Raw genomic sequence first — 461,373 nt, 5'->3', positions numbered from 1 at the left:
TGCGTGTCAGTTGTAACCCTTCCCTCGCAATACTGACCTGTACGGGCATGCCATCTAAAATAAACTGCTCCTTTGGCATGGGCATCGTTAGCGTCACCACAAAAGCACCACTGCTCGGATCCGGCTCTGCCGTGTATTCATCAATCGTGGCTGGGTAAGACTGCCCTTGCTGAGTTAAGACTTTCGGTTGTAGCCGATCTTGCACTTCTTCTGCACTCGCGCCCGTATTTTGGGTGAATAACACATCCGGCACTTGCACACGAATATCAGCACGCGAGGCGTCATGAATGTTCATGATCCCTTGTCCTGGCGCTATGGTTTCAAATGGCTCAACATTGAGCTTAGATATCACCCCGTCAGCTGGCGCTCTGAGCGCAACATAAGATAAACGAAGCTTAGCCAGTGCCAATTCCGCTTGCGCTATTTCGCGCTGCGCTTTTAACTCATCAAATTGCGACTGGGCAAGCATGCCTTTCTCTACCAAGGGGGCTGAGCGCCGATACTGCGCATCGGCCACGTCAAAACGTGCACTGGCATTCTCTACCGCTAAGCGGTAATCCGTAGGCTCCAAACGTGCCAATACCTGTCCCTGCGTCACGCGATCGCCCGCTTTGACATTAATGGCTTGGATCTCACCTGGCACGCGAAAAGCAAGTGTCGCTTTATCAGCCGCTGCTGCCACCGCGGGAAAAGAGATTCGTTCATTCAGTTGCTGTTGGCTCACCGTAAATGTGGTTACCACAGGCAAAGGCGCCGGTTGAGCATCGGTTGCGGGCTCGCATCCAAACAGCGCATTAACTGCGAGCAGACCGAACATGGCTTTTATCGCTCTCATAGTCCTCTCTCCTTCACCCATGCTTTCACACGGTCACCTTCTTTAAGCGCACTGACGCCAGTTGCGACAATGACATCGCCATTTTCAAGGCCTGAAACAACCTTTCCTTCACGCAAGGTTACTGGGGTCAACTTAACGGTTCCTTGTCGACTGACACGCCACACGGCTTTCTCACCATTTGCGTCGAGCAAAGCAGAGTCCGGTATTTGCGTTTGTGACTCGGTAGGAATGGTGGCATGCACTTTTGCTGCCATGCCTGGCAATACATTGATGGCATCAGGCCGATTTAAACTCACCGTGACATGGTAAGAGGCGGTTTTGGGATCCGCCTCTGTGTCGATTTCTTTAAACTGTGCAGGAAACTGTCGCGATGGATGGGTATCAAATGACACCTTCGGCACGAGTGTGTCAACATGCTGAGCAAAATAGTGAAAGTAGCGCTCTGGTAATTGGAAACTGACATTAATAATATCTTTAGATTGAATGTGTAACACTGGCGCTTGCGCTTGAGCGAATTCATTACGCTCTTTCATTCGGAGTGAGACAGTTCCCGCATACGGCGCTTTTAGTTGCGTATAATTCACATTAGTCTGCGCTTGCTCTAGGCCAGCCGCCGCTTCACTGAGTGCCGAGCGGGCTTCATCAAACCTTTGTTCGGAAATCACTTTATCGTTATGCAGGCGTTCGGCACGATTAAATTGTACCTGAGCAAGCTGATATTGCGCACGCGCCTTATCTAATTGCAGCTGATACTGCTGGCTGTCTAACGCCGCCAGCACTTGCCCTTTCGCGACATCCATACCTGCTTTGATCGGCATTGACTCAATCACCCCTGACACTCGGAATGAGAGCAAAGCTTTATCATCCGCTTCAACTTGAGCTGGAAATTGGCGGGCAAGCCCATCTTCATTGGTGACTACGGTCAGTAACTTGGCGGGTCGAGGCGGTGTTTCAGACGGTGCTGACACTTGGGGTTCACCACAGCCAGCGAGGGCGAGAGCGAGGCAACCGCTCAATACAAAACGCTTTATCATCAGCTTTTCCTTACAATAAAACCCAGGATCCGACAGCGTTTGTCAGGCCCTAGGTCTTTGATGGGTCATTGTTTTTATCTTATTCCGCGCTAACCGCTATGCTAACCAGTGCCGAATAATGTATCAAGATGTTTCAGATAGATGCTCTGCCTGTTGAATCACGCGTGTTGTCTGATCCTCTATCGGCTGGAGGTAGGGGTGTAGCGCCTCCAACTCATCATGCGGTGATTTCTCCAACTCAAGACATGTTTGTGATAGCTCTTTGGCTCCAATCATTGCCGCTGCCCCCTTCATTTTGTGGGCAAGCTTTTTGATCTTGCCGATATCTTGCTCTGCAAACGCGGCCTTCAACGCCTCTAAATCATTAGTTTGGTTTTTTACGTACTTATCAAGCAGCATTTTTACCAAGTCCATGCTATCACCGATCTGGTCTTTGACATGCTGGATATCAATTGGGGGTGAGGTATCGCTCATTGTGCTCCCTCCGGATGACTGCTCTGGTTCTGGTTCTGGTTCTGGTTCTGGTTCTGGTTCTGGTTCTGGTTCTGGTTCTGGTTCTGGTTCTGGTTCTGGTAAGGAGTTTGTATCTATGGATGCATCTGTAAAGTGCTCACTGGCCAAATCATCCAACCTTGTTTCCTCTTCGTCAGTATTCTTATCACCATAACTGACCGCATCTGGATTCGCATATAGGAGCAACAATTCAATGAGTTGATCTTTACTGAATGGCTTAGCGAGATGCCCGTTCATTCCCGCCTCCACACAACGCTCTGCATCGCCTGAGAGCGCGTTAGCTGTCACAGCCAAAATGGGCGTGGTTTTGTCGAATTTTCGGATCTCTCGTGTCGCCTCAAAACCATCCATTTCTGGCATCTGACAATCCATTAAAATGATGTCGAATGGCGAAGACTTGTGAAGTTCTAACGCTTCTTTACCATTGACGGCAAGCGCGCGCTGACAGCCCAGTTTGGACAAAATAATGTCAATCAATTCTTGGTTAACCAAGTGATCTTCGGCCACTAGAACGTTGAGATTGAATTGAATATCATCATACTGCCCAGCCACGGGTCCAGGCTCTGTCAATGCATTCTCATCCTCGTTCAATACACGATACAATTCAACGTGATAAATCGGACAGGTCAGCGTCGCCATGCCAGTGTCATGATGGCCATCATGGCTGATAGCAATCGATTTATGTGCTTGACCGATCAAACGCTGACAGCTTTGCATTTTGTCCTGATCGATCATCAACACTGATTGGCTCGAGTTATCAAAAGCTATCTCACTGCCATCCGAATAGTTGATTAAATCCAACTTTAGACGCTCTAAATAGGTCGATAGTATTTCTATCAAAATGGCGTCTTCAGACACGAGGTAAACCTTGCTATCTGTCATGCTCTCGTCAGGCTCGTAGCTTGACATCAATGTCGAGTCAGTATTCGCCACCGTCACGGGTACTTCTGCAGTGAAAGTCGTGCCTTGGTTTTCTCGACTGCGGATAGAGATATCACCATCCATTAGGCGTAAAAGCTTACGACAGACAGGCAAGCCCAGTCCTGTGCCTTGATAAGAACGTGAATACGAATTATCGACTTGCGTAAAGTTCTCAAAAATAGCTTCGTGGCGGTCTTCCGGGATCCCAATCCCTGTATCTTCTACTTCCATGACCAATGTGACCGAACCATCGCCTGCTTGCCGTTGGAATAAGCGCACAGCAATGTGCCCCTGCTTTGTAAACTTAACGGCGTTGCCGACCAAGTTTATGATCACCTGCTTATAGCGCATGGCATCTAATTCAATGTCACAGGGCATATCAGGATCGATATAACAATGTAAGCGCAACTGTTTTTCCGCTGCTTTTGCGGTAAAAATACTTAAGGATTCGTGAACAAGTTCCGCCAGATCTAATGACTGTTTGGTGAGCGTCATCTTGCCGGCTTCAATCTTGGTTAAGTCGAGTACATCGTTAATGATATTCAACAGTGCAGTCGAAGAGTGCTGTAAGGTATCAACAAAATAGCGTTGCTGCTGATTGAGCGAGGTCTCCATCAAAAGATTAGACATGCCAACAATGCCATTCATCGGTGTACGAATCTCATGGCTCATCATCGCCAGGAAATTGGTCTTCGATTCATTTGCTCGCTCGGCTTGTTCTTTAGCCCGTGCCATTTCCCGTGAAATCATATCATTAAGCGCCTTCTGCTGCACAAAGTGCACCATAGCGCTCAAACTTGATAGTATCGGCTCAATCCACCCCTGAAGCTCTTCATTATAAGTGGTCGACTCGTCAAACAAGCACACCACCCCTACCATCTGGCTAGACATATATAGAGGCGTACCGTAGACGTTAATAATCATTTTCTGATTATTCCCCGCCACACTCGCCATTTGCAGACTACGTTTGCTTTGCTTGGTCTCGATAATTTCCTCAATGAGTCCTCGCACAAACTCTTCACCAATAAACTCATTTTTCACCAATCGCGTTTGTGCCAGCACTTTATAAGGCAAGTTGTTCTTTATTGCTTCTTCGTCGTTATGGCCTACCTCAACAATAATGCCATGATTGCTTTCGCCTATCCTTAGCAGTATCTGTAAGACATCCTGAAAGCTCTTACCAAAGTCTTCCCTGATAAGAAACTTATCTTGTAAGCTTTTCATTGCAGAAAAAAGCTCGGCCCCTTTAGATACTTTCTGTTTATCCAGGTGTTGTTCTGTGATATCGCGAATAATCGCTACGTTCAGCGCTCTAGGATCTTCATCTTTGATGGGGGTTGATTTGACCTGCACAATACGGACACCTTGATCCGTATCTATCTCGTACGACCGCTGTAACTGCCCACCGAGGCCATAAAGCGCTTGTGAAAAATAGCCGCGCGAATTAGGGCTTACGCGAGAGATAATCGTCGATAGGCTGATCGCTTCATCGGGCACAGATTCTAATTCGAATAGTTTCTTAGCCGAATCATTAATGGTAATAATACTGTGTTTATCACCGAGCACTAATAACGCGTCAGTATAACTATGAATTACCGTATTTAAATACGCACGGCTTTGTTCCGCTCGATTAATTTGCTTGGCGTATTTCCAAATAAAAAAACCAACCAACAAGTTCAGTAGAATGATTTGCGTCGCAGTGCGAAGTATTTCTGTGTTAAGCTCTTTATCGATATATCGACTGTCTTGATAAATGATCAGTCGACCCACATCCACAGATTGCTCTCCCTGATCATAGACCAAGGGAACGTTGATTTCTTTTAGCTCATCACTTGACCGCATGCCTTTAGAGTCAGTCACATAACGAAATTGCTCATTGGTATCCGTCAGCTCAAGGCGGTGGACATAACGAGAGCCCATTTCACTGTCTAAGTCATTTTGAACATTATTAAAATCATAATTCCACATCAAAGTAGGAAGTCGTTGCTTTAGGCGTTGAGTGATAGAATTAATGTCTTGGTTCATATCAGACTCAAGCCGACCTTTAGCAACATGATAATTGTAATAACCAAACACACCCAACAGTAAGGTTGCTAATACAATTAAAATGACAGCGAGCCGCATACCTACTTTATTCATCATGATCACACCTGCATTGTCGCCGCCAGGGTTTGGGTTTGGTATCGGGCTTTATCAAACGCTTTTAAAACCGCACGCTCTCTTAGCGACATTTTTTCACACAGTGACCCAACCCAATCCCAATTCGCATGCTCAATATGTTTACATAGTTCCAAGAGGTCACCATAAGGGCCTGCACGTGATAGTAATGCTTGTTTTGCCTGTTGGTTTAGGGCAAGTTGCTCTACGACATCCTCCATTGGAACACCTAACATCGCGTCCAGGAGTGAAAAAGCGCCCACCAAGAAAGCTTCATCAGGGTCCAAGTCGTTCATCAATGGGCCTGCTTGCTGCATAAAAATGGCCCGAAGAATGGCCGCATTCTGCAAGTGTGAGCATTCTTGATGATTCATGTTAGACATAATCAGCAGAGAAATCAGTCGCCGCAATGACTCTAACCCCAAGTACACCACCGCTTGTTTGGGATTAGTGATCGCTTTCTTTTTTGACTTCGCTAAGATATTGGCACTTGTGACGACTTTGTAGAGCAACGAGACATCGCGAGAGATAACCTCTGTGATTTCATCTATATCATGAGGGCTGCGATTAATCACGATACACGCATCCAGTAAACTGATTACTGAGGGTGCCACATCGCTATGACTTTTAATTTGAGGTTGTTCGAAAAAGTATCCTTGAAACAAGCTAAACCCAAGCTGTTTAGCCAAAACAAACTCTTCGTTGCTCTCCACTTTACTTGCCATAAAACGCGTCTGGGCATAGTCCGAAATCGCTGCGGTCCACTCGTTCAAGCTTTCTGTTGCCATACTGACCCGCACCACATCGAATAAGTCCAGATGCCTTTGCCAGCGGCTCGAGAAGACATCACTCTCTCCTAAAATGGTAAAGCCTGCTTTCCGGTAAGACTCCAGTTGCTTCACTAGCATTGGCGTCGCATTGCACTTTGCAGTGACACAGATCACCAAAGATTTTACTGGAATAGAAAAGGGGATCTCATCAAGCAGTGCCGCCTCCGAAAAGCTCACCACGTATCGCAAGCTATCATCGAGTTCTTTCCCTGATAGAAAATTGGCGCTGAGAATGCGCGATGTCGCCGTATCTTCATCAATTGAAGGAAACTTGTTTTCTTGACCTTCCCTAAACAGAAGCTCATTGCCCCATTGGTTCTGCGCTTCGTCAAAGATGGGCTGGCACGAAAAAAAAATTTCACTCACAACTCACTCTCCTTAAAACAATCCCTTACTACAAACGTAGACCAAAGGTATGACTTATGGCGCCTTTTTTTTGATATAACTGAGTGTGTTAAGTCCAACTACTTGGGACGTGCTCGTCTTTTGCTTGGGCAAAATCACGATTTTTGCTAGGCTCTGCGCTAAGCATATCACGAGGTATATTTATGGATGTTTTGAATCAACTTGCCGATGACGCGCCCGAGCATGAGCCGGACACCTTGCCATCACTCGACGAACAAAAAGCGATTGTGGCAAAACTCAAAGCCCTTGAGGAGAAAGGTGAGCTCACTGACGAAATCCTAGCGCAGTATTTTGCCGTTAAGCAAAAAGACACAAGCGACGAAGAAGAGTAAGAACAATACGAAGACGTGACCGCGTAACTTTTTTAAATCTATCTTATTCTACGAAGAAGATGCCGAGAGATGATAATGAAAGGCATTAGCGGCGCAGGGTTGATACTTGCGTGGCTGGGATAGACAGAAGATTATCGACACAGATCCGCCCCGAGCTCAAACTCGGGGCGTTTTTCTGGTTTACTCAGGAGCAATGCCGTCGGTTTTCGCCGCACAAATAAAATCATTTTTGTGCAGGCCTTTAATCTTATGCGACCACCACGTCACGGTCACTTTACCCCACTCCAGTAAGATAGCGGGATGGTGTCCTTCTTGCTCAGCCAGCTCAGCCACTTGGTTGGCAAATGCCCACGCCAACTTAAAGTTGCGGAAGGTGAACTCACGTTCGAGCTGATCAATCCCATCTCGTGTTACTTTGCGCCACTGCGGAATGTCTTTAAGCAGCGCTGGCATTTCCTCAGCACTGACCAAAGGGGCATCAATATCGCAGGCTTCACATTTCAACTCAGTTAGTTCAGACATGTTGCGTTTCCTTTTGCTGTTCTGTCTTTTTCGGTTTGGGCGGGAATAAAGGCGCATGAAGGCCCAGTTCCATCGCTTGATGCACATCAGCAATCAAATCACGTTGACTGATGGCAAATAAATCGTCAATCGACTCAATGGTAAAGTAAATGGGTTGCATGATGTCAATCCGGTATGGCGTGCGCATGACATCTATCACTTCTAAAGGCTTACGCACCGCTTTGTCGCTATTAAAGGCGTACTCAGTCTCCGCCGGCGAAGACAAGATCCCGCCGCCATAAATACTGCGATTGCCTTGCGAGTCACTGAGCAAACCAAACTCGACCGTAAACCAATATAAGCGTGCAAGATAAACGCGCTCTTTGGGCGTGGCTTGCTTACCGAGCTGGCCGTACATATGGGTAAACTCCGCAAACGCTGGGTGAGTCAGCATCGCACAGTGACCAAAAATCTCGTGAAAGTAATCCGGCTCTTGCAAGTAATCGAAATCGTCTTTGGTGCGCAAAAAGGTCGCCGCAGGGAATTTCTTATCCGCCAGCAAGGCGAAAAAATGGTCGAAATCAATCAATGCAGGCACAGGGGCCACTTGCCAGCCCGTTTCTCGCATTAACACGGCATTCACATCTGGGATCTGTGGTACCGTGTCATGCGGCAAATCCAGCATTCGCAACCCGTCGAGATATTCCTGACACGCTTTATCTTTGATACATGCAAGCTGCCGTGTAACTAGCTGGCGCCATACATCGTTTTCTTGTGCCGACCAGGCTACACGACCCAGCTCATCAACTGGTTTGGATTCGTATTTACTCTGTTTCACGTTCACCGCCTTGTGTCGTTGTCTGGCGTAAAAATCGCGCGTAAACAGCGGCCCTTAGCCTTACGCAATGTCTCCGTTACTCACAGGTTACGTCGACTTTGCAGAGAAAATCATCTCCTCACCACGGTTTTAATTTTACCTTTGCGTAACATTTATTTTACATCGCGCATCCAAAAGGCTGTCGCTACGGGCAATGCATCAACCTTGAGGGATCCGCGCGCTTGCGTGGTCCGTAGTGGTTGAAAAGGCCTAACTGCAGGGACGAGTGATGAATTTACAACTGAGCGAACTGATAAATTACGACAACATTGACAAGATTCAGATCCGTGGCATTGATGGCATGTTATATCAAGCCATTGCGTTTTTGCGTCACGGCGATACGGTAGAGCAAAAGCTGATTTATCAAGGCGATAAACCCTATTTATCTCGCAGCTTGCTGGCGGTGAAAGATGATTTTGAATGGGTTAACGCCGCGCAGTACGTGCTAGTCACTGACACGGCATACGATGAAATGATAGGGCTTAGCACGGAAAAGCCTTTGTCGACTCTAGAGCAGCCATTGCATTGGAAATAACCCAACAATGCCCCCAACCTACGGGGCAATTTCTTCCCCGTCCCACGCAAACAATCGACCCGTATGACGACTGTCGAGGCCATCCAACACCGACAACAAATAGCCAGCCGATTGGGCTGGGCTGAATAACTTACCGGGCTTAACATTGGCTTGGAATGGCGCGGATAAATGGCTATCGACCGTCCCCGGATGCAGACCGACCACGGTTAATGACTTGTCTTGACGGCCAAGCTCAATGCTCATGCATTTGATCAGCATGTTCACCGCCGCTTTACTTGCACGATAGGCGTACCAACCGCCCGCACGGTTATCACTGATACTGCCCACGCGCGCCGACAAAATGGCAAGCTTCGCCTCGGCGTTGCGTTTCAATTTGGGCGCGAGGTGCTTGCTCAATAGCAGCGGCGCGACGGCGTTGACGTCAAAGAGCTGATGCATGGCCTCACTACTGCACGCCGCGAGCCGCTTTTCTGGGCTGACCGCATCGTCATGCAACATTCCCGAGGCAATGATCACCGCATCTAAGCTGTTGTCGTCGATGTGCTCGGCCGCTGCTTGGATTGATGCTTCATCGCAAATGTTTACCGCCACAGGCACCACCTTTTCACTTATTTCGGCAAGTGGCTCGGGGTGACGCCCTAGGGCGAAGACGTGCTGAATGGATGGCTTGTCGAGCAACGCGCGGCAAAAGGCTTCACCAATCGCGCCACCTGCGCCGACAACCGCCACACGCTGCATGGAATCACTGTTCATTCTCTTGGCTCCTCAAACAAAAAGAGATGCAAACTGCATCTCTTTAGTTAGGGGTGAGGCGATCCTGTCGATCACCGTGTGTTAAAACTATAGCTTACGTAGCACAACCATTAGATAGAGCCCACCAATCAAGGAAGCAATGATCCCTGCTGGCATTTCTTGCGGATACAACCATTGTCGTCCGAGCCAATCGGCAAACAGCATCAATCCCATGCCAATCAATCCGGCGGTGATCATATGCGCCCGAGCATTTTTCGCTCCCCAACTGCGCGCAATGTGTGGCGCCATCAAGCCGACAAAGCTGAGCGGCCCCACCACCAAGGTGGCACTGACGGTCATGACCGCGACGAGGGCCAGCAACAGCATGCGGGCACGCCCTACCTTAACCCCCAGTGATTGAGCAGTTTCGCCACCGAGCGGCAAAATATCGAGCCAACGCTGACACATTAACCCCAGTGCCACCAGCACCGCGGCGACCAGGGCCAATGTGGTCACCGTACTGTCAGTCACATAGTAGGTTGAGCCTGAAATCCACGCGAGCACTTGATACGCGCGAGGGTCGCCACCCGCCATCAAAAAGCTTTGTACCGCTTGCATCAGAGCGGCTATGGCCACTCCTGTGAGCAACACCTTTTCTGGTTGGAAGCCGGTTTTGCGATTAAGCAGCACAATCAACGCCAAGGTCGCCCCCGCACCGATTAGACCGCCGATATATAAGCTCAGCATAGATGCGCCCATGCCCGCAAAAATGGTGACAATCAGTCCCAGCGCCGTACCAGCACTGATCCCCATCACTTCAGGGCTCGCCATCGGGTTAGCACTCAAACGCTGAAGCACGGCACCCGCAACAGCAAGCACACCACCCGCCAATGCCGCGGCCAGCAACCTTGGCAAGCGCCATTCCAACAAGGACCAATCGCCGCTGAGCGCCAGCCACTGCCAGCCCTCACTTTGACGCGATACGGTGGCAAAAATCACCACACCTAACACCAGTAACATCAATGTTCGGCCTAACGGCCAATCCTGACGCGGCGTGGGCGTCCCGGCATGCATCTGTTGGCGTTGACGGTTGCCCAGCGATACCCGTGGCAACAGCCACAATAATAGCGGCGCACCTAACGCTGCCGTGGCGGCGCCCGTGGGCACCATCATTGCCCGGCGGCCCGGTAACAGCTGGACAGCCAAATCGGTGGCTGCCAACATCAAGGCGCCTAAAATCATCGCTAGGCTCAATCGGGTGATGAGCTTGCGAGCGCCACATAAGCGCGCAATCGCGGGCGCGGCAAGACCGACGAAGCCAATCACGCCAATCAAGCTGACCACCCACGCGGTCAGCAGCACCGATAGCCCCAGTGCAATCACACGGATTTTCGCCAGTGATACGCCTAAGCTTTTTGCCCCTTCATCTGAAAGGCTCAGGACGGTGAGCGGTTTTAATAGAGCAAGGATCAATACGACCGCCAATCCAACACGTGGCAATAAGGCTTGCACACTGTGCCAGTCGGTTTGCACCATCGAGCCCGCGCCCCACACCATCATGCCATGTAGCGCTTCTTGATTCATCAGCAGCAGCACAGTACTGAGCGCGCCGCAGTAAAGGTTTAAAATCAAACCCGCGATCACCACTACGGTGGGCGATAGGCCGCGTCGCCACGCTAGCGCAAATACCACCAACATGGTCAGCACCCCGCCAGACATCGCCACCATCACGCTCGACCAAGTCAGTAGCCAAGGGGCATAAAGCGTAGCTAGCATCAGCGCCAAGCTAGCGCCATTCGCCACCCCCAGCGTCGAAGGCGAGGCCAAGGGGTTGCGCAACACCTGTTGCATTAAAGTACCGGCCAGCCCCAAACACGCCCCGGCCAGTAATGCAGTGACCAAGCGCGGCCACCAGGTTAAATGCATCACTACCCCAATCGACGCGCTGTCATCCAGCGACCACAGCGACTGCCAGAGCATAGATGCATTCACATTCCACTGCCCCAACTGAGTGGTGGCCAGACTCAACAACGCCGCCAATAACGCCAAAGGCACCCATAACAGACTCAGTTTCATGACTGCCCTCCTTGTTCGGTCAATGCCGCGGTCACAAGGCGGGCAAAACGTAACGCCGACGGAATCGCGCCAAAGCTCCATACAGGGTCAATCATCAAGGGCGTATGCCCCGTACGTTTAACCAAATATTGCCAAAACATATTAGTCTGAAGGGCTTGCTCGACGCCCGCGGGGAGCGGGCGAACAATCACTAATTGCGCATCAAGGTCAAGCAGCTCGCGGGTGGAGACCATGCTAAATCCCCAACTGTTGGTGGTGTTTTGCCACGCGTTGTTGAGCCCCAACTCACTGATGGCAGCGTGATACAAACTGTTCGTCCCAAACACCCGCACATGGTTGGCGTCGAGAAACTGGATCATCAGCAGCGGTGGTTGTTCGCCGGGAATGGTATCGCGCAGGCTCGCTAATTGCTGTTTCGCATTGGCAATCAAGGTTTCACCAGCCTCCGGACGGTTGGCCTCACGCGCAATTTGCCGCGTCACAGTTTTTAACGACGTCCAGCTTAAGCCACTTTCATACAGAGGAATCGAGCTGACCGGCGCAATGGTGCTTAGCTTGGGCTTCATCGCCTTAAAAATGGGTGAAATTAGAATTTTATCGGGGTGAAGCTCGGCCAAACGCTCCATGTTCGGCTGGGTGCGAAGCCCAATATCGACGGTTTTTTCTGGAATGGGCGGGGCTTTCACCCACGAATTGTAATCCGCCTTTTGCGCGACCGCGACTGGAGTAATGCCTAGCGCCAACAAGGTTTCAGTTTGGGTCCAATCCAGCGAGAGAATACGAGGTGACGCGCTGACGCTCGCTGACATCATGGCCGCAGTCAGCCAGACCACAAGCGTCAGAAAAGAGGACTTGATCATACCGGCGATAACTCCCCCGGCATAGCAACCGCATAACCGGCGGCATGATCGGCAATCGGCATCTCAATGCCATAAATCGATTTAAGGGCCGACTCTTGAAACACATCGCTGACCGCGCCTTGAGTCAGGACTTGTCCGCTGTGCAGCGCGACAATTTCATCACAAAAACGTGCCGCCATATTAATGTCGTGCACCACGATAATGATGGACTTATCCAACTCTCGACTGAGTTTGCGCACCAAGGTCATCACTTCGACTTGGTGGGCTACATCCAGTGCAGATAGCGGCTCATCGAGCAGTAAGTAACGCGTTTGCTGTGCCAGCAGCATCGCAATCCACAACCGTTGGCGCTCGCCCCCCGATAAGGTATCGACCAAGCGCTCGGCATAATCTTGAGTGCCAGTCAGCGCCATTGCCTCGTTGATCGCTTGGTGATCGGCTTTGGTCAACCGCCCCAGCAAACCATGCCAAGGATAGCGACCAAAACTGACCAACTCATACCCGGTCAAGTTGTCTGTTGCCGGTAAATGCTGTGGCAAATACGCCACCTCGCGCGCAAAGGCTTTTTCTGACCATTTCGACAGGGGCTTTTGGTCTAATGCGATCTGCCCGCTGCTGATTGCCTGTTGCTGCGCTAACAACTTTATCAGCGTCGACTTACCCGAGCCATTATGCCCGACCAACGCACAGATTTTTCCGGGCGTAAACGACAAGCTCACCTTATCGAGTAACACTTTTCCGTTGACGGCAAACGCAACGTCCTTTGCCTCTAACATATCTCGATCCTACTTCTGCAAACACAAGCGCGTAGCACTTGCCCGTTATCTCTGAGAGCGCTAATTTTCCGATGCTTAAAAGGCAAATGCAAACCATTTTGATTTCGCTTTGTATGCTTAGCGCTTGTTAATGAGAGAAATTAGACCTCAACCAAGTCACTATTAGGGATCCAAGCGTCATTCAGCCTCGTACCGCCAAGGGTGAATAAAAGTTTGTTGTTACGACTGACGAGAGCCCTATGTCCGCGCCCATCAGCCTTGTATGGCTAAAACGCGATTTACGCCTGCGGGATCATGCCCCTTTACAAGCTGCCATTGCCGCGGGGCGTCCCTTGGTGATTTTGTACCTGTTTGAGCCACTGCTGCTTAACGATCCGCACCATAGTGAGCGCCATTGGCGATTTGTCTGGCAATCGCTGTGCGATCTCAATCAACAGCTCGCACCACTGGGCGGTCACGTCACCATTTGCCAAGGAGAGGCGCTCGCCGTTTTCGACGCTATCCACCGGCAACAGGCCATTGGTGCGGTGTACAGCCATCAAGAAATTGGCGTCGACGCGACGTTTTCTCGTGATAAAGCGGTGGCGAAATGGCTGGAGAGCCATCAGATCCCGTGGCATGAATCCCCCACTGGCGCAGTGATCCGCGGCGCTAAAAATCGGGTTGATTGGGACGCTGAATGGCAAAAAGTGATGCGCGCTCCCCTTGCCGATCCTGATTGGCAACAAGCGCGCTGGCTAAACGCATCACTCACGCTACCTTCGCTCGGTCACCATAACTGGGACTCTCCCGCGCCACGCTTTCAGTCCGGCGGGCCGAGTTGGGCGTATAAAACCTTGCAGTCTTTTTTCCGCGAGCGTGGGCAAACCTATCAGCGCCACATCTCTAAACCGCTCGCCAGCCGCAAAAGCTGTACGCGACTGTCGCCCTATTTTGCATGGGGTAACATCAGCTTGCGCGAGATGTATCAAATCACCCTCCTCCATTGGCAGAAAAAGGGCTGGCGGCGAGCGCTGGTAGCTATGGTGTCGCGTTTGCATTGGCACTGTCACTTTATGCAGAAATTTGAAAGCGAGCACCACATGGAGCATCGGCCCGTCAATCGAGGCTACTTACATTTTGAGTACGCAAACGGTCCGCAGAGTGATGCGCACCTGCGCGCATGGCAACAAGGTAATACCGGTTATCCGCTCGTCGATGCTTGTATGCGTTGCCTACACGTCACTGGCTATATCAACTTTCGTATGCGGGCGATGCTGGTCAGCTTTTTAACCCACCATTTATTGATTGATTGGCGCCGCGGTGTGCATCACCTCGCGCAGTTATTTCTCGATTTTGAGCCCGGTATTCATTACCCCCAATTTCAAATGCAAGCTGGCGTGACAGGCGCCAATACCTTACGTATTTATAACCCAGTGAAACAATCGCAGGAGCAAGATCCGGAAGGGGCATTTATTCGTGAATGGTTACCCGAGCTTTCTCCCTTGCCCGACAGTTTGATCCACACCCCATGGCAAATGACCGATATGGAAGCGATGATGTACGGTGTGGAGCTTGGCGAAGACTACCCAAAACCCATTGTCGATATCGAACAAACCGGCAAACGTGCGCGAGATATTTTATGGTCGTTTCGTCAACAAGACGCCGTTCGTATCGAGAAAGCACGGATCCTCGCCACCCATGTGCGTCCAAACAGCCCTGAGCGAACAAACAGCCCTGAACAACGAAAAAGCCCGGGGCACGCGGACAAGCGCGCTCAAAAATCACGTTCACCTGCTGCTCAATCTATCGGAGACAACCAAGATGGCGCATAAAAAGCCACATCTTCCCAGCAAGGTATGTTTGACGTGCGAACGCCCGTTTACGTGGCGTAAAAAGTGGGCGCGCTGTTGGGACGAGGTTAGGTATTGCTCTGACCGTTGCCGTCGCGAAGGTCGTCGCCATGCGCGAGCGGCGAAGATCTAAACGCTTCTAGCAGCGAGCTAAGTTGCGGATGCACCCACTGACGTTTAATCGATACCGCATAAAACGGCTCATACACACTCGGCAGTAAAGCATAGCGGGTAAGCATGCCGCTATCTAGCTCATCGCGAACCACCACTTCGGGCATTACCGCCAACGCGTCATTGTCGCGGGTTAACAGGCGTAGCATCGCCATATCATTGGCTTCTGCCATGATGTAAGGCTTGAGTTGATACTGCGCAGAGATGGCATCAAACCCCGAGCGAATCGGGTTATCGCCATAAGGTAACACCCACGCTTGGTGCTGGTAGCTGGCGTCTAAGGTCGGCGACAAGGCTTTACCCGGCCAACCAATCACGGCTACCGGCTGGCGTGCCAATTGCTGATACTGCCAAATCTGTTTATTGGTGCCCCGCACCGCAATATTGGTTAGCGCCAAATCTAACTGGTGATCAGACAGCGCATGGAGTAAGCCGGTTTGATCCATCGACTGCAACACATAGCGGCACTCTCGTTGATTCACCAATGGCTGAATAAACTGCTCGATAAAATTCCGCGACATGGTGGATAAGGTGCCAATGCGAATCGTGGCACTGGACAGGGCCCCGCCGCTGGATAGCAACTGCTCAAGCTCTTCCCCTTGGCGGAATATCTCTTCGGCATAGTTCATCGCTTGATAGCCACTTTCGGTCAACGTCAACGTACGACCTTGGCGCTCAAACAATTGCACCTGCATCGCCTGTTCAAGCTGCTTGATTTGCGACGACAGCGCCGACTGCGAAATATGCAGCTGACGGGCGGTCTGAGTCAGGTTGCCGTGGCGCGCCACCTGCCAGAAATAATACAAATGATGGTAGTTAAGTCGGCTCATCGTTCTCTAAAACAGAATGAAAAATGATTTATTATGTATTTTACTTAACTGTAGTAAGTTTTCACAATGTATCTCATAACTATTGCTGTGAGGTAAGTCATGTTATCCCTATTTCTCGTCACCCCGCTCAAACTGGTGCTGCTCGCACTGGTTGCTCTTCTTGGCGGTGTTATCTGGCGATACAGTGCCACTGCGTTTGCAGGTGAAGCCGACAAACACCGTTTTCTTTCCTCTTTACTGCTCACCTTGTCGGCAGTCTTGTTGGTTTTAGTCAGCAATCACCTGTTGCTGTTTTGGCTCGCCTGGGTGGCGGTTAGCCTCTCATTGGGTCGCTTAATTCTTTTCTATCCGCATCGGCCTCGCGCCCAACTCGCGGCACACAAAAAAATGCTGCTCGCCCGCTTTAGCGAATTGCTACTCGGTGGCGCATTTTTACTGTTGTTTTTCCACTACCAAACCGCGCAAATTGACCAATTGATGTTTCAAGTCAGCCAGCAACCTCATACGCTGACTGTAAGCATCGCCGCCTTTATGTTGGTGGGCGTGGCGATTATCAAGTGCGCTCAACTACCCTTGCACGGCTGGCTCATTCAAGTGGTGGAAGCGCCAACACCTGTCTCTGCCTTGTTGCATGCTGGCATTGTGAACCTTGGCGGGATCTTATTGATGCTGTTCGCGCCAGTACTCGCGGCGAGCCCCAGTGCCAGCTTGGCACTGCTGGTTATCGCGGGCGTCAGTACACTGGTTGCTGGGCTGGTGAGCCTGACACGCGTGAGCATCAAGGTAAAACTGGCGTGGTCGACCGTCGCCCAAATGGGGCTGATGTTAGTCGAAATCGCCCTAGGTCTTTACGAGTTGGCACTGCTGCACCTACTGGCGCACTCTTTCTACAAGGCATTCTCTTTCCTCAACAGCGGCAATGGCGTGAATCATTGGCTCGCAACCCAACTGGCTGATGCCTCAGTCCCGCGTCGTAGCCATTGGCTTGCCGCGATGGCCACCGCAGCCGGTTTGATTGTCGCCGTGCATCTGAGTGTCGGTATTTTAAATAGCTTGGCCGCCGGCTGGTTGCTCTGGATGGCGATGACCATGCTGCTATTACCAGCCCTTACGCGCCCAGGCGCTGCCCGCCCGACACGCGTGCTGCTCAGTAGCGTGTTTGCACTTGGCCTGCTCGGACTCTACGCCGCCATTAAACATAGCTTGATTGTGTTTGTCGCGGGCGGTAATGCCACCTACTTATTTGCCGATGCCTTTGCGCTGGTGCTGTTTATCGCGCTGTTTGCTCTGTCACTGGCGGTCCAGTACTGGCCTCACAAAGCGTGGGTGAATCGCCTATTTATTTGGCTGAACGCCGGCGCTTACCTTGATGAATGGGCGACGCGCCTAACACTCAAATGGTGGCCAAGTGCTTCTTTAATCCAACTACAAACGACCCAATGGCAACCGCATAAGGAGACGCGTTAATGATTGCGAAAACGCCCAATGTATCTGCATACCCTGAGTCCCTCGATGTGAGCGATTTTCGCGATGCCACACAGCAAGCGGTCGCCGCGATTGCGCCAAGCTGGCCGTTGGATCAAATGATTGCGGTGAACCCATGGTGGCCGCAACGCTTTACCCCCATTGAGCAAGTTTTTGCCGAACAAGCGGTGTTAAGCGGCCATTGTCCGTTAATGTCGTCGGCGTACTATCTGTCACATTGGCAATCGCCGATTAGTGAGGCACACCTTGCCGAGGCCATTTCAACCTCTGGCAGCGCATTGACGGTAAGTGATTGTCTGCGTGCGCTGCGCAGCCATAACAGTGATCTCCCGCGTTGGAAGCCATTGGCTGAGTTGTGTGACCGCACTCGAGAAGCGCAAGAAGGCTTATCGTGGCAGCAAGAAATCCAGCAGCAAGTGAGCCAGTTTCTCGCGCTCTATCACCAATACCCACAGCGTTTTGATGCTCAAGGCCAAGGCGGTGAGCACCTTTATCGATGCTGGTTGGATGTGGTGAGCCAAGATAAAGGCATTAAAACCCTCACTGGCGTGGATTTACTCGCCGATTTCGCCGCACTGCCCACCCAAATCGATGCCCTGATCGCTGAGGCTGCCACCTTTTGGCAACCGACTCTTCACGACCAAGACGGTAACTTGGCCTATTGCCACGCGCTTATGCACGGTTTATCGGGTTGGGCAAGCTGGCAAGCCTGGTTAGATTGGCAACAACAGCTCAGTGACAGTGAACAGCAAGATCATGGCATGGGCCTATTCGCGATTTTACTCGCGTGGGATACAGTGCTGGCACGCTGGCTTGCTAAACATCGTGACGCAGCGTGGGCAAGCATTCGTCAGTCCATGCACCATCAAGCGGTGAATGTACGCCATTGGTATCACCAAGCACAACAACAGCTCGCGCCCCTGTGGATTTGGCAACAAGCGCTGGAAATCAGTCAGCAGCGCCCTTGGGCACACGCCCTATCCGCGCAGGCCAGTGTCGACACGCTCGATACCTCCCCCACGCTTCAGGCTGTATTTTGTATCGATGTGCGCTCTGAGCCAATGCGTCGCGCATTAGAAGCGCAATCCGAACGAATTCAAACCCTTGGCTTTGCTGGCTTTTTTGGCTTGCCGATTGCCTATCAGCCCACTGATAGCCATATTCATCGGCCACAACTGCCCGGCTTACTGGCGCCAGCGGTCACCGCCTCACAAACTCATGCTACCCCCGAACGCTGGTTGCGAATGACCAAGCTCGGCTGGCAACGCAGTCTTGATGCGCCCGCCGCCAATTTAGGCATGGTCGAAGCCGGTGGCATGTTAAAGCTAGTGAGCTTGCTAAAACGCGCATTGCGCATTTCTGGCACCGAGAACCCGCTAAATCGACTCAGCCATACTGACAGTGATTGGGCGCTCACCCGTGACAATACACCGTTAACCGCAGCAGAAAAGGCCGAGCTAGGCACTGGTATCTTGCGCGCAATGGGCATTGCTGACCAACTGGCCGATGCCGTCTTGTTGGTGGGTCATGGCAGTGAAACCTGTAACAACCCTCATGCTGCAGGGCTTGACTGTGGTGCCTGCGGCGGACAAACCGGCGAGGTAAATGTCCGCGTACTTGCACAGCTTCTTAACGATGTCGACGTACGTGATGCCATGGCAAAGCAAGGCGTAACGATTCCCGTCAGTACCCGTTTTTATGCCGCCATGCACAACACCACCACCGACGCACTGGATGTCTTTCACGCCCCCGAGCATACCGAGTGGCAAACTTGGCTAGCCGACGCAAGCGAGCAAGCACGTGCTACCCGCGCCAGTCAGTTTGATCAGGCGCCTATCCAGCCATCCAAACTCAAACGCTTCTTTGGAACACGGGCCAAAGACTGGGCGCAAATGCGTCCTGAGTGGGGACTGTGCGACAACGCGGCGTTAATCGTGGGCCCGCGCACCCTGTCTCGACAGATTAATTTGCAAGGTCGCAGCTTTTTACACGACTACGACATGCACAAAGACCGTGACTTTAGCCAGCTTGAAACCATACTCACCGCGCCCATGGTGGTGACCAATTGGATCAATCTGCAGTACTTTGCTTCTGTCACCGCACCAGAAAAGTTCGGCAGCGGAAACAAGCTGCTACACAACATCGTGGGTGGCCACATTGGCGTATTTGAAGGGAATGGCGGCGACTTACGAATTGGCTTATCGCATCAATCCGTGCACGATGGCCGTCGATATCGCCACCAGCCAGTGCGATTAAGCGTATTTATCGCTGCCCCTCGGGAGGCAATTGATAGTATACTTGCACGCCATGACGATATAGCCGCGCTGGCGAATCACGGCTGGCTGTACTTGATGCAAATTGATGCGCAAGGTGCAGTATGGCAACGCGATCGCTCGGGTCAGTGGTATCACCTGAACGTAGCAAAATAAAACGGAGCATGTCGTTGAAAACGCAACTTCTCTCAGCGCAGTGTTCAACGGATCTAACACAAGCCGCCGAGCTGCTGAAAGCCGGCGAACAAGTCGCGGTGCCCACAGAAACCGTGTACGGCTTGGCAGCGGATGCCAGCAATCCAGACGCCGTCGCGGGCATTTTTACCGCTAAAGGGCGACCCGCCAATCATCCTTTGATTGTTCATCTCGGTGACGTCGCATCGATCACCGAGTGGGCAATGCAGATCCCGGATGAAGCGTATAAGCTGGCGAATGCCTTCTGGCCAGGGCCGATGACACTGCTGTTGCCACGTGCCGAGCATATCTCACCAGTGGTCACGGGTGGATTGGATACCATTGGGCTTCGCGTACCCGCGCAACCTGTGTTGTTAGACTTGCTCGCCACCCATCAGCTTGCTGTTGCCGCCCCGTCTGCGAACCCGTATAAAAAGCTCAGCCCCACCACGGCGGAGCAAGTGATGCATGGTTTAGGCGGCAAGATCGCTGCGGTGATTGATGGCGGCCCTTGCCAACATGGGCTGGAGTCGACCATTGTCGATCTTACTAAGCGTCCATTCCGCGTACTTCGCGCCGGTCCAATCACCGCCAGCGAGCTGAGCGCCGTGCTGGGTGAAACAGTCGAAGCCCCTGAGCAGCACGACACCGTGGTGCCCGGCAATGTGGGAAGCCATTACCAACCCAACACCCGGTTACAGATGGTGGCGGCAGACTTGTCTGATCTCCCTGCGCCCCATCCGGAAAAACGAGCGGCCTTGCTTCACTTTGGCGATGCCCCAGCACGGGATGATCTGGTCTGTATTGCCATGCCAGATGACGCTGCACGCTACGGGCAAGCGTTATATCACCAACTTGCCCAAGCCGACCAACTCGGCGTCGATGAGATCTGGCTCGCCCAGCCTCCTCATGGTGAAGCGTGGCTTGCCGTGCATGATCGCCTGCGCCGCGCCGTTAGCTAGTTTTTGACGCACGCATTCGCATAAAGCTTGCCGTTGCACTGGCACACACAGTGCCCGCAACGGTAAGCGTTGCCTCCAACTGACTCATTCCATGTTTCGCTTTTATACACCATGCTCGTACCTCCGCCTCAACGGCAACGGGCACTGGATGGTGATAGCGAATATTAAGTGACGCTGTCACACTTTGCGGGGCAAACAAGAAGGTACAATGGGTGAAAGCTGCATCTAAAAGCGTGGCAACCACCCCACCGTGTAGCTGATCTTGATACCCCTGCCAAGTGCTTTCTAACCATACTTTTGCGCTCACTGCAGTTTCATCGTCTTGGTAAAATCTAAGATTAAACAGCCCATTGTCACTACAAGCCACACACTGATGATGCGACCGTGGCGGCATCACGCGTAATTCAGTCATGGCAACCGCAACCCTGTCCACTGGCCTGACCGCCTTTACCTTGCCGCTTGCCACATCCGCGATGCTCAGAACCTAACCCACTGCGTTTAGAACCACACCCGCACATTCGATCAGTGCAACAAGCCCTTTTCCGTGGTTGGGATTGCTGCTTCATTCGCTGCAACGCCGGCCGTCCTTGACTGGCATCCGTAAGCGGTTGCCAGTACGCAGGCGACAACCACTGGGTGGGATTTAGGCGACCATTAGTTAACTGATAAACATGTAAGCCAGCATCAAGTAATCCCGCTAACGCATGCTCGCCAATATGACGAGTCACCACACGTGTTACTTGGTTAGCTTTCAGCATCGCTATCAAGGCGTTTTTGGCACCGCAACCTTCTGTTACACGTGGGTTGGCGAACTGAACGAGTGCTTGGCCATCGTCGTCAAACAGCGCAAAGTGCTCGGCCTTCATAAAGTGTCCCGCAGGGCGGTCTTGGTTCATCGCAATAGCAATTGTCATCTTCCGTTCTCTCTTTATATAAATAGCATATGCCAAAAAATACGCTTTATTTGTGGCATATGCAAACTATTCTGTGAAAGAAAAATGAGGAAAGTTGCGTCAAGGCATCGAGAGTATTCGCGTCAAGCTGCAACGTCGCGCGACAGAATGCTTTTTCGAACACGCGCGCATCCTTGCTAAGCCGCATGATGAATGACAATAACTAAATGGAAGTATTGGTTTAAAAATACCTATTTTCACGGCAATCATTGACGTGAAATTACAGTTTAGTAAACCATAAAAGCACCTTGGTGAGTCACACGCAGCACAGATCTTGTTTTTGTAGATGGCTAACCTAACACGACTCTTCTGACTCAAACACCAAGGCTTTGCCTTCTACGAGGCAGGCGATGGTTTTGGCGCGGGCGCGTTTGACTAGGTTGGCTAACGTTTGACGAGATACGCCCATGACTTCCGCCGCTTGCAGTTGCTGCATACCCTGATGATCAACAAGGCGCATGGCTTCGAACTCATCCAAACCAATGGTCACTGTCTCTAGCTCACTGAGTGGAATGGCGTTGGGTTTAAAACAGTTGGTATGGGGTTTCCCGCAGATACGGCGGGGCATTTTAGGACGCGGCATAGGATCTCCTTTTTCGCTTATGCTAAGTGAGTTTATTGCTTATGCCAACAAAAAGGGATGCCGAGGCATCCCTTTTCTATTTATTGCGACAGGCAGTGACTTAGTCTGTCACGTTACACGTCGTACGTGGTCGAGGCGGTGTTACCGCCGGTGCCTGTCCAGTTGGTGTGGAAGAACTCACCGCGCGGCTGATCAAGACGCTCATAGGTGTGCGCGCCAAAGTAGTCACGCTGTGCTTGCAGCAAATTCGCGGGCAAGCGTGCCGTGGTGTAGCCATCCAAGAAGGTCAGCGCCGATGTGGTACATGGCATTGGGATACCGGTTTCCATCGATTTTGCCGCCACTTTACGCCATGCTGCCAAGCAGTTATCCAAGATCCCTTTAAAGTACGCATCTGAGCCCAAGAAGGCCAAGTTAGGATCCTTATCAAACGCATCACGGATATTACCCAAGAAGGCTGAGCGGATAATACAGCCACCGCGCCACATCAGTGCAACGTTACCGTAGTTTAGATCCCAGCCATTCTCATTAGACGCTTCACGCATCAGCATAAAGCCTTGCGCGTAAGAGATAATTTTTGACGCCAGCAGCGCTTGACGCAGCGCATCAACCCACTCGGCTTTATCGCCTTCAACCGGCTGGATGTGTTTTTCAAACAGCTTCTCTGCCGCGACCCGCTGATCTTTAAGTGCCGACAGGCAACGTGAGAACACGGACTCAGAAATGAGAGTGAGCGGAATGCCAAGATCTAGTGCGTTAATGCCGGTCCATTTACCGGTGCCTTTTTGACCTGCAGTATCGAGAATTTTCTCAACCAGTGGCTCACCGTCTTGGTCTTTATACCCCAAGATGTCTGAAGTGATCTCGACCAGATAGCTATCTAGCTCGGTTTTGTTCCAATCGGTAAACACCTGCTGCATCTCGTCATGGCTCATGCCAAGGCCGTCTTTCATGAACTGATACGCTTCGGTGATCAGCTGCATGTCGCCATACTCGATACCGTTGTGCACCATTTTCACAAAGTGGCCCGCGCCGTCACGGCCGACCCAGTCACAACATGGCTCGCCGCTATCTGTTTTTGCTGCGATACCTTGGAAGATAGGTTTAACAGCTGGCCATGCTTCTTCTGAGCCGCCTGGCATAATTGACGGACCAAAACGTGCACCCTCTTCACCGCCAGACACACCAGCACCAATAAAGTGAATGCCTTTTTCACGCAGTGCTGCCACGCGACGGTTGGTATCTGGGTAGTTGGTGTTACCGCCATCGATAATGATGTCACCTTCGTCCAGCAATGGCGTCAGTTTGTTGATAAAGGTATCGACCACATCACCAGCGCGAACCATCAGCATCACTTTGCGGGGTTTTTCGAGCTTCTCAACCAGCTCTTCTAACGAGTAAGCGCCAACAATGTTGGTGCCCTTCGCTGGGCCTTCCCGAAATTCATCGACTTTGGCCGCGGTACGGTTATGCGCCACCACTTTAAAGCCGTTGTCGTTCATGTTAAGGATCAGGTTTTGGCCCATGACCGCCAAACCAATTACGCCGATATCACCTTTCATCGTGCTCTCCATTAATTCTGTTCTGGTAATTTTTTTGCTGCCGCGGCATCGAGTACCCATTCCGTGGTGCCTTTGGCACTACGGATATTGGCGGCAGGATATGGCAGTTGGGTAGGCTCGTGTGTGGCGATCTCATGCACGATCGCTTGCTTACCTTCACCCAACACCAGATAACTGATTTTCTTCGCCGCGCGCAGCACACGGGCGGTTTTTGATACACGCTTTTGCCCCGACTCTGGATGCGAAGCCACCAGCGCGAGCGCGGTATTGTCATACTGAGGATCGTGCGGGAACAGTGAGGCCGTATGGCCATCGCCACCGACGCCCAGCAAAATCCAATCAAACACAGGCGTGCCGTTTTCGCTTGGGATCAAGGCTTGCATTTCCGCACTAAAGCGCGCCGCTTCCACGTCCGGATCCTCCTCACCCCGAATGCGGTGAATGTTTTCTTCCGGAATGCGAATGTGGCTAAACAGCAGCTTATTGGCTTCGCCGAAGTTACTCTCGGCATCATCCGGTGCCACACAGCGTTCATCGCCCCACCAAAAATGCAGGTTTTGCCACTGAATCGCATTGGCATAATCATCACTGGCTAAACGCTTAAACAGCATTTTGGGCGTGCTGCCGCCAGAAAGCGAAATGTGTACAGCACGATCTTGCGCGCTGAGCGCTTGCATCGCGTCGGCTAAATGATTGACCACCGCGTCGGCATCATCAAAAATTTGGGCATTTATCATAATTCGCAGTATTCCGTGTCAGTCAGGTTTTTGCAGGGAAAGCGCCAAGCATGGCCATCACGCTCCAGCAACTGATCCGCTTCTTTCGGTCCCCATGTTCCGCAGGCATAGCCAAACAAGGCTTTGTCATTTTCTTTGTACTGCAGAATAGGCTCAACAAACTGCCAGCAAGCTTCGACCGCATCACTGCGAGCAAACAAGGTCGCATCGCCTTTGAGGGCATCTAGCAACAAACGTTCATAGGCGGTCAGCATCTGGGTTTCTTCCAGCGACGTATAATGGAAATCCATATTGACCGCTTTCGCGTTAAAGCCGGCACCTGGCTCTTTAAGACCAAAGCTCATTTGGATGCCTTCGTCGGGCTGAATGCGGATCACCAAACGGTTCTCAGGGGCATTTTTACCAAATACAGGATGCGGAGTTTGTTTAAAGTGGATCACCACTTCGGTCACGCGTGTTGGCAAGCGTTTACCGGTGCGCACATAAAACGGCACCCCATTCCAACGCCAGTTGTTGATAAACATCTTCAGGCCAACATAGGTCTCAGTACGCGAGTCTTCCGCCACACCTGGCTCATCACGATAACTAGGCAGTGGCTTACCACCCACGTGAGATTCGGTGTACTGACCTAGCACTAGGTTATTGTGTAAGTCGTCTTCAGAGAGCGGCTCGAGTGACTGCAACGCTTTGAATACTTCATCACGCATGGCGTCAGCATTGATTTGCGCCGGAGGCTCCATCGCCACGAGCGATAACACTTGCAACAAGTGATTTTGGAACATGTCGCGCACCGCACCAGACTGATCGTAGTAACCACCGCGGCCTTCTACCCCAAGGTTTTCAGCCCCCGTAATTTCTACATAGTCAATGAAGTTACGGTTCCAAAGCGGTTCAAACATCGCATTAGAAAAACGGAAAACCAGTAGGTTTTGCACCGTTTCTTTACCTAAGTAATGATCAATGCGATAGATCTGATGCTCGGCAAAATAAGCATGAATGTCTTTGTCTAACTGACGCGCGGAGGCAAGATCATAGCCAAACGGCTTTTCAACCACCAAGCGTTTCCAACCGTTGCTCTCATCATTGAGGCCATGCGCTGCCAGGCAGGCAGGAATAAAGTTATACAGCTTCGGTGGAGTCGCGAGGTAGAAAAGCGTATTGCGCTGAGTAAAGCCATATTGGTCAGAAAGCGCATCCAAGCGGCTTGTCAACGCACCATATTCGTTGGTGTCAGAGATATTAAATGATTGATAGTGAACATGCGCCATAAAGGCGTCGAGCGTGGCAGGATCGGTCTCTTCAAGCTCTTGCATGGAGTGACGTAGTTTATCGCGAAATGACTCGTCACTGTAGAAGGTGCGGCTTGCGCCTAGAATCGCGAAAGACGCAGGCAGCTGTTTGTTCGCATATAAGTGGTACAGGGCTGGGATCAGCTTACGGAAGGTCAGATCGCCAGATGCACCAAAAATAACAATACTGCTGTTTTCTGGAATTACCATCATCTTTCCTTTGATAATAAAGGTACTGCATGTGATTTGCGCCACAAATTAGCAGCGCTAAGGCCAAATTGGTAATTGGCGCTACCTATTGATTTCATCGATGTCACCACTGGAACACCCTGAATCGGCTAGCTAATCCCTACATTCGCAGCCAGCACGACACAGACAGTGTGCGACAAAGGCGACTTAGTCTAGCACTTTCTTAACCAATAAGCTTTACCCTAACTGGTATGACATGGCGAAGTGTCCATCTGATGAGCCGCCTCACACAGCTGCTGGATCAGCGCGTCGACTTTTTCATTCCGCTCATTGCGCAAGGTATATAAACCGACGTTACCTCTCTTACTCGGGTGAGCACCCAACACTTTTACCCCCTGACTCGCCAGATACATCTGGGCTCGACTGGTATAGGGCATCACCGCCTGAGTGTCGTGTAGTAAGTCAATACCGGGACTGAGGGCATCAACATCAAACACCACTTGGTTGACGTGCGTCGTTGGGCTGATGGGGTTCGCCAGCAAATGCGCATGCCGGGCATGATCAGGCGTTACACGCATCAAAGGCCAATCACTTAGGCGCTGAGAGTCGATGCTGGCGGATGTGTCTGTGAGTAGCGGATGGTTATCAGCCACATAATAGCTTTCCGTATCCTGAAACAACGGCATAAAGCGCACTTGCTGGCTCGCAACCAAATCGTCAATTTCATGACCGATAAACACATCCACATCGCCACTGAGTAGCGATGCCATCAGTGCCAAACGGTTGCCAAATTCGATGTGGACGGCACACTGACGATCCGCTTGATACTCAAGCACTGCCGGTTTGACAAACAAGGGCCACCACGCCTCCCCAGTGCCAAGCTTTATTTGTCCTGCTTCACGCGCTTGCAAAGCATGAATCTGGGCATGAAGCCTTTGCCGCTCGGCGTGCAGTGCCGTGGCATGCTGATAATAAAGCTCTCCTGCTGCAGTCATACTGACGCCGCGAGGGTGGCGAACCAACAGCGGACACGCGAAACGTTGCTCAAGCTTTTGGATCTGTGCCGTCAATGAAGGTTGGCTGATCCCTAACTGCAACGCAGCCGCTTTAATACCCCCTGCCTCAACCACCGCAATAAAGTAGCCGGCGACTTTTTCTACATCCATACCGCCCCCACTCACAGTTTAATGGCTTACTTTATAGCCTAATCAAGATACGTGATTCAATCATAACGCATATTTTTCATCTATTATCATCTTACCTATAGCCAATCGGTTATATCAACAAGCGTCACGCCTATTTTTCTTAGCACTGCTCGCGCGCTAGGCTGTTTGCCACATCTCAAGCTGAGGCTTTGAGGATTTTTATTGTCGATAAGAGGTAATCGGTATGCAGAACGCTTGGTGGCATGATGCCGTTGTTTATCAAATCTACCCACGCAGTTTTTACGACACCAATGGTGATGGCATTGGTGATCTTAACGGAATTCTCGAGAAACTCGATTACTTACATTGGCTCGGCGTCAATGTGTTATGGCTATCGCCGGTGTACCAATCGCCGATGGATGACAATGGCTATGACATTTCCGATTACTGCGCGATCGCGCCTGAATTTGGCACCATGGAAGACATGACGCGCTTAATTGATAAAGCCGGCGCGCTTGGCATCAAAATCGTGATGGATTTGGTGGTCAACCATACCTCCGACGAACACCCTTGGTTCCAAGCCGCGCTCAAGGACAAAAACAGTCCTTATCGCGACTTTTACATTTGGCGCGATGCCAAACCCGATGGCAGTGCACCCGATGATCAAGGCTCAATTTTTGGTGGCAGCGCATGGCAATGGGAGCCAAGCACCGAGCAGTATTACTTTCACTTGTTCTCCAAGCGTCAGCCCGATCTGAACTGGGAAAATCCCGCCGTCCATGACGCCGTGTATAAAATGATGAACTGGTGGATTGACAAAGGCATTGGCGGATTCCGCCTTGATGTGATTGATTTAATTGGTAAAGAAATCGATAAAGGCATCACTGGCAACGGGCCGCGCCTTCACCCACTGCTACAGGCCATGAATCGGGCCACATTTGGCGGCAAAGACTTGCTTACCGTCGGCGAAACATGGGGCGCAACGCCCGAGATTGCCAAGCTTTACAGCGCACCGGAACGCAATGAACTCTCCATGGTGTTCCAATTTGAACACATTACCGCTACCTGGAAAGACGGCGATAAATGGCAGCCCGTGCCGCTGGATATCGCCGCCCTCAAACAGGTACTGTTCAAATGGCAACAAGCGCTGGCCGATAGCGGTTGGAACTCACTATTTTGGAACAACCATGATTTGCCTCGCGCCGTATCCAAGTTTGGTCACGACGGCCAATATCGGACCCGATCGGCAAAAATGCTCGCCACGACCTTGCACTTGATGAAAGGTACGCCGTATATCTACCAAGGGGAAGAGATTGCGATGACCAATGTCGCCTTCCCGTCTATCGACGATTATCAAGACATCGAAACCCGCAATTTTTACGACTTGCGTGTTGCAGAAGGCGTGGATTCAGACACCATGATGGAGGCGGTATACCAAAACAGTCGCGATAACGCCCGCACCCCGATGCAATGGGAGAACGCGCCGCAGGCAGGCTTTACCCAAGGGACGCCATGGTTACCGGTTAATCCTAACTACACCACCATCAATGTGGCACGGGCGACTGAAAATAGCGGCTCAGTGCTTTATCACTACCGTGAACTGATTAAGCTGCGCAAGCAATATCCAGTGATCGTACACGGCCAGTTTGCGCCTGTGGCGGAAGACCATTCGGATGTCATCGCTTACGAGCGTTTCGACGACACCCACCGTGTTTTGGTGGTCAGCAACTTTAGCGAGCAAAAACAAGCCATCACCCTCCCCGATCACTGGCGCGATAAGCCCCTAACTTGCCTCAGCTACAACATGGATCCGGTTAAACAGTTAAGCACCACCTATAAACTGGCCCCTTACGAGTCGTTTACGGTGATACAATAAAAGAGCGCCCAGTCTACCAATCACATCAAGACGCTACGATCGCGCCTGCCGACAGCTGCAGGCGCGCGTCTATTCAGCCTTGTCGACAACCGAAGTAGCGGCTCCTATAGTTAAATTTGTGAACAAAGGAGCAGTGTGATTAGTGTCCAACCGAAAGAGCAGTCTGATTTTTTGTGTGGTTTTTTGCTTGCTTCTCGGTGCAGTCGCAACAATGGGCTTAATGCGCTCGTTACAACAAGAAGAAGATAAAGCCCGTGGGCGCGTCGAAGGCGTGAGTTTTTTGATCGCCGAATGGATCGATGGCTCATTTCAAATCACCGACTATTTATTAAGAGATATACTAGGGCATGTTGAGCCTGAGGATCTCGTCTATCCGCCCAAAGATTTGCAAGCACATCAGCAACTAACAGAGCTTGTTGTCTCCAAAATGAACACTGTCCCTAATGTCATTCTCGCCGGCCTTTTTGATCAAAACTGTATCATTACCCATGCGAATAGTGACGAACTAGGGTGGGATGGAAGTCACCGAGACTATTGCCGAGCACTGCGCGATTTCCCTGATCGAGATACCTTTGTCTCCAACGCGTTTAAAAGTACGACCGGCCCACTTAACATCACACAGACGCGTGAGCTTTTGCCCGAGCAGCCAGGCTTCAAAGGGTTTGCCGCGGTGGGCGTTGATCTCACCTTTTTCTCTAAATGGGTCGAGCATATTTCCATAGATCCCCTGGATGTGGTCGCTATCACTGACAAAAACCTTCGATTATTGGCAAGAAAGCCCGCTAAGCCGGAAACCTTGGGTAAACTCATTGATGATCCTATCGTTGAGGCTTTTATCACATCCGGGCAAACCGACAAGAGCTTTCGCGCCACCTCGCCAATAGATGGCGTGCCACGTTTATTCAGTATTCGTAAAGTCGAGGGGCTCCCCTTTTATGCCGTAGTCGGGGAAGCAGACCAGCATTGGCAGGCGGATTGGCGTCATCAGGTGAGAGTCGCTGTGGGAGCGCTGATTGTGTTGTGGTTACTCGCCTTATTTACACTTCGCACCTATTGGGATCAATTAAACTACCTTTCCGAGCTCAAAATTGCTCGTGACAAGCTTGAAACGCTGAGTATTACCGATGCCCTCACTGGCTTAGCGAACCGCCGCCGCTTTGATAACGTGCTCGACGGCGAATATCAAAGGCTCAAGCGGATAAACGCCTCTATGTCGCTGATCATGATCGATTTAGATTACTTTAAGCACTTCAATGACACCTATGGTCACTTGGCAGGCGATAGATGCCTAAAGGCAGTTGGCGAGGTGATTCAACAAAGCCTCAAGCGTCCACAAGATTTGGCCGCGAGATATGGTGGCGAGGAATTTAGTTGTATTTTACCGGAAACCCAGCATGCAGACGCCGTATCGATTGCGATGACGATTAAAGCGTCGATTGCAGCACTCGGTATTCCCCACGGCAGATCCAACGCCGCTCGTCATGTTACCGCTAGTTTGGGGGTTGCGACCATTGAGTGTACGCCAGACATCTCGCCTGACTATCTTGTCCACTTGGCGGATCAACGCCTATATTGGGCGAAGAACAATGGACGTGATCAGGTGGGATTTGAGCAACGCCCAGCACACAACACAAAAAACGACTAACCCCCTCTTACGCGCCATAAGCTACTTATACCTATGGCATTAATACCTATACCCAAGCCAATCCATATGCCCTGCAGGCCATGATTTATCTTTCATCGGTTTAACGTACAATTCATCAACATACTCAACCCCAACGCCATAATTCGTATGTTCATGGATGCGTAGCCAAGAGGCATGTGACTCGACGAGCTGAAAGCCATTGGCCACATAAAAATCGTGCAGCTCAGAAATAAGAATAATGAAATCAACATCTTTATCTCGCGCATAGTCAGTCAGTTGCGCCAGCATACCCGACCCTATCCCTTTTCTTTGCCAAGCGCTGTCGATGCAAAAATCACTCACGCCTAACACTTTGTATACCTCACCACCGACATTCACTGCCCTGTAATCCAGCCCCATATAACCAATCAGTTGATTATCGTGGTACTGCAAAGCCCGCATGTGGAGAAGCTGCTTATGGTAAGAACGGGAAACTTGATGGTCAGGAAATGCCTTGTTTCTAAGCGCTTGAATAGCCTCATGCTGCGCGTTCGATACTTCGATTTCTGGGTAGATTTTCATGTTTCACCATTATTAATAATGCATAATATCTGTCGTTGACGAGCAAAGTGCACGAGAGGCATTAACCCCGTAAAGCATCATTTTTTATACCTTCGCAGTAAGCGACTATTTCTTTTTTATCCTCTTCGGAAAAATAACCTAAGGGGATTTTCTTTGTCTTTTGCTTCTCGCTCTCTTTAACGGTCAAGATCACAACATTGGACTCTACTTGCACATCCGATATATCTTTGTTAAAAATTGTATCTCTAGAGCGAAGAGCTAATAGCTTTATTTCCATACGATCTTGATAAAACCTTAAATGATCGATGCTATTATTGGCAACTGACATTAAGATAAATGACAAGCCGCCCAAAGCTGCGACAAAGACATTTAAGGCTATACCTGCAGCAATCATCAGTCCACCTATCACTACCTGCGCGATAAAATTCTTACGCGAGAACTGAACCACTTTAATCGGACTCTCAGTAATTTCATTAGTCATTATATTTCCTATAATAAAGCAAAGTATTTAGTCTAAAAGGTTATCAGAAGTAAAAAAAGTCTAATCAAAGTGTTTGATCTGGTTGTATATTTTGGTATGGCTCGTGGAAGATAACCTTTACTATCTACAAGTGTCTTTTCGATCATTATCTAGAAGAAGTGTTTTTTCTGTAAACCAGTTTTTGGTGAAACTATCGACAGGGAACAACTCTTTATTGTCATCAGATACTTTAAAAGTGAACACACCATTTGACTTCAGAACAACGAATCTTTCATCGTTCTTAGTCGTCATTTCATAGTTTCGAGGTGACATACCTGCATATGCTTTACCATCTTTGCAGAAGACCACCTCTTCCATAAGAGAGTCTTTTTCTTGATTGATATAAACACCCTCTAACCATTCTTGCGCATATGAAGCGTTAGCAAACAGGCTCACCACCAACAAAAAACACCCTTTTTCACACAGACTTTTTTTGTTCATTCTATTTAGATCCTAAAGACGTATTATAAAAATTAAACGACATTGGGCTGAAGCGTTCATTTATAAGCATAAATCACTGAATTTATGCGCATAGAAATATACCTCCAAGTAAAAATACTGTCAACGTGAGAACCTGAGCCAACACCAATAAAAGACAGCTTAAAATATAAAGAAATGAAAGATGCGCTAGTTAGTGAAATACCCTGAAGGCCTTGATACTAGTGAGGCTTAGAATCAAAATTATCACGCACCTGCTTTCGCTAGAGAAATAAAAAGGCTAATACCACAGCCTATTCATTGCTAGAAAAACCATCAAAGCGGAACACACTCCTCACAATAAATGTCAAAATCATCATTAGCTGCAAACGAGAGTGTTGCACTTCGCGGTTGAATCCCCGACTGACTGTTATGAATTGCATTTTTCGCTTTAGAGCGAAGAGTTGCCAAGAAAAGGGGCACTTCAGCGCTGTAGGATAATGTAGGAAAGCAACATCGCTGAGGCAAATATTTGCTCTTTTATCGCTGATGAGTTTGTGTATAATCAAACGCGAATAGATATCATTTCATCAGTAACACTTGTTTGAGACCGCGAGCGCGGTGAGCATATCTTGATGATAATTATAACAATATAGATTATTTATCCATTAGTCTGTAATGGCGCTTTGAAGCACAAGAGTGGTGTCATCTCATGATGACAAACAAGGAACAAATAATGGCTATTGACCCTTCAGTGATCCGCGCCCATTCGTGGCAGGCACTGCCTAAACCGGCTGCACTTGCAACCGACATCCCCTGCCCAGACACACTAAGCGAACACATTGATCACTCTCGACGTACAATAAGAGAGGTTTTACATGGTCGCGATGATCGTTTGTTGGTCGTTATCGGCCCTTGCTCAATTCATGATCCAGCGGCAGCGCTAGAGTACGCCAAGCTACTGGCTCGTTATGTCGAGCGCTACCAGGATCAATTGGTTGTAGTGATGCGAACCTACTTTGAAAAGCCACGGACCTCTGTTGGTTGGAAAGGATTGCTGTTTGATCCCGATTTGGATGGCAGCGATAAAATCGGCAAGGGGCTTCGGCAAGCTAGAGCGTTGCTGGTTGATATCAATGCGCTGGGGCTACCAACTGCGACGGAGTTTCTCGATACCACCAGCTTTACTTATCTCGCTGATTTAATGAGCTGGGGCGCCATTGGCGCGAGAACGACGGAATCTCAACCCCATCGTCAGCAAAGCTCTGGACTCCCTTGTCCAATCGGTTTTAAAAATGGCACTGACGGAAATATTAGTGTGGCGATGGATGCCATTATTGCCAGCAACCACTCCCATCGTTACACCGCGACAGGTCAAGATGGACAGCTTTATGCGGTGAACAGCACCGGTAACCCCGACTGTCATTTAATCTTACGAGGTGGTAAAACTCCCAATTACAGCGAAACAGATATCAGTAATGCCTTGCTACAACTGCAAGACAAAGGAATAAATACAGGCTTAATGATCGACTGTAGTCACGGCAACAGTCTGAAGCAATTCCAACGCCAGCTGCTTGTCGCCGAAGAGCTATGTCGTCAGATTAGCAACGGAAATCATGGCATTAACGCCATTATGGCGGAAAGTTTCCTGGTTGAAGGTCGGCAAGAGATATCGAAAGAGATGACCTTTGGGCAATCAATCACAGATGCTTGTCTCGGCTGGAAAGATACTGAGACCATGCTAGACATGCTCGCCACTGCCGTTAATGTTCGCCGTCAAAGACACTCGGATCCTTTAGTCGCCAACGCACGCTAGAGGCGTAGCCGTACGACCGCAAACGCGCGTTTGATTGACCACTGCCAGCTTCAACAGCTGGCTTTCATTGTTCGCCAATCTACTCGTGAAAACATAAATTAATCAATGCTATACGCGGCTTGACGCCGTGGGACGATGACCGGGGCATCATCGAAAGGCGCATTGAGGATATCCACCTGGGTATTGTAGAGCTTGTTGATCATCGGCTCAGTGATCACATCCGTCACTGGCCCTGTCGCCACAATACCTTGACCACCTATGGCGATCAGTTCATCACAGTAACGCGCCGCCGCCGCAAGGTCATGGATAACTAGCACCACGGTTTTACCCATCGCCACCATTTGGTGAATGCTCTCCATCACTTCGATTTGATGGCCAATATCTAATGCGCTGGTCGGCTCATCAAGCAGAATAACCTCTGTGTCTTGCGCCAAAATCATTGCTAGCCAAGCCCGTTGACGTTGCCCCCCCGATAAACTTGTCATGGGTTGCTTGAGCAAACCATTCAATTTCATTTTACCGATGGCGTTGCTGACTTGAACCGCGTCTTCATCACTCCATTGATTGAACCAACCTTGGTGAGGATGTCGCCCGTACTGCACGAGCTGTTCAACCGTGATCCCAGCCGGACTGATCGGCTGCTGGGGTAGAAATGCCAGCGCTTTGGCCAGCGCTTTCATCGAATAATCCGACAAGGGTTGTCCGTTCAGAGTAATTACGCCTTGCTGCGGCACGAGGTGCTTAGCCATCATCTTGAGCAAGGTAGATTTGCCACCCCCATTCGGGCCAACAATTCCTACCAACTTGCCTTTACTCAAGTTGAATGAAACATCTTTGAGGATCGTTTTTTTCTCATAAGAAAACCCGACACCTGTCATCGATAATGCTGTCATTAATCTGCCTGCCCTTTATCTCGCAGTAAAAACACAAATAGCATGATGCCACCTAGAATACGGGTCATGATCCCTGTCGCGACTTCGTGGGGATCGGCTAAGACCCTGACCAATGTATCGCTCACCAAAAGTAGCAGCGCGCCGAGTATTGCTGCTGTCCAAAGTGGGACGACACGCCCCTTAAGTAGGTAAGTCGCAATAATAGGCGCAGCCATGGCGATAAACACCACGGGACCACCAATTGCGGTTCCCAACGCAGCAGTCACAATCGCTAACAGTAGAATGGCTATCTGCACACGGCTGATGTTTACCCCCAGGCTCTGGGCGGTAGGAAGACCCAGCCGCAGCACATCCAACTGGCGGGAAAAGTAAATCACGGCCGGGGTCAATAATAGTAATAGGCACGCCACCGGCACGCTAACACTGTACCCCTGACCCACAAAGTTTCCCATGGTCCAAAAATATACACTGCTGACATGCACAATGGACTCCGTCGACATCAGAAACTCACCCACAGCCCGCATGAGCTCAGAAACACCAATACCAATCACCACAAACAGGTATCCTTGCTCTCCAGGGTGTCGGCACAATGTATACAACATGAATGCAGCAAACATTGCCCCCAAGGGAGCCGCCCACCATGGCCAAGCTCCCAATGTGATATAAAGGGTAAAAAACGTGATGGCTAATGTCGCCCCCTCATTGACACCGACCATATCAGGGGTTGCAAGCCGGTTGCGCACTAAGGTTTGGATCATACACCCCGACAAACCCATCGCCGCGCCAGCAACTAACACCGCAACCACACGCGGCAGGCGAATGTTAAACACCATGATTTCTGCCATGCGACTCGACTCGCCGAATAAGGATTTAAACGCCAGCCAGGGCGTCAGCTTGGCCGAGCCAATACTTACAGCCAGCAAACTCATCACTACAAGGATCAGCATCATTAGTATGCTTATGCACAACGCTCGGCGTTCGATAAGCATTGTGTAATGACCAAACTGCCATAGCCATTTTCCGTTTGGTATGTGGCGCGGCGTTTGATTGCTTGATGAATCGTCCGCTATTTGCCGAGCCTGAGTAACCATTTTTTCCATACTACTTGCTCCTACTTAACGGCCAGCAATGCGCGAAACCCGCCACGTCGAACCACACCAATCAACACCGGCGCGCCTATCATTGCCAACAACACGCCACTTGGCATTTCATAAGGCTGAATGATCCAACGCGCCAAGATATCGGCAATCAAGATAAAACAAATACCGAATAGCGCCGAGAAGATAACCTGGAGAGACAAGCGAACGGGCTCGACCATGCGGGCACAATAAGCGGCTAGAAAACCAACAAAGCTGATCGGCCCAGCCACAGAAATAGCGCAAGCGGTAAACAGAGTAGACGCCAGTAACACCCCCACTCGCACCCAATAGGTATTAATGCCAAGCGATTGTGCCTGCTGCTCGCCAAGCTGCATCATGGTGAGCTGACGCGCCAGTAAGAATGTCAACGCGATGGCAGCGAGCATAAAGGGAGAGATCAGCATCATCGCCGTCATGTCCGCAGCCGCCAGCGAGCCGAGGTTCCAAAACCGAAACTGATCTAAGACCACTTGGTTTGACAGTAAAAGGTAATTGGATACCCCACCAAAGGTGGCATTCATCGCGACCCCGACCAAAATCAGCTTGAGTGGACTGGACTTCCCCACTACTTGGCTAACGAGTAAGACCAACACATTGCCCGCCAACGCGCCTAATCCAGACCAGACGAGATACCCCAGTGCAGATTCGACGCCAAAATAAGTCAAGCCGGTGACCAGCCCTAGCACTGCGCCGGCATTCACACCCAGCAAGCCTGGCTCTGCCAGTGGGTTACGGGTCGCGCTTTGGAGTAGTGACGCCGCCAATGATAGGCTAACACCGACCAACAGTGCGCACAGTGTGCGTGGCAAGCGTAGGGTGTCCATCACCATTGTCATATGTTCTGACGGATGCATTGAAGAGGATGGGATGATTGCAGACAAATAGTACGCAAAAGCGTCTGCTGCGCCATACTCCCCTGCTCCAACCGACATTGATATCATCGAAAAAAGACAAACACTGAGAACACCGCCCCCTAACCAGGCGAGGTGAGATTTCGACACGCTTGCAACTCCTTGTATCACAACGATGTCGGGCATGATATCAACACCCGTTTTCTGATAACAGAATTAAATAAAAATAGTTATCAGTCGCCTTATTAGGTAAGATTCACCAGAATTTATTCATTTCATTGGACATATAATAAGGAGCATTATTTTGCTGAGAAGCCTTTTTACGGCCCTCGCTCTGTTCTGCATGGTGAACCAAGCCAGTGCCGCCGAAACCCGTACAGTCGAGAATGCGTATGGAGAGCGTGTTGCGATCCCTGCACAGCCTAAACGCATCATTACGCTAAGCGAAATCGACTTAGATACCACCCTCGCGTTAGGCCTCACCCCAATTGGTACGGTCAATGGCCGCGGCCAGTCGTCTTTACCTCGATATTTAAAACCTGTCATTGACGATGAAATCCAGGTCGTCGGTGGGCTGTCTCGGCCAAACTTAGAAAGCATTCTAGAACTGGCGCCAGATTTAATCTTAACCGCGCCCAATCGACCTGAAGTGATTGCGCTGCTAAGCGAAATTGCACCAACAGTGGTCACATTTGACTACGGTGAAAATTGGAAAACGGTATTTAAGCGCACCGCGACTATTCTAAACCGTCAAACCGAAGCCGAAGCCTTTATGACGCGCTACCACGCCCATGTGAAAAAAACAAAACAGGCGATTGGCGACAAACTGGGGCAAACCATCAGTGTCGTGCGCTGGAATCCGAAAGGGCCGGCGTACATGTTCCGGGATTCTTTTGCCAGTCAGGTGATCGCCGATGTTGGCATGAAGCGCCCGAGCGACCAGCAGGATCCAGGCCATACCCATTCCATGTCACTGAGCTTGGAAGCACTTGATGTACTAGATGGTGATTGGATGGTAATCGGTACACTCAGCGCGTCTGGTGACGCGGTTGACGCGATGAAACAAGCAGAAAGCACCCCAGCATTCCGCCAACTTAGCGCCATTGAAGCAGGTCGCTTTGCACCGGTTGATGGTTCGTTGTGGACTTCAGTCGGTGGTCCACTCGCTGCACTTAAAGTCATGGATGATATTGCTGAACTGGTCAATAAGCCCAACGCTGAGCCACTGAGCGAATAAACGTCGTGTTACCGTTTGAAAAACCGCCTTTCGGCGGTTTTTTCCGTCGTGAGCCGAGTTAGCTCGCCGTTAATTGTTTGCGGTCAACCTTTCCACTTGCCGTTTTCGGCAAGCTCGCCAGCCAGACAAAACGAGTGGGGATCATATAACCGGGTAAATGAGGGGACAGTGCTTTTCGCAATTGCAGACGCGTCATCTCCGGCGTGTAGGCGGTGCCGCATTCTCCTTGCTCTATATAACCAACGAGAATACGATTCTCACCTTCTCCCTCTAGTTTCACCGCTGCATCAAGCACCGTATCTAACTCGCGGAGACGCGCTTCGATTTCTCCTAATTCAATCCGGTAGCCACGCAGTTTAATCTGACTATCCTGACGGCCAATATATTGATAACAGTCATCCGCCAACCGCCGAACGATATCGCCGGTACGGTAATAACGCCGACCATCATTGCGCGTAATAAACTGACGCGCCGTCAGGTCATCCCTTTGCCAGTAACCATCGCTGAGTGCATTACCTGAGATACATAGCTCCCCTTCATGCCCTAAATCGACAGGCTGCCCCTCGTCATCCAGCACACAATGGGCATATCCCACTAGGCTAGATCCAATGGTGATCTGGTGCGCGGTTTTTACTTCTGACATCATTGACCACACGGTGGCTTCTGTCGGACCGTAGCAGTTCCAAAGTATCCTCGAACGCGCCATTAGCTGTTCCGCCAATCCAGCATCTAATGCTTCCCCTCCTATCAATGCTCTTAGGCCAGTCTTTCCGCTCCAACCAGTATTGATCATCATTCGCCAAAACGTCGGTGTTGCTTGAAGCGTATTTAACGATGGATGACGTGTTAACATCGCCGCGACAAGATGGGGATCTTTGTGCTCCTCACTATTCGCGAGGCATAGGCGACCACCAACCAACAAAGGCGCAAAAATCTCCAATATCGAGATATCAAACGCAATGGTCGTGATCAGTAGCCAGTGGCACTTGTCATCAAGGTTGAGTCGCGTCACAGCGGCAGACAAAAAAGTCGCCATTGCCTGGTGGCTGATCACCACTCCTTTCGGCTTACCGGTTGAACCAGAGGTAAACATAATATAGGCGGTGGTTTGCGGACTCAGTAAAGGTAAATACAATGGCGTCAGGCCACTTTCGTTTGCTACACACTCCTCAACAAGACTCAAGGTGATAACAGGACAGTCAAACGCAATTGGCGCTGCCCCATCGCTGTTTGCCTCTATCACCGCGCTTAACTTCGCCTCATCGGCGATCTCTCTTAATCGCCCAGCAGGAAACAGCGGGTCGAGCGGTACAAAGGCCACACCTGAAAACACACACGCCAATAAGGTCGCTATCAGGGTTGGCGAGCGCATTAAATGTATGCCAACGCGATCACCAGGCTGCAATCCAGCCTGGTTTAACCGCTGCTGCACCTGACTGACCGCCACCAATAGTTGATCATAGCGGATCGATTGGTCGCCAAAGTCAATGGCAATGAGGCCTGAGGTAGCCGCCTCCATGAGGGCGGCCTCTAACATCGGTGCTAAACAGGTTGCCTCTTCACTGAATTGATTATTCACCTGCATCGGTCGCCTCCATCACAGGTTGCTCACTCTTTGGCGGTTGTGCGCGACCCACACTGAGTGCTCGGCAAATTGCATCTGGTGTCGCATGCTGATACAAAAACGCTAACGTTATCGGCTGTGCGACACCCATCGCTGATACATCGTGCATGTTCAGCGCATAATTGAGCCGTTGCACCAACCCAATCGCCGCCAGTGAGCTTATCCCTAACACGCATAAAGGCTGATACCAATGCGGGCTCTCAGGGGTGACACAAAGGTGAGTACTTTGTTGCCACTCCTCGCTGACCAAACGCGCCACTTCCGATGAATACTGACTGCCTTGTGCACAATCAGACTTCACACCTTCTTTTGGCTGCTGATCGCGCTTTGTCTGAGACGCTATATCGACCGATACCTCAGGCAAAGCTTCTGCGGGGTCAAGTTCCAAGGTGTATTGCGGATCGGCGGTAAACACTTCTAATAGTGACGCCCGCCATTGGTCCAACACATCACGAGCACGGGATGGCTCGACCTGCGCGCCATCAAACTCGAAACGCAGCGACAGCTGACCTCCTACTTCATTGACGACCAAACTGAGCGGTACCTCGACTTTTTCAAACGCAACGCCAAACTCAGGATACAGGTTAGCTCCGGGAACCATGTGCGCTTGGTGATCATCCACCTCTGCTCGTGGGTAATTCTCATAAACAAAGACACTGTCAAACAAACGACGACGTCCAGCGTGTAACTCGATCAGCGACTGTGTCGCATGCTGATTCAGTGCCATCGCTTCATCTTGTAGCGCACGCAATTGATCAGCCAATGTTAGGTGACTCTGCCAATCGACGATCAAGGGTAACGTGTTGATATATAATCCAACACTGTTAGCGATTCCCGTCACAGGCGCATCGCGACCCGGTACAACATTGCCAACAATCGTCGTTGTCTTGTCGCTTGGCAGCACGCACTCACGTGCGACGAGACGGTGCCACGCAAATTGCGCCACGGTACTGTGGGTTACCCCGACCTCACGAGCAAAATGCTGCAATGCCGCCTGCTCTTGCTCATTGAGTGCTGTTCTAACCACTTCTGGTTGTCGCTGCATGGGTAAAGAGGCAAAGTCCGGACCGAATAGCGGGGTTAAATCGTCGGCTTTGGCCGTCGTCAATGCTTTATTCGCCCAGAACGCCGCCGCATCAGGACGAGCACTCGCAGCGTACTCTGCACGCGCTATATAGGCCTCATCTGCCGGCAACAATGCCGATGGCAGGCCATTATTGGGCTCACTCAGTGCCTCGTAGGCCTGATGCAACGCTGAAAACAAACGCGGACCGCTCCAACCATCAATGACAGCATGGTGGCAACTGAAGATAACTTGAATATCATCATCGGCAAGCCGGAAGCAACGCACACGCATTAAAGCATCGCCATCAAGCGCGATACCACGTTGACGGTCTTGCTGGCAATAGGCCGCAATCTGAGTGGCAGGATCTTCCTCATCAGCCAGTTCGACCCATTCGAATGGCATAGCTATCTGACGCTGAACCACTTGTACCAACTGATTATCAGCGCCGTAAGGGCCACTCATCACGGTCCGTAGGGCTGGAAACGCCGAGACAACGGCCTGCCAAGCCTGCTGATACCGCACCCTATCCACCGGTTGACGATACCGAATCGGCGTCTGCAACAGGTATGCCTCATCGTCTGGGCAACGACGCTGGTGAACAAACATGCTTTGCTGTAGTGATGATGCGGGCAGCAACGCTTCAATATCAAAGCGCTCGCTCAGTCTATCTAGCTCGCCTTGAGCAAGGCTCACTAGCGGGTAATCCGAGGGGGTAAACCTACGCCCATATATTGTCGCGTGCTGCTCACAATCATGGACGATCTTGACCAGGTTGGCTTTAAATGCTGCCATGAATTGCTCGCTAAGCGTCTGATCTAAAACGCCAACCTGCCGTAGTGTTAACTGGCCATCATCGATCCCCCCATGCAAACTGAGCAGTTCTTCGCCAGGATTAAGCGGTGAGGCGGTCTGTCCAGGCACAATAGGTAAAGGACGCCATTGCTCAGCCGGTTGATCGTGCTTTTGTGTCTGACGGCCCAAGTAGTTCAAGACAATCGGTGAGAAAGTTAGCTGCTCACCTTGAGTGTGGAAGCAACGTAAGGCGTTGAACCCCACCCCATTATCAGGCACCTCACGCAGTGCTTCTTTAACGTGCTTGATGGTTTCTGCCAAGGTTGGTCTCACCGCAACTCGGCATGGATAGGTGCTAGTGAACCACCCCACGGTGCGACTGACATCCAATTGCGCGTCAATCTCTTCCCGGCCATGCCCCTCTAACATCACGGTGGCTTGCTCTCCCCAGCCCAGTTCATTAAGCGTGATACTCAAAGCCGATAACAGCAAGTCACGCACCTCGGTATTAAAGGCAGTATTTGCAGGACCAACCAAACGCGCTGTGTTGGCTTGATCGAGTTGTAACATCGCCTGGCTAGGAACGACACGACCATCTGGGTCTTGGTTAAGAACCGCTGGCAAGGTGCTGCCTTCACCGTTTCTGATGTTATCCAGCTGACGATACCAAAAATCAAACTGTGCCGAGTGACGGTTCGCATAGTCTCGAAGCGCCTCTCCCCATTGTCGATAGCTGGAGGTTTTATTCGCCAACGGCAACCCTTGTGATAAGCGCCTCAGATCATCAGCGATGATCCGCCAAGAGACGGCATCAATGACCCAGTGATGGAATGCCAAAAACAGACCAGTTTGCGGCTCCTGCTCTCCTTGGGCAGGTAAGTGACGGATCCGAGCCCAAGCCATGATGGGGCCGTTAACCAGATCAAACTGCGACTGCAATGTGGTGAGCGCATCATAAAGTGACTCTTGAGTCATGGTGGACGCATCCAGCTCTTTCAGCTCGGGCACAGTGACAGAGGCTTGGTAGCGCTGGCGACGCGTCTTTCCCTCTTCAGTCACCCGTAGGCGCAGTGCGTCATGATGTGCCAATAGCATTGACATCATCTCGTTGAGACGACCCGTATCGATGTTGGGAATAGCCAAAATTACCGCTTGGTTCCAATGCGCTGGCCGAGTAAAAGGCTGAGCATCAAACCAATGCTGAATAGGGTGCAAATCAAACTCGCCAGATAGTTGCCCCTGTTCGGCATCAACGGCCTGCTCGGTCACAGCGCGTGCGGTAAGAGTACGGCACAGTTTACGGACTGTTTTCGCTTCAAAAACATCTTTTACGGTGCAAGGAAAGCCTGCATCACGAAGACGAGTATTGAGCTGTATACTCAAAATTGAATCGCCTCCCAAACGGAAGAAATCATCTTCCACACCCAGATCCGTATTCAGCACATCTCGCCACACAGTAAGTACGTCGGCTTCCATCTCTGTTTCTGGCTGCGCATATGCTTGTGTTATCCGTTGGCGTGCTGGCAATCGACTGACGTCCAACTTACCGTTCACCGTCAGCGGCAGTTCATCCAGCATAATAAGCTCTGCTGGTACCATATATTCAGGCAAGATTCGGGTCGCCTCAGACAGAATTTGAGCAACATCCACACCCGTTTGATCAACCGAATGCTCGGGGCATGACACATGTTGTGGTGTCGCGTAAGCAACCAATTGGCACTGCGCACCCTCTCCGGCAAGAATGACCCTGACCTGATTAAGTTGCGGTGCGACTTTGGCCAGTTGACTCTCAATTTCAGCCAACTCTATTCGATAACCACGCAGTTTGATCTGTTGATCTAACCGACCCAGATATTCGACGTCGCCGTTGTTAAGCCATCGCGCCTTATCACCCGTTCGGTAGCAACGTACACGCTGTCCCGCGACGGTTAGGGTTACAAAGGCACTTGCGGTTAAATCGGGTTGGTTCAGATAACCCCGGGCCAACCCCAGACCAGCAAGACAAAGCTCTCCTGCCACCCCCACGGGGCAAAGCTGTCCTCGCTCGTCTATGATCAGCGCTTGTGTATTATCGATAGGTTGACCGATGGTCACTGGCTCACCAGGCTCAAGCTCTTTGACCAATGCCGTTACAGTGAACTCTGTCGGGCCATACATATTGAGCAGGCGGAGGTTGCCCTGCCAACTACTCACCAACGTGGCCGGACAAGCTTCACCGCCAAACGCGACGGTATGAAGTGTACGCAGTGGCCGAGGAACCATGGCGGCAAACAGTGCCGTTGCGCTGATCATATGTGTTGCACGACATGAGTCCGCCTGGTCAAGCAAGGTGTCATCTGGCGTACCAAACACCAGATGGGCCCCCGCAAACAGGGGGAGAATGGCAGTCATGTTTCCAGCATCAAACGCCAAAGACATTGGGTTGAGCATCACACTATCGTGATTCAGCGCTAATCGCGCGGTATGGTCGGTTAGCAGGTTCGTAAACGCGCCATGCTCGACTTCTACCCCTTTCGGCAGGCCTGTTGAACCCGAGGTGTAAATCACATAGGCCAAGTCCTTTTCCGTGACCGCGCGTGAGGGCGACGTCGGTGCTGCCAGTGAGAGTTTCTCTGTAGTGGATGGTTCGGAGAGATCAATGACTTCACAACCAGTCAGTGCCGGATGAGATTGCGAAAAATCCGCATCTGGCGCAATCATCAACGACAGCTGCGCATCATCAACTAAGTGCTGTAGTCGCGCGGTTGGATACGCTGGGTCGAGCGGCACATAGCTCATACCCGCTTTCCAAACAGCGAGTACCGACACCGCATACTGGGTTGTTCGACTGGCGACAACACCTATTTTAGTCTCAGCATCCGACGCTTGGCGGTGGGCGGATTGTGCCAATAAGTAGTGGGCTAAACGATTTGCTGCCTCTTCCAACGCTTGATAACTTAAGTGACCGTCCACCCCAGTGACCGCGAGTCGAGTCGGGCACGTTGACGCATGGCGACTGATTTGCTCATGCGTCAACGTGGGCATCTCTATGTGGGCTGGTAAGCGAGCCAAGGCGCTTGCCATTTGGGCTTGGTGCGCCTGTTCCACAAGCGGGAAGGCCATTACTGTTGTTTCGGGAGCAGCGAGAATACCGTCTAACAGCTGCAGAAACATATCTGCGAAGCGGGTAATCGTCTGATGTTCGAATATCCCTTTGCTGTATAGCCACTCGAGACGGACACCATCTACCAACTCGGTCACTTTTAGTGACAGGTCAGTTTTAGCCGGTAATACTGGCGACGGCTCTTCCACCGCATCGCACCCTGGGATCAAATCGTTAAAGTCGACCTTTGCCTGATAAACCAGCATAATCTGGAAAATAGGGTTGTGTGCCGTGGTTCGATCAGCCCCAATGGCCTCACTCAGTGATTCAAAGCGAAACAGCTGATGGTCAAACGCTGACAAATCCTGCTCACGGCAATATTGCAAGTAATCGATAAAGGTTGCATCTTCATCGAGCTGTGTCCTCAACACAATGGTATTGACAAAGAATCCCACGACATCTTCGATATCCGCGCGTTCTCGGTACGCCAAAGGTGTTCCAATGACGACATCCTTTTCTCCACCTAGGCGCGCCATTAATAGCGAGAAAACCGCATGTAGGCCGATAAAATACGAACAACTATTTTGTTGGCATAGCCGCTGAAATTGCTGCCACTTAGCTAAAGAAATGGTCGAAAATACCAGTGCGCCATCATTGTTGTGATTTGCAGGCCGCGGTTTATCCAGTGGCAAGGCATGAACCTCAGGAATACCTTTCAATCGCTCTACCCAAAACGGGCGAAATTCTTGGTGATAATCGCGAAAGGCTGAAGAGTTGAGCCAGTGCGCGTAATCGATGTAGTTGACAGCAGTCGGTTTCAACGGTGCTAACTGGTTATTCTGGTATGCCAAAAAAGCCTGCTTAAAATCGGCAAACATGTTTTTTACTGACCAGCCATCTGAAATGATGTGATGTTGGGTGAGCATCAACAAATGCTCTTCCTCATCCAGTCGAATCAATTCGACCCGAGTCAAAGCGCCTTTCTCTAGATCAAACGACTGGTATATGTCTTCCTCGATCCTTATCAGTAAGGCTTCTTCACGCGACTTTTTGTCTAGGTGGGACAAATCATGATGCGTCACAGTAAGCGCGGTCTGGTTATCTATATGTTGTTCGCCTTTTCCATGGCGATTACGCACAAATCGAGTTCGCAAGCTGGCATGTTTATCCACCAAAGCAGCAAACGCGTATTCTAGTGCATTAACATCAAGTTTACCGGTGAGGCGAAAATGCACTGGCATATTATATAAGTGCGAGTTGTCCTCATATTGCTCGATAAACCACAAACCACTCTGTGAAAATGAAAGCGGTCCTGTTTTATCGTCTTGCACCGGAATAGGCTGCTCATACGCTTGACGGGCGCGTAAGCACCGAATAATCGCTTCTTTATGAGTACGGATCTGCTGGCCGATTTCTGGCGTCATCGCTTGTTTGCTGCACTGAGAAACCAGCTGACCTTTTTCATTCAGTGCTAACCGAATACCTTTGCGCTCAAGATCCGCCAAAAATGAAATCATATCTGTCATGGTTTTTCCTATATCACTACGGGTCGTCTTCACGCGTTGAGAATTGCGCCGCCATCCACCACTATGTCTTGCATTGTCACGTGGCTGGCTAAATCTGATGCTAGGAACACGACGACGTTCGCGACTTCCTCAGGTTGGGCTATCTTTCCTAGCGGGATACCCAGTTTGAATTGCGAAGGAAATCCCGCAATAGTACGCTGCTCGGCATCTTTGCTGTGCCACAGAGAGCGCTGCATCTGCGTATCGGTTGATCCCGGCGATACCAGATTGCAGCGTATCCCATAGGGGGCAAGCTCTAGCGCAACACAATTGGCTAGACTGCTCAGTGCGGCTTTAGAGGCACAGTAGGCTGTCATATGTTGACGGGGAACATGGGCGGCATTCGAGCTGACCGTCACCACGGCACCATGACGTTGCTGTTTAAAAACAGGGATCAGCTGTTGGAATAAGTAAAAAGCACCGGAAGCATTTACATTAAGGCAGGTATGCCAATCGTCTTCGGTCAGTTCCTCGGTTTTTCCCATGCGTAGGGTACCCGCCACATTGGCGAGCACATCGATCACCGGTACATCTGATAAGATGCGCTTAGCAACCGCTTTAACCTGGTCTGGATGAGCAATATCCACATGATAAGTTGCAAACGGGTACGTTGTGCCCTCGTCGCACCCAGCCCCAAAGTCTTTATCCAAGCCAATCACCTGAGCACCCAGTTGATGGAAATGTATAGCTACCGCGTACCCAATGCCACGAGCCGCCCCCGTTACCCAAACCACTTTGCTGTCAAATTGACCACTGGAGGTCACTGCTGTTTGCTGCTTCACGGCCTTCACCACACCATCTCCACTTCGTCTTCACTCTGCTGCTGCATCTCATCGAGATAGCGACAAAATTCATTCAAAACGGGGCGATCAAATACATCGGACACCTTGATACTGACACCAAATTCGGCGCCTAGACGGTTAACAATTTGAATGGTCTGCAGTGACTGCCCGCCTAATTCAAAAAAGTTATCCTGCGACTGAATCAGGCTGACCCCGAGGATCTGCTGCCAGATTGCACCGACTCGGCTTTCAGTCTCACTCGCTAACACCGATTCAACACTGTCCCCCTCATAACTGGCCAGCAAGGCATTGCGATCAATTTTGTTATTGAGGGTTTTCGGCAAGTTGGCAAAGAAACGAAAATCGGTCGGTATCATCGCCGGTGGAAGACTCGACTGCAGCGCGGTTTTAATCGCCAGTGCATCTTCATTCTGACAACCCTTCCCAGCGACAAATGCCACCAAACGACGGAGGCCATTATCAAATACCATCCCCTGTACACAGGCTTCTTCCACGCCATCAAGCGCAAGGAGGTGGGATTCAACTTCGCCCGGCTGAATGCGATAACCACTGATTTTGAACTCGTTATCAATGCGACCTAGGTAAATCAGCTGGCCATCAATGAGTGTCACTCGATCACCGGTACGGTATGCACGGCGCTCAACCCCGCCCACGAGTATGCGGATAAAAGCAGGGTGCGCTTGGCCGAGGTAGCCATCCGCAAGTGTATCGCCTAGGATCACCAGCTCGCCTGTGGTTGTCGGGCGCAACTGATCATCAAGCACCAATACGTCGATGCCGGACAAAGGCAGACCGATAGGTAATTGACCATGACGACCATCAACGTCTTGCAACTCACTACACGTTGCAACCACGGTCGTTTCTGTCGGGCCGTAGGTATTGAATAGACGGATGCGGTTGGTCAACCCTGCCTCTTCGACGGCTGTCTTCCACTGGACTAACGGCTCGGGATAAACCGCTTCACCACCGATGATCACGCCTTTCAGCGTATTCGGTAATGTCGCAGTGCTAGCTCGTAGACTCACCACCCACTCATTCCAGAACGCTGTCGGCAAATCCAGCACAGTGACCCGCTCAGCGGTGATCGCATCAGAAAAACTCGCCATTGACTCAAGCATGGCATCAGTGCGGAGCACAAGTGTGGCACCTTGTCCCAGCGTCACGAAGATTTCTTCGATGCTGGCATCAAAATGGAAAGGCGCAAACTGCAGGACGCGATCGATCGCCGCGATGTCATAACGCTTAGCTGCCGCTGCGACGAAATGATTCATCGCCGAATGACTAACCACCACGCCTTTCGGCTGTCCGGTCGAACCAGACGTGAACATGATATAAGCTGGGTCAGCAGCCTCGACAACCGGTAGTGCGACAGGTTCGCTATGCAGACGCCCCGCTAATTGAACAGTAACAGGCAAGGCCGATAAGGAGTGTTGATACTGCGCTTCGGTAATCAGCATACGGATCGCCGCCTGATCGACAATCAGGTGCTGACGCTCAATCGGCTGCTCTGGATCGAGCGGCACGTATACAGCACCACTGAACATGACTCCTAACACTGTGGTGATACAAGACAGCGATCGGCTTAGTGCCACTCCAACTCGCTCTCCTGATTGCACACCTTGTGCCCGTAAAGCGCTAGCGATCGTGTCTGCCTTATTGACCAGACTCTCATAGGTCAACACTACTCCATCCTGTTCCACGGCGATGGCATCTGGTTGCTGCGCTGCATGACGGCGAATCTGATTCAGTACAGACTCCGCAGGGGTGTGAGTTCGTGCGTCATTTTCTCCTGATATAACAGCATCTTGCCGCGCCTGCGCATGTAAGCTTGCCAGTACACAGCTCGTCGTTTGTGTCGGCGATGCAAGCCAGTGTGTCAGTAAGCTCATCAGTTCTTGTTGCAACTCAGCGAGGTCACCTTTGTCATACACTGCAGGGTTGGCATCAATGTCTACTTCTGGCACGCCTTCTGACTTACTGTGCAATTCAATAGTCAGATCTTCTACTGGCCCAGCACTTAGATTTAGCGTGCTAGCCGCTACGTTGCCATAATGCAAAGGATGATCGAACGGCATGATATTCACCAAGGCACCAAACAATCGCTGGCCGCCACCGACCCGGTTCAGGTCCCGACGAAGGTCTTCGTAGCGATAGTGCTGAAAGCGACGCATCTTCTTTTTGTGCGCCGCAACCTTTTTGGCAACGTCTAGCAAATCATCGTCAGCGACGACATCGACCACCAGCGGTACGATGTTCATTTGCATACAAGGAACCGTCAACGATTTTGAACCTAAACGGTTCATCACCATCATCCCCAGTACAACTTGTTCGTTGTCGCTGTAATGACGCAGGTGCGTACAAAGTGCAGCGAGAAATAAATCCACCCAAGTTAATTGATGATGCTCAGCGAGGCTCTGGCATTGTTGCCATAGCGTGTCATTGAACGTACAACTCTCTCGATGAAATTGAGCAGAAATCGGCGCGATATCATGGCGGTAAGAAGACGGCGCCACATTTTTAGCAAGGGTGTCGAGCCAAAACTGACGGGCTTTGTCATAAGCGCCGGAGTCTCGGCGTTGCTGGTCTTCATCCAGCACAGCCTGAAACGAACCGAAAGGCGATGGTGTGGGTGCTCTCTCCTCCATTAACTGAGAGTAAATCTCGGCGATACGTTGAAAGATAAGCGTCGTGCCGAAACCATCTAGCGCAATGTGATGAACACAGTGATACAGATAGTCTTGGTGTTCCCCATGAAGTAACGTAAAGCGGCACGGCAACTGGTGCGCCAAATCAAACGCCTGCTTCATATCTTGGGTTGCCCAACGGCGCACTGTTGCCATTTCAGTATCTTGTTCGCAGGAGGCTGTAAGGTGAACGCGTTCAAATACCACTGGTTCAGATGTAGCAACCCGATAGGGTTGTTCATTCTCACTACGGTAGTAGCAAGAGAGGCATTCACTCTCCGCCACTGCTTGTCGTGCGGCACTCGCTAATAGGTCTGCATCGACTTTTCCGTCAAAAACGATACATTCGGCTGTGTTAAACAGCGCTTTATCTTCATTAAGAGTGTGCCCAAGCCATAACCCATGTTGAGCCGTATTTAGCGGTGTCATACTTGTCCCTCCATATTCACTTGATTTCGTGCTTGCTCCAGTAACATCCACCAGTGATTGAAGGTTGGCGTCTCCGCCAGTTGGACAAAATTGATCTCAACGCCGTGCTTGCGCCATTCGGTGATCAACGCCATGATTTGCACAGAGTCTAAGCCGTAATCGATCAGGTTCTCATCCGGGTCAAACGCGTCTTCCTCTTCGTCGGCCAGTTTCGCGATGCGGGCGAGTAAACCACCGTGAGTGAGCACATCAGGCAACGCGTGCGGCTCGGCTTTCGCCACCTGACCTATCACCGAAGCCGTTGACATCACCATACCTGCTCGTCCTGCCACGTACTTGAGTGTCATTTGATGCTCTTCGAGTGAAAAGTCAGCAATGGCATCACCGATCATGAAGGGTTTAATATCGCGCATAAAAGCGTCCACTGCCGTCATCAGGCAACCAATATGACCATAAATCCCCCCAATCAATAACTGGTCACGTCCTAGTTCGTTGAGCGTATGCTCCAAAGGTGAACGCTGAAACGCCGAGTAACGCCATTTGTCGAGAACAATATCTCCCTCTTCTGGTGCTAACGCCTCAACGACTTGTTGCAGTTCTGGCGATTTGTTAAGACCTGGCCCCCACATATCATTGAGTAGCGCTCTATCTGCCAGGTTCTGCTCTTTGGGTTGAGCCGTGTAGATCACTGGAATACCGTGAGATTTGCAGAAGTATTTTAAGGCCACCAAATTATCGAGCAGCGTTTGCATCAGCGCGCTATCGCGCTCATAAAAGCTCACAAAATAAGTTTGCATATCGTGGATCAAAAACGCCGCTTTCGCTGGCTCAAACGTCCAGGACACCTTGTTGGTTGGAAAGGCCTCGACGGCAGGCATGGTATAAGTCGGTAATGCAGGAATAGTCATGATAAAACGTCCTTTTCGGGCTGAGGCTGTGACTGTTTTTTTAGTAGGTTGGCAATCCGCTGACGCAGCGCTTTTTTGTCAATTTTTCCGACAGGGGTCATAGGTAAGGCATCGACTTTTTCGATCCGATCAGGGAGTTTATAGTCAGCGATACCACGCATGCGCAGGTGTTTTCGGATCGTAAGAGGTTTTAGCTTCGGGTTAGTCGTCACGATAAATGCACAACTTTTCTCTCCCATGACGCTATCAGGCATGGCAACCAACGCAGCCTGCGTGATCTCCGGCACCGCCAGCAGCTGGTTTTCGACCTCTTCGGCCGCCACCTTTTCGCCACCACGATTAATCTGGTCTTTGTCGCGGCCCACCACCATCAAGTAACCGTCTTCGGTCATCACGACGACATCACCAGAGCGGTAAAACCCATCCTTATCAAATGCAACGCGATTATGTTCTGGGCTGTTGTAATAGCCCCGGAAGGTATATGGCCCACGAGTGAGCAAGGCACCCGGAGTTCCTCTCGGCACATCGTCGCCGTTTTCATCAACGATCCGTATTTCATCACCGTCGCTGATGGGACGCCCTTGGGTATGAAGAACATGCCACTCACTGTCTTCAAACCGCGTATAGTTCACTAGGCCTTCGGCCATACCGAACACCTGCTGTAGATGACATCCCAACTCAGGATAAATGCGACGGGCAAGGCTCTCACCAAGATGCGCGCCACCAACCTGCAGCCATTGCAGACTACTAAGCGCCGAGCGATCATCTGCCGCGGCTTGCAACCACAAGGTAACAGCAGAGGGCACCAACGCAGCCATGGTAATCTGATGAGATTGAATCAATGGAAAACAGGTCATTGGACTGGGCTCTGCCGCCAAAACCACGGTTCCCCCTGCATAAAACACACCCAGCGCGCCAGGAGAGCTTAAGGTGTAATTGTGTGGTGCAGGCAATGCACACAAATAAACCGTATCGCTGTCTAAGCGACAAATTTCTGCACTGGCGCGGACACTGTAGTAGTAGTCATTATGCGTTCGGGGGATCAGTTTTGGGGTACCGGTACTGCCGCCAGACAACTGGAAAAAGGCAACGTCAGAGGCATTCAGCTCTGGCCAAGAGACGGCTTTTTTCGCCTGACTACTGAACGCATGACAAGGCATCAAGGTACCCGCAATGGCTGCGGCGAGCGAATAGCCAAAGTCCGCATCGCCATCAACCAAGCAGAACTTGAGTGATGTCACCTGCTCACTCAAGGTTTGAGCAAACGTACTTTGCCTGAATAAGTGGTGGCCTGAAGAAACGATCGCCAGCGTCGGTCTGATTTGCTCAGCATAGACAGTGAGTTCATGCTGGTTGTGACTGAATAGCGCATTCACTGGCACCACGCCCAATTTCATGAGGGCAAAAAAGGTAATATAAAACTCAGCGACATTAGGTAGGTGCACCAACGCCGTGTCGCCAGGTTGTACACCAAGCTGCAACAGGGAGGCAGCCAGCCGCTCAGCATCGTGCTCAAGCTGACGGTACGTCCAGCTTCGTTCGCCACAAATCAACGCTAGGTGGTCAGTAGGGTTCTGTTGGTGACGCGTTAAGATGTCTGTCATCGGCACATCTGTCCAATAGCCTTTCTGGCGATAATGCTCAGCAAGCTCAGGCGGCCATGAGGTGAAGGCGATACTCATGCAGCCCCCTTCTCACCTAATCCGAACGCATTGAGCATCGTACCTAACTTGGCTTCGGTTTCCGCCCATTCCGCCTGCGGACAAGAGGCATCTACAATCCCCGCTCCTGCAAATAAGCGAACAGAGTTCTCACGTACCTTTCCACAACGGATCGTGACCGCCCACTCGCCATTCCCTTGAGAATCACACCAACCCACCATGCCGGTGAACATGCCACGTTCGTAGCCTTCCAGCTCTTTGATCGCATCGCGTGATAACGTGAAGGGGAAACCACAAACAGCCGGAGTTGGGTGTAGTAGGCACGCTAACTGCAGGACGTTATAGTTCGACGGCTTACCCTGTTCATCACCCAAACCATTAAGTTGCCCTTCGATGCGTGTCGACAAATGCCACATAGTCGGGGTAGAAATCAGCGATGGACCAGTAGGTACGTCTAGCTCGCGACAATACGGTGTCAGCTGTTGAGCGATTTCTTCAATGACCAGACGGTGTTCATATCTGTCTTTTACCGATTTCAGCAGAGCATCACTCACCTGTCGATCGGCATCCGTATTACCCTGACGCTTCGCTGAACCAGCTAATGGGTTCGATAAAATAGACGTCCCTTGCTGCCGAATCAGAAGCTCAGGACTAGCGCCGAGTAAAACCGATTGGTCTTGCTGTGGAATGGCAAAATGGAAGCCAGTAGGATTTTTTTTTATCAAACGTGAAAGCACATCATCAGCGGAGATGGCATCACTTAACTCTAGGTTCAGTACCCGAGATAACACGGCTTTTTCTAATTCAGTGCGCTGAAACTTTTTTACGGCCTCTGCAACCGCATGTTTAAACAACGATTCATCGGGTTCACTACGTTTAGCCAATATCTGTAAAGGCTCACGTGCGAGTATTCCATTGGGTTCGGGCATTGCCGCGTTGTGCTCCGTCACCTCAACAGATTCAGGAATATAGAGACAAGACGGTTCAGATACATCAAACGGAATCGACCCCATTAAAATCGGATTTTCGACGCCTTTAGATTTTTCGTCCGCGAATGCTTGTTGTATTTTTTGCTGGAACGCGCTCTGGCGTTGCTCACCATAGATAGCGGGTGTCGTAATCGTTTGGCTAATTCCCTTTCCACTGACCGTTTTGTATTCCGATGAGAAAAAAAGATCTCTGTCGGGTGAGAATACGGGGGTCGATCCTAGCCTCTCACGTTGGGTATGTTGCATGTCACAACTCCATTTACACAATAGCCTGTTTTTGTTGCATTTAATTGCAAACTGACAGGCTTAGTATTAACTCGGTAGGTTTAGTTGTTATAAGGTGACATCACATTGCTTTTGTGTACGAAAAGGAGCCAACCTGTGTTGGCTCCTTTGGCATCAGGTGGTCCTGATGAATGTTGTTATCAGAAGTCGTATGAAACGCCAGCATAGACGCTGCGTGCTTTCATGATGTAATCCAGGTCTATCGCGGTCTCATCTCGCTCTTCGTTAGTAAGGTTGGTGACCCCCAGCTTCAAGTTCAGGCCATCTACAGGTTGATAGCGAGCCCCTAGATCCAGCGTGCCATAAGCATCTAGCTTCACCACATCCGACCCATTTTTTGCGTATTGAGAGCCTGTGTATTGGTATGACGTGTAAGCATAAAGGTTGTCTCTCGCCTGCCAGTCGAGTTGAACATTAGCCACATGGGCGGGCGTATTGAGCAGATCGGTCTGCGTGCTTTTATCTTCTGCATCGCTGTAGGTATAATTCACCGATACACTGACCGTGTCGGTAATGTCGGCCCATAGCGATGTTTCTACCCCTTTGATCTCGGCCTCGTCGACGTTGAAGTAGCTCAACTCAGTTTTGACGCGATCCCACGTTTCCGCCTCAATCATGTCATCAATGTCATTTTCGAACACGGTTAACCCGGCGCCCCAGTGAGCAGTTTCATAGCTGGTTCCCAGCTCATAGCTCCGTGAGGTCTCTGCCTCTAGATCCGGGTTACCAACCACATGGCATTTACCCCGACACGCTAGCACCGAGTAAGAATCACTGTACTGATTCAGGCCGGGCGCTTTAAAGGCTTCCCCGACACCACCTTTAATTACCCAGTTGTCAGTGATCGTATAAACCGCATAAGCACGCGGGCTAAACTCACCGCCGTACACCTCGTGATCGTCATAACGCGCACTCAGAGTCAGTGCCAAGTCGCCTAGCGAAATTTCATCTTGCAGGTAAATCGCCGCCTGACTGTAGTGCACAGAATCGGTCGTCAGCGTCAGGTTATTTTCCAGTTTAGTATCACGAAATTCGCCGCCGCCCGTGAGAAGGTGATCGCCTAAATAACCAGAAAGCTGGGCATCAATAGTGTTATTGGTTTGCTCGATATCACCGACTGCACTATTCAGCTCTGAATCATCTCGCAATTCAGAATGGTCGAGGTTATAACGCACTCGAGAGTTCATCGCCTCCCAGTAACCGTAATGGGTCAATGCCAGGTTGTAACGCTCCATTTCCTGCACATTGTTTACGGCGTTACCCCAGTTGTTCCAATCCGCATCACGGTCATCTGTGTTGTAGTTAAGATCAAGCTCGATATCCTGCTGATCATTCACCAGCCATGTCAGGTTGGAGTACAAGCTCAACTCATCACGTTCCTCCAGCACATCCGTATCTGGGTTAACGGATTGGTTTGACCGCCACGCATCACGATCACTTTTTTCAATGATCAGGTTCCCCAATAAGGTGTCAGGAACTAGGGCGCCACTGACGTAGCCATTCATTTTATGAGTATTACCACCAGAGCCCTCAGTAATGCCATCAAACTGGTAACCCAAAGAGCCCTGCGTTTCTTCTGTGGGTTTGCGAAGAATCACATTCACTACGCCCCCTAACGCATCGGCACCATACAAAGATGACATAGGGCCACGGGTTACCTCGATACGCTCGACCGCTGACATCGGAATGCTGGACAGATCAAAATCGTTACCGTAAGAGCTAAGGAGTCCATCTCGAGAGTTAATCCGACGACCGTTGATTAGCAGCAGGGTATAATCTGAATCCAATCCACGGATTTTGATCTCATTCCGCCCGTATGTTGTGCCCGCGTTGATGTGAATACCCGGCAGTTTTTCAATCGCTTCAGCAACATCATTGACTACAAGGTTATCCAAGTCTTCGCGAGTAATATACGAGACAGAAGCCGGCGCTGTGAGCTCCGGATGCTCTGTCTGACTCGCCGTCACCACCATCACTTCATTAACGTCGTTATTGGCCGTGTCTGCCATTACCGTAAATGAAGAAACCATACCTACTACACATAAAGCCTGATTCAGGCGAGTCAACTTAAACACGCTATCTCCTTGTCCATCAAAAATTAACCACTCCATATAAATGGTGGTGCAAATGATAATGATTTCTATTTTACGCTCAATCCCAACCGCAGACAATTGATAATCTTTTTTATTATTATTTGCGTTTGATCATGAAAATTTGCGTAGATATTCACAATGCAAAACGACCAAGCCGGTAAGACGAGCGAAAAACGTACAGGTAAAGGGTGAAAACGGAGTGGGATGGCTCCGGGAATTAACCCGGAACTTGTTGTGAAGCTTGAGACTGTTTAAGTGATGGGATAAACCAGCAAACAAGCAGAGGAACCGCGAGCGCACTAATGATAGTCATTGTGGCAAGTTTATCGAGCCCTACTAATTGATTCGCAGACCCTGAAACAAGATAGATGGAACTGACAATCCCTGCACTACCAGCGGCCAAATTAGACACTGTTGATTGATACGTCATGAAGGCGGCACGGTATTGTGGTGGTGGTACCCTTGATGTAAACGCTGCCAGGACCGCACTACGCGCCGAACTCGATGCCATCAAAATCATAAAAATCAGATAGACCCACTTATCCGTGCTATCGCTGATAAATCCATAATAAACCACCATAGCGACAATCACGCTTAAGCCAAATAACACCGGTTGCCCTGAGCCTTTGTCCATCATTCTGCCGCTGTAACGCATCGCTAAAATGCTCATCACCCCACCCAAGAGGTAAAGGTAACTGATCTCGTTCCGCGGGAAATCAAGGTTAAACTGGAAATACGCCGACAAGTTTGGCACCAATAGAAAATGCCCAAAGAGTGTCAACCCCATCATCGCCATCGCGAGTACAAACGGCGTGGAGCCGATCATTTTAGATAGTCCTGCCGAACGCATTGTTGGACTTGTCATCGCGCTTGCCTGTGGGACCAGTGATGGCATATAGATCCTGACGGCGACCGCCAATATTACTCCCATACCACCAAAGAAAAAGAACGTCATCTGCCAACCCATCCACTGCGCCAACATCAAAGAAGCTGGCACAATGATGATCGCCGCCAGAGAAAATCCACTGGCAACGAAGGCCATCGCCCTACCTCGCTCCGCCACGTTAGTTACATCAAGGACAGATGCCATAATTAAGCCGCTAAGAGGGCCGGAGAAACAGCCTGCGGCAATAAAAATAAGTAACAACTGTTTCGGCTCTGTCGCTAATCCACACAAGGCAATCAGGACAGAACGAAGTAGGAGAAACAGTGTCAACGCGGCTCGTCGATCATAACGGTCTAATACCGGTGCGAGAAAAAAACCAATGATTGCGGAGCCAAACGTCGCACCGCCACTGATGTATCCGATGTGCTCACCTTTTAAGCCAATATCTCGGACTAAATCGGGACCCAACGGCATCACCATCATCAAGGTTCCAACAGAGAGCATGTTAATAAACAGCGCAAGCCTTAAAACTGGCTTCGCATTCAGCGTGTTACTATCCATGGACACAACCTATCTAAAAAAATCGATTGTAACCGCCCGATAACACAAACTCAATAAATGATAATTATTATCATATGAAATATTCAGAACGCGTAAAGGTAAGCACTCGTTCATCCATCCTAGAGTAATACACCTTTCCCTGCAGACCGGGCAATAAGGTGTCAGAAAGCTTTGTATTCAGCTCAAAGTACAACCATTGGTCGTCCATCCGCAAAAAGGCGACATCTAAAAAGTCAAAATAGCGTTTAACTTGAGGGTACAAGGCTTTAAAAATGCTCTCTTTGGCCGAAAAAAACAGAGTCATCAACCCACTTAAATTTTGTACATTGCTGGGTAGCGCCGCCAGCTCCTTTTCGGTAACGACCACACCCTTCATCTCCGATAGCCTATCCACATCAATCAATGACTCAATATCGATACCGACGCCTTCATGCTCATTGCTCTGAGGCGTCATCGCACATATGGCTAACGAATCATTGTGACTGATGCTTCCCGTCCATGCTGATGGCCAAACCGGTGCGCGGCTGTCACCGATAGCTATCTCAATCGGCATCACTCCCAGACTCATTTGTACTTTTTTTGCCAGATAACGACCCGCCAAAAACTCCGCTTGCCGCTTACACACTGCCCGACGAATCGCCTCGGGCATCTCAATACCAAGCTTGGCAAATAGCATTGGGGAATAATGCTGTACATCAAACTGAACCATTAATACTGACGTGTCAGGATCAGGCAAGGCCACAGGGCACAGTGACTGTATGAAAGCGAATTGCGTCATATCTTATAAACGAGAATTAATGAGAATGGCTATCATTGTCATTGATGAGGGTTCATCATACAAGTCTGCTGATTCCAGTCCATAATGGTTATTGTAGGCTGATCGGAGCGTGCCTAATTAACGCGACTATGCTTGCCACAACCGAAGGGAGAGACTATTCCTATCCGGCTCAATGGCGCTAGAAAAAACTCAGTAAAAAGCTGATCACCATAGGGACAACAATCGATACTTGTGCCCACACGAGCTTTGTCGCTTTTCCGACATTCAAGATAGTAACTGTTAATAACCAAACACCCGCCGCAGCGTAACCAAGAAGGGCCTCCAAGCGATCATAGTGCTGCAAGCGAAACAGGTACTCATCAAGATGATTACCTGCCGCTGTCGATATATTTTGTAGCTCACCACTCGCCATGCCCCGGTAGTAGTAAGAAAAGCCAATCAGCACGAGTTGGGTGACCAGTAAAATGACTGAGAGCGCTTTCACCTTTCTGATACTGAGCGATGCTATAACCATTTGTACATCACATAACTGTCAACCAACCCCAATTGCGAATGCTTGTACGCTCGAGGGATGGTACCAACAATCGAAAAGCCGAGTTTCTGCCAAAGCGTTACCGCCACCTCGTTGGTCGAGACCACACTATTAAACTGCATGGCTTGAAACCCAAACGCGATCGCCCTCTCCTGTGAATGCTCATATAAAAGGCGTGCGATGCCTCTTCCTCTCGCCTCGTTGGCCACCATATAACCACAATTACAGATATGGCGACTTGGGCCCATTCCATTAGATTTGAGGTAGTAAATACCCAAAACTACATCATTTTCTACCAATGCATAGGCTTCCAGTGTTGATTCACACCAAAGCGAAAAAGCCTCTTGCTGCGTCATGTCAGGATCCAACGCATAGGTTTCTTCTGCCTTAATAATGGCTGAGAATGTTGGCCAAAACGACGCAAAGTCAGGTCGGGTAATTTCTCTGATCATGGCTCCCCCTTAAAGGCCTATTCAGTTGGCTCAGCCGATAGCATCGACTCATGATGGTGCATTTATACCATCTTATCCAAGATATTAATAAAAAAGCTTTTTTTTATTAAACGAACAAGGATAGAGATAAAATTCATGCTTGCCGCCTCCAAGTCAGAACATTGCAGATGTGATCTAAACACACTTTTACTTCCCCCTATTCACTCCCTCTTGTAGACTACGCGCGCGTTGACTATCTACTGATAAGAAAATTGATATATGCCTGCAATTACACCGGCCTTTAAAGTGATAGACGGTTTCTCACTCTGTGCCAGCGACACAGAGCGCCTTGATATATTTTTTACCTATCTTCGTGAAGGTGAACCCGAGCTGGCAGAGCTGCGTCTTGAACAACTTGTCTTAGCCTTAGCCAACTCCCCTTCTCAAGCAGCATTATTCGCCAACAGCGTGTGCAATGAGGCAAAGAAAATAAAACTGTCACCCGCATTTGTGCAATTGGGGATCTTTTCTAAAAACGGGCTCGTCACCGAAATTTTTCGCCGCCTTTACAATAAAGTCAATCCGCCGCCAAAACGCTGCAACGATATCAATGACTTGCTCAGTTACTTTGTCGGTGGTGAAGACAAAGCGTGGGTTAAAACCATTTCCCATAAATGTTGGTTTAAGCTTTATTGTCTGTTGGTGAAAAACGCGCCTACAGAGGCTATTCGCACAACAGGCGCTTATATCAAAAGCGAGCTTTGTTATTCGCTAGAAATGCTATCTATCTGGATTGCGGCAGAAGAGCTAGACCCTGAGCTACTTCGCATAGACCGCCGTTTGAGTGAAATCGACTCACCGTTCATTGCGCTTCAACGTGAAACCAGCCACTTGGTCGCGGCTATCAAGGCCAACGACATATCTGGCCAAGACACAGCCCATTTTTGGGTAATGATTGAACAATGCCAACAACAGGTAAAACGGATCCGCGCACGCGGCATCAGCCAAATGGGTTTCTCCGCACACGCTTCGCATATGCTCGAGCGCCTTGATCAAACGTTGAACCGCATGGTGCTGCTGATTCAAATCTTAGATTTTCGCCATCCTCACCAAAAAGCGCGTTGTGTGCTTAACCTATGGCGCCAACTACTGACCTCAGTGACCGAGCGCAATAGTGTGCGAGCCATTTACCGCAAAAGCACTCGCACCTTTGCGCAAAGTGTCACCCAAAACAAAAGTAACCACGGCGAGCACTACATTGCCAAGACCAAAAAGGATTATTTTAAAATCCTGCGCGGGGCCTGTGGTGCTGGGGTGATTATTTCGCTACTAGCGTGGGTAAAAATGTATATTGAGAGCCTGCAACTCGCCCCTCTCAATAACGCCCTACTGGTGAGCCTAAACTATGGCGTCGGCTTTATGCTCGTACACATTTTGCACTTTACCATTGCCACCAAGCAGCCCGCGATGACTGCAGCAAACTTTGCTGCGCACGTAGAGAAAAACAAACAAGGACGGACACGCAGTAAAAAACTCGCGCGCCTGTTAATAAATGTAAACCGCTCTCAATGGTTTGCAGTGTGGGGAAACATTACTGCAGCCATCACTGTGAGCATCTTAGTAAGCCTGCTTTTTAGCCACTTTTATCACAGCCCATTACTGAGTAGCGAACAAGCGGCTTATCAAAAAGCAGCCATCCATCCACTTAGTGGTTTGGCTTGGCTCTATGCTGGCATCGCCGGTGTGTGGCTGTTTTTATCTGGCATCATCACCGGCATTTTAGATAACCGAGCGGATTATATTGAGCTAAAAGATCGATTAGTCGCCCATCGGTTGTTTCGGGTCATCCCCTCTAAACACCGTGAGAAAGCGGCTTTTTACATTCACGAAAACTATGGCGCACTGGGTGGTAACTTTATTTTTGGTGTCTTATTGGGCATGACGAGTTATTTGGGCTACCTGATTGAGGTCCCCCTAGATATACGCCACGTGGCGTTCTCATCTGCGCACGTGGCATACGCACATATTAGTGATTTCCAGTCATGGGGGACAGTATTATCCAGCCTATTCTTTGTGTTAATGATCGGCTTTATTAACCTTTGGGTCAGCTTTGGTCTCGCATTATTCGTTGCGCTGCGCTCGCGTAACTGTGAGTTGGATATGAAGTCGGTAAGAACCGCGGTACTGACACAAATCAAGCAGCATCCCTCTAGCCTATTTTGGCCTAAAGACCCAGCGCCTATGGCCAAACCGCAAGGTGCAGGTCAACGCCGTGCGCCATAAAACCTAACGTGTTTGTCGCTGGCCAACGGATGGCCAGTGAGCGTTAATGACTAAAGCGTCTCTTTTGGCCCACTTGGGCTGGCGCTGTTTCAACGCACCAATCCGCTTCACCTTGGCGCAATACCCGTCACAATGTGAGCAGGGTTCACATTTTTGCAGACAGGTTTATTCATTAATAATGCGGTCAATCTCTCATAAATAAATAGTCATTTATTCTGTAAAGAATTATGGTCATTAATTAATAATTAACCAGCATAACTGTCAGATAAACTAGTCACGATACGTTTTCTACCTCATTGACGTTTGAAACACACCGATAGCGTAATTTATTGTTTACACTGTTAATTGTAACGAGCTTGTAAATGAATCTATTGATAGGCCACGTTAAAGATGCGAACCGACATGTTCGTCTTCCTATTGTGCAGTTGGGAAGAAAGGAATCTTTCAACAACAATTAGGGCAATAAAATGAAACTCTCTAAATTGACATGGCTTATCGCCTCTAGCGTTGTCGCTAGCACACCGGCACTGAGTGCAGAACTGATTAACGTCACTGATGATGCAATGCTAAGTCAGGTCTTAGACCAACCTGCAGGTGTTTATGCGCCATCAGGTTCACAAGCCAACCCACTAGGGTTTAAAGAAGTGAAGCGTGTCACCTTGCCAAACGGCAAAGTCAAAGTGCGTTACCAGCAAACCTATCAAGGTGTGCCCGTTATTGACACGGCTGTCGTCGCGACAGAAAAACAAGGTCAACGTAGCGACGTCTACGGTACCATGGCACAAGGTGTCGCGAACGATATCACCTCTATCTCACCCGCGCTCAATAGCCAAGCGGCCTTAGAAACCGCTAAGGCTGCTTTCACGCAGAACCAACAAACCATTACCTCTGCCCCATTTGAAAACGAGAACACTCGCTTGGTGGTCAAGCTGGATGATGAGCAGAAGGCGCAGCTCGTCTACATCGTTGATTTCTTTATCGCTGGTGACGACCCAAGCCGTCCTTTTTATATGATTGATGCCGACACTGGTGAGATCTTGAAGCACTGGGATGGTATTAATCATGCGACTGCCGTTGGAACAGGCCCTGGTGGGAACGAAAAAACGGGCCAATATATTTATGGCACGGACTATGATGGCTTCCCTATCGACAAAACCGGCACCACGTGTACGTTAGAAAACGACAAAGTGAAAACGGTCGATCTAGAGAACGGTACCACAGGCAGCACTGCCTTCACCTACCCGTGTACAGATAGCAGTAACTACAACGACGAAAGATATGTTAACGGCGCTTACTCTGCACTGAACGATGCGCACTATTTCGGTAACGTTGTTTTTGACATGTACCAAGATTGGATGAACACCGCACCTCTGACTTTCCAGCTCACTATGCGCGTCCACTACGGCAACGACTATGAGAATGCATTCTGGAATGGTAGCTCAATGACATTCGGGGATGGCAAATCAACGTTCTACCCACTGGTCGATATCAACGTGAGTGCCCACGAGGTCAGCCACGGCTTTACTGAGCAAAACTCTGGTCTCATCTATGCAGACATGTCGGGCGGGATCAATGAGGCGTTTTCTGATATTGCCGGTGAAGCTGCAGAATACTACATGCATGATGAAGTCGATTGGGTGGTCGGTGCCGACATCTTTAAAGGCACTGGTGGTCTGCGCTATTTTGACCAACCTTCACGCGATGGCAAATCAATTGATGACGCCAGCCAGTACCGTGATGGCATGAATGTGCACTATTCAAGCGGCGTATATAACCGTGCTTTCTACCTCCTCGCTAACAAAGCAAACTGGGATGTTCGCAAAGGCTTCGAAGTATTCACCACCGCGAACCAACTGTACTGGACCGCCAGCAGCACATTTGACCAAGGTGCGTGCGGCGTAGTGAAAGCCACGCAAGACTTGGCTTACAATGCGCAAGACGTTATCGATGCATTTAATACCGTAGGCGTCGATGCAAGTTGTGGTGACAACGGTGGAAACGTGCTTCAGCCCAACCAGCCGGTTACCGGTTTAAGTGGTGGCAGCGGCAGTGAAACCTTTTTTACGTTCACAGTTGATAGCAGCCGTAACGTGAATGTGGCAATGAGCGGTGGCACGGGTGATGCCGACCTTTATGTAAAAGCGGGCAGCAAACCCACTACTAACAACTGGGACTGTCGTCCTTATGACTATGGCAACGATGAGACCTGTCGTATCAGTGCAAAAGAAGGTACCGAGTACCATGTAATGGTACGTGGCTACCGTAGCTACTCTAACGTCAGCCTTGAGCGTGATTAATCGCTCACTAACAAGCCGCTGTTTAAAGCAGCGGCTTTTTTGTCTAAATCAAAGACAAAAACGGCCAGGTTTATAGACAAAGCCAGAAATCCCCCCTGTATTTCCGGCTAGTCATCGTCTTCTCTTCTGTTGGCCCGACCAGAAAATTGTTTATTTTCATCACATTATGACAATAAAAAACGCATATTTTTCGACAAATAAACGATCACTGCACCCACCTATTTTTATCTCGTCTACGCTTAAGAGAATTATGGATAAATTGGAGGCATTATGCTCAAGCATCTGTTCGCCATCGTTTTCTCGGCCCTTCTTCTAGCAACACCAGCTCGAGCCGATGTTCTCACCATGCCATCGCTCGAATGGCCGCCTTATTCTGGCAAAAATTTGCCTGATCAGGGCGCATCCGTTGCGGTTGTGCGTGCAGCCGTACAAGCCATGGGGCACGAACTTAACGTCGAATTTTACCCGTGGTCGCGCACTGTGTATTTGGTAAAGAATGATGCGCAGTACGCTGGCTATTTCCCAGAATATCACTACGAAACAGACGAACTGATCTTCTCTGACCCCATAGGCACAGGCCCGCTCGGGTTCGTTGAAAACGTCAATAAGCCTATCGAGTGGTCAACCCTTGATGATCTTACTCAACATACCATTGGTGTGGTGCGTGGCTATGTCAACACACCAGAACTAGATGAGCGCATTGCGAATGGCACACTCAAGTCGTCTGCGGTCACCAGTGACACACAAAATTTACAAAAAGTAGGACGTGAACGTATCCCGCTAGCCGTCGTGGATGCCAATGTGCTGGACTATCTCAAAGAGAATGACCCTGCTCTCAGTGCCGTTAAAGCCAATCTACAAATGAACAAAAAACTCTTGGTTGATAAAAAACTCTACATTGCGTTTGCCGACAATGCCGAAGGGCAAAAATGGCGTGACATCGTCAACCAAGGACTAAAGAAAATCAATATTGAACAGATAATGAAAGAACACCTGGGTGAATAATGAACACTCGAGGGGAAAGTGGCCGCAGTCAGGTCGCATGACAATGTAAATGGAAGAGTAGCGCTATGTTTAAGAGTCTAAAAGCAATATTTGTCACTCAAGTGGTTATTGCTGTTTCTGTGGTATTAGGGATATCAAGTTATATTGATTATCAAAATACCAAACAGGAACTGAATAGCGCGCTTGAGACCACAGTGGAAAATGCCACCAATCGTATGAATCTCAGTTTGCCCAAAGCCATTTGGGACTTCGACCTGGAAGCGGCCAAACTCTCGATTTCTGCCGAATTAAAAGCACCCGATATCAAAGCGGTGCGAATACTGGATAATCAAGGGTCTGCCATCGTCTTTCTGCGCCTCGGGCCACCCAATGACGAAGGGCAACGCCAGCCGAAAGACATTGGCGACGGCGAAAAATCGATGTACGAGTCCATGCCCAACGAAGAAAGTGAGCTTTCATTTACCGAGTATGGTGAAACCAACAAAGTGGGGACACTTCAGGTATTCTACAATACCGACAGGCTAGAGGCGGAGTTATCCGAGACCCTCACTCGAAGCCTCATTGAGCTGCTAGTGCTCGATCTTGTGATCATCGTATTCTTAATTTTGGCCTTAACTGCCACCGTCGTTAAACCGCTCAACGATTTAACTGGGCGCGTCCGAGAACTCGCCAGTGGTGATGGCGATCTCTCTACCGTTATACCAGCACCGAAATACAAAGAATTCGCCCAGATCACCGAGCATATTAACCACTTCACCGCTTCGTTACGTGAAATCGTCAATGAAGTGACTCAAGCATCTATCAATCTCGCTGAAGTTTCGGCAGAGAGTGGGCAAATGGCGCGCACGAATGCGGAACGCTTGGAGCAACAGAAACAAAGCCTCTCTACCGTTGCTGCCGCCGCCACGCAGATGAATCAATCCATTGCCACCGTTGCGGATACGGCGAACGATGCCGCCACACGTGCAGCGGGGGCCACTGATCTGGTTAACCAAGTGTACGGCACCATTGAGAGTTCAGCCTCTGAAATCATCAATATGCGTTCAGAGATGGAGAACGTGAATGCTGAAATGCATAAACTGCTTGAGGAAGGCGAGAAAATTTCAGATGTCGTGAACGTCATCAATGATATCTCTGAACAAACCAACCTCTTGGCGCTGAACGCTGCGATTGAGGCGGCGCGTGCGGGTGAACAAGGCCGAGGCTTTGCGGTGGTGGCTGACGAAGTACGTAGTCTTTCAGTCAAAACCAGTGAGTCCACCGAGCAAATTCAATCCAACATCAAGTCGTTGAGTGAAGCGACTGAGTCGGTAGAAAAAGAGATAAAACGCATTGGTAGTATCTTAGAAAACACCGCCGGTCGTGTCTCTGAGTCACAAGAGTCTGTCAGTCAGGTACGCGAGACCATCACGGATATTTCCGAGCGTAGTGGACAAATCTCGCAAGCCACTGACGAGCAACGTCAAGCCATTGATGAAGTGAGTCAAGCAATCAATGAAGCCTCAGAAGCAACCAATTACGTGACTGAAGGTGCACAAGAAAACGCAGCACGCACCGACAAAGTGCTCACTCTAAGTGAAGACATCAAAGCACAAATGGGGAAATTTAAAACGTAATCAAAGGAATAATAACAAGGAGAGAACATGAAAAAGCTGTTTACCGTTAGCTTGGCAATACTATTACTGGTACCTAGTGCGATGGCAAGAACGCTGACAGCGGCTCAGGATCCGTGGCCACCCTTTGTGACTACAGATCCCGATCGGCCGGGGATTTCTGTCGAGCTTGTCAAAGCTGCGATGGCCACCCAAGGCTATGAAGTCGAGTTTAAAAACATGCCATGGGCTCGCGCCCTCGATGCTGTCAGCAAAGGGAATATCGACTTGCTTCCCGCCACTTGGCACACTGAAGCACGCACTGAGTTCCTACGTTACAGCAACCCTTATATGAGCAATCAGCTAACGTTTATTAAACGTGCAGATGACGTTTTTCAGTTCTCGAGTTTAAATGACTTACAGGGAAAAGTGGTTGGTATTGTGCGCGATTACGGCTACGGTGATGCGTTTTTGGAGGCGACGCATTTTGATAAACCTGCTGCCAATAACCTAGCAACCAATTTGAAAAAGCTGCTCGCCGATCGTATTGACCTGACCTTGGAAGACAAGGTCGTCGCCCAATCAGTGATGCAGGAAGAGGGGCTTGATAGCAACCAGTTTGCCTTTACTGACCAGGCGCTCTCAACCAACCCTTTACATGTCACGAGTGGCAAAGCCAACCCCGATAGCCAGATGTTTATCAATGCCTACAATAAAGGGCTTAATACGATAAAAGCAGATGGTACATTTGAAAAAATCCTGAAAAAATATGGCATAAACTGATCGCATACAGAAATATTGAGTATGCTTAAGGGGAAGAGAATGGTTCTTTTCCCCTTTTTTAGCTTGGAGCAATATGGTTTTACCTCGCCACCTTAAAACTTGGTTTATCCTTTTCACGCTCGCGTACCTAGGTGCTGCAGTAGGCGTGACGGCTCTCATTGGCGACACTATCGTCAACCGAGTCATCCAAGAAGAGCAAGAGGACATTAATCGTAAAGCCTCCTTGATACGGTCCCGGATTGAGGCGGCGATATATCACGATACCTATGTCGCTGATAGCTTAGCGACCGTGGTCACCATTGATCCGGAATTCGCCATGGCCAATTGGGACAGTGTGGCGCAAAAACTCCTAGACAAGGCAGATTATGTCCGCAATGTGGGTTTAGCGCCCGATAATATTATCAGTCATGTGTATCCTCTCGAAGGGAACCAAGCTGCCATCGGATTAGACTTTCGCTCTCGTCCAGACCAGTACCGTGCGGTATTAAAAGCGCGAAATCTTGGCGACGTTTACATCGCCGGACCCGTTAACCTCGTTCAAGGTGGTCAAGCGATCATTGCACGGTTTCCTATCTTCTCCTCCCCGACAGATACGTCGAACTACTGGGGAGGAGTCAGTGTTGTCATTGACCATATCAAGATGCTCGGTGAAGTCGGATTATACGATCTCAGTGGCGCCAATGTAGCCATCAAAAACAGTGAAACACTGGCTTACTTTTATGGCTCCCAATCGACATTTGTCAATGCCGACTTTACAGTCCCGATTTCTTTACCTAGCGGCGAATGGTCTCTCGCCGTCGAATACACACTTAAACGCTCGCCCGAAATCATGCGCCTAGGTATTATGATTTACGTGATCAGCTCGGGCATATTTATCGTTATTTATGGCCTGATATTACTTTTCTATCGCAGTTTTCTTATCGCGAAAAAACAAGCACTCGTCGACGAGTTAACCCAACTTCCTAACCGGCGGTTCGCGATCGAAAAACTTGATTCGCTCACACAAGAGAAAAAAGAGTCCTTCGCGCTGCTCAATATCGACTTAAATGATTTTAAGAAGGTTAACGACGCATACGGTCATGAAGCTGGCGATGCATTGCTTAGCCATGTAGCCTCAGCGCTAGAGCAAAGCACCCGCTCATCAGACTTGGTCGCAAGAATGGGCGGTGACGAGTTTATTGTTGTATTGCGAGATGTACACCCTAGCGATGTCAACAAAGTGCTAAAAAGCCTAAAAGAAACGGTCGAGGCCTCCGCATGTCGATGGCAGCGCTATCATATCTACCCATCGCTCAGTATTGGCTGTGCCCTCTTTAACCATCGGTCCCCTCGTGATTTAGATGAACTGATGGCCTCGGCAGATCAAGATATGTACAAAGCAAAATCAGAGAAAAACACATCCGGACTATCCATTAACGCCATCGGTTGATTGAAAGAGAGCACAAGCCATTTTTCATGCTATAGACTGGGTTTACACCCAACTATTAAAACGACTGTCTGTTGGTCTTTCTACTACAATATTTATCAACAATAAAAAAAGAGGTGACGCATCACCTCTTTTTTTATTTTTTAATAACCATTTATTTAATATAAGTATCGAGAATAGACTGTAATTCACCGGCGTTACGCATTGACTCAAACCCGGCATCCAGCGTGGCTTTTATTTCCATGGCTTCTGGATGCTCACGCGAGATCATCATGTGGAACTTATCCCCACTGTTGCCCGGAATAGGCTCAGCTTTCATACCACCGGCGAGATAATCAGTTCCTTGGGAAACTTTAAATCCAGCCAATATTTCGTAACGCGCCAAGAAGACATCACAGCGTCCTGCTTCCGTTTTTTGCACGAGCTGTTCGAAACTTTTTGCTGATTTTCTGACTTTACTGTCGTCAACACCAAAACCGGTATAATTATAGCCAAGTAAGCCACACATTCTTAGGCCGTTTAAATCGTCCACTGAGTTTATATTCAAACCATTAGGATGTTGGCTTGTCGAATAAATATAGCTAGGCTGTAACGTATAGTAATAATCAGTAAGAAGATAATTTTTATCCCGTTCTTCGCTGTACGAAGCACTGAGGGCGATATCATAGTTGCCGGCGTTCGTTTGCAGTACACAACGCTTCCAAGGAGGCATTTCTACTGAGACATCAACGCCCTCTTCACCGAAAACAGCATTCAGAACATCAACATCATACCCTTGCACTTGTCCGCCTTTTTCAAAGGTATATGGCGGCCAACCAGCACCGTCCCCACAGGCTTTGAGTGATGATGTCTCTAAAGCGAGCGCTGGCCCGGATAGTAGGGAGCCAGTGAGTGCTGTCGCGGCGATTGCGGTTGCAGAAAGTGTCGCTATTTTCATAGTGAACTCCTTTTAGGAAAACTCACCTTAAGTATTGACGATATTCTCCATAATGCGACCTGAATCACTGCATTTTTTACGGATTCAATATAACAACCTCGCCAGGCTTTAACCCGTTACGTACGCGTCCTTGCTGTGTGAGCGATACCAGCCGTGTGCTCACCTCACCCGCATCGAGCACCTTCACATAGTTAAGTTGTCCAATTTGATAATACGCATTGCTCGGTAAGTAAAGCTCAGACTCTGCTTTTTGTGACACGGTCACTTTTGCAAACATGCCCGGCAGCAAGCTATCGTTAGGATCCGAATGCGGCAGTGTCACCACGACACGATAACTGCGTGAGCTCGTATCGGCGGCGGGCGTCATCGTGCGCACCATACCTGTCAACGTTTTATCATAGGTGGACAATTCAACCGTTAACGATTGGCCAATCGCCACAAAAGGCAAAACAGACTCAGCCATATTCACCGCCGCTTCAATACTGGCAGGGTTATACAGCGATAACATCGCCGCGCCCGGTGTTGCCGTATCACCTTGGTTGATGATCTTTTCCGTGATCACGCCTGAGAAAGGCGCTCGCACCAGACTAAAACCAAATTGGGTTTCTGCCTCGTCCACCGCAGCAAGGGCGCGGCGATAATCAGACTGCGCCGTTTTTAAGCGATTTTCCGCTTCATCAAACTGAGATTGAGGCACCAGTTTTTTCGCCAACAAGGCCTCCATTCGGCGGTAATCACTGCGCGCGGTATTCAGTTGTGATTGCGCCGAGGCCAAGGCTTGTTGCACTTGGCGAACTTTGGCACTGAGGTCGGCATTATCTAAACGCAGTAATACATCGCCTTGCTCAACGCGGTCACCGACATCAACCAACACTTCCGCGACGGTGGCCGTCATCCGTGCTGCCAGCGTGGCGTTTTGTCGTGCCACTAGCTTACCCGAAAAAGTACGCGTTTGCGGCTGCTCGACCGCTTCCAGTGTGAGTGTCTTCACATCGCTTGCTACACGGTTGGGGGGCGGTTCTGACGCTACTTTCTCGGTAAAGGTGCCAGCCATCGCCAAAAATAACACCAATAACCCAGTGCCTAGCACCAGTGCGAGTAAGCCTTTTTTTGCCTTCATGCATCCTCTCCTTCTACTGATAAGCCATGGGTCGGGTGATGTTGATACGCAAGGTTGTACACCACAGGCACAACCAGCAAGGTAAACACGGTAGACGCGGCAATGCCGAAAATAATTGCCCACGCTAAGCCATTGAAAATCGGGTCGAGGGTGATAATCACATTCCCCAATAAGGTGGTGCCGGCGGTGAGCAGAATAGGCCGCATTCGCACCGCGCCCGCTTGCACTAGGGCTTCACTCAGCGCCATGCCTTGTGCAAGTGACTGTTGAATAAATTCAATCAACACCAGTGAGTTACGCACCACAATCCCTGCCAATGCAATCATGCCAATCATCGCGGTGGCGGTGAATAGCGCAGGATTTGGGTAGCCGTTGATCTCACCGCTTAAGCCATTGAGCAACCAAAAACCCGGCATGATGCCAATCACGGTCAGCGGGATCGCGAGCATAATAATGCCCGATACCGCCGGTAGCCCAGTTTGTATCAGCATCACAATAAAGACACCCAGCAGCGCCGCGCCATAGGCAATACCCAGATCGCGGAAAACATCAATGGTGATTTTCCACTCTCCTTCACCACTCCATACCACCTCGATACCGTCACGCACCTGCCAGCCATCACCCGCGCCATTATCCAAATAACTACGCGCTGATAGCGGGCGAGCACTGTCCGACTCCGGTTGACTAAAATCGGCCATCACATCGGCGACTACTTCGCCCGGCACCCGTCCAGTAGGTTCGGCATACACATACACGACGGGGCGTAAATTCTTATGATAAATAGGCTGATCAACGGGCTGGCGCGTAAAATGACCGAGCTCACTCAATGCGACCAGCGGCTGCGGCGCATCCACCAAGGCACCTTGTACCGATTGCTTAGCCACCCCAGCCCGACCGCGTACATGGAGTGCGAGTAGCGTATCAAGTTGATCACGGGCATCTGGCGCAAGTTGCAGCCTCACGGGCAAGGGATCCATTTCATCGGCGTCGGCTAAATGGGCCAGCGTGACCCCTTGGTTTGCGGCCCTGAGCGCTTGGTTAATATCGGCCACGGCAATACCCGACAAGGCGGCTTTTTCTTGGTCCACCACAAACTGCCAGCTCGATAGAGGCCCTTGAATACTGGTGCTCACTTCTGACACCAAGGCTTCACGCTTTAATCGCTCGGCCACCTGCGTCGCTTGCGCTTGCAGGGTTGAATAAGGCGTGCTTGGTGAGCCATACACTTCCGCGACAATGGTTGCCAGCACCGGCGGCCCCGGCGGCATTTCCACTAATTGCACTTCGGCATCATATTTTGCTGCGATGGCTTCTAATTCATCACGCATGCGCGTGACCAAGCCATGCGATTGCAACGTGCGCCGGTGCTTATCCACCAGCACCACACGCAGTTCACCCTGGTAAGGCGCTTGGCGAGTAAAGTAATGGCGCACCATGCCATTAAAATCCATCGGTGAGGCGATCCCGGCAAAGCCGGATACCGACACCACCTCGGCTTGCGTGTGTAGATAACGGTTCATCTCTCGCAGCACGTTGGAGGTATCAACATGATTGGCGGTTTCCGGCAAATCCAGTACTACCTGAAACTCGTTTTTATTGTCATACGGCAAGAGTTTGAGTGGCACGAAGCGCAAAGCAGGCAGCAGAGCGGCGATGACGAACAACACGCCCACTAGCCATAAAAACGCTTTGGCGCGACGATTGTTTTCCAGCAATGGCAGCAACACGCGTCGGTAGCCACGGTACAGCGGCGTGGTCTCTATGCGATAGTCATCACCTTTATTGGAAGCGCGAACAATTTTTTTGGCAAGCCAAGGGGTAACTAAAAACGCCACCAAGGTACTGATCACCACACTGACCGGCACATTGAATGCAAGGGGCGCCATATACGGCCCCATCATGCCGGTGATAAAAAACATCGGGGTAAACACAATCACAACCGCCACCGTCGACATGATCAATGCGCGTTTGATTTCCAACATCGCCAGAACAATCGTGCGTCCACGCGGCTTATTATCATGGGTCAGGTGCCGTTCAATGTTGTCGATACTGGCAATCGGATCATCAACAATCAGCCCCAGCGCCAAAATTAACGCAAACAGGGTGACGCGGTTAATCGAATAGCCAAAGGCTAAATCCAGCCCTAATGCCGCGCCATAACTGATGGGAATAGCAATTGCCACCACTAAGGCACTGCGCCAGTTTAAGGACAAGCCAACAAAGACCACCACGGTGAGCACCGCAATACCAAGGCTGGACACCAAGTTTTTCACTTTGGCATCGGCGGTTTGACCGTAATTGCGAATAACCTCAACGCTCACGCCCTCAGGAAATTGCGTGGCGACCAGATGATTGAGCGTGGCGGTGACATCCTCGGCCACGCTCACCGCGTTCGAGCCTTTTTGCTTCGCCACCGAGAGAAACACTGCTGGATGCGGCTGGCTATCATCCGTCGATTGGATCCAGGTATCTGTGGTGGGCTCTTGCGCACCGTCGGATAATTCGGCCACATCCTGCAGGTACACAGGTTTGCCATTGACCACCGCCACCACTAAATGGCGTATCTCCTCAAGGCTTTGATACCACTGGCCGGTTTTTAATACATAGCGCTCACCCTGATGCTGAATATCCCCAACATCACGCTTTTGATGGCTTAGCGAAAAGGCATTAGTGAGATCGGACACGCTGATCTGATAGCTTGCCATAGCCGCAGGGTCGAGCGTGACCAATACCTGCCGCGGCACACCACCCACTACCTTCACCGCATTGGTTTCGGGAAGGGCTTTAAGATCCAAGATAGCCTGCTCGGCAATGCGTCGAAGCGCATAATGGTCGAGCTGGTCCGGGTTTTCGCTACGCAGCGCCGCAATCACAATCGGCACATCATCAATTTCCACCGGCTTGATTGCCCATTCGCTCACAGCAGCTGGGATCGCATCTTGATTGGCGTACAGCTTGTTATAAAGCTTCACCAAGGCAGACTCGCGATCTTCACCCACGTAAAAGCGCACCGTGACCAACGCGGAGCCTGCTTGGGTGGTGGAATAAACATACTCCACCCCATCAATTTGACTGACTTTTTTCTCCAGAGGCTGCGTCACCTGCTTTGCCACTTGTGGCGCACTCAAACCAGGCGCTTGTACTACCACATCTGCCATTGGTACCACGATTTGCGGATCTTCTTCTTTGGGTGTAAGCCACAGCGCCGCCGCCCCGACCAGCAGTGCGAGCACGATGAGGATGGGCGGGAAGAAGCTATTCATTACTCGGGTGATCAGCTGACCTTGTGGCTGGGCATCTCGCATATTCGATCCTTTGGCTGATGTCAGTAACGACAAGAAAACGATAGGTAAAATGGCTGAATGTTAATTAACTTAGCGCATCGACGAGCAATGAATGTGTGCTGATCTCTCAGATTCAGACACATCAGGCACAATAGAGCCGCTGCAAGGTGGCGATAATCGCCGCGACGTGGGGGTCATTGAGCTGATAAAACACCTGCTGGGATGACTTACGTACCTTGACCAGTTGATGCCGCTTTAACACGCTAAGGTGCTGGGAAAACGCCGACTGACTGAGCGACGACCCTTGTAGTAATTGACCTACGGAGCGCTCTCCGGCCAAAAGCTGGCACAGCACAATTAATCGCTCAGGATGGGCCATCACTTTCAACATGGTCGCCACCAAAGACGCTTGCTCACGCATGGCACTGATGTCCATATCCGGTACGCTTTCTGCCTCAAACGGCACCGTTGACTCTGCCATCATCCACTCCTTTCTCGCCAATACTCATAGCTTAGCGCGGCATTTTATTTAGTCAATTCTAATTTAGATAAATTATTATTAGACTTTTCTAAATATAACTTCTAGAGTGATCCGAGTGCCGACAAATACTGAAGGCGTTCGAGCCAAAGCGGTTCGGTCTGTCGGGTAATCGTATAGAGGATGCAAAGGAGTCTTGCTATGACAATTGATAATGGCGTACGCGTAATCGCTGGCATGATGGTGCTACTTTCTGTCGTGCTTACCCTCACAGTTCACAGCCAATTTGTTTGGCTAACCGTCTTCGTTGGCGTAAACCTGATCCAAAGTGCGTTTACAGGGATTTGTCCGGCTGCCTTTTTCCTGAAAAAACTTGGACTCAGCAACGCTTAATGGAGTCATAATGACCAAAATCGTGATTATTGGCGGCGTCGCCGGTGGCGCTTCTGCCGCCGCTCGCGCCCGTCGTTTAAGTGAAGAAGCCGAAATCATCATGTTCGAGCGGGGCCCTTACGTCTCGTTCGCGAACTGTGGTTTGCCTTATCATATTGGCGGTGACATTACCGACCGCAGTAAACTCTTGCTGCAAACCCCAGACAGTTTCCGCGCCCGCTTTAATGTGGACGTGCGCATCAACAGCACGGTCACTGCGATTAACCGCGAGGCCAAAACCGTCACCGTCACCCGTGCCGATGGCAGCGACTATCAAGAAAGCTACGACAAGTTGCTATTAAGCCCAGGTGCGGCCCCCATCATGCCGCCCATCCCTGGCTTAGATAACCCGCTGACCCACTCGCTCCGCAATATTCCAGACATGGATGCGATTTTGCATACCATTGATATGAATAACCCCAGCCATGCGACTGTCGTTGGCGGGGGCTTTATTGGCCTTGAGATGATGGAAGCGCTGCATCAACGCGGGATTAAAACCACCCTATTGGAGATGGCCGATCAGGTCATGACGCCGGTTGACCGAGAAATGGCGGGATTTGTTCATCAAACCATTCGCGATCAAGGAGTGGATTTACGCCTAGGCACAGCGCTGGAATCCGCCGAGTTTATTCCTACCACGCATGTCGCCAGTGATGATGCTGGCGAGCCGAGTGAGCCGCAACACCTAGAAGGCGCTTTACGTCTGACACTTAACAATGGCGACAAACTGGATACCGAGCTTTTGATTATGGCGGTTGGCGTTAAGCCCGAAGTCACGCTGGCACAACAAGCGGGGCTTGCCATTGGTGAAAAAGGCGGCATTGTGGTCAACAGTACTCTGCAGACCCAAGATCCCGATATTTACGCGGTCGGCGATGCAGTCGAAGAAATCGACTTTGTGACCCATAAGCCAACGTTAGTGCCACTGGCGGGTCCGGCGAACCGTCAAGGACGTATGGCCGCTGACAACATGCTAGGAAGCACTGAACATTATCTTGGCACCCAAGGCACCGCCATCTGTAAAGTGTTCGATCTCGCCGTCGCCTCGGTGGGCCAAAACGAGAAACAACTCAAGCACGCTGATATCGACTATCAAAAGGTCTATGTCCACGCCGCCAGTCATGCCGGTTATTATCCCGGTGCCGAAATTGTCTCGTTTAAACTGTTATTTGCCCCGGATACCGGTGCGATTTTAGGCGCACAAGCGGTGGGTAAAGACGGCATTGATAAGCGCATTGATGTAATGGCCGTGGCACAACGTGCTGGCATGACCGTTGAGCAGCTACAACATCTAGAACTCACCTACGCACCGCCTTACGGAAGTGCCAAAGATGTGATTAACCAAGCGGCGTTTGTGGCCACCAATATTCTTAAAGGTGACGCGACGCCAATCCACTTTGATGAGGTAGACAATCTGGCCGACGATCAAGTGTTACTCGATGTGCGCAATGCGCCCGAGCGAGAAAACGGTCAGCTTATTGAAGGTGATGTGCATATTCCGGTCGACGAGCTGCGCGGACGCATCGATGAACTACCGAAAGACAAAGAAATTGTGGTGTACTGCCAAGTCGGTCTGCGCGGCAACGTCGCCTACCGCCAGCTAGTCAACAATGGCTTTAAAGCACGCAACTTGATTGGTGGCTATCGTACTTACAAATTCGCCACAGCGTAGTGCGAACACTGTGTTCAAATTCAGCTAGGTGACCCGACTTGGGTCACCTTTTTTATGCTCGCCAGTAAACGGTTACGAGAATAACCCCGACGACAAATAACGATCGCCGCGATCGCAAATAATGGCTACCACCACAGAGCCGGGTTCGGCTTTGGCGACTTGCAGGGCAGCAAACACGGCACCACCCGAGCTAACCCCCGCACAAATACCCTCTTCTCTGGCGAGGGCGCGCGCGGTCTCTTTCGCATCTTGCTCGGAAATGTCCATCACTGCATCAATGTGCTCGTCGGTATAAATGCCGGGAAGATATTCAGCTGGCCAGCGGCGAATACCAGGAATCGCGCTCCCCTCTGTCGGTTGTAAACCAATGGTTTTAATCGCGGAATTTTGCGTTTTTAAGTACTTTGAGGTTCCCACAATGGTACCTGTGGTGCCCATGCTGGCAATAAAGTGGGTGATTTGTTGCTGACTCTGTTGCCAAATTTCTGGCCCCGTACCCGTTAAGTGCGCCTGCCAGTTATCCGGGTTATTGAACTGATCCAACACTTTGCCCTTGCCCTGTGCTTGCATGGATAAAGCTAAATCGCGAGCGCCCTCCATCCCCGCCGCTTGAGAGACGAGGATCAACTCACTGCCATAGGCTCGCATGGCATCTTTGCGCTCCTGTGTGGCGTTTTCAGGCATGATTAAAATCAGTCGATAACCTTTAATCGCCGCCGCCATCGCCAGCGCGATCCCTGTGTTGCCACTGGTCGCTTCAATCAAGGTATCGCCGGGTTGGATATCACCCCGCGCTTCTGCCTGCGCGATCATATTGAGTGCGGGTCTGTCTTTCACCGAACCGGCCGGATTATTGCCCTCGAGTTTGACTAAAACAGTGCTGCCTGTGGCTGCGGCTAACCGCTGCAAGCGCACCAAAGGGGTCTGACCCACATAGTCTTCAAGCGTGGGGAAATCAGCCACGTTGTTTACCTCTTCATGTTTCATGAATTGCCTGCCTGATGGATGCTCTCAACACCGCGTAAGACACTGTCTACCGCCACATCCTACAAGCAGGCTTGACACGACACGCAGACATTTTTTCACTAACATATACAAAATGGTTATATTTAAACTGTTTTTTATTCCCTTCAATTGCTTTTATTCTGTGACCTATCCCAACTTTCTTTGCTGATAACAGCAACAAACGGCCATCAAGGATTTAACAATGAAGGTATTCAAAACTCTGGCTCTTTCGGCCTTGCTTGCCACCAGCGCGGCGCCGGTATCTGCCGCCGAGCAAACCCTCTTGAATTCATCTTACGATATCGCACGTGAGCTTTTTGCTGATTACAATCCGCTGTTTGCGGCGCACTGGCAAGAAAAAACCGGAGAGTCGGTGACCATTAAGCAGTCTCATGGCGGATCCTCGGCGCAGGCGCGCGCCATCATGCAAGGGCTACAAGCGGATGTGGTCACCTTCAACCAAGTCACGGATGTACAGGTGCTGTACGATCGCGGCAAGTTGATCGACAAAAACTGGAAAGAGAACTTCCCTAACAGTAGCTCACCGTATTACTCCACCACGGCGTTTTTGGTGCGTAAGGGCAACCCCAAAAACATTGAAAATTGGGATGATTTAGCCAAGGACGACGTTGCCTCTGTCTTCCCAAACCCAAAAACCTCCGGTAACGCCCGTTATACCTACCTTGCTGCACTCGGTTATGCACAAAAGGCGTTCGGCAAAGATAACACCGAGCAACAAGACCAATTTTTGAAACAGCTTCTCGCCAATGTGGCGGTGTTTGATACCGGCGGCCGTGGCGCAACCACCTCGTTTGTTGAACGCGGTATTGGCGATGTGCTGGTCACCTTTGAATCAGAAGTCAACAATATCCGACAGCAATATGGTAGTGACAAGTACGATATTGTGGTGCCTAAAACCTCGATTTTGGCTGAGTTCCCCGTTGCCGTGGTAGAGCGTAACGCCAAACGCAACGGCACCACTGAGTTGGCAACCGAGTATCTTTCTTACCTATACAGCGAAAAAGCACAGCGTTTATTGGCCGATTTTAACTACCGCGTCCATCACCCTGACGTGGTCAAAGACAATGCCGATCGTTTTCCTGAGGTCGAATTGCTCACCGTGGAAGCCATCTCAGGGAGTTGGGACCAAGCTATGAAAACGCATTTTGCCAGTGGTGGAAAACTCGACCAACTGCAACGCCGTTAACGCTTCCTAGGTATTGAGACGCTATGCCATCGCTATCGTATCAACGCCAATCCACACCTTTGGCAGCACGTCAGCAACGCGTGCTGCCCGGGTTTGGCATCAGTTTGGGCGTGTCTTTGCTGTTCATCAGCTTAATCCTGCTGTTACCGGCCAGCGGCCTTATCATGCAAACCAGCCAAATGAGTTGGCAAGAATACTGGTTTGCCATCACTGACCCACGCATTGTCGCCAGTTATAAAGTCACAGCCGGTGCGGCGCTGATTGCCTCATTATTAAACGGTGTGATTGGCCTACTCTTTGCGTGGGTGCTGGTGCGATACGACTTTGCAGGCAAACGCTTCGTCGATGCGCTGGTTGATTTGCCGTTTGCTCTGCCCACCGCCGTTGCCGGCGTCACGCTCGCCACCCTGTACGCCGATAACGGCTGGATAGGCAGTGTGCTTGCCAACGTCGGTATCCAAGTTGCCTACACGCCGCTTGGGATCGTGATTGCCATGATGTTTACCAGCTTGCCGTTTGTGGTACGTACCGTCCAACCCGTGTTGGAAGAGATCTCCCAAGAGGAAGAAGAAGCGGGCACTGTGCTCGGGGCGAGCGACGCTGCGGTATTTTGGCGGATTATTCTGCCGACCATCAAGCCGGCGTTGTTAGTGGGTGTGGCCTTATCATTTACCCGCAGTCTGGGTGAATTCGGTGCGGTGATTTTTATTGCTGGCAATATGCCCTACGTCAGCGAGATCACGTCGCTGATGATCTTTGTTCGCTTGCAAGAGTTTGATTTCCCAGCGGCGAGTGCCATTGCCTCGGTGATCTTGATGGCATCCCTGTCATTGTTGTTTGCCATTAATCTTTGGCAAGGCCGTTATCTAAAACGTATTCACGGGCGGTAAGGACACTTTATGAGCACAAACTCGGTGAGAATTGGTGATACCCCATGGATCAGGCGCAGTTTAATCGCGCTTATGCTGCTGCTCGTGGCGCTGGTGTTGGTTGTGCCATTGGTAAGCATCTTTTCCATTGCCTTCGCCGATGGCATCACAAGTTATTTTCAGCATTTACTCGCGCCCGATACCCGCCACGCGATTGGCCTTACATTGTTGGTGGCCGTTCTCACGGTGCCCATCAACCTCGTATTTGGCGTGATGTTGGCATGGGCCGTTACTCGCTTCCAATTTCCGGGGCGAAAACTGATCACCACCTTGATTGATATCCCGTTTGCCGTGTCGCCCGTGGTCGCAGGCTTACTCTATTTGCTGCTTTATGGCAGTAACGGCTGGCTAGGCGCGTGGCTATTTGAGCATGATCTTCAAGTAATGTTTGCCCTACCCGGCATTGTGTTGGTCACTATTTTTGTTACCTGCCCTTTTGTCGCCCGCGAGCTGATCCCGCTCATGCAACAGCAAGGGCAAGCCGAGGAAGAAGCGGCGGTGGTGTTAGGCGCATCATGGTGGCAGCTTTTTCGCCGCGTCACCTTGCCCAATATTAAGTGGGCCCTCATCTACGGGGTCATTTTGACTAATGCGCGCGCCATCGGCGAGTTTGGTGCGGTCGCTGTGGTGTCAGGCAGCATTCGCGGTCAAACCAATACCCTGCCTTTGCAGGTACAGCTGCTCTATGAGGACTACCAAACCCAAGCGGCGTTCGCCTGTGCGTCATTACTTGCTTTTATGGCTCTCGCCACCTTGGCGCTAAAAGCTTTGGTGGAATGGCGTCAGTATCGTGTGCACGCCAGCACCGCGCCGATGGATGAAAGCAGTGCATCAACGCCTGCCCACTTAACTTTACAAACGAACCAGAGTGAGCCGTAAGCCATGCGCATTCAACTGAACGATATCACCAAACACTTTGGCCAATTCCAAGCGTTATCGCCGTTATCACTCACCATTGAGCAAGGTGAAATGATGGGGCTGCTTGGCCCCTCAGGATCCGGGAAAACCACTTTATTGCGCATTATTGCCGGATTAGAAAGCAGTGACAGCGGCCAGATCCTGTTTGGAGAGCGCGATGTCACCCGCGTTCACGTGCGAGATCGCCGTGTCGGGTTTGTTTTTCAAAACTATGCCTTGTTTAAACACATGACGGTGGCAGAGAACATCGCCTTTGGCTTGCAAGTGATGCCGCGTCGCGAGCGTCCTTCACCGGCCACGATTACACAAAGGGTTAATCAACTGCTTGAGGTCGTGCAGTTAGGCCACCTGGGCCAGCGGTACCCCGAACAATTATCAGGCGGGCAAAAGCAACGTATCGCGCTGGCGCGAGCGTTAGCGACACAGCCGGAAATCCTGTTGCTTGATGAGCCATTTGGGGCATTAGATGCCCAAGTGCGCAAAGAGTTACGCCAATGGTTACGCCGACTGCACGATGAAATGGCTTTTACCAGTGTGTTTGTTACCCACGACCAAGACGAAGCACTGGAACTATCGGATCGCGTGGTGGTGATGAGTAACGGTCAAATTGAACAAGTCGACAGCCCGGTTGATCTATATGCTGCGCCGAAAAGTCGCTTTGTGTTTGATTTTTTGGGGAATGTAAATGTCTTTTCCGGTGCCTATCAACAAGGCGTCTGGAAAAATGGCAATGCCTTTATCCAACCCGCACTAAACACGCACACCCAACAATCAGGCACTTTGTATGTGCGCAGCCATGAGTTAACTCTGGCCGATAAACCCAATAGCCAACTCTCGCTGCCCATGCGTGTGGTCTCTATCAATCCAGTCGGTGCCGAGGTGCGGGTTTCACTCGCTCCACAAGGCTGGGAGAGTGAACAACTGTGGGAGGCCACCTTGACCCATCATGCGTGGCAAGCCGCAGCGTATCACAAGGGCGATACCGTGTATGCGATGCCGCACCGCGGATATTTTTTCAACGGCACTGACATGGAGCCACAACGCCTTAATTGGCCATTCTTAGCGGCCGATAGCTTGGTGTATGATATTTAGATGATTTAGCGAGTGGATGTTGGCGGTGCTCTATCAGTTATCTAGTAAGCATTTATCTTCATACAGACATCGCCACTTTCAACTCAGAGAGTGAAGAAGGGTAGCCTAGGTAATACCCTTGGACATATTCGCACTCAAAGCTTTTCAACAATGCAAGCTGAGTGTCCGTTTCCACGCCTTCAGCCACCACGTTAATGTCAAGTCGTTTGGCAATATCAATAATACCTGCAGTGATCGCTTTGGCACGACTGTCGGTTTCCATCGATTGGATGAAACTGCGGTCAATCTTGATCTCATCGACGTTGATTCGGTTAAACATCCCTAAAGAGGTATATCCCACACCAAAATCATCAATGGAGAAGGCCACGCCATGGCGTTTGAGGGTATCAACCACTCGTGCGCACTCAAGAATATCATCAAGTGCCGCGGTTTCGGTTATTTCTAGGCACAGGTAACGCGCAAATTCTGGATTCAATTGCAAGTAGTCATCAATACGCCGGATCGCACTCTCACTATTAAACTCAACCGCAGAAATATTAACCGACACACGCTGAATGACAGTTCCCAACAGACCGCTATCATGTAACTGCTTGGCAGCTTTTTCGAGCACGAGCGCCGTTAGCTCTTCGCAAAACCCCTGCTCTTCGGCAAGCGTGATAAACGTACTCGGTGGCACCACACCATAGGTTTCATGGGTCCATCTCGCCAATACTTCTAAGCCGGTTAGCTCGCCTGATGCCAAGCGATATTGCGGCTGAAAGACAACCTCAATCTCTTTGTTATTGATTGCAATCCTGAGTGCGGAAACGAGCTGCCTACGCTTTTGAGCTTGCTCAGTTAAATGAATATCATGATACGTTATCGCCCCTTTGCGCTTTTTGGCATCATTCAGGGCGCGCGTAGCCGCCGTCATCAAGGTGGCAGCATCGTCACCATCTGGCCCAAATAACGCCACCCCTATCGAACAAGTGGCTTTTTGATCGTATCGTTGCAAATGACGATGACACTCACGGTGCAACCTATCAATATAAAGGGCCATATCGCTGGCACCGTCTAACGCTACAAGGCAGGCAAAGCGGTCTGCATGGACGCGCGACGTGAGTTTATCTAATAGCGTTGATACCTCAATGGCATGAGCCATGTCAGACAGCAGGTGATTAGTACGTTCAAACCCAAGTTTATTGGTGAGTGATGTAAACCCATCAATGTCGATAATCACCAAAACATACGAGGTTTGTTGCTCCCGTGGGGCAAGCAAGGTATCCACATGACGCATAAACACTGACGGGCTGTGCAACCCTGTGACACTATCAATGTCACTCGCTCGCTCTAACGCTAGGTGATTCCTTCTTGCTAGATTCCAGAGCATAATCGATGTCACCGCTACAAAGAAATGCCCTTTAAATGCTTGTGCTAATTCATGCATCTCTAGATTCGTTGATAAGGCAGTCACCACGCGATCGGAGAATAAGATCCACAAAGTCGCAAAAAAGAAATAGATAAACGCCAGCTTCAGTGCGTAGTAGTTCGTTTTTTTCATTGTGGTTCCCGTGCGATGACGTCCATTCAACCTTCTTTCGACACCCTACTACCTCGCTCCCAGCGTGCCGTAGGGGGGAAGCAGCAACCATAAAATCCGCCTCTTTCAAACCATTATTAAAAATGAGACAGCACTTTTAAAGTGTGTAACTGCATATTAGGTCTAATGTTAGTTGTTCGCCAGAAAAAACGACAATAAACAACCTACTAATTGACAAACGCCTTCCATCTATATTAGCCATCTCATCAATGATTAGGCGTTAGACTACCTAGCATCAATCCAACACAGTCCGGTAAAGCGTCATACATTACCCCGCCGCGCCATCTGCGCGTGCTTGGCTCAGCATAGGGCCAAATCGCACCGCAAACCAGCCATAGCTGATCGTCCAAAGCAGTGCTGATGCGGCAACCAGCTCTAGGGTATACACCGGCCAAAACCACATGCCAAATACACGGACGAGGGCTGAAATGAGTAAGGCATAAAAGAGCCAAGAAACAGTGGGACCTTGATAGACATTGCGCCCAGTATGGCCGAGCGTGACTCGCACAATCATGGCCAAGACAACGCCACCGAGCGCACCTATCGCAAATAAGTGCCAGATAAGATTTGATGCCCAAGGGTTAATCACCAAGGCTTTTAATAACAAGCCAAGTGGTAAAAAGAGATAGAATACGTGCAACCAGAACAGCATAGGTACCTGGTACGCTCTCCAACCTTGCCAGCGGTAGAGCCGAACACATTGCGCAATACCCGCTGTAAGCAGCAACCCACGCGCGACCATGTTATCAGTACCGGACACCAAAGTGACGCCAATCAGTAGCACAAACAGAGCAATAATCGCTCGCTCTAGCCACACAGGTGGGCTGGACACCTGTATACCCAACTTCTTCTCCGTGAAAAACGGGATCACACGGCCACCCATTACGCTAATAAGCAGCATGAACCACAACAAGGTACTGTGCCAAACTTGATTAATAGGTAGTGAGACTTCCCCTAGCAGTACGCCGTAAGACAATGCGTTAAGCAAAGCCGCCACCGCTAAAATAGGAATAAACAGGTAATTGCGCTGACGCTTAGTCACTACCACGCGATAACCCAACGACCATGCCACGCAGGCCATAAACAGGGTATCAAGTACAAGGCTCGACCAAATTGGGGCATCCACCCAGAAGCTCAACCGCGCCAACAGCCATAATGAAAAAATGGCGAAAAGCTTCAGCCCTCGGGTACCCGGCACACCCGTCCAGTTTTGTACCGCCGTCATTAAGAACCCACCGACAATGGCCATCGAAAACCCAAACAGCATCTCGTGGGCATGCCACCAAAGGGAGGGAACGGTCAGTGAAACCATTCCAGGATGCGTGTAAAGCCCACTCCATATAATAATGACCAGACATGAGTACAGAGCACCAAAGAGGAAGAAGGGCCGAAAGCCCAGTCGGAGCAACGGTGGGATCTTATCTTCTTTTTGTTTGTCGGTGACATTCAGTAGCATGGTAAAGCACTCCATAGGAGAATTTCGATGATGTCACCCTAGCACACACGAAAACACTGCCTTTGATATTAAACAAATTCAAACCACTTTAATGTGCTACAAAAAATAGGGTTATTATATCTATTGAGTAACCGATTTCCGTCTTGTCGTGTCACTCGGTCAAGGCCGTCAATAGAAGAAGAAACCCAAACCACTGAATAAGACCACACTACTGAAATATAATTACAACATTGTCATTTAGCACAGATATTAATTAAATATTGATCACAAATAAAACACGAACTATGCTCTAAACATACCAATATGTAATTTAGTTACACATAAGGAACGTGCTATGTTATCTGCAATTAAGGAACTTTTTACCCCTCATAAAGATTATGCGGGTCGACATATTGATGCGGTTATTGACCGTTTGGCCGCACAAACAGGGACAGAAGCCCATGCTTGGTCTTATCTCCGAGAGCAAGCTGTGTATGAGAATACATTAAACGGCATGCGTATTTACCCGCATGAGCTCAGAAAGTACGCGGCCTAGAACAAACTGTTCCTAGAACACCAGCAGATTTTGCGTCGTGCTACTGTAAGGTTCGTGCTAGACTCCACGCCATTCAGTGTGTCTGAGCGGGAACGCGGACACACGCTTCTTGTTTGTTGAGTCTGTTATGCCATTTAAAAAACTGGGTTTAAGCGACCCACTTTGCCAAGCCATTGCCCAACGCGGCTTTACCACGCCAACGTCCATTCAAGCCAAAGCGATTCCGCTTATCCAGCAAGGGCATGATCTGATTGCCGCGGCACAAACGGGCACGGGGAAAACCTCGAGTTTTGTCTGGCCTATCATCGATAAATTATCTGCCGGTGAAGCTGGGCGCAAAAAACGCGCTCGCGCACTCGTCATCGCCCCCACTCGCGAGCTCGCCCTGCAAGTGGCTGAGAGCGCACGTCAAGACAGCCAGTTTACGGAGCTAAAAACCTTGGCGATGGTTGGCGGCATGGACGAGCAAGCACAAAAACAAGCCTTAGTGGACGGCGTCGACATTTTGGTCGCCACCCCGGGACGTCTACGCGATTTACTCAGCCAACGTGCCGTCTATCTAGATGAAGTAGAAGTACTGGTTCTCGACGAAGCAGATCGCATGCTGGATATGGGCTTTATTGATGCCATTCAGAATATTCTAGACCGACTGCCTGCCAGCACACAGTGCTTACTGTTTTCGGCCACGCTGTCTAATAAAGTGCGCGATCTAGCCAAAGCGACCATTGGCGATGAAGGCAAAGAAATCAGCATTGCCGCACGCGGTGCCTCGAAAGACAACATTACTCAGTGGTGTATTCCAGTCGATAAAGATAAGAAATCCGCACTGCTTAGTTATTTGATTAAGGAGAATGGCTGGACGCAAGCGTTGATTTTTATCGAAACCAAACACGGCGCCGCCAAACTCGCTACCCAGTTGGAAAAACGGGGCATTGCCGCTGAAGCGTTTCACAGTGGACGCAGCCAAGCCGTGCGGACCCAATTGCTGGAAGACTTTAAAAACGGTGACATCCAATTTTTAATTGCCACCGGTGTCGCTGCTCGTGGCATTGATATTGAGTCGCTTGAGCGCGTAGTCAATTATGATCTGCCCTTCCCAGCCGACGAGTACGTTCACCGGATTGGCCGTACCGGCCGTGCCAGTGCTCAAGGCGAAGCGATTTCATTGGTCTCAAAAGATAACACCAAAAACTTGCGCATGATTGAAGCACGTCTCGGGCATCCACTTGAACGTCGCATCATCGAAGGCTTTGAGCCTAAAAAGCCGGTGCCGCTGACTGCACCCAAGTGATAATGTACAAACAATGATCGCGACAAAAAACGGCGAGCCTGGTGCTCGCCGTTTTTGTTTGCTTTATGCCTGAGTCAGTGTTTGCCACAGCGCCTGCCATGCGTCTGGGCGGCGATAGTATTGGCTCACTGTTATGGCTTGCCATTGGCCGTTTTGCTCCACCAGCATGGATGGAAAACCGCGTAAGCCATGCGCTACCATCAATTGACGGGTTTGATTCACCGCGGGCATCACGTCATTTTCGGCGCGATTCATCGCCTGTTGCCAAGCCTCTGCCTCTATCCCCATCTCACTGGCAAGCTCTGCGAGCGTGTCAGCGTCATAGACGGAGCGACCTTGCTGATAATGGCCACGCTGGATGCGTTTCAGCATCTCTGCCCCCTGACCATCAAGCTGCTGAGCAGCGAGGATGGCTTGCGCGGTAATAAAGGAGTCCAAAATTACCGGCTGGTCGCTTGCCACGCGGTCAAGATAAGCTTGACCAAATGTCTGTCCGGTTTGATCGGCAATGGTCTGATCTGCCGCCAAAATGTGTTGACAAAAGCTGTCTTCAATCGGCGCACGCTCACGCATGCCACCTGGATGAAGCTGCAAGTTAATCTCAGGGGTGTTGCTCAGGCTTTCAATCAAGGTGGCGGCGCCAAAGCACCAGCCACACATTGGGTCAAAAATATAGTGGACGTTTACCATTCCATTTCTCCCATATGTACTTTGGCACCAATTTCCAAAGCCATCGGCAAACCCGCTTTCGGATATTTCGCTTGCATGGTTTTAATCAGCTCAGCACTGTCTTTACTGTTTGCTTTCGCCTCGGCAAAGTCTTGCAAATACTGCTGGGCAAAAGTAATGGTGTCAGCGTTCAGTGCCGTGCCCGCGGTCATGTGTCCTGGGATCACCACGTTAGGCTTCAGTGCTGCCATTTCTTCTAGTTGTGCGGCCCAACCTTCACGCGCTTGGTCAGATTGTGCGTCTGCCATCCAAAGGTGAACATTGCCATATACAGCGACGTTACCCAGGATCGCCTTGTTGGCTGGGATCCAAAGATACGGACGATGTGCCAACTCGCCTTTCGCGCCGCGAATTTCAATTTTACGACCGTCCAGTGTCAATGACGTGCGGGTATACGCAGCAGGTACCACGGGATTTTGCGGCGCATTGTCACCCATTTTTGGGCCCCAAAATGCCATTTTTCCATCCAGTTTTTCTGCAATGGTGGCGCGCACTGCCGGTGTGGTGATCACGTTTGCATCAGGGAACATACCGTGCAGCACTTCCGCACCAAAATAGTAATCTGGGTCTGCTTGGCTAATAAAGATAGTGGTCAGCGCTTTCCCAGAGTCCAGCACCTTAGCAGCAATACGTAGCGCGTCTGCTTTAGTAAAGCCCGTATCAACCACCATGGCTTCGGTTTCGCCATACACCAAGGTTGAGTTTACGTGGAAGCTGTTACCATCCGCGTTATACACGTCTAAGTTCAAGGGTTCAGCATTATTTGCTGCCATTGCGCTACCGGTTAGTAATAAAGAGGCGGCTAGGGTTTTTATCAATTTCATCGTCGTGCTCCGTTGTTTGCATTCGGTGTTGAGATGCTGTGCAGTTTACGGGCTCGACTTGTTCGGATATATAGCTAATAATTTGCATCATTGTTTCATATTTCGATCATATTGATGCGTCGTCGCCATTCATCACACGATCGATATTGTTTATAGCCAACCTCGGAGCACACTCATGGATAAACTTACTGCGGCAAGAGTCATGGTAGATGTCGCCCTAACGCAAAGTTTTACCGCCACTGCCGAGCGTCTCGAGATGTCGCGCCCGATGGTGACTCGCCATGTCGAAGCGCTGGAAGACTGGTTAGGTGTGCGCTTATTGCAACGCACCACGCGCAAGGTTTCGTTAACCTCCGCTGGCGAGCAAAGCTTGCCGCAACTGGAACAATGGGTTGAGCAAGCCAATACCCTGACACAGCAATGGCAACAAGACGCGGACTTGACTGGCAAAGTGCGGGTGGCCACCAGTATGTCGTTTGGTTTTGCGCAACTGATCCCCGCGGTAAAGCCTTTTATGGCCGCTCACCCCGGGGTCGATGTAGATATTGAAGTGCAAGATAAGGCGGTCGATTTGATTGCAGATCGGATTGATATAGCCATCCGCATTGCATCCAACCCCGACCCTTCCCTTATTGGTCGTCCGATCGCCGCGTGTGATTCCGTTTTGGTAGCGGCACCGGATTATTTGGCGGCCCATGCACCGATCCGCTCCCCGGAAGATCTCACCGCGCATAGCTGTCTCAGTTATAAGCAATTTGATCGACCGATTTGGCATTTAGACAAAGACGAGGAGCACGCCGCGGTTGAAGTGCAAGGTAAGCTCTCAGCTAACGAGGCGACCACCTTGCTCAGTGCTGCCATTCAGGGCATGGGCGTAAGCATGCAGCCGGTGTATCTGGCTCATAGTGCCATTGCGCGAGGTCAGTTGGAGGTCGTGCTCCCCGATTGGCAACCCAAGGCAATGGATATCTACGCCTTGTATCCGTCACGTCGCAACCAGCCACCAGCGGTGCGTGCGCTGCTGGATGCGCTGATTGCCCACTTCGCCGATAGTGAATGGGCACCGGTTGCTATTTAGTCAGCAGAAAAAATTGAGTAAGGAGAGCTATTTAGTGAGAGAAAAAGCGCGCAGACTTAATCAGACGATTTTGCTCGCGCAGCATGATAACGCTGGGCTTTAACCAGCCATTTATCAAGCTGATTGGCAAAGGCTTGTTTTTGCTGCGGACCAAGCGGAGCAGGCCCACCTGTGTGCACACCGCTACTGCGCATGGTTTCCATAAAATCACGGATATTAAGCCGGGCGCGGATGTTTTCTTTGGTCAGCAATTCGCCGCGGGTGTTAATCACCGTTACGCCCTTTTCAATCACTTCATCCGCCAGCGGAATGTCTTGGGTGATCACCAAATCGCCCGCCTCTGCCTCGGCAACAATTTGGTTGTCCGCCACATCAAAGCCCTTTTCTACCTGACGTGCGCTGGCATAAGGCGACGGCGGTAAACGAATAAACTGGTTGGCAATAAAGGTGGCTTGAATGTGCGTTCGGTGTGCCGCGCGCACTATCATCTCGCGCATCGCGACCGGACAAGCGTCCGCATCTACCCATATTTGCATGCTGGCTCTCTTAGCGTTAGCGTCAATGCCTGCATTAAACCCCAATTCACCGCAAATTGAAACGTTACCCCTGTGTTGTATCCGCGTTTAGTACTGGCTTTACATCGCTTAGCTGCTCAGGCGCGCAGATATTAGTCTGTGTTGGCCGCCCGCTCTCAAACTGCGCTAGCCAAGACGTTAAGCATGGCATCACGCCATCTGCAAACGCTGCCTCCCCTTGCCACCAAATTCGTGCCAGAGTTAACCAGCGGTGACGCTCACTGTGTGCATTGGCTATGTTGTCGGTGCGCAGTAGGCTGTGGTCGGCCTTTTCAAACATACGCACGTGATAAAACGGCAGCGGCGCGTTAGCAAGCAGCTGGTGATACGTAGAAGCGGTTTTATCTGAGTCGACATAAGCATCCCGCGCACCAAACAACGCTAACGTGGGCACTTCGAGATCGATTAAATCAGCAGTCACATCCGAGGCCCAATTACGTTGTACAAATTGCCAAAAGGCCTCGCTCATGGGCGCGTTGCCATTCGAGTTTACGTGGTTGAGGTACTGCTGATACGACGCGCCGGATTGGATCAAGGCATCCACTGTCGCCTCGGCAGCTTGCTCGGCCGCAATAGCGGATTCACTGTATCCGGAGGCTAATCGCCGTTGACGTCCAGAATACTCGGATTGCGCCATCCAGTTGACTGCTCCACCGACACTGATCAGAAAATCGATGTTTTCGACTTGGTGCGCCACCTTAGGGATCACCCAACCAGCTTGACTAAAGCCCATCAACCCCAGCTTGCCATCCTTTAGCCCCAAGGTTTGGCGCAAATAGCGAATCGCCGCCGCGACTTCATCGGCCCGATCTTGCATCGATTGCGCCCGCCAATCCCCGCTCGACTCTCCCACTCCCGGCTTATTCCAAGACAACGCACACCACCCATTCGCCGCTAACACTCGCCAAAGTGGGAGGTAATAACCAAACGCATCGGTCGGCACGTCACCAGAACCATGCACAAACACCACACACTGATTCGGCGCCTCAGTACCTTCAGGTAAAATTAACTCACCCGTGAGCTGATTATCGCCTACGTTAAAGTGAATGGATTGACGCGTCAGCCCCGCGTTTGGGTCATCCATGACTATCAACACAAACGCGCCTATCAGCATCAGCGCTATCAAACCTCGCTTTAGCCACTTCATCGCCTTTCTCCTTCCACCCCATTACCGCTAAAAGGTGTATAAATAGCCGGTATTGAGCGACCACAAATCGTCTCTATCAACAATCGGGCTGTCTGATACTTCATCGTCATAGTGGCGATAACTCACCCCCAACAACAGGTGATGCGCGCGACCAAGCCTGTAATAGAGGTTGAGGTCGGATTGGAATTTGCAGGTTTGATCAGGTTGATAAGTGGGTCGGCCGGCTTTGGCATCCTGGGCTGACACGCCGACATAATAACGACTCACCGCGCGACCCACACAAGTCAGTGACACTTGAGGATCAAGCACCCACTGGCCTTGCTCCATCGGCGCGCCATAGCGGCCCACCACCGCGCCACTGTTATGATTATCCGAGATATCATGATGGTAGCCGAGCTCAAAATAGCCCACCGACGTTATCCAGCCGGTGGTTAGATTAGCGGTATACACCGTATCGAGACTTTTCATATCTTTGAGGGTTTTGCTGTCACCGCGGGCGTGATCGCCAAACACATCGTCGCCCACACCCGCCGACACATACCAGCTGTCGCCCTCGGCGAGATATACACCTAGGGTATCGTTGCGATAAAAAATTCCCTCCCATTGCGCCTCAACCACCAGCTCAATGTCTTGGTCATCTTCACCACCGAGATATATCGACGGCTCGGTATAGCCGACCAGGCCGACAGTCAGATAATTATCCGCGGACATACTGTCGGTTTGCGCATGCCCGGCTAAGGGCACCAAGGTCAAAACGAGACAGATAAGTGTGACAAATGGGTTCACCGGCGATTCTCCATAATGGCGAAATAGTAACTGAAAGTTCGCCCTTATCTTGAAACAACCGGTATTAAGAAAACCTTAAGACTCTCCCGTCATTTTGTGCGCGGCTTCCCAATTGATAACCGCCTTCGCCATCTGAGCGTCGCACTGAAATTCAAAATGCCAGTTGAGCTGTCTGGCAATGCGCTCAACAAGCTGTAGGCCTAGACCAAATCCGATCTGATTCTCGTCCACGTCTGAATCAATAGGGTTGGCAATCGAAAACTGTCCGTTGGTGATATTAATCTCAATCGCGCCGGGCGCACTGTAGGTGAGCGCATTGCGAATCAGGTTGGTACTCGCAATACGAAACAATTCCCTCTCAATAGAAATAGGATCACTGTGATTATCGATATGGACAGTCACTGGCTTATGCGCAGCAAGATACGCCAGCTCATCCACCAGGGTTGCGCAGAGCGAGCCAAGGTCGACCTTTGATTGGCGAACCTTATCTGGATGTTGCCGTGCCAGCCAAAGCAGTGATTCAGACAGTGCCATCATATTGGCGTTGGCACGCGAGGCACGCTGCAAGGCTGGATAACTGGCATCCTTGTCATCGATGCGCAGTGACAAAGTATCCAAGGATGCCTGCATAATCGCCAACGGCGTGCGCAGTTCATGGCTGGCATGCTTTAAGAACTGCTGCTCTCGTTGGTTATGTTCACGCACCTGTTGCAGCGAGGCCATCAAGTGGTCGGCGATTTGGTTAACCTCACGTACCGAAAAGCGCACATCGATAGCTTGATCAGGGTGTGTTTTTACTCGCGCCGACCATGCCACCAACTCTTTGAGTGGCTTCAATGCATTGTTAAACAAAAGCCCAATCACGATGACAAGCACCAGCATAAAAGCGGCAATTAACACACTGGCATCGGCCAAAGAGCGCTCGACAATCATGGCGGCTAATGCTTCGATTTTTTCTGCCGCTTCAAACTCGACCAAGTACAGGCCTTGGGATAGGTGCTGATCGGAGTACAACAAGTAGCCATACTCACGCGTTCCACTATCATTAATGCGCTGAATTTCAATTGGATCATCGGGCTGTATCGGCTCTGAGGAAAACAAATCACGCACCGATGTCGGGATAGCCTGCCAATCTCGATACGCACTAACAGTGTTGCTTTGTGGCAATGGATAGTTAGGATCGGCGGCCAGCTTCTGCTCGAGTTTGATAGCATCGAGCCGCATGTAGTTTTTGCCTGCCTGACTGATTTGATAAAAACTAAACACGGTGACAAGTGCCAACAACCCGATAAAGATCGCCACCGCCATGAACACCAGTTGGCGGCGTGATTGTGCGGCAAGGCTTCGAACAGGGCTTTGGCTCATACCGGCGCGGCCTCAGAAAGGGACAAACCAATACCGACATGGGTGTGGATCAGCGTTTTAGCAAAGGGCTTATCAACCACTTTACGCAAATGGTGAAGGTGCACGTTAATGGTTCCTTGGCGCACATCATCGCTGGCCCAAATCGCCTCCTCAATATCGCTTTTGGACACCACAGTGGGTGAGCGGCGCGCGAGTAGCAACAGAATGTTCCAACCGATAGGGGTCAACTTAAGCGGCGTATCACCGCGCGACGCGATATGCTCTTTGGGGTAAATCGTCAGATCAGCAATGGTAATACACTCTCGTACCGGTTGATGACGTCGATGCAAGGCCTGTAAACGTGCGAGCAACAACGGCATGGTGCAAGGTTTGACCACATAATCATCCACGCCCGCGCGAAAGCCCTCAAGCTGGTCGGTGTCAGCGCCGCACGCGGTCAGCATTAACACCGGGGTATCAACCCCCTGCTCACGCAGCTCACGGCAAACCGCCATACCCTGAACGTTGGGCAACATATTGTCGAGTATCACACAATCAAACGTCTGCTGGCTGGCAAGCTGGATCCCCGTTTCGCCGTTATAGGCAAAATCACAGTCGATCTTATGCAGCTCTAAATATTCTGACATCGCTAAGCTGAGATCGTGGTCATCTTCAATGATGAGTATTTTCATGCGGCGTGCTCTTCTATCCGTGTCGTTTTTAATCTACACGAATCCATTGGATAAAATACACCCCACTTAATCTCGTCCGATACAAAAAAAGCGCCCGCAGGCGCTTTCATCGAGAGACTATCATATGACTTACTTTAGCAATGCCAACACCGCATTGACGCAGGCTTCAGATGACACCGGATTTTGCCCTGTCACTAAGTTGCCATCAGTAACCACATACGAGGTAAAGTCATCCGCTTTCTCATAAAGGCCGCCGTTTTCTTTGAGCATATCCTCAACTAAAAACGGCACCACCTCGGTCAAGCCAACGGCGGCTTCTTCGCCATTGGTAAAACCGGTGACCCGTTTCCCTTTCACTAGTGGCTCGTCGCGATCTGAACGCGTATGGCGGAACACGGCCGGGCCGTGGCACACCGCACCAACCGGTTTGCCCTGATAATAGAAGGTCTCAATCAGCTGACGAGATGTCGGATCTTCCGCCAAGTCCCACAATGGACCGTGTCCACCGGGATAGAAAATCGCGTCATACTCATACGCATTCACATCGCTCAGCTTGACGGTGTTATTAACCATATCTTGCAACTCCGCATCGCCATCAAACCGGCGTGTGGATTCCGATTGCGCATCTTCCGCTTCGCTGTTCGGATCAATCGGTGCCGCGCCACCTTCCGGGCTGGCAACTACAATGCTCGCTCCAGCATCTTTAAACGCGTAATAAGGGGTGGTGAACTCTTCAAGCCAAAAGCCTGTCTTGTGTCCCGTATCGCCCATGGCATCGTGAGATGTCAGCACCATCAAAATTTTGTGTTGTTGCATCATCGCTCCTTATTGTCACGCGTTTGGGTAGTATTTGCTTGGTTTTCATTGAGTAGACTAACAAGACATGAGTGTTAACGTAAAAGGTGGTCGCTTAGATCACTCTCATCAGTTGACGGTTTTTTTACGTTTATTGTCTAACGCTGACCTAATGCTAGCGCAATAATGACACCTAAGCGCAGCAAACGCCTATCATGAAGTCATTCATCGCTGGTCCCCAGCAACGATTTAGCCTTTAAACATTGATTAAACGAGGTAAACATGAAAAAAACCTATTTACTTGCACCACTGGCACTGGTTGTCGCACTGGTCGGCTGTGAACAGCAAACCAACGAACCACAAGAGGCGCAATCGCAAGTCGAATCTAGCTTAGACGACGCCCAAAATGCAGTGAAAGAAGGCACAGAGCAAGCGATGGATAGTGCAGAAAACGCCATCGATAGCGCAGAAAACACCGTTTCTGAAATGGTTGATCATCATAATGCAAAAACATCACTAGACTGGAACGGTACGTATCAAGGTGTGGTGCCCTGCGCCGACTGTGAAGGTATTGATACCACACTAACACTGAACCCAGACAACACGTATTCACTCACCAAAACCTATCTGGGCAAAGAGGGAGAAGCTCTTAAAGAATCGGGCACCTTCAAGTGGGATGAAACAGGCAGTGTCGTCATCCTTGAAGGGCTGACTGACAGCCCTAACCACTTCTTTGTGGCGGAAAACCAGGTGATCATGCAAGACATGAATGGCGAAACCATCGAAGGCGACCTTGCTGAGATGTATCACCTGAAAAAGCAGTAATCTACCAATATAATCTTACTTGATAAGAGCCTAGCGCTTGCCCCATAAACCAGCACTAGGCTCTTTTCGCGTATTTCGTATCCCCTTCCCACGCTTTCCCGCTTCATGCCAACACTTGCCTGTCTGCACAGATTGGCAGTTTAGTGACAAATTTGTTGCTAATAAAACTTGACGGGTTTTCACTCCATGGTTTAACTCTTAACTAGAGGCGAAACAAAATCTTATCCGGTGAGCAGGCCGAATGGGCTCACTGAGCAACAGCCGCACCAGACAGTAGAGTCGCCTAGACAGGACCGCGCAACACTCGCGCTTCCTCCGTTTGTTCGATAACAAGACCGAAAAACGGCACCTTTCTGTACCGGTAATCATACTTGATCCAAGTTTGATTACCGGTCAGTAGTACGTTTATAAGCACCACAGTCGTGGTATTGAACAGGAGTCACGCGTATGAGCGACGTTGTATTGAAGTTCTCTTACGAAGAATACAGCGCCCGTTTAGCCAAGGTTCGCTATGCCATGGAAGAACAAGAGATCGACACCTTGTTAGTGCACGATCCATCTAACATGGCGTGGCTAACCGGTTACGATGGCTGGTCTTTCTATGTGCCTCAGTGCGTAGTGATTGGCGCAACGGGTGACCCTTTGTGGTTCGGACGTGTCCAAGACGCGAATGGCGCGCTGCGTACTGTCTACATGAGTGCCGAGTGCATCACCTACTATCCTGACCATTACGTGATGAATCCGCCCCTGCACCCCATGGAATACTTGGCAAACTATGTGCTGGCAGAACGTTATTGGGATCGTGGCCGCATCGGCGTCGAGAAAGACAACTACTATTTCAGCGCCACGGCGTTTGAATCGCTCAAAGAACATCTGCCAATGGCGACCCTCGTCGATACTACCGGACTGGTTAATTGGTGCCGCGCGGTCAAGTCTGATCAAGAGCTCACCTACATGCATACAGCTGCGCGTATCGTGGAAAATATGCACCGTGTCGCCTTTGAGATGATCGAGCCCGGCTTACCCAAGCATTTACTGGTTGCAGAGATTAACAAACACGCGGTGGTTGGCCACGATGGCCACTTTGGGGATTATGCCGCTATCGTGCCGATGTTGCCCTCAGGCGGTGATGCTGCTGCGCCTCACTTAACGTGGGACGATCGCCCATTTAAACGGGGAGAAGGGACCTTCTTCGAAATCGCTGGGGTGCATCGTCGCTATCACTGCCCACTCTCTCGTACCATTTTCTTAGGAGAGCCGGGTTATGAGTTCCTCCGTGCTGACGAGGCGCTACAGGCCGGACTAGAAGCCGGTCTCGCGGTCGCCAAGCCCGGCAACACATGCGGAGACATTGCCAACGCCCTCAATGATGCCTTGTTGCGCTATGGGTTTGATCGGGAAGGCGCGCGCTGTGGCTATCCGATAGGGTTAAGCTACCCACCCGATTGGGGCGAGCGCACCATGAGCTTGCGACCCAGTGATCAAACCCTATTGCGCGAGGGGATGACGTTTCATTTCATGCCAGGGCTTTGGATGAAAGACTGGGGCATGGAAACCACAGAAAGCATTGTGATCACCCGCGATGGTGCGCAAACCTTGTGTGACCTACCGCGCCAGTTGTTTGTCAAACACTAGCTTGGTACACCGCGCCAGATACGGGCACCATACTTGTGCCCTTTTCTGTTCAGCCTCATTATTATTTTTAGCTACACTCATAACGTGATGATTTAAAAATCAAACGTTACCCGTTTCCGCCGGATGGAGCGTCACGACAGATCACAAGGAGAGGTTATGGAACCCACCGCAATTGAAGCCACCGTCGATTTTCATGCCGATGGTGTACAGCACGGCTTTCTTAAACTGCCTCACTCACACGACCAATCCGCATGGGGCTGTGTCACCATTCCGATCACTGTAGTTAAAAACGGCGAGGGGAAAACGGCCTTGCTGACGGGCGGCAACCATGGGGATGAATACGAGGGCATCACGGCGTTACTCAATACCTGCCATCAACTGATGCCAAACGATATCAAAGGCCGTGTGATCATTTTACCGATGATGAACGCGCCCGCCGTGACCGCAGGCACACGCACTTCCCCTTGGGATCAAGGCAACATGAACCGCGCTTTTCCTGGTTCACCAACCGGCAGTGTCACCGAACAAATTGCCGATTACTTCACCCGATATTTAATCCCACAGTGCGATACCGCTTTAGACATTCACTCAGGCGGTAAAACCTTAGATCTTATTCCCTATGCGGCGTCCCACCGCTTAGAGAATCTTCAGCAAGCCGACGCCTGTGCCGAAGGGGCTCGCCTGTTTGGTGCCCCCTATCAAGTGCAAACCACTGAAATGGATGCCACCAGCATGTACGATACGGCGGTAGAGCAACAAGGTAAGATTTTTGTCACCACAGAGCTCGGTGGCGGTGGCACCAGTACACCTGACTCTATCGCCATTACTCAGCGCGGTATTCACAACTTTTTAGTGTTTTCGGGCATTCTACAAGACGATTATCGCCATCCACCGGCCGCGCCCGTCAAGCTCGAGCTACCCGACAAACACTGCTATGTGCAAAGTGAACACGCAGGGATTATTGAGTTCTCTGTGCACTTAGGCGATACCATCAAACAGGGTGATTTAATTGGCAAAGTGCATAATATTGAGCGTACAGGGACCGAACCCATCCCCTACTACGCCGAGCGCGACGGTATTTTACTGGCCAAACGTCACCTCGGACGGATTTATATCGGCGATACCTTTGCGGTGATTGCCGAACCTGTTTAGCGGAGGGGCCATGAAGCTGGATAAATTTGATATCAAAATCTTGCAGATCTTGCAGCAAGATGGCCGTATTACCAAATCTAACCTCGCACAGGCGATCAACCTGTCTGTAAGCCCCTGCTGGGAGCGGGTAAAACGGCTCGAGCAAGCAGGTATCATCGAGGGCTATGGCGCACGTATCAATCCAGATGCGGTGGTAAAACTTAACACTGTGCTGGTCGAGATCACCCTTGGCCAGCATGATGTTGACAGCTTTCAACGTTTCGAACGTGCCATGCAGCACTGCGACGATGTCAAAGAGTGTTGGGCGACGGGCGGTGGGATAGACTATATCGTTCGTCTTGGTGTCACTGATATCGACTATTATCAGCGTCTGATTGACAGCTGGTTGACCGATGACCTTGGCATCAAACAGTACTACACCTATATCGTCACCAAACAGGTGAAGCGACCAGCCCTCACCTTACCACTTGAAACACCAGATGTTGCTGCCAATGGCTAATCATTGCTTGTCCTTGTTTGCGAGTGCTCAATGACACTCCCGCATGAGTCGTTAACCTCTTGGCAATATCTGAACATCCGTTACATTATCACGGTCAATGCCCGTTTCTCTCATGACCAGAAAATTTTCTTCTGTCATTGCGCGGTTTCAGAAAAAATTTCGTTAATCACCCTTCTTAACAAAAAACCTCTTTTTTGCTCATTGCATACAGTAACAGTAGGCAAACGCTGATAGGCAGCGTGGCGATTTTGAATCAGGAGGGAGTATGACCGTATTCCAATCACGCGATCTTAACTACACTGGCAGCGCAGCCAATGCATTGCGTCATGATGTAGCCGGCAAAGCCAGTTCAGACGTTCTCGCGTACCTGGACGATCAGCGTCTATTTCGCCAACTTGCCTATGCCAATGGTAAATGGGTCAATGGCGATTCAGATACACCCGTGCTCAATCCGGCAACGGGCGAAGTGCTCGGCTACACCGCATCACTCAATGCTGCGCAAATCAATCAAACCATTGATGACGCCGAGACCGCTTTCCATCTGTGGCGTGCCGAGTCCGCCGAAACGCGCGCCAAGCTATTGATGAAATGGCACGACTTAATCATGGAAAACCAACACGATCTCGCGCATCTAATGGTGCTCGAGCAAGGCAAAACGTTGCGCGACGCCGAGGGGGAAGTGGCGTACGGGGCCTCTTTCATTCAATGGTTTGCCGAAGAAGCGAAACGCGTGTATGGCGACACCATGCCTAGCCACATTCCCAACGCCCATCTGGCGACACTACGTGAGCCCATTGGGGTGGCCGCCTTGATCACTCCATGGAATTTCCCTAACGCGATGATCACTCGCAAGGCAGCAGCAGCGCTCGCGATTGGCTGTAGCGTGATCGTCAAGCCCGCAGAAGAAACGCCCTTTTCTGCACTAGCGTTGGCCGAGCTCGCGGAACGTGCTGGGATCCCTGCAGGGGTGTTTAACGTGATTATGGGTGACGCGCCCATGGTCTCGACCCAGCTTTGTCAAAGTGACAAAGTCAAAGCGCTAAGCTTTACCGGCTCAACGCGTGTGGGCCGCTTATTGCTCGAGCAAAGCGCCCAAACCGTGAAAAAGTGTGCCATGGAGCTTGGCGGCAATGCGCCCTTTATTGTCTTGCCTGATATGGATATTCAACAAGCGGCGCGCGCGGCCATCGATGCCAAGTTTCAAACATCGGGACAAGATTGTTTGGCCGCCAACAAAATTTTAGTCCCGCGCGACAAACATCAAGCCTTTGTCGATGCCTTCGCCGCATTAATGGATGAACTTGAAGTGGGTAATGGTTTGCTGCCCAGCACAGATATCGGCCCATTGATTTCATCTCGTGCCGTGGATAAAGCCCAAGCCATTGTCGATGACGCCATTGCCAAAGGCGCGACCGTGATGGGCGGAAAACTCAACCCCAACCTAGGCGAAAACTTCTTTGCCCCTACGCTTATCACCAAGGTGACGCCCGATATGCTGGTGTATCAAGAAGAGAATTTTTGTCCTGTGGCGGGCGTGATTGCCTACGACAATCTGGATGAGGCAATTGCCATGGGTAACGATACCGAGTACGGACTCTCGGCGTATGTCTATGGCAATGATATTCGAGATATTTGGCGCTGTCTGCGCGGCCTTGAGGTCGGCATGGTCAGTGTCAACTCAGTGAAAATGACCGGTCACCCTATTCCATTTGGTGGCGTCAAACAGTCGGGCTTGGGCCGTGAAGGAAGCCGCTATGGCATCGACGAATTTAGTGAAATCAAATACTACTGTTTAGGTGGCTTGCCCACGGTGAGCGGCAGCTAATTCAGGTTTGCTGACGGATAAGGAGACTGATCATGCGTCCAGAAACAAAAGCCTTGTTGGAAAAAGACAGAAACACCGTATTCCATGCTTCAACCCACTTGAAGCAGTATGCGCACGGCGAGATGCCAGGCCGAGTGATTGAGACAGGCAAAGGTATTCGCATCACCGATTCCGAAGGGATTGAGCTGATTGACGGCTTCGCTGGGCTCTACTGCGTCAATATCGGTTATGGCCGTGAAGAAATGGCCGACGCCATTTATGAGCAAGCGAAAAAGCTCGCGTACTATCACACCTATGTGGGTCACACCAACGAAGCGCTCGTGACCTTATCGGAGCGGCTGATCAAGATGGCGCCGGGCATGAGCAAAGTCTATTACGGCATGTCGGGCAGCGACGCCAATGAGTCACAGCTTAAAATTGTTTGGTACTACAACAATGCGCGTGGCAAGCCTGAGAAAAAGAAAATCATCTCTCGGGATCGGGGTTATCACGGCTCCAGCGTGGCATCAGGGTCACTCACGGGGTTACCACTGTTCCATGCGCACTTTGATCTGCCCATCGAGCGCATCAAACATACCATGGCCCCCTACTATTATCGCCGTGAAGACAGCAGCATGACAGAGCCTGAATTCGCGCAACACTGTGCCGATGAACTGGAGAAAATGATCCTCGCGGAAGGACCCGACACGGTCGCGGCGATGATTGCCGAGCCTGTACTCGGCACCGGTGGCATCGTACCGCCCCCCGAAGGTTACTGGGCGGCAATTCGCAAAGTACTGGATAAGTATGATGTCTTGTTGATCGCCGACGAAGTGGTATGTGGCTTTGGCCGTATCGGGAGTGATTTTGGCTCTATTTACTACGACATGAAGCCTGATCTGATTACAGTTGCCAAAGGATTAACCTCCGCCTATCAGCCACTGTCTGGGGTGATGATCGGTCACAAGGTATGGGATGTACTGGAAGACGGCACCGATGCGTGGGGGGCGATTGGCCATGGTTACACCTACTCTGGCCACCCACTGGGCGCAGCAGCCGCACTGTGTAATCTCGATATCATTGAGCGCGAGAATCTGACTCAGAACGCCGCGACCACGGGGGAATATTTGCAAATGAAGATGAAAGCCGCGTTTGCCAATCACCCACTGATTGGCGATAGCCGCGGGGTGGGTTTGCTCCATGCTCTCGAGTTTTCGCCTGATCGTGCCAACCGTAGCCACTTTGACCCTAGCCTTAAAGTGGGCCCACAAGTGTCCGCAGCCTGTATGGAGCAAGGTCTGATTGCGCGTGCGATGCCACATGGCGATATTCTTGGTTTTGCCCCACCCTTGGTGGTCACCCCCAATGAGGTGGATGAAATCGTCGCTAAAGCGCAAGTCGCCGTCGATAAGGTGATGGATAAACTCGTCACCAGTGGACAATGGCAACCCAAATAGCGCGATGATTCCTATCCAGTAAGCAAAAAAAAGCGCCGACAACTCGGCGCTTTTCTCATTAACAAACTCTGGTCTTACTAACTGGCAGTCGCCGGCTGCAATGCTAAGTTGGCTTCTTTCTCTTGCTGCATCCGCATCACCGCAATCGGACCGGTGATAAAGGTAAAGGCAATCAAGAAAGACACAGGCACGGCGGTGATCACGATAAACGACTGAAGCGCATTCAAGCCACCATCACCGGCAAGCAGAAGTACACCGGCAACCACACCCATCACAATCGCCCAGAACAGACGATGACGGCGCGTTGGCTGATTGTCACCTGACACGGCCATCGCAATCGAATAAGCCATCGAGTCACCCGTGGTCGCCACGAAGGTGGTGGTCAGCAGCATAAAGGCTGGGATCAGAACCACGCTGTAAGGCAGCTGTGACAAGGACGCAATCAAGATAGCAGGCAAACCCGCATCCGCCATTGGGCCGGAAATGCTGCCAGGCGATTGCAACTCATAAAAGATACCCGTACCGCCTAACACGGAGAACCAGAAGTTAGTGGCAATCGGTGCACAGATAGCCACGGCGACGATCAGCTCACGAATCGAGCGGCCTTTCGAGATACGAGCGATAAAGATCGCCATCATCGGCGCAAAGCCAATAAACCAACCCCAGAAGAACCAGGTCCACCATGCATTCCAGCTACCGTTATCGGTATTCAGTGCTAGCGTATGCATATTGTTGAGGTAGTAGCTAAAGCCTGAGCCAAACTGTTCGAAAATAAAGCCAGTTGGACCCAGCACAATCACCACGCCCAACAATACGGCTGCACCAATCACATTCATGCGGCTCAGCCATTGTAGGCCTTTATCCATCCCCGTAAATGCAGAGATCGAGTAAATCGCCACGACGGCAGCCAGAATCAGCATCTGCATTGGCATGGTGTTTTCGATACCCACAAAGCTTTCTAGGCTGTAGCCAAGCTGGGTGGCCAAAAAGCCAATCGGACCGATGGTACCGGCCGCCACGGCAATGATAGAGCAGGCATCAATCACAGAGCCTAACCAGTGGTTTTCCAGCTTGTCACCGAGTAGCGGATACAGCAACGCACGAGGGCGCAGGCGTACACCCGCTTGATGGTGGGCATACATCAGTACGATGGTTGCCAAGGTGCCTAATACTGCCCAGGCTAAAAAGCCCCAGTGGAAAAAGCTTTGGCTCAGGGCAGGGGCGACGGTTTCCATCACACCCGCTTCCATGTCACCCAACGCCGGCGGCGGCGTCATGAAGTGATAAATAGGTTCCGCGGCTGACCAGAAAACACCACCGCCCGCAAGCAGGGTGCACATGATCATCGCAACCCAACGGAAACGACTCATTGAGACAGTATCCGTGGCGCCAAGTTTTAATTTACCAAATTTACTGCCGCCGATAGCAAGCGCCAGTACAAAATTGATCACCATCAACCACTGCCACCAGTAACCAAAAAGGTTGGCAGACTCAGAAAATAGAGACTGGATAACAGAAGAGAAGTGTTTCAGGTCAAACAAGGCAAAGGCAAGGAAGACAGCAACAAAGCCGATGGTAAACACGGCTACGAGACGGTCATTATTTTGTGTAGATTTAAGCATTAGTTCGCTCACAAGGTGTGTGAGGGAGGGGACTCTATCAGTGTGGCGAATGAATGACCAGAACAAATTGTTACAGTCAAAGAAGGGAAAAACGTGACAAGCATCACCTATTCAGCCATGGCGGGGGCTGAATAGGAATATGACATTTTTGTTAAGTGGGCAAAATTTACCCAACACCGTGTCGTCACGCTGGTGTCTTCGGTTTCTCTGTCTTATTCGCCTTACCCGTTTCGAGCACTTTTTTATGCAGCACCACGGTGGCGCGATACAGTTTAGGGTGAACCTGTGACTCGCCTTTTTTTGCACGATTACACGCCGAAATCACTGCCGCCGTTATGCAAGCGGCCACTTTCAGCTGTCCAAGCTGATAGGCATAGTTAGCAACCTTTATCGCCATAAAAATCGATTGGTCGCTGTATTTGTAATTACGGGCGGCGAATTTCTCAAAGCGGAGAAAGTCTTTGTGATAACCCTTAAGAATGCGATCAACGTGGCGATCGTAATACTTTTTATACTTGGCGTAGCTCCCTTTGGGGTTGCTCGCCATAATGTCTCTCACCCAGACAAACGATTGCAGCTGTTCCTTTTCAAATAAGCCACTCAGCCAGGCAAACATATGACCTCCCTACTGCTAGCTTAGCGGCCTTATTCTACTCAATTTCCGTGACTAATCTATGAAAAGGCGAAAGTAACTCATTGACTGGCGGTTATTTAATCAGTGTTGGTCGCTAACTATTACGAGGCCCCAATGGACAACAGTGAGCGACCACAGAAAGATTAGGCTTGCGTGTTGATGTTAATGGTATAAGTGGCGTCCCCGACGGGGAGCATATGTAGGATCTGCTCGCCAAGCGCTGGATGGGTAAGCAGGTAATTGCCTTGCGGAAAGCGGGTGTCTTCCGGCCCTTTCAATACCAGGCTGAAGTTTTCTACCGCGTGCCCGCCCACCTCATCACCGTGGCCAGGATGGGTGTCGACACGCGCCAGCGTCATTGCGTATTCCGTATCCGTTCCATCAATGAGCGTGATCGTTTCATTAATCAATTCATTGACATACTGGAAAGATAGTACATTCATCGTCCCTCCCGCGCCCCTCTTTGGGTCAATGCGCTTGTTAAAGCTTTACTGATAAGATTAGATGAAAAATTCGACAATGCACAATAGCTTAGTGATTTTTTCAATCGCTTAGAACGACAAAAGGCAACCCATCGGTTGCCTAACTAACGCTTGATTACGCTGACCCAGCCGCTTTAACTGGGCGGGTCTTATTCGACTTTGTTTTGTAGTAATACCACAAACGTCTGCTTTTGTTGTTCATCGAACACCTCTCAATCAGATTAATGAACGATATTGATGTCAAGCGCCAAATGCGGCGCCAATTCATAGTCTTATATTATTTCGTTCCGGAAAGCAAATTCGATCACTGTCAAGCAGCGATAAGGCGAGAAAACAGCCAGCTCAAGGTGCTAAATACGTATTCAATATGTCAGGTAGGTCAGGCGCGAGGCCCACAAAAGAGAAAGCCGCTCTACTGAGCGGCTTCAAGATGCATTCCTTGTTGGTTGTTGGTCAATGAACATGTTTCTTACATTGCCCCGTGTGCTCACTACGTTGAGCGTCCTCACCGCATGGTCTTGTGTTAATTGCCTGGCTGGCGGCTAACAAGGTGTCGTCATGGGCGCCTGACATTAACGGGGACTTAACGCATTATGTGGCGCGTCACTGCGCGCTAATCATCTACCAAATTGTGTGTCAGCTCAGCTGACATTTTCAGTAAAGCACACTTTTGCCACTGTGCCATGGTGTGCCGTTCAAATTGTGAACAGTTTAATAAATCTGACACAAACTGGGATTTCGCACAGCATACCGGCCTGATTTATGCCACCGAACCACGCCAACATAAAAAATTCTCGCACCACTAGACGACCGGTCTAATTTTGATTATGCTACCCCACATGAAATCGAGCAGCACCCAAGAAACCAGCACTCACAACGCGACCCACCAACACTTGTTGGAAACGGGCGTGAGTGTGATGGCGCAATTTGGCTTCAGCGGCGTCGGCCTTAGCGCGATACTAAAACAAGCCGGCGTGCCCAAGGGGTCTTTTTACCACTACTTTGCGTCGAAAGAACAATTCGGCCAAGCCGTGTTAGACCACTACTTTGCTTGCTACATTGCCGACGTAAACCGCTTACTGTCAGATAGCACGCTCTCTCCCATTGCACGTGTACACAGCTACTTCAGTCGCTGGCAAGCACAATATTGTAGTTTGGATCCGGTGCAAACGTGTTTGGTCGTCAAGCTGAGTGCAGAAGTAGCTGATTTATCCGAGCCAATGCGGCTGGCACTGCGCGATGGCACCGATCAGCTGATTAGCTGCTTGGCGAGTACCCTCGCCCAAGATAGCGATGTGTTTGATGAAAAAACCGCGCTTACCACTGCCACGACCTTGTATCAGTTGTGGCTGGGCGCCAGCTTATTAACCAAACTGCATCGTAACGACAGTCATCTTGCACAAGCGATGACCATCACCGAAGAAAAGCTCGGGCTGATCGATTAACGACGCTTTGCTGTACCAAGCATCGCTTAAACAACAAATTAATCTCCGATGCGTGGCATTCGCGACGGCACTCGTTGTTAGCGCACAGCCACCATCTACTCAAAACCCGCTTTGGCGGGTTTTTAACCGGCACTCACTAGACGACCGGTCTAATTTAAATAAACGCTTGATACCATCAAGCACAATAAAAGGAAGGATGAGCAATGAACAACTTTGAGTTCTACAATCCCACACGTATCGTTTTTGGCGAAGGTAAGATTGCCGAGCTGGATCGGCTCATCCCGGCCGATGCAAAAGTGTTGATTCTTTTCGGCGGCCAAAGTGCACGCAAAACCGGCACCTTGGATGAAGTCGAACAAGCGCTAGGGCAACGTCAATTTGGCCTATTTGGTGGCATTGAACCCAACCCGCGCTATGAGACCTTGATGAAGGCAGTCGAGAAAGTCGGCGCTGAAGGTTATGACTACCTTCTCGCCGTGGGCGGTGGCTCAGTGATCGATGGCACTAAATTCGTTGCCGCAGCCGCGAAATATGACGGTGACGCATGGGACATCCTCACCAGCATGGGCGGAAAAGTGGAAGCAGCGCTGCCATTTGGCTCCGTGCTCACTTTGCCTGCTACCGGCTCTGAGATGAACAAAGGCTCAGTGGTGACCCGTGAGTCGATGCAAGCGAAATTGCCGTTTATGAGCGAGCTGGTGTTCCCGCAGTTCTCAGTGTTGGATCCGGTGAAGACCTACACCCTGCCGATTCGCCAAGTGGGGAACGGTGCGGTCGATGCGTTTGTTCACGTGGTGGAACAATACCTCACCTATCCTGCCAATGCGCCGGTGCAAGACCGCTTTGCTGAAGGCCTGCTACAAACCTTGGTTGAGTTGGGCCCACAAGCGCTGGAAACACCAGAAGATTACAATGTGCGTGCGAGTCTGATGTGGACAGCCACCCTGGCGCTTAACGGCTTGATTGGCGTGGGTGTCCCGCAAGACTGGTCAACTCATATGCTTGGTCACGAGCTCACAGCCCAACATGGCTTAGACCACGCCCAAACCCTTGCTGTTGTGCTGCCTGCGATGCTCAATGAGAAGTTTGAGCAAAAACAGGCCAAGCTCGCACAATTTGCTGAACGTGTTTGGCATATTGAACAAGGTAGCGACGCCGAGAAAGCCAAATTAGCGATTGAGAAAACGCGCGATTTCTTCGAGCGCATGAACGTGAAAACACGCATGCGAGATTACGATCTGGATGAAACCGCGATTGAGCCGTTGATTGAAAGTCTAACCCAACACGGTATGACCCAGCTCGGCGAACATGGCGATGTCACCCCGGACGTGTGTCGCCGCGTGCTGCAAGCCGCGCTTTAATCGCCGGTTTATTTCATTGCTATTGTGAGGCGCGCTGAAGCAGCCGCCTCTTTTCCCAACATCAAGGGAGGAACTAATGTCAGCATTAACAAATCAACGTTTTGTTCTCGCATCACGCCCAGTTGGCGCACCCACTGCCGAGAACTTTCGCTTAGAAGAAGTCGCCATTCCCGCACTAGGCAACAATGACGTCCTGATTGAAAACCATCATCTATCGATTGACCCATACATGCGCGGCCGGATGAGCGATGCTAAGTCGTATGCTGAACCGGTAGCAATTGATGGTCTGATGGTCGGTGCCACCGTGGGTAAAGTACTGGAATCTAACCATGCCGATTACCAGGCCGGCGATTGGGTACTGGCTTATAAAGGCTGGGAAACCCATTCTGTCGTCGATGGCGATACCCTGCTTAAACTTAACCCCGATCTCGCACCGGTTTCATACGCGCTTGGGATCTTGGGGATGCCCGGCTTCACCGCCTACATGGGCTTATTAGATATCGGCCAGCCCAAAGAGGGCGATACCCTGGTAGTGGCAGCCGCAACCGGCCCCGTTGGCGCGACCGTCGCACAAATCGGTAAGCTGAAAGGCTGCCGCGTGGTAGCGATTGCCGGTGGTGAAGACAAATGCCAATACGCTCGTGAACACCTCAGTGTTGACGCGTGTATCGATCACAAAGCCGATAACTTTGCCGAGCAGCTTGCCGAAGCCTGCCCGCAAGGCATTGATGTGTACTTTGAAAACGTCGGCGGCAAGGTATTTGATGCGGTGATGCCACTGCTTAACACAGGGGCACGTGTTCCCGTGTGTGGCTTGGTATCTCAATACAACAACACCGCCCTGCCAGAAGGCCCAGACCGCCTTTCACAGTTGATGGGGACCATCTTGGTTAAGCGCCTAACCGTAAAAGGTTTCATCATTTTTGATGACTACGCGCACCGTTACCCTGAGTTCGCTCACGACATGGCCAAATGGGTCGGCGAAGGCCAAATCCATTACCGTGAGCACGCGGTAGATGGCTTTGAGCAAGCGCCTCAAGCACTGATTGATGTACTCGAAGGCCGAAACTTCGGCAAGATGGTCGTCAATATTAAATAAAGTATCCGCGCTTTATTTCGTCATACCGAAAACCCTGCCTCCCCCTTAGCGATGGATAGCTAAGGGGGTTTTTTTATGAGTGACGTTCGCTTTTCCGTTCCACTCCCCTTCTTGATGCAGAAGAAACACTCAGTGCCAACTACACTAATGGGGATGATTGACTAGCTTCATCGAAATTTGGCAAGGCTGACCGCAGGACGCAACCGCTCCACACCTGTTTCAGCTAAGAAAGAGGATGTATTCAAAATGGCCAAAGTCGCACCCATGATTCGTCATCAGATCAACCTCGGTTTTGCGTTTGTTCTGATTATGGCATTACTGACGATTTTTGCGGTGGTGGAATGGAAGGTAAAACCCGAGCTTATTGAGCAGCGACAAGAGCGGATCAGCATCAATCAACACGCCCTGCTCGATTTACTCGACGCCAAACTCGGCCAAATTGAACTGTTAACCAGCACCATGGCGTTAGCGGGAACCACACTCCCCAAAGATGAAGCTCTGTTCCGCACCACCTTTCCCGAGATCCTCAATAATCATGGCGATCCAGCGATTGCCGGCGGTGGTATCTGGCCCGAGCCCGGCACATTTACACAAGGGGTGACGCGGCGCAGTTTTTTCTGGGGCCGAGCAGGCGCGACCATGGAGTACTACGACGATTACAACCACCCAGACGGGAAGGGGTATCACAATGAAAGTTGGTACGTAGCGGGCAAAACAACCCCCGCCGATCATTGCATTTGGTCCAACGCCTATATTGACCCTTTTACCAAAGAGCCGATGATCACCTGCACCGTGCCAATGAAAGATGATAAGCGCTTTGTGGGTGTCGCCACCGTCGATATGAGGCTCGCCGGCATCTCAGATATTTTGTCCCAGTATGGCAAAGAAAACGGTGGCTATGTCTTCGCCTTCGACGCAGACAGCAAAGCGATCAGCTTTCCGCAATCAGCCGTCACCTTTCAACCCTACAGGAACACACTATGGACGAGAGACGAACTGCAAGTGCAATTGCCTTGGTTGCAATCGGCGTTCAAGGCAACCCAAACACTCAGCACCAGCAAGCTAATCACGGTAGAAAATGACGGCATCCTCAACGAAGCCGCGTATGTTCATTTGATTCGCTACCCTGAAGCCGACTGGGTGATTGGCCTCGCCGTCCCTAAAAGCAAAATGACCGCCGCCGCTGACAACATGGGGTTGTTTTTAATGATAGCGATTGGTGGCTTGCTGCTCATTGTCGGTGTCATCGCGACGATCACCGCCCGCAATTTACTGGATAAAATTCGACAAACCACCCATCAGATCCGAGAGTTGATCGATGGTGAAACCACCCAAGCACTCGACGTGGGGAACCTGAATGAAGTCGGGGAATTACGCCATGCCGTCAACGATTATGGTGATAAACTAAAGGCACTGCTATTGCGTTTAGAAACACTCCAGGACGAATTGGTTCAGAATGAAAAACTGTCCTCACTCGGCTCCCTGGTCGCAGGCATCGCACACGAGCTGAATACCCCCATCGGCAACGCACTGATGTCTTCAACCTCCATCTTGTCGATGAAGCAAGATTTTGTCCAACAACTCGAAAAGCCGATCACACGTGACGATTTAGACCAATTTCTCACCCATGTTGAAGATGGGACACGGATTGTTGAACGTAACATGTCACGTGCCTCCGAATTAATCCGTGCATTTAAACAACTGGCCGTGGATCAAACCAACGACCACCTGCGCGAGTTTGACCTCCATCATCTTATCAACGAAGTGCTTCTGTCTTTGCGTCCGACACTGCAGCGAACGCCTCACCACCTTGACGTAGATATTCCTGAGGCGATTAAGCTCAATAGCTACCCTGGAGCCCTCACCCAAACGCTGATCAACTTAATTAACAATGCGTTAGTGCATGCATTTACCGAGCAAGATCAAGGCCATATTCAAATCCATGCGAGTCAGGATTCACACGATCAGGTACATATTACCGTCCAAGATAACGGCCTGGGCATGACGCCAGACGTGCAAAAACACATTTTTGATCCCTTTTATACCACCCACCTCGGTCAGGGCGGATCTGGCCTTGGCTTACATATTACCTTCAACCTCATTACGAGTGTGCTCGGTGGCCGTATTCAGGTAAACAGTAAACCGCAACAGGGCAGTCGCTTCATTGTGACGATTCCACTGACGGCCCCCGAACGTGCCTCGTCGTCTTCATGAAGATGGCTGGTAAATGGGATATCATTGTCCAGCCAACTGCAACGCCGAGGGTAATGCGGTCATAGCACCTTTGGCGGTGGTGGCCAGCGCGCCACAGCGGTTGCCTTGACGCACAGCCTCAGTCACCGCCTCTGGCGACTGCCAGTCGGGCAACTTGGCTAGGGCAGCCAACAAGCCGCCCATAAACGCATCACCAGCGCCAGTAGTATCCACGACCTTGGCGGGTGTTGTCGCCACCTGCCAAAGCGCTCGGTTGAACGCAACTTGTGCACCGTCACTGCCTAGCGTGACCACCCACAAGGACACACTCGGTACGTGCGAGACGAGCACTTCAAGCGCGGATTTGATAGACCGGCTCTCGCCGGGCTCGGAGCCTGTCACTAACGGCGCAGTCAGTAAAGCAAGCTCATCATCAGACACTTTGACCACATCCGCCAGCGGCAAGGCTTGCCTCACTGTCTCTAGCATCTGCGCCTCGCTTTGCCACAAATCATCACGCAAGTTAGGGTCAAAGCTGACAAACCCACCCTGGTCACGACACGCTTGCATGGCGCCGAGCGTGGCCGATCGCGAGGGTTCGTTAGCTAACGCAATGGAGCAAGCATGTAACCACTGCCCCTTTTCAAACACAGGGAAGTCATCGGGCTCCACAAACTGATCGGCACTGGGTTTGACCATAAACGTAAAGCTGCGCTCACCCGCCTCATCTAACTCGACCAACACGGTTGAGGTGCGTTGCGCGTTATCGCGATGCATAAACGCAATGTCTACGCCTTCATCGGCCAACGTGGTTTGCATAAAACGTCCCAACGGATCGTCGCCCACTCGACCAATAAAGCCTGTTTTCTCCCCCAGCCGGCTAATCGCCACGGCCACATTGGCGGGCGCACCGCCCGGACATTTTAGGTAGTGGCGTTCACCGTCAGGGATCAAATCCACTACCGCATCGCCAGTGACCCATACCTTACTCATCACGCTTGCTCCTCGTTCAATGCTCGATTAGGCCGCCGCCGTTTGCGCATATTTTTTACGGGTACCCAGTACATAGGTCACCGCAAACGCCACGACAAAAGCAATGGCCATTCCGATGATATACGGCACCACTCCATCAGGGCGAATCGAAATGATCCCTGGCAGCCCCGCGGCACCCAGCGCTTGCGCTTTCACTTTAAAGAAGGTGATGAACGCGCCTGCACAGGCTGCGCCTACCAATGCACCGATAAACGGATAACGATATTTAAGGTTAATACCAAACATCGCCGGCTCAGTAATGCCAAGCAGTGCCGTGATACCCGCCGGCATCGCAATTCCTTTCGCTTTCACATCCGCCGTTTTTAGCCCGAACGCCAAACAGGCTGCGCCTTGCGCCACATTTGACATCGCGGCAATCGGGAAGATGAAGGTACCTCCGGTGACCGCAATGTCTGCCAATAGCTGCGTTTCAATTGCGATAAAGCTGTGGTGCATCCCGGTGATCACAAACGGCGCATACACAAACCCAAACAATGCACCACCAATCATCCCTGCTGATTCATACACCCAGTTGAGACCATCGCCGAGCAAGAAGCCGAGATCACGGGTAAATGGACCCACCAGAGTAAAGGTGATCAGCCCGGTGATAAAAATCGCCAGTAGAGGCGTCAGCAAGTTATCCAGCACCGAGGGAATAATACGACGTAGCCCTTGCTCGACTTGGGCGAGAATATAAGTGGCAACCAGCACAGGCAGTACCGAGCCTTGATACCCGACTTTTTCAATCTCAAAGCCAAAGATTTCCCATACTGGAATATCGCCGGACACCGCCGCACCGCCAAAGCCCCAGCCATTGAGCAGGTCAGGATGCACCATTAACATCCCGAGTGCCGCGCCCAAAAAGGGGTTAGCACCAAACTTTTTACTGGCAGAAAACGCCAACAGTACCGGCAAGAACACAAATGGCGCATTAGCGAAGGTATTGATCATATTGGCCAAGTCGCCCATTTGTGGGTAGGCCTCAATCAAAGATTTGCCATCAATAATCAAGCCCGGCGCCGTCAGGATATTAAAAATCCCCATCAGCAAACCACCGGCGACGATGGCTGGAATAATGGGAACAAAAATATCTGACAGCCCTTTCACCGCGCGTTGTAGCCAATTTTGTTTTTCAGCGCCAGCCGCTGCCACGTCTTTCGACGACATGTCTGACTGGCCCGTTAGTTTGCTGAATTCGGCATAAACATTATTAACAATGCCCGAGCCAAAAATGATCTGTAACTGACCGCTGACTTGAAATTGGCCTTTCACACCTTCAATCGATTCAATCGCGCTTAAATCCGCCAAGTTATCATCATGGAGTGCGAGTCTTAGCCGCGTGGCACAGTGTGCCGCCGCCGCGATGTTTTCTTTTCCACCCAGTTTATCGAGTAGTTGTTGTGCTATTTTTTGGTAGTTCATGGCTACTTCCCCTGCACGCTCTCACCGTCTTTGCCACCGTCACTTTTATTTTCGTGTGGCGTCACACGCTCCACATTTTCGGGAACGATCCCGAAAATGATGTGCTGAATCCTGTAAAGCATCAAGTATGAGGGCTAATCGCTGTGAGATCGATCAGTAAACCGACGCGTACCTCTCACCTTAAACGTGATTAATATCACTAAATAGGGGGCATTTAAGGCGCTATGTTTGCAAAGGATCCGTAAATGGAACGATCATGGTACTCCCAGAAAAGGAGAACCCATGGCTAGCTTGAATGATGTCGCCCGTTTAGCGGGTGTTTCTAAATCAACCGTTTCACGCGTGATTAACCAGGAATATGGCGTAAAGCCCGCCACCATTGAAAAAGTTAACCGCGCCATTGAGCAATGCGGCTATGTGGTCAATCAAATCGCTAAGGATTTGAAATCCAACAAAACCAACCTCATCGGGGTGATTGTACCGCGAGTATCGTCGAATGCGATGTCAGCCAGCGTTGATGGGCTTAGCCATGTCTTTGATAAAAAAGGCAAACACGTGCTATTGGCCAACACGCGCCAAGACGATCAGCGTATTTGCTATTACCTCGATTTGTTCAACCAAAAACGCGTAGAAGGGATACTGCTGTTTGCCTCCACGCTCAACCCCGACTTGGTGCACGCCATTAAGCGCTCGAGTGCACCGGTGGTGGTAATTGGTCAAGACGGCTCACCCTATAACATTCCCAGCGTGATCCATGATGATTATCGGGTGGGCTTTTGTGCTGGCGAGCAGCTTATTAATGCTGGCTGCCGACAGATGGGTTTTCTAGGGGTACAAGCGGAAGACATTGCCGTTGATCAGCAGCGTTATCAAGGCTTTGAGAGCGCATTGACCACGTTGACCCAAACGGTACCCTTGTTCCATTACCAAGGCCAATTCTCGATTCAATCGGGCTATGTCGCCATGACCGCTATGCTAGAGCAATATCCTGATCTTGACGGCGTATTTTGTGCCACCGACCGTATCGCGATTGGCGCTATCCAAGCTTTGCAAGCACAAGGGATTACGCCAGGACACGCCGTGAAGCTGATGGGAGTGGGCGATGACGAGCTTGCCCAAGTGGTATCGCCAAGCTTATCGACGTTTAACTATGCCTTTGATGCAGCAGGAGAAAGTGGTGCCAAAATGCTGCTCGAATTACTGGAAACCGGACAAAGTCATGTGTCCAAATTGGTGATGGGCTTTAACTATATCAGCCGCGCCACCTGCCCTTAACACAGCGACCGTTAACCCAATACAGAGAAATTTTACTTGCGCCACCGCCGTCTTATTCGCTATTTTTGGAACGTTCCCGAAAATAAAATTGGTACGGATAGATGGAAATAACCCCAACAGGCCTGGTTGACGCATGTGGTGGCGCCGATAACGTGCGACGAGCATTGCGCCATCAAGACAAGGTGATCATTGAGCTCATCGAGCTTGAACGCGTGAACCAAGACATGCTGCCAATCAGTACGATTGACCATTCACTACGCCAGATCACCCTCGATCAACCCGTCAGTCAGGGGGCGCTAACGGCACTGGGACGCGTGATCGATCACAACCTGCGTGAACAAGCCGCGCCCTTCTATTCTCCCAGCCAAAAGACAGATTTCCATCGCCCCGGATGGCATATCAGCCCTCCCCAAGGGCTGCTGAATGACCCCAATGGTTTTATTTATTTTCAAGGTCACTATCACCTTTTTTATCAGTGGTATCCCTTTGCCTGTGAGCACAAAGATAAATTCTGGGTGCATTTAATCAGCCCTGATGGGGTGCAATGGCATACCGCGCCGCTCGGCCTCACCCCCAGTGATTGGTATGACAGCCATGGGGTATTTTCAGGCCACGCCATGGTGATGAACGACGCCCTTTGGCTGTATTACACCGGCAATACCCGCATTGGCCCCGAGCGTTTGCGCCAAACAACCCAGTGTGTGGCGCGGTCAAGCGATGGCATTCATTTTGAAAAGCTCGGCCCGGTGATTGATGCCCCACCAGCAGGCGTGACCGAGCATATTCGCGATCCCAAAGTCATCCATGACGGCCAACACTATCGGATGCTGTTGGGCGCGCAACGTGAAGATAAAATAGGCCGCCTGGCGCAGTATTCGTCTGCTGATGGCCTTACGTGGCACTATGACGGACTAAGCGGTGATAGCTTAGGCGAACATGGTTATATGTGGGAATGCCCAGATCTGTTCCAATTAAGCGATCAATGGCTCTGTATTCTCTGCCCACAAGGCAGCCCTTCACCAACGCCCGATCATCATGTTCCTCACCACAATGGTTACGCCAAAGCTACGCTAGAAGCGGACGGCATCAGGCTTGATAACTGGCAAGTGCTGGATCATGGGTTTGATTTTTACGCCCCGCAGACGGCGCAGACCCCTGACAATAAGCGCATGCTTATCGCTTGGATGGGCCTGCCAGACGAAGTTGAACAACCCAGTTTAAGTGCGGGCTGGTTGCATCAGTTAACCTGTCCACGTGAGTTACGCTGGGAAAATGGGCAAATTTATCAGCGCCCAGCCGCCGCGCTGCAAAGCTTAAGAGGCCCTCAGCAACTTTTGGTGATTAACCCTGAGTGCCATTCAACCACCGTGGATTTAGGCACCAAGCAGTTTGAGCTCAACACCACGCTGCCCATTCCGACCAGCGGCCACTACACGCTATACTTTCACAGCCGCAGCGGCATGATGACGCCAGCCTCCTCCGGCAAACCATCCGGTTGTGCACTCACCATTGACGGTGACAGCCGCACCCTAACACTGGATAGAAGCGCAAGCCTCGCCAAAGAAGGCGATACCCGTCGCTGCATTCACTTGCCCGAGCCGCTAGAAGATTTGCCACTACAAGTCCTCGCCGACACCAGCTCACTGGAGTTCTTTATCGCCGGCGGGCAATGGACGATGACCAGCCGTTACTTCAGCGCTATTGACGCAACCTTTTTAGCGCTGACACGCGATCGCCACGACACGCCTTTGCCAAAAGAGATGGATTGGTATGCGTTGAAAAACGCCAGTGTTAGGTGATACATCAGGGAAGTGGCGTTGACCACACCACGCCACGTCTGACTGGCACAGTTAACGCCCATCAACTAGCATTAAGGGTTTGAATCTTCTGTGTTTAATCATCGCCATGATATTATTGGCGATGATTAAACACGCTTCTTATTTCAACCAAGGTGACGATATGCTGCTTGCAATACTGGCGATTATTGCTGGATTTGCGCTTTTGGTGTGGAGTGCAGATAGGTTTGTAGAAGGCGCGGCTGTGAGCGCCCATTATGCCGGTATACCGCCGCTACTCATTGGCATGCTGGTGGTAGGGTTTGGGACATCAGCGCCTGAAATGGTGGTCTCAGCGATGGCTGCAGTCGATGGCAATCCTGCGTTAGCACTGGGCAATGCGCTGGGCTCGAACATCGTCAATATCACCTTAATTCTCGGGGTGACCGCCCTCATCGCGCCTATTGCAGTGCATTCCACCATTGTGCGCAAAGAGCTACCCATTCTTTTAGCCATCACTCTCATTATCGGGGCAATGCTATGGGACTTCACGATCAGCGCCTACGAAGCTTTACTGCTTATCACAGGCTTTTTACTGCTGATCGGCTGGTCAGTGTGGTCTGGCATACGAACTAAAAACGATACCCTCGCCACCGACATGAATGCCGAACTCAACCAGCAAACCCTGTCGCTAAAAAAAGCACTGATGTGGCTAACGATTGGGCTGGCACTGTTAATTGTGAGCTCGCGCATCTTGGTATGGGGTGCCGTTGAGATCGCCCAACAACTGGGCATCAGCGATCTGATTATTGGTTTAACCATAGTCGCATTAGGCACCTCCCTGCCCGAATTGGCCGCCTCAATTATCGCCGCCCGTAAAGGAGAGCACGATATTGCCGTGGGCAACGTGGTCGGCTCCAACATTTTTAATTCCCTCGCCGTGATTGGTATTGCTGGTGCCATCGAGCCGATTCGCGACATCACCGAAGCGGTCTTCTGGCGAGATTGGATGGTGATGCTCGCCGCCACCGTGCTCTTGCTGCTGGTCGCAATACGCTTTAGCAAGACACGCGAAATCAACCGCGCCGAAGGGGGATTACTGTTTATATGCTACGTCAGCTACACCTGTTTGCTGATTTATGCGGTGCGGTAGGAAGTTAAGCGTCATACAGTCCTCACAAAACACGCCAACGTTGATATGGGCTCTAATGCAGCGCGTATCATACCAAGGAGTAAAACCATTTATTCGACACCGATCCAATAAATAAAACAGCTTTTCTACCATGACCACATTGAGTCGAGCTTTTGTCGCGAATTTTGCTAGCATTGGCCGCTAAAAATAATCATAACCCCCTTGACCATTCCATTGAGGGGATTGAGCAATATGCTTTGCTCACTGGTGATACCCGCTTAGTTGGCTCAAGAGAAAACACAGATGACTTTCTTCACATCGACACAGTCTTATCGTTGTCCATTTTTCAAAAACCCTGAAACATGTAACTGTGCGGCTTGTGTCAATCAAAGATTGATGCAAGAAAGCAAAGAAGCCGTTAAACGTACAGAGGCAAAGAACTTTGCCAGTGGTGGCTCTATTCCTAGTATCAGTGCTGCATCTGAACCCGCACCAGTTCAAGAAAGCACGCAACAAAAGGTCGCTCGTCAACGCAAAACGCGGATTGAGGAAAGTGAAGATAACTGGAAAAAAACACAAGCTGCTGCATTTGATTTAGCTTGGATGCAATCGCCTAAAACCCAACCTCAGAGTGCACTTTGGAAAGCGCTATTTACCGACGATACACCTGAGGAAAAGCAAAAACTTATCAAACAAGCGAATACCCATCTCAACGAGCCCGTGAGAGAAGGAGAGATCGTTGTTATTCCAACCGCTGAGCCAAGAACCACTAAAGAGAAAGAGGCTCTAAGCGCGCTCCAAGGCGAAGCGGCAATAGGCAGCCTAGAGCTGGGAAAACTGAGCGATGATTCTCTTTCATTGGTTAATCGTCATTTGGAGCTACTTGACTATTTTGCTGACGACGCCTTGTGTACCATCGATGAAAGCGAGTCCGGTAAGTATTATGATTATGCCTCTATCGGAGTGGGTATCGCCGCCGGGTTTGTTCAAAAACACCTAGAGAACATTCAAGGCATCTTGTCAGAGATCAATGAGCTCTATGTCGACGATTTGGCCAAGAACGGCAAACCCAGTGCCACGTTTTTTGCTCAACGCGCAAGCTTGTTCAAAAAGCTTGATGACTCATTCGCGCGTTTGTCCAAGCGCAGCGTAAAACTCCCCTTATATACCCAAGTTAGGCGTAACCTAAAGCTTTCAACTAAATCCGTCATTCATCACGCTGACGAAATTATTAGCAAAGGCTATGTGAGTAATCTCGGAAAGCGCATCGCGAATATCTCTATTGGGGTAGATGCATCACGCGCTGGTGGTTACGTTGGATTAATGCTAGGTGGTGCAAGTGTCGCAGATAGCATTTATGAAGCCTGTAATGTTGATAGTTATGGTGAATGTGGGAGAACAACTGCACAAAAAGTCGGAGGATTTATGAGCTCAATCCCCGCAGGCACAGTTGGCGGTCAACTTGCGGCTGGCGGAACCGCATTACTTTTGGGAGCCATGGGTATTGCTTCGGCACCGGTAATTGCAATCGCCGTGCCAGCGGCTTTTGTGGTAGGCGGCCTTACTAGCGGATACTATGGTGGCAAAGCCGGCGAATATTTGGGCGATAAAGCTTACAACGTTTATGAGTGGATTCTGGAATAACCAATATGTCAACAGCAGAGTGGTGGGAGTTTTTGATTGCAATCCCTGCGCTAATTTTTAGTAGTTACTTTCTTCTTTGGGCAGTACCCGCAGTGTTTATACTTGCGGCCTTGGCGCTTGGTGACATTAAGCGGATTGAGTTTATAGACCAGCAACTAGCAAAGAATAATGAGAAGCTACATAGCACATTACGCTATCAATTTTCCTATACAATAGTAAATAGATTTATGTGTTATTGTTTTGCATACCCATTGATTCGTCACAGGCAAAAGACAAATTCGTATAAATTTAAATTATTCATGTGGATAAACTGCTTTGGGTTTTGGAGCTTCTCTCTAGGTATTTTATTCCTATACCTATCGGATATTTTAGGCATTATTAATTAACAACCATTTGACTCATGTAAAAAATAATCATGCATACCCTCGATATTTTCATAATGGGATTAATACTTATTTTTGGAGGATACACCTTTTTGTGGGCTGTAACAGCCGTATTAATACTCGCAATCTTGGCGCTTAATGACATCAAACGCATTGAATTTATAGACCAACAACTTGCTAAAGATGTAAAAAAACTTCACAGCAGGCTTGATTATCAATTATCTTATAAAATCGTCAATCGCTTTACTCTATACTGTGTTTCCTACCCTATTATTCGACATCGCCAAACGACCAACTCATGGAAGTTCAGAGCCTTTATGTGGTACAATTTTTTAGGATTTTGGAGCCTTATTCTCTCGGGCATCATTGTCTATCTGGCTAAGTTGTCCGGTGTGATAGACTGACCACCGAGCACTACAGGAGCGAATTTAACTTATGCCGCCATAGGCTGCATTACCCTTTACTTCGATTGCTGTCTGGTCTTGGGCATTCATCTTTGCAGTGACTGAAAAGCTTCAGTGAAGTGTGCAAATATCAATTCCGCAGAACACTAAAACATGGAAAGTATCTGCGCGCCAAGTAGCTAGTTTGAAGGGGAGGGTTAGATATTTTTATCTGAAAAGTCATTTGACTAACTAAAGCAAAGAGATATCAGATTGGAATTATATGAATTAGTTGTTACTATGATTGGATTGGTGCTTGGGGGATACCTTGCGGTTTGGTCTATCCCGGGTATTATCATGTTTTCTTTGATTACTCTTGGGGATATTAAGCGTATTGTATTACTGGATAAGTATTTATCTCAAAATATAAAAAAATACTATACCGAACAGGGCTATTTAAAACCTTACTACCAAACCCCCTACTCGATTGGCACACGTCTGCTTTTATACTGGATAAGTTATCCTATAACAAACAATCGTAAACAAAAACTTCCTAAAAAAATGAAAGTTTTCATGTGGGTTAATTGTATTGGGATGTGGAGCTTTATTATTACACCATTATTCTCTCAACTGATTAAGCATTTAGATTGATAAAGCTTGCATTGTTCATGGTGTAAACTCTGGAATAACCAATATGGCAACAGCTGAATGGTGGGAGTTTTTGATTGCAAGCCCTGCGCTAATTTTTACTAGTGTGTAGGTTTCAGGCTCGCACACCACTCCCCCTCACACCTATTGATTTCACACATAGTTACACAACGGTGCGCTTTTGCGCTTTACATCGATCGCGGGTCGATGAACACTGCTTGGCAGAGTATAATGACAACCGATATCATGTAGAGTTAGTCACAGATTATGAGCAATACCACCGCGAAAAAGCCGAGTCCCCTGTTTGAAATCCTGTTCAACGTTTTCATCCCCTCGATCATCCTGATGAAGTTGAGCGGCGATGAATACCTAGGTACAGCCACGGCACTGGTCGTCGCTTTGGCCTTTCCTCTCGCTTACGGCGGGATGGATCTGGTCCGTAACCAGAAATTCAATTTTATCGCAGCACTGGGTTTTATCAGCGTATTACTGACAGGCGGAATTGGCCTACTCGAGCTCGATACCCGTTGGTTAGCCTTAAAAGAGGCGCTGATCCCCGGCCTTATTGGCTTGGCGGTGTTAGGGTCAACCTTTACCCGCTACCCACTGATGCAGAAGTTAATACTGAATGACACTGTGCTCAACCTTTCGTTGATTAATCAGCGCCTAAAAGAGAAAGGACAATCCGACGCCTTTGAGCGCTGCTTGATGTGGTCAAACTACCTGTTCTCCAGCACCTTTGTGTTCTCATCGGCGATGAACTACTTCCTTGCCACGTGGATTGTCACCAGCCCTGCCGGCACGTCCGCGTTTAATGAAGAGCTAGGCAAAATGACGCTGTACAGCTACCCGATGATTGCTATCCCTAGCATGTTGATGATGTTCGGCATCTTTTACTACATTTGGCGTCAGATACGCGCGATGACATCGCTAGAAACAGAGCAAATTTTCCACCTGAAATAACAAGCGCCACGCGCGATGTTTCAAAAACGGGTCAAAAACAGATCAAAAAAAGGGAGGATAGCCTCCTCCCTTGCGTTATCACTTCCACCCTTGACGCCACTTCTCGTCACTTTTGAGCTCACGCCAGTCAATCGGATATTCTTTTTTCGACAGCACCGACTCGAGCACGCATAACACCACCATACCGTCTTCATCATATTCAACATCAGAGACTAAAAAGTGCTTCTCGCGATTAATAGGTTTGACCGCCGTCCACTTGCTATTGCGTAACTTGGCTGGATTGATCTGGTTCACGACCGCCCCTTAACAAACACCGGATGAGGCTGACAAGAAATGCATTCGTTTCGACTTATCAGCCCTTTCAAGAATAGCAATACAAGGTAAACGAACGCTACCATTGACTAATTTGGGTTAGACGGTCAGCCCGTTCGAGTGAATCAGCACTCATTGCTTTGAGTTCAGATGCCCCTTCAGCGTTCTGCTCCGACAACGTCCTGATTCGATCCGCCAGTTGACTGATCTCTTCTGTTACATGCGCTTGCTGCTCCGATGCCGTGGCAATACTTACGGTGCGCTCTTTGATGTTATCAAATGCTGTGACAATCTCTTCAAAGTGCTCACGCACCACACTCGCTCGCTCAACCGAAGATTGAGACAACTGATAACTCGATTCAATCACGTCCACGCCCTGGCTAGCCGCCGAATGAAGCTGATGAATCATGCCATCAATTTCTTCCGCTGATTCCTGCGTTTTGGCGGCCAATGAGCGCACCTCATCGGCAACCACTGCAAACCCACGTCCTTGCTCTCCCGCACGCGCCGCCTCGATAGCCGCATTCAGTGCTAGTAGATTGGTTTGCTCTGAAATCTTTTTGATGACCTCAAGGACCGTTCCCACCTGCTGTGAATCTGAGGCCAGTTTATCAATCACAGAGGAGGCTTCTTTCAGTGTGGTAGCAAGCTTGGCAATCGCGTCACTGTTCTCATCGACGGCTTGCTGTCCTTTTGCCACCACGTGCGATGCATCCTCGGCAGTATCTGCGGCAGTGGCAGTATTGCTCGATACCTCGGTGGCACTTGCGGACATTTGGTTTATCCATGAGGCGAGCGTAATATTCTCATTCGTCTGCGCCGACGTTCGGTCGCTCAAATCTTGGCTCAGTGCCTGTAAGTCGTTTGCACTGCTTTTAACGCCAATCGCTTCTCTCGCTACGTCTTCGAGAATTTTTTCAAGATGGGCACCATAATCGTTGACAGCGCGCCGTAGCTCGCCCATCTCATCAGCACGAACAATCTCTAACTTACCGCCTTTCTCACCTTTCGATAGACTGCTAACCTGCTGAGTCGTCTCTTTGATACTGCGAATGAGTCTCTGGCCGAGCCATACCACAACTAACGCGAAGACAATCACCAGCGGTAACAGTGTTATATACAGGCCAGAACTTACTCGATTCAGCGCCGCCAAGGCCGTTGCCTCAGGCAACAACATGCCCACTGTCCAACCCTGTTCCGGTAAAGGAACCTGCACGAGGAGCGACCGGCTATCACCTACCACACCTTCCGGCAGATAAACCGGCTCCTCAGCGTCCAAGGCCGAGACAAGCGGGGATAAACGAGGATACTGTCTACTTGCGTCGCTCAGGCTTTGCATACTAAGGCTTGAAGAACGCACATCTGGAAACGACAGAATGCGATCGGTTTGATCGAGCACAAAGGCATAGCCTCCGGTTGCCTCATTTTGGTCAGTTAATAAGTTTGACAGACCGGAGAGCATCAAATCGATTGTCGCAACGCCCCAAAACTGGCCATCTCGGCGAATTGCGACCGTGCAAGTGACCATGGGTGTGCCAGAAATCGCATCCTCATAAGCGGCAGACCACGCACATTGCCCCGCCGGTAAGCCTCGCCCTGCTTGATACCAGCTTTCGTTATGATAACCACTGCCAGCGGGATCATTGTAATCATCTAATAGATCCAGCGAGCCTTGTGCATTACGTGCCCAAAATAAGGAGTCACGTGTTTTTCCCGGTGTTAACTTACCAGGTTCAGGCCAAACACCACCGCCCGCAATCGCGGCGTTACCGTAGTGATCGACCACGGGCTCAAGGCGTTCAATAAACTGCCCGCGATCTAACGGCAATGTTTCCGATAGCGCCGCGAGTGTATCGGTCAACACTGCCCCTTCATTCAATGCCGTGGCAATACGCCCTTCAATGTTTGTGACGGTTTGCCGAGCGCCAGCCTCTGCCTGCTCTTGCAAAACGGGCTTCGCTACCCACTCCATAACCAGGTAAATGGTAAGAAATGACCCCAGCAAAAGGGCAAGCGCCATGGCTTTAATCTTACGGCTGATTGTCATGGCAAAATCCTCTGCACTGCTATTTGCTATAAGCGTAGCAGCGAGTCGTCTAATTACCATGAAGGTGTGTTTTCTCGCGCAAAACGTGCTGATCGCGATGGAAGGGTTTGACCGCCGTCCACTTGCTATTGCATCACTTGGTTGGATTGATTGGGTTCACACGAACCCCGTTAGATACTGCATCGGTTAAACATAACGATACCTAGTGCGAACGGGGTTCGGTTTGGTTCAGTGGTTGGGGGTGGTGTGTTAGCTTTAGTATTGATTTTCGTCCAGTGTTCAGTAAAAAGTGAGACATGAGCACTTTAGATATTTCGATTTTATGATACTCATGTTAGAACTCAGGAAACAAGATATCTAACCAATTGATAGAAGGATAATTTATGTCTAAGAAATTCGAAACAACGTGGTTTTATGCCTCGCTGGAAACAAGAAAAGAGATTAAACCTAGTGGCTTCCTCGGCCTCAAAAGCGAGCTAATTGATACACCAGAAGCTAAAGTAGCAAACTTAGACGAGTTTTCAGAACAACTTGAGAATATCTACAACACGTTCAATGATAGAGGATACGATGTAGTAAATGTAGTACCAATTTCAATGGGTGGTTCTGAGCCTTGCCATGCAAAAATGAGCAATGGACAAAAGAATTATCTTGGTGAAACTGGATATTCTATTACTCGTGGAGCGATAGTCGTTGGTAAGCGACGAGACTAAGCCTCTAGCTCGCTGTAAATTAATTAACACATAAAGATTTTAACTCGTTCCCACGCTCCTGCGTGGGAACGAGAAAGGGGTTCCTGTACTTATAATGCGCAGCTTTGCCCCCTATGCCAAATAGCACAAGGCCGCCAAAACCAAAAATCAAGCGAGTTGCCAGCTCATTTCCAGCAAACATAGCAACAACGGCGGCCACGAGCAGCGCTCCTGAAATTGCGAGCAAAAAATCCGGCCAGACCTTCAATTCGATGTTGGTAAATGGATTATTCATACTGTTTAACGCCCGGCTCACGCACCGGTTTGGAGCCGCGAAGCGGCGGAAAATCGGTCGCTGTGCAGCCGATTGTTAGCCCAATATTTCATTCATTCGCACCAGGAAAATTTTTGGGTATTTTTCCATCATCGCTTTGGCTCTGTCCCTATCTTTTTTAAGTGCCTTCACGAGTTCCGTCTTCTGGGTCGCATCAAGGTTCAAGGATGTGGCGAGATCCTGAGCGATGACTCGGTCCGAAAAGCCCAGCTCATAAAGGGCAATGGTGGTTTCGCTCGGTAGACCATATTTCAGGCGCTTTTGAAAAAGCTGTAAACGATAGATCAGGTCTGACGTTGCAGCTTGGTTGAGGGTTGCGGTGAATTCGCACACAGCGCTCACAACGAGTGCCGCATCAAAAGCAAGCGTCCCTTCGCAGACATCGACGACATCATCGATTTTGAACTCTCTCCGGTGGGTACCCCATATCATCTTGGCTTTTCGCTTACGAATGATGTCCAGGAGATCGCGGAAGGGCTTTCCGCTGATCCATTCATGTGAGATTTCTTTAAGCACTTCCGGCTTATCGAACTTGGTGAATACTCCACCGTTTATATGCCGCGTAAGCAATGGCCAGCTAAGATCGAGGGCTTCTTCTTCATCAACGATCGCAAGCAGGCTGTCAGCATTGGACTGAACCCACCCCTCAATGGCTTGGGCATCCTGAAGTCCGTAAAGCGTCCTGCCATAGATTTTTCGGCGAGTTGGATCGGTAATGTTTGCAGATATGTTCCCAGCGAGAAGTTGAAACAATTCGCGGATATGCTCCTTTTTCTGATCATCAGCTAGGGAGAAAGCCAACGTCCCTTCGGCAAGACTGGTCACATCAACTTCCGAAAGACCGCCCTCAGATTCATCCCAATGAGATAACAGGAAGCTCTCGATAGCAGAGATAAGACTGATTCTCCATGCAACTTGCCGCTCGACGCCATCTTGTGAGAATTTTTTGTCCTTATGCTGCGCAGCTATCTCAGCAGCTAGTTTCGCAACTTCATCAGGATCTTTTATATAGGCCTTGGCAAAGTCCAGAGCCTCCATAGTGATGGTGTATTTTTCATCATCACTCTGAATGGGATCGAAAATCGATAGAAGGTTGCTGACGCATGGCTCGGAATTGCGAGGTTCCAAAAGTTCCTTCACCTGGTTCCATCGCCACTTTTCGTTGAGAGCCTTTCGCTTGTCATAGATCACCGGATCTGCAAATAGGATGCTGCCTTCGGTATGCATTCCGGCTCGGCCCGCTCGGCCAATGAGGTTTTGGAAATCGCGAACCTTGATGCGTTCCATACCCTGATAGACGCTGGTCACTATGAGATATCGAATAGGAAGGTTTACTCCTTGCGCCAAAGTTGAGGTACAAACAACGAATCGCACAAGATTGTCACGCATAGCACGTTCCACCGCCAGCCGGATACCATGCGGTGTATTGCCATGATGGGAAAAAATCCCGTAAGCCGCGCTCTGAGAAGCTGGCGCGCTAGCGCCAAGATTCTCGACATGCAGATGTGTCAGCCGCGCAACTTCCTGAGCGTCTGAAAAATCTGACGGCAAGGCCAGCGGTACGCCTCTCTCAATAATATCGACGGCCTTTTTGCAGATGCCTGCTGCTGTTGATTTCCTCCCACAGAAGACGGCGATGCTGCCGTTCGGAGTCAATTTCAACCCTAGATAGAGTGCTACTGTTTTCCCAAAATCAGGATTTGGTTTGCCATTAGGTTTGAGCGCTTGTTCTGGAAAAAAACGTTCTGTCCTTTCCCCCTTCTTCCTTCCAAGATTGAATCTTTCAATCACCCTCGGAACGAAAAACTCGCCTTGCTCGGCATCACGACTGTCGACATACTCAATACTTCCCAACTGATCGAGCCAACTCGCGAAACCGACCGACCTGAAGGTCGGAATCAGGGTCATGCCTTCGACGACATTGGGCTCGCCGTTCAACCACTCTCCAACAGCTTGGGCGTTGCTTATAACCGCTGAGATCAGAACCTTTTGGGTTCCTTCGCGGATCATGGAGCGCAATGACGTTAAGAGCAGCTCGTATGTTATACCTCGGGTACCGCTGTCAAACTGGTGGCCTTCATCAAAGACCAGCAAGCCAACGTGAGCAGCCAGTTCCGAAGAGTGGCGAAGGACATAGAGTAGTTTTTCGGGGGTTACGACTAGGATCTGTTGGTGCCCCAAGAATTCGGCAATCTCGAAATCGGTCTGTAGAGCATCGGATAATTCATCGACCTTGGTAGGTTCGTTGTGGAAAGCCTCGACGAGGCTGTTCTTGATCTCATGACACAGCGCCCTGAACGGAGCGATGATGATGGACAGTGATGCGCGCTCTGCCAGAAAAGCACTTCGTAGGATCAGTTCCGTTGCCTTCGTTTTGCCAGCACTGGTGGGCATTTGAACGATGGCAGACTCACCTTTGAGAACATCCGCCTGGCCCAAAAGGTGTTGCGCGGGCCAGAACTCTTTAATTGCTCCTGGCTTTAAAATAGCAGGATACCAAACATTCAAATTAAGGCCTGAATATTTTGGCAGACACTCCCAAGCTGAATTCCTAATTTTTGTTATAATAATCGCGCAAACAATATCAGAGAATAGAAGCTGTCTTTCCCCACCTATTTTGTAAGAAACATTGCGAATATCTTTTGCCCTATCAATCATTCTTTTCCTGATTACATTAAAATCAAAATCATCCAAGGACGAATTGATAAATAGAGATTTATAGTCATACGAAATCAATCGATATCTATCGAAAAAGTATCCATCAAAATTTCCGACATGAGTATCTGGGGGCGTAAATCTATCAGGAGCCAGCAGGTATCTAATGAAACACCCCATTGAATATGGGTCTTCATCAGAACTCAATTCTGTTGCGTGATTAGCCAAGACCGCCGCACTTCCTGGAAGATCACAGAGGTAGTAAGAAGCTGAGCCAAGGAGCATTAGATACGGATCAAGTGTCTCATTCAGCTTTGACTGGAGGTAAGAGTCAAAAAAACGTGCGGAAAATAACAGATTGGCTTTCAGATCCGCTAGAGAATCTGACTCCCCCCGGTTAATAGCAGCGGCGAGATCACCAAGCAAGCCAATCGAGAGGCTGAAGAGCTTGGCCGGATCTTGAGTTATCTTGATATGATGTTCTTCAGGAACACTGTACTCAAGCATCTTGGCCTTTGAGCGGGCGACGCCAAGTAGGTGCTGCGATTTCTGCTCAGGCCTCATCCGCTGCCCTCCTATAGAGTTCGTGGACGAGAGCCATCATCTGATCACCTTTGATGACAACCAACGCAAGGTTAGCTGAATACGGATGAGAAGTTGCGTTGGTCGAGGAGGTCAGGTTGCCGTCAAAAAGCGGATTATCAAAGAGTGCTACAGCGCCATAAACTTCTTTGTATGGGTGATCTACTTCATTCTGAAAGCGCTCAATTTTTGAAGCTTCATCAAGTTCGCTGCGGTTATATAACCTTTGTTTGATGGCATTTAAAGACTCAGCCTTTCTGGTGATATCCTTCGCCGAATCATTAACGGCATCTTGAAGTCGTGCGCTTGGCTTCTTGCCAGAGAATTGTGCCTTAGCTTCATAAATCGCTAACTTATCATCAGAAGAGAATTTTCCATCTTTGACAATATGAAAGCCGATGATGTCACTACCTTTTGTCGATTCATTCCGAACGGTTTTATCACCATAGCGGGTGCGTGGAACCCAGTAACCTTTGAGATATTCAAGAAAATCGGCGACCAAAACTTCGCTGAAATCACCAGCCCTAATGCTCGGGCCTGGTGCAGCTTTGGGGTCTGGGAACTTTATCTGATCGAGATATTCTGAGCGAGTATATTTGTACCCTTTGCGCCAATAATCGATTTCATTGTCAAAACAGTAGTGATTCCGGAAGTGTGTCGCCCATGCGGAGAGCATCTTTCTGTCATTCTGGTGCCGAAACTCCCAGACTTCGACCTCCTTGCCGTCGGCGGTCTTCAGTCTATCGCCAGTATCGACAAGCCATTTAGTGTGTGTTGAATTCCAAGGCATTCCTAATTCCGATGTTGCGAAAGGGGCTAACATTGTATTAGTGCGCACGCGCGATTCCCAAAATCATTATACGCCCTCCCTCCTAGCTACCTTACTGTTAGCATTGTAATTTAGTCCCGATAACGGACAGATATTTTCCGCAAAAGCATGCATGCTACCTACCTCTACTCGGGCATTTTCTCTATCCCCAAGCGTTAAGCTGTAACCATTCCATCCACTCACCACGCTACCGCCGATCAGTTGTCGGCACCTAACACGCCATTTGATTGGCTATTTTGCGGATTAGTGTATCAAGCGCTGTTTTGCTTTTCGTGCGCTATTGTCCAAAGTGTTAGCCAAGCCATGTTTTGTGAAATGGGTACAAAAAAAGCGGCCTAGGTGGCCGCTTGGGTCTCGACGTGGTTTGCCTTACCGCGCAAAGCGGGTGGCGTGGAAGGCGAGGTGTTCATCAATAAAGGTACTGATGAAAAAGTAGCTGTGGTCGTAGCCGGGTTGCATGCGCAAGGTGAGCGGGGAGTTGTGCTTCTCGGCCGCTTGTTTCAGGGCTTGCGGGTTAAGCTGCTCGGCCAAAAAGCCGTCTTTGTCGCCTTGGTCCACCAGCATCGGCATGGCGGTGGGGCCTTGGGCGAGCAACACGGTGGCATCATAAGCCTGCCATGTTTGTTCGTCATCGCCTAAATAGGCGCTAAAGGCCTGTTTGCCCCATGGGCACTCAGTGGGATGACAAATGGGGCTGAACGCAGAAATGCTGCTGTAGCGTGATGGGTTACGCAAACCAATCACTAGCGCGCCGTGGCCGCCCATGCTGTGTCCAGCAATCGCGCGCTGGTTGTTGACCGCAAAGTGCGATTCAATCAGCTCCGGCAGTTCGTGAGCGACGTAGTCGTACATCTGGTAGTTCGACTGCCACGGCGCTTGGGTGGCATTGACATAAAACCCCGCCCCTTGGCCGAGATCGTATTGATTGGCGTCGGCTACGCCCTCGCCGCGCGGGCTGGTGTCCGGTGCCACAATCGCCATACCCAAGGTGGCGGCTTGTTTAAACGCGCCGGCCTTTTGCATAAAGTTTTCGTCAGTGCAGGTCAGGCCCGAGAGCCAATAAAGCACCGGCACAGGTTGTTCTTTCGCTTTCTCTGGCAGAAAGATCGCAAAAGTCATTTTGCCGTTGGTGGTGCTTGAGTCATGCTGCCAACGTTGGTGCCAACCGCCTGCGACTTTGTTTTCGCTTATTTTTTCTAGTTGCATGGTTATTTTACCGCCGCGTTGCCACGGCGGCCGTCCTATTATTGGTCCATGTGGATCACGCTGCGAATGCTTTTGCCTTCGTGCATCAGTTCAAAGGCGTGGTTCACTTCATCAAGGCCCATGGTATAGCTGATAAATTCTTGTAGGCCAAACTCACCATCGAGGTAACGCTCGACAATACCGGGCAGCTCTGAGCGGCCTTTAACGCCACCAAATGCCGAGCCTTTCCAGACGCGCCCTGTCACCAACTGGAACGGACGGGTTGAAATCTCTTGGCCTGCGCCGGCAACCCCAATGATCACTGACTCGCCCCAGCCTTTGTGGCAGCACTCGAGCGCTTGGCGCATCACATCCACATTACCGATACATTCGAACGAGTAATCGACGCCGCCGTCAGTCATCTCCACAATCACTTGCTGGATAGGTTTGTCGTAGTCTTGCGGGTTAATCACATCGGTGGCACCCAGCTGCTTGGCAAGGGTGAATTTGCTCTCATTAATATCAATGCCGATGATGCGGCTTGCGCCGGCCATACGTGCACCGATGATGGCTGACAGGCCAATGCCACCCAAACCAAAAATCGCCACCGTGTCGCCTTTTTCTACTTTGGCGGTATTCATCACCGCGCCCATGCCGGTGGTCACGCCACAACCGAGCAAACAAACTTCTTCTAGCGGTGCGGCTTTGCTTACTTTCGCCAATGAGATTTCTGGCAGTACCGTGTATTCCGAGAAGGTCGAGCAGCCCATGTAGTGGAAAATGGTCTCGCCGTTGATAGAAAAGCGCGACGTGCCGTCTGGCATCAGGCCTTTGCCTTGGGTTTCACGTACCGCGCCACACAGATTGGTTTTGCCAGATTGGCAGAATTTACACTCACCACATTCGGCGGTGTAAAGCGGGATCACATGGTCGCCCACGTCCACGCTGGTGACGCCCTCGCCAACCATTTCGACGATCCCGCCGCCTTCGTGGCCGAGAATCGAGGGGAAGACGCCTTCAGGATCGTCGCCCGATAAGGTGAACGCATCGGTATGGCACACGCCGGTAGCGACGATTCTGACCAACACTTCACCCGGCTTGGGCAGTTCAACATCGACCTCTTCCATTTTTAGTGGTTGACCGGGTCCCCAGGCAACCGCGGCTTTGGATTTGATATGTGTTTGTCCTGGCTGGATGGTTAGTGCCATTGGAGGTTCCTTTCTGTTCTTGTTAATTGCATACCTGACTATGCTAACCAAGTTAGATTTAGTTATAATCCCGCAAATTTGAAAATTATTATTTCACTCACGAAATAATGTATATGTGTGTATAGAGACAGGATAGACAGCAATGGCGCCGCACTGGGAAGGACTTAACGAATTTTTATCGGTCGCCGAGCATGGCAGTTTCACGCAAGCGGCCAATAAACTCGACACAACGGTGGTGTCTGTGAGTCGTCGGGTGGCTGCGCTCGAGGCGTATTTGGGGGTGAAGCTGTTTCATCGTACTACGCGGAAGGTGTCGTTAACCGATGAGGGCGAACTCTACTATCAGCGCTGCCGACCGCTGATGGCCGCGTTAGTGGATGCCGAACAAACCATTACTCAAGCTCAGTCGTTACCTGCCGGGCCTATTCGTGTCACCGCACCGGTTAACTTTGGTGAGCAATATATCGCCCCCCTGCTCGCGCCATTTATGGTGGCGTATCCGCAAGTGGCGGTGGATTTACATCTGACTAATCGGCGAGTGGATATGACAGATACCGGCACCGATGTGGCGATCCGCATTGGCCACTTGCCCGATTCAAGCCTGAAAGCCAAGCGGCTGGGGTCGCGGCAATTAACCATCTGCGCCAGCCCGGACTATTTGGCTTTAAATGGCCGCCCCGAGTCGCCCAGTGCGCTCAGTCATCACCGCTGCTTAGTGGGATCGAACGAGCATTGGCACTACCAAAGCGGCGGCAAAGTGCGCACGTTAACGGTATCAGGCCGGTTGCGCTGCAATTCAGGCGTGGCATTGCTCAATGCCGCTAAGTACGGATTAGGACTGGCTCAACTGCCGCATTATTACGTGCAATCCGCGTTAGCAAGCGGCGAGTTGGAGGAAGTGTTAACCGATTATCGGGTAGAAGATGAAGGCATTTGGGCGCTGTATCCGAGCGGGCGGCAGTTACAGCCCAAGGTCTCAGCTTGGTTGGCATTTCTGGCCGAGCACTTACCCGCCCAGCAGCTACGAACAGGCATTTAACAGCCTGGTTCGGTTTCAGTGTGATGCGCGAGCTGGCAAAAAAATCGCCAGCACAAGGCTGGCGATAGAGGTTGCTCCGGGTAAACGCTCAATTAGTCGCGCGCCGCCCGCAATGCGCTCTCGGCAGGTTTAATTGCCGAGATTTTAAATGCGCCGACATGGTGATCCAAGGTGCGCGCCAAACCGGCCAAGTCTTGGCTGCTCGCCTCAAGGCTGTGGCTATCATCCAGCCCTGCTTGGGCCGCTTGGTTAACCGTATCCATGTTGACGTTGATTTCATTCGCCACGCTCGATTGCTCTTCCGTCGCCGTCGCCACATGGGTGTTCATGTCCAAGATGGTGCTAACTTGCGTGGCAATGCTTTCGAGTGCGGTCAGTGCTTGCTCGGTGGCACGGTTGCCCTCGGTGGTCAGCGCTTTGCTGGTATCCATGGCGTCAACCGCGTTTTTCGCTTCTTGCTGAAGCTGATCGATGGTTGATTGAATTTCTTCGGTCGATTGCGAGGTTTTAGTCGCTAAACTGCGCACTTCGTCAGCCACCACCGCAAAGCCACGTCCCGCTTCGCCCGCGCGTGCTGCCTCAATGGCTGCGTTTAGGGCAAGCAGGTTCGTTTGCTCGGAAATCCCCCGGATCACATCCAGAATCGACACAATGGATTGTGTGCGCTCGGCCAGTGAGGTGATCACCGTCGACATATTATCCATCTCGGTGTCGAGCTGGTTAATCGTCGCGGTTGCTTCGGCCAAGGTTTGCTTACCGGCTTCGGTTTCACTGTTCGCCGATGACGCCGAATCTGCCGCATTCGAAGCACTTTGTGAGATCTCGTTGATGGTAGCGATCATCTCATTCATCGAGGTGACCACCAGCAAGGCTTGTTCGCTTTGCGACTCACCACGTTTCAGCGAGTGCGCCGCTTTATCACGCAGTGATTCGGCCGAGCGCCCCAGCTCTTCACCGGTTTCCACCACATTGGCAATGATTTGGTCGATTTTTTCCACAAAGGTATTAAACGCCTCTGAGATACGAGTGATCTCGTTATTCCCGGTCACTGGCAAGCGCACCGTTAAATCACCGTCGCCTTTGGAGATATCGGTCAGCGCATGCTCTAGGCCTTTGAGTGGCGCGAATAAACGGCCTAATAGCCATACCAGCACCAGGGTACAACCAATAAAAATCAAGCCAATCGCGGTGAGCTGGGCAATGGCGATACCATTAGCAGCGGCATCGACCTCCGTAATCGGGATGCCAACATCAAACGCGCCCCACAGGCGGCCATCGACATAAACCGGCATCATAATGTCGTATACCCACACATCTTGCACATCGGCATACCAGCGAGAATGCTGCGGTTGGCCTTGGCCGGCACCGGCGACGGTATAGTTATCGCTATACACCTTACCCAGCTTTTGGGTGTCGCTGTGGGCAATGGCTTTGATGTTTTTATCAATCATTACCGCATAGCTGATGTCGTCGCGACCTTTGAGATCCGACACCATGTCTTGTAAATCGGCGGTGGGAGTAGAAGAGTTTTCTAAAATGTATTCAGCACGATCGGCCAGGAGCTCAGCCTGTGCTTGCGAACGCTTGAGAATAATGTTGTCTATCTCGTCATGCGAGATAAAGGTGGTTGCGGTGATACTGGCAATCGCCGCGACGGCAAACATGGCGCATACCACGATCAGGATGAGTTTTTTCACTTCGCTGACTTCCTATCTGTGCATCATAACTGCCATGGAGCATAGCGACAGGTCGGAGGAGAAACAAGCGATACCTCGCAAAAGTCAAATTAGGATGGGATGTTTACCGCAAAAATAACCATTATCGATTGACTAAAGCGAGGAATAACTTTGGTGGTTCAGACGCTTACGCGGCACCAAACCGAGTCGCGGAAAAACAGTTAAGCAGCTTGTGCACCATAAAACACAACATCAAGGTGAGCACGATAGCCACCAGGTTGCTACTCACTCTGTATAAGGCATCATACATAAAGTCTTGGTTCGGGCTTAAGTATTGCCCGAATAAGATCCCAAGCGTGGCCATGGCACCAAACCCCACACCTGAGCCACCGGCCTCTTTTAAGTGGGCGTTGGCAAACAGCATGGTCCCTATCCATAGCAGCGGGATTACTAAGATCAGCACGTTAAACCAATCATATAAAATGACTTGGCAACCAATCCCATAAGCGACCCCCAGTACAGTGCCTATCGCCCGCTTTCGTGCATAGCTGAGCGATCCGTTCCAATGCATCGGGAACAGTAACAACACGGTGGTGGCTTGCGCTGAAATCGAATCGCGCAAGTCAAACAACTGGAAGATGAAAAACGAGACCGTGGCCAAGGTTGCGCCCATCAGCGCTTCGTGTCGCATCCGGTGCGATTGTTTTCCTCCTGCGGGTGCGGCGGGCGGCTGACGCGGCGTGACATCGGGAATTAACCAGGTCACTAAATACGCCACCGCGACTGATAACACATTCGCGCCCAGGTTACCGAAGATTAAGGTGTTAATCGGTAAATCGGGATAGCTGGCAAAGTGCAGCATAATGCTCAGGCTTAACACACTGTTGGCACCAAAAAGAAAGAAGCGCCCTTTGGACATACAGGCAAACTTATAGGTGAAAAGCAAGAACACCAGCGGTGTCATTAATCCAGGGTGCGCGCCAAACAGTCCTCCGAGCAGCCCGACTTCTATCCCACTGATCACCGCGGAGGCGAGCAATTGCCGTGCAGCACGACCGTTAATCACGGGTACAAGTCCAAGCAACAACATCGGCGTGACGGTAAAAAACACCCCAAAGCTAAAACCGAAAAACTTACACACCGCAAAACCGAGCGTGGCACCGGTGGCAATGCGCGCGCACTGGCGCACATCGTTATCACTTAAGGGGTGATGCCATAACCTCATCATCAGCTCCCCTTAGTAAATGTAATGCAGCATACTCAAAAAGCCGACTTGCGCACGGGCCAGCCACTGCGTTACTGCGCTTTCAGGCATTAACTGTACCGTGGCACGAGCCCCGGTTGGCAACGAGTGGCCAGGCCATTCGTCGAGCTGAATGTGCAGACGCATTCGCTGCGCATCACGCACCCAACGGTTGGAGTTAGACGGTGACGCCAGTTGACCATTGGCATCGATTTGCCCAGCACTGACCCCGGCATCGACACTGCTCACGTGTCCCGCGTAAAGTTTGCCCGGCTCGCTATCAAAAGTGACATTCACTGGCGTGCCGGTGTGCACATCGCGTACGCTTTTTTCGCGAAAGTCGGCAATCACATCGGCGCGTTCAGACACCAAGGCCATCAGCGGTTTACCCGCACTGGCATAAGCCCCTACATCCAGCTGCAAGTTGGTTACCACCCCATCATGGCTGGCTCTAACAGTGGTGTAGGATTGGTTAAGCTGGGCTTTTTTTAGTTTACTCAATGCCACTTGTTCGGCGATATTGCTGGCACCGTCACCGCCACGTTGAATTTGAAGGGCACTGACGCGCGCTTTCGCGGCTTCCCATTTAGCACGGGCAGTGTTAGCCGCACTGATCGCATCATCACGTTGCTGCTGCGAGACACCATTTTTAGCGAACAAAGCTTTTAAGCGTTTTGCTTCACGCGCTTTTTGTGCCAAGACCGATGCCAATGCTGAGACATCTTGCCGCGCGGCCATCAGTGAAGCATCCAATTGGGCGTTAGTCTGTCTTGCCTGGGCAAGGGCGAGTTTGGCTTGGTCGACCGCAATGCGATAAGGCGCACTTTCAATCCGAAACAGAATATCGCCTTGGTGAACCCGTTGGTTGTTTTCTACCGCCAGCGCACTGACCGGCCCACTGACTTGCGGGGCCACTTTAGTCACCGTGCGCGTGACCATCGCGTGAGGCGTCAGCGGCATCAAGTTATCGGCGACCAAAAAGTAGCCAAAAATCAAAACAAAACTGAGGGCGGCCACTTTTACCCAACGTGCAAATTTTTCATCCGGTGTCATTCGTACTTCTTACCTCTATTACCTATTCTTCTGTGCCGCAGTCGTCTTCGGTGGTGGCGGTATAGTCCATTGCATTTTGATTAATGGTGACCAACACCCGCTCCAAGGCGTCAAAATCTTCAGCCGCAATACCAGAGAGCAAATGCTTGCGCACCCGCAATACCCGCGCTTCGATGCGCGACATTAAGTCACTACCACTGTCGGTGACATGCACCGTACGGGTGCGCTTGTCCTCGGGCGAGCAGCGCCGTGTGATCAGCCCCTGCGCTTCTAAATGCTTCAACGTGCGCATCAAAGAGCCCAGTTCAATTTCCAGCGCCTGTGCCAATTCACTTTGGCTGATGCCATCCCCCAATCGGCGCAACATCCAAAGCGCACTCCAACGTGGATAGCTCAGCCCCAGAGGCTCAAGCTCTGAATTCGCCACACGGCGCCATAATCGCGCCGTGCGCCCTAAGTGCTCAGCGATAGACATGTGTTCGGGATTGGGCGATGTCATCGAGTTTTCCTTCCATCGTGAAAATACTTAGCAGGCTAAGTAATACCAGGCAGACACTATAAAATAGTTAGCAGGCTAAGTAAACAGAAAGGTGATGAGCATCACAAAAATATAGCAGGTTGCTTGGATGAAACGCGCTCGCTGCTCATCACCATCTCTGGTAATCTATCTCGCGTCATCTTTTTGTTTGTAAAGGAATTACCATGCAAGATCTATGGGATCGCCATCTCCGTTATCGCAGCCATCATATTGATGTGCCGCTGGATCATAATGACGCTAACAGCCCCTCGCTCTCGATTTTCGCCCGCGAAATCGTCGATACGCGTAAAAATGAGCAAGCGTTACCCTGGCTAGTGTATTTTCAAGGTGGACCTGGCATGGAATCGCCTCGCCCTAATGGCGCGAGCGGTTGGTTAAAACGGGCATTAGACGATTACCGCGTGTTGTTGCTCGACCAACGCGGCACGGGCTTAAGCTCGCCGGTGAATCACCAAACGCTTGCCCATCTCACTGCCGCTGAGCAAGCGGACTATCTGAGGCATTTTCGTGCCGATAGCATCGTGAAAGACGCCGAGTGTTTGCGTGAGGCGTTAGGTATCAAGCAATGGGCGATCCTCGGTCAAAGCTTTGGTGGGTTCTGTGCGCTCACCTATTTATCTTTCTTTCCGCAATCGCTATCGCGTGCGTTTGTCACCGGCGGTATTCCGCCGATTGAAGGACATGCCGATAGGGTGTACCAAAAAACCTATCAGCGCGTGGAAGATAAGAACCAGCAGTTTTTCGCTCAGTTCCCCGATGCACAAGCCCGCTGCCACGAGATTGCCCAGTATTTGCAAAACAATGCGGTGACGCTGCCAAACGGTCAGCCGTTTACGGTGGAGCAGTTCCAGACCATTGGCCTAAATCTCGGCCGCGGTCATGCGGGGCTGCCGCTTTATTATTTATTGGAACGAGCCTTTATTGAGGTGAATGGCGAGCGTGTGCTGAGCTATCCATTCCTTGATGCGATGCAGGCAGAACAAGGGTATTTAACCAACCCTTTCTACGCTATTTTGCATGAATCGATTTACTGCCAGCAGCAGGCCTCGCATTGGTCAGCCCATCGGGTGCGTGATCAATTCCCGCAGTTCCACTATCAGCCCGATCAACCGTTCCGGTTTACCGGCGAAATGGTCTATCCGTGGATGTTTGATCAACTTGCCACGCTCAAACCACTCAGAGAGGCCGCGATGTTGTTGGCGGAAAAAACCGATTGGCCGGCGCTTTATGATCTCGAGGTGCTCAAGCACAACACGGTGCCGCTCGCCTGTGCCACCTATGTGGATGACATGTTTGTTGAGTTTGATTACTCCCGCCAAACCTTGGCGAAGATTGCCAACAGCCAAGCGTGGATGACCAACGAGTACGAACACAACGGCATCGGCGTCGATGGTGAGCGTATTTTGGATCGCCTGATAGCGATCGGCGATAGCCTTGCCGCTATTCAAGGCCAATGACGCCCCGCTAAACCAATGACGATGGCCATGCCTTTGCTGCTTTGGCATGGCCACACCACGGTTACCGATCCGATATAGCGGCTGCGGACATTTTCAGCGCAACAAACTGTGATCTAATTCAAATCAATTATTGGCGCTGACGAAGGTGGTACGCTGGCTGACAATACGGTGCACACCGATAAAACGTATAAAAATGTTCGCTTACGGCTGCCTCGTTAGTGTATCGCTTACTCCCGCGGGTTTTGTCTTTATCACTGGACAATGAAGTATCTGTCGAGCGCTTGCATGTTCCATTAATTGGCGTAGTATAAATGCGTTCTCTCAGGGAATAGGACGTTCCCAGCACGATGTTGGCGTAGGAAGTTGTGCCACCGTACATCGTCACTTTTCTTTTCACACTTTGCGTTCACACAGATGAAAATTGTAAGTAAAACAGGCAAAAAGAGAGCCATCTTTTACAAATCTAGTGTTTTCTTTGATAAATTATGGTCTCGCGACAAAACGCCCGTTTCTATCCTTTTACTCGCGGTAGTCATTGGCTTTTTAGGCGGCGTGGTAGTCACCCTTTTCGAGCTCGCCATCCACTCACTGTCTCAGTCCAGAACCGAATGGTTAGACAGTAACATCAACTCGATGATTCCATTGGGTGTGCTCGCGTTTCTTATTAGCGCGGGGCTCGCCTTACTCGGCTATTGGCTTGTTCATCGTTTTGCCCCTGAAGCGGCAGGCTCGGGGATCCCAGAGGTTGAGGGCGCGATGGAAGGCATTCGCCCCACACGATGGTGGCGAGTTATCCCGGTGAAATTTTTTGGCGGTTTAGGCGCGTTAGGCTCTGGCATGATTCTCGGCCGCGAAGGCCCAAGCGTGCAAATTGGTGCCAATATTGGCCGAATGGTCACCGATACCTGCCGCATCAAAGACAGGAACAGTAACCAAACCTTGCTCGCCTCCGGTGCTGCAGCGGGGCTGGCGGCGGCTTTTAATGCTCCACTGGCGGCTATCATGTTTGTGGTTGAGGAAATGCGACCACAATTTCGCTATACCTTAATTTCAATTAAAGCGGTGATCATTGCTGCGATTATGGCCGATATCGTCTTTCGCTATATCAATGGCCAAGAGGCGGTAATTGTATTACCACAATACGAAACGCCGCCACTTATTTCGCTGTGGTTCTTTCTCGTTCTGGGCTGCTGTTTTGGGGTATTTGGCGTACTGTTTAATTTTCTGATTATGCGCTTTCAGGATTTTTTCCAACGCTTTTATCAGAAAAGCCAAAAACGGATCTGGTTAGTGGGTGCCACGTTAGGCGGCTTTTTTGGCTTACTACTTATCTATGCGCCTGAGCTGACCCATGGTGGCATTAATTTAGTGCCAGATTTCGTCACCCTCAATTATTCAATCAGTGCCCTGCTGTTTATCTTTATGGCACGCACATTACTGACAGTGATTTGCTTTAGCTCGGGTGCGCCTGGGGGCATTTTTGCACCCATGCTGGCGCTAGGGACCTTGTTAGGCACAGTGTATGGGTTAGTGGTTGCCAACATGTACCCTGAGATGGGGATAGAGCCGGGTATGTTTGCTATTGCGGGCATGGGCGCTCTGTTCGCCGCGACCGTGCGCGCGCCGATTACCGGTATTTTGTTGGTGATTGAAATGACCAACAACTATTATCTGATTTTGCCGTTAATCATCACCACCCTCGGTGCCACCTTGGTCGCACAGTTGCTTGGTGGACAACCAATTTATACGGAGCTATTGCGTCGTAAAGTACGCGAGCAGAAACTTCGGATAGAAAATGCATCTCAATGAGGGATGCCGTGTTTTTCGAGTAGAGCGGTTATTTCTCCGCTCTTTTTCATTTTGCGTATACTAGCGTTCAGTGGCTCAATAAGAGCTTGATGCCGCTGATGAATCGCCAAATAAATGGGAATGGATTCGACAGGACTGTCTGCCATGCGTACGGTCGTCAGTTGCTCTTTTTCGAGCATACTTGCGATGCCCACATAGCCCACCATCGCCTGTGCACGATTACTATTCACCATGTTTAACGCAGCCCGTTCAGTTCTTACGGGCACCATATCCCACTGATATCTATCCGCAATCATCAGCGCCAATTGATCACCAATCACCCCCACCACACGTTGATAATCTTCAGGATTAAGCACATACGTGTGCCCAAACAAATAATAGTCAACGGAGAACAGTGATTCTGTGGGATAAAGCACCTGAGGCGTGTCTTGGTAGACCAATCGCGTGCGACCAAAGTCAATATCAATGATCCCTTTAGCGAGTGCATTCTCCGCTCGCGCTAGCGGCATTTCTATCCAAGATAGTTCGATGTTTGAGTCAACGGCGTTAAAAACCTGCTCGACGATCGTTTTGGTCGCGGATGACATCGCGCCCGTATGATCGCGGTATGCAACAGTCAGTGTGTTTGCCAGCGCACTCAACGGCAACCAGCAAACCATTAATATCCACCATCTCGTCACATTGCCACCTCAGATTATCTTTGCACTCTTAGAGATTAGAAGACAGGAGAAGCGTCGTCCACGCGCAGAACGTGACACTGTCACTTAGTTATGAAGTCACTCTTCGCATTTATTATGTATGCATGCCAATTGAATCACTGACCTGCTCTTTAATAACGTTTGAAATATTGATCGCGCGCTGGGGCAGCACGCGTCCGGCAAGAGAAGAAAGGTATAGGGTTTCACTGACCGGTGTCGGTAAATGGTGAGCTTTGATCGCCGATTGTTGCGCAAAAGCGGCGACGGCATTGGCGGGTAACACGGTAAAGCCGAGTCCGCGTGCAACGGGTAGTAAGATAAGACCAATTTGATTAGAAAAGCCAGATTGCTTGATGGGGCGCAACTGCGCCGTTTGGTATTGCTCGAAGTTCGCTCCAAGTAATAACTCGGCGTGATGCCTCGCATCTGGATGATCAATGAATCCTAGCTGGCAGAGTGTTTCCCAAGTCGGGGATCTAACATGGCGCGGTGTCACCAGCAACAACGGCTCTTCCCCGATGGGTTCAGACTGAATATTTGGATTAACGGGACATGCGGTTGTCAGGCCAATATCAATGGTGTTGTTCAAGATGGCATTATGAATATCGCCATTTGGCGCAAAGCGATAGTTAATCGTAAGTGTCGGATACGTCACCTGGAGATCGAGCAAATGAGGGTATAAACGGAGACCAACACTTCCCGGCGACATAAGACGCACCTCCCCTTCATAACCGGGATCCTGGCTGATGTTAACGGCTAGGTTATCGAGTGTTTGTAGTACATCTTTTCCTTGACGATAGAGTTGCTCTCCAGCCTCCGTCGTGACAATACCCTTTTTACTCCGAATCAGTAAGGTGGTCGATAAAGCATCTTCGAGCTTTCGCACGTGCTGACTGACGCCTGATTGGGTCATAAAACACTTATCAGCGGCTTTGGTAAAACTGCCAACATCTACCAGGGTGCAAAAGGTTTTCAGCCAAACAGGGTTAACCATAACAAATTGTCATCATAACTATTGCAAACCATAATTTAACATTATGTTTGTGATACCTCATGCTTGCAACCACTGACAACGTCATCTTAGAAGGAGCAACGCATGCCAACCCCTTATCCACGTACATTTTCACACATTGGTATTTCGGTACCTGATTTGGACAAAGCCGTTCAATTTTACACGCAAGTGCTTGGCTGGTATCTCATTATGACACCTACCGAGATTATCGAAGACAATAGTGCAATTGGAGCGATGTGTACCGATGTGTTTGGTCAAGGTTGGGAGCGCTTTCGTATTGCCCATTTATCAACCGGTGACCGAGTGGGTGTCGAGCTATTTGAATTCAAAGATCAGCAAAACCCTGACAACAATTTCGAGTACTGGAAAACGGGCGTCTTTCACTTCTGCGTGCAAGATCCTAACGTTGAAGCACTGGCTGAACGTATTGTTGAGGCGGGTGGTAAGAAACGTATGGAGAAACCACGCTATTACTATCCTGGAGAGAAGCCCTATCGCATGATCTATATGGAAGACCCATTTGGCAATATCTTGGAGATCTACAGCCACAGTTACGAGCTTATCTACAGCGCAGGAGCGTATTAACTCTCTTGTCTGTAATGGCTACCTTGGCATTTTAACTCACCAGGCTCAACGCGATTGAGCTTGGTTTCTACCTCACACGACACCGACCTTATTCGTAATAAAAATACAAGTGTGATCTTTATCACTTGATGAATCATTATTGACCAGACTAGTAGTGTGATATTTATCACTCTAGTTTTTTATTTCACTATTCTAAAAAAATAAAAAGTGATCTACATCACTATATATTTTATAAACCAAAAATCACAAATGTGATATACATCGATATAGATTTTATTGACAATTTTATTTTTTGTGTTTTGTGCTAAATTTACATGTTATTTCTGTGACAGGTGTTGGACTAACATATAGTTGCGAAGTGAATAATGAGAGTTGAGTCAATAAATCCCCGTTATCAGTTCTCTCGAAAAAATATGTGGTAAATTGACTGGGTACTTACTAGCCAGACGGTTTTGGCGAACCGTTCTACCACACACGTTCAATGAGAACATCAAACGGGGTATTGTTATGATATCATCTGACACCAAGATCAAGATACAGAATTTTGGTCGCTTCCTCTCGAATATGGTGATGCCCAATATCGGCGCATTCATCGCGTGGGGGATTATTACTGCACTATTCATTCCGACCGGTTGGGTCCCCAATGAGACATTGGCGGCCATGGTCGGCCCCATGATTACCTACCTACTACCACTGCTGATCGGCTATACCGGCGGTAAACTTGTTGGCGGCGAACGCGGTGCGGTTGTCGGTGCAATTACCACCATGGGGGTGATTGTCGGGACTGACATTCCCATGTTTATGGGCGCGATGATGGTTGGTCCATTCGGCGGCTGGGCGATCAAAAAATTCGATGCTTATGTCGATGGCAAAGTGAGAAGCGGGTTTGAGATGTTAGTGAATAACTTCTCCGCCGGCATTATCGGTATGCTTTGCGCGATTATCGCATTCTTCCTTATCGGCCCGTTCGTAAAACTCTTATCCAGTGGCCTCGCGGCAGGTGTGGAGTTTTTGGTCTCAGCACACCTGTTACCACTGACCTCTATCTTTGTTGAGCCTGCTAAGATTCTTTTCCTCAACAATGCGATCAACCACGGTATTTTCTCACCACTTGGGATCCAGCAAGCCTCAGAGGCTGGCCAGTCTATTTTCTTCCTCATTGAGGCAAACCCAGGCCCCGGTTTAGGCATCTTGCTTGCCTACATGGTGTTTGGTAAAGGCACCGCACGTCAAACCGCGGGCGGTGCATCCATTATTCACTTCTTCGGTGGTATTCACGAAATCTACTTCCCTTACATTCTGATGAATCCACGCCTTATTCTTGCCGCGATTGCGGGTGGTATGACAGGTGTCTTCGTTCTCACTATGTTTGATGCAGGTATTGTGTCGCCCGCTTCGCCAGGCTCTATTTTTGCTGTGCTGTTAATGACGCAAAAAGGCTCAATTGTCGGCGTCTTGGCTTCAATTATTGCCGCAGCCAGCGTGTCATTTGTGGTCGCCGCTTTACTGATGAAAACACAGAAAAGCACAGAGGGTGAAGGTGACGAAGCCTCACTTGATGAGGCGACCGCCAAAATGAAAGACATGAAATCAGGCGCTAAAGCAAGCACCTCCGCCCCCTCTTCTGCGCCTAAAGCCACAGTTAACTTTGCTGACGTAAAGCATATTTTAGTTGCCTGTGATGCTGGCATGGGCTCTAGTGCCATGGGTGCCAGCTTGCTGCGCAAAAAAGTGCAAAATGCAGGCTTAGATATTGGTGTCACGAATATTGCGGTCAATAGCCTGCCTGAGGATGCGCAGATTGTGATCACGCATAAAGATCTGACCGAGCGTGCGCGCACTCACGCGCCAACCGCACACCATATTTCACTCAATAACTTTTTAGACGGCGATGTTTACGGCCAGTTGGTTACCCAAATTCTCGCCGCACAGTATCCCGCCGCCAACGATCCACAAGTGCTTCAAGTTCCGACGACGGCGGCAAATGACGACAGTTTCGAGCCAACCCCGGCACCTGCTTTTCAACTTCAGCGTAAAAACATTCATCTTGGCTTAACGGCCACAAACAAGGATGAAGCGATTCGATTTGCCGGTGAGCAACTTGTCAAACTTGGCTACGTAGCGCCTAGCTATGTCGACGCGATGTTTGAGCGTGAGGCATTAACCCCCACTTACCTCGGGGAGTCGATCGCCGTTCCTCATGGCACCGTTAAAGCAAAAGACGGGGTCAAGCAAACCGGCATTGTGGTATGTCAGTATCCATCGGGTGTGCAGTTCACCGACGACAAAGAGGATATCGCTAAGTTGGTGATTGGCATTGCCGCCAAAAACGATGAACATATTCAAGTAATTACCGCCATTACTAATGCGTTAGATGAGCCTGATGCAATAGATATTCTCACCAGTACTGACAGTATTGACGAGATCCTCAATCTATTGAGTGATGATAGCGTCACCTTTATGACGTCATCCCATTAATCAACCCAATAAGCAGGCCACCTCGGTGGCCTCTCATCACCACCGTTTTTAGTTTGAGGTAAATATTATGAAAAATGCTGTTCATTTTGGTGCCGGCAATATCGGCCGCGGCTTTATCGGAAAATTGCTCGCGGATGCCAATGTCGAGGTCACCTTTGCCGATGTCGATGCGCCCCTCATTGACCAACTCAGTCACAAACAAAGCTACAACGTCAAAGTGGTAGGTAACGACTGCCATATCGACACGGTTTCTCATATCACGGCAGTCAATTCGGCAAGTGATGATGTTATCGATAAAATCGTAAAAACGGATTTAGTGACCACGGCTGTTGGCCCTAATGTGCTTGATATTATTGCCAAGACCATCGCCACCGGCATTGAAAAACGTTTCGCATCCGGCAATGAGGCCCCACTAAACATTATTGCCTGCGAAAACATGATCCGTGGTACGTCGCATCTCAAAGGCGAAGTCTATAAGCACCTTGACCCCGCATTACATGAGAAAGCAGACGCACTGATTGGTTTCGTCGACTCCGCAGTTGATCGCATTGTGCCGCCGGCGGAAGCGGCGAACGATGATCCCTTAGAGGTCACGGTAGAAAGCTTCAGCGAGTGGATTGTGGATGAACAACAGTTCAAAGGCGAAATCCCAGATATTGCAGGGATGGAGAAGACACAAAATCTCATGGCCTTCGTCGAGCGTAAGCTTTTCACCTTAAACACGGGCCATTGCATCACGGCGTATTTGGGTTGCTTGAGCGGCCACCGCACCATTCGTGAAGCCATTACCGATCCGAAAATCCGTGATTTGGTGAAAACAGCGATGCAAGAAAGCGGCGAAGTGCTTATCCAACGCTACGGATTTGACCGCGCCGCTCACCAAGCGTACATCGAGAAAATTTTGGGGCGTTTCTCAAACCCCTATTTGGTTGATGAGGTCGATCGTGTTGGTCGCCAGCCTATCCGAAAGCTAAGTCAGAACGATAGGCTTATCAAGCCATTACTGGGTACAATAGAGTACGGCACAGATAACCGAGCCCTATTAAAAGGGATTGCCGCAGCATTGAAATACACCAATCACACCGATCCACAAGCTGAAGAGCTTCAAGCTTCATTGGCTGAGGTGGGCGTAAGAAAAACGCTAGCGACATACACCGGCTTGGCAGAGGAAAGCCCTGAAGTTGAGGCAATTAACACCCTGTACCAGCAATTGTAAACCGCGCATTTTACAGGGGGAGTTTAGCTCCCCCGTTATAACAATAAGCAGTATTGAGTCTATGGCAGAAAATTTCGACGAAACAGACATCATTGAACGATTAAACCAAGCGCCAACCGTGCGTGGCTTTTTTGTTGCCGCGGTGGATACGTTTGAGACAGCTATTGATGGCTTAATCAAGCGGGTTTTTCGCAAAGATAACTTTGCGGTGGAATCAGTGGTGGGGCCTTTACTGCACGACACTGGGCCGCTGGGTGATCTTTCTGTGCGATTAAAACTCTTGTTTGGTCTAGGCGTGTTATCAGATGACGCTTATCACGATATTGAACAGATCATTAAACTTAAAAACCAACTGAGTAACGATGCCGACGATTACCAATTTACCGATCCTAAGGTACTCGATGCCGTCAAAAAGCTGCGCAAAGCGAATACGATGGGCATGCTTTCGCTCGATATTGGCCCGCCGGAAGATGACGTCGATATAGAATTCTATCAGCTACAACTGCAGCGCCAACAGCAGGTGATCCGCTCAGGGTTGTCACTCGCCATCGTGGAAATCTGCAATGAATTAAGCAAAGAAAGCCCTTTTTAGTGTGCCAACGTTCACCATCACTAATGAAGCAAATAGCCTGAAAGGGTTAGCCACACGCCTAGCGCGAACGCGCCTCCGAGAATCATGGCTTCCAGTAAGTAAGCCTTAATCACGTTATACAATTTCATACCTAACCAATCTTTTTTTATCTTTCGAGCATCAAATCAAAAATCGATGCACTTTGTCTACCATTATATACAAAAAGCCTTATAACGGATCACATAAGGCTTCATGCAAGCAAGGAAGGTTAGTGTTCAGCGATGACGTATTTCCCGATTGTTCGGCCACTTTCTACGGCTTGATGTGCAAGGATTAAATTGGCTGCATTAAGCCCGGTTAGTTGATGAGAGGCCGTGGACTTGAGCACGCCTTGGTCAACCAATTTAGCCACATTCGCCAAGATCACATGTTGTTGGTACATATCAGCGGTCGAGAACAAACTGCGGGTGAACATGAACTCCCAGTGCAACGAAATCGACTTACTCTTTAACTTTCGAATACCGAGCTGTTCCGGGTCGTCAATCAACGCCAGTTTGCCTTGAGGGATCAGACAATCTACCAGCTGCTCCAAATGCGACTCGGTATGATTAAGACTCGCGACATGGGTTACCGCTTCTACTCCCAACGCATCAAGCTGCGGCTGTAAGGGCTTCGCATGGTCAATGACATGATCGGCGCCCATTTCTTTCACCCACGCTTGGCTCTCTGGTCGCGACGCAGTACCGATCACCGTCAACGACGTCAGTTGCTTCGCAAGCTGAGTTAACACCGATCCCACCCCGCCTGCTGCACCCACAATCAGTAAAGTGCTCGACTCTGGCTCAAGTCCGGCCTTTAAGCGATCAAACAGTAACTCCCACGCCGTAAGTGCAGTCAGTGGCATAGCGGCCGCATCAGCAAAGGACAGTGTTTTAGGCATGGCACTCACTATTTTTGCATTCACACATTGGAACTGACCATTCGATCCGGGCCGATCGAGCGCGCCGGCATACCACACTCTATCGCCGGGCTGAAACCCCGTCACATGGCGACCAACTTGGCGTACAATTCCCGCCGCATCCCACCCCAGCACTTTATGCTGTCCCTCAGGTGCATCGACGTTGCCGCGGATTTTGACATCCACAGGATTAACAGAAACCGCCTTCACTTCCACCAGTAAGTCATCATCGTTAGGAATCGGCGTGGGTAAAATGATGTCAGCCAATGTGGCCTTTTCTATCGGGTGCGCAAAGCGATAACCAACCGCATGCATCTCTGTCGGTAACGTTTGTATTGTCATGATGATGTCCTCACTTTGTGCGATAGTTGGGGGAGATGGAGTAGTTGGGATAGTCGACATAGCCTGCTTCGTTGCCGCCAAACAGGGTCTGAGGGTTAAATTCAGCCAGTGGCCAGCCATGTTGGAGACGTGCGACATAATCCGGGTTGGCAATAAAAGGACGACCAAATGCTACTAAATCCACCAACTCGCGAGCAATTAAGCTCTCTGCTTTAGGTTGGTCGTATTTTCCGGCCACAATGATTGCATTGTCGAACCGCGCGCGTAGCTGATGGCGGAAATCATCATCAACTTGGGGCGCATCATCCCAGTCCGCTTCGGCAAGATGTAAATAGGCAAGCCCCAGTTGATTGGCATGGCTTGCCACCTCAAGAATGGTGGGAATAATGTCAGGGCAGTTCATTCCACGCGCAGTGATAAAAGGAGCCAGACGGATCCCAGTGCGTGACGCACCAATCGCCTCGCTAATCGCTGCCATGATTTCCACCAAAAAGCGCATCCGGTTTTCACGACTACCGCCGTATTGATCATCGCGATGATTGGAGGTCGAGCGTAGAAACTGGTCGATGAGGTAGCCATTGGCGGCGTGAATTTCGACACCATCAAAGCCTGCATCTACCGCATTCAAGGCGGCTTGCCGGTAATCATCGACAATGCGTGGGATTTCGTCGGTTTCTAATGCACGCGGGATAGGACACGGACGCATGCTTCCGCCATTTTCGTCAGCTATCCATACACTCGCTTCAGGAGATAACGCCGACGGTGCGACAGGCAAACCGTCTTCGTGAAAAATGGGATGCGACATACGACCCACATGCCACAGCTGCAAAAAGATTTTACCTCCCTCAGCATGCACGGCGTCCGTGACATGACGCCAGCCCGCGATCTGGGCGTCGCTATGAATGCCTGGCGTAAAGCTATATCCCTGCCCTTGTGGAGAAATTTGCGTCGCTTCCGTCACGATAAGCCCTGCGCTAGCGCGTTGGCGATAATAGTCAGCCATCATCGCATTAGGAATATTGCCTGGTTGGTCGGTGCGAGCGCGTGTCATTGGTGCCATGACAATGCGGTTAGCGAGCGACAGCCCAGATTGTTGGTAATCATCAAACAAAGACATGCTGATCTCCTTGTGGTGGTCGAGCGTGATAGTGTTAGTAAGTGGCTATCAGCCTATTGACAATCACCACAAAGAAAAACCATGCTACAGAGACATCTCTTTCAACATTTTTTTGATAATGAAAGCACTTCAAGATCTGGCTATCTTCGTCGAAGCGGCCAAACACGGCAGCTTAACTGGCGCGGCCAGACAATTAGATGTGTCTCCCGCCGTTGCCAGTGCCGCCATAAAACGGTTAGAAACTGAGTTAGGCAGCCCTCTGTTTGTGCGCTCAACACGCAGTTTGCGACTCACTCAACAAGGCGAGCAGTTTCTGCGCTACAGCGAACAAGCCTTAGACTTGCTACAACAAGGTCAACAACAACTGCAAAACGCCGATAAGATCCAAGGTTCGCTGCTTATTTCCGCGCCGTCTGATTTGGGCCGTGACGTGATCCTTCCGCTGCTTGATGCGTTTATGTCGCTTTACCCCAACATCAGTACCCGCCTGTCGTTATCCGACGAACAAGCCAAGTTATTTTCCCAGCCTATTGATATCGCGATTCGTTATGGTGTATTGAGCGATTCCAGTATGATCGCAATGCCGTTGGTTAAAGATAATCGTCGGGTGCTCGTGGCCTCCCCCGAGTATTTAGCCCAGCATAAACGCCCGCGCATCCTTTGGATTTGAAACACCATGAATGCCTGTTCTACGAGCTAAATGAAGTGCGCTATAACCGTTGGCAGTTTCATCGACAAGAGGAAGACATTGCAGTCAGTGTGACAGGGCGGCGCGCCAGCAATGATGGCGGCGTGGTAAGGCAATGGGCATTATCAGGAAAAGGGATCGCTTATAAATCGGCGCTCGATGTCAAAGCGGATCTGAATGCAGGACGGTTAGTGCCCTTGTGCACCGATTGGCAAGGCGAGCTGGTTCCACTCCACCTATTATGTCCGTCGCGCCAACAACTCACTCCCGCAGTCAAGGCGTTACACCGGTTCTTGCGCGACCAGTTAACATAAAAAAGCGAGCCGCAGGCTCGCTTCATAGACGGTGGAAGGTACGACAATCAGGCCATTGCCATGGCTTGTTGCGCGATCACCAGCTCTTCGTTGGTTGGGATCACCAATGCTAGCGGTGACGCTTGGGTGGTGATTTGTCCTGCGGCACCAAAACGCGCGGCGGCGTTGGCATCGGCATCCGCTTGATAGCCAAAAATGGCCAGCTCTTTGAGGATCATCTCACGCACTGGCAGTGAGTTCTCGCCAATTCCGCCTGTGAAAACAATCGCATCCAGGCGAGATAAAGGCACCATGTAACTTGCGATGTATTTTGCTACGCGATAAGCGAACATTTCTAGCGCCAATTGTGCGCCTTTGTGGCTCTGCTCTGCCGCCTCGACCAAGCCTCGACAATCGTTCGTCAATTCCGAAACACCCAATAAACCTGCTTTGTCGAGCAGTTCATGATGGATCTCATCGGTACTCAGGCCTTTTTTGGAGAGAAACTCTAAAATGGATGGGTCGATATCGCCACAGCGTGTGCCCATCATCAATCCCGCCAATGGCGTGAAACCCATGCTGGTATCGACACTTTGGCCATCTTTCACCGCACACAAAGAGGCACCGTTGCCAAGGTGTACGGTGATTACGTTGGTTTGCTCAGGGGCTTGGTTAAGCCATTTAGCGGCTTCACGGCTCACATAATAATGGCTGGTACCGTGGAAGCCGTAACGACGAATGCCATAATCATTATAGAGCTGACGCGAGATCGCGTAGTGATACGCTTTTTCCGGCATGGTTTGATGGAATGCGGTATCGAAAACCGCGACTTGCGGCAAGCTTGGGAAGGCTTTGCGTGCCGCTTTGATGCCCACTACATGCGCGGGATTATGCAATGGCGCCAAGGCTTTTAGTGCATCAATTTGTGCCAGTACGGCATCGTCTATCAAGGTGGCTTGACTGAAGGTTTCACCGCCGTGTACCACCCGGTGGCCAACGGCCTGCAGTTTGTCACTCAACTGGTTGCTTTCGATAAGGCCCACAATGATGTCCATGGCCTCTTGGTGGTGGTTGCGTCCTGCACTTAAGGTTTTCTCGGTTTTTTCACCGTCGACTTTCCAGCTCATCCGCGCGTCATCGCGCCCAAAGCATTCTCCAGCGCCGGAAATCACAGCATCGCCAGTTTGCGCATCCATCAGCGCGAATTTTAATGACGAGCTACCTGAATTAATAACGAGTACCAGTGCATCACTCATAGGGTTACCTTATTGGCAGAATTAGGGTCACGGCTCACTACCGTCACCCCATTATTAAAATATTTTTGAATAATTCAACTGTCGTTATAGTAATAGCATAATTGCGCAACAATTTACTGCTTAAGATCAAGCTAAGTGCGCACAGACTAGGCAAAAAATAAAACCGATAGATAGCTCACGGCAGCGACAGCCAACACTAATGAAAAATAAGTAACCAGGGCACGTCTCCGGCGGATCCAAGTCCCCACGCCCGCGAGTAGACTGCGATGTGGACCCGTCATCCCTAGGCTGAGAGCATATTGATGAGCTAGACGTTGGTGGCCTTGCGCATATAACCGCTCAAGCAGCTGGTGGACATGCGCCACTGAGCAGTGACCCAGCACAGCCATACACTCCTCATGGGGCATGACCGTGAGCAATTCAACTTGCTTGTTGAGCTCATATTGCAAAAAGGCATTGCGAGCAGCCACGATTTCTGACCTTGAAAAAGTGGTCGGTTCAGTAAAAGCGTTGTTCATTACCGTCATGGCGAATCTCCCGATTGGCAGCAGGTAACGACCATCAACAACATAGTGCCCAGCAGGGCAGAGTGATGTATAACAGCGAGAGGAGAAAAACAAAGCAGGCGGGGCCAACTATCAACGACAGTCGGTAACAATGAAATGTAGCAATACCAACAGTCGCTATTTTTCTCCGTTAAGACTCGGAGGATGGTCGGTATTGTTCATGGTTATCTCCAAATACATGTGTTGCTTAGAAAGCATGACAACTATACCAAAAAACGCAGGGACTGTCTGTCAACGGAAGGTCATCTCTCACCCCATAGCCCGATCAATAATAGCCATGACATTAGGATTTCGTTTCAGCTCGCTGACGACATAACAACACACTGGCGCCCAACAGTTGCGAAAAAGCGACCGTTAAATCGGTTTGCATTTGTTGTTCACACTCTTGCTGTAGTGTTTTTAAACATCTGAATGCGGCACCATTATCGGCTTTTCCGCTGATTAACACATAAAAACAAAGCTTTAGCGTTGCTTTAAACTCACCCTCGGCATGCATCGCTTGCATCCAGCTTTTCATAAACGCATTGATGGTACTGCGAGTATCGAGGGGCGTACGCAGGCTCTCCACCAAAAAAGGCTCTAATGCGACCATAAAATCTTGCTTGCGGGGAAAGTGGTGGCTGATCCCGGTGCGCGATACGCCTGTCGCTTCACTGAGCGTGGTATAAGACATTCCTTCATAACCAAGCGCCAACAGCTGCCGCTTCGCCTCTGCCAAGATAGTCTCAATGGTTTGCTGTGTTTGGGCTTTACTGCGTTTTGGCATGCGTAATCTGTTCTCCCCGTCAATCGCCGTCATTGGCGCTGTGATGACACGCGCGCCACTCGGCTCGCGGTCAGGCTAACTCACGAAAAAGTCCCGCCCCTTTTAAAATAGTACAGACTGACTCACTCAGCCTGACACTAACGCTTTACCAAGACGCTGAAGCGGATCAAACTTCCAAAAACCTTATTGAGAAGAATATGAAAAAACTGAAAAATCCGAAGCAAATCACTGCAAATAGTGCCGTCAGTCATAATTTGAACACGTGTTTAAATGATTATCTTGCTTCTCCTCGCCCCTGATCACTAAATTAACATTATTATAACGTTTAAACGTAGTCTTACGTTGCGACAATGAGGAAGTCCAATGTCACATATCAAACCGAACGATCAGATCCTGCGGTGGGCCGATGAACGTCCAAGCCATGTTTTTCTGCGCCAAATTCACGGCCGCCGCTTCCATGACTACACCTTTGCTGATGTGGCCGACCAAGCATTGCGCATGGTTACCGCACTGCGTGATATGGGACTGAAACCCGGCGATAAAGTCGCGCTCATCTCCAAAAACTGCGCTGAATGGTTTATTGCCGACTTAGCGATGATGATGGGCAGTTATATCAGCGTGCCGATATTTCCCACGGCCGGGACAGACACCATTGACCATGTGGTGACCCACAGCGAATCGAAAGCCATGTTTGTAGGCAAGCTTGATGACAGTAAAGCCCTGAGCGCCTCACTGGAAAACATGCCAGGCTTAAAGACCATTGCCTTTCCCTATCCCACGATTAGCTGCCATTACGAGTGGCATGATTTGATCGCCAACCATGAGGCATCAGATGAGCGCCCTGTGCATCAAGACAGTGATGTGATGTCCTTGGTGTATACCTCGGGCACGTCTGGCTTACCTAAGGGGGCGATTTTAAGTTATGGCGGCTACTGCTGGTCCGCTCAGCGTTTGATTGACCATATTGGCATTGAGCCTGATGACCGTTTGTTCTCTTATCTCCCACTGGCGCATATTACTGAACGGGTTTATATCATGGGGTCAGCAATTATGGGCGGGATCCCTACCGCTTTCCCTGAATCGCTCGATACCTTTATCGAAGATGTCAAAATGCATCGCCCCACCTTGTTCATTTCTGTTCCTCGGCTTTGGACGCTGTTCCAGCAACGTATTCAAGAAAAGCTGCCGGACGGAAAACTCAACCTCCTACTTCGCATTCCGTTGGTCAGTAACCTGATCAAAAGCAAAATTGCAAAAAATCTGGGGTTGGACCAGGCGCGCGTGCTGGGCTGTGGCTCGGCGCCTGTCGCTCCTGCCCTGCTGCAATGGTATGAAAAGCTTGGGTTACACATTACCGAGGCGTGGGGCATGACAGAAAGCTATGCCTACAGCACCCTCAATTATCCGTTTAGAGCAGACAAAATCGGTACTGTAGGCAATGCAGGTCCCGGCGTTGAAATCAAGATTGCTGACGATCAGGAGATCTTAGTCAAAAGTCAGGGGCTTTTTAGCGGCTATTACAAAAACGAAGAAGCCACCGCAGAAACCTTGGTAGATGGCTGGTTGCATACCGGCGATCTCGGTGAACTCGACAACGAGGGATATCTCAGTATTTCGGGTCGCAAAAATGACACCTTTAAAACCGCCAAAGGTAAGTTTGTCGCGCCCGTGCCGATTGAAAAGCGTTTGTTCGAGCTCTCTAATGCCGAGATGCTATGTGTGATCGGTTCAGGCATGCCAGCGCCTATTCTGCTCGCGCTGCCACACCATTTTCCACATTTTGACCGCGCGCGTTATGAGCGCCGGGTGAAGAAGGTGATTGATACCATCAATGGGGAGCTGGAGTCACACCAGCAAATCAAAGGCGTATTGATGATTAAAGAACCTTGGAGTATTGAAAACGGCAAACTCACGCCGACGCTGAAAATTCGCCGCCACAAGCTGGAGCAAGAGTATCATGATATCGGTACTCACTGGCCAAAAGGCACCTTGGTGCAATGGGAAGAAGACTGGGACTGATCCTTTCACTCATCGCCTGATAACACTCACCCACTATTGGCATAGACGCGCATAGTGGGTGATGTTTTTCTCCGTGCCTGGCTGATATCGATAAGCCGTGCTACAAACACCGTAAAACCTGACCTGCCTCAATGTGCCACAACCAAGACTTTGCTAAAGATCGTCGTATCGACTTACAGCAGGCCACTCGCACACTTTTTATGCCTGCTGCTTTTAACGTAGGGAAAGACCATGAAAGAGAATCAAACCGACACCTGTGATGCATGTGGTGTCAGCGCTGAAATAGGTTACATCATTTCTGAGGGCGACGAAGTAGCAGAAGTGACCATTCACGGCGACAGCAACGACGCGGTGCAAGCACGCTTCGAGCAATACCTAGCCCTTGCAGAAAGTATTAATCCTGCCGTTAAGCATGACTTTGACCCGCAACAGCTCGACGGCCATCGCGCGCACATCAAGCTACAGTTTGAATGCAGTGCCGAAAAGCTGATTTTTGAATTGCGCAGCCGCGGGCTCAATAACGCGTAAATATCACGCGAAAACACCATGCGTTTCAGTGGTTCAAGCAACAGGGTGTCATCTCACACCCTGTTGTTGCTTGCTGAACACTGTTTATAAGCGCAAACTTTGCCAAGCCTCGCACATCTCTCGGAAGGTGGTTGCATCTCCCTCGGGCCGATCTGGATGCCACTTCAGTGCCATTTTGCGCCACTGACGACGGATTTCATGCTCACTGGCATTCTCATCCAACCCCAACACTTTTAACGCCTTATTGCGCTCCAACATGGCCTCGCCCGGCGCCTCATTGCCAATATGACGCTGATAGTGCTTCCAAAACGACGACAGCAGCTCTTTCACGTCATCTTGGCTGGCGTCATAGTTATTCCAGTCCATGTAGTAATCACGCAACGGATCCTGATAATCAATTTCTTTGGCCACAAAGCCACTGTTACCAACCCGCCATTGCAGCTGGATATCCATTGACTCAACCTGCAACCATTGCTGTGGCAACAACATTTCTTGTAGTTGATACAAGGCATTCATTATCAAGAAATTGCGTTTGAATAAATCAAGGTGGGGGTCAGCATCGAGCTGGGCCATCATGGTGTCTTTTTGCAGCTCACCGAGTAGGTGGTGCACTTTCCAGCTTTGTCGCGTTGATTCTAGAATACTGAGTATTGGCCAAATCAGGGGGTTGTCTATTTCATCCCGTTTTTCAGCAAGCATGACGTTCATCCTCTGTCACTGGCCAGCTACCTTGAACCGGCATCTCTTGGGGTTGGTTGTAAAGCCACCTTATTAAGGTATAAACCAATTCTGGCTATTTTGTAGCAAATATCGGGAAATCCATTTTCGAGGCACGCCTATATAACCGCGTTCTCCGCCATCATAATGACACTCCCAACGTTGCCGATTAAATATTAAGCATATCCAGTGCCAACTTATGATGAAAAAGAGACCGTTTTGGCATATTAAAACCAAGTCTTGTCTGTTTATGTCGAGTCGACATCACAAGGCATTCACCTTAAACCGTGCAAACCCCATAATTTTTGTCATCTAATTCGCATTATGCCCAGAACTCCATTAACCTTTTTACAAGGACATACTAAACAACCGCTTTTCTATGACAGCATCTTCAACACAATGTGAGGCCTGCAGGGATGCGCAGCCACTCGCATTCGATTTTACCATGGCATTCCAGCCCATTATTCAGCTCTCTACGCATTCCATTTATGCCTACGAGGCACTTGCCCGTGGCAAAGACGGTAGCGGTGCGGGCAGTGTGTTTCAGCATGTCAACAAAGAGAATCAGTATCAATTTGACCAAACCTGCCGCATCAAGGCGGTCAAACTCGCGGCCGAACTATCTATCCCTTGTTATCTCAGCATTAACTTTATGCCTAATGCGGTGTACGAGCCAGAGCGCTGTATCCGCACCACGCTGAAAGCGGCGAATGGCTATAACTTTCCGCTCAACCGGATCTTATTTGAGTTCACCGAAGGGGAAGAAGTCCTTGATTACAGCCATATTCAGCGCATTATTCGCTATTACCGTTCACAAGGTTTTTTAACCGCAATCGATGATTTCGGTGCCGGTTATTCCGGTCTTACCGCGCTGGCTAGCATTAACACGCATATGATTAAGCTGGATATGGCACTGATACGGAATATTGACACTGACGTTACCAAGCAAACCATTGTGCGCCACAGTGTCGCTATGTGTCATGAACTGGGACGTCAAATTATTGCCGAAGGCGTTGAAACAGAAGGCGAGCTTCAGTGCCTGGTTGGCTTGGGCGTCGACTTCTTTCAAGGGTATTACATCGCTAAACCCGGGTTCGAGTGTTTACCACCTATCAATCAAGCACCTGGATTAGAAGCCTTTCACCGTCAATAAGATGACGACTTAGCGAGTCTTAGCACTCGCTGTTTTAACTCCCTCACAATCACAATTGATAATCTTTCTCAGCTATCAACTTTCAAGGTATACTGTTGCGCAATTACCGCGTTGAACAGGTGTAAAGAATGAATGGTGAATCGCTGAACGCACGTGGCCTCTCCCGGCGTCAATTCTTACAAACAACCGCAGCGGTGGCAGCCCTTTCCACCCTACCCGCTTGCTCGTTAGTCTCAGCGTCCCGAGAAAACGAGCAATGGGAATACCATCTCAGCGCCGAGCCCAGTCAGGCCGCGTTGGTTCCCGGTCATCAGACCGACGTCCTGGCCTTTAATGGCGACATCCCAGCGCCAACGCTCCGCTGCCGCCAAGGCGAGCCAGTGACGATTCACTTTACCAATAACCTCAACGAACCCACCACCATTCACTGGCATGGGTTACGTATCCCCATTGAAATGGACGGTGTTCCTTTCTTATCCCAAGCGCCTATTCAGCCCGGTGAAACCTTTACCTATCGTTTTACCCCACCGGATGCCGGCACCTTTTGGTACCACCCGCATATGAACTCTGTCGTGCAGTTGGGTAAAGGGCTGGTCGGCGCGATTGTGGTCGAGGAAGCCACGCCTGTCGTGTTCGGTGAGGAGCACACACTGACACTTAAGCACTGGCATCTCGACCGACAAGGCCATTGGAAAGATCTCGCCATTCCACGCTACAGCGCGCGCATGGGGACACCCGGTGAATGGGGCACCGTGAATGGTATTCATCACCCTGAATACACACTGCAAGAAAAGGCGACCACACGGCTGCGCTTAGCCAATGTGGACAATACGCTCACCTATCCGATTCAAGTGCGCGGCGCAGAAGCCTGGATAATCGCCATCGATGGTAACCCGATTGCCACACCACGCCGACTAGAGGAGCACAAGATAGCCCCAGGGATGCGGCTAGATATTGGCCTGATTGCACCAAACGCTGGCGAAAAAATCGAGGTGATGCATATGAAAGGTGACTTTCCTTTCTTACTCGCCAGCTTTACCTCGACGCCTTCTCATCTAGAAGAAAAGCCATTGCCCGCTTTGCCGCTCAATCCCGTCACGCCGATCGATTTAGCCAACGCCGAAACCCGCCACTTTGTGTTTGAGTGGGCAGGAGCCATCACACCGGCCGATAAACAAGGCAAAGGGAAACACGAGTTCTGGCTGATGAATAAACGCGCTTGGGAAGGAATGAGCAAAGGCAACATTCCTGAGCCGATCGCCAAACTGGAACGTGGGAAGACCTATATCTTCGATTTAAAAAACGTCACCCAGTACCATCACCCGATTCACCTGCACGGTCACACCTTTACTGTGCTGGAAATGGATGGCAAACCGGTCACGCCATTCCACACTGACACCGTGCTGTTGGGTAAAAATGGCCACGCCAAGGCAGCGTTTGTGGCCGATAATCCTGGCCGATGGATGTACCATTGCCATGTTATTGAGCACATGAAAACCGGCCTGATGGGGTTTGTCGAGGTCGCATAGCGGCCAAATCACGCCTATAAAAAACGGCGAGCACTTGGCTCGCCGCTTTATGCCGTCACTCGGTTTTCACCCGCTGCGATTAACTGTCCTTTTCCGTTTTAAAGCGATTAACTAACTCTGATAGCTCTGAGGCCACCACACGCAGCTCGGCGGCTGTTGCATTGGTTTGCTCTGCCGTTGATGCTGCACTGTTGGCACCTTCCAAAACACTGGTCACATTCTGATTAATATCTTCCGATACCGAGTGTTGCTCTTCTGTCGCCGTGGCAATTTGTGCCGCCATGTCGTGAATTTGTCCTACCAAACTTTGGATGGTGTCAAAGACACTCAAGGCCTCTTCCGTCGCTTCAGTGGTGGTTTGTGAATGCTCAACACTGCCTTGCAGCTTTTCAGAGAGCTGGTTGGTGCGTTGGGTTAAGGCCTGCAACAGTTCATCGATCTCTTCGGTTGATTTGGTGGTTTTTTGCGATAGCACCCGCACCTCGTCTGCGACCACCGCAAAGCCTCGTCCATGCTCCCCGGCGCGTGCTGACTCAATCGCCGCATTAAGCGCAAGCAAATTGGTTTGCTCGGCAATGCCTCGAATGGTATCCAGCATGGCGGTGATATTGTCGTTCTCTTTGGTGAGCTCCGCCATCGCGCTATCTGCTTCGTTGAGCGTGGTGGCCATTTCTTGCACCGCTGCACGCGTGTTATTCATCAATGCCATGCCTCGGTCCACTTCTGACTGGCACTGCTGGGCGGAGTCCGCCGTTTGATTACAATTTTGCGATACCTCGTTGGCCGTGGCCACCATTTGGTGGAACGCGGTGGCAATTTGCTCTAGCCCTGAGCGCTGCTGATGACTAGCACCATCCAGCTGCTCCGCAAATTGGGTGGTTTGATCGGCATGCGACGACAGCTTGGTCGATCTGTCCTTTATACCGATGATCAGTTCTTGAATCACATCCACAAACTGATTAAACGCGCCCGCCGTTTTGCCCAGCTCATCCTCGCCACGCACCGGTAAACGTTTGGTCAGATCGCCATCGCCACTCGCGGCATCGCTCAGCCCGTCGCTAACCGCAATGATGGATGCCGATATACGGTGGATCATAAAGTAGCCAAGCACACCGAATGCAAGCACGAGGATCAGACTGATGGACAGGATCACCGTTTGCAATTGCGTTACTTGGCCGAGTACCTCTTGCTGCGGCACAATACCAATCAGTCGCCAACCACTCTCCGGTGCTTTGTACTGGTTGACAAAGTAGTCTTTGCCAGCAAAGGAGACGGCGGTAAGTGATTCACTAAAATTCCCACCGCTGTAGACACTTTCGACACTCCGGGCAGGCTCAAAGTTATTGTCTGGGTTGTTCGGATCCGCAAGCACTGTGCCCGTGTCTTCCACCAACACAATATAGCCCGACTCACCGAGGGTGACGTCGCCTAACATATTTGTCAGCGCTTCTAGCGTAACATCAACACCAATCACACCACGCAAGCCGTCTTGCGCCTGAAACTCCATCACATAATCGAGCAGAGGTGCACCAGTGTTCACATCTTGATACGCCGGTACACGCACTGGGTTGTTGCCACTTCCCTGACCCGTTTGGTACCAAGGGCGCTGGCGTGGGTCATAATCCCCCAACTCTCCTTGTGGCCATTGAATGTACCCACCATCGCTCAGCCCAAGAAACACATAGGCGAAATCCTCTCGTGAGTCCCCCATGGATTCCAACAAACCATACGCCCGTGCTTCGACGGGGCTGTTTTGCCCAGAGGTCATGGTTTTCGTCGGGCCCATATATTTGGTGACTGAGCTATCCAAGCGTTTAAGCGCGTCGCTATTACCCAGCATTTTGGCGTTTGCCGCCAGCCCTTCTAAGTAGAATTTAAACGCATTGCCTATGTGCTGCATTTCTTTGTATGAGCTCTGCTCATAGCTTTGTAATGTACTCGTTCGAAACTGATAGAGTGACACAATAGCGATAATGAGGGTGGGCAGGATAACGCCTGTAAGGACGACAACGAGTAAGCGCTTTTTAATACTCATACTGACCTCCGTCAGTGACAGCACATAGGAGCATGTTGGTAAAAAGGTTGAATGTGTTGTTTTAAATTAGAACAACTATTAATGACAATCTAATAAATAACCTATTTCCCCTCACTTTTCCCACGACAAAGCGTCGAGCTGATTGCTTTTTTAGACAAATGTAGAGGCTCGGCAGACACAGATTGCATCAACACGCAAAACCCTTTAAATTAGATAAAACTAAATTAAAAGAGAGGCATTATGACAAAGAAGAACTATCAGGAAATCAATCAGCAACAGCTGGCGCTCAATAAACAATTTAAAGCACACAGCAGTGACACCCTGTCCGCATTCGGACAGCTGCACCGGGCGGCAATGGCTGAGGGCGATCTTGACGTAAAAACCAAAGAGTTAATTGCACTAGGGATTGGTATTGCCGCACGCTGCGATGGCTGTATTGGTGCCCACGTGGCCGCCGCTCTCAAACATGGCGCAACCAAACAAGAATGCGTAGAGACCATTAACGTCGCGATCGTGATGGGTGGCGGCCCGTCATTGATTTACGGCTCTCAAGCACTAGAGGCGGTTGAGCAACTGAGTGAGGCGTAGTGATCGCAGCCACCTAAAAAGTGGACGTGACCTGCAACAAAAACGCAGCCATCTCTGGCTGCGTTTTTCTCGTCGTCGTATGCGTTCAGGGAGGGCTTAACCGCGATAATACCGCTGCGGCACAAAAGGCATTTTTTCGACCGTCATGGGCAGTTTTTTGCCACGCACTTCCGCGTAGACCTCGGTGCCGGGGGCAATAAACTCAGGCGGGAGATAACCCATCGCCACGGGCATCCCTTTGGTGGGGCCAAAGGTGCCGCTGGTCACCACGCCGATTTCATTATCGTCTGCATCAAACAGCTTGCTGCCTTCACGGACAGGGGCTTTGCTTTGGCCCACCAGCCCAATGCGCTTGCGGCTCACCGCTTTGGTAGCGATTTGATCGAGTATTTTCGCCTCACCGGGGAAGCCACCCGCACGCTCACCATCGGCGCGACGCACTTTACTGATTGCCCAGATCAAGGTTGCTTCAACCGGCGTAGTGGTGGTATCAAGATCATGCCCATATAAACACAATCCGCATTCAAGACGCAGCGAATCACGCGCACCCAAGCCAATCCATTCTACCTCGTCGTAAGCTAACAGTGCTTTGGCAAGAGCTTCTGCATGTTCAGCCGGGACAGAAATTTCGAACCCATCTTCGCCAGTGTAACCTGAGCGGCTCACCACGCAGTGAATGCCATTAATCTCAACCGGTTGAATGTCCATAAACACCATATCGTTTACGGTTGGGTTGAATGTCGCCAGTACTTGCGCCGCTTTGGGGCCTTGTAGAGCCAGCAAAGCACGATCTTCTAGGACCTCGACCGACACATCTCCTGTCAAGTTATCGCGCAGGTGCTGAATATCCTGCGCTTTGCAGGCGGCATTCACGACTAAGAAAAGGTGATCGCCTAAGTTGGCAATCATCAGATCATCTAAAATGCCACCTTGCTCGTTAGTGAACAGTGCATAGCGCTGCTTACCTTCTGGTAAATCCAGTACATCAACCGGGACTAATCCCTCTAATGCTTTTGCCGCATCCGTGCCATGAAGACGAATTTGTCCCATATGGGACACATCAAACAAGCCCGCATGCTCACGACAATGGAGGTGCTCTTTGCGCACGCCCAACGTATATTGCACTGGCATATCATAACCAGCGAATGGAACCATTTTTGCACCCATATCAAGATGCAAGCCGTGTAACGGGGTCGTCAGTAACTCTGCCATTGTTCACTCCATATTGCGCCGGCGGGCCTCTTGCCCACGTTAAGCGATGTATTTGTGTCGTTGGTTAGGAAGCGGTCACCCATAAGATCAGTGCATCGGCATCACTGACGGAGGCCAACATGTGCCCCATGGTAGCGTCGTAATACACACTGTCGCCCTCATTGAGGATGATCGCTTCGTAAAATTCGGAAAAAAATTGGATGCTACCTTCCAGCACCAATAAAAATTCTTCGCCGTCATGGCGGATCCAGTCGCTATAGTCTTCAAACGCGCGCGCTCTGACCCGCGATTTAAATGGCATCATTTTTTTGTTGCTAAGCTGCGTAGCCAACAGCTCATGTTCGTAGGTACCGGTAGGATGCGCTTTTCCCTGACCCGCTAGCGTCACGTCTCGCCGGCCTGTTGCTTGCCGTTTTTTTGGCGGAGCAAACAGTTGCGGAATATCGATATCCAAGCCGTGCGCGAGCTTCTGCATCGCTTGGAAGGTTGGGGATATCTGCTCATTTTCAATTTTGGACAATGTCGAGCGAGCCAACCCAGTCCGTTGGCTTGCCTCTTCAAGCGTAAGCCCAAGTCCTACCCTGACTGCTTTTAAGCGCGGGCCCAGCCGCAATGGCGCAATGGGCTCGCGCGTTTCACCCTCACGTTGCGATCGTTCAACCTGCATCGACGGATACACATCCTGTGTTGATTGGTCTGTTGTCACCTTGCTTTCGCCTCTATCGGTTGTCCCGCTATGTTTGACGCTTTAACACTTTTAACAAAAAAGTTTCCTATCGGAAAATACCGGTATCATAAACGTGACGCAACCAGCGAATTGGTGAAAGCAGGCAACCTATCACGCTCACCCCAAACTGAGCCCCCTCACTTTATTTCTCATAAAAACAAAGCATTACACACTTGTTTATTTACCCGTTATTCAATGAACGACGAGTAACCCCCGAGCATTCACCGACATTGATTTGCAATTTACCCTCGCTTAAGATAAAAAGGCAAACGTTTGCGCAGTTATGCAATGGTTTAAAAAGAGAAGGTTTTGTCTCTAGGATCACAACATAGGTTTCTTATTGGAAATTTATTTTGCGGAAAAGTGAACGCTTAGGTACGTTAACAAAATGTTTAAATCAACAGTGCGCGTATTCATCGATCGCGACTGTTGAGTGCAACGTGAAGCAATGTCGACATCTTCGATGTAAGACAGCATGAATAATGACAAAAACGTACCTTACTGATTGAGGAGACAGGCCATGAGTCACAGCATGTTTGACCTGTTCAAAGTCGGTGTCGGGCCTTCAAGTTCCCACACCGTAGGCCCGATGGTGGCCTGTGCACGCTTTACGCAATACGCGGCACAAACGCTCTCAGTGACCGACATCGAACGTGTCAAAGTGGACTTATACGGCTCACTAGCGCTCACCGGGAAAGGCCATGCCACCGATGTCGCCTGTGTGATGGGATTGATGGGCGAAATGCCCGCGACCATAGAGTCAGATGAAATCGATACCATGACCAAGCTGGTCAAAAACGGCGGCGAACTCCCCTTTGCTGGACGCCACTACATCCCATTCAATTGGCAGGCAGATATTGCCTTTCACTATGAGCAAGTACTGCCCGCGCACCCCAACGGGATGACAGTCAGTGCATACGATAAAGCCGGTGACTGTTTGGCCAGCAAGACCTATTTCTCTGTCGGCGGTGGCTTTGTGGTGGAAGAAGGCGAAACCGATGCATTGGCAACAGATTTTGTCCCTCCTCACCCGTTTAATAGTGCGGCGGAGTTGCTTGACCAATGTGCAAAAACGGGCATGACCATCAGTGAGCTGATGTTTACTAACGAAGTGGCACGCGCGCGATATCACGATAGTGGCGCCACACGTGACACGGTTAACCAGGGACTGGATCATATCTGGCAAGTGATGCGTGAGTGCATCGATAGAGGCATTAAACAAGGTGGCGTATTGCCGGGTGGTTTAAACATTAAGCGACGTGCCAAAGGCATGTACGACGCCATTCACGATAAACAAGCCCATGGCTTACCCACAGATACCAATGATTGGGTCAACCTATTTGCCATGGCGGTCAACGAAGAGAATGCCGCCGGTGGTCGTGTGGTCACCGCCCCAACCAATGGTGCGGCAGGCGTGATCCCTGCCGTGCTTGCGTATTACGACAAATTTGTGTCGCCCAATAACCCAGACGGGATCCGTACCTTTATGGCCACCTCTGCGGCTATTGGCTCTTTGTACAAGACCAATGCCTCTATTTCGGCCGCAGAGGTCGGTTGTCAGGGAGAAATTGGCGTGGCGTGCTCCATGGCAGCTGGCGGCTTAGCCGCGGCGATGGGAGCGAGTAATCAACAAATTGAGAACGCCGCAGAGATTGGTATGGAACATAACCTTGGTCTCACTTGTGATCCCATCGATGGCTTGGTGCAAGTTCCCTGTATAGAACGCAATACCATGGGCGCCGTCAAAGCCATTAACGCTACCCGATTAGCCATGGGTGGCGACGGCGAGCACCACGTCTCGCTTGATAGCGTGATCAAAACCATGCATGAGACCGGGCTCGACATGATGAGTAAATATAAAGAAACCTCACAAGGTGGCCTCGCCACCAATGTGATCCCGATTAACGTCGTGGCCTGTTAGCCACCATCGCCAACAAGGAAAGCGCAATGAAACCGAGCTACCCGAATGTAGAATTGGAGCAGTTTTTCTCCACTAACTTATCGGAATCCGATGGCGCTGTGATGTCGGCAGTGCAGGCCGAACACAAACGTCAGCAACAACAAATCGAACTGATCGCCTCGGAGAACATCGTCTCGCAAGCCGTGATGCAAGCACAAGGCACCTGCTTAACCAATAAATACGCCGAAGGCTATCCGGGCCGCCGCTACTATGGCGGCTGCGAGCACGTTGATGAAGTTGAAGCCATCGCCCAAGCCCGCGCCAAACAGCTGTTTAGCTGTGAGTATGTCAACGTACAGCCGCATTCGGGCGCACAAGCCAACGGCGCCGTGATGCTGGCGCTACTGCAACCTGGCGACACCATTTTGGGCATGTCACTCGATGCTGGCGGCCACCTCACTCACGGCGCGCGCCCTGCACTATCGGGTAAATGGTTTAATGCTGTGCAGTACGGCGTGAGCAAAGACAGCCTAGAAATTGATTACGATGAAGTCGCGGTGCTGGCTCGTGAGCATCAACCGAAGATGATCATCGCCGGGGGCAGTGCGATCCCACGTCATATTGACTTCGCTCGTTTCCGTGCCATTGCCGATGAAGTGGGTGCCTATTTGATGGTCGACATGGCACACATTGCTGGCCTAGTGGCCACCGGCGCCCACCCTTCGCCACTGCCCCATGCACATGTGGTCACCACCACTACCCACAAAACCTTACGTGGGCCACGCGGCGGGATGATCCTCACCAATCACGAAGACATCAACAAAAAGATCAATTCAGCGGTATTCCCCGGCTTGCAAGGGGGGCCACTGATGCATGTGATTGCCGCCAAAGCGGTGGCATTTGGTGAGGCGCTGGAGCCTGAGTTTAAATTGTATATTGATCAAGTGGTTGCTAACGCCAAAGTCCTGGCCGAGGTTCTACAAACACGTGGCTGCGACATTGTTACAGGCGGCACCGATACCCATCTGATGCTCGTCGATCTACGTCCAAAAGGCCTAAAAGGCAACCAAGCGGAGCAAGCGTTAGAACGCGCTGGCATCACCTGTAACAAGAACGGCATCCCTTTCGATACCGAAAAACCCATGATCACTTCAGGCGTTCGCCTTGGCACACCGGCCGGCACTAGCCGTGGCTTCGGCACTGAGGAGTTCCGCCAAATCGGAGAATGGATTGGTGATGTGCTGGATGCCTTAGTCGAAGCGCCAGAGGGCAATGCCGATATCGAGGCACGCATTCGTAAAGAGGTGCAACAGCTGTGCGCGCGCTTCCCGCTATATCGCCAATAAATGGCGGCGCGAAGCCATAAACAGTCTTGCAACGACTAAGCCAATACCATTGACACGTACGTTATGAAGACACAGGAGGCGGTATCGTCATCCACAGACCGCCTCACTTTACATTGTAAATCGCTCAACGACTGAGCAGCTCGCATTAAACGCAGGAGAGTAACAAATGGACGCGACACTAAAGTTTTCTGAAAGCCATGAGTGGGTCAAAGACAACGGCGATGGCACGGTGACCATGGGGATCACCGATCATGCCCAAGGCCTGCTGGGCGATGTCGTGTTTGTCGATCTGCCCGAGGTTGGCGACAGTACTGAAAAAGGTGAAGGCTTCTCATTGGTGGAGTCGGTGAAGGCAGCGTCTGATATCTATGCCCCGGTCGATGGCGAAGTCATTGCCGTCAATGAGGGTCTTGAAGATAGCCCAGAGCTAGTTAACGAAGCGCCTTTTGAAGGAGGCTGGATTGCCAAAATTAAACTCGCTGACGACACCAATTTGGATCATCTAATGGACGCGGACGCATACACCGCCGCCATCGACGACTAATTCAGGACGACTATCATGACGCATACTCGTTTACTCGATAGCCTAGTGGCCGATAATGACTTTATCGCTCGCCACAACGGCCCAGATACTCAGCAACAAAGCGCGATGCTGGCGGCGATCAATGCCACCAGCCTCGAGCATGTGATTGAAGAAACTGTCCCTGCCGATATCCGCTTGCCACAACCGCTAAACCTCAGCGACCCCAAAAGCGAAACCCAGATGTTGGCGGAACTGAGCGACATTGCCGCGCAAAATACCATTAAGCGCAGCCTGATCGGCCAAGGCTATTATCACACTCATACCCCACCGCCTATTTTACGCAATGTGCTGGAAAATCCTGGCTGGTATACCGCTTATACGCCGTATCAGCCCGAGATTTCGCAAGGCCGACTCGAATCGTTGCTGAACTTCCAGCAAATGGTGATGGACTTAACGGGGATGGATTTGGCCAACGCGTCGCTGCTCGACGAAGCCACTGCCGCGGCGGAAGCCATGACCCTGTGTAAGCGTGGCGGCAAGCACAAAGGCAACGCGTTTTTTGTTGCCAGTGATGTGCACCCACAAACGCTGGACGTGATTAAAACGCGCGCCAATTTCCTCGGCTATGACATCATTGTTGATCATGCGGACAAGCTGAGTCAGCACGACGTATTCGGTGCCCTGCTCCAGTATCCGGGCACCACCGGTGAAGTACGCGATCTCAGCACGCTGATTGCAGACGCGCAAAGCAAGAAAACGCTAGTCGCAGTCGCCACCGATCTACTTTCACTCACCTTGCTTAAAGCGCCGGGTGAAATGGGCGCGGATGTGGTGATTGGCTCAGCACAACGCTTTGGTGTACCTATGGGTTACGGTGGCCCACACGCCGCCTTTATGGCGACACGCGACAAGCTCAAGCGCACCATGCCCGGCCGCGTGATTGGCGTATCGGTCGATAGCAAAGGCAACCAAGCCCTGCGCATGGCGATGCAAACGCGCGAGCAACATATTCGCCGTGAAAAAGCGACCTCCAATATTTGTACTGCTCAAGCCTTGCTAGCCAACATGGCCGCTTTTTACGCGGTGTATCACGGCCCTGAAGGCTTGAAGAAAATTGCCCGCCGAGTGCATCATCTCACCGCACTGTTCGCCAAATCGGTCCAAGCGGCGGGGTTGAGCCTTGCCCACGACAGCTTCTTTGATACCGTCACGCTCAACACAGGCGAGCAAACCGACGCCTTGTATCAAAAAGCACAGGATGCCGGCTTTAACTTGCGTAAATTGGATGGCCAACTGGGCATAAGTTTCGATGAAGCGAGCACGCTGGCAGAGGTCAATCAATTGCTTACCGCGCTCACCGGTCAAGGCAATGCAGAAAGCGTGGCGAGCGATATTGAAGCCGATGAATTTGCCGCGATCCCTGCCGCATGCCGCCGCACCAGTGAATACCTAACGCACCCCGTCTTTAACCGCTATCACAGTGAAACCAAGCTGATGCGGTATATGAAGGCGTTGGAAAACAAAGACTTCTCCCTTACCCACGGTATGATCCCATTGGGCAGCTGCACCATGAAGCTGAATGCCGCGGCCGAGATGATCCCCGTCACCTGGCCAGAATTTGGTGCCCTGCACCCGTTTGTGCCATTGGAGCAAGCCAAAGGTTATCAAACACTGGGTAAATCACTGCGTGACATGCTGTGTGAAATCACCGGCTACGATGAGATCTCCATGCAACCCAACTCAGGTGCACAAGGGGAGTATGCGGGCTTAATCGCGATTCAGCGCTACCATGAAAGCCGTGGCGACAGTCACCGCAACGTGTGCTTGATCCCAAGCTCTGCCCACGGTACCAACCCTGCTTCCGCGGCAATGGTTTCGATGAAAGTGGTGGTAGTTGGCTGCGATGACGATGGCAACATCGACATTGACGATCTGAAAGCTAAAATCGACAAACACCGCGATGCACTCTCGTGCATTATGATCACCTATCCATCGACACATGGTGTATACGAAGAAACCGTGCAACAAGTGTGCGAGCTGGTGCATGACGCTGGCGGCCAAGTTTACTTGGATGGCGCCAACATGAATGCGCAAGTGGGGCTGACCACACCGGGCTACATTGGCTCAGACGTTTCGCACCTCAACCTGCACAAAACCTTCTGTATTCCCCACGGTGGTGGCGGCCCGGGCATGGGGCCAATTGGTGTGAAATCGCACCTTGCGCCTTTCCTCCCCGGTCATGTGGAGCAAGGTGACCAATTTGCCGTCTCAGCTGCACCAATGGGTAGCGCCTCGATTTTGCCTATTTCATGGGCGTACATCGCTATGATGGGTGAACAAGGCCTGACGCGCGCGACCGAGTTGGCGATTCTCAGTGCCAACTATGTGATGGAGCGTTTGCGTCCCTACTACCCCGTGCTTTATCGCGGCAAAAACGGACGCATTGCGCACGAATGTATTATCGACATTCGCCCACTCAAAGAGGCATCCGGCATCAGCGAAGAAGACATCGCCAAACGCTTGATGGATTATGGCTTCCACGCGCCGACCATGTCATTCCCGGTCGCGGGTACTCTGATGGTTGAACCGACCGAAAGTGAAAGCCAAGAAGAGTTGGATCGCTTCTGTGATGCCATGATTGCCATTCGCGAGGAAATTGCCAAGGTGCAAGACGGTGAGTGGTCGCTGGAAGACAACCCATTGGTCAATGCGCCTCACACCCAAGCGGATCTGATGGCAGACGAGTGGTCTCACGCCTATTCCCGTGAGTTGGCTTGCTTCCCATCTGCCCATAACAAGGCAAGCAAATACTGGCCATCAGTCAACCGTGTCGATAATGTCTACGGCGACCGTAACTTGATTTGTTCTTGCCCTAGCATTGAAAACTATATGGATGAGTAATCCACTAGTCACAGATAACCAAGTTAAAAACTAACTTGATAAACGAAAGGCGAGCCGCTCGGTTCGCCTTTTTTATTGCTCCATGTGTCCACCGTTGCGGTTCAACAGCCTGTAGTGACAGCCTTGGCTAATCCCGCTCTCCGCAGTACCTTGCTCAGCGAAATTTTCTCCCGTCTTACTGCTTGCTGGCTAAACTTAAGGCAATACACCTTTTCACTGAGAGTGATTAAGCCTTGCTGAGTTTATGTCGACGCCCTGTTGTACGCGTGCTGTTGATAGTACTGCTGTTGGGAATGGCCGGAATGGTCCATGCTGCTACGTCAACCGTGCGCTTGGTTACGTTAGAATACCCTCCCTATATTCAAACCTCGGATGGCTCACTGGATGGTGTGGCGGTGCGGGTGGTCAGTCGAACCTTCGCCAAGCTGGGTTACGATGTCGAGATTGAAGTGCTGCCATGGGCGCGAGCACTCTATCAAGTCCGAACCGGCTTAGCGGATGGCATATTCACCATTTTCAAAACACCTGAGCGCGAAGCGTTTCTCGATTACTCTCAGCAGGTTTTATTTCAACAAGGGATCCGCTTTGTTCATCGCCCCGATGTCAGTCTCTCTGAAGATGCGATTCAATCGTTCAATTTTGGCGCTTACTCCGTCTGCGTGATCAACCAAGTCAGTTACGGCAGCCGGATGGATGCTGCCTTGGCGCAAAATCAATTCGATCAGGTTTTCCGCCTGACTCGCGCGCCACAGTGCCTTCGGATGTTGGAAAGTGGCCGAGCACGCCTGTGGCTCAGCAACCATTTTGGCGCACGCGCCCTGGTTAACCAGCTCGATATGAAGGATGTTGTCGAGATCAATCCCCATCCTATCGAAGACACCCCTAGTTACATTGCCTTCTCTAAAGTGCAAGAGTTATCAGCCCTACGTGACCAATTAGATCAAGCGTTAGCAGACATGAAAGCCACCGGAGAGTACCAAGCGATCATTGATGACTTTTTTAATGATTAATCGCTGACATTCCTGCACAAGGTTTTATCGCGCACTCACTTTGAGCCGCTAAACAAAGGACGCTTATCATCCAAGCCTACCCTTACACCGTAATGGAGCATGTCAGTTATCAACAAAGGACGCGACATGCTCTCATTTTTAAAGCCGAATCCGGTTAAAAAGCTTAAAAAGCAGTACGAAGCTAAGCAGCAACAAGCCTTTCAGGCGCAGCGCAACGGCGACATCCGTGGTTATTCATTGCTCACCGAAGAAGCAGAAAAGATTGACAAACAAATCAAAGAATTGGAAAACAACGCTTAGCTATTTGAGACATGGCTAAACTGCCGTTTTACCAAGCGCTGGTACAGCGGGCAGCGTGCCAGCAAGTCGGTATGGCTGCCTACATCAACAAGCTTACCTTGATCCATGACGACAATGCGGTCAGCGTGCTGAATGGTTGATAAGCGGTGGGCGATAATCAGGGTAGTGCGGTCCCGCATTAAAGCCGCCAAGCCTTGCTGCACCGCATGCTCACTTTCGCTATCAAGGGCACTGGTCGCTTCATCGAGCAATAAAATCCGTGGGTCCTTAAGAATTGCGCGGGCAATCGCAATTCGCTGCCGTTGGCCGCCCGAAAGCCGCACGCCTCGTTCACCTAAAAAGCTGTGATAACCATCCGGTAATTGCTGAATAAAAGCATCAGCGTGCGCTTGAATCGCCGCCTCTTTCACGGCTTGCTCACTGGCATCTGGCCTGCCGTAGCGGATGTTGCCTATCACATCATCGCTGAACAGGGCGGGTTGTTGTGGCACCAGAGCCATTTGTTGGCGCAACGCTTGCGGGGACAAGCTGCGGATATCTTGTCCGCCCAGCATAATCGCGCCTGATTGCGGATCGTAGAAACGTTGCAGTAATTCAAATACGGTGGTTTTCCCCGCTCCCGACGGCCCAACTAACGCCACGACTTCACCGGGCTGAATAACAAGGTTCAGCGTATCAATCGCTGCTTGATGGGGACGCGTGGGATAATGAAAATGCACCGCGTCAAAGCGAATATCATTGCTCAGTGATTGGGCATCGGCAATCGGTGAGGTAGAAGGAGTGCGAATATGGCTTTGCACGTGCAACAGTTCCACCAAGCGCTCCGTCGCGCCTGCCGCGCGTTGCAACTCCCCCATCACTTCCGACAAGGTAGCCATCGAAGAGGCAACCATGATGGCGAAAAATACAAAGGCACCCAGATCCCCTGCTGACATAGTACCTTGAATCACATCGCGACCACCGACCCATAACATGCCAGTAATGGCGCTAAACACAATCACGATCACGCCGGAAATAAGAATGGCTCGTTGTTTCACGCGCTCGCGCCCAATCTGATAGGCACGCTCCACCTCTTGCCCAAATGCGGCTTTAGCGTGATCTTCTACCGCGAAGCTTTGCACGGTTTTAATATTGGTGATGGCTTCACCGGCATAGCTGCCTACATCTGCCATCGAATCTTGGCTTTGCCGCGACAACGCCCGCACACGACGGCCATAGATAAGTATTGGCACCAAAATAAAAGGCACGGAGGCCAGCACAATCAAGGTCAATTTAATATTGGTGGCAAACAGCATGATGATGGCGCCCACACACATCAGCGCACTGCGCATCGCCATGGAGAAGGAGGAACCGATAATATTTTGCAGCAAGCTGGTATCTGTGGTGATCCGCGACATGATTTCGCCACTTCCATGGGTTTCAAAATAGCTCGGATGCAAGCCAATCACATGCTCAAACACTGCTTGGCGAATATCGGCACTGACCCGCTCACCCACTGACGACACCAGATAGAATCGGAAAAAGGTGCCGATCGCGATTAATACCGTGATCAGCAAAATAAACTGTACCGCATTCCCCAGCTCAACCAGTGATTGCTGCGCAAAGCCTTGGTCAATCAAAAGCCGAACGCCGTGTCCAACCGACAGCGTTAGTGATGCAGTAAACACTAAGGCCAGCAAGGCCGCACTCACTTGCCAGCGATAAGGACGAATAAACGCTATCAGCTCCCACAGAACCGTCAGATTTTTACTGTTGCGACTTGAAGCAGATGGTGTCGAGGCGGTGTGTGTTGAAGCGGAATTGGCCATAAGCTCTACTTAGTGCGGTCCTTGCACATTTAGGGGCGGGTTAGCAGGATCATTAACTCGCGATTGTCGTTGATAAGCGCATCGATGGTGCATGCATCCAACTCCTTTAAAAAGGCTTGTTTGGCTTTCGCTAAACGCTCTTTTAAGCGGCACGCTGGAGTGATATGACAAAACTCAACCGAGCAATTGACGAGTTCCAACGGTTCAAGATCGCGTACGACTTGCCCCACCGTGATCGCGGTCGGCGCTTGCAGTAGACGAATCCCCCCGTTCTTTCCGCGCACCGTTTGAATATATCCCAACTGCCCTAAACGGTTGATGACTTTCACCATATGATTGCGCGACACCCCAAACAAGCGTGTCACCTCGGTAATGTTGGTGAGCTCACCCTCTGGCAAGGAGGCCAGAAAAATCAACGTGCGAAGTCCGTAGTCTGTAAAGCTGGTTAGTTGCATATGTGCCTCTTGCTTCTACGCCAAATTGTAAGTCTTCTATTGATTAAAAGATATATTTGAGATACAACTTAAAACATGCATTAAATATACATGTTTATAGAGACGCTAATGTTAAGCCAACAAACCATTGATATTGTTAAATCAACTGCCCCTGTGCTCGCCGAAACTGGCCCGAAGCTCACAACCCACTTTTACCAACGGCTGTTCCACCATCACCCCGAGTTAAAGGACATTTTTAACCTCCGCCATCAGCAAAATGGCGATCAGCGGGAAGCACTGTTTAACGCGATTTGTGCCTATGCACAGAACATTGACAACTTGCCTGCCTTATTGGGTGCGGTAGAGAAGATTGCTCACAAACACACCAGCTTGCTGGTCCAAGCTGAGCACTATCCGATTGTCGGTCAGCATTTATTGGCCACCATTGATGAGCTACTTTCGCCGGGACAAGCCGTGCTCGATGCGTGGGCTGAAGCCTATCAAGTGCTCGCGGATGTATTTATCGCCAAAGAGCAACAGCTTTATGACGATAGCCACGCCCAAATCGGTGGCTGGCAAGGGCAGCGAGCATTTACGTTGATTGAAAAACGCCCCGAGAGTGAACAGGTCACCAGTTTTGTGTTTGCCCCTCAAGACGGACAGCCCGTCGCACCTTTTACGGCCGGGCAATACATTGGCATTGTCGTGAATCATACCGGCTTTGAACATCAATAAATTCGCCAATACAGTTTGTCACATGCGCCTAACGGCCAGCATTATCAGATCTCGGTAAAACGGGAGCCACAAGGTCAGGTCTCCAATTACTTACATGATGAGTTGGCCGTTGGAGGCACTGTGATGCTCACCCCACCAGCGGGCGATCTCAAACTGAACGTGGATCAAGATGCACCCGTGGTATTAATTTCTGGCGGGGTGGGCGTAACGCCAATGTTGGCGATGCTGGAAAGCCTGACCGAACATGACGCGCCCGTCACTTGGCTGCATGCTACCGAGAACGGCAAACTGCATGCTTTCAATCATTCTGTCCGCACCCTCGCGCGTCAGCACGCGCATATTCAGACGCACATTTGGTATAACCAACCTCAACCCACGGATACGCTTGGACAAGACTTTGATCATACCGGATGGATGGATCTCACTGCGGTAAGCGATACGTTCAGCCCAGCCGCGGTACAGGTGTATCTCTGCGGCCCAGTTGGCTTTATGCGCCATATTCAAGCGCAACTTCGCGAGCTTGGCGTGCCTGACGAACAGTTCCATTATGAGTGCTTTGGACCACACAAAACCTTGTAGTGCGTTTTTAAGCCAGGGTTATTCAGCTTTTTAGAACAAGATGCTCAATGTTACGCCGTGTTCGCACGGCGTTTTTGTTTCTACACTGCATTTATTGTTCAGCGTCACCGCTGTTCAACATCGAATCAGTGAGGAAAAGCATTATGATCACAGTACGTCATGCCAGCGATCGCGGTCAGGCCAACTTTGGCTGGCTACAAAGCCGCCATACTTTTTCATTTGGTAGCTATTACGATCCCCATCATATGGGCTTCTCTGCACTGCGTGTGATCAATGATGATATCGTCTCGCCCGCCGCAGGCTTTGATACCCACGGACACCGTGATATGGAAATCATCAGTCTGGTGCTGGAAGGGGAAATAGAGCACAAAGACAGTCAAGGCAACCGACAAACCCTACCGGCTGGCGAGTTCCAACTGATGTCGGCTGGGCGCGGTATTTATCATAGCGAGTATAATGCCTCATCAACCCAAGCCTTGCGCTTTCTACAAATTTGGATTGAGCCCAATGAGCAAGGCGGGGAGCCGGGTTATCAGCAAAAAGATTTTGGTAAGCAGGCTGGCTTTACCGTCATCGCGACCCCAGCCGGAGAAAATGGCACCTTACGCATCAAACAAGATGCGCGTTTGCTACAGCTGATTCTACCGCCCAGTGAATCGGTTACCTTGCCTTTGGAGGCAGGACGCCATGCTTATGTACATCAAGTCGCGGGCACGCTCGACGTTGAAACGACATCTCTGGCTCCCGGCGATGGCGCAAAGATTGAAGATATCCATCACGTAACCTTTAGCAATAAGGGCAACGAAACCAGCCAAGCACTGGTGTTTGATCTCCCCTAACGCGCAGATTCAGCCACTCTGGCCTGCCGGTCTATTTGCGCCGCAGGCCTTAGTCTGTGTACACTGCGCCCTTTCTTCATGCATGAGAGGTTGAATGCTCATTCTATCGAATAAGGTGGCGATTCCCGACAATGAGATTGAGCTCACAGCTATCCGCGCGGCAGGGAAAGGCGGGCAAAACGTCAACAAAGTATCGAGCGCCATTCATTTGCGCTTTGATATCCAAGCCTCATCATTGCCTGATGCGTACAAAGCCCGCTTAATGGCTCTGTCTGATTCACGTATATCTAAAGACGGTGTCGTGGTGATAAAAGCGCAAAACTACCGCACCCAAGAGCTAAACCGAGAAGACGCGCTAGAGCGCTTACAGGCGTTGATCAAAGGCGCGATGGTAGAGCAGAAAAAACGTAAACCCACCAAACCTACCAAGGCCTCACAACGACGCCGCGTGGATGCTAAAAAACGTAAGAGCCAAACTAAAGCCCTGCGTGGAAAGGTCGCCCCTTAGCGCCTCACATTCCACGGCTAAGTCCAGGCGTTTACGAAACCATCATCTCGCTTGCTGTATCACAACCGGTAGTGTGCTGCCCTCATTATCTCGCCAAGTATTAGCCCATTTATGTGACATAACGCATCAACGAAATACACCGTGCGATGACACACTATGGCTTATGCACGCGGTGAAGGAAATAAATACGTCGCCCCCTCATCAGCGCGTGACACCTGCTGACGCGCCGCAGCAAACAAATCACGTCCCCATGTATTGGTCGCTTGGGGCGGTTCTGTCACAGGACGCAGGGATAAGTCAGCATGACAGGTCAATACGCCAGCATTGGCATCCAATGTGATCAGATCGCCATCTTTAATAACGGCCAGCGCACCGCCATGCATGGCTTCTGGACAGACGTGCAAAGCGGCAGGAACCTTACCTGACGCCCCCGATAACCGTCCATCTGTCACTAGAGCAACCTGATATCCCATCTTTTGCACATTACCAAGAATAGGCATGAGTTTATGAAGCTCTGGCATGCCATTAGCGGCTGGGCCATTGAAACGTACCACCACAACCACGTCTTGGTTGAACTCCCCTCTTTGATAGGCCTGCTCAACCTGGTGCTGACAGTCAAACACTCGCGCAGGCGCGCAAACCACGCGATGTGCGGGAGCCACCGCGGAGACTTTGATCACCGCGTTGCCCATATTGCCAGAGAGCATGCGTAATCCACTGGTTGAGCTGAAATGCGAGCCGGAAGCCGCTATAACCCCTGTGTCGGTTGATGGTGCGGCAGGTTCCCAAACAAGCTGCCCCTGGTCTAATCGTGGTGTGGTCAATTGATCGCTAAATTGGCCGACGGCAGGTAAGGTATCGTCATGTAATAACCCAAGCGCATGTAAGTGCACCATCAACGTTGGGACGCCTCCAGCGGCTTCAAAAGCATTAATATCAGCCGGGCCGTTAGGATACATTCGAGTCAGTAACGGAACCACATGGGACAATGTATCAATATCTTCCCACGTCAGGATGATTCCTGCTGCTCGCGCCATGGCCACCAAATGGATGGTATGGTTGGTGCTGCCGCCTGAAGCCAGCAACGCAACCACACCATTGATGACGCTTTTTTCCGTCACCACATCGCAGAGTGGTCGGTAAGTCGCACTTCCCGCACACTGGGATGCTAACGCTGTCGCCGCATAGCAAGTCAACGCGTGGCGCAACGCCGAGTTCGGGGCGACAAACGCGGCGCCGGGGAGGATTAACCCCATAGCTTCAAGCACCAGTTGATTGGTGTTGGCCGTGCCGTAGAAGGTGCAGGTCCCCGGACTGTGATAGGCCTGACATTCCATCGCCAATAATGCCTCTTTACCGACGTCACCGGCTGCATACGCTTGACGTACCCCCACTTTTTCCTCGTTGGTTGTACCTGTGGACATCGGGCCGGAGGGCACAAATAAAGTCGGTAAGTGCGCATAGGCAAGTGCACCCATCAGTTGCCCCGGTGCAATTTTATCGCATACGCCAAGCAACAGTGTGGCATCGTAGACATTATGGCTTAACGATATCGCAGTCGCCTGCGCAATCACATCACGTGAAAACAACGACATCTCCATCCCCGGCTGACCTTGCGTCACCCCATCACACATCGCGGGCACACAGCCTGCCACTTGCGCCGTATGGCCCAAAGGCTGCAGAGCAGCTTTGATCTGATCGGGATAGTCAGCATAGGGCGCATGCGCGCTAAGCATATCGTTATAAGCGCTGATAATTGCCACATTGGCGGTAGTCATATCCAGCATGTGCTGTTTATCTTGCTGGCACGATGCGGCCACCGCATGCGCGATATTGCCACAAGACAAGCTTGCACGCGTCTTTCCCATATCGGCTTGTCTCTGAGTTTGGCGTAAAAACGCGGTGCGCGCAGACTCGCTGCGTTGGCGTAGCTCTTTAGTCACCGCTTCAACGTTAGAGTGCACCATCAAGCCACCTCTTGCTGACGAGTAATGAGACACGCTGCGTATTTTGTTAAGGATTCGATATCTCGGTTGATATCAACAGAAATCACGTCTGATTCAATCCCCGTCGGTTTTTCTAAAGCGGCAAATTGACTGTCAAGCATTTCGGTTCTCATGAAGTGGCCTTTACGCGCTCGCATACGTTCAAGAATTAACTCATAGCTACCATCTAGAAAAAGAAAAGTGACGCTCTTATTTCCCTCACGAAGCCTATCTCGGTATTGACGTCGAAGCGCAGAGCAAACGATGACACCGAATTCGTTTTTTTGCTCCAAACTAAACGCGACATCACGGAGCCGTTCGAGCCAAGGCTCTCGATCTCTATCATTGAGAGGCTGTCCCAATGCCATTTTCTCGATATTTGCGCGTGGGTGTAAATCATCACCATCGATAAACTTGGCGTCTAAGCGCTGTGCCAATTTCACGCCTAGCGTACTTTTTCCAGAACCACTCACGCCCATCACAATCACACTACCAATTGCCATACCAACTCCTTAGCGAGATTTTAACCAGATCTCATTTTTGGTCATGCATTTAATAATTGTCTTTATCTTAGTGTGGTTACCGGTAACATGTTACCGGTAACCTTTAACTTTGTGACGTTTGACACAAAACATCTTAGTCTGAAGAGGTGAGCCATGGAACTACTCGCACAAAGCCCTGAGCCAACGACTCTGCTCTTGATAGCACTGGGCGCTATCGCATTGTTATTACTACTAATAATGAAACTTAAGGTACATGCTTTTGCATCGCTGACGTTGGTCAGCTTGGCCACTGCACTCACCACCGGAATCCCGATCGATAACGTGGTGCCAACCATGATGACAGGATTTGGCAATACCCTCGCATCAGTTGCCTTACTCGTCGGGCTGGGTGCCATGATAGGCAAAATTCTCGAAGTCACCGGCGGTGCGAATGTCTTGGCCGATACGCTGATCGCTCGGTTTGGCGAAGCACGTGCCCCGTTAGCACTCGGTATTGCTTCTTTGCTCTTTGGCTTTCCTATCTTTTTCGACGCGGGGCTGATTGTAATGATGCCCATCATGTTTAGCGTCGCAAAACGCTTGGGTGGCTCACCGATAAAATACGCCTTGCCGGTTGCGGGGGCGTTTGCAGTTATGCATACCTTTGTCCCCCCACATCCCGGTCCCGTTGCAGCCTCAGATTTACTCGGCGCAGACATGGGCTTGCTCTTAGTCGTTGGGCTTCTGGTTTCGTTTCCTACTTGGTATTTGGGTAGCTACTTATTCGGACTGTATGCAGGCAAGAGGTTCAACATTCCGCTCGCAAAGGCTTTTTTAAACACTGAAGTCATGTTTAAAAGCAAAAAGGATTACCCTGCCTTTTCAACTGTGTTGATGATTTTACTGCTCCCTGTACTGCTCATTTTCCTCGATACGGGTCTGAACGCACTCAGTGTGGCTGGCATGGTCAACGGTGAACATCAATGGGTCGGCTTCTTGCGTATGCTAGGTAAAACCCCGGTCGCACTGCTGATCACCCTATTAACTTGCTTGTTGGTCTTTGGCCAAAAACTGGGCAAAAGTAAAATGGAAAAACTGTGTACCGATTCGTTAGCGCCAATTTGTGCGGTGATTTTGGTCACTGGCGCGGGCGGCATGTTTGGTGGCGTCTTGCGCGCGAGCGGTATCGGTCAAGCACTCGCCACCATGCTGTCAGACACGGGCATGCCGATAATATTGGCCGCATTTGTTATTGCTACCTGCTTGCGCGTTGCACAAGGCTCTGCCACCGTTGCTCTCACCACCACGGCCGCACTTATCGCACCCACCGTATCGCATACTGTGGGTTTATCCCAACTGGATGTGTGCTTTATTGTCATCGCGATTGCTGGTGGGGCGACCGTTTTATCGCATTTCAACGACTCGGGCTTTTGGTTGGTATCGCGCCTACTCGAAATGGATGAAAAAACCACACTTAAAACTTGGACTGTGATGGAAACCCTGCTCGGGACCATTGCGTTTGTTATCGTAGCGCTATTAAGCGTTTTACTGTAAAGGAATCCCCATGACTGAACTGAATCAACGCCTTAAGGCAATTCGCATCGTGCCAGTGATTGCGATTAATAATGCGGATGATGCTGTGCCGCTAGCAAAAACCTTGGTCGATAACGGCCTACCGTGCGCTGAAATTACCTTTCGCACTGACGCGGCCGCCCGTGCTATCCGTCTCATGCGCGATGCCTATCCCGATATGCTGATTGGTGCCGGCACGGTACTCACTGCAACCCAAGTCGACGCCGCAATTGACGCAGGCGCCGATTTTATTGTCAGCCCTGGGCTTAACCCAACCACAGTAAAACATTGCCAGCAACGCGGCATTCCTATCATCCCTGGGATCAACAACCCCAGCTTAGTCGAGCAAGCCATGGAGCTGGGGCTGGATACGTTGAAGTTTTTTCCTGCCGAAGCTTCAGGCGGCATTGCGATGTTAAAAGCATTATCTGCCGTGTATCCCGTGAGTTTCATGCCAACCGGCGGCGTGAGTGAGGCGAACGTAAGCGATTATCTCGCATTACCTTCGGTGCTTGCATGTGGTGGCACTTGGATGGTCCCTGCCAAGTTGATTGACGCGCGCAACTGGGATCACATCGCCGCATTAGTTAAGGCGTTGTAATGGTTGTCACCTCAAGCAAGGACATCTTTTCCGCTTGAAAAAGATGCTGGAGTCGCTCGCACTCGTCATCGCTTGTGCTTGCAACGTCAACGTGTCACCGATACCGTCTCTTCTCGATTTATAAAAGACGCTGGGTTAAAAACGGGGAGAGGCGGTATGTTGACCAAGGCACTTGAGCACGTTTTTGGGTTTTCATCATTTCGTGTAGGACAAGAGTCGGTGATTTCTCAGATAATGCAAGGGGAGTCGGCCTGTGCGATTTTTCCTACCGGTGCAGGTAAGTCATTGTGCTATCAACTACCAGCCACGCAATTGCCCCACTTAACCCTAGTGATTTCACCTTTGCTAGCATTAATGCATGATCAAATCGCATTTATGCGCCGTAAAGGTATTGCCGCCGCTACCATTGATTCCACACAGACTCCCGAGCAAACTAAACAAGTGATGGAGCAAATCCGCTGCGGTGATATCAAAGTCCTGATGATTTCGGTCGAGCGGTTAAACAACGAACGCTTTCGCCAATTTATTGCCCCTATCCCCATCTCTTTATTGGTCATAGATGAAGCACATTGTATCTCTGAGTGGGGACATAATTTTCGCCCCGATTACCTCAAACTCCCCGCTTATCGACAGCAATTAAATATTCCTCAGGTATTGCTTCTCACCGCTACTGCGACACCCGCGGTTGTCGAGGACATGCAAAAAAAATTCGCGATCCCAGCAAGTAACACGACATTAACCGGGTTTTATCGCTCCAACCTTTACCTGAATGTGGTCGCCGTGGAAGAGGATCAAAAACGGCAAGCGCTGGTTGAGCAGTTGCAGCCTGCTCCCCTCTTACCAACTGTCATTTATGTCACCCAGCAGCAAACCGCCGAGGATGTCGCCCAGTGGCTACAAACCCAGCATATCCCCGCGACGGCTTACCATGCCGGTATGAGTCACGATACGCGTGTATCAATACAAGAAGCCTTTATGGCGGGCCGATCACCATGTATTGTCGCGACCATCGCCTTTGGTATGGGGGTCGACAAGGCTGATATCCGACGTGTCATCCATTTTGATTTGCCTAAATCGATCGAGAACTATAGCCAAGAGATTGGCCGCGCGGGACGAGATGGCCACCAGGCAACGTGCACTGTGCTCGCCAACCAATCGAGCCTGAATGTACTGGAAAATTTTATCTACGGCGATACGCCAGACAAAACGGCGATCCAGGGGCTACTGGAAGAAATAAAACAAGCCGGTCAACAATGGGAAGTCATGCTACACAGTCTATCACGGACGTATAATATACGGCTTTTGCCGCTTAAAACCTTGCTGGTTTATTTAGAAATGGCCGGTGTAATCACCAGCCAATACAGTTATTTTGCCGATGTGAAGTTCCAATCCGTTGAGTCACCAGAAACCATTACGGCTAAATTTCAGGGTGAGCGGCGCGAATTTGTCGCCCAACTATTTACGTGCGCGGTCAAAGCTAAAACCTGGTACAAGATGGATTTCCAACAACTGTGGCAACGCTTTGGGGCAGAGAGAAAGCGCGCGTTAGCGGCACTGGACTATTTTCACGAGCAAGGTTGGATATCACTTGCCACCCAACAGGCCACGCAAGTCTTTTCGGTCAGTCCCCATGAGATTGATGTTCAAGCGCAGGCTGAACAATTACATAACCTTTTTGCTAAAAAGGAAGAGAGCGAACTGGCCCGCATCAACCAATTACTAGCTTTATTGTCCTCTTCAACCTGTATTAGCCAGCGCCTTGCCGACTACTTTGGCGATCACGCGGCGCCAATTACTTGTGGCCATTGTTCGGTATGCCAAGGACATATTGCTCAGCTACCCCCACGCCCTGAATTACCCGCGATCGATGTGCAGGCATTATCATCATGGTGCCAGCACTTCGCCGCCGCTTGCGATGCCACGCCAAGTCACGCGGCAACGACACGTTTTTTACTCGGGCTGTCTTCACCGCTTCATACCAAAATCAAGGCGAAGACAATACCTGGTTTTGGCGCCCTTGCGTCATATCCGTTTCAAACGGTTAACGCTCGTGTGCTCGCTGAGCACGATGCCAAACAATAACGGATAACAATGTGGCGCATCCAGCTTAGCAACGCTCGGAGCGCCACCTCATGCCGCTGGCATTGCCACAATCGGGTGTATCATCACGAACGCACTACCCTCTCAGTTTTGCGGAAAAAGTGACATTTATCCCCAGCTGCCAATGTTTTGTTCATATACTGGTAGTAATGGTCGCATGCATTGCGCGCCATCATTTCTAGCCATTGCCAGATTCAAGGGTTGTTTATGCGGCATTCTGGGGTGTTATATGTGGTGACTCGTATCATCGTTGTGGTTCTGAGCATTGGCGTCCTCTTGACCATCACGCTGAGTGTTGACGCTGAGCAAAACCAACAATCCAAGCCACAAAGCCCTGTCTTAAAAGTGGCGAACTCGCATGCTTGGCGACCATTTTCCTATCTTGACCGCAATCAAGAGCCAAAAGGGATCCTGATTGATTTTTGGAAAGAATTTGGCAAACGTAACGGCTATCAAATTGAATTTGTGCTAACTGATTGGCAACAATCGATTGATGCTGTGCGAAGCGGTCAAGCCGATGTTCACGCAGGCTTACTTCGCTCACCAGAACGGTTAGCGTTTATGGATTTCGGCACCCCACTTTTTAGCATCGATACGCAAGTGTTCTTCAGCCAAGCTCTCACGGGCGTATCGGCGGATTATGTGTTAGCGGGCGACACCGACCACGCAGTCGGTGTTGTGCAAGGCGGGTACGAAGAAGAGTTTATGAGAACCGAATTTCCAGATGTAACGCTACAGCTCTTCCCGAATAACCAAGCCATGCTTGATGCAGCGTTATCTGCAGACATCCAAGCATTCGTCGCCGATCTGCAAGTCGCCAATTATCACCTTTATACCACCACTAACCAAAATTTGTTTATACCCGTCAGGCACCTCTATACAGAAATGTTATATGCCGGTTTTGCGAAAGGGAAGACGGCATTACTCAATCAAGTTGATAATAAATTTGCTTGGCTCGACGATGAAACCAAGCGGCGGCTATTAAATCGCTGGGTATATTACGATGTCGAGACCGTCTATCCCGCGTATTTGTTACCAACGCTAATCGCCTTTGGTGTGATAGTGGGCATTAGCTATATCTTTTTACTGAAAAGAACGGTTAAACAGAAAACGCATGCGCTGCAAGCAGCCAATGACTTACTGCAAGCGCAAGCGATTACTGACTCTCTCACTCATCTTCACAACCGACGTTACTTCTATCAGTGCCTATATAGCCAAATGCGCGAAGTCAAGGGGATAACCCTGATGGTGTTCGATATTGATGACTTCAAAGCCTTTAACGATGGGTTCGGCCACGCACATGGCGACGAAGTGCTTTGCTTTGTCGCTCAAACAGCGCGGAGTCTATTACCCAATGACGCCGTGGTGGCAAGGATCGGGGGAGAGGAGTTTGCCGTACTGCAGTATTTTTCTACCGCTGAGCGTGCCGTGGCGCAAGGCAAACTGCTGTGCAACGAGATATCAAGACAAAGCCTTGCGCTATTTAATCATCCATCTATGCCCGTCACAGTGAGTTTGGGCGTGGCTTACTACCCAAATGGTATGCCTCACAGTGAAATTGTTGATGCCGATAAAGCCATGTATCAAGCTAAAAAGCAGGGTAAGAACTGCGCCGTTTTGCACGAGATAAGCCAGTGAGAGCGGGCTTACGACATTGCAACATACAAAAAAGCGCCGCGAGGGCGCTTTCATGCAAGATGATATTGTTTACTTAACCCATCAGGTTATAAAGCAACGCTGAAATCGCCAGCATACCTGTCACAAAGATAAAGTAAGTACCCGCTTTGCCGCGATACTGCGACAGCGCTTTGACTTTGTAGGCCGCAACCGTTGGCATAATAAATAAGATCATCGCAATCACAGGCCCAGACAATGCGCCCATCATATCGAGGATGCTGGGGTTAATCACCGCACACCACCAAATAGCAAAAAACATCACCACCACGCCGAGCTTATCGGCCTTTTTATAAGTGAGTTTGCTATGTTTGGTGACCAGGCCGTTCAGACTTTCGCGTGCACCGAGGAAATGCCCCAAGAACGATGATGTGATAGCAATAAAGGCGACCAAAGGCCCTAAGGTGCCAATAAATGGATTTTGGGTGACATTAGCAAGGTATGAGAGCACAGACACATTTTGCGCCTTCGCTTCCGCCATTTGTGCCGGGGTGAGCGTCAACACGCACGAGAAAACAAACAGGAGTACAAAGGCAACTAACATCACGCCCGCGCGTTTAAGAATTTGCTCTGACTTGCCTTGGGCATCATCACCATAGTGACGGCGCTGAATGTTGGCAAAGCTAGAAATCGCCGCCGCATGGCTGAACGAGAAAATCACTACTGGCACGGCGAGCCATAGATTCATGCCCAGTTCTCCCATCCCGGGCATAGCGAGGTTCGGTGCTTGCCATGATGGTATTAGGTAAAAAGACAAAAACGCCAAGATAGCAACCAGCGGATAAACCATCGCCGCAAATGCACGCAGCATCAGGCGCTCGCCCCCCATCATGATCGCAATCATACCTGCGACTAGCACACCAGACAGCATGACACGGTTTGGCGACGCCCACCCGAGTTGATTAACCAAAAAGCTATCAACTGTATTAGTCAGCCCAACGCCATATATCAACAAAATGGGGAAAATAGAAAGAAAATACAGCACGGAGATCAAACGGCCTGCATGGCTGCCGAAGTGTTCGGCAACCACATCGGTGAAATCGGCATCTTTGTGGCGAGACGACAACACAAAGCGCGCTAAGCCTCGGTGAGCCATAAACGTCATCGGAAACGCCAGTACGGCCATAATCATGAGTGGCCAAAAGCCCCCCATCCCGAGATTAATGGGAAGGAACAGGATCCCGGCCCCCACCGCTGTACCGAACAAGCTGAGTGCCCAATGGGTATCATGTTGGGTCCAGCGGTGCGATACACTTTTTGAGGAGATATCTATAGTCTGGTTCACGTCAAACTCTCTTAGTTATAATATTTTGTGCGGTTGCATAGTAGCGAGTTCAACTTAAAGTATCACATAAATGTAATAGATATATGTCCTAATTGTTTTGTTAAATACTTGTCACATAATCTAGGTTAAAATCTAAAAAGCAGTTTATAACTCTATTAATGCCCCAAATTGACAACATAAACCTCCAAATTATCAAGCAAAGACAGATTGATTGAATTGTTTGCAAAATAATGCAACAACCACATTTTCGTTCGCAACATGTTGACAATGTGTAACAACTCATCTCTCAGTTTTTGATGATAAATTATTCACCTGTTACATTTCGCTCGCGTGAGCAATTAGCGAGGACGATCACACGCTGCAAGTGGCAAGGCGTTTATCCTGTGCTGACCGACGTGTTCTCCAACTCCGCGATAGGCCAGCTTATGCGTGAACCCATTATTATCGACTGCGATCCCGGCCATGACGATGCCATTGCACTGGTGATGGCTTGTGCACTCCCCCAGCTTGATATCAAAGCAGTCACCACCAGTGCCGGAAATCAAACCCCAGATAAAACCCTTTACAACGCCAGACGCATTTTGACTTTGTTGCAACAAACACACATCCCTATCGCGGGTGGCGCACATAAACCACTCACCCGTGAGCTCATTATTGCTGATAATGTTCACGGTGAGTCGGGCTTGGATGGTCCTGCGCTGCCAGAGCCCACGATGGACGCCCATCCTGATAATGCCGTTAACCTAATGGCCAGTGTACTTCAAGACGCTGACCAGCCTATTACCTTGGTCGCGACTGGCCCTTTAACCAACGTGGCTTTACTCCTGGCCGCCTACCCGGATTTAACCAACCGGATTAAGCAGATTGTGCTGATGGGAGGCGGTGTGACCTTGGGCAATTGGACACCAGCAGCCGAGTTTAATATTTATGTCGACCCAGAAGCCGCTGATCGCGTGTTTCGCGCTGGGATCCCAATCACCATGTTTGGATTAGATGTTACCCACCAAGCGTTAGTCAAAGATGAAGATGTGGCTTCCATCCGTGGCATCGATAATCCCGTGGCACAGACAGTTGCGGGTTGGCTTGATTTCTTTATGCGCTATCACCGCGATCCCAAGTGGCGCTTAGACGGCTCACCGCTGCACGATCCCTGCACCATCGCGTGGCTGGTGATGCCGGAGCTCTTCGAGTGTGAATCACTATGGGTGGGTGTCGAGACACAAGGGACGTTAACCACTGGAATGACGGTCGTCGACCGCTATCACGTCACGGGCAATCTCGCCAATACCGAGGTGGCAATGGCCGTCGATCGAAAGGGCTTTATCAACTTGCTATACGATTGCTTGCGCCAATACCACTAAAAAGCGCGGCTTTGTGCCGCGCTTTATCGTCATCTTGGGTCATAAAACGGTTTCGGTCATAACGCGACCGCCTTAGCGACAGTGCATTAGTATCGCGCTGTCACACTGACACCGTTAAAAGCAGTGTAACCATTAAGCATCACGTGATAGCGACCGTTTTGTGTGCTTTGTACCGTACACACTTCACTATTGCCGTAGTTGTATGGACGGCAGTCCCAGCTATTTAAAGTTGGTTTCGCCCCATAGCGTACGTACAAATCTGCATCGCCTGAGCCCCCGCTGATATTGACCGTTAGACGTTGCCCCGCGTCAACATCAACGTAAAAGAATCGCTGCGTACCTTGTGCCCCAGAAATACCCGTGACTGGCTGGCCATTTTTGAGCTCATTTTTTGGCCCTGGCGTTGGGTCACAATCAGGCTCACAACTGCTATCCGCTTGGCTATAGAGCAGTTTGTTAACCGAACCACGAGGATCACTGATTTTATTTACGCTAGCACGGTTGCTAATTAAGCTCTCGACTTGTGCTGGCGATAGGCTATTGTTTTCTTGTAAATACAAGGCCGCAACACCGGCAACATGAGGTGTCGCCATTGACGTGCCACTGATGGTGCGATAACCACCGTCATACCAGGCAGATTTGATTTGCGAGCCTGGTGCAAATACATCAAGACAGCTGCCCCAGTTGGAGAAACTTGATCGGCTATCGCTGCTTGTTGTTGAGCCCACGGTGACGCCACTTGGCTCACGGGCCGGCGAGCTGTTACACGCATCGGCATTGGAATTGCCAGCCGCCAGCATAAAGCTCACACCCGATTGCACCGCACTGGCAACCGCACGATCCAGTGCTGTAGACACACCACCACCTAAGCTCATGTTTGCCACCGATGGTCCACTGGCATTAGCAGCCACCCAATCAACCCCGCCAATCACACCGGACGTTGAGCCCGAACCACTACAGCTCAGCACTCTCACCCCAACAATGTCGACATTTTTAGCGACGCCATATTGGCTACCACCGATAGTGCCGGCCACATGGGTGCCGTGACCGTTACAGTCCGACGCGTCATTATCGTTATCAACAAAATCATAGCCAGAGCGAGCACGACCACCAAACTCTACATGTGACGTTGTCACACCTGTATCAATGACGTACGCCGTCACACCTGTGCCATCAAAATTGGTACTGTAATTGTTATCCAAAGGCAGGTTACGTTGGTCAATGCGATCCAACCCCCAAACTGGATTACTCTGGTTGGCGTTTGGGGTGATTACCGGGTCCAAGGAAATCGTCTTATCTTGCTCGATAAAGTCCACTTGTTCGTCCATACGCAACGCGCGCAGTTGCTCTGGCGTCAATTTGGCTACAAAGCCACTCAGCGAGCGATCAAACACTTTCTCAACTTTAACCGCATGTTGGTTGACCATGCTTGAAACGGTCTGCTGAGTGAAGGTTTGTAGCGCTTGTGGATCGTCGCTGAGCGTCATCGGTTGTTTGAATACCACAATGTATTGGTCTTCAATCCCCTGCTTGTCTGACGCGACAACGAGTGGCGCTAGCGTTTGCTGCTGAGAGATCGCTTGTTTACCCTCTTCCTGTTTTGCGAGCGCGGCAGGCGATGCAGCGACTAATGCTGATGCAATACAGCAGCTAAGTACATGCTTTAACATATTGTATTCCTTACAATGGTTAAACGTATCAAAAATTAATTGCCTACAAATAACAACAAGCACGTTTATAAAGTTATGCATCAACAGCACTTTTTTCCGCAGAGAAAATCGCTTTATTTATCCAACCTACCAGCATTATTTACTATTGCATCAGCAGCATCAATTTTAACTTTTTGTTTACAAAGTGTTTATGTAGGCCATCTGTGAGCACTTAACACTTTTTTACTAAAAATGATTGATGAACAGTTCTTTGATGCTGCTCACAGCTAAAATGAAAGTTAATTAATACATGCAGTTAGAGAGTGAGATTGATTGGCATAAAAAAGCCAGTGACAGAGCACTGGCCGGTAAGATACTCGGTGTTCAACCTAATTTAACTTGGCTGCTCATGCACCAACACGCCGCCTTCAAGCGCCCCAACTAATACATTCGGAACGTCGGCTTCATCAGAGGTAACAGCAATACGCGTGCCCGGCCCAATCGCCGAGATAGGGGCTGCCATCATCAAAGAGCCACGCTCACCGTCATCAACAAGCTTCCACGATGGCGCGGCTGCCGCATGATCATTGGCATATAGCCGACACTTGTTTCTGTCAGGTTCAATTAAACAGTCCAGGCCATACTCAATGTCGTCATAAAAAAACGACCACTGATAATAACCCGCATTGACGCTGCAAGGGGTTTTGATAAAACTCAACGCCTCTGCGTTATCTTGGGTTAAGGTAATAAAGCGCTGTGCATCTGGCACCATCGCTAAATATCCCAGTGATTTGCCATTGGCATCGGTGACCGCGAGCTTTACCTCTTGTTCAACCATCGCGCGCTCATGATCGCCAATGTCTGGCAACATGGAATCGGGTTGTACTGAAAACGCCATTGTGTCGCTCCTTTGGTTGCTTCGCACCACTCTTAACAGTTATGTAACAACCAAAGATATAGATCAATTTCTCGGAAAAGTTTAGTGATTTAATTGCATAATATGTTGATGAACCGCTCGATACGATCATCATGCCCGTTGGTCGAACAACGACGTTGATTGTGGCTTCAAAACAATCGCTGCTAAGATCGTAGTGTATAGTGTCGCACCTATCGCAACCATGATTAACATCACCCAGTCTGCGGCACCATTAAGCATCGCAAGTGAGGAGCCCGTTAACGGTGGCGCTGATAGAGCACAGACAAGGCCGACTACAATACTGAACACAAAAGCGCGCTTGGCGCTGCGCAAAGAAAAGCGACGAAAAATCACTAACGACACTACAGGCAAACCCACTAAAAATAATAACCATCCCCAGTAAGGAGCGGCTGAGTACAGTAGTACGGTAAAAATTGCGTCAAGAGTCATGTCCGCCTCCATTAAATTTTTCCATCCAACATCGCTTGATAGGCTGGTAACAACATTTGTTCTTTCATTACCCAAGCCATCCACGTTTCTTCTGTTGGACTAATAAACGGGAAAGAAGGGAGTAATTTGCCACCGTAACCGAACTCAGCCAGAATCGCTTTGCCGAACCCAGTGATCAATGGGCAAGAGGTATATCCATTGAACTCAGCCTCTAAAGGCTTGTCGTTCAGATAACTTAAGAGGTTTGCCTCAACGATGGGAACTTGTTTTTTTACACTTGCAGCCGTTTTCGATAGCGGAATACCGGTCACATCACCAATGCCAAATACATTGGGGAAAGTGGGATGTTGTAGCGTATATTGGTCTGCCGCCATCCATTCGCCCTTATGAGGACCTTGATTCCAAACCAGATCACTATGCTTGATCACATCGGGCGCACTCATTGGAGGCACGACGTGGATATAATCATACGCTTCGACTAGTGTCTTTCCCGTTGCGGTGAGTGAGAAGCGTGCTTTTTTGTTGGTCGGATCGATGCCAATCAACGTTTTCTGATCAGCAATGTCTACCCCTTGGTCACCAAAGCGCGCCATGACAAAGTCGTTATAAACGGGAATCGAAAACAATCGATCTTTAAACGGCGTGGCGAAGCTCACATCAAATGCATGACGCCGGCCAGTTTGCTCAAGACGGGCGAGAGAGGTAAAGGTCATTTTAAGTGGCGCACCTGCGCACTTGATGGGAGTTTCAGCAAGAGTAAATATAGCTTTGCCCTCGCCTTTATTCATAAACTGTTTAAACGCCGTATCCGTTGCCAGTGCACCTTCTGGCCCCGGATAAACACTACCAATACCATGCTGACCGATAAGACGTTCATCCATTCCCTCAATGTGGGTGTAATTAAGTTGGGTGCCCATGGCAACAACGAGTACGTCATAGCTGAGCGTCGTTCCATTCTCAAGTACAACTTTTTGTTGTTCAGGTAAAAACGCACTGGCATTTTGTTCATGCCAGGTTATGCCGGGAGGCAGCCATTGCTCTGTAGTTGATAAGACTTGAGATGCTTTCCATAACCCAGATGCCACCAAAGTTTGTCCAGGCTGATACAGGTGACGCTTACGTGCACCCACTAATACTATCTGATCAGCGGAAAGGTGTTGCACAAGGCGATTAGCCAACGAGATACCGGCAGCGCCATTCCCGACAATTACGACCTTGGCGCGCGTCTGAGCGCGTGAGGGTAAGCTTGCCGGCATCAAGCTTATCGCGCCTGCGCCTACCAGTAGTTTTAAAAATCGGCGTCGCTCTAGATTCGAATTTTGATACGACATGACCACTCTCGCTAATTAAGATATCACTTAATTAGTAGTTTCGAATCAAAATAAGCGCAACATCATTAGATAGCTTTTGTGGCTTTATTCACAATTCAATCAAGAGTCATTACCGCATTAACCACCAGCGCATTAAGCGTTTGTACCAGCGGTTGTACGGGGGTTTGACTAAAAAGCTGGTGTCCCATTTATCACGGGTGAGGACGGTTTTACGGTGGCTAAAGGTATAAAAGCCTTCAATACCGTGGTAATGCCCCATGCCAGAGTCACCAATGCCGCCAAAAGGCGCATCTTCGGCAGCGACATGGAACAAGGTTTCATTAATCCCCATACCGCCAGCGTGAAGCTGCTTGGTGACCTGCGCGCGTATCTCAGCGTCATTGCTCATCAAATACAAAGCGAGCGGTCGCGGGCGCGCCTGAATATAAAGCAATGCCTCAGAGATATCTTGATAGATAACCACAGGCAGGAGCGGGCCAAAAATCTCTTCTTGCATCACCCGCATATCATCGGTGACTTGGGTCAGTAGCTGAGTTGGCCAGCGTCGTTTTTCCGCAGTTGGCACGGTTTGCTGGTCGAGTGCACACCAGCGACGCGCACCCTTATCGAGCGCATCTTGGAGCGTTTCTTCTAGCCGCATCGCTTGGGGTTGATTAACGATCTGGCTGTAATCTTGATTGGCCTCAAAGTCAGGATACATAGCACGAAATGCACGTTGATAGGCGTGTATAAAGGCTTCTTGCCGATGTTCAGGGCAAAGCACATAGTCGGGGGCAACACATATCTGCCCAGCATTTAAGCACTTCCCGTAAATGAGCCGTGAGACAGCCACGTCCATATCAATTTGATCATCAATGATCACCGGCGATTTACCCCCAAGTTCGAGGGTCACTGGGGTCAAATTATCGGCCGCCGCCAGCATGACTTGACGTCCGACCTGGGTTGAGCCGGTGAAAAAGAGATGGTCGAACTCTAACTCGGTAAAGCGGCGCGACACTTCAACTTCACCTTCAACCACGGCCACTTCGTTTGGGCTAAACACCTCAGCGATTAACGCGCGTAATACCTGGTTGGTGTTGGGCGTGAACTCCGAAAGCTTAAGCATCACCCGATTGCCTGCTGCCAACGCGCAAATCAGGGGACTCATTGCCAGCATAATCGGAAAGTTCCAAGGCACAATGATCCCAACCACGCCTTTTGGCTGGGAGTGCACGACCAATTTGGTGCCTAGCAGAGTAATACCAGGACGCCGTTTTTGCGGCTTCATCCATCGCTTTAATCGATGACGGGTGTAATCAATTTGATGCAGCAAAGGCAAGATGTCGGCAATTTCAGTATCAACGGGCGCACGGTAGCCGTAATCGTCGCTAAGGGCTTGTTGTAACGCAGACGATTTTTGCTTGATGGCCTGACGCAAGCGCAGAAGCGCGTCGCGACGATGGCTGTACTCTAAAAAAGGACACTGAGACACCTGTTCTTTTTGCGCGTCGAATGCCTCTCGCATCTCTTTAACCGTTTCCAACCACTGTGAGCCTGACTCTGTCATCCTTGCCTCCTCTGCCGATACAAGATCGCGATACACCACTTCTTCATTGATGACATAGCCACCTTGTTTACGCAACAGCGCTTGACCGATATAGCGTCACTGTTCACAGGCCCCTCTCCGCGCAAACCTGATCGTTATCATGATAAAGCTCACAACATCATCATTATTTCCATACATTTTGCGAGGAATAACAAATAAGAAACAAAAAGTAACGTCATATTCACAAAGCAAGTTTAGTATACTCCTCGCCTAATAAATAAGACAACACACTCCGCTCACTTAAACAGGCTGAGTGGGCGTCATCACTGTGCCAACAACATACCAATGAGCAAATTAAAACGATGAGACGAAATCAAGACATTACCGATGCCGTTAGCGAAACCTTCTCGATCCATGTCAATGGCGAGACGGTTCCCGCCATCGCTGGAGAAAGCGTGCTAAGCACCTTGCTCGCAAGCAATATCCGTGCGCTATCTAAAAATGATTATGGCCGGTTAGCCAGTGCCTATTGCGGTATGGGCGTGTGCCATTGCTGCACGCTGGAAATCAACGGCCGCCATAAACAACGTGCGTGTCAAGTCGCCGTGCAACCGGATATGGATGTCCGCACTGAAGCCAATATTGTGGTTGAGAACACGGATCTTGAAAGCCACACCGTCGAGCAAGGAGAAACCCATGTCTAAGCCTGTTGTTATTGTTGGTGCTGGACCTGCTGGTCTCTCTGCAGCGGTCACACTGGCCAAGCACAAGGTTGCCAGTATTATTGTTGATGAAGCCCCCAAACCCGGTGGCGTCGTCTATCGTGGCCCGTGGCGAGAGACTAACGCACTGCCCCATTTGGATGACAAATGGAAGGCCACCTTACAAACCCTGCGCGAACAATATCACCAGCATCAGGATTTGATTGACCTACGCAGTTTGACGCGGGTACTGGGGCCAATGGCGGATCAACATCTCCTCACTGCTCATGAAGATACGCTATCAACGATTGACTATGAGCAGTTGATCCTCGCCACCGGTTGCCAAGAGCGCAGCATTCCCTTTCCTGGCTGGGATATACCAGGGGTGATGCTTCTTGGGGGGATCCAGCTTCAAATAAAAAGCGGCTTGGTTCGTCCCGGGCACCGCTGCGTGATCACCGGCACAGGGCCTTTGCTTGTACTGGTTGCTTGTCAGCTTCACAAAGCCGGTTGTGATATCGCAGGTATCTATGAAGCGGCGCCGTTTAAAGACTTGGCACGTGAAACGCTCGCCCTCCTCAACCGTCCACAGCTCGCGCTAGATGGCCTCTCCATGATGATGTATCTCAAACGCCACCATATTCCGATGCATTACGGCTGGGGCGTCGTCAAAGCCTCGGGTGACCCCCAAGTCGAGCAAGTCACGGTTGCCCCCTACAGTAAAGATTGGTACCCAGATGTTAGCCGTGCCGAAACCATAAATGCTGATGTACTTGGTGTGGGTTACGGCTTCGCGGCACGCTCTCAGCTCGCACAACTAATGGGGCTAGATATGCAGTACGATCATATGAGCGGGGCGATCCCCGTGGTGGATGAGTGGCAACGAGGCAGCCTCAACAATGTTTACTGCGCAGGTGATACCGTAAAATTTGCCGGCGCAGAAGCCGCCATGTTGGAAGGAAAGATTGCGGCATATTCAGCACTGAAAGCTCGCGATATTTCAATGCCGAATCTTGATAATGAGTTTAAGGCTCTGCGTCATCAGCTCGAAAAGAGCTACCGTTTCCGTAAAGGCTTTGATACGGCAGGCTACCGTCGCCCGGGCCTGCTCAGTTTGCCGGAAAAAGACACAGTGATCTGTCGCTGCGAACAAGTGAAAAAGGCGGACATTGATAACGCCATCAATCAAGGCGTCAAGGATGTCATTACATTAAAAATGCGTACCCGCGTCACCATGGGTGACTGCCAAGGAAAAACCTGTGCACACTATTGCTACGACCGACTCAATGAGAGCACGACGTCGCCTCAGCCTTTGATTCGCCCTCGATTCCCACTCGACCCTATTCCTTTTGCTGCGTTGGAGGATGACGCATGAAACAGTACGACATCGTAATTTGTGGCGGCGGCGTGATCGGCGCATCGGTGGCTTACCATTTAAGCCGCGAGCGCGACTTATCCATCGCGGTTGTCGATTATAAATATCCCGGTAACGCCTCGCGTGCGTCAGCCGGTGGCCTATGGGCGATGGGCGAGTCAACCGGCCTTGGCTGTGGCGTTATCCTGTTTAAAACCCTTTCTAAGCAGATGCAAGAAAGCGGCGAAGGTGGATCACCAGAGATCAAACCGCACATTATGCCCAAGCCGTTCTTCGATATGGCGATGCTGTCTAACCAGCTCTATCCGGCATTGTATGATGATCTGATGACGCATCACGGTGTGGACTTTAAGTTTGAGCGTACCGGTCTGAAGTTTGTCATGTTTGATAAGTACGACAAACTCTATGCCGAGCACATTGCGGCCGCCATACCTGATCGCCAAGAGCATGTCCGCTGGGTGTCTCAAGAAGACCTTCACGCACAAGAGCCTAACGTGTCGCGCGCGGCAATTGGTGCGATGGAGTTTGAGGGGGATCACCAAATCAATCCCTATCGCCTTAACGAGGCCTATTTGGAAGCAGCACGGCAGAACGGTGTCGAGCTATACCTCAATACCAAAGTCACGGGTGTGGTGAGACAAGGTAACCGCGTTGTCGCGGTTGAAACAGAAAACGGCAAGCTAGGTTGTGGCACCATGATCAATGCGGGTGGCGCATGGGCGGAAAAACTCAGCTTGTGGGCAACGGGGATGCCAATGCCTGTCTTCCCAGTCAAAGGCCAAGTGATCGTCTCCGAGAAGCTACCTAAGCTTTTAAATGGCTGTTTAACCACCAGTGATTGTTATATCGCCCAAAAAGATAACGGCGAAGTCTTGATTGGCTCAACCACCGAAGAGCGTGGTTTTGACACCACCACAGACATGAAGTACATCAAACAGCTGGCACAAGGCGCCATGAAGTCTATCCCCGAGCTGAAGAAGATGAATATCAAGCGCTGCTGGGCAGGCTTGCGTCCGGGCTCACCGGATGAGCTGCCGATTCTTGGTGCAGTGCCGGGTATTGACGGTTACCTCAATGCATGTGGGCATTTCCGTACCGGTATGTTGACCTCTGCCATCACCGGAAAGGTGATGAATGAAGTGGTACGTGGTCTGCCAACCACCATTGATCTCGCGCCGTTCTCCTATACACGCTTTTTGGACAGCCAAGGAAAAATGATCGGGAATTACCACTTAGACGTGGCCTTACCTTAACTGCCAAACGGCCCTAACGGTCTTCAAAGCCTGCTCGCCGCAGGCTTTTTTGTTATTAAGCTGTAACTTATCGATGATTTTCGCGATCAATTTAGCGCGATAGCCCACAGAAAAGCAGCACGATTATCGAGCAAAGATTGTCGCTTTATTGATCTCAGGCTTATACTGGAACAAACTCAGTTTAACGCCAGCTTTATTCGCTGATATCGAAAGGAAATGTGGTAGGCATGAACGACGAGCCATCAAAAAACGAAATACTGACGGAAAGTGGTACGAATGAGCTAGAAATCATTGAGTTTCACTTAATCAAGCAACTTCCTGACGGCAGTACCAAAACCTGCTATTACGGTATCAACGTTGCCAAGGTTCGCGAAGTTATCCAAGTTCCGGAAACCACTGACTATCCAAACGCCCAGGCGCACATGATTGGGGTGTTTTCGTCACGCGACAAGCTAACGCCACTGATTGATCTCGCAGGCTGGTTAGGCGTCCCGACGCGTCCAGAGAAAGACAATAAGTTTGTGATTGTCACCGACTTTAACAACATGACTAATGGGTTTTTGATTGACAGTATTAGTCGTATCCATCGTATTTCCTGGGAAGCGGTTGAGTCCCCGAGCCAATTTTTAGAAGCAGGCGAGCAAGATTGTGTGGTCGCCGTTGTCCGCAAAGACAAAAACCTGATTATGATCCTGGATTTTGAGAAAATCATTGCCGATATTAACCCTGAGTTGAGTATGGAAAAATACGATGTCACTCAGGACAGAAACGTCAACATTTCCGAATCCAGCGCGAAAAAACGCGAAGCAAAAACGATTTTAGTGGTGGACGATTCCGCCTTCATCCGTAGCTTGATTGAGAACACGCTACGCTCAGCTGGCTTTAACATTATATCGGCCAAAGATGGTGGCGAGGCCTTTGACAAACTCACCGAATTCGAACGCATTTCCAAAGAAGAAGGTGTGTCGATCAATGAGTTTGTGGATGCGATTGTGTCAGACGTAGAGATGCCACGTATGGACGGTATGCACTTAGTCAAACGCCTCAGAGAGATGGATACCTATAAAACCATGCCTATTATCATGTTCTCGTCGATCATGAGCGAGGATAACCGCGCTAAGGCTCTGCAATTGGGCGCCAATGATACCATCACCAAACCCGAAATCGGTCGCATGGTTAGCCTGGCTGATACCTACGTATTCGGCGCACCACTTGATGATTAATCAACGGTAAAGGCCAACATAGTGAACAAAACAAAGGCTGCACATTGGCAGCCTTTGTTCGTTTTAGCGTGACAACAAAGTTGTCAGTCAAGCCATTAACTATCGGCTCATTAACTGTCGGTTACCTGTGAGCGATGGCTTTCACGGTAACGGTGACTGGCAAAATACGTTTTCGCCGCATGGTTTACCTTAGGCGCCAGCAACAGCGCTGAAACCATGGTGGGCACTGCCATCAGCCCATACGCCCCAATGAGGAATAAGAACACCACATCCAGCGATAATACCGCCCCCAGCACCACAAGCGATAAGTATAGGTACTTATAATACTGACCCGCCTGCTCGCCAAATAGATACACAAAGCATTTATAGCCGTAATACCAAAATGTAAATACCGTGGTGAAAGACAAAACTAACACCTGTGCCGCCAATAACCACGCCCCTGGCGCGCCAAACGCTGCTTTAAATGCTGCCATGGTCAGGCTAACACCTTGCATGCCCTCGGCCTGATCGAGCACACCAGTTACCAATATCACCAGTGCGGTACAGCTACAGACAATCAAGGTGTCAATAATGGGGCCGAGACTAGCGACCAATCCTTCTCGGACTGGCTCATTGGTTTTTGCCGCGCTGTGTGCCATGACCTCGGTGCCAATCCCGGCTTCATTAGAGAAAGCACCACGACTCACCCCCACAATAATCACACTGATCAGGCCACCGAACATCGCATCCGGTGAAAAAGCACTGGCGAAAATCGACTGAAACACGCCAGGCACGCGCTCGGCATTAAGTGCCAAAGCGGCGATCGCCATCACCATATAGCTGCCCGCCATCAAAGGCACTAGCGCACCAGCAACATCAGCCACACGCTTCAAGCCACCCCAGATCACCATACCGACGAAGACCGCCAGTACAATGCCCAGTGCCCAAGAGAACGCACTACTCTCTAGCCAAGCGATCCCCGGAAATAGCTGAGTTTGCACCACGGCACCAAGCTGGTTAATTTGGAAAGACGGCACAAATCCCATCAAGCCGGCAATGGCAAACATCACCGCTAACCATTTAAATTTTGGCCCTAAACCGTGCCGAACCGTATACATGGGGCCACCGTGGACATTGCCGTTCGCATCTTTGTGACGATACATGACCCCCAATGTACAGGTATAAAACTTGGTTGAGACTCCTAGTAATGCCGTTAACCACATCCAAAACACCGCACCGGGTCCACCTGCGCTGAGCGCCAGTGCCACGCCGGCAATATTACCAAGGCCCAAAGTGCCGGAGAGAGCGGCGGCGAGCGCCTTGCGATGAGATAAATCACCATGGCCACTGCCATCGTCCACCTTACCGGTTAACAGCTTGATACTGTGTGCCATATACCGAAACGGCGTGAGTTTGCCATAAAGGGTAAAGAAAACCCCGCCACCAACCAATAAGATCAGCATCGGCTTACCCCAGATAAACCCGACAAATGCGTTAATCCATTCTTCAATCATGTTTTGCATCCTTTCTTGATGCTTGGCTAATTACTTTGCTTACTAGACCACTGTCTAGCCGATGCACGCCAACCAACAAAATAATTAGACCATAAAGCAATAACACCATTCTGGCGTGACTAAAAACCCATTCAAACTAAGTCCAAACACGCTTTCAGGCGATAAAAACTCCGTTCATACGTGATGTTGATCTCATAAAAACCAGACGTTATTGAATAACTAACAATACAATTTGATTTGAACACAAAGTAGAGTGCATCGCCTTCGTCGCTATCAGAGCGCTCGATATTTAACCTTACTTTTATCCGGTGTTTTGCGTCAGTAGCATTCGCTATACTCCGCGCTTACGTATACATACACCACCCATGCACTGGATTTACGCTCCAGCCAGCAAGAGGAAACAAGATGTCTAAATATGTCATTTGTGCCTTATATAAATTTGTCACACTCGACGACTACCAGTCTTTGCAAGCACCATTGCTTGAAGTAATGGAAGCCAACCAAATAGGCGGCACGCTCCTTCTCGCCCAGGAAGGCATAAATGGCACAGTAGCAGCGACAAGAGAAAATATGGATGCGCTGTTTGCGTGGTTTAGAAATGACCCACGCCTAGCGGATATTGACTATAAAGAGTCGTTCGAAGACAGCCAGCCATTTAGTCGCACCAAGGTAAAACTCAAAAAAGAAATTGTGACCATGGGGGTTGAAGGCATCGATCCGCGCCAAAGCGTGGGCACTTATGTCAAACCAACAGAGTGGAATCAATTAATCAGCGATCCAGATGTGTTAGTGATCGATACGCGTAATGATTACGAAATCGAGATTGGTACCTTTGAACGAGCCGTTAATCCGCATACAGATAGCTTCCGTGAATTCCCAGACTATGTTGAACAGCAGCTTGACCCTAGCACGCACAAAAAAGTCGCCATGTTTTGTACCGGCGGGATCCGCTGTGAAAAATCGACCGCTTTTTTGAAAGAAAAAGGCTTTGATGAGGTGTATCACCTAGAAGGCGGGATCCTTAAGTACCTCGAAGAAGTGCCTGAGAGTGAAAGCTTGTGGAACGGAGAGTGTTATGTCTTCGACAGCCGTGTTGCCGTTAATCACGATTTGGAGCGAGGGTCTTACGCAATGTGTAATGCCTGTCGCCTTCCCATCACGCAAGCGGACATGGAAAGCGAACACTATGAGCAAGGCGTCTCTTGCCCTAAATGCATCGACAAACACACCGACGCCCAAAAGGCAGCGTTTCGAGAGCGAGAGTACCAAGTCCGTCTTGCACGAGAACGCGGTGAACAGCACGTTGGCGGTGAGGCGAGAAAAATCATTGAACAACGTCGCGCAATGAAAAAATTCCGGCGCCAACATCAAAATCAAGATAAATAATAATACAAAAACGGCACGCTAGACGTGCCGTTTTTTATGATATTGGGCAGGGCTACCGTATAGTAAAAGCTGGATTGTTTTACCGATGGCGTCTGTGCTGAATAAAAAGGAGTGAATAAGCGTGTTTATAGGTCCCTTTTATAGCTTGGTCGCCGCGTGTTTATTCACGATCAGCTGGTGGATACCTAACGTCCTTCTTACCTTGCTTTTCTCATGGTGTGCGGCAGCATTTTTCGCCGTTAGTATCGCTTATTGGCGCAATCAGCCTCGCCTTTTTCGCAAACGCCAATCCGGGCAGTTGCCTCGCATCAGCCAGTGGGTGTTTGCGCCATTTTTTACCTTTACCCACCTGTACAATCGTTGGGCAAGAAAACGCGATGTTGCACCGCCCGTCCAGCAAGTCGCCCCTGGGCTCTATGTCGGTGCCCGCCTGACCTACAAAGACATCCCCGATCTGCAAGCGCAAGGTATTGATGGGATATTAGATGTTACCGCTGAATTCGAGAGCGTCGACCGTTTCACACAATCACAGGCTGTCGCCTATCTCTCGGTGCCCGTATTGGATCATGCCTATCCCTCGCGTAGCCAACTGATGCGCGCGTTACAATGGCTGCATCAACAGCGACAAGCGGGACACAAGGTGGTGGTGCATTGTGCACTAGGACGCGGGAGGTCCGTGATGGTTGTTGCCGCCTATCTTTGGGCACTTTCTCCCCACCATTCGCTCGAGGATGTGCTTGGTGACATCAAAATGGTACGCCCCAAAGCACACTTGAATCAACGCCAGCGCCGCGCTTTAGTGCGTTTTCAGCAAAGCGGTGCGTTGCGGTTGGCGCGTCCCATTGCCTGGATCATTGCTAACCCTGCTGCAGGTGGAAAGAAATGGCGTAAGCACCGCGACTATATTCAGGCCTATTTAGGTGACGGGTATCGGTTAGTCGTCCATCAGACACGCCATAATCGTCGTAGTTATCAACTCGCTTGCCGCGCTGTTTCACAACAGGCTGATGTGGTGATCGCCGCCGGTGGAGACGGCACTGTGAACGCCGTTGCGCGAGCACTGATTAACACCGCAATCCCTTTAGGCGTATTACCGCTTGGCACCGCAAACGCCTTATGCCATGCATTGTGGGGGATAAAGACCAAATTTTTAAATATTGATGCCGCTTGCGATGTCATTTTAGATGGGACGCCACGAACCATCGACACCGCACGCTGTAACGGCAAAGTGGCGTTGTTAGTCGTGGGCGTTGGCTTTGAACAACAAATGATTCGCCACGCCGCTCGGGAGCAGAAAAATCAATTAGGCCAGTGGGCGTATTTGCAGGGTCTACTCGGGGCTGCCAGTCAAAATCAAGCCATCGATCTCACCGTTCAATTCGATCACCAAGCGCCTCAGTTGATCCGCACAACCAGTATGGTGGTCGCCAATGCCGCACCAATGACAACCTTATTAGCCCAAGGGCAAGGCCAACCAAATTATGCCGACGGCAAACTCGATGTCACTTGGCTCACCGCGAGTTCTACCAAAACAGATACCGCGTTGTCCCTCATGGAATTAGCATTCGCGAGCCTGTTTGAAACACGATTAGGCCGCTTTACTCACTATCAACAAGTCACACGCGTCTCGATACGTGCTACATCAGTCATTGACTATGTCATTGACGGCGAGCTTTATCGCGACCGAAAACTGACGATTGACGCGCAGCCTCAATCACTCGCGATCCTGTCTCCGCCTCTTCCTGATGCCGCTCAATCAGACGATAATGCATGATATTGCTGGAGTTTGTTGTATAAGGTTTTAGGGCTGATCCCAAGCGCCTTAGCCGTACGCTGACGGTTTCCTTGACAGCGTGCGAGTGTTTGTAAAATCGCTGCTTTTTCGAGTTCATCAAGTCTGATTCCCTCTGGCAGCGAAAGCGCCTCAACCGCGGTTGACGGATCATCAGCCATCACATTAGCGGGTAGGTCCGTGACTTCAATGCACCCATTACTCAATAGAAAGCCATGCTCAATAGCATGTTTGAGTTCACGTACATTCCCTGGCCAGTGGTAGTGCTGGACGTGCTCGAGCGCGTTATCGCTAATGCTCACGGTTGTCTGATGATTAAAATTCAATTCAGCGAGGAAATGCGTGGTCAGTGCATGAATGTCATCTCCTCGCGCCCTTAATGGCGGAACCGTCACCACAAATTGTGCCAAGCGATAATAAATATCCTCACGCAGCTTGCCTTGCTGAATCGCCTCTTGCGCGTCGCGATTGGTGGCGGCCAAAAGACGCACATTCGCTTTTTGATTGCGTGTCGAACCAACTGGGCGGTATTCCCCTGACTCCAGCACCCTCAATAATTTCACTTGCAGCGACTGGGGCATTTCCGTTATTTCATCGAGAAACACCGTTCCCCCTTCGGCTTGGTAAAAAATCCCTTGGTGATCTTGATGCGCGCCAGTGAACGCCCCTTTGACATGACCAAACAACTCACTTTCGATCAGTTCTGGGCTCAGCGCCCCACAGTTGACCGCCATAAAAGGGGCATCCCCCCCTTGGCTTCGCCTCTCCATCCCGCCTATGTCAGTCGGTCGACCCAAGCCATGGAGTGTTTTTGCGACATGCTCCTTGCCCACCCCACTCTCACCGATGATAAACACATTCGCTTGCGTTGGACCTAGTCGTTGAAGCTGGCGGTACAGGGCCAGCATCGGGCTTGATGAGCCCAATAAATAGCCGTATTGATCTGCCTGGCTAGTAATAACGGGGGTACCCTGTAATTGCCCACGATCCTCACCGCGCATCTGATCAATAACGAGATGCTGGAAGGCCTGCTTATCGATAGGACGACGAAATACCGTCGCAGCCATGTCTTGGGCGTGGTGATTCCAAGCAGGAAAGGGCGCGCCATCAGTCAATAACACCCATTGCGTGTGGGTGATACGCATCATGATGGCGAGCAGCTCATCGATATCGCCATCCTTGGTGTCAACATCTATTACGACCCAGTCAGGGTCATCAACCTGACACGCTTCTAACAGTGCGGCTAACGTATCAAACCACACCACGTTCGTCGCTCGCGCGTTAAGCGCCACCTTTAGCATATGACGCAAAGAGGCATCTGACGACTGAGGTAAATAAGCGAACAAGCAAGACATATACATCGCATTCCTTCCAAGCGTTTTCTTGTTCTAGACTGCCATATCCAACCCCAGTTATTAAGTAATAATTACCAACAACTAGGAAAAAGTTACCTAAAAGGAAAAACCATCAAATCATCAACCACTAGATAAGTTGTTGATATTTAGATTTTTTTAAAATTGGCATAGATTTCGCTTTTGGGAGCCTAGCAGCGCCACAACGTTGCTCACACTCATTGAAAAAGGAGGACTTAATGAAGACGACTCCGCAAGGTCGATTTCATCCTTTATTTGTATCATTAGGGTTAGCGCTTGCGCTTGGCGCTTCTTCTGTCTCTGCGGCGAGCAGCGCCAATGACTGGCAAGATGAAGCCAAAGACGCTTGGATTGATGGCAAAGCTGAGTCCATGCTGATGGTGAACACTAACCTCAATAACTTTGATATCAACACAGATGTTGAGCAAGGCGTGGTCATTCTAACCGGGAAAGTCGATACCGAGCTTGATAAAAGCTTGGCCAGTGGCTTAGTTCGTCAGATTGATGGCGTGAGTGAGATAAAAAACGAGCTCACTGTGTCGCAACCTGCGAGCCAGTCAGCCGACCTAGGTCAAGCCGTCGTTGACACCAAAGTCAGCGCGGCGCTTAAAACAAGCTTGTTGCTGAATCCCGATATTAGTGGAACCAATATTGATGTATCCGTTAACGATGGCGTCGCAACCCTATCAGGCGAAGTGAAAAGTGATGCCGCGCGCGATCTTGCCGTATTAATGGCAGAGAACGCGCAGGACGTTGAACGAGTCATTGATGAACTCGACGTCGAAGGCAATGCCTAAATAATAAGGCGTTTCGCCACTGCGTTTCGCCACTGATTAATCGCCTGTACGTAGACTTAGGCCCTTTTAATAGGAGGTATTATGCAACGCCAAGAGATGATAGATAAGTTACATAATCGCTTGCAAGACTGGAATCAAGAAATTGATAAACTTGAAGAAAAAGCGAATGTTGCTTCGGCGAATGCAAAAGCAGAGTACCGAGAGTCAATTGAGCATTTGCGCGCAAGAAAAGAGCAAGCGAAAACACGCATTAATGAGCTGCAGCATGCCAGTGACGATGCGTGGGACGACATTAAACAAGGCGCCGAACAGGCACTGACGTCTCTCAAAGATGCCTACGACTCAGCTAAACAAAAATTCTAGCGAATACGATAGGATTGAGACAATTCGCTCCAAAATCTTTGCCGCTCTCATCGGAGCGGCTTTTTTTTGCCTCTATGTTAAGGTAATAGCTCTATTTTACTGAAAAGGAGGGATTATGCAGGCTCGTGCGCTTTTTGTTGCGATATTGAGTGTTTTTGGTGCCATGTGCGCCATTCAATTTGGCGCATCCTTTGCCAAACAGCTTTTCCCTCTGGTGGGCCCTATTGGGACCACTGCCCTGCGTGTCGGCTTTTCTGCCCTCATTTTGTGGCTCGTCTTTCGCCCTTGGCGTCAGTGGCCACGCGCGCGACATTGGCGAGCGATAACGGTATATGGTGGCTGTCTTGGTGGCATGATGATGCTGCTTTATTTGTCTATCGAGACTATTCCGTTAGGGATTGCCGTCGCACTTGAGTTTACCGGTCCTTTATTGGTGGCTTTAATCTCTATTCGTCGCGCCAGAGACAGTCTTTGGATCGTGCTCGCCGTTGGCGGTGTTATTACTCTCCTCCCCGATTTGTCAGGCGTGGATGCCTTGGATCCAAAAGGAGTGGCTTACGCATTAGCGGCGGGCGGCTGCTGGGCTGGCTATATTCTATTTGGACAAAAGGCTGGAAATTTAGCGCCAGGCGGCGGGACGGTTGCTCTGGGGATGAGCGTTGCTGCCCTTTATCTCGTACCAGCGGGCTACATTGCGACTGATGGTGCGATTTTTCAATGGCAATTGATACCCTTGGGGATCGCTGTCGCCCTTGTCTCCAGTGCTATTCCTTATTCTCTGGAGATGATAGCGTTACGCAACATGCCCAAACAAACCTTCAGTGTGATGATGAGTTTAGAGCCTGCTGTTGCCGCCATGGCTGGGCTACTCGTGCTCGATGAACAACTGGCCCTGCGTCAATGGCTCGCGATTGGTATGGTGATCAGCGCATCACTAGGCAGCACGTTATCGGCCAAAAGGCGTTAGAAAACAGTCGATCGAAAAGAGCGCCGACCATCGGCGCTCTTTTTTGTCATCCCATCGTGTTAGCGACACGGGCTCACTTTACCGAGTGCTAGCTTGCCTCGCTTAATGGCAGTGCGTGTACTTTAACGCGCTGCTGCTCGATGTATTGGCTAATCGCATCAGCCTGTTCTTCAGACAGATACAAGCCTAATTTGGTGCGACGCCATAAGGCATCTTCCGCATGCTGAACAAACTCATATTGCACCAGATAGTTAATTTCCACCTGGTAAACCCCATCAGCAAACCGATGACCCATACCCGCTTCACTGTGACAACCTCTCATTAGTTGATGTGTGCGGGTACCGTAGGTATCGACAAATCGCTGCGCCGTATGATGGCTTAACCACGGATAACGTTGTTTAATCGACAGGGCGAGCTCATCCCGTGTGCAGCTGAAATCACCACCGGGAAGCGCACCGCTAGCCGTCCAAGGCTGACCCATCTTGTCAAAGAATGGCTCGAGTTTGCGCATCGCAGACTCCGCCAGCTTACGATAAGTCGTGAGCTTACCGCCAAAGATGGAAACCAACGGCGCTTGATTGCCTTTTTGTTCCAACTCTATGGTGTAGTCGCGTGTCATCGCCTGTGGCGAGTCCGATTCATCATCACACAATGGTCGCACGCCACTGTAGCTCCAAACGACATCCTGAGGCTGAATTTGGTGAGTAAAGTGCTGATTGACGACATCAACTAAGTAATCGATCTCAGCCTCGTCAATTTTTGCTTCTCGGGGATCGGCTTTATGCTCCACATCCGTGGTACCAATCAATGAGAACTTGTCGAGATATGGGATCACGAAGACGATACGGCCATCATTATTCTGCAGAATATACGCTTGTGGGTCTTGATGAATACGTGGCACAACAATATGAGAGCCTTTGATCATTTTGATCCCACGCGGTGATTTTTCGTGGAGACTGTCATCGTAGAATTGCTTCACCCAAGGGCCAGTCGCGTTCACCAATGCCTTGGCTTTGCGCTCAAAGCGCTCACCGGTATGTGCGTCCTCTAGCGTCACTCGCCAAATCGTGTTTTCACGCTCTGCCGCGACCACTTGGCAGTAATTGCGCACCTCTCCCCCTTTTTCACGCGTATATTGCGCATTGAGTAAGGTTAAGCGCGCATCATCCACCCAAGCATCTGAGTACTCAAACCCGACTTTCATGTCTTTGTTCATGTAGCCAGTTTTACGCAAATCAACCTTGTGGCTGCTCGGTAATGTTGAGCGCTTACCAAGGTGGTCATATAAAAATAATCCACAACGGATCATCCAGGCTGGGCGCAGATACGAGCGATGAGGCAAACGGAAACGCATCGGAAACGCAATATGGGGCGCCTTGTTGATCAGTACCTCACGTTCGGCCAGTGCTTCCGAGACCAAACGGAACTCGTAATGCTCGAGATAGCGCAATCCACCATGAATAAGCTTCGAGCTCGCGGATGAAGTGGCCGATGCGAAATCTTTGGCATCGTACAGACCCACATTGAGTCCACGACCCGCCGCATCAGCAGCGATACCGGCACCATTAATCCCGCCCCCAACCACGAGGATGTCGAGAAGTGCGTCTTGATGAGAATTATGCGTAGTCATTTTTAGCCGACCTTGTTCAAATATGAGCGAACGAACATTAACTGATGGGTGTAACTGTATATCAACTTTCGTTTTCGGTCACTATATATGTTCGAAAAATTATTATTGACTGTGACAAGTGTAGAAGAAGTGTTAAGAAAAAGGCGTTCATGTGAACTAAAAAACCGTCTAGCGAGTAGTCCTATGCCTTTATAGGCGGAGAAAAAACGCAGTAAAAGAGAGGAACACGATCAATCGGCCGGCGACAGGGCAATATGAAAAAAGGCGCGAAAACGCGCCTTTCATTATAAAAGAGTGATATCAGGCTTACACATCTTCTTCTTCACTATGCAGCTCAGCCCACGCTTGTGCGCATTTTACTGCTCGCTTCCAACCACGATAGCGGCGATTGCGTTTTTCTTCGTCTCGATGTGGTTCAAAGCTTCGGTCCAGTTTGGCTTTATCTTTTAGCTCATCCAGGCCATCCCAGAAACCGACCGCCATACCCGCAAGGTACGCCGCGCCTAACGCGGTGACTTCTGTCACTTCCGGACGATGCACGTCGGTGTCGAGCACATCGGCTTGGAACTGCATCAAGAAGTTATTGGCAACGGCGCCGCCATCAACACGTAACGCTTCAAGCTTAATACCTGAATCCGCCTGCATGGCATCCAATACATCACGCGTTTGATAGGCAATGCTTTCTAGGGTTGCGCGAATGATATGGTTAGAGTTCACACCACGGGTCAGCCCCACAATGGTACCGCGAGCGTAGGCATCCCAATAGGGTGCTCCCAAACCGGTAAACGCCGGGACAACATACACGCCATTCGATGTATCAACTTTGGTGGCAAAGTATTCAGAGTCATGGGCGTCTTCCACCACTTTTAGCTCGTCACGGAGCCATTGAATTGAGGCACCACCCATAAAGACCGCGCCCTCAAGCGCATAGGATGGTTCGCCCTGCGGGCCACAACCAATGGTAGTCAACAGGCCATGGCTCGATGTCACCTTCTCTTGCCCGGTGTTCATTAGCAAAAAGCAGCCCGTTCCATAGGTGTTTTTCGCTTGGCCGGCTTCAACACACATTTGTCCGAATAGGGCTGCTTGTTGGTCACCCGCAATCCCCGCGATAGGAATACGCGTACCGCCTTTACCACCGATATTCGTTTGTCCATAGACTTCGGAAGAGCGACGTACTTCAGGGAGCATTGAAGCAGGGATCCCAAGCTCATCGAGCATTTTTTGATCCCAGCACATATCATTGATATTAAACAGCATGGTGCGTGATGCGTTAGTATAATCAGTCACATGCACACGCCCTTGAGTCATCTTCCATACCAACCAGGTATCCACAGTACCGAATAGCAGTTTACCGGCTTCTGCGTCTTCGCGCGCACCTTCTACGTTATCCAAGATCCATTTCACCTTGGTGCCAGAGAAGTAAGGGTCAAGGACTAACCCAGTATTATCACGCACATAAGACGCCAATCCACGCTCGCGCAAGTCATGACAGATGTCAGCAGTACGGCGGCATTGCCACACGATGGCATTGTAAACCGGTTTACCGGTTTCTTTGTTCCACACAACCGTGGTTTCACGTTGGTTAGTAATCCCGATCCCAGCAATCTCATCGCTACGAATGCCGGTTTTGCCCAGCACTTCCACCAGCGTTGAGCTTTGGGTGGCATAAATTTCCATTGGATCGTGCTCAACCCAACCTGCTTGCGGATAAATTTGCGTAAACTCGCGCTGAGATACACCGACGATATTGGCATCGTGATCCATAACCACTGCACGTGAGCTGGTGGTGCCTTGGTCGAGAGCAACAATATACTTGTTCGCTGACATAATAGGGTTTCCTTCTATCTCTCTTATTTTAGTCTGTATTGCGACATTTCGCGCCATGTGTCATTGCACATTGCTCAATGTCGCGCATTGCTTTATTTCATGCTGAGCGCCATTGGACACAGTGCTAGGTTAGGCGTTGACTTCTCGCGTCTCCGTTTCAGCCAGCTCATCGTCGTCACATTGGTTAGGGATCGTACAGCCATGTCCTGCTTGGGGGAGATATGGGGCAATCGCTTTCGGATACAACCAACCGCCAAAGCAGGCACCCAAAATAGGGGCAACAATAGGGACAATGAAATACGGGATATCACGCGCGCCCGTCAGGGCATAGTCCCATCCAGCGAGGTAAGCAAACAGCTTCGGACCAAAGTCACGCGCTGGGTTCATCGCAAACCCGGTCAATGGACCCAAAGAGCCACCAATGACGGCAATAAGAATACCGATTAGCAGCGGATTCATTGGACCACGAGCCGCACCATTGTTTTCATCACCCAGTGCGAGAATACCGAACATCAGTACCGCAGTGATCACAAACTCTACCGCCATGGCGCCCGTAAATGACAAGGCAGGATGCGCATAGGTCGAGAAGATCCCCGCCGTCGACAAGGCCTCAGGGCTACTGCGCAGCATGTTGTTTGCCAGCTCAAACTCGACAAAAAGGTTACTATAAAGGCTATAGACGAGCGCAGCCGAGGCAAACGCGCCAAGCATTTGTGAAATGATGTATGGAACAACTTTACTCTTATCAAAGCCGTGGAACGCGGCGAGTGCAATGGTGACCGCGGGGTTAATGTGCGCGCCGGACACCCCTGCGGTACAGTAAATGGCGATGGCGACACCAAAGCCCCATACAATACTGATTTCCCACTGACCAAAGTCAGCGCCGGTGAGCACTAAAGCGGCCACGCAGCCCACACCAAAAAAAATGAGTAAGCCCGTGCCGATAAACTCGGACACGCACTCTCCTAATAGAGTCGACGATGCCTTTTTCATATGATTATCCTTGTCACTGTTAGTAGGGTTACACGTTCAAAACCACACTATCATTTTGCATAATCACAGCATCTCGAAAACAAACTCACAACAAAAATGAGCGTTCGAGCATAATTTTATGTCTTAATACTGACATTTTTGTTAACCACATCATTATTTGAGCAAGTTCGCGCACAAAGTGAGCAAGTGGAGCTTGGGCAGCTTGGAAGGCAGGCGGCGCGTCGCTCGCCCCGCCTGTTGCGGCATTAGCCGGATGGAGAGAATGTTTGCTATTTGTTAATTCATGGTTGCTTAGCGACACCGATGGTATCTAGATCAATCCCCTGCTCTTTCGCAAGCGATTCGAGTACGGGAAGTAAAGGACCCAATTGCTCATTGAGCGTCTCGCGCACCGTGTCGACCATGACTTGCGTCTGGCGCTCGATTTCGATATTCACTTGATCCCCTTCTGCCTTTCGCTCGAACGTTGTCATTCGACGTGTTTCAGGAATAAGCCAAACATCAAACCAGCCTTGGTCTTTGTTCACCTCTGCGATGGTCAAACTCGCACCATTAATGGCAATATAGCCTTTGGAAAAAACATAGCGCATCCATTCAGGCTGTACCGAAAAGCGCAAACGATAATTTTCTTCTTGTACCAGCACATCGGATAAGGTCGCACGGCAATCGACGTGTCCCGATAACGGATGTCCGCCAATTTCAGCGCCATCTTTCGCGGCACGTTCAGCATTCACCGTATCCCCAGCTTTGATGCTGTTTAGTGTCGTAATCGCGAGACTTTGTACCATCACATCGAAGCGAACCAGCGTTTGTTCAAGCAGCTCAGTCACTGTCAAGCACACACCATCGATGGCGACACTGGCTCCCACCGCTAACCCCTCACAAAAACCATCCGGGAAACGAATATCGAATGTTCGAATACCTTGATGATCGCGGCAAACTTCAATATTTGCCACCGCTTGAATAATTCCGGTAAACATGGGCATATCCTATTGAGCATTTCCCAGTATCATACTGCTTGGCAACGAAAATGACCAATGAATAACTGATAATCAATCTCATTAACATTGCTAGTTACCCAGAGCTGGCGTATAGTGCGCGCTTTTATACGTCAGTGAAGTAGTATCAATATGCCATATCGCTCTCTACGTTTTTCCATTTTGGCAGCCTTTGCCGTTAGTGCCCAAACCACCAGTGCGACCACAAACTCCTCTTCTAGCCGCATTGAAACTATCGAGATACAAGGTGAGCAATTAAACCACCCTATCACCCTCACCTCACCCGGAAAGTCGACGTTAGAGCTAGACGATATCCAACGTGAACAGGCGCATAATATCGGAGAATTGGTAATGAAGATGCCTGGCGTCTCACTCGACGCTGGCGCACGTCCAGGCAGTGAACGTATCAATGTGTGGGGCTTTTCGCATCCCTCGGCACTGTCTGTTCGGGTCGATGGTGCCCCCGTCGGCTTTCAACAGTATCGCTATGGTAGCTTTTTCATCGATCCTCAGTTACTACGATCCGTGCGCGTGGTAAGAGGCGATCATAATGTGCGTGCCAGTGTGGGGGCTTTTGGTGGCAGCTTTATCATGGAAACCAAAGAAGCGGCTGACTTTCTTGACCCTGATTCGTCGATTGGCGCGATGGCTCAAGCCGGCTTCAACAGTGTGAACCAACAATGGAAGCGCAGTGTGACCACTTATGGTGCTTCTGACGCTGGTTGGTCAGTGCTGTTGCATGGCTCTCGACGTGATGCCGATGATATCGAACTGGGCAACGGTGATGTCTTTACGTTCTCTGGCTACCGTCAACACAGTTTGCTGGGTAAGATTCGCTACCAGTCAAACGCGCACAATATGATGCTCAGCCACACCCGCTATGACGACCAAGGGAGAAAGCCGTGGGCGAATCGTCGCGGCACCATGCCTTCAATTAGTGATTACAAAATCAATAAATATGGTAGCTACGAAGCCGCATTATTCGCCACCTCAGTAGATAATCACTATCGCGAATATACCAGTACGTTGAATTATCACTATCAACCGTTTAACGACAATATCGACACCCGTGTCGTGATCGCGCATTCACAAAACCATCGCTATTGGGAGCGCCCAGATAGTACCTATCAGTCTTACATCACATCAGGCCAATACGGCCACCAAGTCTGGTTGTCCTATGAGCGTTGGTTTGCCGAGATCACCAATACCAGTTACCTCGGTGATCACGAAGTCATGATCGGGGCCCAGTATCAAGATCAAGACCGAGACTCACACGTCTACAACCACACGTATCGTAAAAAGCCATCGAAAAACAACGGCTATTACACACCCAACTTTGAACCATCGGGCGCGCAACAAACAGCCAGCGTGTTTATACAAGATAAGTACTTTATTACCCCAGATCTCGAACTCACCGCCTCACTTCGCTATAGCCATATTCGATCACAAGGTGTGCCAAACCCAGCGCCTGATTACAACGATCCATCAGTCGGCCATGATTACAGCGCTATCAGCCACCAAGGCTGGGAGCCCCGTGTTGCATTGACTTATGATGTCAGTGCATCAACACAGCTTAAAGCGGCTTATGCCTATGGAGTGAAAGCGCCAACCATTGACGAGTTATATACGGTGCAATATGCCAAGGCCTCAAAACGGGCATCTTCAAGTCGCGACCTTTCCGTCACTCGTATCAATGCGTATCTGTTGGGCTTGTCTGATAAACGTCAAAATGTGTTAACTGCAGGCGATCATCTCGCCTCCGAAGTCACATTATTCTGGAATGATATTATTCATGATGTTGCCCAGCGCCGAGGTGTCAATGCAACCAAGCAAAAAGAGGGCTATTACACCAACTTGGACGGACGCTATACCTACGGTTTCGACGCACAACTGCAATATCGTCTCGGCAAGTGGTCTGCCGACGCGTCTGTCTCTATGGTGCGAGGTAAACACAAAGGTTCGTTGCGCGATAGCACTGGCGACGACGAATACTGGTATGAAAACCCACCACTCAATGCCATGTTGGGAATTGGGCACCAATTAACGGATACCGTCCAAATCGGGTGGCAAGGACAATACTGGGATGAGCAAGACCGTCTTCCAGAGAACTCCTTTTTGTATACGGCAAATGTGGAGAGCGACGCTTACTTCTTCCAAAACCTGTATGGAGAATGGAAGCCCAGCGATGATTTCGTGCTTCACGCAACCATCGTCAATCTTACCGATCAGTATTACACGCCTTATCTGTCTGCCGGTGTGCCAGCCGCTGGCCGAGATATCCGCATTAATGCCACGATGCGTTTTTAACCAATCGGGAGAAGCCCAACTCGCAAAGCCGGACACACGTTCGGCTTTTTCATTACATCGATGCGAGCCAACATTTTCCAACCGGATCAATCATTCATCATTTAGGCTATTGACAGACAAAACGGTTGTCCTGCTTTGAGCTTGCCCATAAAACTTGGATTTCTGCTCATGGGTTAACCCACGTTCTGACTTCACGCGCTCCGCTCATACCCAATGAGTACTGTATATAAAGGCAGAGTAATTACTCTATTAGGCATATTTTTCGACTCAGCCTCAAATTCTGTCTAATTATACCTATAAATTCGATATCAACATTCATATCATAGCGCGGTTAATTTTCCACCTTTTACTGCCTCACCACCCGAAGGACAATGAATATGGCTAACGAACGATCATCGGATCAGTCGCAAGAAAGCACGTCAAGTTCCCAAATGGAAAAAACACCGTTAGTAAAAAAACTAGATAATCAAGAGTTAAAAAACACAGGTTTCTGGCTTAGCCAACTATTTATGATCATATCAACAATAGTGGGCGTCTACTTGGCTGCCCAAAGTGGCTTGGAGCAAGCATTAACATTTGATGCATACAGTAAAATGGAGGACAACTATTATTTACGCCAATCCCTTCATGCTGAGCTTACCGACAATGCTGATGCGATTGAGGCCTATGCCGATGAATTTCTAATTCGTAGTCGTCCATTACAAGAAATCAAAGATTTTCGCCCCCCTCTTGATCGTTATGTTTGGGAAACGATGAAATACAACCCAACAACGTTAGAAACACCCAGTTCGTTAATCACTCAGGCTCGCCGATTTTATTCACACTCCGATAATTTAATGGATAGAGCCGAACGGCGAGCCTTGGGTGCCAACTATGCAGGTAAGCAGCTCAAAAAGCTGGTTAAAAAGCTTCGCGAACAAACATTACCCGATTTAAAACGCAGTGCTGAGCAATTGAAAAAGGAACTCAGTGAGAAAGGTGTAGAAATCGGTTCACTTAAGGAAACGTAATTATGACCAAGCGTAATAGTTGCCCAAAATGTCAAAACCAAGAGTTACTTGCGACCGAGTATCAGGGTGAAACGATTGACGTATGTCGTGGATGCGGAGGTCTCTGGTTTGAGAAAATGGAAGTCAATCGTCTAATTGAAGAAGTTAATGATGGGCCAATAGGTGAATGTTTCAGCGAGCGTTTTGGCGATTGGATCGCTGATACGGAACTTGATTGCCCAGAATGTAATGAGCATATGACACGCCACCACTTGCTGGAAAACTTTCATGTTGAGATTGATGTATGTCGACAATGTAACGGTAGCTGGATAGACAAGGAAGAGCTAGAAGCAGTAGAGAAAAGTCCCGTACTAAAAGAGACGCTCGATCATCTCAACAAAAAAATTAGTTGGAAAACATATTTGTTTCAAATGCTCACGGCCATGCCTGTTGAGTACAACATCAAACCTCAAAGCAAGCCATGGGTAAACTGGTCATTAATCGCAATTAACATTCTCATTTTTCTGACCTATGCAGCGAATGACAGCAGTATGCATTATGTCCTCGATAACTTTGCAATGATTGCAAACGAAGTGAGCCATGGAGAAAAGCTATATACGTTACTGACTGCGACATTTTTGCACGGTGGTCCTATACATCTCGCTGGCAATATGTACTTTCTTTTTGTTGTCGGAGATAATATAGAAGATGTGCTCGGCCATAAAAAGTATCTCATACTTTACTTGCTCTGCGGTTTAGGCGCGTCACTGATCAGCATGGTGGCTCATATAGGCAGTGCTATCCCAGCACTGGGGGCGAGTGGGGCTATTGCGGGGTTATTTGGTATTTACCTTGTATGGTTCCGCAATGCTAGCCTAACATTCATGTTCTTTTTTTATCAGCGCAAGCTCGCCGCCGCTTGGTTCTTTGCTATTTGGCTTGGTTTTAACCTCTTGGGAGCACTTTCCGGTGCAATGGGTGTCGACTACGCAGCGCATATTGGTGGTTTTTTAATTGGCCTGGGCATTGGCCTAGCCACTAAAGAAAAAATATGGGAAGCAAACCCTCTGGTGCGATTGATAAATAGCGACTTTGCTCAAATCAAACGTACCTAAAAGACCCGCTCTACGCATCGCGCCGGTCAAGGCAGCGATGCGTCTCTCTCTAGCCCCCATTTCCATGCTATTTGGGGGTTTATTTTTGATGGAAATCACGTTATTGATACACATCACATTTCCTCCTCGACAGCTTCGGAGGCTAGTTAATGACGACCATTGCCGTATTTAGCGCCAAATCTTATGACAAGGCCGCCTTCTCCCATGTGAATGCTGCGTTTGATTATACGTTTGAGTTCCATGATTTCTTACTCACTGAAAAAACCGCCAAAATGGCGCAAGGTGCGCAAGCCATTTGTGCTTTCGTGAACGACGACCTTTCTCGACCTGTTTTAGAAATTCTGGCAGATTCAGGGGTTTATTTAGTTGCATTACGTTGCGCGGGATACGATCGTGTCGATCTGGATGCTGCCAAGTCGTTGGGCATCACTGTGGTCCGTGTCCCCGCTTACTCGCCTGAGTCGGTCGCCGAGCATACGGTTGGCATGATGATGTGCCTCAACCGCCGTTTTCATAAAGCATACCAACGCACCCGAGACGCTAACTTTGAGCTGGATGGTTTAGTTGGGTTTAATTTCCATGGTAAGACAGCTGGGATCATCGGCACGGGCAAAATCGGTATTGCTACCATGCGCATTCTTAATGGGCTAGGCATGCGTATTCTCTGCCACGACCCCTATGAAAACCCCGAAGCCATTGCGCTTGGTGCTGAGTATGTCTCGAAAGAAACGCTGTATGCCCAAAGCGACATTGTTTCCCTGCATTGTCCAATGTCTCAAGATAACTATCACTTGCTTAGCGCCGACGCCTTTGCGCAAATGAAAGATGGCGTGATGATAATCAATACCAGCCGAGGCGAGCTACTCGACTCGGTTGCCGCCATTGAGTCACTTAAACAGGGGCGCATCGGATCGTTGGGACTGGATGTTTACGATAATGAGCGTGAACTGTTTTTCCAAGATAAATCGAATGATGTGATTGTCGATGATGTGTTCCGTCGCCTTTCAGCCTGTCACAACGTGCTGATTACCGGCCACCAAGCGTTCTTGACCAAAGAAGCACTGCACAATATCGCCGAGACGACTTTAACCAATATTCAAACCGTTCTGGGCGGGCAAACCTGTCAAAACCAGATCGCTGAAGTCGAAGATCGCAGCGATTAACCTCGCGTGTTTCACGGATTCACCCATAAAACAGGCCTGGATATTCAGGCCTGTTTCCGCTCAATGATCACGGGATAACGTCAGTGCTACATGGCTTCCATAAAAATCTTGGCGATTTCGTCGTGTGTTGCTTGTTTCGGGTTAGTGAAACCACACGCATCTTTCAACGCATTTTCAGTCAGCACATCAATATCTTCTTGTTTGGCACCTAATTCGCTCAAGCCAGCTGGAATTCCTACGTCCGTTGAAAGCGACTGAATGGCTTGGATGGCGGCTTTCGCCCCCTCATCGGCCGTCATATTCTCCGTATCCACGCCCATTGCGGTGGCAACATCACGCAAACGCGCGGCGCAAACCTGCGCGTTATAGCGCTGAACATGAGGCAACAATACGGCATTGCACACGCCATGCGGCAAGTCATAAAAGCCACCAAGCTGGTGAGCCATCGCGTGAACATAACCCAGTGACGCATTATTAAATGCCATACCCGCCATGAACTGGGCATAGGCCATTTGCTCGCGCGCGTCGATGTTTTGTCCATCCGCCACAGCGGTGCGAAGATTCTCTTGGATTAACGTCATCGCTTTTAACGCCACTGCATCGGTAATGGGTGTCGCTGCGGTAGACACATAGGCTTCAATCGCGTGAGTGAGCGCATCCATACCTGTGGCCGCCGTTAATGAGGCGGGTTTAGCCAACATTAACTCAGGGTCGTTGACAGAAATAATAGGTGTAGTGTGCTTATCCACAATCGCCATTTTGATATGACGCGCTTCATCGGTGATGATACAAAACCGCGTCATTTCCGATGCCGTTCCTGCCGTTGTATTAATCGCGATAAGCGGCAACTGCGGTTTGGCAGATTGATCAACCCCCTCATAGTCGCCTATTTGCCCGCCATTAGTCGCCACTAGGGCAATCCCTTTAGCGCAATCGTGTGGTGAGCCACCACCGAGTGAAATCACGCAATCACACTGGCTTTCTTGCAACAGGGCCAGACCTTGCGCCACGTTATCAGTCGTCGGGTTCGGCTGTGTGCCATCATAGACCACACAATCGACCTGCCGGCTATCAAGCAGCGCGGCTATTTGTTTTACCACACCAATTTGACTCAATACCTTATCTGTCACGATCAGGGCTTTTTTGAAACCGTGTGATTGAATCGCGTCTGCCGCCTCTGCAAGGCACCCTGCCCCCATAAGGTTAACGGCTGGGATAAAGAAAGTGCTCGACATGATCGTTGGCTCCTTTTGTAGGGATAACAGGGTTGTCACAGAGACTGTGCTCCCCTTTTGATTTGATGCCTTTTTGTAACACGTAGTTTGTTCGTCACATTTTGATCCAGCGCAATTTGCTTGACAGGATGCAGAGCTAAAAAGACAGAATTGAGAGTTGTGTCATCGGCGTGCTCAATATCGTTTAAAACGGCAGCAACAATTCATTTTTTTGACACTTTCTTGAAGAACACTGTCTAACGTGCGATAGGTTATGGTAGCTAACGCGTAAATAGAGAGAAGACAATGGGAAAAAAATACAAACTCACCGCTGTGGCAGTATTGACGGCATCTTTGGCGCTCACCGGCTGTGAATCGATGTCTAACACCCAAAAGGGCGCAGCCATTGGTGCCATCACCGGGGCTATCGCGGGTAAATCGACATCCAATCATAAGGATAAGCGCGCATTTATTGGGGCCGCGATTGGTGCCATCGGAGGGGCTGCAGTCGGCAACTACATGGATAAACAAGAGCAAGCTTTCCGTGAGGAACTGGCTGGTTCTGGCATCCAGGTGGTCCGTGAAGGGGATAATATTCGCTTGATTATGCCGTCAAACATCACGTTTGGGCTTGACCAAGACGCCATTGCTGCCGACTTTTATCCTACCCTCAATGCCGTCGCTAAAGTGATGCGTAAATACGATAAAACCTTTTTAAGCATTGAAGGGCACACGGATAACACCGGTGCCGCCTCTTACAACCAACGCTTGTCAGAGCGCCGTGCAATGAGTGTTAAGGGCTACCTTGCCAGCCAATCGATTGACAGCGCACGCCTGTATACCTCGGGATTTGGTGAAACCCGTCCTCTGGTCGCGAACAACAGCGCCTCAAACCGCGCCTTGAACCGTCGCGTCGAGATCCAAGTCGTTCCTAATACCCAGTAATCATGAGTCCGGCGCGTTCATCGTACGTGAGCGCGCCGAATAAACAGACTACAAAGCATCTAAGTTATCGAGCAACGCTTCTGCATGACGTAAGATGCCATCACGCTGGGTCGGCGCCATTTTGTCCCAATTTCTATAAGGCATTGCTGTACGCGGGTTATGCGCAAATCGCTCGCGATGCCGATGCATAAAATGCCAATAAAGTGCGTTGAGCGGGCACGCTTTCTCGCCGGTTTTGTCCTTCACCGAATAATGACAATCACCGCAATAATCACTCATGCGATGAATATAGGCCCCACTGGCGGCATAAGGCTTAGTCGCCACAAGCCCGTTATCGGCAAACTGGGTCATCCCTCGGGTGTTAGGCATCTCAACCCACTCAATCGCGTCGATATAAATCGACAAATACCAATCATCTACCTCATCCGGCGCGACGCCCGCCAATAGGCAAAAGTTGCCCGTCACCATTAAGCGTTGGATATGATGCGCGTATGCGGTCTGCAAGGATTGCGTGACCGCCTGTGAGACACAACGCATTTTGGTATCGCCCGTCCAAAAAAAACGAGGAAGCGGCCGCTGCGCGGATAATGCGTTCTTGTTAGCGTAGGCAGGCATGTTTGTCCAATATACCCCGCGTATATACTCTCGCCAGCCTAGAATTTGACGCACAAACCCTTCAATTTGAGCAAGGTTAATCGCCTCCTCCGCTCGAAAGTGGCTAATCGCCGTTTCAATCACCTGCATTGGATGCAATAACTTGGCATTTAACGCAAAGGATAGACGGCTGTGATAGAGGCTCCATTGGTGTTCGCTTTGCCCTGTCATAGCGTCTTGGAATTGACCAAACAGGGGCAGACAGTGGCGACAAAAATGATCCAACAACGTTTTAGCCTGTGAACGGGTCACAGGCCAGAGCAAGTCTGGCGCTGGCTCTCCGATCGTCGCCACGTGATGCCGTTCAATACGCGCCAAAATATCGCGTACATCATTGCTAAATATTAAGGGGGTTGGAATAGCCGCTAAATCACTTTTCTTGAGTTTATTACGATTGTCTTGATCGAAGTTCCACCGCCCTCCCTCTGGAGATTCTCCCTCCATCAAAATGCCAAACTGCCGTCGCATATCGCGATAGAAATACTCCATTTTGCGATGTTTATTGGCAGTGAACTGCTTGGATATTTGATCGAACGGCAGTAAAAAGTGCTCGGTATCCACGCATGTCACTGTGACAAGCTGGGGTAAAGCCATCTCTTTTAATTGCTCGTCTAGCCGGTATTCGTCCGGGCGTTGATATTCAAACGTTTTGATCTGATAGTGCTCGCACAGATCAGCCACTAACGCCGGTAAGTTTTCGTAATTTTGCGTGTCATCCAAGGTTAGGTAGCAAACATGATGCCCCGCTTGACTCAGGGCATGGGAAAACGCTTCCATGGCAGCGAAGAAAGCGCACACCTTTTGGATATGATGTTTGACATAGGTTGCTTCTTGCTTGAGCTCGGCAACAAGATACAGCACATTTTCATCGGTCTTTTTGTACCATGAGTGGCTGGCGTTGAGTTGATCACCTAACACAAGACGCAACGTTGAGTACTGGCTATTGGTCACTGGCACCTCGGTATCTATCAAATAAGCTTTAAGCGATACGCAGCAAACCACATTTTCGATGATTAACCCTGGCGGGTGCTTGAATCTTAGGGAAAACCCTCTACATTAGAGCCAGTATTGATCACCCATGCGGCGGCGAGGCGATGAGAGCATTCTTTGTCGGGCTTTTTTTACTCCCAATAGCAATGATAGTGGCTGAGCCAGCGCGTGCCATGAATGAACCGGCAAGCCAATTTGTTCAAGATCTTCGCTTTCATGGCTATATCGACAATTATGGCAATGTGAAACTTCGCTTTGCCCCGATTACCGCTTTACCGGCAGGTTTTAAGACCAAAGGTTACTTGGATATCGAGGCCAGTGATATCGTACGTCTCCCGCGTGGGCTTGATGTTGGTGGTTACTTTAATGCCGCCAATACAGCGATTAGACAACTCCCAAGAATGAAAGTGGGGGGATATATCAACCTCACCAATACCGCCATTAACCGCCTTCCTCCTAATTTAGTCGTTCGGGGTGATTTAAGCCTCGTCAACACACCGCTTACGCAATTACCGCGCCGTTTGTTTGTGGAAGGAAATCTATACCTGACAAATTCACCCATTGAGCGCATTCCTGACGATATCTACGTAGGCGGAAATCTCTATATCCGCGGTACCAATATCCAGTCAGTCAGCCCCGATCTTCGTATTGAAGGCCAGGTGCTTCCTTCTTTAAATCAATGATCTCGCGCTCGGCGTTGATCGAATTAGTTGTCAATCCGTACGTTAATCCCGAGCCTAGTTTTTAAATTACAGTCAAAAAAACGGTCCACTATGATTATCTTACATCATCTAGAGCAATCGCGATCGCAGCGGATTGTCTGGTTATTAGAGTCGCTGGCGATTCCGTATCAGCTGGTACGTCACCAACGTGATCCAAAAACCAAACTTGCGCCTCGCGAACTGAAGAAGATACACAGTTTAGGGAAAGCACCCATCATCGAAGACGGCGATGTGGTGATTGCCGAGTCAGGGGCGATCATTGAATATCTTATCGACAAGTACGGCGATGGCACGCTAACCCCCAACACGGATAAAGAAAAGGGCCTGTACCGCTATTGGATGCATTATGCGGAAGGCTCCCTGATGCCGCCGTTGGTGATGTCTTTGATCTTTAGCAAGATCCCAGAATCACCGATGCCATTCTTTATTCGCCCCGTGGCAAAAAAGCTGATGAAAGGCGTCACTGAACAGTTTCTCGCCCCACAGCTTCGCGATCATTTTGCGATGATTGATTCACATCTCGCCAAACACACCTGGCTGTGTGGAGACACGCTAACAGCGGCCGACATTCAGATGAGCTTTCCGTTACTAGCGGCGCGCAAGCAATTGGATGCTCAAAAGCACGCCAATATTCTTCGCTACCTTGAACACGTTGAGCAACAGCCTGGGTATCAAAATGCCTTGTGTGTTGTCGGCCCTCTACAAGCGTTATAAAACCACCCAACGCTTATGTGGGCAGCGTTGATGCTGCCTGCATCACCCAGCGTTGATAACCGGGTCGGTCACTCAATTGTTGATACCAACGGGAAACATTGGGTGGTAGCACCCAGTCGCTTTGCTGGCTAAGGCAATGGATTAAACTTCCCACGGCAATATCTGCCAACGTCATGCGATCTGAGGTGAGATACAGCTGGTCGTCGAGTGCATCATTGACTCTCTCTAACTCATAGCGGCATTGTTCCATCGCCCGTTGCTTCGCTTGCCCCTCATCGGAACCGTCAGGGGTAGAGGCAAACAAAGCGGCTTTGATGACTGGCTGGAAAGAAGACAAACACCAGTCCATCCAGCGCTCATAACAGGAACGTTGAAAGGCACAATCGGGATACCACATTTTATTGCCGTAACATGCGACGAGATAACGCAATATAGTGTGTGACTCCCAAACACTATTGGGACCATCTTCGAGCACGGGCACCTGGCGCATCGGACACCGCTGTGCGACCGCTTGCGCATCGTGCCGATTGTGGTGAATATCGACTTCTTCTAGCGCGATACTTAAATCTAACTCATCGATTAGCCACATCACTTTCTGAACATTAATCGATAGCGGATGCCCATAAACTTTCATTTTGCTCTCCTTGTCACGCGATAAAGCAGTTCCTTGCTCGGCTGCACCTTCGAGGCTCGCACAATCCTTTTTCCATAGCAAGTAATCGGGTAGATCAGCCAAAAACCTCAAGACTTGACCAATAATGCACCACAACAGCAACAGGTTGCACCTCGTTATAAGCTTTTTGTGATGTTTCCTTCTGAAACGGATACGCCAAATTACGGTGGGCTTATCCAGCTATGTCACATTTCTTTCATCACGTATTGGCCTACCCGGGTATCAGCGTTAATCTATTGATTGTTAAGACTTATTAACAAAACACTCAACCAAGGAAGGATTATGAAAACAACGGTATTAGCCAGTGCGCTAGCACTCGCATTGAGCGGCTCGGCGCTTGCCGCGCAAGTCCCTGATGACGTCACCCTTGCCGAAAACCAAACGCTTATCTGGGGTGTCGCGGGGGAAGTACCCACGTTAGACCCTACCAAGTCCAGTGATACCGCCAGCAATAAAATCATCTCGGATTTGTTTGAAGGATTGATGGTACGCAATCCAAATGGCGACGTCGTACCTGGCCTCGCCAAAGACTGGGAGGTAAGCGAAGACGGGCTCACCTATACATTCCACCTTCGCAAAGCAAAATGGTCTGACGGTGAGCCCATCACCGCAGACGATGTAGTGTATACGCTACAGCGTGTGGTTGACCCGGTCACTGGCGCGCCTTATGCCTGGTACCTAGGGACTGCCAATATCCAAAATGCCAAAGCGATCACCGACGGTGAAAAATCCGCTGAGCAGCTTGGCGTCAAAGCCATCGACGATCACACGGTAGAATTTACCCTTGAGCGCCGCACGCCCTACTTCCCGAATATGCTCACCCACTCGTCCACCTATCCGGTGCCACAGCATGCATTGGAAGCTTTTGGTGATAGCTGGACCCGCCCAGATAACATGGTCAACTCAGGCGCTTACAATCTCACCAACTGGGTCATCAACGAACGAATTGATTTAGCCCGTAACCCACTTTATTGGAATAACGACGAAACGGTGATTGATAAAACCTCGTATGTCGCTTCCAGTGATGTCAACGCTGAATATAACCGCTACCGTACCGGTGAAATTGATATCACTTCTAGTTTTCCACTTGAGGCCTTTGATCAGATTAAAAAGGAACGCCCTAATGAACTGATCACTATGCCGTCTCTGGCGACTTACTATTATTTGTTCAACACAGAGAAAGCGCCCTTTGACGATGTGCGAGTCCGTAAGGCGTTGTCGTATGCGATTGATAGAAACATCATTACCGACATTATCCTCGGTCAGGGCCAGCTTCCGGCATATAGCGCCACACCGCCAGCCATCAACCATTTTGAGCCACCTAAGCTCGAGTGGGCGGAAATGAGCCAAGATGAACGCTATCAAAAAGCCAAAGCCTTGCTGGCAGAAGCCGGCTATACCCAAGATAACCCACTGGAATTTGAGCTGGTCTATAACACCATGGAGTCACACAAAAAACTGGCGTTAGCCGTGACGTCTATGTGGAAGCGTCATCTTCCTGTCAATGTCAATTTGGCCAATCAAGAGTGGAAAACTTTCTTACAAAAAGTCTTACAAAAAGACTTTGATGTCGCCCGCGACGGTTGGATAGGTGATTACAACGAAGCGTCCACGTTCCTTAGCTATTTCAGTAGTGATGGTATGAACAAAACCAGTTGGGGCAATGAAGATTATGACAAGGCACTTGATCAGGCTCTAACGGTCGCGGAGCCCGAGAAGCGAAAAGCGTACTACCAAGAGGCAGAGCGTATTTTCGCCCGTGACATGCCGGCGATCCCATTGTATTTCTATACCCGTAGCGTGATTAAGAGTCCGAAAGTGGGCGGGTATAACACCGATAACCCCAACAAGCTAAGGTATACACGTAACCTGTATATCACCAAAAATTGATCGCCTCTGAATAAAGGCAACCTATCAATGAGGCCAACGCCACGCTCTGACGCGTGGCGTTTTTATTCATACGCACAAAAACAAAAAAAGCGCCAGCCTTTCGGCTAGCGCTTCTTTATAATTTGGCTCCCCCAACTGGACTCGAACCAGTGACATACGGATTAACAGTCCGCCGTTCTACCAACTGAACTATGGGGGAATCGTCTTTTGCGACAACGAGCGAGATGATAGGCAATCCATTATCTCGGTGCAACCCTTTTTTCAATAAATCCCCACACACTCGGCTCGAATGGCTAAAAAGGCAACAAATCAGACGATTAAACTATCGTCTTTGCACTGACGTAGGTAAAAGTGCAAATATACAACCCAGTAGCTGACTTCGAGGACCCAGAGACATTGGATAAAGACGCACTCCCACTGTTTATTGCCGGCCCCATGCTAAGACGTACCACACAGCATGAAGTGACCTTATGGTCAGTGCTAACACAAAAGCCCGATGATGGTACCGTGTCCGTTTATCAGCACCACCAGATATTAGCATCCATGCCATTGTCAGCCGGGCATTGGTTTCGTATTGGCGAGCGCGCGTGGGTCGTGCTTCATCATCTCCGGTCAGCCCATGGGTTTCCCGTCGATAGCCCATTGTCATACGACATACAGATCAACCACAGTGGAATGGCAGACATCCAACCGGAGATCTTGTATGACAACGAGCAAGCTCCCTCTTTTTGTATTCCCTCAAAAGCCACCCACATCGCGCATGGCTCATGCCGACACCCACACCACCACTGCGATGATGCCCTCGTCACTCTCGACCAACACTTGGCCACGACCCCTATGACACACTGGCCTAATATGTTGATTATGAGTGGGGATCAAATCTACGCAGATGACGTCGCCACGCCGATGCTGCAGCGTATTCGCCGGTTAATTGCCGTATTAGGTCTTAAAAATGAGTATTTCGAGGCCGCGCCCATTGTCGACTGCCGTGCCTTGGATACACACCCTGACAGCTATGTTCAACGCGGCAAGCTCCTCCCTAGCCAGCGCGCGGAAAAGGGCGGCCATTTAGAGAGACTGTTTGGTCAACCACTGCCTATTTTTACATCCAAAACCGTCTCCAATCACTTGATAAGCTTCGCAGAACACGTCGCCATGTATTTGCTGGTTTGGGCGCCCGTTTCTTGGGCGCTAACAGACGGACCTCATCTTCACGCCCCCAGCCAACTGACCGACAGTCAACGCGAGCGCTATCAACAAGAAACACTCGCACTCAATGCGTTTCGTTCCGGTTTAACCGGCGTGCAGCGACTATTCGCACACCTATCAACCTATATGATCTTTGATGACCATGACATCACAGATGATTGGAATATCACCGTCGGTTGGGAGCACGCCGCGTATCTCAATCCCTTTTCTCGTCGTATTATCGGCAATGGTCTGATGGCTTACTGGTTGTGCCAAGGTTGGGGCAATGCGCCCGATAACTTTAGCCAAGACTTTCTCACTACCGCCCGCCAAAGCGCCTATCAGCCCATGAGTGTTTGCGATCTGGACACACAAACAGAGACGCATCAAGCCATGGTGGAGCAATGTCTACGCTTTGAACACTGGCATTACACGGTGCCAACGACGCCACATCTCGTTGTGTTAGATACACGCACTCGTCGCTGGCGATCCGAGTCACGAATGAATAAACCGTCGGGCCTGATGGACTGGGAAGCGCTGATGGATTTTCAACATGATTTGTTAAGGCATGATAGCGCGGTGATCGTCTCTGCCGCCCCCATGTTCGGCGTTAAGTTTATTGAAGTATTGCAACGAGTCGCGACCTGGCTGGGCGCGCCGACTGTCGTCGATGCGGAAAACTGGATGGCACACCCAGGGAGTGCCAATACGCTACTCAGTATTTTTCGCCATCAACGGACACCCACCAATTATGTGATTTTATCTGGGGATGTGCATTACTCGTTTGCTTATGATATCCGAATCCGATTTCGCACCCATAGTCCGCGTTTGTGGCAAATAACTGCCAGTGGTTTCAAAAACCGCTTCCCCGAGCCACTGCTCAGCTTTTGCGAGTGGTGCGATCGCGTTTTATTCAACCCACTGTCTCCACTGAATTGGCTCACGAAACGTAAGCGTATGCGCATTGACCGGCGCGACCCTGATACGCCAGGCCCGAAGCGTCTCGTCAATGCCAGCGCCGTGGGATTGGTCACCCTGAATGAAGATGGCTCTCCACGCACCATTAGCCTTCTGAAGACCGATGGTCAACGCGTCTCTTTTCCGGAAAAGACAAACACATAGACAGCTCGCCTGCTACATCACCGTGATTATCATCAATGAAATTTGGATAATCGCGGTAAGCAGGCCTAACCTTATTAAAGGTAGGCCGATAACAGGAGGCTTTATGCAAGGAGAAAACCACGCACTCGTTTTTGATTTCCCAGAGCACCGCGATCGTATCCATCACCTGAAACAATATGACCCAGCGTTTCAGCTCGATGCACAACGCTACCATCAACTCGATCATCATATTCGTGGTTTAGAGATGAACCAAATCCCTACCAGCGACGATGTTTTTACCGCCATGAAACGACAGCGCGCGCACCTCAAAGACCGTCTATACCAAAAACTACGCACGCACTAACAGGAGCTGACAATGCATATGTTGCATCGACTCTGCCTGTTGGTTCTTTGCCTAGGCATTGTAGGGGCGACCCACGCGAAAACCATCAACACGGAGGCAGTGAACCTTCGTGTTGAAACACTGAAGTCCGGTTTTTCTCACCCATGGGGGATCACTGAACTTCCGGATGGCGATCTGCTCATCACTGAGCGAAACGGTAACCTGAAGCGCTTAACCCCCAATGGCCTGGTCGTCTCCATTTTAGGTACCCCGAAAAACGTGTTTCAAGAGGGGCAAGGGGGGCTATTAGATATTGCTTTGGCGCCTGATTTTGCGACCAATCAGCGTTTATACCTCTCTTATGCCGCCGTCGACGAGCAAGGGCAGGCAGGTACTGAGGTAATGGTGGCCACACTGTCTAAGGATGTACTGATTGACAGTCGCGTTATCTTTAAAGCCCTTCCCAAGCGCGGTGGCGGGCGCCATTTTGGCAGTCGTTTATTAGTCACGCCTGAGTATTTGTATATTACCCTCGGTGACCGAGGACACCGTGATCGCGCTCAATTCGCTGATGACCATCTTGGCACTCTTGTGCGCCTTCATCATGACGGCACCGTGCCCGAGTCAAACCCTTTTGTCCAAACACCGAGTAAGCAATCGGAGGTCTTTAGCTTCGGGCACCGGAATATCCAAGGTATCGCGTTAGATAACAACGGCACCCGTATTTGGGCACATGAGCACGGCCCCCAAGGTGGCGATGAACTCAACGTAATCCTCGCCGGTGAAAACTATGGCTGGCCAACCATTACACATGGCGTTAACTATGGGCTAGGCACACAGATCGGAGAAGGCACATCCAAACCTGGCATGCGCCAACCTGTCTATTACTGGGATCCCTCTATCGCACCATCAGGCATGACGATGGTGAACAGCCAGCAGTTTCCGATGTGGCAGGGGGATTTACTGCTCGGGTCGTTAAAGTTTGGCTTGCTAGTAAGGCTAGAGCTGGAGAACGGCCAAGTCAGGCATGAAGAGCGAATGTTAGAGGGTCAGTTTGGCCGCATTCGCGATGTGATCCAAGCACGTGATGGCAGTTTACTCATCCTCACCGATAGAAGAAACGGCAGTATACTGCGTGTCACACCATTACCTCAGTCTTAGATAGAAAGGCTGGAGGTAAGCTCGCCGTCATTGTGAGGTATCGACAGACGATAAAGCTCACCATCGTAGTCTAAATTGGTGACTAACCACGCGCTTCGTGACTTAGAACGGTCGTCGAATTTAAGCCCACAATGATAACGCTCACCTTTAAGGCGGTGACTCAATATCACGCCGCTCATTGTCAACGCTTGGCTGGCAGGGATACCTGTCAGGCTAAGCGCTGCATTTTGCTCCTCATCAATCTGCAAGCCAATCGCACGGTAAGAAAACAAGCACCCGCCCACAGAGAGATCGTGTATCGTCACGGGCACGCTGGCTTTACCGTCTATATTTAACGCTGCAGAGAGCTCGACATTAAAACGCTTGTCTTGGCGCAAAGGCGTGGCGCTCGCACCGTCACGCACAAGCTCGACACATAAAAGGGTATGGTGAGCTTCCATCAAGCCTTGTACTTTTCCACCAAATCGAATCAGCGATCCATCGGCAGAAACACCATGAAGACGTAAACTATAACCCGCCCCAAAGTACTGCTTTTTCTGTTGGCTCGACAGTTTAGGCAGTTGCAGATAACAAAAACGTTGTCCATCACTGCCAATCAACAACCCATTAAATCGGAACAAAGCTTTAGTAGGCGTCTGAATGTGAACACGCACCAAGGTTGCCACCCCCAACTTAAGTACCGCGTGAGTGACAGCTAAAGCGATGGCTTCTTGGTTTTTTTCTATCGCATTAAGTTGCTCTTTTCTTGGCATAATGGCGTTCTTTGTCGTCCGCTAATAGGGATTTCAGTATTTTTATTAAGATCGGTTGCGTTGAGTATAGATCGCCCTATTCGCCCATGTTACTTTTTCGATACATAAAGCACTCATCTATCAAGGACACATCATGAAAGGGACGCTAAAGCGGCTACTGATAGGCTCAATACTGGCCTGCCCCCCCCTTACCCAAGCCAGCGATGACGCGGCATGTGGCAAGGTCTCTATCGCGGATATGAATTGGAACTCAGCCACACTCATGGCACATGTTGATCAATTTATCTTAGCCCATGGGTATGGGTGTGATGCTTCTCTTGTCCCAGGCGACACCATGCCTACTGGCGTCTCAATGACAGAAAAAGGCGAGCCTGATATTGCCCCAGAGTTTTGGACAAACTCACACAAAGCAATGTTGGATAAAGGCGTGCAAGAGGGACGGTTAAGGTATGCAGGCGATGCATTCTCACAAGGTGGCAACGAAGGCTTTTGGGTACCCAAATACATGGTCGATCAACACCCCGAGTTAGCGACCATTGAAGGTATCAAAGCGCATCCAGAGCTGTTCCCTCACCCTGAAGACCCTGACAAAGCCGCATTTATGGGCTGCCCGGCGGGGTGGACATGTCAAATCTCAGCCCAGCACATTTTTAACGCCCTTGAATTGGACAAAGCCGGCTTTGAAATTGTCGACCCAGGCTCTGCGGCAGGCTTAGCCGGTACCATCGCACGAGCCAATGAGCGAAAAAATCCTTGGTTTGGTTATTATTGGGCGCCGACCCCTGTGATGGGAAAGTATGAAATGGTTGAAGTCGATTTGGGTGCCGATGTCAATTTAGCGCACTACAAACAATGTATCACCCAAGCGGACTGCCGCTCCCCCCAGGTCACCGCATTTCCCACCTCTCCCGTGCACTCACTAACCACAGCATCATTTGCCAAACAAGCGCCCGCGGCATTTAACTATATCAGCCGCCGTGAATACGATAACCAAGTAATGAGTGACATGCTGGCTTGGATGGATACTTACCAAGCAGACGGTGAAATAGCCGCAGACGAGTTTCTTCGCCGCTACCCTGCCATTTGGCATCAATGGGTTGATGCACAAACCGCGCAACGTGTCGAAGACGCGCTGCGATAATGGTAGCGCATACACGGTGAGAAACGTAAACAGACATGACTTGCCGAGCGTCAAACATGACCTCGGCAAGCATAAAAGTGTGTTACTCGATCACGCCAAGCTCACGGAGGCGTTCCATCAAATAGCTGTTAGCCGTATGGCGCTCAGACAGTACAACATCTGGCTTAGGGTGCAAAAATAGCGGCAGCGAGATACGCGCTTTGGTTTTATCCGCACCTTCCGGGTTCACGACACGGTGAGTGGTAGAAGGGAAATAACCGCCGGATGCTTCTTGAAGCATATCACCAATATTGACGATTAAATTACCAAAATCACAAGGGACATCTAACCAGCTCCCATCTTTCGCTTTCACTTGCAAGCCAGGCTCATTGGCAGCAGGCAATATTGTCAGCAAATTAATGTCTTCATGAGCAGCCGCTCGAATCGCCCCAAGCTCTTCATCACCCTTTAACGGCGGGTAGTGTAAGACACGCAATAAGGTCTGTTGGCTACCATTAATCATGCTAGAGAGTGGTTGCGAGAAGTGTTGACTTATATCTGATGGTGATTGGCGCTCAACCCACGAGAGCAAGGTTTCCGCTAAATGCGTGGCATGCTCGTAATAAGACTGTAAATTGCCTCTCAAGGCGTCTGGACACTGTCCCCATGGGTAATAATGAAAGAACTCTTTCAGATCACGCTTGGTATGGCCTTTCGCGGTCTCTGCGACTTTTGAGGGAAAAAAGCCGTCCTGCGTGTCGGGCTTATAGGTAAAGCGGTGCTTGTCTTCGGTATTAAAAAAACCTTCCCATTGCTGATAGATATCGGCGACCCATTGTTGCTGTAATGGGTGATTTTTTAATACACCAAAACCTGTTTCACGTAGGGATTTAACAAACGCCTGCTCTGCATCAGGCGCAGTAAAGTCAATGGCTTGCAGTGTCATAATGCTCTCGTAATCGTTTGCTTTTTATCATGAGGTAAGTGAAACAATAGTTTAACAGGCAGGTTAACGGGTACAATGCCATCCTGTTCTTAGAGAGAAACGCTTTGTTTCTATAAGAGCACAATCTAACCTCAAGATAGGCAAACGTGTATCACGTGTTACACTCTATGCCGTTGTCAACGCATGGAGGTTATATGGGCGTTATTCGTTGGATCCTAGGTAAAATTATTCTGGTTGTAGAGTCATTGACCCAACCCAAGTCCCCTCAATTAAACGCAGCGCAAAAGCAGGCGATGGACACATTGGCACAGCAGGTCACTCTATATCAATTCGCGGCCTGCCCCTTTTGTGTAAAAGTGCGCCAGGCAAGCCGAAAACTCGGCTTACCGCTTCAGACCAAAGACGCGAAGCGCAACATGGATGCCAGAAAAGAGCTTGAACAAGGGGGAGGGCGAATCAAAGTACCCTGTTTGCGTATCCAACAGGCAAACGGCGAGGCGCGCTGGATGTACGAATCGGATGATATTATTGCCTACTTAAACAAACAGGCGACACCAATTATCGAAAAATAATTAGACACCCGCCAAGCTAGCGTCTATGTTTTTAGTGACAAGACTCCTTCGCTTGCCCCTTGTTGCCCGACCGGCTTATGCCTTTTATCGGGCTTTGCTAAACTGCCCTAGCCCTATGCGTGGGCAGTTTTCTTTTTCAATTCAACAATAAATCTCGTGACTGTGTCTGATCGATTTACACGATCCACCCACCCTTACTACGAGAGAAATGGACCCTTTCCCATTTTCCTTCGGAGCGTATATCATGACGGTCACCGCTCTGTCTTGAGTTAGATTCAATCACAAACTAGCTTTAAAAAGATGGAGATAATAAGGAGTGTGACATGACAACGTACGATCCCAGATATACTATCCGCAAAAGCCGTTATACCGACCAACTCATTTTGCTAGCGCTGTTGTGTCTCATGCTGGTCAGTCATGCTGTCGAAGCAAGACCGATTTTGACCATTTATGGTGATGTCGCCAAGCAATCCTTTACTCGTGAGGAGCTGATGCAGCTGGCTGACCGCACAATTGAAACGGAAACCCCTTGGACGGAAGGTCAGCAGGTTTTTCTCGGTGTGTCAGCACAAAAACTGTTAAAAACGTATGACAAGCAAGGCCATGAATTGAAAGTTCACGCCCTCAATGATTATTGGTCCAAAATGCCGACTGACGAGATTAATAAGTACAACCCTGTTTTCGCCATCAAGAAAAACGGCGAGTGGATGCCTATTCGCGACAAAGGGCCGATTTGGGTTATCTACCCATTATCCGAATTTAATCAGTACGATAATGAGATTTTACACAGCCGTATGGTGTGGCAAGTTAACCATATCGAAATATTAGAAAAAGAATAACAACAGCCCTATTGGCTCAACCACGGTTTTTGCCTACTCCACGAGCTTCCCGACTCAACCACAAGCAGCTAGGCAAAACACAGCAGTAAAGGAATATATTGGTATGGTAAAGCGCCCTCTTATCGGTTTCATCATTTTTGCATTTACCACGTTAGCCTTCGCGGCCTCAGCGCTTTACCAGTTTCATAATGCCTACGCACGACAGGCACTGCATACCCAATTGTCAGCATGGGCTTTAGCACAAATGGAGCTCGAAACCTTAGAGTTTCGTAATGAGCTCGCCTTGTACCTCGCCACGGCCTCAGACAAACAGTCCCTTGTCCTGTCTTATGACATCCTATGGAGTCGTTATGACACGTTTTTAAGCAGCCAAGAGGCTGCGCCCATGCGTCGTACGTTTGATGCCCAACCCGTGGTACAACGTGCTTTTCGTTTAATTCAGCAACATGAGCAAGCGGTATTGAACGGTGACCGGCAGCGACTTTCTGGCCTTCTTCATGAAATGGATATTGTGCTGCCTCAGGTACGAAATCTGATGGTCAATAATTTTACCGGGCCGGCAGCTATCGAACAGCGTGAATTTTTACAAGACCAAATAAAAACCATGTACGCGGCCATCATTATACTGATGTCGTTATTGATTTTTTTCGCCTTTCGCCTCTATCGCAATAGTAGCAAACAGCAAAAAATGGCATGGCACGATAGTCTCACTGGCCTACCCAATCGCAATTACCTTTTGGAGTATCTCTACAAAGCAGCACATAAAAAACAAATACATACCTTATTGCTGATCGATGTTCGTCGTTTTAAAGACATCAATGACCTGATGGGATACGAACAAGGCGATGTCGCGCTAACACAGTTGGCCAATGAACTAAAAAGCATGTGTTTGCCTTACGGTTATCCTTGCGCGCGGATCAGTAGTAATGAGTTTGCGGTTCTCGCATACACCGACAATCGTCAGCTGAGCTTCTTTACTCAGCCTTTGTGCAACGCTCTGCGAAGCGCGATCGACAGTGTCTACCCAGGTCATCGATTAGCGGTGGCTATTGGCGTCGCAAAGAGCCTCGATTTGGATGACAATGTCATTAGAAATCATCGTCAGTTTGCCAACCAACTGTTAAACAACGCGGACCTTGCACTGATGAAAGCCAAACGAGCGCCTGTGACGCAAGACAGTGTTGATATATTTAAAGAGGAGTACGAGCAAGAAGCGAAGCAACGTCGTCAATTACGCGATGAGCTCAAGGCTCACCTTGACGACCCTTATCAAGAGACACTCTATGTATTGTTTCAACCCATGGTGGCAGCGACGTCAAGACGCCTTGGCTGTGAGTGTCTGATTCGCTGGGACCATGCTGAGTTTGGTCCCATTGATCCAGAGCTCATCGTCAATGTCGCCGAAGAGTCAGGCCTGGGTCGGAGATTAGGCGCCTGGCTTTTGCGTCAAGTTTATCTGGCATTAAATACCGAATGGCAAACCATTAATGACCGCATTGATATTGCGATTAACCTTTCTGACTCGTTTTTCAACGAGTCCTTGATTGCCGATGTGATCACTGTATTTGCCGATCACCCAGAACAACGTAAACAACTGATTTTTGAGGTCACAGAGACGATGACCATCGACGATATTGGTCGCTTCAATCTGCTGATGAATCAACTGCGCGACGTCGGTATTCGGATAGCGCTGGATGATTTCGGCACGGGTTGGTCATCCATGTCGGTACTCAGCCACCTGAGTTTTGATAAAGTCAAAATTGATCGCTCATTTGTCACCGGCATGGCCAATACACCGCGCCAGCATGTGTTAGTCGATACCATTTGTCATATGGCCCATCAGCTCGATATTCGCGTGGTCGCCGAAGGCGTCGAAACACAAGAACAACTCACCAGCCTAAAACAGATGGGCGTTGACGAATTCCAAGGCTACTTCTTCGCCAAACCGCTATCCGCACTGGACTTTTATGCTTTCTGCATCGATCACTTAAATCATAAAGACAAGTTATTGATGAATGATTAATCAAACACTTCTTCTATATCGACCACTTTTGAGCGGTTAACCGTAATTTTCCAACGCTGATACACCGTCGGCTGCCCTTTTAACCGCTGACAACTAATAAGGTTGAATTGATGCCGCTTTTCAACCGAATCTTTGAGTACCTGGCCTTCATTAAGCCGATATAAGCGCTGACTACCACGGTCCATAAGGCGAGAAAAAGACCGGAAATCAAATTTCCACACGTCACGAGTGGTGTCATAACCCGACAAAAAACGGGTTGTCTCTAACTGTGTTTTCACTTTAAGACGCACTACCGCCTCTTCCCGTTGACGCAGTTTGCCACGACGCAATTTCTTCACTTCATCGGGTAGGGCAGCAAAATCCATATAATCTAGCCACTCTAACTGCCGACCTATTTGTCGATTGGATGTGGGGTCAATAAAACGTTTTCGCCACTTGGGACGTCCTTTACGAATCCAGCGCCACAACGCGTCACGTAAATCATCTTTAAAGATCTCTCGCAATGCATACACACCCGCCATGGCCAACACGAACGATAGGGTGATTTCGCCTAAATATTGACGTGCACGGACAATAACAGTGGTGACAAACAGCATCACAAACGCCGTCGCGGACGCTTTAGCCAGTTTGTTAAGGTTTTTACCTAGCGCCTGCGGCACTTGGCGAATCGTCACGGGAAACTCAATCAAGCGGCGCGCCAAGCGCATCTTATTGACCATACGAGTGGGATCGCGCCGTGCTTTATCCGAGTTATAACGGTTAACGAGGCGGTGTGCCTCTTCAGCTTGGCACAATTCAATCAATTGCTGGCGTACCCCCTTGTAGACGTTTCCACGCGGCATATGGGCTAATAACGACAGAAAACGTTGCTCCGTCAACCAAGATAAATAGTTGTCTATATTATGGTAATACTTGAGTAGCTTGGTATTTTGCGGTTTGTAGCGCCGGAGTCGCCGTAAAATCTCCACCGCCATCTCTATCGTATCTTCTAACTGCTCTAACGCTTGTTCATCCTCTAGCCCAGAAACGGATTCAAAAAAATCGTGCGTCGCTTTTTCGAGCGATAAGGCATACTGATACGCATAGAGACTCAAGCTCACTCGATATTGTTCGGTTGGCAGTTTGTCACGACTGGCTAGGCGAGCATGTACCAAGGGCAGATGATAACGAGACGTAAAATACGTTCGACTATTGGCGAGGACACGGTAGTAAAACTCATCTTCAGAAAGCACATGCTTACCAAACTTAAGCTCACCAGGGACGAAGAGATAAAACTCGACCTCTTGGGCACTGACTTCCTCGTTGAGCACAGCCACCCTGACTGATAAGCCCTCATGTTTGTCTACTGTGATCACGACTGCTCTCCTGTGAACGCCAATAAATTTGCTACCAAGCCGATCCCCCATAATACGCGTACGACCAAGGTGTTACGAGTATCGCACATTTACCGCAACACAAGTGAAAAACCGCCATATCGCGTCAATTAAACTGGTCGTTTTTTGCTCAATCGATCGTCTTGGGGTTGCTCTCCACGACTCACGCGTACTGCCGCCATTGCCTACAAAGAAATTAACGGGGTTATCCACAGGTACAGTAGATAACTTTACAATCCAAGCGCTAAATATAGTTCAGAGCGCACCATATCTAGTATGCATATGACAGCATCCTGTTCCATAGACGAAACTAGCCTCGAAGTCGCTTAGGCCAGTCGAGAAAGCAAAGCTGTGCATGCGTATTCGCAACCTCTGTCCAGTGCTCGACGGGATACTGCACCACCGCCACACCTGAGGTCGGCAAGTTATCCTTGGTCATCCCCACTCCATGTAAGTAATTGTTTAGTGCAGGGTTGTGGCCAATAATCATCGCCACATCTTGTTCTAACTCGAGTGCTTGGATGGTATGAATGATTGCCGATGCATGCTCACTGTATAACGTTTCCTCTAAAACAATGGGCGGCTTATCGGTCAGCGTTTGTGCCACCAGCACTGCCGTATCTTTCGCGCGTTGCGCTGTGCTGGTCACAATCGTTTGTGGCTGGTGCAACCAAGCATTCAAGCGCTCCGCCATTTGCGGCGCTTGCCGAAATCCTCTCGGATTGAGCGGACGTTCGTGATCATCGAGGCTTGGATCATCCCAACTCGATTTTGCATGGCGCATCAAAAATACCGTTTTCATCGTCACCCCCTCAATGTTCAATAAAAAAAGCGAGCCACGGCTCGCTTTTTGTTTTCACTGGTGCCTAGGCGGTTTAACTCGCCACGACTTGGCGCAAACGCTCCTGCACCACATTGACCAAAAGGTCGGGCTGGAATTTAGAGATAAACTGATTGCAGCCCACTTTTTCAACCATTGCCTCATTGAAGCTACCGCTTAGTGAGGTGTTCAGTGCAATGTACAAATCACTCATCCGACTATCAGAGCGCACTTCATGCGTCAGTTTATAACCGTCCATTTCCGGCATTTCCGCATCAGTGATCATAAGCAAAATTTCGTCACTTACGTTTTTGCCTTCATCGCACCAACTCTTGAGCAAGTTCAGTGCTTCAGCACCATTTTTCTTGATGATGCACTCAACGCCAAACTGCGACAAGGTTTCACTAACCTGCGCGCGCGCCGTGGATGAGTCATCGACAACCAGTACTCGCTGCCCCGTCATATAAGGGGTCAGTTGCGGGTCGAGGACATCTTCAGAAACGCCAACTTCATACGCAACGATCTCAGCCAGCACTTTTTCCACATCCACAATTTCCACTAAACGCGTTTGACCATCAAAGTCTTGGCGAGTAATGGCCGTTAAGTAATTATTGCGTCCAGAGCTGGAAGGCGGCTCCATGATCTCATCCCAGCCCATGTTTTTGATATTGATCACCTGCCCAACGAGGAACGCTTGGATGGTGCGGTTATATTCAGTCACGATAACGTTACATTCATCCGACATGCCTATCGAGCCCATGCCGATAGACTGACGTAGGTCAATCACTGGAATAGATTTGCCGCGAATCATGGCAACGCCACGGATGTTCGGATGGGAGCCAGGCATTTGGTTGAGCTTTGGCACTTTGATGACTTCACGTACTTTAAACACGTTGATGGCAAAAGGTTGGGTAGAGCCAAGGTAAAACATTAAAAGCTCGAGGCGGTTTTCACCCACCAATCGTGTCCGCGAATCTACCGAATCTAAAATATTGGTCATAGTCTACTCAACCGTCGTGTTACTGCTCATTCGCATTTATCCGGACACGTAAATCCTTGCTAACGTGCCTCAATGTTGGGGGCTTTTGTGTCGCATTGCACTGAGACTTTCAAGTACCGAGACAAAAAGCGTGTTCTTTCTTATTTTAGGTAAGATACAGCCACAGGCAACCTCTTTGCAGAAGGTGACGTCTAAATGACTGGCTCACTTAGCCTATATCTTTCGCTATCTTAGCAAAAACCGTGGCCTAAAAGCGTGGTATACACCACGTTTAAATGAGACTATCAATAAGTTTCAAATGTGAGACAATAGCAGGCAAAAGTTTTATCTTTTCACCCGTTAGCCCTATCCTTGGGGTAAGAATAGGTGTTTAGAGACAACACTGTTACCCTAATCAGAAGACTGACGATAACACGCAGAGTGATGCTATGAAGAGCAAAGCGAATCAAGCACAAGGCATGTTGATGTTCCGCCTCACCGCCACCCAATCTTTCGCGATTGGCACGCTGAAGGTACGAGAAATCATTCCTTTTCAGCCGCTCACGGATTTGCCGGGATCTCACCCAACGGTGATCGGAACCACTAGCTTCCGTGGCATCGCGACCCCTGTCATTGATATGGCAAAAGCGATTGGCTACAAACCCGTGGCTAAGTCAGAATGGGAGTCTTGCTACATTATCGTGACCGATTGTCAGCGCCGGGTGATGGGTTTTTTGGTCCGTGGAATCGACAAGATCAGCGAGTGCGATTGGCGTTCTATTTCAGAGCCACCGGAAACCTTAGGAACACGCGCGTTTCTTACCGGCGTGATGAACATCGACGACAAGTTGGTGCAACTGCTTGATGTTGAATACATTATGGAGCACATTTTCCCCTCTGATCCTGACAAGCTGCACCCCATCTTAGCCGACGTCGATCGTGAGAAACTCAAACCCATGAATATCCTCTTGGTCGATGACTCATTGACGGCGAGACGGCAATTATCAGAGGCGCTTGATAGTATAAACATCCCCTACTTTGTCACCAATAACGGCCTAGAAGCGCTGCAAATGATGAAAAATGCCGCCTCAGCCGGCAAGCCATTTGATATTATTGTTAGCGATATCGAAATGCCTGGGATTGATGGCTATGAGCTAGCCTTTGAAATCCGCAGCGACGATAAACTGGCGGAAGCTTACTTGATATTACACACCTCGCTATCAAGTGATATCAGTGTCGACCGTGCCAAACAAGTCGGGGCGCACGAAGCACTGACGAAATTCGATGCCACTGAGCTAGTGCAAGCCATGTTGCGCGGCGCGATGATGAAAACATCCGGTTCATCGGTCAAGCTCGAGGGCAGCCCAACCGACTACTGAGCGTGATTACCACGTTATCGGTGAGCCTTGATATGTGTCATGACACTGTCAATGCTCACCTGTTATCGTTGCCACCATCAATCAGCGAAGAAGGTAGGGTGACGGTTTAGCCAGCTAATGAGGTTGTTGATAAACTGGCCTCACAATGTCTTTTCTTCACCCGCCTTTTTCATTCAAGTGTTTAAAAACTCCTCACTTCAAGCGCGAAAAGACTGGGTTTGCGGCAGCGCTTGTGGTTTAATTTTTTCATACTTCAAAAGATAGAAGGCGACTACTATGACCAGCGTATACGAGATCGTTAAGCACTCACGACAAAAGAACAAACTGAAGCGCGAAATCCAAGACAACGACAAGAAAATCCGCGACAACCAAAAGCGGGTGGTGCTGTTAGAAAACTTGCTCGACTACATCCAGCCAGAGATGTCCTATGAAGAGATCGTGGAGATCATCAAAAACATGAAAGGCGATTACGAAGATCGCGTTGATGACCACATCATCAAAAATGCGGAAATTTCTAAGCAGCGCCGTGAAATCAGCCGCACTATCAAAGAACTAACTAAACAAAGCAAGGGCGGCAAATAAGCCCACATTAAGGAATGTCTCGTCCTAAAATAGGTTGACAGTTCTTAGGCCAGCTCCAGTAGCTGGCTTTTTTGATGGATTTCTTCATAGCTTCCAGATGTTACCCCTCTTCAGTCATTCCCTACCGCGTTAGCTTGTGCCAAACGATTTGTCGACGTACGGATATCACTAGACACAGGCTTATTTAGTCACTGCGTTTTTATACTCTTTTTTCAAGAGGCTAGATTACATGCATCAATCCAACTATCTATGTATTGACAATCAGGTTACATATCAATAATCATAATGATATCCATTATCATTTGATACTGGAAAAAGGTAGTGACGTAGACGTATCTGCAGGGAGGCAGCCTCACTATGCCCTGCAGGGTTGTAACGTATAAGGATAATTATGAACACCAAAAAAGCAGTCAGCTTTTCGCTCTCACCGCTGGCGTTAGTGATCAGTGCCCATCTCGCCCACGCCGCCCCTTCTTCGGCCAATACCGAAACCATCATTGTCACCGGCAGTAAAATTCAAACCACGATCGCCGATTCAGCCAGCACCAACTGGGTGATCACCAATGAAGAATTAACCCGTGAAATTCAAGGCGGTGAGTCATTAAAAGGGGCACTAGGAAAGCTGATCCCAAGCTTTGACTTTGGCAGCACCAACGCACGTACCAACGCCTCACAGAATTTACGTGGCCGCAGCGCGCAAATCATGATTGATGGCGTGGCATTGAATGCCGCTCGCACCATTAGCCGCCAACTGGATAGTATCGACCCCTCTAATGTCGCCCGTGTTGAGGTACTGTCAGGCGCGACCTCCATTTATGGCGCGGGCGCAACCGGCGGTATTATCAATATCATCACCAAACGCGGTGAAGCAGGCGATGCGCAACTCGAGGTGCAGACTGGCGTCACCACTGGGTTTAACAACAGCGAAGACCTGACCAAGAAAGCCGCGGTCGCGGTATCCGGTGGCAGTGATACCTTGCAAGGGCGCTTATCCGTAGCGTATGAAGGCAAAGGCGCGGCCTACGACGGCAATGGCGATCCTATTTTGCCCGATGTCACCCAAACCGATACCCAATTCAATGACAGCATTGATGTGATGGGTAGCCTCGATTACCGCCCTGATGACGAACAGCACCTCTCCCTGACTGCTCAATACTATGACAGTCAGCAAGATACGGATTATGGGATTGATTATGGGCCTATGTTTGCGGGTCTTAAAGATGATTCGCTGATTAAACGCGCCGATGGACTGGAATTGGATGAGCAACCCTTCACTGAACGCATGATGCTCAACGCTCAATACAGTAATGCTAACGTCTTTAACCATTCCTTACTGGCCCAAGCTTATTATCGCAAAGAAACATTTGGGTTCTTTCCGTTCCCCGTTAGTGCACTACAAATGCAATATCTTGGGGCTTCAGAGCAAAGCAACCAAGTTATCGGCGCAAAAGTTTTACTTGAGAAAAGTCTTGACAACATAACGATTAACTATGGAATAGATTTTAGCCAAGAGAAGTTCGATGCATTCCAGCGCCTCTATGATCAAGGCACAAGCCTAACCAGCAATGGACTAGAATTTAAGCACCTTGGTGATGTAGGCCGTTATCCAGATTTTACGACTCAAAACGTAGGCGTATTTTCTCAGCTGGATTGGGCTATCAACGACAACCTTAATGCTTTTGCCGGATTGCGCTATCAGTACACTCAGTATGAAGGCGATAACTTTATCGGTTTTGCAGAGCAAGCCAAAATACTCGTTGGAAAATTAAACAGCGCGGATACCATCCCCGGTGGTACGACGGATAAAGATATTTGGCTCGCAAATGCGGGGCTAAAGTACGACCTGACCGACAACCAACAAGTTTGGGCCAACTTTAGCCAGGGCTTTAATATGCCAGACCCGGGCAAATTCTACGGTAAAGGACAGTATTCAGGCGGCAACCTCACCAATAGCGTGAATGTTCAAAACACGGAACTGGATGGCGTAAAAACCAATTCCTTTGAGCTAGGCTGGCGAACTCAGCAGCAAGACTATAATGCACAAATTGCGGCTTACTACTCTGTGTCGGATAAGTCGTACAAATACAACAGCAACTTGGATGTTACGTTAGATAGTGACAAACAGCGTATTTATGGCCTCGAAGGACAAATCAAATACTACCTCACTGACACTTGGTATAGCCGTGCGCACGGCCACTTAGTGCAAAGCGAAATAAAAAATAATGGCCATTGGGATGAGCTGAGTATCTACAATGCGAGCCCTTCTACCGCGATGGCAGCAGTAGGCTACGATAACTTCGATTGGGGAACAGAGCTTAACTTACAGCATGTCGGTGATTTATCTGACCAAGATAATGATCGTATCGAAGGCTACGAGCTAGTTGGGCTAAACGGTTACTACACCTTGCCGGTGGGTCAGCTTAATTTTGGCGTCCAAAACCTGTTGGATAAAGACTATCAAACCATTTGGAGCCAAAAGGCACAAAAAGTATACAGTGCTTATGGGCTTAGCAACCTGTTCAATTACGCCGGTGAGGGGCGCACCTTTAGTTTAAGCTATAGCGCCACGTTCTAATTATGTCCCTTTTCGCGCCCAGTCCTCGCTGGGCGCCTGGACGTTGCAGCTTCCCGGTTTTCCTACCAATACCCTCACCCACTGACACCCCGTCGTCTGTCATTAAGGACGAACAGCTCGCGTGGGTATCACTGCCGTTTCGTCCCAAATAAGAAAAGCGCGTGGTGTGATTACAATGTGATTTCATTGGCTTAATCACGCTTCATTGCGTGGCAAGGGATGAAGTCAGTAACTACACTGTCTGGTAGTTCATCAATCACATTGCGAGAAAGAATGAATGAAAGTCATTTTGCTGTCTTTTTTACTCAGCATTACCCTCGTTAGCCACGCTCACGCAAGAGACATTACCTTTGGTATCGTGCCACAGCAATCTGCAATTACATTGGCTAACAACTGGGGTCCAATTTTAAAGTACGTCTCTCAACAATCGGGGTACAACCTTGTCTTTCGTACTGCCAAAGACATTCCCGAATTCGAAGGACGTGTACTCACCGGTGAATATGATGTCGCTTACATGAATCCTTACCACTATACGGTTTTCCACCAAAAACCTGGCTACCAAGCATTTGCGAAGCAAAAAGATAAGCGGATTCACGGTATTTTAGTCGTCAAAAAAGACGCGTCCATTTCCTCACTTGAAGCGCTCGATGGCAAGCGCTTAGCGTTTCCTTCACCGGCCGCGTTTGCCGCCAGTGTGGTGCCTCGTGCCGCGCTGAAAAATCAAGGCATAAACATTACACCGCAATATGTCTCGTCTCATGACTCCGTTTATTTAAACGTTGCGCGAGATTTCTTTATTGCCGGTGGTGGCATTGAACGGACGTTTAATAATACCGATCCCGAGGTTAGCAAACAGTTACGAGTATTATGGAAAACCCCTGGCTACACACCTCATGCGTTCGCATTTCATCCCGACCTTGACCCTCAAGTCGCCAATGCGATTAAAGCGGCCTTTCTCTCCCTCAATAACAGTGAAAAGGGCCAAACGCTGCTGGGAAATATCAGTTTTAAAGGGATAGAGCCAGCGCAGAACGAGGATTGGGACGATGTAAGAGCGTTAAACATTACGCTGTTGCAACACTTATTGAGTGACTAGCCCATGTCCTTACGATTAAAGACCATCTTAGGTGTCGCCCTGATTGAGGCGATCCTGTTGGCGATTCTGCTGACATTGACTCTCAACTATTTAGAAACCACCAACTACCAAGGGCTCAATCAACGTGCCAGTTCAACAACCCAGTTATTCGCTTCCACGGTAAAAAATGCGGTGTTATCGTTCGATCTCGCCACTGTTGACTCCTTTACTCAAGAGCTACTCCATAACAGCGATATTATGTATGTCGCGGTTGTAGGCGATAACGGAAGCGTCCTATCATCAGCCGGGGACCTTCCTGATTCTTTCAATACAGACATTCTTGAGATGAATGCACAGTCCGTCACGGATGGACTGTATGATGTACGCGCGACTATTTCTGAGTCGAACATTGAGTTTGGATCGGTCTGGATTGGCTTTGACTTAACAGGCCTATTGAGCCAGATACAAGATGCCAAAAACTGGAGCATGCTCATTGTGCTGGGCGAGATGCTGTTAGTGGCCTTATTCTCTTATCTATTGGGGAGCTATCTCACCCAGCGCTTATCAGAGCTTAAAAACGCCGCCGATACTATCGCCAGTGGCAAAAGAAACGTTCACATTTCAACCCACGGCAAAGATGAACTGGCCAGTGTGGCTACCGCGTTTACCAATATGATTCAAGCATTGCGTGATTCCGAAAACAAAACCGAGACCTACCAAAAGCGGTTAGAGGAAGCGAATCAATCGCTGGAAACCAAGGTGGCGCGACGTACCGCTGACCTGGTGCAATCGAATGAACAGCTACGCGAGATAAATCATCAACTCAAGCAAACGCAGGAGAAGCTGGTCGAAAGCGAGAAAATGGCCTCGATTGGGACCATGGCGGCAGGAGTTGCTCATGAGATCAATAACCCCATCGGCGTGGTGAAAAGTAACCTTCAAATGTGTCAAGAGTATCTCGAGACCTATCAAAAGTGGACAGATATTGCCGAGCGAGTTGTTCACCAATCAGAGCCCATTGAGACCCTCACTCGCTGGAAACAACGTCACTTCGTGGATGACATCTACGATGATTTCAGTGATAGCCTTGCCGATGCTAACGACTGTGTGCAACGCGTGATCAATATTGTTTCCGCCTTACAGCAGTACTCCAGTTATAATCAACAAACACGCCAACACTTTCAAAGCGTTGAAATCTTTGCGGTGATTGATGAGGCGCTGAATACCCTGTCTCCACCCAAGAATATCAACATATCTATTGCTGCCAGTATCTATCAACTTCCTCCAGTGATGGGCCGCCATGACGAACTGGTCATGCTGTTCAAAGAAGTGCTCAAAAATGCACTTCAAGCTTGTGAACGCGGTCATGCAACGATGCCACATCATATTGACGTAGCCGGTATGGAGAATGACGATTTGTGCACCATCACGGTGAAAGACTCAGGACCAGGGCTACCTCAAGATGACAGCCACCGTGTTTACGATCCCTTCTTCACCACCTTGCCCGTTGGACAAGGTATGGGGCTCGGGTTGACCTATGCCTATGATATTGTTCGCCATCATCAAGGGACGATACAGCTTACTTCAACCACGGACGGCACCACAGCGACCATCGCACTCGTGCGTCAGGTCACTCATGCAGCGGCGAATAATGCTTAATCGCTGTCGCTAAGCTTGAGAGGGTATGTTGTTGTGTTTAAAAGTCGCTAAAAACTCAAGAAGATGATCACGGCTAAGCGGCACACCAATGCCATAGCCCTGTACACGCGTGCACCCTTTTTCTCTCAAAAAGTCAATTTGGTTTTGATTTTCGACCCACTCAGCAACCACCTCTACATTCATTAACGCCGCACTCTGGCTAATCGATGACAAGATCACTTCGTCCATTTCACTCTGGCCGATATTACGAACAAAGCGACCATCAATTTTTATCACGTCAAAAGGTAAATCACACATGGATTCAAATCCAGCAAAGCCGGTACCAAAATCATCTAACGCACAGGAAATACCGAGTGATTTCAAACAATCCATTTGTTGGTGGGCATGCGTAAAGTTATGGATCCTGTCGGTTTCGACCAGCTCAACCTCCAGTTGCGGGACATCATCTGGATAGTCAGGCAAAAGGCGCTGAATCACGCCTACCACAAATCCCGTCTCCAACTGCCGAGCGGTCACATTGACACTGATTGTCTTGAGAGTGTCTGCCTGGCGTAATAAACGAATCGCTTCCAGCGCTTGTTCAAACATCGCGGTGGTTAACACGTCTTCGAGCTGGTATTGACTTAGCAAAGGCAAAAACGCCGCAGGACTTTGATAACCACCCGATTCGAGTCGACGTCTCACCAGTGCTTCAAAGCCATCAATTTCGTCAGTCACAATATTCAATTGTGGTTGAAAAAATGCCTCGAAGTGTTTGGCTTCAATATCGCGAATCAAAGTACGCAACGTTGCGTCGTCTTGATGCCCATCAGGACAAGGAAGCCAATAGTGCGCATCATAAAGCGGTATTTTTTTCGCTTTACGCGCCTGAATCGTCTCGAAGGATATCTCCTGCCAAGAGCGAAGCGCGCTGACCATCAATCGTGTAGGTAGTGATTTCTCCTCACTGGCACGGTTCAAGCTCTCAATCAACGCATTTAACAAACAATGACCTGTCGATGAGTACGCCAACAACCCTACAAACTTATCTGCGATGCGGTACCAGTGAAATTCCGTTATTTGATGAAGATGTTCACTGACACGCTGTAACTGATGATTTCCCGCCATCACCGACTGGGTTTCATTAATCGTGCTGGTTCCTTGGCTATCAATAATCACCACCAACCACGGCGTTTTAACATCCACCGCCATAGCTTGAATGCGCTGATTAAGGGCGTCTTGCGAAAGGCATCTCGTCAGCGTGTCGTGCGGCAAAGACGCTTGTTTATTGCTCAAGATCGTTTTAACCGTATCGCACAGCACCTCGCGATCCCAAGGTTTGCTAACGTATTGGCTCAATGCGCCGGCATTGATGGCCCGGGAAACACCCGGCAAATCGGCTTGTCCGGATAACATGATGGTGGCAATATCAGGATAACGTTGATGAATGTTAATCAGTAATTCCGCACCGTCCATTTGCGGCATCCGGTAATCGGAAATCACGAGGCCAATGTGATGTTCAGATAAAATAGCAAGCGCCTGCTGCCCCGACTCTGCGGTATGAATATGCGCCACAAAACGACGCAGTTCTCGCTTTAGCGCACGTAGGATATGCGGCTCATCATCAACCAATAGAATTTCCGTGTACGCCATCATGGGCTGCGCCCTCCTTTCATCACCTCATGGACTGGCGAAGAAATACCCTCAGCCTGATTTCCCGAGCAAGGCAACACAATCGTAAACGTCGTCCCTTTTCCTTGCTCACTGGTTACTGTGATTTGGCCACCGTGAGCGACAACAATATCGCGCGAGACGGACAAGCCAAGCCCCGTCCCCTGCCCGACCGGTTTGGTGGTATAAAATGGCTCGAAAATCGTCGCCAGCGCCTCTTCTGGGATCCCTTGGCCGTTATCTTTGATTTCAATAATCAGATGCTCTTCATCGAGGGGGGCGACAGAAATCTTTATGTTTCCCTCGCCCTCAATCGCGTGTGCGGCATTAATGAGTAGATTGAGAAAAACTTGATTCAACTGCATGGGCTGACAAAGGATATCAGGTGTCTGAGGCGAGTAGTTTCTCTCTATTTCAATCGCATACTTAATCTCGTTATGGATGATTTTCAGTGTCGAGTCGATACCGCGGCGAATATCAGTGGTCGCCCATTCACCATTGTCAACGTGTGAAAATTCTTTGAGATCTTTGACAATCGTCATCACTCGCGTGATCCCTTCTAACGACTCTTCAATCAGATCGCTGGCATCTTCGAGTAAATAACTCAATTGAATATCGTCTTTTAGCACCTGTCGGTCTGCCAGTAAGGCCCTATTGTCGGTGCTCTCTATCTTTTCGTCCAAACAACGGACATAGGCGGTAAATTTATCTAGATAGTCGTATAGCGTGCGAATGTTGGAGGAGATAAAAGCGATAGGGTTATTAATTTCATGGGCAATTCCCGCCGATATTTGCCCAATCGACGCCATTTTCTCTGACTGAAGCAGTTGACTCTGTAACTGCTTGAGTTCTGAAACGACCTCTTGATACGCCTCAGTGCTTCGTTTGAGTCGCTCAGTATCTGGGATAGAGGGAAGAGCCTCTCGCGTAGGGGCCGCCAACGCTGTCGGGCGATAAAAACAAATGGCGACCTGTGTGACCTCGCCATGCACTGACAGAATGGGAAGAAACTCGACGTCTTGCCATATGTATGCCGCATCAACATCCCCGCATATATCTACAATGACAGCGCCGGATGACTGCAATGGCGCTTGCGTCGAGAAAACCGTGTCGATGTTTTGTTGTAAAAATTGATGATGAGCAGGAAGACGCGCTAACAGCGCGTCTCCAACGAGGGCGTCGTTTGCTGCGTTGAGGCTACGAAGAAAGCAGGTATTGGCGTCAACGATACGATAGTCACGATCGATAAGACATACCGCGATAGAGAGCCCATTTAAAATCGCGGGTGAAATCTTGTTATCCTCCACGTTCCCCTTCCATGTTTATGCCACATGCACAGCAAACCACAGCGTCATAGATTGTTATCCGGCACATTCAAATCGTCTCCTTATACGACTGAGTAAAAAAAGCGCCGATATTGGCCGACCAAGACTGTAAAAGCTTGGCTTTATCAATATCGTTCGCATTAATCCACTTCCGGCAGTAATGCAATAGCGCGCCATCCTTGGTTCGCTCACTTTCAGGGGATAACGGGATGGCGCCGCTTGCCAACACAATCTCTGCAAGCTCAAAATCATAGCCCCACAAAATAATGATATAACTCGAGACGACAAGCGCAGTATCAAAACGGGCAGGTAAATCGCAAATGGGATTGTTGCTACTTTCACGACAGCCAAGCTCTCGCGCCATCAGTTCCCCTAACGAAGACAACACCGATGCGAGATACAAACGCTCTGCATGCGCTTTGTCATACCCAAGGAATAGTCCCAGCGACTTACTCACATTAGCCAGTTCAATATGTTCATCCACCACGGCATAGTGCTCTTTGGTGGACAAGTGCTTAAAGGCATTATGTCCCACCATAGTGGCAGCAATTGACTCGACCGATTGAATGCCCAGTCGATTAATCGCTGTTTCTATTGACCAAGTCCGGTTTCGAAAGCCCAAATAAGCAGAATTAGCAAGCTGTAAAAGTCGGGCAACTAGGGGAGGCTCTTCGCTGACCACTCGTGCAATTTGTTCCATGTCTGAATGGGGATCATTAATCGTGGCACGTAAACGGCGCACGCAGTCAGGCAAGACGGGAAAATCCTCAATACCGACTAACCGGTTACGCGTTTCAGCATCAATCGGCAACTTATAGAGGCGCTCAACACTATTAAGCACATTATCAAAGTCATCTTCAGAGAAGGGTTTGGGTAGGACGAAGTGCACACTAGGCGTCGCGAGTTCGGTAATTTTTTGGCGCGTATCCCCTGTTATCAGGGCACGTATCGTACCAGGAAAGCGCGCTCGAACCTGCTCTAATAACGCATCCCCCTTTAGCTTGGGCATCAGTAGATCACTGATCACCAGAGAAGGGGACTGATCATCTAACAGGCCTTTCTCCCAATGGGTAGGATTCTTAATCAAGCTGATAGCCCAACTCGGTTTCAAGCGGCGAATCACCCGACCAATCGCCTTTAATGTGAGCGCGTCATCGTCAACGTAGATGACATGGAAACGCGGCCTACTCATGCTTCCCTCGTATTCTCATCGTTGTCCTCAAACGACCTAGCGCTATCGTTAGGCAGTAAGTGAGAGAGTAATCAACGCTGCGGCTTATCTCAGTGGAACCTTATCCAAGGTGAGGTACCCAGCAATCCTTTCAGTAAGCGTAGTCCAAAATCCCAGACTGTCTTGGCATACGCGAAGAAATTAGCGGTGTCTGGATAACGTTAATAGGGGGAGGGAGGGAAAACGGGCTCAACATGGTTGAGCCCTTTACCAATGCACTCTATCAAGCGCTGAAATTACTCAAATTCAAACTGTACCATGACCGGATAGTGGTCAGAGAGTTCATGGTAGTAACCATCATGATAGGTTTGTCCAGCCGCTTGCGGCCACTCGCCTTCAAGGTAGTCCCAATACCAGTCATCGTTGGCGGTTAATTGCACCACCTTCATCTCAGGTTGATTGGCAGGCACTGCATGGTCACGGCTCCACAAAATATAATCTAGCGTCGTGTTGTAGTTAAGGTCATATTCAAAGTGATACGCGTTCGCTTTCGTGAACCAATTATGCTTGGCGGAAAAAGACGTTACTTCAGGCTCGGTGAACCGCAATGCGCCATTTAATGCCACTTTCATGTCGTTGATTTCATCTTGGCGACTCCACTCTACGTTCATGTCACCACCAATAATCACAGGCTCGTCAGCGGGAATCGCCGCCTTGTCGATGAAGTCTTTGATTTCGCTAAGCTGACCAAGGCGCACTTGGTGCTCCTCATCAGACATACCATCGTGCGTTGCCTGTAAATGGGTGCCAATTAAGTGAAAGGCTTCACCTTCTTTATCGATCTCAACGTAGGCAAAGCCTTTGTTGGCTTGATAGTCCCAGCTACCTTTCAAGCTTTGATGATAAACGTGCGCCTTTTGAGTCAAAATGGGGTATTTAGAAAGGATAGTCACGCCGCCACGCACGACAAATAAAGAATTGGAACAATCTCCAGTCAGCGCATCCCAACCTTCCCCACTGCAGTCTTGACCGACATTGGGTGTTTGATAGGGGTATAAGCTTGCCAGCTGATTCATCGCTTGCTCGGCTTCCGCGTTAAAGGCCTCACTGATCAAAATCACATCAGGCTGCGTGTCCATATCGGCAATCGCTTGCGGCAGACGGGCGGCACGCTCAGCTTGATCCCAGTCTTGTAGGTTACTTAGTTGCATAATGTTATACGCCATGACGTTAAGCTGACCCGCATGCGCACTGAGACTAAGCAGCAACGCAGCTGCCGTTGAGAGCAGTTTATAGATTTTCATGTTTCCTCTTTTCGTTTTGCTTTCTAATTGTTTTAGGTGTTTCGCCCACCAAAAGATTAGAAGCCTAACGAAAATGGCGTGAGCCGCCCCAGGATTTGTTTACTTTTTCTGATATTTTTGTAACTAAGCTCACGTTCCTTGTATTACGTCATTAATGCGTCACTAAGTAAGTTTGCGAGGTAAAGGTATGTTTTCTCAACATGGTCGCAAGCTCATGCTGCCTGACCGGTTTGGCAATATAATCATCCATACCCGCGGCTAAACACGCTTCCTTGTCTTCCGTTGTCGCATTCGCGGTCAGTGCAATAATGGGGGTTCGATTAAAGCGCGATTCTTGTGCCCGAATGTGTTCAGCGGCTTGGTAACCGTCCATCACAGGCATCTGACAATCCATGAAAATCGCGTCAAAAGGTTGGCTTTTCCACAGTGCCAGCGCCTGCTCACCATCGGCAGCCGAGCGAACATGTATCCCTAGTTGGGTCAACATCGCCTCAGTCACTCGTTGATTAACTTTGGAATCTTCCACGACCAAGACATGCAATCCAGCCAGCGATGTGCCTTTCCCGGTAGATCGTACGACCCCCAGTGTCGGTTGGCGCTGTTGTAAGATGCGCACCAAATGCGCTTTTAAGTCATTAAATTGGTAGGGACGGCCTAAGTAACCCTCTATGCCTGAGCGTTCAATCCGCGGCTTATCCAATGCATCGGGCGCCGCCGTTAACATCATAATCGCAGGGCTTTTATCTCCAAACGTGGTAATGATTTGTTCAGCTAGGCGAAAACCGTCCATTTTGGGCATCACTTTATCGAGTAAAATCACTTTAAATGGATAATGGCTATCAAGGCGTTCGCGAATTAAAGGAATCACGTCATCCGGGTGCATGCAGCATGTGACTTGGCAACCAAGGTTGCTCAATTGTGCCGTGGTGATGCGCATGTTTAAACGACTATCGTCTACCAATAACATCGGGGCGCCCGCAAAAAGATACGCCTCAACTGGCGTGGCTAAAGGAATATCCGCACAATCAAAACGCGCGGTGAAGGTAAACACACTGCCCACATTCACTTCACTGTTGAGGGTAATTCGCCCCCCCATTAAATTGACAATTTGCTGTGAGATGGCGAGCCCAAGCCCGGTACCTCGGGCGGTTGCTGTTAAGGAGTCACCTTGTTCAAATTTACCAAAAATACGGCTTTGTTCTTCGACGGGAATGCCAGGCCCGGTATCACTCACTTCAAAACGAAGCACACTGGCCGTATCCTCGTCACTCACCTGCTTGATAGAGACAACCACTTCCCCACGCTCAGTAAACTTGATTGCATTACCCACCAAATTAATCATCACTTGGCGTAATCGTGGTGCATCACCTATCAACAAAGGGGAAATATCAGCATCTATTTCGCAGCGAAAAGCGAGCTGCTTTTCCTTCGCTCGGAGAATGAACAGATTCTCAAGATCTTTCCCCAACTCAAATATATTGAGCTCTAATGGTTCCAGTTCTAACTTACCTGCTTCAATTTTAGAGAAGTCGAGGATGTCGTTAATGATATCTAATAACGACATCGACGATGTTTCCAACATCTCGACAAACTCTTGTTGCTCGTTGTTTAAGCGAGTGCTTTTTAACAGCGAGGCCATCCCAATAATGCCGTTCATTGGAGTACGGATTTCATGGCTCATGTTGGCCAAAAACTCACTTTTCTTTTGGCTAGCCTTTTCAGCGTCGTGCTTCGCGTCCTCCAACTGCGCCAGTTGTTGCCCTAGCGCCGTGATCATAGCGTTATAACGCGTTTCAAAAGCTCGCCAATGATGGAATTGGGGGGGGACCTGAATCGGCGTGGGTACGCCATTATCCCACTGGTTGACCTGCTGGTGTAGCGCCACTAATGGCCTTTCTAAGTGGCGACGCACAATCCATATCGAGCTTAAGATCCCCAATCCTGTAACAGCCAACCATCCAAGAAAAACCCACTGGGCACTATCGCCAAAGTAGGCATTTAACGCCGTATAATTTGACGCCACCTCAAGTTGCCCAAGGGTATACTCGTTTCCCTCGTCTCTTGCAATTAACGACCAACGCTTTTGCAACGATTGTGCAGCAGGCTCCACGCCACGCTCAATTAACGAGCCATCGGCATCATACACATGGATATAATCAATCTCAGGTTGGGCGATGAGCTGCTCTATCCGTTGCTCAAACGCTTGCGTTTCCACACGCCATAGATGTCCAGTCATTGCACTGAGATCTCTGTTGCCCACCTCTTGCAAGGCGCGATCGACATCTGCTTTATGCGTTTGGTAATCGCCCAGCAGGAGAAGCGCCGCAAATAACGCTGTCAGTACGGTCCAGCTTAAGGCTAGCTTGGTAATGATTCCCGCAGAAAGAGAGGGGCGAGTCAGGGGGCTGCCTACCTTCATAATCACCTTTTATCGAAAAAGCTTCTCTGCTAATCATAGAGTCTAATCTTATTTTGGGCGAGAAATGTCCTAGTTAGTGGGCGAAAAAGAACAAAAAAGGCGCTCACAAAGGAGCGCCAATAACATAGGGTGTCTACAAATAACGACATCCTATCGACTTGAGTCAGGTTATCCGGATAACCCGTATCGCAGCCTCAAGCGAGTTTGTTATGTACCGTTTCGGTTAGTCCAATACACCACGACGCATTTGATCCAGCTCGATAGACTCGAACAAGGCTTTAAAATTACCTTCGCCAAAGCCTTGGTTACCCTTACGTTGGATGATTTCGAAGAAAACCGGTCCAATAACAGTATTGGTAAAGATTTGCAGTAAGATACCGCTGTCGACGTCACCATCAATCAATACACGGGTATCACGCAACTCATCGATGCTTTCTTCATGGCCATTGACACGCTCGTTGATTTTCTCATAGTAGGTGTCCGGCGTATCCATGAACGCCATGCCTCGTTGACGTAACGTCCGCACCGTTTGGTAGATGTTGTCGGTGGTCATGGCGATATGCTGGATCCCCTCACCGTTATACTCTTTCAAGTATTCTGCAATCTGTGACTTGTCATCACTTGACTCATTGATAGGAATACGGATTTTTCCGCAAGGTGCGGTCAGCGCTCGCGACTTCAGCCCGGTCTTTTTGCCTTCAATGTCAAAAAATCGGATCTCTTTGAAGTTGGCAATACGCTCGTAAAAGTCAGCCCATACATCCATGTTGCCAATATCGACGTTGTGGGTCAGATGATCGATAACTTTCAATCCTGCATCCGCTTCTTTCAGGCGCGATTGCCAGTCTGGATAAAAGTCAAAATCGACTTCATAAATACTTTGATCACCATAGCGGTCGACAAAGTAAAGCAATGAATCACCAATGCCGTATACCGCAGGAATGCTGAGCTCCATTGGACCAATGTTTGGCTCAACCACTTTGGCGCCTTGTTTGGCCGCATACGCAATCGCGTGTACCGCATCTTTCACTCGAAACGCCATGGCGTTGACACTCGCACCGTGCTGCTTCGCAAAGCCTTGCGCTTGTGATTCGGGCTCACCGTTTACGATAAAGTTGGTGTCACCCTGACGATACAGCCAAACATCTTTGTGCTTATGTTTGGCAATTTCCGCAAAACCCATCAACGAGAACAAATTTTTAAGTGCATCGATACCCGCTTGATCGGGCGCTGTGTATTCGACGAACTCAAACCCATCTGTGCCCAATGGATTAATCGTTTTGACAGGTGCTTGCATGGTTGACGTCATAATCGCTTCCTCCTTGTGTGTAACATTAGAGATAGCATTAGACGGTGACTGGGACTAGAGAAGACAAGCGGACAGCTGGTTAATCAAATGTTAACCAATAGTGTCACTTATGCTGAACAGTGAGAGAAAAGCGTCGCTAACCGCGTTTTTTTAAGGGTTTAAGCCAATAAAAAGTGTAAAGAATAGCAACCAAAACGCCACTACATTTTACATTTTTGCAACGCGAGATGAAAACCATACAGCGAAAACACAAACGCCGCCCAAAGGCGGCGACCAAAAAGCAGGCGGGTGGGCGTATTAAACCTTGAGGCTGTAACTGTTTTGCTGGCCGTTGGGTGTGATGGTTTTTTGCACCTGATCCATCAGCGCTTGTTGCTGTTGGTTGTAGGCATCCGCTCGCGTTTTCTGCGCTTCTTGTTCCGCCACACGATCAATGAGGGCTTGATAATCACGCTTATCCTCACGCTGCTCGCCCGATGCTGCGGCTTCTTTTTGCTCTTCTCGCTCTTTACGGATCAGCTCGGCACGCTCTTGCACGCTCATCGAGTTATTGAGACCGCCATTGACCTGATCATCTTGACGATCGCGCTGACGCTGCATGTATTGCTGCGCTAAAGGTTGCGAATTGATTGACGTCGGCATAGGTCCTCTCTCGAACAAGGTGACAACTTGATTAAATTTTAGCCCATACGCCCACAAATTGATATCTCAATTTACTATAGAGGATGTCACCACTGGCCTAGTTGTTGCACGTTATCTGACGTTGGCCGCGAGATACCAACGTAGAAGCAGGGGCTTAGGTGACCCAACGCCCAAGAAAAGCACGATGAATATAATGAGGAGAAACACCATGCTGACCGGTAAACACTGTGTCATTACAGGTGCCGCACAAGGGATCGGCCGCGCCATCGTTGAAACCTTTGTCGAACAAGGCGCTACCAAGATTTATGCATTAGATAGGAATATTGACAACATGCAAGACTGGCAAGCACATCGGGTTATCGTTCCCGTTGCGCTGGATGTCTGCGATCAAGAGGCTGTCGCGAATTGGGTGCAGAGCTTGCACCAACAACACGCAGTTATCGATGTGCTGGTGAACAATGCTGGCATCACTCGTGACAACCTGCTGACCAAAATGAGCGAAAGTGACTGGGACGCGGTCATTGACGTCAATCTAAAGGGCGTCTTTACCATGACACAAGCCATCGCGCCACTGATGATGGTGCAAGAGAAAGGCGCGATTGTGAGCTTGTCTTCGGTCGTCGGCACCGACGGCAATATTGGTCAAACCAACTATGCCGCCTCAAAAGGTGGCGTGATTGCAATGACAAAGACTTGGTCAAAAGAACTCGCTCGTCACGGTGCGCAAATACGCGCCAATTGTGTCGCTCCCGGTTTTATTGAAACGCCCATGACGGAAAATTTACCCGATAAAGTCATTGAGATGATGAAAGGGAAAACACCCTTGGGCCGCATGGGTACCGCGCAGGATATCGCCAACGCGATTAGTTTTCTTGCCAGCGATAACGCGAGCTTTATCACAGGTCAAACGCTTAAAGTCGATGGAGGGTTAGTCATATAATGGAAGGACACTTCCGGCCATTATGAGGCAACAATGACTCCAACACTTCTTATCACAGGCGCGAACCGTGGGATTGGCCTGGCGCTCACTGAGCTGTATCTCGAGCACGGTTGGCAGGTGATTGCCTGCTGCCGCTTCCCCGGCTCTGCGCCTCACTTGATGACACTAAAAAACCGTTACTCAACGCTCACCACCTACGGATTAGATGTCACGGATCATACGGCAATACAGCAACTTGCATTACAGCTTATCGACACGCCTATCCATTTACTGATCAACAATGCAGGTCTATATGGCCCCAAAGGGTATCAATTCGGTGACGTGGATACAGCGGCCTGGCGCGAGGTGCTGGAAGTCAATACCATCGCTCCCCTGGTTATCGCTGAACATTTCACCCCGCATCTTGAAAAGGCAAGCCAAAGTGGCCATACACCCATTTTCGCTTTCCTATCCTCAAAAGTCGGGAGCATGAGTGATAACCAATCAGGCGGTGGGTATATTTATCGAAGTTCAAAAGCCGCGCTCAACGCGGTGATCAAAAGTCTATCTATTGACCTGCGAAGTAAAGGCATTCGTTCGATTGCTCTCCACCCCGGTTGGGTACAAACGCAAATGGGTGGACCCAATGCCCTTATCAATACTGCCACATCGGCCCAAGGGTTGAAGCATGTGCTCGATACCCTAACGGACAGTCAAAACGGCAACTTTATTGATTATCAAGGCCAAGAAATTGGTTGGTAAGGAGCGAGGCGGTGATTGCGCCGCCTCGTTAATTAGATAGGGAAGAACGTCATCGACGCCATGCTGTGTACCACCTGATTAATATTACGGTTAGTACTGTCCGCCACCATAATGGCCATCATGTCTTGAATAATAATCATCTGACCCAACAAGCGCTCGTAACTATAATTGGGCACACCATTTTTGCCCATGCCATTACTCAGCAACAGCAGTTGACCGTGTTCGTCCTTTTGATTGTTTAAAAGCCAGGCAATTTTTTCTAGGTTTCGAGCACTGTTATAGAGTTTTTGTTGGTCAATATCATCGAGCAAAAAAAACTCAAGTTGATGATTATAGCTCGCACTGATCATGCCGGTAACACCCGCCATGAGCGCAAACACGCGGTCGCCCTCAAATTCACTTGAAAAGGCTAAAGGCAGCAGCGCGATGCCATCCATTCCTCCCAGCTCTCGAAAGCCATTGTCGGGGCGTTCTGCCGTCATCAACTGCGCCACGCGTTTTTCAATCGTCATGCCGGGCACTTTTTTGAGCTCGCGCGGGTTACGCTTGTACAGTTTCACGATGAGGGCTTCGCTGAGATCACGAATCTCAGCAATGTGAATATCGGTAATTAAATCCATGTCTGACTTGGCGAGATTTTTAATATCAAATGGCCGACCAAGCTTCTGCGCACACCCTGTGAGGCTAAGCAATAATACGCTCACCCATACCCAGCGCATCATAACAACATCCTTGCATCCTCTAACTCGGCGCTAGCATAACGATTTACGCCCGCTCGGTGCACTCTTAGAAAAAATCTTGTATGGAATATCACACTTTTAGCGTATAACTGGCGCTGCAATCATCAATCCACCTTGAACCTTTTTGAGCCAATATGTCCCCCATTGGCGGCAGGCAACGCCAAGAAACGATCGTCATCACAGCATCGCGACACAATCAGCGGCAATAACGCGCTCTTCATCAGTGGGGATAACCCACACGCCAATCTTACTGTCCGATGCAGATATACACGTTTGATTGGCTTGATTGGCCGAGGCGTCCAAGCGCATACCTAGCCAATCACACTGTGCCACCACACGCTCGCGTACAGGTGCAGCATGCTCGCCAATCCCAGCGGTGAACACCAGATGTTCGACACCGCCCATTGCCGCACAGAGGCTGCCGATTTCTCGCGCAATCCGATAACAATAGTGCGCTATCGCCTGCTTAGCTCTTGGTTTATCGCTGCGTAATAAGGTGCGCATATCACTGCTGATACCCGATAAACCTAACAGCCCAGACTCTTTATATAAGAGCGTGCTGACGTCGTCTGCAGTCATGCCTTCTTCGGTGATCAGATGCAGCACTAATCCCGCATCAATGGCGCCACTTCGCGTTCCCATTGGTAACCCCTCAAGCGCGGTAAAGCCCATGGTGGAAGCCACACTTTGTCGTGATTGGATAGCACACAAACTCGCGCCATTACCAAGATGCGCAACAATCACTTTGGCGTCGCAATCAAAATCCGGGATCACCTCGGGTAAGCAACGCGAGATAAAGTCGTAAGACAAGCCATGAAAGCCATAACGTTGAAAGCCCCTGTCATACATTGCGTAAGGAAGCGCAAACTGGCGCGCCTCCTTGGGCTGCTGGGCATGAAAGGCGGTATCAAAACAGGCAATTTGGCGCATGTTGGGTAATCGGGTCTGAAGTGCTTTAATCGGGGCAAGGCTATAAGGCTGATGAAGCGGCGCCAGCGAGGTTAATGCCTCCAACAGCTTGACGCTGCGCGCATCAAGAGACGTTGCTTGCTGAAAGTGCGTACCACCATGAACCACGCGGTGACCGACAGCAATCAGATTATCAAGAAAGCCTCGCGGTTCGAGCCACGCCAATAGCGAAACAATCGCGGCATGGTGATCCGCTGCGTTGGCGGGCGGGATAGAAAGCCCATCCGCGCCGCTATCAACGGACACCGCGTAACCTTGGGTCCCCAAACCGGAAAATTGTCCACCCATTAACCGATTAACACCCTGCCAACGCGTTTCCTCAACCGGATCCGCATTGACGTCAAACAGCGCGAATTTCAAACTCGACGAGCCGCTGTTAATGACCAGTATGTTCGCCATTGTCGCCTACTTATACTTATCCAGTGCTTTACGTTGATGCTCCGCAAGCAACAACGCCAGCGCACTCGATGCAATGCGGGTCAATGCATCATCGGCACGGCTGGTCAGCATAATGGGCACACGCGCCCCCACCACCACACCCGCGCCGGTGGCATCTGCGAGGTAGCTCAGCTGTTTCATCAGCATATTGGCAGCCTCAAGATCAGGGGCCACCAGGATATCCGCACACCCTGCAACCGGGGAGTTAATCCCTTTGGTCACGCGAGAGTCTTCGGAGACGGCACTGTCAAACGCCAGCGGTCCATCTAAGATACCGCCCGTTATTTGACCACGCTCCGCCATTTTACACAGTGCCGCGGCATCAAGGGTCGCATTCAATTTAGGGTTAATGGTTTCCACGGCCGACAAAATCGCCACCCGTGGATGACTGTTGCCAATCGCATGAGCCAGTTCGATGGCATTTTGAATAATATCGCGCTTTTGAGCCAACCCTGGATAGATATTAATGGCGGCATCAGTAATAAATAGCGGGCGCGGATAGGTCGGCACATCAAAGGCCATCACATGACTGAGGCAACGCTCAGTTCTCAACCCTCCTTCCCGTTTAACCACTTCATGTAGCAATTCGTCGGTATGCAGTGCGCCTTTCATCAGCGCCTCTATCTCCCCCGCACGTGCCATAGCCACCGCTTTTTCCGCCGCCGCGTGACTATGGGGTACATCAACAATGTCAAAGTCGCGGATATCCAGTTCAGCTTTATCCGCCGCCGCCATTATTTTGTCACGAGGCCCGACGAGGGTAGGAATAATGAGCTGTTGCTTCGCCGACTCCACCGCGCCGCGGATCGAGCTGTCGTCAACGGGGTGCACCACCGCGGTATGCATGGGATCAGGGTGATCGGCCGCGGTTAAAATCGCATGCAACTGCCCGCGCTCAGATAAGCGCACTTCTGGTAATACCGTGCGTTGACGTCGAACTTTTTTAGTGGGCGCCAGTACGCGTGCTTCCCCTTCAATCACAGTATCACCGCGTTGGTTTTCACACCGGCAAGCAAACACAATGTGGTGACGCTTTTCGTCCATTTTATCGACACGAACAGCGACGCGCAGCACATCGCCTAGCATGACGGGGGCTTTGAACGCGAGTGTTTGTCCGAGGTAGACAGTGCCAGGACCGGGCAGCTTTGTCCCCAATACGGTAGAAATCAATGCTCCGCCCCACATACCGTGCGCAATCACTTCCTGAAAGCGACTGCTTTTGGCAAAGTCATCATCCACATGGGCAGGATTGACATCCCCCGACATAATCGCAAAAAGCTTAATGTCCTCCATGGTGAGGCGCTTTTCTAAAAACGCTTCATCGCCTAATGAAATCTCATCGTACGTCTTATTCTCGATGACTTCCTCGTTATTCGTCCCTGACATGGTGGGCTCCTCAATAATCGATCAAGTCAAAAAAGTATGTGTTAGCCTCGTTGCGCTTAAAACCTAAGGTGATGACCGGCATCAACGTAGTGGGTGAGTCCCGTCAACACTTGGCCAGCATCGGCGCTAAGGTAAACCACGGCATGACCAACATCTTGCACTGTGGCCAAACGTCGAAGGGGCGAGCGCGTTTCTCCATCCACGGCCAAGGCTTCAAATTCTTTTAACCCCGACGCAGCACGCGTTCTGATCGGGCCGGGGGAAATAGCATGCACCCGGATCCCTTTTGGTCCTAATTCTGCTGCCAAGTAACGGGTGGTCGACTCAAGCGCCGCTTTAACAGGCCCCATTAAATTATAATTATCGACGGCTTTCTCCGCCCCATAGTAGGACATGTTAAACAGCGTGCCGCCATCAGACATCAGTGGCTCTGCGCGTTTCGCCATGCGGATAAACGAGTGACAAGAGATATCCATCGCCAGCGAGAACCCCTCTCGTGAGCAATCGACCACACGACCGTGTAAATCTTCCAAAGGCGCGAAGGCAATGGAATGCACAACAAAATCGACCCGTCCCCATTTCTCCTTGGCGCGAGCGAATAGTGCGTCGAGTTGTTGATCGTCCTGTACATCACACAGCATGAGTTCTGGATCGCCCATGGACGCTTTGAGCGGGGTCACAAACCGCTCTGCCTTAGGTGTGCCATAGGTGACCAGCACATCGGCACCCGCTTGGCTTAGCGCTTGAGCACACCCAAACGCAATGCTGTTTTCATTGGCCAGCCCGGCGACAATACCGACTTTACCTGCAAGTGAAAAAGGATGTTCCACAATACTCTCCCTTAAATTGGATAGCGAAAGTGTTAATCGCTCAGAAGGCTGAGTGATTACACTAAAAAAGACATCATCCACTTTAGGGCAACCGCAAACCCTTAACGTAGACTTAAATCAGCGTTAAGTGCAAAAGTATAGAAGAAAAAAGGCCGAGTGACGTGCTAGATAAAAAGACAATTGTGACAATTTTTGATGACAGCCTCGCCTCGGGCCATCGCGATGAGAGTTTTCACTCTAACCGGTATTCCTTTTCACGAACCAAAAACGCCACCGCTGATCACGGTGGCGTTTTGGGCAGGCGAGAAGCGTGGGACTACGCCAGCTCGGCCATCACACACTTGGCAAGGTCAGCGGGGCGGTAGTAAACCGATTTCATCACCTTGCCTTCACGGATAAGCTTGCCGTCGACACTGACATCGGCGGCACATTTGGCGATGATCCCATCTTCTTTGGGACTGGCGACAACATCAATGCCTTTTTGCGCGTAAAACGCTTGGGTGTCGGCAAACTCTTGTTGATTGCGACAGACTTTACTCATATTGCTGCTATGCACCTCATCCCAACAGGTCACAAAATCAACACCTAGGCGCGAGGCGATTTGAAGCAAGATATCAACCATGTAGCTCACTTCGAGTTGTTCTCGATACCCACGCGCGCCCATTTGAACAGCACGCCCCATCAGCACGTAGACACTATCAACAATAGCGTCCACTTGCTCAACCAGCGAGTCGGCTTCCGCAAGCTCTGTCATTTCCTCGACCGCCAACGCCGTGTGCAGATCATCGGCTTTGTCATCGAGAGAGTCAGGATCATTGCAGGGCAAATCAAAGGTGGTGCGGAAGGCTTCAATATCACGGTAAAGGTGGTCGTAGATCGCTTGATCGAGAACAGCAAATTTCATTTGTAGGGCCCTTTGAGAAACAAACACGCATGCGTTCATGCTGACATACAAGGGGCATTACAATAGCACTGCTCACTCAGACTTAAAATCGATCATGATGATTCTTTGTCGCCAGACAGCGTTAAAGCACAAATATCACTCAAGCTTGGTGTACGCTCGCCGCTAACACCTTATACTGAATCTATGACGTCATTTGCACGCTCGGCCCAAAGGATAGTTACTATGACCAAACGTTTATCGCTCGCCACACTGTGTGCTGGTATGTTGTTGGCCACAACCGCACAAGCGCAAACCTCCCCGCTCAGTATTGGCGCAAGTGCCGGTATCACAGATGTCAGGTACGGCACACAAACAGAAACAGGCCACACTTGGGAAATTAACGGCACCTTACGTGTTACCGATTACACAAGCCTTTACAGCGGCTACGGCCAAACCAGTGCCGATTTCGACAATAGTAACGGTACAGAAACAACACTCACCTCAAGCTATATTCCGGTGGGAGTGCAGATCAATGTCCCCATGAGCATGGGCAATGTTTATTTGCGCGGTGGTGGTAATTATTATCAAACAAAGTTCGGTTCAGATAAAGATATTGGCTGGGGCGCAACAGGCACGGTGGGCTTTGAACTACAGCCTACCGTCGGCCCCAAAATGGCGTTTGAGTTCACTTATGCCGATAGAGGCACCGCGGAAACCAGCTCAGTAAACGTCGGAACCAGTATTGGCTTTTAGTGGCATAGTAGGATCAACCTCGAGGGGTAAGTGGGCCACTAATGGCCTGCTGACCCGACACGGGGCACCATCGTAGTAATACATACTTGCGGTATCCGCGTTCACGCAGATATGTGTCAAACTCACTGTACTGGCGTCTTCTCGGTGCATACACACAGATAAACTCCCCAATACTGGCTCGTGGCTTCGATGATAATCGAGTAGCGCATGGGCGGAAGAAGATGAATCACGCAATTTTGCGGCGAGGAGCGCTGAGCGCGTGCGACGTACGTCATCTGCTACCACCGCAGAGGAGACAACAGGTGGCACACAGTCGATACCTTGCAACGTGCGTCCATTCCACTGCCAAGCCACCGGTGAACACGCCGCGTGTTGGGTCTTATCGGTATTCATCGGGCTAAAGACCAACAAGGTAAAAGGCGCAAAATCCGTCATTTCATGCTCTGTCACCATGGCCGCCACCTGAGACAGATCGCTTGCCCTCGCCACGGATTTCACCAGCTGACCCCGACTGCGCTTGGGCACAACAGACGGTTGACCTTGATAATCATTTAACAAACAGACCAATAACCCATGTTCATTCGCCGCTATCCAAGTGCCCATCCCATCAGGATCAATCGGCATAAGTACGCGTGTTCCCGCTATTTGATAGACTTTCGGCGGTATTGCACGGCTTCTACCTCGTGCCTCATCACGGTTAAAACACAGTTCAAACCCTTGCTCTGAGGTCAACCATGTCAGCGTGCACATGGGTGCTGCTCTCGCTGATAACTTGCCGTCGCTGCAGCGATGCCGATCTCTTTATCCAACACTTCCCCCAGATCGTATGCGGCTGTGCGCATCATAGCAAAGTGGTGAGTGGCATGACTGGCCACGGCAATCAATTCACGCATTATGGTTGAGGGGGTGGTCACTGTGTTGGAGGCATATAAGGTGACTTGTGTCGACACTTGTATCGACTGCTTGAGTTGTTGACTAGACAGCGTATGTAACCAGCTGGCTATGGCCTGCCACTCAGCTTGGGCAAGAGATTTATCGGTTTCTACGCGATGGCCTCGCCGGCGTCCATCTGCATTCATCACGCCACTACCCTCTCCTTGGTGTAAGGCCCAATACATATCAAGCGCATGACGCATATGTTGGCCAATGGTGCTGGTAAATCCATCGGCCCGCATACGACCATAAGCCGCGCTCGTAACACTCGTCAGTAGCTGCTGTGCCTGATAAGCCACATCCAGGTTACCACTAATAATCGCATTATCTGCTTTGGTTAGACTCGAATGCATACCCTCACCTTAGTACATGTTGCGGCAATTTGGCGCCATCATCTTCATTCAAGCAGATGTCATGCCGCTTTAGTCCGTTTCTGGGTATTGCTTCATCCAGCGCCTTTCTTGGTACCATGCGCGGAGCAAAGCAAACACAGAGGGCGGTTTGTGTCCCTGCAATCGCAAGCGCGCACCAATATGGTACAAATGCCGATATTGATGCAAAAGTGCGCTGATGGCTTGGAAATAACTCCCCTCACTGTCCCAAATATGCGCCGGCTCACTACTCGCGCCGTTGATCTCAACAATACAAAGCGCCTCTCCTTTCTTTAACGACGCCATATCGCGAAACTTGATGTCAAAGCGACCGAAGTAAAAACCATCAATGTCTTTCGCGATTGTATCCATTTTTGCCGTCAACGCTGGCGTCACCCAAGCCGCCCCATCTTTAAAGATGGCACCGCGGCAGTGGCTACCCGAGAAGGCTAACGGAATACGTACGCCCGCTGGTATTACGTCATCAAGCTGGTGGTGGTGGCGCTGATGATAAAGGTGTCCGCGCACAGAGGCGGCATCATGGTGCTGGATAAGCGCGGCTAAGGTATGCTTGCCATCACCGATCACGGCGGGCAAATATTTCAACCCGAGGGAGAATATATGCCCACTTTCCTCGCCGGGATAGCGAATATAGAAAACCCCCGCTTCCGCGTCGTAAGGTGCCAATGCTTGGAAAATAATGTCTCTGTCGGGAGGAAATGTGCTGATATAAGCAAAGAGCTTTTTTTCCGTATCGATGCGCTGAACGCCAGCCCCTCGACAGCCTTTGTCCGGCTTAGCCACCAACGGCATAGCGATACCTGCCTTCGCTAGTTCGGCAAGTAGCGTTTTTTTAATGCTGGGGGTGATTGCATTGGGCCGCGTCCATCGCCAATAGGCAGCGATGTATCGTTGCGCCGTGTCGCCCGCTTGGGCAAACACCTCTGATTTCGCCTCACCGACCATCCCTGAGAGACGGATCCCCGGGTTAGCAATCAACGGCAACGTCAAACTGCGATAGTAGAGGCCAAGCCCGATTGATTGAACCACGACGGGCGTGTAGAAACACCAAGCAGGCAGAAACTCAAACCAGCCCAACGACCGTGACACAGGGTAGTGGGGCATGCCAGCTTGGCCGACAAGCGTCACCGAAGGCTTTGTCATAGCGATCCTTTTGGTGGCGTTGGCAACGCGCGGCGACGGAGAAAACGATTAATCAGCACCAGCAAGACAATCGAGAGCGCAAACGCCCAACCTGTCAGTTGTTTCTCTGCCAGCCAATCGTTGTGCTCAATCGTGAATGTGCCCCAAAAAATCAATCCTGTCCAGCAGGCGGTGGCAATACCAACGGATAATAAAAAGGTGCTGAGCGGGATCGCGAGAAAACCGCTGAGGCTATAAGTAATTGTTCTTAAACCGGGGATAAAGCGGATAAGGAAAAGATTAAAAAAAGCGTGACGCCGTAAAAGGTGGCGTGCGTCTCGCACTCCTTTCATCAACAATAAACGGGCACGTAAACCGCGATAACGCCGCGCATAACGACCCAGTAAAAAAAGGGCAATATCACCACTTGCGATGCCCAGGAAAATCGCCAACAAGGCCGTGTGCCACGCTAAGACCGACTCAACCGCTACAAAAGCGGCTAGCGCAATCGCACCGTCCTCAAAAACATACGAGGCAAATATAATGACAAAAAATAAGCCCAGTGACGGTAAGGTCGCCAAACTGGGTATCATGCTCTCAACCATTGGCTTTCTCCTCCTTATTAATCATAGACAGGAGAAAGCCCAAGTTACTTACAAATTGATGAAAAAATAAAGCTACATGCCGCCCGCCACATCAAATAAGCTTCCTGTCGAGTACGAGGCATTATCAGATAATAGCCAAGCAATCATTTCTGCCACTTCTAGGGTAGAGCCACCGCGACCCAGTGGAATGTTATCCGCGACACGGGCGACGCGATCCGGCTCACCGCCTGCGGCATGCATATCCGTATCGATGGGTCCGGGCCGCACTGCATTCACACGAATGCCTTCACGCCCCACTTCTTTTGCCAACCCCATGGTAAGCGTATCAAGCGCTGCTTTGGTGGCTGCGTAGTCAACATATTCGTTGGGCGACCCGGTTTTTACTGCTGCGGAAGATACGTTGACAATCGCGCCACCGTTCCCGCCGCGGGACTGCGCCATGCGGTGTACCGCTTCGCGGCAGCACAAAAAGGCACTAGTGACATTCGCTTGGAACATCGCGTTAATCCGATCGGCATCCATACTGCTCACCGTCGACTGTGGCAACATGATCCCCGCGTTGTTCACCAGTGCAGTGATATTTCCCAGACGGTTGTCTGCTTCGCTGAATAAGCGTTTAACGCCCTCTTCGCTCGACACATCCGCCTGAACCGCAATCGCATTGACACCAATCGCTTGAAGCTCATCAACAAGCGCAAAAGCAGATTCACTGTTGCTAAGATAATTGATGCAAATGGCATAGCCACGCTGTGCCAATAGTTTTGCCGTCTCACGGCCAATGCCGCCACTTGCCCCGGTTACAATCGCAACTGGATTCATTGCTACTCCTTTTCGCTTAATCCGCCGATACCGGTGGATAATACCCCATTCTCACTGCGCCCCAATGTTGACCTGCAACAAAAAGAGGAACAGAAAGATCATGCATTACCTCACCGGTATCGCGCTTGTAGGTCTGCAACAACATGGTATCAGTATGTTGACCGCAACGCCTACCTGTTCGGTCATCAAATAAGCGTTTAGTCCGGTTTCCGGTGATATCTTGCGCATAATCACCGGTGAGAGGCTGGCAAAAGCGCTGATTATGCGTGGGGACGTAGCCATGGTTGTCATTGGCTATCACATAAACAATGTTCTCATCTGTCTCAAGAATGGGCTCTTGAATAGGCGGTAAGATCCGATCACACAAGCTATCAAATCGGGTGGTATATTTTTTAGGATCGGTGTTCGCGATCGGCTGGTAGTGGCGATCAAACAAATCACTTTTACTGATCTCACCCTGCTCAATGGCGTGTGCAAACGCCGCCTCTATACGATCACGACATAAGCTGGCTGCTTTAAAAAAGCGTTGATGTGGGCTCGCCTCAGACAGCTCAGCGAAAACGGCATTGGTTTTTTCGGTGGTCTCCATCAAGCCTTCCGCTTCTTGGCTCAGCGCAATGACCTGGTTATCACTGTCTTCTAGTCCAGTCCGCACTTGGGTCAATGCTGAAGCAATTTGCTCGAGGCTTGCACTGTTTTGTGACGATCCATCCGCCATTTGTCTCACGGCCGCTTCAACCTGATCGGCTCTGGACGAGAGGTCGGTTAAAATCTCTCCCACCCTCTCAACATTCCACGTCCCCGCCTCGACATCCGATGACAGCGTTTGAATATGGGTCATCACATTACTCGACTCTGTCATGATTTGTTTTATGATCGCCGCAACTTCACTGGTGCTTTGTGACGTACGCTGCGCAAGCTGACGCACTTCGTCGGCCACCACCGCAAAGCCACGCCCTTGCTCTCCCGCTCGTGCCGCTTCAATGGCGGCATTCAACGCCAATAGGTTTGTTTGCTCTGCAATCGCATCAATGACCTGTGCGACATCACTCACTTTATTGACGTTAGCGTCTAGCGCTTCAATACGTGCCACTGTTTCAGCCGTTTTTTGGTTAATATCACGCATTTCCGCGATTGAGGCGGTGAGCTTATCGGCCCCCTCCAAGCTCAGATCTCGCATGCGCGTTACTTGCTCAACAGACGCCGCTTGCGCTTGGCAGGTGTCAGACAAAGTCTGTTCAATATGCTGCGCGGTCTCGGTGACCTCGACCACAGAAGAAAACTGTTCGGTTAATCGCGTTTTTAATATATCCGAGCGATGCGAGACTTCCGCCGCATTCATGGCATTCATGGTAGCGCGCGTTGCCAGCCGTCCGACCGTTTTCATCGGCAGCGTTTGCGTTTCTTCCTCGGTATCTTGCCCCGGTACCACCTTGGGTGCCGACGAGTACACCTTCATCGCCAACACGGTCACGAGCGCTTGGCAGGCGAGGAGTCCCGCTACCGTATAAAACTGCTCAGAAAAAAAGCGCCAACTCACTAACACTAAAAGTGTCAACGTGGTGCCTATTACAACCCAAAACCATGATTGTTTGTTCGCTGCGTTCCCTGTCATCGAGCCACCTTTGTTCCTCACTGAACCGATTTTATCCAATGTCATGGCATGCGGTCGTATCACGACACACAGGACTGCCACGTTTTGATTACTAATGCCATGCTTCACACTCAATAGCGGTGAAAGTGATCAAATTTCGACTAAAGCATTAGATCTGAGGCGCTAGTAACCAAACGATTAATAGGACGCAAGTGCCTCTCAATACGGCGGTCAACAAGTCAGTACCGACAAAGGTAGCGGAAAGGCAATAAAGGTCGTTAACTCTAAGACAAAATGCGCTAAGCTACAGCTAGGTCATTGTAATTAATGAGAGAGCCATGCCCCGCCATCAACGAGTGCGCCAGGCGATTCACGCCTTTTTGGTATTGATGACAATTAGTTTCTCGCTGGTGTGCTTTTCGTTGGCCGTCATTCCCGAGAGTGAAGAATTTGCCGTCATTTGGTATGCCTCCGCCGTGGGCGCTTTCTCACTGGCCAACCTTCCTCACCGCGCACGTGCCCTGGCCACCCTCGGTTTTTTTATCGGCGTATTTGCAGCAGACAGTGTCATGGGGCTCCCATCCCTACTGAGCCTTAAGCTGGCGGCCATCAATACATTAACCGCCTTCACGGGCTGTACGTTATACCTTATGATGCGCCGGCGTTATGGCAACCCTTTGCACGGTGTGTGGCCATTTATCCGCGGACTGATGCCAACAGCCGTTATGAGCCCGCTTGTCGGTGCCCTCCTCGGGGGCTATGTTTTATCCGCCTTCAATGAACACGGGTTTAACTACTATGTAGTACGCTGGTTTTTTAGTGAATTTATCGGATTCGTTGCGCTATTTCCGCTATGCTTAGCGCTCAAAGAGCGGCTATACACAGATACTCTCGACAAGCTCTATCGACCGGCTCCCTCTCCATCGACAATGATCAGCGGCAGTCTCGCGCTGTTTGTCCTGATTAGTTTGCTTTTTTATGCTTTCCCCTATCCGTTCATCGCGCTGACAGGCTTGTTTTTCATTGCTGCCACACTGCAAAGCAGAATAATAGGCCTTGCCACTATCGCCTTGTCAGTGGTCAGTTTTGACCTCCTTTCTGCGATCGGTGTCTTTGCTTTCCATATCGACAGTGAACACCAAGTCTCCTTGTCGCGCTTAGTCACCGCGGCCGCGACCTTGGTGATAGGCGTCGGGATGACACAGCTGGCGTATAGCTATCGACGCCATCAACGGCATCACATTGAGCAGCACTCGCTGCTCACGCAAGCCATGCACAACTCATTGATTGGGATGGCAATACTGGATCCGCGAGGTATTGTCCAAGAAGCAAACGCCAGTTTGGCGCAGTTTTTTGGCTGTGAGCGCCGCGTGCTTATCGGTTCGCATGTCTCTTTGTTCACGCGAGCACAAGACCAATCTTCGCTGAGGGAATATTTTAGCGATCTGATCATGGGTCATTCTGATAATAAGCGATTGGAAAAGCGCTTTGTACGCGCCGATGGCGAGACAGTATGGGGACGGCTCTCGCTCACCGCTGTCCGGGATAAGCACGCTGGTCATGTGACTCACTTGATCAGCCAAATCGAGGATATCAACGCACTCAAAGCGGCACAACGTGAACAAAAACGCTGGCTTGAACGTTGGCGTTTTGCCCTCGATATCAACAAACTTGCCGTCTTTGAACTCAATATTCATACGGGGGCGTTGCTGTTTTCTGGGTGGTCCGCGCCTTTGCTCGGCATCAATGCCAAACAGATACGCACCTACCAAGACTGGGTCAGTCGCATACATCCAGACGATCGCGCCGCATGGGAACAATCTATGCGCCTGCTCGTCGACAAACACACCGATCGGATGGTAGAGGTATTCCGGTTTAATAATGACGCGAACGCCTATCGCTATCTACGCCAATCATCGGCGCGGCAAACGGGGGAAGAAACAGAAACCGTCTTGAGTACCGTGATTGACATCACTGAGCAGTATCTAACTAACCGGCAAACAGACACCTTACGCCGCCGCCTAGAAGCCGCGACAAAAGCGGCCAATATTGGTATTTGGGAGTATCACGTTAACGAAGACAAGCTAGAGTGGGACGCACAAATGTACCGCCTCTACGATGTCCCCGAGGCCGAAGGCAGTGAAAAACTCGCCACCTGGCAGCAACGTCTTCATCCAGATGATGCAGAGACGATCAACCAAACACTCCAGGACGCGCTTACGCATCATCAACGACTCGATACCCAGTTTCGGATCATTGATAGTCAAGGGCGTATTCGCTACATCCGTGCTCTCGCCAGCTTACAAATAGACGATAATGGCAACACGGTACGGATGATCGGCGCCAATTGGGACAATACCGAAATCAACGAGCTTAACCACGCACTGGCCCAAGAGCGTGAACAGCTGGATGTGGTGATGAACTCCATCAACGATGCGGTGATCACCATCGACGATCAGGGCAACTTGGCCTACCTCAACAACACCGCGCAGTGGCTTGTTGCCAATGATAGCGTGCTGCCACTCGGCCAACCTGTGGACGCGGTTTTCGAGCTTTACAACAACCAGCAACGGGTGTTGCTTTCCAGTTTTAGCAGTCAACAAACAGAGACCTTTTTTGAAACCCAAATACAAGACGCCTACCAACTGGTTATCGCGGGCGGCAAACGCCTGTATGTATCGGTGGCTATGTCTCCACTGACCAGTAACCAAAACGGTCAACACGGCTATGTGTTTGTGTTGCGAGACGTGTCGGATGAGCATGCGCTGATGGCACAGTTAGACTACAACGCCAATCATGATTCGCTCACACAGCTACCCAATCGTCGCGCCTTTGAAACCCTCATGGAAAATCACCTGTCCAGCGAGAACCAATCGCCCTCCGTGTTAGCGTTTATCGATTTAGACCTTTTCAAAATCATCAATGACTCGGTCGGCCATCACGCCGGTGACGAAGTCCTATGCCAAGTGTCACAAGCCTTAGCCGATAACATACGCAGTGATGATGTGGTGGCGCGTTTGGGCGGTGATGAGTTTGCGTTGCTGCTCACGCACTGCAATATGCGCGACGCGAAACATACGATCGCCGACTTAATCAAACAGCTTGAACACTTGTCTTTCTCCTATGGCGAGCGCATTTTTGCCATCAGTGCCAGTGTGGGTCTGGTGGATGTTAACGATGCGACATTAACCCTCTCGGATTTGATGAGCCGCGCCGATGTAGCGATGTATGAGGCCAAGTCGGCAGGACGCGGCCAGATAGTGGATTACAACGATATCTCAGGCACCGCGCAGGGACGCCACAGTGACATGCAAATGGTGGGGAAAATTACACGAGCACTGACTGAAAACCGCTTTGCGCTCTATGGCCAACAGGTGGCACCCGCACAGGGGCCTGTGGTTGAACACTGGTACGAACTATTAATACGCATGATAGATACCGACGGTAATATTATGAATCCGGGGGAATTTATTCCCGCTGCCGAGGCCTTTGGCTACATTCGCGATATCGATGGCTGGGTAGTGAACTATGTGCTCAATACGCGCGCCGCGGAGTTGGCAGAGTCAGGACTCAGGTTCAACATCAACCTCTCAGCAAACTCAATCAGTGACCCTAAATTTCAGGCACAACTCAAACAGCTATTAAGCGCTTCCGTCCTTCCTGCCGAGCGACTGTGTTTTGAGATCACTGAATCAGCACTCATTAGTCATTTAAACGCAGCCGTCTCTTTTATCGACGAACTACGCCACCATGGCGCGCATGTCGCGCTGGATGATTTTGGTGCCGGTCTCTGCTCGTTTCATTACTTAAAGCTGTTCAATGTGGATGTGGTTAAAGTTGATGGCCAATTTGTGGCTAACCTGACCGACCGAGAAAACAAAATCGATCGCGTCATACTGGAGTCCATTGTCAGCATTTGTGACACCATGGGTTACAAAACGGTCGCGGAATGGGTCTCCGACGAAGAAAAACTTGCCTGCGTACAAGAAATTGGCATTAACTACGTGCAAGGGTTTCTTATCGACTACCCAACACCGCTTGATACACTGCTTGCCACGCATACCCTCACACCGCCGAGTCACTGACGGTGCCCGACGACCACCGACTACTGTTTGACTCATTCACCTAATACGCAGTGGCGATGGTGGTTGCACACGTCCAATAAAAAAGGCAATTTAGAGGTTTTGCTTGGACGGCTACCTCATGAACCGATATACGCTGGCGGGATGCGGCGCCATCATGCTTTGGAGCAGCAATGTCGCCTTTATCCGTCATGTCACCGAACTGCTTGGGCCACTCGGTGGCGCAGCGGCGATTTATACGCTTGCCTCTCTTTGTTTGATTGTCGTCGTCGGCCTCCCCAAACTCAACACCTTCCCGCGCCAATATTTGCTGATTGGCGGCGTTTTATTTGTCGTGTATGAATTGTGCTTAGCGCTCTCATTGGCTTGGGCGAATACCCGCACCCAAGCGATCGAAATGGGGGTGATCAACTACCTCTGGCCGTGCTTAACTGTCTTGTTTTCGGTTATTTTGACCCGTCAGAAAGTAAGCCTGTGGCTCTATCCTGCGTTAGTCGTCGCCTTTATGGGCGTGGTGTGGACAGTAGGAGGCAAGCAAGGCGTATCTTGGTCTCACCTTGTGGCCAACATTCAGTCGAACCCGGTTAGCTATATATTGGCGTTTAGCGGTGCGATTATTTGGGCGATTTACTGCAACCTCACCAAGATGCGCGCGCAGGGTAAGAACGGGATCACCTGGTTTTTCTGTGCCACCGCGATCACTTTGTGGGTGGGCTATCTCGCCTCTGACGCACCCGCTATGCATCTTTCATGGCAAACCAGCGGCTATGTGCTGCTCGCTGGACTCGCCATGGGAGGCGGTTATGGGCTGTGGAATATAGGTATTCTCAAGGGCAATTTGATGGTCTTGGCCACCCTATCCTATTTCATCCCTATTTTATCGACCTTATTGTCGGCAGTACTACTTTCTACTTCGTTGACGCTCACCTTTTGGCAAGGTGTGGCCATGGTCACTTTAGGCTCACTGGCAAGTTGGTGGCTGACTCGGGCACCCGTTAAAAAAGCGGCGAACAAACGCAAAGAGGCCAAAGCACACTAAGACGACTAGCCGCTAATAGCGGCTAGTCATTCACAACACGCTTAAGTCTCTGCAGCGGCCATCGATGGCGTGGCGGAGCCATAATACAGACAAATGCGCTGCCCGTTTATCTCCTCGACTTCAAAATCAATCTCGTAAATCCGCTCCATGATGGGTTTAGTCACCACATTTTTCACTTGGCCACTGGCAACCACTTCACCCGCTTTCATCGCAATCATGTTATCGGCGTAGCACGCGCTAAAATTGATATCGTGCATCACCACCACCACCGCTTTGTTGTATCGGTGTGCCAACTCTCGTACCGTTTTCATAATAGCCACAGAGTGACGAATATCGAGGTTGTTGAGTGGCTCATCGAGGAAAACATAGTCGGTGTTTTGCGCCACCACCATGGCAATGAATGCCATTTGACGCTGACCACCACTGAGCTGATCAATAAAGCGCTCTTGCAACTCTGTCAGCCCGAGTTGTGCTAACGCGTCATCAATCACCGCGTTGTCTTGTTCGGTTAGCCGTCCTTTGGAATGCGGAAAGCGCCCAAATGCAACCAATTCACGCACCCGAAAACGCATATTGACGTTGTTCGCTTGACGCAACACGGCCAAGCGCTGCGCCAACGCCTGGTTACTCCACTCACTCAGTGGTTTATCACCAATCAACACCTCACCGGCATCACTGTCTGTCAGTCGGCTCGCCATCGATAGCAGCGTACTTTTCCCAGCCCCGTTGGGACCAATGATAGCGGTCACTTTACCGAGTGGAAACAGTGCGCTGGCTTGATTGACCACCTGTGTTTGGCCATAAGCTTTCGATAATCCAATTAATTCAATCATAATATTAAAACTTGTTTTTCGTCAGTAGATACAAAAAGTAACCGCCACCGACAAAGTTAATGATCACACTCACCGTGGTCTCAAACCCAAACCATTGTTCGACAACATACTGGCCACTTAACAGCAAAAAGGCGGCCAACACGCTGGTGGCTACAATTAAAAAACGATGCTGATAACTGACAAACATTTGTCGTGCGAGGCTCACCACAATCAAACCAAAAAAGAGCACCGGTCCAACCAGAGCAGTTGATAAGGCAATCATCACCGCAATCACCATCATCACTTTCAGTGTGAGTCGGCGCGTATCGATGCCAAGGCTGGTTGCGTTATCCTCACCCAACAAGCACACATCAAGCTGATTGCTAAATCGATATAGCACCAGCAAACAGGCGGCTAAGACCGGTACACTGACATAGACCAGCTCACGATTAGCATTGTTGAAGCTGGCGAACATCGCATCTTGCAGGATGGCGAACTCACTCGGATCGACCAACAAGGTAAAAAACTGACTGATACTGCCAAACACGCTACCTAACACAATACCAATTAACAGCAGCGTATAAATGTTGGCGCGATGTCGACGAAAGTAAAGCGTGAACAACACAGTCGCACTTACCGTCATTAACACCACACTGGCGGTAAAGTTCGCGTACGCATTGATCAGCAATACGCTACTTGAGCCAAATACCACCAATAAAACGGTTTGCAAGAGAACGTATAAACTATCAAAGCCCAGAATCGAAGGGGTCAGGATCCGATTGTTGGTGATGGTTTGAAACACCAGCGAAGAGGCAGAGATGGCCACGGCAGCCAGCGTGATTGCCAAAACCTTAGGGGTTCGTCGCGAAAGAAAATACGCGTAATTATCCGCCGTTAATCCATGCCCTAAAAAGTACCCCGCCACAAGCACCACACCCATTGCGACCAGGGAAAGCTTGATACCATCACGCATTCGCTTTGTCCCTCATCACTAGATAGATAAACACCGCACCGCCTAAGATAGAAATGATCATCGCAATCGGGACTTCATAAGGGAAGATAATGACACGGCCCAGAATGTCGCAGCTCAACACCAACACCACGCCCCAAAAGGCCGTCCAAGGCAAGTTGCGTTTAATGTTATCGCCCATAAAAAGCGAGACAACATTGGGCACAATTAAGCCAAGAAAGGGGATGACCCCAACAATCATCACCACCGCGGACGACAGCAATGCGACCACCATGACACCGAATAGCACTACCTTTTGATAATCAAGGCCAATGTTTTTGGCAAAGCTTTCGCCAATACTGGCGGCGCTGAATTGGCTGGCATACGCATAGGCGATACCACATACCGGAATAGCCACAAAGAGTACTTCATAATTTCCCGCGAGCACCGACGAAAAGTTGGCGACCGTCCACGCTTGCAAGGTTTGAATCAGATCGTACTTATAAGCTAAAAACTGGGTTAGCGAAGAAACGACATTGCCGTACATAATGCCAATCAAGGGAACCAGCACGGTATTTTTAAACTTCAGTCGTTGGAGAAAATGGACGAATAGCCAAGTGCCTGCCATCGCCATCCCCACAATAACGGACAAGTCCAGCCATTGGCTGGCGCCCCCAAACGCAACCAACGTCAGCACATAACCCAGCAGCGCACAATCAATGGTGCCGGTAGTGTCGGGCGCGGCAAAGCGGTTTTGACAGATCTGCTGCATGATGAGTCCAGCCACACTTAAACCCGCACCAGCCAAACAGATAGCCAGTAACCGAGGAATACGACTGGTGGTAAAAATTGTCCACGCTTCTGGATCGCCCGCCCACAAGCTCGCGAAGGACACGTGCGCCACACCAATGGATATCGACAGGATCGCCAGCACCACGAGGACAGGAATAGAAAGATACTTCACAGAATCACTACCGTTGAGGTCTATAACCACAAAGACCCAGGGCCAGCCTGGGTCTGTTTGTTTCTCGTATGATGATTAAAGCACGCGGTTTACATCATCGATCATCTTATCCATCGCCGTCATGCCAGCCATGGTAATGTACCACGCGGTTGGGTCGAGATAACTGATACGTTGCTGTTGGTGAGCATGCGTTTTGTTGACCAAAGGATTATCAAAACGCGCTTTTGCCTTGCCTTCACCTTCCCCAATCGCCTGCTCACGATCAAGGACTAATAAGACATCTGGGTTGGCGTCGGCAATATATTCGAACGAAATCAAATTACCGTGTGAGCCTGCCACTTCTACATCATCGCTTTTCGCAGGTTTCAAGCCTAGCTCATCAAACACCATACCAAATCGGCTATTCTCGCCGAACATCGCCACTTTACTGCCGTTGCTCATGACCATCAACGCGTTAAAGTTATCTGCCACCGCTTTATCATGGGTCTGCGCGATTTTGGTATTCATTTGTTCAATGATCGCGTCGACTTTTTCTTGCTTGTTAAACACCTCGCCTAGCATGCGCCAATTAGCTTGCACACTTTGCCAGTAATTCTCGTAGTCCGCTCGAAACATAATTGTCGGAGCGATTTCCTCTAACTCGCCCATGAGCGAGGCCATACGCGCTTCCGCAATGATCAAATCCGGCTTAGCGGTGAAAATGGCCTCATAATCAGGCTCTTTCACCGTCCCGACCGCGACATACTTATCGTCTTGATAGGTTTTGGCAAGATAATCCGGCATTAAAGACTTCACCACGCCAACAGGCTCAACACCGAGGCGATCCAGCACATCTAAACTGCCCTGCCCCAACACAACGACGCGTTGTGGTACGCCGTCGATTTCAACGGTGCCCATCGCATGGGTGATGGTTTTTGCGGCCGCCTGGCTGCTCAACAGCAAAGAAACAGTGAGAAAAATAAATGAAAAAAATGAACGAAAAGCTTGCATAGCCCTTTCCTCGCAAAAATCGGTGGGGGAATGCTAACGCAGTTGAATAAGCAAGTCACGAATAGAAGTGAGAACTATTCATATTTATAGTGTTATTGATTAAGCGCATGGCATGAGGCAATAGGTTTCGCTCGCAAAAGCCAGTCATCATGTCTTTCATCCGGCGATGCCAGTTACGCTTACCAAAACTGTTTTGATCTTGCGCAAAAAAACCGCAATTGAATCGGCTACCTGCTGTTGATTCGTCATCACCACGCATCTGAGAGGCGATAAAACCGCGCCATTTGACCAAAACGCAAGCGATTGCATCGACACTATCAACATATTTAGTAATCATTGTGGCCATTACGCGCTAATATGGGGATAGTTGTGATCAAGATCGCGCGTAAATGCGCATGGGTTACATACACTGGACTCATCTCATGCGGCACCACTTAAAAGACAATAAAGACAGCTATGACTGTCGCAATTTGGGTACCGATTTGAGCTGGACTGCACCTAACTAGATGTTTGAGGGTTATAATGAACGAAATTTTACTTGCGGTCGTCGCTGGCGCCATCGTTGGCTTTTTCTTCAGCGCGATCAAGTTACCACTGCCTGCTCCCCCGGTGATTTCTGGGATCATGGGCATTGTTGGTATCTACCTTGGCGGCATGGCTTACCAAGCTGTGATCGAACGCTTTTTCTCTTAACTAAAGATAATTGGAGCACACTATGGCTACCCCACATATCAATGCTGTAGACGGCGCATTTGCTGAAACTGTCCTCATGCCTGGTGATCCGCTGCGCGCGCAGTACATTGCCGAAAACTTTCTCGAGAACGCGGAGCGCGTCACCGACGTGCGTAACATGTTCGGCTACACCGGCACCTACAAAGGCAAAAAAGTGTCTGTCATGGGTCACGGCATGGGGATCCCATCTTGCTCAATCTATGTGCATGAGCTAATCAAAGATTACGGTGTTAAGAACGTGATCCGCGTCGGCAGCTGTGGTGCGGTTAAAGACGATGTCAAACTGATGGATGTCATCATCGCACAAGGCGCATCCACGGATGCGAAAGTAAACCGTACACGCTTTGCTGGCCATGACTTCGCGGCTATCTCTGACTATCACCTCCTGGAAACGGCCGTGGGCGAAGCACGTAAGCAGAATGTGTCTGTGCGTGTCGGTAACGTCTTCTCTGCCGATCTGTTCTACAGCCCAGAAGGTGATTTGTTCAACAAAATGGATAACTTAGGTATCCTCGCTGTAGATATGGAAGCGGCAGGCATCTACGGTGTTGCAGCTGAACTGGGTGCGCGTGCACTCACCATCCTAACCGTGTCTGACCATATCATCCGTGGCGAAGCACTAAGCTCTGACGAGCGTCAAAAATCATTTAACGAGATGATGACGGTCTCGCTAGAAACCGCGATCAACCTGTAAGTGTTGGTCGGAGGAAACGTGTCAAGCAGTAAGCTGCCTCTTGCAGCCGGTGAATTACAGCTAAACTTTTGTAAAACACTCACCTGCCCCAACTTTGGGTCGAAAGATGAGCAAGATTACTTGGTTCAACACACCAATCCTGCTCGCCCAACCTTGGTGTGTCGAGAGTGTGGCGCGTTTCCTCCACTGTTAAATAACCATGATGTTCAAGCTGAGCTGATTGCTCAGCGTCAACTTCATGCCGATGGTTTGTGTGCCTGTACCAACCCAGAATGTGAGCATTTAGGTAAACCCGTGCTCACGCATCGGCATTGTTATCATGCTTTCGGCTATAGTGGCGATCGTCAGCGTTATCGCTGCAAAAGCTGCCAAAGCACCTTTGTCGACCGCTGGTCTGGGGTCAACAAAAAAAGTGAGTTACAGCAAAAGCTGTTAGCGTTTCTTTTTACTGGCCACACAGTGCGTGACATCTGCCGAAGACTGTCACTGAACCCGAAAACCTTCTACGACCATCTTAACCAAATAGCCGCGCGCTGCCGACAAAAGCTTGCCGCTTACGACAGCCGGTTTTTAGCCGATACCTCAACGGGCCATCTGGCCAGTGTCCACACCGCCTTGCAACCCAAGAGCGACAATGGCGTGCAATGGCTGGCAACAGGAGAAGCGCACAGTGGCTACGTGCTGCAACAAGATGTGAATTATCATACGGATGACCATCACCACTTGCACACACATCATGACCCTTATCAGCCAGACTGTCGCTTTATGTCGACGCACAGTGCGGGTCAGCCGCAAGATACAGTAGCACGCCCAGAGGGGTTACTGGGTCGAGTGGATGCCAAATACCGCGACGTCTTTGCTCGCTCGAATGTCGAAGACCCCTATACGCAGCCGCTGCACTTTATTTATCCTAATCGCGGCACGCTGATCCGCCCTCAATACACTACGTATGCGCATTACCTCAACCTCAAGCCGTTAATCGAGCATTGGCAGCAAATTGTGGTTTTTTCGCCGCAAGAGCCCTTATTGCGCTCCGCTTGCCTCTCCGTTTTTGAGGCCGATATTCGAGATAAACGCGTCAGCCATGTATACGTCGAGCAGGATGCCGGTTGGCAGCCCGGATCAGAGCCAGAAAAAATTGATATCGTTTTGCTAAGCTGGTGGCGTGATCGTTGGGCCTTTACTCGCAGTGGCGACGGTGCTAAAGCAATCTGCGATCATGGCCAAAACAAAGGTCAAGAGGCCTATTGGTTAACCCATGCAAGCTGTGATGCGTTGAAAAAATATCAACAACACTTCCACCAGCAGTTTTCACTATTGGTCAATGAGCCGAGACGCCGGCTGCGCCCTGGTGGGCTATTGCCCCTGCTGGATATCTATCGCGCATGGCATAACTTATGTTGGCAAGACCGCGCGCATCTCACCCCAGCCCAACGGCTTGGCTTGACCGAACGCCCTTTGACACTGGCAGATCTGATGCTCTGATCCACCTCGCGCGCATTCACTTGACGTGCATCGAAGTTTTTTGTCTAAATGCCCGATATCGCCGAGAAGGAAAACGCCATTGGACATTCAACTACTGCGTACATTTATTGAAGTGAGCAAGACGCGTCACTTCGGTCGTGCAGCGGAAAACCTTTACCTGACCCAATCCGCTGTGAGCTTTCGCATTCGACAACTAGAAACCCAGCTAGATACATCACTGTTTGTTCGTCAGCGCAATAATGTTCGTCTGACCGATGCGGGTGAGCGCTTACTTCCTTACGCTGAAACCATGCTGCAAACGTGGCAGCGCGCCCAACAGGACGTCAGTGCAATGCAGCACGCGAGCGCACAACTCACGCTTGCCGCCTCCCCGATGCTGTGGGAACTCGATGGCGTCAGCACATGGGTCAACCGCGTGTGTGCGGCGCACCCAGACTGGTTGATCCGTGCCGAGTCGACACCCGCCCAGTTGCTAGCACGCCATTTGATTGAAAAACGTATTGATGCCGGATTGACCTCAGAGCTGCCTAAGCTTGAAGGGTTACAATCACACCACCTAGGCGATTATCAACTTCAGTTAGTTAGCCATTTACCGGGGCTCACACTGGACACGAGCGACACGCTACCGCTGGTTTATCTTGATTGGGGAACTCGCTTTTCACTTGAGCAAAGCCAAATTGCGCCACTACAACGCTCACCCGTGTTACATACCCAGTCATGCCAACTGGCATTAAACTATTTACTCGTACACGGCGGCGTCGCGTTTCTACCGTCACTGGCAGTTCACCCTTATCTGAACAACGGACAACTCCATCTTATTGATCACGGCCATATTCTTACCCACCCACTTTACCTTACCTGGCTCACTAACAGCGATAAAAAACCGCTAATCAATGAGTTAGTATCATCTACCGGTCAGTTATAAGTGCTCAGAAAAAATCGGTAAATTCACGCCTATTTCACTAGTCGACGTTCAATTTTTAGGCTATCTTAGAATCGTTAGGCAAACATTATGTGTCTAACACTCCGGCTACACATAGCACTGACAATCAACAAGCGTTAGGAAAACACCACCATGGCACAGTGGGATCAATGGTTAAAACACGGCTCGCAACATAAAGAGAAGTTTAAATCTCGCCACCACGACGATTTTGATGACGATATGCCACGCGGCAAAAAAGACAAGAAGCGCAACAATAAGCGCGCTTCCCGATCGCAACACGACGACAGTTATTTCGGAGAAGACCGCTAATCGCGAGGCAAGACTCGCGGTGCATTGCACTCGTCATTAATAGGATAAAGGCAACGCGATGACGTTGCCTTTTTTGTTTGTTGTGTCCCGTCCTGAAATACGTTGACGCTAGTGCACTCGCTCAGGCTTGTTGCGCCTGCCACTCTTCTGCATGTCGCTTAATCTCACGCTGTGCCGACTGCCAACGCGGATCTTGCTGTAAGCGTTGCCACTCCACGGATTGGCGCACCCGCAATGTCTCAGCAGCAGGGATCGACTGAATGGGCAAAGCGTCGAGCACCGACACCGCACTGTGGCGGTCATTGCATATCAAGGCCATGTCGCATCCCGCATCAAGCGCCGCTTTGGCACGCGCGGGCGCGTCGCCGAACAAATGCGCACCGCCCATACTTAAATCATCCGAGAAAATAATCCCTTTAAACCCAAGTTGCTGGCGCAAAATCTGGGTAAGCCAGTACGGCGAGCCACTGGCTGGCAAGGCATCATGTTGCGGGTAAACCACATGGGCAGGCATCATCGCATCCACGAGCCCCCGCGCAATAAACGATTGGAAAATCGCAAAGTCGTCTGAGTGCAAAATATCGCGCGTATCCTTAGGTGTCACTAAGTGCGAGTCTTCTTTCACCCCACCGTGTCCAGGAAAATGTTTGCCCGTGGTGGCCATGCCTGCCACGCGCATACCCTTAGCAAAGGCGCCAGCATAGTCAGTGATAGCTTGATGTGTCGCACCGAAGGCACGGTCTTTGATTGCCGCACATCCAAATCCTAAATCCAGCACAGGCGCAAAACTGAGATCAATCCCATGAGCGATCAGCTCCATTGCCATCACCCAACCCGCTTGCTCCGCGAGCGCTGGACTCGCACTTAACGCACCATAAGACTGCGCTGCGGGTATGGGGGTAAACGCGTCGCGAAACCGTTGAACACGGCCCCCCTCTTGGTCAACGCCGATGAGGATATCGCGCCCCGCCGCTGTGCGTATTGACTGAGTTAATGCACGCAGCTGTGCGGAGTCAAAATAATTGCGAGCAAATAGAATAACGCCTCCCACAGAGGGATGTGCCAAAATTTCTTTCTCTTCGTTATCAAGTTGCTCGGCGTGCACATCTAGCCAAACCGGTCCCATCGTTTCTCCTTCATACTCTTGTCAACCCACTGACAACCACTTTGATTATATTCGTCCAATCAGACCATTCACTATTGCAAGGCGCCAGTACCTCAAAGGGATCATCAAGCACTTTGCCACTTATCGCAATCTGTTTATACTCAGTACCTTGGTTCTTATCGTCATTTTATCGCTGGACTACTGTAAGGAAGCACCCGATGCCACAACCCGCCGCCGATATCTACATAGGTGTTATGTCAGGGACGAGCTTAGATAACATTGATGTCGTCGCTGTCCGGTTCACTCAAGCCGGCCACGTGGAGTCAATTGCTCGTCATAGTGACCCGCTACCGCAGGATATTAAAGCTACCGTGATCACCTTGAGCCGAGGTCATCCGATGTCAGTCAAAGCCTTGGGCGAACTCGATCGTCGCTTAGGGGAGTGTTACGCCAATGCCATCAATACCCTACTTGAACAAGCGGCGTTACTGCCTAAACATGTCGCGGCGGTCGGTTGTCATGGTCAAACCGTCTATCACCAACCGAGCGGCGATTATCCATTCACCATGCAACTTGGCGACGCCAATGTGATTGCGGCGCGAACCGGCATTACCACTGTCGCTGATTTTAGGCGTAAAGACATGGCGTATGGCGGTCAAGGCGCCCCTTTGGTGCCCGCCTTTCACAATGATTACTTTGCCGATAGCGAACAAGCCACCGCAGTAGTGAATATTGGCGGTATTGCCAACGTATCAATGATTTGTCCCGATCGCCCTTTATATGGCTATGATACGGGTCCAGGGAATATGTTGATGGATGCCTGGACGCAGCGTCACCGTCACCAAGCCTATGACAAAGATGGCGAGTGGGCAGCCACCAGCTGCGCGTATCAACCCTTACTCAACCGCCTGTTATCCGACGCGTACTTCTCACGTCCGGCACCTAAAAGTACCGGGCGGGAATACTTTAATCTCGATTGGCTCGATCGTCACCTGCTCGCGTTTTCACTCTCTCCAGACCAAGTGCAAGCCACCTTACTGGCATTGACTGCCGAAAGTATCGCGTTAGCGATCCGTCCATTAGAGCGTGGCCGAGTGTTCGTGTGTGGCGGTGGCGCGCACAACCAGGCATTGATACATGCGTTACAACAGGCACTTCCGCAATGGTCCATTGCACAAACTGACGATGCCGGGATCAGTTGCGACGATATGGAAGCCATTGCCTTTGCTTGGCTGGCCAGGCAAACCCTTAATCACCAACCAGGCAATGTGCCCGCCGTGACAGGCGCGACGCAAGCCTGTTGTCTTGGTGCCATTTATCTACCTTACTGAGGAACGATTATGTCAGCCCCCAGCGTCGACCAGCTAAAAGGCTTACTCTCAGAAACACGCAACCCGCATACACTGACGATCGACCAACAAGACACACTTGGCTTGGTGACAATGATTAACGCAGAGGATAAGGGCGTAGCCTCCGCTGTGCAGACGCAGCTCCCCGCGATTGCAAAAGCGGTCGATGCGATTGCGGCAAGTTTTAACCAAGGCGGTCGTCTTATCTACATCGGTGCGGGGACAAGTGGTCGACTGGGTGTGCTTGACGCGGCCGAATGCCCGCCCACCTTTGGGGTGGATAGCCAGCAAGTCATAGGACTGATTGCCGGTGGCGAGCCTGCTATGTTCGTCGCCCAAGAAGGCGCTGAAGACAACCCAGATGCAGGTAAAGCGGATTTGGTCACACAAGGCCTCACCGCGAAGGATGTGGTGGTCGGTATCGCCGCCAGTGGCCGCACGCCTTATGTCATCGGTGCACTCGATTACGCCAAGCAAATTGGCGCAGTCACGGTCGCTTTGTCATGTAACCCCAATGCCGCCATTAACGCCTACGCCCAGATTGCCATTACGCCCGAAGTTGGCCCTGAAGCGCTCACAGGCTCAACCCGAATGAAGTCAGGCACTGCACAAAAACTGGTATTAAATATGCTGAGCACCGCCGCCATGATAAAGACGGGCAAGTGCTATCAAAACCTGATGGTCGATGTAAAAGCCAGCAACGATAAACTGGTTACCCGTTCCACGTTGATCGTGATGGAAGCGACAGGATGTGAAGAACACACCGCAACACACGCCCTGTCACAGTCAGATGGTGAGGTGAAGGTCGCTATTTTTATGATTTTAGCGGAGCAAGACCCGGCGACGGCACGGCAGCGGCTTCAGCAAGCCAATGGGCATTTACGTGATGCATTGCAATTAGGTTGATGCAATGTACCCACTCTTATCCACTTGAGGACGAGCGTATATTTTGTTCTCTTAGCACCGTGGTCGGTTGCACGCTGTCCATGCGCTCAACGTAAGCCTGATATTGTTGGAACGGAAGCGGCCGAGAGTAATAATAGCCCTGTGACACATCGACACCATAACGTCGCAGTAATGTCTCCGCTTCCTCGGTTTCCACGCCCTCAGCAACGACCATTACCCCCAGTGATCGCGCCATGTCCGTGGTCGCACGAACAATGCTTTGGTGACGACCACTCTTGTGAAGATCTCGCACAAAACTGCGATCAATTTTAAGCTCAGTGAATGGGAGTTGCGAGAGGAAATATAACGAGGAATAGCCCGTGCCATAGTCATCGATCGATACTTCAATGCCACTGGCTGATAGTGCTGTAATCAGTTGTTTTAGCCAGTTGTAGTCCTCTACCATCACCGACTCTGTCAGTTCCAGCGAAATTAAGTTAGTCGGTATGTCATATTGATGCGCCAGCGCGACCACACGATTGGCCAGATCCGGAATATAGATATCAGACGCACTGATATTGATTGACAGGCGGCGACAATGGCCGTTAGTGATCAGCTGCGCTTGCTGCTGGAAAGCCCGCTGAATCACCCACAGAGTGAGGTTATTGATGATACCGACATCTTCTGCCATCCGCACAAACACTTCAGGCGATATTTGCCCGTACTCAGGGTGTGTCCAACGCGCTAAGACTTCCGAGCCATGGACAGAGCCAGTGCGTAAATCAATTTGCGGTTGGTGATACAGCTCTAATTGATCATTCTCGATAGCATCCCTCAGGTCGGTCACGAGAGAAACATGCAATTGATGGTGTCGTTGCTCGTAAGAATTAAAATGTGCATAGTGGCTGGCAAGCGATCGATGTTGATCAATGGCGCTCAGGGCGCGGCTGATTAAAAGGCTTGGGTGGTCACCGTCAGTGGGATAGTGGCAAACACCAATACGCGCATTCACTTGCGTCACAAATGAGCCAACACATAAGTCACCATTTAATCCTTTAATGACGGAATCGAGAATCGTATCGCAAGCCGAGCGGTCGACATCATCAATCAAAAACGCAAACACGCCCTCTTTTAAACAACCCAAACGATAATCCGGCATATCACTGTCGGTTTTCACTCCCAACACAGGTTGCATCATCAACACATCATTAATACGGCCAGCAATCGCGTTAATGTATTCCTCGCGGGCGTGCTCATCTAAATACGGAAGCAGGCTGTTGTAATTATCCACTGATAAACAGCACAAATTGAAACGGGCATTTCGGCTGATCAAATCATTGACCACCATATGTAACACATTGTTATTCGGTAGATAACTCAGCGTGTCATGCGTCAGCGCCTGCATTTCCTGTAATCGCTGGTACCGGAAGCGTTCAGCGAGAGCCAATGAAAAGAAAATCATGGTCATTCCCAGCGACATCATCAGTGCGTAACGTGATAGCAGACTGTAATCAATAACGTTGAGCATCAGAGCGTAGAAAATCACCCCGCCCACCATGGCCGGGATCCAACAGAGGGTAAAGAGCGAGAGCCAAAGTTTCTTCGGTTGCCATTGGTGCCATACATAATAGGCCACCAAGCCATAGACCGGTAATTGCGCGATAAAAACAAATGAAAGCGACACATACGTGGGGGTGATAAAACTTAGCAAGGCCAAGCCAAACAGCCCCCCGGTGGTCATAAAAAAGAGTGAACGCGCGCGCTGATAAAGCCGACTTCGCTCAAAGTCTAGAAAATAGTAGGTGAACCATAATCCCGCCATGAGTAGGCAAACGGCCAACGCCACCAAGTGATTACTGATAAATATCTGCACCGGATCCGGCAAAAAGTAACGACTGAAACCATGATTAACACTCACAAGCAAGGTACTCATTAGAGCGACAAGCACAAAAATGAGATAGACGCGCTGACGACTGTAGACATACACCCCTGCGCTATACAGCGCGACCAAAAAGGTAAAGGTGATGAAGCCGCCCCAAACCAAATGCAAAGACCGAGATAACTGATCAAACGCCTGGTGCGACATCACGCTTAACGGCATGATCGCCATATCATTCGAGGTGACTTTGAGCAGTAATTGGTTATCACGCTCCGGCAGTAAGTTAACCGGAATCGAATCGGGCATTGGCAAGCGGCTCAAGCGTGCCGATGTTTTATCCCCTGCTTTTATCTGTGAGCGCACCTGCTCGCCATCCAAAATATGGTACGCGTCTAGATAGTCAATCAATGGGTTATCGGTGAGCACATGAATGTCGCGCTCAGTCAATCCGTGGTAATTAAACTCAAGCTTGATCCAATAGGTTTGATAAGCCAGCTTCCACGGGATCTCACCCGTGTTATCGGCTTTCGTAAAGGGGGCATGATCGAGCACATAGTTAAGAGATAGCTCGTTCGTCTCGTCAATGAAATAGCTATAGTCCGTATCCACCAGTGATAGTTCGGGCGCTGTGGTGCGACTCAAACTCGTCATCCAAAATCCGACAGCGAACATAACCACCAGTATGAACAAGGTCGTCACCCAAATAAGGGGCTGCCGAGACTGCAATGCGTGCATAAAAATACACTCCTTAGCCAAAAACGAGTCTGCCGCCCAAGATTTACTCCCCTTTCTGTATACATCTTTTAAATTAATCTGTCCGGAAACCTGGGAGGGACTTAATAAAACTAGATAGTAATGGCTATTTTTTCAAACATAACGCCTTTAAAAAGCCTGTCCGCGCCATCAATCAGATATTTCCACGACTGTGGTTGAACCTAAAACAATGAACAAACGTTTTTAAACATAACATTTGTTCGCACCTCGTCAGCTCGCTATACTGATCACCGTTGCAGTCAGCCGTACAGTGTGCGGTGAGTTTGATTCGATCGATGAGCGAGACCAAAATACATGAGTACGCCGACATCCCTAGATAACGTTCACGAAGACACTGATTTGCTTACCGAAATCGCCATTCTGTATTACCAGCAAAGCGCGACCCAAGAGGAGATCGCACGCAAATACAAAATAAGTCGCCCCAAAGTCAGCCGCCTGCTCCGAAAAGCACGTGAGGAAGGGATTGTTGAAATAACGGTGAAGTTTCACCCGGTGCACAGCGCGCAGTTGGAGCAAAGGCTCATGGCGCGATTTAATCTCAAACGCGCATTAATTTCTCTCGATCAGCCCAGTCCCGAAGAGCAGCGCACTCAAGTCGCGACCCTGGTTTCCACTTACTTGGATGGTAACCTCAACGACGGCATGGTGGTCGCGGTGGGACAAGGCCAAAACGTCGCCGCGGTGGCTGATCACCCCGGAGTCGTCTCTCATCGCCAAGCGCGCTTTGTCTGTGCTATCGGTGGTACCCACCGAAGTGGTGATGCATTTAACGCGGATCATATCTGCCGGCGTCTCGCCAAAAAATTTGGCGGCAGCAGTGAAACCCTGTATGCCCCAGCCTACGTCGATAACGAATCAATCCAGCAAGTGTTTGTCTCTCACCCCAATATAAGTGAAACCTTGAACCAGGCGAGAAAGGCAGAGTTCGCCCTAGTCGGCATTGGGGACATGGACGAAAATAGCCATATGGTCAAATTGGGCTGCTTTACCGCACGCGAATTTGTTGAAGCACGTGTTAACCATGGTATTGTCGGAGATATCGGTGGCTTTGATTTTTTCCGTCTCGACGGACAACCCACCGATAATTTGATGCGAGGGCGAGTGGTTGGGCTAGCCATGCCTGATTTGGCGCGTATTCCCAGCGTTATCGCGATGGCCAGTGAAAGTCGCAAAGCCTTATCTATTCTTGGCGCTTTGCGCACGGGCGTGATTGATGTGTTGGCCACCAGTGCCAGCTGTGCGATGGCGCTGCTCAACATGTCTGAGCCTGCCCCCGATGAAACCGCGTTCACGTTTCAACAGGATGAGTAAATTCGTGACGAAAGAGTGAGACTTAACTCTCTTTATGTCGCAATACAATTGACAAGTGACGTAAAAAACTCAAAGATCGTCACATCATTTGCTCAGACGCGTTGCATCTGTTCATATTCAGAGCAAGCGTTAGCACGTAATTCGGCGTCTGGGCCTACCACGTAAAGAAGGTGAGTGAAGATGAGCAACAAACTGGATCAACTCCGTGCCCTAACCACAGTGGTCGCTGACACAGGCGACATCGAAGCGATTAAAAAATACCAACCGCAAGATGCCACAACTAACCCTTCTCTGATCCTCAAAGCCGCGCAAATTAAAGAATATGCGCCGCTGATCGAGGAAGCCATTGCCTATGCAAAATCACATAGCAGCGATGCAGACCAACAGGTTGCCGATACCTGTGACCGTCTCGCCGTCAACATTGGTAAAGAAATTCTCAATGTGATCCCTGGCCGTATCTCTACCGAGGTAGACGCACGCTTGTCGTATGACACAGAAGCCAGTGTTGCCAAAGCGCGCAAGCTAATCAGCATGTATAACGAAGCTGGGATCAGCAACGAGCGCATTCTGATCAAACTGGCGTCAACTTGGGAGGGTATCCGTGCGGCAGAAATCCTGGAAAAAGAAGGGATCAACTGTAACCTGACGCTTTTGTTCTCATTCGCACAAGCACGTGCCTGTGCCGAAGCGGGCGCTTACCTGATTTCTCCGTTTGTGGGCCGCATCATGGATTGGTACAAAGCCAAAGAAGGCCGTGATTTCGAGGCGGCAGAAGACCCAGGCGTTAAATCTGTCACCACCATCTACAACTACTACAAAGCTCACGGCTACGACACCGTAGTGATGGGCGCAAGCTTCCGTAACACAGGCGAAATTCTAGAGCTTGCTGGCTGCGACCGTCTCACCATCAGCCCACAATTGCTGCAAGAGCTTAGCGACGCCGACGGTGACGTGCCAGTTAAGTTAAAAGACGCGGGGGCCACCGAGCAGCGCCCAGCGCGTATGACACATGCTGAATTCTTGTGGGAGCACAACCAAGACGCGATGGCCGTTGAAAAGCTCGCTGAGGGTATCCGCAACTTCGCGGTTGACCAAGGCAAGCTTGAAGACATGATTCGCGAACAATTGTGATCCAACACAAAGCGTGATTTAACACAATAAAAGCGGCTCAGTCCGCTTTTATGATACTGTTTGACCCTATTTCACCTGTTCAACCTGTAGGTAAACACATGGAACGCAAAATGCTAGCTAACGCCATCCGCGCCCTTGCGATGGACGGTGTTCAAAAAGCCAAATCTGGTCACCCAGGCGCCCCAATGGGCATGGCTGATATCGCCGAAGTCTTGTGGCGCGACCACATGAACCACAACCCACAAAACCCAGATTGGGCCAACCGTGACCGTTTCGTACTGTCAAACGGCCACGGTTCTATGCTGATTTATTCGCTACTGCACCTGACCGGGTATGGCGTATCGATTGACGATCTCAAACAGTTCCGTCAATTGCACTCGAATACCCCAGGCCACCCTGAATATGGTTACGCACCGGGTATTGAAACCACCACAGGTCCACTCGGCCAGGGCATCACTAATGCGGTGGGCATGGCAGTGGCAGAGAAATCGCTCGCGGCGCAATTTAACCGCGACGGCCACGACATCGTCGATCACCACACCTACGCATTCTTGGGTGATGGCTGCTTGATGGAAGGTATCTCACACGAAGCATGCTCACTCGCCGGCACCCTAGGCCTGGGCAAGCTGATCGCCTTCTGGGATGACAACGGCATTTCTATCGATGGTCATGTTGAAGGTTGGTTCTCTGACGATACCGCGAAACGCTTTGAATCTTATGGCTGGCACGTAATCCCTGCAGTAGATGGCCATGATTCGGCGGCTATTCAGGCGGCCATTGACGCGGCAAAAGCGGAAACCGGCAAGCCGACATTGATCTGCACCAAGACCACCATCGGTTACGGCTCACCCAATAAAGCGGGCAGCCACGACTGCCACGGTGCACCACTGGGTGATGATGAAGTACAAGCCGCGCGTGAATTCCTCGGTTGGGAGCATGGCCCATTTGAGATCCCACAAGAGATTTACGCACAGTGGGATGCCAAAGAAGCCGGTGCGGCCAAAGAAGCCGCATGGAACGAGAAGTTCGCCGCCTATCAAGCACAATACCCTGAGCTAGCCGCTGAGTTTACTCGTCGCATGAAGGGCGAACTGCCAAGCAACTGGGACAGCGAAACGCAAAAGCTGATTGCCGATCTGCAAGCTAACCCAGCCAAAATCGCATCACGTAAAGCATCACAAAACGTGTTAGAAGCGTTCGGCAAGCTACTGCCAGAACTGCTCGGTGGTTCTGCTGACTTGGCACCGTCTAACTTGACCATGTGGTCAGGCTCGAAAGCGATCAGTGCCGACGATGCCAGCGGTAACTACCTGCACTACGGTGTGCGTGAATTTGGTATGACCGCCATTATCAACGGTATTGCCCTGCACGGCGGTTTTGTGCCTTACGGTGCGACCTTCCTGATCTTTATGGAGTACGCACGTAACGCGATGCGTATGGCTGCCCTGATGAAGGTGCAGAATATTCAAGTGTATACCCACGACTCGATTGGCCTAGGTGAAGATGGTCCAACTCACCAGCCAGTTGAGCAAATGGCCACGTTGCGCCAAACGCCGAATATGAGCATGTGGCGCCCGTGTGACCAAGTTGAATCCGCGGTCGCGTGGAAAGCAGCGGTTGAGCGTAAGGACGGCCCAAGTGCCCTGGTGTTCTCTCGCCAAGGCCTGGCTCAGCAAGAGCGTGATGACGCACAATTGGCTAACATTGCCAAAGGTGGCTACATCCTAAAAGACTCAGCAGGCAAGCCTGATCTGATCTTGATTGCGACGGGCTCGGAAGTCGAATTGGCGATGGAGTCAGCTGCGAAACTGAACGACGCCGGCAAGCAAGTGCGTGTCGTCTCTATGCCAAGCACTGACTTGTTCGATAAGCAAGACGCCGCCTACCGTGAGTCCGTGCTGCCATCAGACGTAACAGCACGTATCGCCATTGAAGCGGGTATCGCCGACTACTGGTACAAGTACGTGGGTCTAGATGGCCGCGTTGTCGGCATGACCACTTTCGGTGAGTCCGCACCGGCTGACGAGCTGTTCAAGATGTTCGGCTTTACTGTTGAAAACGTGGTTAACACCGCTGAAGAGTTGCTCGCTTAATCGCATCTCCACGGCACGTTAATTCTGCGAAGGCCAGTCAGCAATGACTGGCCTTTTTTCTACCCTCGCTTCTCGCATCCTGCAACCCATGCTGTAACAGCGACAGATGCAGCGCGCTTATAGAAAGCGACTCGCCGAGGGACGCACATTAGCATCCAGAGTATCCACCCCTATGTCATTTTGAAGGTGGGCTGGCATCGATGCGATTGGCACTGCTTTCGGTTTACGGCTCGTACCAACTCGCCCTTGAACACCTTGGATAATCGCCAATAACATTGAGGTAACGCCCGCTTTCATTTCTTTCATCGTGATTCCCCTCTCATTGTGTTGTGAAGATGCTAGTCAGGATAAAACCTCAAGTTATATTGAGGTAAACATGGAGTGGCAGAAAAAGGTGAAAAAAGATGGAAATGAGCGTTGGGCAAGTGGCAAAACGCGCGGGGTTAAAGGTGTCTACCCTGCATTTTTACGAGCAAAAAGGCTTGATCACCAGTTGGCGTAATGCGGGCAATCAACGCCGCTACGACCGCGCTGTTCTGCGTCGTCTTGCGGTGATTAAAGCAGCACAACATGTGGGGCTCTCACTTGAAGAGATAGGCGAAGCATTAAGTGAATTGCCCTCTCACCGCGCTCCCACCAAAGAGCAATGGCGTGATATGGCACAGCGCTGGGATGCCACCCTCAATGAGCAAATCGCACGCTTACAGCAGTTACAGGCCAATTTAAGTGGCTGCATTGGCTGTGGCTGCCTATCAATGAAAACCTGCTCGCTCTATAACCCCAATGATGTGGTCGGTGAAGTCACCCAAGATGACAACGTGTTGAATCACCCGAAAATGGGAGTAGCCCAACTGTTAAAAGATTGGGGAAGGGGCGATAAATAGCCCAATCGCAACGCTTCACCCAACGATTAAATAAAAATACTCACAACGCTTTACATGTGAGCGTAATGCTGTATGGTGGTCACAGCTCTGGAACATGGAGCATCAATGATACATCAAGTAAAAGTCAACATAAGCTACGCTATTATCAATATTATAGAGTTTCTAACGTTACCCGCTTTCGCTTTTAGACATTTCATCGACTCCGTTCAAAGCTATCCTATTTTTTGTAATTTAAGAGAGAATGATTATGTCTAATCAAGCAACTGGTATCGTAAAGTGGTTTAACGAAGAGAAAGGTTTCGGTTTCATCACTCGTGACAACGGCGAAAAAGACGTGTTTGTACACTTCCGTGCGATCGTTGGCGAAGGTTTCAAAACCCTAACTGAAGGCCAGCGTGTGAACTTCACCGTTGAGCAAGGCCAAAAAGGCCCACAGGCATCTGACGTTACCGTCGCATAAGAAGCCAGATCTGATTGATAGAGGGCGCTCAGGCGCCCTTTTTTTGTGCCTATAGTTTGGCGAACGTGATCAACACAGCGGATGGCAAAGGATAGACACAACACGTTTTCACAAAAAAGCCCCGGCTATCTGGTGTTGCACCAAGCTGGGGCTTTTTATCAGAGTAACCGACCAAGGGTCACTCGCTACCTGTGACTTAATCAGCCTCGCTGCATTGTCTGACGCTTTTTCAAAAACGTTAACCAGCTCTCTACCGCCTCATCAGGGGCAATCTTTTTAGCAATGCGTGCTTGCTCAAGGGCTTGGTCAAACTGCTTCAGTTTGTAGTAGGCGCGCACTTTTGTCAGCGCTATCTCTTTAGCAGATGCCCCTTTACCCGCCTTATCAAGCGAAGTAAGTGCTTGCTGATAGTCGCCTTGCTGAATTTGCATTAACGCCAATTGCCAATGGTATTGACGGTCTTTTTGTGCGGCTAAACGCCAAGCTGAAACCGCTTGAGGCCATTCTCGCGCTTGCTGCCATAAGCTTGCTTGCTGCGCGAGCGTTTGCGCATCTTGCTCGTTCTCAGGCAAGCGTTTGAGCCACTTCGCTGCCCGCTCGGGGACGCCGACATTGGCATACAACTGCGCCACCGTGCGCTGCTCACTCGGTTCAAGCGCTATCCCTTTTCGCTTGGCGAGTAAATAGGTGCTGATCGCCTCTTTTGGCTGCTCCAAGCGCACATAGTTGGCCGCCAATTGGCGCCACCATTGCTTATTGTCAGGCTCGAGCTTCAACAATGCTTTAAGCGTCGGTGTCGCCCCACGCCATTGCTCAAGTTGTAGCTGCGCTCCCAACTTCAATGACAGCGCTGACACGCTGGCCCTATTTTTTACTACGCCCTGATACGCTGGATAGGCGTTTAATACCTGGCTCCATTGTTCACGCTGATAGTGCGCCTGCATAATCCGCAGCCATACGTCTTCCGCTTGATCCGATTTCTCTTTGGGAACCGAACGCGCCAGCGGATAGTAGTATTGAAGTGCAGCGGCATATTGACCATCAATCAACAATAAATCAGCGAGCATACGCTTGGTTTGCCAGGCTTGCGCATCTTGCAACTGTTCACTGTCAACCGCACGTTGAATATGGACGATCGCCTTGTCGTTATTACCATATTGCCAATAGAACACCCCCAACGCGCGATCGACAAACGCTTTATCGTAGGCGCGCTCAGCAGACAGCGCTTCGAGCACGGCAATCGCCTCACCCAGTTTGGCGTCTTGCTCTAACGTTTGTGCTTTTTCAATCGAGCGAGCCACCGAGGGTGACAGCTGCGCGGCGACTGGCAGTGCAGTGAACAATACTAAGGTAACAATGAGTCGTTTAAACATTAGCGTAAGTTAAACTCCAGTTTCACCTGTTGACCGGGTTGGGCCACGGCTTCTCCGTTAACCACTTTCGGCTCATATTTCCATTTTCGAAGCGCGCGTAACGCCTCTCGCTCAAAAACACGTGGCGGGTTCGCATCGACCACCGTCAAATCTTGTGGACGTCCCGAGGGGCTAATGGTAAAGCTCACCACCACAAATCCCTCTAGGCCACGGCGCATGGCGCGTGGTGGATAGTTGGGCTCGACCCGAAATAGCGGCATCGCCTGCTGATTGTTCGGCCCAGTGCTGACATTTAAATCGCCTAGCGACGGGGCTTGCACCATCACCCCTTGAATATTGCTCTGCACATTCAAGTTAGGCATATCCGGTTGTGGCGCCGCGCTGGATTGTGTCTGCGTTTGCGTGACCGGCGTCGGTGGATCGGGCACCTCAGGCGGTGTCGGGCGCTCCGGCACACTGCGTTGGCGGCGTTGTACCTCGGTATCCGGCTCTTGCATGAAAATATCAATGCTTACCGAGGAAGGCGTCTCCTGAGGACGCTGAGACGACTGTCCGACCATCAACGCCATCAACATAAACAGGCCAAGCGTAAAGACCAACGCCGCCGGCAATGAGATTAGCCATCGCTTCATTACGGCGACTCCGTGGCCAACGCAATGCTACCAATGCCGGCACCTTTCGCCGCGTCCATCACTTCAACCACGGTGCCATTGTAGGCCAACTCATCGGCTTGAATCACCAACGAAGCGTCAGGCTTATCGAGCAACAGGTGTTCAAGGGTCGCTTCCACACGTTCCACATCGACAAGACGCTTATCAATGTACACCTCATTCGAGGCGGTGACCGCGACAAAAATACCCGCCTCTTTTTGGCTGGTTGAGTGGCTGGCTTCCGGACGGTTTACTTCCACGCCAGACTCGCGCACAAACGAGCTAGTGACAATAAAAAAGATCAGCATGATGAACACAATGTCCAACATGGAGGTTAAATCAACCTGCGCTTCTTCGCGCTGTTTTTGGGCTCGAATCAATCGCATTACTGACTCCGAAGCGCCTGCTCCAGCGCGATTTCACGGCGCTGACAGGCTTTAACTAAACGGGCATGGGCAAACATACCGGCCAAGGCAGCTACCATACCTGCCATGGTGGGTAAGGTGGCCATTGAAATACCTGAGGCCATTAAGCGGGGCTCACTGGTGCCTTGACTGGCCATGACATCAAACACAGAAATCATCCCCGTGACCGTGCCTAACAGCCCCAACATCGGACAAATCGCCACCAAGGCTTTAATAAAGCCAAGATAACGGCCGAGATCCTGTTGGGCTTGAAACAACCAGCCTTGGCGAATGGCGCGTGCATGCCAAGAATGGTGATCGGTACGCGCTTGCCACGCCGCAACCCACGCGCGACGTTGTGCGGGGAACCGTGAATACAGGTATAGCAGGCGTTCAATCACCAACACCCAGCACACCAATACCACCACACCGAGCCACCAAAGCACGGGCCCACCTTGCGCCATAAAATGACGCAAGGTGCTCCAAATATCTTGCTGGCCAAGCTGTGAGAATAACTCGACGTCTATCATGCCGCTTGTCCGGTTTCCGCTCTCTGATCACTGTTTTCAGCTTGTTCAGCCACCAAACTAATGCTTTGCTTTTCCAGCATGCCGCGAATGTGATCAGCTTGCCCACTGAGGATATTATGCGCCAGCAGTAGCGGAATGGCCGCAATCAAGCCGAGCACTGTGGTAACCAACGCCATCGAGATGCCATCTGCCATCACTTTCGGGTCGCCATTACCAAACTGGGTGATCACTTGGAAGGTTTCTATCATCCCGGTCACCGTCCCCAGTAAGCCGAGCATCGGTGCTAACGCGGCAAGCAGTTTGAGCATCGAGAGGCCTTTTTCGCAGCCTTGTTGCTCATCCACCACCGCTTCTAATAAACGCAGCTCCAGTGATTCCACATCACGCTTTGGTGCATCATGATAGACCTTCAGCACACGGCCAAGCGGATTATCCTCTGGCGACTCAGGATGTTTAAGCTGGCGATGCATTTTGGCGTGAATCGAGAGCAAGACAGCTCCGCGATAAAGAGCAATTAACAAGCCGACAGTCAATAAGGCCGCGATCACTTTGGCGACGAAGCCACCCTGCGCAAAGCGGTCGCTCAAGCTTGGCGCATTTTCAAGCTGTCCGAGTAAAAAGCCCCGTGATGGATCGACAAGCACGGTCTCACCCACGTTGGTAATGGCTTGCTCAAGCTTTGCGGATGTTAACGTCTCATCCGGTTGGGCGCGGTAGGGAACGGCCACTTGTCGCGCCGATTGCCAGTTTAAATACCCTTGCTCATTCACCAAGCCTAGGTTACCCACTCGCACCACCGACTGTTCCGCCGACACACCTTGCGCATTCACCACAGGTAGAGAAAGGGCTTGCAACTCGCCACTGGTTTGCATTTGCGTGAGCATGCCCTGCCACAGGCTATTAAGCTGCTTGAGCGAGGGCAAAGTATCGGCGGCAACAATATCCGCCACCGTTTGATTAAACGCAGGTTGAGTGATCGCCACATAGCTCGACGCCCCGTCGGTCTGAATGGTTTTACTTGCTTGGCGCACCACACCAAACAGCTCACCCAAACTGCCCGACTCCAAACGCAGCTTATCTTCTAACGACGCCAGTTGTTGCTCGTTATCGCTGAAGGTGTCACTGAGCTTCTCGGTTTCCGCCTCTAACGCGTTGCGCGTGGCTTTGAGCTGATTGAGCTTCTCACGTAGCTCACGCTCGGTCATCGCGAATTGTGCTTCTCGCGCTTGGTTATGCTCACTCGCCTGTTGATGCGCCTGTTGGGTTTGACCAACAAGATCATCAGCGTGGGTAAAAGGCGCAACGACGACAAAACAGGTTACGGCAATCAGGGTTTTCCAGCTCATGATTTCACCCCTTGGTTGGCACTCAATGGCAGAGATAACAATGACGGTGCCATTTGCTTTTGCGCCACCGCAAAGGCCTTATCCACCGCTTCCGCGACACTCGCATCCAATGCGACCCACTGATCATCGCGGGCACTCCACAGCCAATACTGCTTACCATCTAAGCTACGCGCCACCAGCGACATACGGCCCAGATGGAGGACATCGACCTGGTGATCTCGACCATCGAGCACTACGGTATCTTGATAGGCATCAAGCTTGCTGCCATAGTCTCGCTCAATCTGGTATGCCTCGAGAATACGACGGAATTTCTCCGAGTCCGCCACATCGGCACGGGTCATCATGGCTTTAAGTTTTTGTAAACGGGCTTGGCGTTGATCGGCTTTGAGAGGAATATCCTCGGCAAGCCACTGCTCGAGCCCACCCAACATGCGATACATTAAAGGCACGATGCCTTGGCGAGTGTCTTTAATCTCGTCGATTTGATTCCGCAGGCTGGTCGCCTCTTTATCCTGATTGACCACCAAGTTTTGCAAGTGATCGCGATAGATTTCCAGGTTACTGATCTGCGCTTGTAGCTGCTCAATTTCTTGGCGCATGGCCAAGCTGCTATCAGAATGACGATTAATCCGTGACTGTGACTGCGCGGCCTCTTGGGTAGTGTTCCCCTCAATCGCTTGCGCCTTTTCGAGTTGATCCGCACTCACTGCTGGGGTCAGCGCCAAACAGGACGCAACGCCGAGCGCGAGCCGAAATGAAGACAATTTTATCATGGTGATATCTGCAAACATGCTTTGATGGTGTGGCTTTGCCACAAATAAAAGTGAGAATAGTTTCTATTTGCGTGCAATGTACCGAGTTTAGCGACAAAAATCTAGCCTAGCAGGTCCAGAGGTGCGGGAATATTACTCATATCAAGTCACGATAAGCTGACAGTGCTATAAAGCGGGATAGCGCATTTCATCACGATGGTCTGCGCCGATGTGACAATGACTCACTAACGTAAGTTTACTCGTTCCCACTTGTTATATCACTGGCTACAGCGATCCAGTGGATTACGCAATGGCCGGTGCCGTGGTACTGGTTTACATTGCGCTGTCGCACTTAACCGGCGACGACCATGTCCACTCACTCAGTCGCTAAAGGTGGCGTCGGCACACTGGTGGCCGAGCAGTGATAGAACATAACCTGAAAAATACAGATAGCATAATGACTTACCCTTCACCTAAAAAAAGACTTTGAGGTACAGATGAACATTGCGACCACAATCAAGAGCATGCTGGCACCTGTTTGGGAGCAAGAAGACGAGCTTTTAGATAAGGTTGTCGACCTTGCTGATTATGATGCCGTCAACCAAGCTATTCCCGACGACACACTACCAATTGAAGAAGTGTTTGCCGAAGATGAGTTAGAAGAGCTATACCTAAACTTTGTCCCTTATCTCGATAACGAAGCGATCCTTCCGTTTATGGGCAGCTACGGTAACGCTGTATTTTGTCTCGGCATTGGCGAAGAGAGCCAAGGGTACGTCTACTATTTTGATCTTGATTTTGGTCTACACCTCCTCACCAAGGAAGGCCTAACCACCTTTTTTCGCTCGTTGAAAGACGCGTAATGGCAAGTCGATAAAAGGCATAACTTACGTAAGAGATGCGTGTAAAAATGAAAAAATCATCAAAAAATACACGCTAACGGCTCGTGCGCTTTGGGCAGTTCTAATAAGTTGTGCATCGTTTCAATGGCATACTCTTGGCCGGTACCGCGCTTGGGGGAACACCGTAACGCAGAACTGCCCCAAAACTGTTTAGCTCAGGATTCCTGACCACATCCTCATGTCAGTTCTTGACCTACATATATTAATGGCAGATTATGAGTCTAGTTGAGCACTTATAATTATACAGACTTGTTCTGCAATTTATGAGTGGAAGGAAGAATAAGACCTATAGAGCAGTTGCTACTATGACTTCTGTACTTTATGAAAATATTATAAAAACAATGTCTGCTGACAAGACACTGTTATACGAAAAGGAGAATCTCATGTCTGATCAGTACGATGGAATGAAAATTTATGAATATATGCGAGCAACTCAGGCTAAGTACATAATTAAAGGCAATAAAATTCATGAGTACATGAGAGCTACGCAGCCTGTCTACGAAATTCGCGGAAACAAAATCCATATGTACATGCGAGCTTCCCAGCCTGTGTATGAGATTCGAGGAAATAAAATTCACGAATATATGAAGGCAACACAGGCCATCTATGAAATTAGGGCTTAAATCGTATAACAAGGCGCAAGCAGCAGACATATTTTACTTGGGCGCTTGCAGTTGAAAGTAAAGTATTTGTTGGTATAGCCGCGCATGTACTGCTGTGCTAGTCGTTATGTTATTTGGAGGAAAAATGATAAATATCGGTAGAAGTGGTATTCAGGTAGATCAAGAGCCAAACAGTTGCCCTGTTTGCAATCAGTTAGTCTCTCCAAATAGGACGGAAATGTTCAAAGAAGTATATACTGACAACCCACATTTTAGTCGCTACTTATCAGGGCTTTATGAGTGCCCATCAAAAAAGTGTGGACATTTGTTTCTTGCTCACTTTGAACGAAAATCAGAACATGAGGGTTATACAAACGGTTACTTTACATATACTCACTCAACCCCTAATCATTTCAAACCGATAGCGTTTGATGACAGAATTAGTACTATATCTCCAAGCTTTGTAGAAATCTTCAATCAGTCAGCTAATGCAGAGGAAAGTGGTTTAAGTGAAGTGTGCGGCATGGGTTATCGAAAAGCCCTTGAGTACCTAATAAAAGACTATTGTGTGTCTTTACAACCTGATGATTCTGAAAAAATCAGGAGCATGATGCTGATGCAATGTATTAATAAATATATTACGGATACTAACATCAAAGAATGTGCTACTCGTGCAGTATGGTTGGGTAATGATGAGACTCATTATCAAAGGAAGTGGCAAGACAAGGACATTGACGATCTTAAGTTATTGATTAATTTGGTCGTTCATTGGGTTGTTAGTTGTCTCATGACCCAAGAATATATGCAGTCTATGCAACGACCATAACAAACGACCAAGGAATCAACCTACGTTTCCTAATCTGACAGAAGCGAGTCAGGGCAATAGCTCTAACTCACTTTTGCCCCAAAGCGTGTCAGCACTAATCGCTTCCCAAACTTGCACATGAGGCTTTTGCAAGCCTTTGAGTAATGCCATGCAAAAAGCAAGGACTGAATCCAAGGTCTCTACAGTTTTTGGTAGTGTACCTTGTATGAGCCAAGCCAAATTCTGTAGATCCTTTCGATATAAACGTTCACATCCGTAGTGCGTTGACTTTCAAACTCCTCTAATTGCTCCTTAGTAAATAAGGTCAAAAAGAAGTTGATGTATTTATCAAACATTTGAGCAGAGACATCACTCCAGTTATGTGTGATAAAGCGCGTTAGAAAGGAACGGGCTAAATTATCATTCCAATATTTATTATATAAAGCCTCTAATGTCGGATAGTACGTATGGTGGGAAAGAAAATATGGTAGATACTTTTCCAGTTGTATTAAAGGCATACTTGATAAATTATTTTTAAGCAAGTAACTTACTTCAGAAACTCTAACAGAATCATCTTTTATTTGTTCTGCATAATTGTCTAGTGTGGCTCTATCTATTTTATTTAAGATGCTATATTTTGACAAGGCTATATCAGCCATGTGTTCACTGCATACTAACAGGAACTTTAGTGACATCTCTATGGAGAAATCAATTTCACTCACGTATTTAGATAGTATGTTAAAGATTGAGGCGTTAGGGAAATCAAATGAAATATATTGTTCTCTAGTTATCGTTTGGGGATCAAGATTACCAAATGTGCTATTAAATTCGTCAATAAGCAAGCTCTTTGCTAAATCTTTTGAACCATGTTTAAAGTAGTAGTGGATGTAGTTGTGATAAATGCCTTTTAGTTCTCTATCTAGTGATTTAAAATAATCGTCTATCTTGTTTTTTAACTTTTGACTTATATCAAGGGGATCAAGCTTTGCTAGATAAGCGATAGCATTATTTATCTCCGAAGAATTATTTCGCAAATAAGCGGACTCTACCAAGGGTATAAATTTATCAGATTTAGTGGAATTAGCGATATACCAAAATAGATTGCAATAATAAAAATCACTTGAAAAAGTTAGTTTTCTATACGCACTAATGAGCTTTTCAATATTTTCATCAGTTATTTTATTCTTGCAGATGAACTCAACAAAGCTATGCATTCCATACATATAGCTCTGGTCACTTAGTTCTTCTTGAGATTTTAGCCCTTGCTCAATAAAAAAAGTGATCTCATCATCAATATTGCAATTAAAATCAAGTGCTGTGAGGTTTTTCTTTGCCCAATATGACTTGTCATTTGAAGGTTCTGCCAATAGTTCTAGCGACTCTATCAGACATTCATTATCTATACTGTAAAGAGTTGCGGCAGCATCATTAAACTCTTGCTCCTTTGATGTTTCCTGCAATATAAGTTTGATGTTAGAAATATCAGAATTATCACCAAAAATTCTCAAGGTTCTTAGGCTCATACAAACAGGAGTGGTTTGATCATTTTTCCAAGTATTCAGACGCTCTCTAGCGATCTCAGTAATAAGAGTTGGAGGACACTGAAACCAAATATCATATTCACCTCCTGATATCTTCATAGGCATCTGTGCCTTGATCTCGTTATCTGTGAGAATGCTAATCAGTGTGTCACGGTCGCCATTGATAGCTAGCGCTCTTCGTCGCTGATATTGGTGATGAGGATCAAGTAAACCTTCACTAGATTTGAGCCGTTCAATACACTTTTTAGTCCCCAAAATACCAAGACAATATATAGCATTACTTCTAGTTATTACTTCAAAGTTTTGTTCTAGTTCGAGTATTCTTTCTTCAACAAACTCTATAAAACCCCCGCCATATTGTTTAGCGACCTTGGTCGCTAGTGAAAGATCGCATTCGAACATAAATTCAATAAATTCTTTTTTTTCTTCATTGTTAATGAATGTGCTGCAATATAACCAAATCTCATATTCAGAGTGTAGGTAGCTATTTTTATGGCTTCTCCAGTTTTTGCTTAACTCAATCGACGCTAAGTATTCTGAGATTATCTTATGAGGCGTGGAGTAAACACCATCATTGTCCTTGACATATATTTCATGCTGTTCAAGCAACTCCAAGAATGACTCAAAGCTCAACATCTTCGCTACAGATAAACCTTGATTAGTCAGCTCATTATATGTTTCCCCCAAAAGCTCCCAATAATCAGCTTCTGACAGAGAGGTTAAGCCCTTTTGAAATATGGCTTTATATGTAACAAGTGAAAAAGCTTCTTTCACTTTAAAATAGGGTAGTTTATTTACAATGAGAGATGCATTCTTGATCCTACACTTATCAATTTTAACTTTAGAAGAAATCCAATTTTCAATAATTTCGTTTAAACTTTCAGGCAATTTCCTACGATCTTGATAGTATTTAATCGAGAGTGATAGAGCAAATGGAGAGAATAAAAAGTTAAATCCAACACTTCCTATTTTTTTTCTGTATAGATTACAAAACTCATTTTGCTCACTTTCTAGCATTGATTTTGAAGAAATATTTACAACATCCCGATAGGATAGAGGCTTGATCTCAAGACAGTAATCAACCTTTTCAGCAAGAGTTTCTACGGAAACACCTGTGTTTCTTGATGATAGAATAAAAGAATTATTACCAATTATTGCTGATAATTCGTCAAAAAAAGCCTGTGTATCGCTTTGAATCATTTCGTCTAATCCATCAAGAAGTAATATACATTTGTAGGGTAAACTCCTCCATGAACCATAAGAAATATCAAGTGATTGATTGATGGCTTTTTCTAAGTTACCTCTAGAGTAACTTCTTAATTTTATAAGTACAGGCAAAAATTCTATATCGAATGCATCTTTAACTAGCGTACTAGCTAAGTTGATTAAAGTACTAGACTTACCGCTGCCACCCAATGATGAGAGAACGACGTTGTTTCCACTTCTCAATAGATTAGCAATGTCTTCGGTTGACAGGAAACCGTTTTCTATTGTCTCTACACGTGTGTTGCTAACCAGATTATTCGGTAGGTTAGTATGGCTATACCAAAGCCCGACAAATCGAGTTCCTTTATTAGCTACTTTTTCACAATACTCTACTGTATTAAAGTTAGGCGTAGGTGAATCTTTTAATACTCTTTCAACAGAATAGTGTTTTTCAATGATATTAGTTAGCTTATCCCATACGATTAATAGGTTATTTGTAAAATCGGTACCAGACCAAACTATCAGTTTTTTAATGTTGTCCAAGTAGTCGGAAACTAAGGTATAACTTGATAACCCTAGCTCTTTTACTTTGTTGAGCAAACTAGGCTGAAAATCACCTTTGGAAATGATTTCTTTACACTTAGATTTAATATCTGTGTAGTTGTCCTGCCTAAGAGCTATTCTTAAATTACCAGCTACTGTTCCTGAAGTGATAATGTAGTGTTGCTCAACTGTTGAACCGTTGATTGCCGCATCTAATGCAGCTTTAATGATCTCTTTAGCCGTAAGATCCACACTCAAGCTAGTGCTTGAGTATCGCTTGCACTGTATGCAAACGATACTGTTAGTATCCAGCGTTTTTGCAACGCAATCAAAACCTTGATCAGCAGCAGGCTGACGGCCACTTTGCATTTCGAGGCCGATATGCTCGCTCAAGATGGTTAAGCATTGATAAGTAAAGTCTTCAAAGTCCTCAGGCGTAAGTTGATTTAATGAAAGAGCGTGGCCTTGATATAGTGGAGGCTTAGTTACTGACTTTTTCTGCATAGGAACCAACTTGAACTTTATAGATTGACTAGTTTGACCTCTTAATAAAGGCTCTTTCATATTACCAGAAGGACAGCAAATTTCACTCAAGTAGTAGAAGTAAATCAGATGGTTACTCCATCAAAATTTACTTGTTATTGTGTGCTTTTTCCAATGAACGTAACGAAGTCGCTATTGCTGGGAAGGTTGCATTCTGATGCTTGGCTAGTAGTAGATGAGTGAATTTGGCCAATAGGTAGAGGTTTGCAGTACCCCATGTAATCCGTTAAATGCTCAATTAGCAAATCCACTAACACACCTCTGTCCAAAACTAAGTTATGTCGAAATGAGCGCCATATACCAAAGCATTGAGATTTTGATTCAATACCCCGCATAACTTACGTAAGTCATGCGGGGCATTTCGTTTACGCAACAATCATAACTGCGTGGCCAAGCCGGTTTACGCATTCCCACGCCGGCGCGTGGGAACGAGCTATTAATCCGCTAACTGCGAGAACTTGATGATCTCGTGAGACTGTTCAAGGGTTTGTGCGAGGTGTTGGATATGGGCGGGGGTGATTTCGCAGCAGCCACCGACCACCAGGGCACCGTCGGCAATCCATTGTTGTACGCGTTCGGTATGGACTAACGGTGAGAGATCTTCCCGCGCTTGCAGGGCATCGGCTTTGCTGCCTTTGGCCATGTCTTCTACCGATTTAAACGCGTTGGCATAGCCGCCCACAATGTCGGCCTGAGTCGCCATCTTTGGCATCGCCGTGGTAAGCACTTCTGGGTCGCAGCAATTGAGCATCACCGCTGTCGGTGCATATTCAGTGACCGCGTGCATGGCTTGTTCTAGCGACTCGCCAGAGCGGAGTGCGCCATTAGGCTCCAACCGAAACGCAACCCCAAACGGTTTACCTTGCTCACGGGCGGCGGCGCACGCTGCACGCGCTTCAAGGGTGTTGGTCATGGTTTCGATTAAAAACACATCCACGTGAGGTTGCAAGCGGGCGATGTGCGAAAATTCCGCTTTCATGTCTTCAAAGCTGCGTTGCGGCTGACCGAGATAACTGCCCACCAGCGGCGGCAAACAGCCGGCAATATCAACATCGGCGCTTGTCTCATCCACCGCTTGCTGCAGCGCTTCGAAGGCTTTTTGGTAAATAATGTCTATTTTATCGCTCAATCCCGCTTTGGCCAGACGCGTGGGGGTCGCTGGGTAGGTATTCAGGGTATGCGTTTTCGCACCGGCACGAATAAAGTCTTTGTGCACGTCTTTAACAATATTGGCATGTTTTAACATCACCGCGACCGACCAAAGCTTCGAGCTCACATCCGGCCCACGTTGATAAATTTCTTGTCCTAGGCCGCCATCGAGTAACGCTATCGATGTCATGGTAACTTCAGCCTCCTTCGGCCATTTATCCTTGGTTTAGTTTGAGGTTACCATGTGCTCATCGATTTAACACCCCGTTGTTACGCTACCTCTTCACTGCCTTCAATCGCGAGATGTTCAAGCTTATCAATCACCGCCATACTGGCGTTTTCCATCTCTTTTAATGCAGTGACCATTTGCTCGGGTTGCTGAGCATGAAACGCTGCCACCGCTGCTTTCGCGTGGGTATGCACTTGCTCGTGAGGCGCGGCAATGGCTTTAAACGTTTGCAACTGCGCGAAATATTGCTGGCCTTCACCCTGTTCATACCATTGGCCGAGACGGCATTGGGTGTGATCGGTGACATCGTCCGCGGTCATGCTGTCTTCACCCAGCACGACGCGGTATATCGCAAATTTAAAGCTAATATGGTCAAGTTTCGCCAGTTCACAAAAAGCACGCAGCGCAGAGGCTTTAATAGTGGTACGGCTATGCTGTGCTTGCTCACTCTGCGTGGCCATCGCATCGGCCACCTGTTGGCCTTGCTCGCTATATTCAATCGCGTCACTGGCAAGCTGATCGGTGAGTGTGCAAGCATGCCCACTCCCAGCGCGAATCTTCTCGACCAGCTGGGTGATATCTTGCGTGGCACTGGCGGTGCGTTCCGATAAGCTACGCACTTCATCGGCAACCACCGCAAACCCTCGACCCTGCTCACCGGCACGTGCCGCTTCAATCGCTGCGTTTAACGCTAAAAGATTGGTTTGATCGGCGACATCGCGAATCAACTTCACAATACCGCTCACCTCTTGGGCATGCTGGTCGAGCGCACGAATTGCTTCTGACGATTGCTGACATTGCGCGGATAACGACTGCACATGACGCGCAAGATCATTGACTTGTTCGGCACATGACGCCGCCTGATGGCTCACGTCCGTTACCCGTTCTTTTTCACCGTTGATGGTGTCTGCCAAGGTGGCCAGAGACGATTGCGTCGCATTGATTGAGTCACCGAAGTGGCACAAGTTGGCGTCGATGGCTTTTCCCGTTTGGCGTTTTTTCTCTACGGTGGCTAACTCTGCCTGCAATGCCTCTTTCTCTGCATTCAGCGCGTCGATGGTATGGTTAATCTGCTCAATTTTTTGCTGCAGAGCGACTTGTTTTTGCTGCTCTTGTTCAAGTTGACGACGAGATATAAACACGCTGACTCCCAATTAAGTAATTAAGCTTTTTATAATATTTTAACGCTTAATATTAGCTATGTATGATGAGCCAAGCGAAATGTGATCCATTTTGCGCCAATCGTTTGATTTACACTGTAAACCTATAAAAATTCCCGCCATACTGACCCTTCTGCAGCAAATGAGCGAAACGCTATGACCTTTTGGTTGCTTTTTAAACGTTGGATTATCAGCCACTTCGCGCATTTAAACGGGCGTATTTTGGGGTTGGTGGTACTCGCCTATGGCGGGATTGGCTGGCTACTTTTACACGGCGCCGGTGAAACAGAGATGACCCAGTCACTCGGCCGCTATGTCTATTACTTGATGGTCACCGCGTCCACTGTCGGCTATGGCGATTATTCGCCCGCAACAGAAGCAGGACAGTGGATTACCGCCTTTTGGATTATTCCCGGTGGGCTAGGGCTGTTCGCCGTTGTGATTGGGCATGTGACCAGTGCCTTAGTGGATTATTGGCGACGTGGATTACAAGGAAAACGGAGTCTAACTGTGAAAAATCATATTCTGGTGTTGGGCTGGAATGGTCAACGCACCATTCAGCTCATTCGTCTACTACAAAGCGGTGTGCATGGCGATCGTCCGATTGTGCTTTGCGTGCGTCCCGAAATGGAAAATCCGCTCCCCGGCGAGGTGGAATTTGTGCGCGTCACCAGCTTTACCGATGCAGAGGGAATTGCGCGTGCGGGGATTGATAGTGCTTCGAGCATTATTATCGACAACCCAGAAGACGATATTACCCTATCAGCGGCCCTGTTCTGCGCGCATAAAAATCCGTCAGCGCATCTGCTCGCCTACTTTCAAGACGACGCGCTGAGCCAAATACTCAAACAACACTATCCACACGCAGAATGTGTACCGTCTGTTTCCGTAGAAATGCTGGCGAAAGCCGCTGTTGATCCGGGTTCCAGCCAGTTGCATCACGAGTTGTTGAGTACCGCACAAGGGATGACACAGTATTGTGCGCGCTACCCGACTAACGCGAGCACGACGGATGTGGGTACCTTGTTCAATCAGTTAAAGCATGAATACGATACAACCTTAATTGGTATCGACAAAGGTGAAGGCATTACCCTTAACCCCAGCTTGCAAACCGAAGTCGCCCCCGGCGATCGCCTTTTCTATATTGCCGCTGAACGTTTACCGCATTGGTCGGCGGCGTGATTCGGGCACCATTTATCACACGCGACACTGGCTATTAACCCTTCCGGAGCAGTCCGCCGCCGCCAAGATGGAGGCGGCGGACTGGCTTTACGTGCCCTATTCGCGAAAAAACGGTCTATTCGACCACCGAGGTTTCTTGTGCATCAGAATGACACGCTTCGACTGGGTAGGCGTAAAAATGATGCACAGGCCCCGCGCCTCTTCCCACCTTTAACTGCTGACTATGCGCTAAAGCCTCTGTCAAATACTGCTTAGCCGCCCGCCCGGCTTCAATGGGCGTCATTCCCTGCGCGTAATAAGAGGCCATCGCCGCAGACAGTGAACAGCCTGTGCCGTGTGTATTAACGGTTTCAACCCGACGGGCGCTCAGGGTTTGACAGGTATCTTGACTAATCCACACATCCACGCTTTCAGGGGCGTGATGTAAATGCCCGCCTTTGAGCATCACATAAGGACAGCCTAGCCGACGTAGGGCTGGCACTAACGCATGCATTTGCTCAATGGAGGTGGGGACAGGCTGACCGGTTAATCGCGCCGCCTCAGGCAGGTTGGGGGTGAGCACGGTTGCTCGCGGGATCAGCGCTTCAATCAGCGCTGTCATGGCGTGTTCATCCAACAAAGGATCGCCGCTGGTGGCTACCATCACGGGATCTAAAATCACCGGTAAGTGAGGCGATCGCGCCAGCACGGCGGCCACTTCGCGAATAATCGCTTGGTTGGCGAGCATACCAATTTTCACTGCACGCACCGGCATATCATACAAAACGGCCTCTAACTGGGCACGGACAAAACCAGGATCAACCGCCGAGACGGCCTCAACGCCACAGGTGTTTTGTGCGGTTAACGCGGTGATCACCGAGCACGCATAGCCGCCGGTGGCTGAAATCGCTTTAATATCGGCTTGAATGCCGGCACCGCCACCACTGTCTGAGCCAGCGATGGTAAGAATAACAGGTGGAGATAGGTTCATAATGGCCCCTTAATCATCAGGGGCGGAAGGAGACAAAGCGCGCCAGAATGCGCCACTTCGTGTGCTGAACGTGTCAGTTCCCTCCGCCAGTGCTAACTGGATCAGGTTCTACGGGTCCTGCTTTCGCAGTCTCAGCAATCACTTGCTCCCCGACTAACACGGTCAGAATATAAACCTTAATGATAAAGCGCAAGTCTGATGTTTCTGATGGCGCGTTTACACATTCTCGTAATGGTTAATGGTTGTATTGCCTTGTTGGGCGGTTTTAAGCAGTTGTTCGAATCCATCTTGGATAAGCGGCCGTGCATATAAAAACCCCTGCACTTGGTCGCAGCCAATTGTCTGTAGCACCTGCTGCTGGCTGACTTCTTCCACCCCTTCGGCAACCACGCCATGACCAAAGCCATGGGCTAACTCAATCACGCTACCCACCAAGTGTTTGTCACTGGCGTTGGTGGCCAAATCTTGAATAAAACTGCGGTCGAGTTTAACCCAGTCTACCGGCAGTTGCTTAAGGTAACTCAATGAGCTGTAACCGGTGCCAAAGTCATCCAACGCGATATGCATCCCGGCATCCCGCAGCTGTTGTAGCTCGCGCAATGCCACCGAGATTTGCTGAATCAGTGCCGATTCCGTGACTTCCAATTGAATAATCGCCGGCGGCGTGTTTGTCGCATGGCAGCGAGCCAGCACACTCTCGGCAAAACCATGCCGGAGTTGCTGGGCAGAGACATTGATTGACAGATGAAAGTGCTCGTCAGTCAGGCCCTGTACGCGCCATTGCGCCACCGCCTCCAGTGCCATCGCCAGTACTTTATCGCCAAGTTGCATCATATCGGCGCTGCGCTCGGCAATGGGAATAAATTCGGCGGGACTTATCGCCCCTAGGGTTGGATGCTGCCAACGCAGTAGTGCTTCTGCGCCCACCAGCAGGCCTCCATCAAGCCGCCATTTAGGTTGATAGACCAAGGAGAGATGATTGCTTTGCAAGGCCGGGCCTAGCTCAGTACGGATCAAGTGCTCTCGCTGCGCTTTACTGTCTAGCTCGGGCTGATACTCACCGACAGCCTGATCATCGGTCGGAATAGCCAGGATCGCTTGGCGAAACAACTGCGGCACATCGGCGCTTTCCGAGTCAGCACGGCTGATCCCTATGTGGCAATGCAAGAACATCAGTCGCCCTTCGAGGGTATGATGACCACTGATGAGTCGGTGAATCCTCGCTGCTTTTTTCGCCGCCTCTTTACCGTCTCCCTCTATCAGCATCACCAGTCTCGAGCTGTCCCAAACCCCCACTCGATGCGAGCGCGCCACCGCACTGTTCGCCAGCAGCTCAGCAATGTGTTTATAGAGGGCTTCGGTCATTAAATGCCCTTGATGCTGCGTCACCGCTTCCATCCCATCAAGCGCAATCATCAATACCGTCACCGGCCCTCGCATCAATTGTCGCTCCGCTGCATCCAATAAGGCTCGGCGATTGGGGAGACCTGTCAATGGGTGGGTAAGAGAAAGGGCGCGTAACGTGGCGGTTTGTTTGTTCACCAACATTTGCAAACGCGCAGCTTGGTCACGCTCTTTCAATGTTTTAAGCTGTAACTGCAGTAGGTTGTGAATACGCTGAAGCACTTCGTCATAATCAAACGGCTTGCTGATATAATCTATCGCCCCTCGGCATAGCGCTTGATTACGTAACCCCACATCATTATCCGCAGTGAGCACCATGACGGGTGGACAATGGTCCCCCAATGCTTGGTTCAGATCATCCAGCACCATGAGTCCCGATCGCCGTGGCATGCGCATATCAAGCAAGATAAGATCGGGCACCGGCGACAAGTGGTCGTGCACAGCACAGGGGTCCGTTAGCCCAATCAGATGCACGTACCCCGCTTGGTCAAGCATCGCGGTGAGTAAGTCAATGTTTTCCGCGCGATCGTCAATGATCAAAATGGTCGCTTGTGATGGTGACTTTATCATTCCCTGTCCTCTAATAACGATTGAATAGCCGCGGCGAGCGCAGTTGACGATACGGGCTGCTGTAGTCGTATGTCTGGTGTGGCGGCGCTGCAATGGGCTTGCCCTTCCGCCCCAAGGGTGATCAGCGGTTTATTCTCCACCAGGCACGTCCAATGTGCGGGCATTCGCGCTAAGTCATTACCATGGATGATAAAAAGTGATGGGGCGAGCCTATGTGTCATCGCTTCAGCCAACGAAAAATCGTGCGCATGGTGCAAGGTCAACAGCGGCCAGTCCTCAAAGCAATCAGAGACCAGCCGTTGCTGGTGACTGCCTTGGTCAATATAAAGCACACGGTGTGGCTGAGTGAGGCGTATATTCGCGTCAGAGGCTTCTGCAACCAGGGGCTCAGAGGAGTGTGGCTTCGCGCGATAAGGGAAGGTCACCGAGAAGGCACTGCCCTTGCCCTGTTGACTCGCAACCCTGATCTCACCTTGCATCTGAGTCACCAATTGATAGGTGACGGCCAGCCCAACCCCCGCGCCTTCTATCAATGAGTCTTCTGCCACTAAACGGTTAAAGGGCTCGAAAAGGCCGTCGAGCTGGTCGTCGGCAATGCCAATGCCTGTATCATTCACCGTCATGGTCAGACTATCGTGATGCGTGTGCGCATCCACCCAAACCCTGCCTTGTGGATGGTTATATTTCACTGCATTGCTGAGTAAGTTAATTAAGATTTGCTTAAACCGCGTTGGATCCACATAAAGCTCACCCTCTTGCTCCGTAGGCAAACAATTTTGCAAGCTAACGTTCTGTCGCTCTGCCAGCGGCGATAAGGTTTGAATGGCATCATTGATCAATGCGCTAACAGGGTACCAGGTGAGATGAAGCACTGTTTGTCCGGCCTCTATTTTGGCCAGATCGAGCACGTCATTGATCAGTGCCAGCAAATGTCGCCCACTTTGGTGGATATGATCAACGTACTGGCGCTGATCATCGGCCAGCATCTGAGTGGGAGATTTGAGTAGTAGTTGCGCGTACCCCAACACACTGTTTAAAGGCGTACGTAGCTCGTGACTCATGGCGGATAGGAAGTCACTTTTTGCTTGGTTGGCGCGCTCGGCCTCTTGCATCGCTTGTAATAGCGGTGTGGCATCGTACGCCACCGTTACAATCGCGTAAGGCTCACCGGCAAGATGGTGGATCAGTGTTTTCGCCAACTTAAACGTCCGGCCGTCACGCAAAGTCACATCAATATGTACAGGCTCACCGTCGACCGTTAATTGGTGATCGAGTGCATTGAGGGTATCGCGCATGCCGTCAGGGAGCGCGCGACCAAATGCGTCGGCCAGTTGGCTCACATGATCCGCTCCCACCGCTTGTAAACAGGCTCGGTTCGCCAACGCATATTGGCCACCTAATTCTCTAACAAATACCGGATTACCGATGGCATCGATGATGGTTTTTAGCCGATTTCGCTCGTGCTGAACAGTGGCTTGGGCATGCGTGAGTGCGCTTAAATCCGACATAATGCCGATAAACTCTCGTCGTTCATCGATCCACACTTCGCTCACCGCCAAATGGATGGGGATCAGGCGCCCATCACGGTGCCGCGCGTTCACGCGCCGCCCTGTGCCAATAACATTGGGCTGACCGGTTGCAAGGTAGTTTTCTACGTATTGGCCGTGCTTGCCTCGATGCTCGGGAGGCATTAAACACGCCACATCCTGGCCGATAAGCTGCTGTTGCTCGTAGCCAAGTAGCGTGTGCGTGAAAGGGTTAGCATCAAGGATAATACCTTGGTCATCAATGACTAAAATGGCGGCGGCCGCACTGTCAACCAGCGCTTTGTAGTGAGCCTGCGAGCCGCCCGTGCGCCACCCATCCATGGTAGATTGATCCGTCATCGTGTTCCCGCCTCTAACAAAAACGCCCCAGCTATATTGGGGCGTCTACCACGGACCTAACGAGTTGATATCGTAGTCATTTTTTGTAGTTTTTGACCAAAGCGTCCACCTTTTTCAGGAACTGCTCTTTTAGGTTTTCGTGCTCATAGTCGAGATCATAGGTATTGTGGAACCCCACACGTAACTGTACGCCATTGCCCGCTAAATAAATGGTATAGCCGTCATAATCTGAGAAAGCGTCGATGCCATCTAGGCGGTGTCCATCTTCAATTTCTTCACCATACTCTGTCACTATCTCAAAGGCGCGTAGTAGGTGGGTAGGATCGAGTTCGTTTTTCACGCTTCCCTCCTGGCAGTGTTAGCGAAACTGTGCCCCACCTCCCGGTCGTGATCCACGACCATAAAGTGGGCCGGCCAATACCGGTGGCGTGGTCAACACATGCCCTGACACCTTAATCCGGCTTGGCTTAGAAATAATATTGGGCAAGGTTGCCAATGTATCAAGGGTGGTGTCTGGTCCCGTTTTTTGGATCGCTGTTCCATAATTATAGCCATAATCAACACAGACGACAGGAGAGCCCGCTGCCCTTGCCGCATGAACATCATTCACCGCATCGCCAACCACCAGCAATTCTGATGGCGGAACCGCTAAAATCGCCGCCGACTCAAAAATACTATCGGGATCCGGCTTTCCGGCCGCGATCGCATCCGTTCCTAAGATACGGGTAAAAAAGTGGCTGACCCCAAGCGCTCTAAGAAGGCTGTTCGCATGCGCCGTTTGCATGTCCGTGGTACATATCATCGGGAACTGGCGCTGAGAGAGTCCTTCAAGGCAAGCAAGTACCCCTGGATAGAGTCGAGTTTTTGGCGGTTTTTTGCCTAAGTATGAGGACAGGAACAACGCACGGGCTTGATTCAACACTGTGGTTGAAACCCGTCCATCAATGTGTCGCGTGAGCACCCGATGGATCAATAAATCCGCACCATCACCAATCCAGTCTCGAATCGCACTGGGCTCTTCCTCTGGCAAATTAAACCCTCGCAACATGCCGAGGACAGCGTCATAAAGATCATCAAAAGGGTCTGCGATCGTGCCGTCTAAGTCAAAGCATATCGCAGAGATATTCTCCAATTTTTTCATGGAACGCCTCCACAATCAGTGTGTTATCGCCAGAAAGGAAAGGGAACGGTGGATCGGACTTGCTATCCAACGAGTCTTTGAAAGTTAGCAGAGAACGAGAACGCGTCCTACCAAAACCGCAGGCAGAATGTATCGAATCACCGAGACAAAATTGTATAACTGACCGATTGCCCCCAAACTTCAGAGACGAATCAAGCCCCTAACCGTACCGTGATCAATTTCACATTTACATATCTTCGCACTCAGCGATACCGACCTTAACCCTGTATAAAAAACCGTCACGTTTTTGACGATTGTTTTGATCGGCTGACTGCGCCCTGCGATCGAAAACCATCGCTTTGTCACAAAAATGAAACCTAAATAGGCACAGATTGTCATCGATGCACTCTACCCTGTCTCTCTCGATAGTGAGACTCGATGTATTCTTTATATGCGGTATTTTTCCTCACAGCCTCTATGGCGTTACCTAACGGTTATTATGATTGCGCTGATCGCAGGTTGGTCAGTCTATACCTTGGAAAACCAGCGTCAGCAAAGCCGGTTTTCTACCGATGTTGAAAAGCAGCGTCACGCACTCAGTAAAGCGTTTTCTCAGCTCTATGAGCTACAACTATCGGCGCAGCTTTATCTGCAACAAGAAGGCGGCCCAACGCGTGATAAATTCCATGCCTTTATCGATAACCATACCCAAAAGCGCTCAGGGCTTGATAGCGTCATGTGGCTACCTCGGGTCAATCGCGCTGAGTTAAAACAGTTTGCCGCGCAACAAGGTCACTATCACCCCTTTCCGCCACTCAATAACCACGCCTGCCAGTGGGTGATGCGAGGTGATACGTTTCCCGCACTTTACTTGTCCCCCAAAGCCGCGGCAGAGGGATATTTAGGTTGGCGCGCGGATGCGCAATGCGAGAACACCGTCACCATGGAGCGTGCCTATTTTAAGCGCCAACCGGTGGCAAGACTGATTCACGATGAGCAAGGACATGGGGTGCGTTGGTTCGCGGCCATTACTGCACGAGACGGCCAATTAGCCGGTTTTCTCTCCACCACACTTTATTTTGATACCTTTCTACCCACACTCTGGCAAGATGACACCCCCGCGCCCGATATGGGGCTAATCGCCCGCGAAGCCTTTGGCCACCAGCAAATGTTTACCACGCACTCAACGCAAGCATTGCAAAAATGGCGAAATACTCACTCACCCGATATCACTATTCCGATAGCCGGAAGCGAAGAAGGGTTAGTGGTCAGGTTCACCCATCTACGCGGCTTGCACACGGGGCTACTCTACGGGGTGCTGGTTGGACTATTGGTGCTGTCACTCGGCTTGTCGGTTCTGGCCAGTTTTTGGTCCTACGCCAACCGACTGTCATTGGCACAACACTTAGTCAACAAGCAGACCCGCCAGCTCACCCACCAAGCACAGCACGACAGTTTAACGGGGCTGGCAAACCGAGCGGCGCTCGACAATGCCTTGGAGGGCGCACTCCAGCAAGTGAGCGCCCAGTACAGCGAGCATTTTACCTTGCTGTTTATCGATCTCGATCGGTTTAAAGTGGTTAACGACTCTCTCGGTCATGTGACGGGTGACAAGCTTCTTAAGCAGGTAGCCAAACGCCTGAACCAATCCGTCAGTGGCGAGCGCGTGTTTCGCTTTGGTGGCGACGAATTCATCATTTTGCTTAAAGCCGACAGTTCACTGGCATTGGCACAAACTAAGGCCAAGCACCTACTTCAAGCGCTTAGCACACCTTACAAGGTGGACGAGCATATGATTAACCTGTCCGCCAGTATTGGCATTGCCTCGGTGAACAAAGCCAATGCGTCGGTAACGGATATTATTCAGCAGGCGGATATTGCCATGTATCACGCCAAGCAAACCCGTGATCGCCTCGCGATTTTCCAGCCGGCCATGCTTGCCAAAGTCCAGCAACGTTTTATTGTCGAACAAGACTTAAAAAAAGGGTTGGCACAGCAGCAGTTTCATCTGATGTTTCAACCTATTTTTGATGGCGAACAAGAAACACTCAGCCATGCAGAGGCACTGCTCCGGTGGCAGCATCCGACGCTAGGGCGGATCTCGCCCGCAGAGTTCATCCCAATCGCAGAAGAAACCGGTTATATTATTGAGCTTGGCGACTGGGTGCTCGAGCAAGTCGCCGACGTATTGGATAACTGGCACACCCGCTTCCCTGCCAATCAATGCCCTTCTATCACCGTGAATGTGTCCGCCAAGCAGTGTCAGTCAGCCACCTTCGCCGATGACGTCGCCTCACTGATCGCCAGGCACCAGTTCGCGCCTCAGTGTCTGGGGTTAGAAATGACGGAGACGGCCTTACTTGAGCACTCAGAAACGGTGGGGAGGAACTTGCGTCAGCTTCACGCACTGGGAATAAAACTGTACCTCGATGACTTTGGCACCGGGTATTCATCCCTCTCGCTGCTGCGCCAATATCCGTTTAGCGTGATTAAGATGGATCGCAGTTTTATTATGGATATCGATCAGCCTAACGGTAAAGCGGCGCCCCTGTGTCGAGGAATGATTGCCATGGCACATGCCGTCGGTTTAACCGTAGTAGCAGAAGGCGTCGAGACGAAACAGCAGCTATGCTGGCTTCGCCAACACCAATGTGACTACTTGCAAGGGTATGTGCTCTCTCGGCCGATTGAACGGACAGCACTTGAAGATTGGTTACTGCCGCAATCAAACCAGCGAATGGTCTTGGTGCATGGTTGAGGCGACAGCGGCCAGGGTGTTGGCGGACGAGGGACCGTTTTGACGCACTGGCGCAGCTTGCTGCAACCACTCATCGCGCAATACCCCATAACGAAGTGAGTCATAGTACTCACCTTGATAATAACGGACGGCGCGTAAGCGCCCCTCTTCGCGCATCCCTAGTGCTTTAGCACAGCGCATCATCCCCGTGTTTCCCGACCAAGTGGTCAAGCCGATTCGGTTGACTTGATGGCGAATAAATAATTGGTCAATCCACTGCGTCAGAGCACGTCGGCCGATACCTTTGCCCCAGTGGACAGGATCGAAAATAGTGATCCCCACTTCCAACCAACGCGTGCGCTTGTCTTCCCAATACAGGGTGACATAACCCACAGGCTTATTGTCCACACAAATCACCTGCGCCGTGTCACCCACGATGAAACGACGAAAAAGACCAAAACGAAACGACCAAAACGACACCGGATCTATCGGTGTATACGGCGCATCATACTGCTTCCAAGCACGGGAATAATATATATTACGCCAAAAGTAGCGCGCTTCGTTGCGCTGCGCAGGCCGAATGGTGACGACGCAACATTCAGATACATCCACATCCATGTAAGATTATTGCTCTCTCTTTACCAAATGATGGGCGACGACGCTGTCCGCTCGGCGCGACCGCTTGTCGGTATGACCCACAAGGGTACCCAGTCTAACTCAATTAACCACCACATTGGCGACCTCCGTCAAAGAACCCACTTAATTGAGTGTAGACGGTTACTGACAGGACGGCTGCCTTGATTGCTGTGATATGGCAACGCCCAGCATCACAAGCCCTCCACCGAGGATGTGATACTGAGTCAGTATTTCTCCCAGTACCGCCACTGCAATAGCCGCTGTCATCACGGGTAAAAGGTTCATGTACATCGCCGTTCGACTCGCCCCATTGAGCGCGATAGCGTTTAGCCAAATCGCAGGCGCAAGCACGGAAGCGCCTAAGGCGGCAAACCCCACTAGCGGATAGGCGTCAGCGGGGATGGCAGGACTGGGCGCCATCCACAGAACGGGCAACAACATCACCACCGCAAATACAGCTTGTACATACACAGACACCCAATTGGACAGCGCCATCGACCAACGTTTAAGTAAAACGCAATACAGCGCATACGAGGACGCACATACCAGCATTAGCCCGTCTCCCACCGACGCGCCTGCGTGAAAAAGAGAAAGCGGTTTGCCCAGCGTTAGCATATACACCAAGCCAGCGAAGGATAACACGGCCCCGAGGATCGCACGCATCGTCAACGGCTGTGACAGCACAGGCACACTGATCAACAAGCTCAACATGGGCACCAACGACATAATCAGCGCCATATTGGTCGCCGTCGTGGTTTGCGCAGCAAAATAGGCAACGGATTGGTTAGTGACCATGCCTAACAGCGCTAGAATGGCAAGACGTGGTGCATAGCAACGCACCGCACGTCGTTGGCGCCATAATGTCGGTAAACAAAACGGCGTTAATACCAAAATGGCAAAAAACCACCGATAGAATGCCATCGCACCCGGTGCAATCACAGTGACAGACATCTTGTTTACAATCGTGTTGACCGACCAAATGAGCACCGCCGCCAATGGCAAGAGAAATGGCATCATGGCCTCGCAAAGCCCAATATAGGGTGGAAGAAAGTAGGCAGTTTACACTGTAAAACGCAGAATAAAACCAATAGCTGACGTGACCCCACGACAAAGAGGGGAAACGCATCATCGTTGGCAAGGAAGAAAAAAGCGGGCAAAGCCCGCTCGGCAAGTGATTAGCCAAATGGTGCCACCAAGGCACCCAATAGGACAAAGGTATCTATCAGTGAGTAGTTTACGCCGCTCATCAAAGGTTGTGTCATTACCACGTCAACAACCTGCAAAATCGGTCACTACCCTCCCATCGCTATGTCATCCAAGGCCTTGAGCACTTGCCCATCGAGATGGCCCTCAAACACGCGCTGACAGACTTTTCTTCGCACGGCTAACCCAGATATCAACTTTTCAATAGAAAGATGTCTATCGAGCTGTTGTTGATTGTAAAACTCAATCGTACGGCTGAGCGTTTCATAGGAGACGACCTGATCACCGACCCGCAACCAATCCAGCTTTTCGAGATAACCCTGACATTCTTCGGTAATCACGGAGGAAGGATGGCCTGTCATCGCCGACAACGCGGTAATGCTGCGTTGCAACGCCTCCTCAGACGTATACTTTGAGAGCACAATGGTCAGCTCATCCGCATTAATCTCAACCAAGTGCTTGCGTTGTTTCACACGACGCCCTAACCGGCCACTGCTCTTCTCTTTGCGCTGAATCGGTTCAAACTCGCCATCAATGATCCCGGAAAGCTGATCAAGGTCTTGGCTAGGAAGGATCTCATTTCTCAGCGGATTGGGCATAGTGGGAGCCAACGAGCGCTTGCCCTCGTTATACATTTTGGCACGAGAGTAGCGGATCACTTCGTCGACGTTGCACTTTATATCCATGCGATAGTCAGGATATTTTTTCTCTTCATCTTCGCGCGTTAACGTTAAGTGATATCCCCACAAGTTCACCGCAAACACAGACTCTGTCACCTTACCTTCAGCCAGCTTTCTGAGCTCCCGGGTTAAATCACTGGAAAAACGGCGCCATTCGATATTACGGGCCATTTTTTGGTTCAGCTCGCTAAGTAGCATGGTATCTTCGAGTCGACGCGACATACGGCTTCTGAAGAGCGAATAGAGTTGAAACACCAAGGTATGCTGACGCAATATTTCTGGTGGAAATAAAAAGAAGTAATCACGCGTCATCAATTCTTCAAAGAACGAAGGCTCCCATACCAAGATATAAAGGTTGGGCTTGATCCTGACCTCACCGTCTTCACCCTCTTTGGGCGCTTCCTCGGAAGCGGTAATGGTTCTGGCTAAGAACCGGAATCGGTCACTTTTGAACCCTTCTGGCATGTTTTCACTCAGCCAACGACCTGTTAGTTCATGAAGCTGAAAGTCAGTAAACTCGATTCTATCAATGCTCTCGCGGATGGCATCACGCGCAGGACCACTGTCTTTTTTACCCCGTAACTGCAGGATATCAGTGATATAGATCGGTGTTTTGTTGCCTATAGATTGGGTCTGTAACTCGTAATTGGGTAAATGATGATCATGATACTGCACCGTGAGGGTGAACAGGGCGAACAGTGTCATCAGATCATCAACCGTCATGATCGACTTGGCCGATCGCGTTTCAATGATCGCCTTAGTGCCGCTGATCGCCACCATCGACTTCTGATAACCCTTTTTGGTTCGCGGTGGAGCAAGCGCTTGATCAATGATCCCAGCCCAACTGGTCGGCGAGACCAAAATTTGATCTTTTTCACCAGGCATCATCGGAGGGGTGCCTAGTCCATGCTCACTGAGCAATTGTCGATTAACTTGCGTTTGCGCTAACGCTTTCGACCGTTTTTGCTTGACGGCATCGCGACTTTTTTCTGTCATCAAGCCTGCACTGCCGAGTGATGAAATCAATCGGCTGGGATTAACAAATTGATGCAGCATGGTTTTGCCTGCGAGTCCTTCTTCAAACCGCACGGGTTGCTGAATGAACAGTCCTAACTGGACAGCGGCACGGAGTCGTTGTTGGATGGCTGCGCGAGTGAGTTGCCCGTCTGTTGCGTCAACCAATTCTGTGGTGGATACATACCCGTCTTGAGAGGCAAAACCGCGTACTGAAATTAAGTTCAGTAGCTCTAGAATACTTTTGGTTACCCCTTTAAAGTGCTCATACTGTGCAAGCCAATCAATCAACTGATCGTGTACGGCGAACAAATGCCCGTCTTTGTGGGAGCGAGGGGCTTTTATCAAGATTTTTTCGGGTTTACTGGCACTCATGTCAGCTTAAATCCTTTGTCACGGGCATACTCAACGCGCATTTTTTTAAATTGAGGTGACGGAAACCGTAAATCGATCACTCTTCCAAGGAAAGACTAATAAAAAAAGACCCAAAAAGAAAGATCTTTTTTATTGCGCTTTTTAACTGATCTTTATGATTATTCTGATCTAATTTGATGATCTGATCTTATGATCCGAGTGGCTAGTTTGTTATAACACCATGATTTTTATGAATTATAATTTCAGCCCTCTCGAAAGCATGATCATCAATGTCTTGGAGGCATGATCAACATCATGCACCAACGATGATCAAGTGAGGCCTGCATCAATGATCAACACCTTACCGCATTAATGATCAGATAATAACTGAAACAATGATCAAGCGTGATACACATCTTATCCACAGCTATAGGATGTCGCGGGTGATGACGTTATTGGATTCGGTGGTTAATCAGGCTAATGAGGCTTAGGAACAATGATCAAGACAGTGCTTTTTTAGCTGATTTGATGAAAAAGCGTGCATGTTGCCGATAAGTCTAGCGGCTATTTCACTCTCATCCTCCAAATCGAAATGACATTGACAGTATAACTGCCATAGGGATGTATGTGTCCGGTTAGTGGAACAATGATCATGTATGAGATCGCGCTGTTCGATCATCTTGATGTAAACCGTTGTTTAGTCCACGTGATATGGATGGAATGCCCGGATCCTTCTCGATCCCTTGTTACACCTGACGTTATCCGTAATTTGGCGGTTCGACTATATCGTTCCGAACAACCGCACAGGCTGGTAGTCTTTACAGCCAGTCTTGATCATTGTTCCGTAATATACAGAGACACATCGCGCAGATTTGCCGATGATTTAACCCATAATTCTGCTTGATCATGCTTCCCCAACAGCGCCTTTACTCTCGAAAGCATGATCAAGTATTAGCATCCATTAAGGCCGAACACCTTGATCATCGTTACGGGAAAAATGATCAAAACCGCGGTAAGCCATCGCATGAACGGCTAATGGGTGAGATTGTTAACCGCTCTCCCCTCTTAAGGGGTAAAAGGCGATAAATTCGGTTCAACGATCGGGTACCGTAAATTAGCCATTCAAAGATAGGCTTCCGACTCTATCAACTGTTTACATTGTAAATAAGTGACGCTGTGACATTTTAAATGTGAGGAATTTATCGCATGGTTTGTCGAAGTGAGTATAACCAACTATTCGTCGATGTTTTCATCAATCATCCATGATAACAATTGTGAGCAGGATCTTTATTTGATTGGCTTTTGTTCACCTTTTTATTGTTTTGAGTGGAATGTGCTGTACAATCGGCAATTATTTCTCGTTAAGGCGAAAAAGAATATGGATAGGGAAAAGACGATTGAAAACCTCCGCAATATCGCCGCGCAGACGAAACAGGTTCAGTCTGATCGGGTCGAGATTGTGATGGAAGAACGCCACGACCAACTCTTTCCACCGATGTCAAAAGCATTAATGGAAACGCGTTCGGGATTAACGCGGCGAAAGCTCGATGAAGCGATCTCTCGCATGGAGCAAGAGGGACATCAGTTCACTAAAAACAACGCTAACCATTATTCGATTACACTCGATGAGGCGCACCAAATCATGGATGCGGCGAACGTGCCGACTTTTCATGAGCGTAAAGGAAAAACCCATAAGCCTTGGGTGGTAAACATCCAGAACCAGAAAGGCGGAACGGGTAAATCCATGAGTGCGGTGCACTTAGCGGCATGTATGGCCCTCAACTTGGAAAAGCGTTATCGCATTTGCTTAATCGACTTGGATCCACAAGGCTCATTGCGACTGTTCCTCAATCCACAAATTAGTTTGACCGAGCAAGAGGGGATTTACTCCGCCGTTGACGTCATGCTGGATAATACGCCCCAGCCTGCAGACAAAGACTTCATGATGCGTAATGTCTTACTGCCGACACAGTATCCAAACTTAAAAACCATGGCGGCCTTTCCAGAAGACGCGATGTTTAATGCTGAGGCATGGCAAGCACTGGCGACTAGCCAGTCTCTGAACGTGGTTGAGTTGCTGCAAGAAAAAGTCATCGACCCAATCAGTGATGAGTTTGACATTATCATGATAGATACAGGCCCGCATATCGATCCGCTGGTGTGGAATGCGATGTACGCCTCGAACTCGTTAGTGATCCCTTGTGCGGCAAAACGCCTCGATTGGGCGTCGACGGTGAACTTTTTCCAGCATCTGCCACAAGTCTATGAGATGTTCCCTGAAGACTGGCATGGCCTTGAGTTTGTTCGTTTAATGCCGACTATGTTTGAAGATGACAACAAAAAACAGATTTCGGTCTTAACGGAAATGAATTATCTTTTGGGTGAACAAGTAATGATGGCGACCATTCCAAGAAGTCGCGCGTTTGAGACCTGTGCCGACACTTACAGCACAGTCTTTGATCTTACCTCTCAAGATTTTGAAGGCGGTAAGAAGACCCTGTCGACAGCCCAAGATGCCGTCCATCGTGTCGGTTTAGAACTAGAGCGTGTGCTGCACAGCCACTGGTCTCAGCTCAATCAGGAGTAATCACAAAAAATGGCCATTAAGACCTCTGATTTAAATGCGCGTTTGTTTGCCAAAGCAGACAAGCGACGAGCAACGACAACGCAAGAAGCTCAGAGTGCAGCGAGTGAGAAAGCGGCAGTCATTGAACTTGCGGTCGCCGGTGAACACACGGTTGAATTTGAGCTGGTAAAAGTCCCTGCCAGTGAGATCCGAGATAAAACGACCGTTTTTGATAAGAATGCGCGAGAGCAGTCATTTCTGAATGAACTCGCGTTATCCGATATTTTGGTAACGTTAAAAGCACATGGCCAGCAGTACCCTGCTGTGGGTCGTTGGCTTGACGATGGTCGTATTGAAGTCCTCGACGGTAGCCGACGCCGCATGTCGTGTCTGATTGCAGAACAAGATTTCTTAGTCTACGTGGCGAAAGGCATCAGTACACGCCATGCTAAATTCTTGTCCGATGTCGCCAATGCCCACAAACCGTTATCGCTTTATGAACGCGGTAAAGAGATGCAGGCAATGTTAGACAGTGGCGAAGTGAGTGACCAAAAAGCATTGGCGAGTGCGTGTCAGTGTAGCGAAGCCTTGGTCAGCGGTGCCTTAAAAGCCGCGGCCCTGCCCTTACCACTACTGCAAGCCTACCCCAGTGTGTCTGAGCTGGGACGGCCAACCATTGTGAAGTTGCATCGCTTATATTTTAGCCTTGATGCGTCCCTGCAACAAAAGCTGGTTGCCAAGCTTGGTGACACGCCTTTATGGCAACAGGTAGAGGCGCAAGGAGTGACGCGTATTACGCGAGAAGTCACCCAGTTGATTGAGCAGTTTAAAGATGAACTTGTCGAGCCGACATCGAGTGAACGAGAGCAAGCCAAAACCTTGTTGGACGGACGTGCGTCTTATCGTCGCAAAGGAAATAACCTGAATATTAGTTTAAAGAAAGTCAGTGATGAGGACGCAGACCGAATTCTGGCACTGATTAAACAAGCGCTAGAAAACTAATATTTTGCACATGCCCCAGCGTTAAAAACGACATGCCTAGCGTGTCGTTTTTTTTTGCGTGTTATCATCTCCTATCCGCTTGGTAAAAGCCTTATGGAAACATGATGACATTACCCACATTGGAAGACTTTTTTGAGCCACTGATCTTACGTGCAGCGCACTACTCCCACCGTCAACTGGTTTGTGTCGATCAGGACTTGGCGACTGTACTGGGCGGCTTTGATGAGACTCAGCCCCCGCTGATTGTGGGAAACACAGAATATGGTTTGAGTTGGCGCCAAGCACATCAAAAGCTGGGACAAGAATGTGGTCATATTGTGGTGGAGGTGAATGCGCAATTTAATGCGGAAGCCTTTTGCGCCATAGCCGGTTGTTGCCGCGCGGGTGCACTCATTGTACTCCGAATTGCCGCCCTCGATAACGAAATGCCTCCGTCCGTACAACGCCTTCTTCGCTGTTTGAGTGAAGATGATAGCGTCGCATTTAATTGTCATTGGCTGCATCGTTTACCCCAGCAACGTCCAGCGAAACATCAAACGCATTCAGTGACTCAGGATGATGCGATTGCTGCCGTGGAAAAAGTCGTGACTGGACATCGGCGCCGTCCCCTGCTGCTAACCGCTGACCGCGGTCGGGGGAAATCAGCCGCATTAGGGATGGCCGCGGCTAACTTGATGATGAAAAAACCAAGACGCATCATTGTGTCATCGCCTTCCCCTGCCCATGCATCAACGCTTTTTCATCATCTGAAAGCCACCCTTCAGATCGATGATGCTGGCCAACATATCGACTATCAAGGAAGCCAGATACGCTTTATTGCCCCTGATGCGCTGCTACAGGATGCGCCAGCAGCAGACTTGTTATTGGTTGATGAAGCGGCGGCAATCCCACTTCCGATAATCAGCCAATGGCTGAATCAATACAGTCGCGTTGCGATTGCGACGACCGAGCATGGCTATGAAGGGACAGGACGTGCTTTTACGCTCCGACTCAAGCAAATGTTGGACGTCGAGCAGCCGCAGTGGCGCACATTGAAGCTCACGGCGCCTATGAGATGGGCTGACGATGATCCGGTTGAGCGCACGTTGAACGCCCTCTTTTTACTGAATGGCGACGACGTAGGCAGCGATCAGACCGATATGCTCGAAACAGGGTGGGTGAACGATATGGTGATTGAGCCGCTTAGCCGTCAGCAGTTGTATCGAGATGAGGCGTGTTTACGGCAGTTATTCACATTACTGATCGCGGCCCATTATCAAACATCGCCTAACGACTTAGCCCGTCTTCTGGACGATGACGCCGGCTTAATCTTTGCTGGCTGGCTCAATAATAAGTTGGTTGCCGCGTGTGTGGTGAGCCAAGAAGGAGGAATAGATTGGCAAACTTGTCACGCGGTGGTCGCAGGGCAACGCCGGATAAAAGGGCATCTGTTTAGCCAATCGGTCGCCGCGCATTTGGGGCTCGCGGAGGTTCTGCACGACAGGCTCTGGCGAGTCCAACGCATTGCCGTGTCTGAGCCTTATCGACAGCAAGGCGTCGGTCAACGGTTGCTCGCGACCGTGAATAAACACGCGGCTGAAGCCTCAGTGGTCGGGGTCGGTGTTAGCTTCGGTGCAACCGCCGTGCTGACGCCGTTTTGGTTTAAGCAAGGATTTAAGCCGGTTAAATTGGGATTAAAACGCGATCAAGCCAGTGGGTGCTATTCGCTGCAAATGCTTAAGCCTATCCAGCCTTTGAACTGGTGTGATCAGGCGTTACGCTTATTTAGGCAAAACCTTCCCATTCAGATGCTCACGAGCCATCAACGGATGGAAACTGACATCGCTGCCTCTATCATTGCTGGGTTACCAACCGCACCGCTATCGGAGGAAGTAAGACAACAAATTGATGGATTTGTTGCCGGAGGGGTGGGGGTCGATGCTGCCCTCTCAAGCTTACAGGCTTGGTTATATCATCATATAGGTCGCGTCCAGAAAGACGACGAAAATGCCACGTTACCCATTCTGGTTAGCCGTATTTTGTTAGGGTTGCCTTGGTCTGTTGTCTGCACCCGATATCAGCTGGCAGGAAAGAGGGATGCGGAATCCCGGATACGGAATTATATTCAAATACACATGACGACATGACCCATTTACACTGTAAACTGAACACGTGGCAGTGGCTTGGTTTACAGTGTAAACGCTGTCGCTCATTACGTTTATTTACACTGTAAATCGGTCTACTACCCTTCATTATGGGAGCCGTGCTGAGGGCGACTGAATTAATCCTATCCTGGTCACGTTTTTATCAGTGATCCTGCTCCCAAGCGGGATAAACCTGTATAATTTATTATAAATGAGACAATTGCGCACACTTGCATTAGATTTGGACTAATCTAATCAGTGACAACAGTCGAGTGCAAGCTCCTCGAGATGATGGAGCAAGCGCATTGCCAAGTGGTTTATCTGGCTAATAAGGCCGCCACAGGGATTAGATAGGCAGGAAGCGAGATGCTAGACGATATCCTCCGCGTCTCTCAGGATGGTCAGCGTGTATACTTATCGGCAGGGAAAGTCGAGCATACCAATGGCCAACCGATAGAGAAAAAACAAATCAAGGACTGGTTGGTGAGCAACCAAGTCGAGGGCTTTTTTTGTTTTGATGATACGATAGAGTCAGCATTAACCAAGTTAAACGCGTCGCCGGATGATGCTGAGTCGGAAGACTTCATTATTGCAGAACGCCGTGATGCAACCATCGAAGCGCGCATCGCCGACGATAAAATGACGGCCTATTTGATCGTTAACGGCGCGTGTGGCGGGCGTGGACTGAAAGCCGATGACATTCTCTCGACGCTGCGTGATGCCAATATCGTTCGAGGGATAAAAAAGCCGACCCTGCAAAAACTTCTCTCCGCGTCAGGAAAGCTCAAACCTGGTGAATACCTTGATGTTCCCGTCGCATTCGGTCGGCAGCCGGTTGCCGGCGAAGATGCGCACCTTGTCTATCTCATTGAAGATCCTGCCGAGCGTGTTCGCCGTCCCAAACAGCGTGAGGATGGAACCGTTGACATGCGTGATTTGGGTGAAATGGTGATGGTTAAGCAAGGACAGCCTTTAGCTAAACTGATCCCTGAAACATCGGGCTATGAGGGCTTTACTGTAACTGGGTCGGTGTTATCGACATCTTCCGGTAAGCCAATGACATTGACCGCGCACCCAGGCAGCGAGTTAAGTAACAAAGACCCTAATATTCTAGTGGCGACCATGGCTGGGATCCCACGGTTACAAAAAGACGGCGTGGCGGTCGATGATGCATTGAGCTTAGATGCGGTTGATGTCGGCACCGGGCATGTCAACTTTGAAGGCAGTGTGGTGATTAAAGGTGATGTTGAAGTGGGTATGAAGGTCACAGCATCGGGAACGGTCACCGTGGGAGGGGTAGTGGAATCAGCGACCATTACCGCTGGCGCAGACATTATCGTCCAAAATGGGATCATTGGTCGACAAGTCGCAGCAGACTCTGACATCAACTGCACCCTGGTTGCGGAGGGCAATATTGTCGCCAAGTTCGCGCAATATGCCACACTCTGTGCCAATCAAAACCTAGAACTTACCTTGCATGCGATGCATTGCAAAACGCATGTAGGGCAGTCAATCGTTATTAGTGATGCCACCAAGCGCAAAGGCACGTTGGCGGGCGGTAAGCATGAAGTGGGCGAAAAAGTCCAGGCGGTGATTATCGGCGCGAGCGCAGGGGCGCATACGTATATACATTGCTTTCCGCGTCTGCCAATACTTAAACGGGAACTCGTCAATTTAAATAAAAGCTGGGAAGAGAAAAGTGCCCAATTGGATAAGATCCAGGCGGCAGAGAAAAAGCTTGAAGCGATCCCAGAAGAGAAGCGTGACGCGGCCATGGTTGAAAGAATAAGCTCGACACGCGAGCACCTTTCTACCGCGCTAAGTGAAATAGAAGCCATGGTAGAAGAAACAGACGCAGCGATAGAGAGCGGATACCAAACGGCCAGTATCATTGCGACTAAGTCGCTACTTAGTCGTGTTCACTGTACTATCGGCGAAGAAAAGCACTTGGTTCACTCAGAGCACGGCCCATCACATCTATTTTATGATAATGCCGCGATTGAATTAAAACCGTATCAAGCCAATGGTTGATACTGGTTTACAGTGTAAACTGTTAGCCAACTTTACGGATTTTTCCTTCTTTTAAGGCCTGAAGCACTGCCTTTTTCGGTCCATCTGCGACCACACATCCTTCCTCCATCACAATAAGACGGTCAACCACATCCAGCATGCTGGTTTTGTGGGTACTGAGAATGAGTGTTTCCTCTCTGCGTAAATCTTTTAGCTGCGTTTTAATGAACTGCTCTGTGCGGTTATCCATCTGACTGGTTGGCTCATCGAGTAAAATCACAGGTGGGCGGCCTAAAAAGGCGCGAGCAATTGCAACGGCTTGTCGCTGTCCCCCAGACAATAAGACGCCACCTTCACCAACTTGTCTTTCTAGTCCTGAGGCATGGTATTGGGTAAAACTTAACACGCCCGAGCGGGCAGCGGCGTCCATAATATCAATATCATCGGCAAGTGGCTGGCCGAGGGTCATATTCTCTCTGATTGAGCCAAAGAATAGCGTCGGCTCTTGAGGGACAAAACCGACATTGCGACGAACGTCGATATAATGAAGTTGAGAGATATCGGTATCATCGATGGCAACCGAGCCTTGGGTGGGAGAATAAAGGCCGACTATCAGGCGGGCAAGCGTTGTTTTTCCTGAGCCCACTCGGCCAATAATACCGACTTTTTCGCCGGGATAAATGCGAAAGGACACTTGGCGTAAGGCGAGGGCAGTGGTGTTAGGGTAATGAAAGTCAACCTTATCGAGCTCAATTTTGCCACGCAGCATCGGGCGATGTAGATAACGCTTACCTTCGGTTTGTTCTGATGGCAATGCCATCAGTTGGTCGATGATATCGAGTGCTGATTTTGCTTGGTGATAGCGTGTCGAGAGCAAAGACAATTGAACCAAGGGCGCTACTGCTCTTGAGCTCAGCATACTTGCCGCAATCAATCCCCCCATTGTCAGTTCGCCCGCGGCTATTTGGTAAACACCAAATACAATCATACTGACGATGACAAACTGCTGAACAAAACTGGCCGAGTTATGGACTGAGTCTGTGAGACGGCGTGTTTTGATGCTCCAGTTTGCCATATGGGCCACCGCTTCTTCCCAGCGATACTGAAACTGACTCTCCGCCCCGAATATTTTAATGGTCTCAAGCCCTGACAGGCTTTCTATGAGGTTGGCGTTCTTTTGTGAAGACAGACGTGTCCCTTCCTCAATTGTGCGCCGCAGGGGCTTTTGAATTAGCCATGCATGGATGACCAATAACGTGACCGCAATGATAGGCACGATTACTAAAGGACCGGCGACAAACCAAATCACGAGCAAGAAGATGATGGCAAAGGGGAGGTCGATGAGGGTGGATATAGACGCCGAGGTAAAAAACTCGCGGATGGATTCAAATTCTTGCATATGCCGTGCAAAGGCCCCGACTGAAGGGGGTTTTGCGTCCATTCTTACCCCTATGACTTTGGCATATATGCGTGAAGAAATGAGTAAATCTGTTTTCTTACCTGCAATATCAATAAAGTAACTGCGCAGCAGTTTAAGGAGTAAGTCGAAGACAAAAATGACCAAAATCCCACTCGCGAGCACCCACAGTGAATCGAAGGCCAAGTTAGGCACGATTTTGTCGTAAACGAGGCGAGAAAATAGCGGCACACTAATCGCAAAGACATTGATAAAGAGTGAGGCGATTAAGACATCCCGATAAATATGACGTGATTGCCAGAGCGTGCCCCAAAACCAATGGCCCTCATCCTTCACCTGTGCTGTTGGCGCGCGTTCATCAAAGCGATATTGCTTTTTCAGCAAAAAAAGGCGCCCTAGATACGCATCGTTAAGATCATCAAGCATCACCCAACGCGGTGTCATATCCGCATGTGGCAAAACGATTTCCGCACGCCCCTTTTTCGCGTCCATTTCTAGTACGACGCACGCATCGTTATCTTTCATTAGCAAAATAGCCGGGCAGAGCAGCGAAGAGAGACGCTCGAGTGGCATCGCTTCTTCTTTCGCGACAATCCCCGCACGTTCAGCCGCGCGGGGCAGTAAAAAAGGTGACAGGTAGCCGTCGGAGATGGGGAGCCCAGACACAAGGGCATCGGGGGAGTTCGCGTTACCGAAGTAACGCGATACATAAATCAATGATTGCAGAAGCGGATCTTTAACCATGGCTGTCCTGAGTATTATTGAAGATATAGCCTTGGAAACCATTGACGAACAGCTCGGAAAGGCGCGCAAGCTGTGCTTCTGTTTCCACGCGTGTCGCGATAGTGGTGATGTTTAAGTTATGCGCGGTGCGACAAATGGATGCCAAAACATGCCCTTGGGCGTCGTCTTCTATATGACTGGTATAGGCAAAGTCTATTTTTACGTAATCGGGCTTAAAGCGTTGTAAGTAATCCAAAGACTGGAAGTTGCGGCCATAATTATCGACCCCAAATTGGAAGCCTGCTTGACGGATTTGATCGGTCAACAAGCCAGTGTGGTCAGCGTGACGGACAAAAGCGACCTCTGGGATCTCAAATAACAGTTGGCCTGCCAGTTTGCGGTGCTGGTACAAGGTTGTCCCCAACCAACGAATAAATGACGCATTGGTTACACTACTTAAGGTGAGGTTAACCGCCAATGGGCCGACGCTAGCGTCTTGAGACAAGGTTTTAATCACGTGAGTAATGACATATTTATCGAGGGTTTCACCCAGTTGGAGCTGCTCTACCGCCCCTAAAAAGTGGCCAGCGCCATAATAGTGCTCATCCTTTTCTATCGCGGAAAAGACCTCTTGATGAAGCCGGTTTGATTCGCTGTCTGTGGCGGGTTGGTATTTGAACACAAACAGCTCTTTGGCCACGGCTTCATGAAGCAGTGCTTTCCATTGCTGTTTACCCATTGCAGCGTCACCGATAGATTGGTCAATCAGTACGACAGGGTGCTCCGGCGTATTGCGTGCCTGTGACAAGGCGTTATCCGCTTGTGACAGCAGCACACTGGCATCCTGATTTCCACCGCCGTTGATGGCTAACCCCACTGCTACCTTAGGCGGCGTGAGACCGGTCGGATCCGCTTGCATGTCTACTACCATGGCGAGCACACTCTCGCCGAGTAAGCGCAAGTCATCGGGGTCTGAGTTAGGCGCTAGGATCACAAATTCATCTTTGCTCAAGCGCGCAGCTGTCATGCTGTCGTCGCTGATAATCGTGGTGGTGAGGTTATTCGCAAATTGCTCAACAATACGATCCCCAGATTCGAAGCCTTGGTTTTTATAGGCCTCTCCAATGAGATCCACTTTGATTAAGACCATACCGCCAACACCCGATTCAGTTAACCAAGATTTAAGCTGGCCAACATAGAAGCTGCGGTTGCCAAGGCCAGATACCGCATCTCGGTAGGCGGTTTTACGTAACCTATCGGCTTCTTTTGCCTGTTGTTCAAAGTAGTGTTTGAGCTGATCGGTCATGACATTAATGGCACTGACCACGGTTTTTAGCTCTGTCGTGGGAGGGAGCGGAATGGGATCACCAAACTTGTTTTTGGCGATTTCGCCTGCTTTAGCCGTAATACGGGCAAGGGGTCTCAGCGATCGCTGTAATTGCCAACCAATGATCACGGACGCGACCAAAAAGATGATTGCCAAAATTGTCCCTAACTGGACAAATGATTTCCACAGTTGCTTATACGCATAACCTGGATGCGCGACCACTTCGACTTCGGCAAGTTGCATCCAACCACTGGTGATGGTTTGTTTTTCGGTGATCACAGGGAAAACATCGAGGTCGATAAACCACTGGGGCACACCCTGGATTTGTACGGGATACTCGCGAACAATCTCACTGTTATCTGACAGCAAGGTCAGATTAACTTCGCGGTAAAAACCGCCATCAAAAAACGCATTGATCACCGACTCGGCGGCGACTTTATCATCCGATTCTAAGTAGGGTGCTAAGGCTAGCCCCATCGAATTGACCGTGTTGTTGACATCAGAGGTTTGCTGATTGAGTAAAAAGTTGCGTGTGGTATTCAGCTCGATACCGAAGACGGCCAGCACTATGCAGAAGAAAATCACTAGCATCCACGAGAATATTTGATTGAATAACGTCATCGGTGTTTACCTATCAAATTGTCTAATCGGTTTTTGCATCTTTAAGGTGTCGATACGGCTACGTAAATCGTTCCAAAGGCCAAGCCGGGAAGCGTTGCCTGCAAGCTCGCCTTGGCCGCGTTCTTTCATTAACCATAGTCGGCTACCATTGAAGCTATATATTGGCAGTAGATCGCGTCGTAACGACGCACGTTTAATTGTTGGATCTAAGTTATCGAGTAGCACCGGCTCGGATGATGGCGTTGGGTAATACGCAACGACCATATGAAATTGGTCGAGACGGATTGCTTTTACGTACACCAGGCGCAGTTTTTTATCATCAATGCCTAATTCGCGAAGAGAAAAATATTTTGCAATACTAAAGTCTTCACAATCACCGGCCGCTGCGCCAAGAAACTCTAAGGGCGTTGCCCAATAGTCTTTTTTTCCCCATAAGTCGATATCATCGACAAAATACAGCTGATTAAAAAAATCGTTCACTTTGCGCAGCTTTTCTTGCTCTGACACGCCTTGCGTATTTTCCACCATGTTGCGCCATGCCGTGACACGCTTACCCGCGCGTTCACCATAAAAACTCGACACTTGCCCCACCCAGCGTGACTCTTTGGTGGTCAGGCTCATCGCGCTGAGAGAGAGCAACAAACATAACCCGGCAATATGCCATTGCTTCATAAATATTTTCGCTTTAAGACTGAGGTCGACGCGTGAAGATGGTCCATGCTTTCTCGACATCCCCTTTAAAATTCAATACTTCACCACTGACTCGCCGATACTTATCGGCCGATTCACTACCATGCTTAGCGTCCGTCTCTCCTTTGGCAACCACGTCGATTCGTTGTGGTGTAATGCCACGATCGATAAGCGCACGTTTAACAGTCATTGCTCGACGATAAGAGAGCGCGTGATTGTAGGATGTCGAACCGTCCGCACTGGCGTGACCGGTTAAACGGAGCTCAGTATCAGGGTAATTCATGAGAAAGTTTGCCATAGCGTCGATATCGGTTATAGCGTCGGTCGTCACTTTTGCGGTATCGAGGGCAAAGAACACATCGATTTGTCGTGCTGATGCGGTGGGTGACGGGTGCTCGCTGGTAGGTTGAATGTAATTGGGACAGCCTTGATTATCAACGACGGCGCCGCGTGGCGTATTGGCGCATCTATCACGGGCGTTGATCACGCCATCTTGATCACTGTCGGTCACGTCATGAATTTGCTTGGCCGTAGGGGGCGGAGAGAGTGCCACCGTACATCCGGTTACGAGCACAAGAATGAGGCTCAGTCCGAATACTTTCATTCCGTTTCTCCTTCTGTCCCTTGCCACTGTTCGGGTAAGGATACCCTCAACGCTTTCAATAAATGACCGGTATTGTTGAGTAAACGATACTGTGCAAGCAAATGATCATAGTTTGCGTTTAGGTAAGCGCGCCTCGCCTCTAGTAACTCGTTTTCAGTATTTAGCAGGTCGAGCAGCGTTCGTCGTCCAATTCTAAATTGTTTTTCATACGCTTGCACTGTATCCGAAGCGGCATCAACTTGCTGCTGCAAAAGGACTTTTTGTTGCTCAGTGAGCTGAAACGCACTCCAAGCTAATCGGGTGCTTTCTTCCAATTGCCGATAAGCGTTATCAAAGATATCTCTGGTTCGATTTAACTCGTAGGCGCCTCGTCGGATATCGGCTTGATCGCTACCGCCATTAAACAGTTGGTAACGCACGCGTAGCATGGCGCTAAATTCATCACTAAAATCATCCACGCCGCTGACTTCATCCGCCCAAGTTTGGCTGACTTCTAGACTGATGTTTGGGTGGTGCGCCCCTTTAAATTGTTGATACTGTGATTTTGCCGCTTCAATATCGTAACGCGCCAGCTTGAGTAGCGGGTTACGTTTGACGGCTTGTTCAAGGGCACTCTCCAGTGAGGTTGGGAGGCGAGCGTCATCAATAACGGGTTGGACAGGATTGTTTGCCGGCTCGCCAACCACGCGAAAAAATGCGGTAAAGGCATCCTCTAGATTGGTTTCAGCGGATAAGAGGTTGGCTCGGGCCCGTGCAACACGCGCTTGGACTTGGGAGAGATCGGCCGTTGAGCCGATCCCCGTATCTGCTCGGCGACGAATATCAGACAGAATCTCCTCATGTACCGTCATGTTCGCGCTAGAGAGATCTAGCACCTGCTGGGCTTTAAGTATCTCAAGATACACTTCTGCAACCTGGAGTGCTTTATCGGAGGCATCGGAACGCAGTTGAAAGCGCTGGCTCTCAGTCTCATAACGATTACGAGCAATGTTGTTGTGTGTTTGTCCATCCCACACTAATTGCCGAACGTTGAGGGTGGCATCTTTTCTCGCAAAATCGAGGTCATCTTGCGCTTGTGTTGTATCGTTATCGATGCGTTCGTAGCCAATCCCCGCATTCAAATCAACGTCGGGTAGATAGTCGCCCTCACTGGCCTTTGTTCTCTCATGAAGGCTTTGCAGCTGATGAAATGCGCCACGCAACTCAGGATCCGTGGCCAGCGTTGTCACTACGGCTTGCTCAAGGGACTGGCTATGAGCCGGGGCGACTAATCCAATTGTAAGGGCGATGAACCAAAATGGTTGCCAAGGAAAGTGGTAAGCCATAAAGCCTGTTGCCTCTTTATTCGCGCAATGCTGTTTTTTGCGCGCGCGTAATGGGATTAAGTAAGTAATCCAAAACCGTGCGTTTACCCGTGATAATGTCGACGGAGGCTGTCATGCCTGGAATTATGGGTAAGCTTTTTTCTGTGCCCAAGCTGTCTTTTTCGGCACGTATTTTGGCGAGATAAAAACTGTTTCCTTCTTCGTCTTCGATGGTATCAGCACTGATGGTTTCAAGCTTGCCATCCAGTCCGCCATAGACGGTAAAATCGTAAGCGCTGAATTTGACTACGGCATTAAGGCCTGGACGTAAGAAAGCAATATCTTGAGGGGCAATTTTCGCCTCAATCAAGAGGTTATCCTCGGACGGTACGATTTCTATAATGTCCATACCTGGTTGGATGACACCGCCTACTGTGTTGACGTGCAGCTTTTTAACCGTTCCCTTGACAGGTGAGGTCACGACGGTGCGTGAGACTTTATCCTGTAATCCAACACGCCCTTCAGACATTGCGGCAATTTGCTTCTCTACTTGGTTGAGTCGCTCTTGCTGGTCGGTGCGAAACGTTAATGCAACATCAATACGTTGGAAAACAGCTTCGCGCAATGAGGAGACCACGGAAGGGAGAGAAAGCTGCGCTGAGGATAACTCACGCTGAGTATCATTTAATTGGCGCTGGAGCTTGAGTAAGTCGATTTTGGGGACAACGCCTTCATCGGCAAGCGGGCGTGTGATATCGAGCTCCTCTTGCGCGAATGCTTGGCTTTGTTCGAGATTCGCGATTCGAGACTCCAATTCGACAAGCTCTTGTTCCTTTTGTCGGATTTTTTGCGCGGTGACATAGAGCTGATTTTGAATATTAGAAAGCTGTTCTTGATATCGCGCTTGTGTCTGCGTGATCAAGTTTGGGCGTGTCGTGGTAAAGACGTCCGGAAACAAGAGTGGTTGGCGCTCAAGCAGAATACTTTCTCGCCATTGCTCAAAAGGCACGGTTTCATCGACACGAATAGCGGCGAGCAACGCTTGCAGGCGCAACCTATCTGCGCGTAGACCGAGCAACTCTTGCTCTCTTTCTCGGAAATTGGCGCGAAAGAGGGTATCGTCAATGAGGATAAGCCGTTGCCCTTTATTCACTTTGTCGCCTTCTTGGACTAAGAGCGCTTTGACCAAGCCCCCCTCAAGGTTTTGCACGACTTGAAGCTGTGAAGAGGGGATCACTTTTCCTTGTCCGACGGTCACTTTATCGAGCTGTGCTTGTGATGCCCAGGCCGTGGCGACAATCAAAAATAGCACGATAGTCCATAGCAAAACGCGAGCACTTTTCGGCGTGTTGAGCAAAAGTGCGGCCGTCTTGTCATCGATGTAATCGAGGTGCTCATCTCGGGGCAAGCTCGCGCGAGATTTATCACGTATCGCCATCTGACCCCCATCGGGTGTTTCACTTCCTTCAAGCTTAGTCTATGGTGCTGATTTTTTGCAGACTTTCTCACTCTCCGAGTGGGCCAGCGCGATGAAAATATAGACCGCTCACGTCGCCAAGCCTGAGCAATGAAAAACGTTGGGGTCATTGATCCCTGTTTCTGTCGCCACGGTAATAAATTGCACTTGTGTATCGTTAGGTACCTGCGCAAAATAGCTGAAAATAAACGAATTGGAGAAAGCAATGGAGTTGTCAGATATTCGAAGAGAATACACCCAAGGGGGACTGCGTCGTGACGATTTACCCGACGCGCCCATGGATTTATTTGGCCAGTGGTTACAACAAGCCATTGATACCCAAGTGCCTGATCCAACCGCAATGACTGTCGCCACTGTCGATGAAGATGGGCAACCTTTTCAGCGCATCGTTTTGCTTAAAGACTTTAATCAAGAGGGGTTTGTTTTTTACACCAACTTGGGGAGTCGCAAAGCGCTACATTTGAAAAAAAACAGCAAGATTAGTTTGCACTTTCCTTGGCATTTTATTGAGCGACAAGTCCATATTATGGGTGAGGCGGAGCCTCTGAGTAAAAAAGAGGTATTTAAGTATTTCACTTCCCGCCCCAAAGAAAGTCAGATCGCGGCATGGGCAAGCAAGCAAAGCGAACGCTTATCAGCACGCTCGGCGTTAGAAGGCAAGTTTTTAGAGCTGAAAAAGCAGTTCGAGAAAGGGGAAGTGCCTGTCCCTACATTCTGGGGCGGCTATCGAATCAAACCCCAAAGTATTGAGTTTTGGCAAGGTGGCGAGCACCGCTTGCACGACCGTTTCTTATATCAGCGCCAAGAGGGTGATCGCTGGGCGATTGAGCGCCTAGCGCCGTAGCTTGTGACGCGCCTTGACGATAGCGGTGGGAGACGCCATCTCGTCCTCCCAGAATGACGGCGAGATGGCGCATGGTTGAGTTGGGGGCTGCTTGGTTAATCTCGCAGCACCACAGACAATTGTTGGGTTAATAAGCTTTCGGGAATCGCGGAGCCAAACCCTTGCGCGAGCGCATGCTCTAATAAACCTGCTTTGGAGTCGACATCGAACTTTTCGCGTAAATGCGCAAAGTGGTTCTCAATGGTTTTGACGGACACCGACAATGTCTGTGCGATCAATTGCGGTTTCTTACCATGCAGATGAAGGAAAAGTACCTCTCGCTCTCGTGACGTCAGGTGTACCTGAGAGTCACTATGGTGATGATCGCACAAGGTTTGTTCAGGGTGGGTGACGGCACGGCACACCCAATGCCCGACTTCTAAAATAGCGGTATCACTGAGCTCCTGGCCACAGAACATGACCCCACAAATATGCCCCTTTTCATTGAACCAAGGCGTTTTGGTAAACAGGTGCGCATGCCAACGGCCATTGGCATAAGGATGAATATCGAGCACACGGAGTCGCTTGCCTGTTTTCATCACATATTGGTCTTGCGCTTGAAATTGATCGGCGCAACGCGTGGTGGGGCAGGGCATATCATGGTCGGTTTTGCCTATGCAGTCTTGCGGTTGTGTAAGGCCCATGAGGCGGCAGTATTCACTATTGGCGTAGACAAACACCGACTGAGTATCTTTGCAGCCCCAACAGCCAGGTAATTGCTCTAGCATAGACAGAGCAGGGGGAACGTGACTCATATTGCTTACCCATTCATTGTTATTATTATTGGACGCAAGCGCCCATCAAGATATAGAAAAACGGACAAGCTATTGGAGCATAAAAAAAAGCCGGCATAAAGCCGGCAAAGACAAGATTTCCCTTTCAGGACATATCCTGTACGACGTGTAGAAGAGGTTGTCGAGATACCAAGCGGATGTCTGAGGGTAAGTGACGACGCTGGTATCTGACTGCACCTAACAGTGTTAGGAACTGCTATAAACGCATTCATCGGGACAAATCGCGTTTACGGGGTTTACTATATCCAGAAGGCTAGACGTTGGGTAGGGGGGATTTGACCTATTGACATCGAATCAAGCAACTTAATATAAAGATTGTTAGTTTTCGCTCGTTCAATCAGGCTTGATATTGTTTAGGTTGTGTCGGTGTCTAGGGTCAAAAGCATCAAGACAAAATGGCTTGCCCCCACACAAAAAACGCCGCTACGAATAGCGGCGTTTGTTTCTACCATGGTGATGAGGCTCAGTGTGACGAGATTAAGGGGTTTTGATATCTCGCACCACGCGGAACCCAAGGTAGTTAGCGCTGGTGTTTTCGCCTAACTCCAAACGCTCGGAAACGCGTGAGCGTTGAGGTGAAAAGTTCCACGCACCGCCACGAGCGACAGGCGTATCATTGCTCACCCACTCCCAAACATTCCCCGCGGTGTCATAAACACCGAATGGGTTAGGCGGAAAGCTTTTAACCGGTGAGGTGCGGTCGTTTGACCATACTGTGCCGCTCCAGCCTGTATTGGCGTTGCCGACACCGATTTCATTGCCCCACCAGTAATCGCTTTCCGTGCCACCACGGGCGGCCACTTCCCACTCAACATCGTTTGGAAGTGCGTAGCGCTGCCCCGTTTGTTGGCTTAGCCACTTGGTGTAAGCCTCGGCATCATCTTTATTCACACAAACGACCGGAGAGTCAGCCGCTTGATCAAAGCCGGGTTGACGCCAATCTGTCTCTAGGCTTTGGTTGATCTCGCCATTCACCAGCATATTGCAGCCATTGCCTTGTTCAGCCGCGGTGACATAACCGGAGGCTGTCACAAAGGCGTCAAATTGCTCCACCGTGACGGGCGTTGCGCCCATCGCAAATGATTGCTGAATAGCCACATTTTCACGTGCATCTGGCCCTACTTTGTATTCGCCAGCGCCGATCACCACCATTTGCGGTGCTTCGAGATTGTTGGCAACAGGGTCAGTGAACTTTTTACCTGGGCTTGGCGGCTGATTAGGCTGCTCTTTCAGTTTGGCCCACACCACTTGATCTTTACCGAGGTAGACTTCGCGATCATAAGGCACAAAACCAGGTTTAGTGACCGTTAAGTCATGATTGCCCACTGGCAGCATGAGTTCTACGGGCGTACTTCCGTATGACACATCATTAATGGTCACACTGTCATCGTAACGATTAGACCGTATTGTCACGTTAACCCAGCGTTTCGCCTGCTGTTTACGATTGGCTTGCTGCTGTGCTTGGGTGGTTTCAACACAGTATCTGTCTTCAAGATCAAGCAGTCGACATGCCGCCGTTTTATCAGGACGGCTTACCAGCTCCGCTTTAATACGCGTTGTGTAGTCCATGCCACCGGTAAAGCCTGCGTCAACGACTTCACTGTTAGTGACGTGGATATTAAACGCGACTTTATCGATGTTTTGCTTCACTGCATTGGATTCGGTGACAAAGTCCGTTACCTGGCCTCGGAAGTCACGAATCGCTTTTTGCATGGTCAGCGTCTCACCTTGGTTCGCGCACGCCGACAATGTCATGTTGGGCGAACAGGTCAAGCTATGGACAACTTCAATAGTGTCTTTTTGGGTGAGCTCTTTACGTAGACGTTCCGCGCGTGCTTCGCGCATGGCCTCATGTAAATTCTCAAGGGTTGTTGCCAATAGTGCTTGTTCTCGTTCAAGTTTCGCCAGTCGTTTCTTCTGCTCGATAATGGCGGACTCGTTGGCAGCTTGTGTTTGCTGGTGGTTGTTCACCTGCTGCCATGCTTGTTGGTAGGCCTGCTGATACGGGCTGATATCTGTGCTCGGATCGGCAATTAAATCCTGAAATTTCGCATCCAGCTCTGCTTTAGCATTACTGCGTTTGCGTTTCAGGTTGCTCAGCTCATCTTCTAACGTCGCGCGCTTGACCAAAAGGTCATCCAATTTCGCCTGCTGCAGAGCCAGTTCATCGTTTCGAGCCTCCAACGTATCTTCTTTATCGCGGAGTTTCTCAACCAACTCACTGACCGGATCGAGATTATCAGCGGAAGACGCGTTTTCAGCGAACGCCAACTCGGTTAGCAGTAGGGGAGGGAGCGCTAAGCATAACGCTTTTATATATTTCGTTGTCATAGTTCCCTTGCTTACGCATGTCGCAATAATAATACCTATGTCCAAAAAGTAGACTATCACGGAAACCCGCGTTGCCACGCAAACCGTGCTAATTATTTGACGGCAGTCAGCATTCTGCGACGTGATCGGTGCAACTGTGCTCATGGTTTTTATGTTTATGCGAGATTACCTTAAGCGGTGGCTTGCTTCAAATAAGATTGCGTGAAGACACGATAAAACGGAAGAATGATCAAGGTGTTGATCCCCTTTGATCGCCTCGAAACAATGATCAAGTCAGTGAGGCTTTCATCGAATAAGGTTTAAATGTTTGAATTTTATATTTTTTATCTATTTTTGTGGTGGTTTTTTTATCGCGTTACATCCGGCTTTCATCCGATCAACAAGAAATACATGAGGGATCCTTCGCATTTTTAGCGTCAAAATGACAGAGGCCGTAAAAAATGCACTACTTGATCATTGTTCCGTAAAGTTGAGAATAAGCACATAGAATCCAGTCGCACACGGGTGATAAGCGTGCCAGAATGAGGAAAAGGCACTTGAATGTTTGGCGGCAAACCCGTAATCCGCACCAAGAGGGATAGCCATGGTGGTGAAAACACCCAAAGTCTCTGAAGTGATCGCCTTGCCTCGGCAACAGCTTCACCATAGCCATGAGTACAAGCAGGTCGTGATTGGTCTGCAAGGGCAAACGGAATTCGATGTTGATGGGCGTGGCAGTCTGGTTGGCCCAGGCCAAGGCTGTTTGGTGGAGGAATCACACGAGCATGCGTTTACCGGGGTTGGACGTAATGAAATTCTGGTGATTAATCTTCCACACCAAGAATGGGTGGGGCATGCGTCCATGCATGATAACATTGCGCGTTTGTTTAGTCGCGAGCCTTACTTCCAACTCGACACTCACGCGCAAATGCTGATCAAGGCGCTGACCGCAGAGATGATCGCCAACCCGTCTGATTTGCTGCTTAGCCGCGCTTGTGCGGATACGCTGATGTGCGTGTTACATCGCCATTTCCGTGACCATGTTTCTCCGCGACGTGATGGTCACCGTTTAAACATGGATATCATTGACCGTTATATTCATCAGCACATCAGCCGCAAAATCTCGGTGGCGCAGTTAGCGGGCAGTGTTTTTCTGGCTGAAAGCCAATTCCACCAGTTATTTAAAGAGCAGGTGGGCACCACGCCACATCAATATGTGCTTGAAAAACGCTTTGCCTTAGCGAAACAACTGATTAAAGAAAGTGAATTGACCATGGCACAAATTGCCGATAGCTGCGGTTTCTCTAGCCAAAGCGGTTTCACTAATGCATTTTCTCGCTATTTTGGCCTCTCGCCTGCCAAGTTTAAGGGCTCGGTTTAAGCTTGGCCCAATATGCTTTCGCCGTCTCAGGCATCAATAATATGCACTTCATTTGTTATGCCATTATGGCGATCGACAGCTTTATTTGTTAATCATCGGAGGATTTTGCAATAATGCCGGTGTATTTTGTAAGACCCTACTGATAGACCACGCATAGAATCGATCGCAAAGTAACAATGACGTAACATTTTTCCTGCCCGAGTTTGGGAGGACGTGAGTGAGGATACCACTATGTTTAAAGCCATCGATGCTATGCAGCCCTCGTTTATCGAGCGCCCACTAGCGCAGATCTGGTCTGAAATCTCTCCGCTGTATTGCGTTGACGAAAGCCTATGGCTTCAACAGTTAATTCCCTTAGCGGAAGCCACTGACAGTGAGCGTGAGCAAACACGTCGTCAAGCCACGCAGTTGATTGAGCAGGTACGGGCGGATAAAAAAGCCGTTCAAATGATTGATGCGCTCTTGCTTGAGTACAGCCTGGATACCCGTGAAGGGATTTTGTTGATGTGTCTGGCTGAAGCGCTGATGCGCATCCCTGATTCGCACACCGCCGATGCACTTATCCGCGATAAATTGAGTGTTGCTGACTGGAAAGCCCATTTGCGCCACTCCGACTCCCTGTTTGTTAATGCCTCAACGTGGGGACTGATGCTCACCGGAAAAGTGGTGACCTTGGATGAAAGCACCGAAGGGAAACCAGCCTCTGTTATAAACCGTCTTGTTAACAAAATGTCCGAGCCAGTGATTCGCCAAGCCATGCATCAGGCGATGAAAATCATGGGCCACCAGTTCGTGCTTGGCCGTGATATTGATGAGGCGCAAAAGAACGGTGAAGGCCCCCGCAATAACGGCTTTACCTACTCATTCGATATGTTAGGGGAAGCGGCACTCACTCAAGAAGATGCTAAAGCCTACTTAGCGGACTACTTACAAGCCATTGAATCTGTGGGCGAAGCCAAATCTAGCTACCAAGGTCCATCGCCGTCGGTGTCGATTAAGCTGTCGGCTTTGCATCCGCGCTATGAAGCAGCCAACTACGATCGCATGATGAACGAAATGTTCGACACTGTGTTGGTACTGCTCAAGCGTGCCCGTGAAAAAGATGTGGCGATCACCATTGATGCTGAAGAAGCGGATCGTCTAGAACTCTCGCTAGCCCTATTTGAAAAGCTATATCGCGATCCTGTGGTTCAGGGCTGGGGTAAATTTGGTTTGGTGGTGCAAGCCTATTCAAAACGCGCGCTCCCTGTGATTACTTGGTTAGCGGCGTTAGCAAAAGAGCAAGGTGATGTGATCCCAATGCGCTTGGTAAAAGGGGCGTACTGGGATAGCGAGATTAAACTATGCCAGCAAGGTGGACACCATGGCTATCCGGTATTCACCCGTAAAGAGGCGACTGATGTCTCTTATCTCGCCTGTGCCCGTTTTCTGTTGAGCGAGCATGTCCGCGGCCTCATTTATCCGCAATTTGCCAGTCATAACGCCCATACCATCGCCGCGATAGCCTCGATGGCATCCCATCAAGACTTTGAGTTCCAGCGCCTTCATGGCATGGGTGACGCGCTGTACAACCATGCAAAAGCCTTATTTAACACCGAGGTGCGCATTTATGCCCCAGTGGGCAGCCACAAAGACTTGCTCCCTTATTTGGTGCGTCGCTTACTGGAAAATGGCGCAAACAGCTCGTTCGTTCACCGTTTGGTCGACGCGCGTTGCCCGATTGATGATCTTATCGCCGATCCTGTCGATACATTGCGTGCCAACCAAACACTGCATAACGATCGTATCCCCCTGCCGTTAGATATCTTTGGCCCCTCACGCAAGAACTCTCAAGGCGTGGCGACCGATATCGACTCAGAATGGCAACCATTCACCGCAAGCGTTGCGCCTTTTATGGGCGCGCACCAATGGCAGGCCGGCCCCATTGTCAATGGCCAGCGTCTGGCTGGTGACACGCATCCTATCGCTGCGCCTTATGATCGCGAGGAGCCTGTCGGCCAAGTTGACTGGGCGACGTCTGATCAGGTGAACAATGCACTCGATATTGCCGCGAATGCTTACCCAGAGTGGTCGAAAACAGCGGTTAGTGAGCGTGGTAAGTACTTACTTGACCTGGCTGATAAACTCGAAGCGAATTTGGGTGAATTGGTGGCGATTTGTCATCGCGAAGCCGGTAAAACGATTCACGACAGCATTGATGAAGTGCGTGAAGCGGTCGACTTTTTGCGTTACTACCCCGAGCAGGCCAAAGCGTTGCAGGGCGAGCCGCTTTCATACACAGGCTTTGACGGCCAGATACAGTCCGTAAGCTATCAAGGTCGTGGCGTATTTACCTGTATTAGCCCGTGGAACTTCCCATTGGCTATCTTCTTGGGGCAAGTCAGTGCGGCGCTGGTAGCCGGTAATACCGTGGTGGCAAAACCGGCAGAGCAAACCTCCATTATCGCTTATCGCGCGATTGAGTTGCTACTTGAAACCGGGATCCCAGCTGGCGTTATCCAACTGCTCCCGGGCAGTGGACCTGTGGTGGGTGCGCCATTGACCGAAGACAGCCGCATTGCCGGTGTGGCATTCACAGGGTCAACGCCTACTGCTCAGCGTATCACACGTACATTGGCTGAGCGTGACGCTGATCCTGTGCCTGTGGTGGCAGAAACCGGCGGACAAAACGCTATGCTGGTAGACAGTACCGCATTACCTGAGCAAGTGGTGCGTGATGTATTGCGCTCAGCGTTTGCGTCCGCGGGTCAGCGTTGTTCAGCCCTGCGTGTTCTCTACATTCAAGAGGATATTGCTGACCGTGTAATTAGCCTGATTAAAGGCGCAATGGCTGAGTTGTCGGTGGGGCGACCAGAGCGCCTTTCTACCGATGTGGGTCCGGTGATTGATCAAACCGCGAAAGACAAATTGCTTGCTCACATTGAACAAATGAAACGCAGCGGCAAATTGGTCACCCAAGTCCCGCTCTCGTCTGAGTGTGATAAAGGCACCTTTGTCCCGCCAACGGCCTTTGAAATTCGCAGCATTGACCAGCTGAGCGAAGAGCACTTTGGTCCGATTTTGCACATTGTTCGTTATCGCGCAAACGAACTCGACAAAGTGATTGATGATATCAACCGCACTGGTTTCGGTCTGACAATGGGTGTGCATAGCCGTAATGAAACCACATGTGCTCATATTGAGCACCGAGCGCGCGTGGGTAACTGCTATGTAAACCGCGATCAAGTCGGCGCGGTAGTTGGGGTTCAGCCATTTGGTGGCCGTGGCCTGTCAGGTACCGGCCCGAAAGCGGGCGGACCACATTATCTCTACCGCTTTACACAAGCGTCAGTAAACGTTCAATAAGTCGGTTGGTATCAAGATCAGGAGAAGCGTGATGGAGCAATTAAATAACGTTTTAGAGCAGTGTGACGCGGTATGGGAAGACTGGAACGATCAAACCGTTGCTGGCCGCATCACTTTATTACAGCGGTGGTCTGAAACCGTTGCCGCACGGGGCGATGACTTTGCCCAAGCGGCGAGCATGATCCGTTTTCAGTGCGACAGCGCAGAGCGGCTGCTCAACAAAGTACATGAATTACCAGGGCCAACGGGGGAAACTAACGAGCTCTATACCGCCGGGCGTGGCACCGTCGCGGTGACGGGCGATGCCTCGCTGACGTCCGTTGCCTTATGTGGCCAGTTAGCCGCCGCCTTGGTCGCTGGTAATTGTGTGGTAGTGAGTGTTGAGGGCACTCACGCTGATATGGTCGACGCTGTACTGGCCGACCTCATTAAAGCCGGATGCCCAGACCGTGTGGCGGTTCGCGTTGGTATTGACGCGCTCAGCGATCTGCTGGTTCATCCGCATATCGTCGGGTTGGCAACGACAGGGGAGGACGCACATGTGCGACATGTCAATCGCCAGCTCGCACAACGTAAGGGTGTGATTGCCACACTGGTTGCGGAAACTGACACGGCTGACTATCCCGTGATCGGCACGCCTGACTATGTGTTGCGTTTTGTGACCGAATGCACCCGAACCATAAATATCACTGCTGTAGGTGGTAATGCCACGCTTCTGGAACTCGGCAGTGGTGAACATTAACTTTCCAGAAATGGCCCCGGTTGGGGCCATGTAATTGAGGGACAGATATGATAGACAATAGCTATGCCATCAGTGCAACCTTTCTGGCATATCTCATCATGATGCTTGCCATTGGTGTATATGCCTACAAACGCACATCCAACTCCGAAGACTACTTCCTCGGGGGGCGTTCTTTAGGCCCATGGCCTGCTGCATTGTCAGCGGGTGCATCAGATATGAGTGGTTGGTTGCTGCTTGGCCTTCCTGGCTATGCCTACGCTGCGGGAATGGAATCACTTTGGTTAGCAGGCGGTTTGCTGTTAGGGACTTACCTGAACTGGTTAATTTGTGCCAAACGCCTGCGTACATACAGTATTGAAGCAGATAACGCATTGACGTTACCGGAGTTTTTTGCCCGCCGTTTTGAAGACAAATCAAAACTGCTGCAAACCATCTCTGCTTTCTTCATTTTGCTTTTCTTCCTTTTCTACACCAGCTCCGGCTTGGTTGCAGGCGGCAAACTCTTCACCACGGTGTTTGGGTTTGATTACACCACTGCGGTGGTGATTGGCACCATCTGTGTTGTGTCTTACACCTTGTTCGGCGGCTTCTTGGCGGTATCTTGGACTGACTTGGTACAAGGTTTGTTGATGGCGGCAGCCCTGCTGATTGTGCCTTTCGTGATCATGGACGGGAGCATCTTTAAGCTTGGCAGCGATGTGGCGGCTGTTAACCCTGAGTTGATGACGCTTTGGCGTGATGTTGAGGGCGAGCCGCTATCTTGGATCGGCATTGTATCGCTGGCCGCATGGGGACTGGGTTACTTTGGACAGCCACATATTTTGGCACGTTTCCAAGCCACCCGTTCAAACAAAGACATCACTACCGCGCGCCGTATTGCCGTTGGTTGGTCTGCGCTGTCAATGTTTGGTGCGGTGCTTATCGGGCTGGTGGGCATTTTGTACGTACAAAACGACATGACAGCCGATCTGAAGGATGGCGAGAAAATCTTCATGCTTCTCGTTAACGCGGCATTCCATCCTGTTATCGCAGGTATCCTGCTTGCCGCCATTTTGGCTGCGATCATGAGTACCGCGGATTCACAGCTACTGGTTTCGTCGTCTGCGTTAGCGGAAGATTTCTATAAGCAAGTGTTCCGTCCTGATGCTTCTACGCAAGAAGTGGTGATGGTGGGTCGCGGCGCTGTTATCTTACTCTCGGCGATTGCGCTTGGCTTAGCGATGGATCCAGAAAGCTCAGTCCTCGGCCTCGTGTCGTATGCATGGGCGGGCTTTGGGGCTGCCTTTGGCCCAGCACTGCTGCTCAGTCTGTTCTGGCGTGACATGAACCGTAACGGTGCACTGACGGCGATTTTGGTCGGCGGCGTGACAGTTGTGGTATGGAAACAGCTTTCAGGCGGCATTTTCGATTTGTATGAAATTGTTCCTGGCTTTATCTTTGCGGGATTGGGCGCGATTGTGGTGAGTAAAGCAACCGGTGGCCCAAGCGAGTCGGTATCAAAACAATACGAGTCTTATGAAAAGAGCTTAGAAACCATGGCCTAAGCCTTGGCCATAAAGCCTCTATTCAAAGCATCGTATAAAGGAGCGCATTCGCGCTCCTTTTTTCTTTGGCGTTCACGTTTAGGATGGCTGTGACTCGTGTCCGCTACGTTGGCGCACACAGTTCCGTCCGTCACGCTTGGCACGGTACAAGGCTTGGTCAGCTTGCTTGAGGCCATCGACATAATCGCTAGCCTGATGATTGCCAGCCACACCAATGCTGACCGTCACTTTTAATGACGGCGCAATGTCGTCAAGGGTCAATGCCGCGATACGACGGCGTAATCCATCAAAGTAGCGATAACCATCGGCCGGTGTCCCTGCAAACAGTAACGTAAATTCCTCGCCGCCCCAGCGGGCGATATGACTTAAGTGCTCGCGTTCTTTATCTAAAAAGCTTCCGATTCGTTGGATAATCTGGTCGCCAACCAGGTGTGAATGCTGATCGTTGATGCGCTTAAAATGATCAATATCTAGAATCGCTACTTGCAAGGGCTGCCCCGACTGGTTGGCTTCATCAAAGGCCAGGTGCCAGTATTCGTCAAAGGCGCGTCGATTCGCAAGGCCGGTTAATGCATCCTCTTTCGACATACGTTCAAAATCGTCAGCTTGCGCTTGTAGCGCGTGTGTTTTCTCTTCCACCAGCGCTTTTAGCTGCGCCTCTTTTTGTTGCATTCGGCGGATTCGCCACATAAAGGCGCCGTAGGCGAGGGTAACTAAGGCCAAGAACCCCAGCGCACGTATATCTGACCGTTGCCAAAGCGAGGGAGTCACACTGAAGCGATAGCTAAGCACATCATCACTCCAGTTGCTATAGGGGTAGCGAGCACTGACTTTAAAGGTGTAGTCACCCGGTGGTAAATTCGTATATTCGGCAATATGGTTTTCGTGACGGTAGGCCCATTCAGACTCAAAGCCCTCTAGTTGGGTGCGGTACTGGATTTGTTCTGGCATGGTATAGCCAAGCGCAGCATAGGAAAAGGAGACGCGATTGGTACCAGCAGGGGCTCTGTTGCTCGCCTCTGGGTTAATCGCTTGGCCATCAAAGTGCACGTTCTGCATCACGATCGGCAAGGGCTGGCTGAGCATCTGTGACAATCGCGCTGGTTTAACACTCGTCACGCCTTGAGCGGTGGCGAAGATAATATCGCCTGCCGCGGTTTTTGTCGCCGCAGGATTAGAGCCGCCGTTAGCCTGACTATTCAGCATGCCATCGCTTTGATCATAATGCTCAAAGTCAATACGCGCGCGGGTTTTATCCGCCACTTGATGCGCGTGATGATAGTTGACCCGCCAGATCCCTCGGTTACTGGACAACCAAAAACTTTGGTCATCGCCTTTGATGATTTGAAAGAACTTATCAATCGGTAGACCATGTGGTCGGCCGACTAACGCGAGTTGGCTATCAGATTGTCGATAACGGACAATACCCCGATCAGTGGCCATCCATACGTAGCCAGGCTCGTGAAAAAAGCCAAAAACATACTGCGCTTGCTCTTGATCGGTGAAATCGAGCGGCGTGATGGTCTCATTGATCAGATACCCGGCTCCGCTGCCGGTGCCTATCCATAGCTTGCCCGTTTCATCGAACGTTAACGACATAACATAGTTACCGGGTAGGGCACTATTTTGACTATTGTAGCGTGCACGCTTTTGATAAACGGTTGACGAGTGCGCGGATTGACTGCCTGGGAGAGACGAAAACGTGACCAAGCCACGTGGTGTGCCCACCCATAATGCACCATCACGTTCGACAATCGCCCTGACTTCATTGTCAGGCAATTGATCGTTCAGGGTTTCGGCGGGAGTGAGCGCGCCTTGGTGCCAGTAGTAGAGGCCTTGTTGGTAGGTACCCACCCATACCCCACCTTGTGCTCGAGGCGCGAGACTGAGCACCGATATATCCTTGGCGAGTACTTTGGCATTACCTTGTACGATATCAATTTGGCTTAACCCCTCACTGGCCCCTGCCCACACCGTATTTTTATCGTCAGCAAGTACGGTGCGCACATAGTCACCGGCTAGTCCATTGTCTTGAGTCAGCGTCACAAAAGGTGCGTATCTAAGCCGCATTGCACCGCCGTTAGTGCCTATCCAAATGCTGCCCTCATTGTCTTCAAACCAGGATAATATCCGGTTGTTGGGCAGGCCGCGGTGATCGTCGAGAAAATCGATATGTTGGTCTTTCATGTGAGCAATACCGTGGCTAAGGGTCCCGAACCAATAGGCACCACGGCTGTCTTGTTCAACCATGGTAATCGCTTGGTGGAGTAGCTCACTCGCCAGTGGCGTCCAGCGACTGTTTTTATAGCGCCAAGCGCCATTTTCGGAGCCGACTAGGAGGCTCCCATCCTGACCACTCGAGACATAAAAGGCTTTGCGAAACAGGTTGTGAAAAGAGAGAGGCGTCGCGCCGTTTTGCAAAGACAGTTGGTAGACCCCTTTTTCGGTGGCCGCATAGACTTGACCATCGGCGGTCTGGGTCAAGTGATAGCTACTGAGGGTATCGATAAATGTCTGTGGGGTGGGGTCGGGTTGCGAGAGCTGTTCAGGGGCGTAGTAAGCAATCCCCATTCCCTCTACGGCTAACCACAAGCCACCTGTCTGGTCATGGAGCGCATCATTAATGAGACTGGGGGCTGTGGGAAGGCCCTGCCACGAAAAGCCTTGTCGCATCACTAAGCTGCCTCGTGCCCCTCCGGCATAAAGTTGATTGTCAGGCCCTGTCGCCAGGGCGCGCGTCCCTGAATCTTTCATTTGTGTGTCAGGGCCGCGGTCAAAGCGCACAAACTCTAAACCGTTATAACGTGCCACGCCCTCCCAAGTGGCAAACCACAAGTAGCCATCCGAGGTTTGGGCAATGGCATTGATGCTGTTATGCGGCAATCCGTTGGCAGAGGTCCAGGTTTCAATAAAGTAATCAGACAATTGGTTATCCTTGGCATAACTGGGCGTGATATGTCCTGCCAAACCTAACCAACAAAAAAGCGTAATACACACGAGACGTCGGCCTAGTTGTGGGGAAATATGTCTCAGCGTGTTCCTTAAGTGCATCTTTTGTTCTTTGCTCCGATTCCGAGTAGACTGGCGATTCTATCTTAATCACTGTTTATTTCTTGGACATAATGGACAGGTTTTGACAGCAAATTGAGAAAGATCACACTAGCGATACAAAGATCACGCAGGCCTGACAGCTCATGATGCAATTTATGGTGATTCGCCAGCAGTTATTAGCGCAAATTGATCGCGGTTTATTGGCGCCGGACAAAAAACTCCCAGGTGAGCGCCAGCTTGCAGACACCTTTTCCACTACCCGTGTCACCTTGCGAGAGGCACTTGCAGTGCTTGAGGCGGAAGGACGCATATATCGGCGAGAGCGACGTGGTTGGTTTGTGGCGCCCACCCCTTGTGCGTATGATCCCAGCCAACTCGTCGATTGGCAGCACAATTTCTCTCAACACGGTGGCCAATTTGCTTGGCTATCTCAAAAGACGCCCATGGCGTCGGCGTCGGTGAGTGATCAGATGCAACTGCCTCCATTTGCTCAGGTCTTCGAGGGAGAGGGACTGATTCAGATCGCACAGCTCCCTGTTGGCTTTGTGCGTACGTATCTCCATCCTGATTATTTCCCCAGCATCTGGCAAACTGGCGACCAAGCAACGTTGTTAAACACGCCAGCCGATGCGGATGTGTATTGGTCGAGCACATGGGAAGCGCTAGACAGTGATCGTGCTAGTGTATTGGCCGTGCCTGCTGGTACGCCAGTGTTAATGGTGACCCGAGAGTGGCACATCCAGCACGCCCACGGGGGTCAGACTATCCGGATTGATACGGAGTGGTGGCGGCAGCATGCGGTGACACTCTGTGGTTGCTCAGCGCGTGATGCTTAGGCTGGCCCTGTGAAAAAACGAGAGTAAGTCTTCACTTTTAAACAGCCGCGTCACCAAAGGGTGCACCGTAGTGGGTACATTGGGGTTGGGGTTAAAGTGGATGGTACGCATCTCGGCATTGATCCCCGCTTGTATGCCCTTGTTGGTGTCATCGATGAACACACACTGGGCAGTGGGGCATGCCATATTCATCGCAGCGTAGTGAAGAAGATCCGGGGCCGGCTTCCAGCTGTTAGTCTCAAAGGCACTGAATAAGCGATGCTCAAAATAGGGCAACAGTTTGGTGAGTTGAAGTGCATGGGCCATTTTTTCTACCGGACTATTTGATGCGACACAAACATCAATCCCTTGCTGTTCAAGCGCCTGTAAGACGGTTTCAATGCCCTTTACTGGCGCTAACTCAGCCTCGAAATACTGACGACATAAGTGGCGAAAACGTGGCTCGAGTTGATCTATAGGAATATGTGTGCCGCTTCGCTCGCAGGTTTGCTGGAGGACATCGGTCAGTTTTCCGCCCTCAAAATGATCGAGCGAGTCTTGCAGGTCAACACGCACACCAAAGGTAGAGAAGGTTTCTACCAAGGCTTGGTGGGATAATTTCTCTGAGTCAACTAAGGTTCCCTCGCAATCAAAAATGACGCAATGAATGGGGGGATCAAATGGATGTTGCGGCATAGGTGCTCCCTTCAATCTCTCTTTGTATCCTTGGACGAGATAGAAAAATCAACAAGTCAGTGACACGGGAAATGCCAACTGTGTCTTGCATTCTTGCCTTTTTCGTTATCAAAATTAGTCAGGGATCGACTTTTCATTAGCAAGGACAAAACCGATGCGTTATCAACATCAATGGTTAAAGGGTGGGGCGATCGATTTGCCCGTTGGACAGGTGGTGTGTGTAGGACGTAATTATGCTGCCCATGCGCGAGAGCTTAACAATCCTATTCCGGATGAGCCGGTTCTGTTTATGAAACCGCCGAGTGCAATCCAACCTCTGGATGACAAGCTGGCGATAGTGGCGTCATTTGCCCCCGTTCACTACGAAACCGAGTTGGCGGTGCTGATCACCAAACCTTTATTTCATGCCACTAAGCAAGCCGTTGAAGACGCCTTGGGCGGGATGACACTGGCGCTGGACTTGACCCGTCGTGAAACGCAAAGCCGCTTAAAACAAAAAGGGTTACCTTGGGAGCGGGCGAAAGCGTTCGCGGGGAGCGCAGCGGTTGGACGTTTTGTGGCGGTGCCTGATGATTGGCGTGAGGTCGTATTTTCATTGTCCATCAATGGCGAGATGCGGCAGCAGGGAAATAGCGCGACCATGTTAATGCCCGTGATCACGCTTATTCAGCATATAAGCCAAACATTTTGGTTGAACCCAGGCGACATTGTGTTGACGGGCACCCCCGAAGGGGTTGGTGTGCTGGAAAACGGCGACCTTTTATCGCTGTCGCTTGAGGGGCAACACCTTGCCCAAACCCAGGTAGTGGTTCAGTCTGATGAGGCTTTTACCCAAGGAAAGAGTGCTTGACGCTCTTCGTGGGTCAGTGCTGAAACACGGGCAATGTTACGCGCGGGGATCTGTTCTGGGTCTTGGCCATAATGGGCGAGCGCGCGCGACATACTGGCCTCACGGATTAAGTGAAAGCATGGATAGGGTGAGCGATTGGTTAAGTTCTCGCTATCTTCAGGGGCGCAGCCTTCAAAACAGTAGTCGGGATGAAAACTGGCAACTTGGAAAATTCCCCGCCAGTGGTAGTGGTCAATCATCGCCTCGGTAGCATCGACTAAGTCGAGGTAGTGATCAAAGTCAGCGAGCGCGTTGGGCACCACGACCACCGTGGTATCAGTGATGGCAGGATCGGTGTGATCAAGATGGACTAAAGCCTGATAAATCGCGGTTAAAATCTCGGTATCATCTTGGGCGTCACAAATATCAATATGAATTTGTTGTTTGCGACGGGGCTTAGCAGCGAAAGGGCAAAGATTTAGCCCGATCACCACGTCATCTAGCCACGCGTTTATGTGTGTTTCTACTGTATTCATCGAGTTGTTGCCTAAATCAGCACATGCACCTAAAAGGCACGCAGCGACGATTATTGTTGTGACTGTGATTGATAGGCTTTGGTGCCCCAAAGAGGAACCGTGGACAAGCTATGCTTAAAGCTGCCGGATGTTTCTTTTGTTGAGTAAGAGAGATACATCAAGGTTTGATTTTTTACATCAAAGATCCGACGAATCTTCATCGACTTGAAGAAAATACTTTTTGATTTTCTAAATACCACTTCGCCCGATGCGCTTTTATCGATATTGGCAATCATCTCTGGCGTAATTTCACCGGTTTGACGACAAGAGATGGCACTATCACTGGGATCAGAAAAGCTTAAGTCAGCTTCAACAGAGGCGACATGGCACGTTACCCCGCTCACCACAGGATCGACAAGATGGTTAAGCTTGATGTCTTTCATGGTAAACATCCCCAAGCTTACGTCCCCAACTTCATCGTTGTCACAACCAGCCAGCGCCGCGGCTAGCGCGACTACAAATAGCATTTTTTTCATCATCAAAGCCCTTGTTTATCCGTGGCGGGAGTGTATCACAGCCTAGGCGGGAGGAGGAAAAGTGTGCGTTGACCAAGAAGACCTATGATTGTTGGTCACCGACAAAAAGATGTAAGTCAATAGCAGGCTGTTCGCTATTACTCGCGAAACTGCGCATCGCCATCTTGACCTGCTAGGGATTTAGGCTCGAACGTCATTAATACTTGGGCGGCATCGCAGTAGCTGCCGGTATCGGCGAATTTTTTTCGGGCTGCAGCAATTTTACGCTCGGCAATGCGCCTAACGTCTTGCGCATTAGCTTGATTACTAAACGTCATTTGCTGGCTAATCATTTCTTGGCTAAAGGTCGATTTGCAAATCTTCTCGTTTTTGTGGGTTATGACTTTGTCGGATTGAGATGAGTCAACCGAGTTTGCATAGGAAAATGTAGAAAAAACAATTAAAAGGAAAACAAACGTCCGCGCCATCATCTTGGCTCCTGCTGCTCTTTCCCCCAATGATAGCATCAAGCCACGACGCCGCCTACTGGCGACGCCGAGCAATTGTGAACGAAATTGAAGCGTTACTGAGCGGGTAAATCATGCTCCGCCGAGTGCGTGAGTGAGGCGGGAGTGGCAATATGGCCTGGCTTTACCGACTCTAACCAATAACCCAGTGCCGAGAGCCAAATGAGTGAGTATGCCACTAATTCTGTGCTTTCCTCGGCGATATTTTTAACGTCTCGCACATACATGGCTCCCATGGCTTGCTCCCACAGCTCGCCCATTCCAAATAAGCGTGAGTAAACCAGCAGTAGCCCCAATGCCACAATCAGCATCGTACTGCTTTTGGCACTCAGCGCATGGGCAAGGCTGGTGAATGTGTCACGGCCGTGTTTGATCGCTGGCCAAAGAGTTAATCCGGTGACCAACAATGCGGGTACCTTCCAGAAACCATGCATTACGATATCGAGTGTGGCATCGAGCTCACGGATCATCAGCACTAAGAAAAAACCACTCATAAGCTTTGCTGCGTGACAAAGCGTAGGGTTGAACTTGGCGACGCGGCGAAACGTGAATACGGTGAGGATCAGCAGGAGCAACTGTGAGAGCTCAATAAGTGAAGACTCTGATGCGACATTATGCGCGGCCACACTGTAATGAATAATGCCGGCAATACCGGCGAGATAGCACGCGACAGCAAAAAACTTGCCTGCCCCTTTGAGCACGGCACGAGCAGCACATGAAGATCGTAGTAGTGTCATATCACCCTCAACTTGATAAAAACGATCAGCCCGTCCGTAGATCACGTCACGTATATGTGACCTTTATCCCAAATTTTATGACAATGATATTACGGGGCGCTTTCATAAACTGCAATAATTTATGTGACTAATGTCACTATATGTTCAGGGTGGCGTCAGGATTGTGAGCGTTTGCTCGTCAAGCGTCTAGTTGGATCGACGCAGTGTCAAAGTATTTACACTGTAAATACTTTGACGACGAGATAAGGAAACATCTTTGGCGCAGATTAACTGACAGTTATGCCTATGAAATCAAACATTTTAATTGTTTTTTACTAGGCAAGAGTAGACAATGAAGTCTGATACTTTAGATAGGGATATGCTCATGTCCACGCTCTCTGCTAGCTGCCTATGTGGTGGTGTCCGTCTTACATTGCCAGATACCTTCCTTTATATGGGTAATTGCCATTGCTCTGAATGTCGTAAATTCACCGGGGCAGATTATTCGTCAGTCGGTGGTATTGAGGCTGAAAAAGTGGCCGTTACCGCGGGCCAAGATCATCTTCGCTATTATGAAAAGAGTGCCGAAACGGTTCTCGCGTTTTGTGGGCACTGTGGGTCGAGTCTTTTCTCTCATAAAATCAATAAGGATGTGTTCAATATTCGTCTGGGAATTTTGGATACCGCCCCACAATGCGCGCCAAATTTTCACATTCACACGGCGTCGAAGGCACCATGGCATACGCCCAATGAGTCATTAAAACAGTTTGAACATGGGCCGGATTAATTCGGTCGTGTTATGCAGTTACTGATCCGCCCTCTTATCCTGGCTGATACGGACTTGTTGCTCCATTTTGAACAACAAAACCGTGCTTATTCCTCGCTTCCCCGCCCTGCTTGGTTTTTTCGTGAGTAAGATTCATCAATGGGACACGTATGGGACACAGCTGCGAGCCTTTGGTTAAGGTAATTCGCTTGGTCTACACTCCTGCTAGGCATGAACTTGCCATATGTCGTAAGCACTAAGGTTGCATTTTTGTGCCCCATTTGCGAAGCGATCCAACTTGGATTTGCTCCCTCAGTGAGCATCCAACATGCATAGCTATGTCTTGTTTGATACGGGCTGCGACGGCGAATGCCTGTTCGCCGCATGCAACTGTTCCACATGCTAGAGAGCCCGTGCTTGCTGTAATGACTGCCGTTTCGCGTGAGAAACACCCAATGGCAACGCTCATGCCTGGTTTTTCCTGGCTCTCGTTGTTGGACAGAGATCTCATGTGCTGAGCGAAGAAACGTTATGGCCTTTTGGCTCTTTAATGCGTCAATCGCAGGCTGGAGCAAAGTGATTGTGCGCTCGCCTGATTTGGTTTTCGGCAGTTTGAAGTACCCGCCGGATGTCAGATTTCGTGACACATAAAGCATGCCTTTTTCTAAATCTATGTCCTCCCAAGCCAATGCACAAATCTCACCATGCCGAAGCCCCGTGTAGATGGCGACGGTCCAGAGGTTACGTTCGTGCGCTTTAATAGCAGGGTGATTGATCAAGCGAGAAAACTCATTGTATTCAAGCGGGTCGGGCTCTCTTCCATCGATCGGCAGCCCCTTAATTTTTTCGAATGGATTGTTTTCGAGGTATCCGGACTTCTTTGAAAAATTCCACACCTCTGAACAAATCGACATGTAGGCGTTAACCGTACTACTGGCGCGACCTTTTACGCCAGCAATTCGTTTGTAGGACTTTTCTCCTGTAAGTAGCTCATGACGAAACTTTAGTGCGTCCTCATAATTCACATTCACAACGAGCTTTTCTTCGCCGAGTAGGCGTGTACACGTTAGAGCTATGTGTCGCTTGCTTCTGATAGTCGTTTGGGTATTGATAGATTCTTTGGTCTTAAGCCAGCGTTCAAATAGCGCTTTGACAGTCATAGACCTCCCCAATGACTCAACGTTACCCAGCTCTAACGCTCTCTTGGAGTTGGGAAATCGCGCCAGGTAGTCAAAGGTGCCGTCTGATATTTCAGAGACGATGACGGCGCGCAGCCGTCCCGCCTTGCGAATATTGGCCGGCGTCGCCTTCCAGCCTTTAAGTGTTTCTTTGCAACGTTTGCCGCGGTACAAAAACCAGATACGAATTGACGTACCACGAACTTCCACGCCTTCTGGTGTCATCACGCGATCCTCTGGGCATAGTTGAAGTATTCGTCAATGGCCTTGCGGTTGTACATTATCTTGCGGCCATTCTGCTTGCCGGATGGTGATACCCGGATGTATTCAACGCCTTCATTCCATCGGCCAAGACGAAAATCTTCGATTGTTCGTGCGCTTAGCCCGGTCAATTTGATTAGTAAAGATAATTCAACCCAATCATTGGGCTGTACGAGTTCTATTGGTTTGGTCATTTGGTTGTTACCTCAAAGAGTTGTAATAGCCGTTTTCGGCCTTGGTCGTTGTACCAAAAGGTTTCGATTTGCTTTTTGCTATTGGCGGCCTGGTCGAGCCGCCATTCACCGAACTCTTGGCGTTTAAGATTATTTGCGTTGGCCACTCGGCCCACTCTCTGGGGAGAGACACCGATCTCTTTTGCTATGTCGGTTGCAGAGTAGTGAGGGAGTGTGGTGACTGGCATATCCCAGCCAGACGCAATAAGGGCTTTGATTGCGGTATCAGATAGACGACATGCAGAGAGCAGGCCCAGTGCGACGTCTAGGCTGCAGCTTTCACAGTATGAGTCGAAGCGTGTATGGGCAATAGCTTCGCTGGTTTGGCATCGAGTACATAGCATGGGCGACCTCCTTGGTTGAAGGTAAGTCGCGCCTTGTGGTTATGGAAGGGACTGCTATATTATTCATGTGTCATTTACTGATCGAATGATATTGCTAGCTCCACCCAGTTTTTATAATCTGCCTTAGTCGCCTTTAAGTTAAACAAAGATTGTTGGAATGAGATTTTTATACTGTCTTCATAACCAGATGGATCTGGTACACTTAATTCTAGCCACTCATAGTTTTCTGTTTTTTTAGCGTTGTCATATTCACTGCATGCCATATTAGCAGTTTCGAGAAGTGTACATAGATCAATCTTAACTTTTCTAATTGTCTCTTGCGCATCAATAGGCACCAAGTCTTGCATGTTTTCATGGTAGTCAATATAAAACCCTAGGTGACTATATCCCATGCTACTGATAGCTTCTTTGAAGCTAGTTTCTGGCGAGGCCTCTATCCATTTTTCATACAGTTTTTTGTTTGCCTCATATAAAACGAATAGGATAAGTAATAAATGAGGACTGAGTGTTTTTTCTGTATTGCTAAGCACTGACAAAAATTTATCAACGAGCTGTTCGGTATCTCGTAGTGAAAGACTGAACATAGATGCAGTAGTAGATATAGTGCATGCGACTTCAGGTAGGCCATTAATATAAGGGGTGTGCCCAGAGAGATTGACACTTTCCTTATTATGGTATTTTTCAATAACGCTGGCAGAAAAAGCGTACAGCGAGGTGGGCGTTAAAGTGTATCTACGGCGGAAAAATCGCCCTAAGTACCTCTTGGCATCAAAGTCTTTGCCGTATACTGCTTTGACGGTATGCTGAAGTTGCTCTGTATCCGTCGCTACAACGAAAACAATATTATCTAGCTCGAAAAAGTGTTTAACGACTTCTAGCATTTCAACAGCATAGCTCGGGCGACAACGATCTAATTCGTCGATAAATACGAAAGCAGGTGATTTAAGTTTATTCTTATGTGATATGACGGCTGTAACTAATATCTCAATCTGTTCTCTAAGATATTGAATAGAATGTAGCTTTTCATTATGCTCATCGACTAAGCACTTGGCTAATTTAGCTGCAGACTCGCTTATGGCCTCTGAGGAATCCACCTCTTCAAGCTGCTCGCTTTCAGGGCCACCTCCTGTATCTGAAAAAGCGTGGATATCGATACCTGTAGCTTTTTTAAACAAAGCTCGGGTTAATATAGGTGCAGCTGTTTTTAAGAATTTAGCTGATGTTTTTACAATGTTATCTATTGATTGGTTTTCTGGGGGAAGCTGACATTTAAGAGCATCTATTAAAGATGATACAACAGTCAACATTGGATCATCTGAATAATCTTGCTTCCATGCATCTATGTAAACTACAGGGTGAGTATCTTCAATGCTATCCAGCCACCGCTTGATGAAGAAGGTCTTTCCGGCTCCCCAGCTAGCGTTTAAATTAAGAACGTAACCCCCATTTTTTGATACATCAACCAGGTAATTATGTAAGAATGAAGCATATCGAGCTCTGTTCAGAGTGTCTGGCGGAAGCCGCTCACTAGTTGTCGGGTTAGACCAATCAAAGGTTAATGTTTGTTCGGGCATGGGGATTCCTATTTTTCGCTGGAGAGGGATAACATTCTTGTCCGCTTTGTTGTCCGAATAGCGACCTCTGGAGGCTAGGGCCGCTTTTTCAAACTAGAAGAGATAATGATTAGCCGATCGTTAGTATTGACAGTATCTTATTGAGTCGAGTTAGACATTAGAGCTCTCAATTTCACTATCTCCTCTTTATCTGTTTCATCGAGAACAGGTTTTGGGAATGACTTCTCGTAACTTGCTTTGTTGGTAGGCGGGCCTCCCAAATATGGCTTAAGCTTCGCTTTGCACTGAGAGCCATCCACCCCCGCTCTTTCCCCCAAAACAGATAGCAACATACCTTCGAGACACACAGGGTTAGAGATAATAATTTCGATACCGTGTTTTTTAGCAGATGACCAGTCTTTTTCTGTGATCTCTACATCACCATCCATGAGAACAAAGCGTCGGTCATAGGCTGCCTCTTTTTGTTTACACGCTGCTCTGATAATATTCCCAGGTGATCCCCCGTCAGATGATTCAACCTTGATGGTTTGGCCGTTATGCCTATCATCGTAAAGGCCTTTCATGTGATTTAGGAAAGCTCTATCGTGGACTCCTTCCCCAACAATCAATAAAGATGTGACGCTAACCCTGCGACTTTTTCGGCCGGCTCTTCGTTTTGGCTTCGACATGCTGCCATCTCTCCCTAAACGTTTGGTACTGCACCTAGCGCGCCTGCCTGGTACTTAGCATAAAGATTATCATCTGCTCTAATGCCGACCATTTCATCCAGCCTCCACGCTTCACTTGCTAAGTTCTCTTTCTCCACTAGATAGACTTGATGCTTCTTTAAGATATTCAAGACTTCTGGAGTGTGGCAAGTAAATATCAACTGAGCGTCATTAGGATTGGTTTCTTTGTGCTTGAACCAATCTAAAATAACGGGAAGCATGTGTGGATGAAGATCGTTGTCAATCTCATCTAGTACTGCAATGCCCCCAAATTGCAGCACGGGAGCAACTCGTCTTAAAAGCACGAAGAGGGCTTTTGTGCCACTTGATTCTTCAAAAAGAGGTAGAGAAAAAGCACCATTCTCACATTTATGTACAGCATATGGGAAAGGAAATGTTATTTCTTTCCCACTTTCATCGTTAAAAGTATGCTCTTTATATTCAATGTCATCAATTCCAAGATCGAGATCGAATATAGCCTGGTGCACCATATCCATCAATGTTTCATTATCTCTTAGGTACTCGGCGACCTCTACTATTGCAGCCTCATGAAAATGTCTACGACCTCTGAAGGTAAGGTTAGAAACAAATTTTTTGAAAAACTCATATATATCATTAGCGGTAGATACGTTTTGTTGGTATGCCGCTGATATTACTGATACATTCTCTCTTACTTTTTTTCCTTGTGTGACAGAGAAACCAAAACCTTTCTGCTTAAACGTATAGCCCCCATTATCATCCAGCTCGCGGACAAAAACATATGAAAAACTTCGGCTGGTTTTTTTGTATAAAGCCTCACTAATTATACGCTTCCTAGTCAGTGAGATAATATACTTATACTCCTGCTCGGCTAGTGTAAAATGAAGCTCAAAGGAAGTTGGCTTATCTCTAAATAGTTGATGTGGGATAAAAGGGATAGCCTCATCCGGCTTGAGATCAAAAGCCGAATCAATAATGAATGAGCTTAAAAAAGCTAATGGACGAAGGAATTGGGTTTTGCCAGCGCCATTGGCACCAACGACTGCCGCTACCTTATTAACACGCTCTCCAGATGGTGCATCAATGTCATAATAAGAAGCGGAAGGCTTTTTTCCGACTTCAAATGACAACTCCTGCTCCTCTGCGAACGAGTAAAAGTTACTGAATAGGAGTTTAGTAAGCAATTTGACCACCTTTGTACAAAATTTTGTTGATTATGGCTTAAAATGAAGGTCTTTTCAAATCAGTTAGCTTGTCAAGAGTGCACGCATGTCACAGAAAGCTCGATGTTTTAGACCGATCAAAGGTCGAGCAGACAAGCTTTACAGTAGATTCACACTCATCACCCCAAGCATCCCATCCCTCAATGTTTTGACGAGCAAACAGCTCTATCCGCGGTACGCCACCAACTAGCTCTGTGAGTAAATCGCGAAACACTGCCGGCTTCTCACTATGCTGTCCTCGTGGCGCAGTGACATGCTGAATGATCCCGGCATCCAATCGCTCTAGCAGCTTGCCTTTCACGCCAAATAGCATATCTTCGGAGTTACCACGGGTTAGATGGCCCATGCCCATGCAGTCTTTGCCGCTTTTGGCGTGAATCTTATGCCAAGTAAAACCCTTCATCGTCATCAAGCGGAATCCCCATGCGTGGCAAAGCTCGACGGCTTCCATCGGCATTGTTGGCACATGCCACATCGCAAGAAGGCATTGCTCGTCAGCCAAATCCCACACAGGCAAGCGTTTTAAATCTTCTAACTTCATCACCGGGTACTTATGCTTGGCGCCGCGTTTTCCCGAGTTCGCGCTGTCGCGATAGCGCCATGGTGGATCTGCGTAAATCAGTTTGTAGCTCATGCAGCCTCCTCGTTAAGTAATCCAAGCTCTCTGGCTTCCCATTTCGAAAGGCAATCCCATCCGCCCATGCTCGCGAAAATTTTGCCGGCCTGCTTTTCGTCGAATTCAATGGGGTGGGGTGATGCCATATATCCCGCGGAGATAAAGTGCTCTGGGTTTTGTTGTGCGATAAGTGCATCCTGATGCTCTCGCATCGCTTCAATTAGATCGCTCTCGTAATAGTTCGCGCCTGTCTGCACTTCAAAGTATTTGGCGTACTCTTGGCCATCTTGGCGGCGGCAGAAAACAGCAAGCAATATCGTCCACTGGTGAGGCGCTTCGCCAAGCGCCTGAGCCATCATGCGAGTTACCTTCTCGCGCTTGCCACTCTTCAAGTTGAATACACAGCTCTCTTTGTTCTCACCCTGAACCCACGCAACAGCCAGGTTATGAGTTGTAGCGCTAGCAAGTCGGCGAAATGATGTTAATGCGTTGAATTTCTTGTTCCGCTTTTTCGTCTTTCTACTCATTGGGAACCTCACGCAGCCTGCTCGCGACGCACGTATTTAGTGCCATCAATGTTGATCACGGCCGGCTGGTAGGGCTCACCAGATCTCTCACCGAACGCAAGCCAGTTTTTATCGACGCCAAGAATTTTGGATAGCGCCTCGATACTGCTTAACCGCGGCTCTGTCTTTCCCGTTTCAAGATCTAGATAGGTTTGACGGGCGCAGTCGAGCTGCTTTGCCACAGATACCTGAGTGAGCCCGGCGTCAATGCGCGCTTGATGTAGTCGTGCTGAAAATGGTGTGGTCATTGGTCGTTACCTCATGCTGGTCGTTTGAAAAGGGGCCGGAGCCCCAGGTTTGGCTTAGCTTGCGAATTGGCCGATAAACGTCTTGATGTGCTTAGCGTCTTCGCTGGTTAGCTTGTCGATGATGATGCCTTTGAACTCTTCGCCCATGGCTTCCACGTGCGCTTCGAGCTTTTTGATACGAAGCACTAGGGTTTGGTTGCCGATAGCGCTCATGCGTAACTCAAAGCTGCGCTCTGACAGTCCGTGATAGGGAGTGCAGGTGAACTTGAATACCGCTGGCATCGGATATTCTTCTTTGGTGCGGATCGCCATTGACTCGTATTCAGACTGACTGGCGCTAAAATCTTCAACGGAAGAATCACCGCCACGTTTGTGCTCAAATGTCATGTTACGAACGGCTGCGCTGGCGACGGAAATGTCGATCGGCGTTCCGTTGCCTTCAAATGCCTGTAAATTGCCGCTGTAGTCTTCAATCCATTCGGCAAGCACTTTCTGTGCGTTACGCTCACCGTCTATTTCTTTGAGTGCTCGGAAATCGGCCGTGGGTTTGAGCTTTAGTTTTGCCTGGTGCTTACAATGCCCAGGCTCTTTTTGGGTACCCAGGTCGAAAATGGCTTCTGCGGTCATCACGTCAGGATCAATAAAGCACTGTGCGCCGTCTTGTTCGTACTTGATCGCGTAGTTGATGAACTCATCGATGTGATTGCTTTTCATCACCCCGCGAAATTGGTTTCGCTGCGGCATATACTGCTCAAGTGAGTGGAGGTTGAAGTTATCGGGTAGGGCAGCAACCGGGAAACCAGTACCTGTCAGTTGCTTAAGCAACTCTGGTGCAGAGCCCAGGGTTTGAATTTGCGTGATTGCGGATTTGTCCATCATGGTTAGCGCACCTCTTTGAGTTTGCGTGGTTCATCGAAAGCTATTTGGCCGTTAACATCTTCTTTAGGGCGGTCGTAGGTCAGCTTCCCGCCTTTTCCGACGTAGGCAATAGAGCGGTACTGGAAGTCCTCTTTTTTCTTACCGAAGTTGAGCTTTGGCTCGTCCACGGTGATGCCCGCGATAACATCTAAGAATGAGTTATCACTGCTGCCACCTGGCTTTAACTTCAGCTTGATGGTGACTTCGCCCTGTTTGTTGGCCGCTGCCACTGCGCGGCCCACGTTAGATAGAGCAAGCCCGAGTACGTTAGCGACAACCCCGCCGTCAATGTCCTGCATTAACTTGGGAAAGTTGGTTACTCGGTCGTACTCTGGTTTCTTTTCCGTTTCATCGGTCATGGTCGTTACCTCGTTTGTTAATTAGTTCGGCGGTAAAGGTGGTGCGTATACCGCTTGGGTTTGCCGTTCTGGTGAACGATGATCAGTGCTTCCTCGCCTGAATAATGCACGTCCACTTTTGTGCCTCGCCGTCGGTATAACTCAACCAGCTCTGCCGCCTCTTGTTTACTGACAGTCTGTGTTTGGTATTCCATCGCGTTCCAAATTGTTAAAGAGCGGTATCTATAAGCACACTGTCGGCAATGCGCTTATAGATGCCCCTGAAGCCAGGGGCGGGCATTGTTATGCTGCGCGGTCGTTTAGTGATGCCATGGCATCGTCATAGCCAGACCAGTTATCAACTCCGTGCGCTTTAAGTGCGTCCAGCTCTGCTTCGCACTGCTGCAAGTGGCGGTACTCGCGCATTGAGATTGAAACCATGCCGTTATCGATTTGCTGCTTAGCACTCGGTGCCAGGTCAGTAGCTTTCTGCATGGCAGGGGCTACATTTTGAGGCTGTGCTACCGTTTGGGTTGCGGCTTGCGCTTCTTGGGTAACGGTCGCTCGACTTTGCTGTTCTTGCTCCACTTTTGCTGACTCTTCAGCCTCTTGCTGACGCTTAGAGTTAAAAAGCATTTGGAGTTGATGCTTGGCCTGGGCTGCCGCGCTTTCTGCTTCTTGTGTGCGCTCGCCGAATTTGTCTTCTGATATAGAAGTGAGCATTGTGTCGAGCTCACTCATCATTGCCTGAATTTCGTAAGAGTTTTTCGAGAAGGCCTCTGTTGGCTTGAGCTTGATGTTGTTGATCGCAATAGTCAGCTCTTGCTCTTTAAGCGCCTTGTTTCGAGCCTCTTCCTCCACCTGGGTAATGATTGCGTTGTTGATGCTTTTCAGCGCATCGTCACGAGCGGCTAGGGCATCACCTAAGAATTCCTCAAAGTGTTCTTTGGTAATGGGCATAGCTTCCAGTGCATTCGCCATCTCTTTCAGAGCCGACAGGTCTCCAGCGTTATTCGGGTTACCCATTTCACGGATATTGTCGATACGCCCGAGCATTTCTTCTTCGCGAGCTTTCTTGATCCGCGCTTGTTCTTCTTCCCAAGCTTTGCGAGGTGCCAGTACTTCGTCACGGATTTGGTTAAGCTCTTCCTCTGCGTATTTACAGGTCGCTTTAACATCTTTCACCTTGGCTTCCATATCAGAGATTGCCGCCTTGATAGCCTTAATGAGTGTTGTCTTGCTTGTGCTAACGCTGCGACCAAGAGAGCCCATTCTCTCGCGGTCTTTCTTTTGGTTGACGTCTAGAACTTCGCTTGTCGCTTCCCGGCGCACACGGTCGATGATTGGCTGAACACTCTCTTTACTGCGCAGGGCGTCTACTGCCGTTGCTGCTGGCATTTTGGTGATATCTTCAAGTGTCACTAGTTGAGTCTTATTGGTCATGGTCGTTACCCTCATCCATTTTTGATTTCAGTGCTTTGTAGGTGCTGCGCAAAGCATCCGTTGCGCCCTCCGCCGATATCCCGTCTTTCTTGGCTTGCTTCTGCAGTTGACCGATACCTTTCTCGAAGGCATTAAACAAAGCGCCCTTAGTCGGGATATTCGCTAGAAGGTTTTCAAGCTCTTTTGCTTTGGCCATCAACTCTTCAGTCTTTCTTTCGTTGATCTCCGAAGCTTTAGAGTTGAGCTCTTGGTATTTCTCTTTCTTTAGCTTGGTGAATTCTTTTTTCGCATTAGCATCCTGGGCTGCGTTTATGGCTTTGACTGCTCCCTCAAGAGCGCACGAGAGTTGATCCATATCTTCTGCCTTGCGAATTGCATCAAGGTAGGGAGAAAGGTCTTCCCTGGGAATGGCCCAATGAGGGAGAGAGGGCGTCCGCCAATCGATATATTCATCCGGTTTACCTTTTTGCCTTACCACATGGATATTCCCGTAAAGCTTGTCGCGAAAGCCTGTAGTTTTTCGGCATTCAGCAAATGTTGTGTCCATTTGATATAAGTAGCGCCCAACTCCCCACTGAACAGCAGCCCGCTTCATTGCGGTGGAGCGACCACCTTTAATGGCCTCGATGTTGGTGTTTTCGCTTGCGTCCCATTTGGTGACACTGCGGCTATCGGTATGAACGGTAATGCCACACTGGCAGCCAATCACTTTCCCTTCTGAGACTATGTCGCGAAACACTGGCTCCCAGCCGAATGGGCCAAACACCTCGTCAAAACGTTCTTGAACAGCACGTGCAGTGATATAAGGGACTGCCATTAGCCAAGCTTTTTCGCCGACGATCCCGGCTCTCTGTACTCGCCATTCGATATCGTCAGGTTCGAACATAGCTTGCAGTTGCTCTTGTTTCTCTTGGAGGTTCATATCAGGCCGCCTCTCTGTTCTGCAGCTCGAATGCTTGTTCGATGCGCTGGCGGTGTTCTTCAAAGAACGAATCTAGAGCGCTGTATGCGAATGCTTGTAAGCTAAGTAGCTTTTGCATGACGTGTGGCGCGTCGGGGTCGTAGTCCATCAAAAACTTGAGTAGGCCGTCGGCAGCTTTTCCTTCTTGGAAGTCGCCGAAGTAGAAAGAGCCAAAGTCACTGAGTGATAGGCCACAGAACTCTCTATTGCCCAAGATTCGGTCTTTGCCATCCTCAATGAATGCCTTCAGTTCATCGGCGCGAGCATCTTGGCGGTCGAGCTTGTTTGTATGCTCTGCGAGTTGAGCGTCGTAATGGTTATCAATGCCTGGAATCATGTTACAATCCTCTCGTGGTTGTGGCTCACGTCGTAGCTATGAACTTACTGCGTCGTGGTTTTCAATCATTTGGTTGTGAGCTTTCTTGGTCGTTAGCTCATTACTTGTCAGGTTTTCTTGGTCGTTAACCTGGCTCCAATCCCCCAGTGGAGATTGGTTGTTACCTCAAGCCGCGAAAGCGGCTGGGAAGTTCGATTTGGTCGTTGCGCTTCCCCGAACTAGCCCCGCCTTGTGCGGGGCTTTTTCGTTTGTTTGTTTTTCTACTTTTTAATGTATAGAAACTTACGCCACTCTGTCAATGGGTAATGTATAAAAACTTACATTTTGTTGAAGTGAGGAAGGTATGAAACAAAAAAAACCCGCTAATGCGGGCTTCTTCACAAGTTGGAACACCGTTATATAGGCGGGTTGATGGAGCTAAACGGGTCTCACATGGGCTACTACAGTGCCAACTAACCTACAGTTCCCGTTTATTTGAATGTACCTAAGTTCTGGCGGGTAGTCTGGATTAAGAGCTTTTAATAGCTTTCGACCATCAAGTATTTGTAGCTGTTTAAACGTTGCCTCTGGGGATTCTTCAAGCTGAGCAATGACGAATTTGCCATGATTTGGCTCGACAATGTCAGGATCTACGTAGATTAGGTCACCTTCTTCAAACCGAGGCGACATGGAATCTCCCCTAACTTCTAGAATATAAGTTCGAGGCCCGCATCTGGCAGGGCATGGGTAATACGTATAATCCTGCTCAGAAAATTCTTGTATGGTCGTAAAAGCCCCAGCCTGTACCCAACTTATTAGAGGACATTTTTGCTCTACAATTGGACCTTTCGCTATATTCCCCTGAGCTGGTGACTGTTCTTGGCTTCCTTCTCCATAAACTAACCAGTCAGGTGAACATTTCAAAACCTTAACTAGAGCCAGAAGGATACGGTCCTTGACGCTTTTCTGAGTGCCATTCTCAATGTTTGATACCGTGACCCTATTGAAGGTGATCTCAGGAACCAGCTTCGTCACACCGGCCGCTACATCATCTTGAGTTAACCCCAGTTCATCACGTCTTTTTTTAAGCCTACCGCCAAAGTCAAGCATTTGGCCGCTCCTAGTTATGTTCACACAATTCTCTACATTTTCGCACATCACTCAATATAAAAACTTACGTAGAAAAACTTGCCTGCAAATGTAAGTAAACGTACACTTGGACGTATCGGAGGTAGCTATGAACTCGCGAAACGACCAACTGTACGACCTGCTAATAAACATTTTCGGTAGTGAGGCGCGTATCGCCAAAGCCTTTGGCGTCGAACGAGCTGCGCACTGGAAAAGAAAAGTACCAGAGCGCGTTGCGCTTTTGTGCCATCTAAGCCCCGACATCCCTTATCAGTACAACCCTACGACATATCAGAGGGATATGAAGGGCCTTAGGCTTGTTTTAGAAAAACCAACGACCAATAACGAGGTAACGACCAATGACCAAAACCTATATTCACAAGCGGCTTGACCAGCTGGAGCAGAAGCGGCTGATCGGCAAGCCTGGCTTATCGATTAATGAAGTGCGAGATAGCCAAGTGAAAGTCCGATTTACAGAAAACGAGAATGACTTGCTATCTCTGGTTAGCGCGAAGTTGGGGCAGCCAAAGGCAGTTATTTCTAACGTGCTTCTAATCGATGCCGTGATTGATTTGCTTGCCGATGATCCATTGCTTTATGACGAAGTCATGGCCGCGTGGCGTGAACAAAAACGGCCAAATCTTGAGTTTTTCTCTGAAATCGATAAGCGCTCTCTTGATAAACATGAGCGAGAGCCGATCGAGGGCGAGTTCTGTCCAATTCAACCGCATGAGCGCCGCATCGCGCTTGTTGTAGATAACGCTGAGCGTGAGGGGGAGCTGTGAGTCGTAACGCAATGAAGGACGCAATCAGACGCCTGCTTAACGATGAAAGCGCCGAAGCGGCGCTATCTGAAATTTTCAATCGTGACGACGTTGGTGACGGTGACGCGCAATACGCGAGCGACATTAGCACGTTTAACGAAGTTGTGATTAACGCAGCGGCCAAGCGCCGCGGCGTTCGTCCCGGACAGATGCGTCTATCACTAACGCTTAATGCGATGGGAGACCCTGAGATGGCAGGGACTCAGCATGCATCCGCCATCACACCGTTGCCAAAGAAATGGCAGGGCCTGCATTAAGGGCTATTGAGTTATGAGCATTGTAAGAGCCAAGCGCAATCAACGATTCACTGTGATAGACAATACGGTTTATGCAGACAATCAGCTCTCATTCCAAGCGATGGGCCTTTTGTCGTACCTGTTATCCAAGCCTGATCACTGGAAAGTGAGCGTTGAGCAGCTAGTGAAAGTCACCGATGGAACGGAAAAGAAAACGGGCAAAGAGGGTGTGTATAACATCCTCCGCGAGCTTAAGAAGTCGGGCTTTGTTGTCACTAAAAAACACGCAACCGGCAAGATAACTTACACGGTTTATGACACGCCAGCGGATGCCGCCAACTCACCTGATACGGCTAACCCTGATCAGGGTAAACCCGAAAACGAAACTCCTGATACGGCTAACCCTAATCAGGCTAAGCCTAATCAGGCTGAGCCGACACTAGTAAGTACTGATACTAAGCAAGTACTGAGATCTAGCAAGGTAGAGTCGGCTTCGCCGAGCGATGAATCGCTGACCGACCGAGACGTCGAGGTGAAGCAAGTCATCGAACATCTGAATCAGCGAACCCAGTCAAAATTCAAAAGCTGCAAATCCAACGCTAAACACATCTCTGCCCGTCTGAGCGACGGCCATTCCGTCCCAGATCTGATGCTAGTCATCGACCACAAAACCGAAGAATGGGGCCATGACGCCAAAATGGCGCAATACCTTCGACCGTCAACGCTATTCCGGCCATCAAAATTTGACGGCTATTTAAATCTGGCGCGTTTGTCGAGATCCGGCATGGCTAAGACGGGGCAATCGGGCCCATTTGTACCAGATAACACAGACACGAGCTGGATCCGAAACTTGGATGCCATCGGCTCGGACTACTGAGGTAACGACCAATGACCATGAGGAAAGTGAGTGCGAACGTCAGAAAGCTGCCCATTGGCGGCGGTGACTACCGCGAGAAACAAAACGACCAAGAGAGCTTTGCAGCGAGAGTGATCAACCAGATCTTTGATGAGCTGCAATCTATCTTCCCGGCCTGGCGCAGTGCTCTGCCTAACGAGAAAGCAGTAGCACTGGCCAAGCGAAACTACGTGAAAGCGATGATCAGCGGCGGGGTGGTGTCGATGACGCAAGTGCGCATTGGCCTTGACCGTGCACGCCAAGAAGAAACGGATTTTTTCCCAAGCTGCGGAAAGTTTGTTGCTTGGTGCGATACCGAGGATTGGCGTCTAGCTTACGAGCGACTGATAGCCCGCAAGCCAGCACAGAGCGACGTTGAAAAATTCGTGCGCCAAGACGTGGCATACGCCATTCGCCATGACCTGAGTGAAGCGCAAGCAGAGAAGCGCTTTGCCGAGCGGTTTCGGTACTGGAAGCTGCGAGAGCGCAACGGCGACATGCCAAGCACGCAGTATGCGCTACCAGCGCGTAGCTGCGTGCACAAAAACGATATTCGGAACAGCCAGACAGAGCAGCCATTGCCTGAAGATTTCCGGCGCGGGAGTGTTTTCGCACGGATTGCACAACTCGGAAAAAAAGGAGTCCGTTATGAATAATTCGCTCAACGCTGACGAAATGCGCGCAGAGCTAGCGGCGGATGCCTTTGTAGCATACGTGCGTCTGCTATCACTGCACAGTTCTGACAAGGCCCAGGCCATTAAGGAGATCGCAGGTTGCACCGGTAAATCGGAGGTGACCGTTCGTGGCTGGCAAAAACGCGGCGTGCAAGGGCGCGATAACGCGGTGGTGATGTGCCAATTCGCCCAATTACGTGGCTTCTACTTTGGCATTCACATGCTGATGCCAACAGAAAAAGTAGTGGCGCGCTACATCGATATCGAGCGCGCAAGGCTTGGCTATGCAGCATGACCGCAAGCTAACAGCCGAGCTTTTGACTGAGGCCGGCATGATGCCGTTTGTCAGAGAAATCGCGGCACGGTTTGGCACAAACGGCAAGCTTGAAGATATTGCAGTGATCACTAAACGCGGCGGTGCTTACGTGGGTCAGTACCCACAGCGCGCCAAAAACCGCGTAGTGCCCCTCGATACGCAGTACAAGTGAGGTAACGACCAATGGCATTAATCGAAAAGCACCCGATGCGAACGCCGCTCAAAGAAATGATGGCGATTCGCAGGCATGCCGCTAGGTGGGTGAAATCGGGCAAGTATCGACTCAAACAAGGTACGCAGTTCAGCAGAGTAGCAACGATTGCGCGTGGATCGGCATGGAAAACGCTGAGAGAAATCGAAGCGGATATCCAATATTTCTTCCCCGATACGCCGGACACGCAAGCCGCAATTTCGGCAAGGCTGCGCGAAGTCAGTCCCTGTAAACATGGCCTAGTAAAACAGCGAACGTACTACACGAGCGAACGCGGCACGATTGTGCATGTGTATCGCTTGGTGCCCGTCACGTGGCTGGAAGAAAAAGCAGAGCGGGAGGCGGCATGACGGTACAAGAAATAGGCCTTGCTGTTTGGGCTGTAATCGCACTCATTGGTTACGTGCTGTGGCTGGGTAAGTTTTTCTGCGGGAATGAGAGGGACTACGACTGATGCAGCTCTCTCTCGTAAAACTACCGGGCGGTACGTTGATGCCGCTGACGGATAATGACAAGTCATTAGTCGATAAAAAGCGCGTCGGTACAGTGCTCGAAGCTCATTTTAAAGAGAATAGAAACCCACGATTTCACCGTAAATTTTTTGCGCTGCTGAATCTCGGCTTTGATTACTGGACGCCAAAAGGTGGGGCTATCTCGCCGCATGAGCGCAACCTGGTATGTCGATTTGCGAAAGAGCTGAGCAAATTAGGCGGCGCGGAGCAAGCGCTGCAAGAGCTGGCTAGTAATTACCTGGATGCCATGGCCGCAAAGCGCGCCAGTATCGAAGTGGAGAAGAGTTTCGAGGCTTATCGGAAGTGGGTTGTTGCGGAAGCGGGGTTTTATAAAACCGTGACGCTACCAAATGGCACCGTGAAGCGTGAGGCTAAATCGATCAGCTTTGCGCGGATGGACGAGCGCGAGTTCGATGAGCTCTACACCGCGTCACTGACGGTTATTTGGAATCACATACTGCATGGCCATTTTGAAGATATGGGCCAGGTCGATAATGCAGTTAACACATTGCTGGGGTTTGCATGAAGGCGAAAGCACCTGCGTTACGCAGCAAGAAACTTACTGACGCGGCGCGTGGACAGCAATGCGCACTGCAGATTGTCGGGGTGTGTAATTACAACCCTGAAACTGTCGTGTTTGCGCACCTGCCAAGCGAAACCCACGGAATGGCGTACAAATCCGATGATATTTGGGGCGTCGATGCGTGCTCTGCTTGCCATGATGTCATTGATGGCCGAATCGGTTACGAGTTCGACTCAGGAGAGCGCGAGCAGTACATGCTGCGCGCATTGCACATCACGCTGATGCGCCGCGTGCGTGACGGCGTTATTGAGATTAAGGGGGCCAAGTATGTTTGATGACAACGTTTATTCTCTAGAGCGCAAGCTGGGACGGATTAAGCAGCAGGGCGGCAGCGTGAAGAAAGTGCGCCGTGAGGCTGAAACCGAAGAGTGCGCAGAACTGGTGAAGTGGGCGCGCAAAACCGTGATTGCTGGCATTACCGTGGGTGATTTTTTGACGCATGTGCCAAACGAAGGCAAACGCGGCAAGAAAGCCCGAGCTGATTTTTATCGCCTTGGTGGTCAGCCAGGTTACCCAGACTACATTCTCGATGTCGCGGCCTGCGGCTATCACGGCCTGCGCATTGAAGCGAAAGAGCCGGGTGGCGGACGCATTAGCGCCGACCAGCGCAAGTGGGAAATGCGATTGACTAGCCAAAGCTATCTATTCGTCTACTGCTATAGCGCAGACGAAATGAAAACACTGATTACTGAATACTTAACCGGCCAATTGCAGGGGCCGACATTGGGAGGTGCCGCATGAGCCAAGGACTAGAACTGTTTATTCGTATGCATTTGGAGAAGACGCCAAGCATGCAACGTGGGCGCCAGACACTGACTGGTGATGTGATTTTGGGCGTGTTGGGTAAGTTGCAGCGCGAACATCCTTTGGGTAGTGATGCCATCATGTGGCGGTGGCTTGATGACGCGCAAGCTCGGGAGCGGATTGAGCAACGACTGCTCGACGAACTCAGGCAGGGAGAGAATGTCCGTAAAGACCTGGGCAAGCATATCGTGCTGACCGCGATAGATGCGTTTCATGGTACGCCGACGCTTGACCAGGCGCGCAAACTGAAGACTCTGTGGAAGTCGCACAGTGAACAAGCCAAGCGGAGCAAGCGGCTTATTCGTGGGTACAAGTTGAGCATAGCGAAAGCTGAGAAGCAGGAGCTGGCGGCGACGAGCGAGTTTAGGCAAAAACATTATCAGGGAGAAATTGCACGGCTGAATGGGCTTGTTGAAGCAGAGCGGGCGCGGCTTGATACATACGCAGAGAAGCAGGCGAGTAAGAGTACCAAGTGTCCGAAATGCGCCGGGACTGGGCAAGTGAAGATGAATACTTGTGGGGCATGTCAAGGGCGTGGTGCGTTGCGACTGACTGCGGATGACTTGAAGAAGATGCTACGGAGCAATGGGTTGCGAATGTCCGAGAAGCTTTGGCGCGATGAGCTGGTGCCGGTTTTTACGCATACGCTGTGGCGGCTTGATGTAGCGCACGACGAAGCGGTGCATGCGTTGAGTAAGTATTTGGTTGGGGAGAAGGCGGCTTGATAGCCGCTTTTTTTGGAGCGAATATCACAGAGTGAGCGGTAGCTAATATTTTGGCCGTGAAGTGTGAAAGACTTACCGGAGCTTTGATACATTTTATTTTAAGACTACAGGTGGTTTGTCTAGCCCCTCTGGCTGCGGATCTTCAATCCGTGATTCACAATCGATTAGTCCCCAGTTCAAGTCTGGGAGGGCCGTCAGAGTGTACCTTACGTTAGTTGTCATCGAAATCTAATCATAAGTACTAGATACTCCCATTTCGAACTGGTGATTTCTCCGATCCGCATACTTGTTAGCAGTGCAAATTTGAGTGCAATTTCATTACAGGGCTTATGTGTACGTATAACATGGGAGCTCGATTTTTGGTAAGTGCGCAAACCATTAGGAGTGATGACGCAAGTTACAAGCTAGAAAAATGAGTGCTCTCTATGTAACTCTCAGCTTCTTCAACGGGTAGAGGCTGAGAGTAGTAATAACCCTGATACACGATACATCCTAATGATTCGAGATAATCTCGTTGGTATTTCGTTTCGACGCCTTCAGCAACTATACACAATCCAAGAATATTGGATAACGAAATAATCGTCTCAATAATCGATCGGGCATTTGGCTTCGACTCAATTTCACAGATGAAAGACCTGTCGATCTTTAGCTGATTAATAGGAAGCTGTTTAAGGTAGCTCAATGACGAGTATCCTGTACCAAAGTCATCTAAAGCGAACTCAACACCTAAGGCTTGGAGTTCGTTCATGCATTGTATTACTCGCCCTACGTCATCAGCTACCATGGATTCTGTCAACTCTAACTTTAGCTTACCGGCAGGGAGGTCATATTTCTTAATTAGCTTTTGAATGACCTTAGAAAAGTTATTCGAGTGGAACTGTTGGTAGCTGATATTGACTGAAATCGATAAATGGGATTTGGTCGAGTCACCTTGCCACTTAGCCAATTGCTTGCAAGCCGTTTTGAGTACCCATTCACCTATAGGTATTATTAGTCCTATGCTCTCGGCCAAAGAAATGAAATGATAAGGACTAACTAAGCCTTTTAGGGGGTGTCTCCAGCGAATGAGTGCTTCAACTCCAATAACGATGTCATCTTTATTTACTTGTGGTTGATAGTAGAGCTCAAATTGCTCCTTGTTTAATGCCGCTCGTAAGTCTCTTTCTAACTCAAAATTAGAAAATACCGCCTTTTGCATCTCAGGCCTGAAGAAGCTGATTCTATTTTTACCCGAGCGCTTTGCATGGTACATCGCAATGTCGGCTTGTTTGAGTAACTCGTAGCTCGTTTGAGATGCGTTATTAAATAGTACAATTCCAACACTGGCGCTACTATTGTACTCATAATACTCAAATTTGTAGACCTCAGAGAGTCCTTGGCGTATCCTCGAAGTAATGGATGTGACTTGCTCTTGAGCAGCAAGTAAATCCACTTCAAAGGTTGGTAATAAAATTACGAATTCATCGCCCCCAAAGCGAGTGAGATAGTCATGCTTTCGTAAATAATGGAGAATACGTTGTGTGGCCTCCTTCAACAGGATGTCACCATGCTCATGTCCGTAGGTGTCATTAATTTTTTTAAAGTTATCTATATCAAGAAACACAATGCCATAATAATGTCCGCTTTGGGCACTGCTTATAATTGCTTGATCGATCTTTTTTATCGCGAAATAGCGATTGCCTATTCCCGTCAAAGAATCAAGGTGGGCGAGCTTCATCAGCTCATCTTGCTTTTTCTCTTCTGCGTTGGCAACTGATTGGGTGAGTTTAAAAATCCAGATCAAGTAAAAAGTGAAGAGAGCGAGGCTAAGCATCATTCTGTGATAAAACGTCTCATGGATTATTTGTTTATCAAGTTTCGAGACAAACCAAAAATCTAGGTAGCTGTTGTACAGTGTGACTACTTGACGTGACGTCTCTGAATGTGAGTCAACGAAGTCAAAAGATGAAATAGCATCACTGCCATGGCGTCTTTTCATTAACTCGCTGTAGTAGTGTTGCTCGATAGGCTGAGTATAAAGAGTGCTTTTATCTGTCGTAAACAAAGGGTAGCGGTCTTTACGGATGATCTCGATGATTTGAGTTTGATTTGTTTGCTTGTAGTCTTTAAAAAGAGAGGCTTTGTCAAGCCTAATTCCCGCTGTCATTACCGCCACGGCCTTGTCTGAGTCGTTCAAGTAAATAGCTTTACGAACGGGAATGGCCAATGCTTGACTGTCCAGGCTGTTGACTGTATAGGTTGGACCTGCATGTATCTTATCACTATCTCTCGCTTCCATGTAAGACACTCTAGTTTGTGCCAGCTCCATTAAGTTAGGTAAATGGTTAAGATCGAAGTTAGAGCTGACCATCAATGCTTTCCCATCATAATCAGCCAAACCCAGACCAATGAACGCGGGGTAGGTTTCCATGATATTATCGAGCAGAGAGACATGTATTGGGCGGGTGGGAAAACCATTTTGATAAATAAGCTGCTTTCCCAATACATCTAAAAGGGAATCTTGTGTCTTCAGATAAGACATGACGGAATTATTGAGCAGTCTTACATGGTTTTCCTGCTCCTTTTTAGCGGCTAACACTAGAGATGACCAGTTGTAGTAAGAATAGCAAGCAAAGAGCACGATCGAAGAGGCTAAAACAACATTAAAAATTACCCAGATATTGTAACGACGCCATGCTCTTTTCAGTTTCATTACCATCAAACCCGACAAATAGAACACTCTTATTAGAGGCTTGAATCGCTCTAATTGCACCGAGTGCCATCTCATTATTTTGTGCGCGGAAGTTGATTCGTTTTCCGTAAGCACAATGCCATAAGTTGTATCAACATTAATATCAATTTAATCATTTATATATACTTTATCTGCATCAGCTTCTCTCTCTCTATCACGATTGTACTGTTCATAGCTTGTATCTGCTCCTTTCATACACTCGTAGTAAGAGGACATTGTCGGTCTATTTGCACATTGGTTTTTCTCATTATTCATTAGACCTTCGTAAATTGCTTTATTGCTACACCCATACAAAAAAACAAAACAAAAAAAGACAAGAAGCTTATTCATAGCATTTCCTCTCAATACTTTCTTAGAGAACCCGTAAATTATTTTACGTATAAATAGTTCCAGGTGTCAAGATAGGAGCTATGCCACATATGAGCTCAAAACTATCAAAACTTTTAGTTGTCCGGAATGTCCTACGCAGAAAGTATGCCTATTTCACTGTAAATTTACCTAAACCCTTTCTTATTTCTAAGCTCAAACTGTCTATTTCTTGGGTCGCTTTATCTATATATGATGCACTCTCAGCTGCTTCTTGAGTTGTCGAATTTATAATTTCTACTTTTTCGCTCATATCTGCCACTACCGAGTTTTGTTCTTCAGTGGCTGTAGCTATTTGAGTATTCATATCAGTGATCACTGTCACATGGCTAATAATATCAGAAAGTGCGTGTGATGTATTATTTGACGCTTCTAGCGCAGCAGAAAGCTTTTCGCTGGTTTTATCCATTTGTTCACTAGCTTCAAAAGATGAGCTTTGTAACTCATTAATAATTTGTTCTATTTCTTTTGTCGAGTCTTGAGTTCGCTGAGCTAACCCCCTGACTTCATCTGCAACAACAGCAAAACCTCTACCTTGCTCACCGGCTCTTGCTGCCTCTATCGCCGCATTCAACGCCAACAGATTTGTTTGCTCGGCTATTTCCTTTATGACATCTAATACCGTACTTATTTGGTCAATTTTTACTCTTAACTCTTTCACCCGACAAGATGTGGCTTCTATTTGTAACCCCAATTCTTTGACATTAGAAACTGCACTATCAACAACAAGGCTGCTTGAATTAGCCAACTCACTGCACTGAGATGTCTTTTCTGCCGTCCGAACAGCACTATCTGATACTTCGTTTGCCGTGCTGCTTGTCTCACTCAGCGCAGTTGCTATTTGCTCTACATCGTTTGATTGACTACGCATCGACATTGAATTTTTATTAGTGATGCTCTTTATTTCCACAGTGTACTTCATTAATGAATCGGAAGATTTTGAAATTCTTTCTATTAGAGATTGCAAGTTATCAACGAAAACATCAAAGCTTTTAGCTAAACGTCCAATTTCATCTTCAGAACCTATATTAAGGCGTTTAGTCAAATCCCCCCCGCCTTGCGCTATCTCATGTAAAGCATCGGCAACTTTTTCAACCGGCTTTACTACAAATTTTGATAAAACATACCAATTTGTCATTAATAAAAAAACCAAGGCTGTTACTCCCAAAAAGAGTAATGCCACTGAAAGGGCTTGTAGTAAAGAGTCATTAGCATCTAGTCGGTAGTTCACATTCAAACTACCAACCCTTTTATTCTCACCCCAGAAAATATCGACTCTTTTGTTTTCGATTAACCTATCAGGCAACTCGCTCTGCTTGCTTGACTTAGCCAGCAATTTTCCGCGATGATCAGAAACTTTAATATCTTGTATATGTGGGTATGAGACATAAGAATCGATGATATTTTCGATCAGGCTTCTATCATATGAGAAAACCGGTTCTTTTAGAACAATGCCTAATGTTTTTGTTGTCTCTTTTACTTGTTCAGTCAAAGATTGGTCTAGGTAGTCTCTAGCTAAGTAATATGTTTTAAGACAAACCGCTGTCATAACAAAAATCATAACCGTTGATACAAGAGCCATAGACTTATACTTGATTGATTTCATATCCCCTCCTAGGTGTTTAATTAATGGTTGTTATAATTCAGAAATATCAAGCCAAAACTCCTTCCTGTCAAACGGAGTTTTATCATGCAAGTGAGGATTATCAAGCCTAAAGATCACTCTGTCTTTTAATCTCGATTTTTCCAATGCGTCTTTTATCATTGGATGATTAAAGAAAAGCTTATCAAAGCTCCCATCTTTTATTGCTATTTCAAGTCCAGAATAAATATCATCGTGTAAGTCTTGGTTGCTTTTATTGACAAAAAAGTAAAGCGGAAAAGGGTATATAATAAGAACATTGTTATCGATTGCGAGATCTAATTCAGGTCGAGAATCAACTTCAACCCAAGGTTCATGAATAGCCCTGGGGAAGTAATCAAACCGACCTCCCTCCAACATATAGAATAAATTTTCGTACTTGATAGTTGAAATGACAGGTATGCCTGCAGATTTTAAAACTTTAGTGTCCCCCCAAAACCTCCCTTGTCCTGCAGTAAATGATTTTAATTCGTTCATTGTCTTAATAGAAGAGAACCTTTCCTTGTCCTCGTTACGTATTATAAATATGCGATGTCCCAGTAAACCTTTAAGAATCGGAATTCTTATTGGTAACATTTTCATTTCTTTTTCTGGTGATGCACCTGCCCAGATAATGTCAATATTCCTAGATATAACCTCCTCAATTAAACGTGCTTCATTAAATGATTCATTAGACGGTGAGAAAGTCACATCTGGGCGGGTTTTTTTTAGAGCGAGGCTAAGAATATCAAATGCCAATTTTTCTTTGCTTCCATCTATATTGCGAATTTTAATATCCTGAGAGTACGCTGGTAGGCTTAGTGCAATAAAAAAAACCAAAAAAAATGTATTAAAAACTTTAATGTAAAAATCGATGTTGATTTTACTATTAGTCATATCTTGATTAATCGGAAAATTCATACTCTAACCTCTGCGAAACTGATTTTATATTCATAGAACGATTGGGGAGCTGACTCCACCCTAATCAGCAACCTATGTATCAACAGCGCTGAACTTTTCCTCAGAATTATGCGTTTAGCCTCAGCGGTGAGGTTTACCACTTCCCGGTTTCGGACCTCAGTAGACCACTGAAAGTGATTCAGCCCTAAGTATTCCGGCACCAAGTCCCAGATTTCGAATCCGAGTAGTTGTGCATACCTCACCATTATGGCGGTAGGCATATCACGGGTGCCTAGAATGCGATTGTCATGAGGAAATTCGCGCTGCAAGGCTTCAGCCACAATGGCTGCTGAGTTGGTATAGTTTAAAATCCAGGAATCCGGGGCGAAGTGACGGATGTCCTTTACTAGGGTGAGCATGTCATCTATCGAGAGTAGCCCATACGCCATGCCGCCCGTTTCTTGCTCCACGCAACTGTAAAACAATGGTACCTGCTCATCATGCTTCCGCGTGGCGAGGTCACCAGAGGGGAGCTGGATAAAGAAAAAACCTGCATCTGAGAATGCCGTTTCTTTATCCGTGGTATAAACAAACTCTTCGATCTCAGGATAAGCCTCGCGCAGCAAGCTCTCCGTCGCTTTGGCATTCGAGGCTTGTCTTTGTTCATCAATATCATAAAAGGTGATTTTGCTGAGCGAAAATACCTCTTTTCCAGCAACCAAGCTATTGGTCACCCCCAGTGTATAGGTGCTTCCAGCCCCAACGGCAGTGAGCTTTTGAGGTCTCATCATCGTTCCCTGTCAATGTGTATTGTTAATGTATTTTTTTAGTGGGACAACAGGAATACAAAAGTGATCAGATATTGATCTATGACGCAGTGGAAAACCATTTATGTGCTTAAAATGCAATTTTGATCACAGTTTTTTATGGAGGGGTATATGCCAAAGGGAGCCGACTGAGGCTAGCGACGCAAATATTGAACAATGACAGGCTCTGCGGTATTGTGAACCCATAATGCCAAAGCCTCGACCTTAACCCGGTCGGGGCTTTTTTTATGCCTGATCGGGACAGATTATGAACGACCTATTCGACAAAGTGACAGGGTACCTCACCTACTTTTTTAGTGCTCTTGGTATGGTAATCGGTGGCCTATCGCTAGAGCAGTGGTACTTCCTCTCATCCATCATTATTGGCTTAGCCATGTTTATTAGTAACCAGTGGCACAAGCGCGAAATGCGTAAGATTGCCCGTGAGAAAGGCATCATCCTCGAGCGAGACAGAGACTAAAGGTTAACTTATGCGTTTCAATAAGCCCACGAAAGCACTGCTTGTGGGGGCTGTCGCGTTGACCGGAGGGTTCGAGGGATACCGGCAAGTCGCTTACCAAGATAGCGGCGGAGTATGGACAGCTTGCTACGGTGAAACTCTTGGCATTGAGCAAGGCGACCACTTCACAAAAGCCGAATGCGATAAGATGTTTGGCCAGTCACTCCAAAAGCACAACACCCCACTCGAAGACATTCCTCAGCAGCTCCCCGCGAACGTCCACCTGGCCTCACTCGATATGGCATACAACATTGGTACCGGCGCATTTCAACGCTCAACGTTGTATCAGTACCTGCTAGCTGGCCAATATCCAGAAGCATGCATGGAAATGCCGCGGTGGCGCTTTGTCACTATCGACGGTAAGCCAAGAGACTGCCGTATAGCCAAATGGAATTGCCGCGGCATCGTCACGCGAAGAGAGATTGTGTCGCAGCTGTGCCTGGGGCAGCTCTCTATCAATGATGCTCTGGCTAGGTTGGGACAGCTTCCACTCGACAAAGAAATCATCGAACGGATTAAAGCGAATGCTGATACCGAGTAAGACAACGCTGATCACCTCTGTAGCTGCCGTGGCGGTCGTGGGGTTTCTATGGCTGCGCATAGACACGCTATCTGCGCGCAATGACACACTAGCTGCCGAACTGCGCAATGCAAAAGCCACAAGCCAAGCTCGGCAGAACATCATCACGCAATACAGCTCAGAGCGCGAGTACATGACAACGCTACTCACCAAGCGCCAACAGAAATCCAATCAAGCACAGGAGAAGCTACGCAATGACATTAAAGCGATGGAAGCGGCCATGGCTGATAAAAGCTGTCTGTCTCAGCCTTGGCCTTATGCTGTCACTAAGCGGCTGCACGAGCCGTACTGAAACCGTCGTTGATACTCAATACATCTTACCGCCAGCCGGCCTAATTGTTCCTTGCCACAAGCCACAGCTCACAGGCAACACGCCTGCCGAAACCGCAAAAGAAATCCCTTATCTGAAGTCAGCCTTGAGTCAGTGCGCAGCTCAGGCTGATGAATACCTAGAGTGGCGAAAGCAACGCGAGGATGGGCACTGACTAACTAATAACGAGTAATGCGCATAACAGGGCGCTCTTACGGGAGAGAGCGTCCGATTATGTTCATCACACATCACATGCTGATTAAGCGAGAAGCCATGAATACAGGAGTCATTGTGTTGGTAATTGGCTGGAACGGTAAATCAGCACACGTTGAGCTATCAAACGGCAGCACTATCAGCATCAAAGCCTCGCATCGTCCCAAGTTAGGTGACTGGGTCGTAGAGGGTGAGTTAAGTACGGAGTTATAAGTAGTAATGGCAACGCAGGATTGGAAAGCGTTACAAGCTCAATTCGAGCATGACCATGCTAAATACGGCACTGGCGCTAAAGAGTGGTGTGAAGCAAAAGGGCTTAATTACTCGAGTGCTAGACGTTATATCAAAGTGCGCAAAACTGCGCAGAAAAAGACTGCGCACTCTCAAACTGCGCAGCCAGTGCGCAAATCAACTGCGCAAAAGAAAACGCGCAAAAATGTTTCTAAAGACAAATCCAATAAACCATCCGCCCCCGCAAAAACGCCCGAAAAACCGCACATGGCTGAGTCTGAGCGTGATGAGAGCGGACGGTTTAAGCCTGGGCATTCTGTTTCAGCTGGCAACGCTGGTAATACAAACGTGCCGGTGAATGCGTTTGAGGAAGGCAATCAGGTAGCACGAAAAGGCGGCATCTATGCGCGGTACTTCCCCGAGCAAAAGCAGCACATGTTCGATTTGTCGCAGATAGCGACGCTCAATGATGAGCTGATGCTGACCAGGGCGCGGTTGCAGAGTGGCATTGAGTACCTTGGAAAAATCCACACCGACATGGAGAACGCGAGCTCGCTTGATGAGCGCATTGCGCTGTATGAGTCGTTTACTCGAGTAAATACACAGCTCGATACACTAACAGGTCGCATCGAATCGATGACGCGCACGCTCAGCAGCCTCGGCATTGACTCAGTGAACAAAGACAAGATTGTTGCTGACACAAACAGACTGAGAAGCGCGACGCGCAAACTCACGCTTGAAGCGGATCGCATGGCCAAAGAGGGACAAGCAGACGATACGCCGATTAGTCAGATGCTGGATGACCTGCAAGGTGATGGTACTGGCGGGTTGATGTCGAAATGACTGATGTAGCCGAAGAGCAAGAGCTCGATGAAATCCAGCGTCTACTGAGTGACAAGTGGTGGCGGATGGACAACCTCTACAAAGTGGAGAATGAGCGCGGCGAGCTGGTCACATTTAAACTGCGTCCCGCTCAGCGTTTGCTATTTGAGCTCATGCACTGGCTCAATATCATCCTAAAAGCCCGTCAGCTTGGTTTCTCGACGGCGATTGATATCTATTTGCTAGACGAAGCGCTTTTCAATAAGAACATGAAATGCGGGATTATCGCGCAGGATCAACAGGCAGCGGGCGAAATTTTCCGTACCAAGATAGAGATCCCGTTCGACAACTTGCCGAGTTGGCTCAAATCTCGTCTTAAAGTGAAAAGCCGTCGCTCAGGTGCCCATGGTGGTTACATTCTCTTTGAGCACGGCTCGAGTCTGCAAGTCGCTACATCGTTCCGCTCGGGTACAGTCCAGCGTTTGCACGTTTCAGAATACGGCAAGGTGTGCGCCAAGTACCCGCAGAAAGCTAAGGAAGTGCGCACTGGTACGCTCAACGCAATCCATGAGGGCTGCGTGGCATTCATTGAGTCCACAGCAGAAGGCGTTGGCGGCGATTTCTATGGCATGACCATGCGCTCGATGGAAATGGACAAGTCTGGGCAAGCGCTAAGCAATCTCGATTGGAAATTTCACTTCTTTGCATGGTGGCAAGATCCCAAGTATCGCAGTCCTGTTCCTGCCAGTGGCGTGACGATGAGTAAAGCCCAGCGCGAATACTTTGAAGCGATTGAGGAAGTGATGGGCTGCACAATCGATGACGAGCAGCGGCAGTGGTACGTGCTCAAAGAGGCCGAGCAGGGCGCGGAAATGAAGCAAGAGTTTCCTAGTACGCCAATTGAAGCGTTTCTTGTGTCTGGCCGTCGTGTGTTTGATGCGCAAGATGTGATGCGCGCTGAGTCTCGATGCAAAGCGCCACTGATTGTCTATGACATGGACCCGGTTACCGGCGAACGTCATAAAGTGAGTAAGCCAGAGCGACTAGACGAACAAGGGCAGCGCAGCTTGGCGAATATGACGCTAGTTTGGGAGCTGCCAGACGAGGACGAAGAATATGCAATAGGCGTCGATATCGCTGAAGGCTTAGAGCATGGTGACCGCTCTAGCATCGACGTTGTTAAGCAATCCAATGGTGAGCAGGTATTGCATTGGTTTGGACATATCGACGTGGAATTTCTCGCAGAGCTCACTGCGCACATCGGGCGTTGGTACAACCAAGCCTACGTTGGTCCCGAGCGTAACAATCATGGCCACGCCTTTATCCTTAAGCTCAAAGACATTTACCCCGGATCGCGCATTTACGCAGAGCAGTACATCGACCGCGAAGATGAAGACGAAACCGTCAAGCTCGGTTGGCTCACTACGCGGCACAGCAAGCCGATACTCACCGAAGGCATCAAAGTGCTACTCAAAAATGGGCAATCAGGCATGCGCTGGATTGGCACCGTCAGCGAAGCGCATACGTTCGTCTACGACAAGCGGGGCAGCATGAACGCACAGGAAGGCTGCTTCGATGATCAGCTTATGAGTTACATGATTGCGCAAGAAATGCGAGTGCGCATGCCGAAGCGCGTGAAGAAGCAAGAAACGCAGCGTGAACACAGACACTGGATGACGCGATGAAACTGAATAAGAGCTCAATTGATACTGAAACGCTAATGAGCATCATGGCTGACATTGACGGCCAGCCGAATTGGCGAAGCAATGCGAACAAGGCGTGTGCCTACTACGACGGTGATCAGCTCCATCCCAAAATTGTTGAAGTGCTGCGTGAGCGTGGACAGCCGGAGACCATGCACAACTTAATCGCGCCAACGGTAGACGGCGTGTTGGGGATGGAAGCCAAAACTCGCACTGACCTGTTGGTGATGGCAGATGACCCCGATGATGAGACCGAGCAGCTTGCCGAAGCTATCAATGCGCAGTTTGCCGATGTGTGTCGCCTTGGTCGGTTAGATAAAGCACGCTCGGATGCGTATGCCGGCCAAATCAAATGTGGTATCGGATTCGTCGAAGTCTATCGCAACCCCAATGCGTTTGGGCCGCGATACAAAATCAAGAATGTGCCGCGGGATGAAGTTCACTGGGATTGGCTATCCGTCGAGCCTGACTGGTCAGATTGTCGCTGGGTGATGCGTGAACGCTGGATTGATGCCGATGAACTCAAGTCATTGGTGCCGAATAAAGCGGAAGTCATCGACCATGCCGTCAACGAGTGGAAGGGCTTTGTTGACGTAGACAACATCGAAGGCCACGAGGCCGGGCTAGTGTCAGCATGGGAAGAATACCAGAGCTGGAGTCGCCGCGAAGCAGAATACCTGAGCTCTGACCGCAAGCGCCTAAAACTACAAATCGTCTATTTCCGCAAGATTGAGCGCAAGCCGATAATTCGCCTGAGCAACGGTCGCGTGATTGAGTACGACAAGAACAACACCATGCATGCCACCGCAGTAGGCATGGGTAAAGTGCAGGTCGAGATGACGCAGGTATCACGCATTATCGAAACGTGGTTTGCTGGACCCCACAAACTGGGCGAGCGTGATTGTGACGCGCCGAACGGCATGTTTCCGATTGTACCGTTTTTCGGTTACCGGAAAGACTCGACCAACGAGCCCTATGGCTTGATTGCGCGTGCCATACCGGCACAAGACGAGGTTAATTTCCGTCGTATTAAGCTGACATGGTTACTGCAAGCGAAGCGCATTATTGCTGACAATGACGCCACGAACCTAAGCCGCGATCAGCTGATTGAGGAAGTAGAGCGGCCGGACGGTTATATCCCGCTCAACCCTGACCGTCGCAACAAGAAGACAATCAGTGAAGCGTTAAAGGTAGAGCAAGACTTCAACATCGCGAACCAGCAGTTCCAAGTGATGCAAGAGTCAATGAAGTTGATCCAGGATACGATGGGCATTTATTCCGCGTTTCTTGGTCAAGAGGGTGGAGCTGATTCTGGTGTGGCCATTGCTAACCTGGTGGAGCAGGGCGCAACCACGTTGGCGGAGATTAACGATAACTACCGATATGGGTGTCAGCTCGTTGGTGAATTGCTCTTGGGCTACCTCATTGAGGACATGAAGAAGCAGCGCAACAAGAAAGTCACGCTGCACAAAGAAGATAAGCACAAGCGCAAAAACATCGTGATTAACCAGGAGACCGAAGCGGGTGGATTAACAAACGACGTGACGCGGTTACGTGCTCACATCACCCTGGCGCCAATCCAGCAAACCACCGCATACAAATCGCAGCTGGCTGATCGCATGATGCAGCTTACCGCGCAGCTACCACCGCAAGTGCAAGCGGCAGTGATTGATCTTGTTGCTGAGCTATCTGATATCCCGAATAAGTCGGAGTTCATGGAGCGGGTGCGTAATGCGATGCAAGTTCCCAAAGACCCAGAGGACATGACAGAAGAAGAGCAAGAGGCTTATCAGCAGCAACAAGCCGAGCAGCAGCAACAGAAAGAGCTGGCCATGCGCGAGATGGCCGCCAAAGTTGCTAAGCTTGAAAGTGAGGTCGAGAAAGTCAGAGCCGGCGCGAGTAAGGATGAAGCCGACGCGGATAGCAAACGCTACTCAAACGCGAAAACACAAGCAGAGACCGGCAAAATCATCAAAGAGATGGAGCGGCTAGCGCAAGAAATGAATCAAGCCAAAGCGGAGTATGAGTCGCTGCTTAGCCAGCAGATCGAGTCGCTAGCTATCTAGATATGTTTTCGGCTTTGGGTGTACTTCATTGTATATATCAGGTGCATATATGCGGCGATTGGCATGGTTTATGACGAAACCACAACCACGTAAAACACCAATCCAAAATAAAGAAGGATAAACAATATACATGATTAACAGCTTTGCATTATCCGATGAGAAAAGACCAGCACTTAGGTCTACGTCAGTCGCCAGACCCATGATAGTTGGGGTGCTTTCAGTTGATACAAGAAGACTACATACAGAAACTAATAAAAAAGCAAAACTGTATTTTTCCATTCTGAGCGCTTCGTGATTTTCAGCGGTTTGTTCTAAGGCCATTTTATATGCAACTTCATTGTTGTTTTTTAAGGCATACTGAGACAGGGATATAGGATACAGGTAACTTCTTTTTTCTTCGCGATGGACTATCAGTTTATCGAAAAAGCTAGAAGCACCCGTCTCGATAGCAATAAACCTAATAAAGCTCATTAATGGCGGTATGACAAAGACCATAAATAGGCTGAAGCAACACAGAAAAACAAGGGCAGAGCCCTGCGTAACGGAGGAAGTGAGATAGTCCCAATTCACAGCGAGTATCGAAGTATTTTGGGTGTAAACTAGCACTGCGTCTAACATCAGCGTGAATGTCGATAACGCGACAAAATAACGCAACTCATTGGCTTTGCCCATTGCGGTTTCCATGTATTCTAGTGCTTTGCTCATATTGATACCTACTCCTACTTGTGAAGCCTCGCGTTGAGACTGTTGCCTATTAAAATCGGTTGCGATAGATTATCCCCATATTGCCAAAGCCTCACCTTAACCGGTGGGGCTTTTTCGTTAGTGGGTAAGCAAAGTTCGAGCTTGCTCCCAAAATGCCTTGTTTTTAGTGCTTCTGGGTTTATTGTGCATGGCAATCTAGTCTATTGTGCTCGTGCTGCAGCCCCCGCTGCGCACTTACTCCATAGAGCGACATTTAACTTCTTGTAATGCTTGCTCACCTATTCGCTCTGGCTATTCCAGAGCAGTCCCTATCTTTATATTTTTCGCCTCGGCACTTGCCGGGGCTTTTTTGTATGTGTCGCTAAGCGCTTTCACGAGAGTGCTTAACCGCACAGACAGCGACACGTCTACACACAGGAGAGGCAAATGTTTGAAGTAACCGGTAACGAAACAGTTGAAGAGCTAGAAGCGATGATGGAGCAGTTCGACGACGCTGAGCTAGCAGACGATGACAATAGCGCATCCGAGCAGCCAGCGGCGAAAGCTGAGCAATCAAGCACTGATAGCGAAACACCGTCAGATTCGGATAACGCCGATAACGCGGACTCGGCATCCGCAGCCGAAAGTGACAGTGCAGCAACTGAGGGCGACGACAAGCCAAAGGGCGTTGCGACCAAAGATGGCGAGCACGTTATTCCTTATGACGTTTTGGAGCGTGAGCGCACTGAAAAGCAACAACTCAAAGAGCAGCTTGAAGCGATGCAGAAAAAGCAAAGCGAATGGGAGCAATCTCAGCGCTTGCTGGAGGTGCGAAACAAGCAGCTTGAAAAACTTGGCGTCGAGCCCGACGACTTACCCGAGAACTTCAAAATATCAGAGCAGCAGCTCGATACACTAGCAGAAGATTATCCCGAGATTGGCCAAGCCATTCGCGGTCTATTTGCCAAAGTCGAAGCTGTGAGTCAGCAAACTCAAAGCGCACCAGAAACGAAGCCAGCCGAAAACGATCCGGCATCCGAGCGAGACGTCGTTGGGGAAGCCATTGCCAAACATCCCGACTTGGCAAAGTGGTCAAACGAACGCGGCGAACAGTGGCAAAAGGCGATTGAGTTTGATGACAAGCTGCGTGCTGATCCTGCATGGGCTGAGAAGTCCATTGATGAGCGATTTGCGGAGGTAGCCCGACTGACCAAGGCGCACTATGCGGATAGCGCAAAAGCCAAGGCAGACAAGGCAGAATCTGACGCAAGTAATTCGCTACCCCCATCACCGAGTGAAGCGGGCTCTACGAGCAGTCAAAGCGGCTCTATCATGGACAAGGTCGCCAACGCTGACGAAAGTGAGCTGTACGGCTTAATGTCTGGGATGACCGAAGACCAGATCGAAGAGCTTCTCTCTCAAGTTTAAATCCGTCGTGTAGACGGCATCGAGCACCCGCCCATCGAGGCGGGTGTTTTTGTTTGAGGGTTTTATAACATGACCACGATTACCAAAGCGCAAGCGAAACGCTTGCAGGAAGTCGCGCTATTTACCGCGGCAAACCGCAACCGAAGCATGACCAACATGCTCACCGACGCCGCGCCACAAAAGGCGCAAGGCGACAAGAAAGGCAATAAGCAGTCATCCCCCGGTGCGCCAATTGTCACCGTGAATGACTTGACCAAGACAGCGGGCGACACCGTGGACATGCAGATTGTTCACAAGCTGTCTAAACGCCCAACAATGGGTGACAAGCGCATTGCGGGCAACGGTGAAAGCCTCGACTTCACTGACTTTGAGCTGTCAATCAACCAGGGCCGTCACCAAGTCGATGCCGGCGGCAAGATGAGCCAGCAGCGTACTGGCCACAACTTGATGAGCACAGCGCGCACGCTGCTTGGCACCTACTTCAACGATGTGAAAGACCAGCTAGCCACCGTGCATATGGCGGGCGCACGCGGCGACTACATCCAAGATGACATCATCGTGCCGCTCGACAATCACGAAGACTTTGGTGACATGCTGGTTAACCCCGTCATGCCGCCAACTTACGATCGCCACTTCTTTGGTGGTGATGCAACCGGCTTTGAGCAGCTTGACCAGGCTGACGTGTTTGGCATGGAAACGGTGGGCAATATCTCATTGTTCATCGATGAGATGGCGCATCCGCTCCAGCCCATTCGTTTCAAAGACGACAAGCTGGCGGGTGATGAGCCTTTCTTTATCCTGAACGTCACGCCTCGCCAATGGCACGACTTTAAGCGCACATCCACATACAAGGACTGGCAGCAGCTGATGGCAAACGCGATGAAGCGCCGTGGCAGCTTCGATCACCAAGTGTTCCGCGGTGAATGTGTCATGCACGGCAATATCTTGGTGCGTCAGTACAAGGGTATGCCAATCCGCTTTAACCCTGGCTCAACCGTCGATGTGTCGAAAAACGACAACAAAGCGACGACCCAGCAAGTTGAAGCGGGCACCACCATCGATCGCGCCATGCTGATTGGTGCGCAAGCACTGGCTGATGCATGGGGTAAAACCAAAAACGGCAGCCAGTTCTCGATTCACACCGAGAAAACCGACGCGGGTAACCGTGATGAGGTCACAATCGGTTGGATGAACGGCCTGAAAAAAGTGCGCTTCGCGGACAAGACTGGTCGCCTCAATGACCACGGCGTGATCGCGCTCGATACCGCGGTGTCAACTGGCTACTAATCGGGATGCGGCCTAACGCCGCGCCCTTCTGCCTAATTCTTATCTAAGAGGTTTATCTCATGGCAACGATTAAAGCACCGAGCATGCACGACCGCATCTACGTTGGCGCGCATGGCAATGTATCAATGGCGCTGACCCAAGCGTCACTCAAAGCAGCCGCCATTGGCGATGTGGTGGAAATGGTGGAACTGCCGATTGGCTTGTCGCTCACCGGCTTCCGTGTTCATACCGATGGTCTTGGCGCGTCAGTCAAGATTGATATCAAGTCGGGTGATGATGTGCTTGCCGCTGATGTGGATGTATCAAGCAAGACCGACGAAGCCTTGGTTGTCCCGCCTACCTACAACGACGAAAAGCGTGTTTTGAAGGTGGAAATCAAAGGCGGTGAAGCGACGGGTACGCTGCAAGTCAATCCCGAGTACCGAGTGATCGGCTACTAAATCAAACCTGGGGCGCAATCGCGCCCCTTTTTGTTTTGTTTCAGATAAGCAGGTACACCAATGAAAATCGCAATTGCCTACGTAGGCCCCAAAGAGTTTAAGCGCGATACCATCACCGGCTCGCGCCAAGTATTCCCCCAAAACAAACCGATCGAAGTGTCAGAAGAAGTCGCCGCGGTATTGCTGCGTTTCGACAAAGTGTTTGTTGAAGCGGATCAGATTGACGATGTGCTCAAAGCGCGTGAAGAAAAAGAGCAAGCGCGCAAAGAAGCGGAAGCCAAAGCCGAAGAGGCACGCAAAAAGGCAGAGGCCGAAGCGTGCATGGTCGTCACCCTTGGCGGTGAAGAAATCGACTTGAACAAGCTGAATGGGGCGCAAGTGGCAACCTTGGTCGAGTCGCATGACTTAGATGTCGCTAAGGGGCCACAAGAAAAAGTAGACGCGTACAAAAAACGTGTTCGTGACGCCATCCGAGCGAGCGAGGGCGAGTAATGCGCACCGTCCCCGTTGACGACTTCCTTCCTACGCTACGCCAAATGGTTTCAACGCCACTCCCGATGCAGATGAAAGACGCGATCATAAAAAGTGCGATCCGCTTTTGTCGCAAGACGGGGGTGGTGTTTACCGAGCGGACGATTTACCAAGTCTACGCAGGGCAGACCATTAAGGCGGTATCTGGCAGTCGGGTCAATCGCAAGAGTGGCGGCAACCTAAAGGCATCGGATAAGAGTGAAGTCTCCATTGATGGTGTCGAGCTCGTTGCAGGGCAAGACTTTACCCACATTGAAATGGACGATATTTACTTTTTGCGTGACCTACGTAATGTCTCGATCCGTTGCGCCGTGGAGCCGGCACCCAATGCAAAAGAGCTGCCCGCAAAACTTCTGGATGATTGGGTATATGGTGTTTGTGCGGGGGCGGCATCATGGCTTTATGGCCAACCCAACTTGATGAATGGCGATCTGCACGGGTATTACGAGCGAGAGTTTATCGAGCAGACGCGTCACGCGGCGCGCTGGCGTTTAGAAACCCAACCCCAAACCACTCGCCCCACGCGTAAGCGGAGCTTCTTCTAATGATTCAAGTGTCAGACATTATCAACCGCGTCGCCAAAGAGCTTATCGATGACGGTTTCGTATATTGGTCGGCGGATGAGCACCTTAGCAACCTCAATGACGCTGTTAGCGCTATTTTGTTCGTGAAGCCGGAAGCGACACGGACTACCGTCGAAGTCGATGTGGTAACGGGACAAAGTCGGGTCAGCCTACCAGAAGATGCCTACACCATTCTCAGCGTTAACCAGGTCGATGGGATTGGCGTTCAGTACATTGCAATGTCTGAGCTTGACCGACTTTACCCAGATTGGCGCAATATGACAGACACGCCTTCCAACTGGACGAAGTATGACAACGAAGATACCAGCTTTTGGCTGTTCCCCGCGCCTGATGCTGACGCCAAGGCAGAGATCGACTACGCCAAGCAAGTTCGTGCGTCGTCAATAGACGACACCTTGTCTATTCAAGCAACCTACGAGCCGATGCTGTTTGATTACATGCTTTATCGTGCTTATTCGAAGAACGCGAATAGTGAGTCCAGCGTGTCTCGTGCCAATCTTCACCTGCGTTCGTTTGAATTGCTTTTAAAAGGCAAGTCAAACATTGACGTGCGTGCTCGCCAGCAGATAAAGCAGCAATAGGAACGGCGAATGATTAACGTAAAAGGCATATTGACGGATGCAGAGGGCGTGCCACTACCTCTGGCCATCATTGAGTTTTACTCAACACGCAACGCCGGGGAGAGCTTGAATGGGGCAGCAGCCGTTACCCGAACCGATGAGCATGGTGGTTATGACTTCACATTAAAATCGGGTGAGTACGAGGTGTACGCCCAAGTGGCGAAAAGCACTGACGTCTATTTTGTGGGCGAGTGTACTGTCACGCAGTCCATGACGGGTGCCTATGACCTTGAAGCGTTAATGTCGATGGCTGTTCCCTTGCTGCCAGAGTCGGTTACGCAGGCTATCGATGCCGCCGATACCGCAGTTGAAGCTCGCGGACAGATTCAGGTGTTGCATAGCAGTGTTGAGCAGTATGCAGGGAGCGCGAAAGTATATCGCGACGAGTCGGCCGCTCACGCAAATGCTGCCGCAATAAGCGCACAGGCTGGGTCAGAGAGTGAGTCTAAGGCCAAAGCTAGCGAAGAGGCCGCAGCGCTACACGAACAGGCAAGCGAAGATAATGCAATCGCATCAGGCAACGCCGCATCAGAAGCAAGCCAGAGTGAATTGATGGCAGCGTCACATGCAGAAAAGGCGCTAGAGCATAAAAACGCGGCAGGCGTCAGTGAAGGCAACGCCAAAAAGAGCGAGTTAGCAGCGAAGGCGAGCGAGCAAGGCGCTCTAGGTCATAAGAATGCGGCCAGTCTCAGCGAGAATAATGCCCAGAGTGAGGCAGCGGCATCAGCACAAAACGCCCTGGTAGCAACAGAGCAAGCAGGTATTGCAACAGAGCAGGCAGATCTTGCTGCGAGTCGGGCGAATGCGGCAGCAACGAGCGCAGATGACGCTAATAGTGCGGCAAAACGTGCAGAGTCGTCCGCAGCGGCGATGACAGGTGCGCTGCTAGAGATGGGGGCGGTTAATTTATCGAGTGGTGTCGCTCCCGCTCCTTATGAAGACGAAGAGGGCACCAAGCGTGCCTGCTTTTGGAAAGTTGTTGTCCCTGGTGTCATTGATGGCGTTGATTACGGGGTAGGTGACAGTATTGTCTATTCCGCCGAGCTAGACACGTATTACAAAATTGATAATACCGAGTCAGTTACCTCGGTTAATGGCAAGAAAGGCGTTGTGACTTTGTCTGCTGTGGATGTCGGGGCATTGCCAGCCGGCAGCAATGCGGTGAGTGCGAGCAAATGGGCCACACCTAGAGTCATTGCCGTCGATGGCGATGCGCAAGGCTCAGTAACCATTGATGGCAGTGCTAATGTCACTCTCTCCTTGTCTATCAGAGACGCCACACACGCCCACGCGATTTCAAACATCACCGGTCTTCGTGCCGAACTTGACGGCAAGTCAGAGACGGGGCATAGCCATACGGCCAGCGAGGTTGGCGCACGCCCTGATACGTGGGTGCCCAGCTTTAATCAAGTGACAGGTAAACCAGCCTCTTACCCAACAATCTGGAGCATGATTGGCAGTAAGCCGGAAACGGCCACGCGATGGCCCACGCTGACGGAAATAGGCGCGTTGGGCAAAACAGAGGTGGCCGACTCTGTTAAGCCAGCGACTGCCACAAAGTGCGGCGGCGTAAAAATTGAATTTGACGGCACCACTCTAAACATCGTAACGGGGTAGGTTGTGGCGGATACGCGGAACCTTAGCTTAAACGGAGTAACCGTTGGTAACGTCACTTTTAATGGCCAACAAGTCCAGGTGTTACAAATTGATGGCGTGCCAGTGTGGGAAAATGACGTAACCACGCGCTACACCACGAGCCAAAACACCGAGTACATGACGGACAAACTGACGTCGAAAATAACGGCTTGGGGAACCAGTAAGACAACAAGCAAATCAACTGACTTTACCACCAGTTATGGCACCTCGTATGGCACATCCTGGAGCACATCTAGGAGCACATCGAGGCAAACGGGTCGCCGCACGTACTATACGGCGGGCGGTAGCCGACCAATATCAACCAGTCGCTGGACATCTTACTGGACGGGCTGGAATACCGTGTGGGCGACGTCTCGAAGCACATCGCGAGGCACTAGCCATGTCACGCAAAGAGCGACGAGTTACGTGACATCTACAGAAGACTCCCGAAGCACCGAATTTACCACAAGCAAATCCACGCTCAAGAGTACATCTTGGGAAACAAGCAGAGTGACGAATCAATATGGCAACGGATAAAGAAAAAATAGCTGAGCTTGAAAAGAAGGTCGATCGGCTTTACGAGTTGGTGGAGAGTGTGGCCCTTAATGTAGTTGAGCATACGACAAACATCGATCGGCAAATTAACGACAAGCTAAAGAGCTTGACGCGTCGAGGTCGGACTACCAATCATCAATCTACACGCTAGCTTCTCGCATGATGAATAATGCGTTCAATCTGATCGACTCGGCATCAGGGCTGTTAGATAGAACAGGCGTGGTAGGGAGCAACTATCCCTCTGGCTTTCAGAAAGCTGTCGATTACTTTCAAGCACGCAATGGTGGCCGAAAAAGCCAGTACGATTTGTCATATGAAGGTAGTAGGGATGAGTTTGTACACACGCCAATCTTTAACGAGATGTTGTATATCAGCACCACGTCAAACGATTTCAATACCCACCTAATTGAGTCTATCGCGAATAAAACGCGACACGTTGAGTTGTGCTTAAAGCCCAAGTATCTCCAGCTTGACTATCCAGGCAGTGTTGGTGAAGTGATCATTATGCCTGGCTCTAACCTGATGCAAGAAATCGACCCAACGGTTTTAAAGGTGCTCGCCAAGCGGGGAGCAAAGTGCAAGCTACACCCCATCACGTGCCGGCTCGATATATCGCTGTGTAAAGAGCGGATTGAGATCATAGAGGGGCATTTTTCTGGCGTTGACGTTGTGAGTAAGTCAACCCGTGTTCATGCCGCCGATAGCAGTGAGCTGGGGCTTATTGCCAAGTATCTCGGCAAAGAAGTCACTCGGCTGTATTTGCGTCGCCCTGGTACGTATTGCGCGCTTTACGACAACATTGACCAGATGGATACCTGGTTAAATTCTGCTAAGTCCGGCGTGATCAGAATGGATCACTACAAAGAAGATATTGATGAATACCTCGAGCATTACTGGCGTCATCACGACGATAACGTATCGCTATATTAAAAAGCAGCTTGAGTGCGTCCTGCCCCAATTAAACAACGTCATTGTTTGCTGTGATAACCCTGACCTCGATTTATCGTCACTGACACGCGATCCGCGAATAACACTCATAAATACCGGAGGGGTAGGTCAATCAAAAGCCAGGTTGGAGGGCGTTAGGCGTGTCAAAACTGAGTATGTCCATGTGATGGATGATGACGACTTTCTTTGTCGTAATTTCTATCCCAGCAATATTGCGCGGGCGGATGTGTGGTTTACCCAGAATATTGCATTGCTGCGCGGTTGGGGTTTGGAGACAAAGGACTTTGATATTACGCAGGTCAATGTGAGCTGCCACATTGTGCGCACATCAATCATGCTTGAGTGCTTGGAGGTGTGCCAGGACTTTACCAACCAGGCAGAGGATCACGTTTACTACGACTACTTTGGCAAGTTTGACGTCAGGGAGTTCGATGGCTCGCTCCTGCGCCTGCTGATAAAAGAGCGGCACCTGAAAACACTCAATGAGCCTTTATTGGATGCGTTAAAGCGCATCATCAGTGAGCCCTGCCGGTGCACTAATCCGAGGTATCGGCGCATCCTCATGAAGTACAGAAAAGTTAATAAGAGGATTGTATGTATATAGTGCAGTGTGTGAACAAAGAGTACTTAGATCCTTACTATGTATCTCGGCAAAGTCAGATAGAGGCGGGCGTTCCCTATGAGCACTTGCTGTTTAGTTACGATGACTTGCCTGTCGATCACATCAAAATTGAAGAGCCTGCTTGGCAAAATGTCACCGAGTTTTCTGATGTTGAGATGAAAGGGATGGTGCTGAGGCTGGCGGCGTTTGACTGGTTGAAAGCAAACGGGTTTGACCGCGTGCTTTACATTGACTGTGACACAATCATTCAAGGCGATCTTTCCGAGCTTGAACACGTCAATATCAAGGGTAACTGGCTCGCGGCGGCTTCGGAAAACCACTGCAAGTATTACGATAAAAGCATTTATAAGCACCGATACCCCCAAGAAGAGCAGCGACGATTCGAGCTTAACCCCGAATACTTCAATAGCGGCGTTCTACTCCTAGACTTGCAAAAATGCCCCGTTCAGAGCTTTGTTGACGGCTTTGGCCTAGAGCTGGATCGCTATCTATTGCCCGATCAAGACTACCTCAACTCTTTAGCTATCCCTTATGCGCGAATGCCGAGGACGTATAACTGTGTGCCTGAAATGCGCGTTGCTGATTTGCTCGAAACGCAGCACCTTGTGGATCTTCATCGCGAGTTGCTGGGCGCGGATATTATCCACTTCGCCGCAAGGATAAAGCCATACACGGAAAACAAGCTGGATTACTACGGTTTACAGATCCCGTATGAGCGATATTACGAGTATGCACAACGCACCGAGGGAGTAAGCCAAGGGTTCCTGGACATCATCAAGGGAAACGTAGATCTGTTCAAAAGCACCATCAATTGTATAAGGCCCTTTCTATGAATCGACCATTATGCACCGCACCATTTACGAGCTATTCACATAAGCCTGAAGGGTTTAGGCCCTGTTGCTCGCGTCACGCGAAGCCGGTGCAGGCAGATACGAGACGTTGGTGGAATGGCGAGTACATGAGGCAATTGCGCAAAAACATGTTTGCTTATGAGACGCTGCCGCAAGAGTGCAAAGATTGCATTGATGAAAACGGCGCAGGTGGTGAGCAGTATTCGCACCCGTTTAACTTAAAGGACTATAACGAAGCAACAGGCGTGATGAGAGCCCAGCCTAGTCAGGTGTACTTGTTTACAGGTAATCGCTGTAATCTTGCCTGCGAGACGTGCGACTCAACGTTTAGCGATAAGCACACTGAGGTATTCCCTGAGAGGGTTATCCCCGTGGAGGGGGAGCTTCTCGATCCGATGGCTATCGCAAGAAAGTTTTCACCCAAGCAGTGGGTAGTATATGGCGGGGAGCCGTTTATATATGAAAACATTTATGAGTTAACACTCATGCTGCTGCAAAAGCCTGGCATCGTGTCTTTCTTGACGAATGGCATGTATAACGTCAAAACGCACCCCGTCTTCCAGGACATGATCCTCCCTAACCACAAAAAATTCTCAGTGTGCTTTTCTGTCGATGGTGATGCGGCACTGAATGAGAAAATCCGTATCGGCGCAAGCACCAAAAGGATACTGGCCAACGCTAAAATCTGCGCCGAAAAAGGGGTGACGACAGACATTCACTACACGCATTCCTCCTTAAATAGCCACGGCTTTGTGGATTTTTGCAAAATGCTGTTAGACGAAGGCATGTACGATTACCCATTCAGTATCAATACATGCCCCGTCGAGTTTCCAGAGGCGTTTTCGCCTAAAGGCTTGCCAAATGAAGAGAAGCGGCGCGTGATAGAGCAAGTCAGCGACTTCATGAAAGAGGACATCCCCGAGGATATGCTGGTCGCCTCGCGCAATATCATCTCTTCTCTGCAATACCGACAGGTTGGCGACATCCTGTAGGGGCTCAACCAGAGCGCCCATTCCTTATTCTTTCACGCTTTATAAAGAGCCCTTCATGCTAATTGACATTCAAATGATGCGCGGCGAAGTGCCCCGCCTCAAAGACCACTTATTGCCTAACGAAGCAGCGACATTGGCAAGTGATTGTGAGTTTGAGCGTGGCGTGATTGCTCCCATGCTCGATAATCGTTTTGCGCTAGATTTGCCATACAGCGCGAAGCGTTTGCACAAGTACGACGGCGCGTGGCTGCTATGGAGCGATGCCAGGGTAAGCGCGATTGATAGCCCCCTTTCCCAAGACGAGTGGCAGCGCGTTTACTTTACCGGTGATGGAAAGCCGAAAGTGACGGCGCAAGATATTGCCATTGACGGGTCAGGCTTTGGCCCCGCAGCAAGTTATGACCTTGGCGTGCCCAGGCCAGCGCTTCCGCCAACGGTAACAGATGTTGATGGATCAACCGGTGATTCGCCGCCGGATGGCGAACCGGCAATGATTGACGACGAGGATCGGGTCTATATCCAGACCTATGTCACGCGGTTTGGTGAAGAGAGCGCGCCCGGTGACCCGTCTAACTCCGTGCTGATTGAAAGGCCTGGCTCGACTGTAACGGTGCAGTTATCTCAGCCATCAACGAATACACACAATATTACCCACACGCGCCTTTATCGCTCGGTAACCGCGGCAGGTGTGGGCGAATACATGTTGGTTGCAGAGCTGCCGATAGCGACAAGCGAATATCAAGATACAGAAAAAGAGCTCAATAGCGCCGTTGTTGAAACGTGGGACTATGATGCGCCGCCGGAGAACATGCAGGGACTTTGTACCATGGCTAACGGTATCTGTGCGGGCTTTGCGGGTAATGAAGTCATGTTTTCAGCGGCCTATTTGCCTTACGCATGGCCTACGTCCTACCGGCTTACGACAGAGCATGACATTCAAGCCATTGTGCCCGTCGGTACATCGTTAGTGGCAGCTACAAAAGGGATTCCGTTTGTTTTCTCAGGCGTGACGCCGGATGCAATGACAGCCGCCAAGCTGGACGTTGAACAATCTTGCGTTAGCGCTGAATCGTTAGTGGTCGTTGCGGGGATGGCGATGTATGCCTCACCTGATGGGCTTGTGGTGGTTAGCTCGGATGGCGCCGCTATCGCTACCGAGGAAATTATCGACCGCAAACAGTGGCAAGCAATGAAGCCAGAAACCATTAAAGCGGTTGCCGTTGAGGGCTGGTATGTCGCGCAGTCTGAAGTGGGCGGATTTATTTACGATCCCTTATCCAAATCGTTCACGCGGATTAGCGAGCTGTGGGATGCGAGCTATGTGGATCTCGCCCAGGATGCGCTCATGATTGTGAGAGGCTCTGAGCTTCAAGAGTGGCGAGCGGGCAGCAATAGCAAACCAATGACATGGCGCTCTAAGTCTTTCGCGCTGCCCGTTGGGGCGTCATTGAGTGCGGGAAGAGTGAGGGCGGATAATTACGGCGACCTGAGAGTCACTATCTTTGCTGATAATCAACCTGTTTTATCACTCAGTCCTGGAAGCGTTACCGATCGCCCTTTCCGGCTCCCGCCTGTTCGCGCCAGCCGTTGGCAGATAGAAGTGGCAGGTAGAGCGAGCGTTGAGCGCATCATGCTGGCAAGTAGTGTTGAGGAGTTGCTGTAATGTCAAAGAGCGGATTCGTCGGCGGAAGAAATGAGCAGGCACTCTATGAAAACATCGAAAAGCTAACAGGTCAGCGGGGCAGCGGCCTAGATCGGGCGATTACAGTCAGGGAGCTCCATGCGCTTGGGCTGGTCAATGTGAGGCGTCGAGCAGGTGGCGGGGTCAATGTTACGCCGGCACCTAACACAAACGATGGTGGCGGCGTCGAGTTGCCATCACAAATGCCTAGCGCGCCGATGAATCTGCAGGTGTCGGGTGGCTTTGGAAGTATCATGCTGACCTGGGACGCGCCTGACTACTTGGGGCATGCTTATACCGAAGTTTGGCGTGCTAGCACGAACGACATTGACGCAGCGACGTTAATTGCAACCGTTTCAGCGACGGTTTTTGGTGACATCGTTGCCGCGGGATCTGCCTTCTATTACTGGGTGCGCCACGTCAACATTAAGGATATTCCGGGGCCGTATAACGATAGGCTGGGAGTTCAAGGTAAAACCAGTGAGGACATCGAGAATGTCGTCGATCGCATAGGTGAACAACTGGGTGCGTCCAAACTGGTGAAGGAGCTCAACGAAAAGGGCACGTCTGCATTTCAAAGCATGTGGAGCCAAAAGGCGCAAGCTGAGGACATCACTGCAGGGATTGGCATTTTGGCTGACGATGACGGAACGAGCCAAGTCGCTGTCAGTGCAAGTCAGTTCTTTGTGTTTGACCCAAACAGCGACGCACCAATGCAACCATTGTTCGCTATTGACCAGGGCCAGGTCATTATCCCTGAAGCCGTCATCGAGTCGGCAACTATTCAGATCTTAGAGTCGCAATCTATTGTTGCCGATGAGGTGCGAGCAGGGGCTTTTGTTAGTTCTCCGATTATTGAAGGGGCAAAAATCCGAGGGGGGAGCGCTGCCTTTGGTGTCGGAGGGCCTTTCGATGGTTATCATACTCACATAAGCGATGACGGTATGTTGCGCACCGATAATATAGAAGCCAGTGGCACGGTGTTTGGAAGCAAAATTGAGGGCAGCGAGATACATGGCACTGACATATATGGTGCCACCATCTACGGCGGAACGTTAGTACAGCTGGTCACGAAGTATCAAGTGGAAGGAGGGCTGGAATACCCTGATGGTGAGCCAATACTCGCCGAATACTCCCTCTACAAAAGTATCAGCTCTAGCACCAACACCACTCAACACATAGGGCTGTACCCGTACAACAACGATAACGTAGTCACTGAATACCGGATGCGGTGGTCAACGATTGGGAGCACAAGCACATCGGGGATCAGAATATCTTTCGGCGGGAAAAGCTATAGCGATGCCCGCGGAACGTTTAGGGTGAGATTTCACTATACGGACAACGACGGAGTCAGTCGAACACACACCACGGGCACGCTCAATACCGGTGGAGTTTACACCGTCACCATTGCGCCAGGCACATGGGTGATCCAAACGAGCGTATCAACCCGCGAAGAGGAAGATATTCGAGGCTCCATGCCTTATACATACAACGTGCACACGCTAACGGGAAGCATATACACCAAATCAGGCAGTTACACTGCGAAGATCGACCGCATAAGTATCATTTCAACCGACCGCATTATGAAAAAAGTGAACGGCCTCAGTGGCTATATGAGCGTGAAAAACTACGAGAGAAAACCGTAATGGGGAAATATAAATACTGTGATAGGTCCCACACCTTGGTTGGGTATTATGAAAACGGGAAAGTCACGCACCTTAAACCAGAGGAAGCGCCAGAAGGTGTAGTGATTGAGAGCGCTTGGAGTGATGAAGATGAGGCGCTATTGCTTAAAGAGGCGGACGAGCGCAAAGAGCGCGCTTGGCGTGACAGTGAAATGCAACGTGTAGTAAGCAGCCTCGATCAGATAAAAAATGATCGAGAGTTTGGCGGCACCACCTACCAAGGTAATGCGACTGCCAAGCAGCTAAATGACTACCGCATAAGGTTGTGTGAGTACCCAAACCAGCCTGAATTCCCCTATGGGTCGCGCCCAAAATTTTCGGAGGTGTAATGAGCCAGTTTTACTCTGCTCCTTGGCACCAATACCGCGACAAACTTCTCCCGATCATTCAAAAAACACAACAACGGAATGATCACCAATTTGCCGACGAAATTGACGACGCCCTCCAAGAAGAGAGGGCGTTTTTGTTTCTGGTCAAAGATGGCTTCACCGTTCTTTTGCCAAAACGACGGGGCGTCTTGCCCTGGCTTAACGTGATGTTTGCGTTTAGTTGGGGCGGCAATGCCATTGATCGTTACCAGCCAGGTATTGAGTTCAAAGCGCGGCAAATGGGCGCCCGAGGCGTAGAGCTATACACAGCCGTTAAGGGGTTGGAGCAAGCGTTACTCGGCAATGGGTATGTTAAAACAACGGGTGAAGCCCGCATTCAGCACTGGGAAAAGATTCTGTAGGAGGGCCATATGGGTGGCGGCGGAGATTCAGAAGTCAGAGAAACAGAAGCGCAACGTGCAGCGTCTGAGGTGGCTAAAAAGCAGTGGAATTTATACCAATCTGACTTTAAGCAGCATGAAGACAACTTCATTGCGCGGGTTGACGCTTACAACAGTGATAACAACATGGCAGAAGCCAAGCAGGCGGCCGATGTGGGGTACAACAAAGCGTACTCCAAAAACCGTGAAGGCGCGGCCAAGTCCCTATCAGCGAGTGGCGCTGATCCGACGTCGGGCAAGTTTCAATCCACCATGGCGGAGATGACAACGGATCAAGCGATTGGGCAATCCGACACTACCAATCGTGCGCAGTCGTCAGAGCAGGATAAGTATTTGGCGGGGCTGAGTGATGTCGCAGCCATCGGTATGGGTCAGCAAACCGGTGCGCTCGAGGGCATGAGTGATGTCGCCAATACCAGCCTAAACAAGGCAACGGCAGACGCCGAGGCCGATTTTAATAAGCGCTCGTCAAACTTGCAGCTAGCAGGCGCGGCGGCAGGGTTGGGGCTGCGCAGTTATCAGGCCAGCGCTAGCTCAGCAGATGTCACCCCAACTGTAGACGGTGTCAGCACAAATACGTCGGGATTAAACGACTATGACCCGCTCAACAACCCTGGCGGTTCGATGGTCGCGTAAGGAGTCATTATGGGAATTGCAGCAGATCGCTATGCGCGTATCACGCGCCAACAATACGACGATTGGTATCGCCGCTTTTATCCCGAGCAGAAAAAGCTCATGGAGCAATCGCAAAGTGGCGAATTGCTTAGTGAGCAGCTTGGGCGTGTAGATGAGAATGTGGATAGCGCCGCTCAGGCCGCAGAGGCAGGACAAACCAACCGCATGGCGCGTTACGGCGTCACCGCAGAAGAGGACCCAAACCAAGACGCCAAGCTAGCACTTAGCAAGGTGTCAGCAAAAAACGGTTTACGTACCTACGAACGTGACCGGTCGATGAAAACGCTATCCGGTTCAAGTATGGGCTTACGCAACGCACCACAACACCAGCAGGGGTAACCGATGGGATATAGCTTACTCAGCATGGGGCAGCATCAAAAAGGCGCTGCCATGAAAGGGCTACGTGACGCAGCTAACCGAGAAGAAAAACGCGAAGCGGCGAACAAGAAGCTCGAAGCAGCAGAGCGGAAACAGACCATCAGCTCCATCGGCTCGGGCGCAGCAATTGGCGGTATGGTTGGCGGCCCCATCGGTGCTGGAATTGGTGCCGCGGCTGGGCTTGTCGTGGGCGAATTGTTTTAGGAGACGATAATGGGTTTAGATACACGCGGATTTATGGATGGCGCCTTGCGCGCATATAGCCTTGCCGACCGTCACTACCAACGCAAAGAAGATCGCGAGCTGCAAAAAGAGCAGCTAGAGCAGGACCGAGAAGCGCGAGAGCAGCGCATGTCGTTACGCCAAGCGGAAGAGCAGCGCCGGCAAAAGCAATTTGAGTACAACTACGGTAAAGATGGGAAGGGCGGCGCACTGCGTGACAAGCAAGAGCGTGATGAAAAGCTGTTTGATGCAAGATTGAAGAGCCAACAAACGCAGCAAGAGCTTAACGAGTATCAGCTTGGACAGCAAAAGCGCACGCACTTCATTCAGGAAAACAGCCCACTCATTCAAAAAGGGTGGAAGCGTTGGATGGAATCGGGGGAGATTGACCCCGTGCTTGATAATGAAATGATTGCGGGCAGCGCATATGATCCGCGTCGCTACCTGGATCCAGAGGTAAACAAAGCCGGCGAGTTGCTTGAAACGAAACTGCCAGCCGTGCTCGATGGCAAGGCCGACTTCAATGACCCAGAAATCAAAAGCGCGCTGAACACTATCTACAGTAAGAACATTAAAGCGTCGATCGGGCAGAAAGACCCAAGAACTGGCAAGGTAATCAACGATGCACGTTGGGGTGGTGTCACGCTAGCTGCAGATATTAACCCAGAGATGGAGGGAGAGCAGCCAGGCTTGGTGATCACAACGGAAGTGAGCTATGGCGACGATAAATGGGTGCCCAAGCCGGTTACCGAGGGACGCGGCACAGGTGATGAGCAAGTCAAAGTTATTCCCCTTGAGCTAGCCATGCAGGATTTAACGGGACAATTGGCTATGCGTCGTCAAGCGATGGCATCACCCGCATTCAAATCCGTGTTTGGCGGCAAGGATGCGGAGGTTGATGACGCTTATCAGAAAGAAATGGCATCTATCGAGAGCGACCGAAGCAAGGCGCTTGCTAAACTCTATAGCGAGCAAAATGGATTCGATACCAAGCCAGAAGACATCAAACAAAAAGAGTCTGAGATTAACCGTATTTATGACCAGCGATTTTCACGTGTTGCTCAGCAATACGGTATTCAAAATCCCGATGCTGGCGGTTTGGATGAGAGTCCAGCGCAGGTGCCCGCCGAGGTGGAGCAATGGGCTACCGATGATCCGAGAAAGCAGTATTTCCTTCAAGCTGTGAAGCAAAAAGGCTCAGATTTGAGAGGTTATGACATAGAGACTATCGAGCGTGCTTTTAATGATCAGCTGGCCAAGCATAAAGCGGAGAAAAGCTCTGAGGTTGCGAATAGCTTGCGAGCTCAACATGCTCAGCGGTGGGCGGGCGCCTCGTTTAAGTAGGTCAAGCAAACTCATTACACCTGGCGCAGATTATGATTGTTTCTCCGTCTGCATAGATAGCCAGAAAATATGAAATAAGTGCCATGGACAAGCAAAATATAACGCTATTTACCATAAAGCTTGAGAGTAAAGCATCTATCATGCGGATATTTGTAACTTTGTCGTTTATATTATCCTTATTAGAGTCGATGCATTTTATTATTTTTCTATAGATGTTCAGGTTAACGTTTCTACTATTGAAAGATGTTACGGAAAGATCATCTATCCATAAAAGGGAAAAGTTTGATATTTTTAATGTCTTTTTTGAGTAATATGCTATTCGTATTAGGCTTCCTATAGCCATAAATAAGAAAGGGGAGGCAATGATGTGATATTTTGATGGGGTGATAATGGAATATATGATCGGGGCCAGTGTTATAATTATAGAGAGAATGCTGATTGAAACCGCCAAATATGTGCTAGCTTTACTATCTGCTGTTTTTCTTCTATCTATCTCACGGTCATAAATTCTTCGTGCTTCCTCGAGTTGGCTTTGTGAGGATAGATAAACTGCATTTTTAGGCCTAGGAGCTGAGGCGCGTCCTGATTTCGAGTTTTTCTTTTCTAATACCGGCCATATAAGATCAATGTTCATGTGATATCTCTACTAGCTCATCAACTATTGCTTTAGATATAGGAGCTTTGGTTTGGTTCTCAATCCATGCCCACTGCCCATTTGGGTTTATTTCTAAAAACCAGTAAGTGTTATTATTATCAACGATCAGGTCTATAGCGCTAAAGCGCAGTCCAAGCCTTTTGGTAAGTGCAATACACATGTTTTTTATATTAGATGGGATATCAACGAGAGTATGTTTAATGTCAGTGTATCCTCCTTTTCGCCAGTCTGTCTTTGTCTCAAGGTTAGTTTGGGAGTGAATTGCCACTGGGTAGGCATTTTCGCCAACAATGGTAATTCTTAAATCATATTTTTTCGCAATTTCCTGCTGAAATATACAAGGACAAACGGAAATTTTACTAGAATCCTTAGCCGATACACTACCTATTGACGAGGTAAAAACAACGCTTTCATCTCCTAAAATAGCTTGCCGTAATGGTTTTGCGATCAAACTAAACTCTTTCTGAAAGGGAGCTATTTTTTCGAAATTATTAGTAATTATGGTTCCAGGTAGGTTGAATCCAATATCATACGCTTCTGACAATTGTCTAGGTTTGTCTTCTGAGAGGAGAATATCGCTAGGAGAATTAAGGAATTTATCTTTCATTCTCCAATACAACGACTTTAAAGCTGCGAGCCATTCATTTCTAACATAATCCTCGTGCTCTGCTAAGTCATCAAACTCTGGGTTGCCAGGCCTACGGAAATACGCTGCCGAGATGTTTTTTCCAGACACCGCCGTTCCATTATATTCCAATTGCCAATCATTTTTCCTAACGCCAAAACTGACAAAATAGCTTGCAATATCCTCAGTGTTTAAGCGGAGGTATGGCAAGCATCTCCTTTCAAGCTCTTGAACAATAAAGTCCATTGTCACATCTTGCTTGTTAGTAATTAGTAAATACATATTTAGTATACACAACCTCTGGGATCGGTATCATCAGACTCTTGTACAACGTCTGTCTTAGTTACCAAGCCAAGCATTAAAGTTGCTTCGTCGTCTTCTTCAACGTTAACTTTTGTTTTTGTTTGAAGCTCTGCGAGGTCGGCCTTTTTGATCAATGGCTCATTACTACTTGAGTCAATCCACATGTTCTTCCTGTGACAATAATAGCCAGAAGGTCGAAGTTGATTTTTGCGAGGAGTAGAGAATTGTGCGAGGAATGGTTGGCGAGACATATTCGTTTTATCCTTTATACATTAGTGTAAATAAAACCGTACCATAAGAAGTCCTTACCTTCTACGTATAAGTATCGTCTTGTGATCTAGCAATGTTGCTATTTACTGATCATGACTAAAGGGTACATACTCTACCCATCATCAAATACTTATATCTAAGCCGCTGGCTCCTTTGGAGCTGGCGGTTTTTTTATGCCTGCTCGGAGCGGATATGAAAGACGAAAACCTTCTCGGAAAGACAGACGGGGCCACTGTTAACGCCCAAACGGATATGACGTTTCAGCTAAGCGACGATTTTAGTTTGGATGCTTACAAGCCACCGGAAAATCTCGAAGTAGGGGCCGGAGATGTTTCCAAAAGCTTGGCAGTCGGTGCCTCTGGAGCAATGGAAGGCGCTGCAGAGGCTACTGGCGCTGTTGGTGAAGGGGTTGGAAATGCGATTGCTGATAGTGCCCGGAATATAGGCATCCCGGACACTGTCATCGATAAAGCGAGTGCCGTCGCAGGCTACACACCACAGGGCTTAGGATTAAAGTATGTCGATATGCTTGGAGGGGCTTACGGCCAAGCTAAAGAGTGGCTGACTGATAGCCTATCCGACGACGGCAAAAAGGCACTACAAACCGCGCCGGTTTCAGAGGCTACAGAGGGGGATTGGCGTGTTTCATCTGATCCTGCCGTGTGGGCGATGCAAATCGCACAAGGTCTTGGCTATATGGCACCCACTGTCGCTTCGGCAGTTGCGACTGGCGGGCTGTCTTCCGCGTCCGCAATCCCATCCCTTACAAAGCTGGCAATGCGCTCTGGCGCTAAGCCTGAGGTGGCAGCAAGGGCGGCGGAGAAGGCTTATAGCGTCCTACGCAACACGCCAGCCTCGGCGATAGGTATGGCATCAGATGTTGGCAGTCAAGGCGTCCAAGCTAAAGAAACAGTGATGGCTGCGCCAATTGATCAGCTTGCAGAGAGCGAAGTCTTTCGCAACAACTTCTATGCGGTTGACGCTGACCCTGAGTATGCCGGGCTTAATGATGCACAGAAGATTGATCGCGCCCGAGAGATGACAGCGGAGCAAGCATCCAAAGCCACTATGTCAGACGAGAAAACATTAGCAACGAGTGCCATGGCCACAATGCTCGGCGATGTTCCCTTGGCCAACATGCTGACTCGCGGAGTGGGTAAGGCGAGCTCATCAATCAGCAAAGGTGTTGCAAAAGGGGCTGCGGAAGGTGCTGTTCGCGAAGGCGCCACTGAAGCTATCCAGGGTGGTACCCAGCAATACGTGGCTAATGAGGTATCAAACGAATACGCGGGTACGGATGTTGACCCCATGGATGGCGTAGCGCTCGGTGCGGTGAACGAGGGCCTACTGGGTGGTGCCATCGGTGGCACCATGGGTGCGGCAGGCGGTGCGCGAGCTGGAGCCGACAAGGTCAGTGATACCGCTGACGCCATTGAAAATGACATGGCTCAACCTGCTGAACCCGAAGGCAATACGCAAGATACCGACGACGCAAAAGTTGTGGAAGATGTGCAGGGCATGGAGGGCGCACAGCTACCCAGTAATGATGAAACCACGATCACTGATGGTCCATCTGAAGCAGCCGAGCGGGTTCGTCAGCAAATCCTGGATAACGCTCTATCCGAGAGCAAGCAAGAAAAGGAAAAGCCAGAGGTTGATGGACAAGGTAGTCTGACATCTCGCTTTAAAACCTCGCAACAGTCATTACGAGATAAAGGTGTACTGCCAGATAACGACAATCACTTTGTGAAAACCGTCAAGCTGGCTTATGCCATGGATCAGGATAAAGCGGATGCTCTGCTTGAACGCATAGAACAAGGTGATCAAGAGGCAGAGCAATCGCTGTACGCTCTCGCGGAGCAAGCTTCAGAGCTAGGGTTGGATGAAACAGGTGTTCAGAAGATCTTCAATGACGCAGCCGCTAAGCAACAAGCTGTCAAAGATAAGCGTGAATCTAAAGTTCAGCGTTATATCTCAGCGATTGAACAAGGCCGCGATAACGTTGGAGCTTCAAAGGGTGTAAACAATGAAGCGCGACAGCCGGAAACTGCCAAAGACCAATTAGCTTCCTATTCTGAGGGGTCAGCAGGAGCGGCAGAAGGCACTCAACAAGACACACCAAGTGAAGCGTCTCGCAATGCAGACTTAGCGAGTAGCGCGCCACAAGATGAAGTCGATGCCGCTTATCAGCAGCGTGACGAACAGCATGCAATTCAGGAAAACATCAAAGACAACGTTGACAAAAGCGCCCAGTCACGCGGCGAGTTTGCGAATCGCCCCAACACAATGAAGATGCGCGAGGACGGTAAAAAGCCGATTGCTGACTATGCCGCGCTCACCAAAAAAACCAAGTCGATGCGCAAGCGCCTTAAAAAGCGCATGGCCCAATCTAATCCCCAGCTGCGTGAAGCACTATTAGAATCACTACGTAACGCGCCCGAGCGTATTGCGGCCTTTGAGCAAGAAGCCAAGGAGCGAAAAGCGCGGTTTGACGCTCAGCCCGAAAATCAAGCGCGACGCCAGAAGGCTGAGTCTTTGTTTCATCCGCCGCAGCCAGAATCAGCTAATGAGCCAGACTTTAGCCGCAACGCCATCAAGCAAGTAATGGATGACATGCGCGAACGCGGGGAGCCCATTATCCAATCCCTGCCTAAAGAAGAGCGGGCTAAAGCTAGGGCTGATCTGAAAAAAGCACAGTCATTTGCGACCACCAAGCTGCGGATGATGATGGATGAGGCGAAAGCTGGCCGAAAAGGAACATTTAGTGACTTCGAGCCCAGGCTTCAACGCAAAAACGAAGCCATAAAAAAAGTATCGTCTGATAATGCTGAGAGAGATGGCACCGTTAGCTCAGGTCAAGTCAGCGTTGGGGGCCTCGACGTAGGCGTGCCAATTGTGAGCCGAGAAGTTGAGCAAAGCTATAACCGAGCAACTCATATCGGTAGGGGGCGAGATTTCAACGCCGAGCTACAGGGTGAAGCAAAACAAATTGCCACAGAGCTCAACGAACAAGGGTTGCTCGATACAGAAGCACGAAGGAATAAAGCCAAAAGCCTGATTGAGTCTTATCTGGGCGAGCAGAAACAGTTTATTGAGCGAGAATCATCACGAGCGAACAATAACCCCAGCTGGCTTGTCACAGGCCGAAGTGGGCGCAACATGGCGAAGTATTCCGCCAAAGTTGACAAAGATATGGCGGCATTTAGCCGTGAGGTCGAAAAACTAAGCGCGATGCGTAAGCTCATTCCGCAACAAGTAGAAGCTGTCATGAACGAGGAGCAGCGTCAGGCCAAGCAAGAGAAAGCGCGTCGTGACAATCTTAGTCGCGCTGAAAAAAAGGCAGCTGAGTATCTAGCTATTATTGCGCAAAACATGCGTGAGGGTAACTCACTACTGGCAAAAGGTGATCGCAAATGGGCAGGGCCAAAAGCGCTCACCCACCTTAATCTGCTTGCATCAGCAGATGAAGCCAGGACAAAAACACTGGCCAAGAAAATGGATGAATCCTTTGAAGACGTTGGCGGCGTGATCAAGGTGGCGGGGCCCCGCTCAAAGCTTGCTGCACGATTGAAAGAGCTGCTTGGCTCCCAAGACAATCCTAAAAACTCTCCTGCCACACCAACCGAAAACTCCGCCATACCAACGCTTGATGCCTTTTCCACTCTTAACAAAGGCGACATGAGTCTTACCGAGATTAAGGCATTATCAGAGCAGCTAACTCGCGACGAGCAAGGCGTAAAAGGTGAGCTTTACTCGCTCACTATTCCGAAAATTAACGAGAAGATGGGTGCCTACTTTGCGGCGCGCTGGAAGGGCGAAAAGAAAGACCGCATCGTGCAAGCTGCTTTTGATCAGCTCTTATCTGATTTGGAATTCACCATGGCAGGAGGTGCACAAACCATTACCTTGACGCAGGAAGGAAACGGAAAGACGCGCGCCGAAAAGGTAAATGAAAAAATCCAAGCGATGGATGAGGATACCTATCAGGCTTTCATTGATGCGCGCAAACAGGCTGAAAAAGACCGAAAAGAAGCAACAAGGCAACGAAAGGCCGCGCTCAAAGATCCACAAACAATAAGTGACTTTAATTTATTTGCTCAAAACGGTGGCAAGTTTACCCCCGAGCTGCGCGCCCGTTATGACAAATTGGTCACTGACGAGATCTTATCTCGCCGCAAATCAGAGCAGGAGGCCGCAGCCAAAAAGGCAGGCTTGGAAGCGGATGGTGAAATCGAGGTTGGCGACATCACCGAGGGAACACACGGCAAGACCGGAGCCGCCATTTTTAATGTGTCGTTAGAAACACGCTTACGCAAGGACAAGTTCAAAGAGGCGGCCGGGATGGCGCGCTCAATGAAAGGCGGCTACTGGCGTGGGAATTTTTACTTTCCCACACGCGAAGATGCGGAAATATTCATGGGTTGGCTGCAAGGCAATGACATTGACCGTTCTGAGTCCGTCAACGCCAAGCGAGAAGAAAAGCGCCAATCAAACGCAGAAAAGCTAAGAGAGGCTAGTGAAAAGCTCGCAGAAAAAGCGAACGCGGAATACAACGCAGAGCGCAAAGAAAACACGGCCAAACGCATGGCTGAAGGAGAGCGAGCCAGATCGCGAGCGAAAAAAGACGCGGAAACTGCCGTGCTAATGGTTGAGGTTGCCGAAAAGATAGAGTCAGGCGATCTCTCTGCATTAGCGGGCATCAATGCGAAAACGCAAGTTGAAACTCTCAAGCGAATCGAAAACGGATTGTTGTGGGAGGCAAGTAAGAAAAACAGTGGTGCTGTAGAGCGGGGCGACTTTAGCGATCCTATTTGGAAAAAGGGCACGACGGTTGATGAAAAGGTCATGTTTGCCAAATACCCAATGGCAGACACAGACACCCGCATTATTAACGAGTTGGCCAGCCGAATGGTGAATGAAAAAGGCTATGTGAAGTCTGGCAAGATTTTGCTGGCCAAGTACAAGAACGGCGAGCCCAAAGACGTCGCGTTAAGCACGGAAAACGAACACGTCATCAAAATGGTGGAGTTCGCGAAAAAAGAGGAGCTATACGGCGATTTGCCCGCCATGTTCCAGCGGCTTCAACGTATGGGGATCACGCGACGAGAGCTGTTGCGTCAGGCGCTGCGCGAGATGGGCAGCACTAAAACAAAGACCGGCCTTAATGAAAGCAAGGTTGCCAAGCTGGAGCGCGATCTTAAGAAAAAAGTGCTTGGCAACCGCAATGCGTTTGTTGATTTCTTCCCTACACCAGAGTCTCGTGCACGGCACATTGTTGAGCTGGCGGATATTGAACCAGGCATGAAAGTGTTAGAGCCGAGTGCGGGCAATGGCATATTGGCGGATGCGGCTAAGTCTCAAGGCGCTGACGTTGAAGTGGTAGAGCTTGCCAGCGACCTCAGTGACATCCTGAAAGAAAAAGGCCATAAAGTTGTTGGTAACGACTTCCTTGCGTTTACCGGTAAAGGCTATGACCGCATCGTGATGAACCCACCGTTTAGTAATGACATGGACATTGACCATGTTCGTCATGCCTACGGCATGCTGAAACCAGGAGGAAAAATGGTGGCAGTGATGAGTAGTATGGCGGGGGATCGCAGCAACAACAAAAACCGAGCTTTCAAGGACTGGTTAGCTGAACTGGATGCCACGGAAGAAATGGATCCTGAGGGCACATTCAAAGAGTCCATGAACCAAACAGGTGTTCGCACCAAAACCGTCGAAATTGAAAAGCCGTTAACTGAAACCAAGAAGGAAAACGAATCTGAGGCTGTGATGTTTTCCCGCGAAGGTGTCACTCAAGACGGGCCGTCATCGAAAGGTATGCCACTCAAGCAGGCCGAGCTGGGTGTTCGCCAATGGCTTAAAGAGTATAACGGTGGGGCGGGGATCAAAACCAAGGTGGTCCAGACGCAGGAGGAAGCAGAAAAACTGCTTGGTCAATCCATCCCGGACGCTACTATTCACGGCTTCTACAGCGATAGGGATGGTGCCGTGGTACTTGTTGCCGACAACTTGCCTGATATGAAAACGCTGCGCAAAAAGCTACGGCACGAAGTATTGGCTCACCATGGCTTAAAAGCGGTGGTCGGTGATAGCGAGTATCAGAAAATCCTCGAGCGTATCGCTCGCGGTAAAAACTCACCACACGTAAAAGAGCTATGGGATCGCATTGAAAAACACTACGGTGACCAAGAGCCCCTTGTGCAAGTTGAAGAGATACTGGCACATGCAGCGGAAATTGAGCGCAGCACTATTCAGCGGTGGTGGGACCGAACGATTGAAGCAATTGCGCATGCTTTACGAAAAGTGGGTTTCATGCGGCCTCATGACATTACGAAAGCTGAGCTAAACAATATTGTTCAGACACTCGTGGATCGAGTAAAGGCAGTCAATCACTGGGATCCCAATAACCCTCCTCCTTCGGGTGGAAGCTCTAAGTTGAGCCAGGCTAAATTCTCCAAAGAGCACGCGCCGACTATGGACGAAGTGTTGAGCCAGATGGATGCAGAGCCAACCGCGCAAGGGCGAATGAAACGGGCGCTTAGTGCCACGAAGACAGCGGTTAAGGGGGCGCTTGGTGGAAGCAAAGGACTTGGCGCGGTATCTCTTCGCCAACTCGCCGATCTTGCCTACGATAAACTGCCGCAAATTAAAACGTATGTAGATACGGTGCATCGCATGATGGAGCGCCGCAATCAGATGGCGTTTGAATCTGCTGACATTGCACAGAACATTCGAAAATGGGCAGCTAAAAATAAGCCTGTTGCTGATGAGTTATTCAATGTGGCACACGAAGCGACGGTTGAAGGCGTCGATCCCGCCGAGCAATTTGTTTCGGCAGCGGAGGCAATTGAGAACCGAATTCGTCACATCGAAAATGTAGCAAGGGAAGATCGCCTCACCAACTCTCAAGCAGAGGAGTTGCGCCAGCTACGCAATGATCTCAAGGATGAGCCTCGACGCTTAAGAAAACACATCGCTTTGCGTAAGCGTTTTGACAAGCTACCTAAAGAGGCGAAGCAGCATTACCGCACCATGCGCGATAACTACAAAGCGCGACACAATGACTACCGCACGTTACTTGAACAGCAAATCGAGAATGCAGACATTGATAATCGCGTCAAGAAAAAGCGGTTAGCGGAGCTGCGATCCTTATTTGAACTGCAAGAAGTTAATGCGCCTTACTTCCCTCTTGCCCGTTTCGGCGATTACTGGGTGAGTGCTATTGATGAAAATGGGGAAAATCGTTTTCTGATGTTTGAGTCTGAAGCCGAGCAAAAAGCGACGTCTGAAAAGTTAAAAGAGAAAGGCTTTGAAGTGCGTTCGGGCTACAAGATGGAAGGTAACCCAGCGATTAACGGCGCAAGTTTGAGCTTTGTCACCGACTTGATGGGCAAGATAGACGAATCGTCACTCAATGATGAGAAGAAGGCGTTAATTAAAGACCAGGTCTATCAAATGTATCTCCAAGCCTTGCCGTCACGTTCGATGCGTAAGCAGTTTATTCATCGCAAAAAGACAAAAGGGTGGTCTAACGATGCGCTACGTGCGATGGCTGAGAACATGATGAAAGGTGCTTATCAGTTATCGCGCATGGAGTTTGCAGACGAGCTGACCAAGCAGGCTACTGAAGCTAAAAAGGTGGCAGAGCAATCGAATGACAACCAGACCGGGCGTTACGCAGAAGAAATGATGAAGCGGCATGAATGGGTTATGAACCCTAAACACTCAACCGCTGCACAAAAGATCACGTCGCTAGGTTTCCTTTGGATGCTCGGGGTATCGCCGGCCGCTGCCGCGGTAAACACAACGCAAAACTTCGTCGTCGCCTTACCCATCATTGCGAGCAAATTCGGCACGAAAGCCGCAGCCAGTGAGCTCAATGGCGCGATGAAAGAGTTCATCACGTCACGTGGGCAAATCAGTCGTAAATTCCGCAACCAATCAGAGAAAGATGCTTATCAAGCTTGGCATGATATGGGTTTACTCGATTCCACGAACGCGCACGATTTGGCAGGTATGGCCGAAGCCGAGAACTGGCAGTACAACGAGACCTATGAGAAAGCCATGGGCGTCGTCAGTTGGCTATTCCACAAAGCGGAAGTGTTTAACCGCGAAACAACGGCAATAGCTGCTTACCGCTTGGCCAAGCAGAAAGGTCACTCGCATGAGAGCGCAACGAAAATGGCCGCCGATATTACCTGGGATGCGCACTTCGACTACACCAATGCTAACCGTGCACGCTACATGCAAACGCCGACCATGAAAGTCCTTATGCAGTTTAAGCAGTACAGTCAAAACATGACGTACTACCTGCTGCGCAATATGTACTTGAGTATGAAAGGGGCTACCAAGGAAGAAAAAGCAGAAGCGCGCAAGCAACTAGTGGGAACCTTGGGCATGACAGGGTTACTTGGTGGGGCTACCGCTCTACCGCTAGGGTCATTGTTTGCGCTGGCCAACGGATTGAATGCGGCTTTCGGTGATGACGATGAGCCCTGGGATGCAGAGGTGGAATTTAAGAACTACCTAGGTGAGTTAATGGGCCAAGATATGGCCGATAAAGTCATCTATGGTGTTGGTGGTGCAGGCGTATCGTCACGCATTTCACTTGACGGCCTCTGGATACGTGATCCGAACCGCGACATTGAAGGCGAAGACTTATGGACGCATTACGCGGAGCAGGTTGCGGGTCCTGTAATGGGCGGAATTGTAGTCAGTTGGCTTAGAGGCAGTAGCGCCATTGCCGAGGGCAATGTGTATCGAGGCATTGAGAAAATGATGCCTAAGTTCGCGCGTGACCCAATGAAAGCCTACCGATATTGGGATGAGGGAGCGCTCAACTATCGTGGCGACGCTTACAAGGAAGCCGATCAATTCACGGGCTTGCAACTGCTGCTGCAAGCCAACGGTTTGACCGACGGTGAATTGATGAAGCAATACGATCTTAATAACGCCATCAAAGGCTACGAACAGCATATCCTTGATCGCCGTCGTGACATCATGACGGCATTCTGGCTGGCGTATAAAGAGAGCGATGACGCTATGATGCTGGAAGCCAAAAAATCCATTCGCCAGTTTAACCAAGCAAACCCGCGTATTGCCATTGATAGCGATACCTTGCGCCGCTCCATTAAAACACGACGCCGTTATAATCGGGAAAGCCAAAACGGCGTCAATGTGAAGAAGAGCTTGCGCTACCTGAATGAGCAAGTTGGCTGGTAGCTGACTGATATAAAACATAATACGCTGGCTATGTCGGGTCTAATTCTTTAGACTCTCTATATTATGGACTATGTATCTGTTTTAATATGGTAATAAAATCAGTACTAACATCCCCAGAGCATCTTTGCGTCTATGACGATCAGCACAGAAGCCGCACTCTTGAGTTTTGTCAAAGGATTGATGTGGCTTTACTAAAAGAGGATAAAAGAGTCTTAATTGATCTTAGGTATGTCGAGTCTGCAACGGCAGCGGCTTCCCTGATCCTTTTCGCAATAGTAAATCGAGCGCAGCTACTGAAAGGTAGTTCTGATTATGCCACGTTTCGACTTCCCCACAGAGAACGTAACCCTGATGGTTATAGATGGATCGTGAAAACGGGCCTTGCCCGAGCTTTGAAAAGCGGTAGTAGGCAAAAACTCGAGGAGCTCTCCAAAGACCAAAACTTTTTCCAGTCATCTGATCAGCCTAGTGAGCATGTATTTAAGACCATAGCCATGCTGCAAAGCAAAGCGCAGTTTAACACACCCCAGCTGCGTTTGTTGGCTGGAGGGATAACTGAGGCGGCATTAAACGTCAGCCACCACGCCTACGACGATCCAGCATATCAAGATCAACTAGAGATAATGGGAAAAAGGTGGTGGCAATGTGCGTGGTTTGACCCTGAATCAGATACTGTCTTCTTTATAATATTTGACTTGGGTATTGGTGTCTTCAACTCTCTGCGCTCAGGGACATCTGCTGCGTCTCTGCCTTCCTCTATACAAGAAGAGGTTTCTGTTTTAAATGACTCATTTAAGCTTGGAGTATCACGATACAAGGATAAGCCGGAGAGAGGACGCGGATCAGAAGATATCAAGTCTCCAATTCACCAAAATTGCTCCCAAATGGAAAAACTGTTGGTGTATACTGGAAGAGCATCATATGTTTACAGTAAGTACGGTGAGTCAGTTGGAGGGGCTGCTGGGCACCTTGTACAATACATGCCAGGAACTTTGGTGCAATGGCAGCTGAGCCCGAACCGGAGAGGTGGTAATGACAGTGATAAACATAGCTAAAGACTTTTCGAGGACGCCGTTTGGGCGGTATTTGGATGATGGGGCCCATAGTGGTGAGCGTTTCAGAGAGGAAGTTCTAATCCCTGCGCTAAACACTAGCTCTTCAGAGGTAGTTGTTGATTTTTCTGGGTTATCTTTAGGAGTTGCGTCGTCATTTATTGAAGAAGCCTTTGGGGGGTTAGTTAGAAAAGGGTTTGATGAGAAGTCTCTCTTGAGGAAGTTAAAGGTGGTTGATGACATGGGAGTTTATCAGCACCAGGTTTTTGACTTTATAGCTCAGGAGTCGCATAGGCAATGTTAGATGCTTTTCGTGATTTTTCAGGGCTTATCACCACTATCTTAATCATTTTAGGCTGGGCGGTGATCTACTCTAATGCAAAAAAAATTGCTACAAGAAGTGAGACAAAGTCACTTCTTGATCGAGCGTTAGAGCAGGCCGAGCTGTGTTCTAACTTTGCAACAGACTTTTGGTTGCCTGGTAGCAGTGTTCAGCCTGACCCTGACCATTTTCAGTTGGTCTTCATGACGCAGATTTCCAGGCTCAATGTAACAATCAAGGCTCTGGAGCACCGGTGCATAAAAGTCGATAGTGGATTGTTGGCTAAGTTCATTACTCACAGTACGCTGAATGCGGAACAGATGAGCGAGTTTGGAAAAACCAAGAGAAATGAGAAAGGTTTGCAAATTAATCATGCGTGCATGAGATTGACTGAGTCCCTCATTGCTGAATTTGATAGGCGATACAAACCAATAGATCGCTGGATTAAGCCACGAGCGTGCGGAGCCTAAAATTAGATCATGGAGAAATAGGTCAATCCAAACCCCGTGACCGCTCTCTCGTTTGCAGGCCTTAGGCGATATGTTCCCTGGAAACCTTTTTCTGTAATCAAGTTGCCAAAGATATGATTTCAATTAGGCATCACTAAATCAGCAAGGCCAAGCTTTTTATATTGTTAGGTCTTCCACCTCAGCTCTCGGGGCGTTTTTCTTGACTGACTCTATGCCAGTATCCCTAGCATGTACTGAGGAGTACATTTGGCTGGTGCCAATGACTTCATGATTACTCGCTTTGAGGTTGAACATATATTTACTATTTGAGGATATTTTTCTCTCGTAACGGTCATCAGTAGGAGCGTTCTCTCTTACCGATTCGATACCATTTTGACATCCTTGCTTAGCTTTATACCCTTCACTCGCAAGAATTGTCTCTCCATTTCCTGCCTTGAGTCGAAAACGATACTCTTGGGTCTTATCTTTGAAAATTTCAAAAACACCTGGCATCCTGCAACTCTCCTTAGACGACGATTTTGACCTGAATGATAGCGTGCTAAAAAACCGCTTAGGACACCGAACAGACTATATCTAGTTAGTTTTTTACGCTGTGACTTCAGTCTGTTTTTTTGAATGGCGTGTCTGCATTTGTATACAATTCGCTTTGCCCTCACAGATGGCATATTACAAAGAGCGCGCAGAGGGTAAGGCCCTTTTCCCTTCAAGGAGGCATGGCACGCATTTTATTGAGCTGGCTTGCAGGTCATACATACCTATGCGACGGACTCTCGATTTTGTCACTGTTTCTTTGATTTCAAAATCAAGTGCGTGGGTACACTCAGGTACTTTTCATCAAAGACAGTGCATGTATGGCAGTCCCGAGGTTAAATGAGCTAATCAGAGCCACTACAGATAGTACCGTCCCTTTAACCCCTCTCCTGTGCGCTGCTGGGGCATATGCCCAGGCTAAAAACCTACCTATTTTGCGTACCTGGCTAAGTTACGAGCTAAACGGCTACCTCGATACATCGAAAGTTCCACTGTATCGGCGACTGAAGAGCACGCCAGTTGCTTTGACCGACAACAATTCTTGGCATTCTTTCCCAGAGGTTGAAATTGGGCTTGGTAGCTCGGTGACAACTCTTGAGTGCCGCCTCTCTATTATCGAATTATCTTCAATGTATGAGCGTTCACTTCCGTTGAGAAGCAAGTTTGCTGACAGTGAAAGCGAGTTTCTTGCTCAGCTTCTTGGTATCGATGGGGAGTACTCGTTATTTGTGAGTGCAGACAGGCTTGAACACGTCTTATATGACGTGAGGAGGTCATTATGGACTTGTTTATCGCAACTTGGGGATGGATCGTACAGTTTGAGATGAGATATTTGTTGTTTAAAGGGTAGTTATAACCGAAGTTTTAGAGATTTTTGTGTACATAGATAGGTGGGTTTTGAGTGGGGGAATTTACTCGTTTCGACGAGGAAATTTTGGGGCAAAAATGGGACACGATTTGGGACACAATCGGCGAATGGGACACGATTTGGGGCACTTTTTGGGGCTTTATCGTGCCTTATTGTGACCTGATTTAATCACATAAGTCTCTGAATATGTTGTAAATGTATGTTTGACAAGAAATTGCTTTTTTGTCTTTTGTTTTGAACAACAAAACCGTGCTTATTTTGAAACCTATATTGAATCGCGCGGTGAGGCGTTTTATCGCCGAGCAAGCGTTTATGATCACATCTGCGAATTACTTGCCTTACATCAGAAAGGACAACACGTACCGATGTTGATTACGGATGCCGAGGGGCAACTTTTGGGGCGGGTTAATATTAGCCAAATTGATGCGGTATCTGCATCAGGTTCGTTAGGGTATCGCATTGCAGAGCAACATACCGGGAAGGGGGTTGCCTCTAGAGCGGTAAAGTATGCGTTAGAGATCGCGCGCGAGCACGGACTTGTGACACTCAACGCCATGGCGTCTACGACCAACATTGCATCACAAACGGTGTTAGAGAGGAATGGGTTTAACCTATGCGATAAAAAATTCAACGTGGCACACGTGGCTGGCGAAGTGATTGACTGTCTTTGTTACCGCAACACATTATCCAGTGTTTGAGTGATGAGCAAGCGACCTTGAGGTGATGGGTTAATTTCCAGTATGCACCCGGTTGCTCATTTAGTGCCAATAAAACAGGCTAACGACTAGCGTTGGGACCAAGTTCAATGCCATCATTACGTGGAATGAATTCACACATATGGCGGCATTTGAAAATCCGCCCTGATGACCCAGAAGGAAACATAATGGCTGATTTGAACGGACTAAGCTTGTATCACAAAGAGCACTGCCCATTTTGCCATAAAGTGCGTGCAGTCATGACAGAGCTCAAGTTAGATATTCCGCTGGTGGATATGAACGCTAACGCCGAAGAATGGCAACGCCTACAGACCGAAGGCGGCAAAGGCATGGTGCCTTGTCTGCGTATTGACCAAGGCGGCGAAACACAGTGGATGTATGAATCGGACGACATTATTGAATACTTGCGTGACAACTTCGCGTAATTGAACCAGATGCTGGTTACGAGGGTCGCAGTTATCGATGCGACCTTCTTTTTAAGTATTATTACCTGTATGCCTGCCTCTCCGCCTTCTTCAACGCCCTGTGCACTGTGTCAGCACTCAAGGCCGCTGACCTTCCATCACTTGATCCCCAAAACTTGTCATAACAACAAATGGTTCACCAAGCGCTTTTCCCGACCTTACATGCGTGAGCACGGTATTTGGGTATGTCGGCCTTGCCATGCTTTTATTCATCGCCAATTCAGTGAAAAACACCTGGGTCGCGTATTACACAGCCTCGACCTTTTACTCGCTGAGCCTGTGATCCAAGGCTATGTGACTTGGGCTCGAAAGCAGCGAGGTTAAATCATGCCCGCTCGATTCGATTGCGGCCGTTTTCTTTTGCGAGATAGAGCGCGGTATCGGCACGTTGAATGATACTGTCTTGTGTATCACCTGCCGAGAAGCCCGTATAACCGATACTGATGGTACAGCGTATGGTTTGTCCGTCGACGTGAATTTCTTCACCATGTACGCGCTCCACCAAACGCTTTAGTACAACCTCAGCACCACTCAAATCCGTTTCAGGAAGCAAACAGAGAAACTCCTCTCCGCCCCAGCGACCGTATATGTCATTAGTCCGTGATTCTTCCCGCACAATATTGCCGAAGCGTTGTAAGGCGATATCGCCTGCCCGATGACCAAAGGTGTCATTTAAGCGTTTGAAGTTATCGAAATCTACGATCGCCAGCGTCAAGGGGTTGTTGTACCGTTCGCAGCGTGCCAGCTCTTGAACGAGAGCGTTGCTGAGGTAGTGGCGGTTATAAAGTTGCGTCAACGAGTCAGTGTTTGCTTGTATCTCGAGCAATTGTTGCGCTTGTTCGAGTGCTTCCCAATCTCGCAGACGCGCCAGCTCGTGGCCGACCCATTCGGCAAAGAGTCGTACCAGTTCATAGTCTTGCGAAATAAAGGGGCGAGTGGGTTCAGGGCTTGAAAAATTTAACGTGCCATAGCGCTCGCCATCAATAAAAATGGGGGCACCGATATATGCTTCGAGGCCGAAATGTTCGTAGCAGGGGTGGGCTTTGATATCGCTTTGCGAAACATGGTGGAACCCTTGCGCCTCATTGGCCTCATAGACGTGACAACAGTATGTTTCTTTTAGATCAAACACCTGTCCAGGCTGCAGGGTGTCATCAGGGTGCTGCGCATATTGTACGGTATAACGCTGACCATGAATGTGGCTGAGTATACCGATAGGCAAATTAAAGTGTTTACAACCGAGAGAGAGAATACGCTCTACGCGCCGGCAAAAATCCAAATTGCGTGCTGACGTGATTGAGTGGAGCTGGTTGAGCGCGGATTCTACTTCTACGCGGGTGCTAATGTCTTGAATAAAAGCCACATACATGGTGACAACTTGTTGCTCATCGCACACTGGCCCACCATGTGTTTCGCCTAAAAACACATGGCCATCGGCGGTCTTATATCTCACCACATAAGCATCGTAGTATGCGTGAACTGAGTGGGTGTTAAAACGATCTTTGCCCGTTGCGGTAAAGTCTTCTTGCTCGGCGTAAAGGATGCGAGTGCTAGCGCCTTTTACATCCGCTAGGCTGCAACCAAATAGGGCTTCTGCTTCGGGGTTTAATAGTTGTATACGGCGATTTGTATCAGCAATAACAACCGCCGTATCGAGATGGCGAAAAAGCGAGGGCAGTAATGTGACAATATGCTTGTACTGGTCAATGGGCTGATTCACTGCTGGGCTCTGTACGTCTATTTGGCTTAGACTAAGCGTAGTACAAATCCCAGCAGCTCGCGCTCGCTGAGGAGATTAGGCGGAGAAACAGGTTATACCGTGAAGGTAAATACGTTAGCCATCGACATCGCAATATTGTTGTCGTAATACGCTGCTTCATTAATGAAGTGCGGATAGGCCGTGTAGTCGCCTTGCCATGTTAATTCTTTGCCATCAAAACACATAAACAGTGGGTCACCGGGCTTTATCGGCTGAAAGTCTTTGTCTTGAACGTGCTGGTGCACCATACCAATACGTTCCCCATGCTCATTTTGTGGTAAATGCAGTGTCTCTTTGTAACGGTACGCGGTGACGTTTTTAGGCAGTGCTGGCACCTTATCAATATTAAACAGATGCACGAAGTCCAAAATGTGTGTCGTCATTTCTTGCATCGATTCCATTACATCATGACGCAGTACCGATTGGGGCTGTGGGCCTACCTCAACGATCACCCCTTGTTTGCCGATCGAGCATAAAAATGCATGCTGAATAGGTTCAATATGATCTTCGACTAAGATGATGGCATCGGGCATACGCTCACTAATATAAGCGGCGAGCTGCTTATTGAACGTATCAAGTGTCAAGAGTATCAGTGTGGGTCCCATGTTGCTGGTGGTGTTATGCAGGTCGATAATAAAATCGACGCGCGGATCCCCTTTAGGGCCTAATTGTTGGTTGAGGGCTTTAGCGCGACTTTGCTCATAGTTTGCCAAGCTGTAGTCAGCCAGTAGTTTAGGATCGAATTGGCGATTAAGGTCGCAGTCTAGATAGCGTTTGTTGGCGCTATAAGCAGGGGGGTTCGCAAAGACATGTTCGGTGGAAAAACTATCGCGGGCTGTGATTGCTGGGTTGGATTGCCACTGTTTTAGTGCGTAAACACCGCTAAACTCATTACCGTGGGTGCCACCAACAATAGCAACGTTACTAAACCGACTCATGAAAGCTCCTGATATGTGAAGAATAATCGCATGGATTTGTCTATTTAGACAGCTTAGCACTAACCACTCGATAGGTTAATAGCATAATTTTTCTTTATTAATGCTTTTCTATTCACTTGATCGCGAGTTGGTAGTGGAGGTCCTATGCTTTTTCGAGTCAGTTCACACTTCAGCTGAGTGGAAATCGTTAGCCTAGCGGAAGACGATACAAAGAGGTGAACAATGAAAACGGTATTTCCTGAGCATTTTTTATGGGGTGGCGCTGTAGCGGCTCATCAAGTTGAGGGGGGATGGGATTGCGACGGTAAAGGCGTCAGCATTGTGGATGTGCTGACCAAAGGTGCCCATGGTACACCGCGCAAAATTACCCAGCGTGTTGAAGAACATGAAGCCTATCCGAACCATGATGCTGTGGACTTTTATCATCGCTACCGTGAAGACATTGATCTCTTTGCGGAGATGGGGTTTAAGTGTTTTCGCACGTCTATCGCGTGGTCGAGGATATTTCCTCTTGGTGATGAGATCACGCCGAATGAAGCGGGCCTTGCCTTTTATGATGACCTTATTGACTACCTATTAGAGAAGGGGATTGAACCTGTCATTACGCTTTCTCATTTTGAGATGCCCCAGCACCTTGTCACCCAATACGGGGGCTGGGCTCATCGAGATGTGATTGAGTTTTTCGTGCGGTTTTGCGAGACCGTAATGACTCGCTATCGCGACAAAGTCTCCTATTGGATTACCTTTAACGAGATCAACAACCAGCTCAACTGGGACTATCCGCTATTTGGCTATTGTAATTCAGGTGTGGTTTTTACCGAGCACGATCATCCCGAACAGAGACTCTATCAAGTGCTACATCATCAATTCGTCGCCAGCGCCAAAGTGGTGTCTCTAGGGCATGTGATTAATCCGGATTTTAAAATAGGTAGCATGATCCACATGATGCCGTTGTATCCGGCGACTTGTCACCCTGATGATATGTTGGCGTCACAGCAAGCGATGCGTGACAAATATTTATGCAGCGATGTGCAGTTGCGAGGCCACTACCCACACTATATTTGGCCGCAATGGGCCAGCAAAGGGATCGAGGTCAACATGCATCAAGAGGATGCAATGATTCTTAAAAACGGCTGTGCAGACTTTTTGGCGATCAGCTACTACATGACGAATATCGTAGATGCCAACCCGCCAGAAGAAGATGAAAATGCTTTATTCAGTGCAAGCCGATTGAATCCGCATCTACCCGCTTCGGACTGGGGCTGGCAAATTGATCCCAAAGGTCTACGCTTTGCGCTTTCTGAGCTGTATGAGCGTTACGAAAAACCGATTTTTGTGGTGGAGAATGGGCTTGGCGCGACAGATAAGCGTGAAACCTCAGGGGAAATCAATGATGATTACCGCATCAGCTATTTATCACAACATATTGAGGCGCTCGCGGATGCCATTTGGCAAGATGGCGTTGAGGTGATTGGCTATACGCCATGGGGCTGTCTCGATTGTGTGTCCTTTACCACGGGCGAATACCGCAAACGCTATGGTTTCATCTACGTTGACCGTCATGATGATGGCAGTGGCGACTTTTCTCGCCATCGTAAAAAGAGCTTTTACTGGTATCAAAACGTGATTAAGAATAATGGGTTGATAGAGTAAAGGCTCTGGTAGAATCGCAGTAAGACGAGAAGGGACGCCTATTACGTCCCTTTTATAACTATCGGTAAAGTCATTGCATCGAGGTATGCGATTTTTACCGTTTTAGCGCTAAAGCCTCGCCCGCTAAGGGGGAGAAGTTAGAGATTGGGTTGGTAGTCGACCTCAATCACTTCTCCATACTCAATCCCTTGCTCACGATAACCCACTAAGCTCTCTATCACGTTAAAATGCGCGATAACCGCAATCGTATTGTAGTCTTGATAGGTGTTGAGCACAGATGTCACTCGGCGATATAACGCGGTCGCGGACTCATAACCTGCATTGGTCACTTCATTTCCATTGGCAAACAGTTCTCGATACTCAATCCAGCGTCGATCGCGCTCAGAAAGAGGAATATAGCTCCCTTTGATATCCGCTTGCCACTCGCGGAGGTCATGCTCGACAAACAGTTCTTTTTGCAATTGCCGGTTGAGGATTTCTGCTGTTTGTAAGGCACGTGTGTAGGGCGAAGAGAGGATGATGTCTGCGTGTTGTAAACTCGGGTGATCGGCTAGCGATTGAATAGCGGGAATACATGCACGTTGGAGTGGTGCATAGTCTTTTTCCAGTTGGCTCATTTGGCGAGCATCGGCCAAAGAGTAATCGGTTTTTCCGTGACGGACAAAGACGACTTTCATAGGGCTTCCTTTTCTGCGTCGACAGCGTCTGAAGCGCTGCTTCTTGAGTCGGTGACAGTTTTATTATCCGGATAATGAGGCGAGACACCCGCTTGGCGGGTGGTCAACATATCGCTTACGAGGGTTGTAGCATACCGTCATCGGACTGTCATGACTCACCCGTGGGATTGAGAGGAGGGCGTGAGCAAGCTCGCTATTTTTCTCTGGTTTGATCTAATATTTTGGTGCGATCACGGCCTTCTTCTTTGGCTTGATATAGACGCTGATCAGCCATTTCGAGTAGGTATGAGTCCGTGGTTTCGCGAGTTGGGAGCGTAATAATGCCACCGATACTGACAGTGATTTTGTCACCATCTGGGTTTTTCTTGTGCTCGATATCAAGCTTGGCAATTTCAGCGCGAATGGTTTCGGCCAGCTGAGTTAACTTCGAGGCATAGCGCGTTGAGAGCGTGATCGCAAACTCCTCGCCCCCAAAGCGTGCCACGGAACCATGAAAGCGTTCCGTTTGTGTAAGCAGCACGCGCGCGATTTGGGTGAGAACGTCATCGCCTTTGAGGTGACCGTATTCATCATTATACGCTTTAAAATGATCGACATCGATCATCATGACGGCGACAGGTAACCGGCTGGCGATGCCATGTTGGATATGGTTTTTGAGCTCACGTTTAAACGGTCTTCGATTACTTAACCGGGTGAGGTCATCGGTTTCTGCTTGTACTTTCAACTTTTCATTGGCGACAATCAGCTCTTCTTGCAGCTCTTCCATGGCGTAATGGTTTCGTTCACGGATCATCACTTCACTGATGGCGGTCGCGAAACGTTTTAAAAGCAATGTCTTATTGTTATCCCAGATGAAGGGTAGACGGCGATTTGCCACTGTAATCATACCAAAGCTTTTTCTACCGTCGGTTAGCGGAAAAGCGGCAAACGATAAAATATGCCGTTGACGCAACCAAGAGCGCTCGTTAATTGCATTATCGCCGAGCTGGCCGACATGGGGAACGACCAGTGCGTCGGTATCAGCCAGCCACCGTTTTATCATGTGCATATCGCTTAAATCGACGGTCTGGGGGGCAAAATCAATCTCTTGTGGCCAGTAACAACGACGTTCAGCGCGGAATGCGTCAAAGGCATACCAGCCAATCGCCTCAACGCCGAGTAATGACGCCATATCGGGAAAAATTTTCTCTACGTCTTCAGTAATATATTGCGAGTCTGCACGTAAAAATTGAATTGAAATATCGGCCAGTAGAGAGCTAGCGTTTGATTGCCAATTGAGGGCTTTGGTGCGTTGCTCGACTTGCTCTTTCAATAAAGTTTGATGTTGACGAAGTTCACGCTCTGTCACGCGTTTTTGTAGAAAGTCGTCTCTGATACGCGATTGCATCGCATTGATTGAGCGAGACACTTTACCTATTTCGTCATTACGTTGAATCAACGAGAGCGGCACACTCGTTTGGTTGGCCTTGTCGGTTTGGTAGTAATCGAGCGTATTTGACAGCTGTTGGAGTGGGCGTGAGCACAGCCGGTGGATAACCCACAAAATCAGCAGAGTGATGATAAAGGTTTCAGTAAAATGGACGACAGCGACAGGCACGGCGCCTGTGAAGGCATCGCGTTTAATCGCACTGCGATCGAGCACAATGTTCAGGGTGCCAATATTGTTACCTTGAACGCTCAACAATGACTGATAATTGGCGTCACAGTCCTCACTGGTATTATTGACTTCAGTGATGTGTGTGCCATCAAAACCTTTTACCTCGACGCGACAAATGGTGGGGATCATCGACAATCCCTTTACACTGCGGCGTACAAGCTCTAAATCAACGACCCACAATGCATGGCTAATCACGCGAGCCGAGTTATGGCTCCGGCTCTCTACCAGTTGTGTGGTCGTAGCCAGTGTGCGCTGGTAGTTGATGTACATCTGCGTCAGTGTACTCCCTACCGCAAACAGTAAGCTAATCGCGAGCACAACGAAAGCGACGCGCGCTTGAAGACCGCGTAAGTTTACATCGCGTTTTATCACTTAGTTATCCATTTGAGTTGTGGTTGAATGACAATGGCTTTCAATCCCTTTCGCCATGTTCAAAAACGAGATTTGATCCCACGCCTGCTCGCGCAACTGTAAGAAAAAAGCGGAGCCAGGTTCAATTAAGTGAAACAACTGTCCAGCGCATTGCGGTGGTAACGGCCAACCTTTATCGTGAGCGTAAATGCGGCTCAATGCAAGGCCAGCGGCTTTAAAGTGCCCGCCCCCAAGGGCTGAAATGTCGCCTTTTTCTCGCAAAGAGAGCACGCGCTCGGAGGTATTGACCGTGGCAAAATAGATGTCATCGCCGGGCGTTTTTCCTGCTTGCCGCGCGGCTCTCATCGCGCCAAACGCCATATGATCGTTGGCCGTCCACACGTAGCGCACATTTGGGTAGCGTTGTAACAAGGTATGCATTTGCTCTTGGCTGATGGACTCATTCCACTGACCATGAACAACTTGATGTAAGGTAATGTCTGAGCGTTCAACGAAAAAGCGCTTGCCGCCCGCTTCGCGTTGGACGGATGCGGGGGTGGTAAGATCACCTGAAATCATGACGGCTTCGCCGGGCGCATTATCGCCTGCTTGCACCATGGCTTCGGCGATCGCATAGCCTATCGAATGATTGTTGGGAATAATGCTCGGCAGTAAGTATTGTTGCCAATGTGGGTCTTGGAAGAGCTTGGTTTTGGTCTGCTGATCGACATCATTCAAGATCAGTTGTACATAAATAGGATACTTTCTCAGTATAGGAAGTAGGTTTTTGGCCGCCAGCTTTTCATTCACGATGATAATGTAATCAGGGTGGGTCGGTTTACTCAACGTTGCGGCGAGTATTTGACGCACGGCAAAATGATTGCGATCGGCGTGGCGAATCGTTAGGTCAATATTTAATGCTGACGCAGCGCTATTGGCATATTCATCTACGTCCTGCCAGAAGCTTTCCGTTGCATAACCGGGATTAATAAATAGTACATGGGGCTGAGCCTGTTCAGCATGAATGTGCGTACTGAACATCATGTATATAGAAACAACACACCACAAAATCAGTCTTCTACACATGTAGGGAAGGGTCCTCTCCATTGGCCACCTCTGTTAAGGATAGCGCATATGTATACGCTTGATTGCGGTAGGTTTATCATTGTCTGTAATTCGTTCAGGTAGCTGCTGTTTGACACGTAAATTTTATTGGGCAAGAGAAAGCATATACGGCATCATAGTTGTGTAGACTAGTGTGCCAGTCAATGGCGAACAAAATGACAACAATGTAATGAAATCTTACTACGATAAGAAGAAATTTAAGCGGCATTTTCCGATGGATTTTTATGGTGAGAGTGAAGGCTGGCAGTTTGCAGTGCGCGCCTTGTCTCCCACGCAAGTCTTATCGGCGAAAAGCTGGGTGGCGCGATTGAGCTGTCGTCGCCGAGACTTTCGGCTCGTTGATTTGGCGATTGACCGTTTCCACTTTTTGAGTGGCGGCGATGAGCAGATGCGTTTCACGGGCGTGGACTTGGGCACTAAAGTGAGTATTCGCCGGCAAGGGCAAATCGTCACTGTCGACGCGCTTAATCACCGCTATGGTGCTTTGACAGCAAACGTTCAGCCGTCAATTTCAACCGCGTGCATAGAGCCTGCGAGCAAGATCGTACTCTCTTAATAGGCGTCTCCTTGGCGGTTTGCGTCAGTGCCATACTGAGAAAAAAGGTGGGAACTCATGACGTTTATTGTGATTATCGTGCTTAGCATTCTTGGTGGTTTGTTGGCGGGTGAGCACTTCCATTCTTATCTTCTTGGGCTAGGCGTCGCCAGTACAGCGGTGGGTGCTTGCTATTGGATCACGTTTCGTAGCAGTCATTACCCCCAGTTTGCGTTATTTTTGTTGTTGCTCGGGGTGGTCGCTAAGATTGCCGTCACAGCGGCGGGTGTATTGCTCGGGTTAAAACATGCGTTGATCACCTCGCCTTTGGTCTTTTCGCTTTCGTATTTGTTTTTCTTGTTCGCCTCGACCTATTGCTATTTTCGCTATCGTGAATATTGGCTCACGCGCTTGCGTCATAAAGACTTACAGTAACTGGCTCGGCGGTGTTCAGTGTGATCGTTAACGAGGGATGGTATTGGTGATGTACTCAACGAAGCGATTGACGCTACGCCCATGGCAAGTGTCCGATTTGACCCCTTTTGCGGCACTCAATCAAGACCCCGATGTCATGCGCTATTTTCCCAGTGTGCTTTCACGCGCACAAAGCGATGCAATGGCGGCGCATATTCAATCCAAACTGGCGGATAATGGGTTCGGATTTTGGGCGGTAGAACTGACTGAAACACGGGAATTCATTGGCTTTGTGGGGTTAAACCGTCCCACCTTCGATTTCGGCCATCAGCCGTTTGTTGAAATTGGCTGGCGTTTAGCGTCGCCACATTGGGGAAAAGGCTATGCCACTGAAGCGGCACAAAAAGCACTCGCCATCGGCTTTGAGGACGTTGAGCTTCCGGCGATTTATGCGTTTACCACCGAGAGTAACCTGCCCTCACAAGCGGTGATGAAAAAACTCGGGATGACGCCGGCTGCTCCCTTTACCTTTTTGCATCCTCATTTGGCAGCAGATCATCCGCTCGCAACGCATGTCTTATACGCGATATCGAAGCCCAGCTGGCAGGCAAACCATGCTAATTAATCGCCGGTACCTATCGTTCATTCTTTCCGTTTTTTGTTTGTTGTTTCCATTGGCGGGCACTGCGCAGCAAAGTACCTGTCATGGCACTACGTCGAATGGTCATTTAGCCAATGGGGTACAGTTGCCCAGTGACGGGGCGAATTTCATAGGCTACAGCTTGATTGCGCGTTGGGCGGGGCGAACCTATGTTCACTCCGCAGTGCGTGACATCATCGTGGCATCGTATCAGTCTTTGGAGGCGGAGCAGCCAGACAAAGTATATCAATATGCTGAAACGGGCTTTGAGTCAGGTGGTCAGTTCAAACCGCATAAAACCCATAGAAATGGCTTATCGGTTGATTTTATGACACCGGTCGTCGATGCCGAGGGGCGATCGGTTCATCTGCCGACTCATCTACTCAATAAATTTGGCTACAGCATTGAGTTTGATGGGAATGGTCAATACCAAGACAAGCACATTGATTACACCGCCATGGCCACACACATAGTGGCGTTACACCGAGAAGCGACGCGTCGTGGCTATGATCTTTGGCGTGTTATCTTTGATCCAACTCTTCAGCCGGCACTGTACGATACCCCGTATGGGCAGTATTTAAAGCAACATATTCAGTTTTCAACGAGGCGGTCTTGGGTTCGCCATGATGAACATTATCACGTTGATTTTGCCGTGTCTTGCCAATAAGGGCAGAATAAAAACAAAAAGAAGAGACTGGGAGAAAGTGTGCACAAACTAGCGGATGACTTACACCAAAAACTTTTTAATGAAGAAGATGCTCGTGCCTGTAAAGACATTGATGGCAGTGCGTGTCGGGAGGTTCCGGGCAATTTTTTCCGCATCATCGTTAGCCAAGGACTCACCAAAATTGGCGACGCGGTATCTAACCCGAAAATTGTCTTGCCAGCGCTTCTCACCGCAGTTGGCGCCCCCTTGGCGTTAATTGGCTTATTGGTGCCAATACGAGAGGCGGGCTCGTTAGTGCCTCAGTTGGGTATCGCCGGTTATGTCCGCCAATTTGCGTTACGTAAGTGGGCATGGGTGGCGGGCTCTGTCATTCAAGGGGCGTGTATCCTAGCAATGGCCATCGCAGCGTTGCTGTTAACCGGTCAGGTAGCCGGCTGGAGCATTGTTGGCTTGCTGGTGGTATTTAGTCTGGCGCGAGGCTTGTGCTCGGTCGCTTCGAAAGATGTGTTAGGGAAAACCATTCCTAAGCCGCAACGAGGACGTTTGAATGGATGGTCGTCAAGCTTGGCGGGGGCGGTGACGATTGCAGCCGGTATCGGATTGTTCAGCGTCTCGGATCAGCAACATGTATGGGTCTATTGCGCGCTGTTGGCGTTCGGCGCAGTGCTTTGGTGGATTGCCGCAGCGTTTTACAGCCAAGTTGATGAATACGAAGGGGCTACAGAAGGCGGAGCCAATGCGCTCACGCATGCACTGTCTAAACTGCGCTTGTTGGTGGATGATAGACGCCTACGCCACTTTGTGATCACCCGTTCACTGTTACTCTGTTCGGCACTATCCGCGCCCTATTATGTGCTGTTAGCCAGTCAGCATAGCCAAGCGCTGGCGATCACCACCGCAAGCTTTGTCGCCATTAGCGGTATCGCAAGTTTGTTGTCGGCCCCTTTTTGGGGACTGTTTGCCGATCGATCTAGTCGCCAAGTGATGATAATGGCCGCTGTAGTGACGGCGTTGCTGGGGCTGGTGGTCGTGAGTATCAGTCATTGGTATCCCGCGCTGTTTTCTTTGGCGTGGGTACTGCCTGGCGTCTATTTTGTCCTGACCATTGCTCACGAGGGTGTGCGCCTTGGCCGTAAAACCTACATCGTGAATATGGCTGAGGGCAATCAGCGCACCGATTATGTCTCGGTCAGCAATACTTTGATTGGCTTCATGCTCTTATTCATGGGCGGCGTCACGGCATGGTTGAGCCAGTGGGGGTTAATGGTGGTGATTGCGGTGTTATCGGCGCTTGGCTTGCTGGGGGCATTGATGGCACGCGCGCTGCCAGAAGTAGAAAGATAAGCCGGCGGGCGGAATAGAAAAGGCGCTAGTGATTAGCGCCTTTTGGTCTAGTGTTGCCGGTTAAACTTTAAATTGGCTCATCAGACGTTTGAGCTCTTCGCCTGTCTGGTTTAAGTCAGTCGCCGCTTGTGCCGAGTCATTACTGGCGTTGAGTAGTTGGCTCACAATGTCGCGAATCGATACCAGATTACGGTGAATGTCTTCGGTCACTGTTGTTTGCTCCGAGGCAGCAGAGGCAATGTAGCTGGTCATGTCATTGATTTGTGTGATTGCATTACTTACCGAATCAATGCCGCTACCAATTTCGTTGGATGCCTCCGAGGTTTGCTGGCAGGTATCGTTACTTTGCTTCATCCCATCTACAGCTTGATTGACGTATGACTGAAGTTCATCCAGCATTTCGCGAATTTCGTGGGTGCTCTTTTGCGTGCGGCTTGCGAGGGTTCTCACCTCATCAGCGACCACCGCAAACCCGCGACCTTGTTCGCCTGCACGCGCGGCCTCAATGGCAGCGTTAAGTGCCAGCAAGTTAGTTTGTTCAGCAATATCGCCAATCACAGAAAGCACGCCAGTAATTTTATGGGACTGCTCATTCAGCGAATCCACATGTGTGCTCGAGGTATTCATTTGCTCGACCAGCGCTTGCATCGAGGTGATCGAGAATTGCACTTTCTCTTGGGCGTGGCGCGCATCGTCAGTAGCTGCACTGGTGGCATCAGCCACTTGGGTGGCGTTCTGAGACACCTCTTGCGCGGCCGAGCTCATCTGGGTAACAGCGGTGACCACTTGCTCAGTCTCGTTATCGTGAGTCTGTAATTGCGTGGCAACCATCTGGGTTTGTTCGTCAATCGTGCGTGCGGTGTGGCTCACTTTTTCCGTGACATCCACCACGCTACGTATGGTGGTTTGCAGCTTATCGATAAAGCGGTTGAACGCATCCCCAAGCAGCGCAATTTCGTCACTGCCTTTAATTTTCAGGCGCTGAGTCAGGTCGCCATCACCGTCGGCAATATCATTGAGGTTGTCCAGCATGTCTTTCACCGGTGTTGACATCCGTTGGGCAACAAAGGCAACCGCGACAAAGGTAACAATCAGAATAATGATACCTGCAATGATCATTCGCGCCGTTTGTGCCGCTAAAGCCTCTTCTGCATTTTCACGGAAATCGGCAACGCGCGCCTCAATGTCGTCAATGTACGCCCCCGTTCCCAACATCCATTGGCCGTTGTAGACCATATCGGCATAGCCAATCTTTTCGATCAGTTCATCGGTACCCGGCTTTTGATAGAGATAGGTGAAGGTGCCATCACCGCTTTGCGCCGCGTCGAGCAGACCCACGATAATTTTGTTGCCCTTGGGATCGGTAAGATTGATCAAGGACCGGCCTTCTAGCTCTGGCTTTAAGGCATGGAATACGTTGTTGCCTTGTTTATCGTAGATGTAAAAGTAGCCAGCCTTACCAAAGGTCACTTCGCGAAGTGCGTCTTTGACATTTTGCGTGGCATCGCCGTCCGCTTGCTGTGCGTTTTTTACTACAGTCGCGGCAATTTCTGTGGCTTCGCGAAGCTGCATTTTTCGCTCATCAATTAATTTGGTTCGAAAAGTGGCAATGTTCTCTTCGACCAGCTCTCGCTCGTAATAGGTAGTGATAAACAACGTAACGAGAATGGATAATACCAAAGGTACGATGGCAAGCACTAAGAGCTTTCCGCGCAGCATTAACTTCAACATACCGGATACCTTGTGTTAATTATGGTTTCGATTTCGCTAAAGTATGGAAGACATTTTTTCTGTTTGCCGCGCAAAAAGCCCTTTTATTTGATGTGGATTGGGAAACATCCTGCAATCTTTCACATCTGTCTAACTCGTTATGCACAAGAGATTGCGATAACTATTTGATTCATCACTGTTAAGTAAATATAAGCCATTTTTCACTCACTCCTCTTACCTCTTTATCCCACAAGCAGGCCCAACGCACGCTTAACGTTCTGGCATGTTTGGTCTGTCTGTATACTCGCCTTTTTTTGCCCATCTTTTAGGACGTCAGACAAGTAATCAGGGGCGTTCAAGAGTGCTTTTCGCCGTTCTCGAATGGGTGATATCAGGGAGATTAGGCTATCGGTCAGCACGTTTTTTACCGTCAACGCCCGGCAAGCGCGACACAAGACTCACATCCTGACTATTTTGTTGGTTTATCGGCGGGTTAAAAAGCCGTAAGGTAAAGCAAAGTCAGTGAAATCGAGGGAGTGATGAAACTAAACGCAGACATGGGTGAAAGCTTTGGTGCGTGGACGATGGGAATGGATAGCGCGCTGATGCCGTGGATTGATATGGCCAATATCGCGTGTGGTTTTCATGCCTCTGATCCTGATGTCATGGCGGCCACGGTAGCACTCGCAGTAAAGTACAATGTGAGTATTGGTGCTCATCCTGGCTACGCCGATAAGCAGGGCTTTGGCCGTCGTCATATTGATCATACCCCGGCACAAATTAGTCACCTTGTTCGCTATCAAATTGGCGCATTACAAGGGATCTGTGCGCGATTTAATGCGAGCCTTGATTATGTGAAGCCCCATGGTGCGCTGTATAACACCATGATGGTGGACAACGATTGCTTTGAAGCGGTGTTGGTTGCGGTGGCTGATACGCTGCCCAATACACCATTAATGGTGCTGGCACTGCCGGATAACCGTCAGCATCGCCAGCTTGCCCAACAAGTCGGTGTGCCGCTGATTTTTGAGGCCTTTGCTGATAGAGCCTATCTGGCGTCAGGGCAATTAGCGCCGCGCGGTCAACCGGGCGCGGTGTTAGATGACGCCAACGCGATGATTGCACAGTTATTGCAGTTATCTCAACATGGCACGGTGACAACCCTTGAGGGGCAAACGCTCTCGCTTTCGCCGGATACGGTGTGTGTGCATGGAGATAACCCACAATCGGTCGAGGCGATAAAACAACTCAGAAAGGCCTTAACACCATGACACTCAAGGTTGAGCAGGTCAGTGAAACCACGATAATGATCCGGTTGGGCAATAAGATCGATCTTGCCTTAGTCCCACAGTTATCTGCGCTGTGTGAGCGAATCCAGCAACACTTTGGCCGTGGTGTGGTTGAGTTAATTCCCGCCTACACCAGCGTTCTGGTGGAAGTGAATGTTCGCTTACTCTCGCCAGAAACGTTGAAAACGTGGGTGATGAATCAAGGCGACTCATTGCGAGTCACCGACGACGCCGTGGGCGGAAAACACGTGTCGTTGCCGGTGTATTATCACCCTTCGGTTGGGCCCGATTTAGCTGCGGTCGCCGAGTTTGCCGGCGTAAGTGAGCAAGAGGTGATTGCGCGACACAGCCAACAAACTTACACCGTTTGTGCGATTGGTTTCGCGCCCGGCTTTGCCTTTCTTGCGTCGGTGGATGAGACAATAGCCATGCCACGTCATACCACGCCTCGTCATCAGATCCCCGCTGGCAGTGTGGGCATTGCACAACAGCAAACCGCGGTGTATCCAGCGGCTTCGCCCGCAGGCTGGCAAATTATTGGCAATTGTCCCAAGGTGCTATTTAATCCCCGTCAATCGCCCATGATGCCGTTTGATGTAGGTGATACCGTCTGTTTTGAGCCGATGTCAGAGTCTGATTACCGCGCGGCAGGAGGTCAATGGTGGCAGGATTAACGGTGCTCGACCCCGGCGTATTGAGCTTGGTGCAAGACACAGGGCGCTACGGGGTGGGCCAGCTTGGCTTAAGCCAAGGCGGGCCGGTCGATTGCCACGCATTTGCTTGGGCGAATTATTTACTCGATAACCCCGCCAATACACCGCTGGTCGAGATAACCATGGGTCAAGCACGTTTTCGTGCTGACCACGCGATGTCGATCGCCATCACCGGCGCAGACATGCAACCTTGTATCAATGGTCAGCGCGTGGGGATGTGGCAGACGTTGACGCTAAATGCGGGTGATGAATTGCGTTTACGCTACGCGCGCCGTGGTTTGCGGGCCTATCTCGCGGTGCGTGGCGGCTGGGCGGTCGATGGCGCATTTGGCAGTGCTGCGACGGTGATGCGCAATCAACTCGGCGGTCTCCATTCCGGATTAGGTGAACAGGCGGGAGGCATGGCGCTCACCAAAGGAGATGTGTTGCCTTGCCGACCGCATGCGCTGTTGCCGAGGGTGCGCGGTGTACCGACACGTTTTATTCCTGACTACAATGCCCTGACTCCACTGGCGCTTGTGCCGGGGTATCAGTTTGATAGCTTCAGCGCCGAGGCGCTAACGGCATTTTTTGATGGCGAATACACGGTCGATCAGCACAGTGATCGTATGGGTGTGCGGCTCAATGGACCGAGCGTTGTCAGCAAGCAACCGGGAATTGTTTCCGAAGGCATTGCGCTCGGGGCCGTGCAAGTGCCCCCTGACGGTCAGCCGATTGTACTACTCAATGATCGGCAAACACTCGGTGGCTATCCTAAGCTTGGCTGTTTAACCCGTGCCAGCTTGAGCATGTTGGCGCAAACGCCACCCGGTCAGGCCGTGCGTTTTTATCCAGCGCGGCTAGCGGATGCATCGGCGCAATGGCAGGAGTTTGCGCAGTTTTTTGACTGGATCTAGCCTGTAGAAAATGGATAGATGAGCCTCTGGAAGACAGAGGCTCATAAACGGATAGGCTTTAACGCGCAAGCGACGGACTAGCGGAAACGGCTAATTTGCTCGAGGGCTTTTTCCATTTGCGCAAAGTCGGGTGATGCGTTTTCTATGGGTCGATTGGTGTTATCCATGTATTGGTATTGCCCTCCAGCACCCACTTCTAAAATGGTGTCGTCGGTCACTAACGCATAGCCGCTGTAGTTTGACGATAACACCCAATCTTGACCGGGGTTTGGTGTAAGTAAGTCATGACCAATCGCGTAGCTGGCTGGATCGGACGTTACGCCTAAATAATGCTTCATCAGGGTGGGCGCAACATCTTGGTGGCTGGTTAGCTGCTTGCCAGTATCTACCTGTTTTGCATCGATGCCGGGGCCGACCATCGCGAAAGGCACATGAATTTGTGGGTCAGTAAAGTTACTGTTATGTCCCCAAAAATTCAGTTGGTTGTCATTCATTTCTTGGCCGTGATCGCCAGTGAGAACCAGCAGAGTATTGTCGAACTCTCCGCTTTGTTTCAGCTCTTCAACCACTTGGGCAACCAAACTATCAACGTAACGCACGCTGGTCTTATAGCGGTTGAAAAACGGTGTTGGGTCTGTCTCGTTGTTTAGCTTGAGATAGTTAACTTCGTCCAACATCGGTTGATACTTGGGGGTAAAGTCCGCAGGAAAATCATAGCCATGTGGCGCATCGTAAAACAAAAACGAGAAGGTGGGACGATTGGGGTCACGCTTTTGGTGCCAACGGATCCAATCTTGGGTCAGATCTGCGTCTAGCTCGGCGGGAGAGTCGCCTTCAGAACCGTTACGTAAATCGGACACCTTGGCAAACACGGTTTGGTTGAATTCCGGCTTTTCCAATTGCGCGGCGGTAAAAATACCCAGTTGATAATCGAGTGCCTGCAGACGATCCATCAGTACCGGAGATTGCTGATTGGCAAGAAAGCTGTGCCAATAGGTGCCAGGCATGCCATAAAACAGGCCAAAAATGCCGGTACGGGTGGCGTTCCCCGTCGCAAGGTGATGTGAATAGGTACGACCATTTTGCGCCAGTGCCCAAAGGTTGGGCGTGTTGTCAGCATTGAAGGTATCCGCGCGCCATGAGTCAACCACCAAAAACATGATGTTCACCGGCTGCTCAACCTCGGTCGTGTCCAGCGGTGAAAGAGGATAGTTAAGGTCGGCTTCGCGATCTACATCCATCGCCTTTTGGCGAGCCAATGCTTGTTCATCAATCCAGCCGTTTTTGCGCATCATACTGTTGGCGGTGGCTGGATAGAAAAGTGGCAAATAACGTTTCACCGTTGTCACGGGTTGGTACGCATAGGCAGCGGCCCAAATATGAATCCCGTGGGTGGCGAGCAAGGTCAGAAACGTGAGTAGCGCAAATTTTTTGCCGACTTTGTGCTGGGAAGAAAAACGTGTCCGCGACAACGCAGCCAGAATTGCCCACTGCGCGGCGAGGCAGGCAACCACGCCACCTATCACCATCAGCCAAGTGATCAGCGGGAAGCTGACAATCTGCCCGGCGAGGATCAGATCTAGCACCATGGCATTGATATGGAATCGATACTGGGCAAACACGATGGTATCGATGAAAAGCGTGATCACACCCACCGAGGCAATCAAGGCGAGCAACGGTTGGCGCACCTTGGTTGGCAGCAATAGCAGCGGGAGTGTTACTAAGCCAACAATGGCGGCAAGTAAGGCCATCTGGCTAAAGGTACTGACCACGATAAAGGTGATGCCAAGTGGCTCAGTGGGAAAGCTAGGTAGAAACGCAAAGTAGCGGCTGGCTATTGCCATCAACACAAGGGCGTTAATAGCGATGAACCAGCTATGTGTTTGAAGTCGCGATTTAAAAGACATGGTTTCTCATCACAGTTGAGTTAATTAATTGGCAACGTAACGGGCGCATTGCCGGGTGGTATGGTTATGTGTGTTATTGAATCAATGGGGCGCCAAAGTGATGCCATAAAATGGTAAGCCAGACCACACCCGCCAAAAGCAAACTGACAAATACCGCCGCAGAACCGATATCTTTGGCTCTGCCACTGAGCTCATGGCGCTCTTCCCCCACTCTGTCGACCACGGCTTCAATGGCGGAGTTAAGTAATTCGACGATAATCACTAACACAATGACGCCGAACATTATCAAGGATTCCGTCAGCGGTAATTGCAGCCAGAGTAATACGACTAGCGCCGCAGCCAATAATATAACTTCTTGACGGATCGCGGCTTCATGGTGATATGCCGCTTTTAATCCAGCCCAAGAATAGCCAGTAGCTTTAATGATACGTATCAGCCCTCGCGGCTTTTCTGAGGGGGATGTATTAGCGCCCATAAATACATTCTCGTAACAATTTGATCGATAGGGTGGCATTTTACATTTAACCGAGCCAACTGCATAATCGGCGCGATAACTTAATTGGAATTTGTTATGCCTCTGTTTACTGACGCCCCACGCTCCCTGTGTTTTTTGCGCCTATCTGCGATTGGCGATGTCTGTCACGCGGTCGCGGCGATCCAAGCCGTGCAGCGTCATTGGCCGCAGACGCAGATCACTTGGGTGGTTGGTAAAGTCGAAGCCCAGCTTTTGGCCGGGCTGGAAGGGGTGGAGCTGGTGGTGTTTGATAAAAAAGCAGGCTTGGCAGGCATGCGTCACGTCTGGCGGCAGCTGAAAGGGCGTCGGTTTGATGCGTTAGTACATATGCAGCTTGCTTTACGCGCTAGCTTATTGACTGTGGGGATCGGCGCGCGCTATCGCGTGGGGTTTCACCGCCACCGAGCGAAAGAGGGACAGTGGCTGTTTACCAATAAACGGATCCCCGATACCCAATCTTGCCATGTGTTAGATAGCTTTTTCGCCTTCACTCAATATTTGGGCGTGCCGGTTACGCCGCCGCAGTGGAATTTACCACTTTCTGAAGACGATCATGCCTTTGCTGAAGCGCAACTCGGTGATAAGCCTACTATCGTGATCAGTCCCGCCGCGAGCAAAGATGAGCGCAACTGGCTACCAGAGCGTTATGCCGAATTTGCCGACTACGCGGTCGGTAAAGGTTATCAGGTGGTACTCTGTGGTTCACCGGCTGCGCGTGAAAAAACGCTGGCTGCGCGCATTATTGCCGACGCCAACGTACCACTGGTTAACTTGGTGGGACAAACAAGTCTCAAGCAATTGGCCGCGGTGCTCGCACGTGCCGATGCGGTGCTAGCCCCCGATTCCGGCCCCGCGCACATGGCAACCACGCAAGGCACGCCCGTTTTAGGTCTTTACGGGCATAGTAATCTGAAGCGGACCGGCCCTTATAACAACCCCGCGGATGTAGTCAGTGTCTATGAAACCTTTGCTGAACAGCAACATGGCAAGCCCGTTGAGCAATTAGCATGGAGCACTAGGGTGAAAGGCGATCATGTGATGGCTGCCATTGATACACAGCAGGTGATCGACGCGTTTGAAACCATGATGGCGAAGCAATAAAAAAGGCCCCGCGGGGCCTTTGTGGTAGCGATGCTAGTACTAGCTGGCGAGTTGGCGCAGCACGTAGTGGAGAATACCGCCATGGCGGTAGTAATCCCACTCAACTGCAGTGTCGATGCGGACGTTGACGTCAAACTCGATGGTTTTATCATCCCGAACTGCACGCACCTTGAGGGTAGAGGGTTCGCCGCTGATCTCCTCAAAATCGAACGTTTCCGTGCCATCCAACTCGAGTGACTCGACGGAATCGCCGTCTTTAAATTGCAACGGCAACACACCAAAGCCCACTAAGTTAGAGCGGTGAATACGCTCAAAACTTTCAGCAATGACTGCTTTAATCCCCAGCAGGTTAGTGCCTTTGGCTGCCCAGTCACGGCTCGACCCTGTCCCGTACTCTTTGCCGGCCAAGACCACCAATGGGGTGCCATCTTGTTGATAGCGTTGGGCCGCCTCATAGATGCTCATTTGCTCATTGGTGGGTAGATAGGTGGTCATGCCGCCCTCGGTGCCTGGTGCCATATGGTTTTTTAAACGCACGTTGGCAAAGGTGCCGCGCACCATGACTTCGTGGTTACCACGGCGGGAGCCATAGCTGTTGAAATCTTTCGGCTCAACCCCTTTGGATTTCAAATACTCGCCCGCGGGACTATCCGGTTTAATCGCCCCTGCAGGTGAGATATGGTCAGTCGTAATAGAGTCGCCCACTTTCACCACACAGCGTGCGCCCTTGATGGGTTTCATCTCGGGGAGCGCCATGGTCATGCCATCAAAGTACGTTGGTTTTTTAACGTAGGTGGAGTCAGGCCATGAGTAAATCTCATCTTCAGGGACTGGCAGTTTCCGCCAAGCGTCTGTACCGGCAAATACATCCGAATATTTGTCTTGGTACAGCCCCTCCGTCATCGCTGATTGGATGGTTTGCGCGACTTCCTGTGGCGTTGGCCAAATGTCTCTGAGGTAGACCGGCTTGCCGCTTTCATCTTGTCCTAATGGCTCTTTAAGGACATCCACATTCATATTACCTGCCAGTGCATAGGCAACCACTAATGGGGGCGATGCCAAATAGTTGGCTTTCACATCTTGGTGAATACGGCCTTCAAAGTTGCGGTTACCGGAGAGCACGCTGGTCGCGAGCAGGTCAGCAGAGCGAATGGCTTCTGTGATCGGCTCTGGTAATGGCCCTGAGTTACCAATACAGGTGGTACAGCCAAAGCCGACGATGTTAAAGCCAAGGTCGGCAAGTGGCTCAAGTAGGCCAACATTTTCTAGATACGCAGGCACTACCTGTGATCCAGGTGCGAGAGACGTTTTCACCCAAGGCTTCGTTTTTAAGCCTCGCTCGCGTGCTTTTTGTGCCACTAGCCCAGCGGCGACAAGCACGGCCGGGTTCGACGTGTTGGTGCAGGAGGTGATCGCGGCGATCACAACGGCACCGTGCTCAAGCGTAAATCGCTCACCTTTGTAGTCGACTTCTATTTTCCCTTGCTCACGAAGACTGGGGTTATCGACTGCGGTCTGACCCCCTTCACTGGCAAAGCTTGCAATCACATTATTAGACGCCGCTTGTTCTTTTTCCAACAGCTGATCGAATTGGGTTTTGGCATCGGTTAATGCAATTCTATCCTGTGGACGTTTGGGACCCGCCAGGCTTGGTACCACATCACCCAGATCGAGATGGAGCGTGTCACTATAATCAGCCACCGGTGCATCGTCATCACGCCACAAGCCTTGTGCTTTAGCGTAGGTTTCGACCAGCGTGATTTGCTCATCGGTGCGTCCTGTCAGGCGCATGTAGCTAAGCGTTTCTTCATCAATCGGGAAGATGCCACAGGTTGCACCATACTCTGGCGCCATATTGGCAATGGTTGCGCGGTCAGCCAGCGGCAATTTAGCGAGGCCCGGGCCATAAAACTCAACAAATTTACCCACCACGCCGCGCTCACGTAGCATTTGGGTGACGGTGAGTACAAGATCTGTTGCCGTGGCGGACGCAGGCAGCTCACCTTTAAGCTCAAAACCGACCACTTCTGGAATTAGCATGGTAATAGGCTGGCCGAGCATCGCCGCTTCCGCTTCGATACCGCCTACCCCCCAACCCAGTACACCCAAGCCGTTAATCATGGTGGTGTGCGAGTCAGTGCCCACGAGCGTGTCTGGCATGGCTAACTTGTTGTCGCCGTGCTCTTCCACCAATACACCGGGTGCTAAAAACTCGAGGTTCACTTGGTGTACGATCCCAGTGCCAGGTGGTACGACGCGGAAATTGGAGAAGGCTTGTTGACCCCAGCGCAAAAATTGGTAGCGCTCGCTGTTGCGCTCGAACTCAATCTCAGTGTTTTTCTGCAAGGAATCAGGGTTGCCGTAGTCATCCACCATGACCGAGTGATCGATGACAAGATCAACCGCACCAAGCGGGTTGATTTTAGCTGGGTCACCTTTAAGCTCTCGCATCGCGGCACGCATGGCTGCTAGATCCACCACGGCAGGTACGCCGGTGAAGTCTTGAAGTACGACGCGAGCGGGGGTGAAGTTCACCTGATTTTGTCCTGCTTTATCAGCTTGCCACTGGCAAAGTGTGCGAATGTCATCGGCAGAAACATTCTTACCATCTTCTTTGCGTAGTAAGTTCTCTAGCAGGACTTTTAGGCAGTAAGGTAATCGATGAATGTTGAACGTCTCAGACAGTGCGTCCAATCGGTAGTAGTCGTAGGTTTCACCATTGACGTGTAGGGTTCGTCGGGTATTGAAACTATCTGGATGTTGAGATGGGTTGCTCACGGATGCCTCCCCTTGTCCGTTATTGTGAATAAGAGAGGCGACCTTACCTCGAAGGCCGTCGCCTCGCTCGGGGGATTGCTTGATTTTACCGCACTATTGTAAATGGGGTTTTGATGAAGTTAAAGCATCGTTATCACGGTATTTCCAATCACTTCCATCGGCTGTACCTTACTGCGTCAGGGGAGGGACTGTCTTCCTCTCGGTGATGGTGTTGATTGCCCGACATGATGGACAAGCCCTCGCGGACGTCCTTCACGGTCAAAAAAGACATTGGGGCGATGTTTGCCTAGTAGTCGTGCCCACAAGCCCTTTACGGCAGTGATAACCATCAAGCGCAATGGAAATCGTGCGTGAACCTTGTTTGCTGTAGGCGTTGAGCGAGCATCTTGGCCTTGCACATACCAGCGAACCGGGCCGATCTCTTCTTCATTATCTCCTTCAATGTGATAGCAAGCACTCACCACGCCAACAAAAGGAATATCGGCATTAATCGTATTGGCGATAGGCGTTTGGCAACAACGAGTATACCAGCGGTATAGGCCTCGCTCGCCCAACCTTAAACAGGTTAATTGATCTCGGCCGCGATAAATACGGAGCTGCGCTGGCGTGATTTGTAGCACTTCTGTGCCGCCGCCTGGCTCGAGTTCGGTGTGGTAGCCCAGTGTTTGCGCATAGGTCTGACAATCACTGCAAAAGCACACACAGCGTTGGCTTTGTTGTGCGTCAATGATCTCTCCTGTCATCTGCCCACATGAACACTGAATGGCAAGACGTGCCATATTATTTCCCCCAAGCTGCAGAGCGTGTATTAACAGTATAGCGCGAATTGTGAGTTCAGACGGTTGCGATAAACGGATAGACACAGCCACAAACGGGCGGAACCTTATCTATAACATCCTGTTTTATCACTCATGGCAACTTTTCGTGACAGAAAAACGGTGAGGTGGTGATTTAAAATGTTGCTAATGGTTTTTATGTTGGTGATTAATGCTGATGTTTAATAATTGTTAACTTTTGGGTTGGAGGTTTTCAATAGCTTAAGGGTTATCAATAGCGGATAATTCTGATTGATGTTTTTGTGGTCGACAAATCTAGGGTTGAAGCTGGAAATAACAGGGGATTTAGTTAAATATAACATGTAACGCATTTGTTAATCTTGTATCTGGCAACGGCTCTGGCATCAATGCGTGCGTCGATACAGATAAAAGGAGAAAGCCATGAATACGTCTTCACTACTCATGCAGCTCAATCAACTGGACGATAATCATATCAAGCAGCTTCAACCCTCATTTGATAATCTTCCAGGCACTTCACATGCTGATGGCGGCTATCGACTTCGCCGTTACTCGGTGGTTCATGTTTTTAATGGGGGCGTCGAAAAACTACCACCGCGACCGTTTATGCAAACCTCGGACATTAACGAGTTCCAAGGTGACGTAGCGAGAACATTTGAAGATATTGAATCAGAAACCGTGCAAAAGCCCGGCTTTCATGCCATGTGTCGCACGTTCCGCGATGTGTATCAATTAAGTGACGATAACGATATTGAAATCCACCAAATTCGTATTCAGGCGGATAATCAGTCGGTGCAAGTCGCTCCAGAAGGCGTTCACCAAGACGGCTTTGATCATATCGCCATTGTCAGTATTGGCCGCGATAATATTGAGGGCGGTGACTTTCAGGTATTTAGTCATAAAACCAGCGCACCGCTGTTTAGCCTGCCGCTGGAACCGGGACAAATGGCGGCACTTGATGACCGTACACTATGGCATTACGCTGAGCCGATTACGCCCGTGGATAACCAGAAACCGGGCACGATGGATGTATTTGTACTCACAGCAACAAGGGAGTAACGATGACACCGGCAGGTTTTTCACCCCATGCTGTTCGGGGCCACTTTCCCGCACTCGCGCAAATCATTGAAGGCAAACCCGTCGCATTTTTTGATGGGCCTGGGGGCGCGCAAGTGCCCCGCGCGGTGCTTGACGCTATGGTGGATTATTTAGGGCACTACAATGCCAATCTGGGCGGCCAGTTTTTCTCTGGTCGTTATACCACCGAGCTTATGCAGCGCGCACGTGATGTGGCAGCCACCTTTGTGAATGCCGCATCGTCAGAAAGCATGGTATTCGGTCCGAATATGACCACCTTGACCTTCTCTTTGAGTCGGGCGATCAGTCGCGACTGGCAGGCGGGAGATGAAGTGATTGTTTCGGCACTCGATCACTATTCAAATGTATCTAGCTGGCAACAAGCGGCGCACGACAAAGGCGCGATCGTGAAACAGGTACGTGTTGATGAGTCGACGTATTCTATCGATATGACCCACCTTGCCAGCCTAGTAACCGACAAAACTAAGTTGATTGCGGTGACACTTGCCTCTAACACCACAGGCAGTCTGGTGGATGTGGAAAAAGTGGTAGAGATGGCGAAACAAGTGGGCGCCAAAGTGTATGTGGATGCGGTGCATTATGCACCCCATCACTTAGTGGATGTGCAAGCACTCGGGTGCGATTTCCTTGCCTGTTCGGCGTATAAGTTTTTTGGACCCCATGTTGGTTTTGTCTATGTCGCGCCTGAGTGGGTACAGACGTTAAAACCGTATAAAGTGGAACCTGCGACTAATCAAGGCCCCGGCCGATTTGAAACAGGCACCCAAAGCTTTGAGGCCATCGCGGGGTTTATCGCCGCAGTCGAGTATCTCGCACAATGGGGTGATCCGACGTCGTCACTACGAGAAAGGCTAGCGGCAAGCTATGCGCAGTATCAAGCGCATGAGCAAGCATTGTCAGCACACTTTATCCAGTTGATGCGCGCTTATCCCAAAGTACGTATTTATGGTATTACCGACGATAATCAGCTCGATAAACGCACTCCAACGTTTGCGATCCGCATAGAGGGAGCAAAGCCTGCTGAGGTTGCTCAAGTACTTGGTGAGCAAAATTTGTGTGTCTGGAATGGGCACTTTTATGCCCAAGGCTTGTGCGAGCAGCTTGATATCTTAGATAAAGGCGGTGTGATCCGCATCGGTATGATGCATTACAACACCATTGATGAAATTGACCGGCTTCACCAAGCCTTATTGCCATTTATTAGCGATTAAACGTCTCTTCTATTCTGAGCGGCCATCCTGGCCGCTTTTTTATATTGGTTGGTTAGTGTCAGCGGCATTTATTTCGTTGTAAGAAAAATGTGAAACGTTAGCTGGCGCATAGGCGAAAACGAAACAGAGCGTTAAGATAACCGTCGTTTAACTGCCCAAGAAACCATTCAAAAAGAAAACAAGGCGAGAGAGATGACTGAAGAACAATACGCCTTTTGGCACCAGTACCTTGCGACCCTGCCAACTCACCAGCGGCCAAGTGACGATATGGTGGTAGTCGATACGTTAAGCCACCATACCGTCAGAGCCAATGAAGTCGCGACCTTGGTGAGTTTGAATAAAAAGAAAGCGCACTGCCGGTTGCGTAGTTCTTTGGAAGAGAAAAATGCGGTGATCCCGCAAAAAGGACATTATAAGATTGTCCTTAATGGTCACCAGCGACCCGTTTGCATCGTCAAAACCACACAGGTGAGCTATTGCCCGTTTAACCAAGTCAGCGCTGAATTTGCCGCACGAGAAGGCGAGGGAGATGGTTCGTACCAATGTTGGCACGAAGCGCATTGGGGTTACTTCTCCCAGTACGCTAAAACACACGGCCTGCATTTTGATGAGCACTCGGATGTGGTGCTTGAAGAGTTTGAAAAGGTCTACCCGCTCTAAATATAAAAGCCGCGCCCAGCGGCTTTTTCGATGACGGCCATCAGAGCGATAGGTTTACTCACCGATATCCAAATTAATCTCATCGGCCCATGGCATGTCTGGCAGGGTGTCTAAGTTGGCTTCATAGCGGGACAGGGTAAATTGCCCGTTGTGATGGCTAACATCATAGATCTCAACCATTAACGCACAGGCAATGTACTCGATAGCTTCGTCGCGTGAATAGCCGGTCATACGCAGGCGCATCAAGGTTTCTGCTACCTTTTTGGGGTCTTGGTCGGCGATCTGGTTCTCAACCACTTCAATCAAGTTAGCGATACTGGTACTGGTTTCATCTTGCATATTATTACTCATTGATTGTGACGCGGGCACCATATTAGGCCATAGCAGATGTTCAAGCACGGGGTTTTTCAATCCGTCGCATCAGCGCGTTTCATTTATCAGGCGTAATATGTTAATGATAACCATTATCGTAACGTGAAAGGAAGGTATCAAAATGACAAAAACACGTATTGAAAAAGACAGTATGGGCGATGTTGAGGTGCCTGAGCAGGCGCTGTATCAGGCTCAAACACAGCGTGCGGTGAATAATTTTGCAATCAGTGATCAGACGATGCCAGCGGACTTTATTCGTGCGCTGGCGATGGTGAAGCATGGGGCGGCACAGGCAAATGAGTCGCTAGGGTTGTTAGAGAGTAAGATTGCCGGTGCCATATGTGAGAGCGCAAAAGAAATCATGGCGGGGAATCACATTGAACAGTTTCCTGTTGATGTTTTTCAAACGGGCTCTGGTACCAGTTCTAATATGAACATGAACGAGGTGCTTGCTACCTTAGCCTCCGAGAAATCCGGTGAGACGGTCAGTCCTAACGATCATGTCAATATGAGCCAAAGCAGCAATGACGCGGTACCAACGGCCATTCAGATCAGTACCACATTAGGCTGTGAGCAAAAGCTGCTACCTGCACTCGCGCATCTGCGTGATGCGTTACAGGAAAAGAAACAGTCAGTTGGCCACATCGTGAAAACGGGTCGTACCCATTTGATGGATGCCATGCCTGTTACTATCGGCCAAGAGCTAGAGGCTTGGTCTCAGCAGATCGAGCACGCGATGGTACAAATTACCCAAAGCCTGTCATCGGTACGCGCATTGGCTCAGGGTGGCACCGCGGTGGGAACCGGGATCAATGCTCATCCATTGTTTGCCGAGCGTTTTGCCGAAGCGGTAGCCGCGCTTAGCAAGACGGGTTTTACTGCCAGTGAGAACCCATTCTTTGCCATTGGTAGCCAAGATGCGTTGGTTGCGCTTCACGGCCAGCTAAAAACGACCGCCGTGGCAACCATGAAGCTAAGTAATGACTTGCGCTGGATGAACTCCGGTCCACTCGCAGGGCTCGGTGAGATCGAGCTGGAAGGGTTGCAGCCAGGCTCGTCAATTATGCCAGGCAAGGTCAACCCAGTGATCCCTGAGTCGGCGGCGATGGTATCAGCTCAGGTGATGGGCAATGACACCACAGTGACGGTGGCAGGTCAGTCAGGGAATTTTGAGCTTAACGTGATGTTACCAGTGATTGCCGCGAACGTGTTGCAAAGCATCAACTTGCTCGCTGGCGCAAGCCGACTGCTTGCTGATAAAGCGATTCGCAGCTTTAACGTGAGAGAAGATAACCTGCAAGCCGCGCTGTCTCGTAACCCTATCTTAGTGACCGCACTTAACCCCGTTGTGGGATACCTGAAAGCGGCAGAGATTGCCAAGAAAGCATACCAACAAGGCCGCCCCATTCTCGATGTCGCCGAAGAAGAGACCGAGCTGGGTCGAGAGAAGCTCTCGCAGCTGCTTGATCCAACCAAGTTGACAAAGGGCGGCATTGCGGAATAGCGCGGCTCATTCCGCCGTGTTGGGCGCTACCACCACACGATTGCGTCCCAAGCTTTTGGCGGTATATAGGTGATCATCGGCACGGTCAAATACTTGCTCAGGGTGGCTATCGCTTGGGCGGCTTTCGGATAAGCCACAGCTGACCGTGTAGGTGAGCGATTGATTGTCAAACTGTGAGGTATTCGCCGCAATACGTTGGCGAATACGCTCGGCCACATAGTAGGCATCGTGACTGTCAGTATTGCGAAAGATAATCACAAACTCTTCCCCACCATATCGAGCCACCAAATCGGTTTGGCGAACGGCGCGTGTGATCTCAGCAGCAACATCTTGCAAGACGCGATCGCCGGCGGAGTGGCCATATGTGTCGTTAAATTGTTTGAAGTTATCGACATCAATGACTGCGACCGTATAGGTGTACTGCGTTCGCCGAGCGCGCTCGTATTCAATCGCTAATTCAGGCAATAGGCCGTAGCGATTAACGGTGCCCGTCAGTGGATCTAAGCTGGCTTTTCGTTGCCAGCTGTCTCGTGCTGCCACGGCATTTTTATACTCCATCACTTGGATGGAAATACTGATGCTGGCCAGTACGGTGGTAAAGATAAAAATAAGCAGTGCTAACACGCCGTCATAGAGGTTAGGGATCGCGAATGCGCCCATATCGAATGGTACCATTAAGATAGACACGATGATTAAGCCACAAAGACCAATCAGAAGCGTACGCCAATGGCCGGAGAACGCGATATAAATCAGCAACGCAAGCTCGATGTAGATTGCGCCTGGAAACACAGAAAAACTGATGAGTGTTAGTGCCATAATGGCAGTGACGTAGCCCACGTTTTGCCAACTGAGTTTTGACCAGTCGATCCCCAGCCTTTGCCAAGCGGTGTACAAGCTGACCCAAAGCAGTGTTGATGTGGTGTAAGTCATCATAAATTCAATGGTCAAGAATTGTAGTCGTCCGTGAACTAACTGATCATCGATATAAAGCGGGATGGCGACAATGGCCATCATTACTATTGCGGGGAATAGGCATCCAACGAGAACAAACCGAAAAAGGGCCCGCACTGTATCCAGGCAATGTGGATAATATTTTTGCCATAGCCATGCGGAGAGCGCCGAGGCGAGCGTTAAAAATGTACCAAAAAAAATGCCTGTCGCGAGATGGAGCGACTCGATGCGGGCGATGGCGGCTAGACCGTGGCCAAGAGAGCCGGCAAGGATAAGCGGGAGTATCATCCCCATTCCCAGATGCCGGAATAATACCACCGCAAGGCCACTGGAGATATTGAGCAAGGTGACCGTGTGGACATCGAGTATCGCGGATAAATAGCGCATATCCAGCCAGACGATTGCCCCGTAAATGAAGCTCCACAACAAAATGTGGCGAGCGGAAGGTAGAGAGAGCCCCAGTAGCATGTCACCTCTGCGTCGTGCGATGCAATAGGATATAAACGTGATTGATAGCGGCAGTACGGTTAATGAATAGTATAGCAGAGCCGAGGTAGAGCTCTGCGTTTTCAGCGGGACAGGTACTTTTTAATCGAGTTTTTTCAACGCGACGGCATTCATACAAAAGCGTAAACCAGATGGTGGGGGACCATCAGGAAATACATGGCCAAGATGCGCGTCACAGGTCGCACAGGTGGTTTCAATCCGTGTCATCCCGTGACTGCCATCTTTGTGATAAGCGATAGCATTATCTTGCGCCGGTTGCGTAAACGAGGGCCAGCCTGTACCTGAATCAAACTTTTCATGCGCATCAAACAGCAAGGTGCCGCAGCATGTGCACCCATAACGCCCTGGCTCAAAGAGCGTACACATGCCTGAGCTGAACGCGCGCTCTGTGCCTTTTTGCCGGGTAACACGAAAGGCTTCTTCACTGAGTTGTGTTTGCCACTCTTGGTCTGTTTTCTCAACCCGCGACGGCGGCGCGAGATTACCGCTTTCACTTCGAGCGACGATGTCTTGCCATGTCAGCATGATGTCGTTCCTCTTATTGAACGGGCGGCTGCCCGTGCTACAAAACGCGTAGTGTTATGAATCTTATTGCTCGATGCAAGTAGTACGGTTTGTTTCTCGTGACTCGATCATGTTGATAGCGTACCAATTCCCCACTTTAACTCATCATCTTGGTCGTCTTTGACTTGGTCTCGATAACCCTCCAAGTGTTGTTCAATCAAATCGTCAGACTGTGAGAAAAAAGCAATATGAAAGATAGCGTCACCTTCATTGACCACGGGCAGTGTTTGCTGCCCGATGAGGATACCGCTCTGAGGCGCGATCACTTCTACCTCTTGGCTGCCTGCTGGATCAGAAATGATACCGATTACTTGTTGCTTGGAGACCATTTCACCCAGTGCAATGTGGCTGCGGAATATGCCATCGGCATCGGCGCGCACCCATCGGGTTGCTCTGGCTGTGACGGGTTTGTAAGGTAATTTCCGCCGCGACTGACGCAGCATACCCAAGTGGCGCATTACGCGTATCACTCCCCTGACCCCTGCGTTAATTGCGTAAGGCTCAAAGCGTAGGGCTTCACCGGCCTCATAGGTGATCACCGGAATGCCAATTGCCTCTGCCTCTGCGCGTAAGGAGCCGCCCCTTAAGGCGGCGTCGACAACCACAGGGGCGGAAAATGCGGTCGCCATCGCCCCCGCTTCTGGGTTATCTAAATTGGCGCGGATTTGCGGTAGATTGGTGCGGTGGATAGCGGCGGTATGCAAATCGATCACATGGGTGCATTGGCTAATCACTTCATTAAACAGCTGATACGCCATGCGCCCGGCAATTGAGCCACGTTCAGAGCCCGGAAAGGAGCGATTCAAATCACGCCTATCCGGCAGATAGCGAGACTTGTGAATAAAGCCAAATACATTAACAACGGGAATGGCAACGATTGTTCCGCGTAGTTTTTGGGTGTCGGTTCTCGCCATAATTTGGCGAACAATCTCGATACCATTGAGCTCATCGCCATGAATGGCCGCACAGATTAACAGTGTAGGGCCCGATAGTTTGCCGTTAAGAACCTCTATACTCACGTTGAGTGGGGCGTGGGTATAAAGCTTGGCGATTTCCAGCTCTAAGCTAAGGCGATCACCTGGGTTAACGGTCTCGCCCCCGATATCGATAGCATTGTTTCTTTTAGCCCTTACCACGAGTTCGCGTCCTCTTGGCATTAGCAGTCTTTTCGATGTATTCCACCACCATACCCGCGACGTCTTTCCCGGTGGCTTTTTCTATGCCCTCTAACCCCGGTGAGGAGTTGACTTCCATCACCAAAGGGCCGCGCTCGGAGCGCAGTAAATCGACCCCAGCGACATTGAGTCCCATGGCTTTAGCCGCAGCAATGGCGGTTCGACGCTCTGCCGGTGTGATCCGTACCAAGGTTGCGGAACCACCTCGGTGTAAATTGGAGCGAAACTCCCCTGGCTGGGCTTGACGTTTCATCGCGGCGATGACTTTGTCACCAATCACAAAACAGCGAATATCGGCGCCGCTGGACTCTTTAATATATTCTTGCACCAAAATGTCTGCTTTTAGGCCCATAAAGGCTTCTATTACACTCTCAGCCGCTTTTTTGGTTTCGGCGAGGACGACACCAATGCCTTGAGTGCCCTCCAGCAGTTTGACGACCACAGGGGCACTGCCGACCATTTCCAATAGGTCTCCAACATCCCCAGGCTTGCTAGCAAACCCAGTATGTGGCATGCCTATGCCTTTACGTGATAGCAATTGCATCGAGCGCAGCTTATCTCTAGAGCGGGTGATAGCCACGGACTCATTAACGGGAAAAACACCCATCATTTCAAACTGGCGCAGTACGGCACAGCCATAAAAGGTCACCGATGAGCCGATACGAGGGATGATGGCTTCAAACCCTTCTAGCTCTTCGCCAGCAAGATGAATTGACGGTTGTGTGGAGTTGATGCTCATGTAACAGCGCAGCGCGTCAATGATTTTATACTCATGACCACGCTGTTCGCACGCTTCAATCAGACGTCGAGTGGAATAGAGGTTTTTATTCCGGGAAAGGATACCGATTTTCATTGTGGTTAGGACTCCTATTTGCCGAGCAGGAATGAATGCATAGGATCGACAATGACGTTGCCTGTCATCGCGGTACGACCTAACAGCATACGAAAGCGCATGTTATCGCGTGCGGTGAGTGTCATCTCTATGGGATAACACAGTTCACCGGCTTTGAGTGTGGTCTGAATCACATAGCGAAGTTGCTCGTGCCCGCCAGAGTCGCGCACGACACGGCGCGCAAGCACGGGCGCTTCCGCTTGAATAACATGTTCGTCATCACCTTGGTGAGGGTGGATCCAAAAACGAACCCAAGCAGCGCCTCCTTTTTCAAACTCTTCAATTTTGAAGGTATGCAAGCATGAAGTACGCGCGCCCGTGTCAATTTTGGCTTTTATACGCGCAATATCTAGGTCTGGGAGGCTAATCCATTCGCGCCAACCCACACACACTTTTTCCGTTGATTGAACCGGCATTGTTATCATTACTCGTTATTGCTCTGCCTTGCTTTTACCATAGAAGTGATAGCGGTTATTCGTGGTAAGAATCTGAAAAATCAGCGATGATATGTGATAACCATCGCACACTGGAAGCGGCACTATCATGGCATATGGGAGACTGGTTGAGAGGGACGCCCTACCGGGGCGGGTCGCTGGGTTTCTGTGCACATGATGACCGTTGAGAAGGAAATACCATGCAAACGAGTGATAGACAAGAAGTGATTGATGATTTGCTATCAAAAGTCGATCAAGGTGCGCCCGAAACGATACAAGAGATAGAGCAAGCACACGGTGTTGATAGCCTTGCTTTGTTATTAGAAGCCTTACCTGTTAGCGATCGTGTGGGCTTTTGGGAGCAACTCTCTCCTTCAATACAGCTTCCTGTGTTGGCGGAGATGCGCGATGACGCAGGCGAAGCGGTTATCCGTGCCGTTGATGAGGCACAGCTACATACACTGTTCGCTGATCTTGACGCGGACACCTTGTTGGAACTGCAAGATGTGTTGACCGAACCGCTGTTAGAGGAAGCGCTCGGTCGGATGGACTCGGAGCAAAAGCAACGCTACGCCTCTGCGCAACAATATGCGGATACTCAAGTGGGCCATTGGTGTGATCATCAACCTTTGGTGGTGCCGGCTAAAACCAAGGTAAATGTGGTACTCCGTCTACTTCGACGGGTGATGCCAAAATATTGCGATCATGTCTTCGTGGTCGATAGTCGAGGCATTTGGGTGGGTGCGGTGCCTATTCATAAGCTGTTCGGCGCGGATGGTATTCTCAAAATCAGTGAGCTGGTACGCGAGCAATTTCCCAGCTTGAATGCGCGTGATGATATCTATACCAGTGCCGACAAAGTCGCGAGCAGTGAAGAAATCGCGCTACCCGTATTGGATGATGGCGGCATGTTAATTGGCCGGCTTGACCTTGGTACTGCCTATGAGATGCAAGCGGAACGGGCAGAAGCGCAAATCATGGCCACGGCGGGTTTGGATGAAGATGAAGACTTATTCTCCCCGGTGATGAAAAGTGCGCGTAATCGCGCGTTATGGCTTGGGATTAACCTGATGACGGCTTTTCTGGCCTCTTGGTTTATTGGTTTGTTTGAAGCGACATTGCAACAAGTGGTCGCGCTTGCCGTATTGATGCCCGTGGTCGCCTCAATGGGTGGGATTGCCGGTAGTCAAACGCTGACGCTGATCGTGCGAGGCCTCGCGTTAGGACAAATATCTAAGGCTAACTTAAAGCCCCTTTTGAGTAAGGAATTTAAAGTGGGGCTACTCAATGGCGTGCTTTGGGCGCTTGTGATTGGTGCTATTGCGGGTTATTGGTTTGAAAGCTGGGGACTCGGTGCGGTGATTGGCGCCGCGATTGTCGCCAATATTATCAGTGCTGCACTGGCGGGGATTTTTGTACCTGTGTTATTAGGGAAGCTGAAGATTGATCCGGCTCTGTCAGGCTCAGTGATTTTAACCACGGTGACTGACATCGTCGGTTTTGTCGCTTTCTTAGGCTTAGGAACGTTGTTTTTACTGTAAGTGATTCTTAGGCGTGATGTGTTGTTACTTAGTGGATAGCGCTCGTGATAGCCACGAGCGCTTTTTTATATCAAGCCGGTGTTGAAGGTGTGGCCGTTTCTGACTCTGACCGCTCGGTTTGTTCGCTCAGTTTACCGTCTGCTGCGGGGAGCAGCTTTTCGCAATAAAGCGTCATCACATCCTCGCGAATGAGCTGCTCTAATTCGGCCGCACGCTCGGTAGGACAAAACAATCGCACATGCACCAGTTGCTCTCCTGTCTCTGTGTGCGAGAGGTAAAGATGAGGCTCTGGGCCAGGAAGATCGACACCAGCATGGCGCTCAATCACATGGTTATAACGTCGGGCAATATCCATAAAGTCTTCGCTGTGATCATCAATACGCGCCAGTAGTGCGGGAATATGGGGGTATAAATTTATATCGCCACGGATCACCAGGTGAAAATGGTGATAAACATAGCGCTTCATAAAGTTCAGGTTTTTCACAGTGGTAGAGAAAAACAAGCTGTTCGGTAATGTCGCGGTTTTTCCGGTGTAGCAATAGTGCCCATGATGGGTATCAATTTCTTGAATTTTGGTCGCCATCAAATTGTGCTCGATCACTTCGCCACGAGAGTTACCGACCTCAATCCAATCCCCGATACGAAACGATCGTGAACTGGCGCGCTGAATAGAACCGGTAAAGCACAGGATAATTTCTTTGGAAGCCACTACCACCGCGACCGCAATGGCTGTGAGCGAGAGGGCAAACTCACTAATTTCTGTGTTCCAAAACAAGAACAAAAACAGTAAAAGCAGACTAAATGCACCATTTTTAGTGCGAGATATCCACTTACGTTGATCTTCGCTGAGAAAGTTACTATCACCGCGAATATGACGCAAAATCAGGCGACGGATCACGCTAACAAAGACGATAACACCAATGGTGGTCAATAGTTTGTTTTCGACCAACAGTTGGGCGATGTTTTTCAACTCAGATAACAAAATCGCTCCCGTAATGCTTCTGGCAAGTTTTGGCGCTATTCTGCCCCTTTGTTAGGCAAAATAAAACGTAAACTTGCGACTATCACGCATAAGGTGCGCGTTAGGCATGAGTTAGTCTGTCATCAGTTTGCTTTGTTGGATCATGGCATCAATCACAGAAGCGCTTAGCTCTTGGCTGCTCAGGCCACTCATATCAATTTCGTATGCACTAGCCATGTCTGCCACACTGAGGTTTTCAAACACCACGTGCTGGTCGATTTGATTATCGCCCGCCGAGGCGATGTACAAGGTGGCTTCACCTTGGTCGTTGTCCTCAAGGGTTAGGTAGTCTTCTAGATTCGCACCGTCTTGGTCTTCATCAATCAGAAGCTCGGAGAGATCCAGTATGTCCTTTTGCACATCAAAGTCAGTAATACGATCAACCGCCTCAGCGCCGATAGACCCTTGATCACCGCTCAAAAAGGCGAAAGTGTCCGACCCAAGCCCCCCTGTCAACGTGTCGTCACCTTGACCGCCAATCAGCAAATCATCGCCAAGGCCGCCATCAAGCGTATCATCGCCGTGGTTCCCGAGTAAGCTATCATCTCCTTCGTTACCGATCAGGGTGTCGTCACCTGTACCGGCCGCGAGAATTTCACTTTGATAATTACCTTCTAGCGTTTGGTCATCAATGGCAATAATATCAACAAGTGCACTGTCCATATAACTGCCGTTAGAGGTAGTGTACTCAAATTGATGCTCAGGCTCTGGTAACACCGCATTCGAGCTATCCAAAGTAAGGTAAATCTCGTAGCTTTCGGTGTCATTAGATCCATTGTTGGAAACGATCTCAAAGTAGTAAGTGCCCTGCTGACCGGCCGTAAAACTATTACTGCCAGAGTCGGGATTGAGGGTGTCCAAAAGCTGTTGGTTTTGGTCATAGACTCTCACGCTTAGATCATTGAACCAATGGTCATCATCAAAGAGTAAGGTTTCGTTCTGGTAAAGATCCATTTTCGTCATATCACTATCAATGCCGTTCTGGACCGTCCCCGTCAGCGCAGCATTGGCACCATAGTTACCAGCATCAATGTGTGTCCAAACCTCCTGTGTCATGGTGCCGAATTTACCGCGGTCTAGGCTCTGTGCCTGAGCAAAGGAACTGGCGAAATCGCCCAGTTCGGATTCAGCAATAAACTCGGAATCGTTACCGATGGGATCAAGGAAGCTTTGCGTATTCATCGCACTATCGGGCGTGAAAGTGACGTCATCTGTGCCCGTTACCGACCCTTGTATCGCATTACTGGTGGCCGTGATCGTACTGTCCATCGAAGGAATATCGTTATGGGTTAAGGCCAAACCGGGAATGACGATCGGACTACCATCATGAATATTGGTGATTACAATATCGTGATTGGCATCTAGCCGTGCCTCGTAGTAGAGGTTAATGGCGACATTGACCTCACTGGTATCGCCATCGTTGTCGGTAAGCGTCAGCGCAATTTGCTCTTGCTCGTTGAGAATATTTCTGTCGACCGCAACGCGGTAGTCGTATTCGCCGGTATCAAAATTGATGGTGAGGATACCGCCTTTTGCGGTTTCAAAGGTCTGCTGCGCGCTGTCAGTCGCCGGGTCATAGTTGTACGTTTGTCCATCCAAGGTGAGTGTAGAAATATAGCCATCGTCGGCGCCGAACAAAGAGACAGTATTGCCGTCATCATCCGTCAGCACGAGACCGCCTGACACTTGTCCACTCTCAATGGTTTGTAGCAGTGAGTAGGCGAGCTCATTTTCATCGGTGACCAGCAACACATTGTCACTGGTATTGCCTGAACTGCTTGCCGCAATCGGTGTCAGTGGCGATGTCGTAATGCCATCCCCGACCCCGACACTGAAGGACTCGTCAATACCTTGCGTACTGACATAAGTTTGCCATGCGCTTTGCAGGCTGGTGTTACTTTCAAAGTCATCATTGGGCATCCCGTCCGAGATAAAATACGAGATAGTCTTATCTGCGCTGATCCCTGATGCATCAATATTATTGATGATCTCATTGAGCGCGTTATCGTACCGGGTCGCGCCACCTGCGTATAAGCCCTCAATGGCATCCAACGCGCTGGCGGCGTCATTAAGAAGCCAGCCTGATGAACTCGCCGTATCCGAGAACGACACAATTTGGATATTAAGATCCCCGAGTCTGTCGTATTCCTCAATCATCGATTTTAGCGCGGCTTTAGTGACTTCCATCCGAGTGGGTGAATCCGGATCGCTTGGGTCAACCGGATCGGACATACTGCCGGACAGATCAATGGTGAGAATAAGGTTAAACGTCGAGCTACTCTCCGCCGTCGCGTACAAGGCACTTTCGATGTTGTCTGAGGTCGGCGTGTCATCTTGCACATTGACCGTTAATGTCGATGAGCGATACGCCGTAGACGCCGTCGGATCATAGGTGGTGTAGGTGAAGGCTTCGCTCACGTTATCACCGCTGGTGGCATTATTGAGCGTATAGGTGTAGTCACCCGCGCGATAACCTTGGGTGTTGTCTTGGTTATAAACAGTCAGAGTGCCACTGGCAGTGGTGAGGGTTAAAACCCCATCACTGCCAAAGCTTTGCCCATTAATTTGATGCAGGCTGACATTAACGCCAATCCCCGTATCATTATCCAACAGGTTACCTTGGGTGGTTTGACTATTATCGTCGCTCACTAACCCTTGCTCGCTGACTGAAGCGATATCGGCGTTTAACTGGGTATTGTTGTCATGACCGAGTGTGAGCTGCGCCTGACTCGTATCCCCATCGCTGTCGGTGAGGGTATAGGTGAATACCTCATCGTCCAGCGTGCTGGCATCCGTCGTTGACGCGACCGATGATTGATACAGGTAGCTGCCGTCGGGTTGAATGGTTAATTGCCCTTGCGATGTGACAATCACAGTACTGCCGTTGACTGCATACGTGGTGCCATTGAAGCTAACCGCGGTCACCGTGGTGGTATCCGCCCCGAGGGTATCGGCACCGGCGCCGGCAGTGATCACGTTCCCACCTGTCGAGGCGCCAGAGGCTACGCTATCACTATCATCATGGGCTACCGGCGCAGAGTCGCTCACATCGAAGGTCACGGTTGTCCACTCTTCATTCTCGCTACTTTGGTAGGAGAAGCTGTCATAGACGTGACCGCCGCCTGCATGATTCACTGCCGGTGCAGTGTAGGTAAAGCTACCGTCTGCGTTGACCGTAACACTGCCACCCAATGCGGTGGCGATGGTGGCAGGGCCGATCACAATTTCACTGTTACCACTTTCTCCTTGGCTGGCATTGGTGGCAACGCGGGTGACAGAGGCCTGTGTGTCTGTATCGTTGCTGATCAGTCCGTCGACACTAGCAATGCTGGTGGCTTGTCCTTCGGTCTGTGCAAAGCTGTCATTTTCTAGATTCAGAGTGGCCGTGGTTGATGCCTGATCCGTGCCGTCGGTACTGATAGCCGTAATCGATAGCGTGACACCAGTAATATCGGCAGGAGAGGCGAGATTAAGACCACTCAGTTGCGCGTCCGTGAGTAGCCAATCGCCGGTGCTTGCCTCTTTTGTCCCCGCTGATAATACTGCATCATCCGGTAAGCCGCTGATTCGGTAAGTAAGTGTTTCGCCCGATTCATTGGCGGTGCCGGAGATTGTTAAAGGCGATAGAATCGCACGTGACCCGCCTGCGCCAGGGTCAGTGGCGGAGATTTGTCCCGTGTCATCGATATAAGTCAGTGATTGATCGCCACGGCTGACTGTGAGGGTGGGGGCGGTAGCAACCCCTTCGACGTTGAAGGTGACATCGTGGGTCAGGCTCGCATTTTGCGTATCGGTGGCGCGGAAGCTTACTGTCTCTGTCCCACTCCAATCGGCGACCGAAGAAATGGTCGCGACTCCATTCGCATCAATAGAGACAGAAACTCCACTGGGCACATTTGCCACATCGAAACTCAAGGTATCGTCACTGTCGATGTCGGAAAACACCGTATTGAGATCAATGGTGTAGCTAACAAAATCCTCTTGCAGAGTTTGTGTTGAAACGGCTTGAGCCAAGGTGGGGGCGTCATTGGTCCCCGTAATGGTGATGACAATATCTTGTTGTGTGTTATCGCTTGCGGTGAGGGTGATGGTATCCGTCACCTGATCACCGGCGTCTAAATCCTGTACGGCAGACTGATCGAGGGTGTAAGTCCAATTGCCGTTCACTAGTTCTAGTGAGCCATAGGTGCCGGTCTCTGTACTATCCGCAAAGGTTGGCGCATCGTCGCCATCAACATCACTGATCGCGATGGTGCCGGTGGCAGTGGCCGCATCGCCTTCGTCACCTTCGGTCACTGAGCCGGTAAAGCTACCGGTGACTTCAGGTAAGTCGTCGGTGCCGGTAATGGTGATAACAATATCTTGTTGCGTGTTATCGCTTGCGGTGAGGGTGATGGTATCCGTCACCTCATCACCGGCATCTAAATCCTGCACTGAGCTCTGATCGAGGGTGTAGGTCCAAGCACCATCTACTAGCTCCAGAGAGCCGTAAGTGCCAGCCTGTGTAACATCGGCAAACGTCGGATTGTCATCGCCATCGACATCACTGATCGCAATGGTGCCCGTGGCAGTTACTGCGGTATCGCCCACGTCACCTTCGGTCACTGAGCCGGTAAAGCTACCGGTGACTTCAGGTAAGTCGTCGGTGCCGGTAATGGTGATAACAATATTTTGTTGCGTGTTATCGCTTGCAGTGAGGGTGATGGTGTCGGTCACCTCATCACCGGCATCCAAGTTCTGCACTGAGCTCTGATCGAGGGTGTAGGTCCAAGCACCATCTACTAGCTCCAGAGAGCCGTAAGTGCCAGCCTGTGTAACATCGGCAAACGTCGGATTGTCATCGCCATCGACATCACTGATCGCAATGGTGCCCGTGGCAGTTACTGCGGTATCGCCCACGTCACCTTCGGTCACTGAGCCGGTAAAGCTACCGGTGACTTCAGGTAAGTCGTCGGTGCCGGTAATGGTGATAACAATATCTTGCTGTGTGTTATCGCTTGCAGTGAGGGTGATGGTGTCCGTCACTTGATCACCGGCATCTAAATTCTGCACCGCAGGCTGATCGAGGGTGTAGGTCCAATTGCCGTTCACCAGCTCTAGCGAGCCATAGTTGCCTGCCTGTGTAACATCGGCAAAGGTTGGGTTATCGTCACTATCGACATCGCTGATCGAAATGGTGCCCGTGGCAGTGACAGGGGCATCGTCTTCATTGCCCTCGGTGACTGAGCCGGTAAAGCTACCGGTGACTTCAGGTAAGTCGTCGGTGCCGGTAATGGTGATAACAATATCTTGCTGTGTGTTATCGCTTGCAGTGAGGGTGATGGTGTCCGTCACTTGATCACCGGCATCTAAATCCTGCACTGAGCTCTGATCGAGGGTGTAGGTCCAGTTCTCACCGACTAGTTCCAGAGAGCCATAAGTCCCCGCTTCTGTAGTATTCGCAAAGGTCGGATTATCGCCGTCATCAACATCACTGATCGCAATAGTGCCCGTGGCAGTTACTGCGGTATCGCCCACGTCACCTTCGGTCACTGAGCCGGTAAAGCTACCGGTGACTTCAGGTAAGTCGTCGGTGCCGGTAATGGTGATAACAATATTTTGTTGCGTGTTATCGCTTGCAGTGAGGGTGATGGTGTCGGTCACCTCATCACCGGCATCCAAGTTCTGCACCGCAGGCTGATCGAGGGTGTAGGTCCAATTGCCGTTCACCAGCTCTAGCGAGCCATAGTTGCCTGCCTGTGTAACATCGGCAAAGGTTGGGTTATCGTCACTATCGACATCGCTGATCGAAATGGTGCCCGTGGCAGTGACAGGGGCATCGTCTTCATTGCC

The 461,373-nt window shown here is 49.8% G+C and carries 397 protein-coding genes, 1 tRNA gene, 2 pseudogenes and 1 riboswitch (1 of these 401 only partly in view); of the genes and pseudogenes, 195 read left to right on the top strand and 205 right to left on the bottom strand.

Annotation, left to right across the window (positions count from 1 at the left end; translation table 11 throughout):
* From WN56_RS15370 to WN56_RS15355, 4 genes are all read right to left on the bottom strand, one after another.
* On the bottom strand, positions 1-835 hold the 5' portion of the coding sequence (locus WN56_RS15370) for an efflux RND transporter periplasmic adaptor subunit (RefSeq protein ID WP_046075815.1). It extends 260 nt beyond the left edge of the window; the window shows 835 of its 1,095 coding nt (coding positions 1-835); it begins with the start codon at positions 833-835; its stop codon lies off the left edge, out of view.
* Positions 832-1,869 carry an efflux RND transporter periplasmic adaptor subunit gene (locus WN56_RS15365; RefSeq protein WP_046075814.1) on the bottom strand — a complete coding sequence of 346 codons (1,038 nt, stop codon included), beginning with the start codon at positions 1,867-1,869 and terminating at the stop codon, positions 832-834. The genes WN56_RS15370 and WN56_RS15365 overlap by 4 nt, the downstream gene beginning before the upstream one ends.
* Positions 1,870-1,992: 123 nt before the next feature.
* Complete coding sequence (locus WN56_RS15360) at positions 1,993-5,445, bottom strand: ATP-binding protein (protein ID WP_231637465.1); 3,453 nt, start codon at positions 5,443-5,445, stop codon at positions 1,993-1,995.
* A gap of 2 nt (positions 5,446-5,447) precedes the next feature.
* The gene (locus WN56_RS15355; RefSeq protein WP_046075813.1) at positions 5,448-6,656 is read right to left on the bottom strand and encodes an EAL and HDOD domain-containing protein; all 1,209 of its coding nucleotides are present in this window, start codon (positions 6,654-6,656) and stop codon (positions 5,448-5,450) included.
* A 182-nt stretch (positions 6,657-6,838) separates the two neighbouring features.
* Between WN56_RS15355 and WN56_RS15350 the strand changes: the two genes are divergently transcribed.
* A complete protein-coding gene (locus WN56_RS15350) occupies positions 6,839-7,027 on the top strand; it encodes an ATPase (RefSeq protein ID WP_046075812.1) in 189 nt (62 codons plus the stop codon).
* A 180-nt stretch (positions 7,028-7,207) separates the two neighbouring features.
* On the opposite strand, the gene WN56_RS15345 is transcribed toward WN56_RS15350, so the two are convergent.
* The gene (locus WN56_RS15345) at positions 7,208-7,549 is read right to left on the bottom strand and encodes a 4a-hydroxytetrahydrobiopterin dehydratase (RefSeq protein ID WP_046075811.1); all 342 of its coding nucleotides are present in this window, start codon (positions 7,547-7,549) and stop codon (positions 7,208-7,210) included.
* Entirely contained in the window at positions 7,542-8,414 is an 873-nt protein-coding gene (phhA, locus tag WN56_RS15340) for a phenylalanine 4-monooxygenase (protein WP_077579115.1), read from the bottom strand. The genes WN56_RS15345 and phhA overlap by 8 nt, the downstream gene beginning before the upstream one ends.
* Before the next feature lie 220 nt (positions 8,415-8,634).
* Between phhA and WN56_RS15335 the strand changes: the two genes are divergently transcribed.
* Positions 8,635-8,940, top strand: a complete 306-nt coding sequence (locus WN56_RS15335; protein ID WP_046075809.1) for a DUF6482 family protein — start codon at positions 8,635-8,637, stop codon at positions 8,938-8,940.
* 18 nt (positions 8,941-8,958) lie between these two features.
* Here WN56_RS15335 and WN56_RS15330 read toward each other — a convergent pair whose 3' ends face one another.
* The 4 genes from WN56_RS15330 to WN56_RS15315 all read right to left on the bottom strand — a co-directional run bounded on the left by WN56_RS15330 (position 8,959) and on the right by WN56_RS15315 (position 13,384).
* Positions 8,959-9,693, bottom strand: a complete 735-nt coding sequence (locus WN56_RS15330) for an SDR family NAD(P)-dependent oxidoreductase (protein WP_052708132.1) — start codon at positions 9,691-9,693, stop codon at positions 8,959-8,961.
* A gap of 87 nt (positions 9,694-9,780) precedes the next feature.
* Positions 9,781-11,748, bottom strand: coding sequence for a Fe(3+)-hydroxamate ABC transporter permease FhuB (gene fhuB, locus WN56_RS15325; RefSeq protein ID WP_046075808.1), 1,968 nt, complete (start codon positions 11,746-11,748; stop codon positions 9,781-9,783).
* Complete coding sequence (locus tag WN56_RS15320) at positions 11,745-12,608, bottom strand: iron-siderophore ABC transporter substrate-binding protein (protein ID WP_082084476.1); 864 nt, start codon at positions 12,606-12,608, stop codon at positions 11,745-11,747. The genes fhuB and WN56_RS15320 overlap by 4 nt, the downstream gene beginning before the upstream one ends.
* Positions 12,605-13,384, bottom strand: coding sequence for an ABC transporter ATP-binding protein (locus tag WN56_RS15315; RefSeq protein ID WP_046075807.1), 780 nt, complete (start codon positions 13,382-13,384; stop codon positions 12,605-12,607). The genes WN56_RS15320 and WN56_RS15315 overlap by 4 nt, the downstream gene beginning before the upstream one ends.
* Before the next feature lie 239 nt (positions 13,385-13,623).
* On the opposite strand from WN56_RS15315, the gene WN56_RS15310 reads away from it, so the two are divergent.
* Both WN56_RS15310 and WN56_RS16805 read left to right on the top strand, forming a co-directional pair.
* Positions 13,624-15,198 (top strand): deoxyribodipyrimidine photo-lyase, encoded by a 1,575-nt coding sequence (locus tag WN56_RS15310; RefSeq protein WP_082084475.1) that lies wholly within the window; start codon positions 13,624-13,626, stop codon positions 15,196-15,198.
* The gene (locus WN56_RS16805; protein WP_074214700.1) at positions 15,188-15,349 is read left to right on the top strand and encodes a DUF2256 domain-containing protein; all 162 of its coding nucleotides are present in this window, start codon (positions 15,188-15,190) and stop codon (positions 15,347-15,349) included. The genes WN56_RS15310 and WN56_RS16805 overlap by 11 nt, the downstream gene beginning before the upstream one ends.
* Here the strand turns inward: WN56_RS16805 and WN56_RS15305 are convergent.
* Complete coding sequence (locus WN56_RS15305) at positions 15,285-16,217, bottom strand: LysR family transcriptional regulator (protein ID WP_046075806.1); 933 nt, start codon at positions 16,215-16,217, stop codon at positions 15,285-15,287. The two genes, WN56_RS16805 and WN56_RS15305, sit on opposite strands and share 65 nt — an antisense overlap.
* Positions 16,218-16,316: 99 nt before the next feature.
* Here WN56_RS15305 and WN56_RS15300 point away from each other — a divergent pair, with 99 nt between their 5' ends.
* From WN56_RS15300 to WN56_RS15290, 3 genes are read left to right on the top strand one after another with little or no spacing between them, the layout of a single operon-like run.
* Positions 16,317-17,684, top strand: coding sequence for an NADH-quinone oxidoreductase subunit L (locus WN56_RS15300; protein WP_046075805.1), 1,368 nt, complete (start codon positions 16,317-16,319; stop codon positions 17,682-17,684).
* A complete protein-coding gene (locus WN56_RS15295; RefSeq protein ID WP_082084474.1) occupies positions 17,684-20,131 on the top strand; it encodes a DUF2309 domain-containing protein in 2,448 nt (815 codons plus the stop codon). The genes WN56_RS15300 and WN56_RS15295 overlap by 1 nt, the downstream gene beginning before the upstream one ends.
* 8 nt (positions 20,132-20,139) lie before the next feature.
* Complete coding sequence (locus WN56_RS15290) at positions 20,140-21,111, top strand: L-threonylcarbamoyladenylate synthase (RefSeq protein ID WP_046075804.1); 972 nt, start codon at positions 20,140-20,142, stop codon at positions 21,109-21,111.
* Here WN56_RS15290 and WN56_RS15285 read toward each other — a convergent pair.
* The 7 genes from WN56_RS15285 to WN56_RS15255 form a co-directional block, all read right to left on the bottom strand.
* A complete protein-coding gene (locus WN56_RS15285; RefSeq protein ID WP_052708130.1) occupies positions 21,104-21,523 on the bottom strand; it encodes a PaaI family thioesterase in 420 nt (139 codons plus the stop codon). The two genes, WN56_RS15290 and WN56_RS15285, sit on opposite strands and share 8 nt — an antisense overlap.
* Positions 21,516-22,025 carry a NifB/NifX family molybdenum-iron cluster-binding protein gene (locus WN56_RS15280; protein ID WP_052708129.1) on the bottom strand — a complete coding sequence of 170 codons (510 nt, stop codon included), beginning with the start codon at positions 22,023-22,025 and terminating at the stop codon, positions 21,516-21,518. The genes WN56_RS15285 and WN56_RS15280 overlap by 8 nt, the downstream gene beginning before the upstream one ends.
* Before the next feature lie 334 nt (positions 22,026-22,359).
* A complete protein-coding gene (locus WN56_RS15275; protein ID WP_046075803.1) occupies positions 22,360-22,647 on the bottom strand; it encodes a DUF134 domain-containing protein in 288 nt (95 codons plus the stop codon).
* Positions 22,648-22,760: 113 nt separating this feature from the next.
* Positions 22,761-24,209 (bottom strand): decarboxylating NADP(+)-dependent phosphogluconate dehydrogenase, encoded by a 1,449-nt coding sequence (gene gnd, locus WN56_RS15270; protein WP_046075802.1) that lies wholly within the window; start codon positions 24,207-24,209, stop codon positions 22,761-22,763.
* Positions 24,210-24,220: 11 nt separating this feature from the next.
* Positions 24,221-24,946, bottom strand: a complete 726-nt coding sequence (gene pgl / locus WN56_RS15265) for a 6-phosphogluconolactonase (RefSeq protein WP_046075801.1) — start codon at positions 24,944-24,946, stop codon at positions 24,221-24,223.
* A complete protein-coding gene (zwf, locus tag WN56_RS15260; protein ID WP_046075800.1) occupies positions 24,943-26,445 on the bottom strand; it encodes a glucose-6-phosphate dehydrogenase in 1,503 nt (500 codons plus the stop codon). The genes pgl and zwf overlap by 4 nt, the downstream gene beginning before the upstream one ends.
* A 221-nt stretch (positions 26,446-26,666) precedes the next feature.
* Positions 26,667-27,590, bottom strand: coding sequence for a LysR family transcriptional regulator (locus WN56_RS15255; RefSeq protein ID WP_046075799.1), 924 nt, complete (start codon positions 27,588-27,590; stop codon positions 26,667-26,669).
* A gap of 223 nt (positions 27,591-27,813) precedes the next feature.
* Here WN56_RS15255 and WN56_RS15250 point away from each other — a divergent pair, with 223 nt between their 5' ends.
* Positions 27,814-29,445 (top strand): alpha-glucosidase, encoded by a 1,632-nt coding sequence (locus WN56_RS15250; protein ID WP_046075798.1) that lies wholly within the window; start codon positions 27,814-27,816, stop codon positions 29,443-29,445.
* A gap of 220 nt (positions 29,446-29,665) precedes the next feature.
* Positions 29,666-31,090, top strand: a complete 1,425-nt coding sequence (locus WN56_RS16650) for a diguanylate cyclase (RefSeq protein ID WP_197075770.1) — start codon at positions 29,666-29,668, stop codon at positions 31,088-31,090.
* A gap of 39 nt (positions 31,091-31,129) precedes the next feature.
* Here the strand turns inward: WN56_RS16650 and WN56_RS15240 are convergent, their stop codons facing one another.
* The 3 genes from WN56_RS15240 to WN56_RS15230 all read right to left on the bottom strand — a co-directional run bounded on the left by WN56_RS15240 (position 31,130) and on the right by WN56_RS15230 (position 32,612).
* The gene (locus WN56_RS15240; protein ID WP_046075797.1) at positions 31,130-31,651 is read right to left on the bottom strand and encodes a GNAT family N-acetyltransferase; all 522 of its coding nucleotides are present in this window, start codon (positions 31,649-31,651) and stop codon (positions 31,130-31,132) included.
* 61 nt (positions 31,652-31,712) lie between these two features.
* Positions 31,713-32,132 carry a hypothetical protein gene (locus tag WN56_RS15235; protein WP_046075796.1) on the bottom strand — a complete coding sequence of 140 codons (420 nt, stop codon included), beginning with the start codon at positions 32,130-32,132 and terminating at the stop codon, positions 31,713-31,715.
* A 120-nt stretch (positions 32,133-32,252) separates the two neighbouring features.
* Positions 32,253-32,612: a hypothetical protein gene (locus WN56_RS15230; RefSeq protein WP_046075795.1), complete on the bottom strand. Its 360-nt coding sequence runs from the start codon at positions 32,610-32,612 to the stop codon at positions 32,253-32,255.
* Between the two features lie 712 nt (positions 32,613-33,324).
* Here WN56_RS15230 and WN56_RS15225 point away from each other — a divergent pair.
* Complete coding sequence (locus WN56_RS15225; protein ID WP_046075794.1) at positions 33,325-34,404, top strand: 3-deoxy-7-phosphoheptulonate synthase; 1,080 nt, start codon at positions 33,325-33,327, stop codon at positions 34,402-34,404.
* 98 nt (positions 34,405-34,502) lie between these two features.
* Here WN56_RS15225 and WN56_RS15220 read toward each other — a convergent pair whose 3' ends face one another.
* The 3 genes from WN56_RS15220 to WN56_RS15210 form a co-directional block, all read right to left on the bottom strand.
* The gene (locus WN56_RS15220) at positions 34,503-35,297 is read right to left on the bottom strand and encodes an ABC transporter ATP-binding protein (protein WP_046075793.1); all 795 of its coding nucleotides are present in this window, start codon (positions 35,295-35,297) and stop codon (positions 34,503-34,505) included.
* On the bottom strand, positions 35,297-36,247 hold the full coding sequence (locus WN56_RS15215; RefSeq protein WP_304413466.1) for an iron chelate uptake ABC transporter family permease subunit: 951 nt from the start codon (positions 36,245-36,247) through the stop codon (positions 35,297-35,299). The genes WN56_RS15220 and WN56_RS15215 overlap by 1 nt, the downstream gene beginning before the upstream one ends.
* 161 nt (positions 36,248-36,408) lie before the next feature.
* Positions 36,409-37,437, bottom strand: a complete 1,029-nt coding sequence (locus WN56_RS15210; RefSeq protein ID WP_274532369.1) for an iron ABC transporter permease — start codon at positions 37,435-37,437, stop codon at positions 36,409-36,411.
* A 154-nt stretch (positions 37,438-37,591) separates the two neighbouring features.
* Between WN56_RS15210 and WN56_RS15205 the strand changes: the two genes are divergently transcribed.
* Positions 37,592-38,524, top strand: coding sequence for an iron-siderophore ABC transporter substrate-binding protein (locus WN56_RS15205; protein ID WP_231637464.1), 933 nt, complete (start codon positions 37,592-37,594; stop codon positions 38,522-38,524).
* A 58-nt stretch (positions 38,525-38,582) separates the two neighbouring features.
* Here WN56_RS15205 and WN56_RS15200 read toward each other — a convergent pair whose 3' ends face one another.
* The 12 genes from WN56_RS15200 to WN56_RS15145 all read right to left on the bottom strand — a co-directional run bounded on the left by WN56_RS15200 (position 38,583) and on the right by WN56_RS15145 (position 59,714).
* The gene (locus tag WN56_RS15200) at positions 38,583-40,109 is read right to left on the bottom strand and encodes an amino acid adenylation domain-containing protein (RefSeq protein WP_052708127.1); all 1,527 of its coding nucleotides are present in this window, start codon (positions 40,107-40,109) and stop codon (positions 38,583-38,585) included.
* Positions 40,096-46,614, bottom strand: coding sequence for a non-ribosomal peptide synthetase (locus WN56_RS15195; RefSeq protein WP_082084473.1), 6,519 nt, complete (start codon positions 46,612-46,614; stop codon positions 40,096-40,098). Before WN56_RS15195 ends, WN56_RS15200 begins: the two co-directional genes overlap by 14 nt.
* Before the next feature lie 29 nt (positions 46,615-46,643).
* Positions 46,644-47,435: a 2,3-dihydro-2,3-dihydroxybenzoate dehydrogenase gene (gene dhbA, locus WN56_RS15190; protein WP_231637462.1), complete on the bottom strand. Its 792-nt coding sequence runs from the start codon at positions 47,433-47,435 to the stop codon at positions 46,644-46,646.
* A gap of 5 nt (positions 47,436-47,440) precedes the next feature.
* Complete coding sequence (locus WN56_RS15185) at positions 47,441-50,569, bottom strand: non-ribosomal peptide synthetase (RefSeq protein WP_046075791.1); 3,129 nt, start codon at positions 50,567-50,569, stop codon at positions 47,441-47,443.
* On the bottom strand, positions 50,566-51,477 hold the full coding sequence (locus WN56_RS15180; RefSeq protein WP_046075790.1) for an isochorismatase family protein: 912 nt from the start codon (positions 51,475-51,477) through the stop codon (positions 50,566-50,568). The genes WN56_RS15185 and WN56_RS15180 overlap by 4 nt, the downstream gene beginning before the upstream one ends.
* A complete protein-coding gene (locus tag WN56_RS15175; protein WP_046075789.1) occupies positions 51,474-53,159 on the bottom strand; it encodes a (2,3-dihydroxybenzoyl)adenylate synthase in 1,686 nt (561 codons plus the stop codon). Before WN56_RS15175 ends, WN56_RS15180 begins: the two co-directional genes overlap by 4 nt.
* The gene (locus tag WN56_RS15170) at positions 53,156-54,373 is read right to left on the bottom strand and encodes an isochorismate synthase MenF (protein ID WP_046075788.1); all 1,218 of its coding nucleotides are present in this window, start codon (positions 54,371-54,373) and stop codon (positions 53,156-53,158) included. The genes WN56_RS15175 and WN56_RS15170 overlap by 4 nt, the downstream gene beginning before the upstream one ends.
* A gap of 179 nt (positions 54,374-54,552) precedes the next feature.
* Complete coding sequence (locus WN56_RS15165; RefSeq protein WP_231637460.1) at positions 54,553-56,487, bottom strand: TonB-dependent receptor domain-containing protein; 1,935 nt, start codon at positions 56,485-56,487, stop codon at positions 54,553-54,555.
* Between the two features lie 235 nt (positions 56,488-56,722).
* Positions 56,723-57,952 (bottom strand): MFS transporter, encoded by a 1,230-nt coding sequence (locus WN56_RS15160; protein WP_046075787.1) that lies wholly within the window; start codon positions 57,950-57,952, stop codon positions 56,723-56,725.
* Positions 57,953-58,022: 70 nt separating this feature from the next.
* The gene (locus tag WN56_RS15155) at positions 58,023-58,730 is read right to left on the bottom strand and encodes a 4'-phosphopantetheinyl transferase (RefSeq protein WP_046075786.1); all 708 of its coding nucleotides are present in this window, start codon (positions 58,728-58,730) and stop codon (positions 58,023-58,025) included.
* A gap of 178 nt (positions 58,731-58,908) precedes the next feature.
* Positions 58,909-59,244, bottom strand: a complete 336-nt coding sequence (locus tag WN56_RS15150) for a hypothetical protein (protein WP_046075785.1) — start codon at positions 59,242-59,244, stop codon at positions 58,909-58,911.
* Entirely contained in the window at positions 59,235-59,714 is a 480-nt protein-coding gene (locus WN56_RS15145; protein WP_046075784.1) for a GNAT family N-acetyltransferase, read from the bottom strand. The genes WN56_RS15150 and WN56_RS15145 overlap by 10 nt, the downstream gene beginning before the upstream one ends.
* A 258-nt stretch (positions 59,715-59,972) precedes the next feature.
* Between WN56_RS15145 and WN56_RS15140 the strand changes: the two genes are divergently transcribed.
* The 6 genes from WN56_RS15140 to WN56_RS15115 all read left to right on the top strand — a co-directional run bounded on the left by WN56_RS15140 (position 59,973) and on the right by WN56_RS15115 (position 69,082).
* Positions 59,973-61,976, top strand: a complete 2,004-nt coding sequence (locus WN56_RS15140) for a hypothetical protein (protein ID WP_052708126.1) — start codon at positions 59,973-59,975, stop codon at positions 61,974-61,976.
* Between the two features lie 467 nt (positions 61,977-62,443).
* Positions 62,444-64,273: a M4 family metallopeptidase gene (locus WN56_RS15135; protein WP_046075783.1), complete on the top strand. Its 1,830-nt coding sequence runs from the start codon at positions 62,444-62,446 to the stop codon at positions 64,271-64,273.
* 270 nt (positions 64,274-64,543) lie between these two features.
* Positions 64,544-65,278 (top strand): ABC transporter substrate-binding protein, encoded by a 735-nt coding sequence (locus tag WN56_RS15130; RefSeq protein WP_046075782.1) that lies wholly within the window; start codon positions 64,544-64,546, stop codon positions 65,276-65,278.
* A 65-nt stretch (positions 65,279-65,343) separates the two neighbouring features.
* Entirely contained in the window at positions 65,344-66,894 is a 1,551-nt protein-coding gene (locus tag WN56_RS15125) for a methyl-accepting chemotaxis protein (protein ID WP_046075781.1), read from the top strand.
* Positions 66,895-66,921: 27 nt separating this feature from the next.
* Positions 66,922-67,653 carry an ABC transporter substrate-binding protein gene (locus WN56_RS15120; protein ID WP_046075780.1) on the top strand — a complete coding sequence of 244 codons (732 nt, stop codon included), beginning with the start codon at positions 66,922-66,924 and terminating at the stop codon, positions 67,651-67,653.
* A gap of 73 nt (positions 67,654-67,726) precedes the next feature.
* Positions 67,727-69,082 (top strand): diguanylate cyclase domain-containing protein, encoded by a 1,356-nt coding sequence (locus tag WN56_RS15115; RefSeq protein ID WP_046075779.1) that lies wholly within the window; start codon positions 67,727-67,729, stop codon positions 69,080-69,082.
* Positions 69,083-69,233: 151 nt separating this feature from the next.
* Here WN56_RS15115 and WN56_RS15110 read toward each other — a convergent pair whose 3' ends face one another.
* The 4 genes from WN56_RS15110 to WN56_RS15095 form a co-directional block, all read right to left on the bottom strand.
* Positions 69,234-70,016, bottom strand: coding sequence for an ABC transporter substrate-binding protein (locus WN56_RS15110; protein WP_052708125.1), 783 nt, complete (start codon positions 70,014-70,016; stop codon positions 69,234-69,236).
* Positions 70,017-70,092: 76 nt separating this feature from the next.
* The gene (locus WN56_RS15105; protein ID WP_046075778.1) at positions 70,093-71,136 is read right to left on the bottom strand and encodes an efflux RND transporter periplasmic adaptor subunit; all 1,044 of its coding nucleotides are present in this window, start codon (positions 71,134-71,136) and stop codon (positions 70,093-70,095) included.
* Positions 71,133-74,441, bottom strand: coding sequence for an efflux RND transporter permease subunit (locus WN56_RS15100; protein WP_046075777.1), 3,309 nt, complete (start codon positions 74,439-74,441; stop codon positions 71,133-71,135). Before WN56_RS15100 ends, WN56_RS15105 begins: the two co-directional genes overlap by 4 nt.
* A gap of 121 nt (positions 74,442-74,562) precedes the next feature.
* Complete coding sequence (locus WN56_RS15095) at positions 74,563-74,901, bottom strand: metalloregulator ArsR/SmtB family transcription factor (protein WP_231637480.1); 339 nt, start codon at positions 74,899-74,901, stop codon at positions 74,563-74,565.
* 198 nt (positions 74,902-75,099) lie between these two features.
* On the opposite strand from WN56_RS15095, the gene WN56_RS15090 reads away from it, so the two are divergent.
* Together WN56_RS15090 and WN56_RS15085 are read left to right on the top strand one after the other, a co-directional pair.
* A complete protein-coding gene (locus WN56_RS15090; protein WP_046075776.1) occupies positions 75,100-75,291 on the top strand; it encodes a DUF2892 domain-containing protein in 192 nt (63 codons plus the stop codon).
* Positions 75,292-75,301: 10 nt separating this feature from the next.
* Positions 75,302-77,002 (top strand): FAD-dependent oxidoreductase, encoded by a 1,701-nt coding sequence (locus WN56_RS15085; protein ID WP_046075775.1) that lies wholly within the window; start codon positions 75,302-75,304, stop codon positions 77,000-77,002.
* 72 nt (positions 77,003-77,074) lie between these two features.
* Here WN56_RS15085 and cysM read toward each other — a convergent pair whose 3' ends face one another.
* Positions 77,075-77,965, bottom strand: coding sequence for a cysteine synthase CysM (cysM, locus tag WN56_RS15080; RefSeq protein ID WP_046076043.1), 891 nt, complete (start codon positions 77,963-77,965; stop codon positions 77,075-77,077).
* A 244-nt stretch (positions 77,966-78,209) separates the two neighbouring features.
* Here cysM and cysP point away from each other — a divergent pair, with 244 nt between their 5' ends.
* From cysP to WN56_RS15060, 4 genes are read left to right on the top strand one after another with little or no spacing between them, the layout of a single operon-like run.
* A complete protein-coding gene (gene cysP, locus WN56_RS15075) occupies positions 78,210-79,214 on the top strand; it encodes a thiosulfate ABC transporter substrate-binding protein CysP (RefSeq protein WP_046075774.1) in 1,005 nt (334 codons plus the stop codon).
* A gap of 23 nt (positions 79,215-79,237) precedes the next feature.
* Positions 79,238-80,104, top strand: a complete 867-nt coding sequence (gene cysT / locus WN56_RS15070; protein ID WP_046075773.1) for a sulfate ABC transporter permease subunit CysT — start codon at positions 79,238-79,240, stop codon at positions 80,102-80,104.
* Between the two features lie 9 nt (positions 80,105-80,113).
* Positions 80,114-81,022: a sulfate ABC transporter permease subunit CysW gene (cysW, locus tag WN56_RS15065; RefSeq protein ID WP_046075772.1), complete on the top strand. Its 909-nt coding sequence runs from the start codon at positions 80,114-80,116 to the stop codon at positions 81,020-81,022.
* 3 nt (positions 81,023-81,025) lie between these two features.
* The gene (locus WN56_RS15060; RefSeq protein ID WP_046075771.1) at positions 81,026-82,153 is read left to right on the top strand and encodes a sulfate/molybdate ABC transporter ATP-binding protein; all 1,128 of its coding nucleotides are present in this window, start codon (positions 81,026-81,028) and stop codon (positions 82,151-82,153) included.
* A gap of 58 nt (positions 82,154-82,211) precedes the next feature.
* On the opposite strand, the gene WN56_RS15055 is transcribed toward WN56_RS15060, so the two are convergent.
* Both WN56_RS15055 and WN56_RS15050 read right to left on the bottom strand, forming a co-directional pair.
* Positions 82,212-83,693, bottom strand: coding sequence for a bifunctional diguanylate cyclase/phosphodiesterase (locus WN56_RS15055; RefSeq protein ID WP_046075770.1), 1,482 nt, complete (start codon positions 83,691-83,693; stop codon positions 82,212-82,214).
* Positions 83,694-84,000: 307 nt separating this feature from the next.
* Positions 84,001-85,188: an NnrS family protein gene (locus WN56_RS15050; protein ID WP_046075769.1), complete on the bottom strand. Its 1,188-nt coding sequence runs from the start codon at positions 85,186-85,188 to the stop codon at positions 84,001-84,003.
* A gap of 334 nt (positions 85,189-85,522) precedes the next feature.
* On the opposite strand from WN56_RS15050, the gene WN56_RS15045 reads away from it, so the two are divergent.
* A complete protein-coding gene (locus WN56_RS15045) occupies positions 85,523-85,723 on the top strand; it encodes a hypothetical protein (protein WP_021023438.1) in 201 nt (66 codons plus the stop codon).
* 127 nt (positions 85,724-85,850) lie between these two features.
* Positions 85,851-87,014, top strand: coding sequence for a DEAD/DEAH box helicase (locus WN56_RS15040; RefSeq protein ID WP_046075768.1), 1,164 nt, complete (start codon positions 85,851-85,853; stop codon positions 87,012-87,014).
* A 63-nt stretch (positions 87,015-87,077) separates the two neighbouring features.
* Here the strand turns inward: WN56_RS15040 and WN56_RS15035 are convergent, their stop codons facing one another.
* Together WN56_RS15035 and WN56_RS15030 are read right to left on the bottom strand one after the other, a co-directional pair.
* Complete coding sequence (locus WN56_RS15035) at positions 87,078-87,704, bottom strand: DsbA family protein (protein ID WP_046075767.1); 627 nt, start codon at positions 87,702-87,704, stop codon at positions 87,078-87,080.
* Positions 87,698-88,567, bottom strand: a complete 870-nt coding sequence (locus WN56_RS15030) for an MBL fold metallo-hydrolase (protein WP_046075766.1) — start codon at positions 88,565-88,567, stop codon at positions 87,698-87,700. The genes WN56_RS15035 and WN56_RS15030 overlap by 7 nt, the downstream gene beginning before the upstream one ends.
* Before the next feature lie 175 nt (positions 88,568-88,742).
* Here WN56_RS15030 and WN56_RS15025 point away from each other — a divergent pair, with 175 nt between their 5' ends.
* Positions 88,743-89,645 carry a LysR family transcriptional regulator gene (locus WN56_RS15025; protein ID WP_046075765.1) on the top strand — a complete coding sequence of 301 codons (903 nt, stop codon included), beginning with the start codon at positions 88,743-88,745 and terminating at the stop codon, positions 89,643-89,645.
* A gap of 56 nt (positions 89,646-89,701) precedes the next feature.
* Here WN56_RS15025 and WN56_RS15020 read toward each other — a convergent pair whose 3' ends face one another.
* The 6 genes from WN56_RS15020 to WN56_RS14995 form a co-directional block, all read right to left on the bottom strand.
* A complete protein-coding gene (locus WN56_RS15020) occupies positions 89,702-90,181 on the bottom strand; it encodes a YaiI/YqxD family protein (protein ID WP_046075764.1) in 480 nt (159 codons plus the stop codon).
* Between the two features lie 64 nt (positions 90,182-90,245).
* Positions 90,246-91,367, bottom strand: a complete 1,122-nt coding sequence (locus tag WN56_RS15015) for a S9 family peptidase (protein ID WP_082084471.1) — start codon at positions 91,365-91,367, stop codon at positions 90,246-90,248.
* 27 nt (positions 91,368-91,394) lie between these two features.
* A complete protein-coding gene (locus tag WN56_RS15010) occupies positions 91,395-92,153 on the bottom strand; it encodes a MipA/OmpV family protein (RefSeq protein ID WP_046075763.1) in 759 nt (252 codons plus the stop codon).
* Positions 92,154-92,228: 75 nt separating this feature from the next.
* A complete protein-coding gene (locus WN56_RS15005; RefSeq protein ID WP_046075762.1) occupies positions 92,229-93,518 on the bottom strand; it encodes a HAMP domain-containing sensor histidine kinase in 1,290 nt (429 codons plus the stop codon).
* A complete protein-coding gene (locus WN56_RS15000; protein ID WP_046075761.1) occupies positions 93,515-94,189 on the bottom strand; it encodes a response regulator transcription factor in 675 nt (224 codons plus the stop codon). The genes WN56_RS15005 and WN56_RS15000 overlap by 4 nt, the downstream gene beginning before the upstream one ends.
* Positions 94,190-94,318: 129 nt before the next feature.
* The gene (locus WN56_RS14995; protein ID WP_046075760.1) at positions 94,319-95,005 is read right to left on the bottom strand and encodes a type 1 glutamine amidotransferase domain-containing protein; all 687 of its coding nucleotides are present in this window, start codon (positions 95,003-95,005) and stop codon (positions 94,319-94,321) included.
* 261 nt (positions 95,006-95,266) lie between these two features.
* Between WN56_RS14995 and WN56_RS14990 the strand changes: the two genes are divergently transcribed.
* The 6 genes from WN56_RS14990 to WN56_RS14965 all read left to right on the top strand — a co-directional run bounded on the left by WN56_RS14990 (position 95,267) and on the right by WN56_RS14965 (position 102,356).
* Positions 95,267-95,809 (top strand): copper resistance protein NlpE, encoded by a 543-nt coding sequence (locus WN56_RS14990; RefSeq protein WP_046075759.1) that lies wholly within the window; start codon positions 95,267-95,269, stop codon positions 95,807-95,809.
* 447 nt (positions 95,810-96,256) lie between these two features.
* A complete protein-coding gene (doeA, locus tag WN56_RS14985; RefSeq protein ID WP_046075758.1) occupies positions 96,257-97,444 on the top strand; it encodes an ectoine hydrolase DoeA in 1,188 nt (395 codons plus the stop codon).
* Between the two features lie 156 nt (positions 97,445-97,600).
* The gene (doeB, locus tag WN56_RS14980; RefSeq protein WP_046075757.1) at positions 97,601-98,596 is read left to right on the top strand and encodes a N(2)-acetyl-L-2,4-diaminobutanoate deacetylase DoeB; all 996 of its coding nucleotides are present in this window, start codon (positions 97,601-97,603) and stop codon (positions 98,594-98,596) included.
* A gap of 10 nt (positions 98,597-98,606) precedes the next feature.
* Entirely contained in the window at positions 98,607-99,095 is a 489-nt protein-coding gene (locus tag WN56_RS14975) for an Lrp/AsnC family transcriptional regulator (protein WP_046075756.1), read from the top strand.
* Positions 99,096-99,360: 265 nt separating this feature from the next.
* Positions 99,361-100,920: an NAD-dependent succinate-semialdehyde dehydrogenase gene (locus WN56_RS14970; RefSeq protein ID WP_046075755.1), complete on the top strand. Its 1,560-nt coding sequence runs from the start codon at positions 99,361-99,363 to the stop codon at positions 100,918-100,920.
* 32 nt (positions 100,921-100,952) lie between these two features.
* Positions 100,953-102,356, top strand: a complete 1,404-nt coding sequence (locus tag WN56_RS14965) for an aspartate aminotransferase family protein (RefSeq protein WP_046075754.1) — start codon at positions 100,953-100,955, stop codon at positions 102,354-102,356.
* Between the two features lie 77 nt (positions 102,357-102,433).
* On the opposite strand, the gene WN56_RS14960 is transcribed toward WN56_RS14965, so the two are convergent.
* From WN56_RS14960 to WN56_RS14950, 3 genes are all read right to left on the bottom strand, one after another.
* Complete coding sequence (locus WN56_RS14960) at positions 102,434-103,978, bottom strand: BCCT family transporter (RefSeq protein ID WP_046075753.1); 1,545 nt, start codon at positions 103,976-103,978, stop codon at positions 102,434-102,436.
* 184 nt (positions 103,979-104,162) lie between these two features.
* Complete coding sequence (locus WN56_RS14955; RefSeq protein WP_046075752.1) at positions 104,163-104,594, bottom strand: hypothetical protein; 432 nt, start codon at positions 104,592-104,594, stop codon at positions 104,163-104,165.
* Between the two features lie 161 nt (positions 104,595-104,755).
* Positions 104,756-105,055 carry a hypothetical protein gene (locus WN56_RS14950; RefSeq protein WP_046075751.1) on the bottom strand — a complete coding sequence of 100 codons (300 nt, stop codon included), beginning with the start codon at positions 105,053-105,055 and terminating at the stop codon, positions 104,756-104,758.
* Between the two features lie 878 nt (positions 105,056-105,933).
* On the opposite strand from WN56_RS14950, the gene WN56_RS14945 reads away from it, so the two are divergent.
* The 4 genes from WN56_RS14945 to WN56_RS14930 all read left to right on the top strand — a co-directional run bounded on the left by WN56_RS14945 (position 105,934) and on the right by WN56_RS14930 (position 111,213).
* Positions 105,934-106,539, top strand: a complete 606-nt coding sequence (locus tag WN56_RS14945) for a TetR/AcrR family transcriptional regulator (protein ID WP_101494513.1) — start codon at positions 105,934-105,936, stop codon at positions 106,537-106,539.
* A gap of 203 nt (positions 106,540-106,742) precedes the next feature.
* Positions 106,743-107,900, top strand: coding sequence for an iron-containing alcohol dehydrogenase (locus tag WN56_RS14940; RefSeq protein WP_046075749.1), 1,158 nt, complete (start codon positions 106,743-106,745; stop codon positions 107,898-107,900).
* A gap of 76 nt (positions 107,901-107,976) precedes the next feature.
* The gene (locus WN56_RS14935; protein ID WP_046075748.1) at positions 107,977-108,999 is read left to right on the top strand and encodes an NADP-dependent oxidoreductase; all 1,023 of its coding nucleotides are present in this window, start codon (positions 107,977-107,979) and stop codon (positions 108,997-108,999) included.
* 246 nt (positions 109,000-109,245) lie between these two features.
* A complete protein-coding gene (locus WN56_RS14930; protein WP_046075747.1) occupies positions 109,246-111,213 on the top strand; it encodes a sensor histidine kinase in 1,968 nt (655 codons plus the stop codon).
* 21 nt (positions 111,214-111,234) lie between these two features.
* On the opposite strand, the gene WN56_RS14925 is transcribed toward WN56_RS14930, so the two are convergent.
* On the bottom strand, positions 111,235-112,185 hold the full coding sequence (locus WN56_RS14925) for an aminoimidazole riboside kinase (protein WP_046075746.1): 951 nt from the start codon (positions 112,183-112,185) through the stop codon (positions 111,235-111,237).
* A gap of 27 nt (positions 112,186-112,212) precedes the next feature.
* A complete protein-coding gene (locus WN56_RS14920; protein ID WP_046075745.1) occupies positions 112,213-113,646 on the bottom strand; it encodes a sucrose-specific PTS transporter subunit IIBC in 1,434 nt (477 codons plus the stop codon).
* A 282-nt stretch (positions 113,647-113,928) separates the two neighbouring features.
* Here WN56_RS14920 and WN56_RS14915 point away from each other — a divergent pair, with 282 nt between their 5' ends.
* The 7 genes from WN56_RS14915 to WN56_RS14880 all read left to right on the top strand — a co-directional run bounded on the left by WN56_RS14915 (position 113,929) and on the right by WN56_RS14880 (position 121,849).
* Positions 113,929-114,921, top strand: coding sequence for a LacI family DNA-binding transcriptional regulator (locus tag WN56_RS14915; RefSeq protein WP_046075744.1), 993 nt, complete (start codon positions 113,929-113,931; stop codon positions 114,919-114,921).
* Between the two features lie 101 nt (positions 114,922-115,022).
* A complete protein-coding gene (locus WN56_RS14910; protein WP_052708124.1) occupies positions 115,023-116,720 on the top strand; it encodes a glycoside hydrolase family 32 protein in 1,698 nt (565 codons plus the stop codon).
* Between the two features lie 160 nt (positions 116,721-116,880).
* A complete protein-coding gene (locus WN56_RS14905) occupies positions 116,881-117,849 on the top strand; it encodes a calcium/sodium antiporter (RefSeq protein ID WP_046076040.1) in 969 nt (322 codons plus the stop codon).
* A gap of 375 nt (positions 117,850-118,224) precedes the next feature.
* Positions 118,225-119,472, top strand: a complete 1,248-nt coding sequence (locus WN56_RS14900) for a hypothetical protein (RefSeq protein WP_046075743.1) — start codon at positions 118,225-118,227, stop codon at positions 119,470-119,472.
* Between the two features lie 415 nt (positions 119,473-119,887).
* Entirely contained in the window at positions 119,888-120,259 is a 372-nt protein-coding gene (locus WN56_RS14890) for a hypothetical protein (RefSeq protein ID WP_046075741.1), read from the top strand.
* A gap of 252 nt (positions 120,260-120,511) precedes the next feature.
* The gene (locus tag WN56_RS14885; protein WP_046075740.1) at positions 120,512-120,889 is read left to right on the top strand and encodes a hypothetical protein; all 378 of its coding nucleotides are present in this window, start codon (positions 120,512-120,514) and stop codon (positions 120,887-120,889) included.
* Positions 120,890-121,153: 264 nt separating this feature from the next.
* Complete coding sequence (locus tag WN56_RS14880; protein ID WP_046075739.1) at positions 121,154-121,849, top strand: VC0807 family protein; 696 nt, start codon at positions 121,154-121,156, stop codon at positions 121,847-121,849.
* A gap of 78 nt (positions 121,850-121,927) precedes the next feature.
* On the opposite strand, the gene WN56_RS14875 is transcribed toward WN56_RS14880, so the two are convergent.
* Both WN56_RS14875 and WN56_RS14870 read right to left on the bottom strand, forming a co-directional pair.
* Positions 121,928-122,143 carry a TIGR02450 family Trp-rich protein gene (locus tag WN56_RS14875; protein WP_046075738.1) on the bottom strand — a complete coding sequence of 72 codons (216 nt, stop codon included), beginning with the start codon at positions 122,141-122,143 and terminating at the stop codon, positions 121,928-121,930.
* 97 nt (positions 122,144-122,240) lie between these two features.
* Positions 122,241-124,208: a methyl-accepting chemotaxis protein gene (locus WN56_RS14870; protein ID WP_046075737.1), complete on the bottom strand. Its 1,968-nt coding sequence runs from the start codon at positions 124,206-124,208 to the stop codon at positions 122,241-122,243.
* A gap of 383 nt (positions 124,209-124,591) precedes the next feature.
* Here WN56_RS14870 and WN56_RS14865 point away from each other — a divergent pair, with 383 nt between their 5' ends.
* Positions 124,592-124,921, top strand: a complete 330-nt coding sequence (locus WN56_RS14865; protein WP_046075736.1) for a hypothetical protein — start codon at positions 124,592-124,594, stop codon at positions 124,919-124,921.
* Positions 124,922-124,940: 19 nt separating this feature from the next.
* Here WN56_RS14865 and WN56_RS14860 read toward each other — a convergent pair whose 3' ends face one another.
* The 5 genes from WN56_RS14860 to WN56_RS14840 form a co-directional block, all read right to left on the bottom strand.
* On the bottom strand, positions 124,941-125,195 hold the full coding sequence (locus WN56_RS14860) for a hypothetical protein (RefSeq protein ID WP_046075735.1): 255 nt from the start codon (positions 125,193-125,195) through the stop codon (positions 124,941-124,943).
* A 75-nt stretch (positions 125,196-125,270) separates the two neighbouring features.
* On the bottom strand, positions 125,271-128,453 hold the full coding sequence (locus WN56_RS14855) for a DEAD/DEAH box helicase (RefSeq protein WP_046075734.1): 3,183 nt from the start codon (positions 128,451-128,453) through the stop codon (positions 125,271-125,273).
* The gene (locus WN56_RS14850; protein ID WP_046076039.1) at positions 128,443-129,261 is read right to left on the bottom strand and encodes a Hachiman antiphage defense system protein HamA; all 819 of its coding nucleotides are present in this window, start codon (positions 129,259-129,261) and stop codon (positions 128,443-128,445) included. The genes WN56_RS14855 and WN56_RS14850 overlap by 11 nt, the downstream gene beginning before the upstream one ends.
* A 408-nt stretch (positions 129,262-129,669) precedes the next feature.
* Complete coding sequence (fghA, locus tag WN56_RS14845; RefSeq protein WP_046075733.1) at positions 129,670-130,506, bottom strand: S-formylglutathione hydrolase; 837 nt, start codon at positions 130,504-130,506, stop codon at positions 129,670-129,672.
* 38 nt (positions 130,507-130,544) lie between these two features.
* Positions 130,545-131,693, bottom strand: coding sequence for an S-(hydroxymethyl)glutathione dehydrogenase/class III alcohol dehydrogenase (locus tag WN56_RS14840; protein ID WP_046075732.1), 1,149 nt, complete (start codon positions 131,691-131,693; stop codon positions 130,545-130,547).
* 142 nt (positions 131,694-131,835) lie between these two features.
* Here WN56_RS14840 and WN56_RS14835 point away from each other — a divergent pair, with 142 nt between their 5' ends.
* Entirely contained in the window at positions 131,836-132,732 is an 897-nt protein-coding gene (locus WN56_RS14835) for a LysR family transcriptional regulator (protein ID WP_046075731.1), read from the top strand.
* 92 nt (positions 132,733-132,824) lie between these two features.
* Here WN56_RS14835 and WN56_RS14830 read toward each other — a convergent pair whose 3' ends face one another.
* The 4 genes from WN56_RS14830 to WN56_RS14815 all read right to left on the bottom strand — a co-directional run bounded on the left by WN56_RS14830 (position 132,825) and on the right by WN56_RS14815 (position 137,203).
* Positions 132,825-134,429, bottom strand: a complete 1,605-nt coding sequence (locus WN56_RS14830; RefSeq protein WP_046075730.1) for a methyl-accepting chemotaxis protein — start codon at positions 134,427-134,429, stop codon at positions 132,825-132,827.
* Positions 134,430-134,595: 166 nt separating this feature from the next.
* A complete protein-coding gene (locus WN56_RS14825; RefSeq protein ID WP_046076038.1) occupies positions 134,596-135,633 on the bottom strand; it encodes a DUF2955 domain-containing protein in 1,038 nt (345 codons plus the stop codon).
* Between the two features lie 12 nt (positions 135,634-135,645).
* Entirely contained in the window at positions 135,646-136,704 is a 1,059-nt protein-coding gene (locus tag WN56_RS14820; RefSeq protein ID WP_046075729.1) for an HlyD family secretion protein, read from the bottom strand.
* 22 nt (positions 136,705-136,726) lie between these two features.
* Positions 136,727-137,203, bottom strand: a complete 477-nt coding sequence (locus tag WN56_RS14815; protein WP_046075728.1) for a MarR family winged helix-turn-helix transcriptional regulator — start codon at positions 137,201-137,203, stop codon at positions 136,727-136,729.
* Positions 137,204-137,406: 203 nt separating this feature from the next.
* Between WN56_RS14815 and WN56_RS14810 the strand changes: the two genes are divergently transcribed.
* Positions 137,407-138,699 (top strand): alpha/beta fold hydrolase, encoded by a 1,293-nt coding sequence (locus WN56_RS14810; protein ID WP_046075727.1) that lies wholly within the window; start codon positions 137,407-137,409, stop codon positions 138,697-138,699.
* A gap of 414 nt (positions 138,700-139,113) precedes the next feature.
* On the top strand, positions 139,114-140,508 hold the full coding sequence (clcA, locus tag WN56_RS14805) for a H(+)/Cl(-) exchange transporter ClcA (RefSeq protein WP_046075726.1): 1,395 nt from the start codon (positions 139,114-139,116) through the stop codon (positions 140,506-140,508).
* On the opposite strand, the gene WN56_RS14800 is transcribed toward clcA, so the two are convergent.
* Entirely contained in the window at positions 140,502-141,167 is a 666-nt protein-coding gene (locus WN56_RS14800) for an ABC transporter substrate-binding protein (protein WP_046075725.1), read from the bottom strand. The two genes, clcA and WN56_RS14800, sit on opposite strands and share 7 nt — an antisense overlap.
* A gap of 133 nt (positions 141,168-141,300) precedes the next feature.
* Entirely contained in the window at positions 141,301-142,200 is a 900-nt protein-coding gene (locus WN56_RS14795) for a LysR family transcriptional regulator (RefSeq protein WP_046075724.1), read from the bottom strand.
* A 102-nt stretch (positions 142,201-142,302) separates the two neighbouring features.
* On the opposite strand from WN56_RS14795, the gene WN56_RS14790 reads away from it, so the two are divergent.
* The 4 genes from WN56_RS14790 (at position 142,303) to WN56_RS14775 (ending at position 147,089) form a co-directional block, all read left to right on the top strand.
* A complete protein-coding gene (locus WN56_RS14790; protein WP_046075723.1) occupies positions 142,303-142,803 on the top strand; it encodes a lactoylglutathione lyase family protein in 501 nt (166 codons plus the stop codon).
* Between the two features lie 507 nt (positions 142,804-143,310).
* A complete protein-coding gene (locus tag WN56_RS14785) occupies positions 143,311-145,281 on the top strand; it encodes a PTS mannitol transporter subunit IICBA (protein WP_046075722.1) in 1,971 nt (656 codons plus the stop codon).
* 67 nt (positions 145,282-145,348) lie between these two features.
* Positions 145,349-146,497: a mannitol-1-phosphate 5-dehydrogenase gene (locus WN56_RS14780; protein WP_046075721.1), complete on the top strand. Its 1,149-nt coding sequence runs from the start codon at positions 145,349-145,351 to the stop codon at positions 146,495-146,497.
* 61 nt (positions 146,498-146,558) lie between these two features.
* On the top strand, positions 146,559-147,089 hold the full coding sequence (locus WN56_RS14775; RefSeq protein WP_046075720.1) for an MltR family transcriptional regulator: 531 nt from the start codon (positions 146,559-146,561) through the stop codon (positions 147,087-147,089).
* A gap of 247 nt (positions 147,090-147,336) precedes the next feature.
* Here the strand turns inward: WN56_RS14775 and WN56_RS14770 are convergent, their stop codons facing one another.
* Both WN56_RS14770 and WN56_RS14765 read right to left on the bottom strand, forming a co-directional pair.
* Positions 147,337-148,341 (bottom strand): zinc-binding alcohol dehydrogenase family protein, encoded by a 1,005-nt coding sequence (locus WN56_RS14770; protein ID WP_046076037.1) that lies wholly within the window; start codon positions 148,339-148,341, stop codon positions 147,337-147,339.
* A gap of 37 nt (positions 148,342-148,378) precedes the next feature.
* A complete protein-coding gene (locus WN56_RS14765; RefSeq protein ID WP_046075719.1) occupies positions 148,379-149,485 on the bottom strand; it encodes an alkene reductase in 1,107 nt (368 codons plus the stop codon).
* Between the two features lie 118 nt (positions 149,486-149,603).
* Here WN56_RS14765 and WN56_RS17145 point away from each other — a divergent pair, with 118 nt between their 5' ends.
* Positions 149,604-150,155 (top strand): LysR family transcriptional regulator, encoded by a 552-nt coding sequence (locus WN56_RS17145; RefSeq protein ID WP_255352036.1) that lies wholly within the window; start codon positions 149,604-149,606, stop codon positions 150,153-150,155.
* Positions 150,152-150,487 (top strand): LysR substrate-binding domain-containing protein, encoded by a 336-nt coding sequence (locus WN56_RS17140; protein WP_255352035.1) that lies wholly within the window; start codon positions 150,152-150,154, stop codon positions 150,485-150,487. The genes WN56_RS17145 and WN56_RS17140 overlap by 4 nt, the downstream gene beginning before the upstream one ends.
* Before the next feature lie 47 nt (positions 150,488-150,534).
* Here WN56_RS17140 and WN56_RS14755 read toward each other — a convergent pair whose 3' ends face one another.
* From WN56_RS14755 to WN56_RS14745, 3 genes are all read right to left on the bottom strand, one after another.
* Positions 150,535-151,722 carry an acetate kinase gene (locus tag WN56_RS14755; protein ID WP_046075718.1) on the bottom strand — a complete coding sequence of 396 codons (1,188 nt, stop codon included), beginning with the start codon at positions 151,720-151,722 and terminating at the stop codon, positions 150,535-150,537.
* A gap of 146 nt (positions 151,723-151,868) precedes the next feature.
* Positions 151,869-152,249: a hypothetical protein gene (locus WN56_RS14750; protein WP_052708122.1), complete on the bottom strand. Its 381-nt coding sequence runs from the start codon at positions 152,247-152,249 to the stop codon at positions 151,869-151,871.
* Between the two features lie 322 nt (positions 152,250-152,571).
* Complete coding sequence (locus WN56_RS14745) at positions 152,572-153,054, bottom strand: TetR/AcrR family transcriptional regulator (protein WP_046075717.1); 483 nt, start codon at positions 153,052-153,054, stop codon at positions 152,572-152,574.
* Between the two features lie 363 nt (positions 153,055-153,417).
* Between WN56_RS14745 and WN56_RS14740 the strand changes: the two genes are divergently transcribed.
* Together WN56_RS14740 and WN56_RS14735 are read left to right on the top strand one after the other, a co-directional pair.
* Positions 153,418-155,073: an AMP-binding protein gene (locus tag WN56_RS14740; RefSeq protein WP_046075716.1), complete on the top strand. Its 1,656-nt coding sequence runs from the start codon at positions 153,418-153,420 to the stop codon at positions 155,071-155,073.
* Between the two features lie 231 nt (positions 155,074-155,304).
* Complete coding sequence (locus WN56_RS14735; protein WP_046075715.1) at positions 155,305-155,601, top strand: DUF406 family protein; 297 nt, start codon at positions 155,305-155,307, stop codon at positions 155,599-155,601.
* Positions 155,602-155,685: 84 nt separating this feature from the next.
* Here WN56_RS14735 and WN56_RS14730 read toward each other — a convergent pair whose 3' ends face one another.
* Complete coding sequence (locus tag WN56_RS14730; protein ID WP_046075714.1) at positions 155,686-156,300, bottom strand: DNA-J related domain-containing protein; 615 nt, start codon at positions 156,298-156,300, stop codon at positions 155,686-155,688.
* Positions 156,301-156,697: 397 nt separating this feature from the next.
* Here WN56_RS14730 and WN56_RS14725 point away from each other — a divergent pair, with 397 nt between their 5' ends.
* Together WN56_RS14725 and WN56_RS14720 are read left to right on the top strand one after the other, a co-directional pair.
* Entirely contained in the window at positions 156,698-157,471 is a 774-nt protein-coding gene (locus tag WN56_RS14725) for an EAL domain-containing protein (RefSeq protein WP_046075713.1), read from the top strand.
* A 128-nt stretch (positions 157,472-157,599) separates the two neighbouring features.
* Complete coding sequence (locus tag WN56_RS14720) at positions 157,600-159,000, top strand: multicopper oxidase family protein (RefSeq protein WP_046075712.1); 1,401 nt, start codon at positions 157,600-157,602, stop codon at positions 158,998-159,000.
* Positions 159,001-159,079: 79 nt separating this feature from the next.
* On the opposite strand, the gene WN56_RS14715 is transcribed toward WN56_RS14720, so the two are convergent.
* Positions 159,080-161,035: a methyl-accepting chemotaxis protein gene (locus WN56_RS14715; RefSeq protein WP_046075711.1), complete on the bottom strand. Its 1,956-nt coding sequence runs from the start codon at positions 161,033-161,035 to the stop codon at positions 159,080-159,082.
* A gap of 240 nt (positions 161,036-161,275) precedes the next feature.
* Between WN56_RS14715 and WN56_RS14710 the strand changes: the two genes are divergently transcribed.
* Positions 161,276-161,623, top strand: a complete 348-nt coding sequence (locus tag WN56_RS14710; protein ID WP_046075710.1) for a carboxymuconolactone decarboxylase family protein — start codon at positions 161,276-161,278, stop codon at positions 161,621-161,623.
* A gap of 96 nt (positions 161,624-161,719) precedes the next feature.
* Here the strand turns inward: WN56_RS14710 and gcvT are convergent, their stop codons facing one another.
* Together gcvT and WN56_RS14700 are read right to left on the bottom strand one after the other, a co-directional pair.
* Complete coding sequence (gene gcvT, locus WN56_RS14705) at positions 161,720-162,835, bottom strand: glycine cleavage system aminomethyltransferase GcvT (protein ID WP_046075709.1); 1,116 nt, start codon at positions 162,833-162,835, stop codon at positions 161,720-161,722.
* 64 nt (positions 162,836-162,899) lie between these two features.
* Complete coding sequence (locus tag WN56_RS14700) at positions 162,900-163,502, bottom strand: helix-turn-helix domain-containing protein (RefSeq protein WP_046075708.1); 603 nt, start codon at positions 163,500-163,502, stop codon at positions 162,900-162,902.
* Positions 163,503-164,082: 580 nt separating this feature from the next.
* On the opposite strand from WN56_RS14700, the gene WN56_RS14695 reads away from it, so the two are divergent.
* The 6 genes from WN56_RS14695 to WN56_RS14670 all read left to right on the top strand — a co-directional run bounded on the left by WN56_RS14695 (position 164,083) and on the right by WN56_RS14670 (position 171,542).
* Positions 164,083-165,483, top strand: coding sequence for an L-serine ammonia-lyase (locus tag WN56_RS14695; protein WP_046075707.1), 1,401 nt, complete (start codon positions 164,083-164,085; stop codon positions 165,481-165,483).
* Between the two features lie 26 nt (positions 165,484-165,509).
* Positions 165,510-166,808: a serine hydroxymethyltransferase gene (locus WN56_RS14690; protein ID WP_046075706.1), complete on the top strand. Its 1,299-nt coding sequence runs from the start codon at positions 165,510-165,512 to the stop codon at positions 166,806-166,808.
* A 166-nt stretch (positions 166,809-166,974) separates the two neighbouring features.
* Positions 166,975-167,352: a glycine cleavage system protein GcvH gene (gcvH, locus tag WN56_RS14685; protein WP_046075705.1), complete on the top strand. Its 378-nt coding sequence runs from the start codon at positions 166,975-166,977 to the stop codon at positions 167,350-167,352.
* A gap of 15 nt (positions 167,353-167,367) precedes the next feature.
* Complete coding sequence (gene gcvP / locus WN56_RS14680; protein WP_046075704.1) at positions 167,368-170,232, top strand: aminomethyl-transferring glycine dehydrogenase; 2,865 nt, start codon at positions 167,368-167,370, stop codon at positions 170,230-170,232.
* A gap of 302 nt (positions 170,233-170,534) precedes the next feature.
* Positions 170,535-171,242 carry an ABC transporter substrate-binding protein gene (locus tag WN56_RS14675; RefSeq protein ID WP_052708121.1) on the top strand — a complete coding sequence of 236 codons (708 nt, stop codon included), beginning with the start codon at positions 170,535-170,537 and terminating at the stop codon, positions 171,240-171,242.
* A 126-nt stretch (positions 171,243-171,368) separates the two neighbouring features.
* Positions 171,369-171,542, top strand: coding sequence for a DUF6435 family protein (locus WN56_RS14670; protein WP_106407173.1), 174 nt, complete (start codon positions 171,369-171,371; stop codon positions 171,540-171,542).
* Here WN56_RS14670 and WN56_RS14665 read toward each other — a convergent pair.
* Positions 171,539-173,350, bottom strand: coding sequence for an ABC transporter transmembrane domain-containing protein (locus tag WN56_RS14665; protein ID WP_046075701.1), 1,812 nt, complete (start codon positions 173,348-173,350; stop codon positions 171,539-171,541). The two genes, WN56_RS14670 and WN56_RS14665, sit on opposite strands and share 4 nt — an antisense overlap.
* A gap of 29 nt (positions 173,351-173,379) precedes the next feature.
* Positions 173,380-173,805, bottom strand: coding sequence for a nitric oxide-sensing transcriptional repressor NsrR (gene nsrR / locus WN56_RS14660; protein WP_046075700.1), 426 nt, complete (start codon positions 173,803-173,805; stop codon positions 173,380-173,382).
* 108 nt (positions 173,806-173,913) lie between these two features.
* Between nsrR and hmpA the strand changes: the two are divergent.
* The 3 genes and pseudogenes from hmpA to arfB all read left to right on the top strand — a co-directional run bounded on the left by hmpA (position 173,914) and on the right by arfB (position 176,445).
* Positions 173,914-175,098 (top strand): annotated as a pseudogene (gene hmpA, locus WN56_RS14655) (NO-inducible flavohemoprotein).
* Positions 175,099-175,241: 143 nt separating this feature from the next.
* Positions 175,242-175,937: a pirin family protein gene (locus tag WN56_RS14650; protein ID WP_046075699.1), complete on the top strand. Its 696-nt coding sequence runs from the start codon at positions 175,242-175,244 to the stop codon at positions 175,935-175,937.
* Between the two features lie 94 nt (positions 175,938-176,031).
* Positions 176,032-176,445, top strand: coding sequence for an alternative ribosome rescue aminoacyl-tRNA hydrolase ArfB (gene arfB, locus WN56_RS14645; RefSeq protein WP_046075698.1), 414 nt, complete (start codon positions 176,032-176,034; stop codon positions 176,443-176,445).
* A 161-nt stretch (positions 176,446-176,606) separates the two neighbouring features.
* On the opposite strand, the gene edd is transcribed toward arfB, so the two are convergent.
* Complete coding sequence (gene edd / locus WN56_RS14640; RefSeq protein WP_046075697.1) at positions 176,607-178,412, bottom strand: phosphogluconate dehydratase; 1,806 nt, start codon at positions 178,410-178,412, stop codon at positions 176,607-176,609.
* Positions 178,412-178,933, bottom strand: a complete 522-nt coding sequence (locus WN56_RS14635; RefSeq protein ID WP_046075696.1) for a gluconokinase — start codon at positions 178,931-178,933, stop codon at positions 178,412-178,414. Before WN56_RS14635 ends, edd begins: the two co-directional genes overlap by 1 nt.
* A gap of 153 nt (positions 178,934-179,086) precedes the next feature.
* On the opposite strand from WN56_RS14635, the gene WN56_RS14630 reads away from it, so the two are divergent.
* The 4 genes from WN56_RS14630 (at position 179,087) to WN56_RS14615 (ending at position 184,823) form a co-directional block, all read left to right on the top strand.
* Positions 179,087-180,466, top strand: a complete 1,380-nt coding sequence (locus WN56_RS14630) for a GntP family permease (protein ID WP_046075695.1) — start codon at positions 179,087-179,089, stop codon at positions 180,464-180,466.
* A 10-nt stretch (positions 180,467-180,476) separates the two neighbouring features.
* Positions 180,477-181,085, top strand: a complete 609-nt coding sequence (locus tag WN56_RS14625) for a bifunctional 4-hydroxy-2-oxoglutarate aldolase/2-dehydro-3-deoxy-phosphogluconate aldolase (RefSeq protein WP_046075694.1) — start codon at positions 180,477-180,479, stop codon at positions 181,083-181,085.
* A 156-nt stretch (positions 181,086-181,241) separates the two neighbouring features.
* Complete coding sequence (locus WN56_RS14620; RefSeq protein ID WP_046075693.1) at positions 181,242-183,167, top strand: ATP-dependent DNA helicase RecQ; 1,926 nt, start codon at positions 181,242-181,244, stop codon at positions 183,165-183,167.
* Positions 183,168-183,392: 225 nt separating this feature from the next.
* Positions 183,393-184,823, top strand: coding sequence for a transporter substrate-binding domain-containing protein (locus WN56_RS14615; RefSeq protein ID WP_052708120.1), 1,431 nt, complete (start codon positions 183,393-183,395; stop codon positions 184,821-184,823).
* Positions 184,824-184,896: 73 nt separating this feature from the next.
* Here the strand turns inward: WN56_RS14615 and WN56_RS14610 are convergent, their stop codons facing one another.
* A complete protein-coding gene (locus WN56_RS14610; protein ID WP_046075692.1) occupies positions 184,897-186,144 on the bottom strand; it encodes an aromatic amino acid transport family protein in 1,248 nt (415 codons plus the stop codon).
* Between the two features lie 425 nt (positions 186,145-186,569).
* Here WN56_RS14610 and rihA point away from each other — a divergent pair, with 425 nt between their 5' ends.
* Positions 186,570-187,505 carry a pyrimidine-specific ribonucleoside hydrolase RihA gene (rihA, locus tag WN56_RS14605; protein WP_046076034.1) on the top strand — a complete coding sequence of 312 codons (936 nt, stop codon included), beginning with the start codon at positions 186,570-186,572 and terminating at the stop codon, positions 187,503-187,505.
* An 86-nt stretch (positions 187,506-187,591) separates the two neighbouring features.
* On the opposite strand, the gene WN56_RS14600 is transcribed toward rihA, so the two are convergent.
* The 5 genes from WN56_RS14600 to WN56_RS14580 form a co-directional block, all read right to left on the bottom strand.
* Positions 187,592-189,175: a S8 family peptidase gene (locus tag WN56_RS14600; protein ID WP_046075691.1), complete on the bottom strand. Its 1,584-nt coding sequence runs from the start codon at positions 189,173-189,175 to the stop codon at positions 187,592-187,594.
* 373 nt (positions 189,176-189,548) lie between these two features.
* Positions 189,549-190,052: a hypothetical protein gene (locus tag WN56_RS14595; RefSeq protein ID WP_046075690.1), complete on the bottom strand. Its 504-nt coding sequence runs from the start codon at positions 190,050-190,052 to the stop codon at positions 189,549-189,551.
* 129 nt (positions 190,053-190,181) lie between these two features.
* Positions 190,182-190,520 (bottom strand): hypothetical protein, encoded by a 339-nt coding sequence (locus WN56_RS14590; protein WP_131828019.1) that lies wholly within the window; start codon positions 190,518-190,520, stop codon positions 190,182-190,184.
* Between the two features lie 11 nt (positions 190,521-190,531).
* Positions 190,532-191,851 (bottom strand): NAD(P)/FAD-dependent oxidoreductase, encoded by a 1,320-nt coding sequence (locus WN56_RS14585; RefSeq protein WP_046075688.1) that lies wholly within the window; start codon positions 191,849-191,851, stop codon positions 190,532-190,534.
* Between the two features lie 109 nt (positions 191,852-191,960).
* Positions 191,961-193,397, bottom strand: a complete 1,437-nt coding sequence (locus WN56_RS14580; RefSeq protein WP_052708119.1) for a coniferyl aldehyde dehydrogenase — start codon at positions 193,395-193,397, stop codon at positions 191,961-191,963.
* A 341-nt stretch (positions 193,398-193,738) separates the two neighbouring features.
* On the opposite strand from WN56_RS14580, the gene WN56_RS14575 reads away from it, so the two are divergent.
* The 4 genes from WN56_RS14575 to WN56_RS14560 all read left to right on the top strand — a co-directional run bounded on the left by WN56_RS14575 (position 193,739) and on the right by WN56_RS14560 (position 197,928).
* Positions 193,739-194,080: a (2Fe-2S)-binding protein gene (locus WN56_RS14575; RefSeq protein WP_046075687.1), complete on the top strand. Its 342-nt coding sequence runs from the start codon at positions 193,739-193,741 to the stop codon at positions 194,078-194,080.
* On the top strand, positions 194,073-195,452 hold the full coding sequence (locus WN56_RS14570) for an NAD(P)/FAD-dependent oxidoreductase (RefSeq protein ID WP_046075686.1): 1,380 nt from the start codon (positions 194,073-194,075) through the stop codon (positions 195,450-195,452). The genes WN56_RS14575 and WN56_RS14570 overlap by 8 nt, the downstream gene beginning before the upstream one ends.
* Positions 195,449-196,705 (top strand): FAD-binding oxidoreductase, encoded by a 1,257-nt coding sequence (locus WN56_RS14565; protein ID WP_046075685.1) that lies wholly within the window; start codon positions 195,449-195,451, stop codon positions 196,703-196,705. The genes WN56_RS14570 and WN56_RS14565 overlap by 4 nt, the downstream gene beginning before the upstream one ends.
* A 227-nt stretch (positions 196,706-196,932) precedes the next feature.
* Complete coding sequence (locus WN56_RS14560; protein ID WP_046075684.1) at positions 196,933-197,928, top strand: chemotaxis protein CheV; 996 nt, start codon at positions 196,933-196,935, stop codon at positions 197,926-197,928.
* Between the two features lie 110 nt (positions 197,929-198,038).
* Here the strand turns inward: WN56_RS14560 and WN56_RS14555 are convergent, their stop codons facing one another.
* Positions 198,039-199,421, bottom strand: coding sequence for a sodium:alanine symporter family protein (locus WN56_RS14555; RefSeq protein ID WP_197075769.1), 1,383 nt, complete (start codon positions 199,419-199,421; stop codon positions 198,039-198,041).
* 405 nt (positions 199,422-199,826) lie between these two features.
* Here WN56_RS14555 and WN56_RS14550 point away from each other — a divergent pair, with 405 nt between their 5' ends.
* Together WN56_RS14550 and WN56_RS14545 are read left to right on the top strand one after the other, a co-directional pair.
* Positions 199,827-200,807: a rhodanese-related sulfurtransferase gene (locus tag WN56_RS14550; RefSeq protein ID WP_046075682.1), complete on the top strand. Its 981-nt coding sequence runs from the start codon at positions 199,827-199,829 to the stop codon at positions 200,805-200,807.
* A gap of 121 nt (positions 200,808-200,928) precedes the next feature.
* Complete coding sequence (locus tag WN56_RS14545) at positions 200,929-202,581, top strand: diacylglycerol kinase family protein (RefSeq protein WP_046075681.1); 1,653 nt, start codon at positions 200,929-200,931, stop codon at positions 202,579-202,581.
* On the opposite strand, the gene WN56_RS14540 is transcribed toward WN56_RS14545, so the two are convergent.
* Entirely contained in the window at positions 202,560-203,954 is a 1,395-nt protein-coding gene (locus WN56_RS14540) for a sigma-54 dependent transcriptional regulator (RefSeq protein WP_197075768.1), read from the bottom strand. The two genes, WN56_RS14545 and WN56_RS14540, sit on opposite strands and share 22 nt — an antisense overlap.
* A gap of 236 nt (positions 203,955-204,190) precedes the next feature.
* Here WN56_RS14540 and WN56_RS14535 point away from each other — a divergent pair, with 236 nt between their 5' ends.
* The 3 genes from WN56_RS14535 to WN56_RS14525 all read left to right on the top strand — a co-directional run bounded on the left by WN56_RS14535 (position 204,191) and on the right by WN56_RS14525 (position 206,099).
* Positions 204,191-204,769 (top strand): BON domain-containing protein, encoded by a 579-nt coding sequence (locus WN56_RS14535; protein ID WP_046075680.1) that lies wholly within the window; start codon positions 204,191-204,193, stop codon positions 204,767-204,769.
* 81 nt (positions 204,770-204,850) lie between these two features.
* Positions 204,851-205,132: a hypothetical protein gene (locus tag WN56_RS14530; RefSeq protein ID WP_046075679.1), complete on the top strand. Its 282-nt coding sequence runs from the start codon at positions 204,851-204,853 to the stop codon at positions 205,130-205,132.
* 115 nt (positions 205,133-205,247) lie between these two features.
* Positions 205,248-206,099, top strand: coding sequence for a DMT family transporter (locus WN56_RS14525; RefSeq protein ID WP_046075678.1), 852 nt, complete (start codon positions 205,248-205,250; stop codon positions 206,097-206,099).
* 88 nt (positions 206,100-206,187) lie between these two features.
* On the opposite strand, the gene glpD is transcribed toward WN56_RS14525, so the two are convergent.
* From glpD to WN56_RS14505, 4 genes are all read right to left on the bottom strand, one after another.
* Positions 206,188-207,729, bottom strand: coding sequence for a glycerol-3-phosphate dehydrogenase (gene glpD / locus WN56_RS14520; protein WP_046075677.1), 1,542 nt, complete (start codon positions 207,727-207,729; stop codon positions 206,188-206,190).
* A 306-nt stretch (positions 207,730-208,035) separates the two neighbouring features.
* Positions 208,036-209,559: a glycerol kinase GlpK gene (gene glpK / locus WN56_RS14515; protein WP_046075676.1), complete on the bottom strand. Its 1,524-nt coding sequence runs from the start codon at positions 209,557-209,559 to the stop codon at positions 208,036-208,038.
* Positions 209,560-209,688: 129 nt separating this feature from the next.
* Positions 209,689-210,552, bottom strand: a complete 864-nt coding sequence (locus tag WN56_RS14510) for an MIP/aquaporin family protein (RefSeq protein WP_046075675.1) — start codon at positions 210,550-210,552, stop codon at positions 209,689-209,691.
* A gap of 281 nt (positions 210,553-210,833) precedes the next feature.
* Positions 210,834-211,532 (bottom strand): riboflavin synthase, encoded by a 699-nt coding sequence (locus WN56_RS14505; RefSeq protein WP_046075674.1) that lies wholly within the window; start codon positions 211,530-211,532, stop codon positions 210,834-210,836.
* 150 nt (positions 211,533-211,682) lie between these two features.
* On the opposite strand from WN56_RS14505, the gene WN56_RS14500 reads away from it, so the two are divergent.
* The 4 genes from WN56_RS14500 to WN56_RS14485 all read left to right on the top strand — a co-directional run bounded on the left by WN56_RS14500 (position 211,683) and on the right by WN56_RS14485 (position 217,124).
* On the top strand, positions 211,683-213,857 hold the full coding sequence (locus tag WN56_RS14500; protein ID WP_052708117.1) for a TonB-dependent receptor domain-containing protein: 2,175 nt from the start codon (positions 211,683-211,685) through the stop codon (positions 213,855-213,857).
* Between the two features lie 377 nt (positions 213,858-214,234).
* Positions 214,235-214,867, top strand: a complete 633-nt coding sequence (locus WN56_RS14495) for a hypothetical protein (protein ID WP_227486429.1) — start codon at positions 214,235-214,237, stop codon at positions 214,865-214,867.
* 2 nt (positions 214,868-214,869) lie between these two features.
* Positions 214,870-215,961 (top strand): rhomboid family intramembrane serine protease, encoded by a 1,092-nt coding sequence (locus WN56_RS14490; RefSeq protein WP_046075673.1) that lies wholly within the window; start codon positions 214,870-214,872, stop codon positions 215,959-215,961.
* A gap of 149 nt (positions 215,962-216,110) precedes the next feature.
* A complete protein-coding gene (locus WN56_RS14485) occupies positions 216,111-217,124 on the top strand; it encodes a 2-hydroxyacid dehydrogenase (RefSeq protein WP_046075672.1) in 1,014 nt (337 codons plus the stop codon).
* A gap of 86 nt (positions 217,125-217,210) precedes the next feature.
* On the opposite strand, the gene yiaY is transcribed toward WN56_RS14485, so the two are convergent.
* Positions 217,211-218,359 (bottom strand): L-threonine dehydrogenase, encoded by a 1,149-nt coding sequence (gene yiaY, locus WN56_RS14480; protein WP_046075671.1) that lies wholly within the window; start codon positions 218,357-218,359, stop codon positions 217,211-217,213.
* A gap of 285 nt (positions 218,360-218,644) precedes the next feature.
* On the opposite strand from yiaY, the gene WN56_RS14475 reads away from it, so the two are divergent.
* Complete coding sequence (locus tag WN56_RS14475; protein WP_046075670.1) at positions 218,645-219,283, top strand: OmpA family protein; 639 nt, start codon at positions 218,645-218,647, stop codon at positions 219,281-219,283.
* Positions 219,284-219,331: 48 nt separating this feature from the next.
* Here WN56_RS14475 and WN56_RS14470 read toward each other — a convergent pair whose 3' ends face one another.
* On the bottom strand, positions 219,332-220,888 hold the full coding sequence (locus WN56_RS14470) for a cryptochrome/photolyase family protein (RefSeq protein WP_231637479.1): 1,557 nt from the start codon (positions 220,886-220,888) through the stop codon (positions 219,332-219,334).
* Positions 220,889-221,079: 191 nt separating this feature from the next.
* Between WN56_RS14470 and WN56_RS14465 the strand changes: the two genes are divergently transcribed.
* Together WN56_RS14465 and WN56_RS14460 are read left to right on the top strand one after the other, a co-directional pair.
* Complete coding sequence (locus tag WN56_RS14465) at positions 221,080-221,610, top strand: hypothetical protein (RefSeq protein ID WP_052708116.1); 531 nt, start codon at positions 221,080-221,082, stop codon at positions 221,608-221,610.
* A gap of 90 nt (positions 221,611-221,700) precedes the next feature.
* Complete coding sequence (locus WN56_RS14460) at positions 221,701-222,363, top strand: glutathione S-transferase (RefSeq protein WP_046075667.1); 663 nt, start codon at positions 221,701-221,703, stop codon at positions 222,361-222,363.
* 13 nt (positions 222,364-222,376) lie between these two features.
* Here the strand turns inward: WN56_RS14460 and WN56_RS14455 are convergent, their stop codons facing one another.
* Positions 222,377-222,997: a glutathione S-transferase family protein gene (locus WN56_RS14455; protein ID WP_046075666.1), complete on the bottom strand. Its 621-nt coding sequence runs from the start codon at positions 222,995-222,997 to the stop codon at positions 222,377-222,379.
* Positions 222,998-223,318: 321 nt separating this feature from the next.
* On the opposite strand from WN56_RS14455, the gene WN56_RS14450 reads away from it, so the two are divergent.
* Positions 223,319-224,926: an ABC transporter substrate-binding protein gene (locus tag WN56_RS14450; RefSeq protein WP_046075665.1), complete on the top strand. Its 1,608-nt coding sequence runs from the start codon at positions 223,319-223,321 to the stop codon at positions 224,924-224,926.
* Positions 224,927-225,049: 123 nt separating this feature from the next.
* Here WN56_RS14450 and WN56_RS14445 read toward each other — a convergent pair.
* Positions 225,050-225,125 (bottom strand) — tRNA-Asn (locus WN56_RS14445).
* 236 nt (positions 225,126-225,361) lie between these two features.
* Here WN56_RS14445 and WN56_RS14440 point away from each other — a divergent pair.
* From WN56_RS14440 to WN56_RS14430, 3 genes are all read left to right on the top strand, one after another.
* Positions 225,362-227,236 carry an alkaline phosphatase D family protein gene (locus WN56_RS14440; RefSeq protein WP_046076029.1) on the top strand — a complete coding sequence of 625 codons (1,875 nt, stop codon included), beginning with the start codon at positions 225,362-225,364 and terminating at the stop codon, positions 227,234-227,236.
* A 103-nt stretch (positions 227,237-227,339) separates the two neighbouring features.
* The gene (locus tag WN56_RS14435) at positions 227,340-227,579 is read left to right on the top strand and encodes a YdcH family protein (protein WP_046075664.1); all 240 of its coding nucleotides are present in this window, start codon (positions 227,340-227,342) and stop codon (positions 227,577-227,579) included.
* 12 nt (positions 227,580-227,591) lie between these two features.
* The gene (locus WN56_RS14430) at positions 227,592-228,719 is read left to right on the top strand and encodes a PQQ-dependent sugar dehydrogenase (RefSeq protein WP_046075663.1); all 1,128 of its coding nucleotides are present in this window, start codon (positions 227,592-227,594) and stop codon (positions 228,717-228,719) included.
* On the opposite strand, the gene WN56_RS14425 is transcribed toward WN56_RS14430, so the two are convergent.
* A complete protein-coding gene (locus WN56_RS14425) occupies positions 228,716-229,471 on the bottom strand; it encodes a PilZ domain-containing protein (RefSeq protein WP_046075662.1) in 756 nt (251 codons plus the stop codon). The genes WN56_RS14430 and WN56_RS14425 overlap by 4 nt on opposite strands.
* 133 nt (positions 229,472-229,604) lie before the next feature.
* Between WN56_RS14425 and WN56_RS14420 the strand changes: the two genes are divergently transcribed.
* Positions 229,605-230,612 carry an ABC transporter substrate-binding protein gene (locus WN56_RS14420; RefSeq protein ID WP_046075661.1) on the top strand — a complete coding sequence of 336 codons (1,008 nt, stop codon included), beginning with the start codon at positions 229,605-229,607 and terminating at the stop codon, positions 230,610-230,612.
* A gap of 82 nt (positions 230,613-230,694) precedes the next feature.
* On the opposite strand, the gene WN56_RS14415 is transcribed toward WN56_RS14420, so the two are convergent.
* Complete coding sequence (locus WN56_RS14415) at positions 230,695-231,537, bottom strand: 2OG-Fe(II) oxygenase family protein (protein WP_046075660.1); 843 nt, start codon at positions 231,535-231,537, stop codon at positions 230,695-230,697.
* Positions 231,538-231,731: 194 nt separating this feature from the next.
* Between WN56_RS14415 and WN56_RS14410 the strand changes: the two genes are divergently transcribed.
* From WN56_RS14410 to WN56_RS14400, 3 genes are all read left to right on the top strand, one after another.
* Positions 231,732-232,109 carry a glutaredoxin gene (locus WN56_RS14410; protein ID WP_046075659.1) on the top strand — a complete coding sequence of 126 codons (378 nt, stop codon included), beginning with the start codon at positions 231,732-231,734 and terminating at the stop codon, positions 232,107-232,109.
* Between the two features lie 323 nt (positions 232,110-232,432).
* Entirely contained in the window at positions 232,433-232,948 is a 516-nt protein-coding gene (locus tag WN56_RS14405) for an oxidoreductase (protein ID WP_162274050.1), read from the top strand.
* A gap of 103 nt (positions 232,949-233,051) precedes the next feature.
* The gene (locus tag WN56_RS14400; RefSeq protein WP_046075658.1) at positions 233,052-234,971 is read left to right on the top strand and encodes a bifunctional diguanylate cyclase/phosphodiesterase; all 1,920 of its coding nucleotides are present in this window, start codon (positions 233,052-233,054) and stop codon (positions 234,969-234,971) included.
* On the opposite strand, the gene WN56_RS14395 is transcribed toward WN56_RS14400, so the two are convergent.
* The 3 genes from WN56_RS14395 to WN56_RS14385 form a co-directional block, all read right to left on the bottom strand.
* Positions 234,968-236,326 carry a hypothetical protein gene (locus WN56_RS14395; RefSeq protein ID WP_046075657.1) on the bottom strand — a complete coding sequence of 453 codons (1,359 nt, stop codon included), beginning with the start codon at positions 236,324-236,326 and terminating at the stop codon, positions 234,968-234,970. The genes WN56_RS14400 and WN56_RS14395 overlap by 4 nt on opposite strands.
* 328 nt (positions 236,327-236,654) lie before the next feature.
* The gene (locus tag WN56_RS14390; RefSeq protein ID WP_046075656.1) at positions 236,655-237,146 is read right to left on the bottom strand and encodes a histidine phosphatase family protein; all 492 of its coding nucleotides are present in this window, start codon (positions 237,144-237,146) and stop codon (positions 236,655-236,657) included.
* A gap of 73 nt (positions 237,147-237,219) precedes the next feature.
* Entirely contained in the window at positions 237,220-238,164 is a 945-nt protein-coding gene (locus WN56_RS14385; RefSeq protein WP_046075655.1) for a chemotaxis protein CheV, read from the bottom strand.
* Between the two features lie 428 nt (positions 238,165-238,592).
* Between WN56_RS14385 and WN56_RS14380 the strand changes: the two genes are divergently transcribed.
* The 5 genes from WN56_RS14380 to WN56_RS14360 all read left to right on the top strand — a co-directional run bounded on the left by WN56_RS14380 (position 238,593) and on the right by WN56_RS14360 (position 245,413).
* Positions 238,593-239,522 (top strand): chemotaxis protein CheV, encoded by a 930-nt coding sequence (locus WN56_RS14380; RefSeq protein ID WP_046075654.1) that lies wholly within the window; start codon positions 238,593-238,595, stop codon positions 239,520-239,522.
* Between the two features lie 276 nt (positions 239,523-239,798).
* Positions 239,799-240,104 carry a DUF496 family protein gene (locus WN56_RS14375; protein ID WP_046075653.1) on the top strand — a complete coding sequence of 102 codons (306 nt, stop codon included), beginning with the start codon at positions 239,799-239,801 and terminating at the stop codon, positions 240,102-240,104.
* Positions 240,105-240,495: 391 nt separating this feature from the next.
* A complete protein-coding gene (locus WN56_RS14370; RefSeq protein ID WP_046075652.1) occupies positions 240,496-242,679 on the top strand; it encodes a TonB-dependent receptor in 2,184 nt (727 codons plus the stop codon).
* 277 nt (positions 242,680-242,956) lie between these two features.
* Positions 242,957-243,775, top strand: coding sequence for a phosphate/phosphite/phosphonate ABC transporter substrate-binding protein (locus tag WN56_RS14365; protein ID WP_046075651.1), 819 nt, complete (start codon positions 242,957-242,959; stop codon positions 243,773-243,775).
* 3 nt (positions 243,776-243,778) lie between these two features.
* A complete protein-coding gene (locus tag WN56_RS14360; protein ID WP_046075650.1) occupies positions 243,779-245,413 on the top strand; it encodes an ATP-binding protein in 1,635 nt (544 codons plus the stop codon).
* A 9-nt stretch (positions 245,414-245,422) separates the two neighbouring features.
* Here WN56_RS14360 and WN56_RS14355 read toward each other — a convergent pair whose 3' ends face one another.
* The 7 genes from WN56_RS14355 to WN56_RS14325 form a co-directional block, all read right to left on the bottom strand.
* Positions 245,423-247,048, bottom strand: coding sequence for an EAL domain-containing protein (locus tag WN56_RS14355; protein WP_046075649.1), 1,626 nt, complete (start codon positions 247,046-247,048; stop codon positions 245,423-245,425).
* Positions 247,045-248,370: an ATP-binding protein gene (locus WN56_RS14350; RefSeq protein WP_046075648.1), complete on the bottom strand. Its 1,326-nt coding sequence runs from the start codon at positions 248,368-248,370 to the stop codon at positions 247,045-247,047. The genes WN56_RS14355 and WN56_RS14350 overlap by 4 nt, the downstream gene beginning before the upstream one ends.
* 67 nt (positions 248,371-248,437) lie before the next feature.
* Positions 248,438-249,580 (bottom strand): HDOD domain-containing protein, encoded by a 1,143-nt coding sequence (locus WN56_RS14345; protein WP_052708115.1) that lies wholly within the window; start codon positions 249,578-249,580, stop codon positions 248,438-248,440.
* 275 nt (positions 249,581-249,855) lie between these two features.
* A complete protein-coding gene (locus WN56_RS14340) occupies positions 249,856-250,863 on the bottom strand; it encodes a sphingomyelin phosphodiesterase (RefSeq protein WP_046075647.1) in 1,008 nt (335 codons plus the stop codon).
* Positions 250,864-251,014: 151 nt separating this feature from the next.
* The gene (locus WN56_RS14335; RefSeq protein WP_046075646.1) at positions 251,015-253,282 is read right to left on the bottom strand and encodes a response regulator; all 2,268 of its coding nucleotides are present in this window, start codon (positions 253,280-253,282) and stop codon (positions 251,015-251,017) included.
* Between the two features lie 223 nt (positions 253,283-253,505).
* Positions 253,506-254,591, bottom strand: a complete 1,086-nt coding sequence (gene hppD / locus WN56_RS14330) for a 4-hydroxyphenylpyruvate dioxygenase (RefSeq protein WP_046075645.1) — start codon at positions 254,589-254,591, stop codon at positions 253,506-253,508.
* A 297-nt stretch (positions 254,592-254,888) separates the two neighbouring features.
* Positions 254,889-255,233: a hypothetical protein gene (locus WN56_RS14325; RefSeq protein ID WP_046075644.1), complete on the bottom strand. Its 345-nt coding sequence runs from the start codon at positions 255,231-255,233 to the stop codon at positions 254,889-254,891.
* A 208-nt stretch (positions 255,234-255,441) separates the two neighbouring features.
* Between WN56_RS14325 and fabG the strand changes: the two genes are divergently transcribed.
* Both fabG and WN56_RS14315 read left to right on the top strand, forming a co-directional pair.
* Entirely contained in the window at positions 255,442-256,173 is a 732-nt protein-coding gene (gene fabG, locus WN56_RS14320) for a 3-oxoacyl-ACP reductase FabG (protein WP_046075643.1), read from the top strand.
* Positions 256,174-256,206: 33 nt separating this feature from the next.
* Positions 256,207-256,914, top strand: a complete 708-nt coding sequence (locus tag WN56_RS14315) for an SDR family oxidoreductase (protein WP_046075642.1) — start codon at positions 256,207-256,209, stop codon at positions 256,912-256,914.
* Positions 256,915-256,946: 32 nt separating this feature from the next.
* On the opposite strand, the gene WN56_RS14310 is transcribed toward WN56_RS14315, so the two are convergent.
* The 5 genes from WN56_RS14310 to WN56_RS14290 form a co-directional block, all read right to left on the bottom strand.
* On the bottom strand, positions 256,947-257,636 hold the full coding sequence (locus tag WN56_RS14310; protein ID WP_046075641.1) for a hypothetical protein: 690 nt from the start codon (positions 257,634-257,636) through the stop codon (positions 256,947-256,949).
* A gap of 195 nt (positions 257,637-257,831) precedes the next feature.
* Positions 257,832-259,022 carry an acetate/propionate family kinase gene (locus WN56_RS14305; RefSeq protein ID WP_046075640.1) on the bottom strand — a complete coding sequence of 397 codons (1,191 nt, stop codon included), beginning with the start codon at positions 259,020-259,022 and terminating at the stop codon, positions 257,832-257,834.
* Between the two features lie 6 nt (positions 259,023-259,028).
* Positions 259,029-260,447, bottom strand: coding sequence for a bifunctional enoyl-CoA hydratase/phosphate acetyltransferase (locus WN56_RS14300; protein WP_046075639.1), 1,419 nt, complete (start codon positions 260,445-260,447; stop codon positions 259,029-259,031).
* A 56-nt stretch (positions 260,448-260,503) separates the two neighbouring features.
* Positions 260,504-261,277 carry an enoyl-ACP reductase FabI gene (gene fabI / locus WN56_RS14295; RefSeq protein ID WP_046075638.1) on the bottom strand — a complete coding sequence of 258 codons (774 nt, stop codon included), beginning with the start codon at positions 261,275-261,277 and terminating at the stop codon, positions 260,504-260,506.
* 316 nt (positions 261,278-261,593) lie between these two features.
* Positions 261,594-262,181, bottom strand: a complete 588-nt coding sequence (locus WN56_RS14290) for a nucleoside triphosphate pyrophosphohydrolase family protein (RefSeq protein ID WP_046075637.1) — start codon at positions 262,179-262,181, stop codon at positions 261,594-261,596.
* A gap of 222 nt (positions 262,182-262,403) precedes the next feature.
* Between WN56_RS14290 and WN56_RS14285 the strand changes: the two genes are divergently transcribed.
* Positions 262,404-262,913, top strand: coding sequence for an outer membrane beta-barrel protein (locus WN56_RS14285; protein WP_046075636.1), 510 nt, complete (start codon positions 262,404-262,406; stop codon positions 262,911-262,913).
* Here the strand turns inward: WN56_RS14285 and WN56_RS14280 are convergent.
* The 6 genes from WN56_RS14280 to WN56_RS14255 form a co-directional block, all read right to left on the bottom strand.
* The gene (locus WN56_RS14280) at positions 262,881-263,663 is read right to left on the bottom strand and encodes an NRDE family protein (RefSeq protein WP_046075635.1); all 783 of its coding nucleotides are present in this window, start codon (positions 263,661-263,663) and stop codon (positions 262,881-262,883) included. The genes WN56_RS14285 and WN56_RS14280 overlap by 33 nt on opposite strands.
* Entirely contained in the window at positions 263,651-264,199 is a 549-nt protein-coding gene (locus tag WN56_RS14275; RefSeq protein ID WP_046075634.1) for a hypothetical protein, read from the bottom strand. The genes WN56_RS14280 and WN56_RS14275 overlap by 13 nt, the downstream gene beginning before the upstream one ends.
* Positions 264,200-264,268: 69 nt before the next feature.
* Positions 264,269-265,381: a hypothetical protein gene (locus tag WN56_RS14270; RefSeq protein ID WP_046075633.1), complete on the bottom strand. Its 1,113-nt coding sequence runs from the start codon at positions 265,379-265,381 to the stop codon at positions 264,269-264,271.
* The gene (locus tag WN56_RS14265; protein ID WP_052708114.1) at positions 265,378-265,965 is read right to left on the bottom strand and encodes a DedA family protein; all 588 of its coding nucleotides are present in this window, start codon (positions 265,963-265,965) and stop codon (positions 265,378-265,380) included. The genes WN56_RS14270 and WN56_RS14265 overlap by 4 nt, the downstream gene beginning before the upstream one ends.
* Before the next feature lie 72 nt (positions 265,966-266,037).
* Positions 266,038-266,784 (bottom strand): SDR family oxidoreductase, encoded by a 747-nt coding sequence (locus WN56_RS14260; RefSeq protein WP_046075632.1) that lies wholly within the window; start codon positions 266,782-266,784, stop codon positions 266,038-266,040.
* Positions 266,785-266,800: 16 nt separating this feature from the next.
* The gene (locus WN56_RS14255; RefSeq protein WP_052708113.1) at positions 266,801-268,399 is read right to left on the bottom strand and encodes a methyl-accepting chemotaxis protein; all 1,599 of its coding nucleotides are present in this window, start codon (positions 268,397-268,399) and stop codon (positions 266,801-266,803) included.
* Between the two features lie 317 nt (positions 268,400-268,716).
* On the opposite strand from WN56_RS14255, the gene WN56_RS14250 reads away from it, so the two are divergent.
* Together WN56_RS14250 and yddG are read left to right on the top strand one after the other, a co-directional pair.
* Entirely contained in the window at positions 268,717-272,463 is a 3,747-nt protein-coding gene (locus WN56_RS14250; RefSeq protein ID WP_046075631.1) for an EAL domain-containing protein, read from the top strand.
* A 118-nt stretch (positions 272,464-272,581) separates the two neighbouring features.
* Positions 272,582-273,499: an aromatic amino acid DMT transporter YddG gene (gene yddG, locus WN56_RS14245; RefSeq protein WP_046075630.1), complete on the top strand. Its 918-nt coding sequence runs from the start codon at positions 272,582-272,584 to the stop codon at positions 273,497-273,499.
* Between the two features lie 41 nt (positions 273,500-273,540).
* On the opposite strand, the gene WN56_RS14240 is transcribed toward yddG, so the two are convergent.
* The 5 genes from WN56_RS14240 to WN56_RS14220 form a co-directional block, all read right to left on the bottom strand.
* A complete protein-coding gene (locus WN56_RS14240) occupies positions 273,541-274,332 on the bottom strand; it encodes an ABC transporter ATP-binding protein (RefSeq protein WP_046075629.1) in 792 nt (263 codons plus the stop codon).
* A gap of 4 nt (positions 274,333-274,336) precedes the next feature.
* Entirely contained in the window at positions 274,337-275,284 is a 948-nt protein-coding gene (locus WN56_RS14235) for an iron chelate uptake ABC transporter family permease subunit (RefSeq protein ID WP_046075628.1), read from the bottom strand.
* Positions 275,277-276,224, bottom strand: a complete 948-nt coding sequence (locus tag WN56_RS14230) for an ABC transporter permease (RefSeq protein WP_046075627.1) — start codon at positions 276,222-276,224, stop codon at positions 275,277-275,279. The genes WN56_RS14235 and WN56_RS14230 overlap by 8 nt, the downstream gene beginning before the upstream one ends.
* A gap of 75 nt (positions 276,225-276,299) precedes the next feature.
* The gene (locus tag WN56_RS14225) at positions 276,300-277,214 is read right to left on the bottom strand and encodes a siderophore ABC transporter substrate-binding protein (protein ID WP_046075626.1); all 915 of its coding nucleotides are present in this window, start codon (positions 277,212-277,214) and stop codon (positions 276,300-276,302) included.
* 55 nt (positions 277,215-277,269) lie between these two features.
* Positions 277,270-277,560, bottom strand: coding sequence for a hypothetical protein (locus tag WN56_RS14220; protein ID WP_046075625.1), 291 nt, complete (start codon positions 277,558-277,560; stop codon positions 277,270-277,272).
* Positions 277,561-277,736: 176 nt separating this feature from the next.
* Here WN56_RS14220 and WN56_RS14215 point away from each other — a divergent pair, with 176 nt between their 5' ends.
* The 5 genes from WN56_RS14215 to WN56_RS17005 all read left to right on the top strand — a co-directional run bounded on the left by WN56_RS14215 (position 277,737) and on the right by WN56_RS17005 (position 281,377).
* A complete protein-coding gene (locus tag WN56_RS14215; RefSeq protein WP_021023774.1) occupies positions 277,737-277,907 on the top strand; it encodes a XapX domain-containing protein in 171 nt (56 codons plus the stop codon).
* A 22-nt stretch (positions 277,908-277,929) separates the two neighbouring features.
* A complete protein-coding gene (gene deoD, locus WN56_RS14210; RefSeq protein ID WP_046075624.1) occupies positions 277,930-278,640 on the top strand; it encodes a purine-nucleoside phosphorylase in 711 nt (236 codons plus the stop codon).
* An 18-nt stretch (positions 278,641-278,658) separates the two neighbouring features.
* Positions 278,659-280,125 carry a lactate dehydrogenase gene (locus tag WN56_RS14205; protein WP_046075623.1) on the top strand — a complete coding sequence of 489 codons (1,467 nt, stop codon included), beginning with the start codon at positions 278,659-278,661 and terminating at the stop codon, positions 280,123-280,125.
* Between the two features lie 79 nt (positions 280,126-280,204).
* A complete protein-coding gene (gene hdfR, locus WN56_RS14200; RefSeq protein ID WP_046075622.1) occupies positions 280,205-281,050 on the top strand; it encodes an HTH-type transcriptional regulator HdfR in 846 nt (281 codons plus the stop codon).
* A gap of 150 nt (positions 281,051-281,200) precedes the next feature.
* Positions 281,201-281,377, top strand: coding sequence for a hypothetical protein (locus WN56_RS17005; protein ID WP_167369752.1), 177 nt, complete (start codon positions 281,201-281,203; stop codon positions 281,375-281,377).
* A gap of 121 nt (positions 281,378-281,498) precedes the next feature.
* On the opposite strand, the gene nagZ is transcribed toward WN56_RS17005, so the two are convergent.
* Positions 281,499-282,503 carry a beta-N-acetylhexosaminidase gene (gene nagZ, locus WN56_RS14195; RefSeq protein ID WP_046075621.1) on the bottom strand — a complete coding sequence of 335 codons (1,005 nt, stop codon included), beginning with the start codon at positions 282,501-282,503 and terminating at the stop codon, positions 281,499-281,501.
* Between the two features lie 197 nt (positions 282,504-282,700).
* Here nagZ and WN56_RS14190 point away from each other — a divergent pair, with 197 nt between their 5' ends.
* Both WN56_RS14190 and murQ read left to right on the top strand, forming a co-directional pair.
* Entirely contained in the window at positions 282,701-283,813 is a 1,113-nt protein-coding gene (locus WN56_RS14190) for an anhydro-N-acetylmuramic acid kinase (protein WP_046075620.1), read from the top strand.
* Positions 283,814-283,822: 9 nt separating this feature from the next.
* Entirely contained in the window at positions 283,823-284,737 is a 915-nt protein-coding gene (gene murQ, locus WN56_RS14185; RefSeq protein ID WP_046075619.1) for an N-acetylmuramic acid 6-phosphate etherase, read from the top strand.
* A 16-nt stretch (positions 284,738-284,753) separates the two neighbouring features.
* Here the strand turns inward: murQ and WN56_RS14180 are convergent, their stop codons facing one another.
* A complete protein-coding gene (locus WN56_RS14180; RefSeq protein WP_197075767.1) occupies positions 284,754-287,246 on the bottom strand; it encodes an EAL domain-containing protein in 2,493 nt (830 codons plus the stop codon).
* A 417-nt stretch (positions 287,247-287,663) separates the two neighbouring features.
* Between WN56_RS14180 and WN56_RS14175 the strand changes: the two genes are divergently transcribed.
* From WN56_RS14175 to tkt, 3 genes are all read left to right on the top strand, one after another.
* The gene (locus WN56_RS14175; protein ID WP_046075617.1) at positions 287,664-288,680 is read left to right on the top strand and encodes a sugar-binding transcriptional regulator; all 1,017 of its coding nucleotides are present in this window, start codon (positions 287,664-287,666) and stop codon (positions 288,678-288,680) included.
* Positions 288,681-288,860: 180 nt separating this feature from the next.
* Positions 288,861-289,811, top strand: coding sequence for a transaldolase (gene tal, locus WN56_RS14170; protein WP_046075616.1), 951 nt, complete (start codon positions 288,861-288,863; stop codon positions 289,809-289,811).
* Positions 289,812-289,909: 98 nt separating this feature from the next.
* Positions 289,910-291,904 (top strand): transketolase, encoded by a 1,995-nt coding sequence (tkt, locus tag WN56_RS14165; protein ID WP_046075615.1) that lies wholly within the window; start codon positions 289,910-289,912, stop codon positions 291,902-291,904.
* A 117-nt stretch (positions 291,905-292,021) separates the two neighbouring features.
* Here tkt and WN56_RS14160 read toward each other — a convergent pair whose 3' ends face one another.
* Positions 292,022-292,210, bottom strand: coding sequence for a hypothetical protein (locus WN56_RS14160; protein ID WP_046075614.1), 189 nt, complete (start codon positions 292,208-292,210; stop codon positions 292,022-292,024).
* A 98-nt stretch (positions 292,211-292,308) separates the two neighbouring features.
* Here WN56_RS14160 and soxR point away from each other — a divergent pair, with 98 nt between their 5' ends.
* Together soxR and WN56_RS14150 are read left to right on the top strand one after the other, a co-directional pair.
* A complete protein-coding gene (soxR, locus tag WN56_RS14155; protein ID WP_046075613.1) occupies positions 292,309-292,788 on the top strand; it encodes a redox-sensitive transcriptional activator SoxR in 480 nt (159 codons plus the stop codon).
* 247 nt (positions 292,789-293,035) lie between these two features.
* Entirely contained in the window at positions 293,036-293,248 is a 213-nt protein-coding gene (locus tag WN56_RS14150) for a cold-shock protein (protein ID WP_046075612.1), read from the top strand.
* 200 nt (positions 293,249-293,448) lie between these two features.
* Here the strand turns inward: WN56_RS14150 and WN56_RS14145 are convergent, their stop codons facing one another.
* From WN56_RS14145 to WN56_RS14120, 6 genes are read right to left on the bottom strand one after another with little or no spacing between them, the layout of a single operon-like run.
* Positions 293,449-294,621, bottom strand: coding sequence for a lipopolysaccharide assembly protein LapB (locus tag WN56_RS14145; protein WP_046075611.1), 1,173 nt, complete (start codon positions 294,619-294,621; stop codon positions 293,449-293,451).
* Positions 294,621-295,253, bottom strand: a complete 633-nt coding sequence (locus WN56_RS14140; RefSeq protein WP_046075610.1) for an energy transducer TonB — start codon at positions 295,251-295,253, stop codon at positions 294,621-294,623. The genes WN56_RS14145 and WN56_RS14140 overlap by 1 nt, the downstream gene beginning before the upstream one ends.
* Positions 295,253-295,657, bottom strand: a complete 405-nt coding sequence (locus WN56_RS14135) for a biopolymer transporter ExbD (RefSeq protein ID WP_046075609.1) — start codon at positions 295,655-295,657, stop codon at positions 295,253-295,255. Before WN56_RS14135 ends, WN56_RS14140 begins: the two co-directional genes overlap by 1 nt.
* Positions 295,657-296,205: a MotA/TolQ/ExbB proton channel family protein gene (locus WN56_RS14130; protein WP_046075608.1), complete on the bottom strand. Its 549-nt coding sequence runs from the start codon at positions 296,203-296,205 to the stop codon at positions 295,657-295,659. Before WN56_RS14130 ends, WN56_RS14135 begins: the two co-directional genes overlap by 1 nt.
* Positions 296,202-297,551: a MotA/TolQ/ExbB proton channel family protein gene (locus WN56_RS14125; protein ID WP_046075607.1), complete on the bottom strand. Its 1,350-nt coding sequence runs from the start codon at positions 297,549-297,551 to the stop codon at positions 296,202-296,204. Before WN56_RS14125 ends, WN56_RS14130 begins: the two co-directional genes overlap by 4 nt.
* Positions 297,548-298,315 (bottom strand): DUF3450 domain-containing protein, encoded by a 768-nt coding sequence (locus WN56_RS14120; protein ID WP_197075778.1) that lies wholly within the window; start codon positions 298,313-298,315, stop codon positions 297,548-297,550. Before WN56_RS14120 ends, WN56_RS14125 begins: the two co-directional genes overlap by 4 nt.
* 485 nt (positions 298,316-298,800) lie before the next feature.
* On the opposite strand from WN56_RS14120, the gene WN56_RS14115 reads away from it, so the two are divergent.
* The 3 genes from WN56_RS14115 (at position 298,801) to WN56_RS14105 (ending at position 300,633) form a co-directional block, all read left to right on the top strand.
* A complete protein-coding gene (locus WN56_RS14115; RefSeq protein WP_046075606.1) occupies positions 298,801-299,166 on the top strand; it encodes a hypothetical protein in 366 nt (121 codons plus the stop codon).
* A 422-nt stretch (positions 299,167-299,588) separates the two neighbouring features.
* Positions 299,589-299,828 (top strand): hypothetical protein, encoded by a 240-nt coding sequence (locus WN56_RS14110; RefSeq protein WP_046076023.1) that lies wholly within the window; start codon positions 299,589-299,591, stop codon positions 299,826-299,828.
* 124 nt (positions 299,829-299,952) lie between these two features.
* Positions 299,953-300,633, top strand: a complete 681-nt coding sequence (locus WN56_RS14105; RefSeq protein ID WP_046075605.1) for a DUF4145 domain-containing protein — start codon at positions 299,953-299,955, stop codon at positions 300,631-300,633.
* 179 nt (positions 300,634-300,812) lie between these two features.
* Here WN56_RS14105 and WN56_RS14100 read toward each other — a convergent pair whose 3' ends face one another.
* From WN56_RS14100 to WN56_RS17175, 3 genes are all read right to left on the bottom strand, one after another.
* Complete coding sequence (locus tag WN56_RS14100) at positions 300,813-304,466, bottom strand: restriction endonuclease (RefSeq protein ID WP_046075604.1); 3,654 nt, start codon at positions 304,464-304,466, stop codon at positions 300,813-300,815.
* 415 nt (positions 304,467-304,881) lie between these two features.
* Positions 304,882-305,784 carry a homocysteine S-methyltransferase family protein gene (locus tag WN56_RS14095; RefSeq protein WP_046075603.1) on the bottom strand — a complete coding sequence of 301 codons (903 nt, stop codon included), beginning with the start codon at positions 305,782-305,784 and terminating at the stop codon, positions 304,882-304,884.
* Between the two features lie 80 nt (positions 305,785-305,864).
* A complete protein-coding gene (locus tag WN56_RS17175; RefSeq protein WP_052708112.1) occupies positions 305,865-306,965 on the bottom strand; it encodes a methyl-accepting chemotaxis protein in 1,101 nt (366 codons plus the stop codon).
* Between the two features lie 174 nt (positions 306,966-307,139).
* On the opposite strand from WN56_RS17175, the gene WN56_RS14085 reads away from it, so the two are divergent.
* Complete coding sequence (locus WN56_RS14085) at positions 307,140-308,165, top strand: potassium channel family protein (RefSeq protein WP_046075602.1); 1,026 nt, start codon at positions 307,140-307,142, stop codon at positions 308,163-308,165.
* A 115-nt stretch (positions 308,166-308,280) separates the two neighbouring features.
* On the opposite strand, the gene thiD is transcribed toward WN56_RS14085, so the two are convergent.
* The 5 genes from thiD to WN56_RS14060 form a co-directional block, all read right to left on the bottom strand.
* Positions 308,281-309,135, bottom strand: coding sequence for a bifunctional hydroxymethylpyrimidine kinase/phosphomethylpyrimidine kinase (thiD, locus tag WN56_RS14080; RefSeq protein ID WP_046075601.1), 855 nt, complete (start codon positions 309,133-309,135; stop codon positions 308,281-308,283).
* 61 nt (positions 309,136-309,196) lie between these two features.
* Positions 309,197-309,297, bottom strand: a riboswitch (TPP riboswitch).
* Positions 309,298-309,351: 54 nt separating this feature from the next.
* Positions 309,352-311,109 carry a bifunctional diguanylate cyclase/phosphodiesterase gene (locus tag WN56_RS14075; RefSeq protein WP_046075600.1) on the bottom strand — a complete coding sequence of 586 codons (1,758 nt, stop codon included), beginning with the start codon at positions 311,107-311,109 and terminating at the stop codon, positions 309,352-309,354.
* Positions 311,106-312,995: a PAS domain S-box protein gene (locus WN56_RS16645; RefSeq protein ID WP_052708111.1), complete on the bottom strand. Its 1,890-nt coding sequence runs from the start codon at positions 312,993-312,995 to the stop codon at positions 311,106-311,108. Before WN56_RS16645 ends, WN56_RS14075 begins: the two co-directional genes overlap by 4 nt.
* 76 nt (positions 312,996-313,071) lie before the next feature.
* The gene (locus tag WN56_RS14065) at positions 313,072-313,335 is read right to left on the bottom strand and encodes a DUF3081 domain-containing protein (protein WP_046075599.1); all 264 of its coding nucleotides are present in this window, start codon (positions 313,333-313,335) and stop codon (positions 313,072-313,074) included.
* A gap of 18 nt (positions 313,336-313,353) precedes the next feature.
* Positions 313,354-314,136 (bottom strand): HAD-IA family hydrolase, encoded by a 783-nt coding sequence (locus tag WN56_RS14060; RefSeq protein WP_052708110.1) that lies wholly within the window; start codon positions 314,134-314,136, stop codon positions 313,354-313,356.
* Between the two features lie 478 nt (positions 314,137-314,614).
* On the opposite strand from WN56_RS14060, the gene WN56_RS14055 reads away from it, so the two are divergent.
* Complete coding sequence (locus WN56_RS14055; RefSeq protein ID WP_052708109.1) at positions 314,615-316,873, top strand: EAL domain-containing protein; 2,259 nt, start codon at positions 314,615-314,617, stop codon at positions 316,871-316,873.
* Here the strand turns inward: WN56_RS14055 and WN56_RS14050 are convergent.
* The 3 genes from WN56_RS14050 to WN56_RS14040 form a co-directional block, all read right to left on the bottom strand.
* Positions 316,841-317,470 (bottom strand): GNAT family N-acetyltransferase, encoded by a 630-nt coding sequence (locus WN56_RS14050; protein ID WP_077579449.1) that lies wholly within the window; start codon positions 317,468-317,470, stop codon positions 316,841-316,843. The genes WN56_RS14055 and WN56_RS14050 overlap by 33 nt on opposite strands.
* A 159-nt stretch (positions 317,471-317,629) precedes the next feature.
* On the bottom strand, positions 317,630-318,502 hold the full coding sequence (locus tag WN56_RS14045) for a DMT family transporter (protein WP_046075597.1): 873 nt from the start codon (positions 318,500-318,502) through the stop codon (positions 317,630-317,632).
* Positions 318,503-318,780: 278 nt separating this feature from the next.
* Entirely contained in the window at positions 318,781-320,760 is a 1,980-nt protein-coding gene (locus tag WN56_RS14040; protein WP_046075596.1) for a replication initiator protein RctB domain-containing protein, read from the bottom strand.
* Positions 320,761-322,117: 1,357 nt separating this feature from the next.
* Between WN56_RS14040 and WN56_RS14035 the strand changes: the two genes are divergently transcribed.
* The 4 genes from WN56_RS14035 (at position 322,118) to WN56_RS14020 (ending at position 328,461) form a co-directional block, all read left to right on the top strand.
* Positions 322,118-323,326, top strand: coding sequence for a ParA family protein (locus WN56_RS14035; protein ID WP_046076018.1), 1,209 nt, complete (start codon positions 322,118-322,120; stop codon positions 323,324-323,326).
* Between the two features lie 9 nt (positions 323,327-323,335).
* Entirely contained in the window at positions 323,336-324,307 is a 972-nt protein-coding gene (locus WN56_RS14030) for a ParB/RepB/Spo0J family partition protein (RefSeq protein WP_046075595.1), read from the top strand.
* 101 nt (positions 324,308-324,408) lie between these two features.
* On the top strand, positions 324,409-326,433 hold the full coding sequence (locus tag WN56_RS14025; RefSeq protein WP_077606652.1) for a GNAT family N-acetyltransferase: 2,025 nt from the start codon (positions 324,409-324,411) through the stop codon (positions 326,431-326,433).
* A gap of 363 nt (positions 326,434-326,796) precedes the next feature.
* Positions 326,797-328,461, top strand: coding sequence for a DUF342 domain-containing protein (locus WN56_RS14020; protein ID WP_046075593.1), 1,665 nt, complete (start codon positions 326,797-326,799; stop codon positions 328,459-328,461).
* Between the two features lie 22 nt (positions 328,462-328,483).
* Here the strand turns inward: WN56_RS14020 and WN56_RS14015 are convergent, their stop codons facing one another.
* The 6 genes from WN56_RS14015 to WN56_RS13990 are packed head-to-tail and all read right to left on the bottom strand — an operon-like array spanning position 328,484 to position 336,564.
* Positions 328,484-330,601: a type I secretion system permease/ATPase gene (locus tag WN56_RS14015; RefSeq protein WP_046075592.1), complete on the bottom strand. Its 2,118-nt coding sequence runs from the start codon at positions 330,599-330,601 to the stop codon at positions 328,484-328,486.
* Positions 330,594-332,528, bottom strand: a complete 1,935-nt coding sequence (locus tag WN56_RS14010; RefSeq protein WP_046075591.1) for an EAL domain-containing protein — start codon at positions 332,526-332,528, stop codon at positions 330,594-330,596. The genes WN56_RS14015 and WN56_RS14010 overlap by 8 nt, the downstream gene beginning before the upstream one ends.
* A 6-nt stretch (positions 332,529-332,534) precedes the next feature.
* The gene (locus WN56_RS14005; RefSeq protein WP_046075590.1) at positions 332,535-333,200 is read right to left on the bottom strand and encodes a transglutaminase-like cysteine peptidase; all 666 of its coding nucleotides are present in this window, start codon (positions 333,198-333,200) and stop codon (positions 332,535-332,537) included.
* A 13-nt stretch (positions 333,201-333,213) separates the two neighbouring features.
* Positions 333,214-333,822 (bottom strand): OmpA family protein, encoded by a 609-nt coding sequence (locus WN56_RS14000; RefSeq protein WP_046075589.1) that lies wholly within the window; start codon positions 333,820-333,822, stop codon positions 333,214-333,216.
* On the bottom strand, positions 333,819-335,147 hold the full coding sequence (locus WN56_RS13995) for a TolC family outer membrane protein (protein ID WP_046075588.1): 1,329 nt from the start codon (positions 335,145-335,147) through the stop codon (positions 333,819-333,821). The genes WN56_RS14000 and WN56_RS13995 overlap by 4 nt, the downstream gene beginning before the upstream one ends.
* 16 nt (positions 335,148-335,163) lie before the next feature.
* Complete coding sequence (locus tag WN56_RS13990) at positions 335,164-336,564, bottom strand: HlyD family type I secretion periplasmic adaptor subunit (protein WP_046075587.1); 1,401 nt, start codon at positions 336,562-336,564, stop codon at positions 335,164-335,166.
* A 244-nt stretch (positions 336,565-336,808) separates the two neighbouring features.
* Here WN56_RS13990 and pdxH point away from each other — a divergent pair, with 244 nt between their 5' ends.
* Positions 336,809-337,447 (top strand): pyridoxamine 5'-phosphate oxidase, encoded by a 639-nt coding sequence (gene pdxH, locus WN56_RS13985; RefSeq protein ID WP_046075586.1) that lies wholly within the window; start codon positions 336,809-336,811, stop codon positions 337,445-337,447.
* 95 nt (positions 337,448-337,542) lie between these two features.
* On the opposite strand, the gene WN56_RS13980 is transcribed toward pdxH, so the two are convergent.
* Together WN56_RS13980 and WN56_RS13975 are read right to left on the bottom strand one after the other, a co-directional pair.
* A complete protein-coding gene (locus WN56_RS13980; RefSeq protein ID WP_046075585.1) occupies positions 337,543-338,241 on the bottom strand; it encodes a PAS domain-containing protein in 699 nt (232 codons plus the stop codon).
* Positions 338,242-338,757: 516 nt separating this feature from the next.
* On the bottom strand, positions 338,758-340,611 hold the full coding sequence (locus WN56_RS13975; protein WP_046075584.1) for an SUMF1/EgtB/PvdO family nonheme iron enzyme: 1,854 nt from the start codon (positions 340,609-340,611) through the stop codon (positions 338,758-338,760).
* A 583-nt stretch (positions 340,612-341,194) separates the two neighbouring features.
* Here WN56_RS13975 and WN56_RS13970 point away from each other — a divergent pair.
* The 4 genes from WN56_RS13970 to putP all read left to right on the top strand — a co-directional run bounded on the left by WN56_RS13970 (position 341,195) and on the right by putP (position 347,602).
* Complete coding sequence (locus WN56_RS13970; RefSeq protein ID WP_046075583.1) at positions 341,195-341,971, top strand: AraC family transcriptional regulator; 777 nt, start codon at positions 341,195-341,197, stop codon at positions 341,969-341,971.
* 231 nt (positions 341,972-342,202) lie between these two features.
* Positions 342,203-345,316: a bifunctional proline dehydrogenase/L-glutamate gamma-semialdehyde dehydrogenase PutA gene (putA, locus tag WN56_RS13965; protein WP_046075582.1), complete on the top strand. Its 3,114-nt coding sequence runs from the start codon at positions 342,203-342,205 to the stop codon at positions 345,314-345,316.
* A gap of 31 nt (positions 345,317-345,347) precedes the next feature.
* Positions 345,348-346,058, top strand: a complete 711-nt coding sequence (locus WN56_RS13960; protein WP_046075581.1) for an aldehyde dehydrogenase family protein — start codon at positions 345,348-345,350, stop codon at positions 346,056-346,058.
* A 47-nt stretch (positions 346,059-346,105) separates the two neighbouring features.
* Positions 346,106-347,602, top strand: coding sequence for a sodium/proline symporter PutP (gene putP, locus WN56_RS13955; RefSeq protein WP_046075580.1), 1,497 nt, complete (start codon positions 346,106-346,108; stop codon positions 347,600-347,602).
* Positions 347,603-347,680: 78 nt separating this feature from the next.
* On the opposite strand, the gene WN56_RS13950 is transcribed toward putP, so the two are convergent.
* Positions 347,681-350,527: a diguanylate cyclase gene (locus WN56_RS13950; RefSeq protein ID WP_052708108.1), complete on the bottom strand. Its 2,847-nt coding sequence runs from the start codon at positions 350,525-350,527 to the stop codon at positions 347,681-347,683.
* A 269-nt stretch (positions 350,528-350,796) separates the two neighbouring features.
* Here WN56_RS13950 and WN56_RS13945 point away from each other — a divergent pair, with 269 nt between their 5' ends.
* Positions 350,797-351,489 carry a GntR family transcriptional regulator gene (locus WN56_RS13945; protein WP_046075579.1) on the top strand — a complete coding sequence of 231 codons (693 nt, stop codon included), beginning with the start codon at positions 350,797-350,799 and terminating at the stop codon, positions 351,487-351,489.
* Here WN56_RS13945 and WN56_RS13940 read toward each other — a convergent pair.
* Complete coding sequence (locus WN56_RS13940; protein WP_046075578.1) at positions 351,472-352,164, bottom strand: HAD-IA family hydrolase; 693 nt, start codon at positions 352,162-352,164, stop codon at positions 351,472-351,474. The genes WN56_RS13945 and WN56_RS13940 overlap by 18 nt on opposite strands.
* 154 nt (positions 352,165-352,318) lie before the next feature.
* Here WN56_RS13940 and WN56_RS13935 point away from each other — a divergent pair, with 154 nt between their 5' ends.
* Positions 352,319-353,014: a fumarylacetoacetate hydrolase family protein gene (locus WN56_RS13935; protein WP_046075577.1), complete on the top strand. Its 696-nt coding sequence runs from the start codon at positions 352,319-352,321 to the stop codon at positions 353,012-353,014.
* Here WN56_RS13935 and WN56_RS13930 read toward each other — a convergent pair.
* From WN56_RS13930 to WN56_RS13915, 4 genes are all read right to left on the bottom strand, one after another.
* The gene (locus WN56_RS13930; protein WP_046075576.1) at positions 352,975-353,529 is read right to left on the bottom strand and encodes a DUF1415 domain-containing protein; all 555 of its coding nucleotides are present in this window, start codon (positions 353,527-353,529) and stop codon (positions 352,975-352,977) included. The two genes, WN56_RS13935 and WN56_RS13930, sit on opposite strands and share 40 nt — an antisense overlap.
* A 50-nt stretch (positions 353,530-353,579) precedes the next feature.
* Entirely contained in the window at positions 353,580-354,035 is a 456-nt protein-coding gene (locus WN56_RS13925; RefSeq protein WP_369795711.1) for a CreA family protein, read from the bottom strand.
* 146 nt (positions 354,036-354,181) lie between these two features.
* On the bottom strand, positions 354,182-354,514 hold the full coding sequence (locus WN56_RS13920; RefSeq protein ID WP_052708107.1) for a hypothetical protein: 333 nt from the start codon (positions 354,512-354,514) through the stop codon (positions 354,182-354,184).
* Between the two features lie 92 nt (positions 354,515-354,606).
* Complete coding sequence (locus WN56_RS13915) at positions 354,607-355,287, bottom strand: hypothetical protein (protein WP_052708106.1); 681 nt, start codon at positions 355,285-355,287, stop codon at positions 354,607-354,609.
* 364 nt (positions 355,288-355,651) lie between these two features.
* Here WN56_RS13915 and WN56_RS13910 point away from each other — a divergent pair, with 364 nt between their 5' ends.
* On the top strand, positions 355,652-356,053 hold the full coding sequence (locus WN56_RS13910; protein WP_046075574.1) for a GFA family protein: 402 nt from the start codon (positions 355,652-355,654) through the stop codon (positions 356,051-356,053).
* An 86-nt stretch (positions 356,054-356,139) separates the two neighbouring features.
* On the opposite strand, the gene WN56_RS13905 is transcribed toward WN56_RS13910, so the two are convergent.
* From WN56_RS13905 to WN56_RS13835, 16 genes are all read right to left on the bottom strand, one after another.
* The gene (locus WN56_RS13905) at positions 356,140-357,435 is read right to left on the bottom strand and encodes a site-specific integrase (protein WP_052708105.1); all 1,296 of its coding nucleotides are present in this window, start codon (positions 357,433-357,435) and stop codon (positions 356,140-356,142) included.
* The gene (xisR, locus tag WN56_RS13900) at positions 357,435-357,665 is read right to left on the bottom strand and encodes an excisionase family protein (protein WP_046075573.1); all 231 of its coding nucleotides are present in this window, start codon (positions 357,663-357,665) and stop codon (positions 357,435-357,437) included. The genes WN56_RS13905 and xisR overlap by 1 nt, the downstream gene beginning before the upstream one ends.
* Positions 357,662-358,048 (bottom strand): hypothetical protein, encoded by a 387-nt coding sequence (locus WN56_RS16640; protein WP_052708104.1) that lies wholly within the window; start codon positions 358,046-358,048, stop codon positions 357,662-357,664. Before WN56_RS16640 ends, xisR begins: the two co-directional genes overlap by 4 nt.
* 74 nt (positions 358,049-358,122) lie before the next feature.
* Complete coding sequence (locus WN56_RS13890; RefSeq protein ID WP_046075572.1) at positions 358,123-359,622, bottom strand: P-loop NTPase fold protein; 1,500 nt, start codon at positions 359,620-359,622, stop codon at positions 358,123-358,125.
* A gap of 137 nt (positions 359,623-359,759) precedes the next feature.
* Positions 359,760-360,290, bottom strand: a complete 531-nt coding sequence (locus WN56_RS17000; protein ID WP_046075571.1) for an RloB domain-containing protein — start codon at positions 360,288-360,290, stop codon at positions 359,760-359,762.
* 14 nt (positions 360,291-360,304) lie between these two features.
* A complete protein-coding gene (locus WN56_RS13880) occupies positions 360,305-361,438 on the bottom strand; it encodes an ATP/GTP-binding protein (RefSeq protein WP_197075766.1) in 1,134 nt (377 codons plus the stop codon).
* 142 nt (positions 361,439-361,580) lie between these two features.
* Positions 361,581-362,165, bottom strand: a complete 585-nt coding sequence (locus WN56_RS13875) for an MT-A70 family methyltransferase (protein ID WP_046075569.1) — start codon at positions 362,163-362,165, stop codon at positions 361,581-361,583.
* A complete protein-coding gene (locus WN56_RS13870) occupies positions 362,162-362,506 on the bottom strand; it encodes a hypothetical protein (protein ID WP_156146687.1) in 345 nt (114 codons plus the stop codon). Before WN56_RS13870 ends, WN56_RS13875 begins: the two co-directional genes overlap by 4 nt.
* A 176-nt stretch (positions 362,507-362,682) precedes the next feature.
* Positions 362,683-362,961, bottom strand: a complete 279-nt coding sequence (locus WN56_RS13865) for a helix-turn-helix transcriptional regulator (RefSeq protein ID WP_046075567.1) — start codon at positions 362,959-362,961, stop codon at positions 362,683-362,685.
* 54 nt (positions 362,962-363,015) lie between these two features.
* Positions 363,016-363,840, bottom strand: a complete 825-nt coding sequence (locus WN56_RS13860; RefSeq protein ID WP_231637456.1) for a DUF2303 family protein — start codon at positions 363,838-363,840, stop codon at positions 363,016-363,018.
* A 2-nt stretch (positions 363,841-363,842) separates the two neighbouring features.
* Positions 363,843-364,238: a hypothetical protein gene (locus WN56_RS13855; protein ID WP_046075566.1), complete on the bottom strand. Its 396-nt coding sequence runs from the start codon at positions 364,236-364,238 to the stop codon at positions 363,843-363,845.
* A gap of 17 nt (positions 364,239-364,255) precedes the next feature.
* The gene (locus tag WN56_RS16900; RefSeq protein WP_156146686.1) at positions 364,256-364,432 is read right to left on the bottom strand and encodes a hypothetical protein; all 177 of its coding nucleotides are present in this window, start codon (positions 364,430-364,432) and stop codon (positions 364,256-364,258) included.
* Between the two features lie 88 nt (positions 364,433-364,520).
* Entirely contained in the window at positions 364,521-365,660 is a 1,140-nt protein-coding gene (locus WN56_RS13850) for a hypothetical protein (protein WP_046075565.1), read from the bottom strand.
* On the bottom strand, positions 365,650-366,582 hold the full coding sequence (locus WN56_RS13845) for a Rad52/Rad22 family DNA repair protein (RefSeq protein ID WP_052708103.1): 933 nt from the start codon (positions 366,580-366,582) through the stop codon (positions 365,650-365,652). Before WN56_RS13845 ends, WN56_RS13850 begins: the two co-directional genes overlap by 11 nt.
* 1 nt (position 366,583) lies before the next feature.
* The gene (locus WN56_RS13840; protein WP_046075564.1) at positions 366,584-366,958 is read right to left on the bottom strand and encodes a hypothetical protein; all 375 of its coding nucleotides are present in this window, start codon (positions 366,956-366,958) and stop codon (positions 366,584-366,586) included.
* Positions 366,959-367,375: 417 nt separating this feature from the next.
* Positions 367,376-368,047, bottom strand: coding sequence for a S24 family peptidase (locus WN56_RS13835; protein WP_046075563.1), 672 nt, complete (start codon positions 368,045-368,047; stop codon positions 367,376-367,378).
* Positions 368,048-368,424: 377 nt separating this feature from the next.
* On the opposite strand from WN56_RS13835, the gene WN56_RS13830 reads away from it, so the two are divergent.
* From WN56_RS13830 to WN56_RS13780, 11 genes are all read left to right on the top strand, one after another.
* The gene (locus tag WN56_RS13830; RefSeq protein WP_046075562.1) at positions 368,425-368,850 is read left to right on the top strand and encodes a hypothetical protein; all 426 of its coding nucleotides are present in this window, start codon (positions 368,425-368,427) and stop codon (positions 368,848-368,850) included.
* Positions 368,847-369,146, top strand: a complete 300-nt coding sequence (locus WN56_RS13825; protein WP_156146685.1) for a hypothetical protein — start codon at positions 368,847-368,849, stop codon at positions 369,144-369,146. The genes WN56_RS13830 and WN56_RS13825 overlap by 4 nt, the downstream gene beginning before the upstream one ends.
* Positions 369,147-369,159: 13 nt before the next feature.
* Positions 369,160-370,002 carry a conserved phage C-terminal domain-containing protein gene (locus tag WN56_RS16630; protein ID WP_052708102.1) on the top strand — a complete coding sequence of 281 codons (843 nt, stop codon included), beginning with the start codon at positions 369,160-369,162 and terminating at the stop codon, positions 370,000-370,002.
* Positions 370,003-370,013: 11 nt separating this feature from the next.
* Positions 370,014-370,676 carry a replication protein P gene (locus WN56_RS16625; protein ID WP_052708101.1) on the top strand — a complete coding sequence of 221 codons (663 nt, stop codon included), beginning with the start codon at positions 370,014-370,016 and terminating at the stop codon, positions 370,674-370,676.
* Entirely contained in the window at positions 370,669-370,989 is a 321-nt protein-coding gene (locus WN56_RS13810; RefSeq protein ID WP_046075560.1) for a hypothetical protein, read from the top strand. Before WN56_RS16625 ends, WN56_RS13810 begins: the two co-directional genes overlap by 8 nt.
* On the top strand, positions 370,979-371,182 hold the full coding sequence (locus tag WN56_RS13805; RefSeq protein ID WP_046075559.1) for a hypothetical protein: 204 nt from the start codon (positions 370,979-370,981) through the stop codon (positions 371,180-371,182). The genes WN56_RS13810 and WN56_RS13805 overlap by 11 nt, the downstream gene beginning before the upstream one ends.
* 11 nt (positions 371,183-371,193) lie before the next feature.
* Positions 371,194-371,571, top strand: coding sequence for a hypothetical protein (locus WN56_RS13800; RefSeq protein ID WP_052708100.1), 378 nt, complete (start codon positions 371,194-371,196; stop codon positions 371,569-371,571).
* A gap of 103 nt (positions 371,572-371,674) precedes the next feature.
* Positions 371,675-372,259: a DUF1367 family protein gene (locus WN56_RS13795; protein ID WP_046075558.1), complete on the top strand. Its 585-nt coding sequence runs from the start codon at positions 371,675-371,677 to the stop codon at positions 372,257-372,259.
* Positions 372,256-372,591, top strand: coding sequence for a DUF1364 domain-containing protein (locus WN56_RS13790; protein ID WP_046075557.1), 336 nt, complete (start codon positions 372,256-372,258; stop codon positions 372,589-372,591). Before WN56_RS13795 ends, WN56_RS13790 begins: the two co-directional genes overlap by 4 nt.
* A complete protein-coding gene (locus WN56_RS13785; RefSeq protein ID WP_046075556.1) occupies positions 372,584-373,057 on the top strand; it encodes a VRR-NUC domain-containing protein in 474 nt (157 codons plus the stop codon). Before WN56_RS13790 ends, WN56_RS13785 begins: the two co-directional genes overlap by 8 nt.
* On the top strand, positions 373,054-373,845 hold the full coding sequence (locus WN56_RS13780) for a TIGR02642 family protein (RefSeq protein WP_052708099.1): 792 nt from the start codon (positions 373,054-373,056) through the stop codon (positions 373,843-373,845). Before WN56_RS13785 ends, WN56_RS13780 begins: the two co-directional genes overlap by 4 nt.
* Positions 373,846-374,242: 397 nt before the next feature.
* Here WN56_RS13780 and WN56_RS17235 read toward each other — a convergent pair whose 3' ends face one another.
* From WN56_RS17235 to WN56_RS13755, 6 genes and pseudogenes are all read right to left on the bottom strand, one after another.
* The gene (locus WN56_RS17235) at positions 374,243-376,531 is read right to left on the bottom strand and encodes an EAL domain-containing protein (protein WP_369795719.1); all 2,289 of its coding nucleotides are present in this window, start codon (positions 376,529-376,531) and stop codon (positions 374,243-374,245) included.
* A gap of 1 nt (position 376,532) precedes the next feature.
* Positions 376,533-376,622, bottom strand: a pseudogene (locus tag WN56_RS17230) (D-ribose ABC transporter substrate-binding protein); the annotation flags it as partial.
* Between the two features lie 62 nt (positions 376,623-376,684).
* Entirely contained in the window at positions 376,685-376,906 is a 222-nt protein-coding gene (locus WN56_RS13770) for a hypothetical protein (protein ID WP_046075554.1), read from the bottom strand.
* 148 nt (positions 376,907-377,054) lie between these two features.
* Positions 377,055-378,548, bottom strand: a complete 1,494-nt coding sequence (locus WN56_RS13765; protein ID WP_046075553.1) for a methyl-accepting chemotaxis protein — start codon at positions 378,546-378,548, stop codon at positions 377,055-377,057.
* A gap of 30 nt (positions 378,549-378,578) precedes the next feature.
* Positions 378,579-379,484, bottom strand: coding sequence for a transporter substrate-binding domain-containing protein (locus tag WN56_RS13760; RefSeq protein ID WP_197075764.1), 906 nt, complete (start codon positions 379,482-379,484; stop codon positions 378,579-378,581).
* On the bottom strand, positions 379,481-380,254 hold the full coding sequence (locus WN56_RS13755; RefSeq protein ID WP_231637455.1) for a hypothetical protein: 774 nt from the start codon (positions 380,252-380,254) through the stop codon (positions 379,481-379,483). The genes WN56_RS13760 and WN56_RS13755 overlap by 4 nt, the downstream gene beginning before the upstream one ends.
* A 283-nt stretch (positions 380,255-380,537) precedes the next feature.
* Between WN56_RS13755 and WN56_RS13750 the strand changes: the two genes are divergently transcribed.
* The 7 genes from WN56_RS13750 to WN56_RS13715 all read left to right on the top strand — a co-directional run bounded on the left by WN56_RS13750 (position 380,538) and on the right by WN56_RS13715 (position 386,714).
* A complete protein-coding gene (locus WN56_RS13750) occupies positions 380,538-380,750 on the top strand; it encodes an HP1 family phage holin (RefSeq protein WP_052708097.1) in 213 nt (70 codons plus the stop codon).
* Between the two features lie 10 nt (positions 380,751-380,760).
* The gene (locus WN56_RS13745; protein ID WP_046075551.1) at positions 380,761-381,330 is read left to right on the top strand and encodes a lysozyme; all 570 of its coding nucleotides are present in this window, start codon (positions 380,761-380,763) and stop codon (positions 381,328-381,330) included.
* The gene (locus tag WN56_RS13740) at positions 381,314-381,661 is read left to right on the top strand and encodes a DUF2570 domain-containing protein (RefSeq protein ID WP_046075550.1); all 348 of its coding nucleotides are present in this window, start codon (positions 381,314-381,316) and stop codon (positions 381,659-381,661) included. The genes WN56_RS13745 and WN56_RS13740 overlap by 17 nt, the downstream gene beginning before the upstream one ends.
* A 291-nt stretch (positions 381,662-381,952) precedes the next feature.
* Positions 381,953-382,105, top strand: coding sequence for a hypothetical protein (locus WN56_RS13730; RefSeq protein ID WP_197075785.1), 153 nt, complete (start codon positions 381,953-381,955; stop codon positions 382,103-382,105).
* A 6-nt stretch (positions 382,106-382,111) separates the two neighbouring features.
* Positions 382,112-382,966, top strand: a complete 855-nt coding sequence (locus tag WN56_RS13725) for a hypothetical protein (RefSeq protein ID WP_046075547.1) — start codon at positions 382,112-382,114, stop codon at positions 382,964-382,966.
* Positions 382,963-384,630 carry a terminase gene (locus WN56_RS13720; RefSeq protein WP_046075546.1) on the top strand — a complete coding sequence of 556 codons (1,668 nt, stop codon included), beginning with the start codon at positions 382,963-382,965 and terminating at the stop codon, positions 384,628-384,630. Before WN56_RS13725 ends, WN56_RS13720 begins: the two co-directional genes overlap by 4 nt.
* Entirely contained in the window at positions 384,627-386,714 is a 2,088-nt protein-coding gene (locus tag WN56_RS13715; RefSeq protein WP_046075545.1) for a hypothetical protein, read from the top strand. Before WN56_RS13720 ends, WN56_RS13715 begins: the two co-directional genes overlap by 4 nt.
* On the opposite strand, the gene WN56_RS13710 is transcribed toward WN56_RS13715, so the two are convergent.
* Positions 386,703-387,419 carry a hypothetical protein gene (locus tag WN56_RS13710; RefSeq protein ID WP_046075544.1) on the bottom strand — a complete coding sequence of 239 codons (717 nt, stop codon included), beginning with the start codon at positions 387,417-387,419 and terminating at the stop codon, positions 386,703-386,705. The genes WN56_RS13715 and WN56_RS13710 overlap by 12 nt on opposite strands.
* Positions 387,420-387,845: 426 nt before the next feature.
* Here WN56_RS13710 and WN56_RS13705 point away from each other — a divergent pair, with 426 nt between their 5' ends.
* From WN56_RS13705 to WN56_RS13610, 20 genes are all read left to right on the top strand, one after another.
* Positions 387,846-388,826: a hypothetical protein gene (locus WN56_RS13705; protein ID WP_046075543.1), complete on the top strand. Its 981-nt coding sequence runs from the start codon at positions 387,846-387,848 to the stop codon at positions 388,824-388,826.
* 69 nt (positions 388,827-388,895) lie between these two features.
* Positions 388,896-390,113, top strand: a complete 1,218-nt coding sequence (locus tag WN56_RS13700; RefSeq protein ID WP_046075542.1) for a N4-gp56 family major capsid protein — start codon at positions 388,896-388,898, stop codon at positions 390,111-390,113.
* Between the two features lie 59 nt (positions 390,114-390,172).
* On the top strand, positions 390,173-390,553 hold the full coding sequence (locus tag WN56_RS13695) for a hypothetical protein (RefSeq protein WP_046075541.1): 381 nt from the start codon (positions 390,173-390,175) through the stop codon (positions 390,551-390,553).
* Between the two features lie 60 nt (positions 390,554-390,613).
* Positions 390,614-391,045, top strand: coding sequence for a hypothetical protein (locus WN56_RS13690; RefSeq protein ID WP_046075540.1), 432 nt, complete (start codon positions 390,614-390,616; stop codon positions 391,043-391,045).
* Positions 391,045-391,629 carry a hypothetical protein gene (locus WN56_RS13685; protein ID WP_046075539.1) on the top strand — a complete coding sequence of 195 codons (585 nt, stop codon included), beginning with the start codon at positions 391,045-391,047 and terminating at the stop codon, positions 391,627-391,629. Before WN56_RS13690 ends, WN56_RS13685 begins: the two co-directional genes overlap by 1 nt.
* Positions 391,629-392,249, top strand: coding sequence for a DUF6682 family protein (locus WN56_RS13680; RefSeq protein ID WP_046075538.1), 621 nt, complete (start codon positions 391,629-391,631; stop codon positions 392,247-392,249). The genes WN56_RS13685 and WN56_RS13680 overlap by 1 nt, the downstream gene beginning before the upstream one ends.
* Before the next feature lie 9 nt (positions 392,250-392,258).
* Complete coding sequence (locus tag WN56_RS13675; protein ID WP_046075537.1) at positions 392,259-393,905, top strand: hypothetical protein; 1,647 nt, start codon at positions 392,259-392,261, stop codon at positions 393,903-393,905.
* A 541-nt stretch (positions 393,906-394,446) separates the two neighbouring features.
* The gene (locus WN56_RS13670; RefSeq protein WP_046075536.1) at positions 394,447-394,629 is read left to right on the top strand and encodes a hypothetical protein; all 183 of its coding nucleotides are present in this window, start codon (positions 394,447-394,449) and stop codon (positions 394,627-394,629) included.
* A gap of 8 nt (positions 394,630-394,637) precedes the next feature.
* Complete coding sequence (locus tag WN56_RS13665) at positions 394,638-395,408, top strand: hypothetical protein (protein ID WP_046075535.1); 771 nt, start codon at positions 394,638-394,640, stop codon at positions 395,406-395,408.
* Entirely contained in the window at positions 395,353-396,030 is a 678-nt protein-coding gene (locus tag WN56_RS13660) for a glycosyltransferase family A protein (RefSeq protein WP_046075534.1), read from the top strand. Before WN56_RS13665 ends, WN56_RS13660 begins: the two co-directional genes overlap by 56 nt.
* Positions 396,021-396,881, top strand: coding sequence for a glycosyltransferase (locus WN56_RS13655; RefSeq protein WP_046075533.1), 861 nt, complete (start codon positions 396,021-396,023; stop codon positions 396,879-396,881). Before WN56_RS13660 ends, WN56_RS13655 begins: the two co-directional genes overlap by 10 nt.
* A gap of 125 nt (positions 396,882-397,006) precedes the next feature.
* Complete coding sequence (locus tag WN56_RS13650; protein ID WP_046075532.1) at positions 397,007-397,891, top strand: radical SAM protein; 885 nt, start codon at positions 397,007-397,009, stop codon at positions 397,889-397,891.
* 55 nt (positions 397,892-397,946) lie between these two features.
* Positions 397,947-399,554 carry a hypothetical protein gene (locus WN56_RS13645; protein WP_046075531.1) on the top strand — a complete coding sequence of 536 codons (1,608 nt, stop codon included), beginning with the start codon at positions 397,947-397,949 and terminating at the stop codon, positions 399,552-399,554.
* Positions 399,554-401,218 carry a DUF1983 domain-containing protein gene (locus WN56_RS16620; protein WP_052708096.1) on the top strand — a complete coding sequence of 555 codons (1,665 nt, stop codon included), beginning with the start codon at positions 399,554-399,556 and terminating at the stop codon, positions 401,216-401,218. The genes WN56_RS13645 and WN56_RS16620 overlap by 1 nt, the downstream gene beginning before the upstream one ends.
* Entirely contained in the window at positions 401,218-401,586 is a 369-nt protein-coding gene (locus WN56_RS13635) for a hypothetical protein (RefSeq protein ID WP_046075530.1), read from the top strand. Before WN56_RS16620 ends, WN56_RS13635 begins: the two co-directional genes overlap by 1 nt.
* Entirely contained in the window at positions 401,586-401,987 is a 402-nt protein-coding gene (locus WN56_RS13630) for a hypothetical protein (protein ID WP_046075529.1), read from the top strand. The genes WN56_RS13635 and WN56_RS13630 overlap by 1 nt, the downstream gene beginning before the upstream one ends.
* A 9-nt stretch (positions 401,988-401,996) precedes the next feature.
* Entirely contained in the window at positions 401,997-402,662 is a 666-nt protein-coding gene (locus WN56_RS13625) for a hypothetical protein (protein ID WP_046075528.1), read from the top strand.
* A gap of 9 nt (positions 402,663-402,671) precedes the next feature.
* The gene (locus WN56_RS13620; RefSeq protein WP_046075527.1) at positions 402,672-403,040 is read left to right on the top strand and encodes a hypothetical protein; all 369 of its coding nucleotides are present in this window, start codon (positions 402,672-402,674) and stop codon (positions 403,038-403,040) included.
* 3 nt (positions 403,041-403,043) lie between these two features.
* On the top strand, positions 403,044-403,283 hold the full coding sequence (locus WN56_RS13615; protein WP_046075526.1) for a hypothetical protein: 240 nt from the start codon (positions 403,044-403,046) through the stop codon (positions 403,281-403,283).
* 9 nt (positions 403,284-403,292) lie between these two features.
* Positions 403,293-404,645 (top strand): hypothetical protein, encoded by a 1,353-nt coding sequence (locus tag WN56_RS13610; RefSeq protein WP_046075525.1) that lies wholly within the window; start codon positions 403,293-403,295, stop codon positions 404,643-404,645.
* Position 404,646: 1 nt separating this feature from the next.
* Here the strand turns inward: WN56_RS13610 and WN56_RS13605 are convergent, their stop codons facing one another.
* From WN56_RS13605 to WN56_RS16615, 3 genes are read right to left on the bottom strand one after another with little or no spacing between them, the layout of a single operon-like run.
* Complete coding sequence (locus tag WN56_RS13605; protein WP_046075524.1) at positions 404,647-405,279, bottom strand: hypothetical protein; 633 nt, start codon at positions 405,277-405,279, stop codon at positions 404,647-404,649.
* Positions 405,269-406,207, bottom strand: a complete 939-nt coding sequence (locus WN56_RS13600; protein ID WP_046075523.1) for a hypothetical protein — start codon at positions 406,205-406,207, stop codon at positions 405,269-405,271. The genes WN56_RS13605 and WN56_RS13600 overlap by 11 nt, the downstream gene beginning before the upstream one ends.
* Before the next feature lie 2 nt (positions 406,208-406,209).
* A complete protein-coding gene (locus WN56_RS16615) occupies positions 406,210-406,479 on the bottom strand; it encodes a hypothetical protein (protein ID WP_156146683.1) in 270 nt (89 codons plus the stop codon).
* A 211-nt stretch (positions 406,480-406,690) separates the two neighbouring features.
* On the opposite strand from WN56_RS16615, the gene WN56_RS16610 reads away from it, so the two are divergent.
* The 4 genes from WN56_RS16610 to WN56_RS13565 all read left to right on the top strand — a co-directional run bounded on the left by WN56_RS16610 (position 406,691) and on the right by WN56_RS13565 (position 417,570).
* Positions 406,691-415,726 (top strand): PLxRFG domain-containing protein, encoded by a 9,036-nt coding sequence (locus WN56_RS16610; protein ID WP_052708094.1) that lies wholly within the window; start codon positions 406,691-406,693, stop codon positions 415,724-415,726.
* Between the two features lie 182 nt (positions 415,727-415,908).
* On the top strand, positions 415,909-416,781 hold the full coding sequence (locus WN56_RS13575) for a hypothetical protein (RefSeq protein WP_052708093.1): 873 nt from the start codon (positions 415,909-415,911) through the stop codon (positions 416,779-416,781).
* The gene (locus WN56_RS13570) at positions 416,759-417,082 is read left to right on the top strand and encodes an STAS-like domain-containing protein (RefSeq protein WP_046075521.1); all 324 of its coding nucleotides are present in this window, start codon (positions 416,759-416,761) and stop codon (positions 417,080-417,082) included. The genes WN56_RS13575 and WN56_RS13570 overlap by 23 nt, the downstream gene beginning before the upstream one ends.
* Positions 417,076-417,570 carry a hypothetical protein gene (locus WN56_RS13565; protein ID WP_046075520.1) on the top strand — a complete coding sequence of 165 codons (495 nt, stop codon included), beginning with the start codon at positions 417,076-417,078 and terminating at the stop codon, positions 417,568-417,570. Before WN56_RS13570 ends, WN56_RS13565 begins: the two co-directional genes overlap by 7 nt.
* 156 nt (positions 417,571-417,726) lie before the next feature.
* Here the strand turns inward: WN56_RS13565 and WN56_RS13560 are convergent, their stop codons facing one another.
* The gene (locus WN56_RS13560) at positions 417,727-418,062 is read right to left on the bottom strand and encodes a YegP family protein (RefSeq protein WP_046075519.1); all 336 of its coding nucleotides are present in this window, start codon (positions 418,060-418,062) and stop codon (positions 417,727-417,729) included.
* Between the two features lie 359 nt (positions 418,063-418,421).
* On the opposite strand from WN56_RS13560, the gene WN56_RS17225 reads away from it, so the two are divergent.
* The 3 genes from WN56_RS17225 (at position 418,422) to WN56_RS13545 (ending at position 420,110) form a co-directional block, all read left to right on the top strand.
* Positions 418,422-418,928 carry a hypothetical protein gene (locus tag WN56_RS17225; RefSeq protein WP_046075518.1) on the top strand — a complete coding sequence of 169 codons (507 nt, stop codon included), beginning with the start codon at positions 418,422-418,424 and terminating at the stop codon, positions 418,926-418,928.
* Between the two features lie 244 nt (positions 418,929-419,172).
* Entirely contained in the window at positions 419,173-419,667 is a 495-nt protein-coding gene (locus tag WN56_RS13550; RefSeq protein WP_046075517.1) for a GNAT family N-acetyltransferase, read from the top strand.
* A gap of 185 nt (positions 419,668-419,852) precedes the next feature.
* Positions 419,853-420,110 carry a glutathione S-transferase N-terminal domain-containing protein gene (locus WN56_RS13545; protein ID WP_025744429.1) on the top strand — a complete coding sequence of 86 codons (258 nt, stop codon included), beginning with the start codon at positions 419,853-419,855 and terminating at the stop codon, positions 420,108-420,110.
* 364 nt (positions 420,111-420,474) lie between these two features.
* Here WN56_RS13545 and WN56_RS13535 read toward each other — a convergent pair whose 3' ends face one another.
* Together WN56_RS13535 and WN56_RS13530 are read right to left on the bottom strand one after the other, a co-directional pair.
* On the bottom strand, positions 420,475-421,869 hold the full coding sequence (locus WN56_RS13535; protein ID WP_046075516.1) for a diguanylate cyclase: 1,395 nt from the start codon (positions 421,867-421,869) through the stop codon (positions 420,475-420,477).
* Positions 421,870-421,961: 92 nt separating this feature from the next.
* Positions 421,962-422,846 carry an aspartoacylase gene (locus tag WN56_RS13530; RefSeq protein ID WP_046075515.1) on the bottom strand — a complete coding sequence of 295 codons (885 nt, stop codon included), beginning with the start codon at positions 422,844-422,846 and terminating at the stop codon, positions 421,962-421,964.
* A 222-nt stretch (positions 422,847-423,068) separates the two neighbouring features.
* Here WN56_RS13530 and WN56_RS13525 point away from each other — a divergent pair, with 222 nt between their 5' ends.
* On the top strand, positions 423,069-424,499 hold the full coding sequence (locus WN56_RS13525; RefSeq protein WP_046075514.1) for a 6-phospho-beta-glucosidase: 1,431 nt from the start codon (positions 423,069-423,071) through the stop codon (positions 424,497-424,499).
* Between the two features lie 137 nt (positions 424,500-424,636).
* Here WN56_RS13525 and WN56_RS13520 read toward each other — a convergent pair whose 3' ends face one another.
* The 3 genes from WN56_RS13520 to WN56_RS13510 form a co-directional block, all read right to left on the bottom strand.
* Positions 424,637-425,176 carry a histidine phosphatase family protein gene (locus WN56_RS13520; RefSeq protein ID WP_046075513.1) on the bottom strand — a complete coding sequence of 180 codons (540 nt, stop codon included), beginning with the start codon at positions 425,174-425,176 and terminating at the stop codon, positions 424,637-424,639.
* A gap of 193 nt (positions 425,177-425,369) precedes the next feature.
* Positions 425,370-427,205, bottom strand: coding sequence for a GGDEF domain-containing protein (locus tag WN56_RS13515; RefSeq protein ID WP_046075512.1), 1,836 nt, complete (start codon positions 427,203-427,205; stop codon positions 425,370-425,372).
* Positions 427,206-428,228, bottom strand: coding sequence for an ABC transporter substrate-binding protein (locus WN56_RS13510; protein ID WP_046075511.1), 1,023 nt, complete (start codon positions 428,226-428,228; stop codon positions 427,206-427,208). It abuts the gene before it with no gap.
* Positions 428,229-428,478: 250 nt separating this feature from the next.
* Here WN56_RS13510 and WN56_RS16605 point away from each other — a divergent pair, with 250 nt between their 5' ends.
* Genes WN56_RS16605 through WN56_RS13485 form a run of 5 tightly spaced genes read left to right on the top strand, consistent with a single transcriptional unit; the run spans position 428,479 to position 431,909 of the window.
* Positions 428,479-428,865, top strand: a complete 387-nt coding sequence (locus tag WN56_RS16605; protein ID WP_052708091.1) for a hypothetical protein — start codon at positions 428,479-428,481, stop codon at positions 428,863-428,865.
* Positions 428,866-428,922: 57 nt separating this feature from the next.
* Positions 428,923-429,279: a hypothetical protein gene (locus WN56_RS13500; protein ID WP_046075510.1), complete on the top strand. Its 357-nt coding sequence runs from the start codon at positions 428,923-428,925 to the stop codon at positions 429,277-429,279.
* A gap of 49 nt (positions 429,280-429,328) precedes the next feature.
* The gene (locus tag WN56_RS13495) at positions 429,329-429,883 is read left to right on the top strand and encodes a GNAT family N-acetyltransferase (RefSeq protein WP_197075777.1); all 555 of its coding nucleotides are present in this window, start codon (positions 429,329-429,331) and stop codon (positions 429,881-429,883) included.
* Positions 429,873-430,565, top strand: coding sequence for a penicillin-insensitive murein endopeptidase (locus WN56_RS13490; protein ID WP_046075509.1), 693 nt, complete (start codon positions 429,873-429,875; stop codon positions 430,563-430,565). Before WN56_RS13495 ends, WN56_RS13490 begins: the two co-directional genes overlap by 11 nt.
* A gap of 39 nt (positions 430,566-430,604) precedes the next feature.
* A complete protein-coding gene (locus WN56_RS13485; protein WP_046075508.1) occupies positions 430,605-431,909 on the top strand; it encodes an MFS transporter in 1,305 nt (434 codons plus the stop codon).
* A 60-nt stretch (positions 431,910-431,969) separates the two neighbouring features.
* Here WN56_RS13485 and WN56_RS13480 read toward each other — a convergent pair whose 3' ends face one another.
* A complete protein-coding gene (locus WN56_RS13480) occupies positions 431,970-433,640 on the bottom strand; it encodes a methyl-accepting chemotaxis protein (protein WP_046075507.1) in 1,671 nt (556 codons plus the stop codon).
* 518 nt (positions 433,641-434,158) lie between these two features.
* Between WN56_RS13480 and WN56_RS13475 the strand changes: the two genes are divergently transcribed.
* From WN56_RS13475 to WN56_RS13465, 3 genes are read left to right on the top strand one after another with little or no spacing between them, the layout of a single operon-like run.
* Complete coding sequence (locus tag WN56_RS13475; protein WP_046075506.1) at positions 434,159-434,890, top strand: 5-oxoprolinase subunit PxpA; 732 nt, start codon at positions 434,159-434,161, stop codon at positions 434,888-434,890.
* Positions 434,887-435,582: a 5-oxoprolinase subunit PxpB gene (gene pxpB / locus WN56_RS13470; RefSeq protein ID WP_046075505.1), complete on the top strand. Its 696-nt coding sequence runs from the start codon at positions 434,887-434,889 to the stop codon at positions 435,580-435,582. The genes WN56_RS13475 and pxpB overlap by 4 nt, the downstream gene beginning before the upstream one ends.
* Positions 435,567-436,517: a biotin-dependent carboxyltransferase family protein gene (locus WN56_RS13465; protein ID WP_046075504.1), complete on the top strand. Its 951-nt coding sequence runs from the start codon at positions 435,567-435,569 to the stop codon at positions 436,515-436,517. Before pxpB ends, WN56_RS13465 begins: the two co-directional genes overlap by 16 nt.
* Positions 436,518-436,594: 77 nt before the next feature.
* Here the strand turns inward: WN56_RS13465 and WN56_RS13460 are convergent, their stop codons facing one another.
* On the bottom strand, positions 436,595-438,424 hold the full coding sequence (locus WN56_RS13460; protein ID WP_046075503.1) for a DUF3413 domain-containing protein: 1,830 nt from the start codon (positions 438,422-438,424) through the stop codon (positions 436,595-436,597).
* 73 nt (positions 438,425-438,497) lie between these two features.
* On the bottom strand, positions 438,498-438,899 hold the full coding sequence (locus tag WN56_RS13455; RefSeq protein WP_046075502.1) for a diacylglycerol kinase: 402 nt from the start codon (positions 438,897-438,899) through the stop codon (positions 438,498-438,500).
* Positions 438,900-438,995: 96 nt separating this feature from the next.
* Here WN56_RS13455 and WN56_RS13450 point away from each other — a divergent pair, with 96 nt between their 5' ends.
* Positions 438,996-440,039 (top strand): glycosyltransferase family 9 protein, encoded by a 1,044-nt coding sequence (locus tag WN56_RS13450; protein WP_046075501.1) that lies wholly within the window; start codon positions 438,996-438,998, stop codon positions 440,037-440,039.
* Between the two features lie 39 nt (positions 440,040-440,078).
* On the opposite strand, the gene acnA is transcribed toward WN56_RS13450, so the two are convergent.
* Together acnA and WN56_RS16600 are read right to left on the bottom strand one after the other, a co-directional pair.
* A complete protein-coding gene (acnA, locus tag WN56_RS13445; protein ID WP_046075500.1) occupies positions 440,079-442,817 on the bottom strand; it encodes an aconitate hydratase AcnA in 2,739 nt (912 codons plus the stop codon).
* Between the two features lie 176 nt (positions 442,818-442,993).
* A complete protein-coding gene (locus WN56_RS16600) occupies positions 442,994-443,596 on the bottom strand; it encodes a DUF6151 family protein (RefSeq protein WP_052708090.1) in 603 nt (200 codons plus the stop codon).
* A 438-nt stretch (positions 443,597-444,034) separates the two neighbouring features.
* Here WN56_RS16600 and WN56_RS13435 point away from each other — a divergent pair, with 438 nt between their 5' ends.
* The 3 genes from WN56_RS13435 to WN56_RS13425 all read left to right on the top strand — a co-directional run bounded on the left by WN56_RS13435 (position 444,035) and on the right by WN56_RS13425 (position 446,580).
* On the top strand, positions 444,035-444,670 hold the full coding sequence (locus WN56_RS13435; RefSeq protein WP_046075499.1) for a 2OG-Fe dioxygenase family protein: 636 nt from the start codon (positions 444,035-444,037) through the stop codon (positions 444,668-444,670).
* A gap of 2 nt (positions 444,671-444,672) precedes the next feature.
* On the top strand, positions 444,673-445,920 hold the full coding sequence (locus WN56_RS13430; RefSeq protein WP_046075498.1) for a cysteine desulfurase-like protein: 1,248 nt from the start codon (positions 444,673-444,675) through the stop codon (positions 445,918-445,920).
* A gap of 192 nt (positions 445,921-446,112) precedes the next feature.
* Positions 446,113-446,580 carry an ASCH domain-containing protein gene (locus tag WN56_RS13425; RefSeq protein WP_046075497.1) on the top strand — a complete coding sequence of 156 codons (468 nt, stop codon included), beginning with the start codon at positions 446,113-446,115 and terminating at the stop codon, positions 446,578-446,580.
* Positions 446,581-446,634: 54 nt separating this feature from the next.
* Here the strand turns inward: WN56_RS13425 and WN56_RS13420 are convergent, their stop codons facing one another.
* Positions 446,635-446,919, bottom strand: coding sequence for a hypothetical protein (locus WN56_RS13420; protein ID WP_046075496.1), 285 nt, complete (start codon positions 446,917-446,919; stop codon positions 446,635-446,637).
* Between the two features lie 154 nt (positions 446,920-447,073).
* On the opposite strand from WN56_RS13420, the gene WN56_RS13415 reads away from it, so the two are divergent.
* On the top strand, positions 447,074-448,456 hold the full coding sequence (locus WN56_RS13415) for a lyase family protein (protein WP_046075495.1): 1,383 nt from the start codon (positions 447,074-447,076) through the stop codon (positions 448,454-448,456).
* 6 nt (positions 448,457-448,462) lie between these two features.
* On the opposite strand, the gene WN56_RS16595 is transcribed toward WN56_RS13415, so the two are convergent.
* The 5 genes from WN56_RS16595 to WN56_RS13390 all read right to left on the bottom strand — a co-directional run bounded on the left by WN56_RS16595 (position 448,463) and on the right by WN56_RS13390 (position 452,961).
* Positions 448,463-449,875, bottom strand: coding sequence for a GGDEF domain-containing protein (locus WN56_RS16595; protein WP_077579484.1), 1,413 nt, complete (start codon positions 449,873-449,875; stop codon positions 448,463-448,465).
* Between the two features lie 120 nt (positions 449,876-449,995).
* Complete coding sequence (gene msrB, locus WN56_RS13405; protein WP_046075494.1) at positions 449,996-450,439, bottom strand: peptide-methionine (R)-S-oxide reductase MsrB; 444 nt, start codon at positions 450,437-450,439, stop codon at positions 449,996-449,998.
* A 107-nt stretch (positions 450,440-450,546) separates the two neighbouring features.
* Complete coding sequence (locus WN56_RS13400) at positions 450,547-451,635, bottom strand: succinylglutamate desuccinylase/aspartoacylase family protein (protein WP_046075493.1); 1,089 nt, start codon at positions 451,633-451,635, stop codon at positions 450,547-450,549.
* A complete protein-coding gene (gene rimK, locus WN56_RS13395) occupies positions 451,601-452,506 on the bottom strand; it encodes a 30S ribosomal protein S6--L-glutamate ligase (protein ID WP_046075492.1) in 906 nt (301 codons plus the stop codon). Before rimK ends, WN56_RS13400 begins: the two co-directional genes overlap by 35 nt.
* Before the next feature lie 14 nt (positions 452,507-452,520).
* On the bottom strand, positions 452,521-452,961 hold the full coding sequence (locus WN56_RS13390; RefSeq protein ID WP_046075491.1) for an ATP-dependent zinc protease: 441 nt from the start codon (positions 452,959-452,961) through the stop codon (positions 452,521-452,523).
* Between the two features lie 218 nt (positions 452,962-453,179).
* Between WN56_RS13390 and WN56_RS13385 the strand changes: the two genes are divergently transcribed.
* Entirely contained in the window at positions 453,180-454,520 is a 1,341-nt protein-coding gene (locus WN56_RS13385; RefSeq protein ID WP_046075490.1) for a magnesium transporter, read from the top strand.
* A gap of 70 nt (positions 454,521-454,590) precedes the next feature.
* Here WN56_RS13385 and WN56_RS13380 read toward each other — a convergent pair whose 3' ends face one another.
* A complete protein-coding gene (locus WN56_RS13380) occupies positions 454,591-455,502 on the bottom strand; it encodes a mechanosensitive ion channel family protein (RefSeq protein ID WP_046075489.1) in 912 nt (303 codons plus the stop codon).
* A 111-nt stretch (positions 455,503-455,613) separates the two neighbouring features.
* Positions 455,614-461,373 (bottom strand): VCBS domain-containing protein (locus WN56_RS13375; protein ID WP_156146681.1); only part of this gene is annotated, 5,760 nt, incomplete at its 5' end.

Source organism: Salinivibrio sp. KP-1 (assembly GCF_000968645.1).
GTDB lineage: Bacteria > Pseudomonadota > Gammaproteobacteria > Enterobacterales > Vibrionaceae > Salinivibrio > Salinivibrio siamensis.
Note: the sequence above shows the minus strand (reverse complement) of the source record. Positions and strands in the feature narration are given on the sequence as shown.

What these genes read in the sequence shown, in the direction of transcription:
- WN56_RS13465 (WP_046075504.1), top strand. Translation starts at nt 435,567, where the DNA reads ATGGTGGCAGGATTAACGGTGCTCGACCCCGGCGTATTGAGCTTGGTG.
- WN56_RS13910 (WP_046075574.1), top strand. Translation starts at nt 355,652, where the DNA reads ATGTCCACGCTCTCTGCTAGCTGCCTATGTGGTGGTGTCCGTCTTACA.
- WN56_RS14180 (WP_197075767.1), bottom strand. Translation starts at nt 287,246, where the DNA reads ATGACGAGTTTGAGTCGCACCACAGCGCCCGAACTATCACTGGTGGAT.
- WN56_RS13700 (WP_046075542.1), top strand. Translation starts at nt 388,896, where the DNA reads ATGACCACGATTACCAAAGCGCAAGCGAAACGCTTGCAGGAAGTCGCG.
- murQ (WP_046075619.1), top strand. Translation starts at nt 283,823, where the DNA reads ATGTCAGCCCCCAGCGTCGACCAGCTAAAAGGCTTACTCTCAGAAACA.
- WN56_RS16630 (WP_052708102.1), top strand. Translation starts at nt 369,160, where the DNA reads ATGAGCATTGTAAGAGCCAAGCGCAATCAACGATTCACTGTGATAGAC.
- fghA (WP_046075733.1), bottom strand. Translation starts at nt 130,506, where the DNA reads ATGCAACTAGAAAAAATAAGCGAAAACAAAGTCGCAGGCGGTTGGCAC.
- WN56_RS13520 (WP_046075513.1), bottom strand. Translation starts at nt 425,176, where the DNA reads ATGAAAGTCGTCTTTGTCCGTCACGGAAAAACCGATTACTCTTTGGCC.
- WN56_RS13615 (WP_046075526.1), top strand. Translation starts at nt 403,044, where the DNA reads ATGGGATATAGCTTACTCAGCATGGGGCAGCATCAAAAAGGCGCTGCC.
- WN56_RS14405 (WP_162274050.1), top strand. Translation starts at nt 232,433, where the DNA reads ATGACAACGTACGATCCCAGATATACTATCCGCAAAAGCCGTTATACC.
- WN56_RS14325 (WP_046075644.1), bottom strand. Translation starts at nt 255,233, where the DNA reads ATGCCGACGTCAATCAATTCGCAACCTTTAGCGCAGCAATACATGCAG.
- WN56_RS13960 (WP_046075581.1), top strand. Translation starts at nt 345,348, where the DNA reads ATGGAGCAATTAAATAACGTTTTAGAGCAGTGTGACGCGGTATGGGAA.
- WN56_RS13915 (WP_052708106.1), bottom strand. Translation starts at nt 355,287, where the DNA reads ATGACACTACTACGATCTTCATGTGCTGCTCGTGCCGTGCTCAAAGGG.
- WN56_RS14955 (WP_046075752.1), bottom strand. Translation starts at nt 104,594, where the DNA reads ATGTTTGCCTGGCTGAGTGGCTTATTTGAAAAGGAACAGCTGCAATCG.
- WN56_RS14345 (WP_052708115.1), bottom strand. Translation starts at nt 249,580, where the DNA reads ATGAGTAGGCCGCGTTTCCATGTCATCTACGTTGACGATGACGCGCTC.
- WN56_RS14630 (WP_046075695.1), top strand. Translation starts at nt 179,087, where the DNA reads ATGGAACTACTCGCACAAAGCCCTGAGCCAACGACTCTGCTCTTGATA.
- WN56_RS16650 (WP_197075770.1), top strand. Translation starts at nt 29,666, where the DNA reads ATGCGCTCGTTACAACAAGAAGAAGATAAAGCCCGTGGGCGCGTCGAA.
- WN56_RS13480 (WP_046075507.1), bottom strand. Translation starts at nt 433,640, where the DNA reads ATGTTGAAGTTAATGCTGCGCGGAAAGCTCTTAGTGCTTGCCATCGTA.
- WN56_RS14420 (WP_046075661.1), top strand. Translation starts at nt 229,605, where the DNA reads ATGAAAGGGACGCTAAAGCGGCTACTGATAGGCTCAATACTGGCCTGC.
- arfB (WP_046075698.1), top strand. Translation starts at nt 176,032, where the DNA reads ATGCTCATTCTATCGAATAAGGTGGCGATTCCCGACAATGAGATTGAG.
- WN56_RS14150 (WP_046075612.1), top strand. Translation starts at nt 293,036, where the DNA reads ATGTCTAATCAAGCAACTGGTATCGTAAAGTGGTTTAACGAAGAGAAA.
- soxR (WP_046075613.1), top strand. Translation starts at nt 292,309, where the DNA reads ATGGAAATGAGCGTTGGGCAAGTGGCAAAACGCGCGGGGTTAAAGGTG.
- gcvH (WP_046075705.1), top strand. Translation starts at nt 166,975, where the DNA reads ATGGACGCGACACTAAAGTTTTCTGAAAGCCATGAGTGGGTCAAAGAC.
- gnd (WP_046075802.1), bottom strand. Translation starts at nt 24,209, where the DNA reads ATGAAAGGTGATATCGGCGTAATTGGTTTGGCGGTCATGGGCCAAAAC.
- WN56_RS16900 (WP_156146686.1), bottom strand. Translation starts at nt 364,432, where the DNA reads ATGGAATACCAAACACAGACTGTCAGTAAACAAGAGGCGGCAGAGCTG.
- WN56_RS14750 (WP_052708122.1), bottom strand. Translation starts at nt 152,249, where the DNA reads ATGACGGTAATGAACAACGCTTTTACTGAACCGACCACTTTTTCAAGG.
- WN56_RS14500 (WP_052708117.1), top strand. Translation starts at nt 211,683, where the DNA reads ATGCCATATCGCTCTCTACGTTTTTCCATTTTGGCAGCCTTTGCCGTT.
- WN56_RS14075 (WP_046075600.1), bottom strand. Translation starts at nt 311,109, where the DNA reads ATGATAAAGTCACCATCACAAGCGACCATTTTGATCATTGACGATCGC.
- WN56_RS14600 (WP_046075691.1), bottom strand. Translation starts at nt 189,175, where the DNA reads ATGTTAAAGCATGTACTTAGCTGCTGTATTGCATCAGCATTAGTCGCT.
- pxpB (WP_046075505.1), top strand. Translation starts at nt 434,887, where the DNA reads ATGACACTCAAGGTTGAGCAGGTCAGTGAAACCACGATAATGATCCGG.
- WN56_RS14525 (WP_046075678.1), top strand. Translation starts at nt 205,248, where the DNA reads ATGCAGGCTCGTGCGCTTTTTGTTGCGATATTGAGTGTTTTTGGTGCC.
- WN56_RS14390 (WP_046075656.1), bottom strand. Translation starts at nt 237,146, where the DNA reads ATGAAAACGGTATTTTTGATGCGCCATGCAAAATCGAGTTGGGATGAT.
- WN56_RS14700 (WP_046075708.1), bottom strand. Translation starts at nt 163,502, where the DNA reads ATGCAGGTTGAACGATCGCAACGTGAGGGTGAAACGCGCGAGCCCATT.
- WN56_RS13415 (WP_046075495.1), top strand. Translation starts at nt 447,074, where the DNA reads ATGACAAAAACACGTATTGAAAAAGACAGTATGGGCGATGTTGAGGTG.
- WN56_RS14695 (WP_046075707.1), top strand. Translation starts at nt 164,083, where the DNA reads ATGAGTCACAGCATGTTTGACCTGTTCAAAGTCGGTGTCGGGCCTTCA.
- WN56_RS15225 (WP_046075794.1), top strand. Translation starts at nt 33,325, where the DNA reads ATGGCTATTGACCCTTCAGTGATCCGCGCCCATTCGTGGCAGGCACTG.
- WN56_RS14455 (WP_046075666.1), bottom strand. Translation starts at nt 222,997, where the DNA reads ATGAAAGTTTATGGGCATCCGCTATCGATTAATGTTCAGAAAGTGATG.
- WN56_RS13500 (WP_046075510.1), top strand. Translation starts at nt 428,923, where the DNA reads ATGACGTTTATTGTGATTATCGTGCTTAGCATTCTTGGTGGTTTGTTG.
- WN56_RS13685 (WP_046075539.1), top strand. Translation starts at nt 391,045, where the DNA reads ATGCGCACCGTCCCCGTTGACGACTTCCTTCCTACGCTACGCCAAATG.
- yddG (WP_046075630.1), top strand. Translation starts at nt 272,582, where the DNA reads ATGAACCGATATACGCTGGCGGGATGCGGCGCCATCATGCTTTGGAGC.
- WN56_RS13610 (WP_046075525.1), top strand. Translation starts at nt 403,293, where the DNA reads ATGGGTTTAGATACACGCGGATTTATGGATGGCGCCTTGCGCGCATAT.
- WN56_RS14410 (WP_046075659.1), top strand. Translation starts at nt 231,732, where the DNA reads ATGGGCGTTATTCGTTGGATCCTAGGTAAAATTATTCTGGTTGTAGAG.
- WN56_RS14575 (WP_046075687.1), top strand. Translation starts at nt 193,739, where the DNA reads ATGAGACGAAATCAAGACATTACCGATGCCGTTAGCGAAACCTTCTCG.
- WN56_RS14550 (WP_046075682.1), top strand. Translation starts at nt 199,827, where the DNA reads ATGTCTAAATATGTCATTTGTGCCTTATATAAATTTGTCACACTCGAC.
- WN56_RS14800 (WP_046075725.1), bottom strand. Translation starts at nt 141,167, where the DNA reads ATGGTTTGCTGGTTGCCGTTGAGTGCGCTGGCAAACACACTGACTGTT.
- WN56_RS13860 (WP_231637456.1), bottom strand. Translation starts at nt 363,840, where the DNA reads ATGATGGACAAATCCGCAATCACGCAAATTCAAACCCTGGGCTCTGCA.
- WN56_RS13945 (WP_046075579.1), top strand. Translation starts at nt 350,797, where the DNA reads ATGATGCAATTTATGGTGATTCGCCAGCAGTTATTAGCGCAAATTGAT.
- WN56_RS16595 (WP_077579484.1), bottom strand. Translation starts at nt 449,875, where the DNA reads ATGCTACTGGGGCTCTCTCTACCTTCCGCTCGCCACATTTTGTTGTGG.
- WN56_RS14385 (WP_046075655.1), bottom strand. Translation starts at nt 238,164, where the DNA reads ATGACCAATATTTTAGATTCGGTAGATTCGCGGACACGATTGGTGGGT.
- nagZ (WP_046075621.1), bottom strand. Translation starts at nt 282,503, where the DNA reads ATGGGACCGGTTTGGCTAGATGTGCACGCCGAGCAACTTGATAACGAA.
- WN56_RS14100 (WP_046075604.1), bottom strand. Translation starts at nt 304,466, where the DNA reads ATGAAAGAGCCTTTATTAAGAGGTCAAACTAGTCAATCTATAAAGTTC.
- WN56_RS15200 (WP_052708127.1), bottom strand. Translation starts at nt 40,109, where the DNA reads ATGCAGGTGAATAATCAATTCAGTGAAGAGGCAACCTGTTTAGCACCG.
- WN56_RS14035 (WP_046076018.1), top strand. Translation starts at nt 322,118, where the DNA reads ATGGATAGGGAAAAGACGATTGAAAACCTCCGCAATATCGCCGCGCAG.
- WN56_RS14675 (WP_052708121.1), top strand. Translation starts at nt 170,535, where the DNA reads ATGGTCCATGCTGCTACGTCAACCGTGCGCTTGGTTACGTTAGAATAC.
- WN56_RS14945 (WP_101494513.1), top strand. Translation starts at nt 105,934, where the DNA reads ATGAAATCGAGCAGCACCCAAGAAACCAGCACTCACAACGCGACCCAC.
- WN56_RS13635 (WP_046075530.1), top strand. Translation starts at nt 401,218, where the DNA reads ATGGGGAAATATAAATACTGTGATAGGTCCCACACCTTGGTTGGGTAT.
- WN56_RS13805 (WP_046075559.1), top strand. Translation starts at nt 370,979, where the DNA reads ATGCAGCATGACCGCAAGCTAACAGCCGAGCTTTTGACTGAGGCCGGC.
- WN56_RS13795 (WP_046075558.1), top strand. Translation starts at nt 371,675, where the DNA reads ATGCAGCTCTCTCTCGTAAAACTACCGGGCGGTACGTTGATGCCGCTG.
- WN56_RS16625 (WP_052708101.1), top strand. Translation starts at nt 370,014, where the DNA reads ATGACCATGAGGAAAGTGAGTGCGAACGTCAGAAAGCTGCCCATTGGC.
- WN56_RS13980 (WP_046075585.1), bottom strand. Translation starts at nt 338,241, where the DNA reads ATGAGTCACGTTCCCCCTGCTCTGTCTATGCTAGAGCAATTACCTGGC.
- WN56_RS13750 (WP_052708097.1), top strand. Translation starts at nt 380,538, where the DNA reads ATGAACGACCTATTCGACAAAGTGACAGGGTACCTCACCTACTTTTTT.
- WN56_RS14235 (WP_046075628.1), bottom strand. Translation starts at nt 275,284, where the DNA reads ATGCGTGATGGTATCAAGCTTTCCCTGGTCGCAATGGGTGTGGTGCTT.
- WN56_RS13665 (WP_046075535.1), top strand. Translation starts at nt 394,638, where the DNA reads ATGATGAATAATGCGTTCAATCTGATCGACTCGGCATCAGGGCTGTTA.
- WN56_RS13545 (WP_025744429.1), top strand. Translation starts at nt 419,853, where the DNA reads ATGGCTGATTTGAACGGACTAAGCTTGTATCACAAAGAGCACTGCCCA.
- WN56_RS15320 (WP_082084476.1), bottom strand. Translation starts at nt 12,608, where the DNA reads ATGATCAAGTCCTCTTTTCTGACGCTTGTGGTCTGGCTGACTGCGGCC.
- WN56_RS15145 (WP_046075784.1), bottom strand. Translation starts at nt 59,714, where the DNA reads ATGATCAGAGAAATTACCCGACCTGACTTTGCGTCGTTTTGGCCAACA.
- WN56_RS15150 (WP_046075785.1), bottom strand. Translation starts at nt 59,244, where the DNA reads ATGGTTATAGCATCGCTCAGTATCAGAAAGGTGAAAGCGCTCTCAGTC.
- WN56_RS14110 (WP_046076023.1), top strand. Translation starts at nt 299,589, where the DNA reads ATGTCTGATCAGTACGATGGAATGAAAATTTATGAATATATGCGAGCA.
- WN56_RS13600 (WP_046075523.1), bottom strand. Translation starts at nt 406,207, where the DNA reads ATGTATTTACTAATTACTAACAAGCAAGATGTGACAATGGACTTTATT.
- WN56_RS13765 (WP_046075553.1), bottom strand. Translation starts at nt 378,548, where the DNA reads ATGAAATCAATCAAGTATAAGTCTATGGCTCTTGTATCAACGGTTATG.
- WN56_RS16645 (WP_052708111.1), bottom strand. Translation starts at nt 312,995, where the DNA reads ATGACGGATCAATCTACCATGGATGGGTGGCGCACGGGCGGCTCGCAG.
- WN56_RS17225 (WP_046075518.1), top strand. Translation starts at nt 418,422, where the DNA reads ATGGCAGTCCCGAGGTTAAATGAGCTAATCAGAGCCACTACAGATAGT.
- WN56_RS14255 (WP_052708113.1), bottom strand. Translation starts at nt 268,399, where the DNA reads ATGACAGGGAACGCAGCGAACAAACAATCATGGTTTTGGGTTGTAATA.
- WN56_RS14590 (WP_131828019.1), bottom strand. Translation starts at nt 190,520, where the DNA reads ATGACTCTTGACGCAATTTTTACCGTACTACTGTACTCAGCCGCTCCT.
- WN56_RS14315 (WP_046075642.1), top strand. Translation starts at nt 256,207, where the DNA reads ATGACTCCAACACTTCTTATCACAGGCGCGAACCGTGGGATTGGCCTG.
- WN56_RS14440 (WP_046076029.1), top strand. Translation starts at nt 225,362, where the DNA reads ATGCTAAGACGTACCACACAGCATGAAGTGACCTTATGGTCAGTGCTA.
- deoD (WP_046075624.1), top strand. Translation starts at nt 277,930, where the DNA reads ATGGCTACCCCACATATCAATGCTGTAGACGGCGCATTTGCTGAAACT.
- WN56_RS13830 (WP_046075562.1), top strand. Translation starts at nt 368,425, where the DNA reads ATGACCAAAACCTATATTCACAAGCGGCTTGACCAGCTGGAGCAGAAG.
- WN56_RS16600 (WP_052708090.1), bottom strand. Translation starts at nt 443,596, where the DNA reads ATGGCACGTCTTGCCATTCAGTGTTCATGTGGGCAGATGACAGGAGAG.
- WN56_RS15130 (WP_046075782.1), top strand. Translation starts at nt 64,544, where the DNA reads ATGCTCAAGCATCTGTTCGCCATCGTTTTCTCGGCCCTTCTTCTAGCA.
- WN56_RS16605 (WP_052708091.1), top strand. Translation starts at nt 428,479, where the DNA reads ATGAAATCTTACTACGATAAGAAGAAATTTAAGCGGCATTTTCCGATG.
- WN56_RS14280 (WP_046075635.1), bottom strand. Translation starts at nt 263,663, where the DNA reads ATGTGCACGCTGACATGGTTGACCTCAGAGCAAGGGTTTGAACTGTGT.
- WN56_RS14890 (WP_046075741.1), top strand. Translation starts at nt 119,888, where the DNA reads ATGCATACCCTCGATATTTTCATAATGGGATTAATACTTATTTTTGGA.
- WN56_RS13460 (WP_046075503.1), bottom strand. Translation starts at nt 438,424, where the DNA reads ATGTCTTTTAAATCGCGACTTCAAACACATAGCTGGTTCATCGCTATT.
- WN56_RS16610 (WP_052708094.1), top strand. Translation starts at nt 406,691, where the DNA reads ATGAAAGACGAAAACCTTCTCGGAAAGACAGACGGGGCCACTGTTAAC.
- cysW (WP_046075772.1), top strand. Translation starts at nt 80,114, where the DNA reads ATGAGCACAAACTCGGTGAGAATTGGTGATACCCCATGGATCAGGCGC.
- WN56_RS13420 (WP_046075496.1), bottom strand. Translation starts at nt 446,919, where the DNA reads ATGCAAGATGAAACCAGTACCAGTATCGCTAACTTGATTGAAGTGGTT.
- WN56_RS15135 (WP_046075783.1), top strand. Translation starts at nt 62,444, where the DNA reads ATGAAACTCTCTAAATTGACATGGCTTATCGCCTCTAGCGTTGTCGCT.
- WN56_RS15300 (WP_046075805.1), top strand. Translation starts at nt 16,317, where the DNA reads ATGTTATCCCTATTTCTCGTCACCCCGCTCAAACTGGTGCTGCTCGCA.
- WN56_RS14835 (WP_046075731.1), top strand. Translation starts at nt 131,836, where the DNA reads ATGGCGCCGCACTGGGAAGGACTTAACGAATTTTTATCGGTCGCCGAG.
- WN56_RS13865 (WP_046075567.1), bottom strand. Translation starts at nt 362,961, where the DNA reads ATGACCACACCATTTTCAGCACGACTACATCAAGCGCGCATTGACGCC.
- doeB (WP_046075757.1), top strand. Translation starts at nt 97,601, where the DNA reads ATGGAACCCACCGCAATTGAAGCCACCGTCGATTTTCATGCCGATGGT.
- WN56_RS13630 (WP_046075529.1), top strand. Translation starts at nt 401,586, where the DNA reads ATGAGCCAGTTTTACTCTGCTCCTTGGCACCAATACCGCGACAAACTT.
- WN56_RS15310 (WP_082084475.1), top strand. Translation starts at nt 13,624, where the DNA reads ATGTCCGCGCCCATCAGCCTTGTATGGCTAAAACGCGATTTACGCCTG.
- WN56_RS13770 (WP_046075554.1), bottom strand. Translation starts at nt 376,906, where the DNA reads ATGAATAAGCTTCTTGTCTTTTTTTGTTTTGTTTTTTTGTATGGGTGT.
- WN56_RS13455 (WP_046075502.1), bottom strand. Translation starts at nt 438,899, where the DNA reads ATGGGCGCTAATACATCCCCCTCAGAAAAGCCGCGAGGGCTGATACGT.
- WN56_RS15055 (WP_046075770.1), bottom strand. Translation starts at nt 83,693, where the DNA reads ATGAAAAAAACGAACTACTACGCACTGAAGCTGGCGTTTATCTATTTC.
- WN56_RS14015 (WP_046075592.1), bottom strand. Translation starts at nt 330,601, where the DNA reads ATGGTTAAAGATCCGCTTCTGCAATCATTGATTTATGTATCGCGTTAC.
- WN56_RS14430 (WP_046075663.1), top strand. Translation starts at nt 227,592, where the DNA reads ATGCATATGTTGCATCGACTCTGCCTGTTGGTTCTTTGCCTAGGCATT.
- WN56_RS15035 (WP_046075767.1), bottom strand. Translation starts at nt 87,704, where the DNA reads ATGGTAAACGTCCACTATATTTTTGACCCAATGTGTGGCTGGTGCTTT.
- WN56_RS14360 (WP_046075650.1), top strand. Translation starts at nt 243,779, where the DNA reads ATGTCCTTACGATTAAAGACCATCTTAGGTGTCGCCCTGATTGAGGCG.
- WN56_RS15005 (WP_046075762.1), bottom strand. Translation starts at nt 93,518, where the DNA reads ATGAGCCAAAGCCCTGTTCGAAGCCTTGCCGCACAATCACGCCGCCAA.
- WN56_RS14220 (WP_046075625.1), bottom strand. Translation starts at nt 277,560, where the DNA reads ATGGCCACAATGATTACTAAATATGTTGATAGTGTCGATGCAATCGCT.
- WN56_RS14105 (WP_046075605.1), top strand. Translation starts at nt 299,953, where the DNA reads ATGATAAATATCGGTAGAAGTGGTATTCAGGTAGATCAAGAGCCAAAC.
- WN56_RS15345 (WP_046075811.1), bottom strand. Translation starts at nt 7,549, where the DNA reads ATGTCTGAACTAACTGAGTTGAAATGTGAAGCCTGCGATATTGATGCC.
- WN56_RS14250 (WP_046075631.1), top strand. Translation starts at nt 268,717, where the DNA reads ATGCCCCGCCATCAACGAGTGCGCCAGGCGATTCACGCCTTTTTGGTA.
- WN56_RS14215 (WP_021023774.1), top strand. Translation starts at nt 277,737, where the DNA reads ATGAACGAAATTTTACTTGCGGTCGTCGCTGGCGCCATCGTTGGCTTT.
- WN56_RS14615 (WP_052708120.1), top strand. Translation starts at nt 183,393, where the DNA reads ATGCGGCATTCTGGGGTGTTATATGTGGTGACTCGTATCATCGTTGTG.
- WN56_RS14505 (WP_046075674.1), bottom strand. Translation starts at nt 211,532, where the DNA reads ATGTTTACCGGAATTATTCAAGCGGTGGCAAATATTGAAGTTTGCCGC.
- WN56_RS14040 (WP_046075596.1), bottom strand. Translation starts at nt 320,760, where the DNA reads ATGAGTGCCAGTAAACCCGAAAAAATCTTGATAAAAGCCCCTCGCTCC.
- WN56_RS13475 (WP_046075506.1), top strand. Translation starts at nt 434,159, where the DNA reads ATGAAACTAAACGCAGACATGGGTGAAAGCTTTGGTGCGTGGACGATG.
- WN56_RS13400 (WP_046075493.1), bottom strand. Translation starts at nt 451,635, where the DNA reads ATGCCAAGAGGACGCGAACTCGTGGTAAGGGCTAAAAGAAACAATGCT.
- WN56_RS15255 (WP_046075799.1), bottom strand. Translation starts at nt 27,590, where the DNA reads ATGGATGTAGAAAAAGTCGCCGGCTACTTTATTGCGGTGGTTGAGGCA.
- WN56_RS14820 (WP_046075729.1), bottom strand. Translation starts at nt 136,704, where the DNA reads ATGACACCGGATGAAAAATTTGCACGTTGGGTAAAAGTGGCCGCCCTC.
- WN56_RS14000 (WP_046075589.1), bottom strand. Translation starts at nt 333,822, where the DNA reads ATGAAAGTATTCGGACTGAGCCTCATTCTTGTGCTCGTAACCGGATGT.
- WN56_RS15155 (WP_046075786.1), bottom strand. Translation starts at nt 58,730, where the DNA reads ATGACGCAATTCGCTTTCATACAGTCACTGTGCCCTGTGGCCTTGCCT.
- WN56_RS14780 (WP_046075721.1), top strand. Translation starts at nt 145,349, where the DNA reads ATGAAAAATGCTGTTCATTTTGGTGCCGGCAATATCGGCCGCGGCTTT.
- WN56_RS14460 (WP_046075667.1), top strand. Translation starts at nt 221,701, where the DNA reads ATGATTATCTTACATCATCTAGAGCAATCGCGATCGCAGCGGATTGTC.
- WN56_RS14415 (WP_046075660.1), bottom strand. Translation starts at nt 231,537, where the DNA reads ATGACACTGCAAGCCATTGACTTTACTGCGCCTGATGCAGAGCAGGCG.
- WN56_RS15015 (WP_082084471.1), bottom strand. Translation starts at nt 91,367, where the DNA reads ATGAAGTGGCTAAAGCGAGGTTTGATAGCGCTGATGCTGATAGGCGCG.
- WN56_RS15125 (WP_046075781.1), top strand. Translation starts at nt 65,344, where the DNA reads ATGTTTAAGAGTCTAAAAGCAATATTTGTCACTCAAGTGGTTATTGCT.
- WN56_RS14400 (WP_046075658.1), top strand. Translation starts at nt 233,052, where the DNA reads ATGGTAAAGCGCCCTCTTATCGGTTTCATCATTTTTGCATTTACCACG.
- WN56_RS15175 (WP_046075789.1), bottom strand. Translation starts at nt 53,159, where the DNA reads ATGAGTATCGCCTTCACCTCATGGCCGCCTGAGCTTGCTGAGCATTAT.
- WN56_RS13525 (WP_046075514.1), top strand. Translation starts at nt 423,069, where the DNA reads ATGAAAACGGTATTTCCTGAGCATTTTTTATGGGGTGGCGCTGTAGCG.
- WN56_RS14260 (WP_046075632.1), bottom strand. Translation starts at nt 266,784, where the DNA reads ATGAATCCAGTTGCGATTGTAACCGGGGCAAGTGGCGGCATTGGCCGT.
- WN56_RS14850 (WP_046076039.1), bottom strand. Translation starts at nt 129,261, where the DNA reads ATGCCTTGGAATTCAACACACACTAAATGGCTTGTCGATACTGGCGAT.
- WN56_RS13385 (WP_046075490.1), top strand. Translation starts at nt 453,180, where the DNA reads ATGCAAACGAGTGATAGACAAGAAGTGATTGATGATTTGCTATCAAAA.
- WN56_RS13760 (WP_197075764.1), bottom strand. Translation starts at nt 379,484, where the DNA reads ATGAATTTTCCGATTAATCAAGATATGACTAATAGTAAAATCAACATC.
- putA (WP_046075582.1), top strand. Translation starts at nt 342,203, where the DNA reads ATGTTTAAAGCCATCGATGCTATGCAGCCCTCGTTTATCGAGCGCCCA.
- WN56_RS13875 (WP_046075569.1), bottom strand. Translation starts at nt 362,165, where the DNA reads ATGAGCTACAAACTGATTTACGCAGATCCACCATGGCGCTATCGCGAC.
- WN56_RS14915 (WP_046075744.1), top strand. Translation starts at nt 113,929, where the DNA reads ATGGCTAGCTTGAATGATGTCGCCCGTTTAGCGGGTGTTTCTAAATCA.
- cysP (WP_046075774.1), top strand. Translation starts at nt 78,210, where the DNA reads ATGAAGGTATTCAAAACTCTGGCTCTTTCGGCCTTGCTTGCCACCAGC.
- WN56_RS13905 (WP_052708105.1), bottom strand. Translation starts at nt 357,435, where the DNA reads ATGACACCAGAAGGCGTGGAAGTTCGTGGTACGTCAATTCGTATCTGG.
- WN56_RS15095 (WP_231637480.1), bottom strand. Translation starts at nt 74,901, where the DNA reads ATGGCAGAGTCAACGGTGCCGTTTGAGGCAGAAAGCGTACCGGATATG.
- WN56_RS14730 (WP_046075714.1), bottom strand. Translation starts at nt 156,300, where the DNA reads ATGCTTGCTGAAAAACGGGATGAAATAGACAACCCCCTGATTTGGCCA.
- WN56_RS13930 (WP_046075576.1), bottom strand. Translation starts at nt 353,529, where the DNA reads ATGAATACAGTAGAAACACACATAAACGCGTGGCTAGATGACGTGGTG.
- WN56_RS13510 (WP_046075511.1), bottom strand. Translation starts at nt 428,228, where the DNA reads ATGATGTTCAGTACGCACATTCATGCTGAACAGGCTCAGCCCCATGTA.
- WN56_RS15275 (WP_046075803.1), bottom strand. Translation starts at nt 22,647, where the DNA reads ATGCCGCGTCCTAAAATGCCCCGCCGTATCTGCGGGAAACCCCATACC.
- WN56_RS14925 (WP_046075746.1), bottom strand. Translation starts at nt 112,185, where the DNA reads ATGAGTAAGGTATGGGTCACTGGCGATGCGGTAGTGGATTTGATCCCT.
- WN56_RS14940 (WP_046075749.1), top strand. Translation starts at nt 106,743, where the DNA reads ATGAACAACTTTGAGTTCTACAATCCCACACGTATCGTTTTTGGCGAA.
- WN56_RS14900 (WP_046075743.1), top strand. Translation starts at nt 118,225, where the DNA reads ATGCAAGAAAGCAAAGAAGCCGTTAAACGTACAGAGGCAAAGAACTTT.
- WN56_RS13920 (WP_052708107.1), bottom strand. Translation starts at nt 354,514, where the DNA reads ATGATGGCGCGGACGTTTGTTTTCCTTTTAATTGTTTTTTCTACATTT.
- WN56_RS14725 (WP_046075713.1), top strand. Translation starts at nt 156,698, where the DNA reads ATGACAGCATCTTCAACACAATGTGAGGCCTGCAGGGATGCGCAGCCA.
- zwf (WP_046075800.1), bottom strand. Translation starts at nt 26,445, where the DNA reads ATGGTAATTCCAGAAAACAGCAGTATTGTTATTTTTGGTGCATCTGGC.
- WN56_RS14960 (WP_046075753.1), bottom strand. Translation starts at nt 103,978, where the DNA reads ATGCTTAAATCTACACAAAATAATGACCGTCTCGTAGCCGTGTTTACC.
- clcA (WP_046075726.1), top strand. Translation starts at nt 139,114, where the DNA reads ATGAAAATTGTAAGTAAAACAGGCAAAAAGAGAGCCATCTTTTACAAA.
- WN56_RS14870 (WP_046075737.1), bottom strand. Translation starts at nt 124,208, where the DNA reads ATGACAATCAGCCGTAAGATTAAAGCCATGGCGCTTGCCCTTTTGCTG.
- WN56_RS14175 (WP_046075617.1), top strand. Translation starts at nt 287,664, where the DNA reads ATGAGTACGCCGACATCCCTAGATAACGTTCACGAAGACACTGATTTG.
- WN56_RS13855 (WP_046075566.1), bottom strand. Translation starts at nt 364,238, where the DNA reads ATGACCGATGAAACGGAAAAGAAACCAGAGTACGACCGAGTAACCAAC.
- WN56_RS15000 (WP_046075761.1), bottom strand. Translation starts at nt 94,189, where the DNA reads ATGAAAATACTCATCATTGAAGATGACCACGATCTCAGCTTAGCGATG.
- WN56_RS15330 (WP_052708132.1), bottom strand. Translation starts at nt 9,693, where the DNA reads ATGAACAGTGATTCCATGCAGCGTGTGGCGGTTGTCGGCGCAGGTGGC.
- WN56_RS15195 (WP_082084473.1), bottom strand. Translation starts at nt 46,614, where the DNA reads ATGACAGATATGATTTCATTTTTGGCGGATCTTGAGCGCAAAGGTATT.
- WN56_RS15230 (WP_046075795.1), bottom strand. Translation starts at nt 32,612, where the DNA reads ATGAACAAAAAAAGTCTGTGTGAAAAAGGGTGTTTTTTGTTGGTGGTG.
- WN56_RS14160 (WP_046075614.1), bottom strand. Translation starts at nt 292,210, where the DNA reads ATGAAAGAAATGAAAGCGGGCGTTACCTCAATGTTATTGGCGATTATC.
- WN56_RS14340 (WP_046075647.1), bottom strand. Translation starts at nt 250,863, where the DNA reads ATGAAAATCTATAAACTGCTCTCAACGGCAGCTGCGTTGCTGCTTAGT.
- WN56_RS13745 (WP_046075551.1), top strand. Translation starts at nt 380,761, where the DNA reads ATGCGTTTCAATAAGCCCACGAAAGCACTGCTTGTGGGGGCTGTCGCG.
- WN56_RS14905 (WP_046076040.1), top strand. Translation starts at nt 116,881, where the DNA reads ATGCTGCTTGCAATACTGGCGATTATTGCTGGATTTGCGCTTTTGGTG.
- WN56_RS13995 (WP_046075588.1), bottom strand. Translation starts at nt 335,147, where the DNA reads ATGGCTTACCACTTTCCTTGGCAACCATTTTGGTTCATCGCCCTTACA.
- WN56_RS13715 (WP_046075545.1), top strand. Translation starts at nt 384,627, where the DNA reads ATGAAACTGAATAAGAGCTCAATTGATACTGAAACGCTAATGAGCATC.
- WN56_RS14025 (WP_077606652.1), top strand. Translation starts at nt 324,409, where the DNA reads ATGATGACATTACCCACATTGGAAGACTTTTTTGAGCCACTGATCTTA.
- WN56_RS13990 (WP_046075587.1), bottom strand. Translation starts at nt 336,564, where the DNA reads ATGGCGATACGTGATAAATCTCGCGCGAGCTTGCCCCGAGATGAGCAC.
- WN56_RS14530 (WP_046075679.1), top strand. Translation starts at nt 204,851, where the DNA reads ATGCAACGCCAAGAGATGATAGATAAGTTACATAATCGCTTGCAAGAC.
- WN56_RS14670 (WP_106407173.1), top strand. Translation starts at nt 171,369, where the DNA reads ATGCTCTCATTTTTAAAGCCGAATCCGGTTAAAAAGCTTAAAAAGCAG.
- WN56_RS15030 (WP_046075766.1), bottom strand. Translation starts at nt 88,567, where the DNA reads ATGAAATTGATAAAAACCCTAGCCGCCTCTTTATTACTAACCGGTAGC.
- WN56_RS13655 (WP_046075533.1), top strand. Translation starts at nt 396,021, where the DNA reads ATGTATATAGTGCAGTGTGTGAACAAAGAGTACTTAGATCCTTACTAT.
- WN56_RS14450 (WP_046075665.1), top strand. Translation starts at nt 223,319, where the DNA reads ATGAAAACAACGGTATTAGCCAGTGCGCTAGCACTCGCATTGAGCGGC.
- WN56_RS13560 (WP_046075519.1), bottom strand. Translation starts at nt 418,062, where the DNA reads ATGCCAGGTGTTTTTGAAATTTTCAAAGATAAGACCCAAGAGTATCGT.
- WN56_RS14495 (WP_227486429.1), top strand. Translation starts at nt 214,235, where the DNA reads ATGGCTAACGAACGATCATCGGATCAGTCGCAAGAAAGCACGTCAAGT.
- WN56_RS14635 (WP_046075696.1), bottom strand. Translation starts at nt 178,933, where the DNA reads ATGGCAATTGGTAGTGTGATTGTGATGGGCGTGAGTGGTTCTGGAAAA.
- WN56_RS14045 (WP_046075597.1), bottom strand. Translation starts at nt 318,502, where the DNA reads ATGCCATTTCTCTTGCCATTGGCGGCGGTGCTCATTTGGTCGGTCAAC.
- WN56_RS14710 (WP_046075710.1), top strand. Translation starts at nt 161,276, where the DNA reads ATGACAAAGAAGAACTATCAGGAAATCAATCAGCAACAGCTGGCGCTC.
- pdxH (WP_046075586.1), top strand. Translation starts at nt 336,809, where the DNA reads ATGGAGTTGTCAGATATTCGAAGAGAATACACCCAAGGGGGACTGCGT.
- WN56_RS13625 (WP_046075528.1), top strand. Translation starts at nt 401,997, where the DNA reads ATGGGTGGCGGCGGAGATTCAGAAGTCAGAGAAACAGAAGCGCAACGT.
- WN56_RS14300 (WP_046075639.1), bottom strand. Translation starts at nt 260,447, where the DNA reads ATGTCAGGGACGAATAACGAGGAAGTCATCGAGAATAAGACGTACGAT.
- WN56_RS13490 (WP_046075509.1), top strand. Translation starts at nt 429,873, where the DNA reads ATGCTAATTAATCGCCGGTACCTATCGTTCATTCTTTCCGTTTTTTGT.
- edd (WP_046075697.1), bottom strand. Translation starts at nt 178,412, where the DNA reads ATGGTGCACTCTAACGTTGAAGCGGTGACTAAAGAGCTACGCCAACGC.
- WN56_RS14650 (WP_046075699.1), top strand. Translation starts at nt 175,242, where the DNA reads ATGATCACAGTACGTCATGCCAGCGATCGCGGTCAGGCCAACTTTGGC.
- WN56_RS14130 (WP_046075608.1), bottom strand. Translation starts at nt 296,205, where the DNA reads ATGATAGACGTCGAGTTATTCTCACAGCTTGGCCAGCAAGATATTTGG.
- WN56_RS15160 (WP_046075787.1), bottom strand. Translation starts at nt 57,952, where the DNA reads ATGGATAGTAACACGCTGAATGCGAAGCCAGTTTTAAGGCTTGCGCTG.
- WN56_RS15280 (WP_052708129.1), bottom strand. Translation starts at nt 22,025, where the DNA reads ATGACAATTGCTATTGCGATGAACCAAGACCGCCCTGCGGGACACTTT.
- pgl (WP_046075801.1), bottom strand. Translation starts at nt 24,946, where the DNA reads ATGATAAATGCCCAAATTTTTGATGATGCCGACGCGGTGGTCAATCAT.
- WN56_RS14770 (WP_046076037.1), bottom strand. Translation starts at nt 148,341, where the DNA reads ATGCATGCGGTTGGTTATCGCTTTGCGCACCCGATAGAAAAGGCCACA.
- WN56_RS16805 (WP_074214700.1), top strand. Translation starts at nt 15,188, where the DNA reads ATGGCGCATAAAAAGCCACATCTTCCCAGCAAGGTATGTTTGACGTGC.
- WN56_RS13650 (WP_046075532.1), top strand. Translation starts at nt 397,007, where the DNA reads ATGAGGCAATTGCGCAAAAACATGTTTGCTTATGAGACGCTGCCGCAA.
- WN56_RS14860 (WP_046075735.1), bottom strand. Translation starts at nt 125,195, where the DNA reads ATGAATAATCCATTTACCAACATCGAATTGAAGGTCTGGCCGGATTTT.
- WN56_RS17000 (WP_046075571.1), bottom strand. Translation starts at nt 360,290, where the DNA reads ATGTCGAAGCCAAAACGAAGAGCCGGCCGAAAAAGTCGCAGGGTTAGC.
- WN56_RS14920 (WP_046075745.1), bottom strand. Translation starts at nt 113,646, where the DNA reads ATGAACTACCAAAAAATAGCACAACAACTACTCGATAAACTGGGTGGA.
- WN56_RS13660 (WP_046075534.1), top strand. Translation starts at nt 395,353, where the DNA reads ATGAATACCTCGAGCATTACTGGCGTCATCACGACGATAACGTATCGC.
- glpD (WP_046075677.1), bottom strand. Translation starts at nt 207,729, where the DNA reads ATGACTACGCATAATTCTCATCAAGACGCACTTCTCGACATCCTCGTG.
- WN56_RS13710 (WP_046075544.1), bottom strand. Translation starts at nt 387,419, where the DNA reads ATGAGCAAAGCACTAGAATACATGGAAACCGCAATGGGCAAAGCCAAT.
- WN56_RS13495 (WP_197075777.1), top strand. Translation starts at nt 429,329, where the DNA reads ATGTACTCAACGAAGCGATTGACGCTACGCCCATGGCAAGTGTCCGAT.
- WN56_RS13620 (WP_046075527.1), top strand. Translation starts at nt 402,672, where the DNA reads ATGGGAATTGCAGCAGATCGCTATGCGCGTATCACGCGCCAACAATAC.
- WN56_RS13780 (WP_052708099.1), top strand. Translation starts at nt 373,054, where the DNA reads ATGAGCCAAGGACTAGAACTGTTTATTCGTATGCATTTGGAGAAGACG.
- WN56_RS15305 (WP_046075806.1), bottom strand. Translation starts at nt 16,217, where the DNA reads ATGAGCCGACTTAACTACCATCATTTGTATTATTTCTGGCAGGTGGCG.
- WN56_RS13565 (WP_046075520.1), top strand. Translation starts at nt 417,076, where the DNA reads ATGTTAGATGCTTTTCGTGATTTTTCAGGGCTTATCACCACTATCTTA.
- WN56_RS14970 (WP_046075755.1), top strand. Translation starts at nt 99,361, where the DNA reads ATGACCGTATTCCAATCACGCGATCTTAACTACACTGGCAGCGCAGCC.
- WN56_RS13430 (WP_046075498.1), top strand. Translation starts at nt 444,673, where the DNA reads ATGACACCGGCAGGTTTTTCACCCCATGCTGTTCGGGGCCACTTTCCC.
- WN56_RS13680 (WP_046075538.1), top strand. Translation starts at nt 391,629, where the DNA reads ATGATTCAAGTGTCAGACATTATCAACCGCGTCGCCAAAGAGCTTATC.
- WN56_RS14055 (WP_052708109.1), top strand. Translation starts at nt 314,615, where the DNA reads ATGATTGCGCTGATCGCAGGTTGGTCAGTCTATACCTTGGAAAACCAG.
- xisR (WP_046075573.1), bottom strand. Translation starts at nt 357,665, where the DNA reads ATGACCAAACCAATAGAACTCGTACAGCCCAATGATTGGGTTGAATTA.
- WN56_RS15110 (WP_052708125.1), bottom strand. Translation starts at nt 70,016, where the DNA reads ATGAAAATAGCGACACTTTCTGCAACCGCAATCGCCGCGACAGCACTC.
- WN56_RS14790 (WP_046075723.1), top strand. Translation starts at nt 142,303, where the DNA reads ATGCCAACCCCTTATCCACGTACATTTTCACACATTGGTATTTCGGTA.
- msrB (WP_046075494.1), bottom strand. Translation starts at nt 450,439, where the DNA reads ATGCTGACATGGCAAGACATCGTCGCTCGAAGTGAAAGCGGTAATCTC.
- WN56_RS14560 (WP_046075684.1), top strand. Translation starts at nt 196,933, where the DNA reads ATGAACGACGAGCCATCAAAAAACGAAATACTGACGGAAAGTGGTACG.
- WN56_RS15025 (WP_046075765.1), top strand. Translation starts at nt 88,743, where the DNA reads ATGGATAAACTTACTGCGGCAAGAGTCATGGTAGATGTCGCCCTAACG.
- WN56_RS13970 (WP_046075583.1), top strand. Translation starts at nt 341,195, where the DNA reads ATGGTGGTGAAAACACCCAAAGTCTCTGAAGTGATCGCCTTGCCTCGG.
- WN56_RS15040 (WP_046075768.1), top strand. Translation starts at nt 85,851, where the DNA reads ATGCCATTTAAAAAACTGGGTTTAAGCGACCCACTTTGCCAAGCCATT.
- WN56_RS13840 (WP_046075564.1), bottom strand. Translation starts at nt 366,958, where the DNA reads ATGATTCCAGGCATTGATAACCATTACGACGCTCAACTCGCAGAGCAT.
- WN56_RS15180 (WP_046075790.1), bottom strand. Translation starts at nt 51,477, where the DNA reads ATGACTATTCCTGCATTACCGACTTATACCATGCCTGCCGTCGAGGCC.
- WN56_RS15120 (WP_046075780.1), top strand. Translation starts at nt 66,922, where the DNA reads ATGAAAAAGCTGTTTACCGTTAGCTTGGCAATACTATTACTGGTACCT.
- WN56_RS16620 (WP_052708096.1), top strand. Translation starts at nt 399,554, where the DNA reads ATGTCAAAGAGCGGATTCGTCGGCGGAAGAAATGAGCAGGCACTCTAT.
- WN56_RS14225 (WP_046075626.1), bottom strand. Translation starts at nt 277,214, where the DNA reads ATGCAAGCTTTTCGTTCATTTTTTTCATTTATTTTTCTCACTGTTTCT.
- WN56_RS15050 (WP_046075769.1), bottom strand. Translation starts at nt 85,188, where the DNA reads ATGCTACTGAATGTCACCGACAAACAAAAAGAAGATAAGATCCCACCG.
- WN56_RS13725 (WP_046075547.1), top strand. Translation starts at nt 382,112, where the DNA reads ATGGCAACGCAGGATTGGAAAGCGTTACAAGCTCAATTCGAGCATGAC.
- WN56_RS15090 (WP_046075776.1), top strand. Translation starts at nt 75,100, where the DNA reads ATGACAATTGATAATGGCGTACGCGTAATCGCTGGCATGATGGTGCTA.
- WN56_RS15185 (WP_046075791.1), bottom strand. Translation starts at nt 50,569, where the DNA reads ATGACACCGCTAAATACGGCTCAACATGGGTTATGGCTTGGGCACACT.
- WN56_RS13785 (WP_046075556.1), top strand. Translation starts at nt 372,584, where the DNA reads ATGTTTGATGACAACGTTTATTCTCTAGAGCGCAAGCTGGGACGGATT.
- WN56_RS13975 (WP_046075584.1), bottom strand. Translation starts at nt 340,611, where the DNA reads ATGACAACGAAATATATAAAAGCGTTATGCTTAGCGCTCCCTCCCCTA.
- gcvT (WP_046075709.1), bottom strand. Translation starts at nt 162,835, where the DNA reads ATGGCAGAGTTACTGACGACCCCGTTACACGGCTTGCATCTTGATATG.
- WN56_RS13790 (WP_046075557.1), top strand. Translation starts at nt 372,256, where the DNA reads ATGAAGGCGAAAGCACCTGCGTTACGCAGCAAGAAACTTACTGACGCG.
- hppD (WP_046075645.1), bottom strand. Translation starts at nt 254,591, where the DNA reads ATGACGTCAACCATGCAAGCACCTGTCAAAACGATTAATCCATTGGGC.
- WN56_RS14380 (WP_046075654.1), top strand. Translation starts at nt 238,593, where the DNA reads ATGAAGAGCAAAGCGAATCAAGCACAAGGCATGTTGATGTTCCGCCTC.
- WN56_RS15105 (WP_046075778.1), bottom strand. Translation starts at nt 71,136, where the DNA reads ATGAAGGCAAAAAAAGGCTTACTCGCACTGGTGCTAGGCACTGGGTTA.
- WN56_RS14910 (WP_052708124.1), top strand. Translation starts at nt 115,023, where the DNA reads ATGGAAATAACCCCAACAGGCCTGGTTGACGCATGTGGTGGCGCCGAT.
- WN56_RS14975 (WP_046075756.1), top strand. Translation starts at nt 98,607, where the DNA reads ATGAAGCTGGATAAATTTGATATCAAAATCTTGCAGATCTTGCAGCAA.
- WN56_RS14535 (WP_046075680.1), top strand. Translation starts at nt 204,191, where the DNA reads ATGAAGACGACTCCGCAAGGTCGATTTCATCCTTTATTTGTATCATTA.
- WN56_RS13695 (WP_046075541.1), top strand. Translation starts at nt 390,173, where the DNA reads ATGGCAACGATTAAAGCACCGAGCATGCACGACCGCATCTACGTTGGC.
- WN56_RS13690 (WP_046075540.1), top strand. Translation starts at nt 390,614, where the DNA reads ATGAAAATCGCAATTGCCTACGTAGGCCCCAAAGAGTTTAAGCGCGAT.
- WN56_RS14085 (WP_046075602.1), top strand. Translation starts at nt 307,140, where the DNA reads ATGACCTTTTGGTTGCTTTTTAAACGTTGGATTATCAGCCACTTCGCG.
- WN56_RS13435 (WP_046075499.1), top strand. Translation starts at nt 444,035, where the DNA reads ATGAATACGTCTTCACTACTCATGCAGCTCAATCAACTGGACGATAAT.
- WN56_RS14490 (WP_046075673.1), top strand. Translation starts at nt 214,870, where the DNA reads ATGACCAAGCGTAATAGTTGCCCAAAATGTCAAAACCAAGAGTTACTT.
- WN56_RS15060 (WP_046075771.1), top strand. Translation starts at nt 81,026, where the DNA reads ATGCGCATTCAACTGAACGATATCACCAAACACTTTGGCCAATTCCAA.
- WN56_RS13835 (WP_046075563.1), bottom strand. Translation starts at nt 368,047, where the DNA reads ATGCTTGACTTTGGCGGTAGGCTTAAAAAAAGACGTGATGAACTGGGG.
- WN56_RS13730 (WP_197075785.1), top strand. Translation starts at nt 381,953, where the DNA reads ATGAATACAGGAGTCATTGTGTTGGTAATTGGCTGGAACGGTAAATCA.
- WN56_RS14240 (WP_046075629.1), bottom strand. Translation starts at nt 274,332, where the DNA reads ATGATTGAATTAATTGGATTATCGAAAGCTTATGGCCAAACACAGGTG.
- cysT (WP_046075773.1), top strand. Translation starts at nt 79,238, where the DNA reads ATGCCATCGCTATCGTATCAACGCCAATCCACACCTTTGGCAGCACGT.
- WN56_RS14190 (WP_046075620.1), top strand. Translation starts at nt 282,701, where the DNA reads ATGCCACAACCCGCCGCCGATATCTACATAGGTGTTATGTCAGGGACG.
- WN56_RS14865 (WP_046075736.1), top strand. Translation starts at nt 124,592, where the DNA reads ATGTCTAAGAAATTCGAAACAACGTGGTTTTATGCCTCGCTGGAAACA.
- tal (WP_046075616.1), top strand. Translation starts at nt 288,861, where the DNA reads ATGAGCAACAAACTGGATCAACTCCGTGCCCTAACCACAGTGGTCGCT.
- WN56_RS15115 (WP_046075779.1), top strand. Translation starts at nt 67,727, where the DNA reads ATGGTTTTACCTCGCCACCTTAAAACTTGGTTTATCCTTTTCACGCTC.
- WN56_RS14775 (WP_046075720.1), top strand. Translation starts at nt 146,559, where the DNA reads ATGGCAGAAAATTTCGACGAAACAGACATCATTGAACGATTAAACCAA.
- WN56_RS14565 (WP_046075685.1), top strand. Translation starts at nt 195,449, where the DNA reads ATGAAACAGTACGACATCGTAATTTGTGGCGGCGGCGTGATCGGCGCA.
- WN56_RS14290 (WP_046075637.1), bottom strand. Translation starts at nt 262,181, where the DNA reads ATGAAATTTGCTGTTCTCGATCAAGCGATCTACGACCACCTTTACCGT.
- WN56_RS14145 (WP_046075611.1), bottom strand. Translation starts at nt 294,621, where the DNA reads ATGTTTAAACGACTCATTGTTACCTTAGTATTGTTCACTGCACTGCCA.
- WN56_RS14755 (WP_046075718.1), bottom strand. Translation starts at nt 151,722, where the DNA reads ATGAGTGATGCACTGGTACTCGTTATTAATTCAGGTAGCTCGTCATTA.
- fabG (WP_046075643.1), top strand. Translation starts at nt 255,442, where the DNA reads ATGCTGACCGGTAAACACTGTGTCATTACAGGTGCCGCACAAGGGATC.
- WN56_RS14715 (WP_046075711.1), bottom strand. Translation starts at nt 161,035, where the DNA reads ATGAGTATTAAAAAGCGCTTACTCGTTGTCGTCCTTACAGGCGTTATC.
- WN56_RS16615 (WP_156146683.1), bottom strand. Translation starts at nt 406,479, where the DNA reads ATGTCTCGCCAACCATTCCTCGCACAATTCTCTACTCCTCGCAAAAAT.
- WN56_RS14785 (WP_046075722.1), top strand. Translation starts at nt 143,311, where the DNA reads ATGATATCATCTGACACCAAGATCAAGATACAGAATTTTGGTCGCTTC.
- WN56_RS13645 (WP_046075531.1), top strand. Translation starts at nt 397,947, where the DNA reads ATGCTAATTGACATTCAAATGATGCGCGGCGAAGTGCCCCGCCTCAAA.
- WN56_RS13390 (WP_046075491.1), bottom strand. Translation starts at nt 452,961, where the DNA reads ATGCCGGTTCAATCAACGGAAAAAGTGTGTGTGGGTTGGCGCGAATGG.
- WN56_RS14745 (WP_046075717.1), bottom strand. Translation starts at nt 153,054, where the DNA reads ATGCCAAAACGCAGTAAAGCCCAAACACAGCAAACCATTGAGACTATC.
- WN56_RS14990 (WP_046075759.1), top strand. Translation starts at nt 95,267, where the DNA reads ATGAAAAAAACCTATTTACTTGCACCACTGGCACTGGTTGTCGCACTG.
- WN56_RS13605 (WP_046075524.1), bottom strand. Translation starts at nt 405,279, where the DNA reads ATGAACATTGATCTTATATGGCCGGTATTAGAAAAGAAAAACTCGAAA.
- WN56_RS14475 (WP_046075670.1), top strand. Translation starts at nt 218,645, where the DNA reads ATGGGAAAAAAATACAAACTCACCGCTGTGGCAGTATTGACGGCATCT.
- WN56_RS15285 (WP_052708130.1), bottom strand. Translation starts at nt 21,523, where the DNA reads ATGACTGAATTACGCGTGATGCCGCCACGGTCGCATCATCAGTGTGTG.
- WN56_RS15360 (WP_231637465.1), bottom strand. Translation starts at nt 5,445, where the DNA reads ATGATGAATAAAGTAGGTATGCGGCTCGCTGTCATTTTAATTGTATTA.
- WN56_RS13940 (WP_046075578.1), bottom strand. Translation starts at nt 352,164, where the DNA reads ATGCCGCAACATCCATTTGATCCCCCCATTCATTGCGTCATTTTTGAT.
- WN56_RS14825 (WP_046076038.1), bottom strand. Translation starts at nt 135,633, where the DNA reads ATGAGGTTATGGCATCACCCCTTAAGTGATAACGATGTGCGCCAGTGC.
- rihA (WP_046076034.1), top strand. Translation starts at nt 186,570, where the DNA reads ATGCGTGAACCCATTATTATCGACTGCGATCCCGGCCATGACGATGCC.
- WN56_RS15335 (WP_046075809.1), top strand. Translation starts at nt 8,635, where the DNA reads ATGAATTTACAACTGAGCGAACTGATAAATTACGACAACATTGACAAG.
- WN56_RS15140 (WP_052708126.1), top strand. Translation starts at nt 59,973, where the DNA reads ATGCCTGCAATTACACCGGCCTTTAAAGTGATAGACGGTTTCTCACTC.
- WN56_RS14265 (WP_052708114.1), bottom strand. Translation starts at nt 265,965, where the DNA reads ATGGTTGAGAGCATGATACCCAGTTTGGCGACCTTACCGTCACTGGGC.
- WN56_RS14795 (WP_046075724.1), bottom strand. Translation starts at nt 142,200, where the DNA reads ATGGTTAACCCTGTTTGGCTGAAAACCTTTTGCACCCTGGTAGATGTT.
- WN56_RS14095 (WP_046075603.1), bottom strand. Translation starts at nt 305,784, where the DNA reads ATGACATCGATAGCGTTACTCGATGGCGGCCTAGGACAAGAAATTTAT.
- WN56_RS14815 (WP_046075728.1), bottom strand. Translation starts at nt 137,203, where the DNA reads ATGACATCGCCCAATCCCGAACACATGTCTATCGCTGAGCACTTAGGG.
- WN56_RS14335 (WP_046075646.1), bottom strand. Translation starts at nt 253,282, where the DNA reads ATGAAGGTAGGCAGCCCCCTGACTCGCCCCTCTCTTTCTGCGGGAATC.
- WN56_RS15170 (WP_046075788.1), bottom strand. Translation starts at nt 54,373, where the DNA reads ATGCAACATACCCAACGTGAGAGGCTAGGATCGACCCCCGTATTCTCA.
- WN56_RS13850 (WP_046075565.1), bottom strand. Translation starts at nt 365,660, where the DNA reads ATGACCAATAAGACTCAACTAGTGACACTTGAAGATATCACCAAAATG.
- WN56_RS14580 (WP_052708119.1), bottom strand. Translation starts at nt 193,397, where the DNA reads ATGACAGAGTCAGGCTCACAGTGGTTGGAAACGGTTAAAGAGATGCGA.
- WN56_RS15250 (WP_046075798.1), top strand. Translation starts at nt 27,814, where the DNA reads ATGCAGAACGCTTGGTGGCATGATGCCGTTGTTTATCAAATCTACCCA.
- WN56_RS13810 (WP_046075560.1), top strand. Translation starts at nt 370,669, where the DNA reads ATGAATAATTCGCTCAACGCTGACGAAATGCGCGCAGAGCTAGCGGCG.
- WN56_RS14585 (WP_046075688.1), bottom strand. Translation starts at nt 191,851, where the DNA reads ATGTCGTATCAAAATTCGAATCTAGAGCGACGCCGATTTTTAAAACTA.
- WN56_RS14050 (WP_077579449.1), bottom strand. Translation starts at nt 317,470, where the DNA reads ATGGATGTGGATGTATCTGAATGTTGCGTCGTCACCATTCGGCCTGCG.
- doeA (WP_046075758.1), top strand. Translation starts at nt 96,257, where the DNA reads ATGAGCGACGTTGTATTGAAGTTCTCTTACGAAGAATACAGCGCCCGT.
- WN56_RS14930 (WP_046075747.1), top strand. Translation starts at nt 109,246, where the DNA reads ATGGCCAAAGTCGCACCCATGATTCGTCATCAGATCAACCTCGGTTTT.
- gcvP (WP_046075704.1), top strand. Translation starts at nt 167,368, where the DNA reads ATGACGCATACTCGTTTACTCGATAGCCTAGTGGCCGATAATGACTTT.
- WN56_RS13425 (WP_046075497.1), top strand. Translation starts at nt 446,113, where the DNA reads ATGACTGAAGAACAATACGCCTTTTGGCACCAGTACCTTGCGACCCTG.
- WN56_RS15220 (WP_046075793.1), bottom strand. Translation starts at nt 35,297, where the DNA reads ATGACAGCATTATCGATGACAGGTGTCGGGTTTTCTTATGAGAAAAAA.
- WN56_RS13530 (WP_046075515.1), bottom strand. Translation starts at nt 422,846, where the DNA reads ATGAGTCGGTTTAGTAACGTTGCTATTGTTGGTGGCACCCACGGTAAT.
- WN56_RS13925 (WP_369795711.1), bottom strand. Translation starts at nt 354,035, where the DNA reads ATGCTATTTGTAGTCGCGCTAGCCGCGGCGCTGGCTGGTTGTGACAAC.
- WN56_RS14005 (WP_046075590.1), bottom strand. Translation starts at nt 333,200, where the DNA reads ATGAAGCAATGGCATATTGCCGGGTTATGTTTGTTGCTCTCTCTCAGC.
- WN56_RS17145 (WP_255352036.1), top strand. Translation starts at nt 149,604, where the DNA reads ATGAAAGCACTTCAAGATCTGGCTATCTTCGTCGAAGCGGCCAAACAC.
- WN56_RS14620 (WP_046075693.1), top strand. Translation starts at nt 181,242, where the DNA reads ATGTTGACCAAGGCACTTGAGCACGTTTTTGGGTTTTCATCATTTCGT.
- WN56_RS14275 (WP_046075634.1), bottom strand. Translation starts at nt 264,199, where the DNA reads ATGCATTCGAGTCTAACCAAAGCAGATAATGCGATTATTAGTGGTAAC.
- fhuB (WP_046075808.1), bottom strand. Translation starts at nt 11,748, where the DNA reads ATGAAACTGAGTCTGTTATGGGTGCCTTTGGCGTTATTGGCGGCGTTG.
- WN56_RS13570 (WP_046075521.1), top strand. Translation starts at nt 416,759, where the DNA reads ATGACAGTGATAAACATAGCTAAAGACTTTTCGAGGACGCCGTTTGGG.
- WN56_RS14665 (WP_046075701.1), bottom strand. Translation starts at nt 173,350, where the DNA reads ATGGCCAATTCCGCTTCAACACACACCGCCTCGACACCATCTGCTTCA.
- WN56_RS13845 (WP_052708103.1), bottom strand. Translation starts at nt 366,582, where the DNA reads ATGAACCTCCAAGAGAAACAAGAGCAACTGCAAGCTATGTTCGAACCT.
- WN56_RS14625 (WP_046075694.1), top strand. Translation starts at nt 180,477, where the DNA reads ATGACTGAACTGAATCAACGCCTTAAGGCAATTCGCATCGTGCCAGTG.
- WN56_RS13800 (WP_052708100.1), top strand. Translation starts at nt 371,194, where the DNA reads ATGGCATTAATCGAAAAGCACCCGATGCGAACGCCGCTCAAAGAAATG.
- WN56_RS14935 (WP_046075748.1), top strand. Translation starts at nt 107,977, where the DNA reads ATGTCAGCATTAACAAATCAACGTTTTGTTCTCGCATCACGCCCAGTT.
- WN56_RS13670 (WP_046075536.1), top strand. Translation starts at nt 394,447, where the DNA reads ATGGCAACGGATAAAGAAAAAATAGCTGAGCTTGAAAAGAAGGTCGAT.
- WN56_RS15240 (WP_046075797.1), bottom strand. Translation starts at nt 31,651, where the DNA reads ATGAAAATCTACCCAGAAATCGAAGTATCGAACGCGCAGCATGAGGCT.
- WN56_RS15215 (WP_304413466.1), bottom strand. Translation starts at nt 36,247, where the DNA reads ATGATGCTGATCCTTGTAGTGATGAGTTTGCTGGCTGTAAGTATTGGC.
- thiD (WP_046075601.1), bottom strand. Translation starts at nt 309,135, where the DNA reads ATGAACCTATCTCCACCTGTTATTCTTACCATCGCTGGCTCAGACAGT.
- WN56_RS14375 (WP_046075653.1), top strand. Translation starts at nt 239,799, where the DNA reads ATGACCAGCGTATACGAGATCGTTAAGCACTCACGACAAAAGAACAAA.
- WN56_RS14305 (WP_046075640.1), bottom strand. Translation starts at nt 259,022, where the DNA reads ATGGCGAACATACTGGTCATTAACAGCGGCTCGTCGAGTTTGAAATTC.
- WN56_RS13720 (WP_046075546.1), top strand. Translation starts at nt 382,963, where the DNA reads ATGACTGATGTAGCCGAAGAGCAAGAGCTCGATGAAATCCAGCGTCTA.
- WN56_RS14115 (WP_046075606.1), top strand. Translation starts at nt 298,801, where the DNA reads ATGAACATTGCGACCACAATCAAGAGCATGCTGGCACCTGTTTGGGAG.
- glpK (WP_046075676.1), bottom strand. Translation starts at nt 209,559, where the DNA reads ATGTCAGCGAACAAGTATATTGTTGCTCTCGACCAAGGCACCACCAGC.
- WN56_RS14840 (WP_046075732.1), bottom strand. Translation starts at nt 131,693, where the DNA reads ATGGCACTAACCATCCAGCCAGGACAAACACATATCAAATCCAAAGCC.
- WN56_RS14555 (WP_197075769.1), bottom strand. Translation starts at nt 199,421, where the DNA reads ATGATTGAAGAATGGATTAACGCATTTGTCGGGTTTATCTGGGGTAAG.
- WN56_RS15020 (WP_046075764.1), bottom strand. Translation starts at nt 90,181, where the DNA reads ATGCAAATATGGGTAGATGCGGACGCTTGTCCGGTCGCGATGCGCGAG.
- WN56_RS14010 (WP_046075591.1), bottom strand. Translation starts at nt 332,528, where the DNA reads ATGACGTTATTCAATCAAATATTCTCGTGGATGCTAGTGATTTTCTTC.
- WN56_RS14855 (WP_046075734.1), bottom strand. Translation starts at nt 128,453, where the DNA reads ATGAGGCCTGAGCAGAAATCGCAGCACCTACTTGGCGTCGCCCGCTCA.
- nsrR (WP_046075700.1), bottom strand. Translation starts at nt 173,805, where the DNA reads ATGCAACTAACCAGCTTTACAGACTACGGACTTCGCACGTTGATTTTT.
- WN56_RS16640 (WP_052708104.1), bottom strand. Translation starts at nt 358,048, where the DNA reads ATGCTATGTACTCGATGCCAAACCAGCGAAGCTATTGCCCATACACGC.
- WN56_RS14810 (WP_046075727.1), top strand. Translation starts at nt 137,407, where the DNA reads ATGCAAGATCTATGGGATCGCCATCTCCGTTATCGCAGCCATCATATT.
- WN56_RS14060 (WP_052708110.1), bottom strand. Translation starts at nt 314,136, where the DNA reads ATGAAAAAATTGGAGAATATCTCTGCGATATGCTTTGACTTAGACGGC.
- putP (WP_046075580.1), top strand. Translation starts at nt 346,106, where the DNA reads ATGATAGACAATAGCTATGCCATCAGTGCAACCTTTCTGGCATATCTC.
- rimK (WP_046075492.1), bottom strand. Translation starts at nt 452,506, where the DNA reads ATGAAAATCGGTATCCTTTCCCGGAATAAAAACCTCTATTCCACTCGA.
- WN56_RS14765 (WP_046075719.1), bottom strand. Translation starts at nt 149,485, where the DNA reads ATGTCTTTGTTTGATGATTACCAACAATCTGGGCTGTCGCTCGCTAAC.
- WN56_RS14365 (WP_046075651.1), top strand. Translation starts at nt 242,957, where the DNA reads ATGAAAGTCATTTTGCTGTCTTTTTTACTCAGCATTACCCTCGTTAGC.
- WN56_RS14370 (WP_046075652.1), top strand. Translation starts at nt 240,496, where the DNA reads ATGAACACCAAAAAAGCAGTCAGCTTTTCGCTCTCACCGCTGGCGTTA.
- WN56_RS14690 (WP_046075706.1), top strand. Translation starts at nt 165,510, where the DNA reads ATGAAACCGAGCTACCCGAATGTAGAATTGGAGCAGTTTTTCTCCACT.
- WN56_RS14735 (WP_046075715.1), top strand. Translation starts at nt 155,305, where the DNA reads ATGAAAGAGAATCAAACCGACACCTGTGATGCATGTGGTGTCAGCGCT.
- WN56_RS15045 (WP_021023438.1), top strand. Translation starts at nt 85,523, where the DNA reads ATGTTATCTGCAATTAAGGAACTTTTTACCCCTCATAAAGATTATGCG.
- WN56_RS14270 (WP_046075633.1), bottom strand. Translation starts at nt 265,381, where the DNA reads ATGACAAAGCCTTCGGTGACGCTTGTCGGCCAAGCTGGCATGCCCCAC.
- WN56_RS15295 (WP_082084474.1), top strand. Translation starts at nt 17,684, where the DNA reads ATGATTGCGAAAACGCCCAATGTATCTGCATACCCTGAGTCCCTCGAT.
- WN56_RS14125 (WP_046075607.1), bottom strand. Translation starts at nt 297,551, where the DNA reads ATGAGCTGGAAAACCCTGATTGCCGTAACCTGTTTTGTCGTCGTTGCG.
- WN56_RS15350 (WP_046075812.1), top strand. Translation starts at nt 6,839, where the DNA reads ATGGATGTTTTGAATCAACTTGCCGATGACGCGCCCGAGCATGAGCCG.
- WN56_RS14595 (WP_046075690.1), bottom strand. Translation starts at nt 190,052, where the DNA reads ATGGCGTTTTCAGTACAACCCGATTCCATGTTGCCAGACATTGGCGAT.
- WN56_RS14950 (WP_046075751.1), bottom strand. Translation starts at nt 105,055, where the DNA reads ATGAATGTACTATCTTTCCAGTATGTCAATGAATTGATTAATGAAACG.
- WN56_RS14880 (WP_046075739.1), top strand. Translation starts at nt 121,154, where the DNA reads ATGAGCAATACCACCGCGAAAAAGCCGAGTCCCCTGTTTGAAATCCTG.
- WN56_RS14285 (WP_046075636.1), top strand. Translation starts at nt 262,404, where the DNA reads ATGACCAAACGTTTATCGCTCGCCACACTGTGTGCTGGTATGTTGTTG.
- yiaY (WP_046075671.1), bottom strand. Translation starts at nt 218,359, where the DNA reads ATGTCGAGCACTTTCTTTATCCCAGCCGTTAACCTTATGGGGGCAGGG.
- WN56_RS14030 (WP_046075595.1), top strand. Translation starts at nt 323,336, where the DNA reads ATGGCCATTAAGACCTCTGATTTAAATGCGCGTTTGTTTGCCAAAGCA.
- WN56_RS13450 (WP_046075501.1), top strand. Translation starts at nt 438,996, where the DNA reads ATGCCTCTGTTTACTGACGCCCCACGCTCCCTGTGTTTTTTGCGCCTA.
- WN56_RS15290 (WP_046075804.1), top strand. Translation starts at nt 20,140, where the DNA reads ATGTCGTTGAAAACGCAACTTCTCTCAGCGCAGTGTTCAACGGATCTA.
- WN56_RS14355 (WP_046075649.1), bottom strand. Translation starts at nt 247,048, where the DNA reads ATGATGGCGTACACGGAAATTCTATTGGTTGATGATGAGCCGCATATC.
- WN56_RS15315 (WP_046075807.1), bottom strand. Translation starts at nt 13,384, where the DNA reads ATGTTAGAGGCAAAGGACGTTGCGTTTGCCGTCAACGGAAAAGTGTTA.
- WN56_RS15235 (WP_046075796.1), bottom strand. Translation starts at nt 32,132, where the DNA reads ATGACTAATGAAATTACTGAGAGTCCGATTAAAGTGGTTCAGTTCTCG.
- WN56_RS13935 (WP_046075577.1), top strand. Translation starts at nt 352,319, where the DNA reads ATGCGTTATCAACATCAATGGTTAAAGGGTGGGGCGATCGATTTGCCC.
- WN56_RS14510 (WP_046075675.1), bottom strand. Translation starts at nt 210,552, where the DNA reads ATGAAAAAGGCATCGTCGACTCTATTAGGAGAGTGCGTGTCCGAGTTT.
- tkt (WP_046075615.1), top strand. Translation starts at nt 289,910, where the DNA reads ATGGAACGCAAAATGCTAGCTAACGCCATCCGCGCCCTTGCGATGGAC.
- WN56_RS14540 (WP_197075768.1), bottom strand. Translation starts at nt 203,954, where the DNA reads ATGTCTTGCTTGTTCGCTTATTTACCTCAGTCGTCAGATGCCTCTTTG.
- WN56_RS13705 (WP_046075543.1), top strand. Translation starts at nt 387,846, where the DNA reads ATGTTTGAAGTAACCGGTAACGAAACAGTTGAAGAGCTAGAAGCGATG.
- WN56_RS14435 (WP_046075664.1), top strand. Translation starts at nt 227,340, where the DNA reads ATGCAAGGAGAAAACCACGCACTCGTTTTTGATTTCCCAGAGCACCGC.
- WN56_RS14720 (WP_046075712.1), top strand. Translation starts at nt 157,600, where the DNA reads ATGAATGGTGAATCGCTGAACGCACGTGGCCTCTCCCGGCGTCAATTC.
- WN56_RS14485 (WP_046075672.1), top strand. Translation starts at nt 216,111, where the DNA reads ATGACGACCATTGCCGTATTTAGCGCCAAATCTTATGACAAGGCCGCC.
- WN56_RS14140 (WP_046075610.1), bottom strand. Translation starts at nt 295,253, where the DNA reads ATGAAGCGATGGCTAATCTCATTGCCGGCGGCGTTGGTCTTTACGCTT.
- WN56_RS14965 (WP_046075754.1), top strand. Translation starts at nt 100,953, where the DNA reads ATGCGTCCAGAAACAAAAGCCTTGTTGGAAAAAGACAGAAACACCGTA.
- WN56_RS14995 (WP_046075760.1), bottom strand. Translation starts at nt 95,005, where the DNA reads ATGCAACAACACAAAATTTTGATGGTGCTGACATCTCACGATGCCATG.
- WN56_RS14425 (WP_046075662.1), bottom strand. Translation starts at nt 229,471, where the DNA reads ATGCCAAGAAAAGAGCAACTTAATGCGATAGAAAAAAACCAAGAAGCC.
- WN56_RS13675 (WP_046075537.1), top strand. Translation starts at nt 392,259, where the DNA reads ATGATTAACGTAAAAGGCATATTGACGGATGCAGAGGGCGTGCCACTA.
- WN56_RS17005 (WP_167369752.1), top strand. Translation starts at nt 281,201, where the DNA reads ATGGCACAGTGGGATCAATGGTTAAAACACGGCTCGCAACATAAAGAG.
- WN56_RS13890 (WP_046075572.1), bottom strand. Translation starts at nt 359,622, where the DNA reads ATGCCCGAACAAACATTAACCTTTGATTGGTCTAACCCGACAACTAGT.
- WN56_RS15100 (WP_046075777.1), bottom strand. Translation starts at nt 74,441, where the DNA reads ATGCGAGATGCCCAGCCACAAGGTCAGCTGATCACCCGAGTAATGAAT.
- WN56_RS14020 (WP_046075593.1), top strand. Translation starts at nt 326,797, where the DNA reads ATGCTAGACGATATCCTCCGCGTCTCTCAGGATGGTCAGCGTGTATAC.
- WN56_RS13740 (WP_046075550.1), top strand. Translation starts at nt 381,314, where the DNA reads ATGCTGATACCGAGTAAGACAACGCTGATCACCTCTGTAGCTGCCGTG.
- WN56_RS13755 (WP_231637455.1), bottom strand. Translation starts at nt 380,254, where the DNA reads ATGATGAGACCTCAAAAGCTCACTGCCGTTGGGGCTGGAAGCACCTAT.
- WN56_RS14310 (WP_046075641.1), bottom strand. Translation starts at nt 257,636, where the DNA reads ATGATGCGCTGGGTATGGGTGAGCGTATTATTGCTTAGCCTCACAGGG.
- WN56_RS14135 (WP_046075609.1), bottom strand. Translation starts at nt 295,657, where the DNA reads ATGCGATTGATTCGAGCCCAAAAACAGCGCGAAGAAGCGCAGGTTGAT.
- WN56_RS14740 (WP_046075716.1), top strand. Translation starts at nt 153,418, where the DNA reads ATGTCACATATCAAACCGAACGATCAGATCCTGCGGTGGGCCGATGAA.
- WN56_RS15085 (WP_046075775.1), top strand. Translation starts at nt 75,302, where the DNA reads ATGACCAAAATCGTGATTATTGGCGGCGTCGCCGGTGGCGCTTCTGCC.
- WN56_RS13870 (WP_156146687.1), bottom strand. Translation starts at nt 362,506, where the DNA reads ATGATGGCTCAGGCGCTTGGCGAAGCGCCTCACCAGTGGACGATATTG.
- WN56_RS14570 (WP_046075686.1), top strand. Translation starts at nt 194,073, where the DNA reads ATGTCTAAGCCTGTTGTTATTGTTGGTGCTGGACCTGCTGGTCTCTCT.
- WN56_RS15365 (WP_046075814.1), bottom strand. Translation starts at nt 1,869, where the DNA reads ATGATAAAGCGTTTTGTATTGAGCGGTTGCCTCGCTCTCGCCCTCGCT.